The sequence below is a fragment of the Bradyrhizobium sp. USDA 326 genome, assembly GCF_049739485.1.
Taxonomy (GTDB): domain Bacteria; phylum Pseudomonadota; class Alphaproteobacteria; order Rhizobiales; family Xanthobacteraceae; genus Bradyrhizobium.
Genome location: NZ_JBMGQA010000001.1, coordinates 4,565,059 through 5,015,348 on the forward strand (window position 1 = coordinate 4,565,059; position 450,290 = coordinate 5,015,348).

The 450,290-nt window shown below is 64.3% G+C and carries 425 protein-coding genes, 2 tRNA genes, 10 pseudogenes and 1 riboswitch (2 of these 438 only partly in view); of the genes and pseudogenes, 254 read left to right on the forward strand and 183 right to left on the reverse strand.

Annotation, left to right across the window (positions count from 1 at the left end; translation table 11 throughout):
• A protein-coding gene (locus ABIG06_RS21470; RefSeq protein ID WP_370138537.1) for an HWE histidine kinase domain-containing protein crosses the window boundary here: on the forward strand, window positions 1-1,320 show its 3' portion. 1,227 nt of this gene lie to the left of the window's left edge; the window shows 1,320 of its 2,547 coding nt (coding positions 1,228-2,547); its start codon lies off the left edge, out of view; it ends in the stop codon at window positions 1,318-1,320.
• Between the two features lie 259 nt (window positions 1,321-1,579).
• Window positions 1,580-3,589 (forward strand): methyl-accepting chemotaxis protein, encoded by a 2,010-nt coding sequence (locus tag ABIG06_RS21475; RefSeq protein WP_370138538.1) that lies wholly within the window; start codon window positions 1,580-1,582, stop codon window positions 3,587-3,589.
• A 138-nt stretch (window positions 3,590-3,727) separates the two neighbouring features.
• Here the strand turns inward: ABIG06_RS21475 and ABIG06_RS21480 are convergent, their stop codons facing one another.
• From ABIG06_RS21480 to ABIG06_RS21490, 3 genes are all read right to left on the reverse strand, one after another.
• On the reverse strand, window positions 3,728-4,408 hold the full coding sequence (locus ABIG06_RS21480) for a glutathione S-transferase family protein (RefSeq protein ID WP_124163389.1): 681 nt from the start codon (window positions 4,406-4,408) through the stop codon (window positions 3,728-3,730).
• Window positions 4,409-4,534: 126 nt separating this feature from the next.
• Window positions 4,535-4,861, reverse strand: a complete 327-nt coding sequence (locus tag ABIG06_RS21485) for a hypothetical protein (protein WP_370138539.1) — start codon at window positions 4,859-4,861, stop codon at window positions 4,535-4,537.
• 178 nt (window positions 4,862-5,039) lie between these two features.
• Window positions 5,040-6,170 (reverse strand): site-specific DNA-methyltransferase, encoded by a 1,131-nt coding sequence (locus ABIG06_RS21490; protein ID WP_124163391.1) that lies wholly within the window; start codon window positions 6,168-6,170, stop codon window positions 5,040-5,042.
• Window positions 6,171-6,589: 419 nt separating this feature from the next.
• Here ABIG06_RS21490 and ypfJ point away from each other — a divergent pair, with 419 nt between their 5' ends.
• Window positions 6,590-7,528 carry a KPN_02809 family neutral zinc metallopeptidase gene (gene ypfJ / locus ABIG06_RS21495; RefSeq protein ID WP_370138540.1) on the forward strand — a complete coding sequence of 313 codons (939 nt, stop codon included), beginning with the start codon at window positions 6,590-6,592 and terminating at the stop codon, window positions 7,526-7,528.
• A gap of 156 nt (window positions 7,529-7,684) precedes the next feature.
• Window positions 7,685-8,248, forward strand: a complete 564-nt coding sequence (gene moaB / locus ABIG06_RS21500; RefSeq protein WP_370138541.1) for a molybdenum cofactor biosynthesis protein B — start codon at window positions 7,685-7,687, stop codon at window positions 8,246-8,248.
• A gap of 199 nt (window positions 8,249-8,447) precedes the next feature.
• Here the strand turns inward: moaB and ABIG06_RS21505 are convergent, their stop codons facing one another.
• Window positions 8,448-9,386 carry a bifunctional helix-turn-helix transcriptional regulator/GNAT family N-acetyltransferase gene (locus tag ABIG06_RS21505; protein ID WP_424578387.1) on the reverse strand — a complete coding sequence of 313 codons (939 nt, stop codon included), beginning with the start codon at window positions 9,384-9,386 and terminating at the stop codon, window positions 8,448-8,450.
• A gap of 81 nt (window positions 9,387-9,467) precedes the next feature.
• Window positions 9,468-10,043 (reverse strand): glycosyl transferase, encoded by a 576-nt coding sequence (locus ABIG06_RS21510; protein WP_370138543.1) that lies wholly within the window; start codon window positions 10,041-10,043, stop codon window positions 9,468-9,470.
• 323 nt (window positions 10,044-10,366) lie between these two features.
• On the opposite strand from ABIG06_RS21510, the gene ABIG06_RS21515 reads away from it, so the two are divergent.
• Window positions 10,367-11,206 (forward strand): RMD1 family protein, encoded by an 840-nt coding sequence (locus tag ABIG06_RS21515; protein WP_124159799.1) that lies wholly within the window; start codon window positions 10,367-10,369, stop codon window positions 11,204-11,206.
• On the opposite strand, the gene ABIG06_RS21520 is transcribed toward ABIG06_RS21515, so the two are convergent.
• The 4 genes from ABIG06_RS21520 to ABIG06_RS21535 all read right to left on the reverse strand — a co-directional run bounded on the left by ABIG06_RS21520 (window position 11,200) and on the right by ABIG06_RS21535 (window position 18,444).
• Window positions 11,200-12,810 carry a PEP/pyruvate-binding domain-containing protein gene (locus ABIG06_RS21520; RefSeq protein ID WP_124159798.1) on the reverse strand — a complete coding sequence of 537 codons (1,611 nt, stop codon included), beginning with the start codon at window positions 12,808-12,810 and terminating at the stop codon, window positions 11,200-11,202. The two genes, ABIG06_RS21515 and ABIG06_RS21520, sit on opposite strands and share 7 nt — an antisense overlap.
• 11 nt (window positions 12,811-12,821) lie before the next feature.
• The gene (locus ABIG06_RS21525) at window positions 12,822-14,750 is read right to left on the reverse strand and encodes a hypothetical protein (RefSeq protein ID WP_370138544.1); all 1,929 of its coding nucleotides are present in this window, start codon (window positions 14,748-14,750) and stop codon (window positions 12,822-12,824) included.
• Window positions 14,751-14,833: 83 nt separating this feature from the next.
• Entirely contained in the window at window positions 14,834-16,027 is a 1,194-nt protein-coding gene (locus ABIG06_RS21530) for an acetate/propionate family kinase (RefSeq protein WP_370138546.1), read from the reverse strand.
• 2 nt (window positions 16,028-16,029) lie between these two features.
• Window positions 16,030-18,444 (reverse strand): phosphoketolase family protein, encoded by a 2,415-nt coding sequence (locus ABIG06_RS21535; RefSeq protein ID WP_370138547.1) that lies wholly within the window; start codon window positions 18,442-18,444, stop codon window positions 16,030-16,032.
• A 210-nt stretch (window positions 18,445-18,654) separates the two neighbouring features.
• Between ABIG06_RS21535 and ABIG06_RS21540 the strand changes: the two genes are divergently transcribed.
• The 5 genes from ABIG06_RS21540 (at window position 18,655) to ABIG06_RS21560 (ending at window position 24,118) form a co-directional block, all read left to right on the forward strand.
• Complete coding sequence (locus tag ABIG06_RS21540; protein WP_370138548.1) at window positions 18,655-19,818, forward strand: PA0069 family radical SAM protein; 1,164 nt, start codon at window positions 18,655-18,657, stop codon at window positions 19,816-19,818.
• Between the two features lie 23 nt (window positions 19,819-19,841).
• Window positions 19,842-20,297 carry a VOC family protein gene (locus ABIG06_RS21545; protein ID WP_370138549.1) on the forward strand — a complete coding sequence of 152 codons (456 nt, stop codon included), beginning with the start codon at window positions 19,842-19,844 and terminating at the stop codon, window positions 20,295-20,297.
• Between the two features lie 77 nt (window positions 20,298-20,374).
• A complete protein-coding gene (locus tag ABIG06_RS21550) occupies window positions 20,375-21,277 on the forward strand; it encodes a ribonuclease HII (protein WP_370138550.1) in 903 nt (300 codons plus the stop codon).
• Window positions 21,278-21,417: 140 nt separating this feature from the next.
• Window positions 21,418-22,926: a glycosyltransferase family 39 protein gene (locus ABIG06_RS21555; protein ID WP_124159793.1), complete on the forward strand. Its 1,509-nt coding sequence runs from the start codon at window positions 21,418-21,420 to the stop codon at window positions 22,924-22,926.
• Between the two features lie 250 nt (window positions 22,927-23,176).
• Complete coding sequence (locus ABIG06_RS21560; RefSeq protein ID WP_370134307.1) at window positions 23,177-24,118, forward strand: IS110 family transposase; 942 nt, start codon at window positions 23,177-23,179, stop codon at window positions 24,116-24,118.
• Window positions 24,119-24,177: 59 nt separating this feature from the next.
• Here ABIG06_RS21560 and ABIG06_RS21565 read toward each other — a convergent pair whose 3' ends face one another.
• Complete coding sequence (locus ABIG06_RS21565) at window positions 24,178-24,984, reverse strand: uracil-DNA glycosylase (RefSeq protein ID WP_370138551.1); 807 nt, start codon at window positions 24,982-24,984, stop codon at window positions 24,178-24,180.
• 135 nt (window positions 24,985-25,119) lie between these two features.
• On the opposite strand from ABIG06_RS21565, the gene ABIG06_RS21570 reads away from it, so the two are divergent.
• The 3 genes from ABIG06_RS21570 to ABIG06_RS21580 all read left to right on the forward strand — a co-directional run bounded on the left by ABIG06_RS21570 (window position 25,120) and on the right by ABIG06_RS21580 (window position 29,777).
• Window positions 25,120-26,781, forward strand: coding sequence for an electron transfer flavoprotein-ubiquinone oxidoreductase (locus ABIG06_RS21570; protein WP_370138553.1), 1,662 nt, complete (start codon window positions 25,120-25,122; stop codon window positions 26,779-26,781).
• Window positions 26,782-27,071: 290 nt separating this feature from the next.
• Complete coding sequence (locus ABIG06_RS21575; protein WP_370138555.1) at window positions 27,072-28,868, forward strand: tetratricopeptide repeat protein; 1,797 nt, start codon at window positions 27,072-27,074, stop codon at window positions 28,866-28,868.
• Window positions 28,869-28,892: 24 nt separating this feature from the next.
• A complete protein-coding gene (locus ABIG06_RS21580) occupies window positions 28,893-29,777 on the forward strand; it encodes a 4-(cytidine 5'-diphospho)-2-C-methyl-D-erythritol kinase (RefSeq protein ID WP_370138556.1) in 885 nt (294 codons plus the stop codon).
• A gap of 137 nt (window positions 29,778-29,914) precedes the next feature.
• On the opposite strand, the gene ABIG06_RS21585 is transcribed toward ABIG06_RS21580, so the two are convergent.
• The 4 genes from ABIG06_RS21585 to ABIG06_RS21600 are packed head-to-tail and all read right to left on the reverse strand — an operon-like array spanning window position 29,915 to window position 33,255.
• Entirely contained in the window at window positions 29,915-30,793 is an 879-nt protein-coding gene (locus ABIG06_RS21585; RefSeq protein ID WP_370138557.1) for an alpha/beta fold hydrolase, read from the reverse strand.
• Window positions 30,786-31,418, reverse strand: coding sequence for a LysE family translocator (locus tag ABIG06_RS21590; RefSeq protein ID WP_124159787.1), 633 nt, complete (start codon window positions 31,416-31,418; stop codon window positions 30,786-30,788). Before ABIG06_RS21590 ends, ABIG06_RS21585 begins: the two co-directional genes overlap by 8 nt.
• Before the next feature lie 57 nt (window positions 31,419-31,475).
• Window positions 31,476-32,738, reverse strand: coding sequence for a beta-ketoacyl-ACP synthase II (gene fabF / locus ABIG06_RS21595; protein ID WP_370138558.1), 1,263 nt, complete (start codon window positions 32,736-32,738; stop codon window positions 31,476-31,478).
• A 1-nt stretch (window position 32,739) separates the two neighbouring features.
• Window positions 32,740-33,255 carry a winged helix-turn-helix transcriptional regulator gene (locus tag ABIG06_RS21600; protein WP_370138559.1) on the reverse strand — a complete coding sequence of 172 codons (516 nt, stop codon included), beginning with the start codon at window positions 33,253-33,255 and terminating at the stop codon, window positions 32,740-32,742.
• Window positions 33,256-33,621: 366 nt separating this feature from the next.
• On the opposite strand from ABIG06_RS21600, the gene ABIG06_RS21605 reads away from it, so the two are divergent.
• The gene (locus tag ABIG06_RS21605) at window positions 33,622-34,563 is read left to right on the forward strand and encodes an IS110 family transposase (protein ID WP_370134307.1); all 942 of its coding nucleotides are present in this window, start codon (window positions 33,622-33,624) and stop codon (window positions 34,561-34,563) included.
• A gap of 212 nt (window positions 34,564-34,775) precedes the next feature.
• Here the strand turns inward: ABIG06_RS21605 and ABIG06_RS21610 are convergent, their stop codons facing one another.
• Window positions 34,776-35,783, reverse strand: a complete 1,008-nt coding sequence (locus ABIG06_RS21610) for a polyprenyl synthetase family protein (protein WP_124159784.1) — start codon at window positions 35,781-35,783, stop codon at window positions 34,776-34,778.
• Window positions 35,784-35,915: 132 nt separating this feature from the next.
• Between ABIG06_RS21610 and ABIG06_RS21615 the strand changes: the two genes are divergently transcribed.
• The 6 genes from ABIG06_RS21615 to glyS all read left to right on the forward strand — a co-directional run bounded on the left by ABIG06_RS21615 (window position 35,916) and on the right by glyS (window position 41,549).
• A complete protein-coding gene (locus ABIG06_RS21615) occupies window positions 35,916-36,143 on the forward strand; it encodes a DUF2007 domain-containing protein (RefSeq protein ID WP_008131471.1) in 228 nt (75 codons plus the stop codon).
• A complete protein-coding gene (locus tag ABIG06_RS21620) occupies window positions 36,136-36,900 on the forward strand; it encodes a tRNA1(Val) (adenine(37)-N6)-methyltransferase (RefSeq protein WP_370138560.1) in 765 nt (254 codons plus the stop codon). The genes ABIG06_RS21615 and ABIG06_RS21620 overlap by 8 nt, the downstream gene beginning before the upstream one ends.
• Before the next feature lie 214 nt (window positions 36,901-37,114).
• Window positions 37,115-38,023, forward strand: a complete 909-nt coding sequence (locus tag ABIG06_RS21625) for a S49 family peptidase (protein ID WP_370138561.1) — start codon at window positions 37,115-37,117, stop codon at window positions 38,021-38,023.
• 104 nt (window positions 38,024-38,127) lie between these two features.
• On the forward strand, window positions 38,128-38,319 hold the full coding sequence (locus ABIG06_RS21630) for a hypothetical protein (protein ID WP_027558178.1): 192 nt from the start codon (window positions 38,128-38,130) through the stop codon (window positions 38,317-38,319).
• 192 nt (window positions 38,320-38,511) lie between these two features.
• Entirely contained in the window at window positions 38,512-39,450 is a 939-nt protein-coding gene (locus ABIG06_RS21635; protein ID WP_370138562.1) for a glycine--tRNA ligase subunit alpha, read from the forward strand.
• The gene (glyS, locus tag ABIG06_RS21640) at window positions 39,450-41,549 is read left to right on the forward strand and encodes a glycine--tRNA ligase subunit beta (RefSeq protein WP_370138563.1); all 2,100 of its coding nucleotides are present in this window, start codon (window positions 39,450-39,452) and stop codon (window positions 41,547-41,549) included. Before ABIG06_RS21635 ends, glyS begins: the two co-directional genes overlap by 1 nt.
• A gap of 274 nt (window positions 41,550-41,823) precedes the next feature.
• Here the strand turns inward: glyS and ABIG06_RS21645 are convergent, their stop codons facing one another.
• Window positions 41,824-42,177, reverse strand: coding sequence for a DUF1236 domain-containing protein (locus ABIG06_RS21645; RefSeq protein ID WP_370138565.1), 354 nt, complete (start codon window positions 42,175-42,177; stop codon window positions 41,824-41,826).
• Here ABIG06_RS21645 and ABIG06_RS21650 point away from each other — a divergent pair.
• The 4 genes from ABIG06_RS21650 (at window position 42,176) to ABIG06_RS21665 (ending at window position 47,543) form a co-directional block, all read left to right on the forward strand.
• Complete coding sequence (locus ABIG06_RS21650; RefSeq protein WP_370138567.1) at window positions 42,176-42,400, forward strand: hypothetical protein; 225 nt, start codon at window positions 42,176-42,178, stop codon at window positions 42,398-42,400. The genes ABIG06_RS21645 and ABIG06_RS21650 overlap by 2 nt on opposite strands.
• A gap of 3 nt (window positions 42,401-42,403) precedes the next feature.
• Window positions 42,404-42,559: a DUF3096 domain-containing protein gene (locus ABIG06_RS21655; protein ID WP_008562090.1), complete on the forward strand. Its 156-nt coding sequence runs from the start codon at window positions 42,404-42,406 to the stop codon at window positions 42,557-42,559.
• A 96-nt stretch (window positions 42,560-42,655) separates the two neighbouring features.
• The gene (ppdK, locus tag ABIG06_RS21660; protein ID WP_370138569.1) at window positions 42,656-45,583 is read left to right on the forward strand and encodes a pyruvate, phosphate dikinase; all 2,928 of its coding nucleotides are present in this window, start codon (window positions 42,656-42,658) and stop codon (window positions 45,581-45,583) included.
• Window positions 45,584-46,094: 511 nt separating this feature from the next.
• A complete protein-coding gene (locus ABIG06_RS21665; RefSeq protein WP_370138570.1) occupies window positions 46,095-47,543 on the forward strand; it encodes a cell wall hydrolase in 1,449 nt (482 codons plus the stop codon).
• Between the two features lie 123 nt (window positions 47,544-47,666).
• Here the strand turns inward: ABIG06_RS21665 and nadC are convergent, their stop codons facing one another.
• The 3 genes from nadC to nadA all read right to left on the reverse strand — a co-directional run bounded on the left by nadC (window position 47,667) and on the right by nadA (window position 51,459).
• A complete protein-coding gene (gene nadC, locus ABIG06_RS21670; RefSeq protein WP_424578388.1) occupies window positions 47,667-48,545 on the reverse strand; it encodes a carboxylating nicotinate-nucleotide diphosphorylase in 879 nt (292 codons plus the stop codon).
• Window positions 48,546-48,555: 10 nt separating this feature from the next.
• Window positions 48,556-50,160 (reverse strand): L-aspartate oxidase, encoded by a 1,605-nt coding sequence (locus ABIG06_RS21675; RefSeq protein WP_370138573.1) that lies wholly within the window; start codon window positions 50,158-50,160, stop codon window positions 48,556-48,558.
• A gap of 192 nt (window positions 50,161-50,352) precedes the next feature.
• Window positions 50,353-51,459 carry a quinolinate synthase NadA gene (gene nadA, locus ABIG06_RS21680; RefSeq protein ID WP_124159773.1) on the reverse strand — a complete coding sequence of 369 codons (1,107 nt, stop codon included), beginning with the start codon at window positions 51,457-51,459 and terminating at the stop codon, window positions 50,353-50,355.
• A 356-nt stretch (window positions 51,460-51,815) separates the two neighbouring features.
• Here nadA and ABIG06_RS21685 point away from each other — a divergent pair, with 356 nt between their 5' ends.
• The 6 genes and pseudogenes from ABIG06_RS21685 to ABIG06_RS21710 all read left to right on the forward strand — a co-directional run bounded on the left by ABIG06_RS21685 (window position 51,816) and on the right by ABIG06_RS21710 (window position 59,124).
• Complete coding sequence (locus ABIG06_RS21685) at window positions 51,816-53,069, forward strand: MFS transporter (protein WP_124159772.1); 1,254 nt, start codon at window positions 51,816-51,818, stop codon at window positions 53,067-53,069.
• Window positions 53,070-53,109: 40 nt separating this feature from the next.
• Complete coding sequence (locus tag ABIG06_RS21690; RefSeq protein ID WP_370138575.1) at window positions 53,110-54,096, forward strand: MDR family oxidoreductase; 987 nt, start codon at window positions 53,110-53,112, stop codon at window positions 54,094-54,096.
• Between the two features lie 113 nt (window positions 54,097-54,209).
• Entirely contained in the window at window positions 54,210-54,797 is a 588-nt protein-coding gene (locus ABIG06_RS21695; protein WP_124159770.1) for a hypothetical protein, read from the forward strand.
• A gap of 159 nt (window positions 54,798-54,956) precedes the next feature.
• Complete coding sequence (locus ABIG06_RS21700; RefSeq protein WP_124159769.1) at window positions 54,957-55,202, forward strand: DUF6894 family protein; 246 nt, start codon at window positions 54,957-54,959, stop codon at window positions 55,200-55,202.
• A 206-nt stretch (window positions 55,203-55,408) separates the two neighbouring features.
• The gene (locus ABIG06_RS21705; RefSeq protein ID WP_370138576.1) at window positions 55,409-57,145 is read left to right on the forward strand and encodes a methyl-accepting chemotaxis protein; all 1,737 of its coding nucleotides are present in this window, start codon (window positions 55,409-55,411) and stop codon (window positions 57,143-57,145) included.
• Window positions 57,146-57,436: 291 nt separating this feature from the next.
• Window positions 57,437-59,124, forward strand: a pseudogene (locus ABIG06_RS21710) (methyl-accepting chemotaxis protein).
• 3 nt (window positions 59,125-59,127) lie between these two features.
• Here ABIG06_RS21710 and ABIG06_RS21715 read toward each other — a convergent pair.
• From ABIG06_RS21715 to ABIG06_RS21740, 6 genes are all read right to left on the reverse strand, one after another.
• The gene (locus ABIG06_RS21715; RefSeq protein ID WP_370138577.1) at window positions 59,128-61,836 is read right to left on the reverse strand and encodes a DUF2339 domain-containing protein; all 2,709 of its coding nucleotides are present in this window, start codon (window positions 61,834-61,836) and stop codon (window positions 59,128-59,130) included.
• Window positions 61,837-61,887: 51 nt separating this feature from the next.
• Window positions 61,888-62,856, reverse strand: a complete 969-nt coding sequence (locus tag ABIG06_RS21720; protein WP_370138578.1) for an NUDIX hydrolase — start codon at window positions 62,854-62,856, stop codon at window positions 61,888-61,890.
• 217 nt (window positions 62,857-63,073) lie between these two features.
• The gene (locus tag ABIG06_RS21725) at window positions 63,074-63,580 is read right to left on the reverse strand and encodes a tyrosine phosphatase family protein (protein WP_370138579.1); all 507 of its coding nucleotides are present in this window, start codon (window positions 63,578-63,580) and stop codon (window positions 63,074-63,076) included.
• Window positions 63,581-63,744: 164 nt separating this feature from the next.
• A complete protein-coding gene (locus ABIG06_RS21730; RefSeq protein WP_370138580.1) occupies window positions 63,745-64,359 on the reverse strand; it encodes a YfbR-like 5'-deoxynucleotidase in 615 nt (204 codons plus the stop codon).
• Window positions 64,356-64,982, reverse strand: a complete 627-nt coding sequence (locus ABIG06_RS21735) for a DNA-3-methyladenine glycosylase I (protein ID WP_370138582.1) — start codon at window positions 64,980-64,982, stop codon at window positions 64,356-64,358. The genes ABIG06_RS21730 and ABIG06_RS21735 overlap by 4 nt, the downstream gene beginning before the upstream one ends.
• Window positions 64,979-65,860, reverse strand: a complete 882-nt coding sequence (locus ABIG06_RS21740) for a YgfZ/GcvT domain-containing protein (RefSeq protein WP_370138583.1) — start codon at window positions 65,858-65,860, stop codon at window positions 64,979-64,981. The genes ABIG06_RS21735 and ABIG06_RS21740 overlap by 4 nt, the downstream gene beginning before the upstream one ends.
• 101 nt (window positions 65,861-65,961) lie before the next feature.
• On the opposite strand from ABIG06_RS21740, the gene ABIG06_RS21745 reads away from it, so the two are divergent.
• The 5 genes from ABIG06_RS21745 to ABIG06_RS21765 all read left to right on the forward strand — a co-directional run bounded on the left by ABIG06_RS21745 (window position 65,962) and on the right by ABIG06_RS21765 (window position 70,048).
• The gene (locus ABIG06_RS21745; RefSeq protein ID WP_370138584.1) at window positions 65,962-67,296 is read left to right on the forward strand and encodes a dihydroorotase; all 1,335 of its coding nucleotides are present in this window, start codon (window positions 65,962-65,964) and stop codon (window positions 67,294-67,296) included.
• 160 nt (window positions 67,297-67,456) lie between these two features.
• Window positions 67,457-68,326 (forward strand): sulfurtransferase, encoded by an 870-nt coding sequence (locus ABIG06_RS21750; protein WP_370138585.1) that lies wholly within the window; start codon window positions 67,457-67,459, stop codon window positions 68,324-68,326.
• A gap of 90 nt (window positions 68,327-68,416) precedes the next feature.
• Window positions 68,417-69,106: an RNA polymerase sigma factor gene (locus tag ABIG06_RS21755; RefSeq protein WP_370138587.1), complete on the forward strand. Its 690-nt coding sequence runs from the start codon at window positions 68,417-68,419 to the stop codon at window positions 69,104-69,106.
• 86 nt (window positions 69,107-69,192) lie between these two features.
• On the forward strand, window positions 69,193-69,726 hold the full coding sequence (locus ABIG06_RS21760; RefSeq protein ID WP_124159756.1) for a DUF4142 domain-containing protein: 534 nt from the start codon (window positions 69,193-69,195) through the stop codon (window positions 69,724-69,726).
• Between the two features lie 10 nt (window positions 69,727-69,736).
• Complete coding sequence (locus ABIG06_RS21765) at window positions 69,737-70,048, forward strand: cupredoxin domain-containing protein (protein WP_370138588.1); 312 nt, start codon at window positions 69,737-69,739, stop codon at window positions 70,046-70,048.
• Window positions 70,049-70,236: 188 nt separating this feature from the next.
• On the opposite strand, the gene ABIG06_RS21770 is transcribed toward ABIG06_RS21765, so the two are convergent.
• The 4 genes from ABIG06_RS21770 to ABIG06_RS21785 form a co-directional block, all read right to left on the reverse strand.
• Window positions 70,237-70,497: a hypothetical protein gene (locus ABIG06_RS21770; RefSeq protein WP_124159754.1), complete on the reverse strand. Its 261-nt coding sequence runs from the start codon at window positions 70,495-70,497 to the stop codon at window positions 70,237-70,239.
• Window positions 70,498-70,773: 276 nt separating this feature from the next.
• The gene (locus ABIG06_RS21775) at window positions 70,774-71,151 is read right to left on the reverse strand and encodes a TIGR02301 family protein (RefSeq protein ID WP_370138590.1); all 378 of its coding nucleotides are present in this window, start codon (window positions 71,149-71,151) and stop codon (window positions 70,774-70,776) included.
• Between the two features lie 110 nt (window positions 71,152-71,261).
• Window positions 71,262-71,696 carry an NUDIX hydrolase gene (locus tag ABIG06_RS21780; protein ID WP_370138591.1) on the reverse strand — a complete coding sequence of 145 codons (435 nt, stop codon included), beginning with the start codon at window positions 71,694-71,696 and terminating at the stop codon, window positions 71,262-71,264.
• 9 nt (window positions 71,697-71,705) lie between these two features.
• Window positions 71,706-72,215, reverse strand: a complete 510-nt coding sequence (locus ABIG06_RS21785; RefSeq protein WP_028176928.1) for a hypothetical protein — start codon at window positions 72,213-72,215, stop codon at window positions 71,706-71,708.
• Window positions 72,216-72,278: 63 nt separating this feature from the next.
• On the opposite strand from ABIG06_RS21785, the gene ABIG06_RS21790 reads away from it, so the two are divergent.
• On the forward strand, window positions 72,279-73,037 hold the full coding sequence (locus ABIG06_RS21790) for an SOS response-associated peptidase (RefSeq protein ID WP_370138592.1): 759 nt from the start codon (window positions 72,279-72,281) through the stop codon (window positions 73,035-73,037).
• Window positions 73,038-73,067: 30 nt separating this feature from the next.
• Here ABIG06_RS21790 and ABIG06_RS21795 read toward each other — a convergent pair whose 3' ends face one another.
• From ABIG06_RS21795 to ABIG06_RS21820, 6 genes are all read right to left on the reverse strand, one after another.
• Window positions 73,068-74,261, reverse strand: a complete 1,194-nt coding sequence (locus ABIG06_RS21795) for a CaiB/BaiF CoA transferase family protein (protein WP_370138594.1) — start codon at window positions 74,259-74,261, stop codon at window positions 73,068-73,070.
• Between the two features lie 35 nt (window positions 74,262-74,296).
• The gene (locus tag ABIG06_RS21800) at window positions 74,297-75,226 is read right to left on the reverse strand and encodes a glycine reductase (RefSeq protein ID WP_124159748.1); all 930 of its coding nucleotides are present in this window, start codon (window positions 75,224-75,226) and stop codon (window positions 74,297-74,299) included.
• A 294-nt stretch (window positions 75,227-75,520) separates the two neighbouring features.
• Window positions 75,521-76,102 (reverse strand): NUDIX domain-containing protein, encoded by a 582-nt coding sequence (locus tag ABIG06_RS21805; RefSeq protein WP_124159746.1) that lies wholly within the window; start codon window positions 76,100-76,102, stop codon window positions 75,521-75,523.
• 8 nt (window positions 76,103-76,110) lie between these two features.
• A complete protein-coding gene (locus ABIG06_RS21810) occupies window positions 76,111-76,560 on the reverse strand; it encodes a GNAT family acetyltransferase (protein WP_124159825.1) in 450 nt (149 codons plus the stop codon).
• Window positions 76,561-76,562: 2 nt separating this feature from the next.
• Complete coding sequence (locus ABIG06_RS21815) at window positions 76,563-77,990, reverse strand: FAD-binding oxidoreductase (protein ID WP_124159745.1); 1,428 nt, start codon at window positions 77,988-77,990, stop codon at window positions 76,563-76,565.
• A 23-nt stretch (window positions 77,991-78,013) separates the two neighbouring features.
• Window positions 78,014-79,003, reverse strand: a complete 990-nt coding sequence (locus ABIG06_RS21820) for an L-threonylcarbamoyladenylate synthase (RefSeq protein ID WP_124159744.1) — start codon at window positions 79,001-79,003, stop codon at window positions 78,014-78,016.
• A 68-nt stretch (window positions 79,004-79,071) separates the two neighbouring features.
• On the opposite strand from ABIG06_RS21820, the gene ABIG06_RS21825 reads away from it, so the two are divergent.
• Window positions 79,072-79,148, forward strand: a tRNA-Pro gene (locus ABIG06_RS21825).
• 146 nt (window positions 79,149-79,294) lie between these two features.
• Here the strand turns inward: ABIG06_RS21825 and ABIG06_RS21830 are convergent.
• Window positions 79,295-79,429 (reverse strand): hypothetical protein, encoded by a 135-nt coding sequence (locus ABIG06_RS21830; protein ID WP_283811828.1) that lies wholly within the window; start codon window positions 79,427-79,429, stop codon window positions 79,295-79,297.
• A gap of 386 nt (window positions 79,430-79,815) precedes the next feature.
• Between ABIG06_RS21830 and ABIG06_RS21835 the strand changes: the two genes are divergently transcribed.
• Window positions 79,816-80,790 carry a tripartite tricarboxylate transporter substrate binding protein gene (locus tag ABIG06_RS21835; protein WP_124159743.1) on the forward strand — a complete coding sequence of 325 codons (975 nt, stop codon included), beginning with the start codon at window positions 79,816-79,818 and terminating at the stop codon, window positions 80,788-80,790.
• 26 nt (window positions 80,791-80,816) lie between these two features.
• On the opposite strand, the gene ABIG06_RS21840 is transcribed toward ABIG06_RS21835, so the two are convergent.
• Together ABIG06_RS21840 and ABIG06_RS21845 are read right to left on the reverse strand one after the other, a co-directional pair.
• Window positions 80,817-81,143 (reverse strand): hypothetical protein, encoded by a 327-nt coding sequence (locus ABIG06_RS21840; protein WP_124159742.1) that lies wholly within the window; start codon window positions 81,141-81,143, stop codon window positions 80,817-80,819.
• Window positions 81,144-81,313: 170 nt separating this feature from the next.
• Complete coding sequence (locus tag ABIG06_RS21845; protein WP_061878448.1) at window positions 81,314-81,538, reverse strand: hypothetical protein; 225 nt, start codon at window positions 81,536-81,538, stop codon at window positions 81,314-81,316.
• A gap of 256 nt (window positions 81,539-81,794) precedes the next feature.
• Here ABIG06_RS21845 and ABIG06_RS21850 point away from each other — a divergent pair, with 256 nt between their 5' ends.
• From ABIG06_RS21850 to ABIG06_RS21870, 5 genes are all read left to right on the forward strand, one after another.
• Window positions 81,795-82,754 carry an N-carbamoyl-D-amino-acid hydrolase gene (locus ABIG06_RS21850; RefSeq protein ID WP_124159741.1) on the forward strand — a complete coding sequence of 320 codons (960 nt, stop codon included), beginning with the start codon at window positions 81,795-81,797 and terminating at the stop codon, window positions 82,752-82,754.
• Window positions 82,755-83,982: 1,228 nt separating this feature from the next.
• Window positions 83,983-84,600, forward strand: coding sequence for a TetR/AcrR family transcriptional regulator (locus ABIG06_RS21855; RefSeq protein ID WP_124159740.1), 618 nt, complete (start codon window positions 83,983-83,985; stop codon window positions 84,598-84,600).
• Window positions 84,601-84,657: 57 nt separating this feature from the next.
• Window positions 84,658-85,851, forward strand: a complete 1,194-nt coding sequence (locus ABIG06_RS21860) for an MFS transporter (protein WP_124159739.1) — start codon at window positions 84,658-84,660, stop codon at window positions 85,849-85,851.
• A gap of 159 nt (window positions 85,852-86,010) precedes the next feature.
• Window positions 86,011-86,430 (forward strand): DUF4118 domain-containing protein, encoded by a 420-nt coding sequence (locus ABIG06_RS21865; protein ID WP_124159738.1) that lies wholly within the window; start codon window positions 86,011-86,013, stop codon window positions 86,428-86,430.
• A gap of 138 nt (window positions 86,431-86,568) precedes the next feature.
• Window positions 86,569-86,766 carry a hypothetical protein gene (locus ABIG06_RS21870; protein WP_271530243.1) on the forward strand — a complete coding sequence of 66 codons (198 nt, stop codon included), beginning with the start codon at window positions 86,569-86,571 and terminating at the stop codon, window positions 86,764-86,766.
• A gap of 242 nt (window positions 86,767-87,008) precedes the next feature.
• Here the strand turns inward: ABIG06_RS21870 and ABIG06_RS21875 are convergent, their stop codons facing one another.
• A complete protein-coding gene (locus tag ABIG06_RS21875) occupies window positions 87,009-87,986 on the reverse strand; it encodes a LysR family transcriptional regulator (RefSeq protein ID WP_124159736.1) in 978 nt (325 codons plus the stop codon).
• A 118-nt stretch (window positions 87,987-88,104) separates the two neighbouring features.
• On the opposite strand from ABIG06_RS21875, the gene ABIG06_RS21880 reads away from it, so the two are divergent.
• The 9 genes from ABIG06_RS21880 (at window position 88,105) to ABIG06_RS21920 (ending at window position 97,208) form a co-directional block, all read left to right on the forward strand.
• Window positions 88,105-89,142, forward strand: a complete 1,038-nt coding sequence (locus ABIG06_RS21880) for a class 1 fructose-bisphosphatase (RefSeq protein WP_370138596.1) — start codon at window positions 88,105-88,107, stop codon at window positions 89,140-89,142.
• 12 nt (window positions 89,143-89,154) lie between these two features.
• Window positions 89,155-90,030, forward strand: a complete 876-nt coding sequence (locus ABIG06_RS21885) for a phosphoribulokinase (RefSeq protein WP_124159734.1) — start codon at window positions 89,155-89,157, stop codon at window positions 90,028-90,030.
• Window positions 90,031-90,046: 16 nt separating this feature from the next.
• Window positions 90,047-92,065 carry a transketolase gene (gene tkt / locus ABIG06_RS21890; protein ID WP_370138597.1) on the forward strand — a complete coding sequence of 673 codons (2,019 nt, stop codon included), beginning with the start codon at window positions 90,047-90,049 and terminating at the stop codon, window positions 92,063-92,065.
• 12 nt (window positions 92,066-92,077) lie between these two features.
• Window positions 92,078-93,163, forward strand: coding sequence for a class II fructose-bisphosphate aldolase (fba, locus tag ABIG06_RS21895; protein ID WP_370138598.1), 1,086 nt, complete (start codon window positions 92,078-92,080; stop codon window positions 93,161-93,163).
• A 38-nt stretch (window positions 93,164-93,201) separates the two neighbouring features.
• The gene (locus ABIG06_RS21900) at window positions 93,202-94,662 is read left to right on the forward strand and encodes a form I ribulose bisphosphate carboxylase large subunit (RefSeq protein WP_370138599.1); all 1,461 of its coding nucleotides are present in this window, start codon (window positions 93,202-93,204) and stop codon (window positions 94,660-94,662) included.
• 11 nt (window positions 94,663-94,673) lie between these two features.
• Window positions 94,674-95,081 (forward strand): ribulose bisphosphate carboxylase small subunit, encoded by a 408-nt coding sequence (locus ABIG06_RS21905; protein WP_124159730.1) that lies wholly within the window; start codon window positions 94,674-94,676, stop codon window positions 95,079-95,081.
• A 94-nt stretch (window positions 95,082-95,175) separates the two neighbouring features.
• A complete protein-coding gene (gene cbbX, locus ABIG06_RS21910; protein WP_370138601.1) occupies window positions 95,176-96,108 on the forward strand; it encodes a CbbX protein in 933 nt (310 codons plus the stop codon).
• Window positions 96,105-96,824: a ribulose-phosphate 3-epimerase gene (rpe, locus tag ABIG06_RS21915; RefSeq protein ID WP_124159728.1), complete on the forward strand. Its 720-nt coding sequence runs from the start codon at window positions 96,105-96,107 to the stop codon at window positions 96,822-96,824. The genes cbbX and rpe overlap by 4 nt, the downstream gene beginning before the upstream one ends.
• A gap of 171 nt (window positions 96,825-96,995) precedes the next feature.
• Window positions 96,996-97,208: a hypothetical protein gene (locus tag ABIG06_RS21920; protein ID WP_124159824.1), complete on the forward strand. Its 213-nt coding sequence runs from the start codon at window positions 96,996-96,998 to the stop codon at window positions 97,206-97,208.
• 20 nt (window positions 97,209-97,228) lie between these two features.
• Here ABIG06_RS21920 and ABIG06_RS21925 read toward each other — a convergent pair whose 3' ends face one another.
• Complete coding sequence (locus tag ABIG06_RS21925; protein ID WP_370138602.1) at window positions 97,229-98,065, reverse strand: universal stress protein; 837 nt, start codon at window positions 98,063-98,065, stop codon at window positions 97,229-97,231.
• Window positions 98,066-98,271: 206 nt separating this feature from the next.
• Here ABIG06_RS21925 and ABIG06_RS21930 point away from each other — a divergent pair, with 206 nt between their 5' ends.
• Entirely contained in the window at window positions 98,272-99,816 is a 1,545-nt protein-coding gene (locus ABIG06_RS21930) for a Do family serine endopeptidase (RefSeq protein WP_370138603.1), read from the forward strand.
• A 268-nt stretch (window positions 99,817-100,084) separates the two neighbouring features.
• Entirely contained in the window at window positions 100,085-100,447 is a 363-nt protein-coding gene (locus ABIG06_RS21935; RefSeq protein ID WP_370138604.1) for a hypothetical protein, read from the forward strand.
• A gap of 12 nt (window positions 100,448-100,459) precedes the next feature.
• Here the strand turns inward: ABIG06_RS21935 and ABIG06_RS21940 are convergent, their stop codons facing one another.
• Entirely contained in the window at window positions 100,460-100,732 is a 273-nt protein-coding gene (locus tag ABIG06_RS21940; RefSeq protein WP_124159724.1) for a DUF6496 domain-containing protein, read from the reverse strand.
• Between the two features lie 87 nt (window positions 100,733-100,819).
• Window positions 100,820-101,014: a DUF3072 domain-containing protein gene (locus tag ABIG06_RS21945; RefSeq protein WP_370138605.1), complete on the reverse strand. Its 195-nt coding sequence runs from the start codon at window positions 101,012-101,014 to the stop codon at window positions 100,820-100,822.
• A gap of 113 nt (window positions 101,015-101,127) precedes the next feature.
• On the opposite strand from ABIG06_RS21945, the gene ABIG06_RS21950 reads away from it, so the two are divergent.
• Window positions 101,128-101,400, forward strand: a complete 273-nt coding sequence (locus ABIG06_RS21950; protein ID WP_370138606.1) for a hypothetical protein — start codon at window positions 101,128-101,130, stop codon at window positions 101,398-101,400.
• 119 nt (window positions 101,401-101,519) lie between these two features.
• Here ABIG06_RS21950 and ABIG06_RS21955 read toward each other — a convergent pair whose 3' ends face one another.
• Window positions 101,520-101,762: a hypothetical protein gene (locus tag ABIG06_RS21955; protein WP_370138607.1), complete on the reverse strand. Its 243-nt coding sequence runs from the start codon at window positions 101,760-101,762 to the stop codon at window positions 101,520-101,522.
• A gap of 95 nt (window positions 101,763-101,857) precedes the next feature.
• The gene (locus ABIG06_RS21960) at window positions 101,858-102,115 is read right to left on the reverse strand and encodes a hypothetical protein (RefSeq protein WP_124159720.1); all 258 of its coding nucleotides are present in this window, start codon (window positions 102,113-102,115) and stop codon (window positions 101,858-101,860) included.
• A 140-nt stretch (window positions 102,116-102,255) separates the two neighbouring features.
• On the opposite strand from ABIG06_RS21960, the gene ABIG06_RS21965 reads away from it, so the two are divergent.
• Window positions 102,256-102,477: a hypothetical protein gene (locus ABIG06_RS21965; protein WP_124159719.1), complete on the forward strand. Its 222-nt coding sequence runs from the start codon at window positions 102,256-102,258 to the stop codon at window positions 102,475-102,477.
• On the opposite strand, the gene ABIG06_RS21970 is transcribed toward ABIG06_RS21965, so the two are convergent.
• Window positions 102,474-103,961: an HWE histidine kinase domain-containing protein gene (locus ABIG06_RS21970; RefSeq protein ID WP_370138608.1), complete on the reverse strand. Its 1,488-nt coding sequence runs from the start codon at window positions 103,959-103,961 to the stop codon at window positions 102,474-102,476. The two genes, ABIG06_RS21965 and ABIG06_RS21970, sit on opposite strands and share 4 nt — an antisense overlap.
• Before the next feature lie 13 nt (window positions 103,962-103,974).
• Window positions 103,975-110,271, reverse strand: coding sequence for a HAMP domain-containing protein (locus tag ABIG06_RS21975; RefSeq protein ID WP_124159717.1), 6,297 nt, complete (start codon window positions 110,269-110,271; stop codon window positions 103,975-103,977).
• A 290-nt stretch (window positions 110,272-110,561) separates the two neighbouring features.
• Here ABIG06_RS21975 and ABIG06_RS21980 point away from each other — a divergent pair, with 290 nt between their 5' ends.
• Window positions 110,562-110,855 (forward strand): hypothetical protein, encoded by a 294-nt coding sequence (locus ABIG06_RS21980; protein WP_370138609.1) that lies wholly within the window; start codon window positions 110,562-110,564, stop codon window positions 110,853-110,855.
• A 5-nt stretch (window positions 110,856-110,860) separates the two neighbouring features.
• On the opposite strand, the gene ABIG06_RS21985 is transcribed toward ABIG06_RS21980, so the two are convergent.
• The gene (locus ABIG06_RS21985; RefSeq protein ID WP_370138610.1) at window positions 110,861-111,373 is read right to left on the reverse strand and encodes a DUF4142 domain-containing protein; all 513 of its coding nucleotides are present in this window, start codon (window positions 111,371-111,373) and stop codon (window positions 110,861-110,863) included.
• 92 nt (window positions 111,374-111,465) lie between these two features.
• On the opposite strand from ABIG06_RS21985, the gene ABIG06_RS21990 reads away from it, so the two are divergent.
• The 3 genes from ABIG06_RS21990 (at window position 111,466) to ABIG06_RS22000 (ending at window position 112,185) form a co-directional block, all read left to right on the forward strand.
• Window positions 111,466-111,660: a hypothetical protein gene (locus ABIG06_RS21990; RefSeq protein WP_124159714.1), complete on the forward strand. Its 195-nt coding sequence runs from the start codon at window positions 111,466-111,468 to the stop codon at window positions 111,658-111,660.
• Window positions 111,661-111,673: 13 nt separating this feature from the next.
• A complete protein-coding gene (locus ABIG06_RS21995; protein WP_124159713.1) occupies window positions 111,674-111,910 on the forward strand; it encodes a hypothetical protein in 237 nt (78 codons plus the stop codon).
• A 71-nt stretch (window positions 111,911-111,981) separates the two neighbouring features.
• Window positions 111,982-112,185: a hypothetical protein gene (locus ABIG06_RS22000; RefSeq protein ID WP_124159712.1), complete on the forward strand. Its 204-nt coding sequence runs from the start codon at window positions 111,982-111,984 to the stop codon at window positions 112,183-112,185.
• Window positions 112,186-112,313: 128 nt separating this feature from the next.
• Here ABIG06_RS22000 and ABIG06_RS22005 read toward each other — a convergent pair whose 3' ends face one another.
• Window positions 112,314-112,562 carry a hypothetical protein gene (locus tag ABIG06_RS22005; protein WP_158626729.1) on the reverse strand — a complete coding sequence of 83 codons (249 nt, stop codon included), beginning with the start codon at window positions 112,560-112,562 and terminating at the stop codon, window positions 112,314-112,316.
• Window positions 112,563-112,731: 169 nt separating this feature from the next.
• Here ABIG06_RS22005 and ABIG06_RS22010 point away from each other — a divergent pair, with 169 nt between their 5' ends.
• Window positions 112,732-112,899 (forward strand): hypothetical protein, encoded by a 168-nt coding sequence (locus ABIG06_RS22010; protein WP_199751420.1) that lies wholly within the window; start codon window positions 112,732-112,734, stop codon window positions 112,897-112,899.
• Between the two features lie 68 nt (window positions 112,900-112,967).
• Here the strand turns inward: ABIG06_RS22010 and ABIG06_RS22015 are convergent, their stop codons facing one another.
• The 7 genes from ABIG06_RS22015 to ABIG06_RS22045 all read right to left on the reverse strand — a co-directional run bounded on the left by ABIG06_RS22015 (window position 112,968) and on the right by ABIG06_RS22045 (window position 118,237).
• The gene (locus ABIG06_RS22015) at window positions 112,968-113,453 is read right to left on the reverse strand and encodes a DUF3147 family protein (RefSeq protein WP_370138612.1); all 486 of its coding nucleotides are present in this window, start codon (window positions 113,451-113,453) and stop codon (window positions 112,968-112,970) included.
• The gene (locus tag ABIG06_RS22020) at window positions 113,453-113,800 is read right to left on the reverse strand and encodes a DUF3147 family protein (RefSeq protein WP_370138613.1); all 348 of its coding nucleotides are present in this window, start codon (window positions 113,798-113,800) and stop codon (window positions 113,453-113,455) included. The genes ABIG06_RS22015 and ABIG06_RS22020 overlap by 1 nt, the downstream gene beginning before the upstream one ends.
• Window positions 113,797-114,384 (reverse strand): phosphatase PAP2 family protein, encoded by a 588-nt coding sequence (locus ABIG06_RS22025; protein ID WP_124159709.1) that lies wholly within the window; start codon window positions 114,382-114,384, stop codon window positions 113,797-113,799. The genes ABIG06_RS22020 and ABIG06_RS22025 overlap by 4 nt, the downstream gene beginning before the upstream one ends.
• A 97-nt stretch (window positions 114,385-114,481) precedes the next feature.
• Complete coding sequence (locus ABIG06_RS22030) at window positions 114,482-115,372, reverse strand: SDR family oxidoreductase (RefSeq protein ID WP_370138614.1); 891 nt, start codon at window positions 115,370-115,372, stop codon at window positions 114,482-114,484.
• 202 nt (window positions 115,373-115,574) lie between these two features.
• Complete coding sequence (locus ABIG06_RS22035; RefSeq protein WP_124159707.1) at window positions 115,575-116,126, reverse strand: DUF4142 domain-containing protein; 552 nt, start codon at window positions 116,124-116,126, stop codon at window positions 115,575-115,577.
• A gap of 87 nt (window positions 116,127-116,213) precedes the next feature.
• Window positions 116,214-116,441, reverse strand: coding sequence for a hypothetical protein (locus ABIG06_RS22040; RefSeq protein ID WP_124159706.1), 228 nt, complete (start codon window positions 116,439-116,441; stop codon window positions 116,214-116,216).
• An 8-nt stretch (window positions 116,442-116,449) separates the two neighbouring features.
• Entirely contained in the window at window positions 116,450-118,237 is a 1,788-nt protein-coding gene (locus ABIG06_RS22045) for a thiamine pyrophosphate-requiring protein (RefSeq protein WP_370138615.1), read from the reverse strand.
• Window positions 118,238-118,383: 146 nt separating this feature from the next.
• On the opposite strand from ABIG06_RS22045, the gene ABIG06_RS22050 reads away from it, so the two are divergent.
• The 4 genes from ABIG06_RS22050 (at window position 118,384) to ABIG06_RS22065 (ending at window position 121,900) form a co-directional block, all read left to right on the forward strand.
• Window positions 118,384-118,758: a PRC-barrel domain-containing protein gene (locus ABIG06_RS22050; protein ID WP_124159704.1), complete on the forward strand. Its 375-nt coding sequence runs from the start codon at window positions 118,384-118,386 to the stop codon at window positions 118,756-118,758.
• Between the two features lie 19 nt (window positions 118,759-118,777).
• A complete protein-coding gene (locus ABIG06_RS22055; protein WP_370138616.1) occupies window positions 118,778-118,936 on the forward strand; it encodes a hypothetical protein in 159 nt (52 codons plus the stop codon).
• 196 nt (window positions 118,937-119,132) lie between these two features.
• Window positions 119,133-120,284 (forward strand): HlyD family secretion protein, encoded by a 1,152-nt coding sequence (locus ABIG06_RS22060; protein WP_370138617.1) that lies wholly within the window; start codon window positions 119,133-119,135, stop codon window positions 120,282-120,284.
• A complete protein-coding gene (locus ABIG06_RS22065) occupies window positions 120,281-121,900 on the forward strand; it encodes a DHA2 family efflux MFS transporter permease subunit (protein ID WP_370138618.1) in 1,620 nt (539 codons plus the stop codon). The genes ABIG06_RS22060 and ABIG06_RS22065 overlap by 4 nt, the downstream gene beginning before the upstream one ends.
• 31 nt (window positions 121,901-121,931) lie before the next feature.
• Here ABIG06_RS22065 and ABIG06_RS22070 read toward each other — a convergent pair whose 3' ends face one another.
• Window positions 121,932-122,414, reverse strand: coding sequence for a winged helix-turn-helix transcriptional regulator (locus ABIG06_RS22070; protein WP_370138620.1), 483 nt, complete (start codon window positions 122,412-122,414; stop codon window positions 121,932-121,934).
• A gap of 173 nt (window positions 122,415-122,587) precedes the next feature.
• Here ABIG06_RS22070 and ABIG06_RS22075 point away from each other — a divergent pair, with 173 nt between their 5' ends.
• From ABIG06_RS22075 to ABIG06_RS22095, 5 genes and pseudogenes are all read left to right on the forward strand, one after another.
• Window positions 122,588-123,325, forward strand: coding sequence for an SDR family oxidoreductase (locus ABIG06_RS22075; RefSeq protein ID WP_370138621.1), 738 nt, complete (start codon window positions 122,588-122,590; stop codon window positions 123,323-123,325).
• 62 nt (window positions 123,326-123,387) lie between these two features.
• Window positions 123,388-124,373: pseudogene (locus tag ABIG06_RS22080) on the forward strand (NAD(P)H-dependent flavin oxidoreductase).
• A gap of 109 nt (window positions 124,374-124,482) precedes the next feature.
• The gene (locus tag ABIG06_RS22085) at window positions 124,483-124,902 is read left to right on the forward strand and encodes a hypothetical protein (RefSeq protein WP_370138622.1); all 420 of its coding nucleotides are present in this window, start codon (window positions 124,483-124,485) and stop codon (window positions 124,900-124,902) included.
• A gap of 243 nt (window positions 124,903-125,145) precedes the next feature.
• Window positions 125,146-126,587: pseudogene (locus ABIG06_RS22090) on the forward strand (alkaline phosphatase D family protein).
• A 148-nt stretch (window positions 126,588-126,735) separates the two neighbouring features.
• Window positions 126,736-127,554, forward strand: coding sequence for an aldo/keto reductase (locus ABIG06_RS22095; protein WP_370138623.1), 819 nt, complete (start codon window positions 126,736-126,738; stop codon window positions 127,552-127,554).
• 163 nt (window positions 127,555-127,717) lie between these two features.
• Here ABIG06_RS22095 and ABIG06_RS22100 read toward each other — a convergent pair whose 3' ends face one another.
• Complete coding sequence (locus tag ABIG06_RS22100; RefSeq protein ID WP_370138624.1) at window positions 127,718-127,948, reverse strand: hypothetical protein; 231 nt, start codon at window positions 127,946-127,948, stop codon at window positions 127,718-127,720.
• 97 nt (window positions 127,949-128,045) lie between these two features.
• Window positions 128,046-128,498, reverse strand: a complete 453-nt coding sequence (locus ABIG06_RS22105; protein ID WP_370138625.1) for a hypothetical protein — start codon at window positions 128,496-128,498, stop codon at window positions 128,046-128,048.
• 158 nt (window positions 128,499-128,656) lie between these two features.
• Between ABIG06_RS22105 and ABIG06_RS22110 the strand changes: the two genes are divergently transcribed.
• Window positions 128,657-128,929: a helix-turn-helix domain-containing protein gene (locus ABIG06_RS22110; protein WP_124159822.1), complete on the forward strand. Its 273-nt coding sequence runs from the start codon at window positions 128,657-128,659 to the stop codon at window positions 128,927-128,929.
• Window positions 128,930-129,077: 148 nt separating this feature from the next.
• Here the strand turns inward: ABIG06_RS22110 and ABIG06_RS22115 are convergent, their stop codons facing one another.
• Together ABIG06_RS22115 and ABIG06_RS22120 are read right to left on the reverse strand one after the other, a co-directional pair.
• Window positions 129,078-130,310 (reverse strand): PLP-dependent aminotransferase family protein, encoded by a 1,233-nt coding sequence (locus ABIG06_RS22115; protein ID WP_370138626.1) that lies wholly within the window; start codon window positions 130,308-130,310, stop codon window positions 129,078-129,080.
• Between the two features lie 52 nt (window positions 130,311-130,362).
• Window positions 130,363-130,890, reverse strand: coding sequence for a DUF3124 domain-containing protein (locus tag ABIG06_RS22120; protein ID WP_370138627.1), 528 nt, complete (start codon window positions 130,888-130,890; stop codon window positions 130,363-130,365).
• 67 nt (window positions 130,891-130,957) lie between these two features.
• Here ABIG06_RS22120 and ABIG06_RS22125 point away from each other — a divergent pair, with 67 nt between their 5' ends.
• From ABIG06_RS22125 to ABIG06_RS22140, 4 genes are all read left to right on the forward strand, one after another.
• Window positions 130,958-132,685 (forward strand): cation:proton antiporter, encoded by a 1,728-nt coding sequence (locus ABIG06_RS22125; protein ID WP_370138628.1) that lies wholly within the window; start codon window positions 130,958-130,960, stop codon window positions 132,683-132,685.
• Window positions 132,686-132,875: 190 nt separating this feature from the next.
• Window positions 132,876-133,952 carry a 3,4-dihydroxy-2-butanone-4-phosphate synthase gene (gene ribB, locus ABIG06_RS22130; RefSeq protein ID WP_124159691.1) on the forward strand — a complete coding sequence of 359 codons (1,077 nt, stop codon included), beginning with the start codon at window positions 132,876-132,878 and terminating at the stop codon, window positions 133,950-133,952.
• A 123-nt stretch (window positions 133,953-134,075) separates the two neighbouring features.
• A complete protein-coding gene (locus ABIG06_RS22135; RefSeq protein WP_260346303.1) occupies window positions 134,076-135,290 on the forward strand; it encodes an acyl-CoA dehydrogenase in 1,215 nt (404 codons plus the stop codon).
• 132 nt (window positions 135,291-135,422) lie between these two features.
• On the forward strand, window positions 135,423-136,340 hold the full coding sequence (locus ABIG06_RS22140) for an MBL fold metallo-hydrolase (protein WP_370138629.1): 918 nt from the start codon (window positions 135,423-135,425) through the stop codon (window positions 136,338-136,340).
• Between the two features lie 67 nt (window positions 136,341-136,407).
• Here ABIG06_RS22140 and ABIG06_RS22145 read toward each other — a convergent pair whose 3' ends face one another.
• Window positions 136,408-137,262 (reverse strand): DUF1499 domain-containing protein, encoded by an 855-nt coding sequence (locus tag ABIG06_RS22145; protein WP_370138630.1) that lies wholly within the window; start codon window positions 137,260-137,262, stop codon window positions 136,408-136,410.
• Window positions 137,263-137,460: 198 nt separating this feature from the next.
• Entirely contained in the window at window positions 137,461-139,089 is a 1,629-nt protein-coding gene (locus ABIG06_RS22150) for a fatty-acid--CoA ligase (RefSeq protein WP_370138631.1), read from the reverse strand.
• Window positions 139,090-139,154: 65 nt separating this feature from the next.
• Here ABIG06_RS22150 and ABIG06_RS22155 point away from each other — a divergent pair, with 65 nt between their 5' ends.
• The gene (locus tag ABIG06_RS22155) at window positions 139,155-140,237 is read left to right on the forward strand and encodes an extensin family protein (RefSeq protein WP_370138632.1); all 1,083 of its coding nucleotides are present in this window, start codon (window positions 139,155-139,157) and stop codon (window positions 140,235-140,237) included.
• Between the two features lie 36 nt (window positions 140,238-140,273).
• Here the strand turns inward: ABIG06_RS22155 and ABIG06_RS22160 are convergent, their stop codons facing one another.
• Window positions 140,274-140,960 (reverse strand): L,D-transpeptidase, encoded by a 687-nt coding sequence (locus ABIG06_RS22160; protein ID WP_370138633.1) that lies wholly within the window; start codon window positions 140,958-140,960, stop codon window positions 140,274-140,276.
• A gap of 331 nt (window positions 140,961-141,291) precedes the next feature.
• On the opposite strand from ABIG06_RS22160, the gene ABIG06_RS22165 reads away from it, so the two are divergent.
• Window positions 141,292-142,269, forward strand: coding sequence for a magnesium transporter CorA family protein (locus ABIG06_RS22165; protein WP_124159685.1), 978 nt, complete (start codon window positions 141,292-141,294; stop codon window positions 142,267-142,269).
• A gap of 201 nt (window positions 142,270-142,470) precedes the next feature.
• Window positions 142,471-142,689, forward strand: a complete 219-nt coding sequence (locus ABIG06_RS22170) for a hypothetical protein (RefSeq protein ID WP_124159684.1) — start codon at window positions 142,471-142,473, stop codon at window positions 142,687-142,689.
• A 207-nt stretch (window positions 142,690-142,896) separates the two neighbouring features.
• Here ABIG06_RS22170 and ABIG06_RS22175 read toward each other — a convergent pair whose 3' ends face one another.
• Both ABIG06_RS22175 and pdxH read right to left on the reverse strand, forming a co-directional pair.
• Window positions 142,897-143,649 carry an SDR family NAD(P)-dependent oxidoreductase gene (locus ABIG06_RS22175; protein WP_124159683.1) on the reverse strand — a complete coding sequence of 251 codons (753 nt, stop codon included), beginning with the start codon at window positions 143,647-143,649 and terminating at the stop codon, window positions 142,897-142,899.
• 50 nt (window positions 143,650-143,699) lie between these two features.
• Window positions 143,700-144,341: a pyridoxamine 5'-phosphate oxidase gene (pdxH, locus tag ABIG06_RS22180; protein ID WP_370138634.1), complete on the reverse strand. Its 642-nt coding sequence runs from the start codon at window positions 144,339-144,341 to the stop codon at window positions 143,700-143,702.
• Window positions 144,342-144,454: 113 nt separating this feature from the next.
• On the opposite strand from pdxH, the gene ABIG06_RS22185 reads away from it, so the two are divergent.
• Both ABIG06_RS22185 and ABIG06_RS22190 read left to right on the forward strand, forming a co-directional pair.
• Entirely contained in the window at window positions 144,455-144,862 is a 408-nt protein-coding gene (locus tag ABIG06_RS22185) for an RT0821/Lpp0805 family surface protein (protein ID WP_370138635.1), read from the forward strand.
• A gap of 164 nt (window positions 144,863-145,026) precedes the next feature.
• Complete coding sequence (locus ABIG06_RS22190) at window positions 145,027-145,992, forward strand: DnaJ C-terminal domain-containing protein (RefSeq protein ID WP_124159680.1); 966 nt, start codon at window positions 145,027-145,029, stop codon at window positions 145,990-145,992.
• 361 nt (window positions 145,993-146,353) lie between these two features.
• On the opposite strand, the gene ABIG06_RS22195 is transcribed toward ABIG06_RS22190, so the two are convergent.
• Both ABIG06_RS22195 and ABIG06_RS22200 read right to left on the reverse strand, forming a co-directional pair.
• Entirely contained in the window at window positions 146,354-147,124 is a 771-nt protein-coding gene (locus tag ABIG06_RS22195) for an anti-sigma factor family protein (protein ID WP_370138636.1), read from the reverse strand.
• A 105-nt stretch (window positions 147,125-147,229) separates the two neighbouring features.
• Window positions 147,230-147,718 (reverse strand): RNA polymerase sigma factor, encoded by a 489-nt coding sequence (locus tag ABIG06_RS22200; protein WP_124159678.1) that lies wholly within the window; start codon window positions 147,716-147,718, stop codon window positions 147,230-147,232.
• Window positions 147,719-147,890: 172 nt separating this feature from the next.
• Here ABIG06_RS22200 and fabI (ABIG06_RS22205) point away from each other — a divergent pair, with 172 nt between their 5' ends.
• The 4 genes from fabI (ABIG06_RS22205) (at window position 147,891) to ABIG06_RS22220 (ending at window position 151,829) form a co-directional block, all read left to right on the forward strand.
• The gene (fabI, locus tag ABIG06_RS22205) at window positions 147,891-148,706 is read left to right on the forward strand and encodes an enoyl-ACP reductase FabI (protein WP_124159677.1); all 816 of its coding nucleotides are present in this window, start codon (window positions 147,891-147,893) and stop codon (window positions 148,704-148,706) included.
• Between the two features lie 13 nt (window positions 148,707-148,719).
• On the forward strand, window positions 148,720-149,319 hold the full coding sequence (locus ABIG06_RS22210) for a histidine phosphatase family protein (protein WP_124159676.1): 600 nt from the start codon (window positions 148,720-148,722) through the stop codon (window positions 149,317-149,319).
• Between the two features lie 141 nt (window positions 149,320-149,460).
• Window positions 149,461-150,549: a chorismate synthase gene (aroC, locus tag ABIG06_RS22215; RefSeq protein WP_124159675.1), complete on the forward strand. Its 1,089-nt coding sequence runs from the start codon at window positions 149,461-149,463 to the stop codon at window positions 150,547-150,549.
• Between the two features lie 62 nt (window positions 150,550-150,611).
• On the forward strand, window positions 150,612-151,829 hold the full coding sequence (locus ABIG06_RS22220) for an adenylate/guanylate cyclase domain-containing protein (RefSeq protein WP_124159674.1): 1,218 nt from the start codon (window positions 150,612-150,614) through the stop codon (window positions 151,827-151,829).
• Here ABIG06_RS22220 and clpS read toward each other — a convergent pair.
• Genes clpS through ABIG06_RS22245 form a run of 5 tightly spaced genes read right to left on the reverse strand, consistent with a single transcriptional unit; the run spans window position 151,807 to window position 154,548 of the window.
• Window positions 151,807-152,112, reverse strand: a complete 306-nt coding sequence (gene clpS / locus ABIG06_RS22225; protein ID WP_124159673.1) for an ATP-dependent Clp protease adapter ClpS — start codon at window positions 152,110-152,112, stop codon at window positions 151,807-151,809. The two genes, ABIG06_RS22220 and clpS, sit on opposite strands and share 23 nt — an antisense overlap.
• 45 nt (window positions 152,113-152,157) lie before the next feature.
• Window positions 152,158-152,499, reverse strand: a complete 342-nt coding sequence (locus ABIG06_RS22230) for a DUF190 domain-containing protein (protein ID WP_124159672.1) — start codon at window positions 152,497-152,499, stop codon at window positions 152,158-152,160.
• Window positions 152,500-152,501: 2 nt separating this feature from the next.
• Window positions 152,502-152,930, reverse strand: a complete 429-nt coding sequence (crcB, locus tag ABIG06_RS22235; RefSeq protein ID WP_124159671.1) for a fluoride efflux transporter CrcB — start codon at window positions 152,928-152,930, stop codon at window positions 152,502-152,504.
• A gap of 6 nt (window positions 152,931-152,936) precedes the next feature.
• On the reverse strand, window positions 152,937-153,326 hold the full coding sequence (gene crcB / locus ABIG06_RS22240) for a fluoride efflux transporter CrcB (RefSeq protein ID WP_370138637.1): 390 nt from the start codon (window positions 153,324-153,326) through the stop codon (window positions 152,937-152,939).
• A gap of 16 nt (window positions 153,327-153,342) precedes the next feature.
• Complete coding sequence (locus ABIG06_RS22245) at window positions 153,343-154,548, reverse strand: MFS transporter (protein ID WP_370138638.1); 1,206 nt, start codon at window positions 154,546-154,548, stop codon at window positions 153,343-153,345.
• A gap of 122 nt (window positions 154,549-154,670) precedes the next feature.
• Window positions 154,671-154,748, reverse strand: a riboswitch (Fluoride riboswitch).
• A gap of 255 nt (window positions 154,749-155,003) precedes the next feature.
• Here ABIG06_RS22245 and ABIG06_RS22250 point away from each other — a divergent pair.
• Window positions 155,004-155,873: a DUF1194 domain-containing protein gene (locus ABIG06_RS22250; protein WP_124159668.1), complete on the forward strand. Its 870-nt coding sequence runs from the start codon at window positions 155,004-155,006 to the stop codon at window positions 155,871-155,873.
• Between the two features lie 163 nt (window positions 155,874-156,036).
• Window positions 156,037-156,672: a hypothetical protein gene (locus ABIG06_RS22255; RefSeq protein WP_199751415.1), complete on the forward strand. Its 636-nt coding sequence runs from the start codon at window positions 156,037-156,039 to the stop codon at window positions 156,670-156,672.
• Window positions 156,673-156,676: 4 nt separating this feature from the next.
• Here the strand turns inward: ABIG06_RS22255 and ABIG06_RS22260 are convergent, their stop codons facing one another.
• Window positions 156,677-157,642, reverse strand: a complete 966-nt coding sequence (locus ABIG06_RS22260; RefSeq protein ID WP_370138639.1) for a nucleotidyltransferase domain-containing protein — start codon at window positions 157,640-157,642, stop codon at window positions 156,677-156,679.
• Between ABIG06_RS22260 and ABIG06_RS22265 the strand changes: the two genes are divergently transcribed.
• Window positions 157,635-158,234, forward strand: coding sequence for a hypothetical protein (locus ABIG06_RS22265; RefSeq protein ID WP_124159666.1), 600 nt, complete (start codon window positions 157,635-157,637; stop codon window positions 158,232-158,234). The genes ABIG06_RS22260 and ABIG06_RS22265 overlap by 8 nt on opposite strands.
• Here the strand turns inward: ABIG06_RS22265 and ABIG06_RS22270 are convergent.
• From ABIG06_RS22270 to ABIG06_RS22305, 8 genes are all read right to left on the reverse strand, one after another.
• Window positions 158,231-159,157, reverse strand: coding sequence for an Acg family FMN-binding oxidoreductase (locus ABIG06_RS22270; RefSeq protein WP_245454469.1), 927 nt, complete (start codon window positions 159,155-159,157; stop codon window positions 158,231-158,233). The genes ABIG06_RS22265 and ABIG06_RS22270 overlap by 4 nt on opposite strands.
• 262 nt (window positions 159,158-159,419) lie before the next feature.
• Window positions 159,420-160,667 (reverse strand): class I SAM-dependent RNA methyltransferase, encoded by a 1,248-nt coding sequence (locus tag ABIG06_RS22275; protein ID WP_370138640.1) that lies wholly within the window; start codon window positions 160,665-160,667, stop codon window positions 159,420-159,422.
• Window positions 160,660-161,394, reverse strand: coding sequence for a TlyA family RNA methyltransferase (locus ABIG06_RS22280; RefSeq protein WP_370138641.1), 735 nt, complete (start codon window positions 161,392-161,394; stop codon window positions 160,660-160,662). Before ABIG06_RS22280 ends, ABIG06_RS22275 begins: the two co-directional genes overlap by 8 nt.
• Window positions 161,395-161,421: 27 nt before the next feature.
• Window positions 161,422-161,976 (reverse strand): nucleoside 2-deoxyribosyltransferase, encoded by a 555-nt coding sequence (locus ABIG06_RS22285; RefSeq protein WP_124159662.1) that lies wholly within the window; start codon window positions 161,974-161,976, stop codon window positions 161,422-161,424.
• Window positions 161,977-162,169: 193 nt separating this feature from the next.
• On the reverse strand, window positions 162,170-164,098 hold the full coding sequence (gene dxs, locus ABIG06_RS22290; protein WP_194389076.1) for a 1-deoxy-D-xylulose-5-phosphate synthase: 1,929 nt from the start codon (window positions 164,096-164,098) through the stop codon (window positions 162,170-162,172).
• Between the two features lie 583 nt (window positions 164,099-164,681).
• Complete coding sequence (locus ABIG06_RS22295; RefSeq protein ID WP_370138642.1) at window positions 164,682-164,933, reverse strand: exodeoxyribonuclease VII small subunit; 252 nt, start codon at window positions 164,931-164,933, stop codon at window positions 164,682-164,684.
• A 74-nt stretch (window positions 164,934-165,007) separates the two neighbouring features.
• Window positions 165,008-165,937, reverse strand: coding sequence for a histone deacetylase family protein (locus ABIG06_RS22300; protein ID WP_370138643.1), 930 nt, complete (start codon window positions 165,935-165,937; stop codon window positions 165,008-165,010).
• Window positions 165,938-166,058: 121 nt separating this feature from the next.
• On the reverse strand, window positions 166,059-167,708 hold the full coding sequence (locus tag ABIG06_RS22305) for a bifunctional metallophosphatase/5'-nucleotidase (protein ID WP_370138644.1): 1,650 nt from the start codon (window positions 167,706-167,708) through the stop codon (window positions 166,059-166,061).
• Window positions 167,709-168,059: 351 nt separating this feature from the next.
• Between ABIG06_RS22305 and ABIG06_RS22310 the strand changes: the two genes are divergently transcribed.
• Window positions 168,060-169,301, forward strand: coding sequence for an MFS transporter (locus ABIG06_RS22310; protein WP_370140885.1), 1,242 nt, complete (start codon window positions 168,060-168,062; stop codon window positions 169,299-169,301).
• A 31-nt stretch (window positions 169,302-169,332) separates the two neighbouring features.
• Here the strand turns inward: ABIG06_RS22310 and ABIG06_RS22315 are convergent, their stop codons facing one another.
• The gene (locus ABIG06_RS22315) at window positions 169,333-171,111 is read right to left on the reverse strand and encodes an acyl-CoA dehydrogenase (RefSeq protein ID WP_370138645.1); all 1,779 of its coding nucleotides are present in this window, start codon (window positions 171,109-171,111) and stop codon (window positions 169,333-169,335) included.
• 266 nt (window positions 171,112-171,377) lie between these two features.
• Here ABIG06_RS22315 and ABIG06_RS22320 point away from each other — a divergent pair.
• Window positions 171,378-171,452: transfer RNA gene (locus tag ABIG06_RS22320), tRNA-Gln, on the forward strand.
• Between the two features lie 412 nt (window positions 171,453-171,864).
• Here the strand turns inward: ABIG06_RS22320 and ABIG06_RS22325 are convergent.
• Window positions 171,865-172,275 (reverse strand): DUF1622 domain-containing protein, encoded by a 411-nt coding sequence (locus tag ABIG06_RS22325; protein ID WP_370138646.1) that lies wholly within the window; start codon window positions 172,273-172,275, stop codon window positions 171,865-171,867.
• Between the two features lie 186 nt (window positions 172,276-172,461).
• On the opposite strand from ABIG06_RS22325, the gene ABIG06_RS22330 reads away from it, so the two are divergent.
• The 8 genes from ABIG06_RS22330 (at window position 172,462) to ABIG06_RS22365 (ending at window position 181,065) form a co-directional block, all read left to right on the forward strand.
• Window positions 172,462-173,745 (forward strand): DUF2254 domain-containing protein, encoded by a 1,284-nt coding sequence (locus ABIG06_RS22330; protein ID WP_370138647.1) that lies wholly within the window; start codon window positions 172,462-172,464, stop codon window positions 173,743-173,745.
• Window positions 173,742-174,407 carry a hypothetical protein gene (locus ABIG06_RS22335; protein WP_124159880.1) on the forward strand — a complete coding sequence of 222 codons (666 nt, stop codon included), beginning with the start codon at window positions 173,742-173,744 and terminating at the stop codon, window positions 174,405-174,407. Before ABIG06_RS22330 ends, ABIG06_RS22335 begins: the two co-directional genes overlap by 4 nt.
• The gene (locus tag ABIG06_RS22340; protein ID WP_370138648.1) at window positions 174,404-175,492 is read left to right on the forward strand and encodes an AI-2E family transporter; all 1,089 of its coding nucleotides are present in this window, start codon (window positions 174,404-174,406) and stop codon (window positions 175,490-175,492) included. The genes ABIG06_RS22335 and ABIG06_RS22340 overlap by 4 nt, the downstream gene beginning before the upstream one ends.
• Before the next feature lie 64 nt (window positions 175,493-175,556).
• On the forward strand, window positions 175,557-177,776 hold the full coding sequence (locus ABIG06_RS22345; RefSeq protein ID WP_370138649.1) for a DUF3141 domain-containing protein: 2,220 nt from the start codon (window positions 175,557-175,559) through the stop codon (window positions 177,774-177,776).
• A 14-nt stretch (window positions 177,777-177,790) separates the two neighbouring features.
• Window positions 177,791-178,768 carry a phosphate acetyltransferase gene (locus ABIG06_RS22350; RefSeq protein ID WP_283811838.1) on the forward strand — a complete coding sequence of 326 codons (978 nt, stop codon included), beginning with the start codon at window positions 177,791-177,793 and terminating at the stop codon, window positions 178,766-178,768.
• 5 nt (window positions 178,769-178,773) lie between these two features.
• Window positions 178,774-179,988 carry an acetate/propionate family kinase gene (locus ABIG06_RS22355; protein WP_370140886.1) on the forward strand — a complete coding sequence of 405 codons (1,215 nt, stop codon included), beginning with the start codon at window positions 178,774-178,776 and terminating at the stop codon, window positions 179,986-179,988.
• Complete coding sequence (gene fabI / locus ABIG06_RS22360) at window positions 179,985-180,773, forward strand: enoyl-ACP reductase FabI (RefSeq protein WP_370138650.1); 789 nt, start codon at window positions 179,985-179,987, stop codon at window positions 180,771-180,773. The genes ABIG06_RS22355 and fabI (ABIG06_RS22360) overlap by 4 nt, the downstream gene beginning before the upstream one ends.
• Window positions 180,774-180,798: 25 nt before the next feature.
• Window positions 180,799-181,065, forward strand: a complete 267-nt coding sequence (locus ABIG06_RS22365; protein WP_370138651.1) for a DUF3551 domain-containing protein — start codon at window positions 180,799-180,801, stop codon at window positions 181,063-181,065.
• A gap of 38 nt (window positions 181,066-181,103) precedes the next feature.
• Here ABIG06_RS22365 and ABIG06_RS22370 read toward each other — a convergent pair whose 3' ends face one another.
• The 5 genes from ABIG06_RS22370 to ABIG06_RS22390 all read right to left on the reverse strand — a co-directional run bounded on the left by ABIG06_RS22370 (window position 181,104) and on the right by ABIG06_RS22390 (window position 184,486).
• A complete protein-coding gene (locus tag ABIG06_RS22370) occupies window positions 181,104-181,562 on the reverse strand; it encodes a MaoC family dehydratase (protein WP_370138652.1) in 459 nt (152 codons plus the stop codon).
• Between the two features lie 11 nt (window positions 181,563-181,573).
• The gene (locus ABIG06_RS22375; RefSeq protein WP_370138653.1) at window positions 181,574-182,224 is read right to left on the reverse strand and encodes a 3-oxoacid CoA-transferase subunit B; all 651 of its coding nucleotides are present in this window, start codon (window positions 182,222-182,224) and stop codon (window positions 181,574-181,576) included.
• 4 nt (window positions 182,225-182,228) lie between these two features.
• Window positions 182,229-182,882: a CoA transferase subunit A gene (locus ABIG06_RS22380; protein WP_370138654.1), complete on the reverse strand. Its 654-nt coding sequence runs from the start codon at window positions 182,880-182,882 to the stop codon at window positions 182,229-182,231.
• Between the two features lie 66 nt (window positions 182,883-182,948).
• Window positions 182,949-183,563, reverse strand: coding sequence for a hypothetical protein (locus tag ABIG06_RS22385; protein WP_370138655.1), 615 nt, complete (start codon window positions 183,561-183,563; stop codon window positions 182,949-182,951).
• Window positions 183,560-184,486 (reverse strand): alpha/beta fold hydrolase, encoded by a 927-nt coding sequence (locus tag ABIG06_RS22390; protein ID WP_370138656.1) that lies wholly within the window; start codon window positions 184,484-184,486, stop codon window positions 183,560-183,562. The genes ABIG06_RS22385 and ABIG06_RS22390 overlap by 4 nt, the downstream gene beginning before the upstream one ends.
• 151 nt (window positions 184,487-184,637) lie before the next feature.
• On the opposite strand from ABIG06_RS22390, the gene ABIG06_RS22395 reads away from it, so the two are divergent.
• From ABIG06_RS22395 to ABIG06_RS22410, 4 genes and pseudogenes are all read left to right on the forward strand, one after another.
• Entirely contained in the window at window positions 184,638-187,127 is a 2,490-nt protein-coding gene (locus ABIG06_RS22395; RefSeq protein ID WP_370138657.1) for an alpha/beta hydrolase, read from the forward strand.
• A gap of 10 nt (window positions 187,128-187,137) precedes the next feature.
• Window positions 187,138-188,001 (forward strand): alpha/beta fold hydrolase, encoded by an 864-nt coding sequence (locus ABIG06_RS22400; RefSeq protein WP_424578389.1) that lies wholly within the window; start codon window positions 187,138-187,140, stop codon window positions 187,999-188,001.
• Window positions 188,002-188,040: 39 nt separating this feature from the next.
• On the forward strand, window positions 188,041-188,217 hold the full coding sequence (locus ABIG06_RS22405) for a hypothetical protein (RefSeq protein ID WP_199751434.1): 177 nt from the start codon (window positions 188,041-188,043) through the stop codon (window positions 188,215-188,217).
• Window positions 188,218-188,233: 16 nt separating this feature from the next.
• Window positions 188,234-188,684 (forward strand): annotated as a pseudogene (locus ABIG06_RS22410) (potassium channel family protein).
• Here the strand turns inward: ABIG06_RS22410 and ABIG06_RS22415 are convergent.
• Window positions 188,665-189,348, reverse strand: a complete 684-nt coding sequence (locus ABIG06_RS22415) for a helix-turn-helix domain-containing protein (RefSeq protein WP_124160088.1) — start codon at window positions 189,346-189,348, stop codon at window positions 188,665-188,667. The pseudogene ABIG06_RS22410 and the gene ABIG06_RS22415 overlap by 20 nt on opposite strands.
• A gap of 306 nt (window positions 189,349-189,654) precedes the next feature.
• Here ABIG06_RS22415 and ABIG06_RS22420 point away from each other — a divergent pair, with 306 nt between their 5' ends.
• From ABIG06_RS22420 to ABIG06_RS22435, 4 genes are all read left to right on the forward strand, one after another.
• Entirely contained in the window at window positions 189,655-190,290 is a 636-nt protein-coding gene (locus tag ABIG06_RS22420; protein ID WP_370138659.1) for a response regulator transcription factor, read from the forward strand.
• 258 nt (window positions 190,291-190,548) lie between these two features.
• Window positions 190,549-190,830: a hypothetical protein gene (locus tag ABIG06_RS22425; RefSeq protein WP_199751433.1), complete on the forward strand. Its 282-nt coding sequence runs from the start codon at window positions 190,549-190,551 to the stop codon at window positions 190,828-190,830.
• Between the two features lie 95 nt (window positions 190,831-190,925).
• Window positions 190,926-191,195, forward strand: a complete 270-nt coding sequence (locus ABIG06_RS22430) for a hypothetical protein (protein WP_370138660.1) — start codon at window positions 190,926-190,928, stop codon at window positions 191,193-191,195.
• Between the two features lie 224 nt (window positions 191,196-191,419).
• Window positions 191,420-191,746 (forward strand): hypothetical protein, encoded by a 327-nt coding sequence (locus ABIG06_RS22435; protein ID WP_370138661.1) that lies wholly within the window; start codon window positions 191,420-191,422, stop codon window positions 191,744-191,746.
• A gap of 39 nt (window positions 191,747-191,785) precedes the next feature.
• Here the strand turns inward: ABIG06_RS22435 and ABIG06_RS22440 are convergent, their stop codons facing one another.
• Entirely contained in the window at window positions 191,786-192,220 is a 435-nt protein-coding gene (locus tag ABIG06_RS22440; RefSeq protein ID WP_370138662.1) for a L,D-transpeptidase, read from the reverse strand.
• A gap of 365 nt (window positions 192,221-192,585) precedes the next feature.
• Between ABIG06_RS22440 and ABIG06_RS22445 the strand changes: the two genes are divergently transcribed.
• The gene (locus ABIG06_RS22445; RefSeq protein WP_370138663.1) at window positions 192,586-193,251 is read left to right on the forward strand and encodes a helix-turn-helix domain-containing protein; all 666 of its coding nucleotides are present in this window, start codon (window positions 192,586-192,588) and stop codon (window positions 193,249-193,251) included.
• A gap of 61 nt (window positions 193,252-193,312) precedes the next feature.
• Here the strand turns inward: ABIG06_RS22445 and ABIG06_RS22450 are convergent, their stop codons facing one another.
• The 3 genes from ABIG06_RS22450 to ABIG06_RS22460 are packed head-to-tail and all read right to left on the reverse strand — an operon-like array spanning window position 193,313 to window position 196,512.
• Window positions 193,313-193,888, reverse strand: a complete 576-nt coding sequence (locus tag ABIG06_RS22450) for an invasion associated locus B family protein (RefSeq protein WP_370138664.1) — start codon at window positions 193,886-193,888, stop codon at window positions 193,313-193,315.
• Between the two features lie 28 nt (window positions 193,889-193,916).
• Window positions 193,917-194,813 carry an alpha/beta hydrolase family protein gene (locus ABIG06_RS22455; RefSeq protein WP_370138665.1) on the reverse strand — a complete coding sequence of 299 codons (897 nt, stop codon included), beginning with the start codon at window positions 194,811-194,813 and terminating at the stop codon, window positions 193,917-193,919.
• Window positions 194,814-194,823: 10 nt separating this feature from the next.
• On the reverse strand, window positions 194,824-196,512 hold the full coding sequence (locus tag ABIG06_RS22460) for a TrkA C-terminal domain-containing protein (protein ID WP_370138666.1): 1,689 nt from the start codon (window positions 196,510-196,512) through the stop codon (window positions 194,824-194,826).
• 139 nt (window positions 196,513-196,651) lie between these two features.
• On the opposite strand from ABIG06_RS22460, the gene ABIG06_RS22465 reads away from it, so the two are divergent.
• From ABIG06_RS22465 to ABIG06_RS22485, 5 genes are all read left to right on the forward strand, one after another.
• On the forward strand, window positions 196,652-197,338 hold the full coding sequence (locus ABIG06_RS22465; RefSeq protein ID WP_124159863.1) for a YoaK family protein: 687 nt from the start codon (window positions 196,652-196,654) through the stop codon (window positions 197,336-197,338).
• Window positions 197,335-199,032, forward strand: a complete 1,698-nt coding sequence (locus ABIG06_RS22470) for a SulP family inorganic anion transporter (protein ID WP_370138667.1) — start codon at window positions 197,335-197,337, stop codon at window positions 199,030-199,032. Before ABIG06_RS22465 ends, ABIG06_RS22470 begins: the two co-directional genes overlap by 4 nt.
• A gap of 137 nt (window positions 199,033-199,169) precedes the next feature.
• Window positions 199,170-201,923, forward strand: coding sequence for a decarboxylase (locus ABIG06_RS22475; protein ID WP_370138668.1), 2,754 nt, complete (start codon window positions 199,170-199,172; stop codon window positions 201,921-201,923).
• Window positions 201,924-201,935: 12 nt separating this feature from the next.
• Window positions 201,936-203,636 carry an aspartate:alanine exchanger family transporter gene (locus ABIG06_RS22480; RefSeq protein ID WP_370138669.1) on the forward strand — a complete coding sequence of 567 codons (1,701 nt, stop codon included), beginning with the start codon at window positions 201,936-201,938 and terminating at the stop codon, window positions 203,634-203,636.
• A gap of 23 nt (window positions 203,637-203,659) precedes the next feature.
• Window positions 203,660-204,085 carry a hypothetical protein gene (locus ABIG06_RS22485; protein WP_124159859.1) on the forward strand — a complete coding sequence of 142 codons (426 nt, stop codon included), beginning with the start codon at window positions 203,660-203,662 and terminating at the stop codon, window positions 204,083-204,085.
• Window positions 204,086-204,155: 70 nt separating this feature from the next.
• On the opposite strand, the gene ppk2 (ABIG06_RS22490) is transcribed toward ABIG06_RS22485, so the two are convergent.
• Both ppk2 (ABIG06_RS22490) and ABIG06_RS22495 read right to left on the reverse strand, forming a co-directional pair.
• Window positions 204,156-204,956 (reverse strand): polyphosphate kinase 2, encoded by an 801-nt coding sequence (ppk2, locus tag ABIG06_RS22490; protein ID WP_124159858.1) that lies wholly within the window; start codon window positions 204,954-204,956, stop codon window positions 204,156-204,158.
• Window positions 204,957-205,000: 44 nt separating this feature from the next.
• The gene (locus ABIG06_RS22495) at window positions 205,001-205,456 is read right to left on the reverse strand and encodes a hypothetical protein (protein WP_124159857.1); all 456 of its coding nucleotides are present in this window, start codon (window positions 205,454-205,456) and stop codon (window positions 205,001-205,003) included.
• Window positions 205,457-205,609: 153 nt separating this feature from the next.
• Here ABIG06_RS22495 and ABIG06_RS22500 point away from each other — a divergent pair, with 153 nt between their 5' ends.
• From ABIG06_RS22500 to ABIG06_RS22530, 7 genes are all read left to right on the forward strand, one after another.
• Window positions 205,610-206,068 (forward strand): hypothetical protein, encoded by a 459-nt coding sequence (locus ABIG06_RS22500; RefSeq protein WP_370138670.1) that lies wholly within the window; start codon window positions 205,610-205,612, stop codon window positions 206,066-206,068.
• A complete protein-coding gene (locus ABIG06_RS22505) occupies window positions 206,061-207,296 on the forward strand; it encodes an HlyD family secretion protein (protein WP_124159856.1) in 1,236 nt (411 codons plus the stop codon). Before ABIG06_RS22500 ends, ABIG06_RS22505 begins: the two co-directional genes overlap by 8 nt.
• A gap of 33 nt (window positions 207,297-207,329) precedes the next feature.
• The gene (locus ABIG06_RS22510) at window positions 207,330-207,746 is read left to right on the forward strand and encodes a hypothetical protein (protein ID WP_370138671.1); all 417 of its coding nucleotides are present in this window, start codon (window positions 207,330-207,332) and stop codon (window positions 207,744-207,746) included.
• A gap of 97 nt (window positions 207,747-207,843) precedes the next feature.
• The gene (locus tag ABIG06_RS22515) at window positions 207,844-209,745 is read left to right on the forward strand and encodes a sensor histidine kinase (protein ID WP_370138672.1); all 1,902 of its coding nucleotides are present in this window, start codon (window positions 207,844-207,846) and stop codon (window positions 209,743-209,745) included.
• Between the two features lie 103 nt (window positions 209,746-209,848).
• Window positions 209,849-211,510, forward strand: a complete 1,662-nt coding sequence (locus ABIG06_RS22520; protein WP_370140887.1) for a DUF3300 domain-containing protein — start codon at window positions 209,849-209,851, stop codon at window positions 211,508-211,510.
• The gene (locus tag ABIG06_RS22525) at window positions 211,507-212,421 is read left to right on the forward strand and encodes a DUF2950 domain-containing protein (protein WP_370138673.1); all 915 of its coding nucleotides are present in this window, start codon (window positions 211,507-211,509) and stop codon (window positions 212,419-212,421) included. The genes ABIG06_RS22520 and ABIG06_RS22525 overlap by 4 nt, the downstream gene beginning before the upstream one ends.
• 1 nt (window position 212,422) lies before the next feature.
• Window positions 212,423-212,869 carry a hypothetical protein gene (locus ABIG06_RS22530; protein WP_370138674.1) on the forward strand — a complete coding sequence of 149 codons (447 nt, stop codon included), beginning with the start codon at window positions 212,423-212,425 and terminating at the stop codon, window positions 212,867-212,869.
• A 176-nt stretch (window positions 212,870-213,045) separates the two neighbouring features.
• Here ABIG06_RS22530 and ABIG06_RS22535 read toward each other — a convergent pair whose 3' ends face one another.
• Entirely contained in the window at window positions 213,046-213,666 is a 621-nt protein-coding gene (locus ABIG06_RS22535) for a hypothetical protein (RefSeq protein WP_424578390.1), read from the reverse strand.
• A 216-nt stretch (window positions 213,667-213,882) separates the two neighbouring features.
• On the opposite strand from ABIG06_RS22535, the gene ABIG06_RS22540 reads away from it, so the two are divergent.
• The 4 genes from ABIG06_RS22540 (at window position 213,883) to ABIG06_RS22555 (ending at window position 219,484) form a co-directional block, all read left to right on the forward strand.
• On the forward strand, window positions 213,883-214,308 hold the full coding sequence (locus ABIG06_RS22540) for a cytochrome P450 (protein WP_370138676.1): 426 nt from the start codon (window positions 213,883-213,885) through the stop codon (window positions 214,306-214,308).
• A 563-nt stretch (window positions 214,309-214,871) separates the two neighbouring features.
• A complete protein-coding gene (locus ABIG06_RS22545) occupies window positions 214,872-216,269 on the forward strand; it encodes a trypsin-like peptidase domain-containing protein (protein WP_370138677.1) in 1,398 nt (465 codons plus the stop codon).
• 891 nt (window positions 216,270-217,160) lie between these two features.
• Entirely contained in the window at window positions 217,161-218,726 is a 1,566-nt protein-coding gene (locus tag ABIG06_RS22550; protein WP_370140888.1) for a beta-(1-6) glucans synthase, read from the forward strand.
• 179 nt (window positions 218,727-218,905) lie between these two features.
• The gene (locus ABIG06_RS22555; RefSeq protein WP_370138678.1) at window positions 218,906-219,484 is read left to right on the forward strand and encodes a DUF1476 domain-containing protein; all 579 of its coding nucleotides are present in this window, start codon (window positions 218,906-218,908) and stop codon (window positions 219,482-219,484) included.
• A gap of 77 nt (window positions 219,485-219,561) precedes the next feature.
• On the opposite strand, the gene ABIG06_RS22560 is transcribed toward ABIG06_RS22555, so the two are convergent.
• Window positions 219,562-219,774: a hypothetical protein gene (locus tag ABIG06_RS22560; protein ID WP_370138679.1), complete on the reverse strand. Its 213-nt coding sequence runs from the start codon at window positions 219,772-219,774 to the stop codon at window positions 219,562-219,564.
• Window positions 219,775-219,811: 37 nt separating this feature from the next.
• Window positions 219,812-220,498: a CBS domain-containing protein gene (locus ABIG06_RS22565; protein WP_124159625.1), complete on the reverse strand. Its 687-nt coding sequence runs from the start codon at window positions 220,496-220,498 to the stop codon at window positions 219,812-219,814.
• A 152-nt stretch (window positions 220,499-220,650) separates the two neighbouring features.
• Between ABIG06_RS22565 and ABIG06_RS22570 the strand changes: the two genes are divergently transcribed.
• Entirely contained in the window at window positions 220,651-221,472 is an 822-nt protein-coding gene (locus ABIG06_RS22570) for a universal stress protein (protein WP_370138680.1), read from the forward strand.
• A gap of 25 nt (window positions 221,473-221,497) precedes the next feature.
• Window positions 221,498-221,680, forward strand: a complete 183-nt coding sequence (locus ABIG06_RS22575; protein WP_370138681.1) for a hypothetical protein — start codon at window positions 221,498-221,500, stop codon at window positions 221,678-221,680.
• A gap of 91 nt (window positions 221,681-221,771) precedes the next feature.
• Here the strand turns inward: ABIG06_RS22575 and ppsA are convergent, their stop codons facing one another.
• Window positions 221,772-224,192 (reverse strand): phosphoenolpyruvate synthase, encoded by a 2,421-nt coding sequence (gene ppsA / locus ABIG06_RS22580; RefSeq protein ID WP_370138682.1) that lies wholly within the window; start codon window positions 224,190-224,192, stop codon window positions 221,772-221,774.
• Between the two features lie 122 nt (window positions 224,193-224,314).
• Between ppsA and ABIG06_RS22585 the strand changes: the two genes are divergently transcribed.
• Window positions 224,315-225,454: an SbmA/BacA-like family transporter gene (locus tag ABIG06_RS22585; protein ID WP_370140889.1), complete on the forward strand. Its 1,140-nt coding sequence runs from the start codon at window positions 224,315-224,317 to the stop codon at window positions 225,452-225,454.
• Here the strand turns inward: ABIG06_RS22585 and ABIG06_RS22590 are convergent.
• The 3 genes from ABIG06_RS22590 to ABIG06_RS22600 all read right to left on the reverse strand — a co-directional run bounded on the left by ABIG06_RS22590 (window position 225,432) and on the right by ABIG06_RS22600 (window position 228,652).
• Window positions 225,432-226,373, reverse strand: a complete 942-nt coding sequence (locus tag ABIG06_RS22590; protein ID WP_370138683.1) for a 1-phosphofructokinase family hexose kinase — start codon at window positions 226,371-226,373, stop codon at window positions 225,432-225,434. The two genes, ABIG06_RS22585 and ABIG06_RS22590, sit on opposite strands and share 23 nt — an antisense overlap.
• 4 nt (window positions 226,374-226,377) lie before the next feature.
• Window positions 226,378-227,772, reverse strand: a complete 1,395-nt coding sequence (locus ABIG06_RS22595) for a GH1 family beta-glucosidase (protein ID WP_370138684.1) — start codon at window positions 227,770-227,772, stop codon at window positions 226,378-226,380.
• Window positions 227,773-227,929: 157 nt separating this feature from the next.
• On the reverse strand, window positions 227,930-228,652 hold the full coding sequence (locus ABIG06_RS22600) for a c-type cytochrome (RefSeq protein ID WP_370138685.1): 723 nt from the start codon (window positions 228,650-228,652) through the stop codon (window positions 227,930-227,932).
• A 116-nt stretch (window positions 228,653-228,768) separates the two neighbouring features.
• Here ABIG06_RS22600 and ABIG06_RS22605 point away from each other — a divergent pair, with 116 nt between their 5' ends.
• Window positions 228,769-229,527 (forward strand): CBS domain-containing protein, encoded by a 759-nt coding sequence (locus tag ABIG06_RS22605; protein WP_124159618.1) that lies wholly within the window; start codon window positions 228,769-228,771, stop codon window positions 229,525-229,527.
• A 243-nt stretch (window positions 229,528-229,770) separates the two neighbouring features.
• On the opposite strand, the gene ABIG06_RS22610 is transcribed toward ABIG06_RS22605, so the two are convergent.
• The 7 genes from ABIG06_RS22610 to groL all read right to left on the reverse strand — a co-directional run bounded on the left by ABIG06_RS22610 (window position 229,771) and on the right by groL (window position 234,103).
• Window positions 229,771-229,935, reverse strand: coding sequence for a hypothetical protein (locus tag ABIG06_RS22610; RefSeq protein WP_158626726.1), 165 nt, complete (start codon window positions 229,933-229,935; stop codon window positions 229,771-229,773).
• 28 nt (window positions 229,936-229,963) lie between these two features.
• Window positions 229,964-230,164: a hypothetical protein gene (locus tag ABIG06_RS22615; protein WP_370138686.1), complete on the reverse strand. Its 201-nt coding sequence runs from the start codon at window positions 230,162-230,164 to the stop codon at window positions 229,964-229,966.
• A 256-nt stretch (window positions 230,165-230,420) separates the two neighbouring features.
• Entirely contained in the window at window positions 230,421-230,600 is a 180-nt protein-coding gene (locus ABIG06_RS22620; RefSeq protein ID WP_124159616.1) for a hypothetical protein, read from the reverse strand.
• Window positions 230,601-230,620: 20 nt separating this feature from the next.
• A complete protein-coding gene (locus ABIG06_RS22625) occupies window positions 230,621-231,343 on the reverse strand; it encodes a CBS domain-containing protein (protein ID WP_370138687.1) in 723 nt (240 codons plus the stop codon).
• Window positions 231,344-231,420: 77 nt separating this feature from the next.
• Window positions 231,421-231,942: an Hsp20/alpha crystallin family protein gene (locus ABIG06_RS22630; RefSeq protein WP_370138688.1), complete on the reverse strand. Its 522-nt coding sequence runs from the start codon at window positions 231,940-231,942 to the stop codon at window positions 231,421-231,423.
• A 239-nt stretch (window positions 231,943-232,181) separates the two neighbouring features.
• A complete protein-coding gene (locus ABIG06_RS22635) occupies window positions 232,182-232,400 on the reverse strand; it encodes a ChaB family protein (RefSeq protein ID WP_124159613.1) in 219 nt (72 codons plus the stop codon).
• A gap of 80 nt (window positions 232,401-232,480) precedes the next feature.
• Window positions 232,481-234,103 (reverse strand): chaperonin GroEL, encoded by a 1,623-nt coding sequence (gene groL / locus ABIG06_RS22640; RefSeq protein WP_370138689.1) that lies wholly within the window; start codon window positions 234,101-234,103, stop codon window positions 232,481-232,483.
• A gap of 309 nt (window positions 234,104-234,412) precedes the next feature.
• Between groL and ABIG06_RS22645 the strand changes: the two genes are divergently transcribed.
• The 4 genes from ABIG06_RS22645 to ftsH all read left to right on the forward strand — a co-directional run bounded on the left by ABIG06_RS22645 (window position 234,413) and on the right by ftsH (window position 239,548).
• Entirely contained in the window at window positions 234,413-235,648 is a 1,236-nt protein-coding gene (locus ABIG06_RS22645; protein WP_370138690.1) for an efflux RND transporter periplasmic adaptor subunit, read from the forward strand.
• Window positions 235,645-236,871: an ABC transporter permease gene (locus ABIG06_RS22650; RefSeq protein WP_370138691.1), complete on the forward strand. Its 1,227-nt coding sequence runs from the start codon at window positions 235,645-235,647 to the stop codon at window positions 236,869-236,871. Before ABIG06_RS22645 ends, ABIG06_RS22650 begins: the two co-directional genes overlap by 4 nt.
• Window positions 236,864-237,550, forward strand: coding sequence for an ABC transporter ATP-binding protein (locus ABIG06_RS22655; RefSeq protein WP_124159609.1), 687 nt, complete (start codon window positions 236,864-236,866; stop codon window positions 237,548-237,550). The genes ABIG06_RS22650 and ABIG06_RS22655 overlap by 8 nt, the downstream gene beginning before the upstream one ends.
• A gap of 153 nt (window positions 237,551-237,703) precedes the next feature.
• Entirely contained in the window at window positions 237,704-239,548 is a 1,845-nt protein-coding gene (gene ftsH / locus ABIG06_RS22660) for an ATP-dependent zinc metalloprotease FtsH (protein ID WP_370138692.1), read from the forward strand.
• Between the two features lie 64 nt (window positions 239,549-239,612).
• On the opposite strand, the gene ABIG06_RS22665 is transcribed toward ftsH, so the two are convergent.
• Window positions 239,613-239,951, reverse strand: coding sequence for a hypothetical protein (locus ABIG06_RS22665; protein WP_124159607.1), 339 nt, complete (start codon window positions 239,949-239,951; stop codon window positions 239,613-239,615).
• Window positions 239,952-240,300: 349 nt separating this feature from the next.
• On the opposite strand from ABIG06_RS22665, the gene ABIG06_RS22670 reads away from it, so the two are divergent.
• Window positions 240,301-240,528 (forward strand): DUF6894 family protein, encoded by a 228-nt coding sequence (locus tag ABIG06_RS22670; RefSeq protein ID WP_124159606.1) that lies wholly within the window; start codon window positions 240,301-240,303, stop codon window positions 240,526-240,528.
• Between the two features lie 430 nt (window positions 240,529-240,958).
• Here the strand turns inward: ABIG06_RS22670 and mgtA are convergent, their stop codons facing one another.
• From mgtA to ABIG06_RS22695, 5 genes are all read right to left on the reverse strand, one after another.
• Window positions 240,959-243,499 (reverse strand): magnesium-translocating P-type ATPase, encoded by a 2,541-nt coding sequence (gene mgtA / locus ABIG06_RS22675; RefSeq protein WP_370138693.1) that lies wholly within the window; start codon window positions 243,497-243,499, stop codon window positions 240,959-240,961.
• A gap of 220 nt (window positions 243,500-243,719) precedes the next feature.
• Entirely contained in the window at window positions 243,720-243,911 is a 192-nt protein-coding gene (locus ABIG06_RS22680) for a hypothetical protein (protein WP_370138694.1), read from the reverse strand.
• Window positions 243,912-243,956: 45 nt separating this feature from the next.
• Entirely contained in the window at window positions 243,957-244,442 is a 486-nt protein-coding gene (locus ABIG06_RS22685) for a hypothetical protein (RefSeq protein ID WP_370138695.1), read from the reverse strand.
• 415 nt (window positions 244,443-244,857) lie between these two features.
• Window positions 244,858-245,151, reverse strand: coding sequence for a hypothetical protein (locus tag ABIG06_RS22690; protein WP_370138696.1), 294 nt, complete (start codon window positions 245,149-245,151; stop codon window positions 244,858-244,860).
• Window positions 245,152-245,515: 364 nt separating this feature from the next.
• Window positions 245,516-246,133 carry a helix-turn-helix domain-containing protein gene (locus ABIG06_RS22695; RefSeq protein WP_370138697.1) on the reverse strand — a complete coding sequence of 206 codons (618 nt, stop codon included), beginning with the start codon at window positions 246,131-246,133 and terminating at the stop codon, window positions 245,516-245,518.
• Window positions 246,134-247,059: 926 nt separating this feature from the next.
• Here ABIG06_RS22695 and ABIG06_RS22700 point away from each other — a divergent pair.
• Together ABIG06_RS22700 and ABIG06_RS22705 are read left to right on the forward strand one after the other, a co-directional pair.
• Entirely contained in the window at window positions 247,060-247,329 is a 270-nt protein-coding gene (locus ABIG06_RS22700; protein WP_370138698.1) for a hypothetical protein, read from the forward strand.
• 152 nt (window positions 247,330-247,481) lie between these two features.
• Complete coding sequence (locus ABIG06_RS22705; protein ID WP_370140890.1) at window positions 247,482-249,800, forward strand: heavy metal translocating P-type ATPase; 2,319 nt, start codon at window positions 247,482-247,484, stop codon at window positions 249,798-249,800.
• Between the two features lie 34 nt (window positions 249,801-249,834).
• Here the strand turns inward: ABIG06_RS22705 and ABIG06_RS22710 are convergent, their stop codons facing one another.
• Window positions 249,835-250,557 (reverse strand): DUF72 domain-containing protein, encoded by a 723-nt coding sequence (locus ABIG06_RS22710; RefSeq protein WP_124159597.1) that lies wholly within the window; start codon window positions 250,555-250,557, stop codon window positions 249,835-249,837.
• A 90-nt stretch (window positions 250,558-250,647) separates the two neighbouring features.
• On the opposite strand from ABIG06_RS22710, the gene ABIG06_RS22715 reads away from it, so the two are divergent.
• Window positions 250,648-250,863 carry a hypothetical protein gene (locus tag ABIG06_RS22715; protein WP_370138699.1) on the forward strand — a complete coding sequence of 72 codons (216 nt, stop codon included), beginning with the start codon at window positions 250,648-250,650 and terminating at the stop codon, window positions 250,861-250,863.
• Window positions 250,864-250,867: 4 nt separating this feature from the next.
• On the opposite strand, the gene ABIG06_RS22720 is transcribed toward ABIG06_RS22715, so the two are convergent.
• From ABIG06_RS22720 to ABIG06_RS22735, 4 genes are all read right to left on the reverse strand, one after another.
• Entirely contained in the window at window positions 250,868-252,016 is a 1,149-nt protein-coding gene (locus ABIG06_RS22720) for an amidohydrolase (RefSeq protein ID WP_124159595.1), read from the reverse strand.
• 273 nt (window positions 252,017-252,289) lie between these two features.
• Window positions 252,290-253,378, reverse strand: coding sequence for a mandelate racemase/muconate lactonizing enzyme family protein (locus ABIG06_RS22725; RefSeq protein ID WP_124159594.1), 1,089 nt, complete (start codon window positions 253,376-253,378; stop codon window positions 252,290-252,292).
• Window positions 253,379-253,452: 74 nt separating this feature from the next.
• Complete coding sequence (locus ABIG06_RS22730; protein WP_370138700.1) at window positions 253,453-254,646, reverse strand: M20/M25/M40 family metallo-hydrolase; 1,194 nt, start codon at window positions 254,644-254,646, stop codon at window positions 253,453-253,455.
• Between the two features lie 33 nt (window positions 254,647-254,679).
• Window positions 254,680-255,924 (reverse strand): MFS transporter, encoded by a 1,245-nt coding sequence (locus ABIG06_RS22735; RefSeq protein ID WP_124159592.1) that lies wholly within the window; start codon window positions 255,922-255,924, stop codon window positions 254,680-254,682.
• A 221-nt stretch (window positions 255,925-256,145) separates the two neighbouring features.
• Between ABIG06_RS22735 and ABIG06_RS22740 the strand changes: the two genes are divergently transcribed.
• The 3 genes from ABIG06_RS22740 to ABIG06_RS22750 all read left to right on the forward strand — a co-directional run bounded on the left by ABIG06_RS22740 (window position 256,146) and on the right by ABIG06_RS22750 (window position 258,296).
• The gene (locus tag ABIG06_RS22740; RefSeq protein ID WP_424578391.1) at window positions 256,146-257,576 is read left to right on the forward strand and encodes a TAXI family TRAP transporter solute-binding subunit; all 1,431 of its coding nucleotides are present in this window, start codon (window positions 256,146-256,148) and stop codon (window positions 257,574-257,576) included.
• A gap of 142 nt (window positions 257,577-257,718) precedes the next feature.
• A complete protein-coding gene (locus tag ABIG06_RS22745; protein ID WP_370138701.1) occupies window positions 257,719-257,943 on the forward strand; it encodes a hypothetical protein in 225 nt (74 codons plus the stop codon).
• 170 nt (window positions 257,944-258,113) lie between these two features.
• Window positions 258,114-258,296, forward strand: a complete 183-nt coding sequence (locus tag ABIG06_RS22750) for a hypothetical protein (RefSeq protein ID WP_370138702.1) — start codon at window positions 258,114-258,116, stop codon at window positions 258,294-258,296.
• A 134-nt stretch (window positions 258,297-258,430) separates the two neighbouring features.
• Here ABIG06_RS22750 and ABIG06_RS22755 read toward each other — a convergent pair whose 3' ends face one another.
• Together ABIG06_RS22755 and ABIG06_RS22760 are read right to left on the reverse strand one after the other, a co-directional pair.
• Window positions 258,431-258,730 (reverse strand): HGGxSTG domain-containing protein, encoded by a 300-nt coding sequence (locus tag ABIG06_RS22755; RefSeq protein WP_370138703.1) that lies wholly within the window; start codon window positions 258,728-258,730, stop codon window positions 258,431-258,433.
• On the reverse strand, window positions 258,697-259,332 hold the full coding sequence (locus tag ABIG06_RS22760; RefSeq protein ID WP_370138704.1) for a hypothetical protein: 636 nt from the start codon (window positions 259,330-259,332) through the stop codon (window positions 258,697-258,699). The genes ABIG06_RS22755 and ABIG06_RS22760 overlap by 34 nt, the downstream gene beginning before the upstream one ends.
• A 429-nt stretch (window positions 259,333-259,761) precedes the next feature.
• On the opposite strand from ABIG06_RS22760, the gene ABIG06_RS22765 reads away from it, so the two are divergent.
• Window positions 259,762-260,745 (forward strand): Bug family tripartite tricarboxylate transporter substrate binding protein, encoded by a 984-nt coding sequence (locus ABIG06_RS22765; RefSeq protein ID WP_370138705.1) that lies wholly within the window; start codon window positions 259,762-259,764, stop codon window positions 260,743-260,745.
• A 79-nt stretch (window positions 260,746-260,824) separates the two neighbouring features.
• Here ABIG06_RS22765 and ABIG06_RS22770 read toward each other — a convergent pair whose 3' ends face one another.
• Window positions 260,825-261,286, reverse strand: a complete 462-nt coding sequence (locus ABIG06_RS22770) for an NUDIX domain-containing protein (RefSeq protein ID WP_124159586.1) — start codon at window positions 261,284-261,286, stop codon at window positions 260,825-260,827.
• Window positions 261,287-261,393: 107 nt separating this feature from the next.
• On the opposite strand from ABIG06_RS22770, the gene ABIG06_RS22775 reads away from it, so the two are divergent.
• On the forward strand, window positions 261,394-262,518 hold the full coding sequence (locus ABIG06_RS22775) for a DUF1236 domain-containing protein (RefSeq protein ID WP_370138706.1): 1,125 nt from the start codon (window positions 261,394-261,396) through the stop codon (window positions 262,516-262,518).
• Between the two features lie 42 nt (window positions 262,519-262,560).
• Here ABIG06_RS22775 and ABIG06_RS22780 read toward each other — a convergent pair whose 3' ends face one another.
• On the reverse strand, window positions 262,561-263,523 hold the full coding sequence (locus ABIG06_RS22780; RefSeq protein WP_370138707.1) for a lytic transglycosylase domain-containing protein: 963 nt from the start codon (window positions 263,521-263,523) through the stop codon (window positions 262,561-262,563).
• A gap of 182 nt (window positions 263,524-263,705) precedes the next feature.
• Here ABIG06_RS22780 and ABIG06_RS22785 point away from each other — a divergent pair, with 182 nt between their 5' ends.
• Window positions 263,706-264,737, forward strand: coding sequence for a L,D-transpeptidase family protein (locus tag ABIG06_RS22785; protein WP_370140891.1), 1,032 nt, complete (start codon window positions 263,706-263,708; stop codon window positions 264,735-264,737).
• On the opposite strand, the gene ABIG06_RS22790 is transcribed toward ABIG06_RS22785, so the two are convergent.
• The 3 genes from ABIG06_RS22790 to ABIG06_RS22800 all read right to left on the reverse strand — a co-directional run bounded on the left by ABIG06_RS22790 (window position 264,734) and on the right by ABIG06_RS22800 (window position 267,270).
• Complete coding sequence (locus ABIG06_RS22790; protein WP_370138708.1) at window positions 264,734-265,009, reverse strand: hypothetical protein; 276 nt, start codon at window positions 265,007-265,009, stop codon at window positions 264,734-264,736. The two genes, ABIG06_RS22785 and ABIG06_RS22790, sit on opposite strands and share 4 nt — an antisense overlap.
• Window positions 265,010-265,077: 68 nt before the next feature.
• Window positions 265,078-265,935, reverse strand: coding sequence for a VOC family protein (locus ABIG06_RS22795; protein ID WP_370138709.1), 858 nt, complete (start codon window positions 265,933-265,935; stop codon window positions 265,078-265,080).
• A gap of 144 nt (window positions 265,936-266,079) precedes the next feature.
• Window positions 266,080-267,270: a urate hydroxylase PuuD gene (locus ABIG06_RS22800; RefSeq protein WP_370138710.1), complete on the reverse strand. Its 1,191-nt coding sequence runs from the start codon at window positions 267,268-267,270 to the stop codon at window positions 266,080-266,082.
• 226 nt (window positions 267,271-267,496) lie between these two features.
• On the opposite strand from ABIG06_RS22800, the gene ABIG06_RS22805 reads away from it, so the two are divergent.
• Window positions 267,497-268,834 carry a PQQ-dependent sugar dehydrogenase gene (locus tag ABIG06_RS22805; protein ID WP_370138711.1) on the forward strand — a complete coding sequence of 446 codons (1,338 nt, stop codon included), beginning with the start codon at window positions 267,497-267,499 and terminating at the stop codon, window positions 268,832-268,834.
• A 228-nt stretch (window positions 268,835-269,062) separates the two neighbouring features.
• On the opposite strand, the gene ABIG06_RS22810 is transcribed toward ABIG06_RS22805, so the two are convergent.
• On the reverse strand, window positions 269,063-269,863 hold the full coding sequence (locus tag ABIG06_RS22810) for an SDR family NAD(P)-dependent oxidoreductase (protein WP_370138712.1): 801 nt from the start codon (window positions 269,861-269,863) through the stop codon (window positions 269,063-269,065).
• Window positions 269,864-270,120: 257 nt separating this feature from the next.
• Between ABIG06_RS22810 and ABIG06_RS22815 the strand changes: the two genes are divergently transcribed.
• From ABIG06_RS22815 to cyoD, 4 genes are read left to right on the forward strand one after another with little or no spacing between them, the layout of a single operon-like run.
• Window positions 270,121-270,954: a cytochrome ubiquinol oxidase subunit II gene (locus tag ABIG06_RS22815; protein WP_370138713.1), complete on the forward strand. Its 834-nt coding sequence runs from the start codon at window positions 270,121-270,123 to the stop codon at window positions 270,952-270,954.
• Complete coding sequence (cyoB, locus tag ABIG06_RS22820; RefSeq protein WP_370140892.1) at window positions 270,944-272,944, forward strand: cytochrome o ubiquinol oxidase subunit I; 2,001 nt, start codon at window positions 270,944-270,946, stop codon at window positions 272,942-272,944. Before ABIG06_RS22815 ends, cyoB begins: the two co-directional genes overlap by 11 nt.
• Window positions 272,944-273,585: a cytochrome (ubi)quinol oxidase subunit III gene (locus tag ABIG06_RS22825; protein WP_124159576.1), complete on the forward strand. Its 642-nt coding sequence runs from the start codon at window positions 272,944-272,946 to the stop codon at window positions 273,583-273,585. Before cyoB ends, ABIG06_RS22825 begins: the two co-directional genes overlap by 1 nt.
• The gene (gene cyoD, locus ABIG06_RS22830) at window positions 273,582-273,968 is read left to right on the forward strand and encodes a cytochrome o ubiquinol oxidase subunit IV (protein ID WP_124159575.1); all 387 of its coding nucleotides are present in this window, start codon (window positions 273,582-273,584) and stop codon (window positions 273,966-273,968) included. The genes ABIG06_RS22825 and cyoD overlap by 4 nt, the downstream gene beginning before the upstream one ends.
• 221 nt (window positions 273,969-274,189) lie before the next feature.
• On the opposite strand, the gene ABIG06_RS22835 is transcribed toward cyoD, so the two are convergent.
• Window positions 274,190-274,978: a thermonuclease family protein gene (locus ABIG06_RS22835; RefSeq protein WP_370138714.1), complete on the reverse strand. Its 789-nt coding sequence runs from the start codon at window positions 274,976-274,978 to the stop codon at window positions 274,190-274,192.
• A gap of 200 nt (window positions 274,979-275,178) precedes the next feature.
• Here ABIG06_RS22835 and ABIG06_RS22840 point away from each other — a divergent pair, with 200 nt between their 5' ends.
• From ABIG06_RS22840 to ABIG06_RS22855, 4 genes and pseudogenes are all read left to right on the forward strand, one after another.
• Window positions 275,179-276,777 (forward strand): GMC family oxidoreductase, encoded by a 1,599-nt coding sequence (locus tag ABIG06_RS22840; protein WP_124159573.1) that lies wholly within the window; start codon window positions 275,179-275,181, stop codon window positions 276,775-276,777.
• Between the two features lie 7 nt (window positions 276,778-276,784).
• Window positions 276,785-277,234: a hypothetical protein gene (locus tag ABIG06_RS22845; protein ID WP_370138715.1), complete on the forward strand. Its 450-nt coding sequence runs from the start codon at window positions 276,785-276,787 to the stop codon at window positions 277,232-277,234.
• Between the two features lie 92 nt (window positions 277,235-277,326).
• Window positions 277,327-278,346 carry a S1C family serine protease gene (locus ABIG06_RS22850; protein ID WP_124159571.1) on the forward strand — a complete coding sequence of 340 codons (1,020 nt, stop codon included), beginning with the start codon at window positions 277,327-277,329 and terminating at the stop codon, window positions 278,344-278,346.
• 58 nt (window positions 278,347-278,404) lie between these two features.
• A pseudogene (locus ABIG06_RS22855) lies at window positions 278,405-280,130 on the forward strand (FAD-dependent oxidoreductase).
• A 131-nt stretch (window positions 280,131-280,261) separates the two neighbouring features.
• On the opposite strand, the gene ABIG06_RS22860 reads toward ABIG06_RS22855, so the two are convergent.
• On the reverse strand, window positions 280,262-283,738 hold the full coding sequence (locus ABIG06_RS22860) for an indolepyruvate ferredoxin oxidoreductase family protein (RefSeq protein ID WP_424578392.1): 3,477 nt from the start codon (window positions 283,736-283,738) through the stop codon (window positions 280,262-280,264).
• A gap of 164 nt (window positions 283,739-283,902) precedes the next feature.
• Here ABIG06_RS22860 and ABIG06_RS22865 point away from each other — a divergent pair, with 164 nt between their 5' ends.
• The 3 genes from ABIG06_RS22865 (at window position 283,903) to ABIG06_RS22875 (ending at window position 287,595) form a co-directional block, all read left to right on the forward strand.
• Entirely contained in the window at window positions 283,903-284,856 is a 954-nt protein-coding gene (locus ABIG06_RS22865) for a hypothetical protein (protein WP_370138717.1), read from the forward strand.
• Window positions 284,857-285,218: 362 nt separating this feature from the next.
• Entirely contained in the window at window positions 285,219-285,917 is a 699-nt protein-coding gene (locus ABIG06_RS22870; RefSeq protein ID WP_370138718.1) for a cysteine hydrolase family protein, read from the forward strand.
• A 10-nt stretch (window positions 285,918-285,927) separates the two neighbouring features.
• Window positions 285,928-287,595, forward strand: coding sequence for a regulator (locus ABIG06_RS22875; RefSeq protein ID WP_370138719.1), 1,668 nt, complete (start codon window positions 285,928-285,930; stop codon window positions 287,593-287,595).
• Between the two features lie 52 nt (window positions 287,596-287,647).
• Here the strand turns inward: ABIG06_RS22875 and soxA are convergent, their stop codons facing one another.
• The 7 genes from soxA to ABIG06_RS22910 all read right to left on the reverse strand — a co-directional run bounded on the left by soxA (window position 287,648) and on the right by ABIG06_RS22910 (window position 293,874).
• The gene (gene soxA / locus ABIG06_RS22880) at window positions 287,648-288,430 is read right to left on the reverse strand and encodes a sulfur oxidation c-type cytochrome SoxA (protein WP_199751413.1); all 783 of its coding nucleotides are present in this window, start codon (window positions 288,428-288,430) and stop codon (window positions 287,648-287,650) included.
• Window positions 288,427-288,744 carry a thiosulfate oxidation carrier complex protein SoxZ gene (gene soxZ / locus ABIG06_RS22885; RefSeq protein ID WP_370138720.1) on the reverse strand — a complete coding sequence of 106 codons (318 nt, stop codon included), beginning with the start codon at window positions 288,742-288,744 and terminating at the stop codon, window positions 288,427-288,429. Before soxZ ends, soxA begins: the two co-directional genes overlap by 4 nt.
• Entirely contained in the window at window positions 288,744-289,211 is a 468-nt protein-coding gene (locus tag ABIG06_RS22890) for a SoxY-related AACIE arm protein (protein WP_124159563.1), read from the reverse strand. Before ABIG06_RS22890 ends, soxZ begins: the two co-directional genes overlap by 1 nt.
• A 4-nt stretch (window positions 289,212-289,215) precedes the next feature.
• Window positions 289,216-289,650, reverse strand: coding sequence for a sulfur oxidation c-type cytochrome SoxX (gene soxX, locus ABIG06_RS22895; RefSeq protein WP_124159812.1), 435 nt, complete (start codon window positions 289,648-289,650; stop codon window positions 289,216-289,218).
• Window positions 289,651-289,851: 201 nt separating this feature from the next.
• Window positions 289,852-291,123 (reverse strand): FCSD flavin-binding domain-containing protein, encoded by a 1,272-nt coding sequence (locus tag ABIG06_RS22900; RefSeq protein ID WP_370138721.1) that lies wholly within the window; start codon window positions 291,121-291,123, stop codon window positions 289,852-289,854.
• 104 nt (window positions 291,124-291,227) lie between these two features.
• Window positions 291,228-293,414, reverse strand: a complete 2,187-nt coding sequence (locus ABIG06_RS22905) for a xanthine dehydrogenase family protein molybdopterin-binding subunit (protein WP_370138722.1) — start codon at window positions 293,412-293,414, stop codon at window positions 291,228-291,230.
• 10 nt (window positions 293,415-293,424) lie between these two features.
• Window positions 293,425-293,874 (reverse strand): (2Fe-2S)-binding protein, encoded by a 450-nt coding sequence (locus ABIG06_RS22910; protein WP_194388951.1) that lies wholly within the window; start codon window positions 293,872-293,874, stop codon window positions 293,425-293,427.
• Window positions 293,875-294,214: 340 nt separating this feature from the next.
• On the opposite strand from ABIG06_RS22910, the gene ABIG06_RS22915 reads away from it, so the two are divergent.
• Both ABIG06_RS22915 and ABIG06_RS22920 read left to right on the forward strand, forming a co-directional pair.
• Complete coding sequence (locus ABIG06_RS22915) at window positions 294,215-295,834, forward strand: B12-binding domain-containing radical SAM protein (protein WP_124159559.1); 1,620 nt, start codon at window positions 294,215-294,217, stop codon at window positions 295,832-295,834.
• 204 nt (window positions 295,835-296,038) lie between these two features.
• Complete coding sequence (locus tag ABIG06_RS22920; RefSeq protein ID WP_124159558.1) at window positions 296,039-298,234, forward strand: hypothetical protein; 2,196 nt, start codon at window positions 296,039-296,041, stop codon at window positions 298,232-298,234.
• Window positions 298,235-298,267: 33 nt separating this feature from the next.
• On the opposite strand, the pseudogene ABIG06_RS22925 reads toward ABIG06_RS22920, so the two are convergent.
• Window positions 298,268-299,656 (reverse strand): annotated as a pseudogene (locus ABIG06_RS22925) (MFS transporter).
• 135 nt (window positions 299,657-299,791) lie between these two features.
• Here ABIG06_RS22925 and ABIG06_RS22930 point away from each other — a divergent pair.
• The 6 genes and pseudogenes from ABIG06_RS22930 to ABIG06_RS22955 form a co-directional block, all read left to right on the forward strand.
• Window positions 299,792-299,927, forward strand: a pseudogene (locus ABIG06_RS22930) (isocitrate/isopropylmalate dehydrogenase family protein); the annotation flags it as partial.
• Between the two features lie 384 nt (window positions 299,928-300,311).
• The gene (cax, locus tag ABIG06_RS22935; protein WP_370138724.1) at window positions 300,312-301,412 is read left to right on the forward strand and encodes a calcium/proton exchanger; all 1,101 of its coding nucleotides are present in this window, start codon (window positions 300,312-300,314) and stop codon (window positions 301,410-301,412) included.
• A 320-nt stretch (window positions 301,413-301,732) separates the two neighbouring features.
• Entirely contained in the window at window positions 301,733-303,367 is a 1,635-nt protein-coding gene (locus ABIG06_RS22940; RefSeq protein WP_370138725.1) for a hypothetical protein, read from the forward strand.
• Window positions 303,368-303,431: 64 nt separating this feature from the next.
• On the forward strand, window positions 303,432-304,475 hold the full coding sequence (locus tag ABIG06_RS22945) for a TAXI family TRAP transporter solute-binding subunit (RefSeq protein WP_124159811.1): 1,044 nt from the start codon (window positions 303,432-303,434) through the stop codon (window positions 304,473-304,475).
• Entirely contained in the window at window positions 304,472-305,101 is a 630-nt protein-coding gene (locus tag ABIG06_RS22950) for a hypothetical protein (protein WP_245454459.1), read from the forward strand. The genes ABIG06_RS22945 and ABIG06_RS22950 overlap by 4 nt, the downstream gene beginning before the upstream one ends.
• Before the next feature lie 25 nt (window positions 305,102-305,126).
• The gene (locus ABIG06_RS22955) at window positions 305,127-305,747 is read left to right on the forward strand and encodes a hypothetical protein (RefSeq protein ID WP_245454458.1); all 621 of its coding nucleotides are present in this window, start codon (window positions 305,127-305,129) and stop codon (window positions 305,745-305,747) included.
• 62 nt (window positions 305,748-305,809) lie between these two features.
• On the opposite strand, the gene ABIG06_RS22960 is transcribed toward ABIG06_RS22955, so the two are convergent.
• Window positions 305,810-306,553 (reverse strand): SDR family NAD(P)-dependent oxidoreductase, encoded by a 744-nt coding sequence (locus ABIG06_RS22960; protein ID WP_124159808.1) that lies wholly within the window; start codon window positions 306,551-306,553, stop codon window positions 305,810-305,812.
• Between the two features lie 141 nt (window positions 306,554-306,694).
• Between ABIG06_RS22960 and ABIG06_RS22965 the strand changes: the two genes are divergently transcribed.
• The 6 genes and pseudogenes from ABIG06_RS22965 to ABIG06_RS22990 all read left to right on the forward strand — a co-directional run bounded on the left by ABIG06_RS22965 (window position 306,695) and on the right by ABIG06_RS22990 (window position 314,147).
• The gene (locus tag ABIG06_RS22965; protein ID WP_370138726.1) at window positions 306,695-307,465 is read left to right on the forward strand and encodes a methyltransferase domain-containing protein; all 771 of its coding nucleotides are present in this window, start codon (window positions 306,695-306,697) and stop codon (window positions 307,463-307,465) included.
• 196 nt (window positions 307,466-307,661) lie between these two features.
• Entirely contained in the window at window positions 307,662-308,663 is a 1,002-nt protein-coding gene (locus tag ABIG06_RS22970; protein ID WP_124159553.1) for a DctP family TRAP transporter solute-binding subunit, read from the forward strand.
• Window positions 308,664-308,812: 149 nt separating this feature from the next.
• A pseudogene (locus ABIG06_RS22975) lies at window positions 308,813-309,289 on the forward strand (TRAP transporter small permease); the annotation flags it as partial.
• 219 nt (window positions 309,290-309,508) lie between these two features.
• On the forward strand, window positions 309,509-310,789 hold the full coding sequence (locus ABIG06_RS22980) for a TRAP transporter large permease (RefSeq protein WP_245454475.1): 1,281 nt from the start codon (window positions 309,509-309,511) through the stop codon (window positions 310,787-310,789).
• Between the two features lie 158 nt (window positions 310,790-310,947).
• A complete protein-coding gene (locus tag ABIG06_RS22985) occupies window positions 310,948-312,105 on the forward strand; it encodes a GGDEF domain-containing protein (protein ID WP_124159551.1) in 1,158 nt (385 codons plus the stop codon).
• Window positions 312,106-312,227: 122 nt separating this feature from the next.
• Window positions 312,228-314,147: an alkyl/aryl-sulfatase gene (locus ABIG06_RS22990; RefSeq protein ID WP_370138727.1), complete on the forward strand. Its 1,920-nt coding sequence runs from the start codon at window positions 312,228-312,230 to the stop codon at window positions 314,145-314,147.
• Window positions 314,148-314,224: 77 nt separating this feature from the next.
• Here the strand turns inward: ABIG06_RS22990 and ABIG06_RS22995 are convergent, their stop codons facing one another.
• Entirely contained in the window at window positions 314,225-315,403 is a 1,179-nt protein-coding gene (locus ABIG06_RS22995) for an IS481 family transposase (RefSeq protein WP_424578306.1), read from the reverse strand.
• A gap of 266 nt (window positions 315,404-315,669) precedes the next feature.
• Window positions 315,670-316,740 carry a glycosyltransferase family 4 protein gene (locus ABIG06_RS23000; protein ID WP_370138728.1) on the reverse strand — a complete coding sequence of 357 codons (1,071 nt, stop codon included), beginning with the start codon at window positions 316,738-316,740 and terminating at the stop codon, window positions 315,670-315,672.
• Between the two features lie 274 nt (window positions 316,741-317,014).
• Here ABIG06_RS23000 and ABIG06_RS23005 point away from each other — a divergent pair, with 274 nt between their 5' ends.
• The 4 genes from ABIG06_RS23005 to ABIG06_RS23020 are packed head-to-tail and all read left to right on the forward strand — an operon-like array spanning window position 317,015 to window position 322,896.
• A complete protein-coding gene (locus ABIG06_RS23005) occupies window positions 317,015-318,778 on the forward strand; it encodes an ABC transporter ATP-binding protein (RefSeq protein ID WP_124159548.1) in 1,764 nt (587 codons plus the stop codon).
• A 58-nt stretch (window positions 318,779-318,836) separates the two neighbouring features.
• Window positions 318,837-321,041: a glycogen debranching N-terminal domain-containing protein gene (locus tag ABIG06_RS23010; protein ID WP_370138729.1), complete on the forward strand. Its 2,205-nt coding sequence runs from the start codon at window positions 318,837-318,839 to the stop codon at window positions 321,039-321,041.
• A 23-nt stretch (window positions 321,042-321,064) separates the two neighbouring features.
• Window positions 321,065-321,586 carry a PRC-barrel domain-containing protein gene (locus ABIG06_RS23015; RefSeq protein ID WP_199751412.1) on the forward strand — a complete coding sequence of 174 codons (522 nt, stop codon included), beginning with the start codon at window positions 321,065-321,067 and terminating at the stop codon, window positions 321,584-321,586.
• 23 nt (window positions 321,587-321,609) lie between these two features.
• Window positions 321,610-322,896 carry an MFS transporter gene (locus ABIG06_RS23020; protein ID WP_199751411.1) on the forward strand — a complete coding sequence of 429 codons (1,287 nt, stop codon included), beginning with the start codon at window positions 321,610-321,612 and terminating at the stop codon, window positions 322,894-322,896.
• 65 nt (window positions 322,897-322,961) lie between these two features.
• On the opposite strand, the gene ABIG06_RS23025 is transcribed toward ABIG06_RS23020, so the two are convergent.
• The 4 genes from ABIG06_RS23025 to fixL all read right to left on the reverse strand — a co-directional run bounded on the left by ABIG06_RS23025 (window position 322,962) and on the right by fixL (window position 326,352).
• On the reverse strand, window positions 322,962-323,660 hold the full coding sequence (locus tag ABIG06_RS23025) for a helix-turn-helix domain-containing protein (protein ID WP_199751410.1): 699 nt from the start codon (window positions 323,658-323,660) through the stop codon (window positions 322,962-322,964).
• A gap of 84 nt (window positions 323,661-323,744) precedes the next feature.
• On the reverse strand, window positions 323,745-324,170 hold the full coding sequence (locus ABIG06_RS23030; protein WP_124159544.1) for a response regulator transcription factor: 426 nt from the start codon (window positions 324,168-324,170) through the stop codon (window positions 323,745-323,747).
• Between the two features lie 43 nt (window positions 324,171-324,213).
• Window positions 324,214-324,831: a response regulator FixJ gene (fixJ, locus tag ABIG06_RS23035; RefSeq protein WP_124159543.1), complete on the reverse strand. Its 618-nt coding sequence runs from the start codon at window positions 324,829-324,831 to the stop codon at window positions 324,214-324,216.
• Window positions 324,832-324,834: 3 nt separating this feature from the next.
• A complete protein-coding gene (fixL, locus tag ABIG06_RS23040) occupies window positions 324,835-326,352 on the reverse strand; it encodes a sensor protein FixL (protein ID WP_370138730.1) in 1,518 nt (505 codons plus the stop codon).
• A 217-nt stretch (window positions 326,353-326,569) separates the two neighbouring features.
• Here fixL and ABIG06_RS23045 point away from each other — a divergent pair, with 217 nt between their 5' ends.
• The 10 genes from ABIG06_RS23045 (at window position 326,570) to ccoS (ending at window position 336,113) form a co-directional block, all read left to right on the forward strand.
• Entirely contained in the window at window positions 326,570-327,403 is an 834-nt protein-coding gene (locus ABIG06_RS23045) for a universal stress protein (RefSeq protein ID WP_370138731.1), read from the forward strand.
• Between the two features lie 38 nt (window positions 327,404-327,441).
• Complete coding sequence (locus ABIG06_RS23050) at window positions 327,442-327,867, forward strand: CBS domain-containing protein (RefSeq protein ID WP_124159540.1); 426 nt, start codon at window positions 327,442-327,444, stop codon at window positions 327,865-327,867.
• 334 nt (window positions 327,868-328,201) lie between these two features.
• On the forward strand, window positions 328,202-329,851 hold the full coding sequence (gene ccoN, locus ABIG06_RS23055) for a cytochrome-c oxidase, cbb3-type subunit I (RefSeq protein WP_124159539.1): 1,650 nt from the start codon (window positions 328,202-328,204) through the stop codon (window positions 329,849-329,851).
• Between the two features lie 12 nt (window positions 329,852-329,863).
• Entirely contained in the window at window positions 329,864-330,598 is a 735-nt protein-coding gene (gene ccoO / locus ABIG06_RS23060; RefSeq protein ID WP_124159538.1) for a cytochrome-c oxidase, cbb3-type subunit II, read from the forward strand.
• 13 nt (window positions 330,599-330,611) lie between these two features.
• Window positions 330,612-330,776 (forward strand): cbb3-type cytochrome oxidase subunit 3, encoded by a 165-nt coding sequence (locus tag ABIG06_RS23065; protein WP_028179361.1) that lies wholly within the window; start codon window positions 330,612-330,614, stop codon window positions 330,774-330,776.
• Between the two features lie 6 nt (window positions 330,777-330,782).
• Window positions 330,783-331,658 carry a cytochrome-c oxidase, cbb3-type subunit III gene (gene ccoP, locus ABIG06_RS23070; RefSeq protein WP_370138732.1) on the forward strand — a complete coding sequence of 292 codons (876 nt, stop codon included), beginning with the start codon at window positions 330,783-330,785 and terminating at the stop codon, window positions 331,656-331,658.
• Window positions 331,659-331,776: 118 nt separating this feature from the next.
• Window positions 331,777-333,243, forward strand: a complete 1,467-nt coding sequence (gene ccoG, locus ABIG06_RS23075; protein WP_370138733.1) for a cytochrome c oxidase accessory protein CcoG — start codon at window positions 331,777-331,779, stop codon at window positions 333,241-333,243.
• Window positions 333,244-333,259: 16 nt separating this feature from the next.
• Complete coding sequence (locus ABIG06_RS23080; RefSeq protein WP_370138734.1) at window positions 333,260-333,745, forward strand: FixH family protein; 486 nt, start codon at window positions 333,260-333,262, stop codon at window positions 333,743-333,745.
• A gap of 11 nt (window positions 333,746-333,756) precedes the next feature.
• On the forward strand, window positions 333,757-335,946 hold the full coding sequence (locus ABIG06_RS23085; protein ID WP_370138735.1) for a cation-translocating P-type ATPase: 2,190 nt from the start codon (window positions 333,757-333,759) through the stop codon (window positions 335,944-335,946).
• On the forward strand, window positions 335,946-336,113 hold the full coding sequence (gene ccoS, locus ABIG06_RS23090; RefSeq protein WP_061878267.1) for a cbb3-type cytochrome oxidase assembly protein CcoS: 168 nt from the start codon (window positions 335,946-335,948) through the stop codon (window positions 336,111-336,113). Before ABIG06_RS23085 ends, ccoS begins: the two co-directional genes overlap by 1 nt.
• Here ccoS and ABIG06_RS23095 read toward each other — a convergent pair.
• Together ABIG06_RS23095 and ABIG06_RS23100 are read right to left on the reverse strand one after the other, a co-directional pair.
• Window positions 336,110-337,312 carry an MFS transporter gene (locus tag ABIG06_RS23095; protein ID WP_370138736.1) on the reverse strand — a complete coding sequence of 401 codons (1,203 nt, stop codon included), beginning with the start codon at window positions 337,310-337,312 and terminating at the stop codon, window positions 336,110-336,112. The genes ccoS and ABIG06_RS23095 overlap by 4 nt on opposite strands.
• Before the next feature lie 103 nt (window positions 337,313-337,415).
• Entirely contained in the window at window positions 337,416-337,898 is a 483-nt protein-coding gene (locus ABIG06_RS23100) for a cupin (protein WP_370138737.1), read from the reverse strand.
• Between the two features lie 238 nt (window positions 337,899-338,136).
• On the opposite strand from ABIG06_RS23100, the gene ABIG06_RS23105 reads away from it, so the two are divergent.
• The 16 genes from ABIG06_RS23105 (at window position 338,137) to ABIG06_RS23180 (ending at window position 347,354) form a co-directional block, all read left to right on the forward strand.
• On the forward strand, window positions 338,137-338,421 hold the full coding sequence (locus ABIG06_RS23105; protein ID WP_370138738.1) for a hypothetical protein: 285 nt from the start codon (window positions 338,137-338,139) through the stop codon (window positions 338,419-338,421).
• Between the two features lie 85 nt (window positions 338,422-338,506).
• Entirely contained in the window at window positions 338,507-339,223 is a 717-nt protein-coding gene (locus ABIG06_RS23110; RefSeq protein WP_370138739.1) for a peroxiredoxin-like family protein, read from the forward strand.
• 298 nt (window positions 339,224-339,521) lie between these two features.
• On the forward strand, window positions 339,522-340,754 hold the full coding sequence (locus ABIG06_RS23115) for a tyrosine-type recombinase/integrase (RefSeq protein WP_124162070.1): 1,233 nt from the start codon (window positions 339,522-339,524) through the stop codon (window positions 340,752-340,754).
• Window positions 340,755-340,821: 67 nt separating this feature from the next.
• Window positions 340,822-341,265: a hypothetical protein gene (locus ABIG06_RS23120; RefSeq protein ID WP_370138740.1), complete on the forward strand. Its 444-nt coding sequence runs from the start codon at window positions 340,822-340,824 to the stop codon at window positions 341,263-341,265.
• 141 nt (window positions 341,266-341,406) lie between these two features.
• The gene (locus ABIG06_RS23125; protein ID WP_124162072.1) at window positions 341,407-341,661 is read left to right on the forward strand and encodes a hypothetical protein; all 255 of its coding nucleotides are present in this window, start codon (window positions 341,407-341,409) and stop codon (window positions 341,659-341,661) included.
• A gap of 116 nt (window positions 341,662-341,777) precedes the next feature.
• A complete protein-coding gene (locus ABIG06_RS23130) occupies window positions 341,778-342,716 on the forward strand; it encodes a helix-turn-helix domain-containing protein (protein WP_124162073.1) in 939 nt (312 codons plus the stop codon).
• Window positions 342,713-343,528 (forward strand): hypothetical protein, encoded by an 816-nt coding sequence (locus ABIG06_RS23135; protein WP_124162074.1) that lies wholly within the window; start codon window positions 342,713-342,715, stop codon window positions 343,526-343,528. The genes ABIG06_RS23130 and ABIG06_RS23135 overlap by 4 nt, the downstream gene beginning before the upstream one ends.
• Window positions 343,509-343,790, forward strand: a complete 282-nt coding sequence (locus ABIG06_RS23140; RefSeq protein WP_124162075.1) for a hypothetical protein — start codon at window positions 343,509-343,511, stop codon at window positions 343,788-343,790. The genes ABIG06_RS23135 and ABIG06_RS23140 overlap by 20 nt, the downstream gene beginning before the upstream one ends.
• Window positions 343,787-344,071 carry a hypothetical protein gene (locus tag ABIG06_RS23145; RefSeq protein WP_370138741.1) on the forward strand — a complete coding sequence of 95 codons (285 nt, stop codon included), beginning with the start codon at window positions 343,787-343,789 and terminating at the stop codon, window positions 344,069-344,071. Before ABIG06_RS23140 ends, ABIG06_RS23145 begins: the two co-directional genes overlap by 4 nt.
• A 46-nt stretch (window positions 344,072-344,117) precedes the next feature.
• Entirely contained in the window at window positions 344,118-344,306 is a 189-nt protein-coding gene (locus tag ABIG06_RS23150; protein WP_370138742.1) for a hypothetical protein, read from the forward strand.
• A 36-nt stretch (window positions 344,307-344,342) separates the two neighbouring features.
• Window positions 344,343-344,621: a hypothetical protein gene (locus tag ABIG06_RS23155; protein ID WP_370138743.1), complete on the forward strand. Its 279-nt coding sequence runs from the start codon at window positions 344,343-344,345 to the stop codon at window positions 344,619-344,621.
• A 28-nt stretch (window positions 344,622-344,649) separates the two neighbouring features.
• Window positions 344,650-345,303: a hypothetical protein gene (locus tag ABIG06_RS23160; RefSeq protein ID WP_245454580.1), complete on the forward strand. Its 654-nt coding sequence runs from the start codon at window positions 344,650-344,652 to the stop codon at window positions 345,301-345,303.
• A 100-nt stretch (window positions 345,304-345,403) separates the two neighbouring features.
• A complete protein-coding gene (locus tag ABIG06_RS23165) occupies window positions 345,404-345,577 on the forward strand; it encodes a hypothetical protein (RefSeq protein WP_158626765.1) in 174 nt (57 codons plus the stop codon).
• 67 nt (window positions 345,578-345,644) lie between these two features.
• Entirely contained in the window at window positions 345,645-346,661 is a 1,017-nt protein-coding gene (locus ABIG06_RS23170) for a hypothetical protein (RefSeq protein ID WP_124162078.1), read from the forward strand.
• Entirely contained in the window at window positions 346,658-347,131 is a 474-nt protein-coding gene (locus ABIG06_RS23175; RefSeq protein ID WP_124162079.1) for a hypothetical protein, read from the forward strand. Before ABIG06_RS23170 ends, ABIG06_RS23175 begins: the two co-directional genes overlap by 4 nt.
• Entirely contained in the window at window positions 347,124-347,354 is a 231-nt protein-coding gene (locus ABIG06_RS23180; protein ID WP_124162080.1) for a hypothetical protein, read from the forward strand. Before ABIG06_RS23175 ends, ABIG06_RS23180 begins: the two co-directional genes overlap by 8 nt.
• 54 nt (window positions 347,355-347,408) lie before the next feature.
• Here ABIG06_RS23180 and ABIG06_RS23185 read toward each other — a convergent pair whose 3' ends face one another.
• Window positions 347,409-347,858, reverse strand: coding sequence for a MaoC/PaaZ C-terminal domain-containing protein (locus ABIG06_RS23185; protein ID WP_124162081.1), 450 nt, complete (start codon window positions 347,856-347,858; stop codon window positions 347,409-347,411).
• A gap of 475 nt (window positions 347,859-348,333) precedes the next feature.
• Here ABIG06_RS23185 and ABIG06_RS23190 point away from each other — a divergent pair, with 475 nt between their 5' ends.
• Both ABIG06_RS23190 and ABIG06_RS23195 read left to right on the forward strand, forming a co-directional pair.
• Window positions 348,334-348,738 (forward strand): P27 family phage terminase small subunit, encoded by a 405-nt coding sequence (locus ABIG06_RS23190; protein WP_124162082.1) that lies wholly within the window; start codon window positions 348,334-348,336, stop codon window positions 348,736-348,738.
• A complete protein-coding gene (locus ABIG06_RS23195) occupies window positions 348,731-349,108 on the forward strand; it encodes a hypothetical protein (RefSeq protein ID WP_124162083.1) in 378 nt (125 codons plus the stop codon). The genes ABIG06_RS23190 and ABIG06_RS23195 overlap by 8 nt, the downstream gene beginning before the upstream one ends.
• On the opposite strand, the gene ABIG06_RS23200 is transcribed toward ABIG06_RS23195, so the two are convergent.
• Window positions 349,090-349,317 carry a hypothetical protein gene (locus ABIG06_RS23200; RefSeq protein WP_370138744.1) on the reverse strand — a complete coding sequence of 76 codons (228 nt, stop codon included), beginning with the start codon at window positions 349,315-349,317 and terminating at the stop codon, window positions 349,090-349,092. The genes ABIG06_RS23195 and ABIG06_RS23200 overlap by 19 nt on opposite strands.
• A gap of 249 nt (window positions 349,318-349,566) precedes the next feature.
• On the opposite strand from ABIG06_RS23200, the gene ABIG06_RS23205 reads away from it, so the two are divergent.
• Window positions 349,567-349,863: a hypothetical protein gene (locus tag ABIG06_RS23205; RefSeq protein WP_245454581.1), complete on the forward strand. Its 297-nt coding sequence runs from the start codon at window positions 349,567-349,569 to the stop codon at window positions 349,861-349,863.
• 44 nt (window positions 349,864-349,907) lie between these two features.
• Here the strand turns inward: ABIG06_RS23205 and ABIG06_RS23210 are convergent, their stop codons facing one another.
• Window positions 349,908-350,090, reverse strand: coding sequence for a hypothetical protein (locus ABIG06_RS23210; RefSeq protein ID WP_027575685.1), 183 nt, complete (start codon window positions 350,088-350,090; stop codon window positions 349,908-349,910).
• A gap of 358 nt (window positions 350,091-350,448) precedes the next feature.
• On the opposite strand from ABIG06_RS23210, the gene ABIG06_RS23215 reads away from it, so the two are divergent.
• From ABIG06_RS23215 to ABIG06_RS23225, 3 genes are all read left to right on the forward strand, one after another.
• Window positions 350,449-350,835: a hypothetical protein gene (locus tag ABIG06_RS23215; RefSeq protein WP_124162084.1), complete on the forward strand. Its 387-nt coding sequence runs from the start codon at window positions 350,449-350,451 to the stop codon at window positions 350,833-350,835.
• 56 nt (window positions 350,836-350,891) lie between these two features.
• A complete protein-coding gene (locus tag ABIG06_RS23220) occupies window positions 350,892-351,413 on the forward strand; it encodes a hypothetical protein (RefSeq protein WP_124162085.1) in 522 nt (173 codons plus the stop codon).
• A 202-nt stretch (window positions 351,414-351,615) separates the two neighbouring features.
• Window positions 351,616-352,794, forward strand: coding sequence for an IS481 family transposase (locus ABIG06_RS23225; protein ID WP_424578306.1), 1,179 nt, complete (start codon window positions 351,616-351,618; stop codon window positions 352,792-352,794).
• A 76-nt stretch (window positions 352,795-352,870) separates the two neighbouring features.
• On the opposite strand, the gene ABIG06_RS23230 is transcribed toward ABIG06_RS23225, so the two are convergent.
• Complete coding sequence (locus tag ABIG06_RS23230; protein ID WP_370138745.1) at window positions 352,871-353,758, reverse strand: LysR family transcriptional regulator; 888 nt, start codon at window positions 353,756-353,758, stop codon at window positions 352,871-352,873.
• A gap of 200 nt (window positions 353,759-353,958) precedes the next feature.
• Here ABIG06_RS23230 and ABIG06_RS23235 point away from each other — a divergent pair, with 200 nt between their 5' ends.
• Together ABIG06_RS23235 and ABIG06_RS23240 are read left to right on the forward strand one after the other, a co-directional pair.
• Entirely contained in the window at window positions 353,959-355,095 is a 1,137-nt protein-coding gene (locus tag ABIG06_RS23235) for a DUF3734 domain-containing protein (RefSeq protein WP_370138746.1), read from the forward strand.
• Between the two features lie 90 nt (window positions 355,096-355,185).
• Entirely contained in the window at window positions 355,186-356,130 is a 945-nt protein-coding gene (locus tag ABIG06_RS23240) for an oxygenase MpaB family protein (RefSeq protein ID WP_370138747.1), read from the forward strand.
• A gap of 291 nt (window positions 356,131-356,421) precedes the next feature.
• Here the strand turns inward: ABIG06_RS23240 and glgA are convergent, their stop codons facing one another.
• Window positions 356,422-357,837, reverse strand: a complete 1,416-nt coding sequence (gene glgA / locus ABIG06_RS23245) for a glycogen synthase GlgA (protein ID WP_124159527.1) — start codon at window positions 357,835-357,837, stop codon at window positions 356,422-356,424.
• Between the two features lie 192 nt (window positions 357,838-358,029).
• Here glgA and ABIG06_RS23250 point away from each other — a divergent pair, with 192 nt between their 5' ends.
• The 8 genes from ABIG06_RS23250 (at window position 358,030) to ABIG06_RS23285 (ending at window position 367,025) form a co-directional block, all read left to right on the forward strand.
• Window positions 358,030-359,226, forward strand: a complete 1,197-nt coding sequence (locus tag ABIG06_RS23250) for a CaiB/BaiF CoA transferase family protein (protein WP_370138748.1) — start codon at window positions 358,030-358,032, stop codon at window positions 359,224-359,226.
• Window positions 359,227-359,357: 131 nt separating this feature from the next.
• On the forward strand, window positions 359,358-360,893 hold the full coding sequence (locus tag ABIG06_RS23255; RefSeq protein WP_424578393.1) for an ABC transporter substrate-binding protein: 1,536 nt from the start codon (window positions 359,358-359,360) through the stop codon (window positions 360,891-360,893).
• A 7-nt stretch (window positions 360,894-360,900) separates the two neighbouring features.
• Window positions 360,901-361,851: an ABC transporter permease gene (locus ABIG06_RS23260; RefSeq protein ID WP_124159525.1), complete on the forward strand. Its 951-nt coding sequence runs from the start codon at window positions 360,901-360,903 to the stop codon at window positions 361,849-361,851.
• Entirely contained in the window at window positions 361,838-362,710 is an 873-nt protein-coding gene (locus tag ABIG06_RS23265; protein WP_370138750.1) for an ABC transporter permease, read from the forward strand. Before ABIG06_RS23260 ends, ABIG06_RS23265 begins: the two co-directional genes overlap by 14 nt.
• Window positions 362,707-363,699: an ABC transporter ATP-binding protein gene (locus ABIG06_RS23270; RefSeq protein ID WP_124159523.1), complete on the forward strand. Its 993-nt coding sequence runs from the start codon at window positions 362,707-362,709 to the stop codon at window positions 363,697-363,699. Before ABIG06_RS23265 ends, ABIG06_RS23270 begins: the two co-directional genes overlap by 4 nt.
• Window positions 363,696-364,667: an ABC transporter ATP-binding protein gene (locus tag ABIG06_RS23275; RefSeq protein WP_124159522.1), complete on the forward strand. Its 972-nt coding sequence runs from the start codon at window positions 363,696-363,698 to the stop codon at window positions 364,665-364,667. Before ABIG06_RS23270 ends, ABIG06_RS23275 begins: the two co-directional genes overlap by 4 nt.
• Window positions 364,668-364,749: 82 nt before the next feature.
• A complete protein-coding gene (locus ABIG06_RS23280; RefSeq protein WP_370138751.1) occupies window positions 364,750-365,817 on the forward strand; it encodes an alcohol dehydrogenase in 1,068 nt (355 codons plus the stop codon).
• 128 nt (window positions 365,818-365,945) lie between these two features.
• Window positions 365,946-367,025 carry an isocitrate/isopropylmalate dehydrogenase family protein gene (locus ABIG06_RS23285; protein ID WP_124159520.1) on the forward strand — a complete coding sequence of 360 codons (1,080 nt, stop codon included), beginning with the start codon at window positions 365,946-365,948 and terminating at the stop codon, window positions 367,023-367,025.
• 34 nt (window positions 367,026-367,059) lie between these two features.
• Here the strand turns inward: ABIG06_RS23285 and ABIG06_RS23290 are convergent, their stop codons facing one another.
• The 4 genes from ABIG06_RS23290 to ABIG06_RS23305 form a co-directional block, all read right to left on the reverse strand.
• Window positions 367,060-367,341, reverse strand: a complete 282-nt coding sequence (locus tag ABIG06_RS23290; RefSeq protein ID WP_370138752.1) for a hypothetical protein — start codon at window positions 367,339-367,341, stop codon at window positions 367,060-367,062.
• Window positions 367,342-367,445: 104 nt separating this feature from the next.
• Window positions 367,446-368,267, reverse strand: coding sequence for an enoyl-CoA hydratase (locus tag ABIG06_RS23295; protein ID WP_124159518.1), 822 nt, complete (start codon window positions 368,265-368,267; stop codon window positions 367,446-367,448).
• Between the two features lie 275 nt (window positions 368,268-368,542).
• Window positions 368,543-368,914: a helix-turn-helix domain-containing protein gene (locus ABIG06_RS23300; RefSeq protein ID WP_020608151.1), complete on the reverse strand. Its 372-nt coding sequence runs from the start codon at window positions 368,912-368,914 to the stop codon at window positions 368,543-368,545.
• A gap of 29 nt (window positions 368,915-368,943) precedes the next feature.
• Window positions 368,944-369,993 carry a LysR family transcriptional regulator gene (locus ABIG06_RS23305; RefSeq protein WP_124159516.1) on the reverse strand — a complete coding sequence of 350 codons (1,050 nt, stop codon included), beginning with the start codon at window positions 369,991-369,993 and terminating at the stop codon, window positions 368,944-368,946.
• Between the two features lie 481 nt (window positions 369,994-370,474).
• On the opposite strand from ABIG06_RS23305, the gene ABIG06_RS23310 reads away from it, so the two are divergent.
• Window positions 370,475-370,741, forward strand: coding sequence for a hypothetical protein (locus ABIG06_RS23310; RefSeq protein WP_124159514.1), 267 nt, complete (start codon window positions 370,475-370,477; stop codon window positions 370,739-370,741).
• Window positions 370,742-370,944: 203 nt separating this feature from the next.
• Window positions 370,945-371,676 (forward strand): cytochrome c biogenesis CcdA family protein, encoded by a 732-nt coding sequence (locus tag ABIG06_RS23315; protein ID WP_124159513.1) that lies wholly within the window; start codon window positions 370,945-370,947, stop codon window positions 371,674-371,676.
• Window positions 371,677-371,790: 114 nt separating this feature from the next.
• Here ABIG06_RS23315 and ABIG06_RS23320 read toward each other — a convergent pair whose 3' ends face one another.
• The 7 genes from ABIG06_RS23320 to ABIG06_RS23350 all read right to left on the reverse strand — a co-directional run bounded on the left by ABIG06_RS23320 (window position 371,791) and on the right by ABIG06_RS23350 (window position 378,160).
• A complete protein-coding gene (locus tag ABIG06_RS23320) occupies window positions 371,791-372,846 on the reverse strand; it encodes an ABC transporter substrate-binding protein (RefSeq protein ID WP_370138753.1) in 1,056 nt (351 codons plus the stop codon).
• 4 nt (window positions 372,847-372,850) lie between these two features.
• Window positions 372,851-373,138, reverse strand: a complete 288-nt coding sequence (locus tag ABIG06_RS23325) for a hypothetical protein (protein ID WP_370138754.1) — start codon at window positions 373,136-373,138, stop codon at window positions 372,851-372,853.
• 41 nt (window positions 373,139-373,179) lie between these two features.
• A complete protein-coding gene (locus ABIG06_RS23330) occupies window positions 373,180-373,938 on the reverse strand; it encodes an ABC transporter ATP-binding protein (RefSeq protein WP_124159510.1) in 759 nt (252 codons plus the stop codon).
• Window positions 373,935-374,741: an ABC transporter permease gene (locus ABIG06_RS23335; RefSeq protein ID WP_370138755.1), complete on the reverse strand. Its 807-nt coding sequence runs from the start codon at window positions 374,739-374,741 to the stop codon at window positions 373,935-373,937. The genes ABIG06_RS23330 and ABIG06_RS23335 overlap by 4 nt, the downstream gene beginning before the upstream one ends.
• Window positions 374,738-375,559, reverse strand: coding sequence for an ABC transporter permease (locus tag ABIG06_RS23340; protein WP_124159508.1), 822 nt, complete (start codon window positions 375,557-375,559; stop codon window positions 374,738-374,740). Before ABIG06_RS23340 ends, ABIG06_RS23335 begins: the two co-directional genes overlap by 4 nt.
• A gap of 151 nt (window positions 375,560-375,710) precedes the next feature.
• On the reverse strand, window positions 375,711-376,532 hold the full coding sequence (locus ABIG06_RS23345) for a FadR/GntR family transcriptional regulator (protein ID WP_370138756.1): 822 nt from the start codon (window positions 376,530-376,532) through the stop codon (window positions 375,711-375,713).
• 179 nt (window positions 376,533-376,711) lie between these two features.
• Window positions 376,712-378,160, reverse strand: coding sequence for a sensor histidine kinase (locus ABIG06_RS23350; protein ID WP_370140893.1), 1,449 nt, complete (start codon window positions 378,158-378,160; stop codon window positions 376,712-376,714).
• Between the two features lie 379 nt (window positions 378,161-378,539).
• On the opposite strand from ABIG06_RS23350, the gene ABIG06_RS23355 reads away from it, so the two are divergent.
• The 3 genes from ABIG06_RS23355 to ABIG06_RS23365 all read left to right on the forward strand — a co-directional run bounded on the left by ABIG06_RS23355 (window position 378,540) and on the right by ABIG06_RS23365 (window position 381,452).
• Window positions 378,540-379,538, forward strand: a complete 999-nt coding sequence (locus ABIG06_RS23355) for a TRAP transporter substrate-binding protein (RefSeq protein ID WP_370138757.1) — start codon at window positions 378,540-378,542, stop codon at window positions 379,536-379,538.
• Between the two features lie 82 nt (window positions 379,539-379,620).
• Entirely contained in the window at window positions 379,621-380,136 is a 516-nt protein-coding gene (locus ABIG06_RS23360) for a TRAP transporter small permease (protein ID WP_370138758.1), read from the forward strand.
• Window positions 380,133-381,452 (forward strand): TRAP transporter large permease, encoded by a 1,320-nt coding sequence (locus tag ABIG06_RS23365; RefSeq protein ID WP_370138759.1) that lies wholly within the window; start codon window positions 380,133-380,135, stop codon window positions 381,450-381,452. The genes ABIG06_RS23360 and ABIG06_RS23365 overlap by 4 nt, the downstream gene beginning before the upstream one ends.
• Before the next feature lie 52 nt (window positions 381,453-381,504).
• Here ABIG06_RS23365 and ABIG06_RS23370 read toward each other — a convergent pair whose 3' ends face one another.
• Complete coding sequence (locus ABIG06_RS23370; protein WP_370138760.1) at window positions 381,505-382,779, reverse strand: serine hydrolase domain-containing protein; 1,275 nt, start codon at window positions 382,777-382,779, stop codon at window positions 381,505-381,507.
• Between the two features lie 163 nt (window positions 382,780-382,942).
• On the opposite strand from ABIG06_RS23370, the gene ABIG06_RS23375 reads away from it, so the two are divergent.
• On the forward strand, window positions 382,943-383,860 hold the full coding sequence (locus ABIG06_RS23375; RefSeq protein WP_124159502.1) for an intradiol ring-cleavage dioxygenase: 918 nt from the start codon (window positions 382,943-382,945) through the stop codon (window positions 383,858-383,860).
• A gap of 81 nt (window positions 383,861-383,941) precedes the next feature.
• On the opposite strand, the gene ABIG06_RS23380 is transcribed toward ABIG06_RS23375, so the two are convergent.
• From ABIG06_RS23380 to ABIG06_RS23390, 3 genes are all read right to left on the reverse strand, one after another.
• On the reverse strand, window positions 383,942-384,982 hold the full coding sequence (locus tag ABIG06_RS23380; protein WP_370138761.1) for an acyltransferase family protein: 1,041 nt from the start codon (window positions 384,980-384,982) through the stop codon (window positions 383,942-383,944).
• Window positions 384,983-385,207: 225 nt separating this feature from the next.
• The gene (locus ABIG06_RS23385; RefSeq protein WP_370138762.1) at window positions 385,208-386,938 is read right to left on the reverse strand and encodes a protein kinase domain-containing protein; all 1,731 of its coding nucleotides are present in this window, start codon (window positions 386,936-386,938) and stop codon (window positions 385,208-385,210) included.
• A gap of 66 nt (window positions 386,939-387,004) precedes the next feature.
• A complete protein-coding gene (locus ABIG06_RS23390; RefSeq protein ID WP_370138763.1) occupies window positions 387,005-387,844 on the reverse strand; it encodes a formate/nitrite transporter family protein in 840 nt (279 codons plus the stop codon).
• Between the two features lie 672 nt (window positions 387,845-388,516).
• Here ABIG06_RS23390 and ABIG06_RS23395 point away from each other — a divergent pair.
• The 12 genes from ABIG06_RS23395 to ABIG06_RS23450 all read left to right on the forward strand — a co-directional run bounded on the left by ABIG06_RS23395 (window position 388,517) and on the right by ABIG06_RS23450 (window position 403,273).
• Window positions 388,517-389,839 (forward strand): CmpA/NrtA family ABC transporter substrate-binding protein, encoded by a 1,323-nt coding sequence (locus tag ABIG06_RS23395; RefSeq protein WP_370138764.1) that lies wholly within the window; start codon window positions 388,517-388,519, stop codon window positions 389,837-389,839.
• A 65-nt stretch (window positions 389,840-389,904) separates the two neighbouring features.
• The gene (gene ntrB / locus ABIG06_RS23400) at window positions 389,905-390,801 is read left to right on the forward strand and encodes a nitrate ABC transporter permease (protein WP_370138765.1); all 897 of its coding nucleotides are present in this window, start codon (window positions 389,905-389,907) and stop codon (window positions 390,799-390,801) included.
• A gap of 13 nt (window positions 390,802-390,814) precedes the next feature.
• Entirely contained in the window at window positions 390,815-391,609 is a 795-nt protein-coding gene (locus tag ABIG06_RS23405) for an ABC transporter ATP-binding protein (protein WP_370138766.1), read from the forward strand.
• A 342-nt stretch (window positions 391,610-391,951) separates the two neighbouring features.
• Window positions 391,952-393,331: an MFS transporter gene (locus tag ABIG06_RS23410; RefSeq protein ID WP_124159495.1), complete on the forward strand. Its 1,380-nt coding sequence runs from the start codon at window positions 391,952-391,954 to the stop codon at window positions 393,329-393,331.
• Window positions 393,332-393,511: 180 nt separating this feature from the next.
• Window positions 393,512-393,940, forward strand: coding sequence for a globin family protein (locus tag ABIG06_RS23415; protein ID WP_370138767.1), 429 nt, complete (start codon window positions 393,512-393,514; stop codon window positions 393,938-393,940).
• Between the two features lie 10 nt (window positions 393,941-393,950).
• Window positions 393,951-395,168, forward strand: coding sequence for an NAD(P)/FAD-dependent oxidoreductase (locus ABIG06_RS23420; RefSeq protein ID WP_370138768.1), 1,218 nt, complete (start codon window positions 393,951-393,953; stop codon window positions 395,166-395,168).
• Between the two features lie 15 nt (window positions 395,169-395,183).
• Window positions 395,184-397,886: a molybdopterin-dependent oxidoreductase gene (locus tag ABIG06_RS23425; RefSeq protein WP_424578394.1), complete on the forward strand. Its 2,703-nt coding sequence runs from the start codon at window positions 395,184-395,186 to the stop codon at window positions 397,884-397,886.
• A 258-nt stretch (window positions 397,887-398,144) separates the two neighbouring features.
• On the forward strand, window positions 398,145-399,086 hold the full coding sequence (locus ABIG06_RS23430; protein WP_370134307.1) for an IS110 family transposase: 942 nt from the start codon (window positions 398,145-398,147) through the stop codon (window positions 399,084-399,086).
• 173 nt (window positions 399,087-399,259) lie between these two features.
• On the forward strand, window positions 399,260-400,156 hold the full coding sequence (locus ABIG06_RS23435; protein WP_370140894.1) for an SMP-30/gluconolactonase/LRE family protein: 897 nt from the start codon (window positions 399,260-399,262) through the stop codon (window positions 400,154-400,156).
• Window positions 400,157-400,164: 8 nt separating this feature from the next.
• Window positions 400,165-401,004 carry an aldo/keto reductase gene (locus ABIG06_RS23440; protein ID WP_370138769.1) on the forward strand — a complete coding sequence of 280 codons (840 nt, stop codon included), beginning with the start codon at window positions 400,165-400,167 and terminating at the stop codon, window positions 401,002-401,004.
• Window positions 401,005-401,191: 187 nt separating this feature from the next.
• On the forward strand, window positions 401,192-402,133 hold the full coding sequence (locus tag ABIG06_RS23445) for a DMT family transporter (RefSeq protein ID WP_199751429.1): 942 nt from the start codon (window positions 401,192-401,194) through the stop codon (window positions 402,131-402,133).
• 60 nt (window positions 402,134-402,193) lie between these two features.
• Window positions 402,194-403,273, forward strand: coding sequence for a zinc-binding dehydrogenase (locus tag ABIG06_RS23450; protein WP_370138770.1), 1,080 nt, complete (start codon window positions 402,194-402,196; stop codon window positions 403,271-403,273).
• Between the two features lie 109 nt (window positions 403,274-403,382).
• Here the strand turns inward: ABIG06_RS23450 and ppk2 (ABIG06_RS23455) are convergent, their stop codons facing one another.
• Complete coding sequence (gene ppk2 / locus ABIG06_RS23455) at window positions 403,383-404,303, reverse strand: polyphosphate kinase 2 (RefSeq protein ID WP_370138771.1); 921 nt, start codon at window positions 404,301-404,303, stop codon at window positions 403,383-403,385.
• Window positions 404,304-404,385: 82 nt separating this feature from the next.
• Window positions 404,386-404,847, reverse strand: coding sequence for an Lrp/AsnC family transcriptional regulator (locus ABIG06_RS23460; RefSeq protein WP_370138772.1), 462 nt, complete (start codon window positions 404,845-404,847; stop codon window positions 404,386-404,388).
• 132 nt (window positions 404,848-404,979) lie between these two features.
• Here ABIG06_RS23460 and ABIG06_RS23465 point away from each other — a divergent pair, with 132 nt between their 5' ends.
• Together ABIG06_RS23465 and ABIG06_RS23470 are read left to right on the forward strand one after the other, a co-directional pair.
• Entirely contained in the window at window positions 404,980-407,343 is a 2,364-nt protein-coding gene (locus ABIG06_RS23465; protein WP_370138773.1) for a transketolase, read from the forward strand.
• 336 nt (window positions 407,344-407,679) lie between these two features.
• Window positions 407,680-409,110, forward strand: coding sequence for an aldehyde dehydrogenase family protein (locus tag ABIG06_RS23470; RefSeq protein WP_124160604.1), 1,431 nt, complete (start codon window positions 407,680-407,682; stop codon window positions 409,108-409,110).
• Between the two features lie 187 nt (window positions 409,111-409,297).
• Here ABIG06_RS23470 and ABIG06_RS23475 read toward each other — a convergent pair whose 3' ends face one another.
• On the reverse strand, window positions 409,298-410,266 hold the full coding sequence (locus ABIG06_RS23475) for an SMP-30/gluconolactonase/LRE family protein (RefSeq protein WP_370138774.1): 969 nt from the start codon (window positions 410,264-410,266) through the stop codon (window positions 409,298-409,300).
• A gap of 92 nt (window positions 410,267-410,358) precedes the next feature.
• Here ABIG06_RS23475 and ABIG06_RS23480 point away from each other — a divergent pair, with 92 nt between their 5' ends.
• Window positions 410,359-411,183 carry an NAD-dependent epimerase/dehydratase family protein gene (locus ABIG06_RS23480; RefSeq protein WP_370138775.1) on the forward strand — a complete coding sequence of 275 codons (825 nt, stop codon included), beginning with the start codon at window positions 410,359-410,361 and terminating at the stop codon, window positions 411,181-411,183.
• A gap of 7 nt (window positions 411,184-411,190) precedes the next feature.
• Here ABIG06_RS23480 and ABIG06_RS23485 read toward each other — a convergent pair whose 3' ends face one another.
• The 4 genes from ABIG06_RS23485 to ABIG06_RS23500 all read right to left on the reverse strand — a co-directional run bounded on the left by ABIG06_RS23485 (window position 411,191) and on the right by ABIG06_RS23500 (window position 413,641).
• Window positions 411,191-411,601 (reverse strand): cupin domain-containing protein, encoded by a 411-nt coding sequence (locus ABIG06_RS23485; protein WP_124160607.1) that lies wholly within the window; start codon window positions 411,599-411,601, stop codon window positions 411,191-411,193.
• Between the two features lie 43 nt (window positions 411,602-411,644).
• Entirely contained in the window at window positions 411,645-412,100 is a 456-nt protein-coding gene (locus tag ABIG06_RS23490) for a carboxymuconolactone decarboxylase family protein (protein WP_370138776.1), read from the reverse strand.
• A 163-nt stretch (window positions 412,101-412,263) separates the two neighbouring features.
• Window positions 412,264-412,797 carry a YkgB family protein gene (locus ABIG06_RS23495; protein WP_370138777.1) on the reverse strand — a complete coding sequence of 178 codons (534 nt, stop codon included), beginning with the start codon at window positions 412,795-412,797 and terminating at the stop codon, window positions 412,264-412,266.
• Between the two features lie 31 nt (window positions 412,798-412,828).
• Window positions 412,829-413,641, reverse strand: coding sequence for an SDR family NAD(P)-dependent oxidoreductase (locus ABIG06_RS23500; RefSeq protein ID WP_124160609.1), 813 nt, complete (start codon window positions 413,639-413,641; stop codon window positions 412,829-412,831).
• A 122-nt stretch (window positions 413,642-413,763) separates the two neighbouring features.
• Between ABIG06_RS23500 and ABIG06_RS23505 the strand changes: the two genes are divergently transcribed.
• Window positions 413,764-414,678 (forward strand): LysR family transcriptional regulator, encoded by a 915-nt coding sequence (locus tag ABIG06_RS23505; RefSeq protein ID WP_424578585.1) that lies wholly within the window; start codon window positions 413,764-413,766, stop codon window positions 414,676-414,678.
• A gap of 18 nt (window positions 414,679-414,696) precedes the next feature.
• Here the strand turns inward: ABIG06_RS23505 and ABIG06_RS23510 are convergent, their stop codons facing one another.
• The gene (locus ABIG06_RS23510) at window positions 414,697-415,674 is read right to left on the reverse strand and encodes a hypothetical protein (RefSeq protein ID WP_370138779.1); all 978 of its coding nucleotides are present in this window, start codon (window positions 415,672-415,674) and stop codon (window positions 414,697-414,699) included.
• Between the two features lie 496 nt (window positions 415,675-416,170).
• Between ABIG06_RS23510 and ABIG06_RS23515 the strand changes: the two genes are divergently transcribed.
• A complete protein-coding gene (locus tag ABIG06_RS23515; protein WP_199751525.1) occupies window positions 416,171-417,889 on the forward strand; it encodes an IlvD/Edd family dehydratase in 1,719 nt (572 codons plus the stop codon).
• 67 nt (window positions 417,890-417,956) lie between these two features.
• On the opposite strand, the gene ABIG06_RS23520 is transcribed toward ABIG06_RS23515, so the two are convergent.
• Window positions 417,957-418,532 carry a histidine phosphatase family protein gene (locus ABIG06_RS23520; protein WP_124160613.1) on the reverse strand — a complete coding sequence of 192 codons (576 nt, stop codon included), beginning with the start codon at window positions 418,530-418,532 and terminating at the stop codon, window positions 417,957-417,959.
• Entirely contained in the window at window positions 418,529-419,323 is a 795-nt protein-coding gene (locus ABIG06_RS23525; RefSeq protein WP_370138780.1) for an enoyl-CoA hydratase/isomerase family protein, read from the reverse strand. Before ABIG06_RS23525 ends, ABIG06_RS23520 begins: the two co-directional genes overlap by 4 nt.
• A gap of 227 nt (window positions 419,324-419,550) precedes the next feature.
• Between ABIG06_RS23525 and ABIG06_RS23530 the strand changes: the two genes are divergently transcribed.
• Entirely contained in the window at window positions 419,551-420,771 is a 1,221-nt protein-coding gene (locus ABIG06_RS23530; protein ID WP_370138781.1) for an NAD(P)/FAD-dependent oxidoreductase, read from the forward strand.
• A 4-nt stretch (window positions 420,772-420,775) separates the two neighbouring features.
• Here the strand turns inward: ABIG06_RS23530 and ABIG06_RS23535 are convergent, their stop codons facing one another.
• Window positions 420,776-421,690 (reverse strand): ribokinase, encoded by a 915-nt coding sequence (locus ABIG06_RS23535; RefSeq protein WP_370138782.1) that lies wholly within the window; start codon window positions 421,688-421,690, stop codon window positions 420,776-420,778.
• Window positions 421,691-421,696: 6 nt separating this feature from the next.
• Complete coding sequence (locus ABIG06_RS23540) at window positions 421,697-422,590, reverse strand: sugar kinase (RefSeq protein ID WP_061878211.1); 894 nt, start codon at window positions 422,588-422,590, stop codon at window positions 421,697-421,699.
• A gap of 212 nt (window positions 422,591-422,802) precedes the next feature.
• Between ABIG06_RS23540 and ABIG06_RS23545 the strand changes: the two genes are divergently transcribed.
• The 9 genes from ABIG06_RS23545 to ABIG06_RS23585 all read left to right on the forward strand — a co-directional run bounded on the left by ABIG06_RS23545 (window position 422,803) and on the right by ABIG06_RS23585 (window position 432,494).
• Window positions 422,803-423,648, forward strand: a complete 846-nt coding sequence (locus tag ABIG06_RS23545; protein ID WP_370138783.1) for a VOC family protein — start codon at window positions 422,803-422,805, stop codon at window positions 423,646-423,648.
• A gap of 204 nt (window positions 423,649-423,852) precedes the next feature.
• A complete protein-coding gene (locus tag ABIG06_RS23550; RefSeq protein ID WP_370140895.1) occupies window positions 423,853-424,512 on the forward strand; it encodes a TetR family transcriptional regulator in 660 nt (219 codons plus the stop codon).
• A 307-nt stretch (window positions 424,513-424,819) separates the two neighbouring features.
• The gene (locus ABIG06_RS23555; protein ID WP_370138784.1) at window positions 424,820-425,629 is read left to right on the forward strand and encodes an ABC transporter permease; all 810 of its coding nucleotides are present in this window, start codon (window positions 424,820-424,822) and stop codon (window positions 425,627-425,629) included.
• A 55-nt stretch (window positions 425,630-425,684) separates the two neighbouring features.
• Window positions 425,685-426,677, forward strand: a complete 993-nt coding sequence (locus ABIG06_RS23560; protein ID WP_370138785.1) for an ABC transporter substrate-binding protein — start codon at window positions 425,685-425,687, stop codon at window positions 426,675-426,677.
• Window positions 426,678-426,825: 148 nt separating this feature from the next.
• Window positions 426,826-427,674 carry an ABC transporter ATP-binding protein gene (locus ABIG06_RS23565; protein WP_370138786.1) on the forward strand — a complete coding sequence of 283 codons (849 nt, stop codon included), beginning with the start codon at window positions 426,826-426,828 and terminating at the stop codon, window positions 427,672-427,674.
• A gap of 201 nt (window positions 427,675-427,875) precedes the next feature.
• On the forward strand, window positions 427,876-429,282 hold the full coding sequence (locus ABIG06_RS23570) for a hypothetical protein (protein WP_370138787.1): 1,407 nt from the start codon (window positions 427,876-427,878) through the stop codon (window positions 429,280-429,282).
• Window positions 429,279-430,430, forward strand: a complete 1,152-nt coding sequence (locus tag ABIG06_RS23575) for a Gfo/Idh/MocA family protein (RefSeq protein WP_370138788.1) — start codon at window positions 429,279-429,281, stop codon at window positions 430,428-430,430. The genes ABIG06_RS23570 and ABIG06_RS23575 overlap by 4 nt, the downstream gene beginning before the upstream one ends.
• Before the next feature lie 10 nt (window positions 430,431-430,440).
• The gene (locus tag ABIG06_RS23580; RefSeq protein WP_370138789.1) at window positions 430,441-431,631 is read left to right on the forward strand and encodes a dihydrodipicolinate synthase family protein; all 1,191 of its coding nucleotides are present in this window, start codon (window positions 430,441-430,443) and stop codon (window positions 431,629-431,631) included.
• The gene (locus tag ABIG06_RS23585) at window positions 431,631-432,494 is read left to right on the forward strand and encodes a sugar phosphate isomerase/epimerase family protein (protein ID WP_370138790.1); all 864 of its coding nucleotides are present in this window, start codon (window positions 431,631-431,633) and stop codon (window positions 432,492-432,494) included. The genes ABIG06_RS23580 and ABIG06_RS23585 overlap by 1 nt, the downstream gene beginning before the upstream one ends.
• A gap of 331 nt (window positions 432,495-432,825) precedes the next feature.
• Here ABIG06_RS23585 and ABIG06_RS23590 read toward each other — a convergent pair whose 3' ends face one another.
• Window positions 432,826-433,782 (reverse strand): MBL fold metallo-hydrolase, encoded by a 957-nt coding sequence (locus tag ABIG06_RS23590; RefSeq protein ID WP_370138791.1) that lies wholly within the window; start codon window positions 433,780-433,782, stop codon window positions 432,826-432,828.
• Between the two features lie 303 nt (window positions 433,783-434,085).
• Here ABIG06_RS23590 and ABIG06_RS23595 point away from each other — a divergent pair, with 303 nt between their 5' ends.
• Window positions 434,086-435,594, forward strand: coding sequence for a tetratricopeptide repeat protein (locus ABIG06_RS23595; protein WP_370138792.1), 1,509 nt, complete (start codon window positions 434,086-434,088; stop codon window positions 435,592-435,594).
• Between the two features lie 401 nt (window positions 435,595-435,995).
• Complete coding sequence (locus ABIG06_RS23600; protein ID WP_370138793.1) at window positions 435,996-437,705, forward strand: adenylate/guanylate cyclase domain-containing protein; 1,710 nt, start codon at window positions 435,996-435,998, stop codon at window positions 437,703-437,705.
• A 226-nt stretch (window positions 437,706-437,931) separates the two neighbouring features.
• Here ABIG06_RS23600 and ABIG06_RS23605 read toward each other — a convergent pair whose 3' ends face one another.
• Complete coding sequence (locus ABIG06_RS23605) at window positions 437,932-438,852, reverse strand: Spy/CpxP family protein refolding chaperone (protein WP_370138794.1); 921 nt, start codon at window positions 438,850-438,852, stop codon at window positions 437,932-437,934.
• A gap of 51 nt (window positions 438,853-438,903) precedes the next feature.
• On the opposite strand from ABIG06_RS23605, the gene ABIG06_RS23610 reads away from it, so the two are divergent.
• Entirely contained in the window at window positions 438,904-439,290 is a 387-nt protein-coding gene (locus ABIG06_RS23610) for a hypothetical protein (RefSeq protein WP_245454513.1), read from the forward strand.
• A 718-nt stretch (window positions 439,291-440,008) separates the two neighbouring features.
• On the opposite strand, the gene rocD is transcribed toward ABIG06_RS23610, so the two are convergent.
• Window positions 440,009-441,223 (reverse strand): ornithine--oxo-acid transaminase, encoded by a 1,215-nt coding sequence (gene rocD / locus ABIG06_RS23615; protein ID WP_370138795.1) that lies wholly within the window; start codon window positions 441,221-441,223, stop codon window positions 440,009-440,011.
• Between the two features lie 227 nt (window positions 441,224-441,450).
• Window positions 441,451-442,683: a cytochrome P450 gene (locus tag ABIG06_RS23620; RefSeq protein ID WP_124160631.1), complete on the reverse strand. Its 1,233-nt coding sequence runs from the start codon at window positions 442,681-442,683 to the stop codon at window positions 441,451-441,453.
• Between the two features lie 104 nt (window positions 442,684-442,787).
• Here ABIG06_RS23620 and ABIG06_RS23625 point away from each other — a divergent pair, with 104 nt between their 5' ends.
• The 6 genes and pseudogenes from ABIG06_RS23625 to ABIG06_RS23650 all read left to right on the forward strand — a co-directional run.
• A complete protein-coding gene (locus ABIG06_RS23625) occupies window positions 442,788-443,330 on the forward strand; it encodes a phosphonopyruvate decarboxylase (RefSeq protein WP_370138796.1) in 543 nt (180 codons plus the stop codon).
• Window positions 443,327-443,917 carry a thiamine pyrophosphate-dependent enzyme gene (locus tag ABIG06_RS23630; protein WP_124160633.1) on the forward strand — a complete coding sequence of 197 codons (591 nt, stop codon included), beginning with the start codon at window positions 443,327-443,329 and terminating at the stop codon, window positions 443,915-443,917. Before ABIG06_RS23625 ends, ABIG06_RS23630 begins: the two co-directional genes overlap by 4 nt.
• A 137-nt stretch (window positions 443,918-444,054) precedes the next feature.
• The gene (locus ABIG06_RS23635; protein WP_124160634.1) at window positions 444,055-444,756 is read left to right on the forward strand and encodes a TetR/AcrR family transcriptional regulator; all 702 of its coding nucleotides are present in this window, start codon (window positions 444,055-444,057) and stop codon (window positions 444,754-444,756) included.
• A 1-nt stretch (window position 444,757) separates the two neighbouring features.
• Window positions 444,758-445,951, forward strand: coding sequence for an efflux RND transporter periplasmic adaptor subunit (locus tag ABIG06_RS23640; RefSeq protein ID WP_199751531.1), 1,194 nt, complete (start codon window positions 444,758-444,760; stop codon window positions 445,949-445,951).
• Between the two features lie 68 nt (window positions 445,952-446,019).
• A pseudogene (locus ABIG06_RS23645) lies at window positions 446,020-449,116 on the forward strand (MexW/MexI family multidrug efflux RND transporter permease subunit).
• A 129-nt stretch (window positions 449,117-449,245) separates the two neighbouring features.
• Window positions 449,246-450,290 (forward strand): annotated as a pseudogene (locus ABIG06_RS23650) (sensor histidine kinase) (it continues 1,015 nt past the right edge of the window).

The following is a 450,290-nucleotide window of genomic DNA, read 5'->3' on the forward strand; positions in this document are numbered from 1 at the left end:
CGCGCGGCGGGCTTTCTCGCCATCCCGATCTCGCGCACTCCGCGCGACTGCCTGATTTTCTTTCGGCGCGAGGTGACGCGCTCGGTCAAATGGGCCGGCGATCCCAACAAGGTGTACGACGAAGGTCCGCACGGGCCGCGCCTGACGCCGCGCAAGAGCTTCGAGCTCTGGCAGGAGACGGTGGCGGGGCAGTCGAAGCCGTGGTCGGCGGCCGACATCCGCATCGCCGAGAGCCTGCGCGTCACGCTGCTGGAGGTCATCCTGCAACTGTCCGACCTCGCCGCGCGCGAGCGCCGCGGGGCGCAGGAGCGGCAGGAACTGATGATCGCCGAGCTCAATCACCGCGTCCGCAACATCCTGAGCCTCGTGCGCGCCCTGGTGGCGCAGAGCAAGGAGACCGCGACCAGCGTCGAGGAGTTCGCCGGCGTTCTCGGCGGCCGCATCCAGGCTCTGGCGCGCGCCCACGATCAGATCACGAACCTGAACTGGGCCCCGGTCGCGCTCCGCACCTTGGTCGAGTCCGAGGCCGGCGCCTATCTCGGCGCGCGCGCGGGACGGGTGAAGATGGGCGGTCCGGACGTCGCGCTGGATCCCAAGGCGTTCGCCACGCTGGCTCTGGTCGTGCACGAGATGATGACCAATTCCGCCAAGTATGGCGCACTTGCCGATTCCACCGGCAGTGTCGAGGTGGTCTGGCGCCTCGATCCGTCTTCTAGTCTCGTCATCGAGTGGAAGGAGAGTGGCGGTCCGCCGGTGCAGCCGCCGTCGCGGCGCGGCTTCGGCACGACGATCATCGAGCGATCGGTGCCGTTCGACCTCAAGGGCGATGCCGAGATCCGCTTCGATCTCCTGGGCGTGCAGGCGAAGTTCGTGATTCCCCCCAATTTCGTCGAATTGGTCCCGTCTATCGCAGGAGCCGCCATGCGCGTCGAGGAGCAGCAGTCCGCCCGACCCAGGATTTCCGACACGGTGCTGATCGTCGAGGACAATCTGATCATCGCGATGGCGGCGGAGGTCATCCTGCTCGATCTCGGCGCCCGCCACGTCGACACCGCAGCCACCGTCGATCAGGCGCTGCGCTCGATCGAGCGCACCCGACCGAGCTTTGCCCTGCTCGATCTCAACCTCGGCAGCGAGAGCAGCATCAAGGTGGCACAGAAGCTGAAGGAGATCGGGGTGCCCTTCATCTTCGCGACCGGCTATGGCGAGCGCGCGCCGATCCCCGAGCAATTGGCGTCGGCGCCGGTGGTCCAGAAGCCCTACACGCTGGAAGTGGTCGAGCATGCACTCGACAAATTGCGGAAGGCCGGCGCCTCGTGAGCGTTCGCATGCAGCGCTCTGCATGACGCTGCGCATTCGCGCGCGAACTTTGCATAGCTGCCGACAAAAACAGCAGATTTCGTGCCGGCCGATCTCAATCGCGCGAAAGATTTGAAGGTTCAATTAACGAGTGTCCTCCATTGTACCGCGGTGCAGCGTGGGTCGCGAGGATGCGACGCGCGGCTGCCGGGGTGGCCGGTGACGATCGCCGGAATCGTTTGGCCGCTCGAAGCGGAATGCATCTGGGTGGACAGTGGGAATGCCGAAATTTCGTTTGCGGATCAGGGGACGCCTGTACGCAGGCTTCATGGCCCTTGTGGCGGTCGGTCTCGTGATGGCGGTGGTTGCCATCTGGAATTTGCGGGATGTGCAGAATCAGGTCGCAAGACAATCCGCGCTCTCGGACAGCACGGCGCGGGTGCTGGAGATTTCCACCCATCTTCAGGCGATCCAGCGCGCCAATCTTCGCTACGTCTACGATGCGAACGAGTCTGCGATGAAGGAGGCCCAGGAGCGGGAAACTGCCGCGATCGGGCTGTTGCAGGTCGGGGCGAAGGGCACGCTCTCGGAGGAGCGGAGAACGCTCTACAACGGCCTCATCGACGACATCGCCCAAATGCGACGTCTGCGTGACAATCTCGGCGACGCCGTCAACGAGGCGAGAACGGGCAAGGCGACGCTGCTGCCGAGCGGGGAGGATCTGGCCGTCAAGACGGGCAAGCTAGTCGACGTGGCGCGCGCCGCCGTCGACGAAGATACCGCGGCCCTCGTCGCTGATCTCGAATCGCGAATCCTGCTCGTGAGGATCGCAAACTGGCGCTTTCTGGCCCTTCGCGATACCCAGGGCCCTGCGACCTTCAGGGCGAGCGTCGACAGGGCCGCGCAACGGCTCGCGGCACTCGAAAAGAGCCCGCAAGCAACGGAGCTGCGAACCACGCTTGCGCCGGTGAAGACCTCGCTTGGAATCTACAAATCGGCGTTCGAGACGACGTCCGCCGCGATGCTTCAGGCCGACGAGATCTACCACAAGAATCTCGCGCCCCTCATCGTCGACAGCATCGGCAAGCTCAAGACCTTGGAAACGGCCCTGAAGCAGGACTACCAGCGATCGCGGACCACTGCTGAAGCCGTGATCGCCGGAACGACGACCGTTCAGGAGATTGCCGGCGGCCTCGCCATCTTGTTCGGCGGCATCGTCGCCTTCCTGATCGCCCGCAGCATCGTCGGTCCCCTGACCTCGATGACAGGTGCGATGGGGCGGCTTGCCGGCGGCAATCTCAAGGTCGAGATTCCCGGCCGCGGCAGGGCCGACGAGATCGGCGACATGGCCAAGGCGATCCAGGTGTTCAAGGACAGCATGATCGAGACCGAACGCATGCGTGCCGAGCAGGCCGAGATCGAGGCGCGGCAGGCCGAGAGCCGCAAGGCCGACATGGCCAAGCTTGCCGATCAGTTCGAGCAGGCGGTCGGTGAGATCGTCAACACGGTGTCGTCGGCGTCGAACGAACTCGAAGCCTCCGCGGGCACTTTGACCACGACCGCCGCGCGGGCCCAGGACCTCTCGACGGAGGTCGCCAGCGCCTCGCAGGAGGCCTCGGCCAATGTGCAGGCGGTCGCCTCGGCGACCGAGGAGCTCTCCTCCTCGGTATCCGAGATTGCCCGCCAGGTGCAGGAATCCGCTCGCATCGCCACCGAAGCCGTCGGTCAGGCGAGCAGGACCAACGAGCGCGTCGGCGCGCTCTCCAAGGCCGCCGCGCGGATCGGTGACGTGGTCGAACTGATCAGCACCATCGCCGGCCAGACCAACCTGCTGGCGCTCAACGCCACCATCGAGGCTGCGCGTGCGGGCGATGCCGGCCGCGGCTTTGCGGTGGTCGCCTCCGAGGTCAAGGCGCTCGCCGAGCAGACTGCGAAGGCCACCGGCGAGATCGCCCAGCAGGTCTCCGGCATCCAGGCCGCGACGGAGGAGTCGGTCGGCTCGATCAGGGAGATCAGCGGCACCATCGAGCGGCTGTCGGAGATTTCGTCGACGGTCGCCGCCGCCGTGGAGCAGCAGGGCGCGGCGACGCAGGAGATATCCCGCAATGTCCAGCAGGCGGCCCATGGCACCCAGCTGGTGTCGTCCAACATCGGCGACGTGCAGCGCGGCGCCTCCGAGACCGGATCGGCCTCCTCGCAGGTGCTCTCGGCGGCGCGCTCGCTGTCGGCCGATAGCAGCCGCCTCAAGCTCGAAGTGGCCAAGTTCCTGAGCTCGGTCCACGCCGCCTAACCGAAAGCGGACGTATCCTGCTGCATGGTCATTCCGGGGCGGTGCGAAGCACCGACCCGGAATCTCGAGATTCCAAGGTGCGCAACTGCGCACCACAGTTCGCCGCCCCGCGGCGTCCCGGAATGACTGCTATGGCGATCAGGCCGCGTTGATCTTCATGTGCTTGAACATGTTGCTGCGCGCTTCGTCGTCCATCTCGGCCTTGAAGGTGAACTTGTCCTTCAAGGCGATGGCGCGCCCCGCCGCGGGCCGCGCCGAGATCTCGTCGACGAGCCGCTTCACGTTCGGGTATCGCGCAAAAGCGTCGTCGCCGAGCTTGAACGGCACCATCCGAGCCCAGCCCCACAGTGCCATGTCGACGATCGAATAGCTGTCACCGACCATGTAGCGGCGGCCCTGAAGGTGACTGTCGAGAATCCTGTAGTGGCGATCGGTCTCGTACTGGTAGCGATTATGGGCGTAGTCGTGGTTCTGGTCCTTCGGCGCAAAATGCTTGAAGTGGACGGCCTGCCCCGAATATGGCCCGACGCCGGTCGCCACGAACATCAGCCAGGACAGCAATTCGGCGCGGTTCGAGGGCAGGAATTTGCCGGTCTTCTCGGCGAGATAGAGCAGGATGGCGTTCGAGTCGAACACGATCGTGCCGTTGTCGTCGATGGCCGGAACCTTGCCGTTCGGATTGACCTTCAGAAATTCAGGCGCGAATTGCTCGCCCTTGCGGGTGTCGATCTTGACCGGCTCGAAGGCCAGCCCGGACTCCTCCAGAAACAGCGCAACCTTGGTCGGATTTGGCGATCCGTTGAAAAAGAATTTGAGCATCGAGCATCTCCCCGGTGTCTGTTGCGCGCGCGGACGCGACGTGGTTGGGCGGACCTTGTCTTGCCTGAACCCGTTGCGGGAGAGCAACCGGCGAGTTTGCCGGGCGGTGTCTGCGCGCTACGCAGATCAAGCGGCGTAACAAAGGCCGATTGCCGCCGTAATGACCATGGTCGCGCCCACGGGCTCCAGCCGCAGCCCGAGCCGTGCGGCCAGATGCATGTCGGAGGCCCGCGCCGCGCGTTCCGGTCCGCGCGCGAAGCCGTGGACGATGACGTCGTGGTTGAAATTGTCGTGCGCCTCGTTGCTGCTGGCGAGCCCGACGCAGATCACGAGCATGCCGAACAGTGCGAGGCCGAAAAATCCCAGCATCGCGATCAGGAACATCGGAAACATGCCGGCCAGGAAGATCGGCAGCAGCGGCACCAGCAGCAATGTCTCGGAGTGGCGTCGCATGGGAGCTGGCCAGGTCAGGACAATGCGCTGATCCTAGTCCGGCTGGCGGCCGGGTTCAACCAAGCGCGTCGTCCAGGGGCGGGCGATGCGCGAGCGGCGGCGTCATTCAAGCTTCTATTGGGGGCAAGGCGCAAGAGCGCCTTTGCCCACCTTGCGAGGCTACGACGCGTGGCAACGGCTACTCGGCCGCCATGCCGGCACGGATCTCGGCGCGCAGTTCGTCGATCAGCTTGAGACCCTTCTTGGTCTCGACGTGCCAGAAGGTCCAGCCGTTGCAGGCCTGCGCGCCTTGCGCCACCGCGCCGATGCGGTGGATCGAGCCGACCTTGTCGCCCAGCATGATGGCGCCGTCGGCACGGACCAGCGCGCCCAGCTTCTTCTTGGCGTCGAACAACTTCGTGCCGGGCATGATCATGCCGCGCTCGATCAGCTCGGCGAACGCCACGCGCGGCGCTTCGCGCGCGGTCATGAACGGGGCGAGGCTCTCTTCCGGCAGCGGCTCGACGGCGGCGATGCGGGCCTCGGCCGCCTTGGCGTAGGTCTTGTCGCGCTCGAAACCGATATAGGAGCGGCCGAGGCGCTTTGCGACCGCGCCGGTGGTGCCGGTGCCGTTGAAGGGATCGATCACGAGATCGCCGGGCCTGGATGACGACAGCAGCACGCGCGCGAGCAGGCCTTCGGGCTTCTGCGTCGGATGCACCTTCTTGCCATCGGCGCCCTTGAGGCGCTCTTCGCCGGTGCAGAGCGGGATCAGCCAGTCGGACCGCGCCTGCACGTCCTCATTGGCGGCCTTCAGCGCCTCGTAATTGAACGTGTAGCCCTTGGCCTTCTCGTCGCGCGCGGCCCAGATCATGGTTTCGTGCGCGTTGGTGAAGCGGCGGCCGCGGAAATTCGGCATCGGGTTGGTCTTGCGCCAGACGATGTCGTTCAGGAGCCAGAAGCCGAGGTCCTGCATGATCGCGCCGACGCGGAAGATGTTGTGATAGGAGCCGATCACCCAGATCGTCGCCGACGGCTTCATCGCACGGCGGGCGGCAAGCAGCCAGGCGCGGGTGAAATCGTCATAGGCGGAGAACGAATCGAACTTGTCCCAGTCGTCGTTGACGGCATCGACATGGGATTCGTCGGGGCGCTTGAGATCGCCCTTGAGCTGGAGATTGTAGGGCGGGTCGGCGAACACCAGGTCGACCGAACCAGCCTGAAGCTTCGACATCTCGGCGACGCAGTCGCCGAGAATGATGCGATGCGAAGGAGACTCAAAATTTGTGCGGGGCGCCCTTGCAGACGCCCCGCGACGCGACTCTACCATGACTCAAGAACTCTGACTCAGGCGACGCTGTCGGCGACGCGGGACCAAACAACCGACTGGCCGTTACATTGAAGGGGCAAAGTAAAAAACGACTTAACTCGCCGCTTTCGTAAGCAGCCCTCGCTTTGCCGTTCGTGCGCACGTTGCTGTGCGCATTCGCCGTATTTTACAGTGTATTTCGCGTTTTGCTCGCGCTGCCGGATCAATCGTGGCGGCAAAAAGGCTGCAAATTTCTCTCGGAAAAAATTGCTCGACCCTCGGAAAAAATTGCTGGCATCGACACGCTGTCGCACTAGGCAATTTTTGCCGGCCACGATATTGATAAGAGCAACGGAAATTTTACGTGTGTGGCGCGTTGAACCTTGGCGCTGTCTCGCGCCGTCGAAACTGAATCAGGGACCCCAAAAGGAAAGGCCGCCATGCGTTACGATGACTTCCGCCGGAGCGACGACATCGAGGATCGTCGCGAGGAAGGTGGTGGCTTTGGCGGCGGAGGAGGCGGGTTCGGTCTGCCGATGGGGGGTGGCGGGCTCGGCATCGGCACCATCATCGTGCTCGGCCTGGTCGGCTACGCCTTCGGCATCGATCCACGCATCCTGATCGGCGGCGCCGAGATTCTGACCGGCGGCGGCCATGCGCCAACCTACCAGACCGATCGCCAGGCCTCCTCGGGCAAGCGCGGCGCCCCGACCGACGAGATGGGCAGCATGATCTCCGGCATCCTCGGCGAGATCGACGATCGCTGGAGCGAGATCTTCCAGGCCAGCGGCCAGTCCTACACCGGTCCGAAGATCGTGCTGTTCCGCAACGCCACCAATGGCGGCCGCTGCGGCATGGCGCAGTCGGCGATGGGGCCGTTCTATTGTCCGCCCGACCGCACCATCTATCTCGACACCAGCTTCTTCCGCGAGGTCGAGACGCGCTTTCGCGGCTGCTCCGGCAAGTCGGCGTGCAGTTTCACCACCGCCTACATCATTGCGCATGAGGCCGGCCATCACATCCAGAACCTGCTCGGCATCATTCCGCGCGTGACGCGGCTGCAGCAGCAGGTCGGCTCGAAGGCCGAGGCGAATGCGCTCCAGGTGAAGGTCGAACTGCAGGCCGACTGCCTGTCCGGCGTCTGGGTCAACCGCGAGGCGAAGAAGCGTCCGAACTTCCTGGAGCCCGGCGACATCGACGCCGCGCTGACCACGGCGAGTGCGATCGGCGACGATACCCTGCAGCGCCAGGCCACGGGCCGGGTCGTGCCTGACTCCTTCACCCACGGCTCGGCGGCGCAGCGCAAGCAGTGGTTCATGACCGGCTACCAGCAGGGCACGGTCCAGGCTTGCAACACGTTCGGCGCGGGAGCGTTGTAGCGACTGCTGTGCCCCGGACGCTGCCCAGCGCTTCTCAAGCGATGCGCTGCAGAGCCGGGGCCCATAATGCCGGTCTCCCAAGTCTCCAAGATGGGGCCCGGCTCTGCGGTGCGGCGCCGATGCGCCGCACCTTGTCCGGGACACGAGAGACGCACCATGGCTTCCATCGACGAAACCAAGCAGTTCATTCCGCTCAACATCGCGGTGCTCACCGTGTCCGACACGCGCGCGCTTGCGGATGACAAGTCCGGCCAGACGTTGGTTGATCGGCTCACTGCTGCTGGTCATCATCTCGCCGCGCGCGAGATCGTCACCGACGATGTCGAGGCGATCCGCGCCGTCATCCGCCGCTGGATTGCGGATAGCGGTGTCGACGTCGTCATCACCACTGGCGGCACCGGCTTCACCGGGCGTGACGTCACGCCGGAGGCGATCGAGCCGCTGTTCGAGAAGCGCATGGACGGTTTCTCGATCGCGTTCCACATGCTGAGCCACGCCAAGATCGGCACGTCGACGATCCAGAGCCGCGCCACTGCGGGCGTCGCGGGCGCGACCTACATCTTCTGTCTCCCTGGGTCGCCGGGCGCCTGCTGCGATGGCTGGGACGGCATCCTCGCAGCCCAGCTCGACTACCGCACGCGCCCCTGCAATTTCGTCGAGATCATGCCGCGGCTGGACGAGCATTTGCGAAGGCCGAAGGCGCAAGGCGCGACGGTGTGAGTTCTTGCTTTTCTTCCCTTCTCCCCTTGTGGCTCCTGTGGGAGAAGGTGGCGCGAAGCGCCGGATGAGGGGTTCTCTCTGCGCGCACCAATGCTTGTGGAGACATACCCCTCACCCAAGCGAGCTTCCGTTTGCGAGTTGACGTGCCTCTCCAGCAAGGGGAGAGGGCGCAGCAACGCGCATCTCGCTCGCTGCGAGATCAGAGATCCAGCTCCCACGTCTCGCCGACCAGATCGGCACCGAAGCTGTGATGCTTCTCTTCCTTCACGAGCTTGAAACCTGCGCTTTGATAGATCCCGCGTGCGGCGACCAGGATGCTCTGCGTCCACAGCGTCATCTTGCTGTAGCCGCGCTCGCGGGCGCCCTGGATGCACTGCTCGACCAGTGCGCGGCCGACGCCGAGGCCCCGTGCTTTCTTCTCCACCTGCAACAGGCGGAGTTTTGCGATCTCGTCCGTGGCCTTGACCAGGAACACCGAGCCGACCGGCTCGCCGCCGACCTCCGCGATCCAGCAGTGCTCGCGCGTGGCGTCGTAGTTCCTGATGAACTGCGCGCAAATCTCGGCAACCAGCGCCTCGTAGCTGATGTCCCAATTGTAGTCCGCGGCGTAGGCGGCAGCCTGCCGGGAGACGACCCAGCCCATGTCGCCGACGCGATGGCTGCGCAGCATGAAAGAAGCAGGCGGGCTTCGGCGTTGCTCCAGCACGGCCTCGATGGTCGCCATGGCCTGCGTGAGCCGCGTCGCATCGCCGGGCGAAAGCCGAGCTAGCATTGCGGCGACCTCGTTTTGCGAGCTCAGGTTCAGCTTGGCGAAGGCCTGGCGGCCCTTGGCGGTGAGGCTGAGCTGGTATTGCCGGCGATCTGCGGGCTGGAGCTTTCGCGTGATCAGCCCCTTTTCGTCGAAGCTCTGGATGATGCGGCTGAGATAGCTGGGGTCGAGACCAAGCTCGTTTCCGATCTCCTTTGCCGCCAGTTCGTCGCGATGGGCGAGCTCGTAGAGCACCCGCGCCTCGCTGAGCGAGAACGGACTCTTGCCGAGGTGCTGGTCGAGCACACCGAGCTTGCGGGTGTAGAAGCGGTTGAAGGAGCGAACCGCTGCGACGTGGTCGTCGGCCTGTTCGGCCACGGCGCTTGACAACGAAGCTTTCGATAGCATGGGATCACCTCGATATTTGCCATTGTCAATTAATTGTTTGACGTTGGCAAGTATCTCGGCGCTTCAGCCGACCATGACGATCCGGCTGCGCAGCATGGTCCGGGACGACCGGCCGAGCCGCCGGAGCAGCTGCGCCTCGGAATGGCGGGCCTCGGGCGGGTAGCCGCCGATCCGGTCGTAATGATCACGCGCAATCAATAGCCCCTGATCGCTAAGCGGACCCACGAGCCTGCGCGCCACGGCCCAGGCGACGTCGCGGAATGCGGTATTTACGTAAGGCGAGCGCGCATAGCGGAACACCGCCGCGCGATCCCGGCCGCTGCTGGCGACGGCCTGGATGAACTGGGTGGTTTCCTCGATCCACCCGGTTTCCAGTACGGCGCCTGCGGGCAGGAACATGAGCCAGGGCGATCGGGCCTGGAGCGCGCCGGCGGCGAGTGCAGCGCCCTGCGAGGATCCCTCGAACGCGATGAAACGGCAGCCTGCGACGTCGGCAACGCGCTCGATGACGCCGTTGCGCGTGCGGTCGACCAGAAGCACCTCCCGAACGACGCCGGCAGCGGCGCCGGGGACCAGCGAAGCGAGGGTTGCGACCGCCGTCTGTTCGACACCTTCGGTCGGAATGATGACGCTCAGCATGATTGAGGCTTCAGTGTCTGCACTTCGGGAGAAGCGTAGTTTTATATGATGTTGTCATAAACCCGTAGCGTTGCCGAGTGCAACTTTCCGGCGGCGCTTCGGCATGCGATGGTAAACCGCAGCCAGTCATTGCAGCCAAATGTGTCGTGTGCGGGCTGGAAATATTGCCGAATGTTTCGGCACAAGCTCATCCCGGCGGTAATAACTCGAAGCTTCTTGGACATTTCGCTGCGCAACGGGCAGTCGGTCCCTCTCAGACGAGGATGCAGCTTGCAACATAGGTCAACGAAGATGTGTGATCTTGGTCCCGGGAGTGGCCTCACATGAACGCCGATCAACTCGCCGTCGGCGCGGTGCCAGCGTCGCCGAAGCAGGGGACTGCGCCGACCTTGCGGATCCGGGCGCTGATGCTGGGCGACCGCATTAATGCTTCCAGCCTGGAGATCGGCACGCTGGTGTCCTCGACGCCGGCCGCCTTCCGCGTTCATGCCGGTCTTGCCGTGATCTTTCGCCACGGCGTCGTCGTGCTGATCGGGCTGCTTCCGTCCGAGGAGAAGGTCCTTATCGACAATCTGAAGTCACGCGTGACCGGAGAACTCAGCCCGTACGAGGAGGAGATCGCGCAGGCGCAGCTCTGCAACGAAGAAGCCGCCGAGACGATCCAGCCGGGCGGGCCGATCTGCCTCGCCAAATTCTCCGACGACCGGCTGCTGCTGGTTGCGGATGCGCTGGCCAAGAGCACTTCGCTGGCGCGCGACGAGCGCCGCGTCGCCGCGGTCTTCGATGTGATCGAGCCGTTTGCACGGGAGCTCGCCGAACACGGCCGCACGCCGCAACGGCGCAAAGGCATCCTGCAATTGATCGGCAACGCGCTGCTGGTGCAGCAGCGGGTCGCCGGCCGGGTCGCCATCGCCGAGAAGCCCGACGTGCTCTGGGAGAAGCCCGAGCTCGATCGGCTCTATTCGCGCCTGGAGGACGAGTACGAGCTGAAGGAGCGCCTCGACACGCTCGAGCGCAAGCTTGCCGCGATATCGGAGACCGCCAACGCGCTGACCGACATCATCGACACCCAGCGCTCGCTCCGCCTGGAGATTGCCGTCGTGGTGCTGATCCTGATCGAGGTCGCGATGGGGGTTTTCCAGATCCTGACGGGTACTCACTGAGGCGCGGCGGCGCGCCGAGCATGTTGGCTGGATTGCGCCTGCCACGTGGCGATCTCGGCAAGCTCGGCTTCGGGCCGTGTCCGGATCGTCTCGCAGCGTCCGAGATAGAGCTCTCCGGCGTCGCCCTCGATCGTCATCCACTCGCCTTCGGCAAAGCTGACTTGGCCGAGCTGGGCGCGCTTCGTAACGAGATCGATCTTCAACTCACGGCAGCCGACCACGCAGGGCTTGCCCATTTGCCGCGCCACCAAGGCCGCATGCGAGGTGCGCGCACCGACCGATGTGACGATACCCGCGGCCAGCGCGAAGCCCGCGACGTCGGCGGTGCTTGTATCGGGACGCAGCAGGATGACCGGCTCGCCCGCCGCCGAGAGGCGCTGGGCGCTTTCGGACGAGAACGCCGCCCGTCCGATCCCGATGCCGCCGGCGGCGCCGATGCCGGTCGTCGCGGGCTTGCCGGAGGAAACCAGCCTTGTTTCGGTAAGCGAGGCGAGGTCGATCTCCGCAATCCGCTCCAAGGCCTCTTCCTTCGAGATCAGGCCTTCATGCACGAGGTCGATCGCGATCCTGGCGGCGGCCCGCGGCGTGCGCTTGGCTGTGCGGGTCTGGAGGATCCAGAGCCTGCCGTTCTCGACCGTGAACTCGACGTCCTGGACGTCGGCGAACGCGTGCTCGAGCCGCCTCAGGACATCGCCGAGTTCGGCTTCGAGCTTCGGCAGCTCGCGGGCGATCGCCTCGGCCGTATCAGGTGTGCGTCGTCCGGAAACCACGTCTTCACCCTGCGCATCGAGTACGAGGTCGATCATCGGGCGCCGCGCGCCCGTCGATGGATCGCGCGAGAATGCCACGCCCGCGCCGGAGGCAAGACCGCCATTGCCGAAGACCATCGCCTGCACGGTCACGGCGGTACCCTCGAGCGCTTCGAGGTGCTGGAGGCTTCGATAGGTCAGCGCACGCTCGCTCGTCCAGGAACGATAGACCGCTTGGGCCGCCGCCTCCAGCTGCGCGAACGCGTCCTCCAGCGGGGCATCGGCGCGATTCTCGATCAGCGCCTGCTCGCGGCCGGCGAGCCGCTCGAGCGCTTCACTGTCGAGCTCACGGTCACTGCCGGCGTCTTCGGCTGCGACGAGCTCCGAGATGCACGCGGCAAAGGCGGTCGGGTCGAGCTCGAGCACGGTCTCGCCAAAGCTCTCCAGGAAACGGCGGCGGCAATCCCAGGCGAGCCGCGGCCGGCCGGTCGCACGGATCAGGCCATGCACGGCGTCTAGCGTGCAGCCGACGTTGAGAACGGTGTCGAGCATGCCCGGCATCGATCGCGCCGCTCCCGAGCGCACCGACACCAGGAGCGGCTGCCGGCGATCCCCGAAGCGCTTTCCAGTGGCGCCCTCCAGGAACGAGATTCCCTCCTTCAGGCCATCGCGCAGGTGCCGCGTGGCCTGCGCCTGGCCGGCAATGATGTCGGCGCAGAGCTTGACCGGGAGCACGAAGGCAGGCGGCACCGGCAGGCCCAGCGCCGCCATGCGGGCGAGATTGGCGGCCTTGGCGCCGATCTCTTCGGCGGGCCGCAATTCGGCGGCCTCAGCGCCGATACGGACGATATGCATGGGTAGCGTCCTCAAGCTGCGAGATCGATCATGATGTGACGGCGGAGCAGATGGCCGAACGCGGCGAAGCGGTCGGTGGCGCGCTCGACGGCGCGGGCGAGCTCGATCACCGACAGCGAGGTCGCGACGTCGAAGCCGCCGCGGAAGACCAGCGCGGTGATCGCGCGTTCGCGGCTGTCGGCGGCGTGTTCGGCGTCGATCAGGCGGGTCACGGCGGAGAGCGCGTCCTCGGAATCGGCGCGCCGTCCCTCCGGCACGTCGATCGCTGCCGCGACGCCGCCCGCGGCCACTTCGGTCGCGGTCTCTGCCACCGTGCAAAGCTCGGCCAGCGATTCCAGCAGGGATGGATCGGTCCTTTCCGGCATCAGTGCGGCGATGAATGCGGCCTGCTCCAGCTCGTCGACGGCTTCCTCGGCGCGATCGATCAATTGGCCGATCAGCGGGCGGGCATTGAGGCGGTCGACCTCGTTGCGGCTCTCGATCGCGATTCGGTCGGCCTTCTGCTCGATCGCGCTGCAGCGTTGCGTCAACAGCTTGCCGTCGGCGGGCTGGTCCGCGCGGAGCGCGGCAATATGGCGCGAGATCGCCGCGACGAGATCGTGGGCGAGGCCGATCTGACGCAGCACGGCTGCGAGCAGAGTCCCATCGACGCGATCGAGGTGCCGCATCAGATCGGCCTCGATCTGGTCGCGCACCGTCCTGACCGAGCGGCCCGCAAGCAGTGCCTCGGTGGAGGCGCGCAGAGATGTCTTCAGAAAATCGATTGCAGCGTTGCGGCCGAGCGCCTGGTCGAGCCGCTCGCCGAAGCCGATCCGCGTCGGAGCGGCGTTCCGGACAGCGGAGCCGAGCAGATCGTTGCCGCCGAGCTCGAGGAAGCCGCGATGGCCAATCCGCTGACGCGCAGCCCATTCGAGGATGCGTGCCGCGTCTTCCTTGGCGACCCAGGTCCTGAGCAGCTTGCGCGCCTTGTTCCAGTCGATCAGAAACACAAGGGCCGCACCGAGCGCCGCGAGGAATTCGTTGCGATCGGCGGCGTGGTCGCCCTGATACTGCCCGGTGACGAGATAGAAGGAATTGTCCTCGCCGAGGCCGGCCGCGGTGTGACGATCAAGGCCGCTCCAGCTCGCCTCGAACGCCTCGAACAGCGAGATGAAGAACTTCGCCCGCGCCAGATGCACGTCGGTGTAGGTGACGGTGACCGCGTTCTTCTTCACCGCGATCACGACGACATGGGCGTCCGTGGTGCCGATGTCGTTCTGGATCAGCAGCCGGCCGCCGGCGCGTGTTGCCATGGTGTCGAGACCGGGGTGATTGAACTTCAGACCCCGCGTCGCGTTCAGGCCCTTCATGAAGGCGGCGACGGCCGGCCGGTCCTCGCTGTGCAGGCCGAAGACATGGGCGCCGTCGAGCGCTTCCTCCGAGCAGCTCGCCGCAAGCCGGTTGAGCTGCTTGTGCAGATCCATGACGAGGCGATGCAGGCTGTCGCTGCCTGCATCGGCGACGCCGGTCAGGCGCGAGATGCGGGACATCTCGATCTCGCCGGTGGCATCGAGCAGGCCGGCTGTGCGGATCGCGTCAAGCCGCGCCTGCGCCCTTTCGCCTTCGCTCACCGCGCCGGCGCCGACGGCGCGGATCATGGTCGCTGCATCGTCCGCAATCTCCTGCATCAGCTTCGCAAGATCGGGGGCTGCGAGCCGGCCCTGTCCGATCAGATGCGCGCCGCCGATCAGCGCTGCGATCCCGGCGGGAGCGATGCCTGCAGTCTGGCTTTCGACCCCGAGGTCATTCGCGGGCCGGTCAGGCTCCTGCGCATGCCGGGCCGCCGCCTGCAACGCGCTCATCCGCACCTTGATCCGGTCGTTGGCGGCGAGCCCTTCCGCCACCAGCGCGGGCAACAGGATGCTGCCTTGTCCGAGCTCTTCGATGATCTGGGTTTTCATGATCGGTCCGCAACCAGGATTGATGCGGTATCTGTGCCGCGAAACCGCGGCGGCAGCATTGCGGCAGATCATTCATAAAATTGTCACGTGGCGTGGCGCCCACGGATCAGCGCGGCGTAATGGCGCGCGATCGTCATCTCTTCATTGGTTGGAATGACGAAGATTTCGACGGCGCTGTCGCTGCGGTTGATGCGTCCGCGTGCCGCGTCGTTGCTGGCGGCATCGATGCGCACGCCCATCCATGCGAGACGCTCGCCGATCGCGCTGCGGATCTCCTTGGCATGCTCGCCGATGCCGCCGGTGAAGACCAGACAGTCCAGGCCGCCGAGCGTCGTCGCCATCATTGCGACTGCCTGCGCCGCACGGAAGGTGAAGAGATCGACCGCCTCTCGCGCCGCGCTCTCGCCGCTCGCCAGCAGCGTGCGCATGTCCGCGGAGGTGCCGGAGACGCCGAAGAGGCCTGACTCGTGATAGAGCAGGTGCTGGACCTCCTCGACCGACATGCTCTCGTGTTGCTGCAGATAGAGCAGCACGCCGGGATCGATCGTGCCGCAACGTGTGCCCATCACGAGGCCGTCGAGCGGCGTCAGCCCCATCGTGGTGTCGATGCTGCGGCCATCGCGCAGCGCGCAGAGGCTGGCGCCGTTGCCGAGATGCGCGATGACGGTGCGTCTGGTCGCAAGCTCCGGCGCGATCTCGGAAAGGCGTCCCGCGACATATTCGAAAGAGAGGCCGTGAAAGCCGTAGCGCCTGACGCCACGCGCCTCGAGTCGCCTGGGAATGGCGAAGCGGCTCGCCGGCGGCGCGAGGCCGTGGTGGAAGGCGGTGTCGAAACACGCGATCTGCGTCAGCCCGGGCCGGATCGCCGCAAACGCGCGGACTGGCGCAAGGCAGCGCGGCTGGTGCAACGGCGCCAACGGCGTCAATGCCTCCAGCTTCGCGGTGATGTCGTCCGTCAGGACGACCGGGCCCGAATAATCCGGTCCGCCGTGAACGACGCGGTGGCCGACGGCCCGCAAGCTGTCTGCACCGAACCGGTCCTCGATGAACGCGAGCACGTCGGCGAACAGATGGCCACCGCCGTCGGCGTCCGGCGCGTCCCTTCGCGCCTCGAACAGGTCCTCGCCCGCGGGGTCCTTCACCAAGAGCCGGGGTCTTGCCTCGTGTTCGTCGAGCAGGCCCCTGCAGAGCAGGGAGGGCTCAGCTGCCGAGACATCGAACAGGCCGAACTTGATGCTCGACGATCCCGAGTTGAGGACGAGGATCGTGTTCGGCATGGCTAGTCGCCGGCGTCGGCCGGCGTGTTGCCGCCGGCACTGTTTTGCCACACCCAGTCGCGGATCTCGGGCATGTCCTCACCATGCTCGCGAACATAGCGGGAGTGCTCGATCAGCTTGTCGCGGAACTGTTGCTTCACCCGCGCGGCTTTGGTCGCAAGCCCCGGCACGCGTTCGATCGCCTCGATTGCCAAGTGGTAGCGGTCAAGCTCGTTGAGCACGACCATGTCGAACGGCGTCGTTGTGGTGCCTTCCTCGGCAAAGCCGCGCACATGCATGCCGGCATGGTTGGTGCGGCTATAGGTCAGCCGGTGGATCAAGTAGGGGTAGCCGTGATAGGCGAAGATCACCGGCTTGTCGCGCGTGAACAGGCCATCGAAGTCGCGGTCGGCGAGGCCGTGCGGATGCTGCTCCCTTGGCTGCAGGGTCATGAGGTCGACGACGTTGACGACGCGGATCTTCAAGTCCGGCAGCGCCTTGCGCAGGAGGTCGACGGCGGCCAGCGTCTCCAGCGTCGGCACGTCGCCGGCGCAAGCCATGATCACGTCGGGCTCACCCTGTCCGTCTTCCGTTCCGGCCCAGCCCCAGATGCCGATGCCGGCTGCGCAATGCGTCGCAGCGTCCTGCATCGAGAGCCATTGCGGCGCCGGTTGCTTGCCGGCGACGATCACGTTGATGCGGTTGTAGGTGCGCAGGCAGTGATCGGCGATCCACAACAGCGTGTTGGCATCCGGCGGGAAGTAGATGCGGACGATGTCTGCTTTCTTGTTGGCGACGAGATCGACGAATCCGGGGTCCTGATGGCTGAAGCCGTTATGGTCCTGACGCCAGACATGCGAGGTCAGGAGATAATTGAGCGAGGCGATCGGGCGCCGCCACGGCAGGTCGCGCGTGACCTTCAGCCATTTGGCATGCTGGTTGAACATGGAATCCACGATGTGGATGAAGGCCTCATAGCAGGAGAAGAAGCCGTGCCGTCCCGTGAGCAGATAGCCCTCGAGCCAGCCCTGGCAGAGATGCTCGCTCAACACCTCCATCACGCGGCCGTCCTGGGCGAGATGGACGTCGTAAGGTTCGATCGGCTCCATCCAGACGCGCTCGGTGGCGTCGAACACCGCATCTAGCCGGTTCGACGCGGTCTCGTCCGGCCCCATGATGCGGAAATTGCGCTGTTGCGCGTTGAGGCGGATGACGTCGCGCAGGAATTTGCCGAGCTCGCGCGTCGCTTCGGCGATGGCGCCGCCGGGCTGCGGCACATCGATTGCGAAGCTGTGGAAGTCGGGCAGCTTCAGCTCCTTCTTCAACAGGCCGCCATTGGCGTGAGGATTGGCGCCCATGCGCCTGACGCCTTGGGGTGCGAGCGCCTGAAGCTCGGGAGCGAGCGCGCCGTTCGCGTCGAACAGCTTTTCCGGCTCGTAGCTGCGCATCCAGTCTTCGAGCACCTTCAGATGCGCCGGGTTCTCGCGGCATCCGGCGACGGGGACCTGATGCGCACGCCAAAAGCCTTCGACCTTCTTGCCGTCCACCTCCTTCGGACCGGTCCAGCCCTTCGGGCTGCGCAGCACGATCATCGGCCAGCGCGGCCGCTCGACGCTTTTGCGCCCGTCGCGGGCATGCTGCTGGATCGAGCGGATGCTGGCGAGTGCGACATCGAGCGCATCCGCCATGGCATGGTGCATCAATTCGGGATCATCGCCGGCGACGAACAGCGGTTCATGGCCCAACCCACGGAAGAGATCGCGGATCTCCGCATCTGCCATCCGTCCGAGCACGGTCGGATTTGCGATCTTGTAGCCATTGAGATGCAGGATCGGCAGCACCGCGCCGTCATGCGCCGGGTTCAGGAACTTGTTCGAATGCCAGGACGCGGCGAGAGGGCCGGTTTCGGCCTCGCCGTCGCCGACGACACAGGCGACGATCAAATCAGGATTGTCGAATGCAGCGCCATAGGCGTGCACCAGCGCGTAGCCGAGCTCTCCGCCTTCGTGGATCGAGCCCGGCGTTTCCGGCGCCGCGTGGCTCGGGATGCCGCCGGGGAAGGAGAACTGCCTGAATAGCTTGCGCAATCCGTCCGTATCGCGCGCGATGTCGGGATAGATCTCGCTGTAGCTGCCTTCGAGATAGGTGTTGGCGACCATTCCGGGGCCGCCGTGGCCGGGCCCGCAGACATAGATGACGTTGAGGTCCAGCGCGCGGATCACGCGATTGAGATGCGCATAGATGAAGTTCAGGCCGGGCGTGGTGCCCCAATGGCCGAGCAAACGCGGCTTGATGTGCTCGGGCCGCAACGGCTCGCGCAGCAACGGATTGTCGAGCAGGTAGATTTGCCCGACCGAGAGGTAGTTGGCGGCGCGCCAATAGCGGTCGAGCAGACCGAGGTCGCCGATCGCGGCGGCGGTTTTTTGTTGAATTGTCATGTTCCCGTCGGCTTTCACCCAGCGATCGTCACCAACTTTGTTCCGGCACGATCGATCCCTGTGCGGGATCAAACGAAATCCTCGTGACGGGCGTGTTGCGTGAGGTCAAAGCGGCGCGCCCGAAATTTGGGTGGCTACTTTGCATGGGGTTGTTTTCACGTTTTTTGTTTGTGTTCTTGATTTGTTCCTTGTGCGTGCTATCTTGGCTTCATGAGTCCAGCATCCTCTCATGCTCTCAAGCACCCGCCGGTCACGGCGCCCTCCGAGCCGGCGGGTGCGCCTTCAGATTTCCCCGAGCTTGGCGTCGCCATCGATCGCGCGCGACGGCGAGGGCGGGGCGCGCAATCCAATGCCAGCGGCCGTTACGAGGCCGAGGCGCGCGTCGCTTTCGACGACGGCTGGCAGAGCCTGGAGGAGCTGCCGCCGTTCAAGACCAGTGTCGGCATCGATACCTCGCGCAAGGTGATCACCCGCAACGATTCCCCCGACATCGGCTTCGACCGCTCGATCAATCCCTATCGCGGCTGCGAGCACGGCTGCGTCTACTGCTTCGCGCGACCGACGCATGCCTATCTCGGCCTCTCGCCGGGGCTGGACTTCGAGTCCAAGCTGTTCGTGAAGCCCGAGGCGCCTTCGCTGCTCGAGAAGGAGCTCGCCGCCACCGGCTACGAGCCCAGGATGATCGCGATCGGCACCAACACCGATCCCTACCAGCCGATCGAGCGTGAGCGAAAGATCATGCGTGGCATACTCGAGGTGCTGGAACGCGCCAGCCATCCGGTCGGCATCGTCACCAAATCGGCGCTGGTGGTGCGCGACATCGACATTCTCCAGCGGATGGCCAAACGCAACCTCGCCAAGGTCGCGATCTCGGTCACCTCGCTCGATCCGAAGCTTGCGCGCACCATGGAGCCGCGGGCCTCGACGCCACCGAAGCGGCTGGAGGCGCTGAAGCAGCTCTCGGATGCCGGCATTCCGACCACCGTGATGGTCGCGCCCGTGATCCCTGCGTTGAACGATTCCGAGATCGAGCGCATCCTCGATGCCGCCGCCCATGCCGGCGTCAAGGAAGCCGCCTATGTGCTGCTGCGGTTGCCGCTCGAGGTCCGCGATCTCTTCCGCGAATGGCTGATGGCGAACTTTCCGGACCGCTATCGCCACGTCTTCACCCTGATTCGCGACATGCGCGGCGGGCGCGATTACGATGCGAAATGGGGCGAGCGGATGAAGGGAACCGGCCCGATGGCCTGGACCATCGGCCGCCGCTTCGAGATCGCCTGCGAGAGGCTCGGACTCAACAAGCGGCGCTCCAAGCTCACGACGGATCACTTCGCGCGGCCGAAGCGGAACGGCGATCAGCTCAGCCTGTTCTGACGGGAAAGTGAAAGAGGCATGGCATGAGTCAGGAATTGCCGGGCCCGGTGCCGAGACTCACCGTCGTCACGCAGGGTGTCAGCGATATCCGCGCCAGCATCGCCTTTTACGAAGCACTCGGCTTCTCGCGCCGGCTGAAGGCCACCGGCGAGGCCGTCGCCTTCTACGATACCGGCGGTCCGGTGCTCGCCTTATATCCGTGGGATCAGCTTGCGGCAGACGCGACCCTGCCGGACGCGCCGAGGCCATCGACCTTTCGCGGCATGACGCTCGCCTGGAACTGCCGGACGCGCGAGGAGGTCGATCAGGTGATGGCCTTCGCCGTCGGAAAGGGGGCCAGCTTGCTGAAGACGGCGCACGAGACCGATTACGGCGGCTATTCCGGTTACTTCACCGACCCCGACGGCCATCCTTGGGAGGTCGTGGTCGCGCCCGGTATCGAGGTGGGCGAGGACCGCCGGGTGCATCTGGCGGAGTAGGACGTCCGGCCTGAATAGCGGGAATTATCCTGGGTTCCCGGTTGCGCTGGCGAAGCCGCTTGCGCACGATCCCGGCCATGATTCGGGACAAGTCCGCCAAGAACCCAGCCAAAGAGGCGCCCAAAAAGGAAGCTGCGGAGAAGGCTGCGCCTGCCAAGGCGGCCAAGCTGCGTGCGGCCAAGGTACCTGCAGGCAAGGCATCTGCAGGCAAAGCATCTGCAGTGAAGGCTCCGCAGGTTCCGGTTGGCAGGAAAGGCATCATTGCCATTGCTCCCCCCAGCTTCCGCCGCGAGCGCGCGCTGATCAAGCGCGGCGTCTGGCCGGTTGCCGGATGCGACGAGGCCGGCCGCGGCCCGCTGGCGGGCCCCGTCGTTGCGGCCGCGGTGATTCTCGATCCCGACCGCATTCCGCGCGGCATCGATGATTCGAAACGGTTGACTGCCGAGGAGCGCGAGAAGCTGTTCGACAAGATCTGCGCCACCGCGCAGGTTTCGGTCGCCGTTGCCTCGCCCTCGCGGATCGACCGCGACAACATCCTGCGCGCCTCGCTGTGGGCACTGAAGCGCGCCGTGGTGGCATTGCCGGAGGCGCCCAGGCACGTCTTCGTCGACGGCCGCGATCGGCTCGACACCGAATGCGACTGCGAGGCCGTGATCGGTGGCGACGGCATCGTGTCGTCGATTGCCGCGGCGTCCATCGTCGCCAAGGTCACGCGCGACCGGCTGATGTGCGCGCTGGCGCAGGATTGCCCCGGCTACGGCTTCGAGCAGCACAAGGGCTACGCCGTCCCCGAACACCTCGAGGCGCTCGACCGGCTGGGCCCGTCCATCCACCACCGCCGCTTCTTCGCCCCCGTCGCCGCCGCCCGCGCCAAGCACATGCCGTGGACCGTCGAGCCGGTGCTGGACCTGTTCTCAGTCACGGAGGTGGAAGTGGAGGTGGAAGCCAGCGTTGAGATCGACGCGTCGGCTGGGCTCTAAGACTCATCTCGAGCGGCGGACTCTTCCCCCGTCAGAACGGGGAGAGGGAGCACACCGAAGTTGCCACGGCGCGCAGCGCCCATTATCAAACGGATGAGCGAATAGGGCCGGCTGGACTGGCTGCATCATTCGGACGTTGCATGCGGTTTACCTCCCTGGTCATCGAGCTCATTCGCGCCCGGCCGCGGCTGATCGTCTGGATCGCCGTGCTGCTCCAGGCTTTGATGTGGCTGTTCGTGGCGCTGGTGTTCTACCGCAGCCCGCCCGGCACCCTCGCGACGCTGCTGGCTTTCGGACGCGAATACCAGGTCGGCACCGATCTCGGCCCACCGCTGCCGGTCTGGCTCGCCGACATCGCCTATCGGGCCGCAGGCGGCCACATGCTGGGCGTCTACGTGCTTGCCGAGATCTGCGAGATCGCGACCTTCATCGCACTCTACCATCTCTCTCGCGCCGTGATCGGTTCGCAGCAGGCGGTGCTAGCCGTGCTGCTGACGATGACCGTGCTGGCCTTCTCCTCGCCTGCGCTCGACTTCGGCCCTCTGGTGCTGGCGCGGCCGCTCTGGGCGCTATTGCTGCTGCATTCCTGGCAGATCATCGGCCAGCGCCGCGGCAATGCCTGGTTCGCCTGGTCGATCGAAGCAGGCCTCTTGCTGCTGACGACGCCCGCGGCGATCTTTCTGCTCGGGCTGATCGTCGTCTTCGCGGTGTCGACCGCCGGCGGCCGCCGGACGCTGCGGAGGCTCGATCCGCTGTTTGCGCTGATCGTGGTTGCCGTGCTGGCGCTGCCCTATGCGGTCTGGCTGATGCGGGCCGAGACGTTGGCCATGCCGGACATGCCGCAAGTCGCCGAGCTCAACGCCCGCGCGCTGCACGCGGCCTGGCTGTTCGGTGGACTCGTGCTCGGGGCTGCCGCGATCCCGGCGCTGACCTTCCTCAACACCGGGCTGTTCGACGGCAAGGGCGAGGAACCGCCGGTCATCTACCGACCGCCGGTCGAGCCGCTCGCGCGCAACTTCGTCTATTTCTTCGCGCTGGCTCCGCCGCTTAGCGCGGTGCTGATCTCCGGCCTGCTCGGGCTCGACTCCGTCGTCGGCGGCGCCGGTGTCGTGCTGGTCATGCCTGGGCTTGCCGTGGTCGTTGCGGCCGGCGATTTCATCGCGATGCGCCGCACGCGGATGCTGCGCACGGTATGGGCTGCTGCCATCATCGCGCCCGCCGCCGGCGTGGTGCTCGCCGTCCTGTTCCTGCCCTGGACCGGCGCCAACGAGATTGCGACCTCGATGCCGGCGCGCGCGATCTCGGACTTCTTCGACGAGAGCTTTGCCCGTCGCACCAACCATCGCCTGCGCGCCGTCGCCGGCGAGACGCAACTCGCCAGCCTGATCGCGCTGCATTCCGGCCGGCCGCATCTGTTCATCGATGCCGATCCTGCGCGGACGCCGTGGATGAATCAGGCCAAATTCAGCGAGACCGGGGGCGTCGTGGTCTGGCGCGCCTCCGATACCGCCGGCACCCCGCCGCCGGACATCCTCAAGCGCTTCCCCGGCATCGTGCCGGAAGTCCCGCGCGCGTTCGAATGGCTGGTGACCGGCCGCCAGCAGTTGCTGCGCATCGGCTGGGCCATCGTGCGGCCGAAGGGGACGTGACACTCTCGTGCCCCGGACGCTGCGCAGCACGAAGTGATGCGCTGCAGAGCCGGGGCCTATCTTGCCGCACGGTACGTAGTGCTGGGTCCCTGTGTCTGGGAAGTCTGGCATGATGATGGTGGGCGGGAAGCCGTTGGGTCCTTGGCGCTTGACGCCGTGAGCCGGCTCGGTCTCCCGCCCGTTCCATCTATCAACCTGAACAGTTGCACGAGGCTGCGTCAACAGACCTCGCATCACAGGGACAGGCACCGTGATCATATCCTCTCGTTGCGTCGGGATCGACATCTCCAAACATCACCTTGATATTTTCGATGAGGCCATCGGCGTAGCGGAACGCATCGCCAACGCGCCACAGGCCATCACACAGCTGGTGGCGCGTTGGCGATGTGATGCGCTGATCGTCTTCGAGGCTACGGGGGTCTATGACCTCGAGCTTCGGGAGGCCCTGCATCGGGCCGGCATCCGCTTTGCCCGGATCAATCCGGCCCGTGCCCGCGACTTTGCCCGCGCCAGCGGCCAGCTCGCCAAGACCGATCCGATCGATGCGCGGATGCTGGCGGCCTTTGCCCGCGCCATGAAGCCCGCCACCGAGCAGGCCGCGACGCCTGCTCGCAACACTTTGGCAAGGCTTGCAAAACGGCGGGACCAACTGGTTGCCATGAGGGCCCAGGAAAAGAACCGCCGCAGCGAAGCCGAGGACCGCGCCATGGTGGAACGCATCGCTCGCCTCATCGAGGTCCTCAATGATGAGATCGCCGAAATCGACACTGAGATTCATGCGCTCGTCAAAGCCGAACCGGAGCTTGCCAATGATGCACAGTTGATGCGCTCGGTGCCCGGCGTGGGACCCGTCGCTTGCATGCAACTCCTCACCCAGATGCCCGAACTTGGGCGTCTCGGGCCAAAGGAGGTGGCCGCTCTTGCCGGCCTGGCTCCCTTCAATGTCGATAGCGGGGCTTATCGTGGCAAGCGCAAGATCGGCGGCGGACGAAAGCGCGTCCGCGACGCCCTCTACATGGCTGCTCTCAACGCCGTTCGTCGCGCCGATCACTTCAAAATCTTCTATGACCGGCTCCGTCTGGCCGGCAAACCAGCAAAGCTCGCCCTCATTGCTGTCGCAAGGAAGCTGCTGACCATCCTCAACGCAATGCTGCGCGACCGAAAACCCTATAAAATCGCACCATCAACATAACAGTTGCCGGCTCTGCGGAGCGTCACGACGTGCCGCACCGCGTCCGGGACACGAGAGCATCAACCCGCCAGCACCTTGGCGATCGACCGCAGGTCCTGCCAGGCCAGCCGCTTGTAGGATGGCGAGCGCAAGAGATAGGCCGGGTGGAACGTCGGCAGCGCGCGGATGGTGCGCCCGCCGGCATCGTAATCGAACCAGCGTCCGCGGGTACGCATGATGCCTTCACGCGTTCCGAGCAGGGTCTGCGTCGAGGGATTGCCGAGCGTCACCAGCACGTCCGGGTTCACCAGTTCGATATGGCGCTGGATGAATGGCAGGCAGATTTGCGTCTCCTGCGGCGTCGGCGTGCGGTTGCCGGGCGGTCGCCAGGGAATGACGTTGGCGATGTAGGCGGTGGTGCGGTTGAGTCCGATCGCGCCGATCATGAGGTCGAGCAGCTTGCCGCTGCGTCCGACGAAAGGCAGCCCCTCAATGTCCTCGTCGCGGCCCGGCGCTTCGCCGACGAACATGATGCGCGCCTGCGGATTGCCGTCGGCGAACACCAGCCGCGTTGCGGTGTGCTTCAGCGCGCAGCCCTCGAAGCCCTGCATCAGCTCGCGCAATGCCTCGAGTGTCGGCGCGGTGCGTGCGGCCTCGCGTGCGGACGCGATCGCGACATCAGGCGCCGGCGCGGCCTCGCCCCGCATCACCGCGGGTGCGGCGAGCGGCCGCGGTGCCTCGACCGGAGGTGCCGCGCGCGGTGCTGGCCGCGGGGCATCCAATTCCGCCAGGCGGTCGATCGGTTCCTCCGCGAGCGCGCAGTCGACACCGGCCTCCAGATAGAAGGCGAGCAGCTCGCGGACGGTGGGGGCGGGTTCGGGGATCATGGGAATGTCTGGCTTTTATACCACCTTGGACGGCCTTGCATCCCAGCGGAATGCATTTCCATGGTTGTCCTACCCGGAAAAATCGGAAACAAGGGGGCGCAATCGACCAAGGACCGTCTCAAGGGCTGAGATCAGATGAGCACCGAAGAACTTCCCCCGCGCGAATCCATGGAATTCGACGTCGTCATCGTCGGCGCCGGCCCTTCGGGCCTGTCGGCCGCGATCCGGCTGAAGCAGCTCAACGCCCATCTCAACGTGGTCGTGGTGGAGAAGGGCTCCGAGGTTGGCGCGCACATTCTCTCGGGCGCTGTGATCGACCCGGCCGGGCTCGACAAGCTGATCCCGGACTGGCGCGAGGATTCCGACTGCCCGCTGAGGACGCAGGTGAAGGACGACCGCTTCTTCTGGATGACCGGCGGCGGCGCGATCAAGCTGCCGAACTTCATGATGCCGCCGCTGATGAACAATCATCACTGCTACATCGGCTCGCTCGGCAATGTCTGCCGCTGGCTGGCGCGCAAGGCCGAGGCGCTCGGCGTCGAGATCTATCCCGGCTTTGCGGCGGCCGAGGTGCTCTATGACGAGGAGGGCAAGGTCAAGGGCATCGCCACTGGCGACATGGGTATCGGCCGCGACGGCAAGCCGAAGGACTCCTTCACCCGCGGCATGGAATTGCTCGGCAAGTACACGCTGTTCGCCGAAGGCGCCCGCGGCAGCCTCACCAAACAGCTCATCAACAAATTTGCGCTGGACGCCAAGAGCGAGCCGCCGAAATTCGGCATCGGCCTCAAGGAGGTCTGGCAGATCGATCCCGCCAAGCACCAGAAGGGCTTGATCCAGCATTCATTCGGCTGGCCGCTTGACCTCAAGACCGGTGGCGGCTCGTTCCTTTATCATTACGACGACAATCTCGTCGCAGTCGGCTTCGTCGTGCATCTGAACTACGACGATCCCTATCTCTCCCCGTTCGACGAATTCCAGCGCTTCAAGACCCACCCCTCGATTCGCGGCATCTTCGAAGGCGCCAAGCGGCTCGCTTACGGCGCGCGTGCGATCACCGAGGGCGGCTATCAGTCGGTGCCGAAGCTCAGCTTCCCCGGCGGCGCGCTGATCGGTTGCGCCGCGGGCTTTGTCAACGTGCCCCGCATCAAGGGCGTGCACAATGCGATGGGCACCGGCATGCTCGCGGCCGAGCACGTTGCAGCCGCGATTGCCGCCGATCGCGCCAATGACGAACTGATCGAGTACGAGAACGCCTGGCGGTCCTCGTCGGTCGGCAAGGATTTGTTCCTGGTCCGCAACGTCAAGCCGCTGTGGTCGAAGTTCGGCACCGTGCTCGGCGTCGCGCTGGGCGGCTTCGACATGTGGTGCAATACGCTGTTCGGCGCCTCGCTGTTCGGCACGCAGTCGCACGTCAAGCCCGACCGCGCCACGCTCGATCCGGCCAAGAGCCACGCGCCCAGGAACTACCCAAAGCCCGACGGCAAGATCACGTTCGACAAGCTGTCCTCGGTGTTCTTGTCCAACACCAATCACGAGGAGGACCAGCCGATCCATCTGAAGGTCACCGACATGAACCTCCAGAAGAGCTCCGAGCATGACGTCTTCGCAGGTCCCTCGAACCGCTATTGCCCGGCCGGCGTCTATGAGTGGATTGAGGAGGGCTCCGGCCCGCGTTTCCAGATAAATGCCCAGAACTGCGTCCACTGCAAAACCTGCGATGTGAAGGACCCCAATGGCAACATCACCTGGGTTCCGCCCGAGGGCGGCGGCGGCCCGAATTACGAGGCGATGTAAAGGCAGGTCACGCGGGTGATCTGGCGCACGTTCGCGTGAGGACCCGTGTGCGGCCAGCCGCCGCGGCCACGATAAGGCCATAGTAGCGGCGTCTTGGGACGTTCTTGGTGGATCCGCTTGGCCGATTTGGGGCATGCGGCGGGGATCGCCCGGTCCGAATCCTTGCGGGGGAGCGCCAAAAGCGGCATTGTCGGCCCGACGGTTCCGGGTCCCGATGCCACCGGCCGCTTTCGCGTGCGATGCGGCCTCCTGCTGCAAACCCAGGCACTACCAACTCAAGGCGAGCCCTGATGCTTTCAAATCGTTTCAACCGCTGGACTGCTGTCGCCATCGCTCTCATGGGCACCGCGATCGTGGCGGTCCCGGGCGCGGTCCTGGCGCAGACGCCGGACCACCCGGAGAACACGGCGGCGCAGTTTCCGACGCGAAACGATCTGAAGTCGCTCACCGGTGCCGGCAGCTATCTCGCCGCCCGCCACGCCAGCGTCGAGCGTGACGCGGCATCCGCCGCCGCATTCTACCGTTCGGCGCTCCGCACCGATCCCAAGAACAACGAGCTGCTGGACCGTGCCTTCATCTCGTCGGTCGCCGACGGCGACCTCGAGGAGGCGGTCAAGCTTGCCGAGCGCATCCTCACCATCGACAAGACCAACCGCGTCGCGCGTCTCGTCGTCGGCGTGCATGATCTCAAGTTGAAGAAATACGCGGCCGCGCAGACCAATATCAACCAGTCGGTTCGCGGCCCGATCACCGATCTGGTCGCCACGCTGCTGTCGGGCTGGGCCGCCTATGGTGCAGGAGATGCCAAGGGTGGTGTCGCCACCATCGACAAGCTGGCTGGTCCGGAATGGTATCCGCTGTTCAAGGACCTTCACGCCGGCATGATCCTGGAACTCGCCGGCAAGGAGAAGGACGCCGGCACTCGCTTCGAGCGCGCCTACAAGCTCGACGATTCCATGCTGCGCGTGACCGAGGCCTATGCGCGCTGGCTCTCGCGCAACAAGGATTCCGCCGCGGCGACCACCGTCTACCAGGCTTTCGACAAGAAGCTCGCACGCCATCCGCTGATCCAGGAAGGCCTGCGCGAGACCAAGGCCGGCAAGAAGATGCCGCCACTCGTCGATTCCGCGCAGGCCGGCGCCGCCGAAGCGCTCTATGGCATCGGCGCCACGCTGACCCGCCGCGGCGGTGAGGACCTGGCGCTGGTCTATCTCCAGCTCGCGCTCTACCTCCAGCCGACCCATCCGCTGGCGCTGCTCTCGCTCGCCGATCTCTATGAATCGGTGAAGCGGCCGAAGATGGCGATCAAGGTCTATGAGCGCGTGCCCGCGACCTCGCCGCTCAAGCGCAATGCACAGATCCAGCTTGCCATTGACCTGGATTCCGCCGACCGCACCGACGAGGCGATCAAGATCCTCAAGGGCGTCACCTCGGAGGATGCCAAGGACCTCGAAGCCATCATGGCGCTCGGAAACATCGAGCGCGGTCGCAAGCGGTTCGGCGATTGCGGCGCGACCTATTCGCAAGGAATCGACGTGCTGCCGCCCGGCAACGACAAGGCCAACAGCGTCTGGTACTATTATCGCGGTATCTGCGAGGAGCGCTCCAAGCAGTGGAGCAAGGCCGAGGCCGACATGAAGAAGGCGCTCGAACTGCAGCCCGATCAGCCGCACGTCCTCAACTATCTCGGCTATTCCTGGATCGACCAGGGCGTGAATCTCGACGAAGGCATGAAGATGATCAAGCGGGCCGTCGAGCAGCGTCCCGACGACGGCTACATCGTCGATTCCCTCGGCTGGGCCTATTACCGCATCGGCAACTATGAAGAGGCGGTGAAGAACCTCGAGCGTGCGATCGATCTCAAGCCCGAGGATCCCACCATCAACGACCATCTCGGCGACGCCTATTGGCGCGTCGGCCGCACGCTGGAGGCAAAATTCCAGTGGTCGCATGCCCGCGATCTCAAGCCGGAGCCGGAAGAGCTTCCGAAGATCGAGGCCAAGATCGCCAACGGCCTTCCGGACGACAATTCGAACTCTTCTGCGGCGCAGGCCGAGAAGAAGAAGGACGACGGCAGGGGCGGCTGAGGTTTGCTTGGGGGCGTGTCGCCGATGTCGGCGTTGATTGAAGAGGGGCGGGCGAAGGTCAATTTGAGCCTTCGCGTCGTCGGCCGTCGTGCCGACGGCTATCATGATCTCGAAAGCGTGGTGGCGTTCGCCGATTGCGCCGATCGGCTCACGCTGGAGCCGGGCGGCGAGCTGAAGCTCACCACCACCGGCCCGCTGGCGGCGGCCTGTGGCGAGACGTCCGACAATCTCGTGCTCAAGGCTGCGAGACTTCTGGCCGAGGCGGTGCCCGGCCTGAAGCTCGGCGCCTTCGCGCTCGACAAGGTGCTTCCCGTCGCGGCGGGCATCGGCGGCGGCTCGGCCGATGCCGCGGCGGCGCTGCGGCTCCTGGCGCGCCTGAACGATCTGTCGCTCGATGATCCCCGCGTTCAGAAGGTCGCCCTCGCGACCGGCGCGGACGTGCCGGTGTGCCTCGTCTCGCGCGCCTGCGACATGACCGGCGTCGGCGAGCAGCTGTTGCCGCTCGCGCTGCCGAGCATGCCCTGCGTCATGGTCAATCCGCGCGTGCCGGTCGCGACCAAGGACGTGTTCCAGGCGCTGGGTCTGCGTAACGGCGAGCTTCTGGTCGGCGTCACCGACGTCATCCGCGCTCCGGCCTGGCCTGGGGAGGGCGCCTCTATTTCCGATTGGGTGGAGGTTCTGGAAACCGTCGCCAACGACCTTGAAGCGCCCGCGCTGCGCATCGAGCCTGTCATCGGCGAGGTGCTGGAGGCCTTGCGTAGCTCCGCCGGCGTCAAGCTCGCCCGCATGTCCGGCTCCGGCGCGACGTGCTTTGCGATCTATGGCGCGCCGGCCGAAGCCCATGCCGCCGCCGAAAAGATCAGGCGCGATCACCACGGCTGGTGGGTGCATGCGGGGACCTTGAGCTAGGTCTGGTCGTCATTGCGAGCCGCCGGGTCCGCTCGAAGCGCGGCCCGATGACAGGCTCCGCGAAGCAATCCGGAATCCCTCCGCGGTGACAGTCTGGATTGCTTCGCTGCGCTCGCAATGACGTGGATATCGTTGTGCTATTCCGCGCTGTCTTCAGCCCGCACGAGAAACTGCCGGATCTCGCCCAGCACCTCCTGCGGCTTGTCGTGCTGCAGCCAGTGTCCCGCGCCGGCGATGGTCTCGATGCGCACCTGCGGAAAGTAGCGCTCCAGGCCTGCGGCCCTGGCACCGGCGAGAAAGCTTTCGCCGGCATTGAGCAGCAGCGTCGGGCAGGCGATGCGTGACCAGAGCTCGATGTGGTCGTCGGGCCAGAGCCGGTGCGGCGCAGAGGCGCGCTGATAGGGATCGAACTTCCAGCTATAGGTGCCGTCCTCGTTCTGCCGCGCGCCATGCGTGGCGAGATGCAGCGCGAGGTCGCGGGATAGGCGCTTGTTGTGAAGCATCATCTGCGCGGCGGCGTCCTCGAGGGCGGCATAGCGGCGCGGGGTGCGGTCGTGCAGCTTGTCGAGCTGACCGACCCATTTGCCGATGCGCTCATGCACCGGCGGTTTTGGCGTATCCGGCAACATGGTCACGCCGTCGAGGACGACGAGCTTGGTGACCTGCTCGGGGAATGAGCCCGAAAAGATCAGGCTGACCATGCCGCCCATCGAATGGCCGATGAGAGTGACCGGAGGCGCTGCGATATTGCGGACGAGCCGCGAGAGATCGTAGACGTACTCCGTCAGTGCGTAACTGCCGCCTTTGGTCCAGTCGGAATCGCCGTGGCCGCGCAGGTCGGGCGCGATGACGTGGAAATGCGGCTGCAACGATCGGGCGATGTGATCCCAGCTCCGGCAATGATCGCGGCCGCCATGGACCAGGATCAGAGGTGGCGCGCCCTCGTTGCCCCAGTCGGCGTAATGCAGCCGCAGGCCGTGCGATTCGTAGAAGCGGCTTTGCGGAGCGCTAGCCATTTGCCGGCCGCCGCGCCAGCGCGAGCGAGAGGCCGAGCCCCGCGATGAAGACGCCGGAGCCCTGCGTGAGACGCCGCATCAGCTGCGGCCGTTCGATCAACTGCGCGCGCGTCGCAGAGGCCATCAGCACCACCACGACATCGGCGAGCGTGTTCAGCGCCACCGAGATCGCTCCCAGCACGATGAACTGCAGCGTGGGGTTCGATCCCGCAGGATCAAGGAATTGCGGTATGAAGGCGAGGAAGAACGCCGCGGTCTTCGGGTTCAGCGCCTCCACCAGCGCGCCGTCACGGAACGCGCGCTTGTCGCCGATGGGCTCGCCCGCGAGCGACAGCGCGCGGCCGGCGTTGCGAAACGTCTTGATGCCGAGCCAGATCAGATAGAGCGCGCCAACGAACTTCACCGCCGCAAACAGCTCGGCGCTGGCCAGGATGATCGCGGAGATACCGATACTGCCTGCAACCACGTGAACCAGCCCGCCCAGCGCCGTGCCCGCGGTCGATGCAAAACCGCTGGCGCGTCCCTCGGACAAGGTGCGTGCCGCAACATAAAAGATGCCGGGGCCGGGAACGGCGGCAACGAGGAAGGCGGCGGCAAGGAACAGCCAGAAATTGGTTTCGATCATCCTGTTTTGGTAGCCGAGCCTGCCGCGATTGCAAGGCCTCTTGTTCAAAGACCTCGTTCAAGCCATCCGGCGGAAGATCACGCTGGCATTGACCCCGCCGAAGCCGAATCCGTTGGAGATGGCATGCTGCATCGGCATCGCTCTTGCTGCGCCGGCAACGATGTCGATACCGTCAGCGCCGGGATCCGGATTGTCGAGATTGAGCGTCGGCGGCGCGATCTGGTCGCGCAAAGCGAGCACGGTGAAGATCGCCTCCAGCCCGCCGGCAGCGCCGAGCAGGTGCCCGGTGGCCGATTTGGTCGCGCTGACGGCAATGCCGCGGTTGCGGCCAAACAGCGCTGCGATCGCGCCGAACTCGCTCTCGTCGCCGGCTGGAGTCGAGGTCGCATGCGCATTGAGGTGCTGTACATCCGCGGGTGCGAGCTTCGCCTGCCGTAGCGCGATCTCCATGGCGCGGCGCGCGCCATCGCCGTCGGGCGGACCCGACGTCATGTGATAGGCATCCGCCGTCGTGCCGTAGCCGACGATCTCCGCGATCGGCGTCGCGCCGCGCGCCAGCGCATGCTCCAGCGCCTCGATCACCAGGATGCCGGCGCCTTCGCCCATCACAAAGCCGTCGCGGTCGCGATCGAATGGGCGCGAGGCGCGTGCGGGCTCGTCGTTGAAGCTGCTCGACAGCGCGCGGGCCGCGGCAAAGCCGCCGAGGCTGACGATGTCGATGCAGGCCTCCGCGCCGCCGCAGATCGCGACATCGGCTTCGCCGGCACGGATCATGCGCGCGGCATCGCCGATCGCCTGCACGCCGGCGGCACACGCCGTGACCGGCGTGCCCAGCGCTCCCTTGTAGCCGTATTTGATCGAGACCTGGCCGGCTGCGAGATTGGCGAGGAAGGAGGGAATCGTGAACGGCGACAGCCGGCGCGCGCCGCGCTGCTCGGTGATGCGCACCGCCTCCGCCATCGCCGGAAAGCCGCCGATGCCGGAAGCGATGATCGTCGCGGTCCGCTCCAGCGCCGCCGCATCCTGCGGCGTCCATCCGGCCTGCGCGACCGCTTCTCCGGTGGCAAGCAGCGCGAACAGGATGAAGCGGTCCATCTTGCGCTGGTCTTTTGGCCCAGCCGCCTGTGCCGGATCGAAGCCGCCATCGGCGTCATCGGTCTTGTCGGGCACGAGACCGGCGATGCGCGCGGGAAGTACCTGCGCCCACTCCGGCAGAGGTCGCAGCCCGCTTCGGCCGGCGAGCAGCCGCCGCCAGGACAGTTCGACACCGCAGCCGAGCGGCGACACCGCGCCCATGCCAGTCACGACGATACGACGCATGTCAATCTCCAGCCGGCGCGACGGCCGGGTTCATGGCCCTGAGCGAAGCGAGCCGCGCGCGCATGCCGCGGCTGGCGCGGGGACCGGGAATGGCGACCGTGTTGGCAAGCGTGATCGGCTGCATGTCGGCGGCGTCGACGACGATCGGATCGAACGGGCGAGCGTCGCTCCGGTTCGCCAACAGGATGGATTCGCCCTTCGGCGCGAGATGCTTGTTGCCCCAGGCGAGCAGCGCGACGATGACGGGGAAAAAATCCCGCGCCTTGTCCGTCAGCACATATTCGTAGCGCGGCGGGCGTTCGTTGTAGCGGCGTCGGACGAACATGCCGCTCTCGGTGAGATGGGCGAGGCGCCGCGACAGGATGTTCGGCGCGATCCCGAGGCTTTGCGCGAACTCGTCGAATTTCGTCGCGCCCTGAAACGCATCGCGCAGAATCAGGATGCTCCACCATTCGCCGACCGTCTCCACGGCGCGGCCGACCGGACATTCCAGGATGGAAGGGGATTTTGGCTGCATGGCGGGAGGTTAGGGTAGTTACTTGCAAAATGCAAGTAACTAGATGGGCCAAGCATGCGGAGCGAATGAAGCTGGCTTCTGCTGGTGAGGCGAAGCGCAGTTGCTGGACAGACGCTCTCGTGCCCCGGACGCAGCGCAGCGCCTCTTTGCGGCGCGCTGCAGAGCCGGGGCCCATACTGCTGATCGTTGGAGGTCGGATGGGTCCCTGTGTCTGGGAAGTCTGGCATGATGATGGTGGGCGGGAAGCCGTTGGGTCCTTGGCGCTTGACGCCGTGAGCCGGCTCGGTCTCCCGCCCGTTCCATCTATCAACCTGAACAGTTGCACGAGGCTGCGTCAACAGACCTCGCATCACAGGGACAGGCACCGTGATCATATCCTCTCGTTGCGTCGGGATCGACATCTCCAAACATCACCTTGATATTTTCGATGAGGCCATCGGCGTAGCGGAACGCATCGCCAACGCGCCACAGGCCATCACACAGCTGGTGGCGCGTTGGCGATGTGATGCGCTGATCGTCTTCGAGGCTACGGGGGTCTATGACCTCGAGCTTCGGGAGGCCCTGCATCGGGCCGGCATCCGCTTTGCCCGGATCAATCCGGCCCGTGCCCGCGACTTTGCCCGCGCCAGCGGCCAGCTCGCCAAGACCGATCCGATCGATGCGCGGATGCTGGCGGCCTTTGCCCGCGCCATGAAGCCCGCCACCGAGCAGGCCGCGACGCCTGCTCGCAACACTTTGGCAAGGCTTGCAAAACGGCGGGACCAACTGGTTGCCATGAGGGCCCAGGAAAAGAACCGCCGCAGCGAAGCCGAGGACCGCGCCATGGTGGAACGCATCGCTCGCCTCATCGAGGTCCTCAATGATGAGATCGCCGAAATCGACACTGAGATTCATGCGCTCGTCAAAGCCGAACCGGAGCTTGCCAATGATGCACAGTTGATGCGCTCGGTGCCCGGCGTGGGACCCGTCGCTTGCATGCAACTCCTCACCCAGATGCCCGAACTTGGGCGTCTCGGGCCAAAGGAGGTGGCCGCTCTTGCCGGCCTGGCTCCCTTCAATGTCGATAGCGGGGCTTATCGTGGCAAGCGCAAGATCGGCGGCGGACGAAAGCGCGTCCGCGACGCCCTCTACATGGCTGCTCTCAACGCCGTTCGTCGCGCCGATCACTTCAAAATCTTCTATGACCGGCTCCGTCTGGCCGGCAAACCAGCAAAGCTCGCCCTCATTGCTGTCGCAAGGAAGCTGCTGACCATCCTCAACGCAATGCTGCGCGACCGAAAACCCTATAAAATCGCACCATCAACATAACAGTTGCCGGCTCTGCGCAGCAGCGTTTCACGCTGCAGCGCGTCCGGGACACGAGAGCGAGCGGTGCCGTCGCGCCTTACGCACGCAATGACTGGTGGAGACAGCGCGCACTTATCCGTCACCGGTCCCCTGAGGCGCTCGCCTCTTAGGCGAGCCTCAGGATGGCGGAGTAGGCAACGGTGCGAAAATCGGGAAGTACGTCAGCCAGTCGCCTAATGCGACCGTGCCAGGCAGAACGCCACGACCTGCTCCAGTGCGCTCTTCATCGGCGAGGGCGGGAACAGCGCCAGCGCGTCCACCGCCATGGCGCCGTAGTGCTGGGCGCGGCTCAGCGTATCCTCGAGCGCGCGATGCTTGTTCATCAGGCCGATGGCGTGGTCGAGATCGCCATCGCCGATCTCGCCGCGCTCTAGCGCTCGGATCCAGAAGGCGCGCTCGGTGTCGTTGCCGCGTCGGAAAGCGAGCACGACCGGCAGGGTGATCTTGCCTTCGCGGAAATCGTCGCCGGTGTTCTTGCCGAGCTTGGCGCTCTTGCCGCCATAATCGAGCACGTCGTCGACGAGCTGGAAGGCGATGCCGAGATTCATGCCGACCGAGCGGCAGGCGGTCTGCTCCGCCTTCGGCCGGTTGGCGATGACGGGACCGACCTCGCAGGCGGCCGCGAACAATTCGGCGGTCTTGCCTCGGATCACGGCGAGATATTCGTCCTCGGTGGTCGCGGTGTTCTTGGCTGCGGCCAGCTGCATGACCTCGCCCTCGGCGATGGTCGCGGCGGCCGCGGAGAGGATGTCGAGCGCGCGGAGCGAGCCGACTTCGACCATCATGCGGAAGGCCTGGCCGAGCAGGAAGTCGCCGACCAGCACGCTCGCCTCGTTGCCCCAGAGCATGCGCGCCGACAGCTTGCCGCGGCGCAATTCGCTCTCGTCGACGACGTCGTCGTGGAGCAGGGTGGCGGTATGCATGAACTCGACGGAGGCAGCGAGCTTGATATGGCCGTCGCCGGCGTAGCCGGCCAGGTTGGCCATGGCGAGCGTCAGCATCGGCCGCAGGCGCTTGCCGCCGGAGGAGATCAGGTGGTTGGCGACCTCCGGGATCATGGTCACCTCGGAGCCAGTCCGCGACAGAATCGTGGCGTTGACGCGCTCCATGTCAGGGGCGACAAGGGCAACCAGCTCTTCGATCGACGCGCCGGGAGTTTCGAAAGGTACGATGACGGCCACGCCGGTCTCCAATATTTGCCCCGGAAGGGCTATTCTGATGGAAAGACAATAGAAACTGGCGACGGACGCGGCAAGACCTCGGAACCATTGACATTTGCCGCATGCCCCCCTTTCAGGCAGGAGATCTGCGTTTTGCGCGAACTGGTTCGGACCAATGACATGGTGCTGGTGTCGGCGATCGGCGCGCTGCTTGACGGTGCCAACATCCATCATCTGGTGCTGGACCAGAACATGAGCATCATCGAGGGCTCGCTCGGCATTTTGCCGCGGCGGATCCTGGTCCATGAGGACGACGCCCAGGAGGCGAGGGCTCTCCTCACCGAAGCCGGCCTCAGCCACGAACTGCGCGGCGATGATTGAGGCCGCAGATATTACCGAGGACGCCTTTCTCGGCGGGCAATTGCGCTTGATGCAGAAACGATCCGGCCATCGCGCCGGGCATGACGCCATCCTGCTTGCGGCGGCGATCGACGCGAAGGCGGGGGACCGCGTGGTCGATTTCGGCGCCGGTATCGGCGCGGCCGGACTGGCGCTGGCGCGCCGCGTCGCGGGCATCAGGCTCAGCCTGGTCGAGATCGATCCGGAGCTGGCCGAGCTCGCGCGGCGCAACGCGGCGGCGAATGCGATTGCCGCCGAGACGATCGTGCTCGACGTTACGGCCGAGCCGCAGGCCTTTGCGTCAAACGGGCTGTCGCCCGACAGCGCGGACGTGGTGTTGATGAATCCGCCCTTCAACGATCCGGCGCGGCATCGCGGCTCGCCGGATCGGGCGCGGCACACCGCGCATGTGGCGACGGAGGAGACCCTGCATGCGTGGGTGCATGCAGCGCGACGTATCCTCCGATCCAATGGCGTGCTGACCTTGATCTGGCGTGCGGATGGAATCGCCGAGGTCCTGGCAGCGCTGTCACGCGGGTTCGGCAGCGTCTCGATCCTGCCGGTTCATGGCGAAGCGGGGCGGCCCGCGATCCGCGTGCTGGTGCGTGCGGTGAAAGGCGGCCGGGCCCCGACGCGATTGCTGCCGGGCCTCATGCTCAACGACGAGTCACGCATGTCCGAAAGCGCAGTGACGCAGATTCTGGAAGGGAGAGCGGCCTTGCCGCTGGTGGAACCGTGAGGGCTTACCGGGGAAGCGATTCGGACTGCTGCTCTTGCGGCGAGGTGAGGCGGATCGCCGTGAACAGCGCGCCGATCAGCAGCATCAGCAGATAGATTTTCATGGTGTTCTCCGCTGCCTCATTGCAGCCTCCCAACGGGAAAACTGCAAAGCACGTTCCGGGCACTTCCAATGACAGTCGCGTGATAAGAAATGGTTAATCAGAGGTAACGGCATGGCCGAACAATTGAACGATCGTGAGAGTTCCGGCCTGGCCGACAAGCTCATGCAATATCTGCCGGCGCGCTTTCGGCCGGGCACCTCGGTGGTGCCGGTGGTGCGGCTGTCAGGGGTGATCGGTGCGGTGACGCCGCTGCGCCCCGGCTTGACGCTTGCTGGCGTCGCGCGGGTGCTCGAGCGCGCGTTCTCGTATCGGCACGCCAAGGCGGTGGCGCTGGTGATCAATTCTCCCGGCGGCTCGCCGGTGCAGTCGCGTCAGATCTACTTGCGCATCAAGCAGCTCGCGGCGGAGAAGAAGCTGCCGGTGCTGGTGTTCGTCGAGGATGTCGCGGCGTCCGGTGGCTACATGATCGCCTGCGCCGGCGACGAGATCATCTGCGATCCCTCTTCGATCCTCGGCTCGATCGGCGTGGTCGGCGGCAGTTTCGGCTTTCAGGAGGCGATCAGGCGGCTCGGCATCGAACGGCGCCTCTACACGGCGGGCGAACACAAGGCGATGCTCGACCCGTTCCTCCCGGAAGACCCTGACGACGTCGCCAAGCTGAAGGCGATCCAGCGCGAGATCCACCAGATCTTCATCTCGCTGGTCAAGGAAAGCCGCGGCGCGCGGCTGAAGGGAGCGGACGACACCCTGTTCACGGGGGAATACTGGGCCGGTGAGAGCGCCATCGCGCTGGGGCTTGCCGACCACATCGGTGATCTTCGCTCAACTCTTCGTGCTCGCTTTGGCGAGAAGGTTCTCACCCCCGTGATCGCACAGCCGACAGGACTGCTCTCCGGCCTTTTGGGGCGGAAATCGCCCGGCGCGGGGCAGCTTTTGGCCCTGGAATCGATGGCCGGCTTGCCGGACGAGCTGATCTCGGCGGTCGAGACGCGGGCGATCTGGGCGAAATTCGGGTTTTAGGCCGCGCCCTGCCGCGCCATTTGGCCCTCGACCCGCCGATTGCGGCGCAGGCCCATCTGCGCAACAATGCGCGTGGGGGCTGAGCACTAGACAAGGATCGACCGATGCCGCCGTTCGTCGCTTTCGCGGGCGTGCTGGGCGGGCTTGCCGTGGTCCGCTGGGCCTACAAGACCGCTGTCCGGATCAACCAGGAGCTGGAGGAGATGCGTCTGTCGCGCGTCGCTGAAGCCGCCCATATGGGGGATATCCAGACGCTGAAGCGTGACCCCGTCACCGGAGCCTATCGGCCGGGTTAGCCGCCACAGTCGTCATGCCCGGGCTTGTCCCGGGCATCCACGTTCTTCGCGCCGCGACCAAGGTAGTAGCCGGGACATGCCCGGCCATGACGGAGTACAGGGCCATTTCCGGCCCCATCGCCTTGATTCCCATCCCCGCCGTCGATACGGTCCCGCGCGATTCAAAACCCCCCGCGAGAGCCCGATCTGACGATGGACGACTCATTGCCCGCCCATATGCGCCCGGAACGCTCGTTCCAGGGCTTCATCCTCGCGCTCCAGCGGTTCTGGGCCGAGCAGGGCTGCGTGATCTTGCAGCCCTACGACATGGAGATGGGCGCGGGCACCTTCCATCCGGCGACCACGCTGCGCGCGCTCGGGCCAAAGCCCTGGAACGCGGCCTATGTGCAGCCCTCGCGCCGGCCCAAGGACGGCCGTTACGGCGAGAACCCGAACCGGCTGCAGCACTATTACCAGTTCCAGGTGATCATGAAGCCATCGCCGCCGAACCTTCAGGAACTGTATCTGAAGTCGCTCGCCGCGATCGGCATCGATTCCGCCGTGCACGACATCCGCTTCGTCGAAGACGATTGGGAGAGCCCGACGCTCGGTGCCTGGGGTTTGGGGTGGGAATGCTGGTGCGACGGCATGGAGGTCTCTCAGTTCACCTATTTCCAGCAGGTCGCGGGCTTCGAATGCGCGCCGGTCGCGGGTGAGCTCACCTACGGGCTTGAGCGACTCGCGATGTATGTGCAGGGCGTCGACCGCGTCTACGACCTCAACTTCAACGGCCGCGAGGGGCACGCCAAGGTCACCTATGGCGACGTGTTCCTGCAGGCCGAGCAGGAATATTCACGGCACAATTTCGAACATGCCGACACCGCGATGCTGTTCGAGCAGTTCAAGATGGCGGAAGCGGCCTGCCGGAAATATCTCGACGCCGGCTGGCGCGAGGGCGGCAATCGGAAACAGCATCTGATGGCGCTGCCGGCCTACGACCAGTGCATCAAGGCGAGCCATGTCTTCAATCTGCTCGACGCGCGCGGCGTGATCTCCGTGACCGAGCGGCAGAGCTACATTCTTCGCGTGCGCGAGCTGGCCAAGGCTTGCGGCGAGGCCTGGATCCATACTGAAGCGGGCGGAGCGGCCTGATGCCCGATCTTTTGCTTGAACTGTTCTCGGAAGAAATCCCCGCGCGCATGCAAGCGAAGGCGGCCGACGATCTGCGCCGCATGGTCACCGACAAGCTGGTTGCCGAAGGTCTCGTCTATGAGGGCGCAAAGGCCTTCGCGACGCCGCGCCGCCTTGCGCTCACCGTGCACGGGATTCCTGCGCGCCAGCCCGACCTCAAGACCGAACGCCGCGGCCCGAAGATCGGCGCGCCCGACGCGGCCGTCCAGGGCTTTCTGAAAGCGACGGGATTGAAGTCGCTGGACGAAGCAAAAATCCAGCGCGACCCCAAGGGTGATTTCTACATCGGCTTGATCGAAAAGCCCGGCCGCGACGCGATAGACGTCCTCGCGGAAATCCTGCCCGTCATCGTCCGCACCTTCCCGTGGCCGAAATCGATGCGCTGGGGCGCGCGCTCCGGCAAGCCCGGCTCGCTGAACTGGGTGCGTCCGCTGCATGCGATCACCGCGACCTTCGGCCTCGAGACCGAAGAGCCCGATGTCGTGAAATTCGAGGTCGACGGCATCGAGAGCGGCCAGACCACTTACGGCCATCGCTTCCTTGCGCCCGCGGCGATTTCCGTGCGCCGCTTCGAGGACTACGAAGCAAAACTGCTCGACGCCAAGGTCGTGCTCGACCCCGAGCGCCGCAAGGACGCGATCCTCACCGACGCCAAGCAGTTGGCCTTCGCGCAGGGCTTCGAACTCGTCGAGGACCAGAATCTGCTCGACGAGGTCGCCGGCCTCGTCGAATGGCCGGTCGTGCTGATGGGCTCGTTCGAGCCGGAGTTCCTTGCGACGCCGGCGGAGGTGATCCGCGCCACCATACGCAACAACCAGAAGTGCTTTGTCGTGAGCGACGCCAAGACGGGCAAGCTCGCCAACAAGTTCATTCTGGTCGCCAACATCGAGGCGACCGATGGCGGCAAGACCATCATCGCCGGCAACGAGCGCGTCATTCGCGCGCGGCTGAGCGACGCGAAGTTCTTCTATGAGACCGATCTCAAGACGAAGCTCGAGGATCGGCTGCCGAAGTTTGAGCAGATCGTGTTCCACGAGAAGCTCGGCACGCAAGCCGCGCGCATCAAGCGCATCGAACGCCTTGCCGCCGAGATCGCGCCGCTGGTCGGCGCCGATGTCGCCAGGGCCACGCGCGCCGCGCATTTGGCGAAGGCGGATCTGCTGACCGAAGTCGTCGGCGAATTCCCGGAGGTGCAGGGGCTGATGGGCAAATACTATGCCCTGGCCCAGGGTGAGGACCCCTCCGTCGCCGCCGCCTGCGAGGAGCACTACAAGCCGCAGGGCCCCGCCGATCGCGTGCCGACCGATCCGGTGAGCGTCGCGGTGACGCTAGCGGACAAGATCGATACCCTGGTCGGCTTCTGGGCGATCGACGAGAAGCCGACGGGCAGCAAGGACCCCTATGCGTTGCGGAGAGCGGCATTGGGCGTAATCAGGCTGATTGCCGAGAATGCACTTCGTCTGTCGTTGATGAAGGTGGCGGCGTCCGCGCTCGCTGGCTTGTGGGTGAAGCCTGCCGATGCGCAGAAGCTTCCGAGCGACCTGCTCACCTTCTTCGCCGACCGCCTCAAGGTCCAGCTCCGCGAGCAGGGTGCGCGGCACGATCTCGTCGACGCCGTGTTCGCGCTCGGCGGCCAGGACGACCTCCTCATGATCGTCCGCCGCGTCGAGGCGCTCGGTAAATTCCTCGATACCGATGACGGCAAGAACCTGCTGGCCGGCACCAAGCGTGCCAGCAACATCCTCTCGATCGAGGAGAAAAAGGACAAGCGCAGCTTCGACGGCACGCCGGATGCGGCGCTTTACAGCCTCCACGAGGAGAAGGCGCTGGCGAAGGCAATCGGCGAGGTGAAGACGGAAGCCAGCGTGGCCGTCGCCAAGGAGGATTTCGCTGCAGCGATGAGCGCGATGGCGAAGCTGCGTCCGCCGGTCGATGCCTTTTTCGACAAGGTGCGCGTCAACGACGACGATACGAAGGTGCGCGAGAACCGCCTCAAGCTTCTGAACGAGATCCGCAGCGCGACGCGCGCGGTGGCGGATTTCTCGAAGATCCAGGATTGAGCAGCGTTCGCGCGGCAAACAACCTTTGTCGTTCCGGGGCGGTGCGGAGCACCGAACCCGGCATCTCAAGATTCCGGGTTCGCGCTTTCGTTGGCCCCGGAATGACAGGACGCAAAAAGCCCCGCCCGGCGGGGGGAGGACCGGGCAGGGCCGATGTCCGATTTGGTACTGCTCGCGCCAGCCTGACGTGACGCGCCGGACATCGAATGGAACGGCAGCGTTCCCCAGCGAAGTGGGTGTCGCTTCGCGTGGGAAAACGCGTCCAAACGCGAATTTAGTCCAGCACCTCGACGATGCGGCGCGAGCGCGGCTCGACCAGCACGGTCTCGCCGTTCACGACGGTGTAGCGATAGGTGGTGGCCCCGAAGCGTTGCGGCACGTCATAATAAGTGACCCCGCTTTCGGGTAAGGTGGCGCCGACCACGACACGATCCGGAATCCGGAAGGGCGGCACACGTTGTTCGACGACATATTCGCGGAAGGCTGGCCGCTGGTCGACCGCAATGGTCGGGGCGCTGTCGACCACGGCCGGCGCGCGTCCCACCGTGACACCGCTTTGCGCCTGCGCCGCCAGAGGCGAGCCGACCGCGGCCGCGAGCGCTGCAAGAGCAAGAATCCTGTTCCGCATGGACAACTCCTTCGACGTTTCTTTTGCGGGCGCGCGACTGGCGCGACCGGTTGCCAATGCCTGCCTCATGGCAATGTTCCGGGAAAAGGCCTGCCGCATTCGCGGCAATTTCGGGCAGTTTTCGCGAAGCGGGGAACTCGAAGCGCGTCTTGCGCATCTCTACTCCCGGAACCGGGCCGGCTATGATCCGCGCGCGATTCGCCTCACCTCCACAGAAAGATAGTTCATGCACATCACCGTCGCCCACATTTCGCCGATCCTGTCGTTGATTGCGGGCGTGCTCATCCTGATCATGCCGCGGCTTCTCAACCTCATCGTCGCGATCTTCCTCATCGTCAACGGCGCGATCGGGCTCGGGCTCCTGAAGTGGCTCCGCTTCTAGGCGTTCACTTTTAGGAACCGTCCGACTTGCGCGGGCACGCCCAAAATGGTGTAAGGCCCGCGATTTCCCATTCCTCTCGCAGGTTGTGTGCAAGCTATGGCCAAAGCCGCCTCGAAGCCTAAGAAAATGCCAGCGAAATCAAAGTCCTCTGCCGTCGCGAAAGCCGCGCCTCCGGCCCGCAAGACGCTGGCTAAAAGCGCGCCGAAGCCGGTCGCCAAGCCCGCTGCAAAGTCCGCAGCCAAGCCGGCGGCAAAAGCTGCGACCAAGGCGGCTCTGCCGAAGGTCGCCGCGAAGCCTGCACCGAAGAAGGCTGTGCCTGCCAAGGCGGCGGCAGCCACGGCGAAGGCCGGCAAATGGGTGTTCACGTTCGGTGACGGCAAGGCCGAGGGTCGCTCGGAGATGCGCGACCTGCTCGGCGGCAAGGGCGCCAACCTCGCCGAGATGGCCAATCTCGGCCTGCCGGTGCCTCCCGGCTTCACCATCCCGACCTCGGTCTGCACCTATTTCTACGCACACGACAAGACCTACCCGAAGGAGTTGCAGTCGCAGGTTGAGAAAGCGCTCGACTACGTCGGCAAATTGACCGGCAAGGTGTTCGGCGACGCCAGGAACCCGCTGCTCGTCTCCGTGCGCTCCGGCGCGCGCGCCTCGATGCCGGGCATGATGGACACCGTGCTCAATCTCGGTCTCAACGACCAGACCGTGGAAGCGCTATCCGAATTGTCGGGCGACCGCCGCTTCGCCTATGACAGCTATCGGCGCTTCATCACCATGTATTCGGACGTGGTGCTCGGCTTCGAGCACCATCACTTCGAGGAAATCCTCGACACTTTCAAGGACGCCCAGGGCTACACGCTCGACACGGACCTGTCCGCCGACGACTGGGTCGAATTGGTCGGCAAGTACAAGGACGCGGTCGCGCGCGAGACCGGCAAGGAGTTTCCGCAGGATCCGCACGACCAGCTCTGGGGCGCGATCGGTGCGGTGTTTTCCTCCTGGATGAACGCGCGCGCGGTGACCTACCGCAAGCTGCACGACATTCCGGAATCCTGGGGCACCGCGGTCAACGTGCAGGCCATGGTGTTCGGCAACATGGGCGAGACCTCGGCGACGGGCGTTGCCTTCACCCGCAATCCCTCGACCGGCGAGAGCAAGCTCTACGGCGAGTTCCTGATCAACGCGCAAGGCGAGGACGTGGTGGCGGGCATCCGCACGCCGCAGGACATCACCGAGGAAGCGCGGAAGGAGTCGGGCTCCGACAAGGCGTCGATGGAATCGGCGATGCCGGAAGCCTTCAAGGAGCTGACGCGGATCTACACGCTGCTCGAGAAGCACTACCGCGACATGCAGGACATGGAGTTCACGGTCGAGCAGGGCAAGCTCTGGATGCTCCAGACCCGCGGCGGCAAGCGCACCGCGAAAGCGGCGCTGCGCATCGCGGTCGAGCTCGCCAATGAGGGCCTGATCTCGAAGAAGGAAGCGGTGACGCGGATCGATCCGGCCTCGCTCGACCAGCTGCTGCATCCGACCATCGATCCCAACGCCAAGCGCGACGTGATCGCGACCGGTCTGCCGGCATCCCCGGGTGCAGCCTCCGGCGAGATCGTGTTCTCCTCGGACGAGGCGGCCAAGCTTCAGGCCGACGGGCGCAAGGTGATTCTGGTCCGCATCGAGACCAGCCCTGAAGACATCCACGGCATGCACGCTGCCGAAGGTATCCTGACCACCCGCGGCGGCATGACCTCGCACGCGGCGGTGGTCGCGCGCGGCATGGGCAAGCCCTGCGTTTCCGGCTGCGGCACCATCCGCGTCGATTACGGCCGCGGCACCATGAGCATCGGTTCGCGCACCTTCAAGACAGGCGACGTCATCACCATCGACGGCTCGCTCGGCCAGGTGCTCGCCGGCCGCATGCCGATGATCGAGCCGGAACTGTCCGGCGAGTTCGGCACGCTGATGAACTGGGCCGACCAGGTCCGCAAGATCGGCGTGCGCGTCAATGCCGACACGCCCGACGACGCGCGCACTGCGATCAAGTTCGGCGCGGAAGGCATCGGCCTCTGCCGCACCGAGCACATGTTCTTCGAGGAGACGCGCATCCGCACGGTGCGCGAGATGATCCTCTCCGAGGACGAGCAGTCGCGCCGCGCCGCGCTCGCAAAGCTGCTGCCGATGCAGCGCGCCGACTTCGTCGAGCTGTTCGAGATCATGAAGGGCCTGCCCGTCACGATCCGCCTGCTCGATCCGCCGCTGCACGAATTCCTGCCGCACACCCATGCCGAGGTCGAGGAAGTGGCGCGCGCCATGAACACCGATCCGCGGCGCCTGGCCGACCGCGCGCGCGAGCTCTCGGAGTTCAACCCGATGCTCGGGTTCCGCGGCTGCCGAATCGCGATCGCCTATCCGGAGATCGCCGAGATGCAGGCCCGCGCGATCTTCGAGGCGGCAGTCGAGGCCGAGAAGCGCACCGGCAAGGCCGTCGGCCTCGAGGTGATGGTGCCGCTGATCGCGACCAAGGCCGAGCTGGATCTCGTCAAGGCGCGGATCGATGCGACCGCCCAGGCGGTGATGCGCGATACCAACACCAAGCTGGCCTATCAGGTCGGTACCATGATCGAGCTGCCGCGCGCCTGCCTGCTTGCGGCCGAGATCGCGGAGTCGGCCGAGTTCTTCTCGTTCGGCACCAACGACCTGACGCAGACGACCTACGGCATCAGCCGCGACGATGCGGCGAGCTTCCTCGGTCCCTACGTCGCGAAGGGCATCCTCTCGGTCGATCCCTTCATCTCCCTGGATCAGGAAGGCGTCGGCGAGCTCGTCAAGATCGGCGTCGCGCGCGGCCGCAAGACCCGTGCCTCGCTCAAGGTCGGCATCTGCGGCGAGCACGGCGGCGATCCTGCCTCCGTCGCCTTCTGTCACCATATCGGCCTCAACTACGTCTCCTGCTCGCCCTACCGCGTGCCGATCGCGCGGCTCGCAGCGGCGCAAGCCGCACTCGGCAAGGCCATCGCCAGCCAAGCGTAAGCAGAACTAGGATGCTGGAATGAGAGAGGCGGGGCCAGGACCCCGCCTCTTTCATTTTACGTCACGCTCTTTCAACAACGTCATTGCGAGCGTGTCGAAGCAATCCAGAATCTTTCCGCGGAGGGACTCTAGATTGGTTCGTCGCAAGTGCTCCTCGCAATGACGAGTTTGTGGCTGCGCGCGTGTCGTACCCTCCCTGTCATAGCCCGGCTTGACCGGGAGCAGGACAGCAGTCGCCACAACAGGAACCCGTCACGCGTCCCGTAATGATACGCATGCGCAAGAGTTCCTTCACCATACGCGTTGACGCGATGTTTACCGCTTCACGTGAGGCCGCATTTACCAATGCGCGACGTCGCTCCGTGAAAACACCTGCATTCGCTTGAGTGTGCCGCATGCGCAACGCGGATTAACGCCCCGGCAACCTAAATTGGATACTTACGATAAAGATCGAATTGCACGGATGTACCGAGTTCGATCGGACGAGCGTAAGCGTAGCGTGAGCGTATCGATGTCAGTGTTGCGTAACCATCCGAAGGGCGCGCGGTTCGCGTCCTTCGGCATCGGTCTCTGCATCTTCGCATTGATGCCGAGAGAGACCGGCTATCAGGACATTGCCTCGCTGCTGGCGCGCCAACCCGGCGTCGCCGAGCGTTGGCAGAAGCAGGTGTTTTCCGCGGCGTCCTCGATCCAGCTCGCCACCTACAGCTTTTCACGGCCTATCGGCACCTCCGCTCCGCAGAGCGCGATGGTTCGGCTCGCGAGCCTCGACGGCCGCGACGTCATCGGCGCGATCAGCCGCAATCCTGCGCTTCAGGCGCCGCTGCGCTACCAGGCTTCCGACTTTCCCAGGGTCGACCGCTCGCTAAAGGGCGATCGCCTCGCAATCGTCGCGCCGCCACAGGCTCCCGAGACGGTCGCGCCGGCTGCAGAACCGGCACAGGAAGATCCCGCGACGTCGAACCGCTCGGTGTTCGGCTCCAAGACCGCCGCATTGCCGCCGGCGATGTCGCCGGAATCCGCAGCCGTGCTCGATCCCGAGCTCCAGGAAGCGCTGCGCGCGCCGCCGCTGCCGCAATATTCCAATCCGCCGCAGGCCAGCGACGCTGCGCGCGCGCCCGCGACCGCACCGCTGGAGGCCTTGAAGCGGGACCTTGCTGCGCCCGCACCGGTACGCGATCCCTTCAGCGTCAAGACCTCGAGCCTGTTCTTCGGCAGCTCCTCGCTCGGCGGCAATCTCGAGACCATCGAGAGCTGGCAGCCGGGCGCCGAGCCGCTGATCGTGGTGCCCGATCCCGACATGAAGGTGACGGCTTCGCCGTCGCCTTCATCGGCGGAGGTTGACAAGGACATCGAAGGCGGCGAGAGCGTTGCGCCGAAGGGCGAGGTCAACGCCGACAGCCAGCGTGCCAGATCGCCGGCGGAGCGGCTCGCGCTCGACGACAAGTCGCGCGCGAAATCGGAGAAGTGCCTCGCCGAAGCCGTCTATTTCGAATCCCGCGGCGAGGCCGTGCGCGGCCAGATCGCCGTGGCGCAGGTGGTGATGAACCGCGTGTTCTCCGGCAAATATCCCGAAACCGTGTGCGGCGTGGTCTACCAGAACAAGTACCGCCATTTCGCCTGCCAGTTCACCTTCGCCTGCGACAACAATCCGGACGTGATCCGCGAGCCCGAAATGTGGGAGCGGGCCAGGAAGATCTCCAAGGCGATGCTCGACGGCCAGATCTGGCTGCCCGAGGTCGGCAAGTCCACGCACTACCACGCCTATTGGGTCCGCCCGTCCTGGGTCGCCGAGATGAAGAAGCTGTACAAGACCGGCGTGCACACCTTCTATCGGCCGCGCAACTGGGGCGACGGCAGCGAGGAGCCGAGCTGGGGCACCCCGGCCCAGACCGCCGCGCTGTCCGCTGAACTCGCGCAGGAAGCCAAGAGCTCCGCCGAGATGGGCGAGCGGCGGTAGAATCTGGAAATGGTCGTCATGCCCGGGGCTTGTTCCGGGCATCCACGTTCTTCGTTCCACATGCCAGACGTGGATGGCCGGGACAAGCCCGGCCAAGTCGGTGTGGAAGCTCAGGTGCTTGAACTACGCCTCGATATCCAGTGCGCAGTCGAAGTTCGGCGCCGAATGCGTCAATGCGCCCGCCGACGCATAATCGACACCGGCCGCCGCGATCGCGGCGATCGAGTCCAGCGTGACGCCGCCGGACGCCTCCAGCTTGAGACGGCCCCCGTTGATCCTGACGGCCTCGCGCAGCATCGCGAGGTCCATGTTGTCGAGCAGCACCGCGTCGGCCATCCCGCTGTCGAGCACTTCGCGTAGTTGCGCCAGCGTGTCGACCTCGATCTCGATCTTGACGAGGTGGCCCGCGTGGGCTCGGGCGCGCTCCAGCACCGGACGGATGCCGCCGGCCACCGCGATGTGATTGTCCTTGATCAGGATGGCATCGTCGAGCCCGAAGCGATGATTGAAGCCGCCGCCGCAGCGCACCGCGTATTTCTCCAGTGCGCGTAGTCCGGGCGTGGTTTTTCGCGTGCAGCAGATGCGCATCTTCGTGCCTTCGGTGCGCGCGACATGATCCGCCGTGAGCGTGGCGACGCCCGACAGGCGGCCGACGAAGTTGAGCGCGGTTCGCTCGGCCGTGAGAATGACGCGCGCGGGGCCCGAGATCGTCAGCACATGCTGCCCGCGCGCGACCCGCGCGGCGTCGCGGACATGTGCACGCAGCTCGATGTCGGGCGACAGTTTCTGCAAGGTCGCGAGCGCCAGCGGCAATCCGGCGATCACGCCGGACTGACGCGCGACGAGGACCGCTTGCGCCGTCGTCGCTTCCGGAATCGTCGCAAGCGAGGTGATGTCGCCGGCGCGGCCGAGGTCCTCGTCGAGCGCGCGCTGCACGGCCGCGTCGATCGCGAGCGGAGAGAGAAAGGCGTCGGGATAGAGCAGTGAGGTCGGAGTGAGCATGGGGCCTCCTTCAGCCGATCATGGATTGCGCAATGCGTGGCAGCGCACGCTCGTCGAGACTCTCCGCGACCTCGCGCATCGCGACGAGCGTCGTCATCGTTCTCCGGGCCCGCCCGGGATCGTCAGCCGGATGATCGGAACGGAAATGCGCACCGCGGCTCTCGCGCCGCATCCAGGCCGCAACGGCGATGAGCAGGGCCGAAATCGCCATGTTGCGGAGGACGATGTCTGCGGCCTCGCGTTCGAGCATGGCGAAGTAGCGCACGGCTTGCGCAAGCCCGTCACCGTCGCGGATCACGCCGACATGCGCGCTCATCATCGCGCGCAGCCGCTTCACGGCTGTGCTATCCGCCGTACCGCCTCGCGCTGTCACAGCATCGGGCAGACGGGCGGGCGCGGGGATCGCATGGCCGGCGATGTCGTCAGCGATGCGCGCGGCATAGACCACGGCTTCGAGCAGCGAATTGGAGGCGAGGCGGTTGGCGCCGTGCGCGCCGGTCGAGGACACTTCGCCGCAGGCCCAGAGCCCGTCGATCGAGCTGCGGCCGCGCATGTCCACCGCGATGCCGCCCATGTGATAGTGTGCGGCCGGCGCAATCGGAATCGGCTGCGCCGCGGGATCGATGCCAGCGGCGATGCAGCTCGCATGCACGGTCGGAAACTTCTCGGCAAAGCGCGCGCCCAGTGCCTGCCGCGCATCGAGGAAGGCGCCGCGTCCGGCCGCGATCTCGGCGAACACGCCGCGGGCCACGATATCGCGGGGCGCGAGCTCCGCGAGCGGGTGGCGGGCGCTCATGAAGCGCTCGCCGTTGCCATTGATCAGCGTTGCCCCTTCGCCGCGCAGCGCTTCGGTGGCGAGCGGTGCCGGGTCGCGGCCGACCATGATGGCGGTCGGGTGGAACTGCACGAATTCAGGATCGGCAATCACGGCGCCGGCGCGGGCGGCGATCGCAAGGCCCGAGCCGCTCGCTTCACACGGGTTGGTGGTGACGCCATAGAGATGTCCGATTCCGCCGGTCGCAAGCACGATCGCGCGTGAAGCGAGCACGACCGCCCGTGCAGAGGGATGGCCGGTTTCGCGCAATTGAAGGCCGGTCACGGCGCCGTCCTCGGTCAGCAGGGCTTCGGCGACAAAGCCTTCCATCAGACGGATCGCGGGCGTGCGCCGCACGGCTTCGCTCAGCGCTGCGATGATCGCGACGCCAGCACCATCGCCGCGCACATGCACGATGCGACGTGCGGAATGCGCAGCTTCCCGTCCGACGGCAAGCCTGCCGTCGAGATCGCGATCGAACGGCACCCCGTAAGCGAGAAGATCATGGATGCGCGGGGCCGCCTCGCGCGCGATCCCGAGTGCGACTGCTTCATCGACAAGGCCGCCGCCGACCGCGACGGTATCGGCGGCGTGTGCCTCCGGCGTGTCGCCTTCGGCCACCGCCGCGGCGATGCCGCCTTGCGCCCACGCGGACGACGCGCCCTGTCCGAGCGGTGCCGCCGAGACCAACGTCACCGGCCGCGGCGCGAGTTTCAGCGCGCAGAACAGTCCGGCGAGGCCGCCCCCGACGATGACGACGTCGTCGGTGCTGCGGGTGAGGTTGTGGATGGCGTTGGTCATTGTCCTCTCCATTCACTCCGCCGTCGTCGCTGCGAAAGCAGGGACCGCATACGCTCGGCGGGAGCTTGTTGCGCGAAGCTGCGCAACGCCGTTCTTCGCCAAATATCTGCCTGTGATTATGGGTCCCGGATCTGCGCGCGCTCGAGGCGCGCTTGTCCGGGACGACAGACGTGTGTGTTGCTGCGTCCCGTCCTAGTTCTTCAGGTTGATCATTCGCTCGACCGAACGCCGCGCGCGTTCGGCAAGCGCGGGATCGATCGTCACCTCCTCGCGAAGCGTCAGCAGGCTCTCCAGGATCTTGGCGAGCGTGATGCGCTTCATGTGCGGGCAGAGATTGCAGGGCCGCAGCATCTCCACATCGGGAAGCTCGGCCCGCACATTGTCGGCCATCGAGCATTCGGTGATCATGACGAGGCGCCGCGGCCGCTTCGCGCGCACCCAGTTGATCATGTGTGCGGTCGAACCGGTGAAGTCGGCTTCCGCCAGGACGTCCGGCGGGCACTCCGGATGCGCGATGATCTGGACGGACTGATCGGCTTGCCGAAAAGTCCGCAGCTCCTCGCCCGTGAAGCGCTCATGCACCTCGCAGGCGCCTTTCCAGGCGATGATCTTCACGTCGGTCTTCGAAGCCACGTAAGTGGCGAGGTATCGGTCGGGCAGGAAGATCACGCTCGGCGCGTTTAGGCTCTCGACCACCTGCACCGCGTTCGAAGACGTGCAGCAGATATCGACTTCCGCCTTCACCTCTGCCGAGGTGTTGACATAGGCAACGATGGGCACGCCAGGGAATCTTTCGCGGAGCAGCCGCACGTCGGCGCCGGTGATGCTGGCGGCGAGCGAGCAGCCCGCGCGCGAATCCGGAATCAAAACGGTCTTGTCCGGATTGAGCAGCTTGGAGGTCTCCGCCATGAAGTGCACGCCGCACTGGACGATGATGTCTGCCTTCACCTTGGTGGCTTCGACGGCGAGTTGGAGCGAGTCGCCGCCGATGTCGGCCACACAGTGGAAGATCTCCGGGGCCTGGTAGTTGTGGGCGAGGATCACCGCACCCCGCGCGCGCTTCAACTCGTTGATCGCGTTGATGGTCGGCGCCATCAGCGGCCATTCGATCGGCGGGATCACGTGTTTCACGCGCTCATAGAGCGGCGCGGTGGCGCGCTCGACCCCCGCCGTCCATTCCAGGGAGGGCATTGGCCACGTCGGTCCCGCGGGCGCCGACGCGGCGCGAGGGGAGGTGATGAGTTGGCCCTGCGGCCGATTGGCAAAATCGTCGGGGCCGTAAATTCCAGCGATCGGCATTGAAGCCTCCCATGCATGGTTATTATGCTCAATATGAGAATATATAGGGCCTGATAAATCCGGCCGAGAAGGCCGGTCAGATCAGGTTGTACCCAAATATGCTCAATCTGAGTAAATCAAAGATAGCACGCTCCGGTTCGGGCCGCTAGATCCTGCCGCACACATTCCCGTCAGTTCGCGGGTGAAGCGCCGCGCGAGGCCGCATTGAAACGCAATGCTCCCGCGGCAGCCCCTCATGGAATGCAATCGTCCTCGACTGGCGATCTTTTTTGACTTGGGATTTGCATGCAGATGCATTAAACGGGCTCTCCCGCGGCTGCTGATCGCGCATCCGTCAACGACAGACGAGGAAGACCATGTCGACACAGATCGGCGAGCTCGCTCCGGCCTCACGTTCCTCCAACTGGCGTACCCCGGCCGTCATCATTCTCTGCGGTTGTGCGATCGGCATGCTCGGCTTCGGTCCGCGCTCGGCGCTCGGCTTCTTCGTGCAGCCGATGAGTCACGAATTCAGCTGGGGCCGCGACGTGTTTGGCCTCGCGATTGCCGTACAGAATCTGTTGTGGGGGCTGGGCCAGCCCTTCGCCGGCGCAGTCGCCGATCGCTTCGGCCTGTTCCGGGTGATGTGTGTCGGCGCTCTGCTCTATGCCGGCGGCCTGCTCCTGATGCGCTACTCCTCGACGCCACTGTCGCTCGACATCGGCGCGGGCGTGATGGTCGGCTTTGGTCTTGCCGGCTGCTCGTTCAACCTGGTGCTGTCGGCGTTCAGCAAGCTGTTGCCGGCGGAGAAGCGTGGCCTCGCGCTCGGTGCCGGCACGGCGGCGGGCTCGTTCGGGCAGTTCCTGTTCGCACCGATCGGCGTCGCGTTGATCGATAATTTCGGCTGGCAGCAGGCGCTCTCCGTGTTCGGTTTCCTGATGCTGCTGATCATCCCGCTGTCACTGGCGCTCTCGACGCCGCCGGTCGCAAGCACGGCCAACACGGCGCCTGTAGATGAGCAGACCTTCACCAGGGCGCTGGCCGAAGCCTTCGGCCACCGCTCATACGTGCTGCTGGTGCTCGGCTTCTTCACCTGCGGCTTCCAGCTGGCCTTCATCACCGTGCATCTGCCGGCCTTCCTGGTCGATCGCGGCATCTCCGCGCAAACCGGAGGCTGGGTGATCGCGGCAATCGGCCTGTTCAACATCATCGGCTCGCTCAGCGTCGGCTATCTCCAGAACTCCCTGCCCAAACGCTACATCCTCTCGACCATCTACTTCACGCGTGCGCTGGCAACGCTCGCCTTCATCTCGTTCCCGATCACGCCGTTCTCGGCGATCGCATTCGGCGCGATTTCCGGCCTGACGTGGCTGTCGACGGTGCCGCCGACCTCGGCGCTGGTGGCGCTGATGTTCGGCACGCGCTGGCTCGCCACGCTGTACGGCTTCGCCTTCGTCAGCCATCAGGTCGGCGGTTTCCTCGGCGTCTGGTTAGGGGGCATCGTGTTCGAGCGGTTCGGTTCCTACACGCCGATCTGGTGGCTCTCGATCCTGTTCGGCGTGCTTTCCGCGCTGATCAATCTTCCCATTGTGGAGAAACCTGTCGAGCGAGCGGTTGCACAGCCTGCCTGATCGGCTAAACAATCCCTGAAACAAGTCAGGGAGTTCAGTCGTGGCCACATTCAAGGCGATCCGGATCGACAAGGCGGACAAGGGCACCACCGCGCAGCTCACGCAGTTCGACGAAGCCGAGCTGATGGACGGTAACGTCACCGTCCGTGTGGAATGGTCGACGCTGAACTACAAGGACGGCCTTGCGCTCACAGGCAAGGCCCCGGTGGTGCGCCGCTTCCCGATGATTGCCGGCATCGACTTCGCCGGCACCGTCGAAGCCTCATCGCATTCACAGTGGAAGGCGGGCGACAAGGTGGTCTGCACCGGTTGGGGCATGGGCGAGACCCATCTCGGCGCCTACGCGGAGAAGGCGCGGGTGAAGGGCGACTGGCTGGTCGCCTTGCCGCAGGGCCTGTCGGCGCGCGATGCCATGGCGATCGGCACCGCCGGCTTCACTGCGATGCTCGCGGTGCTGGCGCTCGAGAAGCACGGTCTCTCGCCGAAGAGCGGCCCGGTCGTGGTGACCGGCGCTGCCGGCGGCGTCGGCTCGGTCGCGATCGCCGTGCTCTCCAAGCTCGGCTACCACGTCATCGCGTCGACCGGCCGGGCCTCCGAGGCCGACTACCTGAAGCACCTGGGAGCAGCCGAAGTCATCGACCGCAATGAACTCTCGGCACCGGCAAAGCCCCTCGCCAAGGAGCGTTGGGCAGGCGGCGTCGACAGCGTCGGCTCGGCGACCCTCGCGAATCTGCTCTCGATGACGAAATATGGTGGAGCGATCGCGGCTTGCGGTCTGGCCGCCGGTATGGACCTGCCGTCCTCGGTCGCGCCGTTTATTTTGCGCGGAGTGTGCCTTCTCGGCATCGATTCCGTGATGTGCCCGATCGAGCCGAGGAAGGCAGCCTGGCAACGCCTCGCGTCCGATCTGGATCGGACAAAGCTATCTGAAATCACTAAGGAAATTTCGCTCGACGAAGTTTCGGAGTGGGGCGCGAAGATCCTTGCCGGCCAAGTCCGGGGCCGCATCGTGGTTAAAATTGACTAACGGCGTTTAGACTTTACCAACCAAGCTGCTCCAATGTTGCCTTGGTTGGTATGGTAAGCAGTGGGTAAAGAGATAGGCATCGCCCGCTGCGGGGGTTGAGTTCGGAGTTGAGCATGCTTGCGCGTATTGTGTTGGGGGCTGTTACGGCGGCAGCAACGTTTGCGCCAGCCATTGCTGGGAGCATGAACGCCGACGAGGCGCGTCGCTTCGTGGCGGGCAAAGTGTTCGCCTTCACCTGCTTCGACGGCACCCGCGGTGCAGGCCGCATCCTCGACGACCTCGGCGCCGCCGGTGCGGTGCAGTTCTCGGGCGCTGGCCCGGTCCGTCACCTCCGCCTGCCCGGCAATACGCTCCAGATCCGCGGCCAGAACGTTTGCGCCTCGATCAAGGGCATCCCGTTCGAGCCCTGTTTCAACCTGGAAAAGACCGACGATCGCAGCTTCCGCGGCTCGGTGTCGGGCATGGGCTTCGCCTATTGCGACTTCCATCACCAGGGCGGCAACCAGATGCTGATGGCGCGCGCTGCGGCGCGGCCTCGCTCGCTGCGGACCTCGGAGCGTACCGGTTCGATCGGCGCATCGAACACCGAAGTCGCCGCGCGCGTTGAGACGCCGCGTGTCGAGAGCAGCCGGCTCGAGCCGGTGAAGTCCGAGCCGGCGAAGAATGAGGGCCCGCTGGAGTTGCGCCAGTCGACCCAGTGAGCTGGCCGCGCGGGACCATCCGCGCAACTTGTCGCCGAAGACGTCCGTCGAACACGAAGCCGCTGCGCCGTATTGATACGGACTGCGGCCTTCATGCGTTGGTAGCTGTTCGCCTTCAATTTGCGTGCGGCCGGGGCGGTTCTACGCGAGGGGTCAACGATGTCGCTCTATTTCTTTCGCATCAGTACCGGCCGCTATTCCGGCGCCGCCGACCAGCCGTACGAGTTCGAGGATCGCGTGGCGGCCTGGACCGAGATGACCGAGGTGTGCGCCAATCTGCTCGGCGGTATAGCGCGTAGCCTGAAGCCAAACGCCGAGTGGTGCATGGAGCTGCTCGACGAGAACAAGAAGCCGGTCTTTCGAATCAGCGTCGTCGGCGAGACGGTCGGGTGCAGAGCCCCCTAGATCCGACCTCCAGCTGCAATTTACAACTATGGCGAGATCAATTCCCTTCGCTTTCAATCATTTAGCGTAACAAATCCGTATTTCTGCGAGTGATGCCCTTAACCAAATCGGAAGGTGCCGCGCTCAATTTTTAGGCAAGGGCGCAGTCAACGCCTAGGGACAGTCGACAATGACTCGGCTGCGCATTCCTTCGGGGGAAACTGCCCATGTTAAGCCTTGTTCAGAATTTGAGAATCGGCACCAAGCTGGCGATTGCTTCGGCACTCGGGGTGCTCCTGGTCGGAGCCATGATCACGAGCCAGATGCTCGGCAATGTCAGTGTCCGCGAGATCACAGAGAGTGCAGTTGCGCAGCAGCAGATCGCGCGCGACGCGGTGAAGGCGGAGGCAGCTGTTCGCGGCATGCAACTCGCTGTACGAGACCTTCGTCTAGCCAATAGCCAGGCCGATATCCAAAAGGCGAATCAGAGTTTGGAGGATCAGCAGAAATCGACCGGCTTATTGGTCGACCGGATGCTGCGCCTGTCGCACGAGGCTGAGAACCGCGCCCGCATGGAGAAGTTGAGGTCGATGGCCGCGGATTATGGAAAGGCCGCGCAGCAGATTTCTGGCGTCCGCAGCGAGATATTGGCTGCGAGCGGCGCAGATAGCGCGTCGCGTGCCGCCAAGCTCAATGAAGACGCTGTACGCATCGCTCGCGAGGTGACCCTGCCGATTGCCGCCGAACTCGATGTCCTGATCGGTCAGATCGCCGACTACGCGGGGCGCAAGTCCGAGGAGAAAAATGCAGCGGCCGCTACACGAATGAAATCGAGCGAGCAGCTCGCGATGCTGGTCGGTGCACTTGCCATGCTCGTCCTCGTCGGCTCCTGGCTGATGTCGTTTCTCACCATCGCGCGGCCGATCCGCGTGCTTACGGTCGCCATGGACAAGCTCGCCGGCGGCGATCTCTCCGTGGTGCTGCCCGGTCTCGGGCGCAAGGACGAGGTCGGCGGCGTCGCTGCGGCGGTCGAAAAATTCAAGGTCGTGTCAGAACAGAAGGCGCGCGAGGAAGCTGAAGCCAAGATCAGGCAGGACCAGATTGCGGCCGCGCAGCGCAAGACGGAGATGCACAAGCTCGCGGACAGCTTCGAGGCTGCGATCGGCGAAATCGTCGATACCGTCTCCTCGGCATCGACCGAACTGGAAGCTTCTGCCTCGACGCTGACGTCGACTGCGGCGCGTGGACAGGAGCTCACCACCATGGTTGCTGCTGCATCCGAGGAAGCGTCCACCAATGTGCAGTCGGTGGCGTCGGCGACCGAAGAGCTGTCGTCGTCGATCACCGAGATCAGCCGGCAGGTGCAGGAATCGGCCCGCGTCGCGAGCAATGCGGTGAGCCAGGCCCGGACCACGACCGACCGCGTCGGCGAGCTTTCCGCTGCGGCGGCGCGGATCGGCGACGTGGTGGAACTGATCAACACCATCGCGGGCCAGACCAATCTCCTGGCGCTCAACGCAACCATCGAGGCCGCGCGCGCCGGCGAGGCGGGCCGCGGCTTTGCCGTCGTCGCCTCCGAGGTCAAGGCGCTCGCCGAGCAGACCGCGAAGGCGACCGGCGAGATCGGCCAGCAGATCGCCAGCATCCAGACCGCCACCGAGCATTCGGTCGGCGCGATCAAGGACATCAGCCACACCATCGAGAAGCTCTCGGAGATCTCCTCGACCATCGCAGCCGCGGTCGAAGAGCAGGGCGCCGCAACGCAGGAGATTTCCCGCAACGTGCAGCAGGCCGCGGCAGGCACCCATCAGGTGTCGTCCAACATCATCGATGTGCAGCAAGGCGCGAGCGAGACCGGATCGGCGTCCTCGCAGGTGTTGGCGGCGGCGCAATCGCTGTCCGGCGACAGCAACCGGCTGAAGCTGGAGGTCGGAAAATTCCTCGGTACCGTGCGCGCGGCGTGACGCTCGCCGTCACCGTGAGGGAAGCCGTCATCCCCTTCGTGATGCGGTGCATCAAGCCGCGTCCGCATCGCGGCAGGAGACGTCCATGCGCGCCGCAACAGATGGTTGGCGATCACGGGCGCGAGCCGTAGTTTTACGTAGGTTCCTGTTAACGCCTGTTTGCGATTATGGGCGCAATCTCTCGGGACAAGAACCAGCCAGCATTGTTGAACTGACTTCCGCCCTGTCGTCCGTCGCGACGATTGCGGCGCAGGTCATTCGCGCGTTGCTGGCTACATCGGGATTGTCGTGATGTCGAAATTGTCGATCGTATTCAAGCTGCTGACCGTGCTGTCGGTCCTCGTGCTCTCGCTCGCCGGCGTCGGCGTGATGGCGATCGGCACGATGCAGAACATCAACGCCCATACGGTCGAGATCGCGGAGAGCTGGCTGCCGAGCGTGCGTGCACTCGGCTCGATGCGCGCCGACATCAACGAGCTGCGCGTCGTCCTGCGACTCCACCTGATGCAGGAGAGCATTGAAGGCAAGGACGCCGCTGAGAAGCGCATGGCTCCGCTACGCGAGCGCATCGAGAAGACGCGCAAGGTCTATGAAGGCCTGATCACCTTGCCAGAGGAACGCTCGATCTATCAGCAGTGACCAAGGCCTGGGCCGAATACCTCAATGGCGTTCAGGAGACGATGGCGCTGTCGCGCAAGAGCACCGGCCGCTTCCCGACCGATGCCAACGAGCTGCTGCAGACCAAGGTCGCGAAGATGGCTCAGGCGGCGGATTCCCTGCTCCTGAAGAGCATCGAGCTCAACAACAGCGGCGCCGAAGCGGAAACGAAGCAGGCGGCCGACAGCTACGCCACCATCTTCCGCGCACTCGTCGGCATCATCGTTGCAGCGGTCGCGATCGCGATCGCTGCCGCCTATTACCTCGTGCGCGACGTCTCGCGCGGAATCGCCTCGATCATCCGTCCGATGCAGTCGCTCGGCGAGGGCGACCTCTCGGCCGACGTGCCGCACCGCGGCGAGAAGACGGAGATCGGCTCGATGGCGGATGCGCTCCAGATCTTCAAGGAGGCGTTGATCGCCAAGAAGGCGGCCGACGAGGCGGCGGCGCGCGACGCCGAGGCCAAGATCGAGCGTGGCCGCCGCGTCGATGCCATCACCCGCAATTTCGAGGTCATGATCGGCGAAGTCGTCGAGACCGTGTCATCGGCCTCGACCGAGCTCGAGGCCTCCGCGGCCACGCTGAGCGGCACGGCCCAGCGCGGCCAGGAGCTCGCAACCGTTGTTGCGGCGGCCTCGGAGGAGGCTTCCACCAACGTCCAGGCGGTGGCGTCCGCCTCCGAGGAGCTGTCGTCCTCCATCACCGAGATCAGCCGCCGCGTGCAGGATTCGGCGCGGATGGCTGCCGAAGCCGTCGAGCAGGCGGCGCGGACCAACGAGCGCGTCAACGCGCTGTCGCAGGCGGCCTCCCGCATCGGCGACGTGGTCGAGCTCATCAACACCATCGCGGGCCAGACCAACCTCCTCGCGCTGAACGCGACCATCGAAGCAGCGCGCGCCGGCGAGTCCGGCCGCGGCTTTGCCGTCGTCGCCTCCGAAGTCAAGGCGCTGGCCGAGCAGACCGCGAAGGCGACCGGCGAGATCGGCGCGCAGGTGTCCGGCATCCAGGCCGCAACGCAGGAATCCGTCAGCGCGATTCAGGAGATCGGCGGCACCATCGAGCGCCTCTCCGAAGTATCCTCGGCCATCGCTGCCGCCGTCGAAGAGCAGGGCGCGGCCACGCAGGAGATTTCGCGCAACGTTCAGCAGGCCGCGCTCGGCACGCAGCAAGTATCATCCAACGTCACCGACGTGCAGCGCGGCGCGATCGAGACCGGCTCGGCCTCGGGCGAAGTGTTGTCGGCGGCGAAGTCGCTGGCGACCGACAGCACCCGCCTGAAGGTCGAAGTCGCGCAGTTCCTGGAATCGGTCCGCGCGGCCTGACCTTCACGTGCCCGTCTGCGGCGCGGCCGGCGGCAGTGTGACCTGCCGCCGGAACAGGATGCGTTGGTACAGCCAGCCGATCGCGACCAGCACGACGCCGAGGCACATGAACGAGAGCGCGCGATAGACGCCTGTCAGCGTCCAGACGTCGACGGCGAAGGCCTTCAGGATCGTCAGCGCGATGACGGCGGCCGAGGCCAGGCGCGCACGCTCCGAATTGACCAGGATGCCCACGCCAAGCAGCATCACCCCGAACGCGAGCCAGCCGATCGAATAGGTATATTGCTCCGCGCTCGTTGTGCCGCCGTAGAGCAGGACCGGGCCGTGGTAGAACCGCCGGATCTCCAGCGTCACATAGGTGAGCGCGAACACCAGGGCGCCGCCGGCGATCGTGTTGGCGTATGCGACAGGGCGATGGCCCGCCACGGCATAAGAGAGCAGAAGCATCAGCACGGCCGGCAGCGCATAGGCGAGGAGCAGCAGGTTGAATACGAGGCCGCCGACGTTGACGCCGGAGAGCAGCAGCGGGTTCTCCAGAATCAGGAGCCCCAGCACGCTGATGAGCCCGGCCATCGCCGTCAGCACGACCGCGCCGACATTGTGCACGATGCTGCGGCTCCGCAGCCGCAAGCGTTCCAACCCGATCGCCATTGCCAGCGTGATACAGGCTTGCAGCGCGAATTCGAGCAGCGAGGGGGCGGCGGTCATGCGGCCGCCGGTCGCGAAGTGCCGGATCTCCATGAAGGCGAGCAGGGCCGTGAACAGGATGGCGGCGGTCTCGACCATGCGCAGCGGCACATCATCGGCGCGGCGGCGCAGGAAGACGCTCGCGCCCCAGAACGAAAGCGCCGGCAGGCCGTAGCCCCACAAGAGCCAGTTGAAAATCGGCGTGGTGCCGACGGCGTCGCCGACGATGCGCGGATCGTAGGCGATGCGCGTGGTGACGAGCGCGGCGAAGATCGCGGCGAGCCAGCGCAGGAACGGAATCGGCCGCTGCATTGAGATCCAGGCCGTGCCGAGCGACATCAGCGCAAGCGCGATCGTCAGCCAGCCTTTCTCCAGCGCGAAGGTCAGCGCCAGTGCCAGTGCGCCGAGCGTGCCGGTCGCGAATAGGGCAGTGGAGATCGCAACGCCAGGCCGGGTCTCGCGGCGCGTGAGCGCCTCGGTCGCAGCGCCGAAGGCGGCGGCGAGCAGCACGGCGAGCATCGCGAACGGGATCGAGCGGTCGAGATGGGCGATGCGCGCATAGAGCGCGACCAGGATCGCGATCGGCGTCGCGACGCCGGCCGCCGACCACACCACCGGAATGATCGCCGAGTTCGAGCGGCCTTGTGCCAGGAAGCCGGCGACGCCAAAGCCGGCGGCGAAGATCGTGGCCGTCACAAGGTGCAGCGTCACTGCGCTGTCGGTTGCTGTCGGTCCAATGCCGGGCATGGGGCCGCCCGGCAGCACCAGCATGTCGGGATTGGCGCGCACCGCCCATTCGGCGAACACGATGAAGACGGTGGCGGCAGCCGCGCCGATCGCGCCGGTGGCCGCCGGCGCGCGCCAGGCGACGAACAGCGTTGCGCCGACGAGCAGCGCAAACGCGATCAGCGCCAGATCGGCATGCGCACTCGACAGCACGATCAGCATCGCGCCGAACAGATAGGCACCGAGCGAGCTCGACGAGACCGGCTCGATCTCGCCGTCCTCGATGCCGGGCCCGAACATGAGGCCGCAGACGACGAGCAGCGCGGCCAGCACGAAGCCCGCGATGACATGGAAGGCGTGCGGCGCGACCTGCAGTTCGGCGGCGTCGAGACCCGGCAAGATCCAGAGCACGGCGAAGACGATTGTCGTGACTGCAAGCCAGCGCCACAACCGTATACGGGCGAGGCCGAGGCTCGCGGCGGTGACGATAGCAAGATAGATGTAAAGCGCCCAATAGTCCGGCTTGCCGCTGGCGACGAGGATCGGCGTCACGAAGGCGCCGACCACGCCGAGGCCGGCGAGCGCGGGCCCGTGCAGCAGCGCGGCGGCGAGCGTGCCGAGTGCGACCAGGCCGAGCAGCACGAAGGCGGTTGCGGGCACGAGGAAGCCGTAAAGCGCATAGGCCGCGTAGATGGTTGCGAACGCTACCGCCGTGCCGGCCGCGGTGAGGATCGCGGGGATGTTGGCGATCGGCAGCGCCTGGATGCTGGAGATGGCCTCCTTGCGCCGCGTCCATTCGCCGGCTCCTAACAGCGCCAGCGCGAACAATCCGCCGAGGAACACGCGCACGCCGGGGCCGAGGAGGCCGGCCTCGATCGAATAGCGCACCATGAAGAAGCCGCCGAGCGCGAGCGCGAGCCCGCCGATCCACACCACCCAGCGGGTGCCGAGCCGCTCCTCTAACCCGGGCGCCGGCGCGGGCAGCGGCGGAGGTGCGCCGGCCTCGCTCCCGGCCTCGAATGGGGGAGGCGAAACATCTGCGGTGACCGGCGGAGGCGACGCAAGCTCGGTTTCGGGCGCAAGCGGCGGCGGCTCCGCTGGAGCCGTTGCGGGCGCCTCGGTCTGCACCGCCGCGGGTATCAACGGGGGCGGCTGCACCTGCCGCTGCGCGTAAAACATCTCTTCGAGCGAGCTCAGCCGGCGACGCAGCTCGGTCGCCTGGTTGGTCGCCTTGATCGCGATCAGGAAGGCGATGATCGCAATGATCAGCGTAAAGACGTCAAACGGTCCGTCGAACATGGAGCCTCCAGGCAACCGGCGGGCGGGGGCCGGTACCACAAATATCAGGATCTAGCGCCGGGAGCGCACGCGCAAGCCCGGCGCGGGCCGCTCCTGGAGCACCTCGCGGCGGAAGCGGTAGAGCGCCGCCGGCCGTCCGCCCGTCTGTGTCGACATGACGCCGGTCGGTTCGACCAGGGCTTCCATTTCGACCAGGCGACGGAAATTCTGCTTGTGCAGATGCCGGCCGGAGATCGCCTCCACCGTGTGCTGCAGTTCGGTAAGTGTGAATTCGGCTGGCAAAAGTTCAAAAATGACAGGACGATACTTCAGCTTTGCACGCAGCCGCGCGATCGCCGTGGCGAGAATCCGGCGGTGGTCGAACCGCATCGACGTGCCGAGCGGGGGAAGTGTCTTGCGCGCTAATGCCGCAGGGCGGCCATCGCGCCGTGCTTCCTCGATCAGCCCGGCCTCGTACAGCAGCTCATAGCGGTCGAGCACGCGTTCCTCGTCCCAGGGCGCGCCGTCGAGCCCGAAATAGAACCGCACGCGATCCTTCCGCGGCAGCGCGCGCGTCGTCTCCGGCGTTTCCTGCTCGGCCCACTTCGTCAGCGCCGGAATGATGTCCCGGGCGATGATCGCCGGCGGCTGCTCGCGCCAGTCTTCCCAGGGGAAGAAGCGATACCATGGCGCAAAGCTCGCCGCGTTTGCGGCGAGCTCGCCGTCCACAGGGTGCGTCAGTGCGAGATAGCCGATCGACACCATATGCGCGCCGGTATCGCCGGCCTCGGCATGGCGGCCGCGATCGCCGAAGGTGTAGAGCTGCTCGACATAGCCAAGCCGCAGGCCCGCCTGCTGCTCGACCCAGGCGCGCAGGCCGATTTCGAAGGTGCGATGGCTCACCGCGTCGAACGGGCCGAACGGCAGGCCGGCAAGCCCGTCGGCACCAGGTGCGGTCAGGATCAGCGGCTCGTGGTTTTCGATCGCGACGATTGCGGCGGTGAGGCCAATCTCGATCGGCGTCAGCTGCGTGTCGCTCATGCGGCCGGGATCGCAGGTGCTGTGAAAACGGCTTGTCGGTTGTTTGAGGCGGTTTCACCGCGGAGGCGCTGCAACCTCTCCCGCTTGCGGGAGAGGTCGGCGCGTAGCGCCGGGCGAGGGTTGTCTCCACACCGGGAGTGTCCCGATGAGGACGCACCCTCTCCCCAACCCTCTCCCGCAAGCGGGAGAGGGAGCGCACCTATCTCGTGACGCCTGGTCATTCGAGCTCGATTACGAAGGGGCGGCCTTCCACCATCATCGCACCGGGTCCCATCTCGTCGAGCGCGCGCAGCATGCGGCCGTTGCGCCCGAGAGCACGATCGGCGAGGTCGACGATGCGTCGGTTCGGCGAGGCAATCGGCGATGCCGTGCGGATCTTCCTGGCAATGTCGATCTCGTCGCGATTCGGATTGAGCGCGCATGCGGCCGCGAACGCGCTGGCGGTGGAGCGGCTGATGCCGGCATAGCAATGCACCACCAGCGGTGCACTGCGGTCCCAGCCGCGGACGAAGGTTAGCACCTGCTCGATATGCGCCTCCGATGGTGCGACGAAACCGTCCATCTCCTCGGTAATGTCGTCCATCGACACCTTGAGGTGGTTGGCCGGCAGCACCGACACCGGACGTGCCACCTGCTCGACATTGGCCATCACCGTCAACACATGGCTGGCGCCGGTGATGCGGACAGTTTCGGGAAGCGCGGCGAGGGAACAGACATGGATCATGGGAGACCTTTTTGCCGCCGATTATAGCGAGGGTCGGTGGGATGGGCAAAGCGACATGTCCGCCGTAGCTCGAAGAGCGAAGGCGGAAGCGTGCCCGCCACTCTTGTCGCAAACGCGAAGGGATGGCGGGCGCGGCGCAGTGCGCCTTTGCCACCTTACAGGATCTACGCAAACACGGCGCCAAATCGCTCCAGAAACTGCTTCTCGGCCCGCGCCGCCGTCCAAGGCGTCAGGTAGTCGCGCCGGATGGTGTCGGACAGGCCGGGATCCTTGCCGAACAGGCGCTTGGCCTCGCTCTCGCTGAAGCCGGCCAGTTCGGTTGCCTCGAGGTAAGCTGCGCCGCGATCGGCGGCCTTGATGGCTTGCGTGATCTCGTCGGGCAGCACCGGCGGCAGGCCGAAGCGGATATGGATGGCGCCGAGCAGGCGCTTCTCGACTGCCTTGTAGTGGCCGTCGAGCACGGCTTTGAACGGCGAGATCATGTCGCCGATCACATATTCCGGCGCATCGTGCAGCAGGGCAGCCAGCCGCATGCGCTGGTCGGCCCGCGGCATCTCGTGCCGCAGCACGGTTTCCACCAGCAGCGTGTGCTGCGCAACCGAAAAGATGTGCGCGCCGATGGTCTGCCCATTCCAGCGCGCGACGCGGGCAAGGCCGTGCGCGATGTCGGCGATCTCGATGTCGAGCGGCGAGGGATCGAGCAGGTCGAGCCGCCGGCCCGACAGCATGCGCTGCCAGGCGCGGGACTGCGCATCGCGCGCGGTCTTCTTCGCCGTCATTTGGCCTTGAGGCGCGGCTTGCGCTGCGTCCTGCCGCAGGTGGCGTGACAGTGGCAGTCGACGAGATGATCGTTGACCATGCCGGTCGCCTGCATGAAGGCATAGACGATGGTCGGGCCGACGAATTTGAAGCCGCGCGAGGACAGCTCCTTGGAGATCTGCACCGACAGCGGCGTCGATGCGGGCACGCTCGCGGTGGTCTTGAACTGGTTGACCTGCGGTCTTCCGTCCATGAAGTCCCACAGCAGCTTCGAGAAGCCCGGGCCTTTCTCCATGATATCGAGATAGGATTTCGCGCTCAGGATAGCGCCATCGATCTTGGCCTTGTTGCGCACGATGCCGGCATCGTTCATCAGCGCATGGACCTTCTTCGCGTTGTAGCGCGCGATCTTCTCCGGCTGGAAATCGTCGAAGGCTTTACGGAAATTGTCGCGCTTGCGCAGGATCGTGATCCAGGACAGCCCGGCCTGGAAGCCGTCGAGCATCAGCTTCTCATACAGCGCGCGGTCGTCATATTCCGGCACGCCCCATTCGGTGTCGTGATAGGCGACATAAAGCGGATCTTCGCCAGGCCAGGGGCACCGCTTCAGGCCGTCGGGATGCAGGCGGGGAGCACGGCTCATGCGATGGGCTGCTTGGCTGGAATTCGAACGACGTCCGGTTCAGCGAGCGTCAGAGGCAGCCCACCAGCGGTGAGCGGCTGCCCCGCGTCGAGCGCTTCCGCGACGCGGTCGATGCGGACCAGGGCAATGCCCTTGCCGCCGGCGGTCGAGCCGATGGTGCCGACCGGCTTGTCGCCGGCGAGAATGGTCGCACCCGGCTCGGGCGAAGCATCGTCGAGCAGCACCTTCACGCTGCGCGTGCGCGCGGTGCCGCGATGCTGCATGCGCGAGACGACCTCCTGACCGACATAGCAGCCCTTGTCGAAATCGACGCCGGCGAGGCGATCCATGTTGGTCTCGTGCGGGAATGCATCGCTGTACATGAAATCGAGCCCGCCGCGGGGCACGCCGAGCGCGATGCGGTGCGCCTCGTATTCGGCCGCATCGACCAGCTCGGCACCGATCAGGTCGGACAGCTTCTGCTTGAGATTTTCCGGGATCAGGATGCGGTAGCCGAGCCCGTCGTTCCGTGGATCGATGAAGGCGAGGTCCGGCTCGGCCGCGGGCTGGCCGTCCCAGGCCGCGAGCACGCCGAGATCGTCGGAAAGGTTGTCGACCGTGACCTTGGCCCGCAGCTTGTAGAATTTCAGCTTGGTGGCGAGGCTGTCTGCCAGCGCTTTCGGGCAGTCGATCAGGAACCCGCCGCCGTGACCCGCGGGCGCTTCCGTGATCAGGAAATCCACGATGATCTTGCCCTGCGGCGTCAGCAGCGCGCCGAATCGCCCCAGGCCCGGTTTCAGCCTGTCGACGTCGGTCGTGACCAGGCCGTTGAGGAAGTTGCGCGCATCCTCGCCCGCGACCTTGACCACGCCCCGGTCGGGAAGAAACGCCGATTTCATGCGAAAATCTCTTGCGACATGTTGCTCCGGAACGTAAGCCCCCAACGCATAAACGACAAGACCTCGAGCCCTGCGCTTGGGGATGAGAAAGGCCTTCAGCCATGAGCCAGCGTTTCGATGTGATCCTCAAGGGCGGCACAGTGGTCAACCAGGACGGCGAGGCTGTTCGCGACATCGGCATCACGGGCGGGCGCATCGCCGAGCTGGGCCCGCTGTCGCAAGGCAACGCCGCGGAGGTGCTCGACTGCAAGGGCCTGCACATCCTGCCCGGCGTGATGGACACGCAGGTGCATTTCCGCGAGCCCGGGCTGGAGCACAAGGAAGACCTCGAGACCGGCTCGCGCAGCGCCGTGATGGGCGGCGTCACCGCCGTGTTCGAAATGCCGAACACCGCGCCGCTGACGGTGACGGAGGCCGAATTCACCGACAAGGTGAAGCGCGCCCATCATCGCATGCATTGCGATTTCGCCTTCTTCATCGGCGGCACCCGCGAGAACGTGCAGGACCTGCCGGTGCTCGAGCGCGCCCCCGGCTGCGCCGGCGTCAAGGTGTTCATCGGCTCCTCGACCGGCGCACTGCTGGTGGAGGACGACGAAAGCCTGCGCCGCATCTTCCAGGTGATCCGCCGCCGTGCGGCCTTCCACGCCGAGGACGAGTATCGGCTCAACGAGCGCAAGCCGCAGCGCATCGAGGGCGACGCGCGCTCGCATCCGGTCTGGCGCGACGAGACCGCGGCGCTGGTGGCGACGCAGCGACTGGTCAATCTCGCGCACGAGACGGGCAAGCGCATTCACGTGCTGCACATCTCGACCAAGCAGGAGATCGAGTTCCTGCGCGACCATAAGGATGTCGCCTCCTGCGAAGCGACGCCGCATCATCTCACGCTGGTCGCGCCCGAATGCTACGAGCGGCTCGGCACGCTGGCGCAGATGAACCCGCCGGTGCGCGGCGCCGATCACCGCGCCGGCATCTGGCGCGGCATCGAGCAGGGCATCATCGACGTGCTAGGCTCCGACCATGCACCGCATACGCTGGAAGAGAAGCAGAAGACCTATCCGGCCTCGCCCTCGGGCATGACCGGGGTGCAGACGCTGGTGCCGCTCATGCTCGACCACGTCAATGCCGGCCGCCTGTCGCTGGCGCGGTTCGTCGACCTCACCAGCGCCGGTCCCGCTCGCATTTACAGCATGGCCTGCAAGGGCCGCATCGCCGCCGGCTATGACGCCGACTTCACCATCGTCGATCTGAAGCGCAGCGAGACCATCACCAACAAATGGGTTGCATCCAAGGCCGGCTGGACTCCCTATGACGGCGTGCGCGTGACGGGCTGGCCCGTCGGCACCTTCATCCGCGGCCGCCGCGTGATGTGGCAGGGCGAGCTGGTGACCCCCTCGCAGGGCGAGGCGGTGCGGTTTCTGGAGACGCTGAAGCCGTAGGGCTTCCGTCGGAGGACGAACGCACCATCCCCCGTCATTGCGAGCACAGCGAAGCAATCCAGAAATTTTCGGTAGGCAGTCTGGATTGCTTGGTCGCAAGAGCTCCTCGCAATGACAAGGGGAGAGGCTTACACTCCCTCTCGAACGGGAGAGTAATCCAATGTCCCAGCCAGCCGGCCTCATCACCACCGACCAGCTCGCCGCCATCTTGGGCGATCCCAATCTCCGCCTGTACGACTGCACGACCTATAACGAGCCGGTGCCCCCAGGCAGCGACGTGCCCTATCGCGCGGTGCCCGGCGACAAGACCTTCGCAGCCGGCCACATCCCCGGTGCCGATTTCCTCGACCTGCAAGGTGAGTTCTCGGACGCCTCGTCGCAACACTTCTACATGATGCCTGATGTCGCCCAGCTGGAGGCCGCCTTCGGCCGGCATGGGGTCGACGCGTCCAAGACCATCGTGCTCTACAGCATCGGCACCATGATGTGGGCGACGCGGTTCTGGTGGATGTTGCGCGCGCTCGGCATCGATGCGCTCGTGCTCGATGGTGGGTTCGACAAATGGAAGGAGGAGGGGCGGCCGGTCGAAAGAGGTGCCCCGAAGGGCTATCCGGCGACGACCTTCAAGGCGACGCCGCGCGCGGGCTTCTTTATCGACAAGACCACCGTGCTGGCGCGGATCGGAGATCCCGCGACTGTCATCGTCAACGCGCTCGGGCCGCAGTTTCACCGCGGCCTCGAACCCAGCCGCTATGGCCGGCCGGGTCGCGTGCCCGGCAGCGTCAACGTTCCAGCCGCAACGCTGGTGAACGCCGACAAGACGCTGACGACGCTTGCAGATGCCGAGGCCAAATTCGCGGCCCAGGGCGTCACGCGCGACAAGACCGTGATTTGCTATTGCGGCGGCGGCATTTCGGCGACGGTCGACCTCTTCCTGCTGGCGGAACTCGGCTTCGACAAGCTGACGCTCTACGACGCCTCGATGGGCGAATGGGCGAAAGATCCGGCGCTGCCGATCGAGACGAATTAGGTTTGCTGGCCCTTTGGGCGAAAGAAAACTGGGAACCTTTTCCGCCAGCCTGCATCCAACGTCTGGAGCGAATGGAGATAGGTAACCGCCATGCCAGGGACTGCAGCCGGCCTGTCCGCCGGGGCCAGGACATTGGAGGCCGCGCTGATCAACCGCGCGCGGCGCCGGGATGAGGCTGCTTTGCGCGAGATCATGCAGGCAAACAACCGCAGGCTCTATCGCCTGGCGCGCGGCATCCTGCGCAGCGACAGCGAAGCCGAGGACGTGGTGCAGGAAACCTACGTTCGCGCATTCACCCATCTCGACGGCTTCCGCGGCGAGTCGGGACTGTCGACTTGGCTGTCGCGGATCGCCATCAACGAAGCCCTTGGGAGGATGCGAAGCGCCAAGCCGCATGTCGAGCTTGGTGCGGTGCCGGAAGAGGCGATCGCGGCGCAGATCATCAAATTCCCCGCTTCTTCCGCAGGCGATCCGGAAAAGACCATGGCCCAACGTGAAATCCAGCGCGTCGTCGAACGCGCCATAGACGAACTGCCAGACGTCTTCCGCATGGTCTTCATCGCGCGCGTCATGGAGGGCATGAACATCGAGGAGACGGCAGATCTGCTCGGCGTGAAACCGGAGACCGTGAAGACGCGGCTGCATCGCGCCCGCACGATGCTGCGCGAGAATGTCGAGAAGGAGATCGGTCCGGTGATGATGGATGCATTCCCGTTCGCCGGCTGGCGGTGCGAGCGCCTGACTGAAGCGGTGTTGAAGCGGCTTGCTGTCGGCGGCTGAAAATTCTTGGGAACGTTTGCACGAAACGCTCATCCAACTCCCGTGAAGCAACGCCGGCGAATGCCCGGCAGCACAGGAGTCTCACCATGTTTGTCCGTTGGAGCGCGGCCGCCGCCGCAGCCATTCTGTTGTCCAGTCCCGCGCTGTTGCAAAGCGCCGGTGCAGCCGACAAGCCCACCGATCCGCAGATCGCTCACATCGCCTACACCGCAGGCGTGATCGACATCAACGCCGCCAAGCAGGCGCAGAAGAAGGCGAAGAGCAAGGAGGTGAAGGCGTTCGCCGAGGACATGCTGCGCGACCACGAGGCCGTCAACAAGCAGGCGCTCGCGCTGGTCAAGAAGCTGAACGTCACCCCTGAGGACAACGACACCAGCAAGGCGCTGTCCAAGCAGGCCGGCGACAAGTTGGCCGAGCTCGACAAGCTGAGCGGTGCCGCATTCGACAAGGCCTATGTCGCCAACGAGGTCGCCTACCACAAGCAGGTCAATTCCGCGCTGGAGACCCAGCTCATTCCCTCGGCCAGCAACGCCGAGCTGAAGAGCCTGCTCCAAACCGGCTTGAAGATCTTCCAGGGCCATCAGCAGCACGCCGAGCACGTCGCGGCCGAACTGAAATAGGAGAGCGATGATGTCGGGACGAGTGTTCTCCGCTGTCGCGCTCGTCGTGGCGATGGTCGTCCCGGCGCGCGCCGCGACGATCGAGATCACGATGGACAACCTCGTGATCTCACCGGCCGAGATATCGGCGAAGGTGGGCGATACCATCACCTGGATCAACAAGGACGTCTTCGCTCACACCGCGACCGCGAAGAACGGTGACTTCGACGTGATGCTGCCGCCGAAGAAGTCGGCCACGTCGGTTTTGAAGAAGGCGGGGACGATCGATTATTACTGCCGCTATCATCCCAACATGAAAGCGACGCTCAAGGTCGAGCCGTGAGGAGGGAGCACGTTCCCGATCGCGACGGGAACATCTCCCGACCGCCGCGAGACTAATGCTCATCAGCCTGACGTGGCCTCCGTGCGATAAAGGCGGGAGACTTCGCGAAGGCTTTCGTCAAATCCGTTCGCAAAGTCTTTCATCCGTCGACTGGCCCCGCCCGCGTGGCGGGGTCATTTTCGACCGGTTTACTGCCTGGAGATGCCGACCGAGAACTCGCCGTTGCGAATGCGGCCAGGAAAGCCCTCGACGAACTTCGCTACCGCGTCCTCGCCATAGGTGCCGACGAGTTCGGCCAGTGCCGCGAACAGGCTCGCCTGAGCCAGGCAATCACCGTCGACGCCGTCATGGCGCGCCTCGGCCCAGGCCTCGTTGAGATAGCTCAGGGCAGCTTGTTTCTGCTCGTGATCGGGCAGCGGCGCGCGGGCGTAGGAAATCGGCTGGTTCATGAAACTCGGTCAGGGCTGGGGCGCGATCCACGGCGATGCGCTGTGCGAGAGGTGTAGCACGGGCGTTAACGACCGCTAGGCCACATCTTTAAGAACGGTTAACGGCTGTGCACAAAGTCGATGACAGGGTTCCAGCACCCGTCATTCCGGGGCGCGCGCAGCGCGAACTACGGTGCGCAACTACGCACCTGAGAATCCATCTGGCGCAGAGTTGGTGGTGCGATGGATTCCGGATTCGCGATTTCGTCCCGCTCCGGAATGACAAGCAGAGAGCGGTCAGTTCGCGTAGCGCGCCGTCAGATCCCGCGAGATCTTCGAGCCTTCCTCGATGTAGCGGCGGATCGCCACCGTCGCGGCCGGCGTGCAGCTCCGGTAGGTCTGCTGAAAGCCGTTATAGCCGCGGTTGAATCCGGCGATCATACGGGTGCGGCGCTCCCCGGAGGGGGTTTCGGCCTCGATCAGCGCCTGCATCTCGTTGCGCCATTTGTTGCCCTCGTTGGACCCGCAGATGCCGCGGAGATAGTGCAGGCCGCCGAGGATCTCGGCCAGGCGCTGCAATTCGGCGTCAAACGGCGCCGCTACGTCCTGGGCCCGGACGGACCCGGCGGCGCAGGCGAGAATCAAGGCAAGAATGGCCAGAAATCGCGTGGACATCGGCGGGCTGTATGCCCCCTCGGGGCGGTGGACGCAAGGCGGAGTCGCGCGGACGGTGCGCTCCCTCCCCCGGCAAGCAAGCGGGAGAGGTGTCGGAGTTTGCCGCTCAGTCAGGGGCCGATCAGCCGGGCGGCGGACTGGATGACCTCCTCCAGCCCTCCGGTCAGCTTGAGGTCGCCGAGGCCGCCGAGAGCGGCCGGCGCGATCCAGCGGTAATCGTCGAGTTCATCGTTCAAGGCCGGTTCGTTGGCCACCAAGCGGGCGGCAAAGGACATGATCAAATAATGGCCGGCGCCGGTCGCGCTGGGCAACACCTCGCGCCAGCCGGCAAGGCCAATGATCTCGATACGAAGGCCGGTCTCTTCGTCAACCTCGCGGTTCAGGGCCTGATGCAGCGATTCGCCGAATTCGACCCGGCCGCCCGGCAGCGAATAGAACCCCTTGGCAGGCGAACGGGCGCGTCGGACCAGCAGCACCTTGCCGCCGCGGAAGATGGCTGCGCTGACCGCGAGCTGGGGGTGGGTGGGCTGGACGACCGCGGCCAATCTCGTCACCTATCCGGCCGAGTTCGCCATGATGGTGTCGACGTCGGCTTCCGCGCCGCCATTGATGATGCCGCCGCAGGCCGCGATCAGCGGCTTGACCCAGAGGGTGGCCTGCTCGGCGAGGCGGACGCGGGTTGTGTCCTTCTCGACTTCGCGCATGGCCGAGCCGACCGCGGTCAGGATCGAGGTCATGGTATCGGTGATGTGGTCGAACTGGGCGCGGACGTTGGGATCGGCCTTCTCATAGGCCTCGATGGCGAGGTCCCGTGCCTTGAAATTCGACGCCGTGAAATGCTCGGCATAGGACAGAGGCGTCCAGGTCAGGAAGTCGTCGGCGCATTCAGGCATGTCCGGGACCATTTCGAGCAGCATCACGGCTTCATTGAAATGATTGAGATAGTCGGTTGCAAGCCCCGTCCGCGGGTTGATATTGGCCACGCGCAGGCGTTCGGCCCAGGCCTCCGCCTCGGGGCCCGTCTGTACGTGCGTCCGCGCGGGTTGGGAGGCCGTTGAGCTCATCTGCCGCAGTGTTAGCGTTCGGAGTTAAAAGGACCTGAACGGACCCTATATAGATACCAAAGCATGTGTGGACGCTTCGTCATAACTTCGGCCCCCGCGGCTTTGCGGCAACTGTTCGGCTATGTCGAGCAGCCGAATTTCCCGCCCCGGTACAATGTCGCCCCGACACAAGCGATTCCGGTCGTATTGGTCGAGAACGGCGCGCGCCATTTCCGCCTGATGCGCTGGGGCCTGTTGCCGGGCTGGGTCAAGGATCCGCGCGGATTTACGCTCCTGATCAATGCCCGCGCCGAGACGGTGCTGGACAAGCCCGCCTTCAAAAGGGCGATTCGTCGCCGGCGCGGCCTGATCCCGGCCGATGGCTATTACGAGTGGAAGACGGAAGACGGCCGCAAGCAGCCCTTCTTCATCCACCGCGCCGACGGCGAGCCGCTCGGCTTTGCCGCAGTGTTCGAGACCTGGGTCGGGCCAAACGGCGAGGAGCTCGATACCGTCGCGATCGTCACCGCCGCGGCCGGCGAGGATCTCGCCGCGTTGCATGACCGCGTGCCCGTGACCATCAGCCCGCGTGATTTCGAGCGCTGGCTCGACATCAGCGGCGACGAGGTCGACGCGATCCTGCCGCTGATGACGGCCCCGCGTATCGGCGAATTCGCCTGGCACCCCGTCTCCACCCGCGTCAACCGCGTTGCCAATGACGATGCGCAGCTCGTGCTGCCGATCAGCGCGGAGGAGAGGGAGGCGGAGGCTGCGAAGCCCAGGAAGGCGGTGCGGAAGGTTGCTGCTGCCTCGTCAGATGACGGGCAGGGATCGCTGTTTTAGTCTAGCTGCGGCGGCGGAGTGTGTGACGGCCTACACGATCTCTCTTGTCCGCAACTGCGCGATCTCCGCCGCATCGAATCCGAGCTCGCCGAGCACCGCATCCGTATCCGCCCCCAGCTCCGGCGCCATCCGATCCAGCCTGCCGCCGCCATGCGCGAGCTTGAATCCGCTGCCGGCAAAGCGCAGCCGGCCGTACGGCGTATCCAGCTCCTGGATCGCGCCGCGCGCCTTCACTTGCGGATGGTCGATGACCTCCTCGACCTTCCAGATGCTGGCGCAGGGCGCGCCGGCATCTTCCAGGATCGTCTCCCATTCGCGCGCCGGCCTTGCCGCGAGCGCCTCCTCGATGATCGCGCGGAGCGCGGGCTCGTTCTCGTTGCGTGAAAACCAGTCGGCGAAGCGCGGGTCGCTCAGCGCGTCCTCGCGGCCGAGCGCGCTCATCAGCGCGCGGTACTGCTTCTCGTTGTTGACGGCGAGCAGGATATGGCCGTCGCCGCATTTGAACAGATTCGCCGTGGTCCTGCGGCTGACTGCCTGGTTGCCCGACAGCTGCTGACGATGACCGGCGACCGACCAGTCCGCGATCTGCCCGGAGAGAAAAGCCAGCGTCGCCTCCAGCATGGAGACGTCGATGAGCTGGCCCTTGCCGGTGCGGTCGCGCTGATATAGGGCGCTCGACACGCCGAACGCGGCCGTCGCGCCCGACAGCACATCGCATACGGCAAAGCCGGCGCGGGTCGGCCCCGTCTCGGGGTGGCCGGTGATGGCCATAATGCCGGACAGCGCCTGCATCTTGCCGTCATAGCCGGGCCGCAGGCGGTCCGGACCGGTCTGACCGAAGCCGGAGACCGCGCAATAGATCAGCTTCGGATTGATCGCGGAGAGCGCCTCGTAGCCGATGCCGAGCCTGTCCATCACACCCGGGCGGAAATTCTCCATGACGACGTCGACGGTGTCTGCGAGCTTCTTCACGATCGCGATCGCCTCCGGCTTCTGCAGGTCGAGCGTCAGGCTGCGCTTGTTGCCGTTGACGGCCTGGAACGCCGGCGCCAGCCCGCGCTCGGCCCATTCGCGGGAAAGCGGCGTGCGGCGCATGTCCTCGCCTTCGCGCCGCTCGACCTTGATGATTTCGGCCCCCAGCAGCGCGAGCTGGTAGCTCGCATAGGGGCCGGCCAGCACTTGCGTGAAGTCCAGGATCTTCACGCCTTCGAACGGTCGCGTCACGTCGCTCTCCTCTTATTTGTTGTTGTCGGAGGACGTCAGGCGGCGCGGTTGCCGCGCGCGATCTCCTTCTGCTTGTCGAACTCGGCGCGGCGCCGCGCCAGCTCTTCGTGAGAGAGCTGCGCGACGTTGTTGTAGTCGAGCTTCCAGGAGGCATCCTCGCTCCAGCGCAGCGGCGACTGCATCGTGGTCTGCGGACCGCTCGCGGTCTCCAGCAGCTTGAGCGCCAGCTCGAGCGTCTGCGCCTGCGAGGCGATGTCATGCGGCTTGCCGGCGGAATTTCCGAGCGGGAAGTCGCTGAAGAGGAAGCGCGGCACGGCGGCGTGCTCGATGATGTCCTTGGCGCATCCCATGACCACGGTCGCAATGCCGTTCCGCTCCAGATGCCGCGCCACCAGCGCCGTGGTCTGGTGACAGACGGGGCAGTTCGGCACCAGCACGGCGACGTCGACCTTGTCGGCAAGGCAGCGCGCCAGGATCTCCGGCGCGTCGGTGTCGAGCGTGACGCGGTGGCTGCGGTTTGTGGGTGCGCCGAAGAAGCGCGGCGCGACTTCACCGATCCGGCCTGCAGCACTCGCCTTCAACAGCTGCGGCAGCGGAAACCAGGTGCCGCTGTCGGTGGCCGAGGTGTGCTTGCGGTCGTAGCCGATGTGCGAGATGCGCAGATCGTGCTCTTTCGACGTGTCGCCGTCATAGACCTGGTAGAATTTCGCGCCGCCATTATACGCCGCGCCCGGCCCCTGGTCGCCCTTGGCCGGATCGAACGGCGCGGCCGTGGTGATGATGGTGACGCGCGACTGTGCCAGCGGTTTCTTCAGCGGCTGGAACGGCGCCTCGGTGTAATGCGCCCAGCGATACGGCGTGGTGTAGCCGATCGCCGCGTAATAATCCCGCGTGCGCTGCATGTAGGGAACGGGGGAATCGTAGTCGGGCGCAAAGCCGAATTCGTCGTCGCGCGGAGCGGACATGGGCGCGTCTCCTGGTTCTTGGTTCGGCGCAGAGTAGAGATAGTCAGGAGTGAGCTCAACCGGGGGAGAGGCGGCGCAGGTCAGAATTGCATTGTACGCTAAAGCCGCGTGGAAGGCGCCTCTTACCCTCCCCTGGAGGGGGAGGGTCGGCTCACATGGAGCGTAGCGAAATGTGAGACGGGGTGGGGTGACGGTCTCTCCACATCCAACAGTGCCCGAGTGGAGGGATCACCCCACCCCGCTCGCGCTGCGCGCGATCGACCCTCCCCCTCCAGGGGAGGGTGAAGAGCGCACCTACCTGAACACGTGCAGCGCCGCGTATTGCAGCAGCATGATCGCCTTGGCATCGATGATGCGGCCGTCGGCGATCATCGCCAGTGCCTCGTCGATGGAAAGCTCCAGCACCTCGATGTCCTCGCCCTCGTGCTCAAGGCCGCCGCCGTCGCCGACGCGCATTTCGGGCTCGTATTCGGCGACGAAGAAATGCAGCTTCTCGGTGATGGCGCCGGGACTCATGAAGGCCTCGAACACCTTGTGCACGTCGTGCAGGCGATAGCCCGTCTCCTCCTCGGCCTCGGCGCGGATGCGCGCCTCGGGCTCGGCGTTGTCAAGCACGCCGGCGGCCGCCTCGATCAGCAGATCGTCGTAGCCGCGGATGAACGCCGGCAGTCGGAACTGCCGCACCAGGATCACCGTGCGCCGGGCGCGGTTGTAGGGCAGCACGGCGGCGGCATTGTCGCGCTCATAGGTCTCGCGGTGCTGCGTCTGCCATGCGCCATTGGCGCGCCGGTAGTCGAACGTCGTGGTCTTCAGGGGAGTCCAGCCGTCCGAGAGCACGCGGACGTCCTTGATGCGGACGCGATCGGAAATGGTCATGGCGGGTCTCAGTTGCTTGGCGTGGTCGTGCGGCCGTCGAGCCACTTCTGGAACATCACGGATGTCGATAGCTCGAAGCCCAGCGACCCATAGAAGGCATTGGCCTGCGCATTGTCGCGGCGGACCAGGAGCTGCAGTTTTGGAATTCCGGCCGCGCGCAGCCAGCCCTCGGCCGCGGCCATGATGACGCGGCCGTGGCCGCGCTTCCGGCTGTCGGGATCGACCGCGACGTAATAGACCCAGCCGCGATGGCCGTCATGGCCGACCATGACTGTCGCGACGATCGCGCCGCCGTCGCGGCCGATCAGTACGGTGGAATTCTCGCGCCGCCGCGCCAGCGCGATGTCGGCATGCGGATCGTTCCAGGGCCGCGTCAGGCCGCAGCGCTGCCACAGCGCGACGACGTTCTCGACATCGGCATCCGCGATCGCGCTGATCGCGAGCGGAGCAGGGGGCACGCTCACAGCACCTTCCCCGGATTCATGATGCCGAGCGGGTCGAGCATCGCCTTGATGGAGCGCATCAGCTCGATCGCGGTCTTGTCCTTCACCTCCGGCAGCTCGTCGCGCTTGAGCACGCCGATGCCGTGCTCGGCCGAGATCGAGCCGCCCATGCGCAGCACGATCTCGAACACCACCGCGTTCATCTCGTGCCAGCGCGCCAGGAAATCCGCCGTATTGGCGCCGACCGGCTGGCTGACATTGTAGTGGAGGTTGCCGTCGCCGAGATGGCCGAACGGCACCGGCCGCGCGCCGGGGATCAGCTTCACCACGGCGGCATCGGCCTCGGCAATGAAGGCGGGCACGGCGGCCACGGGCACGGAAATGTCGTGCTTGATCGAGCCGCCCTCCGGCTTCTGCGCCGCGGACATCTCGTCGCGCAGTTTCCAGAACGCACCGCGCTGGGCAAGGCTCGCCGCGATCACGGCGTCGTCGACGATCTCCTCCTCCATGGCGCGGGTCAGGATCGTCTCCAGCGGCGTGCGGGCGTCCTCGCTCGGCGAAGACAATTCCATCAGCACGTACCAGGGATGCTTCGCCTCGAGCGGATCGCGCACGTCGATGCCGTGCCGCACCGAGAAATCGACCGCCATCTCCGACAGCAGCTCGAAGCTCGTCAGCGCATTGGCGGCCTCGCCTTGCGCGATCGTCAGCAGCTCGAGCGCCGCGGCCGGCGATTTCAGCCCGACGAAGGCGGTCTCGACCGCCCGCGGCCTCGGAAACAGTTTCAACGTCGCCGCCGTGATGATGCCGAGCGTGCCTTCGGCGCCGATGAAGAGATTGTGCAGATTATAGCCGGTGTTGTCCTTCTTCAGCTTCGACAGCAAATTGAGAACGCGCCCGTCGGCGAGCACCACTTCGAGGCCCAGCGCCATCTCGCGCGCGACGCCATAGGCGAGCGCCGCGGTGCCGCCGGCATTGGTCGAGAGATTGCCGCCGATGGTGCAGCTGCCTTCGGCCCCTAACGACAGCGGAAACAGCCGGTCCACCTCCGCCGCCGTCGCTTGCGCGATCTGCAGCACCACGCCCGCTTCGCAGGTCATGGTGTTGGACGCGGTGTCGACCTCGCGGATCTTGTCGAGCCGGCGCAGCGACACCACCACCTCGCCATTGTGCGGCGTCTGCCCGCCGACGAGCCCGGTGTTGCCGCCCTGCGGCACCAGCGCGATTCCGTGCGCGGAGGCCAGCTTGCAGATCGCGGAGACTTCCGCGGTCGAGCCCGGGCGCAGCACCAGCGGCGAGCGGCCGTGGAACAGGTTGCGCTCCTCGGTAATGTAAGGCTCGATGTCGGTCGCATCGGTGATGGCATGGCGGTCGCCGACGATCTTGCGGAATTGGTCGATCAATTCGAGCGCAAGCGGCGGGGTGGCGGATTTATTGACGTTCATTCTCGTGTCTCTTCTCAAGCTTCTTATCGGGCAACCGCAGCCCGGCGCAGCCGGTCGTTGATCGCTTCGCCAAGTCCTTCCTCGGGGATCGCCATCACCGCGATCGCGCGTGGCGCCCGGGCATCGAGGCTGCGAAGATAGCCGAACAGATTGGCGGCGGCTTCATCGAGATCGCCGGTGGGCGACAGATTCATGACGGCGGCGGCAGCATCGACGCCCGGCAGCCGCGCGGGGCCGAACGCCAGCAGCGCCTCGCCCGGCGCCACCTCACGCGCATTGAGCCGCACATCGGCGCGCGGCGCGTAGTGCGAGGCCAGCATGCCCGGCGCCAGCGGCTGGCTGTCGTCGCTTTCGGCCTCCACAGACGGCCGCGCCAAGGGTGCGCCGAGCACCGCCTCGATCCGCTCGCGCGCAAGTCCGCCGGGGCGGAGCAGCATCGGCGCGTCGAAGCAGCCGACGATGGTCGATTCCACCCCGACCGCAACAGGCCCGCCGTCGACGATCAGGTCGATCCGCCCCACTAGGTCGCTCGCGACATGGGCGGCCAGCGTCGGCGAGACGTGGCCGGAGATGTTGGCGGACGGCGCCACCACGGCGCCGCCGAAGGCGCGCAGGATCGCCTGCGCGACGGGGTGGGCGGGGATGCGAATCGCGACGGTATCGAGACCAGCAGTGGCGAGATCCGCCACCGGGCAATCGTCCGTTTTCGGCACCACCAGCGTCAGCGGCCCCGGCCAGAACGCCTCGGCAAGTTCCAGCGCGCGCGCGTCGAACCGCCCGATCCGCCGCGCGGCCTTGAGGTCGGCGACATGCGCGATCAGCGGATTGAACGCCGGCCGGCCCTTGGCGGCGTAGAGATGGGCGATCGCCGTGGCGTTGGCGGCGTCGGCGCCCAGCCCGTAGACCGTCTCGGTCGGAAACGCGACCAGCCCGCCGGCCGCAAGGCGCCGGGCGGCGGCTTCCGCGCCGGCCTCGCCGGCCGGCAAAATCAGCGTTTCAAGACCCGTTTTCACAGGGATAAAATTCCTCGGCTCGGCCGCTTGCAGTGCGTCAAACCCGACGCTATAAGCCGCCTTCTTGTCGGAGTGTGGCTCAGCCCGGTAGAGCACTGCGTTCGGGACGCAGGGGTCGCAGGTTCGAATCCTGCCACTCCGACCATTCTTCCAAAAATCGACGGTTTCCAGAGACTTGGCGAACCGGCCGCCGGCGCCTCGGGAGCGCCTTTTTGCAACGATTTTCAGGACGGGTCCACGGCCGATTTGGCGGGGCAGGGGCGCTTGCCGCAGTGGCATGGCTCGTCAGGTTCAGGCGAGACTTGTCGGCCGAGGCTCGAACGAGACGACGACCCGCCTGGCCTTGATCCAACCGTGCACCCCATAGCTGGATTCGAAGCTCAGCGTCGTGGCGTCGGGATCGATCTCGATGCCGAGTCCGAACATGATCCCGGCTCGGTGGGGCGCATCTGAAAGGCTTGGGCGACAGGCCGCCCGGGCGCACCCTGGCGAAGCTCCAGCTCCCGCAATGTCGCATGGTGGAATGAGGGGACACCCTCGAACCAGGCGCACGGCGCCGCGCCACCTTCCAGATCGTCAATCGCTGCCTTCGCCATCAAGGATATCTCACGCACACTGATGCGCAAGCTACCGGGATTTCGATGACGGTGCATCTACGAGCGTGGGTCATGGTCGAGGCTTTTGCGCGCGATCAAATCCCTGCGCGCGGGATGGCCACTTGCCATCCGGTCGGGCCGACAGCTAGATGACCGCATAGCCGGTTGCGCGTTCGAGAGCGCGATCGGCCAATAACAAGAACAGGGCTGGAAATCATGAACAAGACAATCATCGCGCTCTTTGGTGCTTTCAGCATCGCTGCCTCTGGGCCTGCATGGGCGGCGTGGCCGGACGACAAGCCGATCGAGGTTGTGGTCGGCTTCGCGCCGGGCGGCGGCACCGATGTCATGGCTCGCAAGCTGCTGCCCTTTGTCGAGCGCGCGCTCGGCGGCAAGGCGAAATTTGTCGTCCTGAACAAGCCCGGTGCCGGCGGCGAGATTGCGTTTGCCTCGATCGCGCGCGCAGCGCCCGATGCCTATGCGATGGGTGTCGTCAACGTGCCGGGCTACAATTTCCTGCCGATGACCCGCAAGACCCAATACACCACGGACGAGATTCGGCTGGTCGCACGGGTCGTCGAGGATCCGAACGTGATCGTGGTGCCCGCGAACAGCAGATTCGAGGATCTGCCGGCTGTTATTGCCGCACTTCGCAGCAAGCCGGGGTCGGTGAGCTTCGGCCACAACGGCGCCGGCACGAACGGTCATTTGGCCATTCGCATGCTCGCGGCCGTCGCGAAGGTCGAGCCCAACGAAATCTCCTACAGAGGAACGGCGGCACAGCGCACCGATCTTTTGGGCGGGCATCTGGAAGTCGGGATGGTCAGTCTCAGCGAGATTCCCGAACTGCATGGCACCAACAAGGGACCACTTCGCGTCATCGCGATCCTGTCGAAGAAGCGTTTTCCATCGCTGCCCGACGTTCCGACGGCAGAAGAGGTGGGCTTTCCGGTCGTGACGACGGCCGAACGCGGCTTCGCGGTCCCCAAGCGCGTTCCGGACGACATCGTCAAGAAGCTGGAAGCCGGGATAGCCGAGGGCTTGCGTAATCCAGAGTACCTGACGGGTTCGCCCGGGGATGAGCCGGTGATCGCCTTCATGCCCGGTGCGGAGTGGCAGAAGCGCCTCGACGACATGTCCGAGGCCCTGCGTCCTTTCGCCGAGCAGATGCGGGCAAGCGAACAGAAGTAGCCCTGTCGCAAGCAGCTCTGGCGCGGCTACCTTCGCGCCACCAGCACCCCCACCAGAAACGCAACCATCAGCGACGGCAGCGGGGCCTCGCGCACCATGCCGCGCACGATGTCTTGCCAGTGCTGCTCGGGGACCAGTCTCGGCGATCGCACGTTGGGCGCCGGTTCGATGCCCCAGCTTGATGCGAGCTCGGCGATCTCGCTTTGTGCGAGGCGAACGCCGTCGCGGACGCGGAAGATGGCGGCGTCGGATCGCTCGCGCGGCGCGAGCAGCATCAAGGTCTCGACGGCCGTGCGCAGCGTCATCTCGCCGTAGCCCTGCAGCCGCACCGACTCCTCGGGGTCCGATGTCATGCGAAATCCCTCACAGCGCCAAAATCTTCATAACGCAAAGTGGCGCGCGATGGTGGAGGCCGCCGCGCGCGAGATCGGCTCGCCTGCTCATGATCTGGCTCCATGCTCTGCATGGAAATGGCGGCGGCGGAACTTGGTTCCTTGCGCGCGATGCGAATCGCGGGCGTCCGCTACTTCCGCAATAGCTCGCTCAAAGCCGCCGTGGCCTCGGCGCAGCGGATGTCGTCGATCTCGCGCGACAGGCTGAGCGCGATCGCTCTCAGCTCTTCCAGCGTGCCGCTATCCGAATGCTGGTTTTCGAGCTGGCCGAGACGCTTGTTCAGATCGTCCAGTCTCGATTGAAGCTGCCCGATGCTGGCGGCCCCATTCACTTTCCAAACGCGTTGTGCACGCATCGTCGTTCCCCTGATAGTCTCACGGCCTTGTGAGAGTGGTTCGTGGCCGGAATGGGAGTTTGTTTTGTCCGGCTTCAGATCGTGGGGAACCGTTGCAGATCGGCAACGAATTTCCCCCCGTTTCAGCGCGCCTGGCGTCCCCACGATGATACCCGCAGGCACGGAATTTGATTGTGCCATGGGGATGATGGGCGAAGGCGGCTTGCATGTGGCGTAGGCTCGAGCCCGACGACTCGTAAAAATGAAGGAATGACGCGTGGCGAGATTTGTGACGATTGCAGCCGGCCAGCTCGGCCCGATCGCGAGGAGCGAGACCAGGACCGCGGTGACGGCGAGGCTGATGGCCTTGATGCGCCAGGCTCGGGCCTGCGGCTGCGACCTGATCGTCTATCCCGAGCTGGCGCTGACCACGTTCTTTCCGCGCTGGTATTTCGAAGATCAGGCCGAGATCGACAGTTTCTTCGAGCGCGAGATGCCGGGCCCCGAAACGCAGGCCCTGTTCGATCTCGCGCGCGAGCTCGGGATCGGCTTTTGCCTCGGCTATGCCGAGCTGACGGTCGAGGCCGGACTTGTCAGGCGCTACAACACCTCCATTCTCGTCGACAAGAGCGGCGCGGTCGTCCTGAAGTATCGCAAGGTCCATCTGCCCGGCCATGCCGAGCACGAGCCGTGGCGCGAGTTTCAGCATCTGGAGAAGCGCTACTTCGAGCCGGGCAGCGGCTTCGGCGTGGCCAATGCCTTCGGCGGCGTGATGGGGATGGCGATCTGCAACGACCGCCGCTGGAGCGAGACCTATCGCGTCATGGGCCTGCAGGGCGTCGAGATGGTGCTGATCGGCTACAACACGCCGGTGCACAATCCGCCCGCGCCCGAGCATGACGATCTCTCGCTGTTCCACAACCATCTGGTGATGCAGGGCGGCGCCTATCAGAACGGCACCTTCGTGGTCGGCGTCGCCAAAGCCGGCATCGAGGAGGGCGTCGACCACATCGGCGGCAGCTGCATCATCGCGCCCTCGGGCGAGATCATCGCGGCCTGCACCACCAAGGGCGATGAGATCGCGCTGGCGCGCTGCGATCTCGATCTCTGCGACTCCTACAAGCGCACCACCTTCAACTTCGACGTCCACCGCCAGCCGCATGCGTATGGAATGATCGTGGAGCGGAAGGGCGTGACGACGATGGCGGATGGAACGCCGGTGCCGCGAAAGGGGTGACACTCTCCCTCCTGTCATTCCGTGGCGATGCGCAGCATCGAGCTATGGTGCGCAATTGCGCACCTGAGAATCCATCGGGCTGCAGTACAAGCGGTTAGATGGATTCCGGGCTCGCCGCTTTGCGGCGCCCCGGAATGACGCCGGGAAATTCGGTGTTTCGCTCCCGTGTCAATCCTCTCGCATGAAAATATTCCTACTTTCCCGAAATTTGGATTTGTCGTATGTGTCGCCCATCCCGGCTCATCCTTGAGGGGCGATCGTGTGGTCGTCATGTTCGCGAGCCGGGCTTGCGGTGGACGCGGCAGCGTCGTGCACGAGAGGTGAAGGGCAGGGCGGATTGCTCTCCGTGAGCCCGGAACGGCGTGCGGACGAGCGGCGCTGACAGGTTCGTCCCGGCGGTCTTCGATGGCAACGTGCACAACGTCGTCGGAGCCGATGGGGTCAAGCGAGCCGTGCGTACGGCAAAACCGTGTGGTCCTGGCCGTCGTTGCTACGGTCAAGCTCCTTGCGGAGGCGGCAGTCGCGTCAACCGGCGCGGCGCCGGTGAATTTCGCAAGGACGAGGGAGGCCAGAACGAACTCGGCTCCCAGGAGAGCGCGGCATAAGCCGTCCGACCATCGCGCAGGGAAGGCCGAGTGATCGGCACCACCTGTATGCTGCTGTGCGGTTTTCTGCGTGCACCTTTTGCGCAGCGGACCGCGGGTGCCTGTCGGCACCCGGTCTTCCCTGTGCCCTCTTGATCGAGAGGGTGGAGTGACCAGGCAAAGCTCGGGCGAAACGCGCCGCGAGGATGCGAAGGCGTGCCTGCAAGCGAGATACCAGCTGGAAGAGCGATGTCGTTGCGTCATACTCCGTCATTGCGAGCGCAGCGAAGCAGTCCAGAATCTCACCGCGGAGAGACTCTGGATTGCTTCGCGGAGCCTGTCATCGGGCCGCGCTCTGCGCGGATCCGTTGGCTCGCAATGACGGCGTTGAGGGAGCGTGCGCCAAACATTGCGCTCGTGCCCTGGACGCAGCGCAGCGTCCCTTCGACGACGCGCTGAAGAGCCGGGCCCAAATCGTTGTCGTACCGTGCACCCTGGGTCCCGGCTCCGCGCCGCAACGCTTACGCGTTGCAGCTTGTCCGGGACACGAGTGAGAGCCGCATCTTCAGGTCCGTCGAATCCTCCTCGACCCGTTCACAACCACGTGTCTTTATTCGGAAACGTTCATTCCCTATTATGCCGCTATGCAAAAGACCCGCCGATCCCGGCCTGCCGCCCGTCGTCCCGGTCGTCCCCGGGAATTCGACATGGACACTGCGCTCGACCGCGCCGTACGCGTGTTTCGCGACCGGGGTTATCATGCCACCTCGATCGGCGACCTCACCGCGGCGATGCGGCTGGCGACTGGAAGCGTGTACAAGGCGTTTCGCGACAAGCATGCGGTGTTCCTCGCCGCCTTCGAGCGCTACACGGCGCTGCGCCAGGAGCAGACCCGCAGCGCGGCCGAGCGCGGCGCAAACGGCCGCGAGCAGATCCGCAACGTGCTGCTGTCCTATGTCGAGCACTCCCAGGGGGTCGAGGGACGGCGCGGCTGCCTCGTGGTCGGCAGCGCCATCGAATTGTCCGCGCACGATCCGGTGGTCGCGGCCCGCGTCAGCGCGCAGCTTGCGACCAACGAAAAGCTCATCGCCCGCCTCATCCGCGACGGGCAGGCCGACGGCTCGATTCCCTGCCATGTCCCCGCCGACGAGACCGCGCGGCTGATGCTCTGCATCACGCAAGGGATGCGCGTCGTCGGCAAGACGCGTCTGCCGCTCGACGGGAGGCGCCTCGTCGACGTCGCGATGAAGCTGCTCGCCTGAATTTTCTGTCATAATAGGGAATGGTCATTCCTTATACCCTATCTGGAGTCCATGCGAATGACGATGAATGCCACGATCGAGACCGCGCCCGAGCCGGATGCGGTGTCGCAGCGCCTGACTTTCGTGCTCGCCGCGGCCTGTGGCATGATCGCCGCCAACATCTACTATGCCCAGCCGCTGATCGCCCCGATCAGCGCCGCGCTCGGCCTGTCGCATGCAGCTAGCGGGCTGATCGCCACCATGACGCAGATCGGCTACGGCACCGGGCTGCTGCTCATCGTGCCGCTCGGCGATCTCGTCGAGAACCGCACGCTGATCTGCTCGGTGATCACGCTCGGCGCCGCGGCGCTGCTCGCCGCCGCGTTCGCCACCCATGCGCTGCCGTTCCTGATCGCCGCGCTGTTCATCGGCCTCGGCTCGGTCGCCGTGCAGATCATCATTCCCTATGCGGCGCATCTGGCGCCGGCAGCCATCCGCGGCCGCGTCGTCGGCAACGTCTCGACCGGCCTGATGCTCGGCATCATGCTGGCGCGTCCGGTGTCGAGCTTCGTCACCGCGGCCCTGTCGTGGCACGCGGTGTTCTTCTGCTCCGCCGCGCTGATGATCGTGCTCGCGATCGCGCTCCGGATGACGCTGCCGAAGCGCAAGCCGGTGACGCGGATGCATTACGACGAATTGCTGCTGTCGATGCCGCATCTGGTGCGGACCACGCCGCTGCTGCGGCGCCGTGCGCTCTATCAGGCGAGCCTGTTCGGCGCGTTCACCCTATTCTGGACGGTGGCGCCGCTCCAGCTCGCCGGCGAGTTCGGCTTCTCCCAGCGCGGCATCGCGCTGTTCGCGCTGGCCGGCGTCGCCGGCGTGTTCGCCGCTCCGACCGCCGGACGCCTCGCCGATCACGGCCATAGCCGCATCGCGACGCTGGTCGCGATGCTGCTCGCGGCCGGCGGCTTCCTCGTGACCTATGTCGGCGCGCCCGGCTCGATGCTGAACCTCGCCTGTCTTGTGGTGGCAGCGGTTACTGTCGACATTGGCGTCCAAGGCAACGTCGTGCTTGGCTTCCGCGCCATCTTCGCGCTCGGGCACGAGCACCGCAGCCGCCTCAACGGGCTCTACATGGCGACGTTCTTCGCAGCCGGCGCGGCCGGCTCCGCGGTCGGAGCCTTCGCCTTCGCGCAAGGCGGCTGGCCGCTGGCATCGGCCATTGGCCTCGCGCTGCCCGTCGCGGGCCTGCTCTATGCGGCGACGGAGTAGTCGCTGGAGGACGGCGCGCGCGTTTACCAAGCCTCGGACAAGAAGCCACCCGGCGCCTGATGAAGTTTTGGACGCTACAATTTCCATCTCGCGGTTGACCGGCGGTTGTAGTACTTTCGTCGCAAGCGCACCTGGTTAATGGGCGGCAGGGGGAGGCTGATGAGGCGTGCGGGGCTGTTTGGCGTACCGCGGATACGGCCATGGTCGTGGCAGGCGTTTCTGCTCGGATTTGTCGTCGTCGCCATGTCGGCCGTGCTTCAGAGCCTCTGCGTCGCGCTCGGCGCAAAGCTTTATTTCGCAGCGTTCCTGCCCAGCCTGTTCGTGCTCGCGCTCGTTGCGGGCGCGCCGGCGGCGGCATTCGCCGCGCTGCTCACGATTCCGCTGGTATGGTGGGCGTTCATACCGCCCGTCTTCCGGTTCACCACGCTGACCAGCGCGAATGCCGATTCCATCAACCTGTTCTGCTTGCTGGCCATACTCCTGATCGGCCTTGCCGATCTCTGCCGCAAGACGGTGACGATCATCAGAAGCGGCGGACTGAAGCCTTCCAGCGAGAGCGCGGCAACGAATCCGCAATAAATCGGCCTGGCAGGACCGTGCGCGTTGCGGACGCGCAACAGTCCGGCAACCATCCGCGAACTTGCCGCGCGCCGCTAACTTTTCGAAAAAGATTTGGTCGCAGTTTCTCCCGCGGGATTGACGAGGGAGTTTTCGGACATGAACGGTCACGCCATCTTGGAGAACGTGCGACGCTACCGCGGCATCGCATCGCTCTATCGCCAGACCGCCGCATTCCGCCCGGGCCAGAGCTGGTCGCTGCTGGAGCAGGCGAGGGATTGGGAAGCGCGGGCGCTGTCGGAGCTGGAAGCCTATTTCGCGACGCGCACGGACCACGCCGCTCCGCTCGCGGCCTGATCGCCGGCCATCGGCGCGGCCGCGAACCGGCTCGCCGAAGGCGCGATCGCCCACAGGGCAATTACGGAGTTGTCTCCGCATCCCACTGTGATAGCAACTGGCCGATCGAAATATTCTCCACGTCGGCCGGGGCACGCGATGACCACCTTCAACCGCATCTTCACGACGGAGCGTCTGCTCCAGATCATCGTGATTCTGGCGGCGACCATCGCCATGAAGCTGATGAGCTGAGCGCCGGCCTTCTATCGCCCGCCGAGTTCGGGCACGTCGGGCAGATAGTTCGACCCTTCCGATCCCAGAAAATCGAACATCGCCTGGGCGGGCGGCAGCAGCACCTTGTCGCTGCGGCGGATCACGTACCATTGCCGGACGATCGGCAGGCCCGCGACATCAAGCACGACGAGCCGGCCCTCGGCGAGCTCATGCGCCACGGTGTGGGCCGAGATGAAGGCGATGCCGAGCCCGGCGATGACCGCCTGCTTGATGGTCTCGTTGCTGCTCATCTCCATGCCGATGATCGGCTCGAGATCCGACTTCTGGAACAAGCCCTCCATCAGCGTCCGCGTGCCCGAGCCGGGCTCGCGGGTGAGGAAGGTCTCGTGCACGAGGTCGGTGAGGTTGAGGCCGGAATCCTTCTCCAGCCAGTGTCCCTTGCGCGCGACGATGACGTGCGGATTGCGCCCGAGCTGTCGGACGTCGACGGTGACGTCGGCCGGTGGCCGACCCATCACCGCAAAGTCGAGGTCGTAGCCGTGCATGGCCTCGCGGATCTCCTCGCGATTGCCGATGGTGAGCTTGATCTCGATCTTGGGGTAGCGCTTCGAGAACGCCGCGATCGCATGCGGCACGAAATATTTCGCGGTCGAGACCGCGCCGAGATGCACCGTGCCGCCGGTCCGCCCCGCGAGCAGGTCGAGCGCGCCCTGACAATCCGTGATGGCGGCCTCCACCCGCTCGGCCAGCGCCAGCACCTCCTTGCCCGCTTCCGTCAGCAGCATGCCGTCACCGGTCCGCTGCACCAGCGGCAGGCCGGCGAGGTCCTGCAGCTGCCGGAGCTGCTGGGTCACGGCCGGCTGCGTCAGCCCGAGGTGGCTGGATGCCGCCGTCACGCTGCCCTTGGCCGAAAGCGCCGCAAGCGAGCGCAGCTGCCGGATCGTCAGATGCCGGAGCTGGGCCGCCGCATGGCCGGGGCCATTATAAGAAAATTCTTTGAGGCTCATTATGATTAGAAATTTTCCTTATTAAGTCGCCCCTGTCAATCTCCTGATGCCGGGACTGACCGCGCCGACCTCCAGTGGGGAGGAAACGGATGCGGCGCCGAAGAGGGGATGGACGCAGATGACCGGGCAACTCAGGCTGGACGACCAGCTTCAACGGTATTCCGAGACCGCGCCTCACGCGCTGGCGGTGGCGGGCGCCGTCGATGCCATCGCCGCAGCGGCGATCGAGATCGCCGATCTCATCGCCTCCGGCGATCTCGCCGACGCCTCGGGCCTGACGACGGGCCGCAACAGCGACGGCGATCTCCAGCGCGATCTCGACGTCCAGGCCGATGCGATCCTGCGCCGCTGCCTCGGCCGGCTGCCGATCGCGGCGCTGGCATCGGAGGAGATGCGCGAGGCCCAGATCGTCGACCGGCAGGGGCGCATCTGCATCGCGATAGATCCGCTCGACGGCTCCTCCAACATCGACATCAACATGACCGTCGGCACGATCTTCTCGATCCTGCCGGCACCCGGCGATCTCTCACTGGCCTTCCATCAGCGCGGCTCGGCGCAGCTCGCGGCCGGCTTCGTCACCTACGGCCCCCAGACCTCGCTGGTGCTGACGCTCGGCGACGGCGTCGACATCTTCACGCTCGATCGCAAGTCCGGCTGCTTCCGCCTCACGCGCAGCGGCGTGCAGATTCCCGAGGCCGGCGACGAGTTCGCGATCAACGCATCGAACCGCCGGCATTGGGATCCGCCGGTGCGCGCCTTCATCGACGAATGCCTGGCCGGTGTCGAAGGGCCCGCCAACCACGATTTCAACATGCGCTGGATCGGCTCGCTGGTCGCGGAAGCCTATCGCATCCTCACCCGCGGCGGCGTGTTCCTCTATCCTTCGGACGCGCGGCCCGGCTATGGCGACGGCCGCCTTCGCCTCACCTACGAGGCGCATCCGATGGCGATGATCATGGAGCAGGCCGGCGGTTCGGCCTCGACGGGACGCGAGCGCATCCTCGAATTATCGGCGCAGAGCCTGCACCAGCGCGTCCCGCTGATCATGGGCTCGAGCAACGAGGTCCGGCGCGTCGAGGAGCTGCATTGCGATCCGCTGCTGGTTGCCAGCGTCTCCGCGCCGCTGTTCGCGCGGCGTGGCTTCTTCCGGCTCTGAGCGAGGCGCGCCATGTCCAGGAAGCATCCGATCATCTCCATTACCGGCTCCTCCGGCGCCGGCACCACCTCGGTCAAGAAGACCTTCGAGCAGATATTCTTCCGCGAGAAGGTCAACGCGGTCTACATCGAGGGTGACGCCTTCCACCGCTACGACCGCGCCGAGATGCGCGCGCAGATGGCGAAGGAGGCCGAACGCGGCAACAAGCATTTCAGCCATTTCAGCCCCGAGACCAACCTGTTCGAGGAGCTGGAGCGCGCATTCCGCGATTACGGCGAGACCGGCACCGCGGTGACGCGGCACTACGTCCACGATGCCGAGGAATCGGCGCTGCACGGCGCGGCACCCGGCACCTTCACCGACTGGAAGCAGCTGCCGGAGAACTCCGATCTGCTGTTCTACGAAGGCCTGCACGGCGCCGTGGTCACGGACAAGGTGAATGTCGCGCGCTATGCCGATCTGAAGATCGGCGTCGTGCCCGTCATCAATCTCGAATGGATCCAGAAGCTGCACCGCGATCGCAGCGCGCGCGGCTATTCGACAGAGGCCGTTACCGACACCATCCTGCGGCGGATGCCGGACTACATCCACTACATCTGCCCGCAATTCACCGAGACCGACATCAACTTCCAGCGCGTGCCGACGGTGGACACCTCCAACCCGTTCATCGCGCGCTGGATCCCGACGCCGGATGAATCGATGGTCGTGATCCGCTTCAAAAACCCGCGCGGCATCGACTTCCCCTACCTGCTCTCGATGCTGCCGCAGAGCTGGATGTCCCGCGCGAACTCGATCGTGTGTCCGGGCGCGAAGCTCGACCTCGCGATGCAGCTGATCCTGACGCCGCTGATCATGCAGCTGATCGAGCGCAAGCGAAACCTGAAGTGAACGAGGAGAGAATCCGATGAACATCTCCGTCCACGCCGAAGCCGACCTCATGGCGGTCACGCACCACGATCTCGCCAACGCTGTCCGCTTCCTCGCTGTGGACGCTATCGAGACCTCGCAGTCCGGCCATCCCGGGCTACCCATGGGCATGGCCGATGTCGCGACCGTGCTGTTCTCGCGCTTTCTCAAATTCGACTCGGCGCATCCCAACTGGCCCGACCGCGACCGCTTCGTGCTGTCGGCGGGCCACGGATCGATGCTGCTCTATGCGCTGCTGCATTTGACCGGCGGCGATGTCAGCCTTGACGACATCAAGGCCTTCAGGCAATGGGGCTCGAAGACGCCGGGCCATCCCGAATATGGCCACACGCGCGGCGTCGAGACCACAACGGGACCGCTGGGGCAGGGCATCGCGACCGCCGTCGGCATGGCGCTCGCCGAGCGCATGGCCAATGCGCGGCATGGCGACAGCCTCGTCGATCACTTCACCTATGTCATCGCGGGCGACGGCTGCCTGATGGAGGGCATCAGCCAGGAGGCGATCTCGCTCGCCGGCCATCTCGGGCTCGGCCGGCTGATCGTGCTGTTCGATGACAACGGCATCTCCATCGACGGCCCGACCTCGCTTGCGACGTCGGATGACCAGCTTGCGCGCTTCGCCGCCTCCGGCTGGTCGGTGCGTCGGGTCGACGGGCACGATCCCGAAGCCGTGGCACAGGCGATTGCCGAGGAGCGGGAGACCGCACAGCCGTCGCTGATCGCCTGCCGCACCATCATCGGCTATGGCGCGCCTGATAGGCAGGGCACCGAAAAGGCGCATGGCGCGCCGCTCGGCACCGAGCAGACGGCGGCGGCGCGCCGGAATCTTGGTTGGGACTATCAGCCCTTCGTGGTGCCGATCCCGGTGCTCAAGGCCTGGCGGATGATCGGGCAGCGCGGGCAGGTCGATCGCCTCGCCTGGCTCGATCGCTACGAAGCTGCAACGCCCGAGCAGCGCGATCTGTTCGTCGAGGGCAAGGCTGTGGCTCTGCCCGCCGCCTATGCGCTGGCCGCGGCGAAATTGCGCGAGCGCTTTGCCAGTGAGCGGCCAAAACTCGCGACGCGGCAGGCCTCGCAACAGGTGCTCGACGGCATCGCCGGGACAATTCCCGGCCTGGTCGGCGGTTCGGCGGACCTGACACATTCGAACCTGACGCATGCCAAGGCGCAGGCTCCGGTCAGGAACGGCGCGTTCGGCGGCGACTACATCCATTACGGCATTCGCGAGCACGGTATGGCAGCTGCGATGAACGGCCTCGCGCTGCATGGCGGCTTCATCCCGTACGGCGGCACGTTCCTCGCGTTCTCCGACTACAGCCGGCCTGCGATCCGACTTGCGGCCCTGATGCGCCTGCGCGTGATCCATGTGATGACGCACGACTCCATCGGACTCGGAGAGGATGGCCCGACGCACCAGCCGGTCGAGCATCTCGCGGCGCTGCGCGTAATTCCCAACCTGCTCGTGTTCCGGCCGGCTGATGCCGTGGAGACGCTCGAGGCCTGGGACTGCGCGCTGGCGGCGGAGCATCGTGCGTCCGTGTTGTGCCTGTCGCGGCAGGCTTTACCGACCTTCCGCAGCGATGCGCGCGGGAAAAACCGCGTCGCGCGCGGTGCCTACCTCGTCGTCTCGCCGGACGGCGGCCGCGACGTGACGCTGATCGCAACCGGCTCGGAAGTGGCGATAGCCCTGGACGCCGCCCGCCTGCTCGCGACCGAGCACATCCGTGCGGCCGTGGTCTCCGCGCCGTGCTTCGCCCTGTTCGAGGAGCAGCCGGACGACTACCGCGCCACCGTGCTCGGCACCGCGCCGCGCGTCGGGATCGAGGCGGCGGTGCTGGGCGACTGGCCGCGCTGGATCGGCGCCGACGGCGAGTTCGTCGGCATGCGCGGCTTCGGCGCCTCGGCGCCTGCGCCCGTACTGTACCGCGAGTTCGGCATCACACCGCAAAGCATTGCGGAAGCCGCCCGCCGGTCGATCGCCCGCAAGAGACAATAAGGAGGACGTCCCGTGGCCCGTATCACACTTCGCCAGCTGCTCGATCATGCCGCCAGTCACGGTTATGCCGTGCCGGCTTTCAACATCAACAATATGGAGCAAGGCATCGCGATCATGCAGGCGGCGGCCGAGGTCGATGCGCCCGTCATCATCCAGGCCTCACGCGGTGCGCGCAGCTATGCCGGCGATCTCATGCTCTCGCACATGATCGACGCGCTGGAGCGGACTTATCCCGACATCCCGATCTGCATGCACCAGGACCACGGCAATGACGAGGCGACCTGTGCCTCGGCCATCGCCCACGGTTTTACGTCGGTCATGATGGACGGCTCGCTGAAGGCCGACGCAAAGACGGCGGCCGACTACGACTACAACGTCGCGATCACCCGCCGCGTCGTCGATCTCGCGCATTGGGTCGGAGCGTCGGTCGAGGGCGAACTCGGCGTGCTCGGCTCGCTCGAGCACGGCGGCGGCGAGCAGGAGGACGGTCACGGCGTCGAGGGCAAGGTCAGCCACGATCAGCTCTTGACCGATCCCGACCAGGCAGTCGATTTCGTCCGGGCAACGAAGGTCGACGCTCTGGCGATCGCGATGGGCACCTCGCACGGCGCCTACAAGTTCAGCCGCAAGCCGGATGGTGACATCCTGGCGATGCGCGTGGTGGAGGAGATCCATCGCCGGCTGCCAAACACCCATCTGGTCATGCACGGCTCGTCCTCGGTGCCGCAGTCGCTTCAGGACATGTTCAACCAGTTCGGTGGCGAGATGCCGCAGACCTGGGGCGTGCCGGTGGACGAGATCGTCCGCGGCATCAAGAGCGGCGTGCGCAAGGTCAATATCGACACCGATTGCCGGCTGGCCATGACCGCCGTGTTCCGAAAAGTGGCTGCGCAGGCACGCTCCGAGTTCGATCCGCGTAAATTCCTCAAACCCGCGGTGGATGCGATGCGCGAACTTTGCCGCGAGCGCTTCGAGCAGTTCGGCACGGCGGGCCATGCGAGCAGGATCAAGGTGGTCCCGATGAGCGAGATGGCGCGGCGCTATCGCGCCGGCGAGCTCGATCCGCGCGTCGACGCCCGCGAGTCCGTAGCGGCCTAGTCAATCAGATAGAGCAGAGAAGAGAGCAGGAGAGAGACATGAACGCACATGCAGGCACGGTCCGCGGCAAGGAGCGCTATCGCTCCGGCGTGATGGAATACAAGCGCATGGGCTATTGGGAGCCCGACTACACGCCGAAGGACACCGACGTCATCGCGCTGTTCCGCGTCACGCCGCAGGAAGGCGTCGACCCCATCGAGGCCTCTGCTGCGGTGGCTGGAGAATCCTCGACCGCGACCTGGACGGTGGTGTGGACGGATCGCCTGACGGCGGCCGAGAAATATCGCGCCAAATGCTATCGCGTCGATCCGGTGCCGGGCACGCCGGGCTCGTACTTCGCCTACATCGCCTATGACCTCGACCTGTTCGAGCCGGGGTCGATCGCGAACCTGTCCGCCTCGATCATCGGCAACGTGTTCGGCTTCAAGCCGCTCAAGGCGCTGCGGCTGGAGGACATGCGTTTCCCGGTCGCCTATGTGAAGACGTTCCAGGGGCCGGCGACCGGCATCGTGGTCGAGCGCGAACGGCTCGACAAGTTCGGCCGGCCGCTGCTGGGTGCAACGGTGAAGCCGAAGCTCGGACTTTCGGGGCGCAACTACGGCCGCGTGGTCTACGAGGCGCTGAAGGGCGGGCTGGACTTCACCAAGGACGACGAGAACATCAACTCGCAGCCCTTCATGCATTGGCGTGACCGATTTCTCTACTGCATGGAGGCGGTGAACAGGGCGCAGGCGGCCTCGGGCGAGGTCAAGGGCACCTACCTGAATGTCACCGCGGGCACGATGGAGGATATGTACGAGCGTGCAGAGTTCGCCAAGGAACTCGGGTCATGCATCGTCATGATCGACCTCGTGATCGGCTACACCGCAATCCAGTCGATGGCCAAATGGGCGCGGCGGAACGACATGATCCTGCATCTGCACCGCGCCGGCCATTCGACCTATACGCGGCAGAAGAGCCATGGCGTGTCGTTCCGCGTCATCGCGAAGTGGATGCGGCTCGCCGGCGTCGACCACATCCATGCCGGCACGGTGGTCGGCAAGCTCGAAGGCGACCCCAACACCACGCGCGGCTACTACGACGTCTGCCGCGAGGACTTCAACCCGACCAAGCTCGAGCATGGCCTGTTCTTCGACCAGTCATGGGCGAGCCTCAACAAGATGATGCCGGTCGCCTCCGGCGGCATCCACGCCGGCCAGATGCATCAGCTGCTTGATCTCCTGGGCGAAGACGTCGTGCTGCAATTCGGCGGCGGCACCATCGGCCATCCCATGGGCATTGCGGCCGGCGCGACCGCCAATCGCGTGGCGCTGGAAGCGATGATCCTCGCCCGCAATGAGGGCCGCGACTACGTCCACGAAGGGCCGGAGATCCTCGCCCAGGCGGCCCAGACCTGCACGCCGCTGAAGGCCGCGCTCGAGGTCTGGAAGGACGTCACCTTCAACTATCAATCCACCGATACGCCGGACTTCGTGCCGACGGCGCTGGAAACCGTCTGAGGAGAATTGAGATGAAGATCACCCAGGGCTGCTTCTCGTTCCTGCCCGATCTGACCGACGAGCAGATCACCAGCCAAGTGCAATATTGCCTTGCCAACGGCTGGGCGGTGAACATCGAGTTCACCGACGATCCGCATCCCCGCAACACCTATTGGGAGATGTGGGGCCTGCCGATGTTCGATCTTCAGGACGCCGCCGGAGTGATGATGGAGCTCGCCGAGTGCCGCAGGGTTTACGGCGACAGCTACATCCGCATCAGCGGCTTCGATGCCAGCCATGGCTGGGAGTCGGTGCGGATCTCGTTCCTCGTCAACCGGCCGAAGCAAGAGGCGGAGTTCGAACTGGTGCGGCAGGAAGTGGCCGGACGCGCGATCCGCTACACCGCCGTGCGAAAGCCGGCCGCCAACGCCTCTCAATAACACTTCCTCCGCGCGGAGCTCTCCCTGCTCCGCATCCTTGGCGGACCACTGCTTCGCCGCTCCCAGCGGCGAAGCTCTTTTCTTCGAGGTGCCGATGCTTGATCTTCCCCATGCAACGACGACCGAACAGAGCGAGCCGCGTTTCGATCTTCGCAAGGAGGCCGAAGCGGCCGGGATCACCGATACGCTGCAACAGCTCGACCAGGAATTGATCGGGCTCAAGCCGGTGAAGAACCGCGTGCGCCAGATCGCCTCGCTGCTGCTGATCGAGCGTATCCGGCAGCGTGCGGGCCTCGCCTCCGCGCCGCCGACGCTGCATATGTCGTTCACGGGCAATCCCGGCACCGGCAAGACCACCGTGGCGCTGCGCATGGCCAGGATCCTGCACGGCCTCGGCTTCGTGCGGCGCGGGCAGGTGATTTCGGTGACGCGTGACGATCTCGTCGGCCAGTATATCGGCCACACCGCGCCGAAAACCAAGGAGATCCTGAAGAAGGCGATGGGTGGCGTATTGTTCATCGACGAGGCCTATTACCTGCATCGTCCCGATAACGAGCGCGACTATGGCCAGGAATCGATCGAGATCCTGCTCCAGGTGATGGAGAACCAGCGCGAAGACCTCGTCGTGATCCTCGCCGGCTATGGCGAGCGGATGACGAGCTTCTTCGCGTCCAACCCCGGTTTCCGTTCGCGCATCGCCCATCACATCGAATTTCCCGACTATGCGGAAGCCGAGCTGCTCGTCATCGCCGAGCTGATGCTGAAGGAGCGGGGTTATCGCTTCTCGGCAGCCGCGCGCGAGGCGTTCGAGAAATACATCGCGCTGCGCCGGACCCAGCCGTTCTTCTCCAACGCCCGGTCGATCCGCAACGCGGTCGACCGCATCCGCCTGCGGCAAGCCGATCGTCTGGTGTCCGATCTCAATCGCATGCTCGATGTCGCCGACCTCGAGACCATCGATCCCATGGACGTCCTTGCGAGCCGCGTGTTCAGCGGCGGCGCCGATGCGCGGAGTGGAGCGCCATGACCGAAGACATTCTCATCGCTCCGTCGATTCTGGCGGCGGATTTCGCGCGCCTCGGCGAGGAGATCGCGGCGATCGATTCGGCCGGGGCCGACTGGATCCATTGCGACGTCATGGATGGGCATTTCGTGCCGAACATCAGTTTCGGTGCTGACGTCATCAAGGCGATCCGGCCGTTGACGAAGAAGGTCTTCGACGTGCATTTGATGATCGCCCCGACCGATCCTTATCTCGAGGCGTTCGCGAAAGCCGGAGCGGACTTCATCACGGTGCACGCCGAAGCCGGCCCGCATCTCGACCGCTCGCTCCAGGCCATCCGCTCGCTCGGCAGGAAAGCTGGCGTCAGCCTTTGTCCGTCAACGCCGGAGGCTGCGATCGAATACGTGCTCGACCGCATCGATCTCGTGCTGCTGATGACGGTCAATCCGGGCTTTGGCGGCCAATCGTTCATCGGATCGCAGATCGAGAAGATCAAGCGGATTAGGACCATGATCGGCGAGCGGCCGATCCGACTCGAAGTCGATGGCGGCATCACGCGCGACAATGCCGCTGCCGTGGCCGCAGCGGGTGCCGATACGCTCGTCGCGGGTTCCGCCGTGTTTCGCGGCAACAGCGCTGCGGACTACGCCGCCAATATCGCCGCCATTCGCATCGCCGCCGAGGCGGGCCGAGTTCCTGCGGGGCGCATGCGCGTAAGCGACGGAGGCCGTATCCGCTAGACTCGGGGAGGCCGAGCGCCTGTCGGCGCCATTTTGGAACTTTGACCCGAATACGCATTTCCCAAGAACGAGCCGAGATCAGGCGAGGGGGCGCAGCAAATCTTTTGCATGACCGCCATCGGCCTGACGCAAATCAAGGCAATAACCTTGGCAGATGCGAGGGAGGGTCTCATGGAGAACGTACGTCGCTACCGGGCGCTGGCGTCCCTCTGTCGTCAGCAGGCGGCCTACCGGCCGCTCCAGAACTGGGAACTCCTCGGCCAGGCCGAACATTTTGAACATCTCGCGGAAGTCGAACTCAAGGCGCATTTCAACGCGTGCAATGTGCAACGCGATGAGGACGCTGCCGCGCCCGCGACGTGGGAGGCTCCGGTCGCGGCGTAATGGCGCCAGGCCGGCTCGGCTCAATGCGACATCAGCGTCGGGACTGTCATGGCTTCCAGCATGGCGCGGGTGACGCCCCCGAGAACGCGCTCCTGCAACCGCGAATGGCCGTAGCCGCCCATCACCAGGAGGTCGAGGCTCTCGTCCGCTGCAAGCGACAGGATGGTCGGTTGAATGTCGGCGCGCGTTGCCGACAGGCCGACCGTGCGGGTCGACAGCCCGCGCCGGCCGAGATGTCTTGCCAGGCTGCTCGCTGAAGCCTCACCGGAGACGGCGTCGGCCTCGTTGATGGTGATGATCACGATCTCTGCGGCGCGCGCCAGGAACGTTGCTGCGTCGCGCACGGCGCGGGCAGCGAGGCGGCTGCCGTCCCAGCAGATGCCGACCCGGTTTGCGTTGAAGGCTCCCCGGAAGGTGTAGGGCAGGAACAGCACCGGGCCGCCCGCCTGAAACAGGATCTCGCCTGGCACGTCGTTGTCGAACGAGCCTTGCGTCGGATCAGGCTGGAGCACGATGCTGAGGTCGTGCAGTCGCGCCATCTGGCCGAGCGAGACGGCGGCATCCGCCGGGATCGCCCCGAGCGCATGGCTGGCGTAGGAGACGCCGGCGTTTGCCGCCTCGCTCCTGAACACCGCGAGCGCGGCCTCGGCCCGCTCAACGGCGCGCTCGCGCTCCAGTTCGAACACGGCCGCCACCGCCGCGCCGCCCTCCATCACGTAAGCTGCACTGGTTGCGACATAGCCGACCGCGACCGCGTTGAGATGCGCGTTGAGGTGCGCCGCGAGCGAGATCGAGCCTTCGATCGCAGAACGCATGGGACGTTCGGTGGGAATGTGGACGAGAATGTCTTTGTACATGGCGCGCCTCCGGTGGACCTCATGGTTGCAGTTTTTCACTGCGCGAAGCGCCCGTGTTGAGCTGCATCAAATGAGCAGCGACGATTTGCCTGCCGCGCCCGCTTTGCCATTCTTTGCCGAGATTTAATCGGACGGACGGGACGCCGTAAGGTGGCAGCGACCATGTTGAGGACAAGGCGACACCAGCTCAACATGGATATTTCGACATGAACGATCGCGTCAATTCCGACACCACCACGTCCCGCAAGATCTTGAGGTCGCGCCGGCTCGCGCTGCTCGGCACCGTGGCCGCGCTGGGCGTGGCCGCCCTGTCAATGGCGCCAGGCTCCGCGCCGTTCGGTACGAACTCCTTCATTGCGCCGGCTCAGGCTGCGGAAGCCGCGGCTACGCCGGCGGGCTTCGGCGATCTGGTCAGCAAGGTCAAACCCGCGGTGATCTCGGTGCGGGTGAAGATCGACCAGGACAACGACAAGACCGCGATGCTGCAGCAGAACCGGATGGATTCGGACGAGGATACGCCGTTCGACCAGTTCTCCCGACAGTTCGGCTTCCGCTTCCCGGGTGGTATGAACGGCATGCCGCGCCAGCGCCATCAGATGATCACGGGCGAAGGCTCCGGCTTCTTCATTTCGCCCGACGGCTATGCCGTGACCAACAACCACGTCGTCGATCATGCCGAGTCGGTTCAGGTGACGATGGATGACGGTACGACCTACACTGCGAAAGTCGTCGGCACCGATCCGAAGACCGATCTCGCGCTGATCAAGGTCGATGGCAAGAAGGACTTTCCGTTCGTCAAATTCTCCGACCAGAAGCCGCGCATCGGCGACTGGGTGGTCGCGGTCGGCAATCCCTTCGGTCTTGGCGGCACTGTTACCGCCGGCATCGTCTCGGCCAGCGGCCGGGATATCGGCAATGGTCCTTATGACGACTTCATCCAGATCGATGCGCCCATCAACAAGGGCAATTCCGGCGGCCCGGCCTTCGACATGAACGGCAACGTGATCGGCGTCAACACTGCGATCTTCTCGCCCTCGGGCGGCTCGGTCGGCATCGGCTTCGATATTCCCGCCTCGACCGCCAAGCTCGTTGTCGCGCAATTGAAGGACAAGGGCGTGGTCACCCGAGGCTGGCTCGGCGTGCAGGTGCAGCCCGTGACGTCTGATATTGCCGACAGCCTCGGCCTCAAGGAGGCGCGCGGCGCGATCGTCGACAATCCGCAGGACGGCAGCCCGGCGGCGAAGGCCGGCATCGAGGCGGGGGACGTCATTACTGCCGTCAACGGCACCACGATCAAGGACTCCCGTGACCTCGCCCGCACCATCGCCACGTTGGCGCCTGGCACGTCGGTGAAGCTCGATGTCTTCCGCAAGGGTGACAGCAAAACGGTGACCCTGGCGCTCGGCGAGCTGCCGAACGAGCGGCAAGCCAAGGGAAATGGCACCGACGAGGGCAGGGGGCAGCCGAGTGCCGGCACGCCGCGCCTCGGCCTCAGCCTGGCGCCGGCCGGCGACGTCCAGGGCGCGGGCCAGAAGGGCGTCGTCGTCACCGAGGTCGATCCGCAAGGGCCGGCGGCACAGCGCGGCATTCAGACTGGCGATGTCATCCTCAATGTCGGCGGCAAGGCCGTCGAGAATGTCGGCGACGTCCGTTCGGAACTGGCGCAGGCCAAAACGTCGGGCAAGCGGAGCGTGTTGTTGCAGGTCAAAAGCGCGGAGGCGACAAGATTCGTGGCAGTTCCGCTCGCGTGAGCCGGGCGCATCGAGCGACACAGGTTAAAAAAGGCGGCCCTCGGGCCGCCTTTCCTCTTCATCCTCGAAATTTCCGTTGGGTTAGCGATAACATTCTCGTTAACCGCAGGGATGATGACGCAGTTCGTCCGAAAAAGCCGTGTTCGATCATCACAGTTCCAACACCGCTGCGGCAATGGAGTCGTAGAGGTGGGTTGCAATCGCGGAACTTCGAACTTGCGGCTGCTTTGTGGAACTTGCCGGCGGTTCGAATTTGATCGGTGCCGACATGGATCGATTGAAGCTCTCGCTGAGGAGTGCACTGCTCGTCGTGCCATTGGTGCTCTGTGGCGGACACGCGCTCGGGCGTGACGACGGCCGCTACGCGAATTCCCCTCTGAAACCATGGTTCGACAGCCTGCGCAGCCAGCTCGGTCCGTGCTGCTCGGATGCGGATGGCTTTGCCGTCGCCGATCCCGACTGGGAGTCGCACAACGGCCGTTACCGCGTGCGTCTGGACGGGCAGTGGATCGAGGTGCCGGACGAAGCCGTCATCACCGAGCCGAACCGGGCCGGCCGCACCATGGTGTGGCCGGTGAAGACTGCGTTCGGGATTTCGATCCGATGCTTCATGCCCGGCAGCATGATCTGAGACAGGTTAGCGTCAGCGCTTGCTGGATTTGCGCTTCGACGACTTCTTTGACGACCTTTTGCTTTTGGACGTCTTCTTGGCACTCTTCCGCTTCGATGCCTTCTTAGGGACCTTCTTGCCCTTCTTGCGCGCCTTCGACAGTCCGATCGCGATCGCCTGCTTGCGGCTCTTCACGCGGCCCCCGCGCCCGCTCTTTGCGGTGCCCTTCTTGTAGCGCCGCATCTCGCTTTCGACATCGCTGCCGGAACTGCGAGAGTAGCGACGTTTCTTTGCCTTGCGTGCCATGCATGTTCTCCCTTGGCTGAGGAGAACCATTCGGCACAGCCATGGTTCCGGCAACGCCTGCACACCGTTGCGGGCGCGCGACGCAGGCTAGAAGGAATTCGCCAACTCGATCTCAGCCTCCAACGCCTGGATGCGCCGTGCTGCCTCGCCGAAAGACAGGTCCCGTGCATATTGGGCCGGTTGATGCGCCTCTTCACTCAGCCGCCTCAGCCTGAGACCCTGCGCCCGCGTCATCTGCTCTCCAAGAAAAGCCTTGGCGTCGTATTTACCTTGAATCTGCATCTGCCTTCTCCGTTCCGAGATCCGCTTGACTATATGTTCTTATTTTGTTCTAACAAGCCATGGACAACAGAATTAATGAAATTCGACGTAAAATCAGAGTCTTGAGGCTCGAAATGGCCGACGTCGAAGCGTCGGTGCGCGACCTCGTCGAGCGCGACTGCGACTGCACAGAAAGGGCCCTGGCGCAGATGGTTCTGCGCCGGAGAATCAACCTCCTGATCGGCGAATGGAAGGCAGCCGGCGGCAGCGACGTTCTGCCTGACGTCCGCGACCGCGTGCGCCTTCGTCCCGCGAAGACAGTCGGCAACACCGTGCGCGCGCGCGGGCGCCGAGATACTCAAGCTGGGCTCAACCATCCGGCAGCTGCAGCGCGACCGCCTCGGTGAGGCCGCAGCCCAGCTTCTGATTGCGCGCAAGTGGACGCGGCTAGAGCATCTCGTGACGGCGAGCAGCGAGAGAAAGGGCCCCGCAACGGCGGAGCCCTCCATGGCTTCCAGGGCGTGGACTATTTGGTGTTGGTCATGCCGCCCTTGTTCGTCATGGTGCCGCCCTGATCGGAGCCGGGCCCGGAGCCGCCCTGGCCGGAAGGATCAGCGCCCTTGGGAGACTTGGTGTTGGCGCCGGTGGTCTGCGACGATGACATCGAGGATCCGTGCTTGGCCTTGTGTGACTTGGCCTGCACGGCGAACGGTGCGGCGGCAAGGCCGGTTGCCAACAATACGGCGAGAGCGAGCTTGGTCGTGTTCATGCGGGGAAACTCCCTGAGTTAATTTGACGCAGGCAGCCAACCGCTATTCGCCGCCGGAGTTCCCGACAAAGCGTCCCCCCGCGGGATCACGCGCTTCAAGATTGCTTGTCCTCATAAATGATGAACACGACGCCGGTGAGCGTCGCGCCGATCGCGAACGTCGTCACCAGGGTGAGGGCGAACACCAGAATGGCTTGGCTTCCGCCGTTATTCAGCAGGTTGGCCACGGCCGGATTGGACACGACGAGCGCGAGGCTGAAGGTGAGGCCGAGGGCTGCGCCCATCATCGCGTGCGTCATCAGCTTGATGAGGCCACTGGCAGAGATCAGTTCAGACGACTTCTTCGTGCGCATGGGAGGTCATTCCCGAACGGCATGCCAACGCCCGCATGATTCTGTGGTTCCATTCGGTTGAAATAATTGTCATCGTCCGCTTCATCCGACGTTCATGCCGGGCTTGCGAGGATGAGTGCCATCAAAACGGGAACATCGATATGGGTAAGGTAGTCTTTCTTTACCGCTCGCTAGCCTATCGTCATGCGGCCGCGGACATCCTGCGCAAGGCCCGCAGGCTACCGCGCGGAGCAGAGCGAAGCGCGGCGCGCCGTTACGCCAGGGCGTTGCGCGATCTCGCCCGAACGGAAGCCTGGCTGGAAGGGCGGGTGCCGCGCGAAGCGCGGATGGCCCAGCGCATGACGAGCGCGGTGTCCGGTTAGCCGGATGCGCGCTGCAATTCGGCGGAGCCGCCGGTGTCGAACTTGCCGAGTCCGGCCGTCGCCGTCTTTCGCGTCAGCGGCACCTCCAGACGGCACAACAGGCCCTCGGCGCGCCAATCGAACTGCGCCTGTCCGCCAAGCTGGGACTCGACGCTCGCAAGCAGGCTCCGCGTGCCGAAGCCGCGAGATTTCGGTGTCATGACCAGCGGACCGCCGGATTCCTCCCAGCTCAGCGTGAGCAGCTCGTCCTCGACCTGCCAATCGATCGCGAGCCGCCCCGATCGAGTCGAGAGCGCGCCGTACTTGGCCGAGTTGGTGAAGAGCTCGTGCAGTGCGAGCGCCAGCGTCTGGGCCGTCGCGGGCAGCAACTGAACTTCGGGACCTTCCAATCTGATCTGGTCGCCGAGCGAATAGGGCGCAAGCTCCTCGTCGATCAGCCTGGAGAGTTCGGCGCCCTGCCAGCTGGACAGCGACAGAATGGTGTGCACGCGCGCCAGTGCATTGATGCGTCCCTCGACCGCGTTGACATAGTCCTTGACCTCGTCGGCCCGGGTGAGGCGCACGATGGACTGGGCCAGCGCCAGTGCGTTCTTGGCGCGATGATCGACTTCCCGCGCCAGGAGATTCTGCCGCTCCTCGGCGCGCTTGCGTTCGGTGATATCGACGGTGACGCCGCTCACGCGCACCACGCGCCCGCGCTCGTCGACTGTCGCCGCCGCCGTGCCGACGCACCAGCGCACCTCGCCATCGGGCCGCACAATGCGGAATTCCGTTTCATAGGCGCGCGTGCCCTTGTTGAATTCGGCGATCGCCTTGCGCAACTGATCGACGTCATCGGGATGCAACAGCGCCTGGACGTTGGCCGGATTGACCTCGAAACTGTCCGGGTCGACGCCGAAGATGCGGTATTGCCCGTCGTCCCACATCCAATCGCCGCTGCTCCAGTCCCAATCCCAGGATCCCATCTTGCCGGCAGAGATCGCCATGCTGCGCCGCTGCTCGCTCTCGCGCAGCTTCGCGGTGGAGCTCTCCAGCTCCGCGGTGCGTGCGCGGACGCGGTCCTCGAGTTCGTGGTTCAGCCGTTCGAGCTCGCGCGTCTTGCGGTAGAGCTCGGCAAATACCCTGATCTTGGCACGCAGCACCTCCGGCACGACCGGCACAGGCACGTAGTCGACCGCGCCCATCTCGTAGCCGCGCAACCGGTCGATGTCGCTGACCTGGATCGCAGAGATGAAGATCATGGCGGTCTTCTGGAAACGCGGATGCTCGCGGATCATTGCGGCGAGTTCGAAGCCGTCGAGTTCGGGCATGCAGACGTCGACCAGGATCACCGCGATCTCGGTCTTGAGCAGCACCTCCAGCGCCTCGCGTCCCGATGAGGCGATCACGAGGTTCTCGCCGAGATCCTTCAGGATCACCTCATAGGCCAGCAGCTTGGCCGGCTGATCGTCGACGAGCAGGATGTTGACCTTTTCCTGGTCCATACGCGGGCCCAACTCAGCGGTGCAGCCACATGCGGATCGCAAGCAGCAATTGGTCGGTGTTGACCGGTTTGGCGAGGTAATCGGACGCGCCGGCTTCGAGGCATTTCTCCCGGTCGCCCTTCATCGCCTTGGCGGTCAGCGCGATGATCGGAAGACGGGCGAAGGCCGGATTCTCGCGGATCACGCCGATGGTCTGATAGCCATCCATCTGCGGCATCATGATGTCCATCAGCACGATCGCGATCTCCGGATTGGAGTCGACCAGTGTCACAGCCTCGCTCCCGGTCGTCGCCGTCAGCACTTTCATGCCGCGTCGTTCCAGCACACTCGACAGGGCGAATATGTTGCGGGCGTCGTCGTCGACGAGCAGGGCGGTCTTGCCGATCAAGTCCTCGTCGGAACTGTTCAGCTTCTCCAGCATACGCTGCTTCTCGATCGGCAGCTCCGTGATCACGCGGTGCAGGAACAGTGCGGTCTCGTCGAGCAGGCGCTCCGGCGATTCCACGCCCTTGACCACGATGCTGCGAGCCATGGTGTGGAGTTCCGCGTCCTCCTCCGCCGAAAGCTCGCGGCCGGTGAAGACCACGATCGGGATGTTCGACAGTCGCTCGTCGTTGCGGACTTGGTCCAGCACCTCGAAGCCGCTCATGTCGGGAAGCCTGAGATCGAGCACCACGCAGTCACACGGCTGCTCGCGCAACGTCGAAAGTGCGCCCGCGCCGGTGGCCGTCGTCACGATCTCGATGTCGTCGTGGTGGAGCAGCTCGCGGATCGAAAGCTGCTCGGCCTCGTTGTCCTCGACGATCAGCAGCCGCTTGCGCCGCGGCCGGGCATATTCCTTGATTTGCGTCAGCGCGGCCGCGACGCCTTCAGGCGTGGTCGGCTTGTTGACGAATGAGAACGCGCCACGCGCCAGCGCATGCTGGCGGTCTTCGTCGAGCGTGATGATCTGCACGGGGATGTGGCGGGTCAACGGATTGTGCTTGAGCTGGCTCAGTACGGTCCAGCCGAGCATGTCGGGCAGGAACACATCGAGCGAGACGGCTCTCGGCTGATACTGCTTGGCGAGCTCCAGCGCCTCCGCGCCCCGCGCGGTGACCAGCACCTTGAATCCCTTGTCGCGCGCGAGATCAACCAGCACACGCGCGTAGTGCGGGTCGTCCTCGACGATCAGGAGGATGCTGTCGCCGGGCTCGAGGTTCAACCGGTCGTCGGGAAGCTGCTCGATGGCACGTTGTTGCTCCGGCGCGGCCGGCTGCAGCGCGGGCGGCTGGCTGTATTGCTGCGGCGCCGGGGCGGCCCGCGGCGCGAGCGTCGGACCGGAATATTTCAACGGCAGATAAATCGTGAAGGACGAGCCCTTGCCCGGCGCGCTGCGCAGATGGATTTCGCCTCCGAGCAGGCTCGCGAGTTCGCGGCTGATTGCGAGTCCTAGTCCGGTGCCGCCGTATTTTCGGCTGGTGCCGGCATCCGCCTGCTGGAACGCCTCGAAGATCAGCTTCTGCTTCTCCAGCGGAATGCCGATGCCGGTATCGGATACTTCGAACGCGATCACGGCCGGCGCGGAGTTCAGCACCGGGTGATCCGTTCCCCAGCCGCCGATCGCGCCCGCGACCTTCAGGCGCACTTCGCCTTCGGCGGTGAACTTGAAGGCGTTGGAGAGCAGGTTCTTCAGGACCTGTTGCAGGCGCTTGGAATCGGTGACGATGCTGCGTGGCAGGTTCGGATCGACGTCGATCTTGAACGACAGATTGCGGTTGTCCGCCTCGTGCCGGAAGGGCCGCCCGACGGTCTCGAGCAGGTTCGCGGTCAGGATCTCCTCGGCGTCGACCGTCACCGTGCCGGACTCGATCTTGGAGAGATCGAGAATGTCGCTGATGAGGTTGAGCAGATCGGTGCCGGCGCCGTGGATGGTGCGGGCGAACTCGACCTGCTTGGCCGAGAGATTGCCGTCCGGATTATCGGTGAGCTGCTGACCGAGAATCAGGATCGAATTTAGCGGCGTACGCAACTCGTGGCTCATATTGGCGAGGAATTCGGACTTGTACTTCGAGGTCAGGGCGAGCTCGGTGGCCTTTTCCTCCAGAGCGCGCCGGGCCTGCTCGATCTCCTGGTTCTTGCGTTCGACCTCGACGTTGCGCTCGGCGAGCTGCTGCGCCTTCTGCTCGAGCTGGTCGTTGGTCTGTTGCAATTCGCGCTGCTGGGTCTGTAGCTCGCCGGCGAGCTGCTGCGACTGTTTGAGCAGGCCTTCGGTCTGCATCGTCGCCTCGATCGAGTTCAGAACGATGCCGATGGAGTCGGTGAGCTGCTCCAGGAACGTCATCTGCGAGGTCGTGAAGGAGACGAGGGAGGCGAGTTCGATCACGGCCTTGACCTGGCCTTCGAACAGGACAGGCAGCACGACGAGATTTTTCGGCGCGACGCGGAGCAGCGCCGAGTTGATCGGCACAACGTCGGACGGGATGTCGGAAACCATGCGCGGCCGCTTGTCGAGGGCGCACTGGCCGACCAGTCCTTCGCCGAACTGGAGCACGCTCTGGTAGGGATAGATGCCGTCGCTGGCGTAGGACGCGAGCAGCAGCAGCTGGGAATTGTCCTCGTTCTCGACCTGGTAGATCACGCCGGTATGGGCATTCACCAGCGGCGACAGCTCGGTGAGCAGCAGCCGGCCGACGGTGGCGAGATCGCGCTGGCCCTGGAGCATGTTGGTGAATTTGGCGAGGTTGGTCTTCAGCCAGTCCTGCTCGGTGTTCACGTCCGTCGTCAAACGGAGATTCGTGATCATCGTATTGATGTTGTCCTTCAGCTCCGCGACTTCCCCGCGGGCGTCGACTTGGATCGACCGCGTCAGGTCGCCCTTGGTCACGGCGGTCGCGACTTCCGCGATCGCGCGCACCTGCGAGGTGAGGTTGGCAGCCAGAAGGTTCACGTTGCCGGTGAGATCTTTCCAGGTGCCGGCAGCACCCGGCACGTTGGCCTGGCCGCCGAGCCGGCCTTCGACGCCGACCTCGCGTGCCACCGACGTCACCTGATCGGCGAAGGTCGCCAGCGTCTCGGTCATGTTGTTGATGGTGTCGGCGAGAGCGGCGACCTCGCCGCGAGATTTCATCGTCAGGTTCTGCTTGAGATCGCCGTTGGCGACCGCCGTCACCACCTTGACGATGCCGCGCACCTGCTCGGTCAGGTTCGCAGCCATCAGGTTCACGGTGTCGGTGAGGTCCTTCCATGTGCCGGCAACGCCGGGCACCTGCGCCTGGCCGCCGAGCTTGCCTTCGGTGCCGACCTCGCGCGCCACGCGCGTCACTTCGCCGGCGAAGGCGTTGAGCTGGTCCACCATGGTGTTGATGGTGTTCTTGAGCTCGAGGATTTCGCCCTTCACGTCGACGGTGATCTTGCGGGACAAGTCGCCGCGCGCCACCGCGGTCGTCACTTCGGCGATGTTGCGGACCTGCGTGGTGAGGTTCGCCGCCAGGAGGTTGACGTTGTCGGTCAGATCCTTCCAGGTGCCGCCGACGCCAGGCACGACGGCCTGACCACCGAGCCGGCCTTCGGTGCCGACCTCGCGGGCGACGCGCGTGACTTCGGCGGCGAAGGAGCGGAGCTGCTCGACCATGGTGTTCAGCGTGTCCTTCAGGAGAAGGATCTCGCCGCGCACGTCCACCGTGATCTTCTTCGAGAGATCGCCGCCGGCGATGGCGGTCGCGACCTCGGCGATGTTGCGGACCTGCGCCGTCAGGTTCGATGCCATGAAGTTGACGTTGTCGGTGAGGTCCTTCCATGTGCCGGCAACGCCGGGCACTTCGGCCTGACCGCCGAGCTTGCCTTCGGTGCCGACCTCGCGCGCCACGCGCGTGACTTCGCCGGCAAAGCCGTTGAGCTGGTCCACCATTGTGTTGATGGTGTTCTTGAGCTCGAGGATTTCGCCCTTCACGTCGACGGTGATCTTGCGGGACAAGTCGCCACGCGCCACCGCGGTCGTCACTTCGGCGATGTTGCGGACCTGGGCGGTGAGGTTGCCCGCCATCGAATTCACGCTGTCGGTGAGATCCTTCCAGGTTCCGGCGACGCCGGGCACGTTGGCCTGACCGCCGAGACGGCCTTCGGTGCCGACCTCGCGCGCCACGCGCGTCACCTCGCCCGCGAAACGGTTGAGCTGGTCGACCATCGTGTTCAGCGTGTCCTTGAGCTGCAGGATCTCGCCGCGCACGTCCACGGTGATCTTGCGCGACAGGTCGCCGCCGGCGATCGCGGTCGCCACTTCGGCGATATTGCGGACCTGGGCGGTGAGGTTGCCCGCCATCGAGTTCACGCTGTCGGTGAGATCCTTCCAGGTGCCGGCGACGCCGGGCACGCCAGCCTGGCCGCCGAGCTTGCCGTCGGTGCCGACCTCGCGCGCGACGCGCGTCACTTCGCCAGCGAAGGCGTTGAGCTGGTCCACCATGGTGTTGAGCGTCTCCTTCAGCTGAAGGATTTCGCCCGACACGTTCACCGTGATCTTCTTCGACAGATCGCCCTTGGCGACCGCAGTTGCGACCTCGGCGATGTTGCGGACCTGGCCGGTGAGGTTCGAGGCCATCGAGTTGACGCTGTCGGTGAGGTCCTTCCATGTGCCGGCGACGCCGCGCACGACGGCCTGACCACCAAGCTTGCCTTCGGTGCCGACCTCGCGCGCCACGCGCGTGACTTCGCCGGCGAAGGCGTTGAGCTGATCCACCATGGTGTTGATGGTATCCTTCAGCTCCAGGATTTCGCCGCGCACGTCCACGGTGATCTTCTTGGAGAGGTCGCCGCCGGCGACCGCGGTCGTCACCTCGGCGATGTTGCGGACCTGCGCGGTGAGGTTCGAGGCCATCGAGTTGACGCTCTCGGTGAGGTCCTTCCAGGTTCCGGCGACGCCGAGCACGTTGGCCTGGCCGCCGAGCCGTCCCTCGGTGCCGACCTCGCGGGCGACGCGCGTCACTTCGCCGGCGAAGGCGTTGAGCTGGTCGACCATGGTGTTGAGCGTCTCCTTCAGCTGAAGGATCTCGCCCGAGACATTCACCGTGATCTTCTTCGACAGATCGCCGCTCGCGATGGCGGTGGCGACGTCGGCGATGTTGCGGACCTGCGCCGTCAGGTTCGAGGCCATGAAGTTGACGTTGTCGGTGAGGTCCTTCCAGGTGCCGGCCACACCAGGCACCTGGGCCTGGCCGCCGAGCTTGCCTTCGGTGCCGACCTCGCGCGCGACGCGCGTCACTTCGGAGGCGAACGAGTTGAGCTGGTCCACCATGGTGTTGATGGTGTCCTTCAGCTCCAGGATCTCGCCGCGCACGTCCACCGTGATCTTGCGCGAGAGGTCGCCGCGCGCCACGGCGGTGGTGACGTTGGCGATGTTGCGCACTTGTGCAGTCAGGTTGCCGCACATCGCGTTGACGGAGTCGGTGAGGTCCTTCCAGGTGCCGGCGACGCCTGGCACGATCGCTTGGCCGCCGAGCTTGCCGTCGGTGCCGACCTCGCGCGCGACGCGCGTCACTTCCGAGGCGAAGGAGCGGAGTTGGTCCACCATCGTGTTGATGGCTTCCTTGAGCTGCAGGATCTCGCCGCGGACGTCGACCGTGATCTTCTTCGACAGATCGCCGTTGGCGACCGCGATCGTCACTTCGGCGATGTTGCGAACCTGGTTGGTCAGGTTGTTTGCCATCGAGTTGACGCTCTCGGTCAGGTCCTTCCAGACGCCGGTCACCTCCGGCACCTGGGCCTGGCCGCCGAGCTTGCCCTCGGTGCCGACCTCGCGCGCCACGCGCGTCACCTCGGACGTGAACACGCCGAGCTGCTTGATCATGGTATTGACGATGTTCGCCGACTGCAAAAATTCGCCGCCGAGCGGACGACCATCGACGTCGAGCTTGACAGTCTGGAGTAGGTCTCCTTGTGCGACGGCGGCGACCGCGCGCGTCACCTCGCGCGTCGGCCACAGCAGGTCGTCGATCAGCGTGTTGACGGAACCTTCCATGTCGGCCCAGGAGCCTGAGGCGAGGCCGAACTTGACGCGCTGGCGGGTCTTGCCTTCGCGGCCCACCACCTGGCCGACCAGTTCGAGTTGCTGCGCCATGCGTTGGTTGGCGGCGATGATTTCGTTAAGAGTGTCGGCAATCTTGCCGTCGATGCCGAGATAGTCGCCGCTCATGCGCACCGAAAAGTCACCGCTGCGCATCGCCTGCAAGGCAAGCAACAATTCCGCCCGGGAATCCGGCTCCGACGTACCGTTGGATTTTGGCTTTGGGACGCGACGACCGGAGCGTGATGCAGTTCCGGGATCGAGGTCGCTCATACTGATTCCCCCGCAGGCGTCGGCCGAATCTGCGGCACAACGCGTTTGGTCGAAATGAAATAGAGCGTCAGCCAAATTCGAAATCAAGCGCCAAGGTGCGACGCGAGGAAATGGAACCCGCTTTGCTCAGCCCGATTCAACTAACCCTGATCGGCCGAATTGGTTCCACTCTATTGAGAGGCGCCGTCGTGGGACCGCCGCTCTGCTCGTCCCCGTGCCCGGCATTCATCATTCGGAACGGAGCGCCGAGCCTGGTGGTTAGCCCCACAGAGAGACAGGGAGAATGGATAATGAAAGCAGAATTTGCTGCCATCGTTATCGCGGTGTTTGCCGCGGGATCGGCTTTGGCGCAGGGCGGTGCGCCCAGCGGGCGCGGCGCCGTGACTGGTGATCCCGCCGCGAGCTCCGCCAGCCCGCGGGCGGAAACACCCACCACCGGAACGGCCAGCCGGTCGAATCCGAGCGGTAGCGGCACGTCGTCTTCGGGCGGCAAGGACGACAACGGCGATGCGGGCCGGGACAAGATGCCGGAGAGCGATCGCACCGTGCGGCCGCAAAGCCAGCAACATCCTAACGACAAGTAAAACGGCTACTTGTCCGCCATGGTACGCTCGGCGTCCCTGACCTGCGAGCGCAACATCGGGAGTTGTTCGCGCGCGAACGCTGCGAGCGCTGCGTTGTCGGGCGCCTTCAGATAGCGATCGAGCAGCTCGATGATCGCTTCATACTCGGGAATCTGCGCGGCATAGAAGCTTCTGACGTAGGTCGGACCATCCGACATCTCGGGCTCCACGAGGCTTGCAGTCGAGGATGTTGCCTTGCCGACGCGAGGTTCCGCCCCGATTGCCTCCTGGATCTTCTTCAAGGTCTTGTCGCGCTTGGCCGCTTCCTCGGCGCGCAGGGCGGCGAGGTTCTTGACCTCCGCATTGCCCTTGAGGTCGGTATTTTCAAGAAGACCCTGTTGAAATCGGCTGAAGTTGTAGACGCCGCTGATTACCTCAATCGCAGCCGGTGGCCGTTCGCCCGGCTTTCGCTCGCCGGTATTGTCGGCAAGCGCCGCAGTGCAGATGAATGCCAGGATGATCGCGGCAAGAACTCGCATCCATACCAATGTCGAAGGGACTGCGAAGTTCCCTGACACTGCGATCCGGCAAGCGGCTTGCAGCGCGAGAGTTCCGTCCCCACGTCCTCAATATGAAACAGTCCGACATCTTCAGGGATAACGCCGAGAATTGCCTTCAGCTTGCCGAGCGCGCCGAAGGACAACCCGCCCACAAGCGCTATTCGCGCATGGCCGACGCCTGGACGGCGCTCGCCAACGAACAGGATTGGCTCGACGGAGAAGTCCCGCCCGTTGCGGACCTCGCTCCTCCAAAGCGGAAGGTGTGAGCCGCTCGTTCTGGTGAATCTGCCTGTGCGACCGCTCACGGACGGCAAGCGACTGATTGGGGATCATCCAGGAACAGTTGATCACGTCGATTTCGAGTTTCAGAAGGAGGTTTTGTCGATGGCTCCGCGTCTGGCTCTTCTTTCCCTCATTCTCGCTTTTGGCGTCTCGGTCGCGTTCGCGACGGTGACGACGGTGCGGCAGGTGCACCTTGAGAATGCATCTGCCGCTGTCCATGCGGTGCGCAGTTAGCACTCTACCGGAACATTCGACGCCGCGGTGCGTAAGCGCTCCGAGATACCAGTATAAGCGGGAGCCCCATCATGGCCCATTCCGACCAAGGCATCGTCAAGGACAAGCGCGCGGAGGAGCAGCCCCGCGACAAGGAGCGTGCACAGTCCGTGCACAAGACGGATCCGAAAGGCTCGCCTTCGCGTGAAGCGACGCGCGATCCCAAGCTGAACGACAATAGCAAGACGCCAGGCTCCGGCGTGATGCCGGACGGCTCGAACGACGCAACAGGCTAGTTCTCACGAGGAACGAATTCTCGCGGGAAGAGCCGACGGATTGCTTCCGGTTGTCATGCCCCCGGTGCGCCGGAAGCAATCTCCAAGGACGGCCCTGGCACCCACGTGCCAGGGTCGTTTTCTGTGCGTCAGCCGTCGGTGCCGCTCTCCGGATCCCCATGAGTATGTCCGTCGGGTCCGCGGCCGAACACGCCAAAGCTGCTCGACTTCACGCCGACGGCGGCATCGACGCCAACGGCGCTCAGTCCGAACTTCAGGAGTTCGCGGACCGCGGCCGCCCGCGTCGGCATTCGGTGTTTGAACCGGAAATCGTCGATGGCAGCCAATTCTTCCGGCGAAAGCATGACCTGAAGGCGCTCGGCGCGAAGGTCGTTCATGGCGATCACGCAAATTGAGTAGTTTGAGTAGTTTACTCAACGAACCAACTTGTCGGGAGTTCCGCCAGAGTCAAGAAAGTCTCCTAATGAGTAGAAATTCGCAATAAAACCAATAAGTTAATTGAAACATATTGTGCCATGGCGCATTCTCCTCGAAAGGGAGAGAGCCATGGCGGACCAAGTCAGGTTACCTCGCAAGCTTTCCGAAGAGCCCGAAGCGCCCGAGCCGGTGCGACCAAGCCATCAGAAGGTCATCGAGCAGGTCGAGCGCTGGGCGAACAGCCCGGGCCTCCAGCCGCCGCAATCGCAGACCTCGGCGAAGGCAAAAGCGGGCTAGAAGCATGGTTCGTACAAATGTGCGGCGGTTTTCCGAAACGATCACGCTCAACACTATCTTGTCGCGCTTTAGGGCTTCACGAAGCGAGAGCCCTCTGCTGATGGCGAATGGGCTGTACGGTGATGGTGCGAGACAATGCGAAGCTTGCGCCTGAGCCACCAGGCCGTCACGGAAACGCTGGCCCAGACCGTCAAGGCCGCGATGAAGCCAAGTGCGATGCTTGTCCCGACGGTGGCATAGAAGACGGCAGCGAACGCCGCAAGACCGATGCTGCCGAGTGCTGCACCTGCGGCATCGAGCGCTGCGGCCTTCTGTCCGCGACGCCGCCCGCTCAGGCCGGCCTTCTCCTTGGCATGACGCTCGTGGCTTTCGATCAGCGTCGCGCTGGCGCAGAAGATGGCCGGAAGTGCAAGAAAGAGCCCGCCGACAGAAGTGCCGAAATGCGAGCCGATGACCCCCGCGAGAACCGTCGCGCAGCCGCCGAGCACGAAGCGAACGGCGTATTCGTACCACCGCGTCTGCTTTAGCGCCGATGACGACAGCTTCACCAGCATCAGGCGGCACCTCCCAAACCCGCGAGCAGACCGAAGGCGACCACGAGCCATACCGCGAAGGCAAGGATCGTCGCCGGGAGCGCGTTGAGACGGATCCTCATCAGGAGATGGCAGACGACGAGGCTGTAGCAGGCGAGCGCGATGGCGCCATAGATCATCGTCCAGCTCTCGGCCGCAGCATATTGCGGGCCGTGCTGGACCACGGCGATGCCGAGGGTGGCCAGCGCAACCGACGGCGCCGCGCCGAGAAGCCCGGCAAAGCTCTTTGGCCGCAGCATGTCGCCGAAGATTGCGAAGACGGATACGATCAGGCCACCGGCGACGAAGCGCACGAGATATTCCGTCATGGCCGCACCCGTGAAGCTTCGGGCCGCTGCTGCCGCGACCTTGCCAGCGTGAACGGCCTGAACAGTCGCTCGACGACGATGCCGAGCGTGAAGCCTGCCACCACGTCGCTGGTCCAGTGCGCCAGCAGCGCCACACGCGTCAGCGACAACGCTGCGGCGAGGGAGCGGGCCAAGCGGCGCGAGGTCGGCGGCAACAGGCCGGCCGCCGAGGCGAGGGCGCCCATATGCATGGCGTGACCCGAGGGAAACGCGTCGCGAGGGCGCCCCGAATAGGGAATGCCATGCCAGTGGCCGCGCACCGTCAGCCGGTCAGGCCTCGTCTGATCGAATACGGATTTCAGGACATGCGGCAAAGCCGCCGTCACCAGCGATACCATCAGGACATGATCGGCCACGGAACGCCGCTGCGGATGCCGGAGATAGGTGTAGAGCCATCCCGCCGCGGCGAGCGCGAGCAGCACATGCTCGTCGGCGCCCCAGGTTATCGCCTGGGCGGCATGCTCTAAGCTTGGGTTGGCGTTGCGTGCGATCTCGTTGGCGATCGCCGTATCGATCCGAGTGGGTTTGACTGTTACGAGCGCCATCGGTCCGCCGGCGAGATATCCTCCATGACAGTTTTTTAAAGCCCCGGAGACATAGAAGGTTCCTGAGCTCTATCGGAGCCTCAGCCGCGGCGCCGCATTACGGTTGGCCGGAGCCGCCGGCGGCGCCATAGACCTGTCCCGTCGCATAGCTTGCGTCGGAGGCGGCAAGCTGCACGTAAATCGAGGCAAGCTCGACGGGCTGGCCGGGACGCCCGAGCGGGGTCATACCGCCAAATTTTTCGAGTTTGTCCATCGTGGCACCACCGGAGACCTGAAGCGGCGTCCAGATCGGTCCGGGCGCGACGCCATTGACGCGGATGCCCTTGGAGGCGAGCTGCTTCGCCAGCGACTTCACATAGTTCATCGTCGCCGCCTTGGTCTGCGCATAATCGTAGAGATCCGGCGAAGGATCGTAGGCCTGTTCAGACGTCGTGCCGATGACGCAGGAGCCGGGCTTGAGATGCGGCAGCGCCGCCTTGATGGTCCAGAACGGCGCGTAAATGTTGGTCTTCATCGTCGCATCGAAATCCTCCGATGATACGTCGAGGATAGAAGCGCGCGTTTGTTGCCGAGCGGCATTGCAGACGACGATGTCGAGCCCGCCGAGGGCCTGCGCCGCCTGCTCGACCAAGTGCTTGCAAAAGGCTTCGTCCCTGAGATCGCCGGGGATTGCAAGTCCGGTGCGCCCCTCCTTTTTGATCAGTGCGATCACCTCCTGCGCGTCGGGCTCCTCAGCAGGCAGATAGTTGATTGCGACATCGGCGCCTTCGCGCGCATAGGCGATTGCGGCGGCACGGCCCATGCCAGAATCCCCGCCAGTGATCAGCGCCTTCCGTCCGGCGAGCCGGCCGGAACCCTTGTAGCTGGTCTCGCCATGATCGGGCCGCGGCTCCATCTTGCCGGCGAGGCCGGGCCAGGGCTGCGACTGCTTCTTGAACGGTGGCTTCGGATAGCGGGTGACGGGATTGATCAAGTCGGTTTCCGCCATGGACGTATTTCCTTTCGCTGTGGAAGACGCAAGCGAAGCCGCGGCGAGCGTCGCGCTCGCGGCCTGCACGACCTGCCGGCGGGATAGAGAAGGGATTCGATTTGACATCATGCTCTCCGCGATGGTCGAGGCTCAATGCGCGGAGACGCTCGTCGTTGCCAAGCGAGGGACGCCGGGCCGGCCGGCGTCCTTCAGCAATGCGTTACCTGGATTGACCGACGCTCGGTGCCTTGCCGAGGTTCTTGGCCATGTCGAGATGGTGCTTCAACGCGGGAAGGGTCTTGCCGGCCCAATCCTTCAGTTGGGCATTGTCTCCACCCTTGGCGTAACGCTCGAACAGCGACACTGCATCTTCATGCGCGCTGACCTGATAGGAATTGTAGTCCGAGCTGAAGTCCTTGCCGTTCGCATTCTTGAGCTTGTCGAGCTTGCTCTGATGCGAGCTGTCGAGCGCCGTCGGCAGCGTGGCTTGCACCTTGCCGTTACCGACCAGGCCTTTGAGCTCGCTGCTGGTCTTGGTGTGATCGGTGATCATCTGTTGCGCGAAGGTCTTCTCCTCCGCATTGCCCTTCTGCTCGGCAAGCTTGCTTGATTCGATCTCGAACATGTCGCTGATCGCGACCTGCTTGACAAAATCGGCGGTCGTAGGCGCAACGCCGAGCGCCGAATTCACGCCGGTCTTTTCGCCAAGCGACTGGGCGAGCGCGGGGCCCGCGAAAAAGATGCAGGCAAGGGCGATGATAGTGCGTTTCATGGTCAAATCCCTCCGATCGGTCGGCGCGGCAGCTTGCCCGCGACGTTGCGCCGATCAACACGCCGCCGGGCCCGAGGTTCCAAACGGTCAGTCTGTGGGCCTTCTGCCACTGCGAGGATTGATCGGATCGGTCGGCTTTCGCCGGAGCCGCTCCGGAAGGAATGGCTCTGCCGACGTGGGGGTCGCGTCGGCGCGCACGTCCGCATGGTGCTGCGCCTGCTCATGCGGCGTGCGGTTGTCGTTGATCTGCCGCTTGACGTCGAGGCCTCCGACTGGATCGTTGACGCCGTGCTGGATGTCGCGGAAGTCGCTCATTGTTCACCTCATTGCTTCCCGGGCAGGATCGATTCGAACATCTGCCGCGCTGCTCCTTTGATCATCCCGGCTTCGTTCGGATCGCCCTTCATCAACGCGAGCGAGAAATTCTTCGCCTGCTGCAAGGTGATGTGCGGCGGCAGCGGTGGCACCTCCGGATCGGTTTTCACTTCCAGCACAACCGGCATGTCACTCGCCAGCGCCTGCTCCCAGGCCGAGCCGAGCAGCTGTGGGGCGTCCACGAAGATGCCGCGCAGGCCGATCAGCTCGGCGAAGCGTGAATAGGAGACATCAGGAATGCGCTGCGAAGCCTCGAACTTGGGATCCCCGTTGATGATCCGCTGCTCCCAGGTCACCTGGTTGAGGTCTTCGTTGTTGAAGACGCAGACGATGAAGCGCGGATCCCGCCACGAGCGCCAGTATTTCGCAGCCGTGATCAGTTCGGCCATGTTGTTCATCTGCATGGCGCCGTCGCCGACCAGTGCGATCACCGGCCGGTCCGGCTGGGCGTATTTCGCGGCGAGCGCATAAGGAACCGCGGCGCCCATCGAGGCGAGGCCGCCGGACAGCGAGGCCGTCATGCCGCGCCGCATCTTCAGGTCCCGCGCGAACCAGTTGGCACACGAGCCGGAATCGCTGGTGATGATGACGCGATCGGGCAGGCGCGGGGATAGTTCCCAGGCGACGAGCTGCGGATTGACGGGCGCCGCCGGTTGATGCGCGCGGTCGTCCAACGTCGTCCACCATTTCGCAACGCCCTCTTCGATGCCCCGGCGCCAGGCGCCGTCGGCTTTGGGCGCGAGCCGGGGCAGCAATGCGCGCAGCGTCTCGGCGGCATCGCCGACGAGGCCGACCTCCATGGGAAAGCGGATCGACATCATGCTGGCGTCGATATCGATCTGCACGCCGCGCGCGCTGCCTTCCTTGGGCAGGAATTCGGCGTAGGGAAAGGCCGAGCCGACCATCAGCAGTGTGTCGCACTCCATCATCATGTTGTAGCTGGGCTCGGTGCCGAGCAGGCCGATGGAGCCGGTGACCCATGGCAGGTCGTCGGGCAGGGCGGCCTTGCCGAGCAGTGCCTTGGCGCAGCCGGCAGACAGCCGGTCGGCAATCGCGATCACCTCGTCGGTGGCGTGAAGCGCGCCGGCGCCGACGAGCATCGCGACCTTCTTGCCGGCGTTGAGCACCTCCGCGGCGCGGTCGAGATCGGCCTCACGCGGCATGATGCTGGGTGGGCTGTAGCCGATGCCGGAATGCAGCGTGCCGTGTTCACGGGGCGGATCCTCGTAAGGCTCCTCCTGTAAATCGTTGGGCAGGATGATCACCGTCGGGGTCCGCCGCGCCAGCGCAATCCGCACCGCACGATCGATCAGGTGCCGCACTTGCGCTGGCGAGGATGCCTGCATGACGTAGGCGCCGGCAACGTCCTTGAACATCGAGAGAAGATCGAGTTCCTGCTGATAGTGCCCGCCGAGGGCGTTGCGCGACTGCTGGCCGACAATCGCCAGCACCGGCTGGTGATCGAGCAGCGCATCGTAGAGCCCGGTGACGAGATGCGAGGCGCCGGGGCCGGAGGTCGCAATGCAGACGCCGAGCTCGCCCGAGAATTTTGCGTAGGCGGTCGCCATGAACGCTGCCATCTCCTCATGCCGCGCCTGCACGAACCCGATCCTGCCTTCGGCCCGGTTCATCGCACCGAATACGCCGTTGATGCCGTCGCCGGGATAGCCGAAGATGTCGCGCACGCCCCATTGATGCAGACGCTGGACGATGAAGTCGGAGACGGTCTGGGACATTGCGTGTAGCCCTTGGTTTGGCAGGTGCATGAAACTCAGAGAACGGCTCGTTTGGTGCGATGTTCCTGACCCGCTCAGGGAACATGCTCCGGAACGATCGCATGCCTATCCGGTTGGTTTTGCACGTGGCTGAGTGGAGAATTGCGATGTTGAAGCAAGACGAACTGGATCGCAGCGAGACGGGCCGTTTGATCGGCAGCGACAAGGTCGAGGGAACATCGGTCTATGGCGCCGATCGCAACCGGATCGGATCGATCGAACGCGTGATGATCGACAAGATCAGCGGCCAGGTGTCCTACGCCGTACTCGGCTTTGGTGGATTCCTGGGACTGGGCAACGACCACTATCCGCTGCCTTGGCAGTCGCTGAAATACGACACCGAGCTTGGCGGTTATGTCACGGGCATCACCACGAAGGAGCTTGAAGGCGCGCCCAAATATGGCGCACGAAGCGATTGGAACTGGGGCGACGACGCCGCGGTGCGCGGCATCAACTCCTATTACGGCGTCCCCTTCGCTTGAGATTTCAGGAGAGAGCTCAATGAGCAAGGAACGACCCAACGACGATCCCCGGCAGCAGAACGACTGGGGTTCGCATCGACACACGGACAAGCCCTGGAAGGGCAATCCCGAGAAGGAGCAGGGATCGGACGAGGTGAAGCCCGATCTCGAGAAGTGGCACGAGACGAAGACGCACTGAAGGTGCGCCCTCGCGGAATATCGAGAGGAGCGCGGTACGAGATGCCGCGCTTCGTTTTTTGACGGCGCGATCACGAATGATCGCGGCGCGTTGGCAGGGCTGAACCAAGTGTCGGCGCCGAAATTGGGCCGGCGACGCACAAGACGTACCCCAAAGCGTTCTGGCGTCAGCTCAATCCAGAGAAAGGTTGTTGGCCGTGGATGCTCAGACACGGGGGCATAGGCCGTCCGCGGAGCAGCCGCAGAGGGCGAAGCAGGCTCCAAATGCGCCGGCTGATCCGACCCGCAGCGCCGACGGCCAGTCGCACAGACTACCGTCGGCGGGAGAGCGGCTTCGTGAGCATTGGCTGCTCGCAACCGCAGGTGCCGTCGTTCTGATCGCCGCGCTCGTCGGCGGCCTGCTCTACTGGCTCGAGGTCCGACACTATGAATCGACCGACGATGCTTTCATCGCGGCGCGAAGCTTCTCGGTCGCCTCGAAGGTCGGCGGCTATGTGACCGACATTCCCGTCACCGACAACCAGCACGTCAATTCCGGCGATCTCCTCGCCAAGATCGACGAGCGCGATTATCGCATCGCCATCGATCAGGCCGACGCGCAGGTCGCCAGCGCCAAGGCGAACATCGCCAATGTCGAGGCGCAGATCGATTCGCAGCACGAGCAGATCAAGCAGGCCGAGGCCCAGCTCGAACAGGCCCAGGCTCAGCTTCAATTCGCGCAGGAGGAATTCACGCGCGCCCAGGATCTGGTCGAGAAGGGCGCCGGCACCGTGCAGCGCCAGCAGCAGACCCGCTCGGATCTTCAGGCGCAGCAGGCCAACACCGAACGCGCCAGGACGGCCGTGACATCGGCGCAACTGGGCATCAAGACGCTGCAGGCCCAGCTCGAAGGCGCCAAGGCGCAGCTCGGGCAGGCGCAGGCACAGCTCGATCAGGCCAAGCTGAACCTGCAATACACCAGCGTCGTCGCCGCCCAGTCCGGTCGCGTCGTCAAGCTCTCTGGCGCCAGGGGCACGTTCGTCACGGCGGGACAGAGCCTGATGATGTTCGTCCCCGACGAGGTCTGGATCGTCGCGAACTACAAGGAGACGCAGCTGAGCGACATGCGTCCGGGCCAGCCGGTCGAGATCCGCATCGATGCCTATCCCGGCCGCAAGTTCACCGGCCACGTCGATTCGGTGCAGCCGGGTTCCGGCACCGCCTTCAGTCTGCTGCCGGCGGAGAACGCGACCGGCAACTACGTCAAGGTGGTGCAACGCGTGCCGGTGAAGATCGTGGTCGACAGCTGGCCGGCCGGCCTGCCGGTTGGCCCAGGCATGTCGGTCGTGCCCTGGACCAGAGTGAGATGACGGACACAGCGCAAGGCGGCGCGTCAGCGGGCGGCTGGTCGCCTGAGCGCTCGGCGGCCGGCGGGCACAATCCCTATTTGATTGCCTTCGTGGTCTCGATCGCGACCTTCATGGAGGTGCTCGACACCACCATTGCCAACGTCGCGCTGCGTCACATCGCAGGCAGCCTCGCGGTCGGCATCGACGAGAGCACTTACGTCATCACCAGCTATCTCGTCGCCAACGCCATCGTGCTGTCGATCTCGGGCTGGCTCTCGACCGTGATCGGCCGCAAGCGTTTTTACATGATGTGCGTCGCGACCTTCACATTTGCCTCGCTGCTGTGTGGCTTCGCGTGGAATCTGCAGTCGCTTGTGCTGTTCCGCATTCTTCAAGGCCTCGGCGGCGGCGGCATGGCGACGAGCGAGCAGGCGATCCTCGCCGACTCCTTCCCGCCGCATAAGCGCGGCCAGGCTTTCGCCATCTACGGCGTCGCCGTCGTGGTCGCGCCGGTGATCGGTCCGACGCTCGGCGGCTGGATCACCGACACCTATACCTGGCACTGGGTATTTCTGATCAACGTGCCGATGGGCCTGCTGTCGCTGTTCCTGGTCGGCACGCTAGTCAAAGAGCCGTCAGGCGCGGAGGAGGAGAGGACGAAGCTGCTCAGCAAGGGCCTACGCGCCGACTATATTGGCTTTCTGCTGGTTGCGATCGGACTGGGCTCGCTGGAATTCGTGCTCGATGAGGGGCAGCGCAACGACTGGTTCGGCTCGAACATGATCATCATCTTCGCGCTGCTGGCCGCGATCTGCCTGCTCGCGCTGATCCCATGGGAGCTGACGCGGGAGGATCCCATTGTCGACTTGCGCCTGCTCGGCCGCCGCCAGTTCGCCGCCTGCTTCCTGGTGATGCTGGCCACCGGGGCCGTGCTGATCTCGACCACGCAGCTCTTGCCGCAGCTGCTCCAGGCCGAGTTGAACTACACCGCCATGCTGGCCGGCCTCGCGCTGTCGCCGGGCGGCATCGCGACCCTCGTGCTGATGCCGGTGGTCGGCCGCCTCGTCGCTACGGTGCAGCCGAAATATCTCATCATGTTCGGCGCGGCGATCGTCGCGCTCTCGATGTGGCATCTCACCGGGCTTACCGGCGACATCACCTATGGCTATGCAGCGCTGTCGCGCATCTTCCTGGCGCTCGGTCTGCCGTTCCTGTTCCTGCCGGTGACGACCGCCTCGTACGATGGCGTTCCGCCGGACAAGACCAACCAGGCCTCCGCCCTGATCAATGTCGCCCGCAATATCGGGGGATCCATGGGTGTTGCGCTGGCGCAAACGATCTTGGCGCAGCGGCAGCAATTCCACCAGAGCCGACTGGTGGAACACGCCGCGCCCTCCGATCTCGGTTATCAGCAGACCATCGACACCATGACGCGGTACTTCCAGGCGCAAGGCTCAAATGCGAGCGATGCAGCGTCACAGGCCGTTGCGTGGGTCGGTCGCACCTTGCAACAGCAGGTCGATTTGCTCGCCTATATCGACGTGTTCTGGACGCTGGCGATCATAGCGGTGCTGATGATCCCCACGGCGGCGGTGCTTCGCCCGATCAAGCTGGGCGGGCCGGCGCGGGGGCATTGATTGCGTTGCTGTTGCAGGTGGCGAGCTTCGATCACGAAGATGCTGCCACTGACCCCACCGCTTTCTTGCCGCCCGGCCCCGCATGCACATGTACCTGCTTGGCGTGCAGCGGCTCGCCGCATTCTGAGCATACCATCACGGGATCGAACAGCTTGCCGCAAATCTTGTGCTCGTGCAGCAGCGGGCGGCCGCGCTCGTCGCCCATATGGGCGTCGCCCCAATGCACCATCGCCATGATGACCGGGTAGAGGTCGAGCCCCTTCTCAGTGAGGATGTATTCGTAGCGCTTCGGCGCCTGGGAATAGGGGACGCGGCGCAGGATGCCGAAGCGGACCAGCTTCTTCAGCCGCTCGGAGAGCAGATGACGTGTGATCTGGAGTGAAGACTGGAACGCCTCGAACCGGCGCACCCGCAAGAAGCACTCGCGCAGGATCAGAAGCGTCCAGCGGTCGCCGACAACGGCGATGGTGCGGGAGAGCGAGCAGGGCTCTTCGTCCAGTGTGTCCCATTTCATGATGCGGTCTCCAGCGACAGTCAGTCTGAAAAAGGAACTAACTTGAATAGTCGGCGCAATTTCGTAGCAATACTACCACTCTTCATCTGGGTTTGACAGTTCTATTTCAGAACTATAGTCTTCGGCGCACTGCCCGCCGCACGCCTATAGCGGCTCACCGGGAGGAGGCGATCTTGCCCAAGCGAAACGCCACCGCGGCTGTCATCGGGGCCGGGGATTTCATCGGCTCCGAGATCGCCAAGAAGTTTGCCGCCGAAGGGTTCTCGATCTTCGCCGGCCGCCGCAATGGCGACAAGCTCGCGCCGTTGGTGCAAGATATCGAAGCTGCCGGCGGTGACATCCATGCGCGCTCGCTCGATGCGCGAAAGGAGGATGAAGTCATTGCCTTCCTCAATGACGCCGACAAGCACGCGCCGCTGGAAGTATGCATCTTCAATGTGGGCGCCAACGTCAATTTTCCGATCCTCGACATTACCGAGCGCGTGTTTCGCAAGGTCTGGGAGATGGCCTGCTATTCCGGCTTCCTTGCGGGGCGCGAGGCGGCGCGGCTGATGTTGGCACGCGGCGGCGGCAACATCTTCTTCACTGGCGCCACCGCCTCCTTGCGCGGCGGCAGTGGTTTTGCCGCCTTTGCCAGCGCCAAGTTCGGCTTGCGCGCGGTGGCGCAGGCGATGGCGCGCGAACTCGGGCCGAAGAACATCCACGTCGCCCATCTCATCATCGATTCCGGGGTCGATACCGAATGGGTGCGGCAGCGCCGGCTCGAGGCGCTCGGGCCGAATGCTCTGGACAATCCCGACCTCCTGATGCCGCCGTCCTCTGTCGCGAATGCCTATTGGCAGCTCTACCAGCAGCCGAAGAGCGCCTGGACCTTCGAGATGGAGATCCGCCCGTTCGGAGAGAAATGGTGACCGCTGCGCAATACTCCGGCTAGACTGATCTCAACATCAAACAAATTCCGGGAGGTACTTGAGTGAAGACCGCGATCACCGAACTGTTCGGCATCGAGCACCCCATCATTCAGGGCGGCATGCATTTCGTCGGCTTTGCCGAACTGGCCGCCGCCGTCTCCAATGCCGGCGGGCTCGGCATCATCACCGGTCTCACGCAGAAGACTCCGGAATTGCTCGCCAAGGAGATTGCGCGCTGCCGCGACATGACCGACAAGCCGTTCGGCGTGAACCTCACCTTCCTGCCGACCTTCTCGGCGCCGCCCTATCCCGAATACATTGCGGCCATTGTCGAAGGTGGCGTCAAGGCGGTGGAGACCGCAGGCCGCAGCCCGGAAGCATACATGCCGGCGCTGAAAGCCGCCGGCATCAAGGTCATCCACAAATGCACCTCGGTGCGCCACTCCCTGAAAGCGGAACGCATCGGCTGCGATGCCGTCAGCGTCGACGGCTTTGAATGTGGCGGACATCCCGGCGAGGACGACATTCCCAACATGATCCTGCTGCCGCGGGCGGCGGAGGAGTTGAAGATCCCGTTCGTCGCCTCCGGCGTAGCCTTGTCGCGGCGCTGTCGCTCGGCGCGGCGGGCATGAACATGGGCACGCGCTTCATCGCCACCAGGGAAGCACCGGTGCATGAGAACGTGAAGAATGCACTCGTTGCTGCGACCGAGCTCGACACCCGCCTGATCATGCGGAGCCTGCGCAACACCGAGCGCGTGCTGAAGAACGCCAATGTCGACCGCCTGCTCGAGATCGAGCGCGAGAAGGGCGACAAGCTCACGATCGACGAAATCCACGACCAGGTCGCGGGCGTCTATCCCCGGATCATGCTGGACGGCCAGATGGACGCCGGTGCCTGGAGCTGCGGCATGGTCGCAGGCCTGATCCACGACATCCCATCCTGCAAGGAACTGATCGATCGCATCATGGCGGAGGCGGAGACCATCATCCGCAGCCGTCTGATGGGGTTCCTGGACGGGACGGGAGCGACACGAAAGGTCGCCTGACACCGTCAAACTTCTTAACCACGGCGGCACTTGGCCGCTGGAATTGCGCGTGACGCCTCCTAAATAGGGGTAAATTACCCCTTTAATGAATCAATTTCAGGAGGCGCCCGTGGTCCTGAAAAGCGTTCCCTTCGCAATTGCTCTTGCCCTCGTGATCGTGGGGGGCGGCATTGCGCGCGCCGACGACTACAAGCCTGACGAATATCTCGGCCTCGATCTCTCCAAGGCCATTCTGTCGCCGAAACGTCTCGGGCCGGAGACGCGGTTCGCACCGGTCGCACTCGAAGCGCGGGGCGGCAACGACGCGCGGGCTCGCGCTGAGCCCGTCGACGTGCCGAAGAAGGTTGCTGCCGAACGCGTCCGCGTGGCCGAGCCGAAGGCCGTGCATGCCAGGAGCGCACAATCGCGCGGCGCGGCCCGCGCCAAGCTTGCGCGCCGCCACAGCAATCCGCTCGATGCGCAGGCGATGGACACACGCATCCAGACCTGGCCATGCCGCTCCGGCGGCATCTGCAACTGGAAGCGCTAGTCTCGAGGGCCAAGTCGTCATCCCTGCGTCGTAAAACCGTAGGCGCGGAGTCAAGAAACCGTAAGCTGGAAGTCAAGGAGCGCAGGCACCTTCCGTCGCGATTCGGCGAAGGTCTCCTGAATGGCAACGCTCCGCGCCTCCCGCGCATGGACCCGGCGGCAGTTCCTGGTCCGCTCCGCCTCCAGCCTCGCCATCGCCTCGCTTGCGAAGCCCTCCATCAGTCGTGCCGCCGACCGCCCGCAGATCGCGGGCGGGATCCAGTCCGGCGACGTCTCGGAGGGTTCGGCCGTGATCTGGGCCCGCGCCGACCGGCCGGCGCGGATGCAGGTGGAGTGCTCGACCGTCGAGAGCTTCAAAACGATCATCGCATCGGCCTCCGGCGATGCACTGCCTGATGCCGATCTCACCTCAAAACTGCTGCTGACCGATCTGCCACCGGGCCAGGATATCTTTTACCGCGTGCGCTTCGACGACATTGCCACTGGTCTCGCCGGTGAAAGCCGCATCGGCCATTTCCGTACCGCGCCGGCAGCTGGCCAGTCGATCTCGTTCCTGTGGTCCGGTGATACCGCGGGGCAGGGCTGGGGCATCGACACCGCCCGCGGCGGCTATCGCAGCTATCGAACCATGCTCGACAACCGTCCGGATTTCTTCATCCATTCCGGCGATCATATCTACGCCGACTGCCCGATTCCATCCGAGTTGAAACTGCCGAACGGTGAGACCTGGCGCAACGTCGTGACCGAGGAAAGTCCGAAGTCGCGCACACGTTGGCGCAGTTCCGCGGCAACTACAAGTACAACCACCTCGATGAGCACTTCCGCGCCTTCCACGCGGAGGTGCCGATGTTTGCGCAATGGGACGATCACGAGGTCACCAATGACTGGTCGCCGATCGGAAGCTATGACGATGCCGGTTACGAGAACGATGGCACCCCGCGCCTGGTCGCGCGTGCCCGCCGCGCCTTCTTCGACTTCATGCCGATCCGCGACATCGGCGCGCGAAAAGGACGCGTCTATCGCAAGATCGCCTACGGTCCGCTGCTGGACGTCTTCATGGTCGACATGCGCAGCTACCGCGATGAGAGCTGGAACAAAGGCGATGATCACCGCGGCTGGATCCTGGGCGCCGAGCAGCTCGCCTGGCTGAAGCGCGAGCTCGCCGCCTCGCGCGCGACCTGGAAGGTGATCGCGGCTGATCTGCCGATCGGTCTGATCAGCCTGGATGCCGTCGCGCTCGGCGATGGTCTGCCCGACCGGCGCGAGCACGAGATCGCCGACATGCTCTCCTCCATCAAGCGCGCCGGCATCCGCAACGTGGTCTGGCTCACCGCCGACATGCACTACACCGCCGCGCATTACTATGATCCGAACAAGGCGCGATTCCAGGATTTCGAGCCGTTCTGGGAGTTCGTCTCCGGTCCGTTGCATGCCGGCAGCTGGGGGCCTGGCGAGCTCGACGACACCTTTGGCCCGGTCGCGATGTATCAGCAGGGCTGCAGTGCAGCGCAGGGCGAGAACCTCGCGCCATGTTTCGGACTGCAGTTCTTCGGAAGGGTCGACATCGATGGCCGCAGCGGTGTGATGACCGTGACCTTGAAGGATGTGGACAATCGGGACCTCTGGTCGGTCGACATCGTGCCGCAGTCACAGGGGCGTCCGGCCGTGGTGTCGCAGCATTCCTAGCCGCGAACCCGATCTTGATGATTGGCTGGCCAGCCGCTCGCGCGCTATATAGTCGCTACTCTCGCCGCCTCTTTTCCATCACCGAAGAGTCTGCTCACGCGGCATTGCTGCGCGCATCGGTGGCTGCGATATCTCAGGAGCCTGTTTCATGGACCATCTGAAAACACAGGGCATCAGCTTCCCCAAGCTCGGCCTCGGTACCTTCCGCATGCAGGGCGATGCCTGCCGCGCCGCAGTCGAGAGCGCGCTGTCGATCGGCTATCGCCACCTCGATACTGCCGAGATGTATGCCAATGAGGAGCCGATCGGCTCGGCCATCGCGTCGTCCCGCGTGCCGCGAGGCGAGCTGCACGTCACCACAAAAGTCTGGCACGAGAACCTCGCCCCTGACGCGATCCGGCGTGCCTTCGATGCCAGCCTGAAGAAGCTCAGGCTCGACCATGTCGATCTTTATCTCGTGCATTGGCCATCGAAGGCTGCGAACTGGGGCGCGGTGTTCGAGACTCTGATGAAGCTCAAGGAGGAGGGGCGCGCGCGAGCCATTGGCGTTGCCAATTTCACAACGGCACTGCTCAAGGTCGCGGTCGAGGACATCAAGGCGCCGATCGCCTGCAACCAGGTCGAATATCACGCCATGCTCGATCAATCGAAGGTGCTGGCCTATCTCCGGGCCAAGTCGATCCCGCTCGTCGCTTATTGTCCTTTGGCGCAGGGGCGCATCGCCTCCGATCCGGTGCTGGCCGAGATCGGCGCCAGGCACGGCGCGACCGCCGCGCAGGTCGCGTTGAAATGGCTGCTCGACCAGGACAGCGTCGCCGCGATCCCGAAGGCCTCGCGCCGCGAGAGCCAACAGGCCAATCTCGACGCGCTCAAGATCGCGCTCGATGATTCCGATCGCAAGATGATCGCCGCGCTGTCGAAGGACAGACGCTGCGTCAATCCCGGCTTCGCACCGGCGTGGGATTAGCTCGAGTGCCTAAAGCATGATCCTGAGAAGCGCGCAGCGGTTCTCCGAAAAAGATCATGCGTAAACAACGACTTAAAGCGCGATGACGTTTCATCCTAATCGCATCGCGTTTTAGGCAATGGAAATGGCCCCGTGAGGGGCCATTTCCACATCGCGTTGCGCATTAATCCCAGTGGTGGTGGCGGTGGCTGCGCTTGATCACGACCACGCGGTCTCCGCGATGGTGGCGGTGCCAGCCGCGGTCATGATGGTGCATACGATATTCAGCGCGGGCGCCGTACGGACCGTGATGATGATGACCGCGCTTGATCACCACCGTCTCTGCGCTCGCCAGCGTCGGCGCCGCGATCGCGAGCGCACCGAGAGCTGCAACCACATAACCAAGCTTCTTCATGATGTTCTCCTCCAAACGAATGCACATCTAAACCGCAGATTACCGCGAACGTTCCGGAGCAACGGGAAGAGAATTCTGAATGGATGTTCAGGTGCAGCTAATCGCAGCGTTGCTGCGCGGGCGTTGGTGCGCCAGTGGCGACGTACTTGCCGTCCCTGATCGTATACTCGCCGCGCTCGCTGCGATTGTAGATCGCGCGCAGGCTTCCGTCCTTCTGCAACAGAAGTCCGAATTCACGCGTCTGACGCAGCGAGGGGAAGAACACAATTAAGTCGAGCAGGCCCTCGGCATCGACTGTGGCCGACACCACCTCGTTCTCGTCTTTGGCTTCGCCGAAATCGCGCCGGTACATCACCCGGCCATCTTTCCTGATTTCGTAAGTCAGGAGCGCACCCTTGTCGCGGTCGGGCCGAGCGGCGCAGTCGACCGCCCATGAGCCGAGCAGGCCCCATTGCTCGACTGTCGCGGCCAGCGTCTCGGCGCCGGCCATGGAGGTAAACGCAACCCACAGCACCACAGCCGCGATCCAGCGGTTCAAACAACGCATCATGTCCTGAAAAACCCCGCCTCGAAGACTTCTAAACTGTAGCATCGCGCTCGCGGCCGTTCCACGGCGGCCGCAGATCGCTCGCGAATTTGATCCGCGTCAATGAGGCAGCGCATTTGGAGGGTAGGATGGGATTCCCGAAGGCGAACGTGGATAGAGCAATGCTGAATCAAGTCATGGATTTTGCGGGCGAAGTGCTGCCGGGGAGCTGTGCCGTACCGCCTTATTCCGAGGCCGCGTTTCTGACCGAGCTGGGCGATCGCCTGCGGTCCTCGCGCATGCGCTGCGACCTGTCGCGCCGGGAGCTCGCCCGTCGCTCCGGGATTTCCGAGCGCTATATCGCCCAGATCGAGGCCGGCAAAGGCAACGTCTCGATCGTCCTGTTGCTGCGGCTGGCCTCCGCGATTCACGGCAGTCAGCCACAGGTGGCCTGACAGAGCGTGATTTCTCGGCGTGGCATAAGCGCTCTCGCCGGGTCAATGCGTCTGGAAGACCGCGTCGCGTCCCACCGACCAGGCAACACCAGGACGAGAGCGAACGCGATTCCGCTAATCAGGCGAAGATGCGCGCCGCCCGCCTCATCTAGGCCCGCTTCTCCACATTGGCGCTGCGGGCCGGCACCCCGAATTCCTTGCGGCAGACCTCGGCCAGCAGGGCGACGCCTTCCCGGATCTGCTGATGCGTGGGGCTGGCGAAGCACAACCTGAGCCGCGAGCTGGAATGGCTCTTGTTGGTCGACCATTCCGGTCCCGGATTGATCGAGACGCCGGCGGCGAGCGCCGCCTGATACAGTTTCAGCGTATCGACTTGGTCGGGCAGCTTCACCCAGAGGAAGATGCCGCCCTTCGGCTCCTCGAATTCGGCGGCCGTGCCGAACTGCTCGTTGAGCGCCTCCATCAGCGTGTCGAGCTTGGTGCGCAGCGCCTTCGTCAAGGCCGGCACATGGGTCGAAAAATGCGGCTTGCAATAGGTCGCCAGCACCATCTGCTCCAGCGCGCCGGACCCAGCATCCGTCTTCAGCGCCAGCATTCGCGACATCACGTCCCAGGGCGCGACGACGAAGCCGACGCGCAGCGCCGGCGCAATCGACTTCGAGAACGAGCCGATATGGATCACGCCGCCGCTCTCGCTCATCGCGTAGATCGCCGGCGGGCGCTGGCCCGACCAGACGAGGTCCGCATAGCAATCGTCCTCGAAGATGGGCACACCATACTCCATCGCGAGCCGGACGAGTTCGGCGCGGCGGCTCTCGGGCATGACGGTGCCGGTCGGGTTCTGCACCGTCGGAATGGTGTAGATGTATTTCGGGCGGATGCCGCGGCTGTTCAGGTCGGCCAGCGTCGTTGCCAGCGCGTCCATGCGCATGCCGTCCTGGTCGAGGGGAATGCCGACGACGTTGACGCCGAGCCGCGCTAGGCGGTTCAACGACCCCTGATAGCTGTCCTGCTCGAATATGACGGTGTCGCCGCGCGCCAGCAGTGTGGCGTTGACGAGATCGAGCGCCTGCAGCGAGCCGGAGACGATCAGGAGGTCGTCGACCGTGCAGCTGATGCCGGCATCGCGCTTAAGTTTCGACACCAGGAATTCGCGCAGGGGCAGGTAGCCCTGCGGACCATGCGCCAGTCCGTAAGTGGCGAGGGAGCGGCCCTCGCGCCGCAGCACCGTGTCGGCCGCTTCGATCAGCTCGTCGAGCGGCACCTGTTCGGAATCGTTGTTGCCGCCGACGAAGCTGTACTTGGCAAGACCCGCCCAGCGCGCAGAGGGGGCCGGCAGCCCTGCCGGAAACAGGGGCGCGAAATCGAAGCTGGACGTCATGGGAGCGTTCCTCGTTTTGTTCTTGTTGAGCGTCGGCTTTGCACCGGCCGCCTTACCTCGTGCCGGCCGTCCTGGTCGGACGGCCCTGGCTGATGAAAGCGTAATGCGCATTGGCGATGCCGCCAACCATCAGGGCCTCGATCACCGGCTCGGCGATCTCGCCCGTGGCGGCCCAGTCGACGAGGAAGTTGGCCCCGGTCCCGCCGCGCACGTCATCGGTCGGAATGAAGATCGAGACGGTGGCGAGCGGTTTCAACGCCACCGGCGCCTTCAGATAGCTCTCAACCTGCTTGCCTGCGGTGTCGAAATAGGCGATGCGTTTGACGACCAGCGGCTGGGTCTCGGAGGCGTTGTGCACGCTCAACGTCACCGAGAAGTCGACACGCAGCTTGCCCTGGCTCATCGCGACGCTGGAATAGGCGGGCACGTAGAACCCCCCGGAAACGGCGAGATCCTCCTTCGGCAGCGCGGTGAGCGAATCGGCAAAGCTTCGTTCGATATTGACCTTGGATTGCGCGGCGGCGGGCACGGCAAAGGCGAGGGGACCTAGCAGCATGGCTGCGACGAGCCCTCTGCGCATGTGACGAATTGCTCGCTTGCCGCACCGCAACCCGCTTCTAGGGTGCGGCAAAACGGACCAATTTGGCATGCACGAGCTCATTCGCGACATCACTCTTTCTATCCTGTTTGCCTGGATGCTGGGCCTGCTCGCCCATTTCTCCCGGCAACCGCTGATCCTGGCCTACCTTATCGCCGGCTTCTGCATAGGTCCATTCGGCGCCGGCTGGGTCCATTCGCAGGAATCGATCAGCGTCATCTCAGAGCTTGGCCTGATCTTCATGCTGTTCATGATCGGGCTCGAGATCGACCTGAAGAAGATCGTGCGGGCAGGGCGGGTGATCCTGTTCGCGGCGGGCAGCCAGCTGCTCGGCGGCTGTCTGCTCGGAGCTCTGTTCTTCGTCGGCATCGGCCTGTCGCTCGGCGGCGGGCATTTCGATGTGGTCTATCTCTGTGTCGCTTGCGCGCTGTCGAGCACCGTCATCATCGTCAAGGTGCTCTACGAGAAACGCGAGCTCGATACGCTGCCGGGCCGCATCACCCTCGGCATCCTGGTGCTCCAGGACATCTTCGCGATCCTGTTCCTGGCGGTGCAGCCGAGCTTGGCCAATCTGCAGGTCAGCGTCATCCTGCTCTCGATCGGCCGCGTCGCGGTGCTGGTCGCCGCCGCGCTTCTGGTCAGCCGCTACGTACTGCCGCGCCTGTTCCACCAGATCGCCCGGCGGCCGGAGCTGATCCTGCTCGGAGCGCTCGCCTGGTGCTTTCTCGTCGCCGAGACTGCCGAGCGGCTCTCGCTGTCGCGCGAAATGGGCGCGCTGATTGCCGGCGTCTCGCTCTCGACCTTCCCTTACGCGCTCGACGTGACCGCCAAGGTCACCACGCTGCGCGACTTCTTCATCACGCTGTTCTTCGTTGCGCTGGGCATGACCATCCCCGTGCCCGGCCTCTCGGTGATCGGCCTTGCCCTGATGATCGCGGGGTTCACGGTGGTGAGCCGCCTCGTCACCACGTTCACGCCGCTCTATCTGATGAAGCAGGGCCTGCGCGCCAGCCTGTTGCCGGCGCTGAATCTCGCGCAGATCTCCGAGTTCTCCCTTGTGGTGATCCAGACCGGTGTCGCCGACCACCATATCGCAGCGGAGACGGCAAATGCCACCTCCTTCGCCTTCGTGGTGCTGGCGGTGCTCTCGACCTTCGTGATGACCCGCAGCGACGAGATCACCCGCTGGGCGATCGGCCCCTTGAAGCGGATCGGCCTGCGCGACCTCGACCATGGCAACGGCCATGCCGAGGAGCACGGGGGCGGCCATGGCGAAGCCCGCCGTATCGTCATACTCGGCTTTTTCCGCGCGGCGAGCGCACTTCTGGCGGAGATCGAACGGCAGACGCCGGTGTTGCTCGAGCAGATCACCGTGGTCGATTTCAACCCAAATGTGTACCAGACCCTGCTTTCGCGCGGCTTGCATGTGATCTATGGCGACATCAGCAATGTCGATACGCTGCTCCACGCCGGCATCAGCAAATCCGAGATGATCATCCTCAGCGTGCCGGATTCGCTGCTGAAGGGCGCCACCAACGAGAAGCTGGTCCGCCACGTCCGCGCGCTTAATCCGACCGCGCTGATCGTCGCCACGGCCGACCTCCTGGCCGATGTCGGCGCGCTCTACGAGGCCGGGGCCAGCTACGTCACCGTGACCCGGCTCAGCGATGCCCATGAGCTGTTTACCGTGATCGAAGCCGCCCAGGCCGGCCTGCTCGCCGACAAGCGTGCCGAGCTCGATCTGCGGCTCGGTGAGCGGCGCGAGGTGCTGCCCTGACGGCGTCCGGCCGCCTTCCTTGCGGGCCGTGTGCGCCTATATCCCTGGTATCTTCGGTGCAAGCCTGAAAACCGCTTGGGACAGGCCTGCCCCGGGCATATGCGGTTGCGTCCAGGACACTAGCGTCCCGGGCCAAGTCCAGCTAAGGCGTCCGGTTAAGCCTCCGGCCCATAACCGATAGAGATTGGGAATGCCCGATACCGTCCAGGAAGTCTTGCAGGCCTTTGCCCGGGGTGAGCTCGTCGTCGTCACCGACGACGAGGATCGTGAGGGCGAGGGCGACCTGATCGTCGCAGCCTCGCTCTGCACCGCCGAGAAGATGGCCTTCATCATCCGCCATACCTCCGGCATCGTCTGCGCGCCCGTGACGACCGAGGACGCGCGCCGTCTGCGGCTCGACCCGATGGTCGCGCACAACGATTCCGCGCACACCACCGCGTTCACGGTCTCGATCGACTACAAGCCCGATGGCGGCACCGGTATCTCCGCCGAGGAGCGCGCCTCGTGCTGCCGCGCGCTCGCCAATCCCAATGTCGGTGCCAACGACTTCGCCCGGCCCGGCCACATCTTCCCGCTGATCGCCAAGGACGGCGGCGTGCTTTTGCGCTCCGGCCATACCGAGGCCGCGGTCGACCTCTGCAAGCTTTCGGGCCTGCCCCCGGTCGGCGTCATCAGCGAGTTGATGAACGACGACGGCAGTGTGATGAAGGGCGAGCAGGTGGCGCGCTTCGCCGCCCAGCACAAGCTCAAGCACGTGACCATCGCGGATATGATCGCCTACCGCCAGGCGCGCGAAAAACTGATCGAGCGGGTCTCGACCTTCGTCACCGAGAGCCCGATTGGTCCCTTGCAGGGCTATGCCTACCGCTCGCCGTTCGATTCCATCGCTCACGTCGCCTTCGTCTATAACGGCGTCGGCGACGGCAAGAACGTGCTGACGCGCTTCCACAAGCCGAACATCGTCAAGGATACCTTCACCGGTCACAAGCGCATGGCCGTCGTGCTCGAGCATTTCAAGAAATCGGGCCGTGGCGTGCTGGTTTACTTGCGCGATGGCGCGGCCGGTGTCCCCGTGGCGCCGCTGCCGGACGAGTCATTGACGGAAGCCGACCGCAACCGGCAGTGGCGCGAGGTTGGCGTCGGCGCGCAGATCCTGCGCGATCTCGGCGTCACGTCGATCCGGCATCTCACCTCCTCGGTGCACGACTACAAGGGGTTGTCGGGCTTCGGCATCGAGATCGTCGCCAACGAGCAGCTCGAAAGCTGACCACAACGTTTCCAGGCTCACGCCGTGGCGCAAGCCGGAAACCAGGATGCAATTGAACTTGTTGCCGCGGCGCTTTAGTTTGTCGGGCAATTATCGACGGAACCAGACGCGAAAGGACGTTTCATGAGCGTGCGCCCTCAGGCCAAGGACAAGCCGGCTGCGGCTTCTTTCCAGTGGGACGATCCGTTCCTGCTCGACGAGCAGCTGACCGAAGACGAGCGCATGGTGCGCGACACCGCCCGCGCCTACGCCCAGGACAAGCTGCTGCCGCGGGTCTCCAAGGCCTATCTCGAAGAGAAGACCGACCGCGAGATCTTCAACGAGATGGGCGAGCTCGGCCTGATCGGCATCACGCTGCCGGAGGAATATGGCTGCGCCAATGCGAGCTACGTCGCCTATGGCCTCGTCGCGCGCGAGATCGAGCGGGTCGATTCCGGTTATCGCTCGATGAACTCGGTGCAGTCCTCGCTGGTGATGTACCCGATCTACGCCTATGGCGACGAGAACCAGCGCAAGAAGTACCTGCCGAAGCTCGCCAGCGGCGAGTGGGTCGGCTGCTTCGGCCTGACGGAGCCTGACGCCGGCTCCGATCCGGCCGGCATGAAAACCCGTGCGGAGAAGGTTTCGGACGGCTATCGCCTCACCGGCAGCAAGATGTGGATCTCGAACGCGCCGATTGCCGACGTGTTCGTGGTCTGGGCCAAGTCGGCCGCGCACGACAACCAGATCCGCGGCTTCGTGCTGGAGAAGGGCATGAAGGGCCTCTCCGCTCCGAAGATCGGCGGCAAGCTGTCCTTGCGCGCCTCGATCACCGGCGAGGTCGTGATGGACGGCGTCGTGGTTCCGGAAGACGCCCTGCTGCCCAATGTCTCCGGCCTGAAGGGCCCGTTCGGCTGCCTCAACCGCGCCCGTTACGGCATCTCCTGGGGTGCGCTTGGTGCCGCCGAGGACTGCATGCATCGCGCCCGCCAGTACACGCTCGATCGCAAGCAGTTCGGCAAGCCGCTCGCCGCGACCCAGCTCGTGCAGAAGAAGCTCGCCGACATGGAGACCGAGATCGCGCTCGGCCTTCAGGGCTCGCTTCGCGTCGGCCGCCTGATGGATGAGGGCAAGTTCGCGCCCGAGATGATCTCGATCATTAAGCGCAACAATTGCGGCAAGGCCCTCGACATCGCCCGCACCGCCCGCGACATGCACGGCGGCAACGGCATCTCGATCGAATATCACGTGATGCGCCACGTCCATAATCTCGAGACGGTCAACACCTACGAGGGCACCCACGACGTCCACGCCCTGATCCTGGGCCGCGCGATCACGGGCATTCAGGCGTTTTTCTGATTTGGTTCTCCGTCATTCCGGGGCGATGCAAACCATCGAACCCGGAATCTCGAGATACTCGGGTGCGCAAGCGCGCATCTGAGTTCGCCCTTCGGGCGCCCCGGAATGACGTCAAAGAACAAAGAAGAAGCCATGTCCGACAACGACGACGTCCCGTTCAACCGCAACTTTCCGCTGAAGCCCGGCCTCGTCGAGGAGGTCCGCCCCGGCGTGCGGCGCGTTCTCTGCAACAATCCGAGCCCGTTCACCTTTACCGGCACGGTCAGCTACATCGTCGGCAGGGGCAATGTTGCGATCATCGATCCCGGTCCGGACGATGAGGCGCATGCGGCTGCACTGCTCGATGCCGTGCGCGGCGAGACGGTGAGCCATATCTTCGTCACCCACACCCATCGCGACCATTCGCCGAACACCGCGCGCATCAAGCAGGCGACAGGTGCGCCGGTCTATGCCGAAGGCCCGCATCGCGCCTCGCGCCCGCGTTTCGAGAGCGAGAAGCACAATCCGGAATCCGGCGCCGACCGCGATTTTGCGCCAGACGTCAACCTCGCACACGGCGACGTCGTTGAAGGCGACGGCTGGCGGCTCGAGGCCGTGGCGACGCCCGGCCACACGGCCAATCATCTGGCATTCGCCTGGCCCGAGCGAAAGTTCAACTTCGTCGGCGATCACGTGATGGGCTGGTCGACCTCTATCGTGGCGCCGCCCGACGGTTCGATGATCGACTACATGGACTCGCTGGACCGGCTCGCGGCCCGCGAGGAGGATCTCTATTTCTCGGGCCACGGCCCCGAGATCTCCGAGGGCCAGCGCTTCGTGCGCTTCCTGATCCGTCACCGCAAGGCGCGTGAGGCCTCGATCCTGCACCGCCTCGCCAAGGGCGAGACCGACATCCCGACCATGGTCCGCGCGATCTATATCGGTATCGATCCGAGGTTGACGACGGCCGCCGGCTACTCCGTGCTGGCGCACCTCGAAGACCTGGTTGCGCGAGGGGTGGTCGCGACCGATGGCGATCCCGTGATCGGCGGGACGTATCGGCTGGCCTAGGGGCGAATGGCGAATAGGGTGTGGCGAATTGCGTTTCTCCATTCGCTATTCGCCACTCGCCAATTCGCTATTTTTTCACCGTCTTTGCCGGCGCCTTGGGCGGCGCGACCGGCGTCTTCTTCACGGGCTTGAGCGCGTCGGCATCGGCGGCGGTGTTGAGATCGTCGATGAATTTCTTGATGCGCGCGGCGTTGCTGCCGAGATCGCTGTCGAAATTGCGCGAGGCAGAGCGCATATCGACCCGTGAATCATCGCCATCCGGCACGACTCTTATCGAAACGTCCTCGCGAAAACCCATGATCGGCGTGCGCGCCACCGCCTCGATGCGGCCGATGCGGCGCGGCGGCTGCGGCGCGCGCTCGTCGATCACGAGCCATTTGCGTTTGTGCACGAGCTGGAGCGCGATTGCATAGGCGCGGTCGGCGGAAATCTCGAGTTCGACGGGCTCGATGTCGGGATAGAAGTGGCGCTGCTGCTCCGCCGAGTAGAGGCCGGCATAGACCGCAGTGTTGGTGCCCTCGCCGGTGCGCAGGCGCGCCAGCGCGTCGAAACGCGGCGGATCGATCGGGTCGGTGGTGATGTCATAGATCGACGGCAGCTTGCGATATTGAAAGGCCAGATAGGCGGGGTAGGCGAGGATCGCCCCGTCGATCAGGAAGGCGAGCAGGATGCGCGCCAAGCCCCGCGAGCCGTTCTGCCAGATCGCGGCAAAGCCCGCGAGCCCGAACAAGATCGACAGGCCGGTGATCGCGAGCCCGCCGAAGAAAGTCGCAAGCGCCGGCTTCGGCTCCAGGAAATCGAAGCGCACGACGATGACCGACACCACCACCGCCACTACCGCGAACACGGCCAGATTGCGCGCCCAACTCGCGAGGCTGGACACGGGCTCCGACTGATAGGGAGCGGAAAACCTGCGGGCCATCGGGTGAAGCTCTGCCGGGGTTGGCGATGCCGGCCGATCTGGCGCGACGATGGTTTGTTGAGACCACGGCGCGGCGGCAAATTCAAGGGAGACGGACGGTGAGTGCCCGTCATTCCGGGGCGCCCGAAGGGCGAGCCAGGAATCTCGAGATTCCGGGTTCGATGCCGTTGGCATCGCCCCGGAATGACGTGTGGGGTGTTACGCCGCCGCGTTCGGGAAGCGATAATCCTTGAACTGGTCGCGCAACGCCGTCTTCAGGATCTTGCCGGTGGCCGTATGCGGAATACCTTCGACGAAGGCAACGTCGTCGGGCATCCACCATTTGGCGATCTTGCCCTCCATGTATTTGAGGATGTCCTCGCGGGTGGCCTGCTGGCCCTGCTTGAGCTGCACGATCAAAAGCGGCCGCTCGTCCCATTTGGGATGGAATACGCCGATCACTGCGGCTTCCGCCACGGCCGGATGGCCGACTGCGAGGTTTTCGAGGTCGATCGAGGAGATCCACTCGCCGCCGGACTTGATCACGTCCTTGGAGCGGTCGGTGATCCGCATGTAGCCGTCCTCGTCGATCGTCGAGACGTCCCCGGTGTCGAAGAAGCCTTCCTCGTCGAGGATGTTGGTGTCGACGCGGTAATAGGCCTTGGCCACGGCAGGCCCGGCGACCTTGAGGCGGCCGAAGGTCTTGCCGTCCCAGGGCAGCTCCTTGCCGGCATCGTCGGTGATCTTCATCTGCACGGCGAAGGGCGCATAACCCTGCATCTGGAGCACGTCGAGCTTGGCATCGCCCGTCGCATTGTGGAACGGAGGCTTCAGCGCCGCGACGCTGCCGATCGGGCTCATCTCGGTCATGCCCCAGGCGTGACGGACGTTGGAGCCCATGTCGAGGAAGGCCTTGATCATCGAGCGCGGCATCGCCGAGCCGCCACAGATCACCATCTTCAGATCCGGCAGCTTGAGATTGTTGGCGGCCATGTGCTGAAGCAGCATCAGCCACACCGTCGGCACGCCAGCGGTGTGCGTCACCTTCTCGGTCGAGAGCAGCTCATAGACCGAGGCGCCGTCGAGCTTGGCGCCCGGCATGACCAGCTTGGTGCCCTGCGAGGGCGCGGAAAAGGCGATGCCCCAGCTGTTGGCATGGAACAGCGGGACCACCGGCAGCATTGTCTCGGACGCGCTGGTGCCGAGCGCGTCGACATTGTTGGCCATCAGCGCGTGCAACACGTTGGAGCGATGCGAGTACAGCACTCCCTTGGGATCGCCGGTCGTGCCGGAGGTGTAACACATCGCGGCTGCCGTGTTCTCGTCAAACTCCTTCCATTTGAATTTGCCGTCGGCCTCGGCGATCCAGTCCTCGTAGGCGACCACGTTCTTCAGCGTGGTCTCCGGCATATGCGCCTTGTCGGTGAGCACGACGTAGCGCTCCACGCTCGGCAGCTTGTCGGCGATCTTCTCCAGGATCGGAACGAAGGTGATGTCAGTCATCACGATGCGATCCTGCGCATGATTGATGATCCAGGCGATTTGCTCCGGGAAAAGGCGCGGATTGACCGTGTGGCAGATGGCACCAATTCCCATGATGCCGTACCAGACCTCGAGATGGCGCCAGGTGTTCCAGGCGATCGTTGCGACCCGGTCGCCGAGCTTGATGCCGTCCCGTTCCAGCATCTGCGAGACCTTGAGGGCGCGCTTGTGGATCTCGGCGTAGTTGGTGCGGTGGATCGGTCCCTCCACCGAGCGCGTGACCACCTCCTGCTTGCCATGAATCCTGGCGGCGTGTTCGATGATCCGGTGGCAGAGCAGGGGCCAATCTTGCATCAAACCGAGCATTCCGACGTTCCTCCGAAAAGTCGCTGGGCGCGTTGTCGCTCTCAGCATTGGGCCAAAGACTTGTCATGACTTTTAGCGTGCTGGACTTTCGCCGCAAATGGTCTTGTCACGGCTATATGTCCGCTCGGGCGGCAATTGTTACCGCTGCAATCGGTTTATCGCTCGGGCTCGCCGGGACGGCGGAGGCGCGCAGGCATGCATCCCCGCTGGACATCTTCGGGATCGCCGCACCCCGGCCGCGCCCCGCGGTTCATTCCGCCAAGATCCCGTTGCCGAGACCGCGCCCCGAGGAGGCGCCCAAGGCATCGGACGAGGCCCCGCCGGGCGCTGACGACAAGCCCCTCGCGGACAAGCCGAGCGCCGACAAGCCCGCCGAGACTGCGCCGCCACCCCAGAAACAGGCCTCAGCCTGCCGCCTCGCACTGACGGAGGACATTGCGATCGCGCCCTCGATCCCGGACATCCGCGGCCCCGGCGCCTGCGGCGGAGAGGATCTGGTGCGGCTGGAAGCGGTCGTGCTGCCGGACAAGCGCAAGGTGACGGTCAAGCCGGCGGCCATCCTTCGCTGCACCATGGCCTCGGCGATCGCCGATTGGCTGCGCAAGGACATGGTGCCGGTGGCCACCAGCCTCGGCTCGCCCATCAGCGACCTCGATAATTTCGATTCCTTCGAGTGCCGCGGCCGCAACCGCGTCGCTGGCGCGATGCTGTCCGAGCACGGCAAGGCCAATGCCATCGACATCCGCGCCATCAAGCTCGCCAATGGGCAGTCGATCGGCCTCACCGACCGCACCCTGTCGCGCGACGTTCGGGAGCGTGTGCTGCACTCGGTCTGCGCGCGCTTTTCCACCGTGCTCGGTCCTGGCTCGGACTGGTACCATGAGGATCACGTTCATCTCGACCTGGCGCAGCGGCGCAACGACTACCGCATCTGCCAGTGGAACGTCTGGGATCCGCTGCCGCAGATCGCCCCGCTATTGCCGGCGGAGCGCCCCGAGGAGGCGCCGCCACGCGAGGTCGCTGCCAAGCCAGAGGCGAAGGAAGGTGCTGACAACGAGCCGGCGGAGAAATCGTCTTCACCTGAAGAGACATCGCTTCCTGCCAAGAAGCCTCAATCGTCCAAGCAGGTAACAAAAAAGCGCCGGTAAAACCGGCGCCTCTTGTTGTCCAGAGGTCGGAGGCGATCAGTAGCTGGCCGCCTGGCCGGTTTGGCTGTTGCCGAGCGCCAGTCGCGAATTGTACGGCGAGTCGCCGTGCTTGGGCTCGAGCACCACGACCAGGGTGCCAACCTTGACGCGATCATAGAGATCGATCGCGTCTTCGTTCGTCAGGCGGATGCAGCCCGACGAGATCGAGGCGCCGATATATTCCGGCTGGTTGGTGCCGTGGATGCGGAACAGCGTGTCCTTGCCGCCCGAATAGAGGTACAGCGCGCGGGAGCCCATCGGATTATCCGGGCCGGGGGCGACATAGGTCGGCACGCCCAGACGCGAAATTTCGCCGGGGGTGGGGTGCCAGGCCGGCCACTCGGTCTTGCTGCCCACCTTGGCGATGCCCGACCAGGCCATGGCCTCTTCGCCAACGGTGATGCCGTAGCGGATCGCCTTGCCGCCATCGAGCACGTAATAGAGGTAATGGTTGTCGGAATCGACCACGATCGAGCCCGGCGATTCCTTGCGGTGGTATTCGACGATGGCGCGGCGGAACGGCTCTGCGACCGGGGTGTTCTCGTATTTGACCTTGGCGAGGAGTTCCTTGTCCTTCGGCTTGAAGGCCTTGGTGTCGGTCGCCTCATAGTGAGTGGCCTGCATGCAGCCCGACAGCATCAGGCCGGCGGCCAAAATCCCCAACATAACTTTCAGCGACGACATGGTTTGGTTCCAATCAAAACAATACCGTGCGGAAGGCTTGAGCTTGACGCCCAAGTTCCTCGACTCCGTTAATCCCATTATCGTTGAAATCTGCCACAATTCCAGCTCTGAAGGGCTTTTCCCGCGCTACGAGAGCCCAGCTGTGGCTTTTCTGCCGCAAATTTTGCGGTGTTGTGCGGGTTTTTCGGCTGGATATGCCGAACTGTCGATTCCGTGTCACAGTTGAGCCTCGGATCGCCACAAGTCCAAACGCTCCGTTAATGTTGTTGTCATCGTGAACCTGCCAGAATCGCGCTAAGGGCTGGCTGTCGCAGGATCTCTGGAGCTTTTCATGTTTTCGGTGTTTGTTCCCTCGGAGTCCGCCCTCAAGAAGGCTGTCATCGAGGATCTTGCGGCCGTGCCGGAGAACGCGGTCTGGATCGACCTGGTCAATCCGACCGCGGCTGAGGACAAGGCGGTGGAGCGGCTCGCGGGCATCGCGATCCCGACCCGGGAAGACATGCAGGAGATCGAGATCTCCAGCCGCCTCTACATGGAGAACGGCGCGCGTTACATGACTGCGACGCTGATGTGCCACTCCGATACCGACATGCCCAGGACCACGGCGGTGACGTTCATCCTCGGCGACCACCGCCTGGTGACGGTGCGGTACGACCTGCCGAAGCCGTTCGCCCTGGTCGAGGCCAAGCTCTCCCGCTCCTGCACGCCTTCGATCACCGGCGAGATGGTGCTGATGGAGCTGCTGGACGCGGTGATCGACCGCTGCGCGGACATTCTGGAGCGCTGCGGCGCCGAGATCGACCAGGTCAGCCACGACATCTTCGAGCCCGAGAGCGAGCGCCATGGGCAGGCAAAAAGGTACTCCCAGATCCTGATCTCGATCGGCCGCAAAGGCGATTTGACCTCGAAGGTTCGCGAGAGTCTGGTGTCGATCGGTCGCGTCGTGACGTTCCTGTCCGCGGTGGTCGAGGGCGTGAAATGGTCGAAGGACATGCGCGAGCAGCTCAAGACCATGCAGCGCGACGTTGCCTCGCTGACCGACCACGCCTCCTATCTTTCCAACAAGATCACCTTCGTGCTCGACGCCATGCTCGGCGTCGTCAATCTCGAGCAGAACAACATCATCAAGTTGTTCTCGGTGATGGCCGTCGTCCTGATGCCGCCGACGCTGATCGCCTCGGTCTACGGCATGAACTTCAAGGTGATGCCGGAACTCGAATGGGTGCACGGCTATCCGATGGCGCTGGTGATGATGCTGATCGCCGCGGTCGTCCCGTACTGGATCTTCAAATGGAAGAAGTGGCTGTAGGGGTCTCGAGCAAAAATCCCTACCGAGACCTTACGCCGCTCGCAGAGACACGGTGGATCGTGTCGCAGAATAGATCGGGATTGAGGCGGCGCGGTGATGTCCGCGTTGTGCCGCAATTCCTCCGGTAAAATTTGAGCGGTGGGCTGAACGTTTGCGCGAAACTTGTCTGCGATAAGCAGGGCGTAGCCGCGAGGAACAGCCATGGTTGAAAAACACATAACGTCGCCCCGCAACGTCATCGATCTGGCGAACTATCGTCAGGTCGTGGCGAGCGGCAAGGCGCCGTCGATGTCGGCACGCATGTGCCGGCACTGTGGTGCTCCGCTGCTCGATGGTGAGAACGACGACGACTGCTCGACTGCATTCAGCACGGCCGCTCCGCGGCCGCGCGAGAGGTCGCGTCGGATTCGACTCGATTGAGGAACGGAAGGTAAGGGCGATCCAGGCCTTGCGGCGGCGTTGTCTGGATCGCCTGACTTCCGGCCCAAGCTACGGCGAAATCAGCTGATCAATTCATCCGTCATTCCGGGGCGTCCGCAGGACCGAAGCCGGAATTTCGAGATTCTCGTATGCGCAAGGGCGCACCGGAGTTCGGTGCTTCGCATCGCCCCGGAATGACGCTCACCGCTACACGTGCTGGCCGCCGTTGATGTGGATTTCGGCGCCGTTGACGTAAGAGCTGGTGTCCGTGCACAGCACGTAGATGATTTTTGCAACTTCGTCGGGCGTGCCGAGGCGGTGCATCGGGATCTGCTGCTCGACGATCTTCTCGGTGCCTGGCGACAGGATCGAGGTGTCGATCTCGCCCGGGGCGATTGCGTTGACGCGCACGCCGACGCGGCCGAAGTCGGAGGCCATCTCGCGCGTCAGCGAGGCGAGCGCCGCCTTCGAGGTGGCGTAGGCGGCGCCCGCGAAGGGGTGCACGCGCGAGCCCGCGATCGAGGTGACGTTGACGACCGAGCCCCTGGCCGCCTTCAATTCTTCGATCAGCCCGCGTGCGATCATGATCGGCGCGAAGAAGTTGACATGGAAGACATGCGTCCAAGTGTCGAGGTCGGTGTCGACGGAGCCGAGTCTGGAGCCGCCCGGGCCCTTCGGCGAGATCGCGGCGTTGTTGACCAGAGCATGCAGCGTGCCGCCCTCGAGCCGGTTGCGGATTTCGGAGATCGCGCGCGCAGTGTCCTGGGGATTGCCAAGGTCGACCTGGATGTGGTCCTCGGGCCCCGCGTCCCACGGGCAGTCCTCCGGGAAGGGATGCCGCGAGCAGGTGATGACGCGCCATCCCGCCGAGGAAAAGCGGATCACGGTGGCGTGGCCGATGCCGCGGCTTGCTCCGGTCAGGAGCAGCGTACGACGCGGCGCGTTGGACGAATGCGGCATGGACATCTTTCAGGTCGGCCCAAAGCTCGAAGCAAGGTTCAAGATGGGGATCAAGGGTACATCCGCGTCTTGGACCATTTCTGGTCGGCGGCGTCACGGCGAAATTCGATGCGGTCGTGCAGACGGAAGGGTCGGTCGTGCCAGAATTCGATGCGCAGCGGCGTGATGCGCCAGCCGCTCCAGCCCGGCGGACGCGGCACTTCGCCGATGACATATCTGGCTGCGACCTTGGCGATGGCCTGCTCGAAGGCGAAGCGGCTCTCCAGCTCCTGCGACTGCTTGCTCGCCCAGGCACCGATCTGGGCCTGCTTGGGGCGGGTGGCGAAATAGGCGTCGGCCTCCGTGTCGGTCACCGGCGTCACGTTGCCGCGGATGCGGACCTGACGGCGCAGCGACTTCCAGTGAAAGAGTAACGCTGCCTTAGGATTTGCGGCGAGTTCGCGGCCCTTCTGGCTGGCGATGTGGCTGTAGAAGACGAAACCTTCGGTATCGAAGCCCTTCATCAGCACCATGCGGACGTCAGGCAGCCCGTCAGGGTCTACGGTTGCGAGCGCCATGGCATTCGGATCGTTCGGCTCGCTCTTGGTCGCCTCGTTCAGCCAGGCCGCGAACAGCGCAAATGGCTCGTCGGCGGCGGTGAAATCACCGGATGTTAAGGATGTCTGGTGTTTCATCGAGGTCGTGTCGGTCATGTCTGGAGTCCGAGTTGCGTCCCGCGGCCCAAAATTCGTCCTTGTCCGCTACCGCCCTATATAGGGCATGGGAACGCGTTGGCCTATCGGCGATCCGGCCCTCCGGCCTCGTCATGACGATGATTCTGATCGGGCTCGGCGCCGGCGGCTGCAGCTTCTCCCGCAACGACACGAATGCCTACGCCAAGACTGACGACAGCGATCTCACCGGCTCGATCGCGGGGCCGGCGAGAGACGCGGCGCCCACCGAGACCGATCTCGCCTTCGCGCGCAATGCCGCCTCCGACGTCCTCAGCAAGGGCGACAAGGATTCCAGCCAGCACTGGGAGAATCCCGAGACCGGGGCGCGCGGCTCGGTGACGCCGATCGCCCAGTCCTATGCCGCCGAGGACGGACGCAGATGCCGCGACTTCCTGGCGAGCTACGTCAACGGCAGCACCGAAAGCTGGCTCCAGGGCGCCGGCTGCCAAAGCAGCCGTGGCCGTTGGCAGATTCATACGCTAAAGCCGTGGCGAAGCTGAGCATGATCCGGAAAAGTGGGAGCCGGTTTTCCGACAAGATCATGCTCCAAACGTAGAGCTTCAGCGCGCTCCTAGTTGCAAAAATGCCACTCTCTTCCCACATGATCCGCAGGTGGGGCGGGGAGCCCTTTGAACAATTCGATTTCTTGAAGGAGACGTGACGAATGCGCGACCCCTATGAGGTCTTGGGGGTGCCGCGGGGCGCCAGCGCTGCCGCGATCAAGAGCGCCTATCGCAAGCTGGCCAAGAAGCACCATCCGGACAGCAACAAGGGTGATCCGAAGGCTGCCGAGCGCTTCGCCGAGATCAACTCGGCCAACGAGATCCTCGGCGACGAGGACAAGCGCAAGCAGTTTGACCGCGGCGAGATTGATGCCGAGGGCAAGCCGCGCTTCCAGGGTTTTCCTGGCGGCGGGGGGCCGCGCGGCCGCGCGGGTCCCGGCGGGTTCGAAAGCTATACGTTCCGGAGCGGCGGTGCGGGTGGTGGCCCGGGCGGCGGCGCGTTCGAGGATATCCTCAACAGCATGTTCGGCGGCGGGGTGCGCGGTGCCCGGCCTGGAGCCGGCGGCGGCGCCCAGTTCGAATTCGATACCGGCGGCATTGGGCTCGATCTCGATGTGAATGTCGCCATGTCCGTCTCGCTGGAAGAGTCGGCCAAGGGTGGCGAGAAGCGCGTCCGTCTGCCGACGGGCAAGGAGCTCAACGTCAAGATTCCGGCCGGCGTCACCGAGGGCCAGCAGATTCGGCTCCGGGGGCAGGGCGAGAGCGCGCAGGGCCATCCGCCCGGCGATCTCCTGATCACCATCAACATCGCGCCGCACCCGTTCTTCAAGGTCGAGGGCGCCGACCTCAGGATCGACCTGCCGGTGACGCTGTATGAGGCGGTGCTCGGCGGTAAGGTGCGCGTGCCCACCCTGGGCAATGCCGTGGAGCTTTCGGTTCCGAAGAACACCTCCAGCGGCCGGACCTTCCGCCTCAAGGGCAAGGGCTTGTCGAAAGCTGGTGGGACCGGAGATCTCTTCGTCACCATCAGGATTATGCTACCGGACGGGAACGACGCCGAGCTCGAAGCATTGATGGAGAAGTGGCGGGACCACCACCCCTACAATCCGCGGAGCGGGCTCGGCTAGGGCGCTATCCGAGGCCACCTCGACGATCAGAGCATTCTCTTCTCGAAAGGATGATGCTCAACTTGCGCCTGAAGCGCATCGCACGCCGATGCTGACTTCAAGACGTGTCGGCTGTCCGGCGGGCAGCCGAGAATAAGGTGCGGCCTCGAGAGGGGGACCAGCGCGGTACCAAAAGCCCCAATCGAGGCCGCCCGCGTCGATCGGCGGATCGAACGCTGCTCATTTTCGCGTGACCATCCGGTGCGATAATGAGACGCGCCGATGTCTTGATTCCAAATTTTCAATGTCGGAATCGAGGCATGCGTCTCGAAGCACGCCCAAGAAGCACGCCCAAGGCGTGGCTTCGGCCATCGCGCTGCTGTCAGGTGCCGTTTTTCTCTGCCTGGTCGTACACGGCCTGCGCCACCTTGGTCAGCCGCTCGCGATCACCGCCGCCGCTGACGACGTAGCCGACGCCTCGTTCGGCCCAGAACAGCGCTCCGTCCTTGTCCGTTCTGGCGTAGCGCATCTGCGTCGCACCATTGTCGGTCCTGGTAGCGTAGATCGTGTACCGCTCACCCGAAGCGCCCTCATACATCAGGAACGACGCCGGACCGTTCGGCCCGGGCAGAAGCCGGCCGCCGACGAGCTTCAGACCGCTCGCCTCCAGGTTCGGAGCGAACACCGTCCAGCCGCAGCGCCGGGTCAGCCAGGCCTGAAGATGGTCACGCTCGTTGCCGCCGACTTCGACGGGATGGCGGACCTCGACGACATAGAGGCGGTGGGCATCGAGCGCGTCCGCCGTAAGGCTCTGGAACGTGGAGGGCGCATTGGCAGCGCCATGTGCCACCCAGCCGGCCGTGCCGCCGGCGACGAAGGCCACCAACGCCGCCGCGGCGGCGCCATAGAGCCATTGCCGCGGGCGGCGTTCCAGCCGCTCCAGCTCAAGCCGCGCCGGCACCGGCTCCTGTGCGACGGAATCGTAGCGGGCGTGCAGCATCTCGGCCATGGTCCGCCAGGATTGAACCCGCTCGGCATCGTCAGGGCGGGCGGCGAGCCAGGCCTCGACGTCGGCGCGACGTTCGGCCGGCAGCTCGCCGTCGACATAGGCGTGCAGCTCGTCTTCGGTGATTGGAATGTTGCGGTCGTTCATATCGGTCGTCTCTGGCTCTGCGGCCCAAAAAATCGTTTGTGGCTCAACTTCGCTCGCGCCCTCGGCAGGTTGCGGGCGCACGATGTGAGATGCATCACGCTGTCCTCATTTCACCCGCCTGAGCGCCGGGCGCTCACCTTCCAGCGAGGCTTTCACGTGGGCCCTTGCGCGTGCCAGGCGCGACATCACGGTGCCGATCGGCACGCCCTGGATGTCGGCGACCTCGCGATAGCTCATGCCTTCCAGCATCACCAGGAGCAGCACCGAACGCTGTTCCTCGACGAGGGTGGCCAGTGCCCGCTCGATGTCACGTCCTTCGGCCTCTGTCCCGCTGGCATCCGGGTTGTTCTCTGTCAGCGGCATGAATTGCGGCCGCCTTGCCAGTGAGCGTCGCCGGTTCTTGTTGAGGTTGGTCAGGATCGTATAGAGCCAGCTCCTGACATCGCCTCCGAGAAACAGGCGTTCCGAACGCAGCGCGCGCACCAATGTATCCTGCACCAGATCGTCGGCCGCATCGGCATCGCGCGTGAGCCCGCGGGCGTAGCGGCGCAGCGCCGGGATCATGACTTCCACACTCTGCCGAAACGCGTTCATTGTGATCTTGAAGTCCCAACGTTCGGCGCGAGCGCCTATAGCGATCATAACACCCGAGCGGAACGGCTATTCCGGCACTCGAAACAGCGTTAACGCCGCGTATTAGGGCTGTACCGCAGGGGAGGGCTGGTGTACCTCCAGACCTCAACGAGAGTTCGACGGGACGGTCAAAATGGCGCAGAATTCAGGTCTGATGCAAGGCAAGCGCGGGGTGATCCTCGGCGTCGCCAACAACCGCTCGATCGCCTGGGGCATCGCCAAGGCATGCCACGCGGCCGGTGCTGAGCTCGCCTTCACCTATCAGGGCGATGCGCTGAAGAAGCGCGTCGAGCCGCTTGCCGCCGAGATCGGTGGGCTCGTGCTCGGCCATTGCGACGTGACGGATGCCGCGACCATCGACGCCGCCTTTGCCGTGCTGAAGGAGAAGTGGGGCAAGATCGACTTTCTGGTGCACGCGATCGCCTATGGCGAGCAGCTCGACGGCCGCTACGTCGACACCACGCAGGAGAATTTCTCGAAGTCGATGCTGATCTCCTGTTACTCTTTCACGGCCGTGGCGCAGCGCGCCGAGAAGCTGATGACGGATGGCGGCTCGCTGATCACGCTCAGCTATTACGGCGCCGAGAAGTGGATGCCGCACTACAACGTCATGGGCGTGGCGAAGGCGGCGCTGGAGGCCAGCGTGCGCTATCTCGCCGCCGATCTCGGCGAGAAGAACATCCGCGTCAACGCCATCTCGGCAGGTCCGATCAAGACGCTCGCCGCGTCCGGCATCGGCGACTTCCGCTATATACTGAAGTGGAACGAATACAACGCGCCGATGCGGCGCAACGTCTCCACCGAGGACGTCGGCAACAGCGCGCTGTATTTCCTCTCCGACCTCTCGCGCGGCGTCACCGGCGAGGTGCATCATGTCGATTCCGGCTATCACGTGCTCGGCATGAAGCGGCCCGACGCGCCGGACATCTCGCTGGGTGGGAAGGACTAGCCTCGAATCTGGAATGGCCGTGCCCACGATCTACTTCCTGCGCCATGGCGAGACCGAATGGAACGCGCTCGGCCGGCTCCAGGGCACCAAGGACGTCCCGCTGAACGCCCGCGGCCGCGGTCAGGCCGTGCACGCTGCCGGCGTTCTGGCCGATCTGTTCAAGCGTGAGAGCAAGGACAAGGCGGCGCTGCCTTACGTATCGAGCCCGCTCGGCCGCGCGCGCCAAACCATGGAACTCGCGCGCGCCAAGCTCGAATTGCCTCTTTCGGACTATTCGCTCGACGATCGCCTGCGCGAGATCGGCTACGGCACCTGGGAAGGTCTGACGCTTGCCGAGAGCGAGGCTTCCGATCCCGACGTCTATGCGAGGCGTCTCGCCGACAAATGGACGGTCGCGCCCGCAGGTGGCGAGACCTACGCGGCGGTGCAGCTGCGCATGCTGGACTGGTACGAGTCGCTCCTGGTCGACACCGTCGCGGTTGCCCATGGTGGCACCTGCAGGGCACTGATGGTGGCCCTAGGCATCGAGACCCCTGCCAGCGCAGCCGAACTCTTTATCGAGCAGGGCGCCGTCTACATGTTCCGCGACGGGCGGCTGGAGAAGTTTAGCTAGGCCTGAGTTCTTCGTCATTCCGGGTTCGCCCTCCGGGCGCCCCGGAATGACGGGAACGGGGTTGAACGCCATGCCCCTCAGGGCTACGAACGTTGACAAACAACGTTTATGTAAAACGTCAACGCTAGGCGGCAGTTCGGCATGTCCTTCAACACCTTCGGCCACATGTTCCGCGTCACCACCTTCGGCGAGAGCCACGGGGTGGCGATCGGCTGCGTGGTCGACGGCTGTCCGCCCATGATCCCGCTCACCGAGGCCGACATCCAGAAGGACCTCGACCGCCGCCGGCCCGGACAGTCGCGCTTCACCACCCAGCGCCAGGAGGCGGATCAGGTGAAAATCCTGTCCGGCGTGATGGCGCATCCGGAAACCGGCGCGCAGGTGACGACGGGCACGCCGATCGGGCTCCTGATCGAGAACACCGACCAGCGCTCCAAGGACTATTCCGAGATCAAAGACAAGTTTCGTCCGGGCCATGCCGACTTCACGTATGAAGCCAAATACGGCCTGCGCGACTATCGCGGCGGCGGTCGCTCCTCCGCACGCGAGACCGCGATGCGCGTTGCCGCCGGCGCGATCGCGCGAAAAGTCCTGCCCGACGTGAAGGTGCGCGGCGCGCTGGTGCAGATCGGCCCGTACAAGATCGATCGCGGCAAGTGGGACTGGGACGAGGTCGCCAGGAATCCGTTCTTCTGTCCCGACAAGGACAAGGCCGCATTCTTCGAGACCTATCTCGACGGCATCCGCAAGAGCGGATCCTCCATCGGCGCGGTGATCGAGGTCGTCGCCGAAGGCGTGCCGGCGGGGCTAGGCGCGCCGATCTACGCCAAGCTCGACTCCGATCTCGCGGCCGCGATGATGAGCATCAACGCGGTGAAGGGCGTCGAGATCGGTGCCGGCTTTGGCGCGGCAGAGCTCACCGGCGAGGAGAACGCGGACGAGATGCGCACCGGCAATGACGGCACGCGCTTCCTGTCCAACCATGCCGGCGGTGTGCTGGGCGGCATCTCCACCGGACAGCCAGTGGTGGTTCGCTTCGCGGTGAAGCCGACCTCGTCGATCCTGCAGCCGCGTCTCACCGTTGATCGGCAAGGCGCCGAGACCGAGATCTTCACCAAGGGCCGCCATGACCCCTGCGTCGGCATCCGTGCCGTCCCGGTCGGGGAGGCCATGATGGCTTGCGTGCTGGCGGATCACTTCCTGCGCGACCGCGGGCAGGTCGGGCGTTGATGTCGCGGTACTAGCCCACCGCGCAGCTTGACGGGCCATCGACTTCGTCCGCAAATGCGGCCATGAACAGCTCTGAGCTTCAGCACATCTGCAACTGGCTGATCGACGGCGTTTGGGCGGCTCAAGAGCCGGCCGTAGGGATTGCCGATTTCTGCGAACGTCTGGTCGCGGCCGGCCTGCCGCTGTGGCGGTTCGGCATCTTCATCCGTACGCTGCATCCCGAAGTTTTCGGCCGCAACTTCATCTGGCGGCAGGGCGAGGGAGTCGAAATCGGCAGCGTCGATTTCGAGATCCTGGACACGCCCGAATTTGCCCGCAGTCCGCTCCGAGTCGTGTTCGAGCAGGGCATCGAGGTGAGGGGACGCGCAAGCGATCCCGACAGCAAGCGGTTTCCGTTCCTCGACGACATGCGAGCCGAGGGCGCGACCGACTATGTCGCGGTGCCGGTGCCGTTTCTCGACGGCTCCATCCACGCGACGAGCTGGATCACGCAGCAGCCCGGCGGCTTCAGCGACGACGACATCGCGGCGATTCGTTCCCTCGTGACGCCGCTCGCGCGCATCAGCGAGATCATCAGTCTGCGCCGCACCGCCGAGATGCTGCTCGATACCTATGTCGGCAATCGTGCCGGCGCGCGCATCCTCGGCGGCCAGATCCGCCGTGGCCACAACGACACCATGCAGGCCGCGATCTGGCTGTCGGACCTGCGCGGCTTCACCGCGCTGTCGGACCGGCTGCCGCCCGAGACGGTGGTCCAGATCCTCAATCACTATTTCGACTGCCAGGTCACGGCGATCCGAGGCCATGGCGGCGAGGTGCTGAAGTTCATGGGTGACGGCCTGCTCGCGGTGTTCCCGATCGACGAATATGTCGGCGATGCCGCTCATGTCTGCGCGCACGTGCTGGAGGCGGCGCGCGAATCCCGTGCCAGCGTCGAGGCGCTGGCGTTTCCGGTCGGCGAGGCCGTCGAGCGCTTCCGCTTCGGCGTCGCGCTGCATGTCGGCAACATCCTCTACGGCAATATCGGCGGCGGCAACCGGCTCGACTTCACCTGCATCGGCCCGGCCGTCAACCTCGCCGCGCGGCTGGAGAAGATCACGGGCCGCCTGGCGCGCACCGTCGTCGCCTCGGAAGCTTTCGCCAATGTCTGCCAACACGATTGGCAGAATATCGGCGAATTCCCGATTGCGGGATTTTCCAAGGCGCAACGCGTGTACGGGCTCGCCGAAGAAGCGCACGTGCAGGCCGGCCGAACCGCTATTCCTCCGGCTCCGTCGTGAACAGCAGCGGGTAGCCCTTGGCGCGGCCGGCGTCGGTGGCGCGCGTGGCCTTGGTCTCAGCGACGTCCCTGGTGAACACGGCCACCACGCAGGCGCCCAGCTTGTGAGCGGTGATCATCACCTTGTAAGCCTGATCCTCGGTCATGCGGAATTCGGCCTTCAGCACCAGGGTGACGAACTCGCGCGGCGTGTAGTCGTCGTTGATCAGGATGACCTTGTGCAGCTTCGGCCGCTCGACCTTGGTCCTGGTCCGGGTTTTCGGCTTGGTGACAGTGTCGTTCATTCCGCCTCCTGGACACGGCGGGCTTTGGGTTCCCTGCCCGAGTGATCAGCTCGTGGCCTTCGCACCATATTGCAGGACCTGCACCTTCTCCAAGGTGATCAGCCCGCTCGACATCATGCCATCGAGGATGGGCAGGAATGCATTGATGTTGTCCTCGCTGTCGACGATCTCGATCAGCAGCGGCAGGTCTTCCGACAGCCGCAGGATCTTCGAGGTGTGCAGCCGGCTCGACTTGCCGAAGCCCATCGGTCCGCGCAACACCGTGGCGCCGGCCAGGTGTCGCTCGCGCGCCGTCATCACGATCGCTTCATAGAGCGGCTTGCCGTTGAAATGGTCGCTCTCGCCGATGAAGATCCGGAGCGAAACTGCCTGATTGGGGATTTGCATGTTCAGCTCCTTGTCAGCCGATTGTAGCGGCTCGCCATCATATGCCCTGCCCATACCGATACCAGCCAGCAGATGACGGACGCCGCGACATAGGCGAGCGCCGTGTACTTCATGCCGCCGTGGAGCAGGCGGAAGGTCTCCAGGCTGAAGGCCGAGAAGGTGGTGTAGCCGCCGCAAAACCCGGTCATGACGAATTGCCGGTGCTCGGGCAGCGCCAGCACGCGGCCGTCGGGGCCGGTCAGCGTCGCGTAGAAGCCGATGATCAGGGAGCCCGTCGCATTGATGAACAGCGTCGCGACAGGAAAGCCCGGCCCGGTGTCGAGCGCGATTCCGACCAGATAGCGCGTCAGACCGCCGACGATGCTGCCAGCGGCAACCCAGGCGTAGAGCATCGCGCTACGCCAGCGATCGGCGGAGGACGGAGCGTTCATTCGCCTCTACCCTCCAAAGCTGTCGGCGACGAGGAAGCCGCACCTGACGGCAGCGAGGCCCAGCCCGACCGAGAATGCGACATTGCCGAGCGCCGAGAGCGGCTCGCCGCTCCGCGCGAGTGTCAGCGTTTGCAGGCTGAACGAGGACACGGTGGTATAGCAGCCGAGAAACCCGGTCACCGCGAACAGCCAGGGATTGGGTGAGGCGAAGACAGAGCCCGGATGGGTCGCCAGCGCGCCCAAAACGCCGATGAGGAAGGCGCCCGAGACGTTGATGGTCATGGTGCCCCACGGAAACGTCTCGCCCAGCCGCCGCGCGATCGCGCCGGAGACAAAATAGCGCGCGCAGCCGCCCAGGGCACTGCCGATCACGATCGCAAGCACTCCGCTCAGCACGATCAACCGCCTCCCATCATCGGTTGTCCTTCGCCGCCAGCCCGTTGCCGACCGTGAGCAATCCCACGAGCGACACCAGCGCGAAGCCAAGCCCTGCGAGGAACGTGCCTTCAGGACCAAATGCGTCCCAAAGCGCGCCGGCGATCACGCTCGCGGCCAGCAAGGCAAGCCCGGTGAACAGGTTGAAATAGCCGAATGCGGTGCCGCGCAGGCTCGGGGGGGCTGCGTCGGCGACGAGGGCCGAGAGCAGTCCTTGCGTCAATCCCATATGCAGCCCCCACAGCGCGACCCCGAGCGCGAGGCCAGCCAGATTCGGCAGCATCGCCAGCGCGAGGTCGGCGCTGGCGAGGAAGACCAGACCGAGTGCGAGCAGGCCGGTCCTGTTGATCCGGTCCGACAGCACGCCGGCCGGATAGGCCGACAGGGCATAGACGATGTTCATCAGCACCAGCACCGCCGGCACCCACATCGCGTTGAGTCCGATGTTCTGTGCGCGCAGGATCAGGAAGGCCTCACTGAAGCGCGCGAGCGTGAAGACGATGCCGACCGCGACGACGCGCCAGTACACCGTTCCGAGTTGTCGCATCGCGGCCAGATTGAGCGGATTCTTCGCAGGCTCCCGGCTCGGGTCCGGCTGTGGCTCGTTCACGGCGAAGGCGATCAGTCCAAACGACAAGAACGCCGGCAGCACCGCCACCCAGAACACGATCGTAAAATTGTCCGCCGTCCACCACATCAGGCCGATCGCCGCGAGCGGCCCGACGAAGGCGCCGATGGTGTCGAGCGACTGCCGCAGGCCAAAGCTCGCGCCGCGCAGGCCGACCGGGGCGATATCGGCAATCAGCGCATCGCGCGGCGCACCGCGAATGCCCTTGCCGACGCGGTCGATGAAGCGCGCGGCCACCAGCCATCCGACGCTGGGCGCGAGCGGAAACAGCGGCTTGGTGAAGGCGGCCAACCCATAGCCGAGCGCGGCGAGCAGCTTGCGGCGGCCGAGCCAGTCCGACAGCGCGCCGGAGAAGATCTTGGTGATCGAGGCGGTGGCCTCCGCAATGCCCTCGATGAAACCGACGGTGAGCGTGGAGGCGCCGAGCACGGTGACGAGATAGATCGGCAGCAGCGCATGGATCATCTCGGAAGAGATGTCCATCAGCATCGAAACGAATCCGAGCACCCAGATTCCTCTGGGCAGCGGCGTGCGCGCAGTATTCGGTGTCGGCATCGTCACGTCTTCGTCTTCTCCTGGCGCTTGCCGGCGAGCCTTCGTCACAAGGCAACAAAAAACCCGCCATCGGCGGGTATGTCCATGCTCCCGCCAAAGGCAGAGGCCTTGAGATTGCCTCTCCTCGAGCAGGAGTCATCAGCCCACCACGGTCATCGACCGCCGGGCGGTTCTCGGGGGACTCCATCCCCATCTGTTCGACCAACCTAGCATGGAAATCGGGCCGGACAAGTGGGCGGGGCGCTCTGTCCCGCGCCTCGTTGTTTTCGGTTCTCGCATCGCGCGCCCCAGGCTGCGCGGGATCGGCCGTGTTTCTGCGGCGCGGCCGCGGCAACACGGCGGCGGTTTCGCGCCGGCACGCAAATGCCTAACTCGAATGTGAAGCGCAAGCGATCTTCGGCCTTTGCGGCAAGGCAATTGCATGTCACCATCGCGTCATACGACGGGAGACCGCGATGCGTTTGCTGTTCTCGATCGGGGCTGTGCTGGTGGCCGGCATGTTTGCCGGAGGGGACGTCGCGGGCATCGCGGCACCAGGACCCAAATTCGAAGCGCCGAAGAGTCGATCGCAATCGCAGCGGCTTGCCGCCGACAAGGACGCGCAGACGGTCGATGTCGAGCTGATCCTCGCGGTCGACGTGTCCTACTCCATGGACATTGACGAACTCGCGGTCCAGCGCGAGGGCTATGCGCAGGCGATCCAGTCGAAGGAGTTTCTGCAGGCGCTGAAGTTGGGCCCCAATGGCCGGATCGCGGTGACCTATTTCGAGTGGGCTGCCTCCAGCGACCAGAAGATCATCATCCCCTGGCGCCTGGTCGACGGACCGGAGACGGCGGACGCGGTCGCCGCCGAGATCATGAAAACGCCGATCCGGCGCGCCTCGCGGACCTCGATCTCCGGTGCAATCGCGTTCGCGATGCCGCTGTTCGACGAGGATCCCTATCGGGGCTTGCGCCGCGTCATCGACATTTCCGGCGACGGTCCCAACAACAATGGCGGTCCGGTCACGATCGCGCGCGATGCCGCCCTGGAGAAGGGCATCGTCATCAATGGCCTGCCGATCATGGTCAAGGAGCCGTCCTACTCGACCATGGATATCGACAATCTCGATTTATACTATGAGGACTGCGTCATCGGAGGTCCCGGCTCCTTCGTCATCACGATCAAGGACCGCGACAAGTTCAAGGAAGCGATCCGCACCAAGCTGCTGATGGAAGTCGCCGGCCGCACGCCGGAGCGCTTCGTGATGCGCGTTGCCGACAAGGAACCGCGCGTCAACTGCCTGATTGGCGAGAAGATCTGGTCCGACCGCTGGGGACGTTAACGCCTCCGCCGAGACCTTTTGCCCATCCCAACCAGCAGTTGTGTTAACTGCTCGTTAACTGGTGCAGGGCCCTAATCAGACTGTTTCCTTCTGTTTCCAGTCAGCATCCCGACATTGCTGGAACGAACGAAAGCGGGTTGTCCAACCTGCCTTTGAGCAAACCATGGCCATCGTCACCTCGAGCACTAACCAGATTTCGCCCGCGAACGAGCGGATGTATCGCCAGAGTGCTCTGGTTGGTGACTGGAAGGGCAATTGGGTGGGCAACAACCAGCCCGTCGGTTTCAAGGTCGTGAACATCCGCGGTGCCCGGGCGCAGGTCGAGTACACGCATAACGGTCGCACCGAGCGCGGCTTTGGCGAGGTCAAGGGCACGCTCATCACCTTTGGCGGAGTCACGGTCGGCACCAAGGACGGGAAGAGTATGGTGCTGCTGTTCTCAGTGGGCGGCGCTGGCAAGCAGACCGCGAATCTCGAGAAGCAGGCGCCGCCGGCCTCCGACAGCCGCCTCATGGGAAGCTGGGGCGGCTATTCCAGCGACAACGGCAAGAGCGCGAGCTTCAAGGTGCTCTCCGTCAACGGCAAGGAAGCCCAGGTCAGCGTCACCACCGACGGCATCACCCGCCAGGGCACCGGCATCGTCTACAAGAACGTCATCATGTTCGGACAGACGCAGATCGCGACCGACGACGGCAAGAACGGGAAGGTCATCTACCAGGTCGGCACGAAATCATTCGTGGTGCCGGTGACGAAATATCCCCCGGCGGATTCGTCGTCGTCCGTCGACAAGACGGTATAGCCGTTCACAGCGGCGTCCCGCCGGATCGCATCACCGCCTTCAATTGGCAATTGACCTGCCGCAGGACCGCGCAGGCCTGCGCCAAACCGCCATCTCCGATCAGCCGCCAGATTTCGTCGGACTGTTCCACCAGATGGGGAATCGTGAGGGGCAAGCCGGCCGCCTCGATGAGTGCGCCCTTTTCGTTGATGAGATATCGACGGTTGAGTGCAAACAGCACCTGCGCGATGCACGAGAGTGCTCTGTAGACGCAGCCCGCGACGTGGGTCCGCTCGTTGCGAGCTGTCGCCAGTTCCGCATTGTCGATGCTGAACAGGATTTCCCATTGAAAGCGCCGCAACAAGGCGCGGCCCAGATCCTCCGGATAGGGGAGCGCGATTGTCTTGAGCCGCGCGATCAGGCCTTTCGGATCGTGCAGAGGCTGACAATATGCGATCTCGCCCATCCAGATTGCCGAGCAGAAGCCGTGTGGATGGCCGGGCTGGTAGGCCATGAGGACCGTACCGTTTCGGCAGTCCATCATGACTCGCTCGACATCGTCGGCGTGACGGTAGAGCAGATCGACCTTTTGTCTCTCGACCGACAGCCATGCGCCGCCGACGATCCATGGCCCCCATTCGCCATATCTCGTTACGGTCGCAGCGCCGGGATCGTCGGCGATGTCCTTCGCGGCGGTCAGGAGCCGATCCGTATCGAGCGCGCCTGCACCAGAGCAATACAGGCCGATGTCGTAGTCGGACGAGGGATGCGCGCTGCCCCGCGCGCGTGAGCCGCCGAGCACGACGGCCTGAACGCCCGGTACCTCGGCAAGAACGGATGTCAGGCGGGCGAGCAACGGATCGTGCGGCATCAGCTGCAGTTCCCTCGGGAGGCCTGCAGCCGTGACACCCGGCGCCGTCGCTCCACTGGCATTGATGATGTTCGAGGAGTATAATTTGCAGGGATTGTTGACGGTAATCTGAATGTTCAAACCTGCACTTTCATGTGCTCTTGCAGCTCTCGCACTGCTCTGCCTCGGCGGAGAGCCGGTTCATGCGCAGGTCTCGCCGCTGAGATATTGGATTCCCGGCGGACCTTTCGGCCTCGGTGGTGGTGCCGGCCAGAGCTCCGACACCTACGGCAACTTCGCGAGCTTCAATGCCGGCGATGCTGATTGGCGCAACAGCTCTGCGAACGGATTCTTCGTCGGCAGCCAGCACGGCAATCTTGGTTTGAGCGGCTTCAGTCAGGCGGGCTCGGTCGGCAAGTTCAGCGCGCTCTCTTATGACAGCACGCAGTTCGGCTATAACGTCAAGACCGCGGGTGGCATGCCCGTCACGTTCTTCGCCGGATTCAACACGTTGAAGTACGGCAACGGTATCGGCAGCTCGCTTGCGCCGCTCACCTCCAGCACTGCGCCCGGCTTTGGCGGGTTTGCGGGTGTCGAATTCAAGCCGACCTCCAACCTCAGCCTGTCGTTCGGGGTCGGCTATACCCAGCAGCAATCGGGCCGCATGGACAGCGACATCAACTCGTCGATGCTGCCCGGCGAGTCGCCTGTGCTGGGCGGTCTTCAGCGTTAGGACTGCATCACCAGCTCCGGCGGACGCCGCAGCGATCTCGGCAGATCTGGACCGGTTCCGAAGCGCATCACGATATCGGGACGCCGTTCGCCGAGGCCGAGTGAGGCCCCGAATTGCTGCCGCAGCGCCGCTACCTCGACCGGCTGGTTGATGAAGGAATATTTGAGCCCCAGCGCGGTCGCCTGCAAACCGAAACGCTGGCAGGCGCGGCCGACCGCGATCCAGTGCGACTTGTCGCTGCGATCGGCAGCGAGCACGACGACGCCCGCAGAGCTCTCGAGCTCTTCACGGTATTTCTTGTTCTCGCCGCCCTCGGTGAAGAAGAGTTTCAGAAGCGGCCGCGCCACCCATGAGGGCAGCGAGGGGTTTCCAGACGCTGGCGAGAACAATCCATCCATGGTCGCGACTGCCTCCGCCTCGTTGAAGCGAATCCAGCTGACGAGCTCGCGCATGAAGGCCTTGTCGTGCATTTGCGCCGAATTGCCTTCGAGTACGTAGTCGGTGACCCCAGCGATCGCGGCGCGTTCGGTCATCAGGATCGCAGCGACGTTCGGTTCGCGACAGGCATCCTCGAGCCGACGCAATGTCTCCGGTGCGGCCGGCCTGCCGTCGAACGCAGCGCGGGTGCATTGCCTGAGCGGAATCGCGGCCGCCAATGCCGATGTGTCCTGCGGGCCTTCCTCGAGCGTGATCACGATGCGATCGCCGTCGACGGCCGCATCGGCGTGCCAACCCAGCGTGGACGCGGCGAGGATGAGGTTTTCGGCGGCACAGCCGAGGCTGACGAAGAGATGATGATCGTCCGGATCGACGGCCGGACAGCGGCGCGTGAGGTCAGGCGCGATCGCGATGACATTGCCGCGAACCGAGAAGATCCACGGTTGGGTGTTGTGGCTGTTGGCCGCGAGAGTGGCAAAGCGCACGAGCTCGCGATCCCTCGGCGCAGCTTGCAGCGGAGCCCGTGACGACTTTACCGCTTCGTCATAGGTTTTCGCCGCGGCTGCGGCAGAAGGGCCCGCGACGGCCGTCGCGGAAAGCCCGAGCGCAGTCGCTATGAATTGTCGTCGGTCAATCACGAACGTCCGCTCCGCGTTCAATTGCACAGGACGCTTTTAGACTAGCGTCAGCGAACGGCAGAGCGCTTGACTGGTGTCAAGATTGCCCGCTCGATTGGGAGTTCGCAGCCTATCGCGCGAACCGCGCCACCAGCTCCACATGCGGCGTGTGGCGGAACTGATCGACCGGCACCACCGCCTCCAGCCGATAGCCGCCGTCGATCAGCAGCCGCGCGTCGCGGGCGAAGGTCGCGGCGTTGCAGGACACCGCGATCACGACGGGTACCTTGCTCGCGGCGAGCTTGAGCGCCTGAGCCTGCGCGCCCTGGCGCGGCGGGTCGAACACCACCGCGTCGAAGTCGCGCAGCTCCGGCGGCACCAGGGGGCGGCGGAACAGATCGCGCGGCTCGCACCTGATCGGCTTCAGGCCCGGTGTGCGCGCAGCCTTCGCAAGAGCCGCGACGGCGCCGGCGTCGCTGTCATAGGCCGTGATGCGGGCCTTCTCGGCAAGCCGCAGGGCGAACGGGCCGACACCGCAGAAGAGATCGGCGACCTCCTTGGCCTTGCCGATGCGCTCGGCGACCAATTTGGCGAGCGCTTCTTCGCCCGCCACCGTCGCCTGCAGGAACGAGCCGGGCGGCAGCGTCACCTCGGCGCGACCCATCTTCACCGTCGGCGGCAGGCGTTGCAGCACCAGCTCGCCATGCCGCGTCAGCCGCGCCAGGCGGTGTTGCTCGGCGACGCGGGACAGCGCCGTGACCAGCGGTGTCGGCAGCGGGCCGGAGCCGCGCACGTCGATATCGAGGCCGTTTGCGGTGGCGGTGACCTGGATGTCCAATGGCTTGGTCACCGGCATCTTCGACGTCAGCGGCTCGGCCAGCGCCCAGGCAGCGTCGAGCGCCCCCTCGAGCGCGGGATCGAGGATCGGGCAGCGATGGATCGGGATGACGTCGTGTGAGCTCGCAGCCGAGAAGCCGACCTTGAGGATGTCATGCGTGCCAAACCGGCCGTGCAGCGTGATGCGCCTGCGACCGGCACCGTGGGCGTCGACCAGCGGCGCCACCTCGCAATCAATGCCGGCCTGCGCCAGCGTTTCCACCACGATATTGCGTTTCCAGGCGCGATACGATTCAGCCGCCCAATGCTGGATGGCGCAGCCGCCACAGACGCCGAAATGCGGACAGAATGGCTCGACGCGTTCGGGACTTGCGACCTCAACCGCGAGCAGCTTGCGGCGGTCGGGATGATGGCCCGGGACGTGATCGACCTCAACGGTCTCGCCGCCGAGCGTATAGGGCACATAGATTGCTTCGCCGGCGTCGTGGCAGACGCCGTCACCGCGATGGCCGACATGGTCGATCTTGAGGCGCTCAACCACGGCGGGCCCCGAGGAAGAATTCGATATTGCCGTCGCCGCCCGTGATCGGCGAGGGGAATATCTCGATGTCGGTGCAGCCGAGCGACGCGGCAAAGGCTGCGATGTCGTCGCAGATCTCCCGGTGAACGGCGGTGTCGCGGATGATCCCCTTCTTGTTGTGCTTCCGATCCGCCTCGAATTGCGGCTTGATCAGCGCCAGCAGGCTCATCGGCGCGGCCGCCAGCGACAGCGCCACCGGCAGCACCGCCTTCAGCGAAATGAAGCTGACGTCGATCACGACGACATCGGGCCGCGCCGGCAGTCGCTTGCCCTCATAGCTGCGAATGTCGGTCTCCTCCATCGACACGATCCTGGGATGATCGCGCAGCGAGCCGTGCAACTGGCTGCTGCCGACATCGATCGCGAACACCAGGCTCGCACCGTTCGCCAGCAGCACCTCGGTGAAGCCTCCTGTGGAGGCGCCGACGTCGAGGCAGACGTGGTCCTCGATTTCGATTGGATAGCGCTCCAGCGCGCCGGCGAGCTTGACGCCGCCGCGGGAGACGTAGGGATGCGCAGGCTCGGCCTGGATCACCGCATCCTCGGCGATCGTCTCCGATGGCTTTGAAACCTGCTTGTCGTCGGCCGTGACGAGCCCGGCTTCGATGGCCGCGCGTGCCCGCGCCCGGCTCTCGAACAAGCCGCGCTCGACCAGCAGGACATCCGCGCGCTTGCGGGGAGGGGACATCGGATCTCCGAACGACGACTGAAGAGCTTATGTAGCGATCAATCGCGCGGCCGCCATCCGGACGCAAGTCTCGAACGCGGCGAGATCGTGCCAGACGTCGATCGGCATCGTGGCCGGTGTTACCAGCGGACAGCCGTGCAGCTCCAGCGCATGGATCATCATGAGGTTGTCGACGAGGCCAAAGTCCTCGACTATCAGCCCCTGTGCATCGATCAGCTGTCCGTCCTCGGACGTCACGGCCATGAAGCGGCCGACGCGGTCGGAATAGACGGCGCCGTCGTTGGAATAGGCGAGGCAGAATTTGTGGCGCCCGGCCATGTAGCCGAGCTCGTAGACGGTACCGGGATCGGCGCCGGCGCCCCGGAACGGCGTGAGATTGGCAATGATGGCGTCGGCCGCCTCCATCATCGCCTCGTTGCCGCAAAAGATCTGGCGTGAAACGTCGGGCGCGGAAAGGTCGATCTCATTGTCGAGGGGATAGAGGCCGGTGAGCCCGTGCGCCGCGCAGATCGCGACCTTCTGCCGGCCGATCTCGACCGCGTCCGGCAGGAACACGTCAGGGCCTGCCAGGTAGATTTTCATGGGACTACCGACCGAGGACGCATCGAGTTGCCACGATATCGGCGGTGCAAGACCTCTCCCGAAGGGAGAGGTCGCGCCGAAGGCGCGGGTGAGGGGTTACGCTCTCACGCGGGACCTCAACCGCTCACCCGGATCGCCTGCGCGATCCGACATCTCCCTACGGGAGAGGTGGGGTTCAGCGCCCCTACGGCAATCAAGCCAGCTTGACCGTCTCGGCCTTGACGTCCTTGCCGAGCGCCTCGAACACCTTCGCGACGATGCCCTTGGCATCGAGACCGGCGCGGGCGTACATCGCGGCGGGCGTGTCGTGGTCCTGGAACACGTCGGGCAGCACCATCGCGCGGAACTTGAGCATGCCGGTGTCGAGCGCGCCCTGATCGGTCAGGTACTGCGCGACATGCGAGCCGAAGCCACCGATCGAGCCTTCTTCGATCGTGATCAGGATCTCATGGTCGCGCGCGAGCTTGAGTACCAGCTCGGTATCCAGCGGCTTCATGAATCGCGCATCCGCGATCGTGGTCGACAGCCCGTGGGCGGCAAGCTCGTCGGCGGCCTTCTCGCATTCGGCGAGACGCGTGCCGAAGGAGAGCAGGGCGATCTTGCTGCCCTGGCGGATCACGCGGCCCTTGCCGATCTCGAGCGGAACGCCGACATCGGGCATCTCGACGCCGCGGCCTTCGCCACGCGGGTAGCGCAGCGAGCTCGGACGGTCGTCGATCGCGACCTGGGTCGCCACCATGTGCACGAGTTCGGCCTCATCCGCCGCCGCCATGATCACCATGTTGGGCAGGCAGCCGAGATAGGCGTTGTCGAACGAGCCGGCATGGGTCGCGCCGTCGGCGCCGACGAGGCCGGCGCGGTCGATGGCGAAGCGGACGGGCAGGCTCTGGATCGCGACGTCATGCACGATCTGGTCGTAGCCGCGTTGCAGGAAGGTCGAGTAGATCGCGCAGAACGGCTTGTAGCCTTCGGTCGCAAGACCGGCGGCAAAGGTCACCGCGTGCTGCTCGGCGATGCCGACGTCGAAGGTGCGGTCGGGGAAGGCCTTGTTGAAGATGTCGACGCCGGTGCCCGACGGCATCGCCGCGGTGATGGCGACGATCTTGTCGTCCTTCTGCGCTTCCTTGACAAGGCTCTGGCCGAACACGTTCTGGTAGGCCGGCGCATTCGGCTTGGCCTTGGCCTGGGTGCCGGTCGCGACGTCGAACTTGACGACGGCGTGGTACTTGTCGGCGGAAGCTTCCGCCGGGCCATAGCCCTTGCCCTTCTGCGTCACGACGTGGACCAGGATGGGGCCTTCTTCCATGTCGCGGACGTTCTTGAGCACCGGCAGAAGATGGTCGAGGTTGTGGCCGTCGATCGGGCCGACATAGTAGAAGCCGAGCTCCTCGAACAGCGTGCCGCCATCCATCATGAAGCCGCGGGAATATTCCTCGACGCGGTTGGCGCGGTTGGCGAGGATCTTGGGAAGACGCTTGTTGATCTGCTTGGCCGCATCGCGCAGCGTGCGATAGGTTTTGCCGGAGTAGAGGCGCGACAGATAGGCGCTCATGGCGCCGACCGGCGGCGCGATCGACATGTCGTTGTCGTTGAGGATGACGATCAGGCGCGAGTTCATCGCACCCGCATTGTTCATGGCCTCATAGGCCATGCCAGCCGACATCGCGCCGTCACCGATAACGGCGATAACGTTGTTGGTGCCGCCGGAGAGGTCGCGCGCCACGGCCATGCCGAGGCCGGCGGAGATCGAGGTTGAGGAATGCGCCGCCCCGAACGGATCGTAATCGCTCTCGCTGCGCTTGGTGAAGCCGGACAGGCCGCCGCCGGTGCGAAGCGTGCGGATGCGGTCGCGCCGGCCGGTGAGGATCTTGTGCGGATAGGCCTGGTGGCCGACGTCCCAGATCAGCCGGTCGCGCGGCGTGTCGAATACGTAGTGGATCGCGGTGGTGAGCTCGACCACGCCGAGGCCCGCGCCGAAATGACCGCCGGTCACCGAAACGGCATCGATGGTCTCCTGCCGCAGCTCGTCGGCGACCTGGCGAACCTGCTCGACCTTGAGCTTGCGCAGGTCTTCCGGCGTCCGGATGGTGTCGAGAAGCGGCGTCTTACTGTATGCGTTCACGGCGATTTCCAATTTGTCAGCGCCGGAAGGTCATTCCGGCGCGCGATGGGTTTGCACAATATCGGCGCAGCGCGAGTCCTCAAACCGTCGGAGCCACCTGCATGGGGCAAGGCCCCGTCTTCAAGCTTAGGTAAGCTTAGGTGCGCTCCGGTTCAGTCTCTGTGATCCCTGTCACTTAGATCGGCTTCGTCCGTCCCAGCCAATTTCATTAGCAGTTTGAAGCACTTGTCGTCGGCAATCGGTGCCCACGCAAGGCTTGCAAAAAGCCACACTCCGCGCAGCTTTACACCAAAGCTTGGGCCAAAGCCAACCCGGCGGACCGATGAGGGGTATGCAAGTGCAACTGGCGGGCCGGATTGGTTAACCCTGGCCAGGGAGGAGGAGTTCCGGTCTTGCTCGGTTCCGCGGCAGGCTTTTTTCGCCTGAATGACGGCTTTTTGGCCCTCGGCGGATGCTGGGACGGGAATGGCATCGGCCCGCCCCCACGAAACCGCAGTGCTTGGTGGAACAGCCCCGTGCGATCACGAAAGCGGTGCGAGCCGGTGTGTCGTCAGGGGCCAAGCAGGATAGTTCCCGGCTTCACTTACTGGACGTCGAGCGGGGCAGTGCCGATGGCCTGGCCGCTGGCATCGGTGGTGATCTTGTCGACGCGCGCCTCGGCCTGGCGCAGCAACTCCTCGCAGCGCCGCTTCAGGGCCTCGCCGCGTTCATAGATCGTCACGGATTCCTCGAGCGGGACCTTGCCGTCTTCGAGCCGCTTCACGATCGTTTCGAGTTCCTCGATCGCGCGCTCGAAGGTGAGCCTGGAGATGTCGACTTGAGTATTTTCGGCCATATCCGTTTCCGATTGCCCGATTCGCTGGCTTCCCAGTGAAGGCGGGTTTTGCGGGCTTAATGTGGCGGGCTCCATCAGGCGCCCATCAGGGCGCCAACATGGGCCGTCACAGATTCTTTCAGTCCTTGCAGGTCATAGCCGCCCTCGAGCACGGAAACAATGCGGCCGCCGGCGGCCTTGTCGGCGAGATCCATCAGCTTGCGCGTCACCCAGGCATAGTCCTCTGCGCGCAAGTTCAGTGAAGCCAGCGGATCGCGGTAATGCGCGTCGAAGCCGGCGGAGATGATCAGGAGCTCGGGGCCGAATGTCGTCAGCTGCGGCAGGATCAAATTCTCGAACGCGGAGCGGAATTCCGGCCCGCCGTCTTCGGAAGCGAGAGGCGCGTTGACGATGGTGTCGTGATCGCCGCGCTCGCTTCTGGCGCCGGTGCCTGGAAATAGCGGCATCTGGTGCGTCGAGCAGTACATCACGGTCGGGTCCGACCAGAAGATGTCCTGCGTGCCGTTGCCGTGATGCACGTCGAAATCGACGATGGCCGCGCGCTTGATGCCATATTTACGCTGCGCGTGGCGCGCTGCGATCGCGACATTGTCGAAGAAGCAGAAGCCCATCGGCTTGCCGATCTCGGCGTGATGGCCGGGCGGGCGGACCGCAACGAAGGCGTTGCGGTGCTCGCCCGCCATCACCGCCTCGGTCGCCGCAACCGCGCCGCCGACGCCGCGCATCACCGCTTCCCACGTGCCCGGTGACATCGAGGTGTCGCCGTCGATATAGATCTGCCCGCTGGTCGGAGCGATGTGGCGCAGCTCGGTGACGTAATGCTCGTTGTGGCAGAGCGTGACGAGGTCGAGATCGCCCTCCGGCGCCTCCTCGCGCACCAGGAACTGGAAACGCTCATGCGACAGGGCTTCTTCCACCGCGCGCAGACGATCCGGCCTCTCAGGGTGTCCCGGCGGCGTGACATGGTCGAGGCAGGCCTTGTGGGAAAGGAGAAGCGTGCTCATCAGGTCGGCCTCATGGGATGCGGACTTTTGACGTCGTTGGCGCATCCAGCGCCAAAACGCAATGCAAAACCAATCTAAGCGCTTGGCCGGGAATGGCAAAGTGCCGGCTGTTTGATCCGGATCAATTCACGCGCAGGATGCGGGTCGGCGGCAGCGGACCGACCGGCCCGTGTGCCCGGAAGAAGGCGAACAACGCGTCCGCGTCGTAGCCGCCGTATTGTGGCGCCGTGCCCTGTTTGGCGACGGTAAACCCGTCTCCGCCGACGGCGAGGTAATCGTTGAGCGTGACGCGATAGCCGCTTCCAGGCTCGATCGGCCTGCCGCCCAGCGTCATCCTCTCGAGGCTGACGCGCTCGCCGAACGGCTTTGAAGCATCCCAAGTATAGCTGAACCCGTTCGACACCTGGAGAATCCGCGGCCGCTTCGGGTCCAGCCATTGCTGCTCGAGCATGTCCTTGAGCTGGCTGCCCGTCAGCGTTATCGTGACCAGCCGGTTGCGGAACGGCTGGCTTGCAAAGACATCGCCGAACGTGATCGCGCCGTTCTCCTTCGGAACGATGTCGGTGCGGATGCCGCCGGGATTGGTGAGCGCGATGACAGCGCTGCCATCCTTCGCATCGCGGGTTGCGAGCAATTGCGCGTCGGCAATGACATTGCCCAGCGCGCTCTCGCCGGCCTCGTTCGGCACGCGCGACAGCGTCTGCGTCACCGAGCCGGCCGGCCGGTTGGCGATCGGCGCAGATAGCCTGTCGTAGGCGTCGATCAATGCGGTCTGCTCGGGATCCTTGGCCAGCGAGGCATTGGCGACGATCACATTCTCGGCCTTGGCACTGATGATGTCGCGCGTTGCGGGATCGAGCTTGAGGTCGATCGCGGTGACCAGCGTGCCGTATTTGTCGCCGCTGGTGACGAGCCGCCCGTCGATATCGCAGACGTACGCGCGGTGGGTGTGGCCGCTGACCACGACGTCGACGGCACGGTCGAATTTCTTGACGATATCGACGATCGGCCCCGTGATGGCAGGGCATTCGTTGTAGTCGCCGGCGGGCTCGCCGCCCTGGTGGATCAACACCACGATCGCTTCGACGCTGCGCGCTTTCAGCTGCGGCACCAGCGCGTTCACCGTCTCGGCCTCGTCGCGGAATTCGAGCCCGGCAATGCCCGCTGGCGAGACGATGCCGGCGGTCTCCCTCAAGGTCAGCCCGATGAAGGCGACGGGAACGCCGTCGAATTCCCGGATCTCGTAGGGCGGCAGCACGCTCTTGCCGGTCGCGGTCTCGATGGTGGAGGCCGCGAGATAGCGGAATTTGGCGCCCGTGAAGGGATGCGGGCCCTGGCAGCCGTCGACGGGATGACAGCCGCCGTTCTGCATTCGCAAGAGCTCGGTTTTGCCCTCGTCGAATTCGTGATTGCCGACCGAGCTGATCGCAAGGCCCATCATCGAGAGCGACTCGATCGAGGGCTCGTCGTGGAACATCGCCGACAGGAACGGGCTCGCACCGATCAAATCGCCGGCGGCGACGAAGATGGTGTTCTTGCGCCCCTCCCGCAGCTGCTTCACAAGCGTCGCCATGTACTCGGCGCCGCCGGCCGCCACCATCACCTTCTTGCTCTCGTCTTCGGGGTCATTGATGCGGATGCCGCCCGGCGGCGGCCGCAGATTGCCGTGGAAATCGTTGATCGCGAGCACGCGCAGCTCGACCGGAGCGGCGGGCTGCGCCGAGGCAGGGACGGCGGCGAGGATGGTCAGGATCAGAAAGACGTATCGCATGGGACAAGACTAGACGCGGCGCGCGAAGATTTCACGATGCTTTGTCGTGAACACGCGTGTCCACACGCATGAAATCCTTGATGTCGGCGGTAAAGACCCCGGGGGCCGCCGGCGATGGTCATGCAGCGGTATCGCGCGCCGCGGCGCTTGCCGCTCTTGGGAAGCATCAGCCTATATCTGGTAGGCGTGCAAATGCGCCGCTCAACCTTTTCGACGCCGACGTCCCGCAATTTTGATGCAGGTTACCCGACACCGTCACGCGTCGCAACAATTAGCTACAATGTTTCATTTGAATAACCCCTGGTTGTGGTGCATGATCTCGCGCCGTTCCATGGCCGACCCGCCCGATTGATGATTGCCACAACCGGTATCGACGAATCCTCGCTGCATTATCGTGGCTGGCGTGTCGTGCTGGCCTGCTTCCTGATGGCCTTCTTCATGTTTGGCTTCGGTCTCTACGGCCAGAGCGTCTATCTCGCCGAGCTTCAGCGCGCCCACGGCTGGTCCGGCACGCTGGTCTCCGCGGCCAGTACCTTCTCGTTTCTCCTGAGCTCCGTCCTCGTCATCTTCACCGACGATCTGCTCGAGCGCATCGGGCTGCGCTCGCTGATCCTGTGCGGCTTGACGGCGCTCGGCGCTTCGACCGTGCTGCTGGCGTTGATGCAGACGCCTTGGCAGCTCTATCTCGCCTATGCGCTGATGTCGGTCGGCTGGACCGGCATGGGGACCGTGGTGATCGCGACCGTGCTGAATTCCTGGTTTGAGCGACGTCGCGGGCTCGCGCTCAGCCTTGCCTTCAACGGCGCGACCTGCGGCGGCATCATCCTCGTCCCGCTGCTGCTGTTGCTGACCGGTAGCATTGGCTTCCGTTCCGCCATGCTGATGGCGACGCTCGCGATGATGGTGCTGCTGTTGCCGGTGGTCGTGACCTTCATCGGCTGGCCAGTCCGGATGTCACCGGCATCGGACGGAGGCCGGACCGCTGGCGGCGCGGCCGCGCCAGGCCATTCCCGCAAGGCGCTGCTCGCCAACGCGGCGTTCTGGACCATGGTGCTGCCGATCGCGATGGCGCTGCTGGCGCAGATGGGCTTCATCATCCACCAGGTGACGTTTCTCGAGCCGCTGGTTGGCCGCTCCGCGGCGGGGCTCGCGGTCACCATCATGGCGGCGATGGCTGTGGTCGGGCGCCTGTCGCTTGGCCTGTTCGTCGACCGGCTCGATCCGCGGCTCGCCTGCGCGGCGTCGATGACGAGTCAGGCGGCGGCGCTGTTCGTGCTTCTCCAAAGCACGAGTCCGACGGTGCTGCTGGCGTGCTGCGCCGTCTACGGCTTCTCGATCGGCAACATGATCACGTTTCCGCCCTTGATCATCCAGCGCGAGATCGGCTCGACCGCCTTCGCCGCCGCGATGGGGTTGGGCACATCGATCAGCGGCATCGTCAGCGCCTTCGGTCCCGGCATCATCGGTCTCGTGCGGAGCTTTACGGGCAATTACAGCACGGCGTTCGCGCTGTGCGTCGTTCTCGATCTCGTCGCGGCGGGCATCGTGCTGTGGCGGCCGGGGAAGAGCGTCGCCCGAATCTCCGCAGGCTAGGGGAGACGGTCCGCGCGAGAGCAGATCCGACTTACCCGAGCAGCACCGCATCCGCCGCCGCGACGGACTCTGCGCTTTCCGTGACCGTGCGCTCGAGCGCAGGCGCCTGCACCGTGATGTTCTCGGCAAAGAAGCGCGCCAGGGTGACGTAGCGCGCAGCGTCTGCGTTGCCTTCTGCCTTGGCGGCGAGCGCCTCGGAAGCGAGCAGGCAGCCGCCGAGCGTGGCGCCGAACTGCTGCAGATAGGGCGTAGCGCCCGCAAGCGCCTCGTTCGGCGCGGAGGCAACGCGCTCCAGGAGCCATTTGCTGGTGCGCGTGAGCGACTCAATCGCCTCGCGCAGCTTTGCACCCGTGGTGCCGAAGCCGGGATCGTTGGAGGCCTCGACTTGGCTGACGGTCGCTGTGAGCTCGTCGAGCAGCGCCCACACCGACGCGCCGCCATTGGCCGCGAGCTTGCGCGTGACGAGATCGATCGCCTGGATTCCGTTGGTGCCCTCGTAGATCGCGGTGATGCGGGCATCGCGGTAGTGCTGAGCCGCGCCGGTCTCCTCGATGAAGCCCATGCCGCCATGCACCTGCACGCCGAGATAGGCGACCTCGTTGCCGATATCGGTGGAATAGGCCTTGGCCATCGGCGTAAGCAGCGCCGCGCGTGCGGCCGCTTCAGTGCGCACCTTCGCGTCCTTGGCGCGCGTCGAGACGTCGATCGCGACGGCGGTCGCATAGCAGATGGTGCGAGCGGCCGCAGTCTGCGCCCGCATCCGCATCAGCATGCGCTTGACATCGGGATGCACGAAGATCGCATCGGAGCCGTCGCCCTTCTTGCCGACCGCGCGGCCCTGCTTGCGCTCCTGCGCATACGACAAGGCCTGCTGGTAGGCACGGTCGGCAACGCCGACGCCCTCCAGGCCGACGCCAAGGCGAGCCTGGTTCATCATCGTGAACATGCAGCGCATGCCCTGGTTCTCTTCGCCGATGAGGAAGCCGATGGCGCCACCATGATCGCCCATGGTCATGGTGCAGGTCGGCGAGGCGTGCATGCCGAGCTTGTGCTCGACACCGGAGGCATAGATGTCGTTGCGCTCACCCAGCGAGCCGTCCGCATTGACCATGAACTTGGGAACGAGAAAGAGCGAGATGCCCTTGGTGCCGGCGGGCGCATCCGGCAGACGCGCCAGCACGAAATGCACGATGTTGTCGGTCATGTCGTGCTCGCCATAGGTGATGAAGATCTTCGTCCCCTTGATGCGATAGGTGCCGTCGGCCTGCCGATCGGCCCGGGTGCGCAGCGCGCCGACGTCGGAGCCGGCCTGCGGCTCGGTCAGCTGCATCGTGCCGGTCCATTCGCCGGAGACGAGCTTTCCGAGATAGATTCTCTTCAACTCGTCACTGCCATGGGCGTCCAGCGCCTCGATCGCGGAGGCCGTCAGCAGCGGGCAGAGGCCGAAGGCGACGTTGGCGGCACTCCAGATCTCGGTGCAGGCGGCGTTGATCGCGATCGGCAGGCCCTGGCCGCCGAAATCTTCCGGGCCGGACACCGCGTTCCAGCCGCCCTGGGTCCAGCGCTTGTAGGCGTCAGGCCAGCCCGGTGCGGTCGTGACCTTGCCATCGTCGAGCTTGATGCCCTGCTCGTCGCCGACCTTGTTGAGCGGCGCCAGCACGTCGGATGCGAACTTGCCGGCTTCCTCCAGCACGGCGGCCGCGAGATCGGCGTCGAAATCGCCATAATGGCCGGCCTCCACGGCGGCCTTGAGGCCCGCGCCATGGTTGAGCGACAGCAGCATGTCAGAAATCGGCGCGCGGTAGGTCATGGCTCACTCCCGGGGGATAGATATTGGCGCCGTATTCTCACGAAACGGGGGCAGCCTCAACAGGGCGCGATTGGGGGCGGTCCGAAACACTGCGTTCGCCGGGCGTCCAATGTCGGGGCCTCATGGAGCGTGATGCCACCCGAGCCGGCACCCCCGGGTATTTTGCCTCTGCAGGCGGTTGAAATGCCGCGCCTCTCCCTATAGACCGACACCACCCGAGGGAATTTGCGGTAGCCCGTGCCTCCGCCGTTTCCCCGAGGACCTGATGGGGCGTAGCCAAGCGGTAAGGCAGCGGATTTTGATTCCGCCATTCGGAGGTTCGATCCCTCCCGCCCCAGCCAGATTGCCCGCCCAGCCTGAAATCACTCGCGAAACTGGCCTGGCGGGGGAGTTGCTGCACAGCTGCGAGACATCACTGTTGCACGGGGTGTCTCTCGCAATGGCCTTCCACATCGTTCGGCGCCAAGCCGTCTACTATTGGCGGCGCCGTACCCCTCGGGCGCTTCCAGCCTGCTCGGCCGCCCGCATTTCTCTATGAGCCTGAAAACTAGGAACCGCGCGGCGGCTCGCCGTCTGACTATCCAGGTGAACCTGTTCTTGGATGACGTTGCGAGGCTTGCCGATGGCACCGACTCCCATCTAACGCGGTCTCAATCGAGACAATGCTCCATGCCGTCGTCGACAGGCATTTGATGCCCGCTGGTCGAAGCAAATCGCGTTCCCGAACAGGGATATCCGAGAGTCAGCAATCACCTAAAAGCCGGGCTGCTCTTGTCGACCTCCGGCCCGGTCCATGGACGCGCGCTCCGGCTGCCAGGGCCAGCGGCCTTCGATCTCCAGCGTCAGAGTCCAGCTCAGGAACGTGCGGACCACGATCAATCCGGCCAACAAGCCGAGGCTCACGAAGGTCAGCTCGATCGCAATCGTCTTCACGATATCAGCGGCAACCAACACTTCGAGGCCGAGCAACAGCGATCGTCCGATGCTGATCTTGTAGCTGTCGTAGCGGGACCCGACGTTTCCTCCAAAAATATACCGGGCCGACAAAATGATCCCGACGACGATGATGAATACGCCGAAGATCTCAATGCCGATTCCGACGAGGTGAATCCACTGGCTGGTGGCGGTCTCGAAGGAGTGCGTGGGATCGGCGGCGGAATTCATGGTTCAGAATCTTCGTTGCGCACGCGGCAGGCGGCGCGATGAATGTGGCGCCCGCCCGATGAGCCCTCATTGATCCACGCGCGCATCAGGCACCGTTGATCAAGATCAACAAGCCAGTCCGCAAGCGCGGGATGCTGTCCTTCCGGGCGGCCCAGTCGGCATTCGGGCAGCGTGAAAGGAATTGGCATGCAGCTTTGGCTGATACCCACGCTCTATGCGATTGTGAGCGTCGCGGCCGGCTTCCTGGTGCCGCGCCTGGAAGCGACGTTCCTGGCCGTCAGTCTCAATCTGTCGACTTCTTCCGCGCAGGCCTATTTGTCGGCAGTCGCCTCGGGCATGATGGCACTAACCGGAATCGTGTTTTCGATCGCTTTCGTGCTCGTTCAGTTCAATGCCGTGGTCTATTCGCCTCGCCTCGTGGTCTGGTTTGCGCGCGACCGGCTGCTGTTCCACTCGCTCGGTATGTTCGTCGCGACCTTCATGTACAGCCTCTCCACGCTGGCCTGGGTCGATCGCCAGGGGGCGCAGGGGGTGCCATTCCTGTCTGCCGCGATCGTCGCAGCCATGCTGGTGGCGAGCGTGTTGATGCTCGCGCAACTCGTCCAGCGCTTGAACAACCTCCAAATCATACGGGTGCTGCAGGCGCTCGGCGATACGGGCCGGCAGGTCATCGTCAGCACGTACCAGGCGGTCCCATGGCGGACGTCCGGCAAGGCCGCGCGAGCGAAAGATCTCCAAGGTACGCCAGAGCTGACGGTCAAGCATGTCGGCAATCCGCAGTCGGTGACCTCGATCGACATTGCCAGGCTGGTCCACCATGCCCGCCGGATGGACGGTCTCATCGTGATGGAGTGCGGCGTCGGGGACACCCTGCTCGAAGATAGTGTCATCCTGCGCGCCCACGGGACCGCCGCTCTCGTCCGAGACAAGGAGCTGAGTGCATGCGTTCGTCTCGACGAGCAGCGGACTTTCGAGCTGGACCCGAAATATGCAATGCGGCTTCTCGTCGATGTCGCGATCAAGGCGCTGTCCCCCGCCATCAATGACCCCACCACCGCCGTCCAGGCCATTGACCAGATCGAGGATATGCTACGGCGGTTGGCCAAATGTGATCTGGAGGCGTGCCGGGCATTCGACGACGACGGCGATCTCAGGGTGATCTATCGGATGCCGACCTGGGAGGACTACCTCGCGCTGGCGTTCGACGAGATCCGGCAGTTCGGATCGACCTCCATCCAGGTGATGCGCCGCCTGCGCGCCGCGCTAGTTGAACTGGTGGCGTGCGTTGATGGGGAGCGGGCGAAACTCGTTCGCGGCTACCTCATTCACCTCGATTCCGGGATTGAGCGCTCGGGCTTCGATCCGCAGGACCGCGCCGCGGCCCGCATCGAGGACCGGCAAGGTCTCGGCCTCTCGCACCATCAGGGGGGCGGAGCGGCCCCGGAAGAAGTGGAACGGGCGGTCTCGTGATCACGCAAGCAACCGGATTGACGCAGGCGAAACTGCGAGCCCCGCGCGTGGCGGCCGCGGCGGGGATCCTGTTTTCGGTGCTGCTACTCGCCGTGTTCTGGTTGATGCGGCGGTCTGTGCCGCCCGATCCGCTCGAACCGGGTGCCTGGCTGCAGGGAGGCACCGGCAACGTCGCATTGGCATTGAACCTCGTGCCTTTCGCGGGCGTGGCATTTCTGTGGTTTGTCGGCTTTCTGCGCGACCGCCTCGGCACCCGTGAGGACCAGTTCTTTGCGACGATCTTCTTCGGCAGCGCCGTCCTGATGCTGGCCATGTTGTTCGCCGCCGCCGCGGTGATCGGCGCCGTCATTCTGGCTTTCCACGCCGCGCCGGGCGTGCTGATCAACTCCGCGACATTCCATTTCGGCCGCGGCCTGGCGTACGGAATGGTCAACATCTACCTCGTCAAGACCGCCTCCGTGTTCATGATGACGACGTCGACGATCGCCCTCTACACGGGTCTCACGCCGCGGTGGCTGGCCTACGGCGGGTATGCAGTCGCGGCCGTCCTCCTCATCGGAAGCTACTACATCGACTGGAGCCTCGTCGTCTTTCCGTTCTGGGTACTCCTGGTGAGCGTCAACATCTGGATCAAGAAAGACGAGGGCGAGGTGCGCCCGTGAGGTCGTTGCGCCAGCTTTTCCTAGAAGAAGAGTTGATCCGCCTCGTCATCCGTCTCGGATTGCTGGCTTTGTTGATCACATGGACGTTCGTTCTGATACGCCCGTTTGGAACGATCCTTGCCTGGGCCCTGGTGCTTGCCGTAGCGTTCAACCCCGTCTTCGTCAGGCTGGCAAAGATCCTGGGCGGCCGTCCGAAGCTTGCAGCCGGGCTCCTCACCGGCGTCAACCTAGCAATTCTCATCGGGCCGGCAGCGTGGCTCGGCGTGGGCGCGGTCGAAGGAATCAAGGATTTCGCAGGACAGTTGATTGCCGGAGAGTTCAGGATCCCCTCTCCGCCGGAGGCGGTCAAAAACTGGCCGCTGATCGGATCGGCGCTCTACCAATTCTGGGACGAGGCGTCGTCGAACATCCGGCTGGTGCTGCGCCAAGTGACCCCTTACCTGAAGCCGATCGCCGGAATGCTGCTGGGATTTGCGGGCGATGCCGGCATTGGCGCGATCAAGTTTCTGCTGTCGGTGGCAGTGGCTGGGTTCATGCTGCCGTTTGGGCGGCTGCTCGTCGCCGCGGGACGGGGATTCCTGTCGCGGATCGTCCCGGAGCAAAGCGAACACTTCCTGGATCTGGCAGGCGCAACTATCCGCGCGGTGGCTCAGGGCGTGATAGGTATCGCGGTCATCCAGGCTCTGCTCGCCGGTATTGGCTTCAAGCTGGCCGGTATTCCGATCGCCGGCCTTTTGGCATTCATTGTGCTGCTGCTTTCGATTGTGCAGATCGGCGCTGCGGTCGTCATGCTGCCCGTGATCCTATGGATCTGGACTGCAAAGGACGTCACCACGGCAGCTCTGCTGACGCTGTTCCTGATCGTTGTCGGTCTGCTCGACAACGTGTTGAAGCCACTGCTGATGGGCCGAGGTCTCACCACGCCCACGCTTGTGATCCTAGTCGGTGTGATCGGCGGGACCCTCGCACATGGGATCGTTGGCCTGTTCGTAGGTCCAATCGTGTTGTCTGTGGCTTGGGAACTTACTGTGGCGTGGATTGCTACGGACCGTTCCGGCCCGATCCGCAATACGGCCGACCGTTGACCTAAGTCAACGTATCCCCTCGCCACGGCCTCTCAATGATGATGCGGACAACAGAGATCGGAACATGTCGATGGAAGCTCCAAATCTGCCAGGTGGTCCCATGTCCGGGCTCGTCGCCTCGGCTGTCGAATATCTAGTCGATGCCGGGCAGCGCAGTGTGCTCTTCCTGGACATCATGCGCCGACGCGGCGATCAGTACCGCGAGCATCTCGCGCAGACCGCTCCGCACGTCCTGCAATATGCCGCTGAACTGATCATCGATGGCCGCAAGCTCGACGAGCCGGTCAACTATGCATTGGTCCGCATCATTCCGCCCCACGGCGTCGAGATCGATCCCGAGCGGCGGCCGTTCATCGTGGTCGATCCGCGCGCCGGACACGGCCCGGGCATCGGCGGCTTCAAGGCCGACAGCGAGATCGGCGTCGCGATGAAGGCGGGTCACCCCTGCTATTTCGTCGGCTTCCTGCCCGAGCCGATGCCGGGACAGACGATCGAGCGCATCGCCCGCGCCGAGGCGCTGTTCATCGAGAAAGTCATCAGCCTGCATCCAAAAGCCGACGGCAAACCCTGCGTGATCGGCAACTGCCAGGCCGGCTGGGCCGTGATGATCCTGGCATCGTTGCGGCCCGAACTGTTCGGACCGATCATCATCGCCGGCGCGCCGCTCGCCTATTGGGCGGGTGTGCACGGCAAATATCCGATGCGCTATTCGGGCGGTCTTCTGGGCGGAAGCTGGCTGACGGCGCTCGCCAGCGATCTCGGCGCGGGCAAGTTCGACGGCGCCTGGCTGGTGCAGAATTTCGAGAACCAGAATCCGTCCAACACCCTGTGGACCAAGCAGTACAACGTCTATTCGAAGGCCGACACCGAAGCGGACCGTTATCTCGAATTCGAGCGCTGGTGGGGCGGTCACGTCAACCTGAACGCCGAGGAAATCCAGTTCATCGTCGATGAACTGTTCATCGGCAACAACCTCGCCGCCGGCAAGATCGAGATGTCAAATGGCGAGAGGGTCGATCTTCGCAATATCCGGTCGCCCATTCTGGTATTCTGTTCCGAAGGCGACAACGTCACGCCCCCGCAACAAGCGCTGGACTGGATCCTCGATTGCTACGCGGACGTCGATGAGATCAGGGCGTATGCGCAGACCATCGTCTATACGGTTCATCAGAGCGTCGGCCATCTCGGCATTTTCGTCTCCGGCGGCGTCGCCAAGAAGGAGCATGCGGAATTCTCCGAGAACATCGATTTGATCGATGTGCTGCCGCCGGGGCTCTATGAGGCAACCTTCGAGGCCAAGGACGAGGAGACTAAGAGCTCGGATCTGGTCGTCGGCAAATGGGTGATGCGTTGCGAGGCGCGCACGCTCGATGATATCCGGGCCATGGGCGGCAATTCGCCGGAGGACGAGCGGCGCTTCGCCGCCGCAAAGCGCGTCTCCGAGCTCAATCTGGCGGCTTACCGGAAATTTGTTCAGCCCTGGATCAAGAAGGTCGTGACCCCGCAAGTGGCGGAAACGATGCGCAACCTGCATCCGCTGCGGCTGCAGTATGAGCTCTTTAGCAGTCGGAATCCGCTGATGGCGACGGTCAAGTCGGTCGCGGAGGAGATCGAGGGCAAGCGCAAGCCGGTGTCGAAGGACAACCCGTTCCTGGCCTTCCAGGAGCAGATGTCCAAGCAGATCGTCCACGCGCTCGATAGCTGGCGCGACGCAACCGAGGCGCTGAGCGAAACGGTCTTCCTCAACGTCTACGGATCGCCTGCCTTGCAGGCGGCGGTGGGAATCGATCCGAAGTCGGAGGTCTCGCGCCGGCGCGAGATGTCCGCCGAGCACCGGGCGATGCTCGAGAAGCGGATTGCCGAGCTGAAATCAAGGGTCGGCGAGGGCGGTCCTCGCGAGGCCGCCATTCGAAGCCTGCTCTACATCGGCTCGGCACGCGGAATGGTGGACGAGCGCAGCATCGAGGCACTCCGCCGCGTGCGGCGGGACTACAGTGGGCCTCGCCTGTCGCTCTCCGAGTTCAAGATGCTGGTCCGAGAGCAGTTCTTCATTCTGCTCCTGGACCAGGAGGGAGCCCTCGCAGCCATCTCAAAAATGCTCCCTGATGACATCAATCAGCGCCGAGCTCTGTTCGAATCGATGCGGGACGTGCTCTCCGCCAGCGGCGAGCTTGTCGGTGAGCCCGCAAGGCGCCTTCAGCGGATTGCGGCGCTTCTTGGCATCGAGACGGGAGGGGGGAGCGAGAGCAAAGTTGCCCCTTTCGACCAGGCGAAAGCATCGTAGCGGCCGTTCAGAGGATCGGGAGCAGAATCATGGCAGCCGAAATCGGGCACTCGCAATCCCCCAGCAAGTATGATCGGCTGATTGCGGCAGCCAAGTCCGTCCCTCCGGTCCTGACCGTGGTGGTGCATCCCTGCGACGAGACTTCGCTCCGTGGGGCGGTCGACAGCGCACAGGCCGGGATCATCCGGCCGATCCTGGTCGGTCCCGAGGGCAAGGTCAGAGACACGGCGAGAAAGCTCGATCTCGACATCTCGGGGTTTGAGATCGTCGATGCCGCGCATAGCGAGGACGCTGCCGCCAAAGGGGTCGAGCTGATCCACGCCGCGAAGGGCGAGATACTGATGAAGGGCAGCCTGCATACTGACGAGTTGATGCGGGCGGTCACCGCAAAGGCAGGAGGTCTGCGCACCGATCGCCGGATCAGTCACGTGTTCGTCATGGACGTGCCGGCCTACGCCGAGACCTTGTTCGTGACGGACGCTGCCATCAACATCTTTCCCGACCTCGACGCCAAGCGCGACATCATCCAGAATGCGATCGATCTTTACACGCAGGCTGGCTTCGGCAAGGCGCCGCGCGTCGCCATCCTGTCGGCGGTCGAGACCGTCACCTCCAAAATTCCATCAACGATCGAGGCGGCTGCGCTCTGCAAGATGGCCGATCGCGGCCAGATCACCGGCGGTGTGCTCGATGGACCCCTGGCCTTCGACAATGCGATCGACCTCGAGGCGGCGCGCATCAAGGGCATCAAGTCCGAGGTCGCCGGTCGGGCCCAGATCCTGGTCGTTCCCGATCTTGAGGCCGGCAATATGCTGGCAAAGAATCTTGCATATTTCGCCAAGGCCGATGGCGCCGGCATCGTGCTCGGCGCCCGCGTGCCGGTCGTCCTGACTTCGCGGGCCGATACGCCGCGTGCGCGAATGGCATCTTGCGCAGTGGCATCGCTTTATGCCAACGCGCGCCGCCAGCATGCGCCAACGATAGCTGCATGATCGCCATGGATACGATCCTCGTCGTCAACGCCGGCTCCTCGAGCGTCAAGTTCCAGATCTTCTCGGTCGAAGGTGAGGGCCGGCTACGGCGACAAATCAAGGGCCAGATGGATGGCATCGGCAGCCGTCCCCGGCTGAAGGCAAGCGGCGCTGCGGGCGATCCCATTGCCGACCGCGCCTATCCGATCGAGGCGGTGCCGGACGTTTCAACTGCGATGGGCGTCGCCGGTGAGTGGCTGCGCGAGGAGCTGCGCATTCACCCCATTGCGGTCGGACATCGGGTGGTGCATGGGGGCCCGGACCACGACAAGCCGGTCTTGATCGACCACGGCGTGGTGGCCCGGCTCGAGCGCTTTACCAATCTTGCACCGCTGCACCAGCCGCACAATTTGTCGCCGATCCGCTCGATCCTGACGAACTTCCCGGCGCTGCCGCAGGTCGCCTGCTTCGATACCGCATTTCACCGCACGCATGGTGCCCTGGCGGACTACTATGCCATCCCGCATCAGCTTCATGCGGAGGGCGTGAGGCGCTACGGTTTTCATGGCCTGTCCTACGAGTACATCGCCAGAACGCTGCCGAGCGTTGCGCCCGAGATCGCAAAGCGTCGGGTGATCGTTGCTCATCTCGGCAGTGGCGCGTCGATGTGCGCGATGAAGGACGGGCTTAGCGTCGAGAGCACGATGGGCTTTACGGCTCTGGACGGTCTGCCGATGGGAACGCGGCCGGGCCAGCTTGATCCCGGCGTGGTGCTCTACCTCATGGCCGAGAAGGGCATGTCGGCCGCGAGCGTGCAGGACTTCCTGTATCGCGAATGCGGCCTGAAGGGCCTTTCCGGTGTCAGCAACGACATGCGCGAGCTGGAAAAGAGCGAGGATCCCAAAGCAAAGCTCGCGATCGACTATTTCGCCTATCGGATCGGCCTCAACGCCGGGATGCTGGCAGCCGCTCTGCAAGGTCTCGACGCTTTCGTCTTCACGGCCGGGATCGGCGAGAATTCCGCAACCATTCGCGCCCGCGTAGTCGAGCAGCTCGGTTGGCTCGGGGTCGCGCTTGATCCTATCCCAAACTCGCGCCACGCGCTGCTGATTTCGAAGCCCGACGGCCTCATTCCAGTTTACGTGGTGCCAACCGACGAAGAGCTGATGATCGCGCGGCATACGCTGTCGGTGCTGATGAACACGCCATCGAGCAACCCCAAGCAGGAGAGGGTGTCATGATTCCCGTCTATCCGGAGACCAAGGTTGCCCTAAAGGGCAAGAAGGGGCTCGTCGTCGGCATCGCAAACGACCAATCCATCGCCTGGGGCTGCGCCAGGGCGTTCCGCGCGCTAGGTGCCGAGCTGGCGGTGACCTATCTGAACGATCGTGCCAAGAAGCACGTCGAGCCGCTCGCACAGGCGCTGGAGGCGCCGATCTTCATGCCGCTCGACGTCATGGTCGAAGGCCAGACGGAACAGGTGTTTGACAGGATCGCGAAGGAATGGGGACAGCTCGATTTTCTGCTGCACTCGATCGCGTTCTCGCCCAAGGAGGCACTGCACGGCCGTGTCGTCGACGTCGGCCGCGAGGGTTTCCTCAAGACCATGGAGGTCTCCTGCTGGTCCTTCCTCCGGATGGCTCATTTGGCCGAGCCGCTGATGAAGAACGGCGGCACGATGTTCACCATGACCTACTATGGCAGCCAGATGGTGGTCGAGAACTACAACATCATGGGTGTGGCGAAGGCGGCGCTGGAATCGGCGGTTCGTTACGCGGCAGCCGAGTTGGGCCCGAAGGGGATTCGCGTGCATGCAATCTCGCCAGGACCGCTGGCCACCCGTGCGGCCTCGGGCATTCCCGAGTTTGATGAGCTGATGGACAAGGCGCAATCGAAAGCACCGGCGCGGAGCCTGGTGAGCATCGACGACGTCGGCAACGCCACCGCGTTCCTGGCGCTCGACGGCGCCAAGCTCATGACCGGCGGAGTGCTCTACATCGATGGCGGATACCACATCATCGATTGAGCTTGGCGAGGCCGAGGGAGGGAGAATGCGTATCGTCTTGCTGAGCATGGTGTTGCTGGTCATCAATTCTGCGTCCGGGCATGCTCAGACCTATGACCCTCGATATCCGGTCTGCATGAAAGTCTATGAGGGATCTCTGGGCGGCGGGGAGTGGATCGACTGCAGCTACACATCCATCCCGCAATGTCGGGCGTCGGCATCCGGCCGTGCGGCCAGCTGTGAGATAAACCCGTACTTTGCCCAGATGCAAAGACCAGCTTGGGGTCATCCGGCCTACCGACGCCCTTACTGACGGGCTTGTCAGGCGAAGGCTGTGGCGCCCACCATGTCTCAACGATAGTGCAGCGCGATCAGCTCGGCGACACAGGCCGGCTTCGCGCCGCCTTCGATCTCGATAACGAGGTGATAATTCACGCGCAGTCCATCGGGCGGAACGTCCTCGGCTTCCGCGATTGTCACGCGTCCACGCAGTTTGGATCCAGCCGGCACGGGCGCGAGATAGCGGATCCGGTCCGCGCCATAGTTGAGTGTATTGCGCAAGCCTTTCAGGCCGATCACGGATCGAATGAACAGCGGCGCGAGCGCGAGTGACAACAGCCCGTGAGCGATGGTCTTGCCGCCGGGCATCTCTTTCCTGGCGCGCTCCTGATCGACGTGAATCCATTGCTCGTCGCAGGTCGCTTCCGCAAACTGGTTGATCCGCTCCTGGGTGATCTCGATCCAGTCGCTCACCCCGATCTCTGCGCCAACGGCCGCCTTGATTTCCTTGAAGTCGCTGAATATGCGCATGCTTCCCTCGCTCATATCTTCATTTCAGGGACGCTGTCGCCGACTATGAGCTCGGCCTCGGTGACTGCCATGACCTCGCCGACGCTGACGCCGGGAGCGGTCTCAAGCAGGGTCGCGTTGCCGTTCGGAAAGCCGATCACCGCGAGGTCAGTGACCACCAGGCTCACCGGGCGGTCCGACGTCAGGGGCAGGTTGCAATTCTTGACGATCTTCGACTTGCCCTTCGCGGCATGCTGCATGGCGACGATAACCCGCTTGGCGCCGCTGACCAGATCCATCGCGCCACCCATGCCGGGCACCATCTTGCCGGGAATCATCCAGTTGGCGAGGTGTCCGCGCGCATCGACTTGCAGGCCGCCGAGCACGGTGACGTCGACATGGCCGCCGCGGATCAATGCGAATGACATGGCGCTGTCAAATGTGCTTGCGCCCGGCAGGGCACTGATGGGTCGGCCGCCGGCATCGGTGAGCAGGGGATGCGCCAGTCCCTGTTCCGGAATGGGGCCGGTGCCTATCAGCCCGTTTTCGGACTGGAAGAACACTTTCAAATCGGGCGAGACATAGTTGGCGACGAGGGTCGGAATACCGATGCCGAGATTGACGAGGTTGCCGACCTTGAGCTCTCGTGCAACCCGTCGGGCGATGATCTCCTGTGCATCCATGATGTCACCCGTTGGGGTTCGTAATGAGATAGTCGACCAGCGGTGCCGGTGTCACGACGTGGTCGGGCGCGATGACGCCCACGGGCACGATGTGCTCCGCGGTCACGATCACGGTATCGGCCGCCATGGCCATCACCGGATTGAAATTCCGGGACGTCAATGCATAGGAGAGATTGCCGAGGTAGTCGGCTAGGAAGGCATGCACCAGAGCGAACTGGGCGCGTAGCGCGGTTTCGAGCAGATACGGCTTGCCGTCGATTTCGATCTGGCGCTTGCCCTCCGCGACCAGCGTGCCGACTCCGGTCGGCGTGAGCACGCCGCCCAAGCCGCTGCCGCCGGCGCGGATGCGCTCGGCGAAAGTGCCCTGCGGAATGAGATCAACTGCGACCTGGTTCGTCAGCATTTGCTGCTGCGCCTTCGGATTGAGGCCGATGTGGGTGGCGGTCAGCCGCGACACCAGCGTGGCGTCAAACAGCTTGCCGACCCCTTTGCCCGGCGTGGCCGCGTCGTTGCTGATGATCGTAAGGTTGCTCTTCTTCTGTCGTACGAGCTCGTCGAGCAAACGCTCCGGCGTCCCGACACCCATGAAGCCGCCGACCATGACGCTCGCGCCGGTCGGGATCATCGCAACGGCTTCTTCGACGGATACGGCCCTCATGGTGGAACTCCGATCGGTTCGCCCACGGAATGTTGGCGGACGGTGGGCGCAATCCCTTGATTTGTGTCAAGGCTTCGCGTCATTCTGGTTGCGCGAAGTAATGCCGATACTCTCCAGCAGCTCGTGCCATAGCTTGCGCACCTCAGCGTGGCGCTGTTCGAGCGCTGCGCTTACGGCATCGCGAAACGGCACGAGGCTTTCGCCTTTCAGGAACATGATTTGTGCCTGCAGCAGCCGGCCGCTCTCAAACTCGACGCGCCGGATTGCCATCGCGAAAGGATCGTTCGGATTTGCCTCCACCGGAAGCAGCGCCGCCGGCCTGATGCCGGCGTGAATGGCGTGAGCGAGGGTTGCAAGATCCACGGCAAGCGCCAGGGTTGGATCTGGAATGCCCGCCGCCGGTGCGGGAAACCAGGTGGTCTCCCAGGCGGTCGCCAGATAGCCGAGCGCGAGGTCCGGCGTCCAATTCGTTGCGCGCAGCAGCAGGGAAACGATTTCCGACTCGTTGTAGAACTGCGCGTTCAGTTCGGTTTGCCAGGTTGATTCCAGCCTCGGAGGCAAGGCTAGAGCGAAGCGACGCCCCAGCGCGCCATGCGCCGAAATCAGGAAGCTTGCGACGCGCGTCTGCTGCCGGGGCGGCACGCGACCGTCGAAATCGAGCGGCCCGAAGAACCCATTCATGAGGTCGCTCTCTGCACGGGAACCGCGCGCAGATGATCGTAGCCGGCAGGAAACGGCATGAGATCGCCGCCTGCCTCGTCCGGGGCGATCCAGACCGATTTGTTTCCCCGCCAGCGTCCGGCCATCACGTCATCCGCGAAGCGGGCGAGCAAATCGGCCGTCAGTGCAGGCTTCTCCAGCGTGAAGGCATGATAAGCGCGAGGGATGATGACGAGGCTGCTGTTTGGAATCTTTACGCGCAACGTCTCGTGCAGCGCACGTGGCGTAAGGAAATCGAATTCACCGTTCAGGATCATCGTCGGTAGGCCGATCGACGGCAGTTGCGGCGTCAGCGGTTGGAAGTCCAGGAAGGATTCCATCAGGTTCTGCAGGGCATAGACATCGTTCACCAGCCAGCCCTGCCTCTTCACACTATCGAGCTTGTCCAGCACCGGCGCCAGCCATTGATCGGAGACATTCATCGGCAGCAGCAGATCTTGCAGGTAGCTGGTGCCGCCGAGGATCAGGCCGGTGCGCAAAGCGTTGCCGAGCAGGAAGAGTTGCGGTGGCAGCTCCGCAAAGCAGCTCATCGGTACCAGCCCGGACAATCGGTCGCCATGTGCAATCGCATAGCGCAACGCGATCAGACCGCCGAAGCTGATGCCGCTCAGGAACACGGGCCCGCTGCCGAGCTCCTGGATCAGAAGGTGCAGGGCCGCAACCTGATCGTCCTGGCTGATGAAGAGGGCGGGCTTGTCGGATTCGCCCTGACCGAGCAGATCAAATGTTGCGACGCGAAACCGCCGTGCGATGAGCGCATCGCGATAGGCGGTCCACAGCTCGGCATACTGCGTCAGACCGTTGACCAGCACATAGGCCGGCGCGTCGGTAGGGCCGTCAAGCTCGTAGCGGATCCGATACGAGCCGTAGCTGAGGAAGGGCATTGCGGCAGTCCCGCGGGTAATTTGCTGCGGAAGCATCCTCGGTCAGAACTTCAGCAATCCATTGAGTTAAGTCAAAGGATGCCGTGCGGCGCCTCCTAGCGTCCGATCAGAACAATCCCCGGAGGAATTTGCCATGAAAGGGAGTGAGGCTATGCGTCGTCTTCTCGCGAGTGCAGTGTTGCTGTTGATCGGCACCTCGCTTGCGCTTGCGCAGCCATTCACGCGCCGCTCGTCGCAGATGCAGCACGACGAGCTGAAGAAGACCTACGAGATTGCGAACTTCCGACTGGGCGGCAAGTACGATCTGTCCGATCCTTCCAAATGGGAGAATGGCGGCGAAGGCGGCGTTACGCTGGAGTCGCTGGGCGGCGGCAAACTGCGGACCGCCTATATCGCGATCGGCAATGCCCGCCGCAACGCGGCCGGCGAGATCACCAATGCGGTGATCGTCAATTCCTACTACTCGGGCGACTCCACCGACATGTACGAGCAGTGGGTCAAGGGCGCGGCATTGTCAGGCGGCGTGCCCATTATCGGTCCAGGCAGGCCCATCGACACCGGTCGCTACTATGTCGTCATGGTGGACCCGCTCGGTACCTGGGGCGCGAGCAAGCCGTCCGACGGGCTGGGGACCAAGTTTCCTCAATACAGCTACTACGACATGGTGCAGGCCAACTACCGCATGCTGCGCGACGGCCTGAGGATCACTCGCGCCGCCTTGATCACCGGCGTCTCCATGGGTGGCACTCAGACCTATGTGTGGGGTGTCATGCATCCCGAGTTCATGGGCGGGCTGATGCCGATTGGCGGCACCACGCAATCCGATGGCGATGACCCCGTAGGCAACTGGACCTTCCAGATGATGACAGCGGCAATCCAGTCGGATCCGGTGTGGCAGCAGACCAAGGGCGATTATTACAAGCTGCCCAAGGAGAAACACCCGGTTCCGGGCTTGGCGTTCGGCTGGTCGATCCTCGGCATGACGGGCTACGATTTCGCCTTCCGTACGAGCCAGAACTGGAGTGCGGTGCAACCCGAAATCTTCTACTGGGATCCGCCGAACGAGAAGGCGGGGCTCAGCGTCATCAACCGTGCCAAGCTCTATGACGCCGTTGACCTCGTCTGGCGCAACCGGGTCGGCGAGACCCACAATGTCAATCCCCATCTCGGCCGCATCCGCGCGCGCACGCTGGTGATGCATATCACCAACGATCTCTGGCTGAACTTCAAGCTGGCGGAGAAGGCCGTCGATCGCGTTCCCGGCGCAGATCTCATCGCTCAGGAAAGCCCGGTTGCGCACTACGGTGTGTTCCCGATCATCAATCAGCGCAAGAACGATCCGAAGTTCGTCTCCTTCATGGATGACGTGGCGGCGCTGGATCGCGCGCAGACATTCGATGACAAGAACTATCGCGTGCCCGGCGTGGCGGAGAACATCGATCCGAAGAAGTCCTTCTGGAAGGATTTCGTGACCTACCCCTATCCAGTCAAGTACGCCAACGCGAAGGACAAGAGCGGCAATTCCTGGCAGATCGGCTACATGGACGAATATGCGGGTACCGATAAGGATCCGAAGGTGCTGGTCATCATCCATGGCAAGGGCGCCTTTGCCGGGCACTACGGCAACGTCATGCAATATGCTCTGCGCAGCGGCGTGCGTGTGATCGCGCCCGATCTGCCGCACTACGGCATGTCCGGACCGGGCAATCTCGACAAGAGCCCGGCGCGTACCATGCAGGACATGCGCGAGGTCATCTATGACCTCGTTGTCAACCAGCTGGGAGTCAAGAAGGCGTATTATCTCGGCCACTCCCTCGGTGGCCAGTTCGTAATGGGCTACGCCCTGACCTGGCCGGACGCCGTGCAGGGTCTCGCGCTTGAGGCCCCCTCCGGCCTCGAGGAGTATCCACGCGACATCACCATCGCCAAGGACAAGAAGGCGAGGCTGTTCGACCGGGCCTTTGACCACGACTTCGACAAGTGGAAGGCAACCTGGGGCCCCACCGGGATTCTAGACGCCGAGATGAAGCGTTCGGAGCAGAACGTCCGCGACTTCTTCTACTTCAAGAAGCGCGATCCCGAGACAAACGTGGTCTCGACCTCCAAGAGCGGCTACTTTTTCAGCGACAGCGAGTATGCACGCTTCCACACCGAGCAGCGCGTCGGCTTGATCAAAGGCAATCCGAAAGAGCTCGAACAATGGTGCAACGTGTTCATCTACGACATCTACACCATCGGCGCCGAGCTGCAGCAGGATGATCCGAAGAACCTCTACGAACGGCTTACCGAGATCAAGGCGCCGATCTTCCTCTCGTTCGGCGACAAGGAGCCGTTCATCCCGACGCCCGCCTTCAACGGACTGACGGATCTCGGCCGGGATGCGATTACGCCGTTCATGTCGCGCATGACCAATGCCGGCAATCGGCCGCTTCTGAAGATCTATCCGGAGACTGGGCACTTCATCCATACCGACAATCCGGTGGAATTCCCGGCTGACGTCGTGGACTTCGTGATGAGGGGAGCGGTCGATACCTCATCACCGCTCGGCACGGACCGGATGATCAAGGGTGCCGTGATCTCTGCCTTGCCGGTGGCGCCGACGCCTCCGGGGGCAGCGCCTACCGCCGGCCTGAACAAGTAGGGCCGGGACCATGTCGAGAGTTCAGGCGGGTGATATCCAGTTGGGTTGGCGGGAGTGGGGCAGAGGCGACGTCACCGTCGTCTTCATCCACGGCAATCTCGCCAGCAAGGACTGGATCGAGCTCGCCGCACCGCTTTTTCCCTCGGGGCTGCGCGTGATCGGCATCGATTGGCGCGGTTGCGGCGACAGCGACCGGCCAAAGCCGGTCGCGGACTATTCCAATTACACCATGCAGCAGCATGCGCAGGACTTGCTCGCCGCGCTCGATGCGCTCGGCATCCGGTTCTGCCACCTCGCCACCCACTCCACGGGCGGAATCATCGCGGCGCGGATGCTGCTGATGCAGCCCGAACGGTTCGGGCGGGTATTCGCGCTCGATCCGATTACCCCCCTCGGCATGGCCTTCAATACCGATCAGATCGGCGTGTTCCGCGCGATGATGGCGAGCAAGGAGGTGACGCGGGCCGTGATGGCGACTGCGGCATCCTCCTTGTTCGTTCCCGACAGTCTGGCACCGAACACCGTACCGCGCTTTCGAGAGGGGCTTGGAGACATACCGCTTTTGTTCGAGCGCATCCTCGATCAGACCTTCGGCGTCTCGGAAGGCATTTGGATCGGGACGCCCGTGAATCTCAACCTCGAGTGGGAGAGCAAAGAGCTGGAGCGCCGGATGGCGGAGATCAGGCATGCGCACCTGGTGCTGTGGGGCGAGCGGGACGGGTGGATTCCGCCAGCAGATCTGCGAGCGATGGCGACGGAAATGCCGGACTGCCGGCTCGTGATCGTGCCGGGTGTGGGACATTCGATGAACCTCGAAAATCCGGCGCTGTATGCCGGCTATTTCGGCGCCTGGTTCGGAGGACTGACGCGGTAGGCGCATCATTATCGGTAGCAACTGTATGAGGACGATATCATGGCCGGCACGACAAAGCTCTCGGTTGAGAAGGCACTCGAAAAGCTGCGCGGCGACGAGCCCCAGAAGACCAGAACGGAGCAGCGGGACGAGAAGAGCGAGGCGCTCAACAAAGAGATAAAGCGCATGAGAGCACAAAGGCTGCGTCTCGACCCGACCTCACGCAAGCGCAGCTGAACTCCGTTCGGTCCGGATGGCACTTCAATTCCTGGCAGGCGCTCTCGTCAGCGCGATCAACATCATGATCTACGCGATTGGTGGGTGCCACCAGTATTGCGCGAGCGGCGGGCCTGAAGCACACGGCGCGGCCAAAACTGCACTTAATGGCCCTGATGGTCGCAACGGCAACGGTGCTCATGCTCGCACACACGCTGGAAATTCTGGTCTGGTCGCTTGCCTATCTGATCCTCGACGCGGCGCCCGCAGGATCCGATCTGCTCTATTTTGCCTTCGTCAATTACACCACGCTGGGTTACGGCGACATCACGCCGCAGCAAGCGTGGCGGTTGACTGGGCCGATGACCGCCATGAACGGCATCCTTCTGTTCGGCTGGTCGACCGCCGTGCTGTTCGAAGTGTTGCGCAAGACGCTTGAGCACCTCTCCGCGATCGGCGCTTCCGGGGTTAGCCCTGCAGATCGATAGTGGCGAGCTTCCGACGGTCCGACAATACGATCTGGCGCTGCGTGTTACCGATAAAATCAATGATGCTAAGTTCATGCAGCCGCGATAGTGCGCGCGAAACAGTTTCAAGCGTCAGGCCGAGATAATCGGCGATATCGCGGCGCGACATCGGGAGGGCGATGACCTCGGCTCCGGTCAGGCGCTGGTCCATCTCGAGGATGAAGGCGGCAACACGTTCCAGCGAGGTCTTGCGCCCCAACAGCAGCATATGGTCCTCGGCATGCTGAAGGTTGTTCGTCGTCATGGTAAGCAGGTTGTTGGCAACGACGGGATCGCTGTCGGCCACCAGCTCCAGGGTTTGCCTGCGGATCAGCCGGACGGTGGTGTCAACGATCGCCTCCGCCGTGAAGCGATGTGAATTGCCGTTCTCCAATCCGAAGATGTCGCCGGCAAGGTGAAACGCGCCGATTTGGCGCCGTCCGTCCGACAGGAGCTTGTAACTTCGCACTGCACCCGTCTTGACCTGATACACGTAATCGGCGGCCTCTTTCTCGCCGTAAATCTCAGTCCCTTTCTTGTAAGAAAATTCGCTCAAACTGACGGCCGGATTCGATCCGCTGGTCAGCCCGAGGTCGCGGAGTGAATTTGGGCGGCGCGTGGGATCGGTCGTGATGCGCACAAACATGGCTAAATCCTCAACGAATCGCTGAATTGGGTTCAGATCAATGTTCATTGGGGGGAATGCGCCGCGCTGTCTCACTCCCGCCGAGGTTGATTTACGACTAAAGAGGATATTCTCGTCCATTGTCTCTAGGAACATTGTACCTTGGGACAGGGTCGAAGGATCGGCGGAATGAAAAGGATCAGGGATCCTGTCGTGTAATCTGAAATGCGGTGCGCTCAATTGCCGATGTTGATCTCTGATCCAACCGAATTATGAGAGCGTTCAATGCACGGCGCTCGGCAAGAATATCGCGACTAAGAGGTAGAATTGCCTGGCCTGATTTGTGTGGTTGATGACGACGCTTCGTTCCGGACGGCAATTGAACGCCGCCTGAAGCTGGCGGGTTACGATGTCGAAACCTATTCGTCGGCAGAGGAACTGCTGGGGCGTCTGCCGAGCGGCGAGCAGCCTGCTTGCGTGCTGCTCGACGTGAAGATACCCGGCCTGAGCGGTCCCGATCTGCAAGCCCGGCTGATCGAGGTGGGTTCGACACTGCCGATCATCTTCGTCACCGGCTATGCCGATACTGCAACGACCGTGCGCACGATCAAGGCTGGCGCGGAGGATTTCCTGACGAAGCCGGTCTCTTCAGAACTGTTGCTCCATGCCATAGAGCGTGCATTGGCGCGTCACAGTTCCGCGCAGAGCCAGAGAAACAGGCTCGATGCGTTTCGCACCCTCCTGTCGGGCCTGACGCCGCGAGAACGCCAAGTCTTCGATCTTGTCGTCCGCGGCAAGATCAACAAGCAAATCGCACACGAACTCGGAACGACGGAGCGCACGATCAAGGCGCATCGCCATCAGGTCATGGACAAGATGCGTGTCCATTCCTTGGCAGAATTGGTCTCGATTGCGGAGCGGCTCGGGTTGATTGATGCGAACGTGCCTAGAGATCAGGCATAGGAGGTGCAACCACCGCCGTGTGGCCAGCGCTGCATCAAGGCATATCACAGGTTATCGACACGCCGAGTTTCGGAGCACGCAATGTAACGGTCAGGACGGAACTAGTCTAGCGCGGCGCGCTGCGTCCCGATGAGCCCGTATAAGCTTGATGTCCTTTCCCGCTGCTCAAAGCGCAGTTCTGTTGATTTTTATCAACGGTCCCGCGACGGATGAGCCCACGTTAGGTTTTGATTACCACCACATTTGGGAGGGACGAGCATGACGGGAATTGCCAAGCATCTTGGAATGATCGCGGCTGCATCTATCTTCGTGGCGGCTCCGCTGTCGCTCCAGCCATCATCGACGAGCCTTTTGACGGTATCTCTGGATAGCGCCGAAGCCAGGGTCGGGCGGCCGCTGACGCCGATGAGCGTGGCGGGCGTCAATCGCCGGGTGCATCGCCGGGCCTATTATGGCGCTGCCGCCGCGGGTGTCGCACCTTATGGTACGTACCGGTATCGGCGAGCCTGCGGGTACTATCCGTATCCACCCTGCTACTGAGATTCGACGTGAGGCTCGCCGTCTGCATCGCCATTGATGGACATGTGCGCTGAGCCCACTTCGTGCCGTTTGGAATCGCGAAACAGGAGGTGCTTATGAAATTGTCATCCAAGACCTTCGGACCCGTCACCCTCAGCGCAATGGCGTTGAGTGCGTCACTGGCCACCCTGGGGCTCTCGGTCAGCAGTGGCCCGGCCGCCGCAGTGGTGTACTGCCAGTACATCGACTATCCGCCGAGTTGCATCGCAAGACCGGGCGTCGTGCTGAGGCCGCGTCCGGTCGCCCGTGCAGCCGCTCGCGAAGCGGTGCGTCCCGGAACGCCGATGAATCGCGGCGGACCGGTCAACCGGGTCGGACGCCGCTGAGCGTGGTGCTTACGTCCGCGCGAGAGAGCAGGACCCGGGCTTTCAGGCCGGGGTTTTGCTTGACGGAACGCCTCGCAGAACTCCTGCAACCATAAGGCTAGAGAGCAGGGCACTACGGAGAGTAACGTAGGTGCAGCCAGGCTTGCGCCAGATCAAATTCTCTAAGCTGACGTCTACTAGCATTTGTCACTCGTGCGGCGAGGTCCAGAACGGACACAAGTGGAATGAGCGGCATCATGCTTTTCAAGACACTCACGTTGCATTCGCTGATTTACCTCGCGGGCATGACGACCTCGATGGCCGTCCACCAGACGATTTCGTTGCCCGGCGTGTCGGCAGGAGGTCCGCCCTTCGTCGGACAAACCGCAAATCGCTCAGCGAAGGGCGACAGGTTGCGGGTAGTCCAATCGAAGCGGAAGGTGCCCGATAAGGAGCCGGCCCGCGTACAGCCGCGAGACCTGTTCAAGTCGGGCAAAGCGGCTTGCAAGCCTCCAATCGACGTGCCTGGTCGATGCTTTGCGGCGGCTGCGCCGATCCAGAGATCGGTCTAGCCTTTGCAGCGCGACCGAAGCGGTCGCCGCTGCTCTGCATCAGGGCAAGATCTCGATCGACGTATTCTGAGGTCCCTGAGTCTGGATCAATTCGAACAGCGATTGCGCGTGATCCGGTGCCAGCCGAATGCACCCGTGCGACACCGGACGCCCAAGGTTGCGGATCTCATATGTGCCGTGGATTGCATAGCCGCGATGGAAGAAGACCGAGTAGGGCATCGGCGTGAAGTCGTAGAGCTTCGAGTAATGCATGCGCTGGAGAGAATATGGCCGGAATGTGCCGGTGGGCGTGCGGTATCCACGCCGGGCCGTCGAAATTGGCCAACTCGCAAGTTGGGTTCCGTCGACGCTGACCACCATGGTCTGGGTGGAAAGCTGAACGCGGACCGTGACGGCTGAGTGAGCGCTTTGATTGGCGAGGCCGATGAGCAGCACTGCGGTCAAAATCAGGATCGAAGGCAACCGTGAAGTCATTTCGTTTCTTCTAAGGCTTTTCGCTGATGCGACGGGACGGCTGGGAGTTGATGCGGTCAGGCTGGTCGTCCTTTCAGCGTCGAGTACGGCGATGCCAAAGAGCCATCCACCAGGGTTGCTGCAGCCTAGGCGAGGCTGGGCGTGCATTGTTGATCCGACGCAAGTCGATGCCTTGCAGCTTGATATCGGTTTCTGGCAATCCGGCGCTTCCGAGGTGCTTTCATACTGAATTCGCAAGCGTACCTGGCGGAGCCCCGCATCCGGGCAAATACGGAGACCAAGTTGAGTTTGCCGCAGATCAAGCTCGCCTGGCTGCGGTCTGCCTAGCATTCGTGCATTGTTAAGTTCCGTCGGAGACTTTTACGATGCTGTTCAGGACGAACACCTCCAGCAGCCGTCCGGTTGACGGGCATCTCGCAGCACTCGCCGGCGTGAATGTGTTCTGCAGTGAATTTCGGTATCGCAGAGGGACTGAAGTCTTCGGCGAAGGCGAGGAGACGGAGTACGTCTACCAGATCATCTCCGGCGCAGTGCGCACCTACAAGCTGCTCTCGGACGGTCGTCGTCAGATCAACTCGTTCCACCTGCCTGGCGACATGTTCGGGCTCGAGAACGGCGCAACCCATCGTTTTACCGCTGAAGCGATAGTTGAAACGAGAGTTCGCATAACGAGGCGGCGAAGTCTTCTGGACGCGACGAGAGATCGTGAAGGCGGCGTCGCCAAGGTCATCGGCCTCGTTACGCAGAGTCTTCAGCACGCCGAGAATCACATGCTCCTGCTCGGGCGCAAAACGGCTCTCGAAAGGGTGGCTGCATTCCTCCTGGAAATGGACGAGCGTCTATCTCAGCCGGATGTAATGATTTTGCCCATGAGCCGTCGCGACATTGCCGACTATCTCGGTCTTACATTGGAGACGGTCTCGCGCGCGTTTTCCAGCCTCCGAGACGAAAAGATGCTGCAATTCGACGGACCAACACAACGGCGTATTGCGCTGACAGATCGAGGGCGTCTTGGGGACCTAAATGCATGATCCTGGTGCGAAAACCGTAAGCTCAGCAAGATCGTTGTTCAACCTGGCGAGAGACCTAAGCTCACTCGTCAATGTCCTGTTCGTACGTACGCGCCGGTGATCCCTTACGTACCGGTCCAAATTGCGCAAGTGGTAGCGACGTTGTGACCGACAGGAGTTTGTTGTCGACGACCTCGAGATCTAGCGTCTTCCCGCTCTCCATTTCCTTGATGAGCTTTGGGTTAGCGGCATCACCTGCAATGCAGGCATTGCTGAGGCACCAAGTGTACGGCACGCGGTAGGGCGCGCCCTGATCGACCCTGAGCTTGACGGGAGCTTGGAGATACATGCCCACGGGAACAAATAATTGCAGCCGCGCAGTCTTCTCGCCTTCGCGTTCGATCAAATCGACGCGGACGGCAGTCTGACCCGTCTCATAAGTCCCGGTGATCGACGTCCGGCAAAGTGCCTGAGCGCCGCCGGCCTTGAAGCAAAGCTTCTGCCATGCGCCATATTTGATCTCATCCGCCTTTCGCTGGCCGCGAGGAGCGATTTCGGCAATCGCCGGTATTGCCAAGGCTGCGAGTAAGGCGAGCGCGACGATAGCTCTCGTGGAGCGAGTATCCTTCAGGACGTTTCTGTGATGTACGTCTGCCATTTTCCTGCTCCGCATCCTTCGGTCGCACCTACTTCAGACCGTCGAGGAATTTCGTCACGATTGGCGACCAGATCGGGATCGCATCGGGTGACCCGATGAAGTAATGCCCCTCGTTGCCAAAGGGCGGGAGCAAATGATACTCGGTCCTGCCGCCGGCTGCCGTGAAGGCCTCGTGCATACGTTTCGATAGGGCGGGACCGAAGAATGTGTCGTTCTCGATATAGATCCAGAGCATCGGCACCCGCGAGGTGCGGCCGAATTCGCCGGTCGTTTCCACCAATTTGTCCGGTGCGCAATTGTTGTTCGGTTTGCCGTCGACATGGCCGCCGCGGCCGGCGGCAAAAGTGATGATTGCCTTCACTTGCGGCGGGTTGACGCTCGACAGCGCGATGGAGGCCCAGCCGCCGGCGGACTGTCCGACCACGACGACGTCTTTCGGCACGATAAGCTTCTCGGCGGCAAGGTAGTCTATGGTCCAGAGATCGACTTGTGCCACGGCGAGCCCGGCGCTGCGGAAATTGGGATTGGTGCACTTGCCGACCTTGGAAAAGAATGGGCCGTAGAGCCCGTGCTCGGGGATATCGATCGCGGAGGCTCCGTATCCGGTGCCGACCGGCGCCACGACGAGATAGCCGCGCCTAGCGAACCACTTTGCGGCGTCGCGGAATTCGACCAAGGGAAAGAAGCCGCGATCGGTCGGGTTGAGCGAGACGCCGTGGTTCATGATCACCAGGGGGAAGGGGCCTTCGCCCACGGGGCGCACCAGATAGGCAAACATCGGGAGCGGCAACGGCAGGGCCCAGATCTCTTCCTGAATGCGTCCGGGGGCGGCTTGATCGTCGGCACTGGCCGGCACAATCAAAAAAGCCAGCAACAACACTGCCGCTGCCCGCAGCGTTCGTTGGACTGAGGAATACGACCGCATCCCATCCTCCTCATTCGGAAAAAGTCGCCGCCACGATAATGGGGCCGAGCACCGTCAGGACGACGTTCCCCACCGCATAGGGTACGGCGACGCCGAGCACCGGCGTCTGGCTTTCAGCAACTTCGCAGGCGCCTGTTACGGCGGCGTCGACCGTCATGGCGCCTGCCAGCGCACCGCAGGTGACGACCGGATTCATGCGCAGCACGTGATAAGCGAACAGCGTCGCCACCATCAAAGGCACCAGCGTGACAACCAGACCCATACCGACCAGCAACAAGCCATGTGCCTGGATCGCGATCCAGGCCGCATGGCCGTTGCCAAGGCCAATCGCGGCGATGAAGCCGCCGAGGCCGAGGTCGCTCAGCGTCTGCTGCGCGGCGGGCGGCATCGCGCCCATGGTCGGCCGGCGTGACCGCAACCAGCCGCAGACGAGGCCTGCGATCAAGGCGCCGCCTCCGCCGCCGAGCGTCAGCGCGATGCCTCCGACCTTGAAGCTGATCAGGCCGGCCAGCAGGCCGGCGGCAATGCCGGCAGCGAGAAAGGCGATGTCGGTGCGGTCGCCGGCACGCAGGATCTGTCCGACTTGCGCAGCAGCACGCTCGATGTTGCGGCTTGTGCCGACCAGGGTCATGACGTCGCCGACATAGATACGCGTGTCCGGACTGAGCGGCACCTCGCGCCCCATCCGCGTCAGGGTCCGCAGGAACACGCCGCGCGCATTGCTGCCGACGCGATCGGCAACGTCCTGGACCGAACGACCGTGGAGCTTGCGGTTGTCGACCAGCACGTCGACCACATTGCCCGGCATCGCCTTCAGAATCTCGTCGGCGTCGATCTCGGTGCCGATCACGGGCCGCGCGGCGACGATCACCGCCGTCCGACCAGCGATCACGATGTCGTCCCCGGCCTCGAGCACGGTGTCGAGATGCGGCTCAATATCGGCTCCCTGACGCACGATGCGCTCGATGACCGTCCGGCTGCCGATCTCGTCCTCGATCGCCTTGACAGTCCGCCCGGCGGCGGCGGAGACGCGATAGGCGCGGGCCTGGAATTTCCGATAATGCAGGTTTTCCGTCTTAGGCGGTTCGCCACCGGAAAGCTCGATCTCGAGCTTCTTGGCTTCCTCCTTGAGGTTTACACCCATCAGCTTGGGCGCGATGAACGGGACATAGATCAGGGTCAGAATGTAGCCGAGGACGTAAGTGACGGCGTAGCCGGCTGCGATGTTAGCCTCTTGTTGCTCCAGTAAGGCCTTTGGTAGCCCAAGCTGTGCCAGGGCTCCCGAGGCAGTGCCGATGACGGAGGATTGCGTCAGTGCACCCGCAGCGAGACCAGAAGCGGTGCCCGGATCGAGCCCCATTGTAAAGGCAAATGCCAGCACGACGATCAAGCCTGTACCTCCCAGCACGAGCGCCATGGCGACCTGCGCCAAAGTGCGGATACTCAAGGATGCAAAGAATTCCGGCCCCGATTTGTAGCCGATCGTGAACACGAAGAGGCTGAACAGCATCACCCTCAGCACAGATGGGAACGTGAAGCTGCCGAGTTGCCCGATGAGCAGGGCGACGATGAGCGTGCATGCCGTCGTACCGATCGAGAAGCCTCGGATTCTGACTCGGCCCAAGATCGTACCAATGGCGACGGCAATCAGCAGAAAGATTTCCGGAGTGGTGGAGATGATCCACCTGACGGTGTCCATGGTCGCTTTCCCCAGCGCATTGTTGGGATCGATTTGAATCCTCATGGCCGATCGGAGGCTTGATTCAAGTCAAGCCTTTTCCTTCCTCGCGCGGCCTCAATAGGTGCCTGTCAAATCAGCGACACACGGCGTCTCGGATATGAGCTCACAGGGCATTGCCGCCACTTCAGTGCTGCGCCGCGACGAGACGGTCGCCGTGGCACTGCTGTTGGCGTTTGCGGGGGGCTGTCTCGATGCCTATACTTGGATCATCCACGGCGTGTTGGCCAACGCTCAGACGGCAAATCTCGTCTTTCTCTGCGTCCACGGGGTCGTCGGTGACTGGGCGAGGGCGCTGCAATTCGTCCCGCCAATCATGGCGTTCGCGGTTGGCATTGTGATCGCCGTCTGGCTGCGCGGCGCTGCCGGAGAGAGAGCCAGTGCCATCAGCACGCTGATCGAGATCCTCTTTTTGATCGCCATCGGCGTACTGCACAACCGGATGCCTGAGATAGCCGGTACGCTGGGGATTTCACTCGTCGCCGCGATGCAGGCCGCGATCTTCACCAAGGTCGACGGTGCGACCTACAGCACGGTGATGATCACCGGTAACATGCGACAGGCGATCGAGGGCATCTTCGCTTTGGCTTCAGGCAGCGGCGGGGCGACGGGAACGTTGCGGCGATCCGGCATCTTTGCGGCGGTGTGCGGCACCTTCGGCATAGGCGCGGCACTCGGCGCGCTGATCACAAAGGCAACGCCGGACCTCGCGCTGGGGCTTCCCGTGGTCGCACTGCTCATCGTGCTGCTGCGGTGCGAAGTCGTGCGCTCGGAGGTGAGCTCATGAAGCTGCCGTCTGAACCGCGGATTGGCGGGACGCGTCTGTTTCCGCCCTTTAGCTGGCTCTCCGGATATCGAGTGGCATGGCTGCCCTCCGACACAGTGGCAGGCGTAACGCTGGCTGCGTACGCAATTCCGGTTTCGCTCGCCTATGCCGCCCTTGCGGGGTTGCCGCCGCAAATCGGCGTCTACGGCTATATTCTGGGCGGGATCGGTTATACGCTGCTCGGATCCTCGCGCCAGCTGGCCATCGGACCGACTTCGGCCATCTCGCTGATGATTGCGGGCACAGTCGGATCGCTCGCCGCAGGTGATCCGGTTCGCTATGCGCAGATTGCAAGTCTGGTCGCCTGTGCAGTGGCTCTACTTTGTCTCATCGCCTGGCTGTTCAAGCTCTCTACTCTCGTGCGTCTCGTGAGCGACAGCATCCTGGTTGGCTTCAAGGCGGGCGCCGGGCTCACCATCATCATGAGCCAATTGCCGAGCCTGTTCGGCATTCCCGGCGGCGGCCGTAACTTCTTCGATCGAGGCATCCACATCGTTGGCCAGCTTGGGGATACGAATCTGCTGGTGTTGGCGGTCGGCGCTGTCGCGCTCGTGCTTCTCCTGCTCGGTGAACGGCTCCTGCCGGGCCGGCCAGTCGGCATCACCATCGTCGCACTGTCGATCGTGGTGGCCACGCTGCTTGGGCTGCCAGCCATGGGGGTGCCTGTGACCGGCAAGATCCCCGAGGGTCTGCCTACCCTAGCCGTGCCAACCTTCGGGCTGGTCGAGCCCGAGGAGCTGTTTCCCATCGCGGCGGGCTGCCTGTTGCTGGCTTATATCGAAGGCGTGTCCGCAGCACGCAGCTTCGCTGCCAAGCACGGATATGCACTCGACGTTCGGCAGGAATTTCTCGGCCTGGGTGCCGCCAACCTTGCCGCGGCATTCGGCCAGGGCTACCCGGTTGCAGGCGGGTTGTCGCAATCGGCGGTGAACGACAATGCCGGCGCGCGTACGCCACTTGCACTGGTAATCTGCTCGGTCACCTTGGCACTGTGTCTGTTGTTCTTCACAGGCTTGCTGACCAATCTTCCCAAGACGGTGCTGGCCGCGATCGTCTTTGCCGCCGTGTACAGATTGGTGGACATTCCGGCGCTATGGCGGATGTGGAAGGTCAGCCGGATCGATTTCTATGCGGCAGCCATCGCGCTGATTGCGGTGCTGCTGCTGGGAATCCTTCAAGGCGTGCTGCTCGCCGCGATCGCGTCGGTCTTCCTGCTGCTGGCGCGGGCATCGCGACCGAATATCGCCTTTCTCGGCCGCTTGCCGGGGACCGGCCGCTATTCCGACAGCGCCAGACATGAGGGCGTGGAACCCCTCATCGGCGTGATCGCCTTCCGGCCCGAGGCCTCGCTGCTCTACATCAATGCCGAGACCATCCTCGCGGCTGTGCTGAAGGCGCTGGCCAAATCGGTCGATATCAGGCTGATCGTCTGCGATCTCTCGGCATCTCCCTATATCGATCTCGCTGGCGCGCGCATGCTGCACGATCTCTATGACGAACTCGCCTCCCGTCACGTCGCACTCTGCATTGTCGGCGCGCACGCGCAGCTGCGTGATCTCTTGCGGGCGGAAGGGTTGGCCGAAAAGACCGACAGCACACAGTGGCTGCGGACGCTCGACAGCGTGCTGGGCGGCCGCGATGCGAAGGGCGGCTGACGGTTTTTGCGCTGCGAAATGCACGCGCGGCGCCAAGGCCTTCCAAGACCATTCAGACCGTTGACTTGGATCAATGGAGGGGAGGGCCGCGAGGTCACGATCCCGCATCACAATTGCCCTGGGATCGGGAGAGCGAGATGTCCAAGGATGCAAACTCCGCAGAGAAGCGTATCGATCGATTCTTTTCCGGGCCCGGAGCGCGGGCAGATGATTGGCGCGATCTCGTGGAAGCAGCGAAGGTCTGGGCGCGGGTCGGCAATCGCGTGGCCTACGATGCGGCGCTGGCCGAGCTCTCGGTCACCGAGGAATTCCATGGCTATCCCGGTCTGCACCTGATGGCAGCGCTGCGGGAGGCGGCAGCCGCGGGCGACGGGGCCACATCGTTCGCGCTTGCGACGAAGATCGCCCAGGCGCTGGCGACGCGGTCGTTCCGTCAGCATGCCGGCGACTGGAGCGCGAAGGATGAGGGCAATGGCGACGTGCCCGAGCTGGTGCCGCCGTCGTTTGGGGGGGCCACGACGCGTCGGCCCTATTTCGAAACCCTCATCGTGACCGGCGTGTCGTCCAGCCAGTGGCCGGCACTCGCCGCCGAATGGCGCAGGCTGCGTCGTCCGGTCGACGGCTTCATCTATGAGCCCGTCATCGTCGGCAGCCTCGAAGACGCGTTCTGCGCGACCATGCTCAACCCTGATATCGCCGCGGTTATCATCAACGAGGGCTTTGGCCTGCGGTCGCGGCACGACGCGCCCGTCCTTCGCTCGATCATGGCGACGGCCGGTCTCAAGGACGAAGCCGACGCCTCGGCGCTTCCGCTCGCCCAGATCATCAAACGTGTCAGGCCAGAGCTCGATCTCTACATGATCTCGAACCGCGACGTCGAGGAACTGGCGGGCAATCCCGAAGCCAACGTCGTCCGCCGCATCTTCTATTCGGTGGAAGAGCTTCTGGAGCTGCATCTGTCGATCCTCGAAGGCATCCAGGACCGATACGACACCCCGTTCTTCGACAACCTCAAGAAATATGCGCAGCGTCCGATCGGGACGTTCCACGCACTGCCGATCGCCCGCGGCAAGTCGATCTTCAAGTCGGATTGGATCCGCGACATGGGCGAGTTCTACGGCCCGAACCTGTTCCTGGCCGAAAGCAGCGCCACGACAGGGGGCCTCGACAGCATGCTGGAGCCGACCGGCAACATCAAGAAGGCGCAGGAGAAGGCCGCCCGCGCCCTCGGTGCCGACCGTGTCTTCTTCGTCACCAACGGCACGTCGACATCGAACAAGATGGCAGTGCAGGCACTGCTTGCGCCCGGCGATATCGCGATCGTCGATCGCAACTGCCACAAGTCGCACCACTACGGCATGGTGCTGGCGGGTGCTCAGCCGCTCTATGTCGAGGCGTTCCCGATGACGGAATACTCGATGTACGGCGCGGTGCCATTGAAGACCATCAAGCAGGCGCTGCTCAACGCCAAGGCCGATGGCCGGCTCGACCGCGTCAAGATGGTCGATCTCACCAACTGCACCTTCGATGGTCACATCTACAACACGCGCCGCGTGATGGAGGAATGTCTCGCCATCAAGCCGGACCTGATCTTCCTGTGGGACGAAGCCTGGTTCGGTTTCGCGCGATTCTCGCCGTTCCTGCGTCGGCGCACCGCCATGGGCGCAGCCAACGAGATCGAAGCGTGGATGCACGATCCGAAGTCCGTCGCGGCCTATGAGAAGCAGCAGGCCGAGCTCGGCAGGAACCCCTCGGACGAGGGGCTGCTCAAGACTAGGCTCATCCCTGACCCGCGGCAGATTCGTCTCCGCGTCTACCAGACCAACTCGACTCACAAGTCGATGTCGGCAATCCGGCAAGGCTCCATGCTCTCGGTCAAGGATGTCGAATTCCACACGGTCGAGCAGCAGTTCAAGGAAGCAGTATTCACGCACGCCTCCACCAGCCCAAACCAGCAACTCATCGCCAGCCTCGATATCTCGCGGCGGCAGATGGAGCTGGAAGGCTACGGTCTCGTCGCCAATGCGATCGAGATCGCCTTCGCCATCCGCCATGCGGTCAACAACAATCCGCTAATTTCGAAATACTTCCGCGTGCTGGGCGCAGACGCGATGGTGCCGGCACAATATCGCCAGAGCGGCTTCACCGACTATCTCGCGGCCGGCGTGAACTGGGCGAATACGCTCAGGAGCCTCGATGAGGACGAGTTCTGCCTCGATCCGACCCGCATGACTCTCGTTTGCGGAACGGCCGGCTACGACGGCACGCAGTTCAAGGGTATCCTGGCGAGCGAGTACAACATCCAGGTCAACAAGACCTCGCGTAACTCGGTCCTGGTTCAGTCCAACATCAACAACACCCGCAGCGATGTCGCCCATCTCATTCGCGTGCTCGCCGAGATCGCGGGCGAGATCGATCGTGGGCTTGCTCAGGGCGGTGCCAATGCGAGGAAGACATTCGAGGCAAGGGTGACAAGCCTCATGAAGGATGTGCCCGATCTGCCGAATTTCTCGCATTTCCATCCGAGCTTCCGCGGCGATGCCGGAGCAAAGACCAACGAAGGCGACATCCGCACCGGTTTCTATGCCGCCTATGACGTTGCAGGTTGCGAGCACATCCGCCTCAACGATCCCGAGATCGACCGGCGGCTGAAAGCGGGACCCGAGCTCGTCTCGGCGAACTTCGTGATCCCGTATCCACCTGGCTTCCCGATCATGGTGCCAGGCCAGGTCATCACCCAGGAGACCATCGACTTCATGCGCAAGCTCGATGTGAAGGAGATTCACGGCTACGACGCCAAAGAGGGCCTGAAGCTCGTGCGCACGGAGGCCTTGGCGAAGATCGGCAGGCCCAAGCCTGCGGCCGCGCCGAAGCTCAAGGCCGCATCTTAGAGGGGATCGGACATGCAGGGCTTTTTCACATTCCTTCAGCAGTACCCATATCTGCTGCTGTTCTTCGTCGTCGGCCTCGCCGTCTATATCGGCCGGGCCAGCATCAAGGGCTATGGTCTCGGCATGGTCGCCGGTGCCATCGTGGTGGGGGCGGGCCTGTCGGTGTGGGCTTCCACCTACGGCGTGAAGCTCGAGCTGAACAATTTCGCCAAGAGCCTGTTCTACTACCTCTTCATGTACGGTGTTGGCTTGCGCGTCGGCCCTTCCTTCTTCAACAGCCTGAAGGGCGACGGCCTCAAGTTCTGCCTACTCGCCGTCGTCTCGAGCGTGCTCGGCCTTGCGCTGGTGGTCATCGGTGCAAAGCTGTTCGCACTGCCAACCGGCGCGGCCGGCGGGATGCTGGCCGGATCGCAGACGATGTCGGCTGCCATCGGCTCGGCCGAGCAGGCCGTGACGTCCGGTGTCGTCAAGTTGCCTCCGGGCATGAAGCCCGAGGACGCATCCGGCATGATCGCATTGTCCTACGGCATCACCTATATCTGGGGCACCGTCGGCATCATCCTGATCTGCAAATATCTGCCGCGCTGGTGGGGTGTCGATGCCAAGGCCGCCGCCAAGCAGTATGAGCAGGAGTTCGGCGTCAAGGATCTCGAAGGCGGCGGTCTCACCGGCTATCGCCAGTTCGGGCTGCGCGCCTATCGGCTGGAAAATCCGGCGACCGCCGGCATCAGCATCGCCAAGTTCCGCGCCATGAACCCGGAATACCGCATCGTCAACGTGGGACGGAATGGCGAGCCGCAGGGTGCCGATCCCGATCTTGTGCTGCAAAAGGGCGATATCGTTGCTCTTGGCGGCTCGACCGAGCATCTCACCGACAAGATGGGCCTGATCGGTCCCGAGGTCGCCGACGCCAAGACGCTCGGCATTCCCATGGACCAGGCCGACATCCTCGTCACCAACAAGGACATGGTGGGCCGCACATTCGAGTCCTTCCGCGACACTGCGATCGCCGGCCAGTTGCAGGTGACCAAGGTCGAGCGCGGTGGCGTGCAGATCCCGGCTGGTCTCAAGACCAAGCTGGAGCGCATGGACATCGTCTCCGTGGTCGGCTTGAAGTCGGCGGTCAACGAACTCGGCGAAATGTGGGGCCGCATCGCGCGGGCCAACACCTCGACCGACCTGTTGACCCTGTCGATCGGCATGATCATCGGCTTCCTGATCGGCATGGTGGAGTTCCCGGCGTTCGGCGCCAAGATCGGCCTGGGTAATGCTGGCGGCCTGTTGCTGTCGGGCGTGATCGTCTCCTCAATCGTGTCGCGGCTGCGCTTCTTCGGCAACACGCCGAACGCGGCGCGCAACGTGCTGGAGGATCTCGGTCTGGTGGTCTTCGTCGCCATCGTCGGCGTGAATGCCGGCGCAGGTCTCCTGGCCCAGCTCACTGGTGCGGTCGCCTTGAAGATCTTCATCGTCGGCTTCATCGCCTGCACGATCCCGCCGTTCATCGTCTGGGCGATCGGATTCCACGTGTTCAAGATCAATCCCGCCGTGTTGATGGGTGGGGTGGCCGGCGCGCGTTCGCACTCCGGTCCTTGCCGCGAGGCTGCGGTCGAAATTCAGAGCTCCGTGCCCTGGATCGGGTTCCCGGTCGGCTATGCCGTCTCGGGCATCCTGCTCACCGTGTTCGGATACTTCGCAATGCTTCTGGCTCAATAGGGAGCCAAATTCAGGGGAAAGTCATGAAGAAACTATTTGCTGTTGCTGCTCTGGTCCTCGGTGTCGCCGGTTTCAGCGCGCCCTCGCGCGCCGAGACCGGCAGCGTTGTCGTGGTCTTCACCAAGGGTGGCTTCATTGTCGGAGTAGGAGGCGGTGAGGGCGTGCTGCGCCTGCGCGGCAAGAATTATCCGTTCACCGTATCCGGCATGAGCGTCGGTCTGACCGTGGGTGCTTCGACGACCAAATTCGTGGGTCGGGCGTTGAACTTGCGGGGCCCGTCATCGATCGAAGGCTCCTACGCGGTGGGCGGAGCCGGCGGCGCCGTTGCGGCCGGTGCGGGAGCGGTGCAGTTGCAAAATGCCAACGGGGTAATCCTGCAGCTCAGCGGTCCCAAGGTTGGCGCCGAAGTGTCGGCAGCCGTCGGCGGGGTCACGATCCGGCTGAAATAGACCATAAGCGAAAATGAAATGGGCCGCGCAGCGCGGCCCATTTTCTTGTTGGATCGGAATCCTCGTTCAGTCAGTACCGCTCTTCCACGAACTTCATGCCACGCAGGCTCGCCTGGTCATTGTAGCGCCCTTTCTCGGAGCGCGGCGGCAGCTTGACCTTATCCTTCTTGATCCGCTTGTACGGGATCGAATCCAGCAGGTGCGCGATGCAGTTGAGCCGCGCCCGCCGCTTGTCGTCGGAGCGGACGATCACCCAAGGGGCATGGTTCGAGCTGGTCGCCTTGAACATAGTGTCCCGGGCCTTGGAATAATCGTACCAGCGCCGGTAGGACTCGGTGTCCATCGGGCTCAGCTTCCATTGCCGGAGGGGATCGTCGATCCTCGCCTTGAAGCGCCGCTCCTGCTCTTCCATCCCGACCTCGAGCCAGATCTTAACCAGGATGATGCCGCTCTCGATGAGATGTCCCTCCATATTCGGGCAGAGCTCAAGAAAGCGCTGGTGCTGGGCGGGTGAGCAGAAGCCCATGACGTATTCGACGCCGGCGCGATTGTACCAGCTCCGGTCGAAGATCACGACCTCGCCGCCCGCAGGGAAATGCTGCATGTAGCGCTGGATGTAGAGCTGCGACTTCTCACGGTCGGACGGCGCGGGAAGGGCGACCACGCGGAACACGCGCGGGCTGACCTTCTCGGTGATCGCCTTGATCGTCCCGCCCTTGCCCGCGGCATCGCGGCCTTCGAAGAACACGACGACGCGGAGCTTCTTCTCTTTAACCCAGTCCTGCAGATGACAGAGCTGGACCTGGAGCTTTTCCAGCTCCTTTTCATAGGTCTTGCGCTTCATCCGCGCCCCGGCTTCGTCCTTTGCCATTCTCTGCCTTTCGCTTTGTCGCATCGGATCCAGAGGGCGAGGATTCAGTCCCCCCAGGAAATCGTGATGCCGATATCGCCCGGCATGCCGCCGGGGAAATCGATGATCTGATAGCTGATGCGATAGCCGCGCGGCTTCAAATAGTCGGTCCAGAGCTGGAAGATCTCCTTCGGGATACCGGTCAGCGTCTTCTCCCAACCCGGTTCCTGCTGGTTGATGGCGCGACCCTTGTCGGTGCAGAGCGTATTGGGAAAGCGATAGACCTGCACCTCGGTCAGCCCGTTGCGCACCGCACGCTGGATGATGGTCGCGGCAAGCTGGATCTTCTCTTCCTCGGTCTTGCCCGACGGTTTGCTCAGTCGCTCGATCAAGGCGTGCTTTTCGGCCTCTGCCGCGGCGGCCAGTCGGGCATATTGCTCCGCCTTTTCGGCCTCCTTGAGGGCCGCTTCCTTGCGGATTTGCGTGGCATTCGGGATCAGACTGTCGAGATTGGCGGCCATTGCCGGTGTCTCCTGCTGCTCGGTTTCAGTGCTCGAGCAAAGGCTAGGTCGGACCGGCTCCATTCTGTTGATTCAAATCAAGCAACGCAAACCTTGGCGTCGCCAGACTGTGACCAGGGCCGCGGCAGCCGGGTCCCCGATCAGGAGAGCACGTTGAGCGAGCAGCTTCACCCGAAAGCACCACACCATCTGCCATTCTACATCACCTCGCCTGGCGAAACAGACGGGTTGATGATCGTGACGGGAATCATCCTGATCGCGGCCGTTTTCGCGGTGGGGCTTTTGTACTGGCATTTGCACAGCCTGCCCGAGCGAATGGCGCACAAGACGCAGAAATTGCAGTTCGAGATCGTGGCCGTGCTGGGGCTTCTCGCCCTGTTCACGCACGAGCATCTGTACTGGATCGCGGCCCTGATGCTTGCGCTGATCGAGCTGCCGGACTTCGGAACCCCGCTGCGCAGCATCGCCGGCTCGGTGGAGAGGATCGCAGACAGCGCGTCACCGGTTGGTGCAAACGAGACGGCTGAGCCGTACACTGAGGCTGCCCCAGCAACGATCAGCCGGGAGGATCAGATCGTGCAGACCGACCAGAAGGTGCGCAGCCATGCTTGAGCTCATCATCTGCTCGCTCCTGACCATTCTTCCTGACTACCTCTATCGGCGCTTCGTCCAAGGCAAGCGACTCGGCAAGGAGATCACGCTGTTTTCCGTTTGGTACGAGCTGCGCTGGGGCATCACCGGCTGCCTGATGCTGACCGTGGCGCTGATCACCAGCGTCTTCTTCTTTCATCCCGCGACGTCAAACGCGGCATTGCTGTTCCGGACCGTCCCGATCCTGCCCGAGGGATCGGGACGTGTCGCTGAAGTTAATGTCGGCTACAGCCAGATCGTGAAGAAGGGCGACGTCCTCTTCAGGCTGGACAATTCCAAGCAGACAGCTGCGCTTGAAACGGCCAGGCGCAAGGTCGCCGAGATCGATGCTTCCATGGCGTCGGCGAAGGCCGACGTCGTCAAGGCCGAGGCGCAGATCCAGGAGGCCAGGGCCAGCTATCAGCAGGCCAAGGACGAACTCGAAGTCAAGTCGGAACTGCAGCGTCGCAATCCCGGCATCGTGCCGCAGCGCGATATTGAGAAGCTTCAGGTGGTGGTCGATCAGCGTCAGGCCGGTATTGACGCCGCGACCGCTGCGAAGGAATCGGCTGCCTTGCAGGTCTCGACGCTGCTGCCCGCGCAGAAGGCGAGCGCGGAAGCCTCGCTGGCGGAGGCGCAAGTGGATCTGGACAAGACCTTTGTCCGTGCTGGCATCGACGGACGTGTCGAGCAATTTCTCGTCCGCGCCGGCGATGTCGTCAATCAACTGATGCGCCCCGCGGGAATTCTGATTCCCGAGGGTTCCGGCCGAGAACGGCTGCAGGCCGGCTTCGGCCAGATCGAGGCAGGCGTGATGAAGGAGGGCATGGTCGCCGAGGCCACCTGCGTGTCTAGGCCGTGGGCCGTCATTCCCTTGGTCGTGACCGCGGTGCAGGACTATATCGCGGCCGGACAGTTTCGGACCGGAGAGCAGCTCATTGAGGCGCAGAACCTCGCCAAGCCGGGGACGATCCTGGTGTTCCTCGAGCCCCTCTACAAGGGGGGGCTTGATGGCGTGACGGCCGGCAGCACCTGCATCGTGAACGCGTACACCAGCAACCACGAAGAGATCGTCGACCCCAGGACTTCGACCGGAAGGCGGATCGTTCTTCATGCGATCGACGCGATCGGTTTCGTCCATGCACTGCTACTACGGATCCAGGCGCTGCTGCTGCCATTCAAGACTCTGATCTTCAGTGGTGGACATTAATTCAGAACGATCTGATCTGAAGGGAAACGATGAATGTCTGAGCTGAGAAAGTCGGCTGTCGCGCTGGCGCTTTCATTGTGTGCGACCCCTGCATTGACCGGGCGCGCCGATGCGTTTGACCTGAACGGCGCCTGGGCCACGGGCGCCGATCAATGCGACAAGGTGTTTATTCGTGAGGGAGGCAAATTAGGCTTTACCGAGATGTCCGAAGTATACGGAGGTGGCTTCATCGTTGATGGCGATCAGGTCATCGGCAAGTTCGCTCGCTGCAAGGTCAAGGCCAGAAGGGACAGCGGCACGAGCATCAACCTGATCGCTGCCTGTGCTACCGACATCATGCTATCCAGCGTTCAGTTCAGCTTGAAGGCGTTGGACACGGACAGTATCGCCCGGCTGTTTCCGGGCATGGAAGACATGGAGGTCAGGTATCACCGCTGCGCGTCGCGATGAGATCACGTGGCCGCAGAGCTAGACGACATTAGGACTGGTGCGTCGTGCTCAAAATATGCTGTTATGAGTCCATTCGGCCGAGGTCTTCGGAGAAAGCATGAGTGGGCGCAAGCTCATTGCGTCGAGCAAGTCCCGGGCCGCCGCGATCGCGCTGTTGTGCCTCGGATTGGCTTGGTTGAGCGGTCGAGCCCAGCCTTCACATGCTGCCGGGCAGCCTGAGGTCAACCCGCGCGAACCCAGGCGCGTTCTATTGTTGCACTCCTTCGGGCGGGACTTCCTACCCTGGAGCGAATACGCCCGCAGCATCAAGACCAATCTCGAGCAGCGATCGCCGTGGCCGCTCGATGTTCAGGAGCATACGCTCCTGACCGCACGATTCACGGCGCCGGGTCCCGAAAGACCCTTCGTCGAGTATCTTCGATCGCTCTACCAGGGCCGTCCGCCTGACATCGTCATGAGCGTCGGGGGACCCGCCGCGGGTTTTGTGCAGAGGCACCGGGCGGAGTTGTTCCCGAATGCGCCGATGGTCCTCACAACGGTGGAAGAACGCCTGATCGACCGAGCGAGCCTGACCGAGAAGGATACCGTTGTTTCGGTCCGCCACGACTTCGTCAGCGCATTCCGCAACGTTCTTCAGGTGTTGCCGGACACGCGTACGATCGCCGTCGTCATCGGTGCGTCCAAGCTGGAGCAATTTTGGCTCGAGGAAGTAAAGAAAGATGTCGGGGCGCTGGAGGATCGCGTCTCGTTCGTCTGGTACGGCGATCTGTCGTTCGACGAGATCCTGAACCGAGCCTCGGCGCTGCCGTCGCAAACGGTCCTGTTTTGGGGCCTGATGTCGGTCGACGCGGCTGGCGTGATTCATGACGGGGAGAATGCGCTGCATCGGCTTCGTTCCGTTGCGAACGCCCCCATCTTCTGTTTTGAGGAGTCCTTCTTCGGGCGCGATATCGTCGGCGGCCCCATGCATTCCATTCCCGAGCTTGGCCAGAAGACCGCCGATGCAGCGCTCCGGATCCTCGGCGGTGAACGGCCTGCAGACGTGAAGATCGAACCCATCGCCTATGCTGCGCCCAAATATGACTGGCGGGAAATGCAGCAGTGGGGAATCAGCGAGAGCAACCTGCCGCAAGGCAGCGAGGTCCTGTTTCGCGAGCCCGGCATCTGGGAGAAGTACCGCTGGCAGCTGGCGCTCATCGCGGCGGTGATCCTGATCCAGACAGGACTCATCAGCGGCTTGCTTCATGAGCGCCGGGGGCGGCGCCTGGCCGAGGTCGAATCCCGACAGCGTCTCGCCGAGCTCGCGCACGTCAACCGCTACTCCGCCGTCGGCGAGTTGACGGCGTCGATTGCCCACGAGCTGAACCAGCCCCTCGGTGCAATTCTGACCAATACGGAGACCGCGGAATTGATGCTGAAGGGCTCCGCGCCAGATCTCGAGGAAGTCCGCGAGATTCTCGCCGATATCAGGCGTGACGATCAGCGTGCCAGCGAGGTGATCCGCCGATTGCGCAGCGTCCTCAAGAAGGCGCCGTTCGAGATCCAGGACATCGAGCTGAAGGAAACGGTGCGGGAGGTGATGGGGTTTGTCGGCGATGTGGCCTCAGGACGCAAGATCGATCTGAGCTTTTATGGGCCGGCCGATACGGACCTGCACGTCAAGGGCGATCCCATCCAACTGCAGCAGGTCGTGCTCAATCTCATCCTCAATGCATTGGATGCCACTTCGGAGGTTGAGACAGGCAAGCGCGAGGTCAGCGTGATCATGGCCTGCGCCGGGAGTTTTGCCGAAATTCGCGTGGGAGACACGGGGCCTGGTATCGCGGTTGCCGACCTAAAGACCATCTTCGATCCGTTCTTCACCACTAAGCCGGAGGGCATGGGAATGGGGCTGGCGATCGCCCGGACGATCGTCGAGGCGCACCTCGGCACGATTGTCGCGGAAAATCAGCCATACGGCGGTGCACTGTTCACCGTTCGGCTCCCGCTCGCGAGCTAGTATCTCGCGTTGCAGCAGGCGACACTCTCGTTTCGTTGATTTTTGTCAATGAACGTCCCTCTCTCCGTCTCATGGTCTCGGCAGAACCGAGATGGAGGATGCGATGATCCGCTGCGGCAAGACGTTGATCGCGCTTGCGCTGTTGCTGGCTACGCCCGTTTGCGTGTCGGCCCAGACGGCCGACAAGCCCACCGCCCCCGCCCCGCAGGCGCAAGCGGCGAATTCGGCTGTACCGACGGCTGAGCTGCTGAAGCCCGAGCAACTAGAGGCTCTGGTTGCGCCGATCGCGCTCTATCCGGACGAACTGCTTGCGAACGTGCTGGCCGCCTCGACCTATCCGCTGGAAATCGTGCAGGCCGATCGCTGGCTGAAGGAACGCAAGAATCTGAAAGGCGATGCGCTGAAGACGGAGGTGGACAAGCAGGGCTGGGACGACAGCGTCAAGGCACTGGCCAGCACTGCCGACGTCTTGACCATGATGAGCGATCAGCTCGACTGGACCAAGAAGCTCGGCGATGCCTTTCTGGCGCAGCAGCCCGACGTGATGGATGCGATCCAGCGCCTTCGCACCAAGGCCTACGACAACAAGAAGCTGGTGACCACCAAGCAGCAGAGGGTCAGCGTCCAGTCTCAGGAAGGCAAGCAGGTCGTCGTGATCCAGCAGGCAGATCCCGCAGCGATGTACGTGCCGTACTACGATCCGGCCACTGTCTATGGCAGCTGGCCCTATGCGGAGTACCCGCCATACTACTGGGGCTATCCGTCCTATATCGGTGCAGGAGTCGTAGCTGCCGGCATCGCGTTCGGCACGGCTTGGGCGGTCGGACGCTGGGGCAATTACTGGGGCGGTGGCTGCAACTGGGGCAACCGCAACGTCTACGTCAACCATCGCACCACGAACATCGGCAATGGCTGGCAGCATAATCCCGCGCATCGGCAAGGGGTACGCTACAGCAATAGCAACGTTCAGCAGCGCTTCGGCAACAACAACCTCAAGGCGGGCGCATCGGACCGGATGGACTTCCGCGGCCGTGACGGCAGCCAGGTGCTGCGTCCCAACCAGGGTGCAGGAGACCGGGCGGGGGATCGCGCAGGCGACCGCGCCGGTGATCGTGGCGGACCGGGTGACCGGGCAGGCGATCGCGCCGGCAATCGGGGCGACCGGCCCGGAGGCGGCGACCGTGCGGGTGCAGGGGACCGAGCCAAGGGTGGCGGTGACCGGTCCAAGGCTGCTGCCAAGGGCGGCGGCGATCGCGCGAAGGCCGCAAATCGCGGCGGCGGTGCAGCCAGCCGCGGCGGTGGCGGCAATCGCGGCGGCGCGATGAACGTCTCGTCCGCTCGATCGGCGGCCGCCGCGTCAGCGCGCGGACGATCCAGCATGGCGAGCATGCCGCGCGGCGGAGGCGGCGGACCGAGCATGGCCGGCCGGGGTGGCGGAGGCGGAATGGCGATGCGTGGCGGCGGCGGAGGCGGCTTCCGCGGCGGTGGCGGCGGCCGGCGTTCGGATGTCGCGCTGAAGCACGATATTGTCCTTCTCGGGCAGCTCGCCAACGGCCTCGGCTACTACCGCTTCAGCTATATCGGCAGCAACAAGGCCTATGTCGGTGTGCTGGCGCAGGAGGTCGCACAGGTCATGCCCGACGCCGTCACGCGCGGCAGTGACGGTTACCTGCGCGTCTATTACAAAAAGCTTGGGCTGACATTCCGCACCTACGGCGATTGGCTCGCCGGCGGCGCGAAGGTTCCGGCGGAGGTGATGCCATGATCGGCCTGAACGCGCTTCACCGTACGATATTGCCCGGCATCTTGGCGCTGACCCTGCTTGGCTCGGCGGCACAGGCACAGCAATCCTACAAGACGCCGGAGGACGCGGCTGCAGCGCTTGCGGCCGCAGTCAAGAGCGGCCCTCGCGACATCCTGAAAGTGCTCGGCAGCGCGGCAGAGGACATCGTTTTCTCCGGCGACGAGATCGCCGACAACGATATCCGCCAGCGCTTCACCTCGATGTATGACGCCAAGCACGGCATCAAGGCGGAGGGTAACAAGAGCGCGACCCTCATCCTGGGCCCAGACGATTTCCCGTTCCCGATTCCGCTGGTGAACGCCAAGGCCGGCTGGGAATTCGACACCGACGAAGGGCGCATCGAGGTGCTTCGCCGTCGCATTGGACGAAACGAGCTCGACGCGATTCAGACCGCACTCGCGTTCGTCGATGCGCAGAACGAATATGCCGACAAGGACCGCGGCGAGGGGGTCGGCGTCTTTGCACAGCGCATCGTCTCATCGCCCGGCAAGAAAGATGGATTGTTCTGGCGCGACGACAGCGATCCGAGCCCGCTTGGAGCACTGGCCGCGCAGGCCTCGAGCGAGGGCTACAAGGCCGGTGAGGGAATGACGCCCTATCACGGCTATTACTTCCGCATTCTGAAGGCGCAGGGACCCGATGCTCCCGGAGGCGCCATGAACTACGTCGTCAAAGGCAAGATGATCGGCGGCTTCGCGCTGATCGCCTGGCCGGCCGAATACGGCAATTCCGGCGTAATGACCTTCCTGGTCAATCATGCCGGCGTGGTCTACCAGAAGGATCTCGGCAAGCGCACCGACTTCGTGGCCAAGCGCCTGACGCTGTTTGATCCGGACCAGACCTGGAAGAAGGTCGATGCCGCGAAACCGTGAGATGACCAGCGTCAGGCTGCGCTCGATCGGCCGCCTTGTCGCGATCGTGCTGTTCGCCGTCACCGCTCCGGCCGCTCCTTTGCTTGCGCAAGCTGCCGGTCATGTCCGGGTGAAGATCGTGAAGGCAGGCCTGCTGGTCGGCGGTGGTGCAGGCAATGGCGTATTGAGCTATCGCGGCCGCAGCTATCCCTTCCGCGTCACCGGCATAAGCCTAGGCATCACCGCCGGCGCCACGGCCGGTCGGCTGGAAGGCTGGGCCTCCGGCATCAGAGACGTCCGCGACTTCGCGGGCACCTATAGTTCGGTTGGCGGTGGTGGCGCTCTCGTCGGCGGTGTGGGTGGTGTTCACCTGCGAAACGACAACGGCGTCGTGATGGTCTTGCAAGGCCCCAAGGCGGGGTTGGAGATGGCCGCCAACCTCAGTGCGATTGTGATTTCGCTGAAGTGAGCGAGTCTACTGGCTGAGTCATCGCGCGTGCTCTGGCTGCGAAGTGTTTCGAATGCTTCCAAAGTGTCGTGGTGCGGCCTTGTACTACTCGGCGGGCTCGAAGGTAGCTGGCGCAGTGTGCGAAAGGCGCGCCTTCACCAAAAGCCTCGCATCGGATTTATCCGCACAGCGCTCTCCTATGTCCTTTTGCCAAACGTGTTATCTTGCTCGGAGGGAACATTCGGGGATGAACGAAGCGAGTTTCTCCACGCGCGCAACTGCATGTACCTAAGGTTCTGCTGCAGGAAGTAGACGTTACCTTCGTCCCACCGTTGTGGCTCCAACTCGGTCAGTTCAGAAGGAAGATCAAAGGGAATAGTTGTATTGTGTTCATTTCTACGGTTTGGTTCGATCCCTGCGAGAAATCGAACAACTGCCTTCGTTAGACTGTCGTGATACATTGCGAGAACTTGGGCTGTGTTTGCTGCGTGATCGGGATTGTGTCCCAAAAGGCGCCGTACGGCTTCGCCAAGATTGATCGGCCGGGGCGCGATCCTCGCGACGGGACTGGTCGCGGGAAGCACCTCAAAGCTACTCTCGATATCTGATATAGTCTTACCAGCTTCGGCATCGGAATCGGTTCGCACCGCTCGGTGATGCGGAAGCGCCCCCGGGAGGGATCGCCGGGCGGCCTTGATCAACTCGGCCTTGTTTTGCGCGACATTCGGATTGACATACAGCCGAACGTTCGGTCCCCGTGTCGAAACGAGCAGAAGGGCGCTCCACAAACGCCGCGGATCAGTCGCCTCGATCATCATCTTCGATTCGGGAGAAAAAACGCTTGATGGATTTCCCGAGTTAAATCCGGCCAGTGAATACCCTCGACTACACCGCCTTCTTCGTTTCGGGACCGGCCAAAGGCTGAGCGAAGACGAACTCGTGTCCATGATCTTTCTCCTGTTTGGAGCAGGGCAGGAAACGACGACACACCTCATCGTGGGCGGTCTTTTGGAGTGCTCTCACGTGAGGATCAGTTGCGGCTGCTGCGCAGCGATCCGGGGCTGATGCCAAGTTGCGTTGAAGAATGCCTTCGCTACGTATCGCCGATTCAGATGACCAAACCACGTTTCGTCACTCGCGACATGGAATGGATGGGGCGAAACTTCAAGCGCGGGAACATGATTGCGGCGTTGCTGGCGGCGGCAAACTGCGATCCCGCGAGATTCGAACGTCCACAGGTATTCGACATAGCGCGTCATCCGAATCCGCATCTCTCGTTCGGCACCGGGGTGCATTTCTGTCTGGGCTTTCAGCTCGCCCGGGTAGAGGCCGCTGTTGGAATTGAACGGCTCCTTTTGCGCTTCCCGAATTTGCGGCTCAATCGCGGAGTGAGCATCCGGTGGCACAAGCGCCTCGGCATTCGTGCTCTGACCGCGTTACCGGTACGATTAGAGACATAGAAGGCAGTACTTCAAAGCTGCAAGAGCCATCAAGCCGGTCCATACGTTGAAGCTGTCACGTTCAGAGGCAACGGCTGCAATGCAGTTGCCCACGTCTCGAGAGTCCGCTCGGCACCATCTCTTACTGCGCGTGTAAGTCCTCATTTCGGAAATCAGTCTTGGATCGGACCGCCCTGGTAGCCAGCTAGACAACTTCTCTGACCGCAGCCGTGGTCGAGCTCGGAGCGCTGGCCCGTGACCGTTCTTTCCATCGATCCCGCTATGGCGTGAAAGTGCGCTTTGCATCATCGGCATGCGCGACCACGGCGTCACGCGCCGGGGCGATGCGTTCGCATATGGCAGTCCCGATGCGAGGGGCCTGCTCGCCCGCGGGCGGGAAGGGAGTCCCAACGGCCGCCCCCGAGCTGATCGTCCGCAAGGTCGGCGATTGACGCAAATCAAGATGATGATGTGAAAGCCGGTCAAGTTCCTCGAGCATTTGCTTACGTGGATGAGGTGCGAGAGTGATCCCTGGACCCCTTGGCGCGCGTGTTACGGCCGCTCGCGCCGGTAGAGCGATCGTCTTGGCGCTGTTCACCGCAATGATGGGAGCGGCGCTCGCGCCGGTGGGAACGAAGCGGGCGCTCGCCGCCGAGGTCGATGCGGTCGGCGCCAGGGCTCCGATCGGATTTGCCGAGGTCATCGAACGGGTGAGGCCGGCCGTCGTCGGCATCCGTGTGAAGACCGATCAGAGGGGGCTTGATGTCGAGCGCCGGCAATCGATCCCGCCGGGATCGCTGCTGGATCGGTTCTTCAAGCAGTTCGGCGTACAAATTCCCGGAGATCCGCTTCCGGGGTCCGATGTGACCGTTGGGTCGGGCTTTCTCGTTTCCGGGGACGGCTATATCGTCACGAACGAGCATGTCATTGCGGGTGGCATCGAGATCGAGGTGACGATGGACGATGGCAAGGTCCATTCCGCCAAGCTCATCGGGGGGGATCCGCAGACCGATCTCGCGCTCATCAGAATCTCCGCACCGGACGATTTGCCTTACGTGCGTCTCGCCGAGGCGGAGCCCCGGATAGGCGAATGGGTGCTGGCGATCGGAAATCCATTCGGGCTGGGCGGCACGGTCACCGCCGGGATTGTCTCGGCACGCGGTCGCGACATCGGCAATGATTTCATTCAGATCGACGCTCCGGTCAACAAGGGCAATTCCGGCGGGCCGACGTTCAACGTGAGGGGGGAGGTCATCGGGGTCAATACCGCCATTTATTCGTCTTCGGGCGGCTCAATGGGGGTGGCGTTCGATGTTCCGGCGGAAACCGTGAGGTCCGTTGTTCGCCAGCTTCGAGAGAAAGGTCACGTCACGCGAGGCTGGGTTGGCGTCTACCTCCAGGAGGTCACGCCAGGAATTGCTGACGCGCTGAATCTGAAGAACACCCGGGGTGCCCTTGTTGCGCAGCTGGACGAAGGACCGGCAGCCAGGCAGGGTGTCGAGGCTGGTGACGTGATCACGTTCGTGAACGATCATGAGCTCAAGAATCCCCGCGATTTCGCCAGGACGGTGGCGGCGATCGCTCCCGGTACCGTCATCAATCTTCGCCTCCTGAGAAATGCGCAGGAGATGTCGCTTGATGTGACCGTGGGTGAACACTCACGCACCGCGAACGCTCGCTCGGAAGAGCAGCCGGAGCCGGGAGAGAAGTCCGCGCTCGGGCTTACGCTTGCACCGGCACGCTCCATCTCAGGCGCCGGTGACGAAGGTGTGGTGATTCTAGACGTCAAACCGGGTCGCGGTGCGCTGGATGGCGGCCTTCAGGTCGGTGACATCATTGTCGCCGTCAGTGGTCGGGGCATCAGTACCGCAGCTGACCTGAACGGCATGGTTGACGAAGCGCGAGCGCGAGCCAAGCGCACGATCCTGGTCCGCATCAAGCGCGCCGGAACGATGAGCTTCGTGGCCGTTCCGATCACCTGATTGGTACGCGGGTCAATTCTGCAGGACACGCGACCGACACCGCAATCGGCATAGCCGCTCGCCAGCCCGCAAGGCGCCATTCGCCCTCTCAACGGCCGCTCGATCAATCGTTGCAGCTTTGATCGAGCGCAACGAAGGCTGCTGTTCAATTGCTAACGCTTCCGTTCCGGCTCGGAAGGAAGACAGTCATGCGAATTGTAGGAAAATTGAGCACACTCGCGGCCGTTGCCGTGATTGCCGCGGCAGCGTTGATGCCGACCGGAGCAGAAGCAAGGAATGGACGGATCGCCGCGGGGGTGATCGGCGGGTTTGCCGCTGGCATTCTCGCTGGAGCCGCCATGGGAGGGCCCTATCCATATCCATACTATCCGGCTCCGGTCTACTATCCTCCAGGACCTTACTATGCACCATACGGGCCCATCTACTACGAACCGTGCGTTCGCCGCACCGTGTGGGATGGTCGGCGCTGGCGCCGCGTGCGCGTCTGCTACTGAGAATATGCAGATTGCAGCTCAGGGAGATCGCCAAAGCGGCGATCTTCCGGGCGATCATCCATGGCGACTTCAGGAATTGACTTGAAGCAACCGGCTTGTGGAAACGTGAGCGATCCTATAATTCTTCGGGAGCGACCGTTAACAAGCTCATTTGCATGATCCCCTTGCTTTTCATGCAAGTCGCGATCGCAGGCGCGCGCTTGAAGCAATGCGACGCGTCCGCGACATCGCGGCAGGTGAAAAGCGGCACCTCACATGTGATCAGTTGGTCCATCCTCAGAAAGCAAGCTGGTTCTCCAGGCTGTCGCTCTCGCCAAGCGAGGAAACCCGTCACGTCGCGCCTGCCGGAAAGCCCCCGGATGCTCTCCGCGTTTCGCTCGCGCTCTTCCTGATTTCGCTGGGCGTTATCGCCGTCGTGTGGTGGTGGTTGGGCACGCCGGTCCATCTGGTGCGCGCACCGATCGATCCGAATGACAAGGTCCAATGCATCTCATACGCTCCATTCCGCAACCATCAGACCTCACTTTCGCCGGCGACGCAGGTATCGCGTGAGCAGATCGCGGAGGATCTTGCCCAACTGGCGGAGATAACCGACTGCATCCGTACCTATGCAAACGATCTTGGTCTCGACCAGATCCCCGAACTTGCAGCCCGAGCGGGCCTGAAGGTCATTCAGGGCATTTTCCTCGACAAGGACAAGCAGAAGAACCGAACGCAGATTTCGACGGCCATACGCCTCGCCAGGGAATATCCCGGGACCGTGATCGCGCTCGTGGTCGGCAACGAGACGCTGCTGCGCAAGGACATAACAGTATCCGATCTCGCCGACACGATCCGCGCAGTCAAGGCGCAGGTCAATGTCCCCGTGACCTATGCCGACGTCTGGGAATTCTGGCTGAGCAATCGTGAGCTCTACGATGTCGTCGATTTCGTCACGATTCATATCCTGCCCTATTGGGAGAACGTGCCAATCCCGGCTGAGTCCGCTGCCAAGCACGCCGACGCAATACGCCGGCAGGTCGCAGCGGCCTTTCCGGGCAAGGAAATCCTGATCGGAGAGGTAGGCTGGCCGAGCCAGGGACGGATGCGGGAATCGGCGTTGCCGTCCCCTGTCAATCAGGCCCGGGTGGTCTCGGAGGTCCTCGACCTCGCCCGCCGCGAGCATTTCCGCGTCAACCTGTTCGAGGCCTATGACGAATCCTGGAAGCGAGAGATCGAGGGCACAGTCGGCGGATCATGGGGCCTGTTCGGAGGCGAGGAACGTGTGCTCAAATATCCTGCCGGCATCCCCGTCAGCAACTATCCGCTCTGGAAGCTGCAGATGTGCAGTGGAATTGCGCTGGCGACGCTGATCTTCGGAGTGGCATGGTTGACCTCGCGTCGCAAGCCCGGCAGCCCTGGCCTGGCTTCATGGTTTGGGGTCGCAATATCGGCGACGACAGCCGGAATCCTGTTTGGCGTGGCCGCCCAGAAAGTGTTCTTTGAAAGTATCGGAATCGGTGGCTGGCTCATGTGGGGCTCTCTTCTGGTGGCCGCGACGGTTTCGCCGGTGTTTGGTACCAACGCCCTGATGTCGGGGCGCCCACCGCCCAGCTTTCAGGAGGTGCTCGGCCCGAAAGGCTACCGGACAGAATCGATGCTCGTGACCATGCACGGGGGGGCCTTGATCATGATCGTCGTGATCGGCACGGCGACCGCGCTCGGGCTTGTGTTTGACCCACGCTTTATCGATTTTCCTTTTGCCCCACTCACCATGGCAGCGGTCCCTTTCGCGGCCATCACCTTGCTCAGCCCGCCCGGGAAGGGAAGCCGTCCTGTGCCGGAGACGCTGTTTGCCGGCGTGTTTGTCGGAGCGGCGATCTATGTGGGGTTCAACGAAGGGCCGGCGAACTGGCAGGCGATGTGGACCTGCGCCGCCTATCTCCTGCTTGCCGCGATGCTGTGGCGGGCGCGTGCCTCCTGATCGGCATCAAGGTCGCTTCGGAACCGCAGCGATATGAACAACCATGCCTTCAGATCGCTCGATCAGCCAATCCGCCGCCGGAATGCGGGGGGCCTGAGCGTTGACCTGCATCAACCGGGAGCGCTGCTCTCAAGCTAACCTTTCAGTGTGGTGCTTCTGCGCCAGCTGGAGGACCGAGCATGTCTTCGTTCGACGAGCGCGAGAACGCATTCGAGGCCGAGTTCGCGCATCGCGCGGAAGCAAAGTTCAGAGTCCGGGAGCGCGCGGTGGCGTCACTTGCGCAATGGGCAGCGCTTCGTCTCGGCAAGTCTGCAGCAGCCGCCAAGGTTTTTGCCCGGGAAATGGTAGCAGCCGACCTCGCAAGTCCGACCGTCGAGCCAACGATCGACCGGATCGTTGCTGACCTCGTACCGGCCGGCATCCCGAAGCAGGAGGTCCGGCAGGCGATGAACCGTTTCCTGGCCGAGGCCGAAGCCGCCGAACGCGCCGGTCGTTCGTGGCGGGCGTTGGCGCGCGGCAAGTTTACCCTGCCCGAACTGGAGGCGAAGTTGGAAGCGCTGCAGAATGGGGCGATCCTTCAGATCGACCGCGTCGACTATGAGCGCCTGTTCGGATTGAACGATGTCGCACTTGGCCGCCTGCGCAATTTCGCCCGTGGTCACCAATGCGTCCCAAGCTTCGCCGACACGGCCGTCCTGTTTCGGAAGCATATCGCGCCGGTCGAGGAGTGGCGCGATCCACAACGCTCGCCAACCTGAGATCGTGCATCTCGCGGCGACGTGTCGCCCGGCAAGCGTGATGGCGGCTCATCGCGCGTCAATCACCGGGATGACTCTCAGGAAGGGAAATCGGCCGGCCTCACGTCGATCCGGTCGGCGTGGAGCGACCAGTCCCGGATTGCGCGAAGTTCGCAGAATTCCTGCTTCGCCAACCGCGCCGCCTCCTTCTCGTCGTCGGCATCGATCTCGATGGTACGCTGACATGCCTCACAGACTTGTCCTTGGTCGCCGACGACCTTCTTCAGAAAGCTGACGACAAAGTGCGGCATGAAATCCTCGCCATGTGAGCACGCGATCCGGCCTGCATCAGTAAACGAAAGCCGGAGTTTCGAGCAAGTGGTCATTCACCAGCACGACGCCCGGGATCGCCTCGGCCGCGACGCGGATAGCCGTGCGTTCGGCCGCAGATGGCGCGAAGCCCCAGATGTCGATGATGCCGTTCTGGACGGTTGCGTTCAGGTTGAACGTATGCGCCCAGGGCTGCTTCTTGAGCTCTTCAAGGAACCTCCTTCTGATGGTCGCATCGGAGACTGAAATCTCCAGCTTCGGCCGGGCGCTCGCGACGGCCTGCAGCAGATTGGCCCGGCTGACGATCCCGACGAGCTGGCCCTGCTTGTTGACGATCGGCACACGCTTGATCTGACGCTCCTCGATCAGCATGGCGATGTCGCTCAGCGGCGTTTCGGGGGTGGCAGTCACGACCTCGCGGGTCATGATATCCTTGACCTTGACCGCGTGCGACTTGACGTAGTCAGTCGCCATTTGCGCGTCACCGGTCAGGAGGCGAAGCCACCAGGCATAGTGGCGCTCGGTGCCGGATTCGGTTCGATGCATCAGGTCGCCTTCGGTCACGATCCCGAGGATCTTGTTGTCGGCATCGACGACCGGCACTGCGCTGATGCGGCGCTCGAGCAGGATCTTGGCGACCTCGCGAACGGTTGCATTTGCGCCGACGGTCACCACCGGTGCGATCATCACGTCCTGTGCTTGCATGGCGGGGCTCCGTGTTGGTTTTCGGCATCTTGCCGTCTCTCGGGCCAACCGGATTGATCGAGATCAAGGAGCGGCGGCGCCGCTTGATTTGCGTCAACGGGACGATTGGGAAACGCGAGATAAGGGTACCATTCAAGTCATGGAGCAATGACATGTCTCTTGCCAGCGTCATGGTCTACGTCGATTCCGAGCAGCAGGACGAAGGGCAGATTGCCGTCGCCGAGACGGTCGCGAGCGGCTTCGGGGCCGCCTTGCTCGGCGTCACGGCCGTCGCAATAGATCCTCCGTTCGTCGCCGAAGGCGTGATCATCGAACAGACCACCGAGGAGGATCTCAAGCGCATTCGCGCGACGCTGTCGGACAAGGAGGCGTGGTTCAGGCGCATCGTTCGCCTGCCGAACGAGAAGGTGGAATGGCGCTGGACGATCGGCTTTCCGACCGAGTTCCTGGTCGAGCAGTCCAGGGCGGCGGACCTCGTCGTGGTGAGGCGCAGCCAGCTGAAGCCGAATTACTCCAGGCATCTCGATGCGGCGGGAGCCATGTTGCGGCTGGGCCGTCCGATCCTCTCGGTGCCGGACGGCGTCACCCGGTTGTCGGGCGATCGGATCGTGGTCGGCTGGAAGGACGCCCGGGAGGCGCGCTTGGCCATTCGGGACGCGCTGCCGTTTCTGACCCGGGCTTCGCAAGCCACGGTCGTCGAAATCTGCACGTCGAGCGAACAGGATGCGGCGCGAGACCGGTTGCGGGACGTGACCAAATATCTTCAGCGTCATGGCGTGAGTTGCCAGCACGAGGTGCGCGTGCATACGGCGGAGCCTGATGCGGGCTACCTCGTTCGGCTGGCCGCCGACGTCGGCGCCGACCTCATCGTGACGGGAGGGTATGGGCACAGCCGGTTGGGCGAGTGGGTTTTCGGCGGCATGACGCAGAGCCTTCTGCGGCACGCTCCGGTCTGCCTGCTGATGTCGCACTGACGTCCACGTCCCAGGAGAGCGTGCAATGGACGAGCATGGTCAACCGGCGAAGAAGAGCGTGGCCGAGCGAAAGGCCGAGGTACCCGCACCTGACCGGAACGCGCCGGTGCTGGAGACCAGGCCGGCAGACCGCACGATCAAGGATGCCCTCGAGGACGACGAGGTGCGTCAGGCGCTTGGCGTACATCGCAGGGACAAGCGCCCCTGAAGCATGATCCGGAGAAGCGCGCAGCGGTTGCCCGTGCGACAGACGCGGAACGCGTTTGCGCGGAGATCATGCTCAAACGCTAACTGGCGCTTCAGCCCGCTGCCCGCCGGCCTTCCCCGCTGTCGCGCTCCGCGGCGCGGACGATCTCGATGGTCCGCAACACGCTAGACGGATTCACGCTGATCGAGTCGATCCCGAGCTCAGCCAGATACTTCGCGATCTCCGGATAGTTTGCGGGAGCCTCGCCACAGATGCCGACGTGGCGTCGGTTGCGCTTGGCGCCGAGCACGGCCATCGACAGCATTTGCAGCATGCCGGGATCACGCTCGTCGAAGTCGAAGGCGACGATCTCGGAGTCGCGGTCGACACCGAGCGTCAGCTGGGTGAGATCGTTGGAGCCGATGGAGAAACCGTCGAACAATTGCGCGAACTGATCGATCAGGATGACGTTGTTCGGGATCTCGCACATCATGAATATCTCGAGGCCGTTCTCACCTCGCTTGAGGCCATGACTTGCCATGGCTGCAATGACCTTGCGCGCCTCCTCGACACGCCGGCAGAACGGAATCATGATCTTGAGATTGGTGAGGCCCATCGCCTCGCGCACCCGCTTCATTGCAGCGCATTCGAGCTCGAACCCCTGCGCATAGGCGGGGTGCGCGTAGCGCGCGGCGCCCCGAAAGCCGAGCATCGGGTTCTCCTCGCGAGGTTCGAAATCGGCGCCGCCGAGTAGGTTCGCATATTCATTGGTCTTGAAATCCGAGAGGCGCACGATCACCGGCCGGGGATAGAACGCGGCGGCGATGGTGCCGACGCCCTCCGAAAGCCGCTCGACGAAGAATTCGGACGGCTGCTTGTAGCGTGCGGTCAACAGCTTGATCTTCCGCCGGTCCCGTGCCGAGGTCACCTTGTCGGGGCAGGCGAGCGCCATCGGATGGATTCCGATATGCTGGTTGATGATGAATTCCATACGGGCAAGGCCAACGCCATCGCTCGGCAGGGATGCGCTCTTGAACGCGACCTCGGGATTGCCGAGGTTCATCATGATTTCGGTGCGCGGCCTCTGTACATTTTCGGTCGCGGTCCGTTCGATCTCGTACGGCAGGGTCCCCTCGAAGACGTGACCGATGTCACCTTCCGCGCAGGACACCGTCACAGCCGCGCCGGTCTTCGCCCTCTTGCTGAAGCTGCCCGTTCCGACCACTGCGGGCACTCCAAGCTCGCGTGCGACGATGGCGGCATGGCAGGTCCGGCCGCCATGATCGGTTACGATCGCGGCGGCGAGCTTCATGACGGGCTCCCAGTCCGGGCGCGTAGCCGTCGCGACAAGCACCTCGCCCGGGCGGAATTTCTGGAGATCCCGCTCGTTCCTGATCAGCCGGATGCGCCCTGCCGCGATCTTTTCCCCGACGGCGCGGCCTTCGGCCAGCGCCGTCCCGGACGATTTCAGGACGTAGCTCTCGAGCGCCTCCGGCTTCCGTTGCGAGGCGACCGTCTCGGGCCGGGCCTGGATGATGTAAAGTGAACCGTCCCTGCCGTCCTTGGCCCATTCCACATCCATCGGGGTCGGCTTGCCTGCCTTTTGCGAGTAGTGCTTCTCGACGAGCAGTGCGCATTCGGCCAGCGTCAAGACCTCGTTGTCATTGATGCAGAATTGCTGGCGCGCGTTCGCCGGCGTTGCCTCGTTCCGGGTCGTGTTGTGCCCGCGGCCGTAGACCATCCGCTTTGCCTTGGATCCCAGGCGGCGCGACAGAACCGCGCGGAAGCCGGCGTTGAAGGTCGGCTTGTGGACGTAGAATTCATCGGGATCGACGACGCCCTGCACGATATTCTCGCCGAGCCCGTAGACCCCGGTCACGAATACGACGTCGCGAAACCCGGTCTCGGTATCGAGCGTGAAGGTGACGCCGCTCGCCGCGAGATCCGAGCGGACCATCTTCATCACGGCAACCGACAGTGCGACCTTGAAGTGATCGAAACCATTGTCGATCCGATAGGAGATCGCACGATCCGTGAACAGTGAAGCAAAGCAGCGGCGGCAGGCCTCCATCAGCCCGTCTGCGCCCCGGATGTTGAGAAAGCTGTCGTGCTGGCCGGCAAAACTTGCGGTCGGAAGGTCCTCGGCCGTGGCCGAGCTGCGAACCGCGACCGCGACGTTGCGTCCGTATTCCTGCTCCAGCTGCCGATACGCCCGTCTGACCTGATCGCGCAGATCCTCCCGGTCGGTCGCTGCGTAGACGATCGCGCGCGCGGCGGCGGCGCGGCGGGCAAGATCGGCGATCCGCCGCTTGTCGACGCCGGCGAGAAGGGGGCCGAGCCTGTCCCACGCGCCGGCTTCGGTCAGCGCGTCCCGATACGCGGCCGCGGTGAGCGCAAAGCCGTTCGGGACCTTGACGCCCTCCGGCGTCAGCGCCGAATACAACTCGCCCAGGGATGCGGTCTTGCCTCCGACCAGCGGCACGTCGGCAAGACGTATGTCCCTGAACCAGCGAATGTAGCTCGATGCGTCCATCGCGCATTCTCCCGCGCTGCAGAATGGGTCTGAATGGCGGCAACTTTCGCGCATCTCGGCACCTTCGGTTTGCGAAAGATCAAGTGCGCAGCACATGCCGGCTTTAGCTGTGAACATTGATGATGATCGAACCAGACCAGAACGGCTCTTCGCGGGCGAGGTCGCGATTCTGGCAGAGCGCCTCGGGCTTCTGGCGGGGAGCATCGGCTTGGCGCGTATGGGTGTTATGCGCGCTGTTGGTGATGATCGTCGTCCTCCAGCTCTACGTGCAATTTCGTTTCAACTACTGGAACCGCGATTTCTTCGATGCGCTGGAGAGCCGCGATCCTGCGCGGCTGAGGGGGCAGGCGTTCCTGCTCGTCCCATTGTGCCTCGGCAGCGTCGCACTCGCCGTGACGTCGGTCTGGGGCCGCATGACCGTGCAAAGAAAGTGGCGGGAATGGCTGACCGGCAAGGTGATCGACTATTGGGTCGAGGATGACCGTTATGCCCGCCTCGCGGCCGTGCAGAGCGAGCAGCAAATTCCCGAATACCGGATCGCCGAGGACGTCAGGATCGCAACGGATGCGCCGATCGACCTCGCGCTCGGGCTCGTATCCGCGCTGCTCAGCGCGGTCATTTTCATTCAGATTCTCTGGACCGTCGGCGGCGACATAGCGCTCCCTGTGGGACGTCATTCCATCCGGATCCCGGGCTACCTGGTCATCGGTGTCGCGCTCTATTCCGGCATCGTGACGACCGCGATGACGCTGGTCGGGGCGCCCCTGACCCGGCTCGTTCAGATCAAGAACCAGGCCGAGGCGGAGTTGATCACGGCGGCTCATGAGCTCCGCGATATCGGGGAGGGTGCCGCGCCGCGAGACCGACGGTCGGAAGTCTGCCGCGACGTTCGCAGTGCGCTCGGGGCCGCCATCGATCAATGGCGCCGCCTGTGCTGGCAACTGATGCAGACGACGATCGTGTCACACGGAAACACGCTTCTGGCGCCGATCATCGGCCTGGTGCTTTGCGCGCCGAAATTTCTTTCCGGAGCGATGACACTGGGCGAGCTCACGCAAGCCGCCGCGGCCTTCACGCTGGTGCAGGCCTCGTTCAACTGGGTTGTCGACAATTACGCGCGTATCGCCGATTGGAGGTCGTCGCTGGAACGGGTCGGCGGTCTCCTGCTGTCGCTCGACCGCCTCAACCGGGAAACGCCGCCGCAGCAGGCAGAGTCCTCGATGCTTCCGGCTGGACCCGTTAAACTGCCGTGGAAAGAATGACCTGTTCGGCGAGACGCTTGACGTCGTCGGGCCGGCAGAGTTCGGTGCCTGGATTGAGCAGGGCCGCGGCGCCGGCGGCGACCGCCTGTCGAAAGCAGTGTTCGAGGCCGGCTCCAGATGCCAGTCCGTAGACCAGCGCGCCGAGAAAACTGTCACCTGCGCCGACGGCGCCGACGGGCACGATCGCGAGAGGCTTGGCGCGCCACACGCGCTCGCTCGTCACCAGCGCGGCGCCGAGATGTCCCATCGTGAGGGCGACCATCGCTGCTTTGCCGCTGCGCACCAGCGTTCCGGCAGCAGCTTCCCATTCGGCGGGATCGGACGGCTCGCGGCCGACCAGCTCGCGCATCTCCCGCAGGTTCGGCTTGACCAGTTCGACTCCTTCCGCCACCGCAGCAACGAGGGCCTGACCCGAGGTATCAAGGATCATCTTGGCGCCGCGCTGTTTGACGATCCTTGCGACCCTTGCATAGAAGTCGTCGGGCACCCCTGCCGGGAGGCTTCCGCTGGCAACCACGAAGCTGGGAAACGGCTGCAGCGCCGATAGCAGGGCAAGGCATCTCTGCCATTCGTGCTCTGCAAGAGGCGGCCCTGGCAGAATGAATCGATAGGGCTGGCCTGTCCCGATCTCGCGGACGAAGAAGTCTTGCCGGGTCTCGCCGGCGATCGGAAAGGTCAGGCTTTCGACGCCCTCCTTGTCCAGCAATTGACGCAGCAGGTCTCCCGTGAGGCCGCCCACCGGATAGAGCGCGGTGGCATTGCCGCCGAGCCGCTTGACCACGCGCGCAACGTTGATGCCACCGCCGCCGGGATCGCGGCGCTGCCCGATGCCGCGCAGCTTGGCGACAGGGACGATCCTGTCCACCGATGTCGAAACGTCGACCGCCGGATTGGGCGTGATCGTGAGGATCGCGCTCATCGGCTCAGCTGAAGACCGTGGAGGCGGCCATCGCGCCGGGCGTTGCCGTCACGTTGTCGAGCGCCGCGCGTTCTGCGGCAACCTGCGACCGTCGCGACGACCGAATGAGATCCGAATACCAGTGCGCCGACGCCTTCGGGGTTCGCTTCTGCGTGGCAAAATCGACATGCACGAGACCGAAGCGTTGCGAATAGCCCGATGCCCACTCGAAATTGTCGAGCAACGACCACACGAAATAGCCCTTGACGTCGGCTCCGGCCCGCATCGCTTCCTGCATTGCCCTTGTGTAGGCGTCGAGATAGGCAATTCGTGCGGTGTCCTGAACGCGGCCGCTATCGTCCGGCTTGTCGTCCGCGGCAGTTCCGTTCTCCAGCACGTAGATCGGCAACCGGAAGCGCCGGTGGATGTCCAGCAGCGTATCGCGGAACGCGTCGGGAATGATGGGCCAGCCGATGGTGGTGCGGCGTACGCCGTCCGGCGGTGCACCGAAGCCGGCGCCGATCGGATTGCTGTCCGCCTTGATGTAGTGCGGCGAATAGTGGTTGAGCCCGAACCAGTCGACCGGCCGTGCGATCTGCGCCATGTCACCGGGCTTGACGTAAGGCTCGATGAACTCGGCAAGCTCCGGGGGATAGTAGGCAAAGTGCTGCGGATACGGGAACGCGTCATTCCAGTACGATGCGAGGCGCTGCGTCGCCGCAACGTCCTCCTCTCTCGTGGTGACGGGATAACAGGGCTGGCGGTTGTGAATGGCGCCGAGCGATGCGCCTGTCACCGATTGCCGGAGCACGTCGATGGCACGGCCGTGACTGAGGTTGACGTGGTGAATGGCTCGGTGCAAAGCGCCCCGGTCGGCAATGCCGGGCGCGTTCCAGCCGAGACCGTATCCGAACAGCGTGAACACGCATGGCTCGTTGAAGGTGGCGAACCGCTTGACCCGATCGCCGAAGCGTTGGGCCGCCAGCGCAGCATAATCGGCGAACCATCCCGCGATGTCCCGGTTCTGCCAGCCGCCAAGATCCTGCAGCGCCTGCGGCAGATCCCAGTGATAGAGACAGACCCAGGGTTCTATGCCGACAGTCAGAAGTGCATCGACGAGCCTGTCGTAGAAATCGAGGCCCGCCTCGTTCGCAGCCCCGCGACCGCGAGGCAGGATGCGCGGCCACGAGATCGAGAAGCGGTAAGCGCCGACGCCGATATCGCGCATCATCGCGATGTCTTCACGGTAGCGGTGATAGTGATCGCAGGCGATATCGCCGGTATCGCCGTTCTTGATGCGGCCCTTCTGTCGGCAATAGCTGTCCCATATGCTGTCGCCGCGCCCATCCACATGGGAAGCGCCCTCAATCTGGAAGCTCGAGGTCGAGACGCCCCACAGAAATGAGTTCGCTGCCGGCATGCGCGTCCGGGGTGAGGGAGCGGCTCCGTCTGTCACTGTCATGTGCCTGCCTTGCGCAGTTCAGATTGTGTTGGGTCCACAATGCTGCTCTTTGCCGGTCACCGTTTGACCGAGATCAACCGCCGGGCTTGCAACGGGCGAGTGGAGCGGGCCGGGTTTAGCGCAGCGGGCCGGCTCTCAACGTTTCGAGGTACGCGACGATTTCGTCGATCTGGTACTCCGCGAGCCGCGGGTTCGGCATGGCCTGGTCGGGTCCGAGCCTGCGGTGGCCCGATGCCAGGAACTGCCTGATGTCATCGATGGAGAACGAGGGACGACTGATGATCTCCACGAGGCTCGGCGCCGGGGGCCGGGACTCCGGCGATTCCCTGGCGGCATCCTCCACGATATGACAGGTCCCGCAGGAGGCGTGGGCCAGCGCCCGGCCTTCGGTGACCTGATCGACGAACAATTGGTTGGTGACAGGTGGGCGAACCGGTACCTGGATTGTGATCGAGGCGTAGCCGGTGGCCCGATGGCAGCTGTTGCATTCGTTCGTGAGGGCCGAATAAGCCTTGGCGAAGGCAGGCACGTTCTTTTGTCGGATCGCCTCTCGTGCGGCTTGCAGCTGAGCCTTTGCAGGAGCGGTCCGCGATGGGTCGGGCAAGAGCTTGCCGGCCGCCTCGAGGCTGGCATCGACCCGTTGGATCTCGTAGCTCGCCAGACCCCAGTTGCTGAGCTTCCCCGCAAACCAGAGCTTGGCATGCTGGAGCTGAAGCCGGGTCATGAGATCGGAGAGCGCGGCAGAGACCTCGACCGACGTCGTTGCGGCCGGCGCTCCGGCCCTCGGCGCCGCGACTGCCGCAAGGATCGCGGCCACCAACAATGCTTGCAGGCGCATGTCCGATGTCCAGATTTGACGGCAGCATGGCCCTCGATCGCGGCCGGACGGTTGATCTCGATCAAGCCCCTGTCAGGGGCGGCGACTACCTGTGAGTTCTCTCTGGAGTTGATGACATGCGCGCGCACCAGATAATGTCCCGGCGGGTGATAGCTATTCGGCCCGAGGCTTCGATCGCCGATGCCATCAGGGTCATGCTCGGTCACCACATCAGTGGACTGCCGGTCACGGATGCTGCGGGAAAGCTTGTTGGCATCATCTGCGAAAGCGACTTCCTCAGGCGGGCGGAGCTCGAAACGGAACACACGCGCAACCGGCTGCTGACCGTCCTGCTCGGAACCGACCGAATCGCGCGCGAATTCGTCAAGGAGCACGGGCGCAAGGTCGAGCAGGTGATGACGCGTGATCCGGCGACGACCAGGGAGGATACTCCCCTCGAGGAGATTGCCGACCTGATGGAGCGCCGAAACCTGAATCACGTTCCGGTCATGCGCAATGATCGCGTTGTCGGCATCATTACCCGCTCCGACTTCCTGTCTGCAGTTGCCGGCCCGCTGACCGGCGCATCCGGCTATTCGGAAAACGACAATCAGATCCGCCGTTCGGTCCTTACGGCGATGGCCGGGATGCCCTGGCAGCCCGTCGGCTTGAACGTGAGCGTCAGGGATGGCGTGGTGACGCTGCGCGGCGTCGTCAAGGGCGACAACGCCCGCCGGGCGGCGATCGTGGCTTGCGAGAACGCTTCGGGCGTTCGCGGCGTCGATGACCGCCTGTGCCTTCAATCGGTCAGTCCCGATCCGGAGGACGATTACGGCGGCGGCGACTTCGTCTCGCTGCAGGCCGAACCATCCACGCTCGATGACGAACCGTTGTAACGCTCGTCCGTGAGGACGACAATCTCCCAACGGGGCAGTGCAATCGCATCTGAGGAAACGCGGCGGGGACTCGCCTGCGGCCAACCTTCGAGACGCCCGCATCCGGCGGGCCCTCAGGATGAGGGCGGAGTGTGCAGCAGCAGTTTCAAAGGAGAAGACCGCAAAGCGGTCGTCTCGAAGGACGAGGCGCTTGCTCAGCCCCGTCCGAAAAGTCTCCTGCGACGGGCGACCGTGCGGATCGACTTAGTTTTCCGCCCCCCGACGGGTGAGATCGGGATTCGCAGTCCGGCCGGGTGTCGAACGGACCGGCTGCTTGGCGGCTCTGGCGGTCGACGAAAAATAGAGCGCGAGCTCAAGGATGCCATACATCGCGAGCAGCATCAGCGCCTTGATTGCTTCGTTGGTCATCTGAATATCCTCCAACAGCCGATCTCACCTAGCGTTGGGCCATTTCGGTCAGCCCATGCATCGGACGCGCCTGGTAGACGGCTAGCGTCTTCGCCTTCTGGAAGCTCAATTCGGGCTGGACCAAGTGCACGGTCAGCGTGGTCGCCACGATGGCGATGCCGGCAAACAATCCGGCGACGACCACCTTCAGATGCGTTGCCTTGTCCGCAGTGTAAATCGAGTGGTTCATTTGCAGGCCCCTTGCCGGTGCGTGCTGACGAACCCTTACTAGCGAATAAATGGTCCGGCCGAAATTTGGGAGCTTCACCTAAGGTGATGTCCGTAGCCGCACGGAACTGAGGGTACCATTTGCATTTCTGGAGTACCGGCTCACCGCTTTACCTTTGCTGTGCCCGCCGGCGCCATCGGGCGGCTTCGCGCATGGGTTCGGCAGGAGCGGCCGCAGGCGGCGATCTCAGGGTTCGGCCGCCGTGTCGCGTCCGCAGCTAGCGCGGTGCCTGTCGGTCCCGCCCGGTAAAGGCGGCAATCAGCCCGACCAGGACAGTCACGAGCAACATGGTCACGATGGTCTGGATCAAGCCGAAGTTCAGTGCGTCACGTGCCACGAACAGCGCCGTGATCGGCGCTGCTATGGCGAAGAGAATCCGAACGAACCATCCGAGCATGGTGACCTCGATCCGCGAGTTCAGCCGGCGGCCTTCATGTCTTCGGGCGATTCCACGTAGAACCCGGTATAGGTATCGACGAAGCAGAGATGGTCGTGAACCTTCTTGACGCCGGCGGTGCTTTCGGCGGCGACGATCGCGGCCTGACGGGCTTCATCGGTGGTGACGAGGCCGTGCAGATGCACGACGCCTTTGCGGACATTCACCTCAAAGCCGATCGGACGCCAGTCCGTGCCGTTGACCGCGCGCGTGATGCGCTCGCGAATATGCTCGTCATCGGCGGTCGGATCCGGAATTTCGTGCAGGAGGCTCGCCACGGCTTGCAGCAGGTTCGTCCTCGTGACGATCCCGACGGGCGTCTTGCCCCGCATCACGGGGACGCGCTTGATGTCGTTCTTCTCCATCAGGTCGACCAGTTCGGCCAGATCCGTGTCTTCCTGCACCGAGACGACCTGCTTCGTCATGACGTCCGCAACCTTGCGGCCGCGCTCGTGAACGAACTCGGCAGCCGCGCGTCCTGGTCCCATGAAGAACTTCAGCCAGGCGGCGTGCCTGCGGCCGGTGCCGATCTCGCTGCGGCGGAGGAAGTCGCTTTCCGAGACAACCCCGACGAGGTTACCGGCATCGTCGATGACGGGCAGGCCGCTGATGTGCATTCGGAGCATGATCTTGGCCGCCTCCTCGATCGTCGTGTGCGGTGTTACGGCAACCAGGTCCTTCGTCATGATATGATGCGCGCGCATGGTGTGTCCTCGAGTTCGCTGGCGAGTTTTCTGGGTGAGGCGAGGCTGCGACTATCGCAGCCTCGCGTCTCGGGCCTTCAAGCGGCCTTTACACTGATGGTCTTGGCCGGCTTCTGAGCTTCTTCGGTCTTGGGAAGCATGACCTTGAGCACGCCGTTCTTGAACGTCGCCTCGATCTTGTCGGCATCGACGCCGTCGGGGAGCGCGAAATAACGCTCGAACGAGCCGTAGCGGCGCTCGGAAACGTAGTAGTCCTTCTTCTTCTCTTCGGTCTCTTCCTTCTTCTCGCCTCTGATGGTGAGACCTCCGTTGACGAGCTTGACGTCGATGTTCTTCTCGTCGAGACCGGGAAGCTCGGCCGTGATCTCGTAGGCCTTGTCGCTTTCGGCGACGTCGACGGCCGGCGCATTGAAGTTCTTGGACAGATCGCGCTCCAGCCCTGCGAGCGATCGGAACGGCCGTTTCCAGAAACCGTTGCCGAAATCGTCGAAGATCTGATCGATTTCGTTTCTCAGCGCCTGGAACGGCTGCCATACCTCGCCTGCGGCTGCAGGTGCGGTGGACGTCTTGGTGACAGGAAGTTTGGTTTCGGTCGCCATGATCATTTTCTCCTTCGAGTTTGACCATTCCGGTCGCCACGAAGGATAGTCTCGGCCATCGTGCGCTGGTTGATTTCGCTCAAACCCAAGAGCTGCGCGCGCGAAATCAGATGCGTCCGCAGAGCATAGGACAGTCATGTCCAATACAGTGTGAAACTCGTGGTTCCGCATCTGCGTGTCGAGCAAAATAGGGCCAGAGATGTTTATCGATTGCAGAGTAGTCGAGAACATGTGGGCGCTTATGAAGCCGGTCGCCTTGGTAGCCATTGGTCGCCAAGTTTCACGTATGAGCGCTTCACGGCAGCCCAGGCCGTGCGGTGAGCGATCTCTTCCTGGCGTAGGTCCCCGGCATGCGAGGCGAACGCGTGGTTGAACGCCTCCCGGTAGATGTCCAGGGCATGAGGCGGCAAATGGTGCCGCACGCCAGAGGGAAGGTCCTTGTTCGAGCGATAGGGCATCGTTGCATCCTGTACGGAATCTTCGCCCCGCCTTGCGCCGACGGCTGATGCTTTTGCGTTCGCTGCAGGGCCTGCGACCGCTACATCGCCACGTCGGGCTCGGGCAGCCGCTCGCGCCTCGGCTCCGGAATCTCCGTCATCGTCGCCTCCGTCAGAAGAAGCACGCTTGCGACGGACACCGCATTTTCGAGCGCGATCCGTACGACCTTCACGGGATCGACGATGCCGGCTTCCACGAGGTCGACATAGACCTTCCGGGCGGCATCGAAGCCGGAATTGCCTTCGCTGGCCAGCATCCGGGCGACGACGACGCCGCCATCGGTTGCGGAATTCTCGGCGATCTGGCGCGCGGGAGCCTCGAGCGCGCGCTTGAGGATCTGAACGCCCGTTCGTTCGTCGCCCTCGCAGGTGGACTCCTCCTTGGCCACCGCCGCGATCGTACGGAGCAGGGCAAGCCCGCCGCCCGGCACGATGCCCTCGGCCACCGCAGCTTTGGTCGAGCTGATCGCATCGTCGAGCGCCTCCTTCTTCGCCTTCATCTCGGCTTCGGTCGGTGCTCCCACCCGGATGACGGCGACGCCGCCCGACAGCTTGGCGAGGCGCTCTTCGAGTTTCTCGCGGTCGTAGTCGCTGGTCGTCTTCTCGATCTCGATGCGGATTTGCGCGAGCCGCGCGTCGATACGGGCGCGATCGCCGCCACTCCCGATCAGAGTGGTATTCTCCTTGTCGGCGACCATCCGTGCGGCGCGACCGAGCTGCTGGAGGGTGGCACTCTCGAGCTTGAGCCCGATCTCCTCCGAGATCACCTGCGCGCCGGTGAGGATGGCAATATCTTCCAGCATGGCCTTGCGCCGGTCGCCGAAGCCTGGTGCCTTGACCGCGCAAGCCTTGAGCACGCCGCGAAGCTGATTGACGATGAGCGTCGCCAGCGCTTCGCCCTCGATGTCCTCGGCGATGATCAGAAGCGAGCGGCCGCTCTTGGCGACCTGCTCGAGCAGGGGAACCAGGTCGCGCAGGGCGCCGATCTTGTGGTCACAAAGCAGCACGTAGGGATCCTGCAGCACGGCTTCCATGCGGTCCGCATCCGTGACGAAGTAGGGCGACAGGAAGCCGCGGTCGAATTTCATGCCTTCCACGACGTCCAGCAGGGTCTCGGTGGTCTTGGACTCCTCCACCGAGATCACGCCATCACCGCCGACCTTCTCGATCGCATCCGCCACCAGCTCGCCGATGGAGATGTCGTTGTGCGCCGAGATCGTAGCGACCTGAACCTTTTCCGCCCTGGTCTTCACCGGCTTCGCCATGGCGTGCAGGGCGGCGATGGCGGCCTGTGTCCCGCGATCGAGGCCGCGTTTGAGGTCGATCGCGCTTGCGCCGGCGACGACGTTCCGGACGCCGTCCGAAAGGATGGCGTGGGCCAGGATGGTCGACGTGCTGGTGCCGTCGCCAACGACATCGCCGGTCTTCTCGGCGGCCTGCCGCAGCACCTGGGCGCCCAGGTTCTCCTCCGCGTCCTTGAGATCAAATTCCTTGGCAATGGTGACGCCATCGTTGCACACGATGGGTGCGCCCCACGATTTCTGGATCAGGACGGATTTCGACTTCGGCCCGAGCGTGACGCGCACGGCATCGGCGAGAAGGGACGCGCCGCGCAAGACTTTTTCACGAGCCGCCGAGTGAAACAGGACCTGCTTGTGCGCCATCTCCATGTCCTCTGCTTTGCTGCCGCTGCCAGTGCGATTTTGCAGGCCAGTTTGGACGAGTGAGCTGCGGCCGGATTGATCTTCGTCAACGTGCGCACATCAGCGTCGAAGCTCCCAGGCGGCGGAGCCTTCGACAGGCCGTCGATCAGGTGCAAACGCGACGATATTCTGAGACAGCGCGCATTTTGCCGGAAGCGCGTTGACCTGGCGCAATCTGGAACAGCGGCGGTGCGGTATTCAGTTCGGCGGAATTCGCAGCAGCACAGAGTCATGGTCGAGCAAACACTATCTGTTCCAAAGCAGGAGCACATGACCCGGCTCTCCGCCGCGTCGGCCTGGTCGGGAGTCCTCGCTCACAAATGGTTTGTGCTCGCGATCCTTGTTCTGCTCACGCTTGGTGCCTGGCAAGGCGTCCGCATCCTGTTCGGACCTGCCGTCGTGGTCGACCAGGTCGCGCGCGGGCGATTGATCGAGACCGTGGTGGCGAGCGGGCATGTCGAGACACCATACCGCGTCGAGATCGGCAGCCAGATCACCGGCACGGTCGCGGACGTGCTGGTGCATGAAGGCCAGAAGGTCACCAAGGGGCAGCCGCTGATCTCGCTGGAGGCACGGGAACTCAAAGCGAGCGTGATCCAGGCGCAGGGGGCGGTGGCCCAGGCCGAAGCCCGGATCAGGCAGCTCGAAGAGCTGACGCTGCCCTCCGCAAAGGAGGCTCTGACACAAGCGCAAGCGACGCTTCTGAACGCCCAGCAGACCTATAACCGCACGGCGCAGCTCGAACACAATGGCTACGCGACCAAGGTAGCCTTGGATGACGCGCAGAAGACGCTCGATGTCGCGCGCGCCGTGAAGCGTGCGGCGGAGTTCCAGGTCTATACGGCAAGTCCGGGCGGCAGCGACTATGTCATGGCGCAGACGCAGCTCAACCAGGCGCGAGCCAATCTGGACACGGCGGAATCCCGCTTGAGCTATGCCACGATCGTAGCCCCTCGCGACGGCGTTCTCATCACCCGGAACGTCGAGCGCGGCACCGTGGCGCAGGCGGGAAAGGCGCTATTGGTGCTGGCGCCGTCAGGCGACTTGCAGCTCGTCTTGCAGATCGACGAGCGCAATCTCGGCAAGCTCGCGCTTGGACAGAATGCGCTGGCTTCCGCGGATGCTTACCCGGACCGGCATTTTGCCGCCAGGGTCTCCTACATCAATCCGGGCATCGACATTTCCCGCGCAACCGTTCAGGTCAAGCTGACGGTGGTGGAACCATCCGACGATCTGCGCCAGGACATGACCGTTTCGGTCGACATCGAGGTTGCCGCGAAAGACGATGCGAAGGTGCTTCCCGTCCGCTCGGTCCATGACGTTCTCTCCGGACAGCCCTGGGTCCTGACCGTGGAGGGCGGTCGCGCAGTCAAGCGTCCTGTGAAGCTCGGCTTGCGCGGCAACAGCAACATCGAGATCGTCGAAGGCCTGCAAGCCGGTGACGTCGCGATTCCGCAAAGCTCCGGCGTGGTGACCGGGCAGCGCGTGCGGCCTGTCCTGCCATGAATCGCTGGCTTCCATTCGAGTGGATCGCTGCCGTGCGCTTCCTGCGTGAGGGCAGATTGCAGACCGCTTTCATCATCGGCGGCATTTCGATCGGCGTGGGCGTCATTGTCTTCATGTCGGCGATGCTCGCGGGCATGGAGGCAAATTTCATCAAGCGCGTGCTGACGTCGCAGCCCCAGATCCAGCTCCTCACGCCCGATCAAGTCGCGCGCCCCCTGCGCAAAGCCGCCGGCGAGATCGAGGACGCGGTGGTGCAACGGCCGAGCCAGCGGGTGATCTCGATCGACCAGTGGCCGAAGATCAGAACCCAGATGCTGGCGATGCCGGAAGTCACCGCAGTCTCACCCACCATCACCGGATCTGCGCTGGCCATCCGCGGCGACGCCAGCCGGGCCGTGACGCTGACCGGAATCGAGCCGGACACCTATTTCAACATCGTCAAGGTGCCGGACTACATCGTGGCCGGCAGCGCGCGCCTGACCAGCGAGGACATCATCATCGGCACCGAGCTCGCCAAGAATCTCGGCGCCACCGTGGGTGACAAGCTGAACCTTCAGGCGGCAAGCTCTGCCAACCGGGTGCTGACGATCTCCGGCCTGGTCGATTTCGGCAACAAGGGGGCCAATCAGCGCGTGGCCTTCATCGCGCTGCGGACCGGACAGTCTCTGCTCGGCATGATCGGCGGCGTCACGACCATCGACATGACGATCAAGGACATCTACGCGGCCGAAACCATCGCCAGGCGGATCCAGGCCGCGACGGTTGTCGAGGCCGATAGCTGGATCGCCACCAACGCGCAGTTCTACACCGCCGTCCAGGCGCAGATCTACACGAACACCTTGATCCGACTGTTCGTCGGCTTGTCGGTGGCCTTCGGCATTGCCGCGGTGCTGATCGTCTCGGTGATCCAGCGCTCGAAGGAGATCGGAATCCTCAGGGCAATGGGAACCTCGCGCGGTCAGATCCTGCGGGTGTTCCTGCTCCAGGGCGGTCTGCTCGGCTTTGTCGGCTCGCTGTTCGGCGCGACGATGGGCGCCCTTGCTCTGATCTATTGGCACGCTGTTGCGCGTCAGGCGGATGGAAGCGAGTTCTTTCCGTTGATTCTCGAACGTAACCTCTTCATCTACACGGCGGTGCTCGCCACGGTCACCGGCTTGTTGGCTGCGACAGCGCCGGCGGTGCGCGCCGCGAAGCTCGATCCGGTGGTGGCGATCCGTGGCTGACGAGATCCTGAGGCTGGAGCGCGTCTGCAAGACCTACAATGTGGGCCTGCCATCGGAGGTCGAGGTACTGCACGACATCGATCTCGAGCTCGCCCATGGCGAGTTTCTGGCTTTGATGGGTCCGTCTGGCTCCGGCAAGAGCACGCTGCTCAACATCGTCGGTCTGCTCGATCGGCCGACCTCCGGCCGGCTCCTCATCAAGGGACGCGACACCGGCCTATTGGGCGACAACGAGCTCACGCATCTCAGAGGCCACACCATCGGCTTTGTATTTCAGCATCATTTGCTGATCTCAGCCTTCACCGCGCGCGAAAACATCATGATGCCGATGCTCGCGGACCGCGGATTTCCGAGCGCGGAGATCGCGGCCCGGGCCGATCATCTCCTCGCCGAGGTCGGTCTGGAGAGATTCGGAAACAATCTTGCCAACAACATGTCGGGCGGCCAGCAGCAGCGGGTGGCGGTGGCCAGGGCGCTCGCGATGAATCCGGATCTCGTGCTGGCGGACGAGCCGACCGGCAATCTCGATTCGAAGTCGGCCGATGCCGTCTTCGAACTGATGCGACGGGTCAATCGGGAGAGCGGCACCAGCTTCCTGCTCGTCACCCATAATCTCGACCTCGCGCGCCGCTGCGACCGCATCATCGAGGTGGTCGACGGCCGGATCGCGCAGCATTGAATGGTGGGAATCCTGCGCAAGCGTCATGTGCCGTCAGTCCTGTCGAACTCATCGGCCCGGTCGTGTGGGACCGCCGTGTTGACCTGAATCAAGCAGAGGTCGCCGTTCTCCATTACCATTCACGGCGCAGCCGACGGTGATGGGAGAAGCAGAGTGGAGTCCGATCAAGGTTCACGGAATCAGACCATGGTCATGGCCGCTGTATTGGCAGGCGGCCTGCTGCTCGTCATGCTGCTGTTCGGGCTCACGACGTACAGTTCAATCGAAACCATTCCATACAGCCAATTCGAGCAGCTGCTGGCGCAGGACAAGATCGCCGAGGTGTCCGTCGGCTCGGACATGATTCAGGGGAAATTGAAAGAACCGCTTCCGAGTGGAAAGTCCGCATTCATCACGGCGCGGGTCGATATGGCTTTGGCCGAAAAGCTCGCGGCAAAAGGCACGAGTGTGACCGGCGTTCCCAGTGGCGGCCTGCTGCAGAGCTTGCTGTCGTGGATCTTTCCGGTCATTGCCTTCTTCGTGATCTGGTTCTGGATCGGCCGCCGCATGGGAGGCGGCCAGGGCTTGGGCGGGCTGATGGCGATCGGCAAGTCCCGCGCAAAGGTCTATGTCGAAAAGGACATCAAGGTCACCTTCGCGGATGTCGCCGGAGTGGACGAGGCGAAGTTCGAGCTCCAGGAAGTCGTTTCATTCCTCAAGGACCCCAAGAGCTATGGCCGATTGGGGGCGCATGTACCCAAGGGAATATTGCTGGTCGGACCACCGGGAACGGGAAAGACGCTGCTCGCCCGCGCCGTGGCGGGAGAGGCCGGTGTTCCGTTCTTCTCGATCTCGGGCTCGGAATTCGTTGAGATGTTCGTTGGTGTCGGCGCGGCGCGCGTCCGGGATCTGTTCGAGCAGGCCCGAAAGGCGGCACCGTGCATCATCTTCGTCGACGAGCTCGATGCGCTGGGACGCAGCCGCGGGCCGCTGTCGTTCGGAGGTTACGACGAGAAGGAGCAGACCCTCAACCAGCTCCTGTCCGAGCTTGACGGCTTCGACCCGAGCGCCGGCGTCATCCTGCTGGCGGCCACCAATCGCCCCGAGATCCTGGACCCCGCACTGCTGCGCGCGGGCCGCTTCGACCGGCAGGTTCTGGTTGACCGGCCGGACAAGAACGGGCGCGTCGCCATTCTCAAGGTCCACGTCCGCAAGATCCGCATGGGCAAGGACGTCGACCTTGACAAGGTCGCGGGACTCACGACCGGATTTACCGGCGCCGACCTCGCAAACCTCATCAACGAAGCGGCGATCGCCGCGACCAGACGGAGCGGTGAGGAGGTCACGTTCGATGATTTCGTCACGGCGATCGAGCGGATCGTGGCCGGCATCGAGAAGAAGAGCAGGGTGCTCAGCAAGGACGAACGGCGCAGGGTCGCCTATCATGAGATGGGCCATGCCCTCGTTGCGGCCAGCCTGCCCGGCGTCGACCCGGTGCAGAAGGTCTCGATCATTCCGCGCGGGATCGGCGCATTGGGATACACCATCCAGCGTCCGACCGAGGACAGGTTCCTGCTGACGATCGAGGAGCTCAAGAACCGCATAGCGGTGCTGATGGGGGGACGCGCATCGGAGCGTCTGATCTTCGACGGTGCGATCTCCACCGGCGCCGCCGACGATCTTCAGCGTGCGACCGAAGTCGCCATTGAAATGGTGACCAAATACGGCATGGACGAGACGGTGGGGCAACGCACCTATGCGCCCAGGCCGCAAGCGTTTCTCGGGGCGGCCCAGGACAAGATCGTCGGGGCTGCCGAGGCAACGGGCCGCGAGATCGATCTCGCCGTCCGCAATTTGATTGAGGAGGGCGACCGCCGCGCCCGGGATATCCTCCAGCGGAGGCGTGGTGACCTGGACGCCGGTGTGGAATTGTTGATCGCCAACGAAACGGTGACGTCCGAGCAGTTCGCGCCGCTGCTCGGCAAGCGCAGCGAGGAGAGCAAGCCGGTCGCGGCGTGATCGTGACACGCATGAACGGCCGCGGCTCGCCTTGCAAGAGCTCGCATAAAGCCTGCCGAGGCCATCAGAGGCCGCGCGCGTTGATCTTCCTGCGCAGGCGATGACACGCATCTTCCAGGAGAGTCTGAAGATTCTCGATGTTGACCAGCAACTCCTCCGCGCGTCCTCGTTCTGGCGTTCCGAAAGCAAAACCGTCGCGCAGATGCGTGACGTCCTCCAAGCGCTTGCGTCCGGCTGCGGCTCGATGCTCGAAGAACTCGAGTTGCTCCAGATCATGACCGAGCCCGTCCTCTTCGGAGATCAGCATCTTGGTGATGGCGCTCCGGCGGTCAGGCGTGAGGTCGTCGCCGTTCAATAGCGCGATGTAATGGTCGACATTCGCCCGAGCGATGTAGCGATGCATGACGCACTCCCGTAACCCAATACTACCACCGCAAGGGTAGGCGGCGAAGATGATCGTGTTTTTGGTAGGTCGGCCGGCAAGGTATTATAGTAACGCGGACGCAAGTGGTAAATCAGAATATCCGCGATCGTCCTGAATGGTGATCCACGTCGCGAAGAAGATGTTGCGGCAGATCTGGTTGATCCCGATCAAGTCCGGGATTCGCGGGCTCGTTAGTATTCGATTTGCGTAACCCGACCCCACGGTTACGTCCCCGAGTCGCCGCCGAGGTCCATCCCACCGCATCTCGGCGGCTCTTTTTTCTGATGATTGTTTCAGTCAAGCTGTGTGGGGGCGCGGGAATCAGCCGATGCTCACCTACTATTTCGATATCAAGGACGGCGTGCCCGTCCGGGATAGGTCCGGACTGGAGCTTGTGAGTGATGGTGCCGCCATTGCACACAGCAAGATTCTCGCCGACAAGATGCGCAGAGAGAAGCCGAAAGGCCATCCCGCGCTCCAGATCGTCGTCATCGACGAGAGCGGCCGGGAAGTTCACCGCGAACAGATTTATCAAACGGGACCTGAGCACCGGTAAAGGGATGTCGTGCGCGCCTTTCTCTCCCTGCCGGAGTCCATCGCCCACATCGCGGAATTCGGTCGGCTCATTGATTTGGCGCAAAGCCTCAGGCCGATCGACTTCTAGCCTCACCTGACGCGCCGGGTCCAACAGGTGCTGACCGCAAGGGAGGGGAAGCACTGTGAAGTGGGAGCACGTCAAGCAGACCGTATCGTTCAAGGAGCGCCTTTCCGCGTGGGCCGAACAACTCCGCGAGCAGGCCGCCAGGCTGAAGCCTGGCCCCGAACGGGAGGCGAAGGTTCGTCAAGCCGATGTCGCGGCTCACCTCGACGAATGGGTCAACTCTCGGGGTCTTCAGCCACCAAGGTAGGGTTGCTCTGCTTCTGAATGCGGCTCCGATCGGTGCGTTGTCGCCTCACGCGCGGCATCAACTCAGATCGACCGTCTGTCAACGCTCCGAGATTGCCAGGCGCTTGGCGACGTTCGCCGAGATCAGATAGGCAGCTGCGATGGCAATGATCGCCGCAACTATTCCTCCTGAAAGCGCGGTAAAGCCAAACAGCCCGCGCCACGGACCGAGCGCAAGCGCCAGCCCGGCGAGAAGGGCGCCGACAGACGTCGCGATCAAGATGCTGTGAGGGCGGTTCGCGCGCCACGGCATGCGGCGAGACCGGATGACGAAGATGACCAGGATCTGGGTGAGTATCGATTCCAGGAACCACCCGGTTCGAAACAGTGCCGCATCCGCCTCGAACCCCCCAAGGAGAACGACGAAGGTGATCGCATCGAACAGGGAGGACGCCATTCCCATGATGATGGAGAAGCGCAGGATGCCGGCCATGTTCCACGTTTCGGGCTGGGCAACGTCTTCGCGGTCGACCTCGTCGAAAGGGATCCCGATTTCGGAGAGATCGTAGATCAGATTGTTCAGCAGGATCTGCAGCGGCAGCAACGGCAGGAATGGCAGAACGATCGACGCCAGGGCCATCGAAAGCATGTTGCCGAAATTCGAGCTCGTTCCCATTCGGACATATTTCAGGATGTTGGCAAAGGTTCTGCGGCCTTCGCGCACGCCGGCCGCAAGCACTGACAGGTCGGGAGTCACCAGGATCATGTCGGCGGCTGCGCGGGCGACCTCGGTCGCGCCCGTGACGGATATGCCGACATGAGCTGCGTGGATCGCCGGCGCGTCATTGACGCCGTCTCCCATGAAGCCGACGACGTGATTGCGGTAGCGAAGCGCCGCAATGATCCGTCGCTTCTGATCGGGGTCGATCCGGGCAAAGAGATCGACGTCGTCGACCCGGGCGACGAGCGCGGCATCCGTGAGGCCGGAGATCTCGGCTCCGCTCATGACGCGCTCCGACGGAAGACCGACCGTTCGCGCGACATGCGAGACCACGGCGTCATGGTCACCCGAGAGGATTTTTATCGTCACGCCGAGCGAGGTGAGCGCTTCGATCGCCGAGGCCGCATCCCGCTTCGGCGGATCGGCGAAGACACAGAAGCCGAGCATGGTCAGATTGGTCTCGTCCCCGACGGCAATCGTCCGTTGCCCGGCCGGAATGGACCTGATGGCGACGGCAAGAAGCCGGAAGCCGTCGCGCGCATATCGAGTCTGGATGTCCGCCATCTTCCGTTGCCATGCGGCGTCGAGCGGATGAGCCAGGCCATCGATCTCCAGGGCGGCGCAGCGGGCCAGGATGGATTCCGGAGCTCCCTTTGCGATCAGCATGTGCTCATCCTGCCTTGCGACGAGGACGGACAAGCACCTCCGCTCGAAGTCGAACGGGACTTCCGAAAGCCGGATCCAGCCGTCCGGGTCATCACGGCTCGCTGCCAGGATCGCGTCGTCGAGAGGGCTTCGGACACCAGCCTGGAATGTGCTGTTCAGGTGCGCGAAGCTCAGCACGCGATCGCTGGGCCGATCCTGCGGATCGATATGCGCCTCCAGCGTGATCCTGGCTTCCGTCAACGTGCCGGTCTTGTCGACGCAAAGCGTGTCCATCGCGCCGAGGTCGTGAATGGCGGACAGTCGCTTGACGATGACTTTTCGCTTCGCCATGCGCAGCGCGCCACGGGCGAGTGTCACCGTCATCACCATGGGCAGCAGCTCGGGTGTCAGGCCGACGGCGAGCGCGACCGCGAAGAGGAAGGACTCCATTGCGGGACGTTGCGCGACGAGATGAGCCATCAGCACAAAGAGGGTGAGAAAGAGAGTCAGTCGAAGGATCAGCACTCCGAGCCTTCGGACGCCCTCTTCGAGAGCGGTCGGCGGCGCGTTGGTGGCCATTGCCGCGGCGATCGCGCCGAAGCGCGTCCGGCTTCCGGTCCTCACGACCAGCATCTTGCCGCTTCCGCCCACGGTGCTGGTCCCTGCGAACAGGGCGTTTGTGGCATCCGCCGGCAATGCCGCCGAGCAGGAAGCGTCCGTCTTGAAGGCCGGAAACGGCTCGCCCGTCATCAGGGCTTCATTGACATGCAGTTCCTGGGCATCGAGGACGATGCCATCAGCCGGTATCAGATCGCCGATGCGGAGTTTCACGACGTCCCCGGGGACGAGAGCCGTCACCGAAACGGTCCTGTCCCTTCCGTCCCTGATGACGTCGGCCTGAATGGCGACGGATTCCCGCAACGCTTCGGCCGTCCGCTCGGCGCGATGCTCCTGAACGATATCGAGCGTGATAGACAGGGACAGCACGGTCGCGATGATGGCAAAACTGCCGATGTCGCCGCTCAGCCCGGATACGAGCGCAGCCGCCAGCAGCATCGCAATCAGCGGATTCCAGAGGCGTTGGCCGAGCTTGCGCAGGGCAGACCGGCTTTGGGAGGCGTCGGCGTGGTTTGCTCCGAAGATCGCCAGCCTTCGGTTCGCTTCGGTCTGTGTCAGGCCTCCCGGACCTGAGCCGAGTGTGCGGCAGAGCTCGTCCTTTGGCGCTTGCCAGAACTCGGCAACCAACGTCTCGGCCGGAATGGATTGCGCGATCATTGGGAGGGCTCGCCGGTCACTGACATCTGGGCCAGACGAGGGTAAGAGGCTATTCGACGCCTGGGTTGATGCAGCTCAACTCGGCTCCAAGGCGTACGAGCCTAATATCCCAACAGCGCCAGTCCGATCCAGAAGGCCGCGAAGGCAGAAAGCAGCGCACACCCGACGCCCGCGACCGAGGCTGCAATTCTCCAGCTCATGCCAGCCACGCCCCGCACTCCTAATAGACGGACACAGCACGACCTGCGTCTGCGTGCGACGGCTCGATCGCGGCGAGGGCGGCCTGCTCATGCAACAGGCGCCACTCGATGTAGTTGCGCTCGACGTCGGTGAGATGCGTCTTCAGCAAGCGATGATAGCGCTCGATATTCCTGCTGTGGGCGCGACTGAGCGCAAAGCTGACTGCCGACATGTCACCTCCTCGTGCTGATGTTCCGAGCTGCGCTACTTCAGCGCATCATTTTTTCCGGCTGTTCGGCGATGGCGAAAAGATCTGGTTGGCAGGTGGTTGGCCGCCGGTCGGAATGGCGATGGTCACGAAGCCGCGGCCCATTGCGGTATGGCAGGCGTTGCAGCCGTCGGTCAGCGCGCGCATGGAGGCGACGAACTTGCGATCATCTGCCGCTGTGATCGCGTCGGCGACCGAGAGCAGCGGCTCCCTCATCGTTGTGACGCTGCTGACGGGCACCGCCGGATAGAAGATGGCTGCTTCGGCCAGGCTGTTCGTCAGCTGCCGCAGTTCATACGCGGCCAGGTCCCAGTTCTTCGCCTTGCCCGCATACCACAGCTTGAGATGCTCAACCTGCGCCATGCCCATGACCTCGACGAGGCGAGGCGCCTCCTGCTTCGCGCTCGCGGACGGCGGAAAGTCGGACTGAGCAATCGCGGACGTGACCGCACCCACCGAAACCGCGAGAACCGCACACCAATATTTTAGCGTCATCCGAGCATTCCCTGTCAATTTCGCCCTTTACTATCAGGCTCGCGTTCCCTGCGCTTGAGCTGAATCAAGCTTTCGCGTTCCCCCCCGCCCGCGGGCGGTCTCTCCAAAGCCGCCGACCGTCAATTCGAAATTGTTGTCTTGCCGCGAAGCGCCTGAGCGGGATCAGTTCAGCCTTCCGAGAAGTCTTCGGATGATCTTCCTCAGATTGTCGGCGTACTCGTCGATGACCTGACGCCTCTCGGCCGATGGCGTAAGCTGACCATTATCGCCTTCGTCCGCCGACGGACCGTCCGTCCGCGATCCCCCACGGATGATGGAGTCGGTCGGCTTTGTCAGCTTCACGGGAATTCTGGCCTCTGGAGAGGGCTGCGCGCACTGTTCAGGATAAGGACCAGTTCCATCAGCCTGATCCGGTTCACTCGCGCCGGGCTGGATGCCCCGAGGCCGTCGGATCGCATTTGGGGCAGCGGCCGTCCGCGGCTGCTCCGAGCTGATGGCCAAGCTCCATCCTCAGAGCTTCTTTCTCCCAATTCGTGCCGTCAGGTCTGACCATCCGCTTGGCGCGCTCGAAGGCGTGGCTCTCGGCAGCGTCATCTCCGATACGGATGATCACGTCGCGGTGGAAGGGGCAAACAGTCGTCGCGCGGGTCGTCTCCAGTGCGTGGCGCACGACCGCGGTGAGATCGTCGGTGTGAATGTCGGCAAGCATGTCGGCTCTCCTGATCGGCGTACTCCTTTGCCCGGGCGATCCTATGGCTTCGACGCAAATCGGCCCCGGGCTCCATGGGAGCGCCGAGGCCGATTGTTCGCTTGGTTTTTCCATCTAGGGTCCGAGCTCGTCCAACAAACCCGCGTTGCCGACTTTCGTTCCATCGAACTCTCCGGCGGAGCCGCTCTCCGGCCTGCTCCATGCTCGCGGTCTTCTGCACCTGTGTATGAAGGCAGCGCCCGGAATGCCTAGGAATCCGAATTTCGCTCCTTCCGGCAGCGGTACCTCAGAAAGCGTTCCCGATGCCGATATAACGCTATAATCAGTGTCACCAACATGTCTTGATCCAGCTCAAAGTGCGCGATCAGGCGTTCATGTCCCTGAGGTGCTGGCGATTGCGCAGCACGATCTGCCTGGCACCGGAAAAGCCGAGAATGCCTCCGCTGTGCAGTTGGGACAGTGCGCGAGAAATCGTCTCCAGCGTCAGCCCGAGATAGTCGCCGATATCCCGGCGGCACATCGGGAGCGCCAGCATGCCCGCGACCGCCAGCCGGCGATCCATTTCGAGGAGGAACGCCGCGACCTTCTCCATGGCGTTCTTGCGGCCCAGCAGCAGCATGTGATCCTCGGCATGATTGAGCTCGGCGGCCGTCATGTTCCACAATTTGCGCGCAACCTGGACGTCGGTGGTTGCGGCCTTTTCGAGCGCCGCGCGCTTCACGAGACGCACCGTCGTATCGACGATCGCTTCTGCCGCGAGACGGTGGGTCGCTCCGGACTCCAGGCCGAAGACATCGCCGGGCAGATGGAATGACCCGATCTGCCGCCGCCCGTCCGACAACAGCTTGTACGTCCTGACGGAACCCGACACGACCTGGTAAACGTATTCGGCCGGCTCGTCTTCGCCAAAAATTTCTTCGTCCTTGTGGTAGGAGAACTCGCTTGCGACCAGTCCTGCCATGGCTGCGAATGGATCGGACATGCGGGACGCCTGGGTCGTTCTATGGCTAAGCGGCTGATTGACGCTGAGGGCGGTGGCCGGCATCGGAAACTCCTTTTGATGGAGCTCAAATACGCCAGCCGATCATGTCCGGATATCTAGGGAGGATTCGTAGGGCGATGTCCTTACGTATGTTTGCGTAAGTCGGCGCGGCCGGAAGCGCTCGATTGACCGCTCTCGATTGGCAATGAGGGCGCCGGCGCCGCGCGATATCCTCGCCGCTCCCGCGTAGATCCGTTCAGGACAGTTGCCTAAGTATTGGCCCGCAATTTCAATGCCGAAGCGGCGGGCGCATATGGGCAGCATGGAGCGCAATGTCATCTTCAAATGTCCCCGCAGCGGCATGAACGTGCAGCACTGGCTTCCCGACGCGACGTCGGGGGCCGTGGACACGCACGTTTCCGTCCGATGTCCCGCGTGCGGCTCGTTGCACTTTGTCGACATCGCCAGCGGCAAGATGTTGAGCGAAGGGGGCGGTCAGCGGCGTCGTCGACACTCGTCCGACGAAGCCCCGTCGCGCACGCCGCGACAAGCGCTCACGCCCAGCGAAAGCTGAGAACGTCCGAGCCGTCCCTCGCGATGGCGGAATCATCCTGCGCAACGCCAAAGATGGCCGTTGAGGCAGGACAGGACCTCTCTCCAACAGCCACATGTTGACTTGGGTCAAGGCGAACTTGGCGAGGTTCGACACTGTTCCGCTACAACCCAAAGCCGGAGGAAGCACCATGCGAGGCCGAACCATTGCTGCAGCGCTACTGATTGCCGTCTCGGGCCACACAGCCTTGGCTCAATCGCCGGCGGACCATGAGGCCCATCATCCAGGACAGGACCAGGCGCCCGCGTCACCACAGACGGACTCTCCCGCAAGCCAATCCGCAGAACGGCAGCGCACGATGCGAGGTGGAGATATGATGGGAATGATGGGCCAGGGAATGATGGGGCCGGGAATGAAGGGGCGCGGCACGACGGGCGGTGACAGGATGGGACCGCCGATCGGGTCTCGCATCATCTTCGCGCTGATAGACGCAGATGGCGACCGGAACGTCTCCTTGTCGGAATTTCAGGTCGCTCACGAACGAATATTCAAGGCCATGGACAGCGACAAGGACGGCAAGCTCACCCTGGAGGAGATGATGGTGTTCATGCACGGGACCAAGAGCTCCGCTCCTCAACAATAGCGAGCGAAATCGAGGGGGCGGGCCGCCGAGTTGCGCCAAATGAACTTTTACGTCGTTCCGATCGCCTCGCTGCCGTCGCTTCCGACCTCCATCGCGCAACGATCGCGTTGACCCGGCGCGACTGGCGAAGCTGGTTTCGGAAGAGATCATGTATGTCCAGTGTGGCCAGCGGTGGAAACCAAGCCGTGTCGTTTGATCGGGTCTTGCGATGGGCTCTGGTTGCGATTGCAATCGCGGGACTGACCGCAGGCATTCTCGCGCGAGCCGCAGGCCGGCCTGATCTGGCCAACCTCGCATGGGCGCTCGGCACGGTGCCCGTGATTGCGGGACTGGCGGTCTCCATCGTCAGGGATCTCTTACGGGGGCGCGTCGGAGTGGACGCGATCGCGCTGCTGTCGATGAGCGCGGCATTGGTGCTCGAACAGCCGCTTGCCGGGGCTGTGGTCGCGCTGATGTATTCCGGCGGCAACGTCCTGGAAGAGATCGCGATCGCACGGGCAGAGCGTGACCTGCGGTCACTGGTTGATCGTGCACCGCGGCAGGCACATCGCAAATCCAACGAGCGGATCGAGGATGTTCCGATCGAGGCGGTGTCGGTCGGCGAAGAGCTTCTGGTGCGGGCCGGGGAGATCGTGCCGGTCGACGGTGTCGTCGGCTCGGCGTTCGCGACAATCGACGAGTCCGCGGTTACAGGGGAACCGATCCCGGTGGAGAAGACGCGCGGTAGCGCCGTTCTTTCCGGTTCACTGAATGCGGGTGAGGCCTTCCAGTTGATCGTGACCGCGGCGGCCGGTGAGAGCACCTACGCCGGCATCGTCCGCATGGTGACCGCGGCGCAGACGGCGAAAGCTCCCTTCGTGCGGCTGGCCGACCGGTATGCGCTGATCTTCCTGCCGGTGACACTCGTCATCGCCTTTGTAGCATGGCACATCTCCGGCGACTTGACCCGCAGCCTTGCCGTGCTGGTGGCGGCGACGCCGTGCCCCTTGATTCTGGCAGCACCCGTCGCCTTCATCGCGGGGGTCGCGCAAGCGGCCCGCCGCGGCATCCTGGTGAAGGGCGGTGGAGCGCTGGAGGCGTTGGCCCGCGCGCACACCGTGCTGTTCGACAAGACCGGTACCCTGACGGTGGGCGGGGCGCGGTTGCTTTCTGTGGAAGTCGCTCCGGGGGAGGACCCGGATGAAGTCCTTGCGCTTGGCGCATCGCTCGAGCAAGCCTCGCATCATGTGCTTGCGAAGGCCGTGGTCGCTGCGGCCGTCGATCGGGGGCTGAAGCTGAAGCCGCCGGAACATGTCAAGGAGACCATGGGTTCCGGCCTGAGCGGCCTGATCGACGGACGCCAGGTCACGGTGGGCTCGCGAGAGATGCTTCTCTCGCATGCCGGGCCGTCGCCATGGGAGTTGCGGGCGATTCGACGTGCCTCGTGGCGCTCGGCGCTGATCGTCTTTGTCGCGGTGGACGGCCGTCCCATTGGCGCGGCGCTGCTGGCCGACGAACTGCGGGCCGACACGCCACGAGCGATCAGGCTGCTGCGCGATGCCGGCATAGCGCGGATGGTGATGGTCACAGGCGATCGCGCCGCAGCGGCGCAGGCCATCGGAGCAGCGCTTGATCTCGATGCCGTGCTGGCCGACCGCGTTCCTTCGGACAAGGTCGAGGCGGTGCGTAGCGAACAGCGGCTGCATCCGACCATCATGGTTGGCGACGGCATCAACGACGCGCCTGCGCTGGCCGTGGCCGACATCGGGGTCGCGCTCGGCGCGCGAGGTGCAAGCGCCTCGTCCGAGGCGGCGGATGTGGTGATTCTCGCGGACCGGCTCGACCGGGTTGGCGAAGCGATCATCATTGCGCAGCAGGCGCGGCGCATCGCCCTGCAAAGCATCCTCGTCGGCATGGGATTGTCCCTGGCGGCAATGCTCGCTGCCACGGTGGGCTGGCTCAATCCCGTGCCCGCTGCGATCGTCCAGGAGGTGATCGATGTCGCCGTCATTCTGAACGCGCTGCGGGCCCTCACTCCGTCCCTTGTCAGGAGCGGCCCGCGCATCAGCGCAGAGCAGGGGCGGACATTGCATCACGATCATCAGGCCCTGTTCAGGGATCTCGACCGCCTGCGCCAGATCGTCGATGCGCTGGACGATGTAATGCCCGGATCTGCCGCTGCCATGATCGGAGAAGCCAACCGGCTGGTCCAGAGCAGCGTCGTGGCTCACGAGCGCGAGGATGAAGACAGCGTCTATCCGAGGCTCACGGAAGTGCTGCGCGACCGCCACGGGCTCTCTGCCATGAGCCGTGCGCATCGGGAGATACTGCATCTCGCGCGGTTGCTCGCGCGGATCGCGGAGGATCTGCCGTCGGAGAAGATCGACCGCTATCTCGTTCGAGACGCTCAGCGCGTGATCGAGGCGATCGAGACGTTGGTACGCATGCACACCGCTCAGGAGGAGGACATTTACGAGGCCGTGGCCGCATAGGCGGCAGCTTCGTCAGCTCGCGCAACGATGTGCATCACAGTAAGTGCTTCAACGCCTTTGCATCGGCCGGCGCTGCGCTCTTCTGGTCGTTGTCGAAATAGACGTAGACGTCGCAACCCTGCCGCTTCCACGATTTGATCCGTCGCGCCCATTGCGCCAGCGTGGCCTTGGTGTAGTGGCCGTGATAGCGCCCGCCCGGCCCGTGTCCGCGCACATAGACGAAATCCGCCGTGCGCTTCCAGGGCGCCGGCGCATCGTGATGGTCGGACAGGCACAGCGAGATGTTCTCGTCCGCCAGCATCCGCAGGATGCGCGGCTGGTACCAGCTCGGATGACGAAACTCGAAGCTGTAGCGCCGCTTCCGCGACAACAGCTTGAAGAAGGAGGCGAGCCGGTCCGCGTTCGCCTCGAATTGCGGCGGCAGCTGGAACAGGATCGGGCCGGCCTTGCCGCCGAGCCGCGAGATACGGTCCTCCAGCAGCTCGAGGCTGTTGACGGAGCGGTCCGACAGCCGCTTCCAGTGCGTGATGAATTTGGATGCCTTCCAGGCGAACACGAAATCGCGGCCTGTCTGCTCGCGCCAGCCTTTCACCGCCTCCGGCGTCGGCGTGCGGTAGAACACCCCGTTCAGCTCCGTCGTGTCGAACTGTCCGGCATAGTAGCGAAGCTGCTCCTTCAGCGTCACGCCCTCGGGAAAGAACGGGCCGCGCCAGGAGGCGTAGTGCCAGCCGGAGGTTCCGATCAGAACGCGCGCCATGTTTCGTGCCATCCGTTGCCATTTGCCGGAGGGAACGTCCGTGCGGCCGATACGTTGCTCGTGAGCTTGATCAACGCAGGACCGGAACCGATGTACGCGCTGTTCGAAGGCAACAAGCAGATCGGCAATCCCTTTCCAACCGAGAAGGAGGTGTGGGAAGCCGCCTTGATCGAGGGCCTCGTCACCGACGTTCCGGTCGCAGAGGAGGAAGGCGGCCGGATTCTGCCCGCCGGCTATCACGTCGAGCGCATCGAGGAGGCGTTCGAGCCGCGGCCGGGCTGGAAGCTGCCACGCGAGATCTCGTGATAGATTAGTTTGATGCCAGCGACGCCTTGGCGACCTCGGCCATCCAGCCGGACGCGACCGGCAGGATCGCGTCGTTGAAATCGTAACGCGGCCCGTGCAGCTCCGCGCCGTCCCGCAAGGGCCCATTGCCGATCCAGACGAAAGCGCCCGGCCGCTGCTGCAGGTAGTGGGCAAAGTCCTCGCCGGCCATGCTGGGCGCGAGGTCGCTCCGCACCGGCGCCTGCACCTTCTCCGCGGCGATGCGCGCGAGGCCGGCTTCATCAGGCGTATTGATCACGACGCCCACACCCATGACGATCTCCGGCGTGACCTTGACGCCGAAGCTGGTCGCAATCCCGGCGCAGGTGCGCTCGATGCCGTCGAGGATGGTGTCCTTGACCGCCTCGCGATGGTACCGCAGCGTGCCGCGGATCGTGACGCGTCCGGCGATCTGGTTCGGCGCGGTGCCGCCGTCGATCGTGCACAGCGACAGCACGGCGGTGTCGAGCGGATCGACCCCGCGCGAGGTGATCGATTGCAGCGCCACGATCAGGTGCCCGGCCGCCACCACCGGATCGCGCGTCAGATGCGGCATCCCGGCGTGGCCGGCATGACCCTCGATGGTGATTGTGATACGCCCGCCGGAGGCCATGACGACGCCGTCGTGGACTGCAATGGTGCCGGCGGCAAGGCCCGGCCAGTTGTGGAAGCCAAATATCCGCTCCATCGGGAAACGATCGAACAGCCCGGCCGCGACCATCGCGCGCGAGCCGCCAAAGCCTTCCTCGGCCGGCTGGAAGATGAAATCGACCGTGCCGCTCCAGCTGCTGTCGGCGGCGAGCAACGCCGCGGCGCCGAGCAGCGAGGCGGTGTGGCCGTCATGGCCACAGGCATGCATCACGCCTGATGTCCTGGAGGCATAGGGCAGGCCGGTATCCTCGGTGATCGGCAGCGCATCCATGTCGGCGCGCAGGCCGACCCGGCTCCGTGCGTGGCCGCGCGTCAACGTCGCGACGATGCCGTTCCCGCCGATGCCAGCTTCGAAGGGAATGCCGAGCTCGGTGAGCCTGTCCTGCACGAAGGCGGAGGTCTCCTTCTCCTGGAGCGACAGCTCCGGGTGGGCATGAAGGTGCTGGCGCCACACGGTCAGTTTCTGGTGCAGTTCGGGAGGCAAGGTCGGGGTCTTTCGCGAAATGCAGGTTGCCGGCACAATAGCGGATTGTCCGCGCCATGCATCAAGCGTCTTGGAATGCCTCGCGTGCAGCAATGAGATCGGCGATCGCTGGGGCACCAACCGTGCCGTGTGCTCCACTTCACCTCTCCCGCTTGCGGGAGAGGCCGGGAGAGGGCTGGATCGTCATTGGGAGTCTTATTGCGGAGACACCCTCTCCCCAACCCTCTCCCGCAAGCAGGAGAGGGGGCGCACCTCGCTTGTTGTCGCATCTCTCTAAGGCGCCAGCTTCGCCAGTCCCTTCCAGTCGAAGCTGATGCCGTGCCCTGGCCTGTCAGGCGCCAGCGCAAGCCCGTCCTTCAGCACCAGCGGATGCTCGATATATTTGTCGAGCCCGAAGCCATGCGCCTCCAGATAGGAGCGGTTCGGGCAGGCCGCGAGCAGGTGCACGGTGATGTCGTGCGCGCCGTGGCTGGTGACGGGCAGGTTGAACGCTTCCGCCAGCCGCGCGATCTTCATGAACGCACTGACGCCGCCGCAATTGGTCACGTCGGGCTCGGGATAGGACACCGCGCCTGATGCGATGTAGTTCTTGAACTCCCACAGCGAGCGCAGATTCTCCCCCGCCGCGATCGGCACGCCGCCGGCCTGCAGGACGCGTGCGTGCCCGGCGACGTCGTCGGGAATGATCGGCTCCTCGAGCCAGGTGAGGTCGAAAGGAACGAAAGCACGCGCGGCGCGGATCGCTTCCTCGACGGTCCATTTCATGTTGGCATCCGCCATCAGCGGAAAGCCATCGCCGAGATGCTGCCGCATTGCGGAGACCTTCGCGACGTCCGTTTTCAGGTCGGGCCGGCCGACCTTCATCTTGATGGCGCGAAATCCCCTGGCGAGGTTGCCGTCGGTCTGCGCGAGCAGCGCATCGACGGAGAGATCGAGGTCGATGCCGCCGGCATAGCACGGCACGCGCGCATCGAAGCCGCCGAGCAACTGATACAGCGGCAGCTTGGCGCGCCGCGCCTTCAAATCCCACAGCGCGATGTCGAGCGCGGAGAGCGCCAGCACCGCCGGCCCGCCGCGGCCGCCATAATGCAGGCCCCACCAGACATGATGCCAGATCGCCTCGGTGTCATCGGCCTCCCTTCCCTCGACGAGTGGCGGGATCTCGCGCTTGAGGATGTCCGCAGTTGCCCCGCCGTTGCGCCCGACGGTGTAGGTGTAGCCGACGCCCTCGGCGCCGTCGGCATCGCGGATGCGGCAGGTGATCAGCTCGAACGCGGTGATCTCGCCATGCGTGGAGTCCGACAGCGTGACGGGGAGGGGGATCCGGTAGAGGGCGGATTCGATATTCGCGATGCGGGCCATGGTTCCTTCCTGCTTTTTTCTTGCAGGCTAGGACGATGGGCGCGGCCCGGCAAGCGCCCACCGCGCAAGGCAGCTCACCGCATCGTCGCGAGTTGCACCGCCAGCGCGCAGGCGCGGTCGTATTCGTCCAGGTTGATCCATTCGTCGACCGTGTGCGCCTCGTTCTGGCCGGCACCGAAGGTCACGGTCGGAATGCCGTGGCGGACCATCCAGTTGGCGTCGAGCCCGCCGTTGGCCGTCCGGACGTTCGGCGTGCCGCCGACCGCGGAGACGGCCTCGACCGCGCGCTTGATCACGGGCTGGCTGTCCTTCATGCGGAACGGATAATAGTCGGTCTCCGCCTTGAACTTGACCTTGCCGGACTTGCCTTGCGCGTTGGTGACCTTCTTGGCCGCCTTCTCGAACGCGGCCTTGTAGGCCTTGGTGATCTCCTTGAAGAACTTGCCGTCATGGCTGCGGCTCTCGCCGCGCACATGGACGTAGTCGGTGACGACGTTGGTGGCGTCGCCCGCCGGGCGGCCCTCGCCGCCGGTGACCGGGCCGACATTGCTGGTGCCTTGCTTCTTGCCCTTCACCACCTTGCCGAACCAGCCGCCGGCTTTCACGTCCGCGAGCGCGAGCGCCATGATCATGGTCGAGGAGATGCCGCGCTCCGGCGCGACGCCGGCATGCGAGGCGCGGCCGAAGATCTCGACGCTCCAGCGGTCGGCGCCGACAGCACCGATCACGACGTTGGAGGCGGCGCCGCCGTCATAGTTGAACGCCATCACCGGCGAGCCGAGCTCGTCCAGCTTGACGTGGCGCGCGCCATAGAGCCCGCTCTCCTCGCGCACGCAGAACAGCAGCGTGATCGGGGGATGATCGAGCTTCTGCCTGGCGAGCTCCGCTGCCAGCGTCACCAGCACGCCGCAGCCGCAGCGGTTGTCGCCGCCGAGCGCGGTCCTGGCTTCGTTGACGATCTTGCGTCCCGACTTCTTCGGCTTCGCGCCGGCGCAGAGCGGCACCGTGTCCATGTGCGTCATGAACATGATGCGCGGCTGGTTGTGCAGCGCGCCGCGGCCGGGCAGGTCGACGATGAGGTTGCCGGTCTCGGTCGGCACGGGAATGCGGGTATTGGCATCGTCGAGCCGGATCGCCTTCGCCGGCACGCCGGCCTCCTTCAGTGCTGCCGTGAGCTCGCGCCCGATCGCCGCCTCCTGACCGGTGACGCCCTCCACAGTGAGGAAGCGCATGAGGCGGTCGGTGGCGGCCTTGGTGTCGACGGGCATGGATGATTCCTTTGGCGGGCGGGGCGCGTCATCCTATGGGCCCCGCGAGGTATAAGCCAAGAAGATCAGCACACCGAGCGCCAGCATGGCAGCCATGAACAGCAGCACGGCCGGCAAGCCCGCGAGCGCCGCCACCGCGCCGGTGACCGACTGCATCAGCGCTGCGCCGAGGAAGAAGGCAAGGTTGACGGCCGCGAGCGCCTTGCCCGCGGTCTGCGCATCGACCAGCTGCCTGGACATGCCGAACAGCAGCGGCTGGGCGGAGGTCGCAAGCCCGATCAGCACGAACAGCACGAGGTCGTATCGCGGCGGCATCATGGGCAGGCCGAACAGTGTGGAGACCGCATGATGCGGCGCGCCCAAGGCCATCAGCGCCAGCAGCACCGCCCCGGCCATATGCGAGCCCGCCACCAGCGCGCGGCGGCGGCCGAGCCTGCGGTCGATCATGCCGATGCACAGGGGACCTGCGATCATCGCCAGCGTGAACGCGCCGAGCTGGTTGCCGGCCTCGACCCGCGAGAGTCCCTTGACGTCCATCAGCCATGGCCCGCCCCACAGGCCGCGCAGCACCAGCGAGGTCGCCAGCGACACCAGTGCCAGCGCGATCAGCCCGCGCAAGGGGCGCGAGAGGCCGAGCCTGAGCACTTCGATCATCTGCGCCAGCGGCGAGGACTTGTCCTTGTGCTCGGCCGGCTGGTGCGGGACCAGCGCGAACACCGCGAGCGCCACCGCGACTCCGCCGATTGCGGACATCCAGAACCCGGCGCGCCAGCCGTAAGCGTCCACCACGAAAGCGAGCGGGCTCGACGACAGCAGCATGCCGATATTGCCGATCGAAAGGATCGCGCCCGACCACAACCCGAAGCGGGCCGCCGACAATTGCTTGGCCGCCAGCGTCATCGGGCACATCAGCATGCCCGAGGTGGCAACGCCCAGCATCAGCTGCCCGACGGCAAAGCTTTCCGGCCCCGTCGCAAACCCCGACGCGACCGCGCCGAACACGGTCCCCGCGAGCAGGCTCAGCGACACCGGCCGCACGCCAAACCGGTCCATCGCCGCCCCGACCGGGATCTGCGCCGCCGCAAAGGCGAAAGGATAGATCGACGTGAGGCTGGCAAGAGCCTGCGGCTCCATGTGGAAATCCGCCGCCATCAGGTCGAGGCTCACGGCCGGAATGGTGCGCAGCAAGGTCGAGAGCATGTGCCCGCAGGCGAGCGCCACGAGCGCGAAGATCAGCGCGCGGGTGGCGGTGCCCGCGTCGTTCGCGGCAGTGGTCATGAGCGTTTCGTCCCGAGAAGGTTTCGGGTGGGGTTACAGGATTGAGGGGGCGGCCGGCAAGCAGCATGGCGCTGCCGAGTGCCTGCCGGCGGGCGCGACCACTCGCTTGGTACGCTTATCCAGGTCCCGCAGGTGAACCACAACGGGCGCCAAGACGTTATGCCGGGAAAACGTGGTATCCTGCTGACCAGGAAGCGCCATGACATGCGGTGGCAGCGGCAATGTCCTCGTCCGAGAGTACAAGTCAGACGACCAGTGACGCGGCCCGCCGAGAGCGGCGAAGGAGCAATTTCCTGCTGTTGGTTCTCGCCGTTGGCTTTCTCGTCTTCGGCGTCGCAGCGGGTGCACTTTATTACGCGTTGCGGCCGGAGATTCTCCGGATCGCCGTTGGACCGGCTGGCAGCGATGATGACAAGGTCATTCAGGCGATGGCCGATGCGTTCGCCAGCGAAAGCCGAACTGTCAGGCTGCACCCGGTCAAGGCCGACGGAGCGATGGAAGCGCTGGCTTTGCTTGGGTCTGGCAAGGCCGATCTTGCCGTCGGCCGCGGCGACCTGGACATGCCGGCCGAGGCGCAGACCGTCGCCGTCGTCCGCAAGAATTTCGTCGTGCTCTGGGCACCATCCGGGCTTGCGGGCAAGAGTTCGAAAAGAAAGCCGTCCCCGAAGATCAAGGAGGTCGCCGATCTCTCGGGGCGCCGTGTCGGCGTGATCGGGCGGACGCCGGTGAATCCTGCGCTGCTGCGCGTCATTCTGAACGCCTCCGGAGTGCAGCCCGGCAAGGTCGCCGTGGCGCAGTTCGGCACCGACCAGATCGATGAACTCGCGCGCGATCTCACCCTCGATGCGTTCATGGCGGTCGGGCCCCTCGACAGCAAAATCACCTCCGACGCCGTTGCCGCGACGGCGCGGGCGCGCGGCGAGCCGAAGTTTCTCGCCATCGAGGCATCGGAAGCGATCGCCATCAGGCATCCCCGGTACGAATCGGAGGAGATTCCGCCCAGCGTCTTCAATGCGGATCCGGCTTGGCCGGGTGACAAGGTTGAAACTCTCAGCGTCAGCCATCTGATCGTGGCGAGAAAGAGCCTGCCCGAAGCGACGGTCGCCGCGTTTTTCCGCCAGCTCTTTGCCGTTCGTCAGGCGATCGCGAGGCAGGCCCCAGGCGCCGCACACATCACCAAACCCGACATCGAGAAGGACGCCGAGCTGCAGGTCCATCGGGGCGCGGCGGCCGTCATCGACGGCAACGAACGCACGTTTCTCGACCGCTATGGCGACTATTTCTGGTTCGGGCTCCTGCTTCTCTCTGGAATCGGCTCCGCCGCCGCTTGGTTGCGCCGCTATTTGAACCGCAACGAGAGGGACGACAACACCAGCCATCGCAACAGGATCCTGGCCATGGTTTCCAGCGCGAGAATCGCGGAATCCAATCAGGAGCTCGTGGCATTGCAGCGCGAGGCCGATACCATCATCGCCGAGACGCTGGAATGCTATGACGACGGCGCAATCGAGCAAGAGGAGCTCGCGGCCTTTGGACTGGTGCTCGACGTCTTGAGCAATGCCATTGCCGAGAGGCGAGCCGCATTGCAGCGTACCAATCTCGAAACGGTTCGAGGCGCGGTAGCGAGCCACGGCGGTACGCCGCGGGGATGAAGTGTCGTGGGGCCTTCTCCGTGCGCGCGACGGTTGCAGTGATCGCCTATGCATACTCACTTTCGTGGTCGAGGGCTTCCGCTGGCGGACATTGGAACAAAGAAGACATCGTCTCTCTTACCTCGGTTAAGGAGACTTGATCATGCTGTCCTCGAGACCACCACGGCCCATTCGCACAACGCTCGATCTTGCGAACGCCGAGCAGGTCAAGTCGGTGCGCAGGCGGCTTCGCATCTCCAATGCCGATCTCGTCAGGATCGTCGACAAGATCGGCAACTCTCTAGCGGCGATCGAGAAGGAAGTGGAGCTCGAAAGGTTGGCCGCTCAGCAGTGTAGTGCCAGGGACGCGCAGACAACCCTCGAATGAATCCGAGCCATCACCTCGAAAAGGAGAATTGCGATGAACGGTCTGATCTACCTCATAGGGCTCATTGTTGTGATCGCGGCCATTCTTTCGTTCTTTGGCTTGCGATGAACGCCGCGGTCTCGCGAGCCTGACGCAGCAACGAGCCGGTGAAGCAATGTGACGTGCATCAAATGGTTGATCCGCACCAGGTCAATACCATCATAGCGACGACGGTTTGCGCGTTCTTCAAGGACGCTCCCGACGCTCAAATCGGAACTGAAGAAGCCAAGCTGCTGGCCAAGCAAATCACTGAAGCGCTGAACGCAGCTGGGCTGCAGATCGTCCCTGTGGATTCGGCGATCACACGGCCCTAGTGCCATGGCGGCGGCACCGAGCTTGCTGCCTTAAAGATCCATCAGATTTTTTTGCTTTGTTCAATCATGTCTCGCGCCGGGAATGGCGCGCTCTTATTCGCTCCGCCCTCTGGCGGCGGAGGTCGCGCCGCAATCTACTTCAACTCGTTCAAAAGCTTCCAAGCGTCCTCCAGCAAGGTCTTCACCTGGTGTCGCTCGGCCCGACCATCCGGTGTGTACATTCCATGTCGACGTGCATTCTGGTTTCCCTTTGGAGCGCCCGATCTCGGCGCGCCGCCATGCATGCGGCAGCGGGGCTTGCCGTACATCGCCGGCGCGCGGCAAGCGGTGCCGTCGCGTGTCCGCGCCCCGCAGCGCGGGCTCGTCACCATCGCGCGGGTGCTGCGGACGTGACCGCCGCTCATGCGTTGGCGCCTTGCCTTGCGTCCGTCCATTCTGCTTCGCTGGCCGCGGCCGCCGCGCTGTCCGGATGGGCACCGATCAGATGAGCATGCTGCGTGACGTTGCCCACGATCGCCCGTCCGCCGTCCTGCACCGACAGGTTCTGCACCGTGATCGCGCGCTCGTCGCTGTTACGGTGGCGATTCGGCGCTTCGACCTGGGCGGCGAAGGTGCGCGAGAGCCGGGTCAAGGCGCGGGCGATGCCCTCCTGCTGCGCGAGATCGTCGGTGCAGGCGAGCCGGCAGGCACAGCGCATCGCGGCCATGTGCACCGACACCATTTGCGACACCAGCATGGCCTCGACCGAATCCTTTGGCGCGATGCTCCTGATCGTCGAGATCATGAAGGCGAGGTTGGCTTCGTCGGGCTTCTGCCCGACCACACTGGCCTTGACCAATTGCCTCAATATGCCGTGCATCGCGTCGCGGTCGGCGGCGCCGAGCGCCTCGGCCAGCAGCCGCTCGCCGGCCTGCGGGTCGGGATGGCTGATCGCGATGCGCCGCTTGTAGAGCTTGACGCGCGGAGCTGCGGCTGGGGCGCTGCGATCGTTTGCCGCGAGCGGCGACGTGATGGGACGCGAGAGAGCTGTCGTCATGTGCTGTGTCCTTCTGGCGGCGCAGGTGCGAACGGCCGTTCGCCGCTGCGCGCGAATGCGGATTTCGAAATGTCGGTGAGGGGTTTAGGCGCAACCGCGCCGGGACGGCTCCGGCCTGGCAGGCCGTGACGCTCGCGACTGTTGCGATGATGCCATCATGCCACTGTTTTGCCCGACGCGTCAGAGTTTATTTCGTAAATCCGGAAAATTTCGTCCATCCCCCGCAAGTCCTTGTTTCGACAGGGGCCGCCTACTGTGCATGGGGTTGTTTTCGCATTTTTTGTTTGGAAGGGGTCGTACGTGCCGTGCGACGGAATGCCAACGCCCGAACGTGATTGCGGAATCCGGCGTGGCCGCTATTCATGATCCTCGAATGCGTCGCACGAACAAACATGCACAAGCGGCGCTGTGAGGCCTGGGAGAGAACGAATGCAACGAACGGTCCGCCTGCTGGCAGTCATCGCCGGATTGTGCGCTTCTGCGCTGTCGACGCAGGCCCTGGCGCAGAAATACCCGGTGCGGCCGGTCAAGGTCATGGTCGGCTTCAGCGCCGGCGGCCCGGTCGATGTGGTCGCGCGCATCATCGGCGATCGCCTCGGCAGCAAGCTCGGGCAGCCCTTCGTGGTCGAGAACCGCGCCGGCGCCAACGGCATGATCGCCGCCGAAGGCGTCGCGCGTGCGGACGCGGACGGCTACACTATGCTCGCCTGCAACTCGTCCACGATCACGCTGAACAAGACGCTGTTCAAGGATGTCCGCTATGACCCGCAGGGAGACTTCGCGCCACTGACGACCGTCGTCTCGGCGCCGCTCGTGCTCGTCGTCAATCCCGAGAATCCCAAGACGGCCAACATCAAGACCGTCGCCGATCTCGTCGCCGCGGCAAGGGCCGCACCGGGTGCGCTTGCCTACGGCTCGGGCGGCAACGGCAACCTCGCCCATCTCGCCATGGAGCTGCTCGGCCAGAAGGCCGGCATCAAGATGATCCACGTGCCGTATCGCGGCGGTTCGGCCGCCGAGGTCGGCATCCTCGCGCAGGAGGTGCTGGCGGTGTTCGATCCGCTCTCCGCCGTGCCGCTGGTGAAGGCCGGCAAGCTGCGCGCGCTGGCGGTGTCGTCGGCCGAGCGCTTGCCCGCGCTGCCCGATGTGCCGACCGTCGCGGAAGCCGGCTATCCCGGCTTCGACATCTCGTTCTGGGTCGGCTTCTTCATGCCGAAGGCAACGCCCGCGCCGATCCTGGAGACGCTGCACCGGGAGATCATCGCTGCTGCCAAGGATCCGGCGGTCGCGGAGAAGCTCGGCTCGCAGGGCGTCGTGAGCGTGCTCGGCCCGGCCGACTACGCCGCGAAGATCGCGAAGGAGACGAAGGAGCTCGCCGAGGTCGTCGCGGCCGCGAACATCAAGGCGGAGTAGGGCGCCGCTCGAAATGGAGCATGATCGCGCCGCGGGCTCTTTGCCTCTCCCGCGAGCGTGAGCGGCGGATCGCGACAGCCTATCCGCTGCTAGGCAGCTGGGCCAGCCGGTCAAGCAGCGGACGTTGTCCTGCGTTGATCCTCTCCTTCGCCGCTTCGAGCGTGAACCATGCGGCGCGGTCGACTTCCGGGAACGTCTGCCGTTTGCCGCTGCGAGGCGGCCATTCCAACTCGAACGTGTTGCTGCGAATGCTGCCGGTGTCGATGTCGAGCTCGGCCGCGAACGCGGTGACCGACTTCCCGCCGCGTTGCTTGACCTGACCCAGCGCCATCAGAGGCATCGTCACCTCGAGGCCAAGCTCCTCGGCGAACTCTCGTCGCGCAGCGACTTCCGCATCTTCTCCGTCCTTGTACTCGCCCTTCGGGATCGACCACGCACCGAGATCCTTGTTGCGCCAGAACGGGCCCCCGGGATGAACGAGGAGAACTTCGATCTCTTCGCGCATCCGATAGGCGATGATCCCGGCACTCTTCGATGGCATCTCAGGTTCCGCAGGAAAGTGGCACGGCCTTCGCTCGGGAAAAAGTGGAACGGAGCGTTCTAGCGCAGGTTAGTAACCAACGTTCATTTGATGAAAGGGAGTGAATCATGATCCGCCTGTTGGCAACCACCGCATTAGGGCTGGTGCTGGCGAACGCCGCCTTTGCGCAATCGCCCGGCACGACCACCAAGTCTGAGCAGACGCCGCAATCACAGTCAAACTCCGCGGCACCATCCGCCACCTCGCCGTCGGGCGCGACTGACACGCAAAAGACTACATCGCAACCGCAGCAATCACCGGCGACGGGAACGTCGGCGCAGAATGCGCAGAGCACCGCGCCATCGTCTGGGGCCGCCAATTCCGGCTCCGGCACGTCGAACGCCGCGAACAGCACGGACCCCTCGCGGCCGCAGAGCGGCACGGCAAGCTCGAACACGACCGGAAACCAGCCTTCGACCCAGCAGGGCGCCAACCCGCCGCCGGCGAACACGAACCAGGCGCAGGATCGCTCCAATCCACCTTCGACGAATAACCAAGCCCAGCAGGCACCGGCCGCATCGGGAACCAACCAGGGGCAACAGGCGCCGAACGCGCCAGCCAGCAACCAGGCGCAGCGCGAGCGCACCGGCACCAGTTCACAGGCGGCCGCTCAGACGGACGTCAATCTCAACCGGCAGCAGGAAACCAACATCAGCACCTCGATCTCGCGCCTGAACGTTCGGCCGCTGACCAGCGTCAACTTCTCGCTGAATGTCGGCACCGTCGTGCCGCGCGACGTTCATCTTTCGACACTGCCGCCCGATGTCGTCGAGATCGTTCCGCAATATCGCGGCTACAGCTTTGCGCTGGTGAAAGATCAGATCGTCGTGGTCGATCCGGCCACGTACAAGATCGTGACGGTTCTGCCCTATGCGGGGCAATCCACGGCAACAAAGACAACGACCACGCGCGAGCGCAGTGCCAGCAAGTTTTCGGATCGCGATCGCGAGGTGATCCGCAAGCATGCGAAGACCCGCACCGAAGGACGGAGCGAGGCGCGCACCACCGGAAGCACCGCACGCACGGAGATCCATGTCGGTGATCGCGTCCCGGACACTGTCGAGGTCGAGGAATTCCCCAGCACGGTCTATCGGGATGCGCCTGACCTGCGGGAGTACCGCTACATCCACCGCGACACGCGGACCTATCTCATCGAGCCGCGTGAGCGTCGCGTCATCGAGGAGATCGACTGACGATGGATCTCGGAGCCACCCAAGCGCGTGGCTCCGAACACGCTAACCCGAGGGCCGTTCGCGCGATGCGAGGCGGACGGCGCGGGCTTTCGCGCTCTTTCCGGCCGCGCGCGCTGCAATCATGCTGCGCGCCTTGCCATGAGCAGAAGCGTTCTTCCGGAGCAAGGTTGCGAACCGCTTGCGGGCACGGTTCGCCGTCAGGCGCGCGGCGAGTTGTTCGGCCTTGCGCATGATGATCGTGACCGAGGGCGTCAAGTGGACCGGAACCCAGGCGACGTCCTTCGTCTTGGAGAGGCTGCCGATGCCTTCGCAGGGTGCTTCGCGCGGCAGGTCGATGCGGATCGCCAGCGCCTCCGACCGTTCGATCCAGTCTTCGGCTTTGGTGCCGGTGATGATCCGGACATAGTCGCGCGTCTCGCGCGGCAGCTCGCTCTCTCTGGCAAGCCATTTCTGGATGCGGCCGGGGCCAGCATTGTACGCCGCCGCCGCAAGGCCGAGATTGCCGAAATCGTCACGAAGCTTGCGCAGGAACTTCGCCGACGCAGGCAGGGCCTTCATCGGATCGAAGGGATCGTCGAGCCCGACCTCGGCGGCCGTCTCCGGCATGAACTGCGCGACGCCCTGCGCGCCGGCATGGCTGACCTCGTTGGACTTGAAGCGGCTCTCCTGCCAGATCAGGCGCGCGAAGAAGGGCACCGGAATGCCGCTGGACTCGGCGGCTTCACGAAGCGCGTGACAGAATTGTTCAGTTGGTGAGGCCGGCGCCTGCACCACCGGCTCGACCGCGCGCGGTGGCTCGATCACGTCCTCATAGGACGCGCGCGCGTTCGCAAGCTCGATGGCCTGCACGCTGGCGACGAAGAGGTCGACCATCGGAACAAGTGGCGAGGCATGATTGTTCTGAAGAAAGGTGGTGTGGAACGGTGAGGCTTGCCGGGATGCCGGCGGATCGAGGTCGCACATCAAAATCAGAAATGCGGCGCAAGCCGCGACGACAGATCGCATTTGCGGAGACAACCTCGAACTGTGGGATGAACGGTCGGCGATGCGCCGGCACAAGGAGTTCTTAACCGTCGGATTGCGGCAAAGCTGCGGTCTCGCCGGTTCCGTCGGTGTTACTACGGTGTTCTCGAAGAGAAACTCTCCGCGGCCTCGCGGGCCGCTTGCGAGTAGGATGCGCGATGACGATGCGATCGATGCTTGGCGCGGTGATTTCGCTGTGGCTCATCGGCCCGGCGCTCGCAGGCAATCTCGATCCGTCTGCGGTGAATGATGCTGCGCGTCCCGCCAAGCCGCCGGCGACCGACAAGCTCAGTCCGGCGGTGGTGAAGCTCCAAGTCCTGCTCGATCGTGCGCAGTTCTCGCCCGGCGAGATTGACGGCAAGCTCGGCGAGAACGCGCAGAAGGCACTCAAGGCATTCGCGGCGCAGAACGGCATCGCATCCGACAAGGCAATCGCGCCGGAGCTCTGGGACAAGCTGACGGCGGCGAGCGAGGGTCCGATCGTCGCCGGCTACGAGATCGCCGACGCTGATGTCAGAGGGCCGTTCCTGAAGGAGTTGCCGAACAAGCTCGACGACATGAAGTCGCTGAAGGCGCTGAGCTACACCAGCCCTCTCGAAGGACTTGCCGAGAAATTCCACATGAGCGCGGATCTGCTCAGGGCGCTCAACCCGGGCAAGGCCTTCGACAAGGTGGGCGAGACGATCGTCGTCGCCAACGTTCCGGCACGGCGAGAGCTGCCGCGCATGGCCCGGCTCGAGGTCGACAAGAAGAACGGGACGTTGAAGGCGTTCGACGCAAGCGGCGCTCTGCTGGCGTTCTATCCGGCGTCAGTCGGCAGTCCGGATCGCCCGACTCCGACGGGGACGCTGAAGGTCACCGGCACACACGAGAATCCGACCTATCGCTACAATCCCGACTACAAGTTCAAGAGCGTCAGATCCAAACGGCCGTTCGACATCAGGCCGGGTCCGAACAATCCCGTGGGGGCGTACTGGATCGGCCTGTCCGCGCAGGGCTATGGCATCCACGGAACGGCAGAGCCCGACAAGGTCAGCAAGTCGGCGTCCCACGGCTGCGTCAGGCTGACCAATTGGGACGCTCGCGCGCTCGGCGAGAACGTCAGGCGCGGCACGCCCGTCGTCTTCCTGGATGCGCCGACGGAATCCTCGTCGAAGCAGCAGGACAAGCCCGCTGCGAGGCGTGCCGCGAACTAGTCCTTGGGAAAATCCTTGCGCATCGCGATCTCGGCGGCATCGCCGGGCGACAGCACGGTCTGGTCGAAGGCCGGTTGTGGCCTCGTCATGATATCGTAGAGCGAGATGCCTTTGATCGGCTTGCCCATGAGCTCGCGGACGCATTCGGCGAGCGTGCCGTTGTAGACGAGATAGGGCGGGCCCCGGTCCTTCAGCCTCTCGCCCTTCAGCGACGGCCACTTCTTCAATTCGGCCGGCGCGTCATAGGCGATCGGCGCTTCCTCTTTGAACATGCCTATGGTCTCGGCGACTTGGATCGCCGGGAATCCTAGAGCCGCACCCGTTAAAGAATTAGTTCAAATCAGCCGGCACCGAAGGCGAGCAGGGTGCCGTTGGCCTTGGCCGGCGGCACGCAGATCGCGTCGCCGCTGCGGACAGCGGCTGAGCCCAGCGCCTTCTCTGTCGCCGCCAGATCGCTGCTGACCAGCACGAGCGCGGCCCCGCCGCGCTCGGAGAGATCGGTCAGCGGTACGCCGGGATAGCGTTTGCCGAGCTGGTCCAGGGTCAGATAGACGAAGTCGGCGCGATCTCCGCCGGAAGGCACTGTCACCGCGCCGTCCGCCTCGGGCTTCGGCGCGCGGTCGATGAGCCGGCCGAGATGCGCAGCTTCCTCCGTCGGCTCGGGCGTTGCGATCAGCGTCTGCTTGATCCGCCTGGCCGCATTGGCGTGCTGCATCAGTTCGGGAATCCACACGGTCTCCCGCGTCTTGTGCTGGCACGCGAAGATGCGCACGCCGCCGGGCGCTTCCGCGGTCGGCCACATGAAGGTGCGGAATTTCGCCGCCGCGACCGTGCCGTCGGGCAGAGTCACCGGCCGTTCGAAATCGGTCGGGCCGATCGGCGTCAGGCCCCGTGCGCGGATCTCTTCGGCGCCGGCGGCGGAATCGACCGCAGTGAAAGCGATGCGCTCGATGCCTTCGCCACGCTTGTCGAGAAAGGCGCGCGCCGGCGCGTTCTGTTCGGTCGCAGCGAGCACGCCGAGCAGCTCCATATAGTCGGGGTCGAACATGATGGTGTAGTTGCCGGTGCCCATATGCGCGCTGTGCGTGCCGCGCGGCGACACCGTGAAGCCGAGCTGCCGGTAGTTCTCGGCGGCCTTGTCGAGGTCTTTCACCATGACCACGGCGTGGTCGATACCGATGACGTTCTTGAGGGCCACTGTTCTTTCCCCGATTGCAAGCTGATTTTGGGCCGCGCCGGCGGCTGCCGGTCATGTCTACGCCGGTTAGGCGGTCAAGTCATTTTCAATTCAGCGGCAGATGCGGAATTTCATTCCGCGCAACGCATCCTCGTGCGAGGCGGATCAGCGCGCCTGCGCAAGATAGGCGGCGAGGACGGCGCGCTCCTCGCTGGTCATCTCGGTGATGTTGCCCGGCGGCATGGCATTCGACCAGGCCGCGACACGGCCGATCAGGCGGATGTTGCGATGGATGTGCTCGGGCGCGTCGAGCAGGATGCCTTTCGGGGCGGTCGCGATGCCGGCCCAGACCGGCTCGGCCGCGTGGCACATGCTGCAGCGGGACATCACGATCTCCTCGACATTGGCGAGCGTCGGCTGCGCTGGCAGCGCGCCGGTCTTCATCTCGCGCGGGCCGGCCGCGGAGAGGAACAAGATCGCGACCATGCCGACTGCCGCCACGCCCCACACCCACCACGGCGATTCGCGCCCCGCGTGCCGTTCGTTGAAGAAGTGGCGGATCACCGGCCCCAGCGCCAGGATGATCGCGACGATGATCCAGTTGAAGCGCGTGGCGTAGAGCAGGGGATAGTGGTTGCTGATCATCAGCACGACGACGGGGAGCGTCAGATAATTGTTGTGGACCGAACGCTCCTTGCTGGCCTTGCCGAGCTTCGGATCGGGCGCCTGGCCCGCGATCAGGCTGGCCACGATTTTCTTCTGGTTCGGGATGATCAGCGCGAAGACGTTGGCGACCATGATGGTGCCGATGATCGCGCCGATCTGGTTGAAGGCGCCGCGGCCGCTCAGCACGTGGGTGAAGGCGTAAGTCAGCGCGACCAGGAACAGATAGCCGCCGATGGCAAAGGGCAATTCGTGCTGCGCAAGCCCGGTGCGACAGGCGGCTTCATAGAGCAGCCACGCCAGCGCGAGGCTGCAGAAGCTGAACAGCCCGGCCTGGAACGGCGTGATGTCGAGAATCGCCTTGTCGACCAGGAACAGGTCGGCCTCGAGATAGTAAACCACCACCATCAGCGCGAAGCCGGACAGCCAGGTGGTGTAGGCTTCCCATTTGAACCAGGTCAGCTCGTCCGGCATCTGGCTTGGGGCCACCAGATACTTCATGATCCGGTAGAAGCCGCCGCCATGGACCTGCCAGGCCTCGCCCTGCACGCCGTCGGGCAGGTCGCGTCTAGGCTTGAGGCTGAGATCGAGGGCGATGAAATAGAAGGAACTGCCGATCCAGGCGATCGCCGCCACCACGTGCAGCCAGCGCAGCAGCAGGCTCGCCCATTCCGATATGACGGATCCCCACATGATCTTCCCATCAGTCACGACAGCGATGTCGCAGCTTTGATGACCGCAACCGAACCCTTACAATGTGTCGCATCTATCTGCGGTGTTTTCCAGTACGATGGGTGCACCTGATGCACATCGTGCGGGCATGAGCTGACGTCGAATGCGGCGGGTGTTTGACTTGCCGCAGAACGTTTGCGGAAGAATGGCGTTGACGACCTGTACGTCCAGGTGGGGAGAAGGCGACGTGAAGAACAGGACTCCGTACGCGGCGATATCCGCGGGGCTGCTGGCTGCAGTTGCGGCCGGCGCGCAGGCCGAGCCGGTGTTGCAGGGCAAGGACGCCTATGGCGACTGGCGGGCCGACAGGCCCGGCACCGTCAGGTTGATCCAGCCGCACGATCTGGTCAGGCCCGGCGCCACGCGCTCGGTTGCGAGTTCCGCGCGCGTCGTGCCGCGTCCGCATGAAGCCTCGCCCCAGGTGCCGGCGGGCTTCAAGATCGAGCTGTTCGCCGAAGGCCTGCGCGCGCCGCGCATCATCCGCGTGGCGCCGAACGGCGACGTCTTCGTCGCGGAGACACGGGCCGGTAACATCCGCGTGTTGCGCGCCGGGGAGGACGGCAAGGTCGCGACCAACGAGGTGTTTGCCAGCGGATTGCGACAGCCGTTCGGCATCGCCTTCTTTCCGAACGGCGACAATCCGCAATGGGTCTATGTCGCCAACACCGACAGCGTCGTCCGCTTTCCCTATCAAGCCGGCGATCTCAAGGCGCGCGGCAAGGCGGAGACGATCGTGGCAAGCCTGCCGCATGACGGCGGCCATTCCACGCGCGACATCGCCTTCACGCTCGACAACAGGCGCATGCTGGTCTCGGTCGGCTCGCTCAGCAACGTTGCCGAAGGCATGGGCACGCCGCCGGGCGGAATGGAGGCGTGGTCGAGAGCGCAACCGCTCGGCGCAGCGTGGGCGAGCGAGACCGAGCGCGGCACCGTGCTGGCCTTCAATCCCGACGGCAAGGAGCGGAAGATCTACGCCACCGGCCTCCGCAACTGCGTCGGCCTCGCAATCCAGCCGCAGAGCGGTCTGCCCTGGTGCTCGACCAACGAGCGCGACGGCCTCGGCGACGATCTCGTGCCCGATTACGTGACCAGCGTGAAGCAGGGCGCGTTCTACGGCTGGCCCTGGTTCTACATCGGCGGCAACGAGGACCCGCGCCACGCCGGCGCGCGCCCAGACCTCAAGGACAAGGTGACGGTGCCGGACGTGCTCATACAGTCGCACTCGGCCTCGCTCGGCATGACCTTCTATCAGGGCACGCAGTTTCCGTCCGAATACCAGGGTGACGCCTTCGCCGCTCAGCATGGCTCCTGGAACCGCTCGAAGCGCACCGGCTATAAGGTGATCCGCATCCGGATGAAAGACGGCAAGCCGACCGGCGAGTATGAGGATTTCGTCACGGGATTCGTCGTGAGCGACTCGGAGGTGTGGGGGCGTCCGGTCGGCGTCGCCGTGGCGAAGGATGGATCGCTGCTCGTTTCGGAAGATGGCAACGGCACGATCTGGCGGGTGACATATTCGCGGTGACCGAGCATGCTTCGCGTCTCCCCGCACGCGGCAGGGAAATCGCATTTGAATTCTGCAGAGGTCGTCATGCCCGGGCTTGTCCCGGGCATCCACGTTCTGTGTGCTGTGTGGAAAGGCGAGGATGGCCGGGACCAAGCCCGGCCACGACGTTGTGGAGACAGCCGGTGCCCATAGCCACATCTCATATGCGATAGCGCTGCCGCGTGCGGGGAGAGGGAGAAGAACGACCTACCCCCGTCGCACGCTGGCACCACCATCCACCGGCAGCGTCACACCCGTAATGAAGTTCGCCTCGTCGGATGCCAGAAACAGCGCGGCGTTTGCGACGTCCCATCCGGTGCCCATCTTCCTGCGCAGCGGCACCTTGCTGTCGCGCTCGGCTTCGACCTCGGCGCGGGTCTTGTGCCATTCGCGGGCGCGGGTGTCGACGGCCATCGGTGTGTTCATCAGGCCGGGCAGGATGACATTGGCACGGATGCCGTACTCGGCGTTCTGATACGCCAGCTGTTCGGTGAAGGCGATCATCGCCGACTTGGTCGCCTTGTAGGCGACATAAGGATACGTCGTGATCGCGGCCATCGAGGAGATGTTGATGATTGCGCCGCCTCTCTGCGCGCGCATGATCGGGATCACTTCCTTCGCGGCGAGTATGCAGCTCTTCAAATTGATGGCGACGACGCGGTCGAACGCCTCCTCGGTCAGCTGCAGCAGCTCGGCGTCGCCGCCGGCGAGGCTGACGCCGACATTATTATGCAGCACGTCGATCCGGCCCCAGCGCGACTGCGTCTCGACCACCATCGTCTTGATGTCGGCAGCTTTGGTCACATCGGCCTCGAAGGCCGCGGCGGTGCCATGTTTCGCGGTGATCATCGCCACCGTTTCCTGCGCCGACTCCAGATGATGGTCGACGCACAAGACCTTCGCTCCCTCGCGCGCGAAGGTGAGCGCGGTGGCGCGGCCATTGCCCATGCCTTCGCCGGGACTTTGCCCGGCCCCGACGACGATCGCGACCTTGTCCTTCAAGCGCATCACAGCTCACTCCCCGGTACGGGCACCATTCGTCCCATTATTTTCGTGCAGATTAGCAATCGCCCCGTCCGGAGAGAAGCGCGCGGCTCCTGCGTACATGTCATTGACATCACATGGAATTGCATGCTGCGGCCGGCCTGTCGCGCATGACTGACCCTTGCAGTCCAGGAACCGTTCTGAGGCCTCGGCGTTTGCTGCCGGAGCCTTTCCCGCGCTAGGCTCAGTCCCGGGGCTTCCCAACTACCAGTGGCTTGCCGATGAATCTGCTCGATCCGCAAGGGCCCGTGGCCGCGGGCAACAGCACCATCCTGGTCGATTCCGTCTTCATCATGCTCGTGATCGTGGTACCCACCATCATCGCGATCCTCGGCTTTGCTTTCTGGTTTCGCGCCTCGAATCCGAAAGCGCGTTACCAGCCCCACTTCGTCTATTCCGGCCGGGTGGAAATGGTGGTGTGGTCGATCCCTGCACTCACGGTCATCCTGCTCGGCGGCGTTGCCTGGATCGGCTCGCATCAGCTCGATCCGGCCGCGCCCGTGCCGGGCACCGGAAGTCCGGTGCGGATACAGGCCGTTTCGCTCGACTGGAAATGGCTGTTCATCTATCCGGACCAGCGCATCGCCACCATCAACACGTTGACGGTGCCCGCGGGCGCCGAGCTGAATTTCCAGCTGACATCGTCGAGCGTGATGAACACGTTCTTCATCCCGCAGCTTGGCAGCATGATCTACACCATGAACGGCATGGTGACGAAGCTGAACCTGCGCGCCGACAATGAAGGCAAGCTCCAGGGCCTGTCCGCGCATTTCTCCGGCGACGGTTTTCCCGACATGATGTTCGACGTCAACGTGGTCTCGCCGCTCGCCTTTCCGGAATGGGTCGCGACCACGGCGAGGACGGATGCGGTGCTGAATGCGGACACATACAAGAAGCTGATGCAGCAGGGCATCGAGAAGGGCCGGCCTGTCTACCGCCTGGACGATCCGCGGCTGTTCGACCTGATCGCGAGCCAGCACATTCCGCCGGGGCCGGGGCCGGAGCTCGCATCCGAAGCGGGCCGTCCGCACAGTGGAGGCCATGATGCTCGGTAAGCTCGATTGGTCGGCCATTCCGATTGATCAACCGATTCCGCTCGTCGCCGGCGCGGTGGTGCTGGTCGCAATCCTCGGCGTCTTGACCTGGGTCGTGGTGAAGGGACATCTGCCCTATCTCTGGAGCGAATGGATCACCAGCGTCGATCACAAGCGCATCGGCGTCATGTACATCCTGCTGGCTTCGGTGATGCTGCTGCGCGGCGGCAGCGACGCCATCATGATGCGGATCCAGCAGGCGGTGGCCTATCAGTCGCAGGGCTACCTGCCCCCCGAGCACTACAACCAGATCTTCTCGGCGCACGGCACCATCATGATCTTCTTCGTGGCGATGCCGTTCGTGATCGGGCTGATGAACCTCGTCGTGCCGCTCCAGCTCGGCGTGCGCGACGTCGCGTTTCCGACGCTCAATTCGGTCGGCTTCTGGCTGACCGCGACCGGGGCGCTGCTGGTCAACGTCTCGCTCGTGGTCGGGGAGTTCGCGCGCACCGGCTGGCTCGCCTTTCCGCCGCTGTCGGAGCTGGCCTACTCGCCCGGTGTCGGCGTCGACTATTACGCCTGGTCGCTGCAGATCTCCGGTGTCGGGACGCTGGTGGCCGGCATCAATCTCGTCACGACCGTGCTCAAGCTGCGCACGAGGGGCATGAACTATCTGCGCATGCCGATGTTCTGCTGGACCACGCTGGCCTCGAACCTTCTCATCGTCGCGGCCTTTCCGATCCTCACCGCCACGCTCGCGATGCTGCTGCTCGACCGCTATCTCGGCTTCCACTTCTTCACCAACGAGGCCGGCGGCAACGTCATGATGTTCATGAACCTGATCTGGGCCTGGGGCCATCCCGAGGTCTACATCCTGGTGCTGCCCGCCTTCGGCATCTTCTCCGAGGTGGTCTCGACCTTCTCCGGCAAGGCGCTGTTCGGCTATCGCTCCATGGTGCTGGCGACCATGGCGATCTGCGTCATCTCCTTCATGGTCTGGCTGCACCATTTCTTCACGATGGGGGCGGGGCCCGACGTCAACGCCATCTTCGGTATCGCCAGCATGATCATTGCGATACCGACCGGCGTGAAGATCTACAATTGGCTGTTCACGATGTATGGCGGCCGCATCCGTTTTGCGACGCCGATGCTGTGGTCGGTCGGCTTCATGGTCACCTTCATCATCGGCGGATTGACGGGCGTCCTCGTCGCGGTGCCGCCGGCCGACTTCATGCTCCACAACAGCATGTTCCTGGTTGCGCACTTCCACAACGTCATCATCGGCGGCGTGCTGTTCGGCGCCTTCGCCGGCTTCGAATACTGGTTTCCGAAGGCGTTCGGCTTTCGCCTCGACGAGCGCTGGGGCAAGGCCGCGTTCTGGTTCACCTTCCTCGGCTTCTACGTCACCTTCATGCCGCTCTACATCGCCGGCATGCTCGGCATGACGCGCCGAATGCAACACTACGACGTCGCGTCCTGGCGGCCCTGGATGATCGTTGCGGCGGTCGGCGTGGCCGTGCTGTCGATCGGCGTGATCTGCCAGATCGTGCAGCTCGTGGTCAGCATCCGCAACCGCGAGGCGTTGCGCGACCGCACCGGCGATCCCTGGGACGGGCGCTCGCTGGAATGGGCGACGTCGTCGCCGCCCCCGGTGTTCAATTTCGCCTTCAATCCCGATGTGCGCGGCGAGGACGCCTATTGGGAGATGAAGGCCCGCGCCCGGCAGCAATCGCTCGAGCACGAAGTGCCCGAATATCAGGACATCGAGATGCCCCGCAATTCGCCGACCGGCTTCGTCTGCGCGTTCTTCGCCACCATCATGGGCTTTGCGCTGATCTGGCACATCTGGTGGATGGTGATCCTGGGCGGCATCGGCGCGTTCGCGACCTTCGTCGTGTTCGCCTGGCGCGACCATGACGAATACGTCATCCCGGCCGAACAGGTCGCGGCAATCGACCGCGTCAATATCGAGGAACGGCGCAGCCTCGTCAGCATGGCGGGGGCGGTCTGATGGCGATGACCGCGACCGCTGGCCACGCGCACGCCGATCCCCATCACATCGGGCTCGTTATCGAGCATCCCGGACCCGCGCCGAAGCGGATCGTGACCGCCTACGGCTTCTGGATCTTCCTGCTCTCCGACATCGTGATGTTCTCTTGTTTTTTCGCCGCCTATGCCGTGCTCTCCGGCCAGACTGCCGGCGGCCCGAAGGGCGCGGAGATATTCGAGCAGAGGAATGTCGCGATCGAGACGGTCTGCCTGCTGCTCTCGAGCTTCACCTGCGGCATGGCCAGTATCGCCGCCGACGTACGCAACCGGTTCTGGTTCTATCTCGGCATGACCGTGACCTGCGTGCTCGGGCTGATATTCCTCGTGCTCGAGTTCCGCGAATTCGCCGACCTTGTCGCCCGCGGCTACGGTCCGTCGCGCAGCGCGTTCCTGACCGCGTTCTTCTCGCTGGTCGGCTGCCACGGGCTGCACGTCTCGGCCGGCGTGCTCTGGCTGCTCACCATGATGGCCCAGGTCTTTGCGAAAGGCTTTCGCGCCGACGTGCTGCGGCGGATGATGTGCTTTGCGCTGTTCTGGCACGCACTCGACATCATCTGGGTCGGGGTGTTCTCCGTCGTCTACCTGCTTGGGGGTGCCCCATGAGCGATCAGACGCATATTCCGGCCGGGCACGACCTCGCACCGGGCGAGGAAGAGCAGCATGGCGTCGGTGAGCGGATCCTGGGCTATGTCGTCGGTCTTGTTCTGGCGCTGTTGCTCACGGCGACGTCGTTCTTCATCGCCGGCACCGACCTGGTCTGGCAGCCCTCGATTCCGGTCGCGCTGATCGTGCTTGCGATCGCACAGATGGGTGTGCATCTCGTGTTTTTCCTGCACATCACCACGGGGCCCGACAACACCAACAACGTGCTGGCGCTCGCCTTCGGGCTGCTGGTCGTCTTCCTGGTGGTGGGCGGGACGGTGTGGATCATGGCGCATCTCAATGCGAACATGCCGCCGATGGACCAGATCATGCGGATGCAGTGATAGACCCGCACAGAAAAGAACGGCCGCTTGCTCGTGACAAGCGGCCAAGTCTAGGGAGGAAACGCCCGAGCAAAGACAATCGGGCCGGAGCCGGATTGTTGCCAAGGAAACGCTCGCGCAAGGCGCTCGCGTACGCATACAAATGCAGCAACTGCCGACGAAGTTCAATCCCGGATCAATACGTAGTCGGAATACTACTCACAGGTGCGGAACTCGCCCGTTCATTTTGGCCGGCGGCAATTATAGGCCTTGCGGAAGCCGGCGGCCTGGGCGTCGTCCTCCGAGCAGAACCAGCGGTCGGGTCTCGTGGTCGCGGGATAGCTCGGGCAACCGCGCAAATGATAGATGCCGATATTGCCGGTCACGCGGGCGCGCACCGCAAGCTTGCCCTTGATGCTGCAGCTGGGCGGCATCGTCAGTTCCTCCGGGAACAGCACGGCGCGAATCTCCTTGTCGCGGTCGGGCCGGCAGGCGGTGCCCAGGAGCGTGCCGTCTTTCTTGCCGGCGCGAAAATCTTGCGGTGCAACAAAACAGCCCTTCCAGATTCCGGCGGCGGCTGTCCTGGCTTCGGCCGCGACGGGCTTGACGTTGGCCTTGATCGGCTCCCGGGCGACGGCAAAGCCGAGCCTGACCAGCTGTTCGTTCAAGGTCGACTTGTCGCCCTCGGCCGTGCAGATCGCCCGGTGCCGCTTGCCAAAGCTCTTTTCCGGCCCGACATCGTCACAGCGCACCACGCGTCCCTTGATCAGCTTCGTGAGCTGATCGCGGGCCTCGATGCCGCAGGTCCAGGCATCGGCGTGATCGTCGATGCAGACCTGGTCCAGCTCGGGCGCATCGACGCCGTCCAGCCGATAGATCACGTCGCCGAGCTGGATGGAGTTGCCGTCGCGGGCCGTCGCGGCGCCGGTCAGCGCCGAGGCAGGGTTGGAGGTGCCCAGAAATCCGGACAAGGCGAAAAACGAAACGAGCGCAAAAGCGCGGGCGCTGGCAAAGAAATTTCGGAAGGACATACGGTCTCGCTATCGATGGCTCGTGCGTCTCGTTCCTAGCATCGGGATGTGGCGATACCAATGGTCTGCACCCTGCGAAGTGTGACATTCCGGCCTCGCGGCTTTACTCGGCCGTCGCTCTGACCCTATCGTTCGCCGGCCTCGCTAGCCGCGAAAGGCCGAATCGCCCGGGAAGCGGCGAGGGGGAGGAAGAAGTTGCGATGAAAGACCCCGTGGACGTCCTGATCATCGGCGCCGGCGCTTCAGGCGCGGCGGTGGCGTGGTCGCTGGCCGAGACCAAGATGCACGTCCTCTGCCTGGAGCAGGGCGGCTGGATGAACCCAGCGGAATATCCCAGCACCGGCCGGGATTGGGAGGCCAAATTCTACGGCGAGTGGTCGTCGAGCCCCAATGTCCGCGGCCGCCCCGAGGACTACCCGATCAACGACGACAACTCCCCGATCAAGGTCGTCAACTACAATGCGGTCGGCGGCTCAACCGTGATGTACACCGCGCATTGGCCGCGGCTGCATCCCTCCGATTTCAAGGTGAAGACGCTCGACGGCGTCGCCGACGACTGGCCGATCGACTACGACGCGCTGACCCCGTTCTTCGAAGAGAACGACCGCATGATGGGTACGTCCGGCCTGTCAGGTGATCCGCTTTCCCCGCTGACGCATCCGCCGATGCCGCAGCAGCCGATGGGATTGTCCGGCGCCATCATCGGCAAGGCCATGAACAAGCTCGGGTGGCACTGGTGGCCGTCGGATACAACGGTCGCGACCATGGACTATGAGGGCCGGGCGCGCTGCATCAATCTCGGCCATTGCACGCCGGCCTGCGCGCAAGGCGCAAAGTCCTCCACCGACATCACCTATTGGCCGCATGCGATCCGCGCCGGGGTCGAGTTGCGCACCCATTGCCGCGTGCGGGAGATCACCACCGACGAGAACGGCATGGCTTCGGGCGTCGTCTACTACGACAAGGACGGCGTCGAGCAGTTTCAGCCCGCGCACGTCGTCATCATCGCCTGCAACGGCGTGGGCACGCCGCGCCTGCTTTTGAACTCGGCCTCGGGGCGCTTTCCCAATGGGCTTGCAAATTCGTCCGGCCTCGTCGGCAAGAACCTGATGTTTCATCCCTATGCGCAGATATACGGATTTGTGAAGGAGCCGACCGACAGCAATCGTGCGCCGCCGACCTGCCTGTGGAGCAAGGAGTTTTACGACACCGACCTGTCGCGCGGTTTCGTGCGCGGCTACGGCATCCAATTCGGCCGCGGCGCGGGGCCGGTGTTCGAGGCGGTCGCGAGCGAGCAGAAAGGCATTCTGCCATGGGGCGCCGACCATCATCGCGTGTTCCGCAAGCTCAACGGTCATCGGCTTGCGGTGTCGGCGATCTGCGAGGATCTGCCCGAGGAGCACAACCGCGTCACGCTCGATCCCGTGCTGAAGGACAGTCACGGAATCCCCGCGCCGAAGGTCGACTATACGATCAGCGAGAACAGCCGGAAAATGATGGAGCACGGGCTGGCGCGCGGGCGGGAGATTCTCGAGACCGCCGGTGCGACCGACATCTGCATCAACAATCCGATCCCCTGGGGCGGGTGGCATCTCCTCGGCACCGCGCGGATGGGCACCGATCCCGAACGTTCCGTGGTCAACGAATGGGGCCGCTCGCACGACGTGAAGAACCTCTTCATCGTCGACGGCAGCATCTTCGTCACCTCGGGCGGCGTGAACCCGACGTCCACCATCCAGGCCCTCGCGCTCTACATCGCCGACCAGATGAAGCAGCGCCTCGCCAATTTGTTCGATTGAGGTCGTGATGTCCGCAGACAATCAACTGACACGCAGGCAGCGCGATGACCTGCGCACCATCGCCGCAATGATCATTCCTGCCAGCGACGAGTACAAGGTGCCGGGCGCCGATGATCCCGTGATCCAGGCCGACATGCTGGCAACGCTCGGCCGTGACACCAGATTGGTGGCGGCGGCACTGGATCATCTGGCGCGCCTCGCCGGAGAGCCGCTCTCCGAGCTCGATGCCAAAAGGCGCGATGCGGTGGCGCAGGAGTTTCGCAACAGCGGCGGCGTCGCCGCGGCAACGCTCGTCCGTGTCGTGCTGCAATGCTACTACCGCGACGACCGCGTGCTGGGTTCGCTCGGAATCGAGCTGCGCGCGCCGTTCCCCAGGGGCCATGTGCTTCCGGATGGGGACTGGACGCTGCTCGACCCGGTCAAGGCAAGAGGCGGTTCGCTGAGGCGAGCGCCCTAGCCATCTGGGCAGTCCAGCCCTGCGCTCCAGGCGCGCATCTTGCGCGGCAGGGAACAGGCCACCATTTGTGTGAGCCTTCAAGGACTCTTGCCATGCTGGACTTCACTTCAGATATCGCCGATGACGCAGCGTCATCGCGAACGACGGCGTCTGCCGAGGTCGGTGACCGGGCCCTGCTGGACGCCTATTCCAATGCCGTGATCGACGTGACCGACCGTGTCGGTCCCGCGGTCGTGCGCGTCGAGACCGGGCCGAAGGCGCCGAACGGCCGCGAGCGCGGCGGGCTCGGCTCAGGCATCGTGATCTCGCCGGATGGACTCGTCCTCACCAACAGCCATGTGGTCGGCAGTTCGAAGGAAATTCGGCTGCGCGACGTCGAGGGCCATGTCGGTGACGCGCGGGTGCTCGGCGTCGATCCCGACACCGATCTTGCCCTGCTGCGCGCCAACGGCGCGCGCCACTTGCCCTATGCCGCCCTCGGTAACTCCAAGACCCTGCGCCGCGGCCAGCTGGTGATCGCGATCGGCAATCCGCTCGGCTTCGAATCGACCGTGACCGCCGGCGTCGTCTCGGCGCTCGGGCGCTCGATCCGCTCGGTCAGCGGGCGCACCATCGAGGACGTGATCCAGACCGATGCCGCGCTCAATCCCGGCAATTCGGGCGGCCCGCTGGTGTCGTCGCATGCCGAGGTGATCGGCATCAACACGGCCATCATCAACGGCGCGCAAGGGATCTGCTTTGCGGTCGCCAGCAACACCGCGCAATTCGTGCTGTCGGAGATCATCCGCCACGGCTACGTCCGCCGCGCCTATATCGGCGTTGCCGGACAGACGGCACCGGTCCCGCGGCGGCATGCGGTGCTCGCCGGCGTCGAGAACAAGATGGGCGCGCTCTTGATGCAGATCGAGCCGGATGGACCTGCGGCCAAGGCGGGCCTGTTGCCCGGCGACGTCGTGATCAGGCTCGACGGCGTCGAGATCAACGGCGTCGATGATCTGATCCGCGTGCTCGATCGCGACCGGATCGGCCGGCGGCTCGCCATGGACGTGTTGCGGCTCGGCCGCCTGCGGGCGATCGATATCGATCCGATCGAACGCAAGAAGGCGCGCTAGCTGCAAGCCCGTGGGCGCGGTATGACGGTGTCATGCCTCGCTCACGGAATCCTGCCGCATGATGCCGGCGCACGAGACCTACGACGTCATTGTCATCGGCGCCGGTGCAGGTGGCATGACGGCCGCGACCGTCGCTGCCGCTGAAGGCCTGCGCGTGCTGGTGATCGAGAAAACCGCCTTCGTCGGCGGCACCACCGCCTGGTCCGGCGGCATGGTCTGGATCCCCGCCAATCACAAGACGAAGGAGGCGGGACTTTCCGACAGCGTCACCGATGCAGTCCGGTATCTGTCGAGCACGGTCCCGGAGCCCGCGAATTCCAGCCTGCGCGCCGCCTTCCTGGCGCGCGGGCCCGAGGCGATCGCCTGGCTCGAAGCCAACACCGAGGTGCGGCTCCAGCCGGTGAAGGCCTATCCCGATTACTATCCGGAACGGCTGGGGGCGACGCCTGGCGGCCGCGTGCTGGAGCCGGCTGTCTTCGACGGTGCCCGGCTGGGAAATAACTTCGCGCGATTGCGGCCACCGCTGCCGGAGTGCACGCTGTTCGGCGGGATGATGGTCGGCCGCCTCGACCTTCCGCATCTGCGCCTGGATCGGAACGTCGTTGTGCACGACCTTGCGCGCGGCGCAGTTGGTGTCCGCGTATGCGTGGCAACGCTTGCGATCGCCGCGCGGCACGACGTTGCATCAAGGCAATGCGCTCGCCGCGCAGCTGTATGCCACGCTGCTGGCGCGGCGGGCCGATCTCCTCTTCAGCGCTGATGTCGAGCGCCTATCAATGCGGGACGAGCGCGCCGCCGGCGTGGTGATCCGCCACGGCGCCCGCGACCGCCTGATCTCAGCGCGTCGCGGCGTCGTGCTCGCGACCGGAGGCTTCTCGCACGATGCGAGCTTGCGCAAACGCTTCTTCCCGGCCGGCGCAGGCTTGATCTCGGCGGCCACTCCGTCGGCTGCGGGCGACGGGCTTCGGCTTGGGACTGCCGCCGGTGCAGCGCTCAACACGGACGCGACGAGCGCAGCCTATTGGGTCCCGGCCTCGCTATTCCGCCGCACTGATGGCAGCCGCGGCGTGTTCCCGCACATGACGGCCGATCGCGCCAAGCCCGGCGTGATCGCCGTCAATGCGGCCGGCAGGCGTTTCGTCAACGAGGCGCTGTCCCACCACGAGTTCGTGCTTGCCATGTTGCGCGAGGCCAATGGTGAGCTGGACCGGCCGTTCCACCTGATCTGCGACCGCTGGTTCCTGTGGGCCTACGGCCTCGGCCGCATCAAACCATTCACGCGCAGTTATCGGCGCTATGTGGCGAGCGGCGAGTTGATCGAGGCGGCGGATGTCGCGCAGCTCGCAGCCTTGATCGGCATCAAGCCATCCGTGCTTGCAGCGACGGTCACGAATTACAATGCCGATGCGAAGGAGGGGCGCGATCCCGAATTTGGTCGCGGCAGCACCATCTATCAGCGCCATCTCGGCGATGCCGTTCACAAGCCCAACCCTTGCGTCGCACCGATCGTCCGCGCGCCGTTCTTCGCGCTGCGCATCCATCCGGCGGATCTCGGCACGGCCATCGGCATGACGGTGGATGCGCAAGCGCGTGTGCTGCGCAAGGACGGCACTCCGATCTCCGGCCTTTACGCCTGCGGCAATGACATGGCCTCGATCATGAACGGCAATTATCCGGCCCCGGGCATCACGCTCGGGCCGGCGCTGACGTTCGGGTACATCGCGGGGCGGCATCTGGCGGAGGGGAGTGTGGCGACGGCGGGTGCGACGAAGGCGACCGTCTGACTGTCGTCTCGCTTTTCTCAGTCATTGCGAGCGTAGCGAAGCAATCCAGAATCACTCCGCGGCGACGGTCTGGATTGCTTCGTCGCAAGGGCTCCTCGCAATGACGCGTGGAGAGAACGTTCTCCCGACCGCTACTCCGCCGCCGCCGCAAAGCGGCTGTTCTCGAGCTCCGCTTCCAGCCGCGCCGTCTCGGCCGCCGCCAGCTTGATATTTGCTTCCTTGACATGGCCGAAGCCGCGGATCGTCTCGGGCACCCGTGCAAGCCGGGTCAGCAGCGGGATCTGCGCCGCTTGCAGCCTGACGATCCGCTGATCGATGATCGCCAGGTAATCCGCGATCAGCTTCCGCTCGGTCCGGCGCTCCTCGGTGCGGCCGAACGGATCGAACAGGCCGCCGCGCAGGAACTTGAGCTTGGCGAGAACGCGGAAGGCATGGATCATCCAGCCGCCGAACTCCTGCTTCTGCAGATGTCCCGTCACCTTGTCGCGCTTGGCGAAGATCGGCGGGGCGAGGTGGTACTTCAGCGTGAAATCGCCATCGAACTTTTCCGACACCTTCCTGGCAAAGCTGCCATCGGTATAGAGCCGCGCGACCTCGTACTCATCCTTGTAGGACATCAGCTTGAACAGGTTCTTCGCGACGGCCTCGGTCAGTTCCGTCGACGCGGGCGAAACGGCGCTCTCCGCCTTGCGCACCTTGGCGACCGCCGCGAGATAGCGGTCGGCGTAGGCCTTGTCCTGATAGAAGGTCAGGAATTCCACGCGCGTCGCGATGATGTCGTCGAGCGATTTCGCCGGCGCGGACGCTCTAGCCTTGAACTGAAGCACGCTGCGCACGCGCGACATGTCGTGGGCGGCGAGGCGGCCCCAGGTGAAGGCGAGCTTGTTCATCTCGATCGCGGCGCCGTTGATCTCGATGGCGCGGAGCAGGGCCTCCAGCGACAGCGGAATCGCGCCCTTCTGGAACGCGAAGCCGAGCATGAAGGGGTTGGTGGCGATGCTGTCGCCCATCAGCGCGGCGGCAATGCCCGTGGCGTCTATGATGTCGAGGTTCTTGTCGCCGATGGCGTCGCGCAGCACGGTCTGCATCGTGCCCATCTCGAAGTCGAGATCGGGGTTCTGCACGAAGCTCGCGGTCGGCTGCAAATCGGCGTTGATGTAGGCCTTCGTCACGCCGCGCTCGGCGCGGCTGAGTGCGGCCGGGCCGGCCGAGACGATCATGTCGCAGCCGAGGATGACGTCGGCGCCGCCCGTGGTGATGCGGACGGCGGAAATGTCCTCCGGCTTCGGAGCAATGCGCACATGGCTCATCACCGCGCCGTTCTTCTGCGACAGGCCGGTGAAATCCAGCGCCGAGCAACCCCGACCGTCGACATGGGCAGCCATGCCGAGCAGGGCGCCGATGGTGATGACGCCGGTGCCGCCGATCCCGGTGACGAGGATGTTGTAGGGACCGTCGAGTTCACGCGCCGGCGGCAGTGGCAGATCGGCGAAGAGCTGGCCGGAATCGACCGCCGAGGTCTTCATCCGCTTGAGCGTGCCGCCATGCACGGTGACGAAGCTCGGACAGAAACCCTCGACGCAGGAAAAGTCCTTGTTGCAGTTCGACTGGTCGATCTGGCGCTTGCGGCCGAATTCGGTCTCCAGCGGCTGCACCGAGACGCAATTGGAGGCCTGCGAGCAGTCGCCGCAGCCTTCGCAGACGAGCTCGTTGATGAAGGCGCGCTTGGCGGGATCGGGATAGAGCCCGCGCTTGCGGCGGCGGCGCTTTTCGGCGGCGCAGGTCTGGTCGTAGACAATGACGGTGAGGCCCTTGATGTCACGCAGCTCGCGCTGCACGGCGTCGAGCTCGCGGCGATGATGGATGGTCGCGCCTTGCGGAAAATAGTTTCCTTGCGGGTATTTGGACGGATCGTCGGAAACGATCGCGAGCCGCTTGACGCCCTCGGCCCAGACCTGGTGCGCAATCTGCGCGACGTTGAAGGCGCCTTCGGCCGGCTGGCCGCCGGTCATGGCCACGGCGTCGTTGTAGAGGATCTTGTAGGTGATGTTGATGCCGGCAGCGGAAGCGGCACGCAGCGCAAGTAGCCCGGAATGGGTATAGGTGCCGTCGCCGAGATTCTGGAAAATGTGCGTCTCGCTCGTGAAGGGCGACTGGCCGATCCAGTTCACGCCTTCGGCGCCCATATGAGAGATCAGATCGGTGCGACGGGTTGGCATGCTCAGGGCCATGCCGTGGCAGCCGATGCCGGCCATGGCGCGGCTGCCCTCCGGCACACGCGTGGAGGTGTTGTGTGGGCAGCCCGAGCAGAAGAACGGCGTGCGCGCGAGCTTGATCTGGGCGCTGGTGGTGACGGGATTGTCGAACGCCTCGAGCCGGGCGAGGCGCTGCTCCAGCACCGGGCTGTGATGGCCGAGCTTGCGCAAGCGCGCCACCAGCGCAGACGCGACAATGGTCGGCGTCAGCTCGCCCTCGCTCGGCAGCAGCGGTGCGCCGCGCTCGTCGCGCTTGCCGGTGACGGTCGGGCGCCTGGACGCATCGATATTGTAGAGGATGCGCATCAGCTGGTCTTCGATGAAGCCGCGCTTCTCCTCGACGACCAGCACGTCCTGAAGACCTTCGGCGAAACGCTTCGCGCCGCTCTCCTCAAGAGGCCAGGTCAGCGCGACCTTGTAGATGCGCAAGCCCAGATCCTGCGCGTCCTTGTCCGTAATGCCCAAATCGGCGAGCGCCTGGCGCAGGTCGAGATAGGCCTTGCCGGTCGCGACGATGCCGAGCCGCGCCGGCTTTGAATCGAGCACGATGCGGTCGAGCTGGTTGGCGCGGGCGAAGGCCTGCACGGCGGCCATCTTCGGGCCGAATAGCCGCTTCTCGGCTTCGAGCGGCGGATCGGGCCAGCGGATGTTGAGGCCGCCCGGCGGCATCTCGAAATCGTCAGGCAGCTTGATCTGGATACGTTCAGGATCGCTGTAGATCGACGCCGAGCTCTCGACGGTCTCGCTGATCGCCTTGAAGCCGACCCAGCAGCCGGAGAAGCGCGAGAGCGCAAAACCGTAGAGGCCGAGATCGAGATAGTCCTGCAGTGTCGCGGGATTGATCACGGGGATCAGCGCGGCCGCGAACACCTGCTCGCTCTGATGCGCCAGCGTCGATGACTGGCAGCCGTGGTCGTCGCCGGCGAGTGCCAGCACACCGCCGTTGAGCGAGGTGCCAGCCGCGTTGGCATGCTTGAGCGCATCCACCGAGCGGTCGACGCCGGGGCCCTTGCCATACCAGATGCCGAACACACCATCGACCTTGGCGCCGGGAAACAGTCCGACTTGCTGGCTGCCCCACACGGCGGTTGCCGCCAGATCCTCGTTCAGGCCGGGCACGAAGGCGATGTCGTGCTGCTGGAGGTGCGACTTCGCCCGCCACAACGCGTGGTCGTACATGCCGAGCGGGGAACCGCGATAGCCCGAGATGAAGCCGCCGGTGTTGAGCCCCTGGAGCCGGTCGCGTTCGCGCTGCAACATGGGCAGCCGGACCAGGGCCTGCGTGCCGGACAGAAAGATCCGCTTCGATTCGAGCCGGTATTTATCGTCCAGCTCGACCTGCATCAGCGTCATTTCGGGAGTCCTTGTCTTTCGTTCGGCGTTGGGGTTTGCGCTGCGGGAGGGATTGCGGCTGCGCGACGCGAATTGTGACAGTCAAAGGCATGGGCCGGCGAAGTCAATATCGCTGGCCGCATCCGTGGCGCTCCTGCTAGTCATGGCTTCCTGTGGAGAGCACCATGACCGCGAACGCATTCGATACCGAGATCACGGAGACGGCCGAGGCGCTGATCGGGCCGTGGCGCCAGCCGCGCCAGATGCTGCAAACGCAAACCTACGACGCGCACGCCTCGATCCACGACGACGCAACAGCCCAGAAGCTCGGCTTCAAGGGCGGCACCATCGAAGGGCCGACCCATTTCAGCCAGTTCGCGCCGCTCGGCGAACGGCTATGGGGTCGTACCTGGTTCGAGACGGGCTGCCTGTCCGCGCATTATCGCAGCGTCTGCTACGAAGGCGAGGAGGTGCAAGCGATCCTGTCGAAGCCATTGCCCGGCACGAGCCAGTGCCAGGTCCAAATGGTCAAGCGCGACGGCACCGAGGTGCTGCGCGGAACGGCCTCGGTCGGCGATGCGCCGGTTGCGACCGCGCTCGAGACCCGCCTCGGCGAGCTCAAGCCGCTGGCCGATGCCGTGATCCTTCGCGACGTGAAGGTGGCGCGGACCGGCAAGCGGCAGTCGGTGCGCATGGCGTTCGACCAGAATATGGGCGACCTCTACCCGTTCTCGCTCAGGCAGAAGCTCGCCGTCATCACCGAGAGCTCGCCCTACTACTCGGGCGCGGATAATCCGTGGAGCAAGCCCGTCATTCCGATGGAGATGCTGAGCGTGCTGTTCCAGTACCGCTCCAAGGACGATCCGCTACCGGCCAGGGGCCCGGCCGTCGGCCTGTTCGCCGATCAGGAGATCCGCCTCGTGAAGGGGCCGCTCTTCGTCGACGAGGCGTACGAAGTCGAGCGCGAGGTGGTCGCGCTCTCCGGCAGCCGCCGCACCGAAAGCGCGTGGGTCAAGACGCGCGTGTTCGACGGGGCGGGCACGATGGTGGCAACCATGTTGCTGAACATGGCGACGCTGAAGGACTCTTATGCGCCGTATGAGGAAGAGTATCGGCGGCTGTATGGGGCTGGGCGGTAGGGGCAAGGCGTCGCCACACACGTGCGTCGTCATTCCGGGGCGACGCGTCGCGTCGAGCTATGGTGCGCGATTGCGCATCAGAGAATCCATTTCACCTCGGGTATTGCGGCCCGCTGGATTTCCGGGCTCGCGACTGCGTCGCGCCCCGGAATGACGGCTGGTGAAAGCCTTGCCACCGCTTAAGCATTGGGCAAATGCACGCCGTAAAACCCCCGCATAACGAATGAGCACACGCGCACTCCTCTCGTAACGTTTTGACAGAGCAGCGAATTTCTCGAAGCTCTCCCTCCAATCGCAATTGTACACAATGGCACGGCGCTTGCAGAACTCTTGGCCAAGAGAGTTCTCGCGAGGCCTGCGTCATGTTGAACTCAGCCAAGCCGACAAGGGGCGTCGTCAGCGCCGAGCCCGAGCCGATCAAGCTCGACTGGCTCGCCACCGCGCTTCTCATCATCGACATGCAGCGGGACTTCATGGAGCCCGGCGGCTTCGGCGAAACGCTCGGCAACGACGTCAGCCAGCTCGCGCGCGCAGTGAAGCCGGTCGGCGCGGTGCTGACGGCGGCGCGCGCCACCGGCATGCTGGTCATCCACACGCGCGAGGGGCATCTGCCCGATCTCTCCGACGCGCCGCCGGGGAAGGTCGAGCGCGGCGCGCCGAGCCTTCGCATCGGCGATCCCGGTCCGATGGGACGCATCCTCATTCGCGGTGAGGCCGGCCACGACATCATTCCCGAGCTCTATCCGCTCGACAGCGAAATCGTGATCGACAAGCCAGGCAAGGGGGCGTTCTACGCGACCGAGCTCGGCGACATCCTTCAGAAATACGGCATCGAGAATTTGCTCGTGTGCGGCGTCACCACCGAGGTGTGCGTCAACACCACGGTGCGCGAGGCCAATGACCGCGGCTATCGCTGCGTCGTCATCGCCGATGGCTGCGCATCCTATTTCCCCGAATTTCACGAGATGGGCCTGAAGATGATCAAGGCCCAGGGCGGCATCTTCGGCTGGGTCGCGGACTCGGCCGCAGTTCTGGAGGCAATGAAGGTTTCGACCACATAGGGGTATTGTCATGAGCACATTGACGGGGACGGCCGGCAAATCTGAAATCGACAAGTCCGGGTTCAAGCCGGCGCTATGGACATCGGGCGACTGGAACGCGCTTTTCGGCTTCGGCACCAACATCCTCGTCAACATGCTGGTGCTCACGGGGCTCCTGCGCTTCGTGCTGAAGATGCCTGATAGCCTCGTGTTCGGCCGCATCCTGCCCGCGCTTGGGCTGATGATGTGCCTGTCCACCTTCTATTATGCGTATCTCGCCTATCGCCTCGCCCAGAAGACCGGCCGCAACGACGTCTGCGCGCTACCGTCAGGCGTCAGCGTGCCGCACATGTTCATCGTCACCTTCGTGATCATGCTGCCGATCACGCTGAAGACCGGCGATCCGCTCAAGGGCTGGTCGGCGGGGCTCGTCTGGGTGTTCTTCCAGAGCTTCATTCTCATGATCGGCGGCTTCATCGCGCCCTTCATCCGCAGGATCACGCCGCGCGCGGCGTTGCTCGGCACGCTTGCCGGCGTCTCCGTCACCTTCATCTCGATGCGGCCGGCGCTGGAGATGTACATGACGCCGCAGATTGGTCTCGTCTGCTTCGCCATCATCCTGGTGAGCTGGTTCGGCCGTGTGAAGTATTGGCGCGGCGTTCCCGCGGGCCTCGTCGCGATCGCTGCCGGCATGATCATCGCCTGGGGCTCGAACCTGTTCGGGCTGGGTCTCGGCGGATTGAGTCTCAAAGGCGTCGGCGCCGCCTTTGCGAACTTCGGCTTCTCGGTGCCGATCCCGGCTGTCGGCTACGTCTTCTCCGGCTTCGAATTCCTCAGCATCATCCTGGTCACCGCCATTCCGTTCGGCATCTACGACCTCGTCGAGGCCATGGACAATGTCGAGAGCGCGGAAGCGGCCGGTGACGACTATCCGACCACGCGCGTGCTCACCGCCGACGGCGTCGTCAGCCTGATCGGCTGCCTGATGGGCAATCCCTTCATCAACGCCGTCTATATCGGCCATCCCGGCTGGAAGGCGATGGGCGGTCGGATCGGTTACTCGGCGGCGACGGGCATCATGGTGGTCGTGCTGTCTTGGTTCGGCATCATCTCGGTGCTGCTGGCACTCGTGCCGGTCGTCGCGATCTCGCCGATCCTGCTCTACATCGGTATGCTGATCGGCGCGCAGGCGTTCCAGACCACACCGGTCAAGCACGCGCCCGCGATCGTGCTGGCGCTGACCCCGCATCTAGCCGCCTGGGCCAAGCTCCAGATCGACACCATGCTGGGCTCCACCATGAATGCGGCGGCAACCGTCGGCGGAATGGCGGCCGACAAAGCCGATGCGGTCAAGGCCGCCGCGATCGCCGCGCTGCCGCAGCAGGGCGTGTTCTATCACGGCCTCGAGGTGATGGGCGGCGGCTCCATCCTCGGCGGTCTCATCCTCGGCGCCATCGGTGTCTTCATCATCGAGCGCGACTTCGAGAAGGCGTCCGCCTTTGCGCTGGTCGGGGCGGTGCTGACCTATTTCGGCTTCATGCACGGCGAGGCCGTCGGCATCGGCGGCGGCTTTGGCGTGACGCCCGCGGTGGCCCTGGCCTACGCAGTAATGGCTGCGGGCCTGTTCGCCGCCGCCAAGCTCGGCGCCAGCGAGCCCTACGCCGCGCATCCGGAGATGTCGGCCGCGCCGGCGGAGTAAGCGTGCCCTCAAGTCTCGCGGAACGGCCGGGCGGCGTCCCGGCCGGTTTCTTTCAGGGGCGCACCGCCGGCGTCTCCATCGGCAGGCCACGCGCCCGCGACATCAGATAGAGCTGGAGCGCGACCAGCTCGGGCGAACCATAGTCATAGGCCTGGGCGCGGACGCCGGTCATGCAGCTGCGCAGCCGCCGCTCGAGCGACCCCAGCGTCTGCCATTCCAGGCGGTAGAGCGGATAGCCGGTCGGCTGCGCTTGCGTGATCGGCGCGCCGGCGAGGCGCTTGTCGAAATTGTCATCGTGGCAGTTGGTGCAGGCGAGGTTGAGCTGGCCCTCGCGCTGCATGAAGAGCGCGCGGCCCTGCGCGATAAAGGGCTTGAGCTTTGGGTCGTCACCGGCCGTGATCGCGGTGCCGCGCGACTGGTGGGCGATGAAGGCGGACAATGCGAGCAGGTCGCGGCCCTCGTAGGGCAGCGGTGTCGCCTGCTGATGATCGGCGCGGCAGAGATTGATCCGCTGATCGAGCGTGACGGGGCGGCCGAGCGCCTTGTCGAAGGCGGGATAGCGCGCAGCGACCCCCTTCATGCTGCTGCGCGCATCGCCATGACAATCCGCGCAGGCTTTGTTGGTGCTGCCGGTCTTCTTTGCCCAGAGAGCTTCGCCGTCGAGCACGAACAGCATGCCGGGATTGGTGGTGTCGTCGTCCTGCATGGCGCGCGTGTCCGGGCCCATGAAGGAATAGCCGGAGCGGCGTGCATCGGGCGGGATTTCGCCGGCGAGCAGGGTGGGGACCGCCGCGGCGAATAATGCCACCGCCGCTATCGCGCGCCAAGAAATCATTCGACAATGATCGAGGCCGATGCAGTGGACGAATAGCCGTTGTCGCCGATCCATTCGAACTCGAACTTGCCGCTCTCCTTGGCGACGGTGAAGAACGACAGATAGGGATTGGCCGCGATCGCCGGAAACAGATCGGCGCGAAAGATCTCGGTGCCATTGTAGCGGCAAGTGAAGCTCGTGATGATGTCGCGCGGCACCAGCTTGCCGTCGGCGGTGTGGCGGAAACCGGTCTCCATGATGTGCGAGGTCAGCGTGCGGATCTCGATGATGTCGCCGCGCCTGGCCTTGGCCGGAACGTTGATGAGAGCGGCCATCAGTTCATCTCCTCGGTGCAGGCGGCCAGCGTCACGACGATTTCGGCGGCAATTTGCCAGAATGTGTCGTCGGAGAGACGTGCGATCGCGACCACCTTCTGAGTATCGGCGAGCCGAATCCGCGTCGAGACCTGGGCTCGCCCGGAGGAGGGGCTGAGATAAAAATTGCCGATGTTCGGCTGCGGGTTCTTCTCGTTGAAGACGTGGATGCTCTTGACGTGGTCGTCCGCCGTCATCGCGCTTGCGACGCTCACCGTCATCGGCACCGTGTTGCCGTTCTCGACCAGCGGTGGAATGTCGAGCTTCACCCTGCCGCTGCGAATCTGTGCTTCGCCGACGACGTTGCGGATCGCGGCGTTGAGCATCGCCGGTGTCGCCTCGAGCGGCCGCAGAGTGACGATCGGGACCGCGCCGGCGACGGTCACGCCTCCGGCGAGGCTCAGGAATTGTCGTCGCGTGGTTGGCATGAACCTAGTCCCGAAGCGTTGCAAGAAAGGCCACGATGTCCTCGATCTCCGCAGCCGACAATATCGGCTTGCCGGCGAAACTGCGTCCGACGCGGACGAGGCCGTCGGTGCGATAATAGGACGGCATGATGGTGTCCGGGTTGAAGCGCGAGGCATCGACCAGTCGAAGCCGCAACTGGCTCACCGACCACCGGTTCCCGGCGCCGGCGAGGTCAGGCGCGAGATCACCCTGGAACCGCGTTTCCGGGAATGGGCCGGAATGGCAGAGAATGCAGGTCGTGGTGCGCGCGAGCACCAGAGCGCGGCCGCGCGCGGCATCGCCGGGGGAGCCTGTGAGCGAGGCTGGAATGCCGTCGTTGACGATTGTGTAGGGCAAGAGTTTTTCGGCTCTCACGCTGGCAGCAAGTGTAAGGCTTAGCGCGACCACCGCAGCGGCAATCGAAGAAATGTGAGACGAGAGATCGAGCCGCGGCCTCCTCTTGCCTCTCCCGTTTGGGGGAGACGTCGGCGCGCAGCGCCGGGTGAGGGTTCTTTCCTCTAGGGGAGTCTTCGCTGTTGAGACACCCTCTCCCCAACCCTCCCCCGCAGGCGGGGGAGGGGGCGCACTGTGGTCGTGGCGGCAGGCCCGTTCCATCATGTCCTAGCCAAACGTCTCCGCCGTGATGGTCTGAAACCAGCGCTCGGCTTCAGCCGCCTCGCGGGCGCGCAGCTCGCGTGGCGCATCGACCGGGCTGGTCGCGCCGCCCTCGACCTCGGCGAAGATGTCGCCCCTGGGCTGGTAGTTGCCGGCGAGCGAGAAGCCGTAGCCGGGGGCGACGGTGCTGTAGCAGATGCCTGTCAACCGCGGCGCTTCGGGCGTGCGGCCGGCGAGCAGGCTGACGATCGCAGCGGCGCATGCCTTGCCTTGCGCGCTTGCAGCGGAGGCCGATTTCGGAATGCCGCCGCCAAGGCAGGCGTCGCCGATGACGTGGATGTTCGGGACCAGTTTCGACTCGAACGTGACAGGATCGATCGGGCACCAGCCGGTCGCATCCGCAGCGCCCGCAATCCCGGCAATATGGCCGGCGCGCTGCGGCGGGATGACGTTGGCGACATCAGGGGTGTAGTTGCCGAATTCGGTGACGATGGTTCTCGTCGCGGGATCAACCGAAGTGACGCGGCCGCCTTGCGACAGTGCGACGCGTTCGATCATGTCGCCGTAGAGTTCCTTCCATGCCTTCTCGAACAGCCGCTGCTGGGAGAAAGTGTCCTTGGCATCGAGGATCAGAACCTTCGAGCGCGGCTTCTTCGTCTTCAGGTAATGCGCGATCAGGCCTGCGCGCTCGTAAGGCGCGGGCGGGCAACGAGAAGGATTGGCTGGGATGGCAATGGCGACCGTGCCGCCGTCCGCCATCGCCTCCAATTGCCTGCGCAGCAGCAGCGTTTGCGCGCCGGCTTTCCAGGCGTGCGGCATCGTCTCCGACGCTGCCTCGTCATATCCGGGCAGGGCATCGAGATGGAAGTCGATGCCGGGCGAGAGCACGAGCCGGTCATAGCCATACGCGGTGCCATCGCCCGTGGTCACACTACTCTTTTGCCCATCGACTGCCGTCGCGGCCTGGGCGACGACGGTGATGCCGGCGCCGGCGAGCTTGTCGTAGCCGAACTGCTGCGCCTCGATCTCGCGCAGGCCCGCGATCACCTCGTTGCTGAACGGGCAAGCGATGAACGTCTTGTTCGGCTCGATCAGGGTGACCCGCAATCTCGCGTCGGCACGCTTGAGCGCCCGGGCGCAAGCCGCGCCGCCAAAGCCGCCGCCGACCACGACGACGCGGCCCGCCGATTGCGCGCGCAGGATCGAAGGTGCGGCGAGCGATGTGGCCGCGACGGAGATGCCGAGGATGGCATTCCGCCGTGTCACCGGCGCATTCATGAGGCTTGTCCGAAAAATGCTGCGGCGGCCGACGTGGCCGCCGCGAGTTGTTGTTTGAGCATGATCTTTTCGGAAAACCGCTTAGCACTTTTCCGGATCATGCTTCATGCGAAGGTGATGTTCTGGTCGCGCAGCGGCACCGAGCGGATGCGCTTGCCGGTCGCGGCGAAGTACGCATTGAGAACCGCCGGCGCCGCGACGCCGATGGTCGGCTCGCCGACTCCGCCCCAGAATCCGCCGCTCGGCACCATCACCGATTCCACCTTCGGCATCTCGTTGATGCGCATCGAGTTGTAGGTGTCGAAGTTGGTCTGCTCGATCTTGCCGTCCTTGACGGTGCAGCCGCCATAGAACAGCGCCGAGAGGCCATAGACAAAGGAGCCGGCGATCTGCCGCTCCACCTGCGCCGGATTGACGATGTAGCCGGGATCGGTGGAGGCGACGATGCGATGCACCTTGATCTTGCTGCCGTCGGTCACCGAGATTTCGGCGGCGCCGGCGACATAGCTGCCGTAGCCCATGACCTGCGCTATGCCGCGATAGACGCCCTGCGGCGCCGGCGTGTCCCAGCCGATCTTCTCGGCGACCGCGTTGAGCACCGCCAGATGCTTGGGGTGATTGCCCATCAGCTTGCGGCGGAATTCGAGCGGGTCCTGGCCTGCGGCCTGGGCCAGCTCGTCCATAAAGCACTCCATGTAGATCGCGTTGTGATTGACGTTGACGCCGCGCCAGAAGCCCGGCGGGACGTGCGGGTTGCGCATCGCATGCTCGATCAACAGGTTCGGCACCGAATAGCCGAACGCGGCCTCTCCGGACTGGGCGACGCCCTGGAATGCGGCGGGATCCATGCCGTTCTGCAGCGCTTCGGGACGCAGCGAGAACAGGATCGACTGCCCCGACAGGCGGTAGTGCAGCGCGATCAGATTGTTGTTGGCGTCGAACGCGCCGGTCATCTTGCACTGTGTGATGGGGTGATACCGGCCGTGCGCCATGTCCTCTTCGCGAGACCACAACAGCTTGATCGGCGTGCCCGGCATCTGCTTGGCGATCATGACCGCCTGGCGGACATAGTCGGTTTGGCCGCGCCGGCCGAAGCCGCCGCCTGGCATCACCTTGTGCACATCGCACTTCTCGGCCGGCAGGCCGGAAGCCTCCAGCACGGCAGCGAAGGCCGCCTCGCCATTCTGCGTGCCGCACCAGACCTCGCATTTGTCCGCCGTATAGAGCGCGGTGGCGTTCATCGGCTCCATCGTGGCGTGGTTCTGGTAGGGATAGCTGTAGACGGCCTCGACTTTCTTCGCGGCGCCGGCGATCGCGGCCTTCGCGTCGCCGTTCTTGTTGCCGACATAGGCCGGCTGCGCGTCGTCGAGCCCTTCGGCCAGCCACTTCGCAATCGACGCGCTGGAGACCTTCGCGTTGTCGCCCTCGTCCCAGACGATCGGCAGCGCGTCCAGCGCGGTCTTGGCGTGCCACCAGGTATCCGCGACGACGGCGACCGCGGTATCGCCGACCTTGACCACCTTCTTGACGCCCTTCAAGCCGGCGATCTTGGCTTCGTCAAAACTCTTCAGCTTGCCGCCGAACACCGGGCAGTCCTTGATCGCGGCATTCAGCATGCCCGGCAGCTTGATGTCGGCGCCGTAGATCATGGCGCCGGTGGTCTTGTCGACGGTGTCGAGCCGCTTCACGCCCTTGCCGATCAGCTTCCAGTCCTTCGGATCCTTCAGCTTGACCTCCGCCGGAGGCGTCAGCTTGGCTGCGGCCTCGGCGACCTTGCCGTAGGTCGTGGTCCGGCCCGAGAGCGTATGGGTGATGACGCTGTTTGCGGCCGTGCATTCGGAGGCCGGCACTTTCCAGGCATCGGCGGCGGCCTGGATCAGCATCACGCGCGCGGTCGCGCCACCCTTGCGGACATAGTCCTGCGAAGAGCGGATGCCGCGGCTCCCGCCAGTCGAGAAATCGCCCCAGACGCGCTTGCGGGCGACGCTCTGGCCGGGAGTCGGATATTCCGTCGTGACCTTGGTCCAGTCGCATTCGAGCTCCTCGGCGACGAGCTGGGCGAGACCGGTGAGCGAGCCCTGGCCCATCTCGGAACGCGCGATGCGGATCACGACGGTGTCGTCGGGCCTGATCACGACCCAGGCGCCGATCTCGGGCGAGCCGTCGGCGGCGCGCACCACCGCGGGGCCACCGAAGGGGAGGTCGAGGCCAATGGCGAGACCGGCACCGACCGCGGCCGTGCCGATGACGAAGGCACGACGATTCATCTTGGGAGAGACGTGTTTGTTCATGGGCGGCTCCTTACGCGCTTGCGATCGTGTGGATCGCCTCGCGCACCTGCGCGAAGGTGCCGCAGCGGCAGATGTTGGTGATGGCCTCGTCGATGTCGGCGTCGGTCGGCTTGGGCTTCTCGTTCAGCAGCGCCGCCACCGCCATGATCATGCCGCTCTGGCAATAGCCGCATTGCGGCACGTCCTGCGCGATCCAGGCCTCCTGCACCTTGTGCAGCGAATCCCCGGAAGCGAGACCCTCGATCGTGGTGATCTTCTTGCCCTCGGCCTCGCTGACCGTAACGCCGCAGGAGCGCATCGCCACGCCGTCCATATGAACCGTGCAGGCGCCGCATTGTGCAATGCCGCAGCCATATTTGGTGCCGGTCAGGCCGGCATTCTCTCGGATCGCCCAGAGCAGCGGCGTATCCGGCTCGACGTCAAGAGTGAAGGTTTTTCCGTTGATTGTTAGGTTTGCCATCGCAAGTCCCCTGATTGGCCCAATCCACCGACTGAACTCAGGGGCGCAATCTGTCCGGCAAATTGGAACTGTTCAAATCAACACTCCGAGGGCTAACCAGGATGCATTGCTCGGCCGCGCGAGGGTGTGGACTGGAGCGCTGTTTTGCCTCATCCCTGCGCCAGTCGATTCGGGTTGAGGTCTCTTCCATGGGCGCCAATCCGCGGCTTTACGCGACGTCCGGCCGTAAAGGCCGGTTCCAGGCCCGATTGCGCCCTGCACAGCGGCGACAGTTTGTCCTTTTTGCCGGGATGCAAGACGCCGGCGCTTTGGTACACTGAGCCGACACAAAAGGAGTTCCATGAACGTGCCGAGTCCCTGCAACGTGCTGATGCTCTACCCGCTGTTCTCGGCAGAGTCCTTCTGGAGCTTTGGCGAATCCTGCAAAGTGATGGGCGTCAAGCGCCCTGCTGCCCCCTTGGGCCTGATCACCGTTGCCGCGATGTTGCCCGAGAGCTGGACGGTCCGGCTGATCGATTGCAATACGGCGTCCTTTGGCGAGGAGGATCTCGCCTGGGCCGACGTCGTGTTCACCGGCGGAATGATGCCGCAGCAGGCCGACACGCTGCGCCTGATCGAGCTCTGCCGCGCCGCCGGCAAGCCGGTCGTGGTCGGCGGTCCCGACCCCACCTCGAGCCCCCACATTTATGAGCGGGCCGACTTCCGGGTGCTCGGCGAGGCCGAGAGCGTCCTCGACGAATTCATCGCGGCCTGGGAAAGTGGCGCGCGGTCCGGCACCTTCACCGCGCCGAAATTTCAGGCCGACGTCACCAAGACGCCGGTGCCGCGTTTCGATCTGCTCAGGTTCGAGGACTATCTCTATCTCGGTGTGCAGTATTCGCGCGGCTGTCCCTTCACTTGCGAATTCTGCGACATCATCGAGCTCTACGGGCGCGTGCCGCGGACGAAGACGGTCGAGCAGATGTTCGTCGAGCTCGAGACGCTCTACCGGATGGGCTACCGCGGCCATCTCGACTTCGTCGACGACAATTTCATCGGCAACAAGAAGTCGCTGCGGCAATTCCTGCCGAAGCTCGCCGAATGGCAGCGTACGCACGGCTATCCCTTCGAATTCTCCACGGAAGCCTCGGTCAACCTCGCCGACGATCCGGAGCTGCTGGAGCTGATGGGGGCGGCCAACTTCTTCGGCATCTTCGTCGGCATCGAAAGTCCGGACCCGGCGACGCTGGTCGCGATGCGGAAAAAACAGAACACGCGGCGCAACATCGCCGAGAGCATCCACAAGATCTACGCCGCCGGCATGCTCGTCACCGCGGGCTTCATCGTCGGCTTCGACAACGAGAAGGTCTCGATGGCGGAGGCCATGATCGAATTCATCGAGGAGGCGGCGATTCCCGTCGCCATGGTCGGCCTGCTCTACGCTTTGCCGAACACGCAGCTCACGCGCCGACTCGAGCGCGAAGGCCGGCTGCATCCGGGACACGATGTGGCGCCGACCATCGGCGCCGATCAGTGCACGGCCGGCATCAACTTCGATCCGGTCCGCCCGTTGCGCGACATCCTGATGGACTACAGGCGGGTGCTGGAGCACACCTATAGCCCGGCGGCCTATGCAGGACGCGTCGACCGCCTGATGACGCTGCTCGACCGATCCAGGCAACGACCCGAACTCGCCGCAGGAGACATCCGCGCCAGGCTCGGGGCGATGGAGACGGTGCACAAGGTGGTCACCGCCCTTCCCGAGGCACGGGGGCCGCTCTGGCAGACTTTCATGAATTGCGCCAAGCGAGACACCTCGTCCGCACGCATCGCCGTGCAGATGATCGCGGCCTATGCGCATCTTGGACCGTTCTCGCGCAAGGTGATCGCGGCTATCGACGAGCGTCTGGCCGCGCTGGACCAGGACATGCCCAATCCCGTCGTGGAAATGGACGCGTCCGAGATTCGGCATCTGGCCTGACGTCCGGAAAGCCTACGGGTGGCCGTGGGGCGCTTTGATGCGCCGCGGGCAGGCCTTCCGGCTATCAAAGTGGCTGTCATGTGCGAGATCCCGGCTTGACAGCCGAACAACCCCAAGCTGATCGTCATCAGGACGACACCGGGCCCGTCATGATTTCGATGCGCGGCTGCGTCATTGCCAGATTGGCTTTAGCGGGGTTGAGCCATGTTCAGAAAGGTGATCCGCTGGTCGATAGCATTGATTGCCGTGGCGGCTCTGGCCTTTGCGTATCTGCCTTCCTTCATCGCCGATTCCATCTACAAGAACGTCGACGACATCACCGACGGCGAGATGCCCGCCACCATCACCGCCTTTCAATCGGGGCCGGACGTCGTCAGTACCATCGGCGGAAGCGGCGAGGGCTTGAACTGCAGCCTGCCGCCCTGGGCCAACATATTGTTCGACGGCGGGACTGATTCCAACCAGAAGCGCCATCTCGTCCTGCAGCGCTTCAGGCAGGCCTGCGTCTTTCACGACCTGTGCTATCGCCACGGCCTTGCGACCTACGGCTATAACCAGAACGATTGCGATCGGATCCTGCAAAACGCGGCTTTTCGGCTGTGCGTCTACATACGAAACAGCAGTCAGGAGAGCAGCGCGGCGCGCTGTCAGACCGATTCCAAGATGGTTCTGGCCGGCGTGAGTCTCGGAGGCTACGACGCCTATCGCGGCTGGGACCGATCGACCTATTTCGAGTTCGACTCGGATCCATCGCGGTCGAACGGGTTTCAGGTCAGCCGCGTGGTCGATCATCCATTCAAGGCGACGCTACCTGCCAAATACGCGGGTGACCCCGATGAGGTCATTCTCATGTTCGAGAACCTTCGCTCCAATCTGGCCGTGACCTGCATCACCTGCGCGACGGTTCCCGTTCTCGAGTGGACCACCGATCCCAACGCCGTCAGCGCCGAACTGCGCTCGGTCGGGGTGACGCGGTTGCCCGACGTGCTGCTCAAGCGCGAGCCCATGCTGACCGAAACCATGCCGGTCTGGTTGCCGCCACGCCGGCGGCACGCGGCGCCGCATCTCCTGGTCGATGGAGCCGGCAAGAACCATCTGATCTGGATGAGCCGGAATAACTCGGAGAACAGCATATCCTGTGTCGTCAGCGCCGATGCGGCGCGACTCCTCACCAATACCTTGCCGACCCGGGATCTCTGCTCGGTCGACGCGGGCCCATCGCTGACCCGCGTGGAAGTCGACATGTTCGCGACCTCTCCGCTTCCGATGGAAGTGCCCGGAAGTTCGGATCTCATCTATGCGATCTCGGCCAGCCCGCAGAAAACGGCAGAGCACCATCTGAGCTTCTGTTCGCGCTCTGCGTCCCGGAAGGTCGAGGAGACCGACCATGACGACCAGTCCAAATGCGTCACCTTCCCCGAGACGGAGGTCCGCGAGGGCGCGGCACTCGGCGCATTTCAGAACTTTCCGCTGGTTCGCCGCGGGCAGCAGATCTATTTCGCTCGGGACATCGCGCAGCAGGCGGACTCGCTGCTGACCGCCGTCTGGCAGCGCGCCTTTGGCAATACTTTCTCGCCCGAAGGCGCCCTGCTCGTGATCGACGTTGCACCGCCGCCCGCCGCAAAAGGGCCTCTCTCGGCCAGGCTGAAGAAGATCGTCCGGTTCAACATCGACGATCGCTTCGATCCGATGATGCCGATCACGCGCAAGGTGGACGACCTGCGCTTCCTGAGCCTCGAGGCGGCAAAGTCGAGCGTGCACCTCCGCATGATCGATTTCGCCAAGGACAGGCCCTCCGTCGGCAATGTGCAGCTGATGATGGGTAACGGCGAGGTGGAACTGGATCGCTCCTGGGCGGAGAGGCCCATGCTGGTGCTGGAGACCAGGGACGCGCGACCCAGAACCAAGCTGGTGTTCTCGCGTGGGGAAGTCGCGGTCCCAGCGGGCAAGCCCGTCACATCCGGCGCGACGACGGAAGCGTTGACGCTGCAGATATTGGTTTTCGAACGCGATGCCGCGGCGCCTTCGAATATGCCTTTCGTGAAATCGGCCGGGGCGGCGTGCCGGGTCGTGTACGAGTTCGCACCGAACCACACCGACTGGCCGTGCTATCGCGCGTTCGATCCCGAGCGTACGATGCGGGCGTCGCCGGCGACGCGGATGCAGGCCTCCCAGATGCTGGTCGGGCGGTTCACCCGAGCCGGCGGCCATGGCATCGCATTTCCCGATCTCTGCCTGAAGTCGGAGCCGATCATCCTGGCGCCGCAAGGGAGCACGTTTGTGCCCGTGAGCGAGACCGCGGGTTGGACAGGGCCGCCAAAGCTGATACGGACGGTCAAATGCGAGCCGCTCGATGCGGCGGCAGTCGTGAGCCGTCCGATCGCGGAGAAGACGCCGTGAGGCCCGCCTGAAAAGCGCGCCAACGCGCCCGGTCTACTTCACGGCCAACCGCAGGAAGCTCATCACGCTGCCGAGCGCGGCGAAGCCAGCGCCAAGCGCCAGCGCCAATGTCGCGCCGTCATGACCCGCGAGCGCGAAGCAGGCTGCGGCGAGCGCCGCGCCGGTCGTCTGCCCGGTCAGGCGCGCAGTGGCGACGATGCCCGAGGCGCTGCCGCTGCGGTGCGGTGGCGCGCTTGACATCACTGCCTTCATGTTCGGCGCCTGGAAGAAGCCGAACCCCATGCCGCAGATCACCATGCGCCAGATGATGTCAGCGATCGCGGGATTGGCCGGCAGCATGGCGAGCAGCGCCATGCCGAGGCCGAGCAGCACGAGGCCGATGCCGCCGAGCAGGCCGACGGCATAGCGGTCGGAGAGGCGCCCCGCGATCGGCGCCATGATGCCGACCACCAGCGGCCAGGGTGTCATGAAGAAGCCGGTCTCGACCTGTGAACGCCCGAGCACGTCGTCGAAGTAGAACGGCAGCGAGACGAAGGCGAGGCCCTGCACCGCGAAGGAGCACACCGCGGTCGCCGCCGACAGCGCGAACATCGGCCGGCTGAACAGGTCGATCGGCAGCATCGGCGCGGGATGGCCGGCATGGCGGCGCGTCAGGATGAAGCCGAGCGCGAGGGCGGAGACCAGTTCGATGCCCACGACCACCGGCGACAAATTGTGCGCGGCGCTGCCGATGCCGGTGATGAACAGGCCGAGGCAGGCGACGGCGAGGATCGCCCCGAGAAAGTCGAAGCCGTGATCGGCGCGCGGGGTCTTCGGCAGCATCGCAAAGCCGATGCCGATCGCGACGAGGCCGAACGGGATGTTGACGGCGAACAGCCAGGGCCACGGGCCGACCGCCAGGATCGCCGACGCAATGGACGGCCCGAAGGTGAAGGCGGTCGCGACCACCAGCGCGTTGTGGCCGAAACCGCGGCCCTGCATCCTTCCGGGATAGACGAAGCGCACCAGCGCCGTGTTGACGCTCATGATCCCGCTCGCGCCGAGCCCCTGCAGGGTGCGCGCGACGAGCAGGCTGTCCAGCGACCACGCCACCGCGCAGAACAGCGAGGCGATGGTGAACAGGATCAGGCCGCCGAGATAGATGCGCTAGTGCCCGACGATCTCGCCGAGCGCTCCGAGCGGCAGCAGCGTCGCGACCAGCGCGATCTGGTAGACGTTGACGACCCAGACCGACTGCCCCGGCGTGACGTGCAGATCGGCGGCGATGGCGGGGAGCGCGATGTTGGCGATCGCGGTGTCGAGCGAAGCCATCGCCAGCGCGGTGAAGATCGCAGCGATGGCCCAGCGCCGCTGGCGGGCCGGCAGGCCATCGGACATGGTGTGATCGGGCTCGCGCGTGGCGGCAGGTAACGTGATTGTCATTGCCTGGTTGTCATTGCGTTCGCGCGTTGCTCCGGCGGCGGGGCTGGGGGGACTTTCGGCATGTACTACGGCCGGGCCCTCTTCCACAGGCATATGCTTGCATGCTGTGCATGCACGAAGGTGAGGCGATGCGGCCTCGGGCATGCGAGCCTTGAGCTATCAGGCACCACCGTGCGCCCCGCCGAGTTGCTCGACATCGTCCGCGCCGCCGACGGCCTTCCTGGGGCCGACCGCGACCTTCGACTTCAAGGACGAGGCGCATGGCGAGATGCTGGTCATGCCTGACGACGTCGGCGACACGCTCGGCACAATCGCGGCGAGGGACGCGATTGCGGACATCCTGCAGGCGGAATGAGCTGCTTCGGACGCGTGCTCTCCGGCTCTCTTTTGGGGCTTGAAACAAGAAGTCGAGAAACAACCCCATGCACAGTAGAGCGCTCCTTGATCTATAAGGGATTTTTTGCGACGCGTTGCGACGACATCCGCAGCCGCGATCGCGCTGACCTGTCGGGCAAAACACTGGCAGGATGCGATGCTGGCGCCGGTGTCCACTGCACAGCCGCGCGCCGCTCCCGGCGCACGTTGAGCCAGATCAACACTCCCCCGGAAGGACCGCGAACTTTTCCATCAGTGCATCGATGGAAAGGCGGTCGACATGCAGACGCTGCTCAGGGACATCCGAAATACCCCTCTGCTCTGGATGCTGGCCTTCGTGCCCATCGTGCTGGTGGCCGAGGCCATGGTCCCGCATTCCCACACGCTCCTATTCATGCTGGCCGTGCTCGCGATCGTGCCACTGGCAGCGCTGCTCAGCCATGCCACCGAAGCGGTCGCCGCGAAGACCGGCGATGCCGTGGGCGGACTGCTCAATGCCACGCTCGGCAACCTGACGGAGCTGATCATCGCCATCACCGCGCTGCGGGCGGGGCAGTACATGCTTGTGAAGGCCTCGATTGCGGGCGCGATCGTCACCAACGCGGTGTTCATGCTCGGCGCCTGCCTGCTGCTCGGCGGCCTGCGCTACCACGTTCAGGAGTACAACCGCGCCGGCGCGCGGCTCTCGTCCGGCCTGCTGCTGATGGCAACCGTCGCCCTGCTTGCGCCTTCAGCCGTCGCCGATCTCGAGCACCTGCCCCAAGGCGGGGGCATCTTGAACAAGCTCAGTGTCGGAATTTCAATCCTGCTCATCATCGCTTATGCACTCGGCCTGTTGTTCTCGCTTGTTACGCACAAGGAGTTGTTCGCAAGCTCCGATCATGGCGAGGACAAGGAGGCGCGCTGGCCGATCGGAATAGCCGCCGGCACGCTGCTTGTCGTCACGGTGCTGGTCGCGCTGGTCAGCGAAATCTTCGTGGAGTCGGTGCAGAAGGCGGCGGAGACCTTCGGGATGAGCCCGGCTTTTGTCGGCTTCATCGTCGTCTCGCTGGTCGGCGCCGCCGCCGAATTCGCGGTGGCCTTTGCCGCTGCGCGCAAGGACCGGCTCGACATGGCCGTCAGCATCGCGCTGGGCAGCGCCTCCCAGATCGCGCTGTTTGTTGCCCCCGCGCTAGTGTTGCTCAGCTATGTTGTGGGACCCGCGCCGATGGACCTGCAGTTCTGGCCGGGCGCCGTCACCATGATGATGATTGCAACCGTCACGTCGGCCTTTATCACCGCCGGCGGGCGCTCAGCCTGGTTTGTCGGCGCCCTGATGATCTTCATCTATGCGGTGTTTGCACTGACGCTGTATATCGTTCCGCCAGCAGGCCAGGGATGAGGGGTTGTGCCGCATCGGCGAGAGGCTTCTGATTTCACCCGGCGCAGGATGGCGGGCGCGCAAGCCGCAAACGGGATCCGCAGCGGGTTGGCATCGCTCGGCGATCAAACCTGGCGTCGCAAGCGGGCGAATTCCGACATTATTTAATTTGACTTATCTATAGTTAAAATTATATATATTTATATATTTTTAAAAATTTAATCGTGGAGGCGCGTCGCCCTGACGTGGTTGTCGATCTGGCGTGTTCTCTTCGAACACCTGATGCGGACAGGCCGAGTCAACCGCGCCACTAAAGTTGCCGTCGAAGAGAGGCGTTATGCATGCGCCGGCCAATTGAAACAGCACCGAGCAGCGGAGAAGGCATCTGGGTCGAAGACGCGACCGGGGCTACTGAGGTCGGCCACTGGTCACGCGAGGCGGGCAAGTGGGTCTGGCAGGACGGCACTCCGATCGATCCTGCGCCTACCCATTGGTACCCCGCAATGGAGGATGTCGATCCAGAAGACGACCGATCGGGCGGTTCGCTCGTGGCGGCTGTAATCCTGATCCCCGTCGTCTTCGTCGGGGCTTCGCTGCTCGGCGTGTTCACGCCATTCTCGGCGCAACCGGACATGACGCGCATGGGGGGCGAGAGCACCCTCAGCCTCGATCAGCGGCCGGAAATCCTGACTGGCTTGCCAGCACTCCTTCAGCGCGAAGCGACTGGGCCCCCGATGCAGGCGGAGCCAGCGAGTGTGGTGCAACCAAGCCAGCGGCTGGGCGAAGACGCGCCGCGCATTGACGCGTCCGCCCACGAGCTGGCCGAAGCCCGCAGCGAGCTCGACGAGGCGGTCCAGCGCGCGCGCACGGCGGAAAGCGCGGCGGAGGAGCTGCGGAAATCACTTCAACAGGAGCAAGCCAGTAGCGCCGAGCTTGCGAACGAACTTGCCGGAGCCCGTCGCGAGATCGACGCCGGCAAGGCGCAATCCCGCAAAGCGGACGATGTGGCCGAGCAGCAGAGAGATGCGGCGGCGCGGGAGATCGCGGAACTGCAGCAATCCCTGCAGCAGGAGCGGCAAAGAAGTGGCCTCCTCGTGAAGCAGGCGAACACCGCGCAGGCGGCAGCGGCGAGCGCTGAGCAGGAACGCCACGAGGCGCAGTCACGCGCCGCCGCACTCGCGAGCGAACTCGCCGGAATACCTCGCGGATCGCTCATGGCGGATGCTGCGGCCGAAGAACAAAAGGAGGCAGTGGGGCGGCAGGTTGCGGAGCTGCGGCAGTCTTTGCAAGACGAGCGGCAGAAGAACGCCGATCTCGTTGCCCAGGCCAGAGCAGCGCACGCGGTAGCGGCCAATGCCGAGCAACACCGCCGCGCTCTCGAAGAGGCCCAGGCGCATGCAGCCGCGCTGGCGAGGGAACTTGCCGAAGCGCGCCGTGGGATCGAAACCCGGAACGTGCAATTGCGCGAGGCGAACGATGCGGCCTCGCAGCAGCGACAGGCAACGAACCGGGAGATTGCCGAACTGCGGCAGTCGCTGGAACAGGCGCGGAGCGGGACCGAAGCCAGGCAAAACGACCGTGCATCGGCATCGGCCCCAGCCGATGCGCGCCTCCAGGTCCAGCAAACAAATGAAGGCCCGATCTTGCCGCCGACGCGGCGCGTGGAAGCGACTGTCGCGGAGCCGCTGACAGCCGCAAACCAGAACGAGGCGGAGGCCCGATTGATCCCGCGCGCCAGGGCGTTGCTCGATCAAGGAAATATCGGTGCAGCGCGGATCGTGCTCGAGCTCGCGGCCGAGAAGGACATTGCGCAGGCAAGCTTCATGCTCGCGGAGACATACGATCCGGCGGTTCTGTCCGCCTGGGGCACCTATGGAACGCGCGGCGAAGCGGCCAAGGCGCGGGAGCTCTACGCGAAGGCGCACCGGGGTGGCATTCGAGAGGCGAAGGAACGGCTGGAGGCGCTGCAGCGCTGAGAGCGAACATGTTGCAGTCCTGCGGAACCAACGGTTGCGGTGGCTGATTCGGAAGGGAAACGACATGAATGAGGCACCAAGGTCACTCTCGCTGCTCCTGCTCGCCGGGTTGCTGCCGGTCGCGATGCTGCTTCAGACAGCCTGCCTGGAAGCCCAAACGGCGAGAAATACCAGGATTGATGCTCAACTCGTCCGAAGATTGCTCCCGCCGGAAAATGAAAAGGATCGGATGAACGCCTGGACGGTCGGGCTCGCCGGCGGTCTGCTCGAGGGCGCACCGATCCGCCTCGCCGCAGAAATGGCTCGCGTCGTCGATGACGGAGCAAACCTGCATCTCCTGCCGATCGTCACGCGGGGGGCCACCGACAATCTGAATGCGCTGCTGTATTTGCGCGGCGTCGATACCGCCATCATCAATTCCGATGCACTCGACGAGTATAAGGTTCAGGCACCGCAGATCCGAAGCCGCATCACGTATCTGCTCAATCTCTTTCCATCCGAGCTGCACATTTTCGTGCGGCCCGAGATCACAAGCCTGCAGGATCTTGCCGGCAAGAAGGTGAACTTCAACACCCAGGGCACCGCAGCGGCCTATTCAGGACCGCTGATCTTCAGTCGTCTTGGCATCGATGTTGACAAGACATTCATTCCGCATCAGGTGGCTCTGGAACAGATGCGCAAAGGCGAGATGTCGGCCGTCGTGTTCATTACATCGAAACCCGTCGACGCCTTCGTAAAGGGCCGCTGGGAGGCTGGATTCAAGTTCCTCCCGATCGTCTACGACAGGAAGTTCGAGGACTATTATCTGCCCGCGACCCTGGAGGCCAACGAGTATCCCAGCCTGATCAGGCAAGGCGAGCGGATCTCGACGATTGCGGTGCCGACGGCGCTCGTTGCATTCAACTGGCCGCAACAATCGAACCGTTATCAACGCGTGGCGCGTCTCGTCGACTACCTGTTCTCGCGAATCGACAGACTGCAGGCGCCGGGCTTCGATCCGAAATGGCAGTCAATCAATCTCGCGGCCACCGTGCCAGGGCTCACCCGCTTCCAGGCCGCGCAGGACTGGCTGGATCGCAAGGCACGAAGCGCACAGGCGCGGCCATGAAGGGTGCGGCTCCTCCGCTCGCCGTCGCTTTCAATGTGGCCTGCGGAATCGCTTACGCACAAAACACGACCGATCCCATGGAAACACTTCTGGCTTGCTCGGCGATGACGGGGCAAGAACGGCTGGAATGTCTGCAGGATCTGTCACGCAGGATACCACCGCCCGGCCGACGCGCGTCAGACGATGGCTGGCTGATCAGCGAGACCACCTCGCCAGTCGACTATTCACCGATCGTCACGGCCACCACCTCTTCGGTTGGCAGTTCGAATGGTGCTGCGATGCAACTCGCAATCCACTGCCGTAAAGGCCGCACGGAAGTCGTAATCGAAGGGCCGACGATGTCACGCAGTGCCAATGAATACGCCGTCTCCTTTCAGCTCAATGCGGAGCCGCCAATGCAACTCACGACCGCCGCGCCGTCATTCGGCTCCGGCGTCGCTATCGGAGGCGACGTTGTGCAGTTGCTGAGATCGCTACCCGATAACGGTCACATCAATGTGCGTCTCTCCATCCGCACCCGCGCGGTGCAAGCGGGACAATTCTCGCTCGGCGGATTCAAGAAAGTGCGCGAAAAAGTGGGGGCTGCATGCAAATGGCCGCATGCCGTCGCGAGACCAGGACGGTGACGGCCAAGCGAAAGGGAGAAACGAAATGATCGATCTGAAGTTGGCGATGGCAGTCATCAGCGGCTTGGCGATGCTGCTTCTGGCCGGACCAGACGCGCAGGCGCAGCAGGACAACCGGCTGATCCCGCAGGCGAGCGCGACGACCCAGGCGAGCAACCAGAAGCATTCAAGTCGACACAAGCAGGCGGGAAAACCAGGGCAGAACCTCACCAACAAGCGGAACCCTGCGAACGACGGAGCGCTGGCTCAGATGACCAAACCTGAGGTCGCCGCAAAGAAGTCACATCGGCTGATATTGCAGGTCAATTCCAACGAACCTGCGATGATGAACCTCACACTCAACAACGCGACCAACGTCGCGCAATACTACCGCGATCTCGGTGAACCAGTGTCGATCGAGGTCGTCACCTTTGGTCCGGGGCTTCACATGCTGCGCGACGACACCTCGCCGGTGAAGCCGCGCATCGAGGTGCTCGCGATGAGCCATCCCGAAATCTCCTTCAAGGCCTGCGGCAACACGCAGGAAAACATGCGGAAGGTGGAGAACAAGGACATAAGCCTGATTCCGCAGGCCACGGTTGTCAAATCCGGTGTCGTCCGCGTCATGGAGCTGCAGGAGCAGGGCTGGAGCTACGTCAAACCGTGAGGTTCGGCGGCAGACCGGGCACTGCAGGCGTTTGCGGGCCGAGCGGATTCAGGAGCTCACTCCTAAAACTGATATCTCCGCAGTCCCCCATCCACCGGGATCACCGTGCCCGTGATGTAGCGCGCCACCGGTGAGGCCAGAAACACCGCGAGTGCCGCGAGATCTTCCGGCTCGCCCCAATAGCCCACCGGGATTTCTTCCTCGGCAAAGCGTTCGCGATAATCCGGCGCGTAGTTGCGGCGAATCTGTTCGCTCATGATGCGGCCGGGCGGGATGCAGTTGATGGTGATGCCATGCTCGCCGATCTCGCGCGACAGGCCCTTGGCCCAGGCGTGCACGGCGGCCTTGGCGGCGAAGGCGGCGTTGAGGCCTTCCGGTTCGGACTTGCCGGTGATGTTGACGATGCGGCCCCATTTGCGTTCGATCATCTGCGGCAGCAGCGCATGCGCGATGCGGCGATAGCTGGTGAAGTTCAGCGCGATCGCTTCGTCCCACTTGCTGTCGGGCGCATCGACGGGGAGGGGACGGCTGCCGCCGGCATTGTTGACGAGGATGTCGACATGGCCGAGCTCCTTCAGCGCAAAGGCCGCAATGTTCTCGGCGGCGTCCTTGGCCATCACGTCCTGCTGGAACGGCGTGATCAACCCGCCGCCGGCTTCTTTCACCAACTCGGCAAGCAGATCGGTGCGGCGCGCCACGCCGACGACGCGCACGCCTTCGGCCGCCAGACCCTTGGCGATGGCGCGGCCGATGCCGATGCTCGCGCCGGTGACGACAGCGGTTTTCGATTTGAGCCCGAGGTCCATGGTCACACGCTCTCTTGGTTGCTTTGCGCTTTGCTGTTCGTTTCCTGCCTTGTCCCGCGTGCGGCGATTTGCCGAACCGAGACGAGCAGTGGTAACCAAGGGCCTCGGCGAAGGAAACACGAAAAAGAAAAGGCTGAAACGATGGTCTGGGATCCGCAGCAATATCTGAAGTTCTCCGGCCATCGGCTCCGGCCGGCCGTCGACCTCCTGATGCGGATTCCGGATTTTGCCCCGCGTGCGATCGCCGATCTCGGCGCCGGCGCCGGCAACGTGACGAAGCTGATCAAGGAGCGCTGGCCGGATGCGCGCGTGACCGGTGTCGAGGGCTCGGCGGAGATGGTCGCTGCGGGGCGGAAGGCCGCGCCTGACGTGGAATGGTCACATGAGGATCTCGGCCATTGGAGTCCCGCCGGGCAGTACGACTTGATCTATTCCAATGCCGCACTGCACTGGCTGCCCAATCATGCGGCACTGTTTCCGTCGCTGATGGAGAAGGTGACGCGTGGGGGCATCTTGGCGGTGCAGATGCCGCGCAACTTCACCGCGCCCTCGCATGTGCTGATCGGCGAGACCGCGCTGGATGGTCCGTGGCGGTCCAAGGTGGAGCATCTCGTCACCGCGCCGCCGGTCGAGGGGCCGGCCTTCTATCACGATCTGCTGGCGCCGATGTCGGCCAACATCGACATCTGGGAGACCGAATATCTCCAGGTGCTCGAGGGCGAGAACCCCGTCAAGGAATGGACCAAGGGGACCTGGCTGACGCGCTACCTCGACGTCCTGCAAGGCGAGGAGAAGATCGCGTTCGAAGACGCCTATGGGATGCGCGTCGCAAAGGCCTATCCGAAGAATGCGGCGGGGCAGACGCTGTTCCCGTTCCGGCGTCTGTTCATGGTCGCCCAGCGCAAGGGCTGATGGCGCTGCCGCATTGCGGCACAAGCGCTCGTTCCCTTGGACGCGCGCAGACGCCGGGTTGCGCATGCAGCGGTCGTCGCGTTAGCTTGGCCGCAGCAAATTGGGCTTAGGTCTAGTTGTTCGGGCAGCGGATTGCTGCCAGGACTGACCTGAAAAACAAGAGAAACCGGTTTCGGAGTTGTTGGGAGGTACGTTCATGCGCAAGCTGCTTACCGCGGTCGCCGCCGCGGCTGTTCTCTTGGCTCCCGCCATCGCCCACGCCCAGGCGCCGATCGTCATCAAGTTCAGCCACGTGGTCGCCAACGAGACCCCGAAGGGCAAGGGTGCGCTGAAATTCAAGGAGCTCGCCGAGAAATACACCGACGGCAAGGTCAAGGTCGAAGTGTACCCGAACTCCACGCTCTACAAGGACAAGGAAGAGATCGAGGCGCTGCAGCTCGGCTCGGTGCAGATGCTTGCGCCCTCGACGGCCAAATTCGCGCCACTCGGCATCAAGGAGTTCGAGGCGCTCGACCTGCCCTGGCTGTTCAAGGACGACCAGACCTATTCCAATGCGATGAAGGGCACGGTCGGCAAGTGGCTGTTCCAGAAGCTTGAAGCCAAGGGCATCACCGGCCTCGCTTACTGGGACAACGGCTTCCACATGCTCTCCGCCAACCGTCCCCTGATGAATCCGGCCGATTTTCAGGGCCTCAAGTTCCGCATCTCCGGATCGAAGGTCGCCGACCAATATCTTCGCATCATGGGCTCGATCCCTCAGATCATGGCGTTCTCGGAAGTCTACCAGGCGTTGCAGACCGGCGTGGTCGACGGCTGCGAGAACACCGCGTCCAACTACCTGACGCAGAAGTTCTACGAGGTGCAGAAGGACATCACCGTGTCTTATCACGCGCATCTGCAATATGCCGTCATCGTCAATTCGAAGTTCTGGTCGGGTCTTCCGCCCGACATCCGCACCAAGCTGGATAAGGCGATGGCGGAGGCGACCGACTACACCAACTCGATCGCGCGCCAGGAGAACGAGGACGCGCTGGCCGAGATCAAGAAGACGGGCAAGACCAATCTGCATTATCTCACCGACGCCGACCGCAAGGCCTGGCAGGAGGCGATGCAGCCGACGTATAAATGGGCAAAGGGGCGGGTTGGGCAGGAGGTGCTCGATCTCGTCGCCAAGGAACTCGACGTCAAGATGAACTGACGGGCTGCGCCCCAATAAGAACAATACCAACGGTCGGGAGTGATCGCACTCCCGGCCGTTGCGCTTGAATGATCCAATCCGGGGGGACCAAGTTGCTGCGCGCGCTGAATCGTTTTCTCGATCATCTCGAGGAGTGGCTGATCGCGACGATGATCGCGGCTGCGACATCGCTCATCTTCGTCGCCGTGCTGCATCGCTACGGTGCCGGGCTGTCGATCGACATCGCCAAATGGGCGGAAGCGCGAAATCTCGCCTTCCTGGCCGTGCCGGCGCGAGCGGTGTTCGTGTGGCTTGCCGCCCTCGACCTGTCCTGGGCGCAGGAACTCTGCATCTACATGTTCATCTGGATGGCGAAGTTCGGTGCCGCCTATGGCGTGCGGACCGGCATTCATGTCGGCGTCGACGTGCTGGTCAACATCCTCCCTGGCGGGTCGCGCCGGCGCGTCATCACCTTCGGCCTTCTGTGCGGCGCGCTCTTCACCGCCATCGTCGGCTATTTCGGGGCCGCCTTCGTCACCCACATGTGGCAGAGCGGCCAGCAATCCAACGATCTCGAAGCGCCGATGTGGATGGTGTACCTCACGATCCCGCTCGGCTCCGGCCTGATGTGTTTCCGCTTCCTGCAGGTCGCCTGGTCGTTCTATCGCACCGGCGAGCTGCCGCATCACGACATGGCGGGCGTCGAGGGTATCGAGGCGGACCCGGTGCATCCGGCCCCGGTCACGCCCAGCCAGGTCGTCCGCGACGAGCGCAGCCCGCTCGGCTGGATCCTGATGCTGCTGCCGGTCCTGATCGTCGCCCTGTGCTTTGCGCATGCGGCCCACCTCATCACGCTGCCGCACGGCCTGCGTGTCTTCATCGTGTTCGCGCTTCTGCTCTCGTTGATGCTGACGGGCATGCCCATCTCGATCGCGCTGGGCCTGACCGTGCTCAGCTTCATGTTCACGCTGACCGACGTGCGAACGGAATCGGTGGCGCTGAAGCTGTTCACAGGCATCGAGAATTTCGAGATCATGGCGATCCCGTTCTTCATTCTCGCCGGCAACTTCCTGACCCATGGCGGCGTGGCGCGACGGATGATCACCTTCGCAACCTCGCTGGTCGGCCATTGGTACGGCGGCCTGGCGCTGTCGGGCGTGGTCGCCTGCGCGTTGTTTGCCGCGATCTCCGGCTCCTCGCCGGCAACCGTGGTGGCGATCGGCTCGGTGATCCTTCCCGCCATGGTCGCGCAGGGCTTTCCGAAGCGGTTCGGCGCGGGCGTGATCACGACGTCGGGCTCGCTCGGCATTCTCATCCCGCCGTCGATTCCGATGGTGCTCTATGCCGTGTCCACCAACAGCTCGGTCGGCAAGCTCTTTATCGCCGGCATCGTGCCGGGATTCGTGCTGGCCTCGCTGCTCGGCGCGACGACGTTCTATCGCGCTTGGCGCAACGACTATCCGCGGATGCCAAAGGCCACCTTCCTCGAGCGGCTCGATGCGTTCCGCAAGTCGATCTGGGGCATCCTCTTGATTGTGATCGTGATCGGCGGCATCTACAGCGGCCTGTTCACGCCGACTGAAGCGGCCGCCGTCAGCGCGGTCTACGCCTTCATCGTCGCCGTGTTCATCTACAAGGACCTGAAGCTGCGCGACGTGCCGCGCGTGCTGCTGTCATCGGCGAACCTCTCGGCGATGCTGCTCTACATCATCACCAACGCCGTGCTGTTCTCGTTCCTGATGACCTACGAGAACGTGCCGCAGGCGCTGGCGCAATGGATGATCGACCAGGGCCTGGGGTGGATCGGCTTCCTGCTGCTCGTCAACCTGCTGCTGCTGGTGGCCGGCAACGTGATGGAGCCGTCCTCGATCATCCTGATCATGGCGCCGATCCTGTTTCCGGTCGCAGTCAAGCTTGGCATCGACCCCATCCATTTCGGCATCCTGATGACGGTCAACATGGAGGTCGGACTGTGCCATCCGCCGGTCGGTCTCAACCTCTACGTCGCCTCAGGGATCGCCAAGATGGGCATCACCGAGCTCACGGTCGCGGTGTGGCCGTGGCTGCTGACCATGCTGGGATTCCTGGTGGTTGTGACGTACTGGCCCGGCCTGTCGCTGTGGCTGCCTCGCTTGCTGGGCATGTAACCGCCGCGTGGCGGGGCGGAGACGATGAGCGTCTCCGCCCGTCCTGGGGCGAGACATGGCTAATGCGCGGTAAATCCGCACGCTCAAATGCGATCGTTGAGTAGCGAACGCATCTTTACGGGTCTTCGGTAGATAAATGCCAGTGGATGGGAGCTGGCATGTTCTTCAACAGAATGGAATCCGGACCGGCGTCGATTTCGGACGCCGTCCATTTGGAAGTCATCACGGGCCTTCACGGCACGATGATGCCCACCATTCTCGCGGCCGCCTGCCAGGCGATGGTCGGCGCCATCACGACCTACGAGACCGGTGACATGATGACGGCCGGCCTGACGGTCGCCGGCGTGGTGGTGGCCGTTGTCCGTCTCGCCGAGATATTTGCATTTCGCCGCCGCCTCGCGGCTCCGCCACGGCTCGGCCGGGCCGAGGCCGTGCACTGGGAACGGCGCTACATTGCCGGCACCGTGGTAACGGCCCTCGTGCTCGGCGTGTTTGCCGCGCGCAGCATCGTGCTGGGCGATGCGCTCTGCTCCGTGATGGCGATCGGCATCGGTTTCGGCTTCGGCGCCGGCGTGGTCGCGCGGCTGGCGCTACGTCCCGTCGCGGCGCTGCTCGATCTCGCCGCGATCGCCGCGCCTGCCGCGATCGTGAGCTTCATGCAACCCGATCTCCGTCATGTCGGGCTCGGTCTCCTCATCCTGATGTACGTGGTCGCGAGCTTCGAGATGGTTCGGCTCAGCTTCAATGCCTCGATCAGCCAGATCACGCTCAAGCGCCAGTTCGAGCAACTTGCGCGCTCCGACCCGATGACCGGCGTGTCCAATCGTTCGGTGCTGGCGAGGGATCTGCCCGTGATGCTGTCGGCCGGGATGGTTGCCGTCCATACGCTGGATCTCGACCGTTTCAAGGAAGCCAACGATCGGTTCGGCCACCCCGCCGGCGATGCGCTGCTGAAGCAGGTCGCCGGACGGCTCAAGGCGCTGGCCGCGTCTGACGACCTCGTGATCCGCATGGGCGGCGACGAGTTCGTCCTGGTGCAGCGCGCCGCGTCCGACGCGGAGGCGATGGCACGTCGGATCGTGCAATCGATCGGCAGGCCGTACGAGGTTGACGGACAGGTGATCGATCTTGGTGCGAGCGTCGGCGTCGCCGTCGCGCCGGACGACGGCCGAACCGCAGAGGCGCTGTTGTCGCGCTCGGACAAGGCGCTGTACCGGGCCAAGCAGAATCGTGGCGGCTACGTGCTGGCCAGCGAGCTGCGGATGCCGGACAACGCCACGGCATCGCGCCAGGCCGTTGAAGGCGTAGCTGCCTAGACGGTGCACCCTCTCCTCGCGGGGAAGCGAGAAGGCATCTCGCTCCATTTCCTTCGTCTCCTCCAATGGCAATCGACCGCAAGATGCGGTTAGATGCCGTGCATCAGGCGGGGAGGAGCAACATGACGGAATCCAGCAGCGAGCCGAAGGACGCATCGCCGTCTGTCATCGCGCAGCACGATGCGATGCTGAACGCACTGCCGTTTTCCGACACACGGGATTTCGACGACGCCGCGCGCGGCTTTCTCGGCACCATCGAGAACGCGGCGATCACGAATCCGCAAGGGCGGACGGTCTGGAGCCTCGAGCCTTACGGCTTTCTCGCCGCCGAGCAGGCGCCGCCCACAGTCAATCCGAGCCTGTGGCGGCAGTCGCGCCTCAACATGCATCATGGGTTGTTCGAGGTCGTGTCCGGCGTCTACCAGGTGCGCGGGCTCGACATCGCCAACATGACGCTGATCGAGGGCGACAGCGGCGTCATCGTGGTGGACGCGCTGACCTCGATCGAAGGCGCCCGCGCCGCGCTTGATCTCTACTTCAGGCACCGCGGCACGCGACCGGTTGCGGCGATCATCTTCACCCATACCCACACCGACCATTGGGGCGGCGCGCGCGGCGTGCTGGCGGAGGATGCGCTCGCCACGGGCAGCGTGCCGATCATCGCGCCGAACCTGTTCATGGAGCACGCCGTCTCCGAGAACATCATCGCAGGACCTGCGATGCTGCGCCGGGCGCAGTACCAGTTCGGACCCCTTCTCGCCAAGGGCGCGCGCGGGCAGGTCGATTGCGGCCTCGGCAAGTCGATGGCCGCGGGCTCCGTCGCGCTGCTGCGCCCCACGGATCTGATCATGGCGACCGGCGATACGCGCGTGATCGACGGCGTCGCATTCGAATTCCAGATGGCGCCGAACAGCGAAGCGCCGGCGGAGATGCACTTCTTCGTCCCGCGCTACAGGCTGTTGAACCTCGCCGAGAATTGCACGCACAATTTCCACAATCTGCTGCCGTTCCGCGGCGCCGACGTGCGCGACGCGCTGGCCTGGTCGAAATATCTCGGCGAAGCCTTGCAGCTCTGGGACGGCAAGGCCGAGGCGATGTGCGGCCAGCACCACTGGCCGGTGTGGGGGGCTGAGCGCATCGGCACGATGATCCGGCAGCAGCGCGATCTCTACAAGTTCGCGCATGACCAGACCATCCGCCTGATGAACCACGGCCTGACCGCAGCCGAAATCGCCGAAACGATCCAGCTGCCGAAGAGCCTGGAAGGCGCCTGGCACGGTCGCGGTTATTACGGCCACATCCGGCACAATGTGAAGGCGATCTACCAGAAGTATCTCGGCTGGTACGACGCCAACCCGGTCAATCTCGATCCGCTGCCGCCGGTCGAGTCGGGCAGGAAGTATGTCGAGTACATGGGCGGCGCGGACGCGATCCTGGCGCGGGCGCGCACCGATTTCGACAAGGGGGAGTTCCGTTTCGTCGCGCAGGCGCTCGGCCACCTCGTCTTTGCCGAGCCTGACAATGCGGCGGCGCGCGCACTCTTGGCCGATACGCTGGAGCAGCTCGGTTATGCCGCCGAGAGCGCGACCTGGCGCAACGCCTATCTGTTCGGCGCCCAGGAATTGCGCCAGGGCATGCCGAAGGTGCCGGCGCGCCCGCCGATGCCGCGCGAAACGCTCGCCGCGCTCCGCACCTCCCAGCTCTGGGACGTGCTCGGCATCCGCCTCAACGGTCCCAGGGCGGAAGGCAAGCACATCGTCTTGAACTGGCGCTTTTCCGACACCGGCGAGACCTTCGTGCTCAATCTGGAGAATTGCGCGCTCACCTACGCCGAGGGCGTGCAGGCGGAAAATGCGGACGCCAGCTTCACGCTCGCGCGCGCAACGCTCGACGAGGTGATCGCGAAGCTGACGAGCTTTCCGGAAGCGGTCGCCGCCGGCAAGATCAAGCTGTCGGGCAATCCAATGAAGCTTGCCGAGCTGATGGGCCTGATGGACGAATTCCCGCGCATGTTCGAGATCGTCGAGCCGAAGCGGTGGTGAGGTACGCGAGGACGCTGTTGGCTTGTCCAGCGGATGGATGGGTAACAAAACAGACCGGATGGAAAGGTAACAGTCGTTCATGGTTCGGTCTGCTGCGGCGCTGCGCTAGCGCAGCGCCGCAGCGTCGATGTTTTCTGGTCGATGATGCCGATCGGCACGTTGAAGAAGCGCACCTGCCATTGCCCGTCGGCGGTTTCCTCCACGGCAACTGTTTCACCAGCGAGAGCGCTGCAAAGGTGGATGAGATCGCCACGCCATTTGATCTCGCCGTTGGAGCGAACCTGGCGCACCGCCGCTTCGACGGGATAGTCCGGCTCCGGAGGCCGCCTTGGCATCGCACGAGGGGAAGAGTGGTAGGCGCTGGCAGGTGGGCGTTGGCCAAGCGCCTCGTGGGGCCGTTCTTCGTTATAGTCGCGCGCGAATGCTGCGAACCGTCGGGCTTGCGCGGTCCTGGTCGGCGGCGGTGGCCGCATGGCTTCCAGAAGCGTAAGGTGGAAGCGTTCGTGCCAGCCGTTCTGCTGCGGATGGCCAGGATCAATCCGTTCATGGCGGATGCCAAGCTTGATCCACCATACCGACAGCGCGGTCAGACCGGTCGTCCCGGTCGAGGCGAACGGCGAGCCGTTGTCGGAGCGGATGATCTGCGGCAAGCCGTGCTCGCGAAACGCCCGTTCCAGTAGCGGTTGGCACTCGGCATATTGCGTGCTGCCCGTCGCCGTCAGGCTGATCAAATAGCGGCTGAAGCCATCGGTCACAGTGAATGGTTCAACGCGAGAACCGTCGCCCAATCGGATCCAGCCCTTGTGATCTAGGGCCCATACATGGTTGGCATGCTGAGGCACCGTCAGTTGCCCCATCCGCGGCGGCGCACGTCGACGGACCTTGCGGTCGCCGACGAGTCCCGCTCGTTTGAGAATCGCTCCGGCTGTCGAGGCCGACGGCCAGTCGACATCCCCTTGGCGAGCCTCGAGCTTGCTGACGATCTTGCGCGGTCCCCAGCTCGGCCGCTCGAGCCGCAGCCCAACGATCGCATCCACGATGTGCTGAGGCGTCGCCCGCCCATGCACCCGCGCGGCGTGGGAACGATCCTCAAGCCCGCTAGGCCCCTCCAGCCGGTAGCGCTCCAGCCACTTGTAACCGGTCTTGCGACTGATCTCGTAGCGCTCGCAAAGCTCGGTCATCGTCCACATGCCGGTTCGCTGATCCGATATGAAGTTCACCCGTTGGTCCACTGCACAGCTCTCTCGCCAAGGCATCGGCTGATCCTCCCAGCCGACAGAGAACTGTCACCCATCCATCCGGTCTACTGTGTTACCAATCTATCCGGTCTGGACAGGCTCCTTCCTTCTCCCCTTGTGGGAGAAGGTGGCGCGAAGCGCCGGATGAGGGGTCTTTCTCCACTGAGAAAGTTTCAATGCGGAGGCAAACCCTCACCCCAGCAAGTATGCGGCCTCGTTCTTGAGCCCTCTCCCACAAGGGGAGAGGGCGCTTCGATTGGCAGCCGCGGTGCGGCGGCCGTGAGTTACTCCGCGCTGCTCACCAGCTTGATCCGCGGCGCCTGCGCCTCGGTCAGGCTGCGATAGGCCGCAAGGTAATCCAGCGCCATGCGCCGCGCGGTGAAGCGCGTCTCGAACTGCTTGCGGATCGCGGTGCGGTCGAGTTGCGGAAGGCGATTTACCACCCCCGCGGCGCTGATAATATCCTCGACGATGAAGCCGGTGAGGCCCTCGTCGATGATCTCCGGCACCGAGCCGCGGTTGAAGGCGACCACCGGCGTTCCGCACGCCATGGCTTCGATCATGACGAGGCCGAACGGCTCCGGCCAGTCGATCGGCAGCAGGAGGCCGAGCGCGCCGCTCAGGAAGTCCGACTTCTCGTGATCGCTGATCTCGCCGATGAATTCGACCAGCGGATTGTTCTCGATCATCGGCCGGATCAGCTCGTCGTAATAGTCCTGGTCGGCGCGATCGACCTTGGCCGCGATCTTGAGCGGAATGCCGCAATGAGTCGCGATCTTGATGGCGCGGTCAACGCCTTTTTCCGGCGCGATGCGGCCGAGCACGGCGAGATATTCCTGCTTTGCCGACTTCGGCGTCAGCAGATTCTCCGGCAGGCCGTGGTGGATCGTCGTCACCCAGTTCGCCTGCGGCACCGGCCGCCGCTGCGCGTTGGAGATCGAAATGACGGGCATCCTGGAGAAGGTGTTGAAGACCGGCTGGTGCTCCGGCAGGTCGAGCCGGCCGTGCAGCGTCGTCACGAATGGTGTCGGCTGGCGGTGGAACAGCGACCACGGATAATAGTCGAGATGGAAGTGGAGGAAGTCGAACTCCTCGTCGTCACATTTCTGCCGCACCCGCTCCAGCAGCACCATGTGAAGCGCATTGGGATCGCGCACGGAGCCGTCGAGACGAAGCGCCTTCGGCCACAACGCATCCAGCTTTGCCGACGTGTGCGAGTCGCCGCTGGCGAACAATGTTACGTCGTGTCCAAGGGCTACCAGCTCCTCCGTCAACCAATGCACCACCCGCTCGGTGCCGCCATACAGCTTGGGTGGAACAGCCTCCGTCAACGGAGCTACCTGCGCGATGCGCATCTCACCATCTCCTCTACGATCATGAAGGTTGAAAGCCCCCGCATATCGGCACCGGCTATGCCAGCCAAGGGAACGTTCCCGCACTTGCGAAGTTCCTTCCTCCAAACGTTACATATTCGACACGTCGGGGAATCGTCGCGATGCTGCCACTACATCTTCGCAGATCGCCCGCATCCGCATGTCGTGATGGCGTTGCCCGGGAACCGAGGCGAAGCGGTCGATGTTCACTCGACCAGTAACGAAACGAAAATCAGCATAACGGGGCGATAGCCATATGGATCAGCTTTCTGGATACGCGCGCAGGCCATTTGCCTTTGTCTTGCGCTATCTTCGGATGCGAAAGGCATCGCACTTGGTGATCCTTACCGCGGTCGTTGCAGCGGTTGCCTGCTCCGTAGGCACCCAATACGGGGTGAAATCACTTGTCGACGCGCTGTCCGCGGGACCTTCCCAAGCCGGTGGCGTATGGCTGGCATTCATTCTGCTCATGTCGCTGATTGCCGCCGACAACTTCCTGTGGCGGATCGCGAGCTGGACAGCGAGCTTCACCTTTGTCCGGGTCACGGGTGACTTACGGCGTGACATATTTCGTCATCTGACCGGGCACGCGCCGAGCTATTTTTCGGACCGGATGCCGGGGATGCTGACAAGCCGCATCACGGCGACCTCGAACGCGGTGTTCACGGTCGAGAACATGTTCGTCTGGAACGTGTTGCCGCCCTGCATCGCCACAATTGCGGCAATCGCGCTGATTGGAACCGTCAGTCCGTACATGGCCCTCGGCCTGATCGTCATTGCCGGCGGCATGGTGGTTGCGATGTTCCATCTGGCAGCCGCCGGCAAGCCGCTGCATGACGATTTCGCCGACAAGGCCGCGGTGGTCGACGGCGAGATGATCGACGTCATCAGCAACATGCCGCTGGTGCGCGCCTTCTGCGGCATCAGCCACGAACATGAGCGGTTCGATGCGACGGTGAACCGGGAGCTGACCGCGCGAAGCCGCAGCCTGCGCTATCTGGAAAAGCTGCGGCTGTTGCATGCCGCTATAACGGTGCTTTTGACGATTGCGCTGATGGCCTGGGCCATCACGCTCTGGCAGAAGGGCGACGCGACGACCGGCGACGTCGTGCTGGTCTGTACACTTGGTATCTCCATCCTGAGCGCCACGCGCGACCTCGCGGTTGCCTTGGTCGACGTCACCCAGCACGTCGCGCGCCTGACCGAGGCGATTGCCACGCTGCTGGTGCCGCACGAGTTGCGCGATCACCCCGAGGCCGAGCCTCTCGTCAAGAGCGGCGCGGCAATCGCGTACAACAACGTCACCTTCGGCTATCCCGGCGGCGACAAGATCTTCGAGCGGTTCAGCCTGCGGCTCCAGCCGGGCCAGCGCGTCGGCCTCGTCGGACAGTCCGGCGGCGGCAAGTCGACGCTGTTCACGCTGCTCCAGCGCTTCTACGACGTCGACGAGGGCAGCATCACCGTCGACGGCCAGGACATCTCCAAGGTGACGCAGCTGAGCCTGCGCGAGGCGATCTCCGTCGTGCCGCAGGACATTTCGTTGTTTCATCGCTCCATTCGCGAGAACATCCGCTACGGCCGGCCGAGCGCGACCGACGACGAGGTGCTGCGTGCGGCGATCGCGGCGCGCTGCGACTTCGTCGAGAGCCTGCCTGACGGCCTCGACACCATGGTTGGCGACCGCGGTGTCAGGATGTCCGGCGGCCAGCGCCAGCGCATCGCCATCGCGCGTGCCTTCCTGAAGGATGCGCCCATCCTGCTGCTGGACGAGGCGACGGCCGCGCTCGACAGCGAATCCGAGGAGGCCATCCGCGAGGCGCTGTCGCGCCTGATGCGCGGCCGCACCGTGATCGCGATCGCGCATCGGCTGGCGACGCTGCGCAATTTCGATCGCGTGGTCGTCCTGCGAAATGGTAAGATCATCGAGGACGGCTCGCCCGAGCGTCTGATGCAGGGCCACGGGCCTTATCGCGAGCTGGTCACGCAGGAAATGAGCCGGCTCGCGCAAGCTGCCGCGTAAACCAACAGTCGCGTTCTCGAGTCGGTTGCGTTTTGAAACAGGCGCAGGGGAGCAGCTCATGTCGGCCGAAGCCGTCACCCAATTCGTCTCCGTGACGCGGACCTCGGAACAGGTCGCGGAACAACCCTTCTATATTCCGATGACGGGGCCGTCGGCACGGCCGCGGCGTTCGCTCAAGCACGACGACACTTTCATCGTGCTCGACAGCCATGGCGACATCGGCGCATCCGCCGGCGGGCCGGACGGCCTGTTCCATCATGATACACGCTATCTCGCGCGGCTCGAGCTCGTGCTCGACGATCTCCAGCCGCTGCTGCTCGGCTCGAACCTGCGCGACGACAATTCGGCGTTGACCGTCGATCTCACCAATCCGGACATCTACCGGCAGGGCAGTCTCGTTCTGCAGAAGGACCTGCTGCACATCGTGCGCACGATCTTCCTGTGGCGCGGCACGGCATATCAGCGCATCGGTGTGCAGAACCATGGCGACCGGCGCACCAGCTTCGAGCTGACGCTGCTGTTCGGCAACGACTTCGCCGATCTGTTCGAGGTCCGCGGCGAGCGGAGGCCGCGCCGCGGGATCGGAACCAGCCGGCTGCTGGGGCCGACCGACGTCCTGTTCGAATATCGCGGCCTCGACGACGCCGAACGCACCACCGGACTGCATTTCGATCCGCGTCCGACGCGGCTCTCGGTCAATGCCGCGACTTGGGAGCTCGACCTGGAGCCGCATCAGGCCAAGTCGCTGTTCGTGGCGGTCTCCTGCAACCGGCCGGTGACGGAGCGGCCGGTGCGGTTCTTTCCGGGCCTGCTGGCGCACCGCCGCGAAATGCGGCAGTCGACCATGGGCGCGGCCAGCATCGAGACCTCCAACAACATCTTCAACGAGGTGCTATGCCAGGCCATGGCCGACCTCAACATGCTGATGACCGAGACGCCGCAGGGACGTTATCCCTATGCCGGTATTCCCTGGTACTCGACGACGTTCGGCCGCGACGGCCTCATCACCGCACTCCAGATGCTCTGGATCGATCCGCGCGTAGCCAAGGGCGTCCTGCGCCGGCTTGCGCATTTCCAGGCCAGGGCGATCGACCCGCTCGCGGACGCTGCGCCCGGAAAGATCCTGCACGAGATGCGCGGCGGCGAGATGGCGGCCCTCGGGGAGGTGCCGTTCGCGCATTATTACGGCAGCGTCGATTCGACCGCGCTGTTCGTGCTGCTCGCGGGAAGCTATTACGAGCGCACCGGCGACGAGGCCACGTTGATCGAGCTGTGGCCGGCGATCGAGGCGGGGCTGGCCTGGATCGACGGCCCCGGTGATCCCGACCAGGACGGCTTCGTCGAATACCAGCGCGCGACCGAGAAGGGGCTGGCCAATCAGGGCTGGAAGGATTCCTACGACGCGATCTTCCATGCCGACGGCCAGCTTGCAGAGGGCAATATCGCGCTTGCGGAAGTCCAGGGCTACGTCTTTGCTGCCAAGCAGCTCGCCGCGCGTTGCGCACTGCGGCTCGGCAAGCCTGACCGCGCTCGCAAGCTCGAGACCGAAGCCAGGGCACTCGCCGAGCGTTTCGAGCAGGCGTTCTGGTGCGAGGAGCTCGGCACCTATGCGCTTGCGCTCGACGGCGAGAAGCGGCCCTGCAAGGTGCGGACCTCGAACGCCGGACAGGTCCTGTTCAGCGGCATGATCCGCGAGGATCGCGCCCGCCTCGTCGCCGCCGATCTGATGCGGCCGCATTTCTTCTCCGGCTGGGGCATCCGCACCGTCGCGCAAGGCGAGGTGCGCTACAATCCGATGTCCTATCACGACGGGTCGATCTGGCCGCACGACAATGCGCTGATCGCACTCGGACTCGCGCGCTACGGCCTCAAGCATTCGGTGGCGCATGTCTTCAAGGGGCTGTTCGATGCTGCGACCTATATGGATCTGCGCCGGTTGCCCGAATTGTTCTGCGGCTTCCGGCGCGAGAAACGGCGCGGACCGACGCTCTATCCGGTCGCCTGCGCGCCGCAAGCCTGGGCCAGCGCGACGCCGTTCACGCTACTGGAGGCGGCGCTCGGCCTCGAGTTCGACGTGGCGCGCGGCGAGATTCGCCTGCGCAATCCGCATCTGCCCGCGTTCCTCAACGAGGTGATCCTGCGCGATCTGCGCCTCGGCGAATCCAGCGTCGATCTTCGTGTCAGCCGCCACGGCGACGACGTGGCGCTGGAGGTGATGCGCACACGCGGCCAGATCCAGGTCTCGATCGTGCTGGCGCGCTAGCGTTGCATCGTGAGGAGGGTGACATGCGTGCGATCGGAGCGTTGATCCTGAGCGTGGCGATCGTGGTTGCCCTGACGGTCGCACCGTCGCGTGCCGCGGAGGATCAGCCCGCAGGCCAGAATGAAGCGAATGTGCCGCCAGGGGCACGGCCGCCGGTCTCGACCGTTCCCGTGACTCCCAAGGACGCCGCGCCGCCACCCTCGGTGACCATCATCGGTGCGAGCGAGGCCCATGGGGTGCTCGGCCGCGACGTTCGCAGCGCCGCCGGCGAGGACATGGGCCGTATCGTCGACGTCATCGTCGATCGCACCGGCCATGTGCGGGCCGCGGCGATCGATTTCGGCGGATTCCTCGGCGTCGGCAGCCGCAAGATCGTGGTGGACTGGAACGCGCTGCGCTTCGGCAAAATCGCCAATAAGAAAGACAGTATCACGCTGGAATTGACCAAAGCGCAGGTCGCGGCCGCGCCGGAATACAAGGAAGACACGCCGATCGTCGTCCTCGGCGCGTCTGGCAGCCTTCAGCCGCTGCAAGCGATCCAGTGAGGTGCCGGGAGGGCCCACCGCCTGTGCTGTTGTCGAGGAAGCCCAATCTTGCGGATCGCGGCGCCCGCGCCGAGCAGGACAAGGTTGCTGTGCCGTCGGCCGCGGGTATTCCGGCGCCCTCGCGCCAGAGCCTGCGCGGCCTCGACTGGTTCATCTTCTTCCTCGCCGACGTGCAGACCGGCTTCGGTCCCTTCATCGCGGTTTATCTGACGACGCAGAAATGGACCCAGGTCGAGATCGGCCTCGTGCTGTCGATCGGCGGCATCGTCGCGTTGATCGGGCAGATGCCGGGCGGCGCGATCATCGATGCCGCGAAGTCGGAGCGCCTGGTCGCCGCCCTCGCGATTGCGACCATCGGCGTCTGCGCGCTTGCCTATGCCGCCATGCCGATCTTTCCCGTTGTGGTTGCCGCCGCCACCTTGCACGCGGCGGCGAGCTGCGTGCTCGGGCCGGCGATCGCCGCGATCAGCCTCGGCCTCGTCGGCCCGCTCGCGATCGGCGAGCGGCTTGGCCGCAACGCGCGCTTCGCCTCGCTGGGCAATGGCGTCGCGGCGGCGGTGATGGGCACCGCGGGCTATCTGCTGTCGAGCCGCTCGGTCTTCCTGGTCACCTTCCTGCTCGCGATTCCGACCCTCATCGCGCTGTCGCGCATCCGCGAGAACGAGGTCGACATCAGGCGCTGTCACGGCGAGATGCCGCCTGAAGACGCCGACCGCGGCGACACCAATATCTGGCACCTGATCCGGCAGCGTCCTCTCATCGTCTTCGCGATCAGCGTGCTCTTGTTGCAACTCGCGAACGCCGCAATGATGCCGCTGATGGCGAGCGCGGTGACGGCGAGGTCGAGCCAATGGGCGACCGTGCTCGTCGCCGCCTGCATCATCGTGCCGCAGGCGATCGTGGCGCTGCTGTCGCCGACGGTCGGGCGGCAGGCGCAAGTGTGGGGCCGGCGGCCCTTGCTGCTGATCGGATTCGGCGCGCTGACGATTCGCGGATTGCTGTTTGCGACCGTGCGCGATCCCTACCTGCTGGTGCTGGTGCAGGTGTTCGACGGCTTCACCGCCGCGGTGTTCGCCGTCATGATTCCGCTGATCGTGGCCGACGTCGCCTTCGGCAGCGGCCATTTCAATCTGGCGCAGGGGATCGTGGGGACGGCGACCGGCATCGGCGCATCGCTGAGCACGGTGCTCGGCGGCTATGTCAGCGACAAGTTCGGCAATGCCACTGCCTTTATCGGACTGTCCGGCGTCGCCGCGGCGGGGCTCCTTCTGATCCTGCTCATGATGCCGGAAACCCGGCGCACGGCATGATCGCGGCAAAAGAAAAGGCCGGCCGAAACGGGTTCGGCCGGCCAAGTCACGGGGGAGAAAGCCGATCAGGCGTCGAGATTGTGCAGGCGCTGGCGGTTGCGCAGCACGATCTGGCGGGCGCCGGAGAAGCCGAGAATGCCCTGGGCGTGAAGCTGCGACAGTGCGCGCGACACGGTTTCGAGGGTGAGGCCGAGATAGTCGCCGATGTCGCGGCGGCACATCGGCAGCGCCATCATGCCGGCAACGGCGAGGCGGCGGTCCATTTCGAGCAGGAAGGTCGCAACACGCTCCATCGCCGTCTTGCGGCCCAGCAGCAGCATGTGGTCCTCGGCATGGCGAAGCTCGGAGGCGGTCATCGCCCAGAGCTTGCGGGCGACCTGCACGTCGGTGCCGGCGGCCTTCTCGAGGCTCGCGCGCTTCACGAGGCGCACGGTGGTGTCGATGATGGCTTCCGCGGCGAGGCGGTGCGTGGGACCGGATTCGAGGCCGAACACGTCGCCGGGAAGGTGGAAGGCGCCGATCTGGCGACGGCCGTCAGAAAGGAGCTTGTAGCTGCTCACTGCCCCCGACACGACCTGGTAGACATATTCGGACGGCTCATCCTCGCCATAGATCTCCTCGTCCTTGCGATAGGAGAATTCCGTGGCGACAAGGCCGACATGGCCTGTGATTGCGCCGAACTGGTCGGTGACAGGATGGGCAGGAGCAATCTTGCCGACAATGTGGGTTTTGATCGCCTGGGTGTTGAGCGTCTGGGTCAGCATCTGCGCCATCTCCGTTGTGATGGCGCTTTCCTACGCGGTATCGGGGGCCTCGAAAATTTCGAGCGATATCTTAAGGGGGTTGCCTTACGTAGAATCCCGTAGCGGGCGGTCCTGGATGGCGTGGCGGATGCACTTGACAAGGTTTTCGTCGAGTAGCGGCTTCAAAACCACGTCTTTGATGCCCGCCGTCGCCGCCCGGGCCGAGATGTTCTCGTCGGGATAGCCGGTGATCAGGACCACGGGCGCGTCGCGGTCGGATTTGCGCAAGCGGCCGGTCAGCTCGATACCGTTGATGTCCGGCATCTTGTAGTCGATGACGTAGCAGTCCGGCCCGGACGCGCCGCTGACATTGAGCAGCGCCGTGCCGCTCCTGAAAGTCCGCACGGCAAAGCCGTCGGTCTCCAGCAGGAACCGCAGGGATCCCAGCACCGCAGCATCATCGTCGACCACAAAGACGGTGAGTTGTGGGGAGGACTGCAGCCGCGCACCATGTGAGCTGACTTCGATCATGCTGATTGGTTAGCACGGCCCCGGGAAGGCGCCTTGACCTGCCTCAATCGTTGAGCATGCCGGCACGCATCGCCAGCCGGACCAGTTCGGAGAGGCTGCTCGCCTGCATCTTGGTCATCACGTTCGCCCGGTAGACCTCGATGGTGCGCGGGCTGATGTCGTATTCGCGGGCGATCAGCTTGTTGGAGAGGCCCGCGATCAGCCCTTCCATGACCTGGCGCTCCCTGGGACTCAAGGACGCGACGCGGGCGGCGATGTCCTGCGCGACGGCTTCGTTCTTGGCGGCAGGCTCGGCCTGGCGGATGGCCGAATCGATCATGGCGGTGAGACGGTCGTCATCGAACGGCTTTTCCAGGAAATCGACCGCCCCGAGCTTCATGGCTTCGACCGCGAGCGGCACGTCGCCATGACCGGTCATGATCACGATCGGGAAGGGGCTTTGCTGCGCCTTCATGCGCTTCAGCAGCTCGATCCCGTCGAGCCCGGGCATGCGCACGTCGGAGACGACGCAGCCGAAGGCGAGGCCGGGCAGGGCTTCGAGAAAGGCGAGGGCGTCGTCGAACAGGGTGACGCCGAAGCCGGCGGAATCCAGCAGGAAGTTCAGCGAGTCCCGCATCGCTGCGTCGTCGTCGATGACGTAGACATTTCCCTTGGTCGTCATGGATCAGCTCTCGTCGGTTGCCGGCAAGGTGAAGCGGAAAGTCGCTCCGCCCGCCGCGTTGCTTTCGGCCCACATGCGGCCGCCGTGAGCCTCGATGATCGAGCGGCTGATGGACAGTCCCACGCCCATGCCGGTGTCTTTGGTGGTGAAGAAGGTCTGGAACAGGTTCGGAACGACGTCGTCGCGGAAGCCCGAGCCGGTGTCGGAAACCTCAACCTCGATCATGTCGTCAGCGACGCGGGTGTTGGCGACGACGAGCTCGCGCCGCGGCGACTGCGCCATTGCTTCCAGCGCATTGCGGAACAGATTGACCAGCACCTGCTGGATCTGCACCCGGTCGGCGAGGACGAGATCGGCGTCAGGATCGAGGCTGAAGCGGAGCTGCACGTTCTGCTCGCGCGCGCCGGCGAGCCCGAGCGCGCCGGCTTCCTCGATCAGCTTCGACAGGCTCTCGACCCGCTTTTCCGATTCGCCGCGGGAGACGAAGTCGCGCAGCCGGCGGATGATCTGGCCGGCACGCAAGGCCTGCTCCGCCGCTCGATCGAGCGCACTTTCGACCTTCGGCGAGTTGGGATCGCTGCTGCCGGCGAGGAGGCGCCGCGATCCCTTCATGTAGTTGCTGATCGCCGCCAGCGGCTGGTTGAGCTCGTGGGCGAGAGCGGAGGCCATTTCGCCCATTGCGGTCAACCGCGACACATGCACAAGCTCGGCTTGCAGTTCCTGGAGCCGCGCCTGGGTCTGCTGGTGCTCGGTGAGGTCCCGCACGAAGCCGGTGAAATGAGGCTCGCCCGCGCGTTGCGTCTGCCCGACGGAGAGGTGCATCGGGAAGGTCGTGCCGTCGCGGCGCTTGCCCGTCACAATCCGGCCGATGCCGATAATGTGCGGCTCACTCGTCCTGAGATAGCGCGCAAGATACCCGTCGTGACGCGACTGATCGGGCTCAGGCATGAGAATGCTCACGTTCCGGCCAATGGCTTCCTGCCTGCTGTAGCCGAACAGCCGCTCCGCGGCGCTACTGAAGAGCTGCATGATGCCGCGTGAATCGATGACGATCATGGCGTCGGGCACCGTTTCGAGAATCGAGCGTAGATGATTCTCCTGGGAGCGCAGGGCCTCCTCGAGCTGCTTTTCCTCGTTGATGTCGAGGAATATCCCGCTGAGATGACGTGGCGCGCCCGAATCGTCCCGGATCACGCCGGCCCTGGCTCGGATCCATTGGCCGTTTCCGGACGCGCCGCCGACCTTGAAGGACAGGTCAAGTCCCCCGCCGCCTTCCGAGAGGCGCCCGATCGCCTTCAGGAGGTGGTCCCGATCGCCTGGTTCCAGCAGCGAAAGAAAGAGCTCGTAGCTGACGGCCTGGTCCCGCTCGAGGCCAAACAGCCGCTTGGCCATCTCCGACCATTCAAGCTCGCGGGTCTGCAGATCGAAGTCCCAGGTGCCCACCCCGAATCCCTCGATGCGGCCCCGGAAATGCTCGCCCCGACCGTCGTCTGCTGGAGGGGTCACGCGGGTCGGCGCCAAGCTCTGCTCCTATCCTCGGCGGGCAGGCAGGATACCTTTACCGCTCCCGCAATTTCGCCCAAGGCTCGCTCCGAGGCAAGCGCAGACGTTGAATTCACTGGCGGATTTCCTACTGAACGATGGGGGAGCCAGAAGCGCTTGTTTTGATCTATCTCAGCCTGTCGCGCGGCAGCAGGTCTAGGATTCGATGAAATTTGATGATGCTGGGAGATACTCGATGACATACGCGACCGTCATGGTCAGCCTGGCGCTCGACCAGCCCAACGAGGCGCGTCTTCAGGTCGCGGGCGAGCTCGCCGAGCGATTCGAGGCTGCCATCATCGGGGTCGCCGCGGCCCAGTTCGCGCCGCCGCTCTATTTCACTGACGGTACCGAGGCGCAGGCGCTGATCGACGAGGGCGAAGCTTCGGTCAAGCGAGGGATGGCCGGCCTGGAAGTACAATTCCGCGCAGCAACCAAGAATCGCGGCGGACACGTCGAGTGGCGCAGCGCGATGGATTTTCCGACGCGATTCGTCCTGGCGCAGGCGCGTTGCGCCGACATCGTCGTCAGCGGAGGGCAGAGCCCGGCCTTCTCCGATGCTTTCTCGCTCGCGAGCCCCAAGGATCTGGTGATGCAGGCCGGCCGTCCGCTTCTCGTCGTCCCCGATCGGGTCAACTGGCTCGACCTGCGCAACGTGCTGGTGGCGTGGAAGGACACGCCGGAGGCGCGGCGGGCGGTGAGCGACGCGCTGCCGATGCTGCGCAAGGCGAGGGACATCACCATCGTCGAAATTCCAGAGCAGGGCAACGACCGTTCGGCCGTGATGGCCGGCGTCACCGACGTTGCCGCCTGGCTCGGCCGTCACGGCGTCACCGCGACCGCACGCGTCTCGGAGGCCGCCGCGGACGAAAGCGCGGCGGCGCATTTGGAGAAAGTCGCCGGCGATGTCGGCGCCGGCCTGATCGTCGCGGGCGCTTATGGTCATTCGAGGTTTCGTGAACTGATCCTTGGGGGCGTCACCCAGTATCTGGTCACGCAAACCGCCCGGAGCGTGCTGCTGTCGCACTGACCGCCGTCCGGTCAGTATCGAATCGAGGAGGACGCGTCGTGTACAAATTTCTTGAACAGACTGTCGACGGCTACATGACGCGCAACGTCAAGACGGTGCAGCGCGGCCTCGACTTGTTCCAGCTCAGCGAGATGTTCGAGATCGACGATTTCAATTCCTATCCGGTCGAAGACGACGGGCAGGTGGTCGGCATCGTCACCAAATTCGACATCCTGAAGTGCTTCGCCTTCACGCCGAGCCAGATGTTGCCCCGCTACGATGACCTGATGAGACGCAAGATCAGCGACATCATGACGCCCGAGTTCATCTATGTCAGCCCCGACACGCGGCTGACACGTGTGCTCCAGATCATGGTCGATCACCGCATCAGGAGCATCATCGTGCTCGACGGTACACAGAAGCTGGTCGGCATCATTGCCCGCGAGGACGTCATCGCCGCGCTCAAGGCGACGGCCCGAGAGTAAGCAGGAGCTCCGTGATTTTACGGAGAGGTTTCTGTTTCTTCACTTCTTCCCTTGTGGGAGCCGCACAGGCTGCCTTCGGCGCCCGCCCTTGAGAACGCCGGCTATGGCCGAATGAGCGGCCTGTCTCCACGGAGACATTTCACTGCGGAGCTGACTCCTCATCCAAGCGAGTTCGCCGCACCTTTCTCGCTGCCCTCTGCCGCAATGGCAAACGGCACCTCAACTGCCGGCACATCGCCTCACATTAACAGAAATCCATCCAGCTTGATTTCAATCAATTCCCTGCGAGGGTGAATGTGATTTCTGGCAGCGAGTTCTTTCAGAGAGAATCCGCATGAGCCAGCCATCCATCTCCAAATCCATGACCATCGGTGAAAGCGGCTTGGCTGTCGTGTTCGCAATCACCGCTTTCCTTTGCGTGATCGCCTCGGCCAAGGCGCTCGATGCGCCCTTCGCCTTCCATGCCGCGCTCAGCGCGGCGGCGAGCCTGGCTGCGGTGTTCTTCATCGTCAACCGCTACTTCGAACGGCCGGCGGCGCTGCCGCCCCAGGAGATCAACGGCCGCCCGAACTACAACATGGGGCCGATCAAGTTCTCCGCCTTCATGGCGATGTTCTGGGGCATTGCCGGATTCCTCGTTGGCCTCATCATCGCCTCGCAACTGGCCTGGCCCGCGCTGAACTTCGATCTGCCCTGGATCAGCTTCGGCCGCCTGCGCCCGCTGCACACCTCCGCCGTGATCTTCGCCTTCGGCGGCAACGTGTTGATCGCGACCTCCTTCTACGTGGTGCAGAAGTCCTGCCGCGCGCGCCTCGCCGGTGACCTCGCGCCGTGGTTCGTCGTGCTCGGCTACAACTTCTTCATTCTGATCGCCGGCACCGGCTATCTGCTCGGTGTCACCCAATCGAAGGAATATGCCGAGCCGGAATGGTACGCCGATCTGTGGCTAACCATCGTCTGGGTCGCCTATCTGCTCGTCTTCCTTGCCACCATCTTCAAGCGCAAGGAGCCGCACATCTTCGTCGCGAACTGGTTCTATCTCGCCTTCATCGTGACGATCGCGGTCCTGCATCTCGGCAACAATCCGGCGCTCCCCGTCTCGGTGTTCGGCTCGAAGTCCTACATCGCCTGGGGCGGCATCCAGGACGCCATGTTCCAGTGGTGGTACGGCCACAACGCGGTCGGCTTCTTCCTGACCGCCGGCTTCCTCGCCATCATGTACTACTTCATCCCGAAGCGCGCCGAGCGGCCGATCTATTCCTACCGGCTCTCGATCATCCACTTCTGGGCGCTGATCTTCCTCTACATCTGGGCCGGCCCGCACCATCTGCACTACACGGCGCTGCCGGACTGGACGCAGACGCTCGGCATGACCTTCTCGATCATGCTGTGGATGCCCTCCTGGGGCGGCATGATCAACGGCCTGATGACGCTGTCGGGTGCCTGGGACAAGCTGCGCACCGATCCCGTGCTGCGCATGCTCGTGGTCTCCGTGGCCTTCTACGGCATGTCGACCTTCGAGGGCCCGATGATGTCGATCAAGGTGGTCAACTCGCTCAGCCACTACACCGACTGGACCATCGGCCACGTGCACTCCGGCGCGCTCGGCTGGGTCGGCTTCGTTTCCTTCGGCGCGCTCTACTGCCTGGTGCCGTGGGCCTGGAATCGCAAGGGCCTCTACAGCCTGAAGCTCGTCAACTGGCACTTCTGGATCGCCACCCTCGGCATCGTTCTCTACATCTCGGCGATGTGGGTGTCCGGCATCCTTCAGGGCCTGATGTGGCGCGCCTACACCTCGCTCGGCTTCCTCGAATATTCCTTCATCGAGACCGTCGAGGCGATGCATCCCTTCTACATCATCCGCGCCGCCGGCGGCGGGCTGTTCCTGATCGGCGCGCTGATCATGGCCTACAATCTCTGGATGACAGTTCGCGTCGGCGAACAGGAAGTCCAGATGCCCGTCGCTCTTCAGCCGGCGGAATGAGGAGCTAAAGCAATGTCGTTCTGGACACGCCACCAAGTCTTCGAAAAGAACTCGATCATCCTGGTCGTCGGCATCTTGCTGGTGATCGCGATCGGCGGTCTCGTCGAGATCACGCCGCTGTTCTACCTCAAGAGCACGATCGAGAAGGTCGACGGGGTCAGGCCCTATACGCCGCTGGAGCTCGCCGGACGCAACGTCTACGTCCGCGAGGGCTGCTATCTCTGCCATTCGCAGATGGTCCGGCCCTTGCGCGACGAGGTCGAGCGCTACGGCCACTTCTCGCTCGCCGCCGAGAGCATGTTCGACCATCCGTTCCAGTGGGGCTCCAAGCGGACCGGTCCGGATCTCGCCCGTGTCGGCGCCAAATATTCCGACGACTGGCACGTCACCCATCTGACCAATCCGCGTGCGATCGTGCCGCAGTCGGTGATGCCGGGCTATCCGTTCCTCAGCAAGACCGAGATCGACCCGGACGCGATCGCCGGCGACATGCGCACGCTCAGGACCGTCGGCGTACCCTATAGCGACGAGCAGATCGCCAACGCAGCCGCCGACCTGAAGGCCCAGGCCGATCCGGACAATGCCGGCACCGATGCCTTCGGCAAGCGCTACGCCAAGGCCGTCGTGCGCAATTTCGACGGCAAGTCCGGCACGCCGACGGAGATGGATGCGCTGATCGCGTACCTGCAGATGCTCGGCACGCTGGTCGACTTCAAGATCTACAACGAGAAAGCCAATCTTCGCTGAGAAGGCATGAACGATGAAAGCCATCCTGACCGTCCATAATCTTGCGTCCGATCTCGTGACGACGATCTGGACACCGGTGTTCGTCGCGATCTTTCTCGCGATCGTCGCCTACGCATTCTGGCCCCGTAACAAGGCTGTGTTCGACAAAGCAGCGCACCTGCCGTTGCGGGAGGAGTAGAGAGCCATGACCGATCATTCTAGCGACATCGATTCCGTCTCCGGCAAGTCCACGACCGGACACGAGTGGGACGGCATCAAGGAGCTCAACACGCCGCTGCCGCGCTGGTGGGTGATCACCTTCTATCTCACCATCGTCTGGGCGATCGGCTACTGGATCGTCTATCCGGCCTGGCCGCTGATCTCCAGCAACACCGCCGGCGTGTTCGGCTACTCCTCGCGCGCCGACGTCGCGGTCGAGCTCGCCAACCTCGAGAAGATCCGCGGTGACAAGATGGTGGCGCTGGGTGCGGCCTCGCTCGCCGACATCGAGAAGGACCCGGCTCTGCTGGCGCTCGCCCGCGCCAAGGGCAAGACCGTGTTCGGCGACAATTGCGCGCCGTGCCACGGCTCCGGCGCCGCTGGCGCCAAGGGCTATCCGAACCTGAACGACGACGACTGGCTGTGGGGCGGCTCGCTCGACCAGATCATGCAGACCATCCAGTTCGGCGCGCGTTCCGGTCATGCCAAGACGCATGAGGGCCAGATGCTCGCCTTCGGCAAGGACGGCGTGCTGAAGCCGGACGAGATCGTCACGGTCGCCAATTACGTGCGGTCGCTGTCTGGCCTTTCGACCCGCAACGGCTATGACGCCGCCAAGGGCGAGAAGATCTTTGCGGAGAATTGCGCCGCCTGTCACGGCGATGCCGGCAAGGGCAACCAGGAGCTCGGCGCACCGAACCTGACCGACAAGATCTGGCTGTACGGCTCCGACGAGGCTAGCCTGATCGAGACCATCAGCCAGGGCCGCGCCGGTGTGATGCCGGCGTGGGAAGGCCGGCTCGATCCCGCCACCATCAAGGCGATGGCGGTCTATGTCCACTCGCTCGGAGGCGGCAAATAGCCGATCCATGACCGTCGACTTCCGACGGGGGCGAAGAAAAGCGCCCCCGTTTGCGTTGGATCAAGGGACTTTCCGGCGTCGGGTCTAGGTTTAATCGCACCTCTTGAAAGATTCAGCGATGAACAAGGCCGTCAATCCGAACGAACTGAAGCCTGCGGACGACAGCGCGCCGCTCTACGCGGCGCGCAAGAAGGTGTACCCCCAGAGCGTCTCGGGCACGTTTCGGCGGATCAAATGGACCCTGATGGCGATCTGCCTCGGCGTCTACTATTTCCTGCCGTTCGTACGCTGGAACCGGGGCCTCGGCGCCCCCAGCCAGGCGGTGCTGATCGATCTTCCCAACAGCCGCTTCTATTTCTTCTTCATCGAGCTGTGGCCGCAGGAGGTCTACTACTTCACCGGCCTGCTGATCGTGGCCGCGGTGGCGCTGTTCCTGATGAACTCGGTCGGCGGCCGCATCTGGTGCGGCTATCTCTGCCCGCAGACGGTGTGGACCGACCTGTTCTACGCCGTCGAACGTCTGGTCGAGGGGGACCGGCGCGAGCGGATGAAGAAGGACAAATCGTCCGATCCGCTGAAGCTCGAGCGCATCTCCGAGATCGTGCTCAAGCATTCGATCTGGCTCATGATCGCGTGGTGGACAGGCGGCGCCTGGGTGCTCTATTTCAACGATGCGCCGACCCTGGTGAAGGAGCTCGTCACCTTCCAGGCGCCGATGATCGCCTATATCTGGATCGGCATCCTCACCGCGACGACCTACCTCCTCGCCGGTTTCATGCGCGAGCAGGTCTGCACCTATATGTGCCCGTGGCCGCGCATTCAGGCCGCGCTCACGGACGAATGGGCGCTCAACGTCACCTATCGCTACGATCGCGGCGAGAAGCGCACCTCGGTGAAGAAGGCGGCCGAGCTGCGCGCGCTGGGCCAGCAGGTCGGCGATTGCGTCGACTGCTACCAATGCGTCGCGGTCTGCCCGACCGGCATCGACATCCGCAACGGACCGCAGCTCGAATGCATCCAGTGCGGGCTCTGCATCGACGCCTGCGACAACGTGATGGCGAAGATCGGCCGGCCGAAGCGCCTGATCGGCTACGACAACGACATCAACATCCACCGCCGCCAGGAAGGCAAGGCGCCGATCTACCGCATCGTCCGCGCCCGCACCATCGTCTACAGCGCGATCATCGCGGCGGTCGGCGGCATCATGATCTACACGCTCGCGACCCGCAGCCTGCTCGACGTCAACGTGCTGCACGACCGCAATCCGGTTGCGGTCAGGCTCAGCGACGGCTCGATCCGCAACGCCTACACGGTGCGGCTGCTCAACAAGAGCGGGTACGACCGCGCCATCGCGATCGACGTGGAGGGGCCGGTCAATCCCAGGATGCACGTCATCGGCGTCGATTCGGTGACGCCGGATCGCCCGATCATCGTGATTCCGCGCGACTCCACCAGCGAGCTGCGGCTGCTCGTCACCGCACCGGCCGACAACAATCCGGAGAAGTCGATTCCCGTCCGCTTCCACGTCATGGATATCGGACTGGGTGTCGCCGCGAGTGCCACCGACAATTTCGTCGCGCCTTAAGGATCAGGAGACTGCCATGGCTTCCAAGCCTCTGACCGGAACCAAGGTCTTGCTGATGCTGGTTGCTTTCTTCGGCGTCGTGATCGGCGTCAACGCGACCATGATGAAGCTCGCGATCGCGACGCTGCCCGGCACCGACGTCGACAGTCCCTATGCCGCGGGCCTCGTCTATGACCGCGAAATCTCGGCGGCGCAGGACCAGGCCGCGCGCAAATGGAAGGTCAATGCCCATATCGAGCGCCGCAACGACGGCGGCGCCTCGGTCCAGGTCGAGGCCCGCGATGCCGGCGGCCAGCCGATCTCCGGGCTGAAGTTCGGCGGCCGGCTGGAGCGGCCGACCGACAAGCGTGCCGATCTCGCCGTCGAGCTCACCGAATCCGGCATCGGCCTCTATCGCGGCAGTGCCGCGTCCGTCGCGCCGGGCCAATGGGACCTGGTGATCGAGGGTGAGGCGCGGGGAGCGCGCGTGTTCCTGTCGCGCAACCGCGTAATCCTGAACTGAAGGGCTTCGTCATGCAAGTCACGCGGGACTTCTCGCACTACATCCGGAGCGCGGGCGAAGGCATCCAGCACATCGATCTCGCGGTCGAAGGCGTTCACTGCGCCGGGTGCATGGCCAAGATCGAGCGCGGCCTGTCTGCCATCCCCGACGTCACGCTGGCGCGCGTGAACCTCACCGACCGCCGCGTCGCACTGGAATGGAAGGCGGGCACGCTCGACCCTGGTCGTTTCATCGATCGCCTCCAGGAGCTCGGCTACAAGGCCTATCCGTTCGAGACCGAGAGCGCGGAGGAGGCCGAGGTCGCCGAATCCCGTTTCCTGCTGCGGTGCCTCGGCGTCGCGGCGTTCGCCACCATGAACGTGATGATGCTGTCGATCCCGGTGTGGTCGGGCAACGTCTCGGACATGCTGCCCGAGCAGCGCGACTTCTTCCACTGGCTGTCGGCGCTGATCGCGCTGCCGGCGGCGGCCTATGCCGGCCAGCCGTTCTTCCGCTCCGCCTGGCGCGCGCTGTCGGCGAAGACGACCAACATGGACGTGCCGATCTCGATCGGCGTGATCCTCGCGCTCGGCATGTCCGTGGTCGAGACCATCCACCACGCCGAGCACGCCTATTTCGACGCGGCGATCATGCTGCTGACCTTCCTGCTGGTCGGCCGCTTCCTCGACCAGAACATGCGGCGGCGGACCCGCGCGGTGGCCGGCAATCTCGCGGCGTTGAAGGCGGAGACGGCTGCGAAGTTCGTAGGTCCCGACGAAATCTCGCAAGTGCCCGTGGCCGCTATTCACGTCGGCGACATCGTGCTTCTGCGGCCCGGCGAGCGCTGCGCAGTCGACGGCACCGTGATCGAGGGGCGTTCCGAGATCGACCAGAGCCTGATCACCGGCGAGACGCTCTACGTCACGGCCGAGCAGGGCACGCCGGTCTATGCCGGATCGATGAACATCTCCGGGACGCTGCGGGTGCGGGTCTCGGCCGCCTCGGAGGCGACGCTGCTCGCCGAGATCACGCGGCTGCTCGACAACGCGCTGCAGGCGCGCTCGCGCTACATGCGGCTCGCCGACCGCGCCTCGCGGCTGTATGCGCCGGTGGTGCATGCGACCGCGCTTCTGACCATTCTCGGCTGGGTCATCGCCGGCGCGAGCTGGCATGATGCGATCGTGACTGGTGTTGCCGTCCTCATCATTACCTGCCCCTGTGCGCTGGGCCTTGCCATTCCGACCGTGCAGACGGTCGGCTCCGGCGCGATGTTCAAGTCCGGGGTGCTGCTGAACTCCGGCGACGCGATCGAGCGGCTGGCAGAAGCCGACCATGTCATCTTCGACAAGACCGGTACGCTGACGCTGCCCGATCTCGAAGTGATGAATGCGGCCGACATTCCCGCCGATATCTTCGAGCTCGCCGGCCGGCTCGCGCTGTCGAGCCATCATCCGGTCGCTGCCGCCGTCGCTCAGGCGGCCGACGCGAAATCTCCGATCGTCGGTGCGGTCGAGGAGCCCGGGCAGGGCGTCCGCGCCACCGTGGACGGCGTCGAGCTTCGCCTCGGCCGTCCGTCCTTCTGCGGTGCCGAGGCGCTGGTCGGCGAGGCCACGCTCGATCCCGAAGCCTCCATCGTCGCCTTCAGCAAGGGCAGCCACAGATTCATCCTCTCGGTGCGCCAGGGCCTGCGTCCCGATGCGCAGGCCGTGGTCGCGGCGTTGAAGGCGCGCAAGATCGGCATCGAGATCCTGTCCGGCGACCGCGAGCCGGCGGTGAAGGCGGCGGCGCATGCGCTGGCCATTCCCGAGTGGCGCGCCGGCGTCACGCCGGCCGACAAGATCGCGCGGATCGAGGAGCTGAAGCAGCGCGGCGCCAAGGTGCTGATGGTCGGCGACGGCATGAACGATGCGCCGTCATTGGCGGCAGCTCATGTGTCGATGTCGCCGATCTCGGCCGCGCATCTCAGCCAGGCCACCGCCGATCTCGTCTTCCTTGGCCGGCCGCTCGCCCCAGTGGTTGCCGCCATCGATGCTTCGCGAAGAGCGCTGCACCTGATGCGGCAGAACCTCTGGCTTGCGATCGGCTACAACGTGCTTGCCGTTCCGGTCGCGATCAGCGGCATCGTGACGCCCCTGATCGCGGCAGCGGCCATGAGCGGATCCTCGATCCTGGTCATGCTGAATTCGCTGCGTGCCCGCAGCGCCTCGCGGGAGATCGTGTGATGGAGATCCTGGTCATCCTGGTCCCGCTGGCTTTGATGCTCGGAGGTGCCGGTCTCGTCGCCTTCCTCTGGTCGCTGCGCAGCGGCCAGTACGACGATCTCGACGGTGCCGCCTGGCGCGCGATCGCCGACGACGAGCCGCCGCAGGAGGCCCCAGTCGAGCGTTAGCGCTTCAGGTCGAAGGTCAGCAAGGCTGCCAGCACGAGCGCCACGCCCACACCGGCGACGCAGGCCTGCCAGCCGAAAGCATCGAACAGCCGGCCGAGCACGGCAGTGCCGACGAGCCCGCCGCAGAAGTAACACGCAAGGTAGGTCCCGCTGGCGATGCCGCGGTTGTCGGTTGCGGCCTGTCCGACGAAACCCGTCGCGGCGGCCTGCGCGAAGAATGTGCCGATGCCGACCAGAACCATGCCGGCAAGCACCGCGCCCAGATGCGGCGCCAGCATCAAGGGCAGGCCCAGCCCGGCGACAGCGAGCGCGCTCCAGATCGTGGGCCGCGTTCCCAGCCGTGCGGCCACCCTGCCGGCCAGAAGCGTGGTGACGATGGACGGCAGGAAGACGAAGTAGACGAGGCCCAGATCCATCATGCCGAGCGACAGCGGCGGCCGCACCAGCACGAAATTGACGAAGGTGAAGGTGCCGATGAAGGCGAACAGGATGCAGAAGCCGATGCCGAAAGCGGCGCGCAGCCTCCGATTGCGCCAATGCGCGATGCTGGCGGAGAGGGGCGAAGCCGCCGGGATCGTCGCATGCATCGGCTGAACGCGCTGGATGGTGAAATAGACCAGCACCGCGCCGGCAAGATTGAGCCCTGCGAAGAAATAGAAGTTCGAGGCAAGGCCGAGGCCGTCGGCAACCGCCGCCGAGATCAGCCGGCCGACGAGATTGCTGGCGACATTGCCGGTGATATAGGCGGCAAACGCGCTGCCGGCATCCGTGGCGCTGCATTGCTCGCCGAGATGGGCGAGAGTGAGCGCAAAGGCGGACGCCATGCAGAGACCCTGTGCCACGCGCAGAGCGGTGAAGACGACAAGATCCGGCGCAGACGCCAGCAGGCTGGTGGGAATCGCAAGGAGCGTCAGGCTGAGCAGGATGCCGGTCCGCCGGTCGATATGCGGGCTGAAGAAGCCGACGACGAGGCCGGCGACCGCCATGCCGAAGGTGCTGGCATTGACGGCAAAGCCCATCGCTGCGGGGGTGACGCCGTAGTGCCGCGTCAGCGAGGGAAGGATCGCCTGCGTCGCGAAGAGGTCGACGACGGTGAGGAATGCGGTGAGGCCGATCACGAGCGAGCGAAACGCGAGACCGGAGGAATGCGCCTCCATCGTCATCGCGGCCGGTTTGATGGAAGCGGAAAGATCGGCCATGGCCTGATTGTCCTGCGAGGAATGTGGCGCCCGGCATGCGGGGCGGCATGGGGGATCCCGGGCGCCACACCGGTAACGAGTGCGCTGGGGCTGGAGGCGCTCGTTACATGTGATGGTCGTTGGGGTCCTTGCGGACGTCGCCGACATAGAGAATGACGGTCTCCCTGCCGAGATTCTTCCACCAATGCGAGGTGCCGTAGACTTCGGGGCGGATGTCGCCGGCCCTGTGCACGATCGGATCGACGCAATTGGAGGCGTATTCGACGATCTCGCCCTGCTGCACGAAGATCAGGGCGGGGCGATCGTCATGGCTGTGCCAGGGCACGATGCCGCCGGGCGCGATGGTCAACTTGCGGAAGCGCAGCTCGCGGCCCTCGATATGCGCCGGCTGCTTGCCGAGGTCGATCGCTCCGAGCGTGACATCGGTCACGCCGACCGCTTTGTGGTCGACCATCTGTTGTGCGTTCGGCTTGATCTTGCCGGCCGGGCATTCGCCGGCGAATATCGGCTGCGCCGAAAGTGTCAGCGCGCCGATCATTGCAAGGCCTGGCCAGGTCAGGCGCGACAGAGCGTGGCTCGTGGACATGGGGAGGTCTCCTGTGTTGGCCGCAACCTCGCTGGTCGCCGGCTGTGGCAGCAGCTTCTTCGAGCCACGCCTCGTCCTGAAATGCCCTTTCGCTCTCGCTGCAATAGCTCGGCGCTATGCCGATAGGCGGCGGCTATCGAACTGATTGTGGATCGGCATTTCCGCTCGCGCGGCTTCCACCGTTCGATGGCAAGGCGCCCGATTGGCGGGCGTTAACGTCAATCCGGAGGAGCATCCCATGACAAGACTGTCCAAGACCCTGATCGTCACCGCCGCGTTCGCGGTCATCGCCACATCGGCGCTCTCGGAGGGCGCCTGGGATTTCAAGGCCGGCATGGCGTACGTCTATGGCGGGCCCGGCAAGATGTCGGCGATGGCGATGGCGCCCGCCGAGAAGAACCACGAGGCCATGATGAAGCACGCGAAGAAGGTACCCGAGAACACGGTCTTCTTCATGGACAACGGCACGCTGTACTCCGCTTCGGGTCGGCTCGATCCCACCGGCAACTTCTACGTGAACTGAACCGATCCCGGCATCGTGGCCGCCCCTTGCGGGCGGCCGAACCGGGAAACTAGTATTCACCCCAAGGGAATGCCGGAGCAGAAAGATGACGTCTCTCTCGCCAGCCGACGCCGAACAGCTCAGGCTCGCCTTCCAGCGCTGCCGCGACATGGATGGCACCCTGAACGAACAGCTCCGCGCCTATGCCGATGCCAGCCGCGAGGTCTTCCCGGCCTATGGTGAGGCGGTCGATCGCCTGGTGGCGCGGTTGGACGGAAACGGCGGTGGCGGGACCGCGCCGCACCCGGGCGATGCAATGCCGCCGTTCATGCTGCCTGACGAGGGCGGGCGCCTCGTCGCGCTGCCCGCGCTGCTGGAGCGCGGTCCGCTCGCCGTGATGTTCTTCCGCGGCCATTGGTGCCCCTATTGCCGGCTCAATGTCCGCGCCGTCGTCCAGGCGCTCGACCGCATTAAGGCCATGGGCGCGCAGGTGGTCGCGATCATGCCGGAGACGCAGGAATATACCGGGCAGCTCAAGGCCGAATCCGGCGCGCCGTTTCCGATCCTGACCGATCTCGACAACGGCTACGCACTGTCGCTCAATCTCGCGATCTGGCTCGGCGCCGAGATTCAGCAACTGCTGTCCTATCAGGACATGGCGAAATTCCACGGCAATGACGGCTGGATACTGCCGATCCCGGCCGTGTTCGTCGTCGGCCGCGACGGCATCGTGAAAGCCCGCTTCGTCGATCCGGATTTTCGCAAGCGCATGGAGATCGACGACCTGATCGAAGCGCTGGAGAGCGCGAGCCGGGAGCGCTGAGGCGCGCACTTTTCTCCACCCTCTTCCCTTGTGGGAGAGGGTGGCTCGCCGCGAAGCGGCGAGACGGGTGAGGGGTCTCCATGCTCACGGACGCTAGCGCGATTGGAGAGAGCCCCTCATCCGGCGCTTCGCGCCACCTTCTCCCGCAAGGGGAAAAATTGAGCCCCATAGACCCCCACGGAGCCCCATAGAGAATTTCTAACTCCTTGTTATCGCTCATCTATGCCCCATACTCTGACGCAGAGCCCCGAGCGGGGAAACACACAGTTTAGGGACATTTCGGCGGATACGAGGACACATGGCACGCAGCATCTATTCTGAAAAACTGAAGAACCGAACCAACCGGCTCAAGCTCCCACCGAAACGCAAACCATACAAGGTTCTGATCGCGCCGGGCATCTTTCTGGCCTACCGGCGCAATGCAGGTCGCCGCGTTGAAGGCGACGACAGACGTCGCGACGCGCCGGGCACATGGTCGGTCGAGTGCCAATGGTTGAAGCGCTTCGCGCTCGCCGACGATTACGAGGACGCCAACGGCACCAGCGTGATGAGCTATCATCAGGCCATGGCGCGCGCGCTGAAGCTGGCGCGCGGCAGCGATGCCGACAGCGACAAGCCTGTCACGGTCGCCGAGGCCATCGATGCCTATGCGACCGATCTCGCGGCGCGCGGCGGTGCCAAGTACAACGCGACATCGGTCCGCAACCACATGACATCGGCGATGCTGTCCAAGGTGGTGATGCTGCTGACCGAGACCGAGCTGCGCGACTGGCGCAACGGGCTGATCGCCAAGGGCCTCAAGGTTTCGTCCGCCAACCGCATCGGCAAATCGCTCAAGGCCGCGCTTGCGCTGGCTGCCAAGCGCGACCGCAAGCGCATCACAAACGTCGGGGCATGGAAGGAAGGCCTGAAGCCGCTCAAGGCCAAGGGCACCAACGCCCCGCCGCGTGACAACTACTATCTGCCGGACGCTACCATTCTCGCTATCGTGCGCGAGTGCTACGTCGAGGACGCCGAGTTCGGCGCGATGATCGAGACGCTGGCGGGGACTGGGGTGCGCGAGTCGCAGGCGTTGAAGCTCTGGCCTGATGATCTACAGGACGACGACCCCGAAGCGCCGCGCCTGATGATGTGGTGCTCCGCCAAGGGCCGGGACCGCGATCCCGAACAGCGCGCGCTGCCGATCACGCCGAAGCTGGCGCAGATGCTGCGGGCGCGGGCGATTGCACGCAAGTCAAACCGTCTGCTGTTCGACCGCATCTGGAATATGTCGGCCCGTTTCCGCATCGTGCTGGAGCGTCTCGGTCTCGATCTGACGCTGACCCCGTACACGCTGCGGCATTCATCGATCATCCGGCAAATCCGCAGGGGCACCCATCTGCGCATCATCGCCTTCAACCACGATACGTCCGTGCAGGAGATCGAACGCACCTATGCGCGATACCTTAATCCGGTGGCCGAAGACGCGCGCAAGGGACTGCTCGCCGACGACGTCCCGGTGCTGGACAACGTCGTCAGACTGGCCCGATAATGACGTCGGGCCGGTGGTGCTCTCAACACCCCGGCCCGACTGACCTCTCACCCGATGGATCGCAGCCATGGGTAAGATCGACGACCCGTATACACCAGAGCAGCGCGCCCTGCTGAAAAAGTTCGTGCGCAACTTCACGCCAGAGGAGCGGGCCGCGCTCAGGATCAAGCGCATCGATCTCAAGCCACCTCTTTCGGCTAAAGTCCGCAAAACGAGTCTTGTGCCTAAATCGACTGGCGCATCTGCGCCGGTTCAAAACCGCGCACGCAGAGACGGCAAGCAGAAGAAGAAGACGCGGGCGCCGAAAAAGGAAGGGCCGAAGGAACGCCGTGTCAATGCGATTGCGCGCGACCTCTGGCCGCCCAGCGGTAAGCCCCCGGCAAAGCTCCTGAATGTCGAGATCGTCAAAAAGGTCGGTGACGTCTACCAGCGGCGACACGACGGGCAAACGGTAGACCGCACTACCATCCTCCGAAGCCAGACCATCGGTCGCCTGCGCCCGCCGCGCTGATAGTGCTGGTGTGGATTTTGTGGATGCACAAATCCGCAGTCGGATAGGTCCGCTGGCTATTTTGTGGATGCACAAATCCACACTCGCATTTTTTCGGTGTCGCTCCATGCTTCTCCGCGTCATCAGACGGGAGCCCACGCAATGGCCACGCTATCGAAGGCAGAGAACGCCGCCGCACTGAGGAAAGCCGGCATTCAGCGCAAGTCGTTTTCACGAGCCGAGCTGTGCGCGCGCAACGACATCTCACCGGAGTTCTACAAAAAACTGCAACGTCTCGGACTAGGTCCGCGCGAGACCCAGATACTCGACCGCTTCGTGATCACCGTCGAGGACGAGGCGGCATGGTTGCAGAAGCTCCAGAAGAATGCCGCCAGCAAGACGAAGGCGGAGGCCTAACGAGCGACCGCCCCGGAAAGGGGGCAACCGGGGCGGTGCATTCACTCTCTGTCGCTGATCGTCATCTATGCCTTGGCTGGCGAAGGTGACGGTAGCGCGAAGCCGAGAGGCACGCAATGCCGGACGCCGAAGCCAAGCAGCCCCGCACCTTCCTAGAGCGCGACGACTGGCTGCGCGCGGTCCTAGCGTCCGATTTGCCGCACGCGGCTGTACGGGTCGCGCTGGCCATTGGAGCCCATCTCCATGTGAAGTCCGGCCGCTGCGACCCATCCGTCGACGACATCAAAGCCTCCAGCAACGTCCCGAAGCGTTCCGTCTATCGTCAGATCGCGCTGCTGGAGCAAGCGGGTTGGATCACGCCTCAGCGCGGCGGCCGAGGACCGGGCCAGCGCAATCAATACATCCTGTCTTACCCTGTCAGCTTTGACACCCTTAAGGGTGTCAAAGCTGTGGCAGGGTTATACCCCGCTTACCCTGTCTCCAGTGACACTCTCAAGGGTGCCAGAAAGGGCACTTTAGGGTGCCATACGGTGGCAGCACATAAAGAGCGACAAGCGAAGAAAGAGAGAGAGGGAAGATATATATCTCAGCCGCCCCTCGATGTTGTTGCTCCGCTGAGTTCCGGTGACGACGCGCGGTCGAAGCCGGATCAAAAGCACGCACAAAAAGCCAGTGATGATGCTGATAATAGTAGCATCAGCGATGCCGCCGCCGCCTTCGCCGAATTCTGGGCCCTCTATCCGCTAAAGGTCGGCAAGCTCGACGCCGAGAAGGCCTACCTCGCCAAAGCCAAGGCCGGGACCGCCACCGCCATCATGAACGCTGGAGCCGCGCGCTACGCCGCCGAGCGCTCCGGGCAGGACCCGAAGTTCACGAAGCATCCAGCGAAGTGGATCAAGGGCGAATGCTGGAACGACGAACCGTCCAGCACGGGCGCGGTCACCCTCGACAACAGCGGCACCGGCAACGTCGTCGCCGAAGCTGATCAGGAGCAAAGCGTCGATGACTATCTGACGCAGCTCGTCGGCCCTCACAAAAACTGGTACGGCACATGACCGCGCTGATTCAATTTCCCCGCAACGCGGTCGCGCTCCGCGAAATGCAGACGCAAGGCCACGCGCTGATCGGTTCGACGCTGCGTGCATTGGCTTCGCCGTTCGAAGTGGCTGGCCGTTGCAGCGAGGAGCTGCGCGAGCTGCGGCTCACCAGCGCCGCCCAACTACGTCGCGGCAATCTCGCGGACGCCAAGGTAAATCACGCCCGGATGCTGAGACGCGCCGCCGCCGTCAATGCCGCGCACACCGCGCTCTGGACGGTCGCGCATCCGCACATGGTGGCGACGCCCGTCGTCACGGTCCATATCGCGCACATGATGCTTTCGGTGCTGTTGCGCTCGGTTGGGAAGGTTAAGAACGTCGAGACCGAAGCGCTGCTCGCAGAGTGCATCGGGATGTTTGATCCGACATCCGACGTCGTCGGCAAGGCGACCGGCATGTGGGTGCCAATCAGCAAGCATCCGGTGATCCTCGCGCTCGCGGTGCGCAAGTTGATCTACGGGTCGGTGTTCACGTCGGCCGAGGAATTCCGCAAAGCGATGCTGGCGGCGCGAGGCACGATCCTGCATCTCGTCAGCGACACCGAGAGCTGGAGTGGACTGCTTCGCAATTGCGACCGCTGCGTCTTCGAACATGATCGCGTCGCGTGGGACGCAGCTTACGCGCGGGTCGGAGCCGACGTGGCGCGCGTGATGCAGGACTCCGACGAAGAAGGTTACGAGGATGACGACGGCGAGTACGTGCCGCCGTCGCCGCGCTGGGCGGCGCTGCAAGCGATGATTGGGGCCGGCAATGAACCGCCATCCCGTTGACCAGCTCGCCGATGTCCGCGCCGAGATCAAGTTGCTCCGCGAGCGCGAGCAGCAACTGCGCGCGGAGATACTTCGGACGGGCGACATGATCGGCGACGACAACGAGGCGACGCTCACCGAGATGGCGACCGAGCGCGTCGATCTGGAGCTGATGAAGCAGGAGCTGGGAATGATCACGGTGCGCCCGTACTTGCGCAAGCAGATGGTGGCCCGGCTACAGCTCAGGCCCGCGAGCAAGCCACGGACCGGGAGGATAACATGACCTATGACCCCGCGTTCGAGCAGCGAGTCTACGTCGCCATCGGCGCCGCGATCAGGCAGGCCTCGATGATCGGCGACGACGTCGCGGCGGTGCGGGTCGCCGAAACCACGCGGGCCCTGATGCGCGCGCTCGGTATGACGATAGCCATGGCTCCGGAAAGCGCCGACGAGGACACCGTCGCTCGCCTGCAGGACGATCTCGCCGACCAGATCGAACGCGCCCGCCGCAATACGAAACTCGCCGAGTTCGTGCGGCGCACGCGACCGGTGGGACGGGCGTGATGGACGACCGCGCCGACCGGATGTCGGCAACCGAGAGGAGACAACCATGACCAAGAAAAGCGATGCCTTCGCGGATTTGATCCTGTTCATCGACGGATTTGGCCAGCAATACGACAAGGATTTTCCCGGTTTGACCGACGCGCTGACCATCACGATCGTGGAATGGCTTGATCCAGCGATGGCCTCGCATCGCAAACCGACAGAACCAGCACCAGAAGAACAAACCGCCGATTGATCGACCGCACCGACCCGACGTCGAGGGAGATGATCAATGGCGACCTATCACGTCTGGGGCCGCAAGCGCACCGAGAGCCGCGTCATGATCAACATCATCGTCGATGCTCACGGTCAACCGGCACCGCAGATCGCGCGGCGCATCGTCGGCCCTGACTACGTCTTGCACGGGATCGCTCGTCTGATCCCGCACCCGGTGCCTGATGCGATGAAGAATCGGCCGCTCTCGATTGAGGAGCTGTTCGTGGCGGTGCCTGCGCTGAACCCGCGCCGACCGGATGTCGAAGGGCTGAAACCCGAAAGGCGCGGCGGGTGATCCGTGTCGAGCATGGCGGAGCCCAAGAATGGGTAAGCGTTCGAACTTTGAGCGTCGGGAGGCGGACTTCTACGCGACACCGCGCGCAGCCGTGGTCCCGCTCATCCCGTATTTGCGCGGCATCCGGACTTTTGCCGAGCCTTGCGATGGCGACGGCGATCTGGTCCGGCATCTGGAGTCTTTCGGGTTGCGCTGCGTCTATGCCGGTGACATCCGCACCGGGCGGGATGCGCTGGCGTTCGATCAGTATGGCAATGCCGATGCGATCATCACCAACCCGCCCTATACGCGCGAAGTGATGCACCGGATGATCACCCACTTCTCGCGCATCGCACCGACGTGGCTATTGCTCGAATCCGATTGGGCGCAGACCAAACAGGCCGCGCCGTTCATCCCATACTGCTCGGATATCGTTGCTATCGGGCGTGTCAAATGGATCGCGGGATCGAAGCATACCGGCAAGGAGAATTTTGGATGGTGCAAGTTCGATGCGGCGCACCGGAGCGGGCCCGCCTTTCATGGGCGAGGTAACGGCGCTTTGATGCCAGAGCAGCGCAGGACGTGCGAGCAGTGCGGTAAGGCCTACACACCCCATCGCTCCACGTCGCGGTTTTGCTCCGGAGCTTGCAGGACGCGCGCCTGCCGCGAACGCCTTAGCGTTACATCTAGCGTTACAGCCTGACATGCTCCGCCGTCCGCCATTGTCGCCACCATCGTCCGCATCGAAGCGGCAGCGGCGGCGCGAGCGGCGACGGCTGGCGCAGCGACGCTATCGACAGAACGTGGCGGATCATGCCGTCATTGTGCCCGTGAAGGTCGGTCCCTCGTTGCTGGACTATCTGGTGCGCGTCGTCCGCTGGCTCGACGAGGCCGATGCCAAGGATGCGCGCAAGATCGGCGAGGCCATCACGCGAGGACTGATGGAAGCGGCGGAAGCAGACGCGGCGAAGCGGTGAGGAATCCAAAAAAAAATCCGTGATCCTACTTCACAGGCTGCCCGGAAGCCGTGCCATCTTGCCGGGCATGAGCAACGCCAGACCAATTCCGCTCCGGCCCGATCCCAACGCCGTCGCACGCGAATGGCGAGCGTCGTTCATCGACGATGCGACCGTCACCGTGCTGTCGCGGATGCGCAAGACCGGCGCCGACGAAGTCCGTCTGGAGTTGCGCGCTCCTGTCGAGCCGCTGAAGCAAGGTGACGTTCCGGGCGACAGCGTTGCCGCATTGATGCTGCTGGCACCGCAGAGTGCCGCCGCCAAACTGTTCGGCCTCGCCGTCAACGTTGATCTCGCCGGCATTTCCAGCTTCTCGTTTCCGCTGCCGTCGAACTTCACGGAAGCGAAATTCGTCGCCGAAGGCGCGCCGATCAGTGTCGGCATGGGCGCGTTCGCCGGGATGCTGTTGGGGCCCGTGCGCAAGGTCGCTCTGATCGGCGCGCTGACGGGCGAGCTGGAAAACCTGTCGGCTCCCGTCGCCAGCGTCATCATCGGCCACGTTCTCAAGGTCGCGGTCGATAAGGGGCTCGCCAAGGTGCTGTTCAGCGCCGACGCGGCCACCGAAGCCGCGCCCGCCGGGCTGCTTTACGGCGTCACGCCCCTCACCGCTGGCGCGTCGATGTCGGAGGATGTTGCGGCACTGGTCGCGGCGATTACTGCGGCCGGGGTCGATGCCGAGAGCGTCGTGTTCGTCATGGCCGCCGAGCAGGCTGTCGCGGTCCGGCTCGCGGCTGGCCCGCTGTTCTCCTATCGCGTGATTGGTGCGCCGATTGCGCCCGGCACCATCATTGCCATCGCGACGGATGGCCTCGCTGTTGCGGGCGACGGAATCCCGGTCGTCGATGTGAGCAAGAACGCGGTGCTCCACATGAGCGACACGCCGACCGACATCGGGCTGCCCGCTGTAGCACCCGACCCGAACGTGATCGCGACGCCGGCTGTGAGCATGTTTCAGATCGATGCATTCGCGCTTCGCTGCATCGCTCGCGTGACGTGGAGTGCGGCACCCGGCGCGGTTCAAGTTGTCAACGGCACGGTGTGGTGATTGTGATGGATGAACGAGCCCAAGCAATCCTCGATGATGCCCGCGAGACTCTGGCGCGTATCGCCGACGTCAAGGTCGAGCGCCGCGTTCATCGCGACGACGGCTTTTCGACTGACTGGGCGCGCGGTATGCCGCCGAAGCCAGCGCCGCCGACCATGGCCGAGGTCGAGGCGAAGATCGCTGATGAACTCGATAAGCGGGCGACCGAGCTACAGACCTTCGTGAGGCGCGCAATCACCACCGCGAAGGCAGAGCACCAAGCCGAGCACGAGGGACTATGGCTCGATGTCTTCGGAGCGGCGATTGCTGAGGAGCGCAAACGTCGCCGGGCCGAAGTCGGAGATGAGATCGAGAAGCTCCGCGCTGAACTGGCCGAGCTGCGCGCCGATCTGACCATTGCCAAGGCTGCTGCTGATGATCGCGGCGCGGTCGTCGAGGTACCGCAGTTTCTGGAGCGCCGCCGTGCGTGATGATGACGACGAACTGGCCCGCGCGCTCGCCCAAGACTTGAGCGAAAGAGCCACGATCAACGTCCTGCGCGATGACGCCGCCGAGTTGGTCGAGCTGCTCGCGGAATCTGCACCGTTGCCGCCGTTCGGCTCCGCCAGCGCGATGACGACCTACCGGCGGCTGATGTCGGAGCATCAGCGCTGCTGCCGCTTGCAGGCTCGCTTGCGCGCGCTGCTCGGTTAGGACGACATCCTGAAGTTCGGGCCTTTGATCTCTGGGCGAGAATTTCACGAACCATTAGCTGTTGGGTCGCCTTGCAACGAGACCGCTGCCGATACATTGCAGCACCGTGTCGCCATTTTGGTTGTGCAAGCGAAACTGACCGCGAACAATCCCACTGTCGGGCCGCGACTTCGACTCGCGCTTTTCCAGCGTGGTCGCTTCGAGATAGAGGTCGTCGCCGGGTCGCACTGCATGGGGCAGCCGCAGCTCGTCATAACCCAGCCCGGCAACGGCACGAACCCGAGGCTGCAATTCATTGCTCAGGAAGATGAAGATCGCGAAGGTGTGGGCAGCAGACGCCGACAGCCCGCCAAAAACGGAGCGAGCCGCCGCCGCCTCATCAATGTGGAAGGGCCTTGGGTCGAACTGCTTGGCGAACTGAATGATCTCGTCCTTGGTGACGGAATACGGGCCAGCCTTCTGGCCGTCACCGATCTCAACGTCTTCAAAATACCCGCTGCTCATTGGTAAGCCCCTCCGCTGCAAATCTGGCTTTGAGCCAGCAAACTGCCAGAGATATGCGCAGCGCCAGCGGCGTGGCTGATCGCCATAAAGCGCCGCCCATCAAGAGCTTACTCGCGCCGAAGGCGAGTTCAATAGGAAGCCCGCCCGTGCTTTGTCTCAACCTCGGCCTTGCGGGACGTCCGGCGACTGGGAAAACGCCTGTGGGCGGCTGGTAGAGGCCTTCTGAATGAAAGGGGCCGGGGGGCGGGGTCGCAAAAAGGAGGCGACAGCACATTCCATCGCGGCGGCGCTCGAAAAAGTTCCATCGGACAGTTTGTGGTTCGGAACTTATCGGCAAGGAGCTCAGCGCTGCTAGGGGAAAATTGTGCTACAAACGCCTGAAACCTGCTTCGCTTACCACGTTACCGCAGCGCAACCGGTAGTTTTGTTCCTCATCATGACATTGTAACCATGAGGAACCGACGGGGAGCCCGCCATGCCTCGCATCAGCTCGACCGCCCTCGACTTCGCCCCGGTGGCGGCGAGGCTGCGCCCGCCCGACGATCTCACGGGCGAGGCCCGCAAGCTGTTCGTCCAGATCGTGCTGGAGGCCCGGCCCGACTTCTTCGAGCCCACCGACGTGCATCTTTTGGCCCGCTACGCGCGGGCGCTGCTCGCCGAACAGGAAGCCGACGAACGGCTGCGCGAGAATCCCATAGTTGACCTGAAGCCGAGCCCGTGGCTGGCGATCTGGCAAGCCCGTGATCGCACCGTGCGCTCGCTGGCCCGCATGCTGAAGCTCAACCCGGCCGGGCGCCACGCCAAGCCGGTCACCGCCGAGCGCGACTACATCGTGCCCAATGAGTACGACCGCATGGCGCTGGAGAAGCGCAATGGCTAGAGCCGATCTCAGCGAGGCCGACCGCGACGCGCTCAAGCGCGCGCTCAATGCCGCCCGCCGCGAGAGCCCGGCCCGCGCCAAGCAGATCGATGCGATGCTGCGGGACTCTTCGCGCTCGTGGGACGAGGTTGCCAAGTTCGCAGCCAGTTGCGTCCAGACCGGCAATCTCGGTCTGATGCCGTGGCAACCGCCGCCGTGCCAGATCGCCAACATCGAGGCCGCGCTCGCCGCCAGCGACGACGAACCCCGGCGCGGCCGGAACGCTGCCGCCACGTTGTTGCAGCAGATGCTCGATGCCGGTGTCAGCAGGTTCGAACCCGATCCCATGGCCGCGCTCGCCGAGGCTGAGCATCAATCGCTGACATCCTGATCCGGCGCGCGAATGCGACCGCGCCGAAACCGAACGACGCGAGGCGGGCTAACTTCGGCTTCAGCGAGATCGCCATCCGATGGCCGGAGGCAGTTTAGCGCCTGACGCGCGAAGCATTCCGCCTGCTTGTTTCCGGTCTTCTGAATCTCTTCGATGGCCCAGACCAACATCTGAACCGCGCCGCCAGAGTCTTCTTGGTTCATCGGCATGCCCGCTATTCGAGCCCCGGATTATATTTGATGGTATACCTCTGGTGGAGCCGGCTCGGTTCAAAAGTGTACCATGAACACGCGCGGCGTCCAGCGAAGATGAGCACGTCTGGCAATGACTATCTCCGCGCGAGAAGCAGCTTCTAAGGCGCATTGCGGGGCAAAACGGATGCTGACATAGCAGCAAAATTTGGAGGTGGTGTGAAGCGTGTCGCTGAACAGCGCGCCCGGTTGCTGCAAAAACTAGGAGTGAGCGATCCTGTCGAGATCGCCGACGCCGCCGAGCGGTTGGCGAGCTGGCGCAATATAGGGGCGTTACATAACCCGATGCCGATCTCGCTGTCGGATTCCGAAATGGCCGCCGTGATGGATGCCGCCGCTCCCATCGACCGCCGCGCCCGCGATGCCTTCCTGCGCGAGGTGTTCGGCGAGCTGGCCAAGCACGAGGTGATCGGCCCCGGCATCATCGGCCGCGTTGTGCGTGACATCCAGCGCCGGCACCTCGCGCCGCGCACCGGGCACAACGTGGTCGGCAAGTGGGACTGATGCGAATAAAACGGGCGGCACGAATGCCGCCCGCCATGTTCAGTTTACGCAGAACGCTTAGACGCCGCGACCTGCTTGCTGCCGACGTGGTCCTTCTCCGTTAGAATCTCGCTGACCCGCCCCGCATTAATGCGGTAGTCGGCAGCGATCTCGTGCTGAAGCTGGCCACTCCAATAACGCAACCAAACATCCACAGCTTCGTCGAACGTAAACTTGGTCTTTCTCAAATTAGAGGTCCTTTGTGTTGGACCCCTTGACCGGACTCATACGTTCAGTATTACTGAACTTATAAGAGACGGCCAAAAGGCCGCACGGGAGTGAACATCATGAAAGCCGGGCATCCGTGGCAGGCGTGACCCGGTTTTTTCATCACCAGACGAATCAAGCTCGCCTGACCCCGCCAACCTACAAGAGATTCGCGCTCCACGGTGAGTCCGCGCGCAAGATGGCGCAGTTATTCGACCAATCCACAACCGATTGACTCGGCGCGAATCAACTCGCGCACGGCAGCGAGGGCTTTCATAAACTCGCGCTGATTGGCACGGGCCCGTATATGCTGCGGCTTTCCATCACGAGGTGATTCGCATGGCTGACGAGGCAGACAAAGGCCGTCCGGTACAAGTCACGAGTCCCAGTTACCGAAGCGACAAAACGGACGATCTGCGCATTCGCAAGGATGATGCGCAGCGACTGGTCGCGCGTTACTTGCGCGAGAAGATGAACCCCGGCGATGCCAATGATCTCGCCAACCGGATCGTTGATGGCATAGTGGCCGCACAAAAGACCGCAAGCCGCCCGGCGCTTCGAGGCTGGCGCATGATCCCTGAGCACCCACCCGAAGACGTGCTCTCGCAACTCTCCTCGTCGATCAGGGCTATCCGTCCAACCGACGACGTGCGCTCGATGTGCTCGGCTGCATGGAAGGCCGTCTATAGGCACGCGACCGCATTGCCGGACGACATCGTCACGTAGCTCATGGCCCGTGCCGCACGGCACGAGAAGCGCGAAGTTTCGAAGACTGAACCGCGATGATCCTTTCCAGAACTGATCTCAAGAAAGAGCTGCTCGGTGCGCTATGGCAAGGGGCTTTGATCGCCGCTCTGTTTTGGTTTCGCAGCGAGTTCGAGCCGCACATTGGCCAGACGGCGACGAGCTGGGCTCTCAACATCCTGCTATTGCTTTACCTGTTCTCGCTGATCCGCGTCGCTGGCGGCTGTTATGACATCGTCAGTTGGGAGCGCAACGAACGCAAACTGAAGCAAGAGGATGAACGGGAATTGGCTGCGCTGGAAAGCGGGCGAGAGCGCGAGCAGGCCGAGTACGATGCATTCCTCAAATGGGCGAAGCTGAACCCGAAAGCCGTTGATCGCCTGCTAGCCATCGTCGAGCACGAGCAGATTGATGACCCCGAACATTTGACGTGGCTACGGGAGCGTCGGGAGACCGAAGGTCCGAACGCATTGACGGACCTTCCGCGCCTGTTCGAGTGGCTTAGGGCCCGCCGCGAGTTGCAGAAATTCGGCATCGAACCGCCGCTGCCGCCGCACTAAAATCTGGGGACGCGCCGGAACCGGCTGCAAGGGACGCAGGACGGACGCGAATTCGGGTTTCTCCAGCCACTTCAAGCGGGTAGATAGAACCTCATTCTCCCACAAGGGGAGAAGGAAGAGCGCTGTCCAGACCGGATAGATTGGTAACACAGTAGACCGGATGGATGGGTGACAGTTCTCTGTCGGCTGGGAGGATCAGCCGATGCCTTGGCGAGAGAGCTGTGCAGTGGACCAACGGGTGAACTTCATATCGGATCAGCGAACCGGCATGTGGACGATGACCGAGCTTTGCGAGCGCTACGAGATCAGTCGCAAGACCGGTTACAAGTGGCTGGAGCGCTACCGGCTGGAGGGGCCTAGCGGGCTTGAGGATCGTTCCCACGCCGCGCGGGTGCATGGGCGGGCGACGCCTCAGCACATCGTGGATGCGATCGTTGGGCTGCGGCTCGAGCGGCCGAGCTGGGGACCGCGCAAGATCGTCAGCAAGCTCGAGGCTCGCCAAGGGGATGTCGACTGGCCGTCGGCCTCGACAGCCGGAGCGATTCTCAAACGAGCGGGACTCGTCGGCGACCGCAAGGTCCGTCGACGTGCGCCGCCGCGGATGGGGCAACTGACGGTGCCTCAGCATGCCAACCATGTATGGGCCCTAGATCACAAGGGCTGGATCCGATTGGGCGACGGTTCTCGCGTTGAACCATTCACTGTGACCGATGGCTTCAGCCGCTATTTGATCAGCCTGACGGCGACGGGCAGCACGCAATATGCCGAGTGCCAACCGCTACTGGAACGGGCGTTTCGCGAGCACGGCTTGCCGCAGATCATCCGCTCCGACAACGGCTCGCCGTTCGCCTCGACCGGGACGACCGGTCTGACCGCGCTGTCGGTATGGTGGATCAAGCTTGGCATCCGCCATGAACGGATTGATCCTGGCCATCCGCAGCAGAACGGCTGGCACGAACGCTTCCACCTTACGCTTCTGGAAGCCATGCGGCCACCGCCGCCGACCAGGACCGCGCAAGCCCGACGGTTCGCAGCATTCGCGCGCGACTATAACGAAGAACGGCCCCACGAGGCGCTTGGCCAACGCCCACCTGCCAGCGCCTACCACTCTTCCCCTCGTGCGATGCCAAGGCGGCCTCCGGAGCCGGACTATCCCGTCGAAGCGGCGGTGCGCCAGGTTCGCTCCAACGGCGAGATCAAATGGCGTGGCGATCTCATCCACCTTTGCAGCGCTCTCGCTGGTGAAACAGTTGCCGTGGAGGAAACCGCCGACGGGCAATGGCAGGTGCGCTTCTTCAACGTGCCGATCGGCATCATCGACCAGAAAACATCGACGCTGCGGCGCTGCGCTAGCGCAGCGCCGCAGCAGACCGAACCATGAACGACTGTTACCTTTCCATCCGGTCTGTTTTGTTACCCATCCATCCGCTGGACAGCGCCGGCGATCATTCGCAATATTATCCCGCGATCTCCCGCCAGTCGGCGCCGCGCAGCATGCGCATCACGGCATTGCCTACGGCCGTGCGTTGCCGGCCCGCGACCCCATATAGGTTAACGGTCCGGCGCGCATCCAGCCCTGCCACTGCGGCGCGCGTCAGCCGCTCCGGCACAGGCGAGGTGTGCGGCACCATGGCGACGCCGATGTCGGCCTCGACCAGCTCGATCAGATCGCGCTCGTTCGAGACCTCGTGGCCATGTTCGATGTCGATGCCGTGTTCGCGCAGGCTCGCGGAGATGCGGCGCGCGTGTTCGCAGAAGGTGCGGCTCAGCAACTGCTCGGATCGCAGATCGTCCAGATCGACGCTGACGCGGCCGGCCAGCCGGTGTCCATCGCCGATAACGAGCTCGAAATTCTCGGTGAACAGCGGCCAGACGTCGAGGCGCTCCCAGGCCTCGTCGATCTCGGCGGCGATGCCGAGCTCGGCTTCGCCCTTCTTCAGGAAATCGCCGACCTCGCGGTTCGAGCCGCGCAGGAAGCGGAATTCGAGCCGGTTGAACTGCCGCTTGATCTCGTTGAGATGCGGAATCAGCAGGGCGAGGTCGATCGAATGCGTCAGCGCAATGCGGAGCGCACCGATCTCGCCGCTTTTGAACGAGGAGGCGAGCGAACGTGCGCCGGCGGCGGCGTCATAGCACTGCTTCAGAAGCGGATGCATGCGCTGGCCGAGTTCGGTCAATTGCGCCGCCGGTCGTTCGCGGCGGAACAGGTCGCCACCGAGCTCGGCTTCGAGCTGCTTGATCGCGCGCGTCAGCGACGGCTGCGTGACGTTGCACTCCTCGGCCGCGCGCGTGAAATTCAAGAGCTGCGCCACCGCGAGGAAATAGCGGACCTGGTGCATTTCCATGGATCGGCTCCCAGCAGGTTCGGCTTCAAATCTAGCCGATCGGGGCGGGAAATGACATGCTCGGCGCGATAGCGCGGACGTATGGACTCGGAAGCCAACCGGCATTCCAAAAGGCCCCGCGATCTCCTAAAATGATCGCGCGTAACAACACCGCCGCGTCAGACGAAAATTCGACCGGTGCGGGCTCACAGGAGCGTAGCATGAAGGGCATCAAGGGCACAGCTGCGGATATCCCAGGTCAGGTCGTGCTGGTGCTCCAGGGCGGCGGTGCTCTCGGCTCCTATCAGGCGGGCGTCTACCAGGCGCTGCATGAGTCCGGCATAGAGCCGGACTGGGTCATCGGCACCTCGATCGGCGCCATCAATGCGAGCCTGATTGCGGGCAACGCGCCGGAGCAGCGGCTCGCGCGGTTGAGGGAGTTCTGGAAGCGGATGGAGCAGAAGCCGGTCTGGGACTGGCGCACCGGATTTCCCGGCTTCAACGAGAAGCTGGCCTATTGGTCGACCGTGACCCACGGCATTCCAGGTTTCTTCCGTCCCAATGCGCTGGCGCATGCCGGAGATTCCTTTCCGCTGGGAGCCGATCACGCGGGCTATTATTCGACCGCGCCGCTTGAGAAGACGCTGAGCGAGCTCGTCGATTTCGACCTGGCCAATCGCTGCGCGCCGCGCCTGACGGTCGGCGCGGCTCATGTCGGTACCAGCGAAATGCGCTATTTCGACAGCCGCGACGGCGAGCTGACGGTGAAGCATGTGATGGCCTCGGGCGCGTTGCCGCCGGCTTTCCCCGCCGTGCGCATCGACGGCGAACTCTATTGGGACGGCGGCATCCTGTCGAACACGCCGACGGAAGCGGTGTTCGACGACAATCCCCGCAGGGATTCGCTGATTTTCTCCGTGCATCTGTGGAATCCCGTCGGGCCCGAACCGAGCACGATGGCGGAGGTGCTGAACCGGCACAAGGACGTGCAATATTCCAGCCGTATCGCGAGCCAGATCGTACGGCAGCAGCAGGCCCATCGCCTGCGCCATGTGATCAACCAGCTTGCGGCACGGCTACCCGAGAGCGAGCGCAACGACCCCGCCGTGCGTGAGCTGATGAGCTACGGCTGTCCGACGCGCATGCATGTGGTGCGGCTGCTCGCGCCGCAGCTCGAGCGCGAGACGCATACCAAGGATATCGACTTCAGCCCGTCCGGGATCACGCGGCGGTGGCACGCCGGCTATGCTCATACGAAGGCGGTGCTGGCGCGCAAGCCCTGGATCGGCGAATTCGATCCGCTCGCCGGCGTGGTGCTGCACGAGCATATGGACGAGATGCCGATGGCGGCCGAGTGAGGCCTTGTTCGTCATTGCCTTGCACGACGACGATTTCGCAGGCGCGCGGTCCGGAGTATGGTCGCCGTGTCGTCGTCGCGAGGCCTGCAATTGGTCGCTGAGAAAGATCTGGAGGAGTCGCTCGATACGCTGCGTGCGAACGCGGCGGGACCGGTCGCGGGCGTGTTCGGTCCGGACTCGTTGACCTGGCAGATCGACCGGGAGGCCGTGATCTTTCTCGGTGCCGGCCGTGCGCTGCTGCTGCAGCTGGCCCATCCATGGGTGGCGGCGGCGATCGCCGAGCATTCGCGCACCCTTGCCGATCCGATCGGCCGCTTCCATCGCACCTTCGACATCGTCTTCACGATGGTGTTCGGCTCGCTGGACCGGGCGCTGCTGTCGTCCCGGCAGCTGTATCGGCGTCACAGCATGATCGTCGGCGAGATGCGCGAGACCGTGGGTCCGTTCGCGGCCGGCTCGCGCTACTGCGCCAACGACATCCCCGCGCTGCGCTGGGTCCATGCGACGCTGGTCGAGACGGCGCTCATGGCACATGATCTGGTGCTGCTGCCACTCACGGCGGAGGAGCGCGATCGCTATTGGAGCGAGGCCAGGCTGTACGGCGCCCTGTTCGGATTGACGGGGGATGATTTGCCGGCGGACTGGTCCGGCTTCGTTGCCTACACCACGGCAATGGCGCAGTCGGAGACGCTGACCGTCGGCCCTGCGGCGCGCGAGATCGCCGCACAGATATTCAGCGGCGCCCGTCCGTGGTTGCGGCCACCGCAATGGTATCGCGCGCTCACCGCGAGGATGCTGCCCGAGCGCCTGCGCGAAGGCTTCGGTTTCGAGCTCGACGAGCGCGCGATCCGATCCGCCGACAATGCACTGCGATGGATCAGGCGCGTCTATCCGAAATTGCCTGATCGGCTGCGCTATGTCGGCCCCTACCAGGAAGCACAGGCGCGGCTGCGGGGCGAGGCGCGGCCGGACTGGATGACCCGCTGTCTCAACCGCGCCTGGATCGGCCGGCCGCAGATGGATCAGCGTCGCTGAACGGTCCCGGCGTGTCCCGGACAAGCTGTAACGCACAAGCGTTGCAGCGCAGAGCCGGGACCCATATGCCACGAACCCAGTCGAGACATGGGCCCCGGCTCAGCAGCGCACCACGTCGCGAGACGACGCGCTGCGCTGCGTCCGGGGCACGGGAGCGGAGTGGGGCGCGCGACTTTATCGGCCTGTCATTGCGAGCGCAGCGAAGCAATCCAGACTGCCGCCGCGGAAAGATTCTGGATTGCTTCCTCGCTTCGCTCCTCGCAATGACGGAGAATGAGGAAACGCTCGGGATCACACCGACGCCAGCTTGCGATATAGCGCGCTGTAGCTGCCGGCCGAGATGCTCCAGGAGAACGATCGTCCCATGGCGCTGCGGCGCATGGTATCGAGCTGGTCGTGCGCCATGAAGGCGGAGAAGGCCCGGCGGACGCCGCCGAGGAAGGATTCGCGCGAGGGTTTCGAGAACAGGAATCCAGTCTCGCCGTCGGTGATGGTCTCGGCGAGACCGCCGGTCTGGTGCCCGATCGGCAGCGAGCCGAAGCGCTGGGCATACATCTGGCTGAGGCCGCACGGCTCGAAGCGCGACGGCATCAGCGTGAAATCGCTGCCGGCGAAGATGCGGCGAGCCTGGGCGTCGTTGAAGCCGATCACGACGCCGATGGCGTCGGGGCGGCGGCGATGCGCGTCGATCAGGGCCTGCTCGAGCGCCGGCTCGCCCGAGCCGATGACCACGATCTGCCCGCCGGCGTCGACGATCTCGTCTGCCGTCGACAGCACGAGGTCGATGCCCTTCTGGTGCACGAGCCGTGCGACGATGCCGAACATCGGGCCGCGCGAGACCGCAAGCCCGAACTGCTTGCGCACGTAATCCGCATTGGCCTTCTTGCCGGCCCAGTCGCCGGCGCCGAACTGCTGGGCGAGCTGGGCGCAGGAGCGCGGATCCCAGCTCTCGTCGATGCCGTTGAGGATGCCGGTCAGCTCGGCCGCATCGGAGCGGATGCGAAGCAGGCCCTCCAGGCCGCAGCCGAATTCGGCCGTGGTGATCTCCCGCGCATAGGTGCCGCTGACGGTGGTGAGGTGCGAGGCGTAGACCAGCCCGGCCTTGAGGAAGGAGACCTGGTCGTAGAACTCGACGCCGTCGATGTGGAAGGAGCTCTCCGGTGCGCCGATCCGCCGCAGCGAGTCCTTCGGGAAGAGGCCCTGATAGGCGAGGTTATGAATAGTCAGGATCGACGGCAGCTTGGCGCCGCGCCAGGCAAGGTACGCCGGCACGAGCGAGGCCTGCCAGTCATTGGCATGGATCAGGTCTGCTGCCCAATTCTTGTCCAGCTTGCCCATGGCGAGCTCAGCCGCCGCCGAGGCAAAGCGCGCGAAGCGGATGTCGTTGTCGGGCCAGTCGCGTCCGGACTCGTCGCCATAGGGATTGCCGGGCCTGTCGTAGAGCTGCGAGCACAACAGCACATAGACCGGCAGCCCGTCCTTGGTCGCGGCCCGGCCGAGCGAGCAGGCCGGCATCTCCGCGAATGCAGGACAGCGGCCAACGATCTGGATATGCGCGAGTTGCTCGATGATGTCGCGATAGCCGGGCAGCATGATCCGGATATCGGCGAAGGAGCGAAGCGCACGGGGAAGAGCGGCGGAAACGGCGCCCAGTCCGCCAACGCGAACGAAGTCATCCAACTCTGTGGTGACGAACAAGACCCTCAAGAACAGCTGCCCTCTTCCGATCCCGCTTGCTGCTATGCAAGAACGGGTCCAGTTGTCCTGGAATTCCCAAGCCCGCCCACGCGACGCGTCCGTCCGGTAAACACTTTCCTACTCGGCCGCCGCCCTCTAGGGTCGCCGCATCAACAACAAAGCACTTCGTTGGTTCCTACGAGACCCAAGGCGTGAGCAGGCATGCAGCTATCAGATAAGCATGAGGGGACGTTGACAAAAGTCATGGCGGGCTTGCGGGTCCTGGACTTCTCGACCACCATCGCCGGGCCCCATTGCACGCGGATGCTCGCCGACATGGGCGCCGAGGTCATCAAGATCGAGACCGACGGCGGAGAGACGATGCGGACCCGGCCGCCGCTGCGCAAGGGGTGCAGCACCGTGTTCGGCCAGCTCAATGTCGGCAAGAAGAGCGTGGTCCTCGACCTCAAGTCCGAGGACGGCAGGGAGGCGGTGAGCCGGCTGGCCGCGACGGCCGACATTCTGGTGGAGAATTTCCGCCCTGGCGTGATGCACCGGCTGCGGCTCGACTACGACAGGCTGCATCAGGTCAACCCGAGGCTGATCTACTGCTCGATCTCCGGCTACGGCCAGACCGGTCCCTCGGCCGAGCTGCCGGCCTACGCCCCCGTGATCCACGCGGCTTCCGGTTACGACATGGCGCATCTGGCCTACCAGCCAGGCCGCAGCCGTCCCGATTATTGCGGCATCTACCATGCCGACGTCGTCACCGGCATCTACGGCTTCGGCGCGATTGCCTCGGCACTCTATCAGCGCACGGTCACCGGGCTTGGCCAGCACATCGACGTCTCCATGCTGGAATCGATGCTGACCTTGACGGTGATCGAACTGCAGAGCGCGCAATTCGCGGTGAAGCCGCCGCCGCGCCCGATGTTCGGTCCGACCGAGACGGCCAACGGCTACGTCATGATCACGGTCGCCAGCGAGAAGACGTTTCAGGGATTGATGGGCGTGATCGGACGCCCGGACTGGATCTCCGATCCCCGCTTTGCCACCTACGCCGCGCGCCGCGAGAACTGGGCGGACTTGATGGACGGGGTCGAAGTCTGGTCGCGTCAGCTCACGACCGATGCATGCCTGCTCGCGCTTGGTGCTGCCGGCGTGCCGGCCTCGGCCTATCGCACCGTGTCCGAGGCGCTGGCTGATCCGCAGCTCGCGCATCGGCAGGCGCTCTCCGAAGTGCAGGACGACGGTGGCTCCTTCCGGGTGCTCAATCTTCCGTTCCGGATGTCCGGCGCCGATACCACACCGGGCAAGACGGTCGCCGCGCTTGGCGAGCACACGGATGCGCTGCGCGACGAGATCGGCCTCGCAGGCGATGGACAAATTCCGCCAGGCAAAACAGCCGCGACATATTGAGCAACATCGCCGCCGCGTGCGGCGTTTGAACTCCCGTGCGTTCCTCTTGCGGTGGCGAGCATTTGTCGCCAATCTCGCCCTCAAGTCGTTCGACGATCCGAAACATCGGACGCGGGATCCCGGGAGGAACCATGACGAACATTGCTGCCGCAGTGCGCAAGCACGTGCCGATTCTCCTCGTTGCGGCGTTTGCACTGGCCGGGCCCGCCCAGGCTCAGAAGCCGGGTGGCAGCATCACGGTCGGCCAGGAGCTGGATATCCCGGGTTTCGATCCCCTCAAGGTCGGTGTCTACGACACCTCCACCTTCACCGCGGCCGCGGCGATCTTCGACACGCTGACCACGCTTAACGACAAGGGCGAGGCCGCGCCAAAGCTCGCGGTGTCCTGGACCCATTCCGACGATTACATGACCTGGACCTTTAAGCTGCGCGAGGGTGTGAAATTCCACGACGGCACGCCGTTCAACGCGCAAGCCTTCAAGGAGAATTTCGACCGGCAGAAGGATCCCGCCAACAAGTGCCGCTGCGCTTTCTACATCACCAACGTCAAGGAGGTGCTGGCGCCGGACGAGTATACCGTCGTTTACAAGCTCACCGATCCCTCGGTGAACCTGCCCGCGGTGATCACCATCCAGAGCCAGAACAACGCGATCCACTCGCCGACCGCCTGGAAGACCAAGGGCGACGATTACAACCGCAATCCCGTCGGCACCGGTCCCTACATCCTGAAATCATGGACCGCCGGCGACCGCATGGTGCTGGAGAAGAATCCCAACTACTGGGACAAGGGGCGCCCGTATCTCGACCGCATCGTCCTGAAGCCGTTGCCCGACGCGCAATCGCGCTTCGCCTCGCTGCAATCGGGCGAGGCCGACATCATCTGGGACGACGAGAACGACGCCGACAACATCATGAAGGCGCAGAAGGACCCCAAGCTCACCGTGCACACCTACAAGGGCTCGGGCGCGCAGGTCTACGCCTTCAACACCAAGGTGGCGCCGTTCGACGACGTCCGCGTGCGCCAAGCGCTGGTGATGGCGATCGACCGTCCGAAGATGTCGCAGGCGATCAGCAACGGCCTCAGCCGGCCGGCGAGCAATCCTTACGGCGACGGCTCCTGGGTCAAGTGCAAGGACGACGGCGCGCTGCCGTTCGACCTCGAAAAGGCCAAGGCGCTGATCAAGGTTTACGGCAAGCCCGTCGAGTTCAAGATGCTGGTGACGGCGACGCCGCGCGGCCGCATGATCGGCCAGGTGCTCCAGCAGTTCTGGAAGCGCGTCGGCGCCAACATGGAAATCGAGCAGGTCGACCAGGCCACCATTCCGTCGCGTGCCTTCACCCGCCAGTTCCAGCTGACGCCGTGGCGCATCGTCGATCTCGCCGATCCCGATCCGCAGATGTACGCGAACTTCCGCAGCGGCAGCCCGCTGGCGCTCTCCGGCTTCTCAAATCCCGAGCTCGACAAGCTTCTGGACCACGCGCGCGTCACCGCCGACCTCGGCCAGCGTACCGAGGATTACTGCGCCATCAGCCGCCTGATCAACAAGGAGGCGATCTGGTTCTGGACCTTCCAGAACACCTATTACGCGCTGTCGAGCGCCAAGCTGAAGGGCTTTCCGAAGATCTACAACGGCGTGATCGACGTCTCGAACACCTGGCTGGAATGACCACGCGATGCTGAACTTCGTCGCGCGGCGGCTTCTTGCCATCCTGCCGGTCCTGCTGGCCGTCTCGCTGCTCACCTTCCTGATCGCCTCGCTGCTGCCGGGCGATCTCGCCTTCGTCATCCTCGGCGACCAGGCGACGCCGGAGAATGTCGCGGCGCTGCGGCGTGACCTGGGGCTGGATCAGCCGCTGTGGTGGCGTTACCTGAGCTGGCTCGGCCACGTGTTGCAGGGCGATCTCGGCCGTTCGTTCCGGACCGGGCAGACGGTGTTGCAGGCGGTCGCCGAGCGCATCCCGGTCTCGCTGCAACTGATGCTGATGGCCGAATTCATCGGGCTCCTGATCGGTGTTCCCGTTGCGATCGCCTGCGCCGCGCGCGCCGGCAGTGCCTTCGACCGCTTCATGACCGGCAGCGCCTTCGCCATGCTGTCGATGCCTTCTTTTCTCACCGCGATCCTGCTGATCTATCTGTTCGCGGTCGAGCTCCACTGGCTGCCCGCGACCGGCTATGTGCCGTTCACCGAGGAGCCGCTGGCGAATCTGCGCTTCTTCGTGCTGCCGGCGCTGACGCTGGCGCTCGCGGAATGGCCGGGCATCATGCGGGTGCTGCGCTCCGACATGATCGCGACCCTGCAGGAGGATTATATCGCGCTCGCGAAATCAAAAGGCCTCAAGCCATCCCGCATCCTGTTCGTGCATGCGCTCAAGCCTTCGTCGCTGACCCTGGTGACGGTGACAGGCATCAATATCGGCCGCCTGCTCGGCGGCACGCTGATCGTCGAATCGATCTTCGCGCTGCCCGGCATCGGCCGGCTGCTGGTCGGGGCGATCTACACCCGCGACCTCGTCATCCTCCAGGGCGTGGTGCTGCTGGTCGCCTGCGGCTTCGTCATCGTCAATTTCATTGTCGACATGCTCTACGCCGTGCTCGATCCGAGGATCCGCCATGGCCACGCTTGAGCTGTCCATTCAGGACGAGGCAGCGTCCGCGCCCGTTCGCGGCGGGCGCAGGCTCGGCTTCCCGTTCTGGCTCGCGAGCGGCTGGCTCGCCATCATTCTCGCACTCGCAATCCTCGCGCCGGTGCTGCCGCTGCAGAACCCTGTAGACATGGACATGCTGGAGCGCCGCGCCGCGTTCTCGAGTGAGCACTGGCTCGGTACCGACGGGCTCGGCCGCGACGAGCTCGCCCGGCTGATCTTTGGCGCGCGGGTGTCGCTAACCGTGGGGCTCATTGCGCCAATGATCGGCCTCGTCCTCGGCGGTGCGCTCGGCCTGCTGGCAGGCTATTTCCGCGGCAGGTTCGAGACGCTGGTGGTCGGCAGCATGGACGTGCTGCTGGCCTTTCCGCCGCTGATCTTCGCGCTCGCCGTGACGGCCTATCTCGGCCAGTCCATCCCCAATCTCACCTTGATCCTTGGCGTGCTCGGCATTCCCGCCTTCATGCGGGTGGCGCGCGCGGCGACGCTGACCCTGGCGCGGCGCGAGTTCGTGATCGCCGCCGAGGCGCTCGGCGCCAGCCATGCGCGCATCCTCCTCCGCGAGCTGCTGCCGAACGTGATCCTGCCGCTGCTCGCCTTTTTCCTGCTCGGCGTTGCCGTCACCATCGTCGTCGAGGGCGCGCTGTCCTTCCTCGGTCTCGGCGTGCCGCCGCCGATGGCGAGCTGGGGCAGCATGATCGGCGAGGGGCGCGAGAGTCTCGACGTCGCGCCGCGGCTCGCCTTCCTGCCGGCGGCGGCCCTGTTTGTGACCGTGCTGGCCTTCAACCTGGTCGGCGACACCTTGCGGGCACTGACCGATCCGCGTCAGGGGGCATTGTGAGCGCGCTGCTGCTGACGATCGAGGACGTCGCGGTCGAGCTGCCGACTCCGCGCGGCAATTTGCGTGCTGTGGATCATGTCGATCTGTCGCTGGAGGCCGGCCGCACGCTCGGCATCGTCGGCGAATCCGGCTGCGGCAAGACCATGCTGTCGCGGGCGGTGCTTCAGCTGCTGCCGAAGAAGGCGAAGCTGACGGGGCGCGTGATGTTCGATGGTCAGGACCTGGTGCGGCTCGCGCCTGAAAGACTGCGTCGCCTGCGCGGGCGCGATCTCGCGGTCGTGTTCCAGGATCCCATGACCTCGCTCAATCCGGTACTGACCATCGGTACGCAATTGGTGGAGACGATACAGGAGCACCTGGAGCTGGATACCCCGGCGGCGCGCAAGCGCAGCATCGAACTGCTCGCGGCCGTCGGCATTCCCGCGCCGGAGCAGCGGCTTGCGCAATATCCGCACCAATGTTCCGGCGGCATGCGCCAGCGCATCGCGATCGCGATTGCATTGTCCTGCGAGCCGAAGCTGCTGATCGCGGACGAGCCCACCACCGCGCTCGACGTCACCATCCAGGCGCAGATACTCGATCTGCTCGCGCGCGAGCAGCGCCGCCGGCATATGGCCATGATCATCATCACCCATGATCTCGGTGTCGTCGCCGGCCGTGCCGACGAGGTCGCCGTGATGTATGCGGGCCGGGTGGTGGAGCGCGCGCCGACACAGGCGCTGTTCAGGCGCATGCACATGCCCTACACCGAGGCGCTGCTGGCCGCGATCCCGAAGCTGGAGACCGCGCCGCATACGCCGCTGCCTGCCATTTCCGGCCGGCCGCCCGATCCGACGCGGCCGCTTCGTGGCTGCTCCTTCGCGCCGCGCTGTCGTTATGCCGGGCCACGCTGTCACGAGGCCAAGCCGGAGTTGAAAGGCGCCGAGATGCCCGGGCACCTCTATGCCTGCTTCCATCCGATCCGAATGACGGAAAGGATCGGCGCATGATGCAGCTTGCCGTGCGCCCGGAGCCGCTTCTGAACGTCGACAATCTCGTCGTCGAATATGGTCTCGGCAACAAGACGGTGCACGCCGTCTCCGGTGTCAGCCTCAAGGTCGCACGCGGAGAGACGCTTGGCTTGGTCGGCGAATCCGGCTGCGGCAAGTCGACGCTCGGGCGCGCGGTGCTGCAGTTGCGCCGCGCCAAATCAGGTCGCGTGCTGTTCGACGGCGAGGACCTCACGGCCATGGAGGGCGAGGCGCTGCGAAAGATGCGCCGCCGCGTGCAGCTCATTTTCCAGGATCCGATTGCTTCCCTCAATCCGCGCCGTCGCATCGGCGACATCGTGGCCGAGCCGCTGATCATCTCCGGCATCAAGGACGCCGCCGAGCGCAAACGCAGGGTTCACGCGGTGCTTTCTGCGGTCGGGCTCGATCCTGATCTCGTGGCGAACCGCGTGCCGCACGAATTCTCCGGCGGCCAGTGCCAGCGCATCTGCATCGCGCGCTCGCTGGTGCTGAATCCGGAGTTCATCGTCTGCGACGAACCGGTCTCGGCGCTCGACGTCTCCATCCGCGCACAGATCCTCAACCTGCTGGAGGAGATGAAGGCGCGCTTCGGTTTGACGCTGCTGTTCATCGCCCACGACCTCGCCGTGGTCAAAGCGGTCAGCGACCGCGTCGCGGTGATGTATCTCGGCCGGCTCTGCGAGGTCGGTCCGTCGGAGCAGTTGTTCGCGAAGCCGGCGCATCCCTACACCGGCCTGTTGCTGCAGGCGATCCCGGTGCCAGATCCGGACGTACGTCCCGCCGAGAGCGTGGCGACCGGCGAGCCGCCATCACCGATTGCGCCACCGTCCGGCTGCCGCTTCCGCACCCGCTGCCCGCGGGCCGATCAGCGATGCAGCGCGGAGATACCGGAGTTGCGCGAGATCGCACCCGGCCAGTTCGCCGCTTGCCATCATCCGCTGGCCTGAACTAAGACCGCTCCCGGGTTTGTCTCGTCTCGCCGGTCATGGCATGCTGCGCAGGAACGAGAAGCATTCCGGGAGGACGCCAATGAAGAGTTTCAAGGTTGCCGATTTCAAGGCGCCGCTGCAGGAGGTCGACGAGGCGACGCCGCAGCCATCGGGCACGCAGGTGCTGATCAAGGTGAAGGCGGCCGGCGTCTGCCACAGCGATCTCCACATCTGGGAAGGTGGCTACGATCTCGGCCATGGCCGCAAGCCGTTGTCACTGAAGGACCGCGGCATCAACCTGCCGCTCACGATGGGGCACGAGACCGTCGGCGAAGTCCTCGCCTTCGGTCCCGACGTGAAGCCGACCGACCAGGGCGATCTGAAGGTCGGCGATGTCGGCCTGGTCTATCCCTGGATCGGCTGCGGCAAATGCGCCACATGCCTGGCCGGCGACGAGAACATGTGCCTCACGCCGCGCTCGCTCGGCGTCTATTGCGACGGCGGATATTCCGACCACATGCTGGTGCCGCATCCGCGCTACCTGCTCAACCTCCGGGGGCTCGATCCCGCGACGACCGCGCCCTATGCCTGCTCGGGCGTCACCACCTACAGCGCACTGAAGAAGGTCGAGCAGCATTTCGACACGCCGATCGTGATGTTCGGCGCCGGCGGCCTCGGCCTGATGGCGCTGTCGCTGCTGAAGGCCATGGGTGGCAAGGGCGCGATCATGGTCGATATCGACGCGAAGAAGCGTGAGGCCGCCGAGAAAGCCGGCGCGCTGGCGACCGTCGATTCCAAGGCGCCGGACGCGCTGGAGCAGCTCGCCAAGAAAGCTGGCGGCCCGATCCGCGCCGTGATCGACCTTGTCGGCAACGCCGCCACGACGCAGCTCGGCTTCGACTGCCTGACCAAGGGTGGCAAGCTCGTCATCGTCGGCCTGTTCGGCGGTGGCGCGACCTGGGCGCTGCCACTGATTCCGATCAAGGCCGTGACGATCCAGGGCAGCTATGTCGGCAATCTGCGCGAGACGCAGGAGTTGCTCGAACTCGTGCGAACGAAGAAGGTGCCGCCGATCCCGGTGACGCGGCAACCGCTCGCCAAGGCCAATGACGCGCTGCTGCAGTTGCAGCAGGGCGCCGTGGTCGGGCGCACGGTGCTGACGCCGTAGTAACCTCCGTCATTCCGGGGCGGTCCGAATGACCGACCTACGTTGCGCAATTGCGCACCTGAGAATCTCGAGATCCCGGGTTCGGCTCTTCGAGCCGCCCCGGGATGACGCATCCCTACAGGAACCCCATGTCCGCAAACAACGCCTTTCATATTGCCGTGCTCGCCGGTGACGGCATCGGTCCCGAGGTCATGGCGCCGGCGCTCGAGGTGCTGCGCAAGGTCGGCGAAAAGTCGGGTCTGCGCTTCCGCTTCACCGAGGCGCCGGCCGGCGCCAACCATTATCTCGCGACCGGCAAATCGATGCCTGACTCGACGATCAGGCTCTGCGAGGAGGCGGATGCGATCCTGCTCGGCGCCTGCGGCCTGCCGTCGGTGCGGTACCCCGACAACACCGAGATCGCGCCGCAGATCGAGCTGCGCTTCATCTTCGATCTCTATGCCGGCGTGCGTCCGGCGCGGCTCATTCCGGGCGTGCCGAGCCCGATCGTCGGCGCCGACCAGCGCGGCATCGATCTGGTCGTGATCCGGGAATCGACCGAAGGCCTGTTCGCCTCGATGGGCAAGGGCGTCGTCACCCATGAGGACGCGCGCGAGACCATGGTGATCACCCGCAAGACGTCCGAGCGCCTGTTCGAGTTCTCGTTTCGCCTGGCCGAACGGCGCAGGGCGCGCGGCAAGCCGGGAATGCTCACCTGCGTCGACAAGGCGAACGTGTTCAAGGCGTTTGCCTTCTTCCGCGGCATCTTCGACGAGATCGCCAGGAAGCATCCAGAGGTGAAGACCGACCGCCTCTATGTTGATGCCTGCTCGGCGATGCTGGTGAAGCGTCCCTGGGATTTCGACGTGATGGTGATGGAGAACATGTTCGGCGACATCGTCTCCGACATCACCGCCAGCCTGATCGGCGGACTCGGCATGGCGCCCTCGGCCGACATCGGCGACAAATACGCGGTGTTCCAGCCGTGCCACGGCACCGCCCCCGACATCATGGGGCAGGGCAAGGCCAATCCCACCGGCATGATCCTGTCTGCGGCGATGATGCTGGACTGGCTCGCCGACAAGCATGGCATCGAGAGCGCGGCCGAGGCGGGCGAGACCATCGCGCGCGCGGTGGACCAGGTCTATGCCGGCGGCATCAAGCCGATGGAATTCGGCGGCAGTAACGGCACGGCGGATATCACGAAGGCAGTGCTCGCGGCGCTGTAATCAAAGGAAAGGGGCCCGAGGGCCCCTTTGTCGTTCACCAGCGGCGCCAGTGATGGTGATGGCGCCATCCCCACGGACGCGGGCCGTAGAAGCGCGGACCGCCGTAATAGCCGTAGGCGCGATAATAATTCGGGCGCCACCAGCAGCGGCCCCAGGGGTTACACACCCAACGCACCTGCTCGACTTCGGACGCGGGACCGCTTGCAATCTTGTCCGCCTGCGGGATGCCGTTTGGCATTGCCGCGAAGGCCGGTCCCGACGCGAGGGCCACACCGCCGACGGCAGCAAGACCAAGAACAGCAAATTTCAGTGTCATCGTAATCTCCCTCGTTGGTGGCGGGAGAACTTTCGCGACATCAAGTGGTTGCGGCTGCGTAAGGTTGCACGAGGAATTTAATCTACCTGAACGCCGGTTCAGCTTCAGCGACCCCGGAACTTCGGCTTGCGCTTCTCCATGAAGGCCTGCCGGCCCTCGCGGAAATCCTCCGAGTCCATGCAGGCATTGCCGATCGCCTTGATCGCCTCCATGTCGCGCCGGCTCTCGTCCTTCAGCACCTGCGCGATGGTGATCTTGGCGGCCTTGATTGCGAGCGGGGCGTTCTGCGAGATCGTCTCGGCGATCGCCATGGTCTCGCCCCAGAGCTCGTCCTCCGGGAACAGGCGCTCGACGAGGCCGATGCGTAGCGCCTCGGCGGAATCGATCCGCATGCCCGTGTACATCAGAAGCCGCGCCCAGGACGGGCCGACCAGCGACACCAGATGCCGCAAGCCGTCATAGCCGTAGGCGATGCCGAGTTTGGCTGCGGGAATGCCGAATTGGCTGCCGTGCGCGGCCAGGCGGATGTCGGCGAGCATCGCCACCTGCATGCCGCCGCCGAGGCAATAGCCGTCGATGCAGGCGATGGTCGGCTTGGGATAGTCGGCGAGCAGCGCACGCTGGGCGGCGCTGCGCTCGGCGTACGCCTCGGAAGCCGCCGCGTTGTGCCTGGCCTTCTCGAACTGGCCGATGTCGGCGCCCGAGACGAACGCCTTGCCTCCGGCGCCGCGCAGGATCACGACGCGCACGGTGTCGTCGTCGCGCAAGGCCGTCAGCGCCTCGCCAAATCCCTCCCACATCTCCAGGGACATCGCGTTGCGCTTGTCGGGATTGTTGAAGGTGATCACGCCGACGCCGCCGGCCGAGTGCTTGAGGATCTTGCCGTCGGCGTAAGGCGTTCCGGTCGTGCTGAAAATGTCGGACATTGCGCGCTCGCTTGTCGGTGGCCGAGCGCAATGTGCGGCGCAGCCGCCGCCGCGGTCAACCGGCGCAGGGGAGGCGAGCTTGCATCCGCCTGTGCTGTGATTGCATGGCGCGCCATGTTCGACGAATGGCGGCAAACCGCCAAAGCGCGGCCAGGCCGCTGCAAAACAGACCGCGCGGTGCGCGAAACATATCTCGCCGGATCTCGTTCAATCCGGCCGCGCCCCGTGACGCGGCGGATTGAACATCGGCCGTAAAGGCCAGATCCCGATCGACCTCAGCTCTCGTTCGCCGCGATCGATTCCATCAGCGAGACGAGCTGACGCTGCACCGTCTGGTCCTTGATCTTGCTGTAGGCGCGCAGCAAGCGCAGGCTGAAGGCGGAGTCGAGGAAGAGCAGGCTCTCGACTTCGCGAGCCTTGTTGTCGCCATCGTAGAAGAAGGTCACTGGCACATCGAGGGCGGAGGCGATCTGCTGAAGCCGAGCCGCGCCGACGCGATTGACGCCCTTCTCATATTTCTGGACTTGCTGAAAGCTGACACCCAGCTTCTCGCCGAGCTCCGCCTGCGAGATCTTCATCTCGACACGCCGCAGGCGGATCCGCTTGCCAAGCTCAATGTCCGGCTTGCCCGCACTGCGCTGCTTCATTCTTTTCGCCGCTGCTTTCATCTCTCTCTTCACCTTTGTTCTTCGGTTGAAAATCCCCCGAAGAGCTGGGTCAGGGGTTCGCCCATGTATGAGTCCTTGAATTCATGCGGGTGCACGAACTCTTCCTTAAACCACGGGAAGCGAGCCGGATTGAAAGCCTCGATCAGCCAGTCAATCATGTGCCGCACGCGGGGAATACGGCCGCTACCGGGATGGTAGGACAGCCAGATATCCAGCGATCGGTTCAGCTCGACTTCCAGTGGAACTAGCTTCCCGCCAAGCGCAATGGCATAGCTCGGGAATACGCCTATGCCGGCGCCATTCGCGACGGCCCAGTAGTTGGCGCTTGAGACGTTGGTCTTCATGACCAGAAGGTCGCGTTCCGAAACGCCCGGGAAGAAGCTCTCGAAAGATTCCTTGGCGGCGAGCTGGTCGGCGAATTGCAGCACCAGGCGATGCTTGATCAACTCCGCCGCCGAGCGCGGCGCGCCATGCTTTTCGATGTATTTCTCGGAGGCCCAGAACATCAGATGCATGCGGCCGAGCCGCACCAGCTTGATGTCGAGTGCCGACGGACGCGACAGATGAATGGCGACGTCGGCCTCGTGGCGCGAGACGTCGGCCGAGCGCATCGCGCAATGCAGGTCCACCAGGATCTTCGGATAGGCCTGCTGGAATTCGACCAGGCGCGGGGCCAGCCAGAACGTGCCCAGCCCTTCGGTGACGGCAACACGGACTTCGCCGGACAGGGCATTGGCCATCGAATCGCTGGCGCGCAGCACGTCGAACGTGGCTGCCTCCATGCGCTCGACGGCGGAGACCACCAGGGCGCCCTCATCGGTCAAATGGGTGCCGTGGACGTCGCGGGTGAACAGGGTGGTGCCGGTCTGGCGTTCGAAATCGTCGATCCGCCGGCGCACGGCGTTGATCGACAGCGACAAGCGTTCGGCCGCCGAGCGGAAACTTCCGCATCGGACGACTTCCAGGAATATGCGGGCCGTATCCCAATCCGAGAGGCCGCTGAGATTTGTCTTTGGGCGTTCCGCCAGAGGAACGCCCCTTGCCGCCAAGGAGTGCATACAATTTCCTTTAGGTCGCTAAAGTGGCAGAATCTGACGCAAACCACAACCACGACGGGTTGGGGAATGACGAGTTTTGAACGTCATCCTTATCAACTTGTGGGCGGTATTGGAGTGCTGTCTTGGGTTGGGATCGGGCGGACTATCGCCCGGCTGAGGGGTGGGGCGTGAGTTCCGTTGCGAGCCGTGAAATGGCTGCGGGATTGCCGGCGCTGTCTGCGATGGAAATTCTTGCGGGAAGGCAGATGCCATCTCCCGCGATGGATCGATCGCACCGCGCAAGGCGTTTGCTCCCGGACCAGTTCGGTGATGGCCAATGGTGCTGCAGATCGATTGTGACCGGAACCGCGGTCCCACCGCAGAAACACAGTGAAATCAGGTTCGGAGGCGCAGTAGCCTCGTGCTATCTTTGGTCTCTCATGCGGGCCAAAGGGGGCGCCACAAACACGTCTCGCAGGCCGAGTTAACGGAAAGAACGCCAGTGTCGTATTCAGACGAACAGTTGCAGTCGGTGCTGGAAACACTCGAGGAGTGCCGCAGGGCTCTCCATGAGTGCAACAGCCGCGAGTCGGCCGAAATGCTGTCCATCGTCATTCTCGACGTGCGGATGAAACTGAAAGGAATTGACAGCGCCGATCTCAAGGCGCTGTGCGACGAAATGTTGCGGAACGCCATGAGCGAGCCGACGACCCCTTCCAAGCAGACGCAGGACCAGCCCCGGCGTCCGCTGCTCCGCGTGGTGAAGTAGCCGCGCCGCCGAATCTCGCTTTTTGGCGAGGTTTGTGCGCGTCCCGATGCCGGATCTGTGATCACGGACGGCATCGGGAGGGGCCCTGGTTTTCGTGCGCCTCGGTTGCGCATTCTCCGGCATCCGCTACACCAGAGCCGGTGCTCCGGGCCGCGCGCATCCCCGCGTGCCGCGCCGGCACCTGAGATGGCTCCGACTGCGTCATGCAAAATGTTTCGATCCCGGCGGCGATGATTGCCGGCCTCGTCAGCTTCCTCTCGCCTTGCGTTCTGCCTCTGGTTCCGCCCTATCTGGTTTACCTGACGGGCGCCACGATCGAGCATGTCGAGAGCGACGAGCCGGTCGCGACCTCCAAGCGCGCGATCATGATGTCGGCGCTTCTGTTCGTGCTCGGCTTTTCCACGGTGTTCGTGGCGCTCGGCGCCAGCGCTTCGCTGGTCGGCGGGCTGATCCGTGCCTGGTCGGCGGAGCTGTCGATTCTCGCCGGCATCGTCATTATCATCATGGGCCTGCACTTCCTCGGCCTGACGCGCATCGGCCTCTTGATGCGCGAGGGACGGCTGCCGATCCCCAAACCGGTCGGCCTCTGGGGTGCCTATATCATGGGCCTTGCTTTCGCCTTCGGCTGGACGCCCTGTATCGGCCCGATCCTCGCCGCGATCCTCTCGATCGCCGCGGCGGAAGCCACGGTGACGAAGGGCGCCGGCCTGCTCGCGGTCTATTCCCTGGGGCTGGGTATTCCCTTCCTGCTCGCGGCCCTGATGATCGAACAGTTCTCAGCGCTGTTCGCGCGCATGAAGGGCCACCTCGTCAATGTCGAGCGCGCCATGGGAGTCTTGATGGTGATCACCGGCATCGGCTTTCTCACCGGTGCGGTCTCGAATGTGAGCATCTGGCTGCTCGAGACGTTTCCGGCGCTGCAGACGATCGGTTAGGGCGCGCTTCGGAGAACCGTGCTGCGGTTCTCCGAAAGGCCGCGCTCGAACAATAATCCAATGCGTGGCGAGACCGGCGCATTGAGCGCGCCGATCTCGATGTGTGCCGCCGGCTCAGGGCTTGAACACATAGCCCGGTGTGATCGCCGCCGTCTCCGGGATCGGCGGCAGGTCGGCGAACAGCTCGGGACGATCCTTCATGACCTTGAGAATGTGCTTCGGCTCGATATGCGCATTGACGTCGAAGGTCGATTTCAGGATGCCGAGCCGGGAGAGCCGGTCCTCGGCGCTCCACAGCGCGCGGTAATTGTTCGCCGACAGCCGGCGGTCGGCCTGCTGGATGTTGAACTGCATCGCGGCTTCCGCGACCTCCTGCTTCAGGCCCGGAATCCAGCGCGTGGCGACTTGCGCCGCCTGTTTCGGGTTCTTGCGCATCCATTGGTCGGCCTCGGAGACTGCTGCAAGGAATTTCTCGATGGTCTCGCCATTGGCCTGCACCCAGGGGCGAAGCGCGACGTTGAAGCCGATGTACGAAATCACGTCGCCGCCGCGGATGATCTCGACCGCACCCGGCACATCCTTGCCGGCGACGATCGGCCAGGGATCCCAGCCCGAGAATGCATCGATGCCTTTGGCGAGCAGGGCGACGGTCATGTCCGGCGGCGGCGTGTTGACCAATGTCACGTCGTCGGGCTTCAGGCCGGCCTTCTCCAGCGTCGCCAGGATGTAGAGATGGTTGATCGTGCCGAAGGACGCCGCGATCTTCTTGCCTTTCAGCGTCGACAGGTCGCCCTTGACGATGCCCGAACCTTCGCGCGCGATGATTGCCATGGTTGCGTCGGAGCCGGCCTTGGTGGCGTTGCCGCTGTAATTGCCGAGCGCGACGAGATCCATGCCGCGCAGCACGGCGCCGATCATGGGCACGCCGACCTGCACGATCTCGCTCTCGCCGGCCTGCAGCGCGTTCAGCGCGTCGACGCCGGTCGCGTAGGGGCGCGCGATCGCGACGTCGAGCCCGTGCTTCTCGAAGAAGCCGCGCTCGAGCGCGATCGGCAAGCCGATCTGGTCGATGCCGGTGACCATGCCGGCTTTCACTTTCGTCAAGGTCTGGGCGCTCGCCGGCACCATGCCGGCCAAAAGCGCGATCGCAAGCAGCAACAGTCGTTTCATGTCCTCAGCCTCCCTCTTTTATCGGCCCCACCGCCGTGACCCAGTAAGGTCGGGCCACGGCGTTGAGGTCCGTTCTTTTGACACCGCGAAGTTCGATGGAATGCTCGTCCGTGCCCGAGACGCGTCCATATTGCTGGAACGCGAGCACGTGGAAGCGCTCCGGCATGAACGGCAGCTCGACCTGCACGTTCACCCTCTCCGATGTGCCCTTGAGCTCCGGCGAAATCTTTGACGGCGCCGCGATCGTCAGCCAGAGCTGAAACAGCGCCCATGCGGCGATCGCGCCGAGCACGATTCGCACCTTGGATGATCGCAAGGCTTCGGACGCGATGCTCATGCCGCGCGCACCATCTGCAGCACGCGCGCCGAGAGCTGCTTGAAGCGGTCGTCCTTGACGAGGTCGTCCCAGACCCGGGGCCGCGGCAGGTCGACCGCGATCTCGTCGAGCACGCGTCCCTTCGACAGCACGACGACGCGGTTGGCGAGAAACACCGCTTCCGGCACGTCGTGGGTGATGAAGATCACCGTCGGCTTGCGCTCCTGCCAGATGCGGGTCAGTTCCTCCTGGAGCGTCATGCGCGTCTGCGCGTCGACGCTGGCGAACGGCTCGTCCATCAAGAGGACGTCGGGGTTGTTGGCGAGCGCGCGCACCACGCCGACGCGCTGCTGCATGCCGCCGGAGAGCTCGTTGGGATAGCGGTGCGCCGCGTGCGAGAGCCCGGCAAGCGCCAGATATTCGCGCGCGATGCGGTCGCGCTCGGCTTTCGGCACGCCGCGCATCTTCGGGCCGAAGCCGACATTGTCGAGCACCGTCTTCCAGGGAAACAGTGCGAAGGACTGGAACACGACGCCGCGTTCGGGGCCGGGCCCGTGCACCGGCTTGCCGTCGAGCAGGATGTCGCCCTTCGAATAGGGGATGAAGCCGGCGATCATGTTCAGGATCGTCGTCTTGCCGCAGCCGGAGGGGCCGACCACCGAGATGAATTCGCCGGGTTCGACGTCGAGCGAGACGTCGTGGACGGCGGTGACGTGCGCGCCCGCATAGGGATCGAAATAGGTCTTGCCGAGATTGCGCAGCGAGAGCGTCTTCATGATGTCACCAATCCCCAACGCTGGCCGGTCGCGCGCTCGATCGGCGCGAGGATCCAGGCGTCCACGATGTACCAGAGCAATCCCAGGATGATCATGCCGAGGATGATCTCGACGGTCGAACCGGCGCGGCGGGCGTCGAACATCATGAATCCGATGCCCGACGTGCCGACGATCATCTCGACCGCGATCAGCGCGCGCCAGCCATAGCCGAGCCCGTTGCGCAGGCCGGTGATGATGTTGGGCAGCGCGCCCGGCAGCGTCACCTCCCACAGCACGCGTGCGCGAGAGGCGCCGAGGCTCAAGGCGGCGCGCGCGAGGTCCCGCGGCACGGATTCGACGCCGAGCACGGTGTTGAGCACGACCGGGAACAGCACGGTGTAGACGATGACGAAGGTCATCGTCGTCAATCCGAAGCCGAACCAGATCAAGAGGATCGGCAGCCAGGCGATGTCGCCGATGGCCTGGAAGAACAGCAGCACCGGCCAGCAGATGCGGTGCGCCCAGCGGCTGGTGCCGATCAGGATGCCCAAGGGAATGCCGAGCGCCATGCCGACGGCGGCGCCGGTCGCGAGCCGGATCAGGCTGTCCTGGAGATAATCGGGCAGGATGCCCTTGTAAGTGAGCGTGAAGAACGCGCGCGTCACATCGCCCGGGCCCGGAAAGAACGCGCGAGGAAACAATCCGGACTCGCTGACCGCCGTCCACAGCGCCAGCACCGGGATGAAAGGAATGATGGCGGAGATCCCCGGCCAGCGGCGGGTCATGCGAGCGTAGCCGGCCCAGATTTGCAGCATCAGATTCATGCGCGCCTCACCATGCCCCACCGCTCGATGGTCGCGCGTTCCAGCGGGACCAGCAGCAGGCGGTCGATCAGAAGCCAGAGCACGCCGATCACGATCATGCCGAACACGATCACCTCGGTGCGGTAGAAGTCGCGCGCGACGAACAGCATATAGCCGAGCCCGACATTGGTCGCGATCATCTCGGCGGCGATCAACCCGCGCCAGGCGAAGCCAAGGCCGGTCCGAATGCCGGTGACGATGTTGGGGAGCGCGCCCGGCAGCAGCACTTCGGTGAGCAGCGCCCAGCGGCCGGCGCCGAGCGAGGCGGCAGCGTTGCGCAGCGTGTGCGGGATGGTCCTGACGCCGAGCAGGGTGTTGTAGGCGACGACGAAGAACACGGCGTTGAAGATCACGAAGACGATCGCGCCAAAACCGTAGCCGAACCACAGCGTCGCGATCGGGATCCAGGCAATGCCGGCGAGCACCGAGAAGAAGCGGAACAGCGGCGTCAGGAAGGCCGCGACCGTCGGGCTGACGCCCATGGCGATGCCGAGCGGCACGGCGGCGGCGATCCCGATCAGTGTGCCCAGGCCGACACGCAAGAGGCTGGCGCCGACATGGGCAAACAACGTGCCGTCGCGGATCGAGTCCAGCGCGGCCGCGCCGACCGCAGCGACCGGGGGAAACACGCGCGGATTGACGTTGAACAGCGGGACGACGATCGCCCAGATCGCGACCAGCGCAAGCAGCGGCGCGACGAACATCGCAGCGCCCGCCAGCGAATTGACGCTGCGGATCAGCCGCGACGATCGGCCCTTCAGACTGCCCGTCACCTGCATTTGACCTCCCTGACGCTCAGCCATGCCTGTGTCGGCATTTCACGCTGATCATTCCCGGTATCGTAACCACGTCTCGTGCAATCGCATATCTCCGTCAGTGGCGCCTCTCGCGATCGCGGGCGGAGCTGGGATCTGTGCCGAGCCTTTCGTGTCACGGTCCATGGCGTTTCCTCTTGCTCTTGCGGCTCGGCTTCCTGGGCGAGCGCATGGCCGATCCGTCCGTTTTACGGCTGGCCGCGGCGATGGCCGTCTTCCGTTTCGAAAGCTTCAATCGGGTGTAGCCCAGCAGCCGCTCCATCGCGGCGCGCGCCTTCTCCGGGTCGCCGCTCTCGATGGCTCGCGCCGCCGCCACGTGGTTCGGCAGATTATCCCTGAACCAGCCGCCGGGGCTGACGACGGCGACGGTGAAGACGGTGCTCAGGATGGTGTCGATCGCGCCGCGAAAGCCCTGGAGGACCGGGTTGTGGGTCGCGTCCAGGATGGCGAGATGGAATGCCTTGTCGGCTGCGAGGGCGCTGGCCTGGTCCTTTGCGGTCTGCATCGCGGCCAGGGCCGTGTCGATCCGCCAGCGGTCGTTCCTGGTGGCGCGTTCGGCGGCGAGAGCTGCGGCTGCAGGTTCGATGATCGAGCGCACCTCCTGGATCGCCAGTAGAAGGTCGCGATCCGGCTCGTCCTGGCCGACCAGCCAGCTCAGCACGTCGCGGTCGAGCAGGCTCCATTCGTGGCGCGGCAGCACGTGCGTGCCGTGGCGCGGCCGCACGCTGACGAGGCCTTTCGCGGCTAGAGTCTTGATGGCCTCGCGCACCACGCCGCGCCCGACGCCGAAGCGGGTTTCGAGCTCCGGCTCTGGCGGCAGGGTCGTTCCGACGGGAATGAGATCCTGGGCGATCTCGCGGCCCAGCGTCGTCAGCACGGCGCGAATGCGGCCGGGCTTGATCAGTTTGTCGACGGGGCTCGGGCGCGCTCCTGCCACTCGTACGTTTCTCCCGTCCGGCCTGTCGCGGCCGGTTCATTTTGTCGTTGGCTGCGACGCACGGCAGCTTCACAATCATCCGATGTTTAACATCGGATGATTGGGTACGGGCAAGCGCAATTGTCGCAGCATGACTGTGCTGCGTTGCGATATGCGTCCTGGTGACGCCTGCATCACGGCTAGTCCAGCGTGCATATCACCGTGCAGACCACGCCACGCGGCAGGAAGTCGACGGTTGCCTCACCATCGAGCTGGTCGCGTGCGCTACGCTCGATCAGGCGCGAGCCGAAGCCGCGTTGTATCGGTGCCGTTACCGGTGGCCCGCCGGTCTCGGTCCAGATCAGCCGCAGTCGCGGCTTCGGCGCATCAGCGATGACTTCCCAGTCCAGCGTCACCCGGCCGGTCTCGTTGGACAGCGCACCGTATTTCGCGGCGTTGGTGGCGATCTCGTGCACGATCATCGACAGCACCACGGCGAGCCGCGGCGACAGCGGCACGGCCGGGCCGGCCATGCGGATGCGGTCGGAATTGCTCAGCAGGAAAGGCTGGAGCGCGCGGACGATCACGTCCCGGAGCTCCGAGCCCGCCCACTTCTCCTGGCTCAACAGGTTATGCGCCTCGGCCAGCGCGCCGAGCCGGCCCTCGAACTTGGTCCGCTCGTCCCGGCTGGCGCTGCGGAAGGTCTGCACCGCGATCGCCTGCATCAGGGCGAGCGTGTTCTTGACGCGATGGTTGAGCTCCTCGATCAGGAGATTGTGCAGCATCTCGCCGCGCGCGATCGTGGTGGCCATCCTGACGGCAAAGGTGAGGCCAACCAGCAGCAGGATGCCGCCGATCAGGCTTGTTATCGCGATGTCGCGCCAGAGCGGCGCGATCAGCGAGTTCTCGGAGACGCCGGCCACGACCGTCCAGCCGGTCAGCTGCGATCTGGTGAAGGCGGAGGACAGCGCGACGCCGTCGAGCGAAACGGTCGAAAGTGCGGCCTCCGGCGACCGGGACATCTCATCGTAGAGTGCCCCGGAGGCCTGCTTGCCGAACGTCTCGGCGGGGTTGGGTGTGCGCGCGAACACGCGAGCCTTGGTGTCCAGCAGCGACACCGTCCATTGATCGTTTGGCCGCTGCTGCTCGACCAGTTTCTGGAACAGCGCGATCGGCGGACTGAAGGAGAGCGCATAGGCGACCTCGCCATTGCGCAGCACAGGAACCTCCACGGTCACGATCGGCCGTTTCTTGGTCGAACCGACGAACAGGTCGGAATATTGCGGCGCCTTGCTCGCAAATATGCGCTCGACGATCTCGCGGTTGTTGCGCGGGGGCAAGTCCGCTGTTTGCGTCGTGGCTGTCGAAAACAGCTGATGGCCGGATCTGTCGGCCAACAGCAGGACGCTGTCGACGCCATACTGGCTCGTGAACTCGGCAGCCAGCCGGCGGAAGCCCTCGAAATCACGGCTCTGCAAGGAATTGCTGAGCGCGAGCACCTGCAAGCCGCCCGTCATCCGCTGCACCTCGGAGTCGAGCACGAGGCGCATGCTTCGCACCGTTTCCAGCACCCGGCGCGTCGCCTCGCTGCGATCCTGGCGATAGTTGGAATAGGCAAGGCCGACCGCAAAGACGATCAGCGGCAACATCGTTCCCGCGACCAGGAGGGCGAGCCGGACCGGCAGTGTGAGCTTTGACAAGCGTGGGCGTCCCGGTTCCAGCGCAACGGCGCCGGACTATGGTTTTGCGCAGACCATACGGTCGCGAGTTGTGCTGCGCCACGATTTTCGCGACGGCCTCGCGATGGCCGGACGCAGGCCGCCTTTCGGATTGCCACGCGCCGCCAGGAGCGCAAGTTGCAGTGCAGCAGGTCGTGAGGGAGTAGCCCCGCGACGAAGAGCACCGCCAGCGCATGCGAAAGGACTTCCGTCGCGCTGCGGTTTTTCATACGCTTGCCTCTCGCAAGCCGCAGAGCGGCTGCGCTCACGGCCCGGCGACAGGGCTGGAGCATCAAAGGGAGGGGAGACGATGAGGCGAAGGTCATTTCTCGCTGGTATCGGTGCAACCACTGCGGCGGGCACGCTTGGCATGCCGTCGATCCTCAGGGCGCAAGCTCCGATCACGCTGAACGGCGCAGTCCAGTTCAATGACGACCATGCCTTCAACCGGGCGCTGATCCGGTTCGAGGAGCTGGTGAAGAAGTACTACGGCAAGCCGGTCAACTTCACCCTGCACAAGAACTCCTCGCTCGGCCTCGAGAAGCAGTATTTCGAGTACATGTCGCAGGGCAAGGCGGTCGATTACGGCATCGTCTCGCCGGCTCACATGTCGACCTTCGCCAAGGCGGCCCCGTTCATCGATGCGCCTTTCGTGTTCAAGGGCATCGAGCACATGAACAAGGTCGTCGAAGCCAACATCCTGGCGCCGATCGCCGACGAGGTCGCGGCCAAGGCCGAGGTCGTTCTGATCGGTTATGCCGGCGGGGGCATCCGCAACATCTTCGCCAACAAGCCGCTCAAGAACCTCGCCGATCTCAAGGGGCTCAAGGTCCGCGTGCAGGGCGCGCCGATCTGGTCGAAGACCTTTGCGGCCGTCGGCATGAGCCCGACCGTGATCGCCTACAACGAAATCTACAACGCGATCCAGAACGGCGTGATCTCGGCCGGCGAGAACGAGGCCGCCGGCGTCGAGGCGATGAAGTTCTACGAAGTGGCCCCGCATCTCAACCTGACCCAGCACGCCGTATCGATCCGGCCGATCTGCTTCTCGGTGAAGACGCTGAAGACGTTGCCGAAGGATCTGCAGGACGCGATCATGAAGGCGGGCAAGGAGGCCGGCGACTACGGCCGCCAGTTGGAGTCGAGCGAAGAGGTCGTCAAGCTCGACACGCTCGAGAAGGCCGGCAAGCTCAAGCGCGTTCCGTTCGAAGAGCGGGACGCCATGAAGAAGCTCGCCGATCCCGTGATGGCCACCTACGCCAAGGAGATCGGCGCGGAAGGCATTTACGAGAAGATCAACGTCGTCTGAGGTCGCTCTGTCCGCCGACGACAGTCCGGGCAGGCCCCGCTTCCTGCCCGGACGCGGCGGATCAGCGCCGTACGGAGCTCCAATGTCCGACATGCACGTCCCGTCCACGCCGTCGCTGTGGCGTCGCCTCACCGCGGCCTACGCGAAATTGCTGGAATTACTGCTCGCCGCCTGCGTCGGCATCCTGGTCATCCCCGTCACGTTGCAGATCGTCTCGCGCTACACGCCGTTCATTCCCTCCTACATTTGGACCGAGGAGATGGCGCGATTCCTGTTCATCTGGACGATCATGATCGGGGCCATGGTCGGTGTGAGGGAGGCGCAGCATTTCGAGGTGGACGTGTGGCCCGACCTGTCGCGGCGGTCGGAGGCCGCGGTGCGGATTCTCGCACGGCTCGGCGTGCTGGCGCTGGCGCTGGTGTTCGTAACCGCCGGCATCGAGTTCACCCGTTTTGCCTGGAACAGAACGTCGGAATTGGCCGATCTGCCGCTCTGGCTGATCCATGTTGCCTGGCCCGTGGCCGGCCTGACGTGGATCGTCTTTGCGGGTGAACAGATCATCGATGAAATACGCGTTCTGGTCGGGGCACAGAGATGAGCGGCACAGTACTTTCTGCCGGACAGGCCGCGATGGTGCTGTTCGGAGGCTTCATCGGCCTGCTCATCGTGCGCGTGCCGGTTGCCTTCGCGCTCGGCCTTGCCTGCGTGCCGATTCTGCTGATCGAGCCGCGCCTGTCGCTGATGACACTCGCGCAGGAAACCTTCAACGCCTACAATTCCTTCATCCTGCTCGCGGTGCCGTTCTTCCTCTTGACGGCGAACCTGATGAGCATCGGCGGCATCACCGACCGTCTGGTGGCGCTGTCGCGCTCGATGGTCGGGCACTGGCCGGGATCGCTGGCGCAGATCAACGTCGTGCTCTCGGTGTTCTTTGCGGGCATCTCGGGCTCTTCCACCGCGGATGCGGCCAGCCAGTCGAAGATCTTCATCGATGCGCAGACCAAGGAGGGTTACGATCTCTCCTTCTCCATCGCCATCACGGCAGTGTCCGCGGTTCTCGCAGTCGTCATCCCACCGTCGATCCTCATGATCGTCTGGGGCGGGTTGATTTCGACCTCGATTGCAGCGATGTATCTGGCGGGGATTGTGCCGGGCTTGCTGATCGCGGGTGCGCAGGTGGCGACGGTGCACGTCTATGCGGTGCGTCGCGGCTACCCGACCTATCCGAAGGCGACCTGGGCCGAGATGCGGTACGCCATTTGGCGGTCGATACCGGCCATGATGACGCCGTTCATCATCGTTGGCGGCATTCTGCTCGGCTGGTTTACGGCAACCGAGTCCGCCTGCGTCGCGGTGCTCTACTCCATCGTGCTATCGATGTTCTTCTATCGCGAGACAGGTCTACGCGAATTGTACAAGGCCTTGCTCGACACCGGACGTCTTGCCGGCGTGGCGCTGTTTTGCGTCGGCACCGCCAGCGCTTTCGGCTGGCTGCTCGCCTATTACAAGATCCCCCAGGAGCTGCTGGCCAACGTCTCGACCTGGGGCATGGGGGCTGTCACTGCCGGCTTCTTCATCTCCTTCTGCTTTCTCGTGGTGGGCTGCTTCCTCGACGCCATCCCGGCCATCATCATCGTCGGCACCGTGCTGGAGCCGCTCGCCAAGTCGGTCGATCTCCATCCTGTCCAGTTCGCGATCATCTCCATCGTGTCGCTGGCCTTCGGGTTGGTGACGCCACCCTATGGATTGTGTCTGATGATCGCGTGTTCGATCGCGGGTGTTCGGCTGCGCTATGCCCTGAAGGACACGGTGATCATGCTGATCCCGATGCTGCTCGTGCTGGCGGCGGTCATCGTCTGGCCCAGCGTGTCGCTGTTCCTGCCGCGTCTGATCGTGCCGGAGATGCTGAAGTGAGCAGCTGAGAGCGGAATCCCGCAGCCAACGGCTGCGGGATCGATTTGACCGGTTACAGATTGCTTTCGGTGATCGCTGCGTAGACCATGCTGCGCAGCTCGCGGCGGATCGGATAGGCGCTCGACGGCAGCACCTGCGTCATGAAGATCGTGATCAGCTCCTCGGCCGGATCGATCCAGAACGAGGTCGTGGCCGCGCCGCCCCAATTGTACTCGCCTGGGCTGCCGGCGATCAGCGTCTCGGCCGGGCGCATGGTGAGGGCGAAGCCGAGGCCGAAGCCGATGCCGTTATAGGTGGCCTCGGAGAACAGCGAGCGCGACACCTCCGGCAGTGCACGTCCGCCCGGGATGTGGTTCGTCGTCATCAGCGACAGCGTCTTCGGCCCGATCAGCCTGACGCCGCCGAGCTCACCACCATTGAGCAGGGCGCGACAGAAGGTGAGATAATCGGCGACCGTCGAGCAGAGGCCGCCGCCTCCGGAGATGAAGGAGGGCGGTGAGAGGAACGAGCTCGTCGCCGGATCGTCCTGAAGCGTCAGCCCCTCGCGGCGCTGGCCGGCATGAAAGGTCATGCCGCCGCCGGGGTCCGCGGAGTAGCAGGCGGCGAAGCGATGCGCCTTCGAGGCCGGCACGTGGAAATCGGTGTCGGTCATGCCGAGCGGATCGAGAATCCGCTGCTTGAGAAACTGCTCGAAAGGCATCCCCGAGATCTTGCCGACGAGATAGCCGATCACGTCGGTCGCGACCGAGTAGTTCCAGGCTTCGCCCGGCGAGAATTCCAGCGGGATCTTTGCGAGGCCCTCGATCATGGTCTGCAGCGTGCCGGACTTCTCGACCTCGCCGATCTTCTCGCTGCGATAGGCGGCATCGACATTGGAGCGCTGCTGGAAGCCGTAGGTCAGGCCAGAGGTGTGGCGCAGCAGGTCGACGATCAGCATCGGCCGCGACGGCGGCCGGGTCAGGAAAGCCGGGTAGGTGCCGGCGACGAAGACGCCGAGATCTTTCCATTCCGGAATGTACTTGGCGACGGGCTCGTCGATCGCGACGAGGCCTTCCTCGACCAGCATCATGAAGGCGACGCTGGTGAGCGGCTTGGTCATGGAATAGATGCGGTAGATGGTGTCGTCCTTGACCGGCGCCTTGCGCTCGACGTCGGCAAAGCCCTGCACCAAGCTGTGAGCGATCTTGCCGCGGCGGTAGACGAGAAGCTGGGTCCCCGGGAAGCGGCCGGCATCGATGTACCGGTTCTTCAGATGCGCGTCGACGCGGTCAAGCGCGGCCTTGGACATGCCGACGGATTCGGGCGAGGCGGGGGTGGGGGCGAGCATCAGTTCCTCCGGGGCGTTTTGTCGGAAAGTTGATACCGAAATGGCGGCCCCATTCCAAGTCGGTTGCGCTTAACGCGGCTGGGGCGACTGGTGTAGGCTCGGTCTCGGAACGCCTCCAGGGAGCCCGCCCGGGCCAACGAGAAAAACGCGAGGGCAACGCATCATGACGCAGTTCAACGAGACCGAACTCACCGAAGCCGTCGTTCGGAGCTTCGACCGGACGCCTGATACGCGGGCAAAATTCCTGCTGCAGGAATTGGTGAAGTCGCTGCACGATTACGTGAGCAAGACCGGCCTGACCTTCGAGGAATGGGAATACGCCATCGATTTCCTGACCCGGACCGGGCAGAAATGCACCGACACGCGCCAGGAGTTCATCCTGTTGTCCGACGTGCTCGGCGTCTCCATGCTGGTCGACGCCGTCAACCACCGCGACCGCGAGGGCGCCACACAGACCACGGTGCTCGGTCCGTTCTATGTCGGCGAGCACAAGGTGACCGCGCACGGCACCGACATCTCGCCGAACAATCAGACGGGCGAACGGATGTTCGTGCAGAGCCGCGTCACCGACCTTAACGGCAAGCCGCTCGCCGGCGTTCCCGTCGACGTCTGGCATGCCGACGATGACGGCTTCTACGATTCCCAGAAGCCGAATTATGACGAGGTCGGCGCCTCGGCGCGGGCGCGCTTCATCACCGATGATGACGGCCGCTTCTTCTTCCGCACCATCCTGCCGTGCAGCTATCCGATCCCGACCGACGGTCCCGTCGGCGAGATGATCGTGCAGACGGGTCGTCACCCGATGCGCCCGGCGCATGTGCACTTTCTGGTCAATGCGAAGGGTTATGAGCCGCTGATCACCCACGTCTTCATCGGCGGCGACAAGTATCTGGATTCCGACGTCGTGTTCGGCGTCAAGGACGACCTCGTTGCCAAGGTCGAGCCGCGCAGCGATGCTGAGATGCCCGACGGCACCAAAGCGAACGGGCAGTGGCATCTGATGTCCTACGAATTCCACCTCAAGCCCGGCGGCGGCATGGCGCCGAAGCCGCTGGGGGTGAAGGCGGCGGAGCCGGCGTGACGGCTCCCCGCCGGCGGCGGGTGATAACAAGCTGGCAGCCAAGAACGGCAATCGCCGCTCGCGTGAACCGGCGCGGAGTGCTTAGTCGACCCGTACTGGAATATGCACGGCCCCCTCTCGTCTCTGGGCATCCGAGGTCTGTTGGTCGGTGCTCCACCCGCGGCCCCATCTGATGAGCGGCGCCTCAATGATGATGTGCAAGACCCAGGCGAGGCCGATGGAGAGCAGAATGCAGGCGACGATTGTCGCGGTCGTCGATAACAGCCACACCTCGGTAAAGTTGATCATCCATTTTATCACCAGGTAGTGGACGATATACAGCGAGTACGAAATCTTGCCGAACCATTGCAGGATCGGCGAAAAGGGCCGCCCTTCGATCTCGGCGGACACCACGGCATGGATGAGCAATCCCGCAGCGAGGCCATAGGTTGGCACGCGCGCGAATTGCGGGTCGGCCGATCCGGACACGAATATCCAGTACCATCCGACAGCGAACAGGCCGGCTGAAGTTGCCAGAGCATGGCGCGAAAAGAGCAATCGATCGTTCCTGTGGAGATAGGCGATGCCGGCGCCAGCGCCGAATTCCAGGACCAGCGGATGGGAATAGATGCCAAGCTGCAGGCGGAATACGAGGGCAATAACGACCATGCCGAGCCCCGCGAACAGCAGTTCGAACAACCGGTTCGGCGCGATGGCGAGGATGGCCGCAACTGCCGCATAGAAATGCAATTCGAAAGCAATCGACCAAGCCGGGCCAAGGTACCAGTTCGGATATGTCCACGCGAAGATGAGGCCAAGGTCGAGCGGCGGACGTTTCTCCGGCGACAGATCGATCCAGGACGAGCTGGCGAACGCCGCCAGCAACACAAGCCAGTAGACCGGATAAATTCGAACCGCTCGTCTGAAGACGAAGCTCAACGCGTCGCGGTGCGCCGCCGCCGTGGTTGCGATGATGAAGCCGGAAATGACAAAGAAGATGTCGACGCCGCTTGCAAGAAGAGTGAGGACGCCTTCGGCAACACCCGGGCCGACCATGTCGGGTCGCGCGCTGACCGCGTGTCCGCAGACCACCGACAGCGCAGCAACGCCGCGCATTGCCTCTACACCCGCGAAGACGCGCAAAACGCCCCTGCAACATCAATTACAAGTTGAGTTCTATCTGCAGGCAAGGATACTAATAAATGGTTGCGTGTAGCTAAGAAACTCTACGCTAGGATGTGTGAAGTGGGCTGGGGCGGAACGGCACCTTGCCCATGATCGCTCGGAGTAAGAAGCGACTGTGCGCCGACCAGCCGCATGTCCGTTTAGCCGCCAGAAGCTCACGCCTGCGCCTCATGAGCACGCGCTCTAGCGCGCGTGCAGCAGCGCCAGCAGCCCGATGACCGCGCAGGCGAGCGCCGCCGACGTCACCTTCCAGAACATCAGCGGGTTGCGCTCCAAGAGCGGCGTCATTCGCGTGTCGAGATAGGCCGGGTTGGGCGTGCGAAGCTCGTGGACGAATTCGGACAGGTCCTCGTGCCGCTTGTAGGGATCGGGATGGAGCGCGCGCCTGAGCGCGCCATCGACCCAGGCCGGCACATTGCGGTCGTCGTCCGTCGGACGATACTGGAGCCTGCGCACGTCCGCCTTGCGCCGGATCCTGGCGATTTGGGTGCCATAGGGAAGCTTTCCCGTCAGCATCTGGTAGCAGATCACTGCCAGCGAAAACATGTCGGAGCGCGGTGAGCCGCCCTGTCCAAGAAAATATTCCGGCGCCGTATACTGGACCGTTCCCAGGATTTCGTCGGCCTCCTCGCGAGGCGCGGCCTCGGCCACGCCGGCGACCCTGACCGATCCGAAATCGATGATCTTGGCCGTGCCGGTCTTGTCGATCAGGATGTTGTCGGGCCTGAGGTCCTGATGCAGCATCTCCATGCGGTGGAAGGCGCGCAGGCCCGCCGCGATCTGCTCGACCAGCCCGCGGACGGTTTCGAGATCGGGGCGCGGATTGTCGATCATCCACTGCTTCAGGGTCTGCCCCTCGACGAATTCGGTCGCGACGTAGAGGTAGCTGCGCCGCCTCGACTGTGACCGCGGCTTCAGCACGTGCGGGCTGTCGATGCGTCGCGCGATCCACTCCTCCATTAAAAAGCGCTTCAGGTACGCGGCATTGTCGCGCAAGTCGACCGACGGCAGCTTGAGCGCGACCGGTTCCCCGGTCTCCACGTCGACGGCAAGATAGATGTGGCTGCGGCTGCTGCCGTGAATCTCGCGGACGATCCGATAGCCGTCGAAGATCGCACGCGGCTCAGGCAGCGGCGGAAGCGGCAATTGTGCGGTCTGATTGAAGATACCGGCCGGCTCGCGCTGAGGCACCGCGTCGATGCGCAGGATCTGGACGGTGATGTTGTCGTCGCTGCCGCGCCGGTAGGCTTCCTCGACGACGGCCTTCGCTGCCGCGTCGAGATCGCCCGCATGCTCGTTCACCGCGCTCGTGACGAAGCGTGCCTCGACGAATTCGTAAGCGCCGTCGGTCGCCAGCAGAAAGGTGTCGCCGGCCTCGACCTCGAACGCCTGATAATCGATCTCGAGCTGCGGATTGATGCCGAGCGCACGGCCGAGATAGGTCTGCTCGGACGACACGATGATGCGGTGATCGCCGGTGAGCTGCTCGAGCGTCTTGCCGGCGACGCGGTAGACGCGGCAGTCGCCGACATGAAAGATGTGCGCGGTGGTCGCCTTGATGACCATGGCGCTGAGGGTGCAGACGTAGCCCTTGTCGCGGTCGTAGGCATATTGGCTCTTGCGCGTCTGCGCATGCAGCCAGGAATTGGTCGCGTCCAGCACGCGGCGGGCGGAGGTCTTCACCGTCCAGGATTCCGACGTGCAGTAATAGTCCATCAGGAAGCTCTTGACCGCCGACTCGCTGGCGATCTGGCTCACCGTGCTGGAGGAGATGCCGTCGGCGAGGACGGCCGCAATGCCCTTCAGGCTGAGCAGCGGCTCTTCCGGAATCAGGACGCCGTGAAAGTCCTGGTTGATGGGCTTGCGGCCCTTGTCGGAATGCTGGCCGACCGAAATCTGGAGTCCGCGGGTCATCGTCGCCACCGGCAAAGGGGAGTCTCACCGTGCTCGGGCGAGGCTCCCCTGTCGAGACGGATTCGATCAGGCCGCAACGCGGGGCTTCGGAGCCTTGCCGGCCTGGCGCTTCGGCAGGGTCATGACATGCGTGGCATAGAGGGTCATGCCGGTGAAGGCGAGGCCGCCGACGAGGTTGCCGAGCACGGTCGGGATCTCGTTCCAGATCAGATAGTCCATGATCGAGAACTTGGCGTGCAGCATCAGGCCCGACGGGAACAGGAACATGTTCACCACGGAATGCTCGAACACCATGTAGAAGAACACCAGGATCGGCATCCACATCGCGATGACCTTTCCGGGGACCGAGGTCGAGATCATGGCGCCGACGACGCCGGTCGAGACCATCCAGTTGCAGAGCATGCCGCGCATGAACAGCGTCGCCATGCCTGCCGCGCCGTGCGCGGCATAGCCCAGCGTGCGCCCTTCGCCGATATTGCCGATGGCCGCGCCGACCTTGTCGGGCGCCTGGGTGAAGCCGAAGGTCGTGACGAAAGCCATCATGAAGGCCACGGTGAAGGCGCCGGCGAAGTTGCCGACGAACACGAGACCCCAATTGCGCAGCACGCCACTGAGCGTGACGCCCGGGCGTTTGTCGATCAGAGCGAGCGGGGAGAGCACGAAGACGCCGGTCAGCAGGTCGAAGCCCAAGAGATAGAGCATGACGAAGCCGACCGGAAACAAGAGCGCGCCGATCAGCGGCTGGCCCGTGTTGACGTTGATCGTGACGGCGAACCAGGCCGCCAATGCCAAGATGGCGCCCGCCATATAAGCGCGGATGATGGTATCACGGGTGGACATGAAGATCTTGGACTCGCCCGCATCCACCATCTTGGTGACGAATTCCGAAGGCGCGAGATACGACATCGATGGTTCCTTTGCTTCCTAAGGGAGATCGACACGCTCCGAGAGCGTGGCTGAACGTGATCGGCCGTGCGGGCTGGCCTGCCGCGCACGAGGGCTATGGAAAATCAGGAAGCTTTGGGAATCGCGTCACGAGGACTTTGAGCCAGGAGGGCCGCGAAGCAGGTGAGCTTCCGGGATGTAGCCGCCAGAGGCTGCATCAATGCGGCGAGCCGCAGTCTTCGTTGACGGCGAAGGAAATGCAAGTTGCGTGCCGGTAGCCCGCCTCAGAAACATCGAGCAATTTCAATGCGATGCAGCTCTGCTGGACCTGAATCTGAGGCCGCCCCGGCCTTTTACTTAAGCTGTTGCACAAAACTTGTGCGCCGCACAAAGGTTGTGCAGGCCGCAAATTTCGGATGCGGAACCGACGTGCGACAGTTTGGCTCCGTCGACCTAAGGCATTGATCTATAATTGACTTTGACAGCGTTGAGCTTGGCATGAAGCTTGAATGGTTCCGCTCGACGCCATTGAAGCCGTCCCGCGAGACATCTCATCCGATTTGCTGACGCCACCAGACGGGGGTTCCCCCGTCGCGCGTTCGCATGCGCCAAAGTCGGCGCCACCGGACGGACGGGCCGCTCGCGCGCACAGCCGCAAATCATTCCGCACAGACGCAAAGGACGATACAGCCTATGAGCAAGCGCACCCGCCGGCCCTCGGAAACGACCGGCCTCAGCCGCCGTCAATTGTTGAAGGCCACCGGCTCGACCGCCGCACTTCTCGCAGCCGCAAAACTGAACTTCCCGGCCGGCGCCTTCGCGCAGGATTCAGGCCCCGAGGTCAAGGGCGCCAAGCTCGGCTTCATCGCACTCAGCGACGCCGGACCGCTCTTCGTCGCCAAGGACAAGGGCCTGTTCGCCAAATACGGCATGCCCGACGTCGACGTGCAGAAGCAGGCCTCCTGGGGCACGACGCGCGACAACCTCGTGCTCGGCTCGGAAGGCAACGGCATCGACGGCGCGCACATCCTCACCCCGATGCCGTATCTGATCTCGGCCGGCAAGGTGACGCAGAACAACCAGCCGACGCCGATGTACATCCTGGCGCGGCTCAACCTCGACAGCCAGTGCATCTCCGTCGCGAACGAATATGCCGACCTGAAGCTCGGCGTCGATGCCGCGCCGTTCAAGGCCGCGCTGGAGAAGAAGAAGGCCTCCGGCAAGGCCGTGAAGGCCGCGATGACCTTCCCAGGCGGCACCCACGATCTCTGGATCCGCTATTGGCTCGCCGCCGGCGGCATCGATCCCGACAAGGACATCGAGACCATCGTGGTGCCGCCGCCGCAGATGGTGGCCAACATGAAGGTCGGCACCATGGACTGCTTCTGCGTCGGCGAGCCCTGGAACCTGCAGCTGATCCATCAGAAGATCGGCTATACCGCGGTCAATACCGGCGAGCTCTGGAACAAGCATCCGGAGAAATCCTTCGGCATGCGCGCCGCCTTCGTCGACAAATATCCAAAGGCGGCGAAGGCGCTGCTGATGGCGGTGATGGAAGCCCAGCAATGGGCCGACAAGGCCGAGAACAAGGCCGAGCTCGCCGCCATCATGGGCAAGCGGCAGTGGATGAACTGCCCGGTCGAGGACGTGCTCGATCGCAGCGCCGGCAAGTTCGATTACGGCATCCCGGGCAAGGTCGTCGAAAACTCGCCGCACATCATGAAGTACTGGCGCGATTTCGCCTCCTATCCGTTCCAGAGCCACGATCTCTGGTTCCTCACCGAGGACATCCGCTGGGGCAAGTACGAGCCCGGCTTCGATACCAAGGCGCTGATCGCCAAGGTCAACCGCGAGGACATGTGGCGCGATGCGGCCAAGACGCTCGGCGTCGCTGCCGCGGAAATCCCGACCTCGACCTCGCGCGGCAAGGAGACCTTCTTCGACGGCAAGGTGTTCGATCCCGAAAATCCGGCGGCGTATCTGAAGTCGCTCGCGATCAAGCGCGTCGAAGTCTGATGCAGCCCTGCGGCCGCCCATTGGGCGGCCGCATCGTCCTGATCATGCCGGAAAAGGGATTTTCGATGAACATGCCTGCCACGAAGATTGAGCTTGAGACCGCAGCGCCTGCGGCCGTTGCGGCGCCGGTGGTCGCGCTGACGCCGAAGCGTCCGCCGCGCGCCGAGACCTACGCACGGATGGCGCGCGAAACCGCGGTACGCGTGATCCCGCCGCTGGTCGTGATCGCGCTTCTGACGCTGGTGTGGGAGCTGGTCTGCCGCCGCGCCGGCTCGGCCCTGCCGCCGCCGTCGAAAGTTTTCAACGACACCAAGGAGCTGATCTTCGATCCGTTCTTCGACCATGGCGGCATCGACAAGGGCCTGTTCTGGCATCTGTCCGCCAGTCTCCAGCGCGTCGCACTCGGCTATTCGCTGTCGGCGATCGCGGGCATCGCGCTGGGCGTGCTGGTCGGCCAGTCGGTCTGGGCGATGCGCGGGCTCGATCCGTTGTTCCAGGTGCTGCGTACCATTCCGCCGCTCGCCTGGCTGCCGCTGTCGCTCGCGGCGTTCCGCGACGGCCAGCCCTCGGCGATCTTCGTCATCTTCATCACTTCGATCTGGCCGATCATCATCAACACCGCGGTCGGCATCCGCAACATCCCGCAGGACTACCGCAACGTCGCGGCCGTGGTGCAGCTCAATCCGCTCGAGTTCTTCGCAAAGATCATGATCCCGGCGGCGGCGCCTTACATCTTCACCGGCCTTCGCATCGGCATCGGCCTGTCGTGGCTGGCGATCGTCGCAGCGGAAATGCTCATCGGCGGCGTCGGCATCGGCTTCTTCATCTGGGACGCCTGGAACTCCTCGCATATCAGCGAGATCATCCTGGCGCTGTTCTATGTCGGGATCGTCGGCTTCGTGCTGGACCGCCTGATCGCGGGCCTCGGCAAGGTCGTCACCCGCGGCACCGCGCAGAACTGAGAGGAGAGGGCACATGATCGCCTACCTGAAGCTCGACCACATCGACAAGGTCTTCACCCGCGGCGCCGCCAGCACGGAGGTGCTGAAGGACATCAACCTCACGATCGAGAAGGGCGAGTACGTCTCGATCATCGGCCATTCCGGTTGCGGCAAGTCGACCCTGCTCAACATCATCGCAGGGCTGACCGGCGCCACCACGGGTGGCGTGCTGCTGGAAAACCGCGAGGTGAACTCGCCGGGGCCCGATCGCGCCGTGGTGTTCCAGAACCACAGCCTGCTGCCGTGGCTGACCGTCTACGAGAACGTCAGGCTCGGCGTCGACAAGGTCTTCGCCAGGACCAAGTCCCGCGCCGAGCGGGACGCCTGGGTGATGCACAATCTCAACCTCGTGCAGATGGCTCATGCCAGGGACAAGCGCCCGTCCGAAATCTCCGGCGGCATGAAGCAGCGCGTCGGCATCGCGCGGGCACTCGCCATGGAGCCGAAGGTGCTGTTGCTGGACGAGCCCTTCGGCGCGCTCGACGCCCTGACCCGCGCCCACTTGCAGGACTCGGTCATGGCGCTGCATCAGAAGCTCGGCAACACCATTCTGATGATCACCCACGACGTCGACGAAGCCGTGCTGCTCTCCGACCGCATCGTCATGATGACGAACGGGCCGAGCGCGCGCATCGGCGAGGTACTGGAGGTGCCGCTGGCGCGGCCGCGCAAGCGGCTCGAGCTCGCGACCAACGCGACCTATCTGAAATGCCGCCAGCGCGTGCTCGAATTCCTCTACGAGCGTCACCGCTTCGTCGAGGCCGCGTAAACGAAAAGTTTAACGCAATGACATGCACGCGCCCAAATAATTGACACCTCGCTCAATCCTTGTGCGTCGCACAAGGATTGAGCGAATCGCAAATTTAGCGTGCGAGAAAGCCCTGCGAACATTTCGGGCGCCACGAACAACATCCTGAAATCGCTGCATTTCCAGGATGCGCGCAACTGGCACGGAAATTGAAGCGCCTTTGCGCGACGCCAACGACGACGTCCCTCAACATCATCAAATCAGCATCGTGAACTCGCCACCGGGGTGAAGCTTCGGAGCGCGCCTCCTTGTCTGGAGGCTGAGCCTGCAACGACGCAGCGGTGAGACTGGAAGGGATATGCAATGACGAAGAGTCCCACTTGGATTTCTGACTGGCGCCCCGAAGATGAGGCGTTCTGGAACGCGACAGGCAAGACGATCGCGCGGCGCAACCTGATCTGGTCGATCGTGGCCGAGCATATCGGCTTCTCGGTCTGGCTGATCTGGAGCATCGTCACCACCAAGCTGCCGCAGGCGGGCTTCCACTACAGCACCGACCAGCTGTTCCAGCTCGTCGCCGTGCCGGGCCTGATCGGCGCCTTGATGCGCTTTCCCTACACCTTCGCAGTGACGACGTTCGGCGGCCGCAACTGGACCATCTTCAGTGCGGCGATCCTGTTCATTCCGACCTTGTCGCTCGCCTATTTCGTGAGCCAGCCCGACACACCGTTCTGGCTGATGCTGCTGGTCGCCTCGACCGCGGGTCTCGGCGGCGGCAATTTCGCCTCCAGCATGACCAACATCTCCTTCTTCTTCCCCGACCGGATGAAGGGATGGGCGCTCGGCCTCAACGCGGCCGGCGGCAATATCGGTGTCTCCAGCGTGCAGCTCCTGACCCCGATCCTGATGACGCTCGCCGTCTTCAACCTGTTCCAGGCTACACCGGTCGATGGCATCTTCCTGCAGAATGCCGGCCTGATGTGGGTGCTGCCGATCGCGATCGCGGTATTCGGCGCGGTGTTCTTCATGAACAATCTCACCACGGCGAAATCGTCGGTGAAGAACCAGCTTGCGATCGTCAAGCGCAAGCACACCTGGATCATGGCGTATCTCTACATCGGCACGTTCGGATCTTTCATCGGCTATTCAGCGGCGTTTCCGCTTCTGATCAAGACGCAATTCCCCACCGTGACGATCTCGATCGCCTTCCTGGGCCCGCTGGTCGGCTCCCTGTCGCGTCCGCTCGGCGGCTGGCTCGCAGACCGGGTCGGCGGCTCCATCATCACCTTCTGGAATTTCATCGTGATGGCAGGCGCTACGGTCGGCGTGCTCTACTACGTCGGGCAGAAGGATTTCGTCGGCTTCCTGTCGATGTTCCTGATCCTGTTCGTGACGACGGGCATCGGCAACGGCTCGACCTACCGCATGATCCCCTCGATCTTCCGCGAGGAGAACCTGTTCAAGGTGCGCGGCAAGGGCGACGCGGCACGTAGCGCTGCCCTGAAGACCGCGAGCATCGAAAGCGGCGCAGCGGTCGGCTTCATCGGCGCGATCGGTGCCGTCGGCGGCTATCTGATCCCGAGCGGTTTCGGCAAGTCGATCGCCATGACCGGCGGGCCGCAGCTCGCGCTCGCGATCTATCTCGCCTTCTACGCCTCCTGTCTCGCTCTGACCTGGTGGTTCTACCTGCGTCGCAGCCCGCAGGGTGAAGGCGCGCCAAGCCTCGCCGGAGCGCGTGTGTAGAGCATGATCCGGAAAAGTGTGAAGCGGTTTTCCGACCAGATCATGCTCAGACGATAGAGACTTGGCACGAATGTCGCTTCTCTCCGTACGCGGGGAGAAGTCTCTCTGATGACGTTTGATCCATGAACTTCTTCCGCAATGGCGCGGACGAAGGCAGACCGAAACAGACAGGAGAACATCATGACGCCGGAACAGGTCGCCCTCATTCAGCAGAGCTTCTCCAAGGTCGCGCCGATATCGGAAGCCGCCGCGGTGCTGTTCTACGATCGCCTGTTCGAGGTGGCGCCGTCCGTGCGCGCGATGTTTCCCGAGGACATGACCGAGCAGCGCAAGAAGCTGATGGGCATGCTCGCTGCTGTCGTCGGCGGCCTGTCGAACCTGGAATCGATTCTTCCCGCGGCCTCCGCCCTCGCCAAGCGACACGTCGCCTACGGCGCCAAGGCCGAGCACTACCCTGTGGTCGGAGCGACCTTGCTGTGGACCCTAGAGAAAGGTCTTGGCGAAGCCTGGACGCCTGAACTCGCCAAAGCCTGGACCGACGCGTACGGCGTGTTGTCCGGCTACATGATTTCCGAGGCCTATGGCGCACAAGCGCAGGCCGCCGAATAGGAGATGCCTTGTGAGTGAACCGCTCGTCATCGTCGGTAACGGTATGGCGGCCGCGCGTCTGGTCGACGAGCTCGCCAAGACCGCGCTCGGCCGCTACGCGGTCGCCGTGATCGGCGAGGAGCCGCGGCTCGCTTACAACCGTGTGCTGCTCTCCTCCGTGCTGGCCGGCGAGACCGGCTCGCACGAGATCGAGCTGCGGCCGGCCGACTGGTGGCGCCATCGCGGCGTCACGGTGCGCTACGGCTATCGCGTCACCGAGATCGACGTCGGTCGCCGCGAGCTCAAGATCGAAGGCGAGGAAAGCATGGAATATTCCAAGCTCGTCCTCGCCACCGGCTCGACGCCGCTGCGGCTCAACGTTCCGGGTGCCGATCTCTCCGGCGTGCACACCTTTCGCGATACCCGCGACGTCGACCTGCTGCTGACGCTGGCCGCGGCGAAGAAGCGCGTCGTCGTGGTCGGAGGCGGCCTGCTCGGGCTAGAGGCGGCCTATGGTCTCGCCAAGGCCGGCGCCCCCGTGACGCTGCTGCATCTGATGGACAGGCTGATGGAGCGACAGCTCGATGCGCCCGCGGCCGACCTGCTCAGGACGCTGGTCGAGCGCAAGGGCATCCGCATCCTGGTCAACGCGTCGACGGCCCGCGTCCACGGCGAGAGCCACGTCGAAGCCGTCGAGCTCGCCGACGGCAGCCGCATCGAAGCCGACGCCGTGATCTTCGCTGCCGGCATCAAGCCGAACGTCGTGCTGGCACAAGATGCAGGCATCGCGGTCAATCGCGGCATCGTCGTCAACGACGTCATGCAGACCTCCTCGCCCGACATCTTCGCGCTCGGCGAATGCGCCGAGCATCGCGGCAGCTGCTATGGCCTGGTTGAGCCCGCCTATGAGCAGGCGCGCGTGCTGGCGCGGCATCTTTCCGGCCGCCCCGCCGCCTATCAGGGCAGCGTGGTCTCGACCAATCTGAAGGTCTCCGGCGTCAGCGTGTTCTCCGCCGGCGACTTCATGGGCGGGGAGGGCAGCGAGAGCCTCGTGCTGTCGGACCGCAGCCGCGGCACCTACAAGAAGCTCGTGATTGCCGACGGCCGGCTCACCGGCGCCGTGCTGATCGGCGATACCGTCGATGCGCTCTGGTATCTTGAGCTGATCCGCAATCGCGACAAGGTCGCGGCGATCCGCACCGACATGATGTTCGGCCGCGCGCTTGCGCGTCCCTCCAAGGCTGCTTGACAAGGCTGTTTGACGATGACGGCGATCGATCCAGACCTCCGCACCACCAGGACCACCTGTCCCTATTGCGGCGTCGGCTGCGGCGTGCTGGCGACCCCCGACGGCAAGGGCGGGGCGGCTATCGCCGGTGATCCCGACCACCCCGCCAATTTCGGCCGGCTGTGCTCCAAGGGCTCCGCGCTCGGCGAGACCGTCGGGCTCGAAAGCCGGCTGCTCTACCCGATGATCCGCTGCAAGGGCGTGTTGGAGCGCGTCGCCTGGAGCGATGCGCTCGATCATGTCGCCCATCGCATGCAGCACATCGTGGCGCGCGACGGCGCCGACGCGGTCGCCTTCTATCTCTCCGGCCAGCTCCTCACCGAGGACTATTACGTCGCCAACAAGCTGATGAAGGGGTTTGTCGGCACGGCGAATGTCGACACCAATTCGCGGCTCTGCATGTCCTCTTCAGTCGCGGGTCATCGCCGCGCCTTCGGCGCCGACACCGTGCCCGGCTGCTACGAGGATCTCGACCAGGCCGATCTGCTCGTCTTCGTCGGCTCGAATGCGGCCTGGTGCCATCCCGTTCTGTTCCAGCGCATGCTGAAGAACCGGCAGGAGCGTGGCGCGCGCATGATCGTGATCGATCCGCGCCGTACCGACACGGCCGGCGATGTCGACCTGTTCCTCGGCCTCAGGCCCGGCACCGACACGGCGCTGTTCTCGGGCTTGTTCGTCCATCTCGCCGATAGCGACGCGCTCGATCGGGCTTACATCGCGCAGAACACCAGCGGATACGACGACGCGCTGGCGCGTGCGCGCAACATCGCCGGCAGCGTCACGGCGACGGCGCTTGCCACGGGCCTCTCCGAGCAGGACGTCGCCACCTTCTTCAGGATGTTCCGTGACACCGCGAAGGTGGTCACGCTGTATTCGCAAGGGGTCAACCAGTCGGCGCAGGGCACCGACAAGGTCAACGCCATCCTGAACTGCCATCTTGCGACGGGGCGGATCGGCAAGCCCGGTGCCGCGCCGTTCTCGCTCACCGGCCAGCCCAATGCGATGGGTGGCCGCGAGGTCGGCGGCCTCGCCAATATGCTCGCCGCCCATATGGGTTTCACGCCGCCCGACATCGATCGTGTCAGGCGGTTCTGGAAGGCGCCGCGCATCGCCACCCATGAGGGGCTGAAGGCGGTGCAATTGTTCGAGGCCATCAACCGTGGCGAGGTCAAGGCGCTGTGGGTGATGGGCACCAACCCGGCGGTGTCGCTGCCGGATGCCGACATGGTTCGCGAGGCCCTGAAGAAGCTCGAACTGTTCGTGGTCTCCGAGAACGTGCTCTCCAACGACACGGTCGAGGCCGGCCCGCATGTGCTGCTGCCTGCTCTGGCCTGGGGCGAGAAGTCGGGCACGGTGACCAATTCGGAGCGGCGCATCTCGCGCCAGCGCGCCTTCCTGCCGGCGCCGGGCGAGGCGCGTCCTGACTGGTGGATTCTCAGCGAGATCGCAAAACGTTTCGGTTTCGGCGACAGCTTCAACTACAGATCCGCCGCCGATATCTTTCGCGAGCACGCCGCCCTCTCGGCCTTCGAGAACAATGGCAGCCGCGATTTCGATATCGGCGCGCTGAGTTCGGTGTCCGACGAAGCCTTCGACGCCCTGAAGCCGGTGCAGTGGCCCGCGCGCGAGGGCGGGACGCCCGGCAAGCGCTTCTTTGCGCAAGGCGGCTTCTTCACCAATGACGGCAAGGGCCGCTTCATCGCGCCGGAGGTGCCGGCGCTGCGCGGCGAGACCGGTCCGTCGCGACCCTTGCGGCTCAACACCGGGCGCATCCGCGACCAGTGGCACACCATGACCCGCACGGGGCTGAGCCAGCGGCTGGGCGCACATTTGCCGGAGCCGTTCGTGGAGATTCATCCCGATGACGCCAGCAAATACGGCATCGCACATGACGGCTATGCCCGCATCACCACCGACTACGGCCAGTGCATCCTGAAGGCCGTCGTCAGCGACCGGCAGCAGCGCGGCACCCTGTTCGTGCCGATCCATTGGAGCGCGACGAACGCCTCGCACGGCCGCGTCGGCGCGCTGGTACAGTCCTTCACCGATCCGTTCTCGGGCCAGCCGGAGGCCAAGGCGACACCGGCCGCGATCGCGCCTTACGAATTCGTCTTCCGCGGCTTCGCGCTGTCGCGCAAGCCGCTGAATCTGCCGCAGAACCTGTTGTGGACGCGCGTCACGGTCGCCGGTGGCTTCGGTTATCTCTTTGCCGACAATGCGGATCTCGCCCGCTGGCCGGCCTGGCTCGATGGTGTTGCCGGCGAGGACGTTGCCGAATACCGCGACTTCGGCGGCGGCGTCTATCGCGCCGCCTCGTTCGCAGGTGATCGTATCGAGACCTGCCTGTTCGTCGGACCCGCGCACGATGCCGGCGATTGGGAGGTGGTGAAAAGCGCATTCGCCGCCGACCGCGTGACCGACGAGCAGCGCCGCATGCTGCTGTCCGGCAAATCGATAGAGGGCGCCGATTCGACCGGTCCGATCGTCTGCGCCTGCTTCGGCGTCGGCCGCGGCCCCATCTGCGACACCATTGCCGGCGGCGCGCGCACCGCCGCCGAGATCGGCGCCAGGCTCAAGGCCGGCACCAATTGCGGCTCCTGTATCCCCGAGCTGAAGCGGTTGATCGCGAAGACGGAAGTGCCGGTGAAGCAGACCAAGGTCGCGAGCGCCGCGGGGTAGGCGAACGAGGTCTCGTGCCCCGGACGCTGCGCAGCACGAAGTGATGCGCTGCAGAGCCGGGCCCATGTTGCAGCGACCCATGCGGCTTCCTGGGTCCCTGTGTCTGGGAAGTCTGGCATGATGATGGTGGGCGGGAAGCCGTTGGGTCCTTGGCGCTTGACGCCGTGAGCCGGCTCGGTCTCCCGCCCGTTCCATCTATCAACCTGAACAGTTGCACGAGGCTGCGTCAACAGACCTCGCATCACAGGGACAGGCACCGTGATCATATCCTCTCGTTGCGTCGGGATCGACATCTCCAAACATCACCTTGATATTTTCGATGAGGCCATCGGCGTAGCGGAACGCATCGCCAACGCGCCACAGGCCATCACACAGCTGGTGGCGCGTTGGCGATGTGATGCGCTGATCGTCTTCGAGGCTACGGGGGTCTATGACCTCGAGCTTCGGGAGGCCCTGCATCGGGCCGGCATCCGCTTTGCCCGGATCAATCCGGCCCGTGCCCGCGACTTTGCCCGCGCCAGCGGCCAGCTCGCCAAGACCGATCCGATCGATGCGCGGATGCTGGCGGCCTTTGCCCGCGCCATGAAGCCCGCCACCGAGCAGGCCGCGACGCCTGCTCGCAACACTTTGGCAAGGCTTGCAAAACGGCGGGACCAACTGGTTGCCATGAGGGCCCAGGAAAAGAACCGCCGCAGCGAAGCCGAGGACCGCGCCATGGTGGAACGCATCGCTCGCCTCATCGAGGTCCTCAATGATGAGATCGCCGAAATCGACACTGAGATTCATGCGCTCGTCAAAGCCGAACCGGAGCTTGCCAATGATGCACAGTTGATGCGCTCGGTGCCCGGCGTGGGACCCGTCGCTTGCATGCAACTCCTCACCCAGATGCCCGAACTTGGGCGTCTCGGGCCAAAGGAGGTGGCCGCTCTTGCCGGCCTGGCTCCCTTCAATGTCGATAGCGGGGCTTATCGTGGCAAGCGCAAGATCGGCGGCGGACGAAAGCGCGTCCGCGACGCCCTCTACATGGCTGCTCTCAACGCCGTTCGTCGCGCCGATCACTTCAAAATCTTCTATGACCGGCTCCGTCTGGCCGGCAAACCAGCAAAGCTCGCCCTCATTGCTGTCGCAAGGAAGCTGCTGACCATCCTCAACGCAATGCTGCGCGACCGAAAACCCTATAAAATCGCACCATCAACATAACAGTTGCCGGCTCTGCGCCGCAACGCTGGGGCGTTGCAGCGCGTCCGGGACACGAGAGTGGCGTAGGCTGGTGCTCGTGCTCCTGGCGCAGCCGTGATCTCCGCTCAATCGACGCGCCTTCAATTGTCCCCTATGGTGCCGCGTGCTCCTCCTCAACAACCACAATAGCGATGATGTACCTGGAAACGCCGCCGCGCCTGATCGAGACAAGAGTCTTCACCGCCATGCCCGACAAGTTCCGCCGCAAGGGCGAGCGGACCGATTGGGCCGACGCCAACCGCCCGGGGGTGCCGACGGACTCCTTCATCGAAGGTCCTTCATTCGACAAGGATGGCAACCTCTACATCGTCGACATTCCCTTCGGCCGCATCTTCCGTATCGCGCGTGACGGCGAGTGGTCGCAGGTCATCGCATACGAGGGCTGGCCGAACGGGCTGAAGATCGCATCCGACGGCCGCATCCTGGTCGCCGACTACATGCACGGCATCATGGAGCTCGATGCAAAGGCCGGACGGATCAAGCCGGTACTGACCGCGCGCAATTCGGAATCGTTCCGCGGCTGCAACGATCTCCACCTCGCCAGCAATGGCGACGTCTATTTCACCGATCAGGGCCAGACCGGGCTGTACGACCCCAGCGGCCGGGTCTATCGTCTCGCGTCGAACGGCCGGCTCGATTGCCTGATCGACACCGGCATCAGCCCGAATGGTCTCGTGCTCGATCCGACCGAGACCGTGCTGTTCGTCGCGATGACGCGCGACAACGCGGTGTGGCGGTTGCCCTTCATGAAGGACGGCAGCGTGTCCAAGGTCGGCCGCTTCTGCTCGCTGTTCGGCACCAGCGGTCCTGATGGCATGACCATGGATGCCAAGGGCCGCCTGTTCGTCGGTCATGCCTCGCTCGGCCATGTCTTCGTGTTCGCGCCCAACGGCGAACTGATCGCGCGGATCAAGTCCTGCGCGGGACCGAACTGCACCAATGTCGCGATCGGTGGCGCCAACAGGGATCGTCTCTATATCACGGAGTCCGCGACCGGCAGCGTCCTGGTAGCGGATATCAGCGGACTGTGAGATCAAGCATGAACACACATCCCTTCGGCCAGACCGGCGCCAACGTCTCTATCATCGGGCAGGGCACCTGGTATCTCGACCACGGCGATCGCAAGCGTGCGATCGCGGCGCTTCAGCGCGGGCTCGATCTCGGCATGACCCATATCGACACCGCCGAAATGTATGGCGATGCCGAACTCGTCATCGCGGATGCGATCGCGGGCCGGCGCGACGAGGTGTTCCTCGTTTCGAAAGTGCTGCCCAGCAACGCCTCGCGCCGCGGAACCATCAGCGCTTGCGAGCGCTCGCTGAAGCGGCTCAAGACCGATCGGCTCGACTGCTATCTCCTGCACTGGCGCGGCTCCTATCCACTGGAGGACACCGTCGCTGCGTTCGAGGAACTGGTGAAATCAGGCAAGATCAAGTCCTGGGGCGTCTCCAACTTCGACGCGGACGATCTCGAGGAAATTCTCGACGTTGCGGGCGAGGGCCGGATCGCATGCAACCAGGTGCTCTATCATCTGAAGGAACGCGCGATCGAGCATGCGGTGATCCCGTGGTGCGAGCGGCACAATGTCGCCGTCGTGGCCTACTCGCCGTTCGGCCACGACGATTTCCCGGCAGGCAGCAGCAAGGGCGGTGCCGTGCTGGCGCGCATCGCGGAAGCGCATCGTGCGACGCCGCGTCAGGTCGCGCTGAGCTTTCTCACCCGTGCGACTACGGTGTTGGCGATTCCGAAGGCCTCGTCTGCGGAACATGCCGGCGAGAATGCGGCGGCAGGCGACCTCGTGCTGACGAAGGACGAGATTGCCGCGCTGGACGCGGCGTTTCCCCGCGGGCCGAAGCCGCGCAGCCTTCCCATGCTGTAGTGCACAACGGGCAATATTAACGGAGCATTGACGCGCGCGGCGGCCGGCGCATATCGGCATCCTGTTTTCGGAAGTTGTTAACGGGGCGCATTTGTCGTTTTTTACGACCGTTCTCGATTCGCATTTTGCCCGGGTTCCAGCCGTGACACCGCCGCCCGCCGCAGCCGCAAGGCTCGACAGTATCCCCATGCCCGCGCCGGAGAAGAAGCAGCAGGCTCGCCGCGCGCCTGCGCGCGTCGATCATCCCTTCAAGGGCATCGCGCTGATCCTGCTCTCGACGGTGTTTCTCGGCTGCTCCGACGTCACCGCGAAGTATCTGGCGGCCAGCCTGCCTTCGATCGAGATCACCTGGATCCGCTTCCTCACCTTCACGCTGCTGTTCACGCCGGTGATGCTGCCGGCCTCGCCGCTCTATGCGATGCGCACCAAGCGTCCCGGCCTTCACGTGATGCGCGGGGCGGCGCTGCTTGGCTCCTCGCTGTTCTTCATCACGGGCCTCGGCTTCCTGCCGATCGCGGAGGCATCCGCCACCGGCTTCGTAGCGCCGCTGTTCGTCACTGCGCTCTCGATCGTCTTCCTCGGCGAGAAGGTCGGCATGCGGCGCTGGCTCGCCACCGCGCTCGGCCTGATCGGCGTGCTGATCATCCTGCGCCCGGGCACCAGCGCATTTCACCCCGCCGCATTCTTTCCGTTGGTCTCGGCCGCGTGCTGGGCCGGCACGTTGATCCTGACGCGCATGATGAGCGGACGCGAGGCCGTCGTCACCACCATGGCCTATTCCTCGCTGACCGGCCTTGCGATTCTGACCGCGCTGGTGCCGTTCGTCTGGGTCACACCGTCCTGGACCGCGATCGCGCTCGGCATCTTCATCGGCATCGCCTCGACCGCGGGCCAGTGGATCGTCGTGCTGGCCTATCGCTACGGCGATGCCTCTGTGCTGGCGCCGTTCTCCTACACGCAGCTGCTTTGGGTCAGCATTCTGGGCTTCTTCATCTTCGGCGAAGTGCCCGATGTCTTCACCATCACCGGCGCGGCCTTCATCGTGGCGAGCGGCCTCTACATCGCCCATCGCGAGCGTGTCCGCCGCGCCCAGCTCCTGGTGCTGGAAGAGCGTTCCCCGAACGCCTGACGCAAGTTCGCCACTCCTGCTTCGTGGTATCAGCGCTCCAAACATTACGGGAGGAGCCGGATGCGGGCCGCGATTTTCAGGAACGGAGAGATCGTCGTCGACCGGATCGCCGAGCCGAAGCCGGGCCCCGGCCAGGTGCTGGTCAGGACGCTCGCCTGCGGCATCTGCGGCTCCGACCTGCACGCGCGCCAACACGCCCACCGCATGGTGGAGATGGCGCAGAAGGTCGGGCGCAAGCCGATGGACCTCTCCCGTGACGTCGTGTTCGGCCACGAGTTCTGCTGCGAAATCGTCGACTACGGCACCGGCACCGAACGCAAGCTCAAGCCCGGCACCCGCGTCTGCTCGCTCCCGGCGCTGCTGACGCCGCAGGGCATCGAAGGCATCGGCTATTCCAACGACAATATCGGCGGTTACGCCGAGGCGATGCTGCTCAGCGAAGCGCTGCTGCTTGAGGTGCCCAACGGCCTTGCGCCCGAGCATGCCGCGCTCACCGAGCCGCTGGCGGTCGGCGTCCACGCCGTGGCAAAAGCCAATATCAGCGGCGGCGAGGTGCCGCTCGTGATCGGCTGCGGCCCGGTCGGCCTCGCGGTGATCGCCGCGCTGAAGCTGAGGGGCCTGCACCCGATCGTCGCCGCGGACTATTCGCCGGCGCGGCGCGCGCTCGCGGCGAAGCTGGGCGCGGACGTCGTCGTCGATCCCCGGGTCTCGCAGCCTTATGCGACGTGGGCCGAGCACGCGCAGATGTCGGAGGCGGAGAAGGCGGCGCGGCCGCCGTTCCGGGCCATGCTGCCGGCGCTGAAGCCGGCGGTCATCTTCGAATGTGTCGGCGTGCCCGGCCTGCTGCAGCAGGTGTTCGAAGGCGCGCCGCGCGATGCACGCATCGTCGTGGTCGGCGTCTGCATGGAGACCGACAGAAGCGAGCCCATGCTCGGCATCATGAAGGAGCTGAGCGTCCAGTACGTGCTCGGCTACACGCCGGACGAATTCGCAAGCTCACTGCGCCTGATCGCGGAAGGGCAGGTGGATGCCGCCGCGATGGTGACGGCCGTAGTCGGCATCGACGGAGTCGCCAAGGCGTTCGCCGATCTCGCCAATCCCGAGATGCATACCAAGATCATCGTGCAGCCGTGGCGGTGATGGCCACGTAGGGTCGGCAAAGCGGTAGTGTGCCCACCATTCTCACCACAAATGCGGACGCAGGGTGGGCATGGCGCCACGCCCCATTGCCCATCCTGCGAGACCACCGTCAATATTTCGCCGGCACGTACATCTCCGGCGGAACCGGGCCTCGCTGATAGTCGGGGTTGCGGACGCGCGGCGGCAGCGTCACGGGAGCCCGCAGCACCTCCTGGTACGGGATCTGAGTCAACAGATGCGCGATGCAATTGAGTCGGGCGCGCTTCTTGTCCACGGCATCGACGATCCACCATGGGCTATCCGGCAGATGCGTGTGCTCCAGCATCGTCTCCTTGGCCTTGGTGTACGCCTCCCAGCGACTGCGGGACTCGACGTCCATTGGGCTCAGCTTCCACTGCTTCAAGGGATCCTTGATCCGCATGGTGAAGCGGAACTGCTGCTCGTCGTCGGTGATCGAGAACCAGTACTTGACCAGGATGATGCCGGAGCGGATCAGCATGCGCTCGAATTCCGGCACTGTCTTGAAGAACTCCTGATATTCGTCCTCCGAGCAGAAGCCCATCACGCGCTCGACCCCGGCGCGGTTGTACCAGCTACGGTCGAACAGCACGATCTCGCCGCCGGCCGGCAAATGCGCGACGTAGCGCTGGAAATACCATTGCGTGCGCTCGCGCTCGTTCGGCGCCGGAAGCGCCGCGACGCGGCAGATGCGGGGATTGAGGCGCTGGGTGATGCGCTTGATCACGCCGCCCTTGCCGGCGGCGTCGCGGCCCTCGAACAGCACCACGACCTTCTTCCTCTCGCTCTGCACCCAGTCCTGGAGCTTGATCAATTCGCCCTGGAGGCGAAGCAGCTCCCGGAAATAGAGCCTGCGATCGACCGTCGGTCTCAGCGTTCCGGTCTCGTCGAGGAGTTCGTCGAGCCGGGCATCATCCAGCTCCATCTCCAGTTCCTCGTCGAGATCGTCGGCCATTTCCTGGATGATGCGCGCGCGCTTGGAGATCTCGGATTTGCGATCGGCTGCGGTCATGGGTGCTTCTCTCGGCTCGAATACCAGTCACAACGACCATCGGCGGGGTTTGTTGCGACCATGTGACAACGTGGGACGCAGGTCACACCGGCAGCGCGATCGAATATTTCACCTGGCTGAGCGCAAAGCTGGACTCGATCGAGGCGATGCCGTCGAGCCGGGTCAGCTTGGTCTTGAGGAATGTCTCGTAGGAGGCGAGGTCGGCGGCGACGACGCGGAGCAGATAGTCGCGATTGCCGGTCATCAGATAGCATTCCAGCACCTCGTCCCATTTCGAGATCGCGCGGGCGAAGCGATTGAGGTCCTCTTCCTTCTGCCGCGCCAGCTTGATCGAGATGAAGACGCTGACATGCAGGCCGAGCGCCTTCTGGTCGACGGTCGCGATGTAGCGGCTGATAACGCCGCGTTCCTCCAGCAACTTGACCCGGCGATGGCAGGGCGAGACCGAGAGCCCGACCTTATCGGCGAGTTCCTGCATGGTCATCCGGCTGTCGTTCTGGAGATGGCTGAGGATCTTCCGGTCGATGGGGTCGAGCTCTGGCATTGGGATGGAACCTGGGTCAGGAGGGGTCTGATTGGTAAAATATCCCAATAACGGCCGGTATGGCGCGAAATTTTGAGAAGTTTGGCGCCGCCCGCGGGCGTATGATCGGTGCTTATTTCCCGGAGCATCGCCATGCCCGCTGACCCCGTTCGCCTCGACACCCTGACCGCGCTGGCCCGCAAGGCGCTGTGGCTGTCGTCCTGGACCATCCACCACGCCAACCACATCCGTTCCAATGCGGATGGCCTCAAGGTCGGCGGCCACCAGGCCTCCTCCGCCTCGCTCGCGACCATCATGTCCGCGCTGTACTTCCACGTGCTGCGCCCCGAGGACCGCGTCGCGGTGAAGCCGCATGCGAGCCCGGTGTTCCACGCCATCCAGTATTTGTTCGGCCGCCAGAGCCGCGAGAAGCTGGAGAACTTTCGCGGCTTCAAGGGTGCGCAGTCCTATCCGTCGCGCACCAAGGACGTCGACGACGTCGATTTCTCCACCGGCTCGGTCGGCCTCGGCGTCGCGCAGACGCTGTTCTCTTCGCTAGTGCAGGACTACGTCAAGGCGCATGGCTGGATGAAGGGCCGCCGCGAGGGGCGGATGATCGCGCTCGTCGGCGACGCCGAGATGGACGAGGGCAACATCTTCGAGGCTCTGGCAGAGGGCTGGAAGCACGGCCTGCGCAACACGTGGTGGGTGGTCGACTACAACCGCCAGTCGCTCGATGCCGTCGTCCGCGAAGGTCTCTGGGAAAAGTTCGAGACCATGTTCCGCAATTTCGGCTGGGACGTGGTGATCGTGAAATATGGCCGCCTGATGCGCGAGGCGTTCGCGGAAGCGGGCGGCGAAGCCTTGAAGCGCTGGATCGACAACTGCCCGAACGCGCTCTATGCGGCGCTGTGCTTCCAGGGCGGCGCGGCCTTCCGCAAGCATCTGCACGACGAGATCGGCGACCAGGGCCCGATCACGAAGCTGATCGACAAGCGCAGCGACGAGGAACTGCTCGCGCTGATGTCGAACCTCGGCGGCCACGACATGGCGAGCATGCTCGAGGCGTTCGACTCCATCGATCACGATCGCCCGGTCTGCTTCATCGCCTACACCATCAAGGGCGTCGGCCTGCCGTTCCAGGGCCACAAGGACAACCACGCCGGCCTGATGACGGTCGCGCAGATGGAGAAGTACCGCGACAGCCAGAATATCCGGCCCGGGCATGAATGGGACAAGTTCGAAGGGCTGACGCAGGATGCGGCGGAACTCGAAGCGTTCCTCGCGCGCGTGCCGTTCAACCAGGACGGCCGCCGGCTGACGGCTCCCGTCGTCGAGGTGCCCCAGCAGCTCGCCTTCAAGCCGTCGCCGCAGATGTCGACCCAGCAGGGCTTCGGCCTCGTCCTCAACGAGATCGCGCGCAGCGACAGCGAGCTGGCGAGGCGCATCGTCACGACCTCGCCCGACGTCACCGTCTCGACCAATCTCGGTCCCTGGGTCAACCGCCGCGGGCTGTTCGCGCGCGCCGAGAAGGCGGACTTGTTCCGCAGCGAGAAAATTCCCTCGACCTACAATTGGGACGCCTCGCCCAAGGGCCAGCATCTCGAGCTCGGCATTGCCGAGATGAACCTGTTCATCATGCTGTCCGCGCTCGGCCTGTCGCACCAGATCAACGGCGAGCGGCTGCTGCCGGTCGGCACACTCTACGATCCCTTCATCGAGCGCGGGCTCGATGCCCTGAACTATGCCTGCTACCAGGACGCCCGCTTCATGGTGGCGGCGACGCCGTCCGGCATCACGCTCGCGCCCGAAGGCGGAGCGCACCAATCGATCGCGACGCCCTTGATCGGCATGGCACAGGACGGGCTCGCTTCGTTCGAACCGGCCTTCGTCGACGAGCTCGCTGTCATCATGGCTTTCGGCTTTGAGCACATGCAGCGCGAGGCGGGCGAGGGCGGCTCGGTATATTTGCGGCTCTCCACGCGCAGCATCGAGCAGGCGCAGCGGATCATGACGCCGGAGCTGAGGCAGGGCATCACCGACGGCGCGTATTGGCTGCGCAAGCCGGGTCCGAATGCCGAGGTCGTGATTGCCTATACTGGCGCAGTCGCGCCGGAGGCGATCGAGGCCACCGGCTTCATCGGCGAGAGCCGCCGCGACATCGGCCTGCTCGCGATCACCTCGGCGGACCGCCTGCATGCCGGTTGGACCGCCGCGCGGAAATTGCGGCGCGACCGCCGCGGCGTGCAGCATCTCAGCCATGTCGAGAAGCTGCTGGCGCCGCTGCCGCGCGACTGCGGCATCGTGACCGTGATCGACGGCCACCCTGCCGCGCTCGGCTGGCTCGGCAGCGTCCGCGGCCATCGCGTCGAGGCGCTCGGTGTCGAGCAGTTCGGCCAGACCGGCGCCATCGCCGATCTGTATCGGCACTACGGCATCGATGCCAACGCCATCATCGATGCGGCCGAAAGCCTCACCACCGGTGCGCCGGTGCTCCACCGGAAGATGGCGGTGTAGCGGCGGTAACCCGTCGCATGGGCCCCGGCTCTGCAGCGCATCACTGAACTGGACGATGCTTCGCATCGCCAGGGAAGTGCTGCGCTGCGTCCGGAGCACGAGACTGTTTGCACTCGTTCCAATCTCGCGTCCCGGACAAGGCGCGACATGAAATGTCGCGACGCAGAGCCGGGAGCCAGGTTCTTGCGATTGATGGCCGCTTGCCTCGCTTCAAATCGCGTCACATATTCCGTCCGCCGCAACGCTGGCCCCGCATATGGCGGGTTCAATTGCCGGCGCTTTCGTGCAAGGATGCCTGCCGAAACGCCCCCTCCAAGCCCCAAGAAGAGGTTAACGATGGTCAATCGCATGCAATTCTACATCGATGGCGCCTGGGTCGATCCCGCCGTCAAGAAGTCCACCGCCGTGGTCAATCCGGCGACGGAAGAGGCGATGTACGAGGTCGCGCTGGGCTCCAAGGCTGACGTCGACAAGGCTGTCGCCGCCGCCAAGCGCGCCTTTGCCACTTTCTCCCAGACCAGCCGCGAGGAGCGCGTCGCGCTGCTCAGCAAGATCATCGAGGTCTACAAGGGCCGTCTCAAGGAGATCGGCGCTGCCGTCTCCGACGAAATGGGCGCACCGCTGCCGATGGCGGAGAAGCTCCAGGCCGGCGCCGGCCTCGGCCATCTCATGACCACGCTCGACGTGCTCAAGAACTATCATTTCGAGGAGCCGGTCGGCACCGCCATGGTACTGCGCGAGCCGATCGGCGTGGTTGGCATGATCACGCCCTGGAACTGGCCGCTGAACCAGATCGCCTGCAAGGTCGCGCCCGCGCTCGCCGCCGGCTGCACGATGATCCTCAAGCCCAGCGAGTTCACCCCGACCTCGGCGCTGATCTTTGCCGAGATCCTGCATGAAGCCGGCGTGCCGAAGGGCGTGTTCAACCTCGTCAACGGTCTCGGTCCCGAGGTCGGCGCTGCCATGAGCGAGCACCCTGACATCGACATGATCTCGTTCACCGGCTCGACCCGCGCCGGCATCGATGTTGCCAAGCGCGCGGCACCCACCGTGAAGCGCGTCAGCCAGGAGCTCGGCGGCAAGTCGCCGAACGTCATCCTCGAAGGCGCCGATCTTCAGAAGGCGGTGACCGGCGGCGTGATGCACATGTTCAACAACTCGGGCCAGTCCTGCAACGCGCCCTCGCGCATGATCGTGCCGCTGTCGAAGATGAAGGAAGTCGCCGCGATCGCGAAGGCCGTCGCCGACAAGACCAAGGCGGGCGATCCGCGCGCCGAAGGCACCACGATCGGCCCCGTCGTCAACCGCGGCCAGTGGGACAAGATCCAGGGTCTGATCAAGAAGGGCATCGACGAGGGCGCGACCCTCGTCGCCGGCGGCCCGGGCCTGCCCGAAGGCGTGAACAAGGGCTTCTACGTCCGCCCGACCATCTTCGCCGACGTCACGCCCGACATGACGATCGCCCGCGAGGAGATCTTCGGACCGGTGCTGACCATCATCGGCGCCAAGGACGAGGCCGACGCGGTGCAGATCGCGAACGACACGCCCTACGGCCTCGCCGGCTACGTCACGGGCGCGACGGTCGAGGACGCCAAGCGCGTCGGCCGTCAGATCCGCGCCGGCAATGTCAACCTGCAGGGCGTGCCCAACGACCGCACTGCGCCGTTCGGCGGCTACAAGCAGTCCGGCAACGGCCGCGAGTGGGGCAAGTTCGGCCTCGAGGACTTCCTCGAAGTGAAGGCCGTCGCCGGCTTCAACGCGGCGTAAGCCGTACCGCCTGATCAAACATGACGCCGGAGCGGGCAACCGCTCCGGCGTTTCGTCATTGCGCGCCAACGGGTCCGGGCGAAGCCCGGCCCGATGACAGGCTCCGCGAAGCAATCCAGAATCTCTCAGCGCAGGCAGTCTGGATTGCTTCGTCGCAGGTGCTCCTCGCAATGCCGGAAGAGAGCGCCTATCCGCCCGCCGCGCCCTGCGTGTTCACATACAGCGCGTAGATCGACTGGCTCGCGGCCATGAACAGGCGGTTGCGCTTGACGCCGCCGAAGCAGAGATTGGCGCAGCGCTCGGGCAGGGCGATGCGGCCGATCATGACACCGTCCGGTGCGAACACCACGACGCCGTCGAGCTCGGGATCGCCCATGCCCCAGCCGCACCAGAGATTGCCATCGATGTCGCAGCGCATGCCGTCGGGCGTGCCCGGACCGGCATCGATGTGAACGCGCTTGTTGGAAATCGTGGTGCCGTCGGCCGAGACGTCATAGGCGAGGATCTTGCGGTTCGGCACGCCGCGGGATTCCACGACGTAGAGGATCTTCTCGTCCGGCGAGAAGCACAGCCCGTTCGGACCGAGCACGCCTTCGGCGACGATCGTTGCCTTGCCGGTCGCGGGATCGAGCCGGTAGACGTTCGGCTCGATCTCGGGTTCTGCCTTGTAGCCTTCGTAGTTGCCGAGCAGGCCAAAGGTGGGATCGGTGAACCAGATCGAGCCGTCGGACTTCACCACGACGTCGTTCGGCGAGTTCAGCCGCTTGCCGTCGAACGAGTCCATCAGCACGGTGATGCTGCCGTCGTATTCAGTGCGGGTCACGCGGCGGCCGCCGTGCTCGCAGGTGATCAGCCGCCCCTGGCGATCGCGCGTGTTGCCATTGGCGAAGTTGGAGGGCTTGCGGAACACGCTGACCGCGCCGGTCTCCTCCTCCCATTTGAGGATGCGCTGGCTCGGAATGTCGCTGCAGAGCAGATAACGCCCGTCGCCGAACCACACCGGACCCTCGGCCCAGCGCAGGCCGGTCGTCAGCCGCTCCACCGCCGAAAGTTTCAGCCAGTATTTTTCGAAGCGGGGATCGAGCGCTTTTATCGCTGGATCAGGGTAATAGGTCGCCGGCCGCCAGCCTTGGTTATGGGACGAGGCATCGTTCATGTGCGGTTCTCGTTGTTGCGTTCCCTCTGTCCAAGTCTGCTAGCATCAGATATCCATGGCCGCAAATCGGCCGCTAGAGATGAGGGAGAGATATGCCGCGCATCCTGATGACGGGAGCTTCGGGCGGAATCGGAACGCGCCTGCGCAAACTGCTGCCACCGCTCTATCCGGACCTGCTGCTGTCCGACCTCAAGCCGCCCGCCGATCTCGGCGCCAACGAAACGTTCAAGGCCGCCGACCTCGCCGATCTCGCTCAAGTTGAAGCGATCTGCGAGGGAGTCGACGGCATCCTGCATTTCGGCGGCTATTCGGTCGAAGGTCCTTGGAACGACATCCTCCAGTCCAATATCATCGGTGGCTACAATTTGTTCGAGGCCGCACGCAAGAAGGGCGTCAAGCGCGTGGTGTTCGCCTCGTCGAACCACGCCGTCGGCTTCTATCCGCGCCACCACAGGATCGGCACTGAGGTCACCGCGCGGCCCGACAGCCGCTATGGCGTCAGCAAGGTGTTCGGCGAGGCCGTCGGCGCGCTCTACGCCGACAAGCACGGCCTGAAGGTGACTTGCCTGCGCATCGGCAATTTCGGCGACATGCCGCTCGACCAGCGCCGGCTCGCGATCTGGCTCAAGCCCGATGATCTCGTGCAGCTCTGCCGCATCGGGCTCGAACATCCCGACATCCATTTCGAGGTCTTCTACGGCGCCTCCTTCAACGAGCGCGCCTGGTGGGACAATCACCGCGCCTACGAGCTCGGCTATCGCCCGACCGGTCGCGCCGAGGATTTCCGTGAGCACGCGATGGCGGAGCAGGCCAAGTTGAAGTCGGACCCGGTCGGCGATTATTTCCAGGGCGGCACGTTCTGCAGCATGGAGTTCGATGCCGACCCAGGCCGCGTGATCGACTGGACCAAGCGTTAGAAGCGGCTCACCTGCCGAGCGTCAACAGCGGCTTGCCTGTCTCGACAATATAGGTCGCAAGCTCCGCCGCGTTTCCGCTGCCGAGGTTCGTCACCGCATGATGTACGCCGTGAGGAATAAGCAGCACCTCGCCGGCCTTCAGGATCACCGGCGGCCTGCCGTCGAGCCGATATTCCAGCTCGCCTTCGATCATATAGACGAGCTCTTCGCCCGGGTGACTGTGCCTGACGGCGACAACGCCCGGAGGAAAATCGACGCGGACCTGGACGACCTCGCGTCCGGGGACGCTCAGAGCTTCCTTCATGAGATGTGTGCGCTTGATGTCTCCCAGCCGAGGCTCTTCGGATCGGGCAGGGAGCGAAGCCAGGCTGGTTGCGGCGATCAGCGCCGCCGCAACGATGATTCCATATCTCTTCATGTGAATGGGCTTTCGGTTGTGCGCGACGTTGCGCTTGTGTCGATCAGGCGGCGGCCGCTGCCGCGGGTGTTGCGCGAAAGCTGATGGCTATGCGGTTGTAGGCGTTCATCAGGCTGATCGCGATCGTGAGGTCCACGAGCTCACGCTCCTCGAATACGGCGCGTGCGGCCTGGTATGCCTCGTCATGAACGCCGGTCTCGGCAACCCGTGTCACCGTTTCCGCCCATGCCAGCGCGGCGCGCTCGCGCTCGTCGAAGAGGTTGCCGGCCTCGCGCCAGGCCTGCAGCAGGGCGATCTTCTCGATCTTCTCTCCCTTCTTGAGCAGCTCGCGCGTGTGCATGTCGAGGCAGTAGGCGCAATTGTTGATCTGAGAGATCCGCAGATAGACCAGCTCGATCAGCGTGGGGGAAAGGCGGCTCTGCAGGATGTAGCCGTAGACGCTACCTAGCGCCTTGATGCCTGCCGGCGCGATCTGGTTGTAGTCGAGACGCTTACTCATGTTCTTCTCCTTGAGGATGTTTCCGCTGGACGGCAGTGGTCGGATCCTTCTCGCCGCTGTCGACGACGACACTGCGAGCAGCGCGAGCCCCGCCGAGGATGAATCGTATTCTCATGGCGGGGCTCCTGTTTCGAGTTCGGTTGTTGCGCTGTGACGCGAGTTCTCACCTGCGGATGGCGGCCTTCAGCGAGTCCGTGAACACCCAGAAGGAAGCAGCCAACAGGCCGACGTCCTTCAGCAGGAACTGTCCCGGTGCGACCGTGATCGCGGGCACCCCGAGCTCAGGCACGACGACGCCAGGCGTCGAGATCATGAAGCTCAGCGTCGTGACGAACAGTCCGGCCGAGAGAAGGCCGCCGGCTGCGGAATAGATCGGGCTCACCGACCGGAGCGCGATCAGAAGCCCGATGCTCAGTTCGACGAAACCGAGAAACGTGGAGAAGCCGCGGACCGAAAACAGCGCGTAGAACCAGCGCAACAGCGGACTGTTTTCCACCAGGGGCACCAGCCCCTGCGCTTCGTAGTCGGTGAACTTCATCCCGCCGAACCAGGCGTAGATGATTGCGAGCGACGCATAGAGACCGATCCGGCTGACCGGTTCGGCGTAGGCGAGCAGGCGTTCAGACTGATCGCGCCAGCTGATGGTGCGGCTCAGCGCGATGGCTGAGGTGGACGGGTGGCTGATGATGCGTGACATGGTGATCTCCGTTTTGATGCAGGGCTATCGCTCACGCATTCAGGTGCGTGTGCAGGTTGTAGCGAGGGGCGGGAATGGCGCTCGAGAGCTTGTTAGTCATGGCGAGCCGCGCGCTCTCGTGGCGATCCCATGCGGACTTGTCGGCGAGCGCCGGGATCGTCACGACCTCGCCGAGATCGAGACCGGCGAGCGCCGCGTCCACCATGTCGTCGGCCGACATGACGATCCCGGCAGGCAGTTGGTGAACCGGTGTACCGGCGGTATCCCAAAACTCGGTCGCAGTGGCGCCCGGCAGCACGGCTTGTACGCGGATGCCCTTGCCGGCGAGCTCGTGAACGAGCGACTGGGTGAATGCGAGCACGAACGCTTTCGAGCCGCCGTAGACGCCGTTCAGCAGCTCCGGCGCGATCGCGACGATGGAGGCGATGTTGATGATGGTGCCATGGCCGCGTTCGATGAATCCGGGGACCGCCGCGTAGGTCAGGCGCGCCAGCGCGCTGACGTTGAGGCGGATCATGTCTTCCATTTTGTCGATGTCGGAGGCGATCAGCGGGGCTGAGGCGCCGACGCCTGCGTTGTTGACCAGCACCGAGACGGCGGGCTCGGTTCTGAGGAGTTGCTCGACACGGCGCAGGTCGGCCAGCGATGTGAGATCGGCTTCCACCGTCTCTACCTTGCGGCTGCTTTCGCTGGTGAGCCTGCGCGCCAGCGACGCGAGCCGCTGCCTGTTGCGCGCAACGAGGATGAGGTCGTGGCCGCGCTTCGCCAGGCGATCGGCGTAGATCGCGCCGATTCCGGTCGAAGCACCGGTGATGAGCGCAGTGCCTTTTCTGGTCTGGGTCATTTTCGTCTCCTTTCCGTTTCGGTGCGGAGAGGAATAGGCACTTCCGGAAATGAGGGGTATCTGGCAAAATCGGGATCTATCCTTCCAGAATATGGAAGCGTCCCATGGATCGTTTTGAAAGCATGTCGGTGGTCTTGGCGGTGGCGGAGGCGGGCAGCCTGTCCGCCGCCGCGCGCCGTCAGAAAATGCCGTTGGCAACGGTGAGCCGGAAGGTGTCGGAGCTCGAGGAGCACCTGCGCACCAAGCTGTTTCACCGATCGAGCCGCGTCCTCGTTCCCACCGATGCCGGACGCTCCTACATCGCCGCGGCCAAGCGAATTCTTGCCGATCTCGCCGAGGCCGAGCGCGTTGCCTCCGGCGAATACACCACGCCGCGCGGAGATTTGAGTGTCACGACGCTCGTCGCACTCGGTCGCTTGTGCCTGCAGCCGATTCTAGCCGAGTTTCTTGCGGCATTCCCGCAAGTGGACGTTCAGCTCAACTTGCAGGACCGGACGCTCAATCTCCTGGACGAGCATATTGACGTCGCGCTTCGCGTCGGGGATCTCGCCGACAGCGGCCTGATCGCTGTGCGAGCGGGAGAAATTCGCCGCGTGGCCTGCGCCAGTCCGACCTATTTGGAATTGCGCGGGATACCGAAGTCTCCCGACGATCTCTCTGCGCATGACTGCATCAGCTATCCTCCGCTTCAGTCGCCGAACATCTGGAGGTTCAAACGTGGGCAGACCGAGTATGCGGTGCCCGTGCGGTCACGCTTCATTGCGAGCAATCTCGAATCGGCCTTCGACGCGGCACGCGCAGGCATCGGGGTTACTGTCGCGTTCTCATACCTCATCGCGGACCCGCTGCGGTCGGGAGAGCTCGTCGCACTTCTGCAGGACTTTCAGCCCCCGCCGCAACCGGTCAACTTCGTCTATTCGCCCAACCGCTTCATGCCGGCCAAGCTGCGAGCCTTTCTCGATTTTGCAGTACCGCGCCTGAGGGCGCGCCTGGCCGACATGCCCCGGGACGTGGCGTCGCGGAAGCAACGGGCGTAGCTGGGTCGGGCGCGCGCATCAGAAGTGCAAGTTGAGACGCAGTAGCGCCTGGTGCCGCTCGAACTGATCGAGGTTGAGGCTGCGAACGTCGCCGATCGCCTTGCCGGCAACCTGCATCTGCCAGGTGCCGGAGATGCCGACCTCCTTCGAGATGTTGTAGGAGAAGGTCGGGCCGGCAAAGACTGCGTCTCCCAAAAAGCGGTCGAGGGCGCCGCCGTCATAGGCCCGCGCGTAGCGTACGCCGAGGCCGAGCACGAGGTCGGGCTGCACTACATAGGAGATCGCGGCCTGGAGCTGCATCTCGGAATCGTGTCGCCAAAGATTGGTTAGGGTCTCGCGGGTCCCGCCGGTCCCGTACCAGACGTTGAAGGCCGCAAACAGCCTGTCCTTGACCAACTCGCGATCGAACAGCGCGGCAAACTCTGCGCCATATTGCGCGATGTGCATGCCGCTGGCGTCGTCGATCCGGCTCCAACCGGGCTGGGCGTGGAGTGTCAACCCGAATGGCGCGACGGCACGATCGACCAGCTTGTAGCGAAGTTCGAGCGCCGCCCCGCCGAAAGCGACGTCGCGATGATTGGCAAGGCCCGGAACGCCATTGATGTGCTGTCCGGTCAGTGCAAATCCGGGCGCGATCCGGAAGTTGTCCGAGACCGTGTATTTGACCTGATTAAGATTGGCCCAGGCTGCGTAAGTGCCGGAGCGCTTGCCGAACGCGCCGACATTCTCGAACTCGATCTCCATTTCGCCGGGCTTGCCGATGTCGGAGCCCATGCTGAAGCCGAAAATATGCTCGGTGTCGATATCCGCATGGGTCGACGGCAACCCGCCCGCCAGCTTGTTGATGCCGAGGCCTGGTGCGGAGCCGGGCCAGGGAGCGGCATATGCGAGGCTGCGTGCGCCCTCGTCGGCGGAGGCGGAGGCGCAGCTTGCCAGGTGACCGACGACGATGATCGCCGCCGCTATTGCGCCCGCGAAGCTCGATTTTCTCACCACGACAACCACCAACCTAAGCAAACCAAGGGCACTAATCGACGCAGGGGCTTTGGGTTCGCGCGCAATCCCCCTGCGATTGCAAGTCATTCGCAATAAGATTTCACAGTTTGGCGAGGGATGCAACTACTTGCTAATCATTCTTAGTTGCGTTCGATATCTTCCGCCGCAGGCGGCTCGAAATGCGAGGGAAGTCTGATGACGCACCCGTGCTGGCGGTCCGCGAAGTTCAGCTGCTTGCGCCATGAGAATTGGAGCTGCGCCGAGTTCCACCGATCCGCGCCGGAGAAGTCGGAAAACTGGAGCACTCCGCACGCGTTCGGGAGCCGTCGAGATCGGATGCAGGATCAATTTCGGGAGTTGAACCTGCGACCAGCAGTGCTGTGAGATGCTCGCTTGAAGAGGGGCCCGGCCACCAAGCCTCAGGCCTGCAACTCGGCTTATTGACAATCAGGGGGCTGGCCTTACCACGAGCGACAAAGCTGAAGGGAGCGACCTGATGACGAGTGGCTTGCGCAAGGGTTTGACCAGCTACGGCGATGCCGGCTTCTCGCTGTTCCTGCGCAAGGCGTTCATCAAGGCGATGGGCTACTCCGACGACGCGCTGGAGCGCCCGATCGTCGGCATCACCAACACATATAGCGACTACAATCCCTGCCACGGCAACGTCCCTGACATCATCGAAGCCGCCAAGCGCGGCGTGATGCTGTCCGGCGCGATGCCGTTCGTGTTTCCGACCATCTCGATCGCCGAAAGCTTTGCGCATCCGACCTCGATGTACCTGCGCAACCTGATGGCGATGGACACCGAGGAGATGATCCGCGCCCAGCCAATGGATTCGGTGATCGTGATCGGCGGCTGCGACAAGACGCTGCCGGCGCAGGTGATGGCGGCGATCAGCGCCGATCTGCCGACGGTGGTCATCCCCGTCGGCCCCATGGTGGTCGGTCATCACAAGGGCGAGGTGCTGGGGGCCTGCACCGATTGCCGCCGGCTATGGGCGAAATATCGCGCCGGTGACATGGACGATGCCGAGATCGAGGCGGTGAACGGGCGCCTCGCGCCGTCGGTCGGCACCTGCATGGTGATGGGCACGGCCTCGACCATGGCCTGCATGATCGAAGCCATGGGCCTGTCGCTGCCGATGAGCGCGACGATTCCGGCGCCGCATGCCGAGCGTTTCCGCCTCGCCGAGGCGAGCGGCAAGGTGGCCGCCGAGATGGCGAAGACGAAGGGGCCCAAGCCCAGCGAGTTGCTGACGCCTGGGTCTTTCAGGAATGCGCAGGTCGTGCTCCAGGCGATCGGCGGATCGACCAATGGCCTGATCCATCTGACCGCGATGGCGCATCGCTCGCCGCACCGGCTCGATCTCGCAGCCTTCGACCAGATCGGCCGCGAGGTGCCGGTGCTGGTCGATCTCAAGCCGTCCGGCGAGCATTACATGGAGCATTTCCATCACGCTGGCGGCGTGCCGAAATTGCTCGCGCAGCTCGGCGATCTCATCGATCTCGATGCCAGGACGATCACCGGCCAGACGCTGCGCGATGTCGCGGCGAATGCGGAGGACGTGCCCGGCCAGGATGCAATCCGCCCGCGCGACAATCCGATCAAGAAAGAGGGCGGCCTCGCCATCCTGCACGGCAATCTCGCCCCGCGCGGCGCCGTCATCAAGCAGTCGGCCGCGAGCCCGAAACTGTTGCAGCACACCGGGCGGGCCGTCGTTTTCGAATCCGTCGAGGACATGACCTTGCGGGTCGACGATCCCGATCTCGATGTGAACTCCGACGACGTGCTGGTGTTGCGCAATGCCGGCCCGAAGGGCGCGCCCGGCATGCCCGAGGCGGGCTATCTGCCGATTCCGAAGAAGCTCGCGCGCGGCGGCACCAAGGACATGGTGCGCATCTCGGATGCGCGCATGAGCGGCACCGCGTTCGGCACCATCGTGCTGCACATCACCCCGGAATCCGCCGTCGGCGGGCCGCTGGCGCTGGTGCAGAACGGCGACATGATTCGCCTTGACGTCGGAAGGCGCAGCATCGAGCTGCTGGTCGATGCCGCGGAACTGGAGCGGCGCCGCGTCGCGCTGAAGCCGGCCGCCGTGCCCGAGGAAACGCGGCGTGGCTACGCCTGGCTGTTCAACGAGACCATCATGCAGGCCGACGAGGGCTGCGACTTCGATTTCATGCAGAGGACCGGGAAGCAGACGGAGAAGCGTTGATCGGCCGCGCAAACGAGCGCTCGGATCGGCTGCTTCAAATTGCCGGCGGAGACAGGCCGCATCTGTCCTAGGTAACGACCTGCTCGATCCGCCACTGCGGGTCTTTGTGCAGGTAGCGGAACGGCGTGCCGTGGCTGTTCTTGAAATAGCTGCCACATAGTGCGTTTGCCATGGCTTGCATCACGGCGTCGTGGCAGACGAACAGGAGATTATCGTCGGGATGGCGCGCGAGCCACTCCGAGACGCAGGTCAGCGACCGTCCGACCATGGCGTCCCAGCTTTCGCCGTCGGCCGGCAGGATCGACACGAGACCCGTCGCGGATTTGACGCCGTGCTTGATCATAAGGTCGCGGACGGGGAGGCCTTCAAAGCTGCCGAAATCGAACTCGATGATGCCGTCGTCGATCGCGAGCGGCACCGCGATCACGTCCGCGATGATCTCGGCCGTCCGCGCCGCGCGTACCAGGGGGCTTGCGACGATGCGGCTGATGCCGACGCCGCGCAGCAGGTGCGCGGCCTCGCGCGCTTGTCGCAGGCCATCGTCGTTCAGCGGATTGTCGGTGCGGCCCTGGAATCGCCCCTCGCGATTCCAGTCGGTCGCACCGTGACGGAGGCCGTAGAACGTGCGCGCGGGCCTCGTCACTTCGACTTGCTCGTGAACTTCTTCACGGCGGTGCGGAACGCCTCCGTGTTCATCGCCATGATGATCTTGTGCTCCTCGGCATCCAGCTGCTGCTTCACCGGCGTGGTCGCGGCCTGGTAGACCAGCTGCTTGGTGCCGGCGACCGCGGCCGGCGGATTCTGTGCCAGCCGTTCGGCAAGCTGCCGCGTCGCGGCCTTCAGCTCGGTTGCGGGAACGGTCTTGGCGACCAGGCCCCATTCAGAGGCCTGCTGAGCGGTAAAATTGTCCTCGGCGAGAAAAATCTGCAGCGCGCGGCGCGAGCCCACCGTGCCGACGATGCCGACCGTCGAGCCGCCGTCCGGCGACACCGCGATCTTGGCATAGGCCGGCGTGAACTTGGCGTCGTCGGCGGCGATGCAGAGATCGGTGACGAAGGCGAGGCCCATGCCGGCGCCGGCGGCCGAGCCTTGCACGCTGGACAGCGAGATCTTCGGCATGCGCCTGATGATCTCGATGAAGGCATGATAGTGCTTGAGCAGCTCGCCGACGACGGGTGTCACCGTGCCGGCTTCGGCGGCGGCCCCGATCGTCTGCAGATCGCCGCCGGCGCAGAACGCGCGTCCCTCGCCTTCGAGAACGACGACGCGGATCTCGTCCGCGCCTTCGATATAGGCTGCGAGCTGTTCGAGCTTCTGCGCAATCGCAAGGTTGATCGCGTTGAACGCGGCAGGGCGGTTCAACGTGATGGTCGCGATTGGGCCGTCGATCCGCAGCAGGGCGGGATCACCGGGCGTTGAGACGGGAGCGGTCATTTGAAGAATCTCCGGCAGGAGGTCGATACTCGAACTAAATCGCAGAAGGGCAGGGGTGACAATCCCCGGCCGCCGCTCTTGCGCCGGACGGAACGATCGGCTCAAATGGGGCTGCCTTCGTCAAGGGACGGACACGAGCGCCGGCTCCTCCTAAGGCCAGCAACCAGAATTAGCGAGAGAGGAGACGGCATGGGTTACGCTCGTGTCTTCCGGAAATGGGCTGTCCAATGACGGGCGGTCCGGTGATCATCGTTGGCGCCGGCCATGGCGGCTATCAGGCCGCGGCATCGCTGCGCCAGGCCGGCTTTTCGGAGCGCATCTGCCTGATCAACGACGAGGCGCATCTGCCCTATCAGCGCCCGCCGCTGTCGAAAGCCTACATCAAGGGCTCCGCGGGGCCGGAGAGCCTGATGTTCCGGCCAGAGAAATTCTATCAGGACCAGAAGATCGAGCTCATCGCCGGCCGCGCCGCCTCGATCGACCGCGCGGGGCGCAAGGTGCATCTCGCATCCGGCGAGACGCTGGATTACTGGCACCTCGTATTGGCGACCGGCGCGCGCAATCGCCTGCTCGACCTGCCCAACGCCAATCTGCCCGACGTGAAATATCTGCGCATCCTCGACGACAGCGAGGCGCTGCGCAGGATCATGCCGTCGAAGAAACGCGCGGTGATCATCGGCGCCGGATTCATCGGCCTCGAGTTCGCCTCCACGGCCCGGATCAAGGACCTCGAGGTCGACGTGCTCGAGCTCGCCCCGCGCGTGATGGCGCGGGCGGTGACATCAGAGGTCTCGGAGTATTTCCAGGACCGCCACCGCGAGGCCGGCATCCGCATTCACCTCGGCGTGCAGGCCACCTCGATCGAGGCGGAGGGCGGTCAGGTCACTGGCGTTTCTTTAAGCGACGGCCAGCATCTGCCGGCCGACCTCGTCGTGGTCGGCGTCGGCGTGCTGCCGAATATCGAGCTTGCGGCGGAGGCGGGGCTCCCGGTGGCGGCCGGCATCATCGTCGACGAATATCTTGCGACGGCCGATCCAGACATTTCCGCGATCGGCGATTGCGCGCTGTTCGCGAGCCCGCGCTTCGGTGGATCGCTGCGGCTGGAATCGGTGCAGAACGCCACCGATCACGCCCGCTGCCTCGCGGCGCGGCTGACGGGCGACAAGAAGCCCTACGACAGTCATCCCTGGTTCTGGAGCGACCAGGGCGACGACAAGCTCCAGATCGCAGGCCTCACCACCGGCTACGACCGCGTCGTGCTGCGCGGAGATCCCGCGAAGAAGGCGTTCTCGGCGTTCTGCTACAAGGGCGACAAGCTGCTCGGCATCGAATCGATCAACCGCGCCGGCGATCACATGTTCGGCCGCCGCCTGCAGGCCATGGATCGTTCGATCACGCCGGAGCAGGCCGCGGACGAGAGCTTCGACCTGAAGAGCGCGCTGGCGTGAGCGCTTAGCGCTCCAAAACCGCCGCCACCTCCGCCGCCGTCGGCATCGACGGCCCGGCGCCCATGCGCTGCACGCTGATCGAGGCGGCGGCATTGGCGAAGGTGAGGGCGGTGCGCAAGGGCACATCGTCGGCCAGTTGCGCGGCCAGCGCGCCGACAAAGCAATCGCCGGCGCCTGTGGTGTCGAGCGCCTTCACCGGGCGGCCGGGCACGGCAATCTCCTCGCGCCCCGCGAGCGCGAGCACGCCGCGCTTGCCGAGCGTGACGCAGATGGTCTGGTCCTCGCGCGCCTGAAGTTTTCGCGCGACGTCGATGAGCTTTGCGGCCTCATCGTCGTCCGACAGCTCCGCGCCTGCGAGGACGCCGAGCTCGGTCTCGTTCAGCACGAGGATGTCGACCCGCGCGAGCAACTCGCTCGGCATCTTCTGCGCCGGCGCCGGGTTGAGCAGCGTCGTCGCGCCGGCCGCACGCGCGCGCCCGAAGAACGCGGCGATGGCCGGCAGCGGAATCTCGAACTGGCTGACGGCGACGTCGCCGGCGAGCAGTGGCACGACGTCGACATCGTCAGCGCCGACCAGCCCATTCGCTCCGGGAATGACGACGATGGTGTTGTCGGCCTCCGCCACCGTGATGATCGCCGTGCCGGTGTGGGCCTCCGCCGTCTCCACGGCATAGCCGAGATCGATGCCCTGTTCGCCGAGAAAGGTCTTCAGCTCGGCCCCGAATGAATCCTTCCCCAGCCGTCCGACCAGCGTGGTCCGCGCGCCAAGCCGCGATGCCGCGACCGCCTGGTTCGCGCCCTTGCCGCCCGGAAAATACAGCACCTGGCGGCCGGCGACGGTCTCGCCGACCCTGGGATGGCGATCGGCGGTCGCCACCACATCCATGTTGATGCTGCCGGCGACGAAGACGCGTCCCATCTGACCCTAGACCCTGACTTCGAACTCGTGGCGAACCTTCGCGATGTCGACCAGCGTCGGCAAGCCGGCCTCGTTGCCGAGGCGCTGGATCTTGAAGGTGGAGGCGGCGCGCGCGAAGTCGAAATGCTCGCGCCAGCTTTTTCCGGGATGGGCGAGATAGGAATAGACATAAGCGCCATGGAAGACGTCGCCGGCGCCGTTGGTGTCGATGACGCGCTCGCGCGGGATCGGCATCGCCGGCATCACCTGCACCGTTCCTGTTTCGTCGTACCAGAAGAGGCCTTTCTCGCCCATGGTGACGCCGCCGATCTTGCAGCCGCGGCCCTTGAGGTAGTCCAGCATCTTCTCCGGCGTCAGGTCCATCTGCTCGCACAGCCGCTCGGCGACAATGGCGACGTCGATATATTCGAGCAGCTCATGCGTGTTGGTGCGCAGGCCGCCGCCGTCGAGGGAGGTCAGGATGCCCGCCTCGCGGCACACCTTGGCGTAGTGGATCGCGGCGTCCGGCTGGTGGCCATCGACATGCAGGGCGCGGCAGCCGCCGAGATTGAGCATCGGGAACGGGTGGATGTGCTCGTCGTCGCGGCAACGGACGATGGCGCGCTTGCCGTCCTTGGGCATGATGAAGGAGAGCGAGGACTGATTGACCTTGCGCCCGTGCAGCGAGATGCCGTACTTGGCGCACATGTCCTGGAACATGCGCCCCAGCCAGTCATTGGCCGCGGTGGCGATGAGATCCGGCACGATGCCGAGCTTGGCGCAGCAGAAGGCCGCCGTCACCGCATTGCCGCCGAAGGAGACCGCGTAGTCCGAGGCCACGTGCTTCTCGTCGCCGGTCGGCATGTGGTCGGTGATGAAGACGACGTCGATATAGGTCTGTCCGATGAAGAGAGCCTGCATTGCTTGTCCGTGATGCGCTTGTGGTGCCGGCCGGCGGGATTACTCTAGCACCGGTTCCGCTCCGGAGGGACGCTGAAATTATTCGCAAAACTGCCGCCCGAAGCGCTTGAGGTCAGCATGGTGGGGGAATACGACCATGTCGGGCCAATGCCAAGCCCGGACAAACGCCGTCTGTCGGTCCATGGGTTCCAAGTCGATCAAAAGGGTGCAGGATGATCACCGGCCTCGATCACATCGTCGCTCTGGTGAGCGATATCGGTGCGGCCAAGGCGGCCTATCAGACGTTGCTCGCCCGCGCGCCGGCCTGGCAGAACTCCGGCGAGGGCGCCGACCGGGTGCTGTTCACCCTCGACAACATGACCATCGAGCTGATGGCCCCTCATGGCTTCAGCGTCACCGCCGACCGCATGCGCGCACTGCTCGGGGACCGGGAGGGCGTGCTCGCCAGCCTGTGCTTTCGGGTCGCGGATGTCGGCAAGATGCACCGGCGGCTGGAGCGGGTGGCCCTAAGGCCGGACCCCGTTGCGGAGGTCGAAAGCAGCGACGCCGTCAGCAATGCCGTGCTGCACTGGAAGCGCACGCGTGCCGCCACGGAGCTCACGCGCGGCGTGCGCATGTTCTTCCTCGAACTGGCCGATGAGCGCCCCAAATCGGTCGCGACCGATATCGCGCCGATCGACGCGCTCGACCACGTCGTCATCACCACCGAGGATTCCGAGCGCGCCGCCGCGCTCTACGGGGCGCGGCTCGGGCTTGATCTCGCGCTCGACCGCTCGCACCAGGACTGGGGCCAGCTGATGTTCTTCCGCTGCGGCGACCTCATCGTCGAGGTGGTGCGCCGCCCGGTCGCCGGCGGCGATGCCGCGCATGACCGCCTCTGGGGCCTGAGCTGGCGGGTCGCCGACATCGAGGCCACCCGCGCCCGCCTGATCGCTGCCGGCCTCGACGTCAGCGAAGTCCGCAACGGCCGCAAGCCGGGGACGCGGATCATGACGGTGCGGAATGGGACCTGCGGGATTCAGACGGTGCTGTTGGAGCGCTCGCCGAAACCGGAGTAGGGCGGTCTCTCCTCCGTCATTGCGAGCGCAGCGAAGCAATCCAGAATCCCTCCGCGGTCTCAGTCTGGATTGCTTCGTCGCAAGGGCTCCTCGCAATGACGGCTTCCTCGTGTTACACGCTGACCCGAGAACCTCCAGCGAGCATCCGGTTTGGCAAAGGCGAAGGCAAAGCGAACTCTGAAATGGCAGCGTGACCCCGAGGGGATGCGGCTGCGCATTCTCGAAGCCGCCAAGCAGGAGTTTTCCGCCCATGGGCTCGCCGGCGCGCGCGTCGACCGCATCGCGGCCAAGGCCGGCGCGAACAAGCGCATGCTCTACTACCACGTCGGCAACAAGGACGAGCTCTATCTCGCGGTGCTCGAAGGCGCCTATGACAAGATCCGCAGCGAGGAGCGCGGGCTCGATCTCGAGCATCTCGATCCGCCCGAGGCGATCAGGCGCCTGATCGAATTCACCTGGAATTACTTCCTGCGCAATCCCGAGTTCCTGTCTTTGCTCCAGACTGAGAACCTCGCGCGCGCCAAGCACCTGAAGCGCTCGACCAAGGTCAAGTCGATGCACTCGCCCTTCGTCGAGATGATCCGCACCGTGGTGCGGCGCGGCGCCGAGTCTGGCGATTTCCAGGTCGCCGTCGATCCGGTGCAGCTCTACATTTCGATCGCGGCGCTCAGCTTCTTCTATCTTTCCAATTCGGCGACGCTGAGCGTGATCTTCGGCCGCGATCTCCTGGACAAGAAGGCCAAGGACGAGCGCCTCGCCCACATGGTTGGCCTCGTGCTGGCCGCGCTGACCGGGCAGTCCGCGGCGCTGTTCGATATCGCGAAGGCCCCGAAGTCGCGCGCCGTGGTGGCGCAGACGGTGTAGTCCGTAGCCATGATGGGCGACTTGCTCCGCAATGACGACGTGGAGGCGGGCGTGCACCTCACTCCGCTCTCGTGCCCCGGACGCAGCGCACGCCCCTTTTGGCGTGCGCTGCAGAGCCGGGGCCCATCTCACCGCCGAGCACATCGCCGCTGGGTCCCGGCCCAGCGCAGCAACGCTTCGCGCTGCAGCGCGTCCGCGCCCACAGTTCCGGAACCCCGCCGCAAAACGCCACAGGGAAAGCTCTGGACAGTATTTATCCAACGGGTTAATTTCTCGCCACAACGAAGAAGACTGCCGGGAGTGAAAATTGGCCGAGCCGAAGCCGCAAAACGCCGTTTCCAAGCTGCTGAATGCGGCCTGGGTTCGGCCGTTCTTGTTCCTCGTCTTCATCGTCGTCGCCTGGGACCTGGCGATCCGCCTGTTCAAGATTCCCGCCTACCAGATCCCGTCGCCACTCGATGTCGTCGCCGTGCTCCGCACCGAATGGCCGGAGCTGTTGCGCCAGTCCTGGCCGACCACCTATGCGACCGTCTGCGGCTTCCTGCTGTCGGCGCTGTTCGGCATTCCCGTCGCGATGCTGATCGCGGGCTCGAAGACGGTGGAGAGCTACGTCTATCCGCTGCTGGTGTTCTCGCAATCCGTGCCCAAGATCGCGATCGCGCCGCTGTTCGTGGTCTGGTTCGGCTTCGGCATCATTCCAAAGGTCATTTCGGCGTTCCTGCTCGGCTTCTTCCCCGTGGTGGTCTCGGCCGTGCAGGGCTTCAAGTCGGTCGACCCTGATATGGTCGATCTCGCCCGCGCCATGCAGGGCAGCCGCCTGCAGGTGTTTCGCGCTGTGAACCTGCCGCACGCACTGCCGGCGATCTTCTCCGGCCTCAAGGTCTCGGTGACGCTTGCCGTGGTCGGGGCCGTCGTCGGCGAGTTCGTCGGCTCCAATTCCGGCATCGGCTACGTCATGCAGCGCTCGATCGGCACCTTCGACCTGCCGACGATGTTCGCGGCACTCGTGATCCTGGCACTGCTCGGCGTGATCCTGTTCTGGATCGTGGACCGGATCGAGAAGCTGGTCATTCCCTGGCATGTCAGCCAGCGCGAGGACGTGATCTTTGCGTCCTAGATAGCAACGAACGGCCACCAACGGCCGACGCAACAAACGGCAAGGGAGAGTGACGATGAAACGGTGGATTGGCGCTGCATCAGTGGCACTGATGGTGTTCGCAGCGATGCGGGCGCAGGCGGCCGACAAGGTCGTGCTGATGCTGAACTGGTACGTCTATGGCGAGCACGCGCCATTCTACTACGGCAAGGCCAAGGGCATTTATGCCGCTGAAGGTATCGACCTCGAGATTCAGGAAGGCCGCGGCTCGGCTGCGACCACGCAGGCCGTTGCCGCCAAGACCGCGGACTTCGGCTATGTCGACGTCCCCACCATGATGCGCGCCGCGATCAAGGGCGCGCCCGTGGTGGCGACCGGCGTGCTGCTGCAGACCTCACCGATGTCCGCCATGGGCTTTGCCGAGAAGAACATCAGGAAGCCCGAGGACATCAAGGGCAAGACGGTGGCGATCACGCCGGCCGACTCGATGACGCAGATCTGGCCGCTATTCCTGAAGAAGACGGGCCTGAAGGAAAGCGACTTCAAGACCGTCGCCGGCGACGGCCAGACCAAGCTCAATGCCGTGATCAACGGCCAGGCCGATCTCCTGCTCGGCTACGTCATGGATCAGTCGATGAAGATAAAGGACGCCACCGGCAAGGACGTCTTCCCGATCAAGTTCGCGGACTACGGCATCAACATGGTCTCGTCCGGCATCATCGCCAACTCCGACTATGTGAAGGCCAACGCCGATCTCGTCCGCCGCTTCATGTCGGCGACGACCAAGGCGGTCGAAGCCGCCGAGAAGGAGCCGAAGACCGCGGCGCAGGCGATCCTCGATGCCAACCCCAAGGGCGGCAAGATCGACACGCTGACGCAGGGCTTTGAGCTGACGATCCCGCTCTACCGGACCGCGGAGACCAAGAGCAAGCGGCCGTTCCAGGTCACCGACCAGAACATGACTGATACGGTCAATCTGATGGTCGAATATGGCGGCCTCGATGCCAAGGCCAAGGAGAACCCGAAGGCCTTCTACACCAACGACTACCTGCCGAAGAGCGGCTCGTGAGCGACAAACCTCCGCTGTCGTCCCTGCGAACGCAGGGACCCATAACCACCGGCCTTGATGGTTACGGAAGGTCCCAACCCGCGTGCCCGAACGCTCCGGCACGGCGTATGGGTCCCTGCGTTCGCAGGGACGACGCGTGGAGAGGGCTGTGACGAACCCTGCGACCAAGCCAGTCGATATCAACCAGCCGGCCGCGCATCTGAGACTGGTGAGCGACCGCGCCGGCGATGCATCGGGCATCAAGCTGTCGGGCGTATCCAAGACCTATCGGACACGCGACGGCGACGTGCCGTCGCTGCGGCCGCTCGACTTCCACATCAACGACGGCGAGTTCTTCGTCGTGGTCGGCCCTTCCGGCTGCGGCAAGTCCACGCTGCTCAAGCTGATCTCGGGCCTGCTGCCGCCGACCACGGGCGAGATCCTGGTCGAGGGCGAGAAGGTGACGGCGCCGCACGGCAATGTCGGCATCGTCTTCCAGAACGCGCTGCTGCTGCCATGGCGCAACATCCTGTCCAACGTGATGCTGCCGATCGACATGAAGCGGCTGCCGCGGGACAAGTATCTTCCCCGTGCCAAGGAACTGTTGAAGCTGGTCGGCCTCGAAGGCTTCGAGAAGAAGCTGCCGTGGCAGCTCTCCGGCGGTATGCAGCAGCGCGCCTCGATCTGCCGAGCGCTGGTGCACGATCCCAGGATCATGCTGATGGATGAGCCGTTCGGCGCCCTCGATGCGTTGACGCGTGAGCGCATGAATGTCGAATTGATGCGGATCCAGCGCGAGACCAGGAAGATGGTGCTGCTGATCACGCATTCGATCCCCGAGGCCGTGTTCCTCGCCGACCGCGTGCTTGTGATGACCGAGCGCCCCGGCGCGATCGCCGCAATCCACGACGTGCCGCTGCCGCGCCCGCGCTCGCTCGACGTGATGGCCGATCCTGCTTTCACCGAGCTCGTGCAACGCATCCGCAAGCATTTCTTCTCGCAAGGTGCGTTGGATTAGGGCGATGGGAATCCCGGTGACAGCTGCACGATCGGTGCGCTCCCTCCCCCGCCTGCGGGGGAGGGTTGGGGAGAGGGGTGTCTCCGCTCGCGAGAACCCCCCAGAGGAGAAAACCCTCACCCGGCGCTGTGCGCCGACCTCTCCCGCAGGCGGGAGAGGTGCACCGCCGCCTGCGCGACATCTCGGAAGCCAGTTAACACCATGCCCCTCCGCCTGAAGCTGCGAGACATAGCCTTTTTCGAACGTCCCGTGCAGTTCGCGCGGCCGTTCCGCTTCGGCGCGATCACGATCAACGCGACGCCGCAGCTGTTCGTGCGGGCCGAGATCGAGGTCGAGGGCAGGGGAAGCGCGGTCGGCGCCAGCGCCGAGCTGTTGGTGCCAAAGTGGTTCGACAAGCGGCCGGAGCTGTCGCCGGCGCAGACGGTCGACGGTCTGCGACGCTCGCTTCAGATCGCACGCGGGTTCTATCTGGCACGGACCGGCTTCCAGACGGCGTTCGATCTGCATGCATCTTGCATTGGCGACCAAGTCGCTGCTTGTGCACAAGAGAACATTCCGGCGCTTGCCGCTGCTTATGGTCCCGCTGAAATCGACAAAGCCATCCTCGATGCGCTGCTGCGCGGCGTGGAGATCAACTTCTTCGACGGAATGGCCGGCAACATCGCCGGCATCGATGCGCGACTGTCGCCTGACTTGAATGACGGCGATATCCCGCGATTCCTCACGCTCGCCAATCAGTGTCGATCGGAACGGGTTGCGATCCGCCACACTGTCGGCCTCGACGACAGGGTCGAGGGAGATGGCGGCGTGGCTGATCCGAGGGAGAACGCCGGCGCACGCTATTTCAAACTGAAGCTTGGCGGCGATCCCGAGGCGGATGCTGCCCGGCTGATCCGTATCGGCCGCGAACTGGCGGCGCTGCCCTTCGATTATAAGGTGACGCTCGACGGCAATGAGCAGTATGCGGACCTGACGGCGCTTGCGTCGCTGGTCCATCAGCTGGAGCACGATAGCGCTCTACAGCCGATCTTTCTCAAGCTGCTCTATATCGAGCAGCCGATGCCGCGCGACGTCACGCGTCAATCGCCGCTCAGTGAAGCCTTGCGTTGGCGCGACTTCATCATCGACGAAGCGGACGACTCCTATGATGCCTGGCCGATCGCGCGCAAGCTCGGTTACAGCGGCATCTCGTCGAAATCCTGCAAAGGCATCTACAAGTCGATCGTGAACTTCACCCGAATCGCCAAGCTGGACGATGAGGGAGCGGAGTGTTTCGTCACGGGCGAAGACTTGACCTGCCAGCCTGGTCTCGCTCTGCAACAAGATCTGGCACTCGGCGCGCTCCTTTGCCTCGAACACGCCGAGCGCAACGGCCATCACTATGTCGACGGTTTTGGCGACACGCCTGCCGCGGAAGCACAGGCCTTCGCGGCCGCGCATCCCGATCTCTACGCCGATGCCGGGCGCGGCATCCGGCTTTCCATTCACGACGGCGATCTCCTGACGGGATCGCTCAACACAACGGGCTTTGCGACTTCGGTCCATCCGGACTGGTCGGCGCTGCGCCCGCTCGAACAGCCAAAATCACTCTTGGAGCAATCGGCATGACCACCCAACGCCTCGGCCTCATCATGAACGGCGTCACCGGCCGCATGGGGCTCAACCAGCATCTGATCCGCTCGATCGTCGCGATCCGCGACCAGGGCGGTGTCCGCTTGAAGAACGGCGACCGTGTCATGCCCGACCCGATCCTGGTCGGCCGCAGCGCCGAGAAGGTCGAGGCGCTTGCCAAGCGCTATAACATCACGCGCTGGACCACCGATCTCGATGCCGCGCTCGCCAACGAGAACGATACCATGTTCTTCGACGCCGCGACCACGCAGGCGCGCCCCGGCCTGCTGACCCAGGCGATCAACGCCGGCAAGCACGTCTATTGCGAGAAGCCGATCGCCACGAATTTCGAAGAGGCGCTCGAAGTGGTCAAGCTCGCCAATTCCAAGGGCGTCAAGCACGGCACGGTGCAGGACAAGCTGTTCCTGCCGGGCTTGAAGAAGATCGCCTTCCTGCGCGACTCCGGCTTCTTCGGCCGCATCCTCTCGGTGCGCGGCGAGTTCGGCTATTGGGTGTTCGAAGGCGGCTGGCAGGAGGCGCAGCGGCCGTCCTGGAATTACCGCAGCGAGGACGGGGGCGGTATCATTCTGGACATGGTCTGCCACTGGCGTTACGTGCTCGACAACCTCTTCGGCAATGTCCAGAGCGTGGTCTGCATCGGCAACACCGACATTCCAGAGCGTTTCGACGAACAGGACCAGAAGTACAAGGCGACCGCGGATGATTCCGCCTATGCGACCTTCCAGCTGGAGGGCGGCATCATCGCCCACATCAACATGTCCTGGGTGACGCGCGTCTATCGCGACGACCTCGTCACCTTCCAGGTCGACGGCACGCACGGCTCGGCGGTCGCGGGGCTCACCGACTGCATGATCCAGGCCCGGCAGGCGACCCCGAGGCCGGTGTGGAATCCCGACGAGAAGCGGCTGCACGATTTCTACGGTGACTGGCAGAAGCTGCCCGACAACGTCACCTACGACAACGGCTTCAGGGAGCAGTGGGAGATGTTCATCCGTCACGTCTACGAGGATGCGCCCTACAAGTTCACCCTGCTCGAAGGCGCCAAGGGCGTGCAGCTCGCCGAATGCGCGCTGAAGAGCTGGAAGGAGCGGCGCTGGATCGACGTCGCCCCGATCAAGGTCTGAGGAGGGACGCATGAATAAGTCCGTCCAACCGATGTCATCCCTATCGTTGAAGCTGCCGAAGGCCGATCGCTCGATCGAGACCTATCGGTTAGCTGCCTCGCGCACGTTTCCCGCAAAGCTCGAGGGACCGCTGAACCGCATCGCCTTCTCGGCCGTGCACACCGTCGCCGATCCTTTTGCCGACAACGATCCCTGGCTGTCGGCCGCCGTCGACTGGGACAGGACCATCGCTTTCCGCGAGCACGTCTGGGACCTCGGCCTCGGCGTGGCCGAAGCCATGGATACCGCGCAGCGCGGCATGGGGCTGGACTGGCCGACGTCGCTGGAGCTGATAACGCGCTCGGTTGCCGCCGCCAAGCGCCGCAACGCGCTGGTGTTCTCCGGCGCCGGCACCGACCATCTCGCGGTAGAGGATGCGAAAAGCCTCGACGACGTGATCCGTGCGTACGAAGAGCAGATCTCGGCAGTCGAGAAGGTCGGCGGTCGCATCATCCTGATGGCGTCGCGCGCGCTCGCCAAGCTTGGCCGCAATGCGGACGATTACGCAAAGGTCTATGACCGCGTGCTGTCGCAGGTTCGCGAGCCCGTGATCATCCACTGGCTCGGCGACATGTTCGATCCGGCCCTGACGGGATACTGGGGCACCAGGGATCTCGACGAGGCGATGGATACGGCGGTCGCAATCATCAACGCCAACGCCGCCAAGGTGGACGGCGTCAAGGTCTCGCTGCTCGACAAGCAGCGCGAGATCGACATGCGTCGCCGGCTCGACAAGCGCATCAAGATGTATACCGGCGACGACTTCAACTATGCCGAGCTGATCGCCGGCGACAGCCAAGACTTTTCGCATGCGCTGCTCGGTATCTTCGATGCGATCGCGCCGGCGGCGTCCTATGCGCTGTCGCGGCTGGCGGCCGACGACGAAGCCGGCTTCCACGACGTGCTCGGCCCGACGGTGCCGCTGTCGCGCCACATCTTCAAGGCGCCGACGCGCTTCTACAAGACCGGCGTGGTGTTCATGGCCTATCTCAACGGCCATCAGGATCATTTCACCATGGTCGGCGGGCAGGAGAGCACGCGCTCCACGCTGCACCTCGCCGAGCTGTTCCGTCTGGCCGACAAGGCCGGCCTGCTCGCCAACCCTGAACTCGCGACGCAGCGGATGAAAACCGTGCTCGCCACTCACGGTGTCGAATCCTGATGCGCGATTTTTCGTCCGATCATCGCTGGCTGTCGCTGAACACGGCGACCGTCCGCAGGCAGGGCGACCTCGTCGCGATCATCGAGGCCTGTGCCAAGCACGGCATTCGCGCAATCGATCCCTGGCGCGACCAGGTCGCATCTGTCGGTCTCGAGCGCGCCGCTCGCGCGGTGCGCGAGGCCGGCCTCGATCTCTCAGGCTATTGCCGCGGCGGCATGTTCACCTCGGATGCCTCGCGCCGTACCGAAGTGCGCGACGACAACCGGCGCTGCGTCGACGAAGCCAGGGCGCTGGGCGCGCCCTGCATCGTCCTCGTCGTCGGCGGCCTGCCGCAATATTCGCGGCCGGGCAGCGAGGCCTCGAAGGACATCGCGGCGGCGCGGGGGCAGGTCGAGGAAGCGCTTGCCGAGATGCTCGACTACGCCAGGCAGGCGAACCTGCCGCTCGCCATCGAGCCGCTGCATCCGGCCTATGCAGCCGACCGCGCCTGCGTGAACACGACCAAGCAGGCGCTCGATATCTGCGACCGGCTCGACCCCGGCCGCAGCGGCATGCTCGGCGTCGCGCTCGACGTCTATCACATCTGGTGGGACCCGGAGCTGATGGGCCAGATCGCGCGCGCCGGCAAGGATCGCCTGCTCGCGTTCCACGTCTGCGACTGGCTGGTACCGACCAGGGACATCCTCAACGACCGCGGCATGATGGGCGACGGGGTCATCGACATCAAATCGGTGCGCAAAGCGGTCGAAGCGCAGGGCTTTGCCGGCTATTCCGAGATCGAGATCTTCTCCAACAACTGGTGGGGCAAGCCGATGGACGAGGTGCTTCGCACCTGCATCACGCGGCATAGGACGGTGGTGTAGTTGCCTCGAGCGTCTCGGTGAAAAAGTCAGACCATTGCGCTGTCATCGATTCACCGTCAAACACCGCCGAGAAGAAGTAGGACGTCATCATGTCGTGAGTCACCACGCGCCCATCCTCTTTGAGGGTGGGCGTTTGATCTTGCTGCACGTCGGTCCGAAAGCGAAATACGGATGCCTAACGCAGACCGCTCGCGCGATGTCTGCAAGTGACCCGATGGCGAAGCTCGGTTTGGCTCAGATATAGTCTGCTGATCAGGGCACACCGGAAGTGACACGGCGCCGCTCAAACCGGCGCTTTTGACGCAAAGCGGACCTTGAGCGCCACGACCACCTAGAGTTCGAGCAAATCCCGTCCAGCTATAATTTCGCCGGAGAACGCTTTGCGAGCTTCATCCACGAACACCTGATCGGGCACGGCACCATTCCCCGGTACAAAATGACTTAGCACCAGCTTTTTGACGCCAGCGGCTTGAGCGACTTCGCCCGCCTGCTCGACGGTGAGAGCGTTTCCTGAAATGCTCTTGAAAAGATCAGCTGCAGTGTCCTTATCGAACCTGCCCGCCTGCACAGCTTGGTCGAGCGCACTGCGCACTCCCGGAAGATGCTGCGCCTCGCACACGAACACATCGGCACCCTTGGCAAGCTCTATCAGAGCGCCGGACTTTCGAGTATCTCCTGAAAAAACGACCGAACGATCATCCGTGTCAAAACGATAAGACAACGCCACCGGAAGCGGAGGATGGTCGGCCAATACGCATGTGACCTTTACATGGTCATCCTGCATCACAACTCCCGCGGACGTCATCTCATGCGGAACAAGCAGCTTCCTGGGATCGGGCTTCTTTTCATCGCGCATCCGGATATCGATATCGAAGGCATTCAGTTCGAAATATTTACTCGTCATCTCTGCTAGTGGGGGCGGTCCGTAGGAATTCACTTGATCTCGGAGGCTCGAGTACCACGCAAAATAGAACAAGTTCCCATAGTCCAGATTGTGATCCGAGTGGTGATGGGTAATGAAGATGCTCTTCAATGCATTAAGCCTCAAGCCGGCTTGCACTATTTGTCGGGCGACGCCATTACCACAGTCGACAACGTAAAGAGCTCCCCCCACTACGATGGCGTTTGACGGTGCAGCGCGCGCAACTTGCAGGGGGGGGCCTCCCGTTGTGCCCAACAACACGATTTTAGTATGTGACGATTGTGCTGCTACAGGGCTCCGCGCAAGTGCTGACGCTAAGATTACTCCTGCCGGAATCTTCAGTGTCTCTCGTCTGGATAAAGACATGGACGATCCCTCTCGCTATAAGGAGGTCTCGAGTGGCTCTCAACCTGGAGGCGATGGCATACAAGATATGTTTGGCCAGGTTCTGTGAGGTTCAACGTCCAGCAATTCGATATGACGAATAATTCCAATGCCTCGGACAGAACGCTTGTCCTAATTTCGTTCATAGCCTCGTAAAGCCTCGACGGAAGATGGGCTAAGGATTGTTGCGCGTACTGCGAATGAGTCAGAAGGCTTGACCAACCTAGGTCGTGCAGTTCTGCTAGAATGAGAAGCGTGGGCGTGTGACCCGTATAGGGAGCTACGGTGAAAAACTCGGAAGTCTCCAACGATCCACCTGGCAAACCGCCATCCGATATTGAGCAGCCGGACAAAGCCGCATCCGATGAGGAACGACCGGGGCAGCCGCCATCCGCTCGCAATTTGAAGAGTCGCTTGCGGGCACGATTGCAGTTGATCGGGGGCGCGCTCGCCTCGATCGCCGCCGTGGGTGCGATCGCGGGCGGACTCGTCGGGTATTGGACTGTTTGGAAGACGCTCCGCACAGACGTGTTTCCGGAAAGCCAAAAGACACAGAAGCAGGCTACGGCCCGGCCCGACATTGCTCCCCGTTTGTCCCTCGTTGTCCTGCCATTCGCAAACCTCAACAACGATGTTGAGCAGGACTATTTCGCCGACGGCATTACGACCGATCTGACGACAGACCTCGCGCAAATGCCCGACACATTCGTGATCGGGCGCGGGACGGCTTTCGCCTATAAGAATAAGCAAGTCGATCTCAAGACGCTCGGCAAGGACCTTGGTATCCGATGGGCGGTACAGGGCGCGGTGCAGCGGGCCGGAGATCGGGTCCGTATGAACGTATCACTTTCCGACCTGTCGACTGGTCGCGATGTCTGGTCGGACCGCTTTGACGGCGATCGGACTAATCTTGCGGCCTTGCAGGAACAGGTCACGGCTCGGCTCGCCCGCTCACTCAACGTCGAACTCATCCAGGCCGAAAGCCGACGCAGCCAAATGGACAGGCCAACCAATCCAGACGCTGTGGATTTCAGCATGCGCGGCTGGGCGAAGCGTTACGGTCCTCGGACCAAAGTAACGAATGCGGAGGCAAACGACTTGTTCGACAGCGCACTGCGCCTCGATCCGGGCAACATAGATGCAATGATTGGTAAGACGTTGTGCATAGCGGATGGCGTGATCTACGGCTGGTCGAAATCCGTGGTCGAAGACAAAAAGATGGCGATCAAGCTGATCGATCAAGTTCTTGCTAAACGCCCGGCGACCGCAAATGCGCACGTAGCCAAGGGAAACATTTTGAACTACGGAAATCCTGAGGAAGCCTTGCCTGAATACGACGCGGCTTTGGAAATCGATCCTAATTCGCCTGTCGCGTATGCATCCAAGGGGATCGTACTCATTACGGCGGGACGCGCGCGCGAAGCATTTACTCCGATTCAAATCGCTTTGCGCCTAAGCCCCAAAGATCCGGGCGCTGGCACTTGGCGTTTTTTCCTCTGTCATGCTCATGTCCATCTGCGCCAGTACAAGGAAGGTATTGAGGAATGTAGGCGCTCCATCAATTTGAATAAATGGGACTGGTTTCCGTATGTAGATCTGATTTCAGCTTACGGAGCCACTGACCAGTTGGAAATGGCCCAGCAAGTACTGGTCGAACTGAATGCAATCAGACCGGACTTCACGATCCAGTGGTTCCGGCAAATCGGCTACGCACGTTCGAGCAATCCGCAGTTTCGTCGTGAGTACGACGACATCATCGAAGGACTCAGAAAAGCTGGCGTTCGCGAGCAATGAGGCAGGAACCTTCGTGGTTTGGTTACGGCAGACAAGAGCAGTAATTGAGGTCTCCTTTTGGCCATCGCTGCCATTCCAATGCCCGGCTGGGATGTCCGTTATCGGTCGTAGACCGGACGTAGCTGGCTGACGGCCGAATCGTCGCGAATGACCCTGAGCGGTCATTATCGCCGCTTGACCCCTGGTCAGCGTCCCAGCCTGATCCACGATGTTATTCGCGGCCGCCGAACGCAGCCCCTGCATGGGCCAGGTAAACGCTGCTTAGGGCAAGTGAAGCTCTCGCGATTACCGCCCACAAGTCCGTAACAAAGTGCTAGGCTCATCCTTGCAGCGGCGTGGCTAGTCTGTCGTTCGGAGGAGCTGTGACCGAGCAGCGGGTTCAGAGGCGACTAGCGGCAATCTTGGCCGCCGACGTGGTCGGTTACTCCGCGTTGATGCAACGCGCTGAGGAAGCCACATACGCCGAGTTCGAGCGGCTCAAGCAAGAATTGATTGAACCCAGCCTTTACCGCAACGAAGGGCGACTTATCAAAACAACGGGTGATGGCGCGCTCGTCGAGTTCGCCAGTCCCTTGGCCGCCGTGAGATGCGCGGTTGAGATACAGGATTATCTCGCCTCGGGCACCAGTCCCTTCAGGCTACGCATCGGGCTCAACCTTGGTGACGTTATCGTAGGGCAGGACGGTGAACTCTACGGCGACGGGATCAACATTGCTGTGCGGCTGGAGGGGATTGCCGATCCGGGTGGCATACTGATTTCCGAGAAGGTGTACAGCGAAGTCGAAGGCAAGCTGGCGGTTAGCTTCGAGGATCGCGGCGAGCAGCAGCTCAAGAACATCTCCAGGCCAGTTCGCGCTTACGATGTCCGCGCTGGAGCGTCTAGCGCGCTGACCGAGAGACTAAATGCGGTCCCGCCGCTTCCAGACAAGCCGTCGATCGCCGTGCTTCCGTTCGAGAACATGAGCGGTGACCCCGAACAGGAATACTTCGCGGACGGGATGGTTGAGGAGATCACAACCGCGCTTTCGCGGTTCAAATCGTTGTTCGTGATCGCTCGCAATTCGAGCTTCACCTTCAAGGGCAAAGCCGTCGACATCAAGGAAGTCGGGCGCAGGCTTGGCGTGCGCTATGTCCTTCAGGGAGCGGTGCGCAAGGCGCCCGGGAAAGTTCGCGTCACGGCCCAGTTGATTGAAGTGGCTACGGGCGCACACATTTGGGCGGAAAAGTTCGAGCGTGACATGACGGACATTTTCGCGTTGCAGGACGACGTCGCGCTCGCCGTTGTCTCCGCTATTCAGCCCAGGTTGTTTCAAGCAGAAATTGCAATGGCGAAGCGGCGGCGACCGGAAGATCTCACCGCGTATGATCTTTATCTCCGGGCTATACAGCGGGCCTTCCGAACGACCCGCGAAGGGTTGGCCGAGGCGCTCCGACTGGTCCAGCGCGCCTTGGAGCTTGATCCTGAATTTGCTGCTGCCGCTGCTCTGGCAGGTGCTTGTCACGCGGAAAATGTGGTCAGGAACTATGCCGTCGATGCCCAATTCGAAAGCCGGGAAGCCGTTCGGCTTGTACGCATGGCATTGAAACTCGACCATGACGATCCAGATACGTTAGCAAATGCTGCATTGATCTCGGCACTTTTGGTCGGTGATTGGGAGACAGAGATCGAGATGTCCGACCGGGCGGTTACGCTCAACCCAAATTCATATCGTGCATGGAATTGCAGAGGTTGGGTCTACAAGGTTGCGGGTCAGCCGGAAGAAGCGATCCGGAGCTTTGAACGTGCCGTGCGAATGAGCCCCTTAGACCCGCAACAATACATAGTCCTAACCGGGATGGGATTTGCCCTTATTGAGCTTCGTCGCTTTGACGAGGCCATCAGTGCAGGGAAGAAAGCCCAGCGTCACAACCCCTCCTATCCAGGACCATACCGCTGCCTCGCATCCGCTCTCGCCCATCTTGGGCGCGACGCTGATGCCCGTGAGGCGGCGGCTCGTATGCTTGAGATCGACCCCGCTTTCACGATATCGGCCTGGATCGGTCGGAGCCGACTATCAATAAATGCGAAGCTGATGATCGAGGGTTTTCGGAAGGCGGGATTGCCCGAATGAGCCCGTGCGCGTCCTCGTCGACAGGCTGATCAAAATAGGATGAAATTTACCGCGGCGCATGAGTCCGTTGTTGGCCCACCTGCGACCTCGGAGAATGTCCGCGCTTGGTCCGCTGTTGGGGGTTAACCCGACACCAGTCGGCCAGCCGATCAATGAGTACATGCCCCAGTCACCCGGCGTCGTTCGACCGCTGCGCAAATTGCAGCGCGAGAACGCGATGCCATCCTCACGGGCTTGCGACCTGTTGCAGCGTGTTGAAGCGCGCCTTCTGCTCGCTGCTCAGTGTGGCATAGAACTCGTCCAGCGCAGGCTCGACCAGCTTGGCGGCGGTCAACATGGCCTCGAGCCGGTGCTGCATCGTCTCCAGCCGTCCGACCGGTGTCAGCGGCGCATCGTTCGGACAGGCCGCCTGCAGGCCCTCAACCCCCTTCGCCGTCGCTTCGCTCAGGCGATCGAGCGCCTCTTTCTGCTTACCTGCAGGGTGGAGCACAGCCTCGATCCTCTGGATCGGCAACTGCGTGAGCCCGGACTTCGGATCGGCGCAGCCTTCGCTACTCGCCTCCTGCTGCTGCGGCGATCGTTCGCCGACATTGGGGCCAAGCGCGTTGAAGCTGGCCTGCTGTTCGTCACTGAGCGAGTTGTAGAAATTCTCCAGTGCCGGACGAACGATCTTGACGGCTTCCAGCGTCGCGCCGATGCGGTTCATCATCGCCCGCAAGCGGCCAGGAGGGGTCAGCGCATAAGTCTCCGTGCAGGAGTCCTTGAACACACCGGCAGCGTTGGCCGCCGCCGTCTTCAACTCGTCCAACAATGCGCGTTGCTCCGGCGTCGGCCGCACCGCCCGTGCGATATCGGCAAGCGGCCAGGCGGTTACGCCCTTGTCCGGCGTGGCACACAACTGCTGAAGCGTCTGCGGGCTCACGCTGGCACGCTGGCGCGCGCGGTAGCCGCCGCCGGCTTGCGGATAGTCATACGGGTTGATGCTGGCGTAGGCGGAATAGGTGCCGTCACCACCCCAGAACACGGTGTCGACGAAGTCGTCATAGGCGTACGCCCAATATCCGGGCTCGTAGCCATAGGACCAGAACGTGTAGTTGAAGATGTCGGAATAGGCGTAAGGCCAGAAGACGGGCCCAAGCCACGCCACGAACACCGCGGGATGACGGTGACGCCAGGCCTGTCGGGGAGCCCAGCCGCTTTGGCGCGTGACGAGAGCCGCTTGGGTCTGCGAAGTGGACTGCTCGCGGAAGCGCGCCGCAAACCGTCCGCGCTCGGCGGCCTGCGCGGCGGCCGCAAGTGCCGGAGCGCGCTCCGCCGGAGCCTGCAATCCAAGCCGCTGCTGGCGCGCCAGATCAATTTGCTGCGCGCGCTGCTCACGGCCAAGCAAGCGGTTCTGCGCCTGGAGCAGTCGCTGCTGTGCGCGTTGCGCTTGCGCGCCTTCCGGCCTTTGCGACTGCAATTGCTGCACACGCTGCTGCAGGCGTTCGATGCGAGCCTGGCGCTCCGTCGTCTGGCGCGACAGCATCTCGCGCTGCCGTTGCTCGACCTGCTGCGAGCGCTGTTGGACACGCTGCTCACGCTCTAGAAGACGGCTCTGCGACTGCAGCAACCGCTGCTGCTGTTGCTGGGCCCTTGCGCCTTTCGGCTTCTGCGATTGCAGTTGCTGCACGCGCTGCTGCAAGCGGTCGATGCGGTCCTGGCGTTCGGCGGATTGGCGCGAAAGCATCTCACGCGGCGGTCCCGAACGCTCGCTCAGGGCCGGGGGTGCACTTGGGCGCGAAGGGGCGGCGATATGCGGCGTCGGCCGCGGCGCCATGGCCGGACGTTGCGGCGCTGCCGGCGGGCGATGGAATTCGCGCCGGGGCGCTGCCACCTGCGGGGCGGCTCGGGGGGCACTGATATGTGGGGTCGGACGCGGTGGCGGTGAGGCGATGTGCGGCGCCGGACGTGGCGCCATCGCCGGTCGCTGCGGCATGGCTGGCGGCGCGGCGGGACGCGCCATGGCTGGCGGTGCTGCTGGACGAGCCATAGCCGGTGGTGCTGCCGGGCGGGCCATGGCCGGTGGTGCTGATGGCGGCGCTGCGGCTGGCCCTGGTGGTCCACCCCGTCCGTGTCCTGGTCCCTGGGCCGACACGCTCGTCGTCAGCATCGAGACGCCAACCAAAACAGCCGTCAGGCAAACGCCATGCGGAAGCATGATCTTCGCTCCCAACTCGTAATTGCCCACGACTTTCAACGCACAGACCGTGGAATGGTTCGTCCCTGGCAGCGGCCGGCATTGCGATCTTCCGACGCAGGCAATCTCAAGAGAGATCCCGCGTCAGGGTGGTGGCGAACTGCTCCAGCGCCCAGTCGACCTGGTCGCTTGTGATCACCAGCGGCGGGGCGATGCGGATCGTTTGCTCATGGGTATCCTTGGCGAGGATGCCCTTGCCCTGAAGCGCCTCGCAGTAGCGGCGGGCGCGGCCGGCCTCGGGATGCAGCTCGACGGCCAGCATCAAGCCGCGCCCGCGAACCTCGCGGATCGTATTGGCACGAATGTCCTGCAAGCCTTTCAGAAAGCGCGCGCCTTGCCTTGCCGCGTTCTCGATCATCTCTTCCTCGACCAGCACGCGCATGGCCGCGCGCGCCACAGCGCAGGCAAGCGGGTTGCCGCCGAAGGTCGAACCATGCTGCCCGGGTCGCAAAGTCCCGAGCACGTCGTTGTTCGAGAGCACGGCCGACACGGGATAAAAGCCGCCGGACAAGGCCTTGCCGAGCAGCGTCACGTCCGCCTCTATACCCTCGTGCTGTTCGGCGAGCAGCTTGCCGGTGCGGCCGAGCCCGGTCTGTATCTCGTCGAGCACCAGCATCACGTTGTTGGCGGTGCAAAGCTCGCGGACCTCAGTGAAATAGCCGGCTGGAGGAATGACGACGCCGGCCTCGCCCTGGATCGGCTCGACCAGAAAGGCGACCGTGTTTGGGGTGATTGCCTTCTCCAGCGCCGCGGCGTCGCCGAACGGAATGATCTTGAAGCCAGGCGCGAACGGCCCGAAATGTGTGCGTGTCTCGGGGTCGGTTGAAAAGCCGACGATGCCGAGCGTGCGTCCGTGGAAATTGTTGGCGCAGACGATGATCTCGGCCTGGTCGTCCGGCACACCCTTCACCTCATAGCCCCATTTGCGGACCGACTTGATCGCGCTTTCGACCGCCTCCGCGCCGCTGTTCATCGGCAGCACCTTGTGGGAACCGGTGAGCGCTGCGATCTCCTCGTAGAACAGGGCGAGCTGGTCGTTGTGGAAGGCCCGCGAGGTGAGCGTCAGCCTGTGCGCCTGTTCGACCATCGCCGCCAGGATCTTGGGGTGGCAGTGGCCCTGGCTGACCGCCGAATAGGCCGAGAGGCAATCGAGATACCGGTTGCCTTCGGTATCCCAGACCCAGACACCTTCGCCGCGCGACAGAACGACCCCGATCGGCTCGTAATTATGGGCTCCGAACCGTGCTTCCGTGGTGATGAAATCAATGACCGACGAGCTCATCTGTCGTCACTCCATTGCTGCGCACGGGGTCCTCAACTGACTGCACCGGCGGTCTTCAGCTTGATTTGGGTATCCGCCGGCCTCCTTGGAAGCCTTCATGCGCCGATGGCGTGGCGCAGCCCGATTTGCCTGAAACGTCCGATAGTTCTGCGGATCCGCAGGGTATCGTTCATCGACCCCGCCCCTACTGTGCATGGGGTTGTTTTCGTCTTTTTGTTTTGGAGGCCTCAGCGGATCGTGCAGGGCACGCTCAAAAACCCGCGGAACCGGACCCGTCCACCCCGCACCGGCTGCCCGCTCACGGCATAGTTCGGGAAGCGCGCCAGGAAGCGCGAGATCGCGATGGCGCCTTCCAGCCGAGCCAGCGCCATGCCGGCGCATTGATGCGCGCCGGTGGCGAAGGCGAGGTGCCGGTTTGGCGTGCGTGCGATATCAAAACGCTCAGGGTCGGGAAACTGCGCGGGATCGCGGTTGGCAGCCCCGATGCACAGCGTCACCGACGTGCCGGCATCGAGCATGACGCCGCCGAGCTCGACCTTCTCGGTGGTCATGCGGTTGCCGAGCTGGTTCGAGCTCTCGTAGCGCAGCATCTCTTCGACAGCGGTCTTGATCATGTCGGGGTTGCCGATCAGGCGTTGCTTCTGATCCGGATTGCGGTCGAGCGCGACGAGGCCGTTGCCGATCAGGTTGGTGGTGGTCTCGTGCCCGGCGTTGAGCAGGAAGATGCAATTATGCAGCAGCTCCTTCTCGGACAGCCGCTCGCCGTTCTCCTCGCTGTTACCTTCTCCCTGGATCAGCCGCGTCAGCACGTCGCGCTCGGGATTGCCTGGCTTGGCGCGCCGCCGTGCCACCAGAGTTTCGAGATAGGCGAGGAAGTCCGTCACCGCCTTGTTGCCGCGCGCTGCGCCTTCGGGTGACACCACGGGTTCGAGGGCGCCCAGGATCGCCAGCGACCAGTCACGCAGCGGTGTGCGCTCGTCATGAGGCACGTCGAGCAGATTGCCGATCACCTCGATGGGAATTGAAGCAGCGAAATCCTCGATCAGCTCGCAAACGCCCTTGGCTTCGATAGCGTCGAGCAGGCCGTCCACCAGCTTGATGAGATCGCCCTCCATGCTTGCGATCGCGCGCGGCGACAGCGCGCCCATGATCAGGCGGCGCACGCGGGTGTGTGAGGGAGGGTCGTTGAAGACGAGACTGGTGGTGTGGTGCTCGTAGAGCGGGGTGTCGCCGTATTTCGGCGCGAACTCGCGCTTCTTGTCCGAGCTGAACGATTTGGTGTTCTTGTAGGTGGTGACGAGATCGTCGTAGCGGGTCAGGAACACGGTGCCGTTCGGCAGGCGCTTGACCGGCTCGTTCTCCCGCAGTGCACGATAGGTGGGGTAGGGGTTTTCGTAGAACTCCGGCGTCAGCTTCTCGAGGTCGAAGCTGGCGGCCAGCGCCTTCGCATCTGCGTTCATCCCGTTATACTCGCCGGTTAAAGCCGATATGCCGTTTTTGTTGTTCTGGTTGGCGCGTGCATGCGTCTACAGTCTTGCACCTTGCTAGCCGACCGGACAGGAAAATGCACGCACGCACTGACGCTGCCGACACGACGCCGAGTTGGCCTGACGACATTTTCGCGGCATTGCAACGCTTCGACGTCCGGCAGGTGCCGTACGTGCCCGACGCCGGTCATTCCAAGCTGATCCAGCGCGTCCTGGACTCCTCCACGATGCGCGGCATTCCCTTGACGACGGAAGAGGAGGGCGTGGCGCTGCTCGCCGGCGCCTGGGCCGGCGGACAGCGTGGCGTGCTGCTGATGCAGTCGAGCGGCGTCGGCAATTGCATCAACATGCTGTCGCTGATCCCGATACTGCGCTTTCCCTTCCTCACGCTCGTGACCATGCGCGGCGAGTGGGGCGAGTTCAATCCGTGGCAGGTGCCGATGGGATCGACCACGCAGGGCGTGTTCGAGCTCTCCGGCGTCAAGGTGCTGCGCGCCTCGAACGCGGCCGAGGTGCCCGCCGTGCTCGAAGCCGCCGCGGCGCAGGCCTACAACGCGCTCACCCCGACCGCCGTCCTTCTGTCGCAGCGCCTGATCGGCGCCAAGGTTTTCACCAAATGAGCAAGGCCAATCTCCTCGACCGCCGCCAGGTGGTGTCCACCCTGCTCGCGGACCGCAAGGGCGTCGTCGCGATCGGCGGCCTCGGTGCCTCCACCAACGACATCTGCGCGGCCGGCGACCACGCCCGTAATTTCTACCTGTGGGGTGGCATGGGTGGCGCCGCGATGATCGGGCTCGGCCTCGCGCTGGCGCAGCCGAAGCTGCCGGTGCTGGTCATCACCGGCGACGGCGAGATGCTGATGGGCATGGGCAGCCTCGCCACCATCGGCCTGCAGAAGCCGCCCAACTTGTCGGTCGTAGTGCTCGACAACGAGGCCTATGGCGAGACCGGTGGGCAGACCAGCCACACCTCGGCCGCCGCCGATCTTGTCGGCGTCGCCAAGGCATGCGGCATTGCGGACAGCCGTGCCGTCACGACCATGGCCGAGGTCGAGGCCTTCGCCAAAGCCGTTCACGACGTCTCGGCCGGGCCGCGCTTTGCCAATGTGAAGATCGACAGCGCCAGCCTGGAGCGGATCCTGCCAAGCCGGGACGGGACCTACATCGTTAACCGGATCCGCGGCGACCTCGGCTTCCAGCCGATCTAGCCCGGCGCTGCTCCTCAACAGGGTGCCTTGCACGGAGGCCGTGTGGCGGGCGAATTTCCCCTGAATTCGCAGCGCATTCAGGTTGCGATGCAACATAGTGCTTGACTTCTGCGTGGGTGAGTGCTTACTCACCCGGCATGAGCTCATTGCGTATGACAAGCGACCTGAGGCGTCAATTGATCCTCGGTGCCGCAAAGCGCTGCTTTGCCCGACATGGCTATACCGGCACCACGACGAAGAGCGTGGCGGCCGCTGCAGCCATTTCCGAGGCGCTGCTGTTCAAGCATTTCCCGTCCAAGGCGGCGCTGTATGCCGAGATCCTCAGCGACGAATGCGAGGCGGACCCGGCCCTGATGGAGCTGCTCGAACGGGAGCCGTCGACCGCCACGCTGGTCGAAGTGATCCGCGGCATGGTTCAGCATTTCCTCGCGATCGCGGACGGGCCCGACCAGGAAGAGGCGCAGCGCCTGCGGCTGATGGCCACGAGCCATCTGGATGATGGCGAATTCGCGCGCTTGCTGTATGCCAAGATCGAGACGCTGATCGGGGCTGTCTTCGTCACCTCGCTCGAGCGCGCGATTGCGAGCGGTGACGCGCGGCCGTGCGTTGGCGAACCGCTCAATCTGTTCTGGTTCGCGCATCATTCGGTGATGACCGCGGCGCTGACCAGGCTGCCGGCCACGCCTTGTCTCGCTTACGGCAAGGCGAACGACCTGCAGCGGCAGCTCTGTGAGTTTCTCCTGAGGGGTATCGGACTTAACGACGCCGCAATTGCTTCGCATCTGGGCCGCGATCAGGCCGCAGATGCCGGCAAGGCGGCGATTGCAGAAAGTGCATGACATGAACATCGTAGCCGAACACAAGATTTCGGGGCAACCGATCGACAACAAGGCTCCCAAGCGTCCGGTCCGGCCAGTGCTCTGGTTCATCATCGTCGGCGCGCTTCTGGCTGCGCTCGTCGGTGGCCTCGTCTGGTTCAATTATTTCCGCGGCCAGATGATCCAGCAGTTCTTCGCCAACAACAAGCCGCCGCCGACGGCCGTCAGCGCGGCCGAGGCGAAGTCCGAGGTGGTGCCGAACCTGCTCACCGCGGTCGGCAGCCTTGTCGCCGTGCATCAGGTCGACGTCAGCGCCGACGTCAACGGCCGCGTCACCGAGATCAAGTTCGAGCCGGGTACGCGTGTCGAGGCCGGCACGCCGCTGGTGCAGCTGTTCGACGCGCCGGAGCAGGGCGACCTCGCCAACTACAAGGCGCAGGCGACCGTCGCGCAGCTGTCGCTCGATCGCGCCAAGCAGCTGGCGTCGCGCCAGTTCGGACCGCAGGCGACCGTCGATACCGCGCAGGCCGCCTACGACCAGGCGCAGGCCGGCATCGCCAAGACCGAAGCGTTGATCTCGCAGAAGCTGGTGCGTGCGCCGTTCTCCGGCGATCTCGGCATGCGCAAGGTCGAGGTCGGCCAATATCTGACGGCGGGTACGGCGATCGTGTCGTTGACCGATCTGTCGGAGTTGTGGGCCAACTTCACGGTGACGGAAAAGGACTCCGGCCACCTCAAGGTCGGCCAGGCCGTTCGGCTCAAGGTCGACGCCTATCCGGGCCGCACCTTCGAGGGCAAGATCACCACGATCGAGCCGCAGATCGCGGCCGACACCCGCAACATTCGCGTGCAGGCGACGATCGCCAATCCGGAGAAGATCCTCAAGCCCGGCATGTTCGTGACCACCACGGTGGTGCTGCCGGACAAGCCGGCCGTGATCACCGTGCCCGAGACGGCGGTCGACTACACCCTGTACGGCGACTCGGTCTTCGTGATCGCCGAGAAAAAGGAAGCGGACGGCAAGTCCAGCCTCTCGGCGGTGCGCACCTTCGTGCAGACCGGCAACCGGGTCGACGGTCGCGTCGAAATCGTCAAGGGCCTGAAGGCGGGCGACAAGGTCGTTGCCGTCGGCCAGCTCAAGCTGCAATCGGGCGCGCCGGTATCGATCTCGACCGACCCGGCTCCGCCGATCCCGGCGCAGCCGCCGCGCTACTGACAACATCCTCGCGTGATCCGGCTCGGCCGGATCACGTCTCTTGAGATAAAGAAATCGAGATCGCCGCGATGGCCCTTACCGATATTTTCATCAAGCGCCCGGTTCTGTCGGTCGTCGTCAGCCTGCTGATCCTGCTGATCGGCCTGCGCGCGGCGATGGTGCTGCCGATTCGGCAATATCCGAAGCTGTCGAACACGGTCATCAACATCACGACCGTCTATCCCGGAGCGTCCGCGGACCTGATCCAGGGCTTCATCACCACGCCGATCGAGCAGGCAGTCGCCTCTGCCGAGGGCGTCGACTACATTACCTCGTCCTCCGTGCTCGGCACCTCGACGATTCAGGTCTACATCAAGCTGAATTTCGATCCGAACCAGGCGCTCACCGAGGTGCTGGCGAAGACGAACTCGGTGAAGTACCTGATCCCGAAGGAATCCAACGATCCCATCGTCACGAAGACAACCGGCCAGACCACGGCTGTGATGTATCTCGGCTTCTCGTCCGAGGAACTGTCCGGTTCGGCGATCTCCGATTATCTGACGCGTGTGGTGCAGCCGGTGCTGTCGACGGTCGACGGCGTTGCCTCGGCCGACATTCTCGGCGGCCAGACCTTCGCGATGCGTCTTTGGCTCGATCCCGTGAAGATGGCCGGCCGCAATGTGTCGCCGGCCGACGTCGCCGCGGCAATCACCGCCAACAACTTCCAGTCCGCGGCGGGGCAGACCAAGGGCTATCTCATCGTCTCGAACGTCTCCACGAACACGGGCCTGACCAATGTCGATCAGTTCAAGAAGATGATCGTCAAGGCCAAGGACGGCGGCTTCGTGCGGATGGAGGATATCGCCACCGTCGAGCTTGCCGCCCAGAGCACGGACGCCAGCGTTGCCTTCAACGGCGAGCACGCGATCTTCATCGGCGTGCAGGCAACCCCGCAGGGCAATCCGCTGACGCTGGTGAAGGGTGTGCGTGCGCTGTTCCGCGGAGCTCGAGCGCAATCTGCCGCCATCGATGAAGATGAAGGTCGCCTACGACTCGACCAAGTTCATCCAGTCCTCGATCGACGAGGTGGAGAAGACGCTCGGCGAGGCCGTGATCATCGTGATCGTGGTCATCTTCCTGTTCCTGGCCTCGCTGCGCTCGGTCATCATCCCCGTCGTCACTATTCCGCTGTCGATGATCGGCGTCTGCACCCTGATGCTGGCGTTGGGCTTCAGCTTCAATCTCCTGACCCTGCTCGCGATGGTGCTGGCGATCGGCCTCGTGGTCGACGACGCCATCGTCGTGGTGGAGAACATCCATCGCCACCTTGAGGAGGGCAAGACACCGGTTCAGGCCTCGCTGCAAGGTGCGCGCGAGATCGTGGGCCCCGTCATCTCCATGACGATCACGCTCGCGGCGGTGTACGCGCCGATCGGCTTCCTCGGCGGCCTCACCGGCTCGTTGTTCCGCGAATTCGCCTTCACCCTCGCGGGCTCGGTGATCGTGTCGGGCGTGATCGCGCTGACGCTGTCGCCGATGATGTGCTCGATGCTGCTGAAGAACACCGAGGAGGGCCGCTTCGCAAAGCTCGTGAACCGGGTGTTCGGCGCGATGACGCGCTGGTACGGCCGCAAGCTCGATCGCTCGCTCGACTACAAGGCCATCACCGGCCTGTTTGCGATCACGATCCTCGGCCTCGTCGGTTTCCTCTATATGCACACCTCCAAGGAGCTGGCGCCCGAGGAAGACCAGGGTATCGTGTTCGCAGTGACCAAGGCCCCGAAATACGCCAACATCGATTATCTCGATTTCTACGGCGAAAAGCTCGACAAGGAATTCGCGAAATTCCCCGAGACCGACCTGCGCTTCGTGCTGAACGGCATCAACGGCCCGCAGGGAGGTATCGCCGGCATGCTGCTCAAGCCGTGGGACGAGCGCAAGCGCTCGTCGATCCAGCTGAAGCCGCTGGTGCAAGCCGAGCTTTCCAAGATCGAGGGCGTGCAGGCCTTCGCCTTCAACCTTCCGCCGCTGCCGGGTGGCCCGGGCGGCCTGCCGATCCAGATGGTGATCAACTCCACCGCCGGGTTCCAGACGGTCTATGAGCAGATGGAGAAGCTGAAGGAAGCTGCGCGCAAGAGCGGCATGTTCATCGTCTCCGACAGCGACCTCGCCTATAACCAGCCGAACGTGAAGGTGACGATCGACCGCACCAAGGCACAGGATCTCGGCGTCAACATGCAGAACCTCGGCTCCACGCTCGCGGTGCTGCTCGGCGGCAACTACATCAACCGCTTCAATCTCGAGGGCCGCTCGTACCAGGTGATCCCGCAGGTGCCGCGCGCCAAGCGGCTGTCGCCGGAATCGCTTGGCGGCTACTACGTGACGACCAATACCGGCCAGCAGCTGCCGTTGTCGACGGTGGTGTCCATTGAAACCAAGACCGACCCGAATTCGCTAACTCACTTCAACCAGCTCAATTCGGCGACGTTCTCGGCCGTGCCGATGCCGGGTGTGACTGTCGGCGCGGCGGTCGACTTCCTCGAGGGCGAGGCCAAGAAGCTGCCGCAGGGCTTCAGCCACGACTATCTGGCCGACTCCCGGCAATATGTGCAGGAAGGCAATCAACTCGCGATCACCTTCGGCTTCGCGCTGATCATCATCTTCCTGGTGCTGGCCGCACAGTTCGAGAGCCTCCGCGATCCGCTGGTGATCATGATCTCGGTGCCGATGGCGATCGTCGGCGCGCTGATCCCGCTGTTCTTCGGCGCGGCGACCATGAACATCTACACCCAGGTCGGTCTGCTCACCCTGGTCGGCCTGATCACCAAGCACGGCATCCTGATGGTGGAGTTCGCCAACGAGCTCCAGATCAAAGAGCGGCTCGACCGCCGCTCCGCCATCGAAATGTCGGCCCGCATCCGCTTGCGGCCGATCCTGATGACGACGGCCGCGATGGTCACCGGCCTGATCCCGCTCCTGACCGCGACCGGCGCAGGCGCCGCCAGCCGCTTCTCGATCGGCCTCGTGGTCGTGGCGGGCATGTCGATCGGCACGCTGTTCACGCTATTCGTGCTGCCGGCGGTCTATGTGGTGCTGGCGACCGACCATCGCGCGGCGGCCGATTCGGAGCGGAACAAGCAGGTCAACGAGCTCGACCTCGGTTCCAAGGCGCTGCGGCCGACCTGAGGCCGCAAGGCAAGCCAGATCAGGGGCGGCAGCGGTTATCCGCTGCCGCCCCTTTCGTTTGTCTCTCGCAAAAACGGTTTGCCGCTCTTGCGAGAGACAAGGTCCGGTCTTCTTGCTAGGTTCCGCGGGATGAGCCTGTCCGTTCACCCCGACACCCCCCAAGCCGGGACACTGCCGAGCGCGGCCCGAAGCGAGGCCGCCTCCGGGGAGACGGCGGGCCGTGGAATCCGGACCCGGCTCTTCACCAAATACGTCGCGCTGTTCGTGGCCGTCGTCGCAATCGCTCTGCTCGCCAATGGCTTGTTCGAGGTCTTCTTCTATTATCGCGAGCACAAGGCTTCCCTGATCCGGGTCCAGCATGAGCAGGCCGAGGCGGCTGCGGCCAAGATCGGCCAGTTCGTCAAGGAGATCGAGAGCCAGCTCGGCTGGACCACGCAACTGCCCTGGTCGGGCGGTTCGATCGAGCAGCGCCGGTTCGACGCGCTGCGCCTCCTGCGCCAGGTCCCTGCGATTACCGAGCTTGCCCAGGTGGACTCGACCGGCAAGGAGAGGCTGCGGGTCTCGCGGCTGGCGATGGACGCGCTTGACAGCGGGATCGACCTGTCGAGCGATCCGAAGTTCACCGAGGCCGTCGCGCACAAGGTCTACTACGGCCCGGTCTATTTCCGCCGGGAATCCGAGCCCTACATGACGTTGGCGCTGGCGGGGGTGCGCAGGGATGCCGGCGTCAGCATCGCGGAGGTCAATCTCAAGCTGATCTGGGACGTTGTGTCCCAGATCAAGGTTGGCGAGCACGGACACGCCTACGTGGTCGGTGCGGAGGGACGACTGATCGCGCATCCCGACATCAGCCTCGTCCTGCGCAATACCGACATGTCCGGGCTCCCGCAGGTGCGGGCCGCGCTGGCCGGGAGCGGTACCGTCACCGAAGCGCTTTCCGAAGCGCGCAACATCCAGGGCCAGAAGGTGCTGACCGCGTCGGCCCCGATCGAGCCGCTGCACTGGACCATGTTCGTCGAGTTGCCGGTCGAGGAGGCCTATGCCGCGCTCTATGCATCGTTGCAGCGGCTTGCGGTCGTCCTGCTCGCGGCGTCGATCTTTGCCGTGCTTGCGGGGGTATTTCTCGCGCGCCGCATGGTGGGGCCGATCCAGGCACTGCGCAGCGGCGCCGAAC

Bases quoted from the DNA above. Each gene is read 5' to 3' on its own strand.
- ccoN (WP_124159539.1), top strand. From the start codon at position 328,202: ATGAGCCAGCCATCCATCTCCAAATCCATGACCATCGGTGAAAGCGGC.
- ABIG06_RS22635 (WP_124159613.1), bottom strand. From the start codon at position 232,400: ATGCCCTATCGCTCGAACAAGGACCTTCCCTCTGGCGTGCGGCACCAT.
- ABIG06_RS21725 (WP_370138579.1), bottom strand. From the start codon at position 63,580: ATGATCCATGTCTGTTCCCTCGCCGCGCTTCCCGAAACTGTCCGCATC.
- ABIG06_RS23200 (WP_370138744.1), bottom strand. From the start codon at position 349,317: ATGCCGATGAACCAAGAAGACTCTGGCGGCGCGGTTCAGATGTTGGTC.
- ABIG06_RS23280 (WP_370138751.1), top strand. From the start codon at position 364,750: ATGAAGAGTTTCAAGGTTGCCGATTTCAAGGCGCCGCTGCAGGAGGTC.
- ABIG06_RS22560 (WP_370138679.1), bottom strand. From the start codon at position 219,774: ATGCCGCACTTTGTCGTCAGCTTTCTGAAGAAGGTCGTCGGCGACCAA.
- ABIG06_RS21630 (WP_027558178.1), top strand. From the start codon at position 38,128: ATGCCGCCGTTCGTCGCTTTCGCGGGCGTGCTGGGCGGGCTTGCCGTG.
- ABIG06_RS23005 (WP_124159548.1), top strand. From the start codon at position 317,015: ATGGATCAGCTTTCTGGATACGCGCGCAGGCCATTTGCCTTTGTCTTG.
- ABIG06_RS21785 (WP_028176928.1), bottom strand. From the start codon at position 72,215: ATGAGCTCAACGGCCTCCCAACCCGCGCGGACGCACGTACAGACGGGC.
- ABIG06_RS21540 (WP_370138548.1), top strand. From the start codon at position 18,655: ATGAGTCCAGCATCCTCTCATGCTCTCAAGCACCCGCCGGTCACGGCG.
- ABIG06_RS23000 (WP_370138728.1), bottom strand. From the start codon at position 316,740: ATGCGCATCGCGCAGGTAGCTCCGTTGACGGAGGCTGTTCCACCCAAG.
- ABIG06_RS22045 (WP_370138615.1), bottom strand. From the start codon at position 118,237: ATGTCCCAGACCGTCTCCGACTTCATCGTCCAGCGTCTGCATCAATGG.
- ABIG06_RS22195 (WP_370138636.1), bottom strand. From the start codon at position 147,124: ATGAACGACCGCAACATTCCAATCACCGAAGACGAGCTGCACGCCTAT.
- ABIG06_RS23395 (WP_370138764.1), top strand. From the start codon at position 388,517: ATGAGCAAGCGCACCCGCCGGCCCTCGGAAACGACCGGCCTCAGCCGC.
- ABIG06_RS22440 (WP_370138662.1), bottom strand. From the start codon at position 192,220: ATGACTTCACGGTTGCCTTCGATCCTGATTTTGACCGCAGTGCTGCTC.
- ABIG06_RS22920 (WP_124159558.1), top strand. From the start codon at position 296,039: ATGTTCAGAAAGGTGATCCGCTGGTCGATAGCATTGATTGCCGTGGCG.
- ABIG06_RS21870 (WP_271530243.1), top strand. From the start codon at position 86,569: ATGAACGGTCACGCCATCTTGGAGAACGTGCGACGCTACCGCGGCATC.
- ABIG06_RS22535 (WP_424578390.1), bottom strand. From the start codon at position 213,666: ATGATGATCGAGGCGACTGATCCGCGGCGTTTGTGGAGCGCCCTTCTG.
- ABIG06_RS22700 (WP_370138698.1), top strand. From the start codon at position 247,060: ATGATGGGAATGATGGGCCAGGGAATGATGGGGCCGGGAATGAAGGGG.
- ABIG06_RS22140 (WP_370138629.1), top strand. From the start codon at position 135,423: ATGTCCGACAACGACGACGTCCCGTTCAACCGCAACTTTCCGCTGAAG.
- ABIG06_RS22150 (WP_370138631.1), bottom strand. From the start codon at position 139,089: ATGCTCGGTTTGATGCAAGATTGGCCCCTGCTCTGCCACCGGATCATC.
- ABIG06_RS22030 (WP_370138614.1), bottom strand. From the start codon at position 115,372: ATGGCGGAAACCGACTTGATCAATCCCGTCACCCGCTATCCGAAGCCA.
- ABIG06_RS22315 (WP_370138645.1), bottom strand. From the start codon at position 171,111: ATGACCTACCGCGCGCCGATTTCTGACATGCTGCTGTCGCTCAACCAT.
- ABIG06_RS21525 (WP_370138544.1), bottom strand. From the start codon at position 14,750: ATGAAAACCCAGATCATCGAAGAGCTCGGACAAGGCAGCATCCTGTTG.
- ABIG06_RS21965 (WP_124159719.1), top strand. From the start codon at position 102,256: ATGGGTAAGGTAGTCTTTCTTTACCGCTCGCTAGCCTATCGTCATGCG.
- ABIG06_RS22905 (WP_370138722.1), bottom strand. From the start codon at position 293,414: ATGAACAAACACGTCTCTCCCAAGATGAATCGTCGTGCCTTCGTCATC.
- ABIG06_RS22475 (WP_370138668.1), top strand. From the start codon at position 199,170: ATGTCCAAGGATGCAAACTCCGCAGAGAAGCGTATCGATCGATTCTTT.
- rocD (WP_370138795.1), bottom strand. From the start codon at position 441,223: ATGAGCTCGTCGGTCATTGATTTCATCACCACGGAAGCACGGTTCGGA.
- ABIG06_RS21715 (WP_370138577.1), bottom strand. From the start codon at position 61,836: ATGTTCGACGGACCGTTTGACGTCTTTACGCTGATCATTGCGATCATC.
- ABIG06_RS22495 (WP_124159857.1), bottom strand. From the start codon at position 205,456: ATGGCCGCCAATCTCGACAGTCTGATCCCGAATGCCACGCAAATCCGC.
- rpe (WP_124159728.1), top strand. From the start codon at position 96,105: ATGACCGAAGACATTCTCATCGCTCCGTCGATTCTGGCGGCGGATTTC.
- ABIG06_RS21650 (WP_370138567.1), top strand. From the start codon at position 42,176: ATGGACAACTCCTTCGACGTTTCTTTTGCGGGCGCGCGACTGGCGCGA.
- ABIG06_RS21960 (WP_124159720.1), bottom strand. From the start codon at position 102,115: ATGCGCACGAAGAAGTCGTCTGAACTGATCTCTGCCAGTGGCCTCATC.
- ABIG06_RS22525 (WP_370138673.1), top strand. From the start codon at position 211,507: ATGATCGGCCTGAACGCGCTTCACCGTACGATATTGCCCGGCATCTTG.
- ABIG06_RS22255 (WP_199751415.1), top strand. From the start codon at position 156,037: ATGGCCATCGTCACCTCGAGCACTAACCAGATTTCGCCCGCGAACGAG.
- ABIG06_RS21975 (WP_124159717.1), bottom strand. From the start codon at position 110,271: ATGAGCGACCTCGATCCCGGAACTGCATCACGCTCCGGTCGTCGCGTC.
- ABIG06_RS21475 (WP_370138538.1), top strand. From the start codon at position 1,580: ATGCCGAAATTTCGTTTGCGGATCAGGGGACGCCTGTACGCAGGCTTC.
- ABIG06_RS22565 (WP_124159625.1), bottom strand. From the start codon at position 220,498: ATGCAAGCACAGGACGTGATGATCGCACCGGTGGTGACCGTCGGCGCA.
- ABIG06_RS22685 (WP_370138695.1), bottom strand. From the start codon at position 244,442: ATGACGCTAAAATATTGGTGTGCGGTTCTCGCGGTTTCGGTGGGTGCG.
- ABIG06_RS22990 (WP_370138727.1), top strand. From the start codon at position 312,228: ATGACGGAATCCAGCAGCGAGCCGAAGGACGCATCGCCGTCTGTCATC.
- ABIG06_RS22835 (WP_370138714.1), bottom strand. From the start codon at position 274,978: ATGTCCTTCCGAAATTTCTTTGCCAGCGCCCGCGCTTTTGCGCTCGTT.
- cax (WP_370138724.1), top strand. From the start codon at position 300,312: ATGCAGACGCTGCTCAGGGACATCCGAAATACCCCTCTGCTCTGGATG.
- ABIG06_RS23505 (WP_424578585.1), top strand. From the start codon at position 413,764: ATGTCGGTGGTCTTGGCGGTGGCGGAGGCGGGCAGCCTGTCCGCCGCC.
- ABIG06_RS21665 (WP_370138570.1), top strand. From the start codon at position 46,095: ATGTCAGTGTTGCGTAACCATCCGAAGGGCGCGCGGTTCGCGTCCTTC.
- ABIG06_RS22645 (WP_370138690.1), top strand. From the start codon at position 234,413: ATGACCCGGCTCTCCGCCGCGTCGGCCTGGTCGGGAGTCCTCGCTCAC.
- ppk2 (WP_370138771.1), bottom strand. From the start codon at position 404,303: ATGACCGCAGCCGATCGCAAATCCGAGATCTCCAAGCGCGCGCGCATC.
- ABIG06_RS22865 (WP_370138717.1), top strand. From the start codon at position 283,903: ATGACCGCGAACGCATTCGATACCGAGATCACGGAGACGGCCGAGGCG.
- ABIG06_RS22670 (WP_124159606.1), top strand. From the start codon at position 240,301: ATGCTCACCTACTATTTCGATATCAAGGACGGCGTGCCCGTCCGGGAT.
- ABIG06_RS22165 (WP_124159685.1), top strand. From the start codon at position 141,292: ATGTTTTCGGTGTTTGTTCCCTCGGAGTCCGCCCTCAAGAAGGCTGTC.
- ABIG06_RS22510 (WP_370138671.1), top strand. From the start codon at position 207,330: ATGTCTGAGCTGAGAAAGTCGGCTGTCGCGCTGGCGCTTTCATTGTGT.
- ABIG06_RS23045 (WP_370138731.1), top strand. From the start codon at position 326,570: ATGACATACGCGACCGTCATGGTCAGCCTGGCGCTCGACCAGCCCAAC.
- ABIG06_RS22900 (WP_370138721.1), bottom strand. From the start codon at position 291,123: ATGAATGCGCCGGTGACACGGCGGAATGCCATCCTCGGCATCTCCGTC.
- ABIG06_RS21815 (WP_124159745.1), bottom strand. From the start codon at position 77,990: ATGAACGTCAATAAATCCGCCACCCCGCCGCTTGCGCTCGAATTGATC.
- ABIG06_RS22295 (WP_370138642.1), bottom strand. From the start codon at position 164,933: ATGGCCGAAAATACTCAAGTCGACATCTCCAGGCTCACCTTCGAGCGC.
- ABIG06_RS21885 (WP_124159734.1), top strand. From the start codon at position 89,155: ATGTCCAGGAAGCATCCGATCATCTCCATTACCGGCTCCTCCGGCGCC.
- tkt (WP_370138597.1), top strand. From the start codon at position 90,047: ATGAACATCTCCGTCCACGCCGAAGCCGACCTCATGGCGGTCACGCAC.
- ABIG06_RS22630 (WP_370138688.1), bottom strand. From the start codon at position 231,942: ATGGCGACCGAAACCAAACTTCCTGTCACCAAGACGTCCACCGCACCT.
- ABIG06_RS23110 (WP_370138739.1), top strand. From the start codon at position 338,507: ATGACGTCTCTCTCGCCAGCCGACGCCGAACAGCTCAGGCTCGCCTTC.
- ABIG06_RS21865 (WP_124159738.1), top strand. From the start codon at position 86,011: ATGAGGCGTGCGGGGCTGTTTGGCGTACCGCGGATACGGCCATGGTCG.
- ABIG06_RS23415 (WP_370138767.1), top strand. From the start codon at position 393,512: ATGACGCCGGAACAGGTCGCCCTCATTCAGCAGAGCTTCTCCAAGGTC.
- ABIG06_RS22825 (WP_124159576.1), top strand. From the start codon at position 272,944: ATGGCGATGACCGCGACCGCTGGCCACGCGCACGCCGATCCCCATCAC.
- ABIG06_RS23195 (WP_124162083.1), top strand. From the start codon at position 348,731: ATGGCTAGAGCCGATCTCAGCGAGGCCGACCGCGACGCGCTCAAGCGC.
- ABIG06_RS22400 (WP_424578389.1), top strand. From the start codon at position 187,138: ATGTCGAGAGTTCAGGCGGGTGATATCCAGTTGGGTTGGCGGGAGTGG.
- ABIG06_RS23235 (WP_370138746.1), top strand. From the start codon at position 353,959: ATGAAGGGCATCAAGGGCACAGCTGCGGATATCCCAGGTCAGGTCGTG.
- ABIG06_RS22790 (WP_370138708.1), bottom strand. From the start codon at position 265,009: ATGTTCAAAGAGGAAGCGCCGATCGCCTATGACGCGCCGGCCGAATTG.
- ABIG06_RS23285 (WP_124159520.1), top strand. From the start codon at position 365,946: ATGTCCGCAAACAACGCCTTTCATATTGCCGTGCTCGCCGGTGACGGC.
- ABIG06_RS23265 (WP_370138750.1), top strand. From the start codon at position 361,838: ATGGCCACGCTTGAGCTGTCCATTCAGGACGAGGCAGCGTCCGCGCCC.
- ABIG06_RS23190 (WP_124162082.1), top strand. From the start codon at position 348,334: ATGCCTCGCATCAGCTCGACCGCCCTCGACTTCGCCCCGGTGGCGGCG.
- pdxH (WP_370138634.1), bottom strand. From the start codon at position 144,341: ATGACCGACACGACCTCGATGAAACACCAGACATCCTTAACATCCGGT.
- ABIG06_RS22680 (WP_370138694.1), bottom strand. From the start codon at position 243,911: ATGTCGGCAGTCAGCTTTGCGCTCAGTCGCGCCCACAGCAGGAATATC.
- ABIG06_RS23635 (WP_124160634.1), top strand. From the start codon at position 444,055: ATGAGCTCATTGCGTATGACAAGCGACCTGAGGCGTCAATTGATCCTC.
- ribB (WP_124159691.1), top strand. From the start codon at position 132,876: ATGCCCGATACCGTCCAGGAAGTCTTGCAGGCCTTTGCCCGGGGTGAG.
- ABIG06_RS22390 (WP_370138656.1), bottom strand. From the start codon at position 184,486: ATGCCCTTCCTCAGCTACGGCTCGTATCGGATCCGCTACGAGCTTGAC.
- ABIG06_RS22870 (WP_370138718.1), top strand. From the start codon at position 285,219: ATGTTGAACTCAGCCAAGCCGACAAGGGGCGTCGTCAGCGCCGAGCCC.
- ABIG06_RS22945 (WP_124159811.1), top strand. From the start codon at position 303,432: ATGAATGAGGCACCAAGGTCACTCTCGCTGCTCCTGCTCGCCGGGTTG.
- ABIG06_RS21920 (WP_124159824.1), top strand. From the start codon at position 96,996: ATGGAGAACGTACGTCGCTACCGGGCGCTGGCGTCCCTCTGTCGTCAG.
- ABIG06_RS21765 (WP_370138588.1), top strand. From the start codon at position 69,737: ATGTCGGGACGAGTGTTCTCCGCTGTCGCGCTCGTCGTGGCGATGGTC.
- ABIG06_RS23120 (WP_370138740.1), top strand. From the start codon at position 340,822: ATGGGTAAGATCGACGACCCGTATACACCAGAGCAGCGCGCCCTGCTG.
- ABIG06_RS23570 (WP_370138787.1), top strand. From the start codon at position 427,876: ATGCCCCTCCGCCTGAAGCTGCGAGACATAGCCTTTTTCGAACGTCCC.
- ABIG06_RS23390 (WP_370138763.1), bottom strand. From the start codon at position 387,844: ATGTCGTATCTCGCGCCTTCGGAATTCGTCACCAAGATGGTGGATGCG.
- ABIG06_RS22665 (WP_124159607.1), bottom strand. From the start codon at position 239,951: ATGCATCGCTACATCGCTCGGGCGAATGTCGACCATTACATCGCGCTA.
- ABIG06_RS21755 (WP_370138587.1), top strand. From the start codon at position 68,417: ATGCCAGGGACTGCAGCCGGCCTGTCCGCCGGGGCCAGGACATTGGAG.
- ABIG06_RS22970 (WP_124159553.1), top strand. From the start codon at position 307,662: ATGCGCAAGCTGCTTACCGCGGTCGCCGCCGCGGCTGTTCTCTTGGCT.
- ABIG06_RS23525 (WP_370138780.1), bottom strand. From the start codon at position 419,323: ATGACCGCTCCCGTCTCAACGCCCGGTGATCCCGCCCTGCTGCGGATC.
- ABIG06_RS23080 (WP_370138734.1), top strand. From the start codon at position 333,260: ATGGCTTCCAAGCCTCTGACCGGAACCAAGGTCTTGCTGATGCTGGTT.
- ABIG06_RS23290 (WP_370138752.1), bottom strand. From the start codon at position 367,341: ATGACACTGAAATTTGCTGTTCTTGGTCTTGCTGCCGTCGGCGGTGTG.
- ABIG06_RS21775 (WP_370138590.1), bottom strand. From the start codon at position 71,151: ATGTCCACGCGATTTCTGGCCATTCTTGCCTTGATTCTCGCCTGCGCC.
- ABIG06_RS22170 (WP_124159684.1), top strand. From the start codon at position 142,471: ATGGTTGAAAAACACATAACGTCGCCCCGCAACGTCATCGATCTGGCG.
- ABIG06_RS22345 (WP_370138649.1), top strand. From the start codon at position 175,557: ATGTCGATGGAAGCTCCAAATCTGCCAGGTGGTCCCATGTCCGGGCTC.
- ypfJ (WP_370138540.1), top strand. From the start codon at position 6,590: ATGCGTTACGATGACTTCCGCCGGAGCGACGACATCGAGGATCGTCGC.
- ABIG06_RS23620 (WP_124160631.1), bottom strand. From the start codon at position 442,683: ATGAACGCAGATGCGAAGGCGCTGGCCGCCAGCTTCGACCTCGAGAAG.
- ABIG06_RS23490 (WP_370138776.1), bottom strand. From the start codon at position 412,100: ATGAGTAAGCGTCTCGACTACAACCAGATCGCGCCGGCAGGCATCAAG.
- ABIG06_RS23250 (WP_370138748.1), top strand. From the start codon at position 358,030: ATGCAGCTATCAGATAAGCATGAGGGGACGTTGACAAAAGTCATGGCG.
- ABIG06_RS21695 (WP_124159770.1), top strand. From the start codon at position 54,210: ATGCTTGCGCGTATTGTGTTGGGGGCTGTTACGGCGGCAGCAACGTTT.
- ABIG06_RS21700 (WP_124159769.1), top strand. From the start codon at position 54,957: ATGTCGCTCTATTTCTTTCGCATCAGTACCGGCCGCTATTCCGGCGCC.
- ABIG06_RS23365 (WP_370138759.1), top strand. From the start codon at position 380,133: ATGAGCGGCACAGTACTTTCTGCCGGACAGGCCGCGATGGTGCTGTTC.
- glyS (WP_370138563.1), top strand. From the start codon at position 39,450: ATGCCCGATCTTTTGCTTGAACTGTTCTCGGAAGAAATCCCCGCGCGC.
- ntrB (WP_370138765.1), top strand. From the start codon at position 389,905: ATGAACATGCCTGCCACGAAGATTGAGCTTGAGACCGCAGCGCCTGCG.
- ABIG06_RS22365 (WP_370138651.1), top strand. From the start codon at position 180,799: ATGCGTATCGTCTTGCTGAGCATGGTGTTGCTGGTCATCAATTCTGCG.
- fixJ (WP_124159543.1), bottom strand. From the start codon at position 324,831: ATGACGACCAAGGGAAATGTCTACGTCATCGACGACGACGCAGCGATG.
- ABIG06_RS21685 (WP_124159772.1), top strand. From the start codon at position 51,816: ATGTCGACACAGATCGGCGAGCTCGCTCCGGCCTCACGTTCCTCCAAC.
- ABIG06_RS21935 (WP_370138604.1), top strand. From the start codon at position 100,085: ATGGATCGATTGAAGCTCTCGCTGAGGAGTGCACTGCTCGTCGTGCCA.
- ABIG06_RS22220 (WP_124159674.1), top strand. From the start codon at position 150,612: ATGAACAGCTCTGAGCTTCAGCACATCTGCAACTGGCTGATCGACGGC.
- ABIG06_RS22175 (WP_124159683.1), bottom strand. From the start codon at position 143,649: ATGCCGCATTCGTCCAACGCGCCGCGTCGTACGCTGCTCCTGACCGGA.
- ABIG06_RS22145 (WP_370138630.1), bottom strand. From the start codon at position 137,262: ATGGCCCGCAGGTTTTCCGCTCCCTATCAGTCGGAGCCCGTGTCCAGC.
- ABIG06_RS23560 (WP_370138785.1), top strand. From the start codon at position 425,685: ATGAAACGGTGGATTGGCGCTGCATCAGTGGCACTGATGGTGTTCGCA.
- ABIG06_RS23360 (WP_370138758.1), top strand. From the start codon at position 379,621: ATGTCCGACATGCACGTCCCGTCCACGCCGTCGCTGTGGCGTCGCCTC.
- ABIG06_RS22575 (WP_370138681.1), top strand. From the start codon at position 221,498: ATGGACGAGCATGGTCAACCGGCGAAGAAGAGCGTGGCCGAGCGAAAG.
- ABIG06_RS23640 (WP_199751531.1), top strand. From the start codon at position 444,758: ATGAACATCGTAGCCGAACACAAGATTTCGGGGCAACCGATCGACAAC.
- ABIG06_RS23295 (WP_124159518.1), bottom strand. From the start codon at position 368,267: ATGTCCGACATTTTCAGCACGACCGGAACGCCTTACGCCGACGGCAAG.
- ABIG06_RS23470 (WP_124160604.1), top strand. From the start codon at position 407,680: ATGGTCAATCGCATGCAATTCTACATCGATGGCGCCTGGGTCGATCCC.
- ABIG06_RS22050 (WP_124159704.1), top strand. From the start codon at position 118,384: ATGTTGAAGCAAGACGAACTGGATCGCAGCGAGACGGGCCGTTTGATC.
- ABIG06_RS21855 (WP_124159740.1), top strand. From the start codon at position 83,983: ATGCAAAAGACCCGCCGATCCCGGCCTGCCGCCCGTCGTCCCGGTCGT.
- ABIG06_RS22695 (WP_370138697.1), bottom strand. From the start codon at position 246,133: ATGTCCGATCCATTCGCAGCCATGGCAGGACTGGTCGCAAGCGAGTTC.
- ABIG06_RS23495 (WP_370138777.1), bottom strand. From the start codon at position 412,797: ATGTCACGCATCATCAGCCACCCGTCCACCTCAGCCATCGCGCTGAGC.
- ABIG06_RS21570 (WP_370138553.1), top strand. From the start codon at position 25,120: ATGAGCACCGAAGAACTTCCCCCGCGCGAATCCATGGAATTCGACGTC.
- ABIG06_RS22190 (WP_124159680.1), top strand. From the start codon at position 145,027: ATGCGCGACCCCTATGAGGTCTTGGGGGTGCCGCGGGGCGCCAGCGCT.
- ABIG06_RS22845 (WP_370138715.1), top strand. From the start codon at position 276,785: ATGTCCGCAGACAATCAACTGACACGCAGGCAGCGCGATGACCTGCGC.
- ABIG06_RS22465 (WP_124159863.1), top strand. From the start codon at position 196,652: ATGAGCTCACAGGGCATTGCCGCCACTTCAGTGCTGCGCCGCGACGAG.
- ABIG06_RS21900 (WP_370138599.1), top strand. From the start codon at position 93,202: ATGAACGCACATGCAGGCACGGTCCGCGGCAAGGAGCGCTATCGCTCC.
- ABIG06_RS23215 (WP_124162084.1), top strand. From the start codon at position 350,449: ATGGCTGACGAGGCAGACAAAGGCCGTCCGGTACAAGTCACGAGTCCC.
- ppk2 (WP_124159858.1), bottom strand. From the start codon at position 204,956: ATGGCAAAGGACGAAGCCGGGGCGCGGATGAAGCGCAAGACCTATGAA.
- ABIG06_RS22310 (WP_370140885.1), top strand. From the start codon at position 168,060: ATGATTGCCACAACCGGTATCGACGAATCCTCGCTGCATTATCGTGGC.
- ABIG06_RS21970 (WP_370138608.1), bottom strand. From the start codon at position 103,961: ATGGACCAGGAAAAGGTCAACATCCTGCTCGTCGACGATCAGCCGGCC.
- ABIG06_RS22780 (WP_370138707.1), bottom strand. From the start codon at position 263,523: ATGCGATCTGTCGTCGCGGCTTGCGCCGCATTTCTGATTTTGATGTGC.
- soxA (WP_199751413.1), bottom strand. From the start codon at position 288,430: ATGATTTCTTGGCGCGCGATAGCGGCGGTGGCATTATTCGCCGCGGCG.
- ABIG06_RS21930 (WP_370138603.1), top strand. From the start codon at position 98,272: ATGAACGATCGCGTCAATTCCGACACCACCACGTCCCGCAAGATCTTG.
- ABIG06_RS22785 (WP_370140891.1), top strand. From the start codon at position 263,706: ATGCGATCGATGCTTGGCGCGGTGATTTCGCTGTGGCTCATCGGCCCG.
- ABIG06_RS23410 (WP_124159495.1), top strand. From the start codon at position 391,952: ATGACGAAGAGTCCCACTTGGATTTCTGACTGGCGCCCCGAAGATGAG.
- ABIG06_RS22505 (WP_124159856.1), top strand. From the start codon at position 206,061: ATGCTTGAGCTCATCATCTGCTCGCTCCTGACCATTCTTCCTGACTAC.
- ABIG06_RS23160 (WP_245454580.1), top strand. From the start codon at position 344,650: ATGGGTAAGCGTTCGAACTTTGAGCGTCGGGAGGCGGACTTCTACGCG.
- ABIG06_RS22515 (WP_370138672.1), top strand. From the start codon at position 207,844: ATGAGTGGGCGCAAGCTCATTGCGTCGAGCAAGTCCCGGGCCGCCGCG.
- ABIG06_RS22940 (WP_370138725.1), top strand. From the start codon at position 301,733: ATGCGCCGGCCAATTGAAACAGCACCGAGCAGCGGAGAAGGCATCTGG.
- ABIG06_RS22245 (WP_370138638.1), bottom strand. From the start codon at position 154,548: ATGCCGACACCGAATACTGCGCGCACGCCGCTGCCCAGAGGAATCTGG.
- ABIG06_RS22480 (WP_370138669.1), top strand. From the start codon at position 201,936: ATGCAGGGCTTTTTCACATTCCTTCAGCAGTACCCATATCTGCTGCTG.
- ABIG06_RS23100 (WP_370138737.1), bottom strand. From the start codon at position 337,898: ATGTCCACGAGCCACGCTCTGTCGCGCCTGACCTGGCCAGGCCTTGCA.
- ABIG06_RS23185 (WP_124162081.1), bottom strand. From the start codon at position 347,858: ATGAGCAGCGGGTATTTTGAAGACGTTGAGATCGGTGACGGCCAGAAG.
- ABIG06_RS22450 (WP_370138664.1), bottom strand. From the start codon at position 193,888: ATGGCAGACGTACATCACAGAAACGTCCTGAAGGATACTCGCTCCACG.
- ABIG06_RS21985 (WP_370138610.1), bottom strand. From the start codon at position 111,373: ATGCGAGTTCTTGCCGCGATCATCCTGGCATTCATCTGCACTGCGGCG.
- ABIG06_RS23515 (WP_199751525.1), top strand. From the start codon at position 416,171: ATGACGAGTGGCTTGCGCAAGGGTTTGACCAGCTACGGCGATGCCGGC.
- ABIG06_RS22110 (WP_124159822.1), top strand. From the start codon at position 128,657: ATGCTGAATCAAGTCATGGATTTTGCGGGCGAAGTGCTGCCGGGGAGC.
- ABIG06_RS21860 (WP_124159739.1), top strand. From the start codon at position 84,658: ATGACGATGAATGCCACGATCGAGACCGCGCCCGAGCCGGATGCGGTG.
- ABIG06_RS23550 (WP_370140895.1), top strand. From the start codon at position 423,853: ATGCGGCTGCGCATTCTCGAAGCCGCCAAGCAGGAGTTTTCCGCCCAT.
- ABIG06_RS22555 (WP_370138678.1), top strand. From the start codon at position 218,906: ATGTCTTCGTTCGACGAGCGCGAGAACGCATTCGAGGCCGAGTTCGCG.
- ABIG06_RS22200 (WP_124159678.1), bottom strand. From the start codon at position 147,718: ATGAACGCGTTTCGGCAGAGTGTGGAAGTCATGATCCCGGCGCTGCGC.
- ABIG06_RS23440 (WP_370138769.1), top strand. From the start codon at position 400,165: ATGAACACACATCCCTTCGGCCAGACCGGCGCCAACGTCTCTATCATC.
- ABIG06_RS21645 (WP_370138565.1), bottom strand. From the start codon at position 42,177: ATGCGGAACAGGATTCTTGCTCTTGCAGCGCTCGCGGCCGCGGTCGGC.
- ABIG06_RS22355 (WP_370140886.1), top strand. From the start codon at position 178,774: ATGGATACGATCCTCGTCGTCAACGCCGGCTCCTCGAGCGTCAAGTTC.
- ABIG06_RS23335 (WP_370138755.1), bottom strand. From the start codon at position 374,741: ATGAATCTGATGCTGCAAATCTGGGCCGGCTACGCTCGCATGACCCGC.
- ccoO (WP_124159538.1), top strand. From the start codon at position 329,864: ATGTCGTTCTGGACACGCCACCAAGTCTTCGAAAAGAACTCGATCATC.
- ccoP (WP_370138732.1), top strand. From the start codon at position 330,783: ATGACCGATCATTCTAGCGACATCGATTCCGTCTCCGGCAAGTCCACG.
- ABIG06_RS23465 (WP_370138773.1), top strand. From the start codon at position 404,980: ATGCCCGCTGACCCCGTTCGCCTCGACACCCTGACCGCGCTGGCCCGC.
- ABIG06_RS21955 (WP_370138607.1), bottom strand. From the start codon at position 101,762: ATGAACACGACCAAGCTCGCTCTCGCCGTATTGTTGGCAACCGGCCTT.
- ABIG06_RS22100 (WP_370138624.1), bottom strand. From the start codon at position 127,948: ATGAAGAAGCTTGGTTATGTGGTTGCAGCTCTCGGTGCGCTCGCGATC.
- ABIG06_RS22890 (WP_124159563.1), bottom strand. From the start codon at position 289,211: ATGCCAACCACGCGACGACAATTCCTGAGCCTCGCCGGAGGCGTGACC.
- ABIG06_RS23405 (WP_370138766.1), top strand. From the start codon at position 390,815: ATGATCGCCTACCTGAAGCTCGACCACATCGACAAGGTCTTCACCCGC.
- ABIG06_RS22625 (WP_370138687.1), bottom strand. From the start codon at position 231,343: ATGCGCGCGCATCATATCATGACGAAGGACCTGGTTGCCGTAACACCG.
- ABIG06_RS23305 (WP_124159516.1), bottom strand. From the start codon at position 369,993: ATGCACTCCTTGGCGGCAAGGGGCGTTCCTCTGGCGGAACGCCCAAAG.
- ABIG06_RS23225 (WP_424578306.1), top strand. From the start codon at position 351,616: ATGCCTTGGCGAGAGAGCTGTGCAGTGGACCAACGGGTGAACTTCATA.
- ABIG06_RS22730 (WP_370138700.1), bottom strand. From the start codon at position 254,646: ATGCCCGTCGACACCAAGGCCGCCACCGACCGCCTCATGCGCTTCCTC.
- ABIG06_RS21835 (WP_124159743.1), top strand. From the start codon at position 79,816: ATGAACAAGACAATCATCGCGCTCTTTGGTGCTTTCAGCATCGCTGCC.
- ABIG06_RS22860 (WP_424578392.1), bottom strand. From the start codon at position 283,738: ATGACGCTGATGCAGGTCGAGCTGGACGATAAATACCGGCTCGAATCG.
- ccoS (WP_061878267.1), top strand. From the start codon at position 335,946: ATGGAGATCCTGGTCATCCTGGTCCCGCTGGCTTTGATGCTCGGAGGT.
- ABIG06_RS21485 (WP_370138539.1), bottom strand. From the start codon at position 4,861: ATGCGACGCCACTCCGAGACATTGCTGCTGGTGCCGCTGCTGCCGATC.
- ABIG06_RS22040 (WP_124159706.1), bottom strand. From the start codon at position 116,441: ATGAGCGACTTCCGCGACATCCAGCACGGCGTCAACGATCCAGTCGGA.
- ABIG06_RS22035 (WP_124159707.1), bottom strand. From the start codon at position 116,126: ATGAAACGCACTATCATCGCCCTTGCCTGCATCTTTTTCGCGGGCCCC.
- soxZ (WP_370138720.1), bottom strand. From the start codon at position 288,744: ATGGCCGCTCTCATCAACGTTCCGGCCAAGGCCAGGCGCGGCGACATC.
- ABIG06_RS21740 (WP_370138583.1), bottom strand. From the start codon at position 65,860: ATGAAATCGGCGTTTCTTCCCGACCGGGGCGTGGTCAAGGTCGCGGGC.
- ABIG06_RS22230 (WP_124159672.1), bottom strand. From the start codon at position 152,499: ATGCAAATCCCCAATCAGGCAGTTTCGCTCCGGATCTTCATCGGCGAG.
- ABIG06_RS23590 (WP_370138791.1), bottom strand. From the start codon at position 433,782: ATGTCTTTATCCAGACGAGAGACACTGAAGATTCCGGCAGGAGTAATC.
- ABIG06_RS23330 (WP_124159510.1), bottom strand. From the start codon at position 373,938: ATGAAGACGCTCTCGCTGCGCAATCTCGGCAAGACCTATTTCGATCCC.
- ABIG06_RS21980 (WP_370138609.1), top strand. From the start codon at position 110,562: ATGAAAGCAGAATTTGCTGCCATCGTTATCGCGGTGTTTGCCGCGGGA.
- ABIG06_RS21840 (WP_124159742.1), bottom strand. From the start codon at position 81,143: ATGACATCGGACCCCGAGGAGTCGGTGCGGCTGCAGGGCTACGGCGAG.
- ABIG06_RS23260 (WP_124159525.1), top strand. From the start codon at position 360,901: ATGCTGAACTTCGTCGCGCGGCGGCTTCTTGCCATCCTGCCGGTCCTG.
- ABIG06_RS22590 (WP_370138683.1), bottom strand. From the start codon at position 226,373: ATGAGCGCGATCCTCACGATCACGCCCAATCCGGCGGTCGACGTTTCG.
- ABIG06_RS21600 (WP_370138559.1), bottom strand. From the start codon at position 33,255: ATGCAGCCAAAATCCCCTTCCATCCTGGAATGTCCGGTCGGCCGCGCC.
- ABIG06_RS22265 (WP_124159666.1), top strand. From the start codon at position 157,635: ATGTTCAAACCTGCACTTTCATGTGCTCTTGCAGCTCTCGCACTGCTC.
- ABIG06_RS23130 (WP_124162073.1), top strand. From the start codon at position 341,778: ATGCCGGACGCCGAAGCCAAGCAGCCCCGCACCTTCCTAGAGCGCGAC.
- ABIG06_RS21940 (WP_124159724.1), bottom strand. From the start codon at position 100,732: ATGGCACGCAAGGCAAAGAAACGTCGCTACTCTCGCAGTTCCGGCAGC.
- ABIG06_RS22725 (WP_124159594.1), bottom strand. From the start codon at position 253,378: ATGGCCCGCATCGCGAATATCGAATCCGCCCTCTACCGGATCCCCCTC.
- ABIG06_RS22770 (WP_124159586.1), bottom strand. From the start codon at position 261,286: ATGCCATCGAAGAGTGCCGGGATCATCGCCTATCGGATGCGCGAAGAG.
- ABIG06_RS22650 (WP_370138691.1), top strand. From the start codon at position 235,645: ATGAATCGCTGGCTTCCATTCGAGTGGATCGCTGCCGTGCGCTTCCTG.
- fabI (WP_370138650.1), top strand. From the start codon at position 179,985: ATGATTCCCGTCTATCCGGAGACCAAGGTTGCCCTAAAGGGCAAGAAG.
- ABIG06_RS22915 (WP_124159559.1), top strand. From the start codon at position 294,215: ATGAACGTGCCGAGTCCCTGCAACGTGCTGATGCTCTACCCGCTGTTC.
- ABIG06_RS21845 (WP_061878448.1), bottom strand. From the start codon at position 81,538: ATGCGTGCACAACGCGTTTGGAAAGTGAATGGGGCCGCCAGCATCGGG.
- ABIG06_RS22460 (WP_370138666.1), bottom strand. From the start codon at position 196,512: ATGGACACCGTCAGGTGGATCATCTCCACCACTCCGGAAATCTTTCTG.
- moaB (WP_370138541.1), top strand. From the start codon at position 7,685: ATGGCTTCCATCGACGAAACCAAGCAGTTCATTCCGCTCAACATCGCG.
- cbbX (WP_370138601.1), top strand. From the start codon at position 95,176: ATGCTTGATCTTCCCCATGCAACGACGACCGAACAGAGCGAGCCGCGT.
- ABIG06_RS21750 (WP_370138585.1), top strand. From the start codon at position 67,457: ATGTCCCAGCCAGCCGGCCTCATCACCACCGACCAGCTCGCCGCCATC.
- ABIG06_RS23300 (WP_020608151.1), bottom strand. From the start codon at position 368,914: ATGAAGCAGCGCAGTGCGGGCAAGCCGGACATTGAGCTTGGCAAGCGG.
- ABIG06_RS22755 (WP_370138703.1), bottom strand. From the start codon at position 258,730: ATGGACGGACGCAAGGCAAGGCGCCAACGCATGAGCGGCGGTCACGTC.
- ABIG06_RS21730 (WP_370138580.1), bottom strand. From the start codon at position 64,359: ATGACGGCGAAGAAGACCGCGCGCGATGCGCAGTCCCGCGCCTGGCAG.
- ABIG06_RS21770 (WP_124159754.1), bottom strand. From the start codon at position 70,497: ATGAACCAGCCGATTTCCTACGCCCGCGCGCCGCTGCCCGATCACGAG.
- ABIG06_RS21720 (WP_370138578.1), bottom strand. From the start codon at position 62,856: ATGAGCGACACGCAGCTGACGCCGATCGAGATTGGCCTCACCGCCGCA.
- ABIG06_RS22055 (WP_370138616.1), top strand. From the start codon at position 118,778: ATGAGCAAGGAACGACCCAACGACGATCCCCGGCAGCAGAACGACTGG.
- ABIG06_RS22160 (WP_370138633.1), bottom strand. From the start codon at position 140,960: ATGTCGTCGCTGAAAGTTATGTTGGGGATTTTGGCCGCCGGCCTGATG.
- ABIG06_RS23125 (WP_124162072.1), top strand. From the start codon at position 341,407: ATGGCCACGCTATCGAAGGCAGAGAACGCCGCCGCACTGAGGAAAGCC.
- ABIG06_RS22070 (WP_370138620.1), bottom strand. From the start codon at position 122,414: ATGAAATGGGACACACTGGACGAAGAGCCCTGCTCGCTCTCCCGCACC.
- ABIG06_RS22715 (WP_370138699.1), top strand. From the start codon at position 250,648: ATGTACGCGCTGTTCGAAGGCAACAAGCAGATCGGCAATCCCTTTCCA.
- ABIG06_RS23030 (WP_124159544.1), bottom strand. From the start codon at position 324,170: ATGATCGAAGTCAGCTCACATGGTGCGCGGCTGCAGTCCTCCCCACAA.
- ABIG06_RS22325 (WP_370138646.1), bottom strand. From the start codon at position 172,275: ATGAATTCCGCCGCCGATCCCACGCACTCCTTCGAGACCGCCACCAGC.
- nadA (WP_124159773.1), bottom strand. From the start codon at position 51,459: ATGCCGATCGCTGGAATTTACGGCCCCGACGATTTTGCCAATCGGCCG.
- ABIG06_RS22280 (WP_370138641.1), bottom strand. From the start codon at position 161,394: ATGTCCCCTCCCCGCAAGCGCGCGGATGTCCTGCTGGTCGAGCGCGGC.
- ABIG06_RS22370 (WP_370138652.1), bottom strand. From the start codon at position 181,562: ATGCGCATATTCAGCGACTTCAAGGAAATCAAGGCGGCCGTTGGCGCA.
- cyoB (WP_370140892.1), top strand. From the start codon at position 270,944: ATGCTCGGTAAGCTCGATTGGTCGGCCATTCCGATTGATCAACCGATT.
- ABIG06_RS22965 (WP_370138726.1), top strand. From the start codon at position 306,695: ATGGTCTGGGATCCGCAGCAATATCTGAAGTTCTCCGGCCATCGGCTC.
- ABIG06_RS23155 (WP_370138743.1), top strand. From the start codon at position 344,343: ATGGCGACCTATCACGTCTGGGGCCGCAAGCGCACCGAGAGCCGCGTC.
- ABIG06_RS23065 (WP_028179361.1), top strand. From the start codon at position 330,612: ATGAAAGCCATCCTGACCGTCCATAATCTTGCGTCCGATCTCGTGACG.
- ABIG06_RS22605 (WP_124159618.1), top strand. From the start codon at position 228,769: ATGCGCGCGCACCAGATAATGTCCCGGCGGGTGATAGCTATTCGGCCC.
- ABIG06_RS21735 (WP_370138582.1), bottom strand. From the start codon at position 64,982: ATGAGCCGTGCTCCCCGCCTGCATCCCGACGGCCTGAAGCGGTGCCCC.
- ABIG06_RS23135 (WP_124162074.1), top strand. From the start codon at position 342,713: ATGACCGCGCTGATTCAATTTCCCCGCAACGCGGTCGCGCTCCGCGAA.
- ABIG06_RS22115 (WP_370138626.1), bottom strand. From the start codon at position 130,310: ATGACGTCCAGCTTCGATTTCGCGCCCCTGTTTCCGGCAGGGCTGCCG.
- ABIG06_RS22960 (WP_124159808.1), bottom strand. From the start codon at position 306,553: ATGGACCTCGGGCTCAAATCGAAAACCGCTGTCGTCACCGGCGCGAGC.
- ABIG06_RS22185 (WP_370138635.1), top strand. From the start codon at position 144,455: ATGACGATGATTCTGATCGGGCTCGGCGCCGGCGGCTGCAGCTTCTCC.
- ABIG06_RS22690 (WP_370138696.1), bottom strand. From the start codon at position 245,151: ATGCTTGCCGACATTCACACCGACGATCTCACCGCGGTCGTGCGCCAC.
- fabI (WP_124159677.1), top strand. From the start codon at position 147,891: ATGGCGCAGAATTCAGGTCTGATGCAAGGCAAGCGCGGGGTGATCCTC.
- ABIG06_RS22995 (WP_424578306.1), bottom strand. From the start codon at position 315,403: ATGCCTTGGCGAGAGAGCTGTGCAGTGGACCAACGGGTGAACTTCATA.
- ABIG06_RS23145 (WP_370138741.1), top strand. From the start codon at position 343,787: ATGACCTATGACCCCGCGTTCGAGCAGCGAGTCTACGTCGCCATCGGC.
- ABIG06_RS23025 (WP_199751410.1), bottom strand. From the start codon at position 323,660: ATGCTGACCCAGACGCTCAACACCCAGGCGATCAAAACCCACATTGTC.
- ABIG06_RS21535 (WP_370138547.1), bottom strand. From the start codon at position 18,444: ATGACAATTCAACAAAAAACCGCCGCCGCGATCGGCGACCTCGGTCTG.
- ABIG06_RS23630 (WP_124160633.1), top strand. From the start codon at position 443,327: ATGAGCAAGGCCAATCTCCTCGACCGCCGCCAGGTGGTGTCCACCCTG.
- ABIG06_RS22850 (WP_124159571.1), top strand. From the start codon at position 277,327: ATGCTGGACTTCACTTCAGATATCGCCGATGACGCAGCGTCATCGCGA.
- ABIG06_RS21635 (WP_370138562.1), top strand. From the start codon at position 38,512: ATGGACGACTCATTGCCCGCCCATATGCGCCCGGAACGCTCGTTCCAG.
- ABIG06_RS22620 (WP_124159616.1), bottom strand. From the start codon at position 230,600: ATGCTCGGATGGTTCGTTCGGATTCTCTTCGCCATAGCAGCGCCGATC.
- ABIG06_RS23015 (WP_199751412.1), top strand. From the start codon at position 321,065: ATGCGTGCGATCGGAGCGTTGATCCTGAGCGTGGCGATCGTGGTTGCC.
- ABIG06_RS23450 (WP_370138770.1), top strand. From the start codon at position 402,194: ATGCGGGCCGCGATTTTCAGGAACGGAGAGATCGTCGTCGACCGGATC.
- ABIG06_RS23085 (WP_370138735.1), top strand. From the start codon at position 333,757: ATGCAAGTCACGCGGGACTTCTCGCACTACATCCGGAGCGCGGGCGAA.
- ABIG06_RS21510 (WP_370138543.1), bottom strand. From the start codon at position 10,043: ATGCTGAGCGTCATCATTCCGACCGAAGGTGTCGAACAGACGGCGGTC.
- ABIG06_RS21945 (WP_370138605.1), bottom strand. From the start codon at position 101,014: ATGCAGATTCAAGGTAAATACGACGCCAAGGCTTTTCTTGGAGAGCAG.
- ABIG06_RS22910 (WP_194388951.1), bottom strand. From the start codon at position 293,874: ATGGCAAACCTAACAATCAACGGAAAAACCTTCACTCTTGACGTCGAG.
- ABIG06_RS23095 (WP_370138736.1), bottom strand. From the start codon at position 337,312: ATGGCCGATCTTTCCGCTTCCATCAAACCGGCCGCGATGACGATGGAG.
- ABIG06_RS23485 (WP_124160607.1), bottom strand. From the start codon at position 411,601: ATGAAGAGATATGGAATCATCGTTGCGGCGGCGCTGATCGCCGCAACC.
- ABIG06_RS22615 (WP_370138686.1), bottom strand. From the start codon at position 230,164: ATGAACCACTCGATTTACACTGCGGACAAGGCAACGCATCTGAAGGTG.
- ABIG06_RS22300 (WP_370138643.1), bottom strand. From the start codon at position 165,937: ATGAGCACGCTTCTCCTTTCCCACAAGGCCTGCCTCGACCATGTCACG.
- ABIG06_RS23530 (WP_370138781.1), top strand. From the start codon at position 419,551: ATGACGGGCGGTCCGGTGATCATCGTTGGCGCCGGCCATGGCGGCTAT.
- ABIG06_RS22395 (WP_370138657.1), top strand. From the start codon at position 184,638: ATGCGTCGTCTTCTCGCGAGTGCAGTGTTGCTGTTGATCGGCACCTCG.
- ABIG06_RS22120 (WP_370138627.1), bottom strand. From the start codon at position 130,890: ATGCGCAGAGGGCTCGTCGCAGCCATGCTGCTAGGTCCCCTCGCCTTT.
- ABIG06_RS21620 (WP_370138560.1), top strand. From the start codon at position 36,136: ATGATTGAGGCCGCAGATATTACCGAGGACGCCTTTCTCGGCGGGCAA.
- fabF (WP_370138558.1), bottom strand. From the start codon at position 32,738: ATGCGTCGTATCGTCGTGACTGGCATGGGCGCGGTGTCGCCGCTCGGC.
- ABIG06_RS22125 (WP_370138628.1), top strand. From the start codon at position 130,958: ATGCACGAGCTCATTCGCGACATCACTCTTTCTATCCTGTTTGCCTGG.
- ABIG06_RS21490 (WP_124163391.1), bottom strand. From the start codon at position 6,170: ATGGTAGAGTCGCGTCGCGGGGCGTCTGCAAGGGCGCCCCGCACAAAT.
- ABIG06_RS22005 (WP_158626729.1), bottom strand. From the start codon at position 112,562: ATGAACGACCTTCGCGCCGAGCGCCTTCAGGTCATGCTTTCGCCGGAA.
- ABIG06_RS23230 (WP_370138745.1), bottom strand. From the start codon at position 353,758: ATGGAAATGCACCAGGTCCGCTATTTCCTCGCGGTGGCGCAGCTCTTG.
- ABIG06_RS22445 (WP_370138663.1), top strand. From the start codon at position 192,586: ATGCTGTTCAGGACGAACACCTCCAGCAGCCGTCCGGTTGACGGGCAT.
- ABIG06_RS21575 (WP_370138555.1), top strand. From the start codon at position 27,072: ATGCTTTCAAATCGTTTCAACCGCTGGACTGCTGTCGCCATCGCTCTC.
- ABIG06_RS22745 (WP_370138701.1), top strand. From the start codon at position 257,719: ATGCTGTCCTCGAGACCACCACGGCCCATTCGCACAACGCTCGATCTT.
- ABIG06_RS22760 (WP_370138704.1), bottom strand. From the start codon at position 259,332: ATGACGACAGCTCTCTCGCGTCCCATCACGTCGCCGCTCGCGGCAAAC.
- ABIG06_RS22015 (WP_370138612.1), bottom strand. From the start codon at position 113,453: ATGCTGGTGAAGCTGTCGTCATCGGCGCTAAAGCAGACGCGGTGGTAC.
- ABIG06_RS21530 (WP_370138546.1), bottom strand. From the start codon at position 16,027: ATGCCGAACACGATCCTCGTCCTCAACTCGGGATCGTCGAGCATCAAG.
- ABIG06_RS22210 (WP_124159676.1), top strand. From the start codon at position 148,720: ATGGCCGTGCCCACGATCTACTTCCTGCGCCATGGCGAGACCGAATGG.
- ABIG06_RS22750 (WP_370138702.1), top strand. From the start codon at position 258,114: ATGGTTGATCCGCACCAGGTCAATACCATCATAGCGACGACGGTTTGC.
- ABIG06_RS23435 (WP_370140894.1), top strand. From the start codon at position 399,260: ATGTACCTGGAAACGCCGCCGCGCCTGATCGAGACAAGAGTCTTCACC.
- ABIG06_RS23105 (WP_370138738.1), top strand. From the start codon at position 338,137: ATGACAAGACTGTCCAAGACCCTGATCGTCACCGCCGCGTTCGCGGTC.
- ABIG06_RS22985 (WP_124159551.1), top strand. From the start codon at position 310,948: ATGTTCTTCAACAGAATGGAATCCGGACCGGCGTCGATTTCGGACGCC.
- ABIG06_RS22250 (WP_124159668.1), top strand. From the start codon at position 155,004: ATGCGTTTGCTGTTCTCGATCGGGGCTGTGCTGGTGGCCGGCATGTTT.
- ABIG06_RS23275 (WP_124159522.1), top strand. From the start codon at position 363,696: ATGATGCAGCTTGCCGTGCGCCCGGAGCCGCTTCTGAACGTCGACAAT.
- ABIG06_RS22815 (WP_370138713.1), top strand. From the start codon at position 270,121: ATGAATCTGCTCGATCCGCAAGGGCCCGTGGCCGCGGGCAACAGCACC.
- ABIG06_RS22840 (WP_124159573.1), top strand. From the start codon at position 275,179: ATGAAAGACCCCGTGGACGTCCTGATCATCGGCGCCGGCGCTTCAGGC.
- ABIG06_RS22585 (WP_370140889.1), top strand. From the start codon at position 224,315: ATGATCGAACCAGACCAGAACGGCTCTTCGCGGGCGAGGTCGCGATTC.
- ABIG06_RS23010 (WP_370138729.1), top strand. From the start codon at position 318,837: ATGTCGGCCGAAGCCGTCACCCAATTCGTCTCCGTGACGCGGACCTCG.
- ABIG06_RS21830 (WP_283811828.1), bottom strand. From the start codon at position 79,429: ATGTTCGGACTCGGCATCGAGATCGATCCCGACGCCACGACGCTGAGC.
- ABIG06_RS21480 (WP_124163389.1), bottom strand. From the start codon at position 4,408: ATGCTCAAATTCTTTTTCAACGGATCGCCAAATCCGACCAAGGTTGCG.
- ABIG06_RS22020 (WP_370138613.1), bottom strand. From the start codon at position 113,800: ATGACGGAATATCTCGTGCGCTTCGTCGCCGGTGGCCTGATCGTATCC.
- ABIG06_RS22470 (WP_370138667.1), top strand. From the start codon at position 197,335: ATGAAGCTGCCGTCTGAACCGCGGATTGGCGGGACGCGTCTGTTTCCG.
- ABIG06_RS21705 (WP_370138576.1), top strand. From the start codon at position 55,409: ATGTTAAGCCTTGTTCAGAATTTGAGAATCGGCACCAAGCTGGCGATT.
- ABIG06_RS23370 (WP_370138760.1), bottom strand. From the start codon at position 382,779: ATGCTCGCCCCCACCCCCGCCTCGCCCGAATCCGTCGGCATGTCCAAG.
- clpS (WP_124159673.1), bottom strand. From the start codon at position 152,112: ATGAACGACACTGTCACCAAGCCGAAAACCCGGACCAGGACCAAGGTC.
- ABIG06_RS22705 (WP_370140890.1), top strand. From the start codon at position 247,482: ATGTCCAGTGTGGCCAGCGGTGGAAACCAAGCCGTGTCGTTTGATCGG.
- ABIG06_RS22025 (WP_124159709.1), bottom strand. From the start codon at position 114,384: ATGGCGCTCGTAACAGTCAAACCCACTCGGATCGATACGGCGATCGCC.
- ABIG06_RS22405 (WP_199751434.1), top strand. From the start codon at position 188,041: ATGGCCGGCACGACAAAGCTCTCGGTTGAGAAGGCACTCGAAAAGCTG.
- aroC (WP_124159675.1), top strand. From the start codon at position 149,461: ATGTCCTTCAACACCTTCGGCCACATGTTCCGCGTCACCACCTTCGGC.
- ABIG06_RS23475 (WP_370138774.1), bottom strand. From the start codon at position 410,266: ATGAACGATGCCTCGTCCCATAACCAAGGCTGGCGGCCGGCGACCTAT.
- ABIG06_RS21590 (WP_124159787.1), bottom strand. From the start codon at position 31,418: ATGATCGAAACCAATTTCTGGCTGTTCCTTGCCGCCGCCTTCCTCGTT.
- ABIG06_RS23255 (WP_424578393.1), top strand. From the start codon at position 359,358: ATGACGAACATTGCTGCCGCAGTGCGCAAGCACGTGCCGATTCTCCTC.
- ABIG06_RS21520 (WP_124159798.1), bottom strand. From the start codon at position 12,810: ATGCATATCGTCCGTATCGGCGCTGAGGCCGCCGAATTGCGGCCCGCC.
- ABIG06_RS23385 (WP_370138762.1), bottom strand. From the start codon at position 386,938: ATGACCCGCGGACTCCAGATTTCGGTCGGCCAGCATTCCGACAAGGGC.
- ABIG06_RS23140 (WP_124162075.1), top strand. From the start codon at position 343,509: ATGAACCGCCATCCCGTTGACCAGCTCGCCGATGTCCGCGCCGAGATC.
- ABIG06_RS21800 (WP_124159748.1), bottom strand. From the start codon at position 75,226: ATGTCCGCTCCGCGCGACGACGAATTCGGCTTTGCGCCCGACTACGAT.
- ABIG06_RS21790 (WP_370138592.1), top strand. From the start codon at position 72,279: ATGTGTGGACGCTTCGTCATAACTTCGGCCCCCGCGGCTTTGCGGCAA.
- ABIG06_RS22455 (WP_370138665.1), bottom strand. From the start codon at position 194,813: ATGCGGTCGTATTCCTCAGTCCAACGAACGCTGCGGGCAGCGGCAGTG.
- ABIG06_RS23350 (WP_370140893.1), bottom strand. From the start codon at position 378,160: ATGTTGCCGCTGATCGTCTTTGCGGTCGGCCTTGCCTATTCCAACTAT.
- ABIG06_RS23355 (WP_370138757.1), top strand. From the start codon at position 378,540: ATGAGGCGAAGGTCATTTCTCGCTGGTATCGGTGCAACCACTGCGGCG.
- ABIG06_RS23535 (WP_370138782.1), bottom strand. From the start codon at position 421,690: ATGGGACGCGTCTTCGTCGCCGGCAGCATCAACATGGATGTGGTGGCG.
- ABIG06_RS22380 (WP_370138654.1), bottom strand. From the start codon at position 182,882: ATGAGGGCCGTATCCGTCGAAGAAGCCGTTGCGATGATCCCGACCGGC.
- ABIG06_RS22095 (WP_370138623.1), top strand. From the start codon at position 126,736: ATGGACCATCTGAAAACACAGGGCATCAGCTTCCCCAAGCTCGGCCTC.
- ABIG06_RS22955 (WP_245454458.1), top strand. From the start codon at position 305,127: ATGATCGATCTGAAGTTGGCGATGGCAGTCATCAGCGGCTTGGCGATG.
- ABIG06_RS22765 (WP_370138705.1), top strand. From the start codon at position 259,762: ATGCAACGAACGGTCCGCCTGCTGGCAGTCATCGCCGGATTGTGCGCT.
- ABIG06_RS23220 (WP_124162085.1), top strand. From the start codon at position 350,892: ATGATCCTTTCCAGAACTGATCTCAAGAAAGAGCTGCTCGGTGCGCTA.
- groL (WP_370138689.1), bottom strand. From the start codon at position 234,103: ATGGCGCACAAGCAGGTCCTGTTTCACTCGGCGGCTCGTGAAAAAGTC.
- ABIG06_RS21760 (WP_124159756.1), top strand. From the start codon at position 69,193: ATGTTTGTCCGTTGGAGCGCGGCCGCCGCCGCAGCCATTCTGTTGTCC.
- ABIG06_RS21555 (WP_124159793.1), top strand. From the start codon at position 21,418: ATGCGGTTTACCTCCCTGGTCATCGAGCTCATTCGCGCCCGGCCGCGG.
- ABIG06_RS23150 (WP_370138742.1), top strand. From the start codon at position 344,118: ATGACCAAGAAAAGCGATGCCTTCGCGGATTTGATCCTGTTCATCGAC.
- ABIG06_RS23540 (WP_061878211.1), bottom strand. From the start codon at position 422,590: ATGCAGGCTCTCTTCATCGGACAGACCTATATCGACGTCGTCTTCATC.
- ABIG06_RS22735 (WP_124159592.1), bottom strand. From the start codon at position 255,924: ATGACCACTGCCGCGAACGACGCGGGCACCGCCACCCGCGCGCTGATC.
- ABIG06_RS22305 (WP_370138644.1), bottom strand. From the start codon at position 167,708: ATGCGATACGTCTTTCTGATCCTGACCATCCTCGCCGCCGTCCCTGCC.
- ABIG06_RS23500 (WP_124160609.1), bottom strand. From the start codon at position 413,641: ATGACCCAGACCAGAAAAGGCACTGCGCTCATCACCGGTGCTTCGACC.
- ABIG06_RS23375 (WP_124159502.1), top strand. From the start codon at position 382,943: ATGACGCAGTTCAACGAGACCGAACTCACCGAAGCCGTCGTTCGGAGC.
- ABIG06_RS21550 (WP_370138550.1), top strand. From the start codon at position 20,375: ATGATTCGGGACAAGTCCGCCAAGAACCCAGCCAAAGAGGCGCCCAAA.
- ABIG06_RS22155 (WP_370138632.1), top strand. From the start codon at position 139,155: ATGACTTTTAGCGTGCTGGACTTTCGCCGCAAATGGTCTTGTCACGGC.
- ABIG06_RS22415 (WP_124160088.1), bottom strand. From the start codon at position 189,348: ATGTTTGTGCGCATCACGACCGATCCCACGCGCCGCCCAAATTCACTC.
- ABIG06_RS23320 (WP_370138753.1), bottom strand. From the start codon at position 372,846: ATGAAACGACTGTTGCTGCTTGCGATCGCGCTTTTGGCCGGCATGGTG.
- ABIG06_RS22000 (WP_124159712.1), top strand. From the start codon at position 111,982: ATGGCCCATTCCGACCAAGGCATCGTCAAGGACAAGCGCGCGGAGGAG.
- ABIG06_RS22600 (WP_370138685.1), bottom strand. From the start codon at position 228,652: ATGCGCCTGCAAGCATTGTTGGTGGCCGCGATCCTTGCGGCAGTCGCG.
- ABIG06_RS23460 (WP_370138772.1), bottom strand. From the start codon at position 404,847: ATGCCAGAGCTCGACCCCATCGACCGGAAGATCCTCAGCCATCTCCAG.
- ABIG06_RS22740 (WP_424578391.1), top strand. From the start codon at position 256,146: ATGTCCTCGTCCGAGAGTACAAGTCAGACGACCAGTGACGCGGCCCGC.
- crcB (WP_124159671.1), bottom strand. From the start codon at position 152,930: ATGAACGCTCCGTCCTCCGCCGATCGCTGGCGTAGCGCGATGCTCTAC.
- ABIG06_RS22330 (WP_370138647.1), top strand. From the start codon at position 172,462: ATGCAGCTTTGGCTGATACCCACGCTCTATGCGATTGTGAGCGTCGCG.
- ABIG06_RS21905 (WP_124159730.1), top strand. From the start codon at position 94,674: ATGAAGATCACCCAGGGCTGCTTCTCGTTCCTGCCCGATCTGACCGAC.
- ABIG06_RS21675 (WP_370138573.1), bottom strand. From the start codon at position 50,160: ATGACCAACGCCATCCACAACCTCACCCGCAGCACCGACGACGTCGTC.
- ABIG06_RS22595 (WP_370138684.1), bottom strand. From the start codon at position 227,772: ATGCCGGCAGCGAACTCATTTCTGTGGGGCGTCTCGACCTCGAGCTTC.
- ABIG06_RS22950 (WP_245454459.1), top strand. From the start codon at position 304,472: ATGAAGGGTGCGGCTCCTCCGCTCGCCGTCGCTTTCAATGTGGCCTGC.
- ABIG06_RS21805 (WP_124159746.1), bottom strand. From the start codon at position 76,102: ATGACCATTTCCGATCGCGTCCGCATCAAGGACGTCCGCGTGCTCTCG.
- ABIG06_RS22285 (WP_124159662.1), bottom strand. From the start codon at position 161,976: ATGAAAATCTACCTGGCAGGCCCTGACGTGTTCCTGCCGGACGCGGTC.
- ABIG06_RS22610 (WP_158626726.1), bottom strand. From the start codon at position 229,935: ATGACCAACGAAGCAATCAAGGCGCTGATGCTGCTCGCGATGTATGGC.
- ABIG06_RS21515 (WP_124159799.1), top strand. From the start codon at position 10,367: ATGAACGCCGATCAACTCGCCGTCGGCGCGGTGCCAGCGTCGCCGAAG.
- ABIG06_RS23545 (WP_370138783.1), top strand. From the start codon at position 422,803: ATGATCACCGGCCTCGATCACATCGTCGCTCTGGTGAGCGATATCGGT.
- ABIG06_RS22530 (WP_370138674.1), top strand. From the start codon at position 212,423: ATGACCAGCGTCAGGCTGCGCTCGATCGGCCGCCTTGTCGCGATCGTG.
- ABIG06_RS22800 (WP_370138710.1), bottom strand. From the start codon at position 267,270: ATGTGGGGATCCGTCATATCGGAATGGGCGAGCCTGCTGCTGCGCTGG.
- ABIG06_RS23580 (WP_370138789.1), top strand. From the start codon at position 430,441: ATGAATAAGTCCGTCCAACCGATGTCATCCCTATCGTTGAAGCTGCCG.
- ABIG06_RS23575 (WP_370138788.1), top strand. From the start codon at position 429,279: ATGACCACCCAACGCCTCGGCCTCATCATGAACGGCGTCACCGGCCGC.
- ABIG06_RS21585 (WP_370138557.1), bottom strand. From the start codon at position 30,793: ATGGCTAGCGCTCCGCAAAGCCGCTTCTACGAATCGCACGGCCTGCGG.
- ABIG06_RS22105 (WP_370138625.1), bottom strand. From the start codon at position 128,498: ATGATGCGTTGTTTGAACCGCTGGATCGCGGCTGTGGTGCTGTGGGTT.
- ABIG06_RS22425 (WP_199751433.1), top strand. From the start codon at position 190,549: ATGACGGGAATTGCCAAGCATCTTGGAATGATCGCGGCTGCATCTATC.
- ABIG06_RS23585 (WP_370138790.1), top strand. From the start codon at position 431,631: ATGCGCGATTTTTCGTCCGATCATCGCTGGCTGTCGCTGAACACGGCG.
- ABIG06_RS23115 (WP_124162070.1), top strand. From the start codon at position 339,522: ATGGCACGCAGCATCTATTCTGAAAAACTGAAGAACCGAACCAACCGG.
- ABIG06_RS21880 (WP_370138596.1), top strand. From the start codon at position 88,105: ATGACCGGGCAACTCAGGCTGGACGACCAGCTTCAACGGTATTCCGAG.
- ABIG06_RS23625 (WP_370138796.1), top strand. From the start codon at position 442,788: ATGCACGCACGCACTGACGCTGCCGACACGACGCCGAGTTGGCCTGAC.
- ABIG06_RS22710 (WP_124159597.1), bottom strand. From the start codon at position 250,557: ATGGCGCGCGTTCTGATCGGAACCTCCGGCTGGCACTACGCCTCCTGG.
- ABIG06_RS22485 (WP_124159859.1), top strand. From the start codon at position 203,660: ATGAAGAAACTATTTGCTGTTGCTGCTCTGGTCCTCGGTGTCGCCGGT.
- ABIG06_RS22570 (WP_370138680.1), top strand. From the start codon at position 220,651: ATGTCTCTTGCCAGCGTCATGGTCTACGTCGATTCCGAGCAGCAGGAC.
- ABIG06_RS22385 (WP_370138655.1), bottom strand. From the start codon at position 183,563: ATGAATGGGTTCTTCGGGCCGCTCGATTTCGACGGTCGCGTGCCGCCC.
- ABIG06_RS21580 (WP_370138556.1), top strand. From the start codon at position 28,893: ATGTCGGCGTTGATTGAAGAGGGGCGGGCGAAGGTCAATTTGAGCCTT.
- ABIG06_RS21655 (WP_008562090.1), top strand. From the start codon at position 42,404: ATGCACATCACCGTCGCCCACATTTCGCCGATCCTGTCGTTGATTGCG.
- ppsA (WP_370138682.1), bottom strand. From the start codon at position 224,192: ATGGACGCATCGAGCTACATTCGCTGGTTCAGGGACATACGTCTTGCC.
- ABIG06_RS23170 (WP_124162078.1), top strand. From the start codon at position 345,645: ATGAGCAACGCCAGACCAATTCCGCTCCGGCCCGATCCCAACGCCGTC.
- ABIG06_RS22810 (WP_370138712.1), bottom strand. From the start codon at position 269,863: ATGCGCTTGAAGGACAAGGTCGCGATCGTCGTCGGGGCCGGGCAAAGT.
- ABIG06_RS21745 (WP_370138584.1), top strand. From the start codon at position 65,962: ATGAGCCAGCGTTTCGATGTGATCCTCAAGGGCGGCACAGTGGTCAAC.
- ABIG06_RS21565 (WP_370138551.1), bottom strand. From the start codon at position 24,984: ATGATCCCCGAACCCGCCCCCACCGTCCGCGAGCTGCTCGCCTTCTAT.
- ABIG06_RS22375 (WP_370138653.1), bottom strand. From the start codon at position 182,224: ATGGATGCACAGGAGATCATCGCCCGACGGGTTGCACGAGAGCTCAAG.
- ABIG06_RS21925 (WP_370138602.1), bottom strand. From the start codon at position 98,065: ATGTACAAAGACATTCTCGTCCACATTCCCACCGAACGTCCCATGCGT.
- ABIG06_RS22010 (WP_199751420.1), top strand. From the start codon at position 112,732: ATGGCGGACCAAGTCAGGTTACCTCGCAAGCTTTCCGAAGAGCCCGAA.
- ABIG06_RS21875 (WP_124159736.1), bottom strand. From the start codon at position 87,986: ATGAGCCTCAAAGAATTTTCTTATAATGGCCCCGGCCATGCGGCGGCC.
- ABIG06_RS22135 (WP_260346303.1), top strand. From the start codon at position 134,076: ATGAGCGTGCGCCCTCAGGCCAAGGACAAGCCGGCTGCGGCTTCTTTC.
- ABIG06_RS22520 (WP_370140887.1), top strand. From the start codon at position 209,849: ATGATCCGCTGCGGCAAGACGTTGATCGCGCTTGCGCTGTTGCTGGCT.
- ABIG06_RS22775 (WP_370138706.1), top strand. From the start codon at position 261,394: ATGATCCGCCTGTTGGCAACCACCGCATTAGGGCTGGTGCTGGCGAAC.
- ABIG06_RS21545 (WP_370138549.1), top strand. From the start codon at position 19,842: ATGAGTCAGGAATTGCCGGGCCCGGTGCCGAGACTCACCGTCGTCACG.
- cyoD (WP_124159575.1), top strand. From the start codon at position 273,582: ATGAGCGATCAGACGCATATTCCGGCCGGGCACGACCTCGCACCGGGC.
- ppdK (WP_370138569.1), top strand. From the start codon at position 42,656: ATGGCCAAAGCCGCCTCGAAGCCTAAGAAAATGCCAGCGAAATCAAAG.
- ABIG06_RS21990 (WP_124159714.1), top strand. From the start codon at position 111,466: ATGAAACAGTCCGACATCTTCAGGGATAACGCCGAGAATTGCCTTCAG.
- ABIG06_RS21950 (WP_370138606.1), top strand. From the start codon at position 101,128: ATGGCCGACGTCGAAGCGTCGGTGCGCGACCTCGTCGAGCGCGACTGC.
- ABIG06_RS23445 (WP_199751429.1), top strand. From the start codon at position 401,192: ATGCCCGCGCCGGAGAAGAAGCAGCAGGCTCGCCGCGCGCCTGCGCGC.
- ABIG06_RS23340 (WP_124159508.1), bottom strand. From the start codon at position 375,559: ATGCAGGTGACGGGCAGTCTGAAGGGCCGATCGTCGCGGCTGATCCGC.
- ABIG06_RS23480 (WP_370138775.1), top strand. From the start codon at position 410,359: ATGCCGCGCATCCTGATGACGGGAGCTTCGGGCGGAATCGGAACGCGC.
- ABIG06_RS23315 (WP_124159513.1), top strand. From the start codon at position 370,945: ATGCAAAATGTTTCGATCCCGGCGGCGATGATTGCCGGCCTCGTCAGC.
- ABIG06_RS22435 (WP_370138661.1), top strand. From the start codon at position 191,420: ATGAGCGGCATCATGCTTTTCAAGACACTCACGTTGCATTCGCTGATT.
- ABIG06_RS23425 (WP_424578394.1), top strand. From the start codon at position 395,184: ATGACGGCGATCGATCCAGACCTCCGCACCACCAGGACCACCTGTCCC.
- ccoG (WP_370138733.1), top strand. From the start codon at position 331,777: ATGAACAAGGCCGTCAATCCGAACGAACTGAAGCCTGCGGACGACAGC.
- nadC (WP_424578388.1), bottom strand. From the start codon at position 48,545: ATGCTCACTCCGACCTCACTGCTCTATCCCGACGCCTTTCTCTCTCCG.
- ABIG06_RS21625 (WP_370138561.1), top strand. From the start codon at position 37,115: ATGGCCGAACAATTGAACGATCGTGAGAGTTCCGGCCTGGCCGACAAG.
- mgtA (WP_370138693.1), bottom strand. From the start codon at position 243,499: ATGATCGCGCAATCCATTCCGGCCGAGACGTTGGTTGCCGAGTTCTGG.
- ABIG06_RS22430 (WP_370138660.1), top strand. From the start codon at position 190,926: ATGAAATTGTCATCCAAGACCTTCGGACCCGTCACCCTCAGCGCAATG.
- ABIG06_RS22065 (WP_370138618.1), top strand. From the start codon at position 120,281: ATGACGGACACAGCGCAAGGCGGCGCGTCAGCGGGCGGCTGGTCGCCT.
- ABIG06_RS22875 (WP_370138719.1), top strand. From the start codon at position 285,928: ATGAGCACATTGACGGGGACGGCCGGCAAATCTGAAATCGACAAGTCC.